Source organism: Kribbella sp. NBC_01245, from assembly GCF_036226525.1.
GTDB lineage: Bacteria > Actinomycetota > Actinomycetes > Propionibacteriales > Kribbellaceae > Kribbella.
The window spans coordinates 4,873,902-5,335,274 of record NZ_CP108487.1; the positions used below are offsets into that span (position 1 = coordinate 4,873,902).

At 67.5% G+C, this 461,373-nt stretch carries 410 protein-coding genes, 5 tRNA genes, 1 other RNA gene, 4 pseudogenes, 3 riboswitches and 1 other annotated feature (2 of these 424 running past the window's edge); of the genes and pseudogenes, 196 read left to right on the top strand and 224 right to left on the bottom strand.

All coding sequences use genetic code 11. The features are described from left to right. Both OG394_RS21955 and OG394_RS21960 read left to right on the top strand, forming a co-directional pair. Positions 1–580, top strand: partial view of a hypothetical protein gene (locus tag OG394_RS21955; protein WP_328988892.1) — the 3' portion only. The gene continues 89 nt to the left of window position 1, outside the view; only the last 580 of its 669 coding nucleotides appear in the window; its start codon lies off the left edge, out of view; it ends in the stop codon at positions 578–580. Then, positions 577–966 (top strand): VOC family protein, encoded by a 390-nt coding sequence (locus OG394_RS21960; RefSeq protein WP_328988893.1) that lies wholly within the window; start codon positions 577–579, stop codon positions 964–966. Before OG394_RS21955 ends, OG394_RS21960 begins: the two co-directional genes overlap by 4 nt. On the opposite strand, the gene OG394_RS21965 is transcribed toward OG394_RS21960, so the two are convergent. Both OG394_RS21965 and OG394_RS21970 read right to left on the bottom strand, forming a co-directional pair. Continuing rightward, positions 959–3,340, bottom strand: a complete 2,382-nt coding sequence (locus tag OG394_RS21965; protein ID WP_328988894.1) for a phosphoketolase family protein — start codon at positions 3,338–3,340, stop codon at positions 959–961. The two genes, OG394_RS21960 and OG394_RS21965, sit on opposite strands and share 8 nt — an antisense overlap. A 13-nt stretch (positions 3,341–3,353) precedes the next feature. Then, positions 3,354–4,532, bottom strand: a complete 1,179-nt coding sequence (locus tag OG394_RS21970; protein WP_328988895.1) for a zinc-dependent alcohol dehydrogenase — start codon at positions 4,530–4,532, stop codon at positions 3,354–3,356. Between the two features lie 98 nt (positions 4,533–4,630). On the opposite strand from OG394_RS21970, the gene OG394_RS21975 reads away from it, so the two are divergent. After that, a complete protein-coding gene (locus tag OG394_RS21975) occupies positions 4,631–5,191 on the top strand; it encodes a hemerythrin domain-containing protein (RefSeq protein ID WP_328988896.1) in 561 nt (186 codons plus the stop codon). Positions 5,192–5,256: 65 nt separating this feature from the next. On the opposite strand, the gene OG394_RS21980 is transcribed toward OG394_RS21975, so the two are convergent. Genes OG394_RS21980 through OG394_RS21990 form a run of 3 tightly spaced genes read right to left on the bottom strand, consistent with a single transcriptional unit; the run spans position 5,257 to position 9,486 of the window. Next, positions 5,257–6,930: an alpha-amylase family protein gene (locus OG394_RS21980; RefSeq protein ID WP_328988897.1), complete on the bottom strand. Its 1,674-nt coding sequence runs from the start codon at positions 6,928–6,930 to the stop codon at positions 5,257–5,259. Then, on the bottom strand, positions 6,927–7,895 hold the full coding sequence (locus OG394_RS21985; protein ID WP_328988898.1) for a TIGR03885 family FMN-dependent LLM class oxidoreductase: 969 nt from the start codon (positions 7,893–7,895) through the stop codon (positions 6,927–6,929). The genes OG394_RS21980 and OG394_RS21985 overlap by 4 nt, the downstream gene beginning before the upstream one ends. A 28-nt stretch (positions 7,896–7,923) precedes the next feature. Further along, entirely contained in the window at positions 7,924–9,486 is a 1,563-nt protein-coding gene (locus OG394_RS21990; RefSeq protein WP_328988900.1) for an HNH endonuclease signature motif containing protein, read from the bottom strand. A 501-nt stretch (positions 9,487–9,987) separates the two neighbouring features. Between OG394_RS21990 and tuf the strand changes: the two genes are divergently transcribed. Beyond that, entirely contained in the window at positions 9,988–11,175 is a 1,188-nt protein-coding gene (gene tuf, locus OG394_RS21995; protein WP_328988901.1) for an elongation factor Tu, read from the top strand. Positions 11,176–11,225: 50 nt separating this feature from the next. Here tuf and OG394_RS22000 read toward each other — a convergent pair whose 3' ends face one another. Beyond that, positions 11,226–12,206, bottom strand: coding sequence for a hypothetical protein (locus OG394_RS22000; RefSeq protein ID WP_328988902.1), 981 nt, complete (start codon positions 12,204–12,206; stop codon positions 11,226–11,228). Between the two features lie 128 nt (positions 12,207–12,334). Between OG394_RS22000 and OG394_RS22005 the strand changes: the two genes are divergently transcribed. From OG394_RS22005 to OG394_RS22020, 4 genes are read left to right on the top strand one after another with little or no spacing between them, the layout of a single operon-like run. Continuing rightward, positions 12,335–13,363 carry a glycosyltransferase family 2 protein gene (locus OG394_RS22005; RefSeq protein ID WP_328988903.1) on the top strand — a complete coding sequence of 343 codons (1,029 nt, stop codon included), beginning with the start codon at positions 12,335–12,337 and terminating at the stop codon, positions 13,361–13,363. After that, a complete protein-coding gene (locus tag OG394_RS22010; RefSeq protein WP_328988904.1) occupies positions 13,275–14,633 on the top strand; it encodes a hypothetical protein in 1,359 nt (452 codons plus the stop codon). The genes OG394_RS22005 and OG394_RS22010 overlap by 89 nt, the downstream gene beginning before the upstream one ends. Beyond that, positions 14,630–16,213 carry a hypothetical protein gene (locus OG394_RS22015; RefSeq protein WP_328988905.1) on the top strand — a complete coding sequence of 528 codons (1,584 nt, stop codon included), beginning with the start codon at positions 14,630–14,632 and terminating at the stop codon, positions 16,211–16,213. The genes OG394_RS22010 and OG394_RS22015 overlap by 4 nt, the downstream gene beginning before the upstream one ends. Position 16,214: 1 nt before the next feature. Then, positions 16,215–17,036: a hypothetical protein gene (locus OG394_RS22020; RefSeq protein WP_328988906.1), complete on the top strand. Its 822-nt coding sequence runs from the start codon at positions 16,215–16,217 to the stop codon at positions 17,034–17,036. On the opposite strand, the gene OG394_RS22025 is transcribed toward OG394_RS22020, so the two are convergent. Then, entirely contained in the window at positions 17,014–17,388 is a 375-nt protein-coding gene (locus tag OG394_RS22025) for a VOC family protein (RefSeq protein ID WP_328988907.1), read from the bottom strand. The genes OG394_RS22020 and OG394_RS22025 overlap by 23 nt on opposite strands. A gap of 82 nt (positions 17,389–17,470) precedes the next feature. Here OG394_RS22025 and OG394_RS22030 point away from each other — a divergent pair, with 82 nt between their 5' ends. From OG394_RS22030 to OG394_RS22050, 5 genes are all read left to right on the top strand, one after another. Beyond that, positions 17,471–17,842 carry a YciI family protein gene (locus OG394_RS22030; RefSeq protein ID WP_328988908.1) on the top strand — a complete coding sequence of 124 codons (372 nt, stop codon included), beginning with the start codon at positions 17,471–17,473 and terminating at the stop codon, positions 17,840–17,842. Beyond that, complete coding sequence (locus OG394_RS22035) at positions 17,839–19,014, top strand: RNA polymerase sigma factor (protein WP_328988909.1); 1,176 nt, start codon at positions 17,839–17,841, stop codon at positions 19,012–19,014. Before OG394_RS22030 ends, OG394_RS22035 begins: the two co-directional genes overlap by 4 nt. An 85-nt stretch (positions 19,015–19,099) precedes the next feature. Then, a complete protein-coding gene (locus OG394_RS22040; protein ID WP_328988910.1) occupies positions 19,100–20,407 on the top strand; it encodes an ABC transporter substrate-binding protein in 1,308 nt (435 codons plus the stop codon). Continuing rightward, complete coding sequence (locus tag OG394_RS22045; RefSeq protein WP_328988911.1) at positions 20,407–21,375, top strand: carbohydrate ABC transporter permease; 969 nt, start codon at positions 20,407–20,409, stop codon at positions 21,373–21,375. The genes OG394_RS22040 and OG394_RS22045 overlap by 1 nt, the downstream gene beginning before the upstream one ends. Continuing rightward, positions 21,368–22,207, top strand: coding sequence for a carbohydrate ABC transporter permease (locus OG394_RS22050; RefSeq protein WP_328988912.1), 840 nt, complete (start codon positions 21,368–21,370; stop codon positions 22,205–22,207). The genes OG394_RS22045 and OG394_RS22050 overlap by 8 nt, the downstream gene beginning before the upstream one ends. On the opposite strand, the gene OG394_RS22055 is transcribed toward OG394_RS22050, so the two are convergent. From OG394_RS22055 to OG394_RS22065, 3 genes are all read right to left on the bottom strand, one after another. Beyond that, complete coding sequence (locus OG394_RS22055; RefSeq protein ID WP_328988913.1) at positions 22,157–23,443, bottom strand: erythromycin esterase family protein; 1,287 nt, start codon at positions 23,441–23,443, stop codon at positions 22,157–22,159. The genes OG394_RS22050 and OG394_RS22055 overlap by 51 nt on opposite strands. Positions 23,444–23,611: 168 nt before the next feature. Further along, the gene (locus OG394_RS22060) at positions 23,612–26,617 is read right to left on the bottom strand and encodes a S8 family serine peptidase (RefSeq protein ID WP_328988914.1); all 3,006 of its coding nucleotides are present in this window, start codon (positions 26,615–26,617) and stop codon (positions 23,612–23,614) included. Positions 26,618–26,704: 87 nt separating this feature from the next. After that, positions 26,705–27,139: a hypothetical protein gene (locus OG394_RS22065; RefSeq protein WP_328988915.1), complete on the bottom strand. Its 435-nt coding sequence runs from the start codon at positions 27,137–27,139 to the stop codon at positions 26,705–26,707. Positions 27,140–27,256: 117 nt separating this feature from the next. Between OG394_RS22065 and OG394_RS22070 the strand changes: the two genes are divergently transcribed. Beyond that, a complete protein-coding gene (locus OG394_RS22070) occupies positions 27,257–27,763 on the top strand; it encodes an isochorismatase family protein (protein ID WP_328988916.1) in 507 nt (168 codons plus the stop codon). A 45-nt stretch (positions 27,764–27,808) separates the two neighbouring features. Here the strand turns inward: OG394_RS22070 and OG394_RS22075 are convergent, their stop codons facing one another. Then, a complete protein-coding gene (locus tag OG394_RS22075) occupies positions 27,809–38,299 on the bottom strand; it encodes a calcium-binding protein (protein ID WP_328988917.1) in 10,491 nt (3,496 codons plus the stop codon). Positions 38,300–38,521: 222 nt separating this feature from the next. Here OG394_RS22075 and OG394_RS22080 point away from each other — a divergent pair, with 222 nt between their 5' ends. From OG394_RS22080 to OG394_RS22100, 5 genes are all read left to right on the top strand, one after another. Next, entirely contained in the window at positions 38,522–38,986 is a 465-nt protein-coding gene (locus OG394_RS22080) for a hypothetical protein (RefSeq protein WP_328988918.1), read from the top strand. Between the two features lie 3 nt (positions 38,987–38,989). Further along, a complete protein-coding gene (locus tag OG394_RS22085; protein ID WP_328988919.1) occupies positions 38,990–41,116 on the top strand; it encodes a bifunctional polysaccharide deacetylase/glycosyltransferase family 2 protein in 2,127 nt (708 codons plus the stop codon). A gap of 132 nt (positions 41,117–41,248) precedes the next feature. Beyond that, complete coding sequence (locus OG394_RS22090) at positions 41,249–42,199, top strand: zinc metalloprotease (protein WP_328988920.1); 951 nt, start codon at positions 41,249–41,251, stop codon at positions 42,197–42,199. A gap of 212 nt (positions 42,200–42,411) precedes the next feature. Continuing rightward, positions 42,412–44,004 (top strand): NAD(P)/FAD-dependent oxidoreductase, encoded by a 1,593-nt coding sequence (locus OG394_RS22095; RefSeq protein WP_328988921.1) that lies wholly within the window; start codon positions 42,412–42,414, stop codon positions 44,002–44,004. Between the two features lie 20 nt (positions 44,005–44,024). Then, positions 44,025–44,678 carry a Rid family hydrolase gene (locus OG394_RS22100; protein WP_328988922.1) on the top strand — a complete coding sequence of 218 codons (654 nt, stop codon included), beginning with the start codon at positions 44,025–44,027 and terminating at the stop codon, positions 44,676–44,678. Between the two features lie 279 nt (positions 44,679–44,957). Here the strand turns inward: OG394_RS22100 and OG394_RS22105 are convergent, their stop codons facing one another. Next, positions 44,958–45,590 carry a TetR/AcrR family transcriptional regulator gene (locus OG394_RS22105; protein ID WP_328988923.1) on the bottom strand — a complete coding sequence of 211 codons (633 nt, stop codon included), beginning with the start codon at positions 45,588–45,590 and terminating at the stop codon, positions 44,958–44,960. A 38-nt stretch (positions 45,591–45,628) separates the two neighbouring features. Here OG394_RS22105 and OG394_RS22110 point away from each other — a divergent pair, with 38 nt between their 5' ends. Continuing rightward, positions 45,629–46,534 (top strand): DMT family transporter, encoded by a 906-nt coding sequence (locus OG394_RS22110; protein WP_328988924.1) that lies wholly within the window; start codon positions 45,629–45,631, stop codon positions 46,532–46,534. Between the two features lie 43 nt (positions 46,535–46,577). After that, positions 46,578–47,255, top strand: coding sequence for a lysophospholipid acyltransferase family protein (locus tag OG394_RS22115; RefSeq protein WP_328988925.1), 678 nt, complete (start codon positions 46,578–46,580; stop codon positions 47,253–47,255). Here the strand turns inward: OG394_RS22115 and OG394_RS22120 are convergent. From OG394_RS22120 to OG394_RS22130, 3 genes are read right to left on the bottom strand one after another with little or no spacing between them, the layout of a single operon-like run. Beyond that, positions 47,233–47,652 carry a MarR family winged helix-turn-helix transcriptional regulator gene (locus OG394_RS22120; RefSeq protein WP_328988926.1) on the bottom strand — a complete coding sequence of 140 codons (420 nt, stop codon included), beginning with the start codon at positions 47,650–47,652 and terminating at the stop codon, positions 47,233–47,235. The two genes, OG394_RS22115 and OG394_RS22120, sit on opposite strands and share 23 nt — an antisense overlap. Next, positions 47,649–48,443: an alcohol dehydrogenase catalytic domain-containing protein gene (locus OG394_RS22125; RefSeq protein ID WP_328988927.1), complete on the bottom strand. Its 795-nt coding sequence runs from the start codon at positions 48,441–48,443 to the stop codon at positions 47,649–47,651. Before OG394_RS22125 ends, OG394_RS22120 begins: the two co-directional genes overlap by 4 nt. Next, the gene (locus OG394_RS22130) at positions 48,443–48,757 is read right to left on the bottom strand and encodes an antibiotic biosynthesis monooxygenase (RefSeq protein ID WP_328988928.1); all 315 of its coding nucleotides are present in this window, start codon (positions 48,755–48,757) and stop codon (positions 48,443–48,445) included. The genes OG394_RS22125 and OG394_RS22130 overlap by 1 nt, the downstream gene beginning before the upstream one ends. A gap of 176 nt (positions 48,758–48,933) precedes the next feature. Between OG394_RS22130 and OG394_RS22135 the strand changes: the two genes are divergently transcribed. After that, positions 48,934–50,046 (top strand): peptidoglycan recognition protein family protein, encoded by a 1,113-nt coding sequence (locus OG394_RS22135; RefSeq protein WP_328988929.1) that lies wholly within the window; start codon positions 48,934–48,936, stop codon positions 50,044–50,046. Positions 50,047–50,108: 62 nt separating this feature from the next. On the opposite strand, the gene idi is transcribed toward OG394_RS22135, so the two are convergent. The 9 genes from idi to OG394_RS22180 all read right to left on the bottom strand — a co-directional run bounded on the left by idi (position 50,109) and on the right by OG394_RS22180 (position 61,678). Continuing rightward, entirely contained in the window at positions 50,109–50,687 is a 579-nt protein-coding gene (gene idi, locus OG394_RS22140; RefSeq protein ID WP_328988930.1) for an isopentenyl-diphosphate Delta-isomerase, read from the bottom strand. Further along, a complete protein-coding gene (locus OG394_RS22145) occupies positions 50,662–51,744 on the bottom strand; it encodes an NAD(P)-dependent oxidoreductase (protein WP_328988931.1) in 1,083 nt (360 codons plus the stop codon). Before OG394_RS22145 ends, idi begins: the two co-directional genes overlap by 26 nt. After that, positions 51,741–52,580, bottom strand: a complete 840-nt coding sequence (locus OG394_RS22150; RefSeq protein WP_328988932.1) for a methionyl-tRNA formyltransferase — start codon at positions 52,578–52,580, stop codon at positions 51,741–51,743. The genes OG394_RS22145 and OG394_RS22150 overlap by 4 nt, the downstream gene beginning before the upstream one ends. 12 nt (positions 52,581–52,592) lie before the next feature. Further along, a complete protein-coding gene (locus tag OG394_RS22155; RefSeq protein ID WP_328988933.1) occupies positions 52,593–53,747 on the bottom strand; it encodes a VWA domain-containing protein in 1,155 nt (384 codons plus the stop codon). Further along, complete coding sequence (locus OG394_RS22160) at positions 53,744–55,921, bottom strand: DUF5682 family protein (protein ID WP_328988934.1); 2,178 nt, start codon at positions 55,919–55,921, stop codon at positions 53,744–53,746. Before OG394_RS22160 ends, OG394_RS22155 begins: the two co-directional genes overlap by 4 nt. Beyond that, positions 55,918–56,997 (bottom strand): ATP-binding protein, encoded by a 1,080-nt coding sequence (locus tag OG394_RS22165; RefSeq protein ID WP_328988935.1) that lies wholly within the window; start codon positions 56,995–56,997, stop codon positions 55,918–55,920. Before OG394_RS22165 ends, OG394_RS22160 begins: the two co-directional genes overlap by 4 nt. Then, a complete protein-coding gene (locus OG394_RS22170; RefSeq protein WP_328988936.1) occupies positions 56,994–58,427 on the bottom strand; it encodes a DUF5691 domain-containing protein in 1,434 nt (477 codons plus the stop codon). Before OG394_RS22170 ends, OG394_RS22165 begins: the two co-directional genes overlap by 4 nt. Further along, positions 58,424–59,797 (bottom strand): SWIM zinc finger family protein, encoded by a 1,374-nt coding sequence (locus OG394_RS22175; RefSeq protein WP_328988937.1) that lies wholly within the window; start codon positions 59,795–59,797, stop codon positions 58,424–58,426. The genes OG394_RS22170 and OG394_RS22175 overlap by 4 nt, the downstream gene beginning before the upstream one ends. Positions 59,798–59,980: 183 nt before the next feature. Further along, entirely contained in the window at positions 59,981–61,678 is a 1,698-nt protein-coding gene (locus OG394_RS22180; RefSeq protein WP_328988938.1) for a DUF222 domain-containing protein, read from the bottom strand. Positions 61,679–61,894: 216 nt separating this feature from the next. On the opposite strand from OG394_RS22180, the gene OG394_RS22185 reads away from it, so the two are divergent. Then, positions 61,895–62,260 (top strand): DUF4180 domain-containing protein, encoded by a 366-nt coding sequence (locus OG394_RS22185; protein WP_328988939.1) that lies wholly within the window; start codon positions 61,895–61,897, stop codon positions 62,258–62,260. A 21-nt stretch (positions 62,261–62,281) separates the two neighbouring features. Here the strand turns inward: OG394_RS22185 and OG394_RS22190 are convergent, their stop codons facing one another. The 4 genes from OG394_RS22190 to OG394_RS22205 all read right to left on the bottom strand — a co-directional run bounded on the left by OG394_RS22190 (position 62,282) and on the right by OG394_RS22205 (position 65,630). Next, positions 62,282–63,496 (bottom strand): RNA polymerase sigma factor, encoded by a 1,215-nt coding sequence (locus OG394_RS22190; protein ID WP_328988940.1) that lies wholly within the window; start codon positions 63,494–63,496, stop codon positions 62,282–62,284. Continuing rightward, complete coding sequence (locus OG394_RS22195) at positions 63,493–63,873, bottom strand: YciI family protein (protein WP_328988941.1); 381 nt, start codon at positions 63,871–63,873, stop codon at positions 63,493–63,495. The genes OG394_RS22190 and OG394_RS22195 overlap by 4 nt, the downstream gene beginning before the upstream one ends. Positions 63,874–63,969: 96 nt before the next feature. Then, positions 63,970–65,145, bottom strand: a complete 1,176-nt coding sequence (locus OG394_RS22200) for a serine hydrolase domain-containing protein (RefSeq protein ID WP_328988942.1) — start codon at positions 65,143–65,145, stop codon at positions 63,970–63,972. Between the two features lie 11 nt (positions 65,146–65,156). Then, positions 65,157–65,630 carry a MarR family winged helix-turn-helix transcriptional regulator gene (locus OG394_RS22205; protein ID WP_328988943.1) on the bottom strand — a complete coding sequence of 158 codons (474 nt, stop codon included), beginning with the start codon at positions 65,628–65,630 and terminating at the stop codon, positions 65,157–65,159. A 44-nt stretch (positions 65,631–65,674) separates the two neighbouring features. Here OG394_RS22205 and pip point away from each other — a divergent pair, with 44 nt between their 5' ends. From pip to OG394_RS22220, 3 genes are all read left to right on the top strand, one after another. Next, positions 65,675–66,625: a prolyl aminopeptidase gene (pip, locus tag OG394_RS22210; protein ID WP_328988944.1), complete on the top strand. Its 951-nt coding sequence runs from the start codon at positions 65,675–65,677 to the stop codon at positions 66,623–66,625. Between the two features lie 18 nt (positions 66,626–66,643). Beyond that, positions 66,644–67,621 carry an MSMEG_6728 family protein gene (locus tag OG394_RS22215; RefSeq protein ID WP_328988945.1) on the top strand — a complete coding sequence of 326 codons (978 nt, stop codon included), beginning with the start codon at positions 66,644–66,646 and terminating at the stop codon, positions 67,619–67,621. Positions 67,622–67,842: 221 nt separating this feature from the next. Further along, positions 67,843–68,715, top strand: coding sequence for a manganese catalase family protein (locus OG394_RS22220; protein ID WP_328988946.1), 873 nt, complete (start codon positions 67,843–67,845; stop codon positions 68,713–68,715). A gap of 80 nt (positions 68,716–68,795) precedes the next feature. Here the strand turns inward: OG394_RS22220 and OG394_RS22225 are convergent, their stop codons facing one another. Next, positions 68,796–69,257, bottom strand: coding sequence for an SRPBCC family protein (locus OG394_RS22225; protein ID WP_328988947.1), 462 nt, complete (start codon positions 69,255–69,257; stop codon positions 68,796–68,798). Between the two features lie 426 nt (positions 69,258–69,683). Here OG394_RS22225 and OG394_RS22230 point away from each other — a divergent pair, with 426 nt between their 5' ends. Beyond that, positions 69,684–69,998: an FAD-dependent oxidoreductase gene (locus tag OG394_RS22230; RefSeq protein ID WP_328988948.1), complete on the top strand. Its 315-nt coding sequence runs from the start codon at positions 69,684–69,686 to the stop codon at positions 69,996–69,998. Here the strand turns inward: OG394_RS22230 and OG394_RS22235 are convergent. The 4 genes from OG394_RS22235 to OG394_RS22250 all read right to left on the bottom strand — a co-directional run bounded on the left by OG394_RS22235 (position 69,977) and on the right by OG394_RS22250 (position 73,768). After that, positions 69,977–70,927 (bottom strand): SDR family NAD(P)-dependent oxidoreductase, encoded by a 951-nt coding sequence (locus tag OG394_RS22235; protein WP_328988949.1) that lies wholly within the window; start codon positions 70,925–70,927, stop codon positions 69,977–69,979. The genes OG394_RS22230 and OG394_RS22235 overlap by 22 nt on opposite strands. A gap of 104 nt (positions 70,928–71,031) precedes the next feature. After that, a complete protein-coding gene (locus OG394_RS22240; RefSeq protein WP_328988950.1) occupies positions 71,032–72,153 on the bottom strand; it encodes a hemolysin family protein in 1,122 nt (373 codons plus the stop codon). Then, on the bottom strand, positions 72,150–73,484 hold the full coding sequence (locus OG394_RS22245) for a hemolysin family protein (RefSeq protein WP_328988951.1): 1,335 nt from the start codon (positions 73,482–73,484) through the stop codon (positions 72,150–72,152). Before OG394_RS22245 ends, OG394_RS22240 begins: the two co-directional genes overlap by 4 nt. A 101-nt stretch (positions 73,485–73,585) precedes the next feature. Then, positions 73,586–73,768, bottom strand: a complete 183-nt coding sequence (locus OG394_RS22250) for a hypothetical protein (RefSeq protein WP_328988952.1) — start codon at positions 73,766–73,768, stop codon at positions 73,586–73,588. A gap of 182 nt (positions 73,769–73,950) precedes the next feature. Here OG394_RS22250 and OG394_RS22255 point away from each other — a divergent pair, with 182 nt between their 5' ends. The 3 genes from OG394_RS22255 to OG394_RS22265 all read left to right on the top strand — a co-directional run bounded on the left by OG394_RS22255 (position 73,951) and on the right by OG394_RS22265 (position 76,171). Next, a complete protein-coding gene (locus OG394_RS22255) occupies positions 73,951–74,409 on the top strand; it encodes a DUF4383 domain-containing protein (RefSeq protein ID WP_328988953.1) in 459 nt (152 codons plus the stop codon). Positions 74,410–74,512: 103 nt separating this feature from the next. Continuing rightward, a complete protein-coding gene (locus OG394_RS22260; RefSeq protein WP_328988954.1) occupies positions 74,513–75,319 on the top strand; it encodes a sigma-70 family RNA polymerase sigma factor in 807 nt (268 codons plus the stop codon). Positions 75,320–75,421: 102 nt separating this feature from the next. Further along, positions 75,422–76,171, top strand: a complete 750-nt coding sequence (locus tag OG394_RS22265; RefSeq protein WP_328988955.1) for an ANTAR domain-containing protein — start codon at positions 75,422–75,424, stop codon at positions 76,169–76,171. On the opposite strand, the gene OG394_RS22270 is transcribed toward OG394_RS22265, so the two are convergent. From OG394_RS22270 to glgX, 8 genes are all read right to left on the bottom strand, one after another. Further along, the gene (locus OG394_RS22270) at positions 76,168–76,767 is read right to left on the bottom strand and encodes a DUF3618 domain-containing protein (RefSeq protein WP_328988956.1); all 600 of its coding nucleotides are present in this window, start codon (positions 76,765–76,767) and stop codon (positions 76,168–76,170) included. The two genes, OG394_RS22265 and OG394_RS22270, sit on opposite strands and share 4 nt — an antisense overlap. Beyond that, entirely contained in the window at positions 76,743–77,108 is a 366-nt protein-coding gene (locus OG394_RS22275; RefSeq protein WP_328988957.1) for a phage holin family protein, read from the bottom strand. Before OG394_RS22275 ends, OG394_RS22270 begins: the two co-directional genes overlap by 25 nt. Positions 77,109–77,159: 51 nt before the next feature. Next, entirely contained in the window at positions 77,160–77,921 is a 762-nt protein-coding gene (locus OG394_RS22280; RefSeq protein WP_328988958.1) for a hypothetical protein, read from the bottom strand. 78 nt (positions 77,922–77,999) lie between these two features. Beyond that, positions 78,000–78,356 carry a hypothetical protein gene (locus tag OG394_RS22285; protein ID WP_328988959.1) on the bottom strand — a complete coding sequence of 119 codons (357 nt, stop codon included), beginning with the start codon at positions 78,354–78,356 and terminating at the stop codon, positions 78,000–78,002. A 68-nt stretch (positions 78,357–78,424) separates the two neighbouring features. Beyond that, the gene (locus tag OG394_RS22290) at positions 78,425–78,613 is read right to left on the bottom strand and encodes a hypothetical protein (RefSeq protein WP_328988960.1); all 189 of its coding nucleotides are present in this window, start codon (positions 78,611–78,613) and stop codon (positions 78,425–78,427) included. 170 nt (positions 78,614–78,783) lie between these two features. Continuing rightward, positions 78,784–80,559, bottom strand: coding sequence for a malto-oligosyltrehalose trehalohydrolase (treZ, locus tag OG394_RS22295; protein ID WP_328988961.1), 1,776 nt, complete (start codon positions 80,557–80,559; stop codon positions 78,784–78,786). Position 80,560: 1 nt separating this feature from the next. Continuing rightward, positions 80,561–82,972 carry a malto-oligosyltrehalose synthase gene (treY, locus tag OG394_RS22300; protein ID WP_328988962.1) on the bottom strand — a complete coding sequence of 804 codons (2,412 nt, stop codon included), beginning with the start codon at positions 82,970–82,972 and terminating at the stop codon, positions 80,561–80,563. Continuing rightward, on the bottom strand, positions 82,969–85,083 hold the full coding sequence (glgX, locus tag OG394_RS22305) for a glycogen debranching protein GlgX (RefSeq protein ID WP_328988963.1): 2,115 nt from the start codon (positions 85,081–85,083) through the stop codon (positions 82,969–82,971). The genes treY and glgX overlap by 4 nt, the downstream gene beginning before the upstream one ends. Positions 85,084–85,202: 119 nt before the next feature. Here glgX and OG394_RS22310 point away from each other — a divergent pair, with 119 nt between their 5' ends. Further along, positions 85,203–85,373: a hypothetical protein gene (locus OG394_RS22310; RefSeq protein ID WP_328988964.1), complete on the top strand. Its 171-nt coding sequence runs from the start codon at positions 85,203–85,205 to the stop codon at positions 85,371–85,373. A 77-nt stretch (positions 85,374–85,450) separates the two neighbouring features. On the opposite strand, the gene OG394_RS22315 is transcribed toward OG394_RS22310, so the two are convergent. Next, positions 85,451–86,263: a SigB/SigF/SigG family RNA polymerase sigma factor gene (locus tag OG394_RS22315; protein ID WP_328988965.1), complete on the bottom strand. Its 813-nt coding sequence runs from the start codon at positions 86,261–86,263 to the stop codon at positions 85,451–85,453. Between the two features lie 172 nt (positions 86,264–86,435). Here OG394_RS22315 and OG394_RS22320 point away from each other — a divergent pair, with 172 nt between their 5' ends. The 3 genes from OG394_RS22320 (at position 86,436) to OG394_RS22330 (ending at position 87,823) form a co-directional block, all read left to right on the top strand. Continuing rightward, positions 86,436–86,930: a DNA polymerase ligase N-terminal domain-containing protein gene (locus tag OG394_RS22320; protein WP_328988966.1), complete on the top strand. Its 495-nt coding sequence runs from the start codon at positions 86,436–86,438 to the stop codon at positions 86,928–86,930. Between the two features lie 69 nt (positions 86,931–86,999). Next, positions 87,000–87,461, top strand: coding sequence for a phage holin family protein (locus OG394_RS22325; RefSeq protein WP_328988967.1), 462 nt, complete (start codon positions 87,000–87,002; stop codon positions 87,459–87,461). Continuing rightward, positions 87,458–87,823, top strand: coding sequence for a DUF3618 domain-containing protein (locus OG394_RS22330; RefSeq protein ID WP_328988968.1), 366 nt, complete (start codon positions 87,458–87,460; stop codon positions 87,821–87,823). The genes OG394_RS22325 and OG394_RS22330 overlap by 4 nt, the downstream gene beginning before the upstream one ends. 97 nt (positions 87,824–87,920) lie before the next feature. Here the strand turns inward: OG394_RS22330 and OG394_RS22335 are convergent, their stop codons facing one another. Next, positions 87,921–88,112 carry a hypothetical protein gene (locus OG394_RS22335; protein ID WP_328988969.1) on the bottom strand — a complete coding sequence of 64 codons (192 nt, stop codon included), beginning with the start codon at positions 88,110–88,112 and terminating at the stop codon, positions 87,921–87,923. 189 nt (positions 88,113–88,301) lie between these two features. On the opposite strand from OG394_RS22335, the gene OG394_RS22340 reads away from it, so the two are divergent. Next, complete coding sequence (locus tag OG394_RS22340) at positions 88,302–91,478, top strand: glycoside hydrolase domain-containing protein (protein WP_328988970.1); 3,177 nt, start codon at positions 88,302–88,304, stop codon at positions 91,476–91,478. Here OG394_RS22340 and OG394_RS22345 read toward each other — a convergent pair. The 3 genes from OG394_RS22345 to OG394_RS22355 all read right to left on the bottom strand — a co-directional run bounded on the left by OG394_RS22345 (position 91,471) and on the right by OG394_RS22355 (position 94,171). Continuing rightward, positions 91,471–92,094, bottom strand: coding sequence for a nitroreductase family protein (locus OG394_RS22345; protein WP_328988971.1), 624 nt, complete (start codon positions 92,092–92,094; stop codon positions 91,471–91,473). The genes OG394_RS22340 and OG394_RS22345 overlap by 8 nt on opposite strands. A 15-nt stretch (positions 92,095–92,109) precedes the next feature. Next, on the bottom strand, positions 92,110–93,075 hold the full coding sequence (locus tag OG394_RS22350; protein ID WP_328988972.1) for a penicillin-insensitive murein endopeptidase: 966 nt from the start codon (positions 93,073–93,075) through the stop codon (positions 92,110–92,112). Positions 93,076–93,550: 475 nt separating this feature from the next. Beyond that, entirely contained in the window at positions 93,551–94,171 is a 621-nt protein-coding gene (locus OG394_RS22355; protein WP_328988973.1) for an L-threonylcarbamoyladenylate synthase, read from the bottom strand. 126 nt (positions 94,172–94,297) lie between these two features. On the opposite strand from OG394_RS22355, the gene OG394_RS22360 reads away from it, so the two are divergent. Further along, the gene (locus OG394_RS22360; RefSeq protein WP_328988974.1) at positions 94,298–94,714 is read left to right on the top strand and encodes a Dabb family protein; all 417 of its coding nucleotides are present in this window, start codon (positions 94,298–94,300) and stop codon (positions 94,712–94,714) included. Next, positions 94,711–96,171, top strand: coding sequence for an MFS transporter (locus OG394_RS22365; RefSeq protein WP_328988975.1), 1,461 nt, complete (start codon positions 94,711–94,713; stop codon positions 96,169–96,171). The genes OG394_RS22360 and OG394_RS22365 overlap by 4 nt, the downstream gene beginning before the upstream one ends. Here OG394_RS22365 and OG394_RS22370 read toward each other — a convergent pair. Genes OG394_RS22370 through OG394_RS22380 form a run of 3 tightly spaced genes read right to left on the bottom strand, consistent with a single transcriptional unit; the run spans position 96,084 to position 97,826 of the window. Further along, entirely contained in the window at positions 96,084–96,437 is a 354-nt protein-coding gene (locus OG394_RS22370; protein WP_328988976.1) for a hypothetical protein, read from the bottom strand. The genes OG394_RS22365 and OG394_RS22370 overlap by 88 nt on opposite strands. Before the next feature lie 43 nt (positions 96,438–96,480). Continuing rightward, on the bottom strand, positions 96,481–97,104 hold the full coding sequence (locus OG394_RS22375; protein ID WP_328988977.1) for a class F sortase: 624 nt from the start codon (positions 97,102–97,104) through the stop codon (positions 96,481–96,483). Then, entirely contained in the window at positions 97,101–97,826 is a 726-nt protein-coding gene (locus OG394_RS22380) for a DUF4397 domain-containing protein (protein WP_328988978.1), read from the bottom strand. Before OG394_RS22380 ends, OG394_RS22375 begins: the two co-directional genes overlap by 4 nt. A gap of 232 nt (positions 97,827–98,058) precedes the next feature. Here OG394_RS22380 and OG394_RS22385 point away from each other — a divergent pair, with 232 nt between their 5' ends. Further along, positions 98,059–98,727, top strand: a complete 669-nt coding sequence (locus OG394_RS22385) for a hypothetical protein (protein ID WP_328988979.1) — start codon at positions 98,059–98,061, stop codon at positions 98,725–98,727. A 5-nt stretch (positions 98,728–98,732) separates the two neighbouring features. Here the strand turns inward: OG394_RS22385 and OG394_RS22390 are convergent, their stop codons facing one another. After that, positions 98,733–101,984 carry a glycoside hydrolase domain-containing protein gene (locus tag OG394_RS22390; RefSeq protein WP_328988980.1) on the bottom strand — a complete coding sequence of 1,084 codons (3,252 nt, stop codon included), beginning with the start codon at positions 101,982–101,984 and terminating at the stop codon, positions 98,733–98,735. 159 nt (positions 101,985–102,143) lie between these two features. On the opposite strand from OG394_RS22390, the gene OG394_RS22395 reads away from it, so the two are divergent. Beyond that, entirely contained in the window at positions 102,144–103,616 is a 1,473-nt protein-coding gene (locus tag OG394_RS22395; RefSeq protein WP_328988981.1) for an MFS transporter, read from the top strand. 8 nt (positions 103,617–103,624) lie between these two features. Here the strand turns inward: OG394_RS22395 and OG394_RS22400 are convergent, their stop codons facing one another. After that, positions 103,625–105,658, bottom strand: a complete 2,034-nt coding sequence (locus OG394_RS22400; RefSeq protein ID WP_328988982.1) for a neutral/alkaline ceramidase — start codon at positions 105,656–105,658, stop codon at positions 103,625–103,627. A 186-nt stretch (positions 105,659–105,844) separates the two neighbouring features. On the opposite strand from OG394_RS22400, the gene OG394_RS22405 reads away from it, so the two are divergent. After that, on the top strand, positions 105,845–106,471 hold the full coding sequence (locus tag OG394_RS22405; protein ID WP_328988983.1) for a CPBP family glutamic-type intramembrane protease: 627 nt from the start codon (positions 105,845–105,847) through the stop codon (positions 106,469–106,471). A gap of 24 nt (positions 106,472–106,495) precedes the next feature. Here the strand turns inward: OG394_RS22405 and OG394_RS22410 are convergent, their stop codons facing one another. Further along, positions 106,496–109,543 (bottom strand): ATP-binding protein, encoded by a 3,048-nt coding sequence (locus tag OG394_RS22410; protein WP_328988984.1) that lies wholly within the window; start codon positions 109,541–109,543, stop codon positions 106,496–106,498. An 88-nt stretch (positions 109,544–109,631) separates the two neighbouring features. Between OG394_RS22410 and OG394_RS22415 the strand changes: the two genes are divergently transcribed. Continuing rightward, positions 109,632–110,711, top strand: a complete 1,080-nt coding sequence (locus OG394_RS22415; protein ID WP_328988985.1) for a class I SAM-dependent methyltransferase — start codon at positions 109,632–109,634, stop codon at positions 110,709–110,711. Between the two features lie 60 nt (positions 110,712–110,771). Here the strand turns inward: OG394_RS22415 and OG394_RS22420 are convergent, their stop codons facing one another. From OG394_RS22420 to OG394_RS22435, 4 genes are all read right to left on the bottom strand, one after another. After that, entirely contained in the window at positions 110,772–111,611 is an 840-nt protein-coding gene (locus OG394_RS22420; RefSeq protein ID WP_328988986.1) for a M23 family metallopeptidase, read from the bottom strand. Between the two features lie 111 nt (positions 111,612–111,722). Continuing rightward, positions 111,723–112,463, bottom strand: coding sequence for a DNA alkylation repair protein (locus OG394_RS22425; RefSeq protein WP_328988987.1), 741 nt, complete (start codon positions 112,461–112,463; stop codon positions 111,723–111,725). Beyond that, positions 112,463–113,200, bottom strand: coding sequence for an SDR family oxidoreductase (locus tag OG394_RS22430; RefSeq protein ID WP_328988988.1), 738 nt, complete (start codon positions 113,198–113,200; stop codon positions 112,463–112,465). Before OG394_RS22430 ends, OG394_RS22425 begins: the two co-directional genes overlap by 1 nt. Position 113,201: 1 nt before the next feature. Next, on the bottom strand, positions 113,202–113,861 hold the full coding sequence (locus OG394_RS22435) for a DUF305 domain-containing protein (RefSeq protein WP_328988989.1): 660 nt from the start codon (positions 113,859–113,861) through the stop codon (positions 113,202–113,204). 92 nt (positions 113,862–113,953) lie between these two features. Here OG394_RS22435 and OG394_RS22440 point away from each other — a divergent pair, with 92 nt between their 5' ends. Beyond that, complete coding sequence (locus OG394_RS22440; protein WP_328988990.1) at positions 113,954–115,330, top strand: LVIVD repeat-containing protein; 1,377 nt, start codon at positions 113,954–113,956, stop codon at positions 115,328–115,330. Between the two features lie 50 nt (positions 115,331–115,380). Here OG394_RS22440 and OG394_RS22445 read toward each other — a convergent pair whose 3' ends face one another. Genes OG394_RS22445 through OG394_RS22460 form a run of 4 tightly spaced genes read right to left on the bottom strand, consistent with a single transcriptional unit; the run spans position 115,381 to position 119,443 of the window. Continuing rightward, complete coding sequence (locus OG394_RS22445) at positions 115,381–116,955, bottom strand: DUF885 domain-containing protein (RefSeq protein WP_328988991.1); 1,575 nt, start codon at positions 116,953–116,955, stop codon at positions 115,381–115,383. 1 nt (position 116,956) lies between these two features. After that, positions 116,957–117,724, bottom strand: a complete 768-nt coding sequence (locus OG394_RS22450) for a GNAT family N-acetyltransferase (RefSeq protein ID WP_328988993.1) — start codon at positions 117,722–117,724, stop codon at positions 116,957–116,959. Between the two features lie 51 nt (positions 117,725–117,775). Next, on the bottom strand, positions 117,776–119,092 hold the full coding sequence (locus tag OG394_RS22455; protein WP_328988994.1) for a hypothetical protein: 1,317 nt from the start codon (positions 119,090–119,092) through the stop codon (positions 117,776–117,778). 9 nt (positions 119,093–119,101) lie between these two features. Then, entirely contained in the window at positions 119,102–119,443 is a 342-nt protein-coding gene (locus OG394_RS22460) for a metallopeptidase family protein (RefSeq protein WP_328996858.1), read from the bottom strand. Between the two features lie 175 nt (positions 119,444–119,618). Between OG394_RS22460 and OG394_RS22465 the strand changes: the two genes are divergently transcribed. The 3 genes from OG394_RS22465 to OG394_RS22475 all read left to right on the top strand — a co-directional run bounded on the left by OG394_RS22465 (position 119,619) and on the right by OG394_RS22475 (position 119,969). Beyond that, a tRNA-Glu gene (locus tag OG394_RS22465) sits at positions 119,619–119,691 on the top strand. Positions 119,692–119,771: 80 nt separating this feature from the next. Further along, positions 119,772–119,848: transfer RNA gene (locus tag OG394_RS22470), tRNA-Asp, on the top strand. Positions 119,849–119,896: 48 nt separating this feature from the next. Continuing rightward, positions 119,897–119,969 (top strand) — tRNA-Phe (locus tag OG394_RS22475). 48 nt (positions 119,970–120,017) lie between these two features. On the opposite strand, the gene OG394_RS22480 is transcribed toward OG394_RS22475, so the two are convergent. Next, positions 120,018–120,212 (bottom strand): hypothetical protein, encoded by a 195-nt coding sequence (locus OG394_RS22480; RefSeq protein WP_328988995.1) that lies wholly within the window; start codon positions 120,210–120,212, stop codon positions 120,018–120,020. A gap of 20 nt (positions 120,213–120,232) precedes the next feature. On the opposite strand from OG394_RS22480, the gene OG394_RS22485 reads away from it, so the two are divergent. Next, entirely contained in the window at positions 120,233–120,604 is a 372-nt protein-coding gene (locus tag OG394_RS22485) for a hypothetical protein (RefSeq protein WP_328988996.1), read from the top strand. 55 nt (positions 120,605–120,659) lie between these two features. On the opposite strand, the gene OG394_RS22490 is transcribed toward OG394_RS22485, so the two are convergent. Both OG394_RS22490 and OG394_RS22495 read right to left on the bottom strand, forming a co-directional pair. Continuing rightward, positions 120,660–120,899, bottom strand: coding sequence for a hypothetical protein (locus OG394_RS22490; protein WP_328988997.1), 240 nt, complete (start codon positions 120,897–120,899; stop codon positions 120,660–120,662). 53 nt (positions 120,900–120,952) lie between these two features. Next, the gene (locus tag OG394_RS22495) at positions 120,953–121,459 is read right to left on the bottom strand and encodes a DinB family protein (RefSeq protein ID WP_328988998.1); all 507 of its coding nucleotides are present in this window, start codon (positions 121,457–121,459) and stop codon (positions 120,953–120,955) included. Between the two features lie 168 nt (positions 121,460–121,627). Between OG394_RS22495 and OG394_RS22500 the strand changes: the two genes are divergently transcribed. Next, positions 121,628–122,902, top strand: coding sequence for a carbohydrate-binding protein (locus tag OG394_RS22500; protein ID WP_328988999.1), 1,275 nt, complete (start codon positions 121,628–121,630; stop codon positions 122,900–122,902). A gap of 10 nt (positions 122,903–122,912) precedes the next feature. On the opposite strand, the gene OG394_RS22505 is transcribed toward OG394_RS22500, so the two are convergent. The 3 genes from OG394_RS22505 to OG394_RS22515 all read right to left on the bottom strand — a co-directional run bounded on the left by OG394_RS22505 (position 122,913) and on the right by OG394_RS22515 (position 124,713). Beyond that, a complete protein-coding gene (locus OG394_RS22505; RefSeq protein ID WP_328989000.1) occupies positions 122,913–123,476 on the bottom strand; it encodes a dihydrofolate reductase family protein in 564 nt (187 codons plus the stop codon). 103 nt (positions 123,477–123,579) lie between these two features. Next, entirely contained in the window at positions 123,580–124,239 is a 660-nt protein-coding gene (locus OG394_RS22510; protein WP_328989001.1) for a histidine phosphatase family protein, read from the bottom strand. Positions 124,240–124,278: 39 nt separating this feature from the next. After that, the gene (locus OG394_RS22515; protein ID WP_328989002.1) at positions 124,279–124,713 is read right to left on the bottom strand and encodes a VOC family protein; all 435 of its coding nucleotides are present in this window, start codon (positions 124,711–124,713) and stop codon (positions 124,279–124,281) included. Positions 124,714–124,808: 95 nt separating this feature from the next. On the opposite strand from OG394_RS22515, the gene OG394_RS22520 reads away from it, so the two are divergent. The 4 genes from OG394_RS22520 to OG394_RS22535 all read left to right on the top strand — a co-directional run bounded on the left by OG394_RS22520 (position 124,809) and on the right by OG394_RS22535 (position 127,399). Next, the gene (locus OG394_RS22520) at positions 124,809–125,348 is read left to right on the top strand and encodes a DinB family protein (protein WP_328989003.1); all 540 of its coding nucleotides are present in this window, start codon (positions 124,809–124,811) and stop codon (positions 125,346–125,348) included. 163 nt (positions 125,349–125,511) lie between these two features. After that, positions 125,512–126,054 carry a hypothetical protein gene (locus OG394_RS22525; RefSeq protein WP_328989004.1) on the top strand — a complete coding sequence of 181 codons (543 nt, stop codon included), beginning with the start codon at positions 125,512–125,514 and terminating at the stop codon, positions 126,052–126,054. A 218-nt stretch (positions 126,055–126,272) separates the two neighbouring features. Continuing rightward, complete coding sequence (locus OG394_RS22530) at positions 126,273–126,584, top strand: hypothetical protein (protein ID WP_328989005.1); 312 nt, start codon at positions 126,273–126,275, stop codon at positions 126,582–126,584. Positions 126,585–126,676: 92 nt separating this feature from the next. Then, a complete protein-coding gene (locus OG394_RS22535) occupies positions 126,677–127,399 on the top strand; it encodes a nucleotidyltransferase domain-containing protein (RefSeq protein ID WP_328989006.1) in 723 nt (240 codons plus the stop codon). 96 nt (positions 127,400–127,495) lie between these two features. On the opposite strand, the gene OG394_RS22540 is transcribed toward OG394_RS22535, so the two are convergent. Together OG394_RS22540 and OG394_RS22545 are read right to left on the bottom strand one after the other, a co-directional pair. Beyond that, positions 127,496–129,940, bottom strand: a complete 2,445-nt coding sequence (locus OG394_RS22540) for a VIT domain-containing protein (protein ID WP_328989007.1) — start codon at positions 129,938–129,940, stop codon at positions 127,496–127,498. Continuing rightward, the gene (locus OG394_RS22545) at positions 129,937–130,722 is read right to left on the bottom strand and encodes a helix-turn-helix domain-containing protein (protein WP_328989008.1); all 786 of its coding nucleotides are present in this window, start codon (positions 130,720–130,722) and stop codon (positions 129,937–129,939) included. Before OG394_RS22545 ends, OG394_RS22540 begins: the two co-directional genes overlap by 4 nt. 447 nt (positions 130,723–131,169) lie before the next feature. On the opposite strand from OG394_RS22545, the gene OG394_RS22550 reads away from it, so the two are divergent. Beyond that, entirely contained in the window at positions 131,170–132,018 is an 849-nt protein-coding gene (locus tag OG394_RS22550) for a carbon-nitrogen hydrolase family protein (protein ID WP_328989009.1), read from the top strand. Positions 132,019–132,094: 76 nt separating this feature from the next. Next, on the top strand, positions 132,095–132,676 hold the full coding sequence (locus OG394_RS22555; RefSeq protein WP_328989010.1) for a DinB family protein: 582 nt from the start codon (positions 132,095–132,097) through the stop codon (positions 132,674–132,676). A gap of 43 nt (positions 132,677–132,719) precedes the next feature. Here the strand turns inward: OG394_RS22555 and OG394_RS22560 are convergent, their stop codons facing one another. The 3 genes from OG394_RS22560 to OG394_RS22570 form a co-directional block, all read right to left on the bottom strand. Beyond that, positions 132,720–133,541 carry a hypothetical protein gene (locus OG394_RS22560; protein ID WP_328989011.1) on the bottom strand — a complete coding sequence of 274 codons (822 nt, stop codon included), beginning with the start codon at positions 133,539–133,541 and terminating at the stop codon, positions 132,720–132,722. Beyond that, positions 133,538–133,897, bottom strand: a complete 360-nt coding sequence (locus tag OG394_RS22565; protein ID WP_328989012.1) for an HNH endonuclease — start codon at positions 133,895–133,897, stop codon at positions 133,538–133,540. Before OG394_RS22565 ends, OG394_RS22560 begins: the two co-directional genes overlap by 4 nt. Before the next feature lie 68 nt (positions 133,898–133,965). Continuing rightward, positions 133,966–134,622 (bottom strand): TetR/AcrR family transcriptional regulator, encoded by a 657-nt coding sequence (locus OG394_RS22570; RefSeq protein ID WP_328989013.1) that lies wholly within the window; start codon positions 134,620–134,622, stop codon positions 133,966–133,968. 43 nt (positions 134,623–134,665) lie between these two features. Here OG394_RS22570 and OG394_RS22575 point away from each other — a divergent pair, with 43 nt between their 5' ends. Next, entirely contained in the window at positions 134,666–135,088 is a 423-nt protein-coding gene (locus OG394_RS22575) for a nuclear transport factor 2 family protein (protein ID WP_328989014.1), read from the top strand. Further along, entirely contained in the window at positions 135,085–135,954 is an 870-nt protein-coding gene (locus tag OG394_RS22580) for an SDR family oxidoreductase (RefSeq protein ID WP_328989015.1), read from the top strand. Before OG394_RS22575 ends, OG394_RS22580 begins: the two co-directional genes overlap by 4 nt. A 7-nt stretch (positions 135,955–135,961) precedes the next feature. On the opposite strand, the gene OG394_RS22585 is transcribed toward OG394_RS22580, so the two are convergent. Then, positions 135,962–136,525: a methylated-DNA--[protein]-cysteine S-methyltransferase gene (locus tag OG394_RS22585; protein ID WP_328989016.1), complete on the bottom strand. Its 564-nt coding sequence runs from the start codon at positions 136,523–136,525 to the stop codon at positions 135,962–135,964. A 64-nt stretch (positions 136,526–136,589) separates the two neighbouring features. Between OG394_RS22585 and OG394_RS22590 the strand changes: the two genes are divergently transcribed. The 3 genes from OG394_RS22590 to OG394_RS22600 all read left to right on the top strand — a co-directional run bounded on the left by OG394_RS22590 (position 136,590) and on the right by OG394_RS22600 (position 138,687). Next, positions 136,590–137,780, top strand: coding sequence for an NAD(P)/FAD-dependent oxidoreductase (locus tag OG394_RS22590; protein ID WP_328989017.1), 1,191 nt, complete (start codon positions 136,590–136,592; stop codon positions 137,778–137,780). Between the two features lie 150 nt (positions 137,781–137,930). Next, positions 137,931–138,302, top strand: coding sequence for a DUF952 domain-containing protein (locus OG394_RS22595; protein WP_328989018.1), 372 nt, complete (start codon positions 137,931–137,933; stop codon positions 138,300–138,302). Then, positions 138,292–138,687, top strand: coding sequence for an NUDIX hydrolase (locus tag OG394_RS22600; RefSeq protein WP_328989019.1), 396 nt, complete (start codon positions 138,292–138,294; stop codon positions 138,685–138,687). The genes OG394_RS22595 and OG394_RS22600 overlap by 11 nt, the downstream gene beginning before the upstream one ends. A 126-nt stretch (positions 138,688–138,813) precedes the next feature. On the opposite strand, the gene OG394_RS22605 is transcribed toward OG394_RS22600, so the two are convergent. After that, positions 138,814–139,713: a dihydrodipicolinate synthase family protein gene (locus tag OG394_RS22605; RefSeq protein ID WP_328989020.1), complete on the bottom strand. Its 900-nt coding sequence runs from the start codon at positions 139,711–139,713 to the stop codon at positions 138,814–138,816. 70 nt (positions 139,714–139,783) lie between these two features. On the opposite strand from OG394_RS22605, the gene OG394_RS22610 reads away from it, so the two are divergent. After that, a complete protein-coding gene (locus OG394_RS22610; protein ID WP_328989021.1) occupies positions 139,784–140,677 on the top strand; it encodes a LysR family transcriptional regulator in 894 nt (297 codons plus the stop codon). A 159-nt stretch (positions 140,678–140,836) separates the two neighbouring features. On the opposite strand, the gene OG394_RS22615 is transcribed toward OG394_RS22610, so the two are convergent. Continuing rightward, on the bottom strand, positions 140,837–142,267 hold the full coding sequence (locus OG394_RS22615) for a DHA2 family efflux MFS transporter permease subunit (RefSeq protein ID WP_328989022.1): 1,431 nt from the start codon (positions 142,265–142,267) through the stop codon (positions 140,837–140,839). A 91-nt stretch (positions 142,268–142,358) separates the two neighbouring features. Here OG394_RS22615 and OG394_RS22620 point away from each other — a divergent pair, with 91 nt between their 5' ends. Beyond that, on the top strand, positions 142,359–143,042 hold the full coding sequence (locus tag OG394_RS22620; protein WP_328989023.1) for a TetR/AcrR family transcriptional regulator: 684 nt from the start codon (positions 142,359–142,361) through the stop codon (positions 143,040–143,042). Between the two features lie 72 nt (positions 143,043–143,114). Then, positions 143,115–144,113, top strand: a complete 999-nt coding sequence (locus OG394_RS22625; RefSeq protein WP_328989024.1) for an NAD-dependent epimerase/dehydratase family protein — start codon at positions 143,115–143,117, stop codon at positions 144,111–144,113. Between the two features lie 275 nt (positions 144,114–144,388). Here OG394_RS22625 and OG394_RS22630 read toward each other — a convergent pair whose 3' ends face one another. Next, positions 144,389–144,910, bottom strand: a complete 522-nt coding sequence (locus OG394_RS22630) for a PadR family transcriptional regulator (protein WP_328989025.1) — start codon at positions 144,908–144,910, stop codon at positions 144,389–144,391. A gap of 40 nt (positions 144,911–144,950) precedes the next feature. On the opposite strand from OG394_RS22630, the gene OG394_RS22635 reads away from it, so the two are divergent. Further along, a complete protein-coding gene (locus OG394_RS22635; protein WP_328989026.1) occupies positions 144,951–146,342 on the top strand; it encodes a carotenoid oxygenase family protein in 1,392 nt (463 codons plus the stop codon). 3 nt (positions 146,343–146,345) lie between these two features. Here OG394_RS22635 and OG394_RS22640 read toward each other — a convergent pair whose 3' ends face one another. Continuing rightward, positions 146,346–146,945: a TetR/AcrR family transcriptional regulator gene (locus OG394_RS22640; RefSeq protein WP_328989027.1), complete on the bottom strand. Its 600-nt coding sequence runs from the start codon at positions 146,943–146,945 to the stop codon at positions 146,346–146,348. 64 nt (positions 146,946–147,009) lie between these two features. Between OG394_RS22640 and OG394_RS22645 the strand changes: the two genes are divergently transcribed. Further along, positions 147,010–148,479 carry a flavin-containing monooxygenase gene (locus tag OG394_RS22645; RefSeq protein ID WP_328989028.1) on the top strand — a complete coding sequence of 490 codons (1,470 nt, stop codon included), beginning with the start codon at positions 147,010–147,012 and terminating at the stop codon, positions 148,477–148,479. Continuing rightward, positions 148,476–149,300, top strand: a complete 825-nt coding sequence (locus OG394_RS22650; RefSeq protein ID WP_328989029.1) for an SDR family oxidoreductase — start codon at positions 148,476–148,478, stop codon at positions 149,298–149,300. The genes OG394_RS22645 and OG394_RS22650 overlap by 4 nt, the downstream gene beginning before the upstream one ends. Here the strand turns inward: OG394_RS22650 and OG394_RS22655 are convergent. After that, on the bottom strand, positions 149,236–149,862 hold the full coding sequence (locus OG394_RS22655) for a bleomycin resistance protein (RefSeq protein WP_328989030.1): 627 nt from the start codon (positions 149,860–149,862) through the stop codon (positions 149,236–149,238). The genes OG394_RS22650 and OG394_RS22655 overlap by 65 nt on opposite strands. Positions 149,863–150,032: 170 nt before the next feature. On the opposite strand from OG394_RS22655, the gene OG394_RS22660 reads away from it, so the two are divergent. Then, positions 150,033–151,868, top strand: coding sequence for a right-handed parallel beta-helix repeat-containing protein (locus OG394_RS22660; protein WP_328989031.1), 1,836 nt, complete (start codon positions 150,033–150,035; stop codon positions 151,866–151,868). Between the two features lie 98 nt (positions 151,869–151,966). Continuing rightward, on the top strand, positions 151,967–152,368 hold the full coding sequence (locus OG394_RS22665; protein WP_328989032.1) for a hypothetical protein: 402 nt from the start codon (positions 151,967–151,969) through the stop codon (positions 152,366–152,368). A gap of 69 nt (positions 152,369–152,437) precedes the next feature. On the opposite strand, the gene OG394_RS22670 is transcribed toward OG394_RS22665, so the two are convergent. Together OG394_RS22670 and OG394_RS22675 are read right to left on the bottom strand one after the other, a co-directional pair. After that, complete coding sequence (locus OG394_RS22670) at positions 152,438–153,715, bottom strand: HAMP domain-containing sensor histidine kinase (RefSeq protein WP_328989033.1); 1,278 nt, start codon at positions 153,713–153,715, stop codon at positions 152,438–152,440. Then, entirely contained in the window at positions 153,712–154,392 is a 681-nt protein-coding gene (locus OG394_RS22675) for a response regulator transcription factor (RefSeq protein ID WP_328989034.1), read from the bottom strand. Before OG394_RS22675 ends, OG394_RS22670 begins: the two co-directional genes overlap by 4 nt. A 102-nt stretch (positions 154,393–154,494) precedes the next feature. Between OG394_RS22675 and OG394_RS22680 the strand changes: the two genes are divergently transcribed. Continuing rightward, complete coding sequence (locus OG394_RS22680; RefSeq protein ID WP_328989035.1) at positions 154,495–154,944, top strand: hypothetical protein; 450 nt, start codon at positions 154,495–154,497, stop codon at positions 154,942–154,944. 407 nt (positions 154,945–155,351) lie between these two features. After that, positions 155,352–155,514: riboswitch (cyclic di-AMP (ydaO/yuaA leader) on the top strand. After that, positions 155,514–156,356 carry a C40 family peptidase gene (locus OG394_RS22685; protein ID WP_328989036.1) on the top strand — a complete coding sequence of 281 codons (843 nt, stop codon included), beginning with the start codon at positions 155,514–155,516 and terminating at the stop codon, positions 156,354–156,356. (Overlaps the previous riboswitch by 1 nt.) Positions 156,357–156,469: 113 nt before the next feature. Here the strand turns inward: OG394_RS22685 and OG394_RS22690 are convergent, their stop codons facing one another. Both OG394_RS22690 and OG394_RS22695 read right to left on the bottom strand, forming a co-directional pair. After that, positions 156,470–157,123 (bottom strand): response regulator transcription factor, encoded by a 654-nt coding sequence (locus tag OG394_RS22690; RefSeq protein ID WP_328989037.1) that lies wholly within the window; start codon positions 157,121–157,123, stop codon positions 156,470–156,472. Continuing rightward, entirely contained in the window at positions 157,120–158,349 is a 1,230-nt protein-coding gene (locus tag OG394_RS22695) for a sensor histidine kinase (protein WP_328989038.1), read from the bottom strand. The genes OG394_RS22690 and OG394_RS22695 overlap by 4 nt, the downstream gene beginning before the upstream one ends. A 142-nt stretch (positions 158,350–158,491) precedes the next feature. On the opposite strand from OG394_RS22695, the gene OG394_RS22700 reads away from it, so the two are divergent. The 3 genes from OG394_RS22700 to OG394_RS22710 all read left to right on the top strand — a co-directional run bounded on the left by OG394_RS22700 (position 158,492) and on the right by OG394_RS22710 (position 160,629). Then, the gene (locus OG394_RS22700; RefSeq protein ID WP_328989039.1) at positions 158,492–159,382 is read left to right on the top strand and encodes an ABC transporter ATP-binding protein; all 891 of its coding nucleotides are present in this window, start codon (positions 158,492–158,494) and stop codon (positions 159,380–159,382) included. A gap of 43 nt (positions 159,383–159,425) precedes the next feature. Further along, entirely contained in the window at positions 159,426–160,247 is an 822-nt protein-coding gene (locus OG394_RS22705) for an ABC transporter permease (RefSeq protein WP_328989040.1), read from the top strand. Positions 160,248–160,440: 193 nt separating this feature from the next. Continuing rightward, positions 160,441–160,629 (top strand): DUF3073 domain-containing protein, encoded by a 189-nt coding sequence (locus OG394_RS22710; protein ID WP_328989041.1) that lies wholly within the window; start codon positions 160,441–160,443, stop codon positions 160,627–160,629. Between the two features lie 593 nt (positions 160,630–161,222). On the opposite strand, the gene purM is transcribed toward OG394_RS22710, so the two are convergent. Further along, the gene (gene purM / locus OG394_RS22715) at positions 161,223–162,299 is read right to left on the bottom strand and encodes a phosphoribosylformylglycinamidine cyclo-ligase (protein ID WP_328989042.1); all 1,077 of its coding nucleotides are present in this window, start codon (positions 162,297–162,299) and stop codon (positions 161,223–161,225) included. A 57-nt stretch (positions 162,300–162,356) separates the two neighbouring features. Beyond that, positions 162,357–163,940 carry an amidophosphoribosyltransferase gene (gene purF / locus OG394_RS22720; protein ID WP_328989043.1) on the bottom strand — a complete coding sequence of 528 codons (1,584 nt, stop codon included), beginning with the start codon at positions 163,938–163,940 and terminating at the stop codon, positions 162,357–162,359. A 244-nt stretch (positions 163,941–164,184) separates the two neighbouring features. Here purF and OG394_RS22725 point away from each other — a divergent pair, with 244 nt between their 5' ends. Together OG394_RS22725 and OG394_RS22730 are read left to right on the top strand one after the other, a co-directional pair. Then, positions 164,185–165,168 (top strand): helix-turn-helix transcriptional regulator, encoded by a 984-nt coding sequence (locus tag OG394_RS22725; RefSeq protein ID WP_328989044.1) that lies wholly within the window; start codon positions 164,185–164,187, stop codon positions 165,166–165,168. 468 nt (positions 165,169–165,636) lie between these two features. Next, positions 165,637–166,668 (top strand): hypothetical protein, encoded by a 1,032-nt coding sequence (locus OG394_RS22730; protein WP_328989045.1) that lies wholly within the window; start codon positions 165,637–165,639, stop codon positions 166,666–166,668. Here the strand turns inward: OG394_RS22730 and OG394_RS22735 are convergent. Genes OG394_RS22735 through OG394_RS22760 form a run of 6 tightly spaced genes read right to left on the bottom strand, consistent with a single transcriptional unit; the run spans position 166,665 to position 173,251 of the window. After that, the gene (locus tag OG394_RS22735) at positions 166,665–167,360 is read right to left on the bottom strand and encodes a GAF and ANTAR domain-containing protein (protein ID WP_328989046.1); all 696 of its coding nucleotides are present in this window, start codon (positions 167,358–167,360) and stop codon (positions 166,665–166,667) included. The genes OG394_RS22730 and OG394_RS22735 overlap by 4 nt on opposite strands. A 9-nt stretch (positions 167,361–167,369) precedes the next feature. Next, on the bottom strand, positions 167,370–168,740 hold the full coding sequence (locus tag OG394_RS22740) for an NAD(P)(+) transhydrogenase (Re/Si-specific) subunit beta (RefSeq protein ID WP_328989047.1): 1,371 nt from the start codon (positions 168,738–168,740) through the stop codon (positions 167,370–167,372). Further along, entirely contained in the window at positions 168,737–169,051 is a 315-nt protein-coding gene (locus tag OG394_RS22745) for an NAD(P) transhydrogenase subunit alpha (RefSeq protein ID WP_328989048.1), read from the bottom strand. Before OG394_RS22745 ends, OG394_RS22740 begins: the two co-directional genes overlap by 4 nt. After that, a complete protein-coding gene (locus OG394_RS22750; protein ID WP_328989049.1) occupies positions 169,048–170,172 on the bottom strand; it encodes an NAD(P) transhydrogenase subunit alpha in 1,125 nt (374 codons plus the stop codon). The genes OG394_RS22745 and OG394_RS22750 overlap by 4 nt, the downstream gene beginning before the upstream one ends. Before the next feature lie 45 nt (positions 170,173–170,217). Continuing rightward, positions 170,218–171,558 (bottom strand): dipeptidase, encoded by a 1,341-nt coding sequence (locus OG394_RS22755; RefSeq protein ID WP_328989050.1) that lies wholly within the window; start codon positions 171,556–171,558, stop codon positions 170,218–170,220. A gap of 10 nt (positions 171,559–171,568) precedes the next feature. Continuing rightward, positions 171,569–173,251 (bottom strand): BTAD domain-containing putative transcriptional regulator, encoded by a 1,683-nt coding sequence (locus tag OG394_RS22760; protein ID WP_328989051.1) that lies wholly within the window; start codon positions 173,249–173,251, stop codon positions 171,569–171,571. A gap of 93 nt (positions 173,252–173,344) precedes the next feature. On the opposite strand from OG394_RS22760, the gene OG394_RS22765 reads away from it, so the two are divergent. Continuing rightward, positions 173,345–173,644 (top strand): putative quinol monooxygenase, encoded by a 300-nt coding sequence (locus OG394_RS22765; RefSeq protein WP_328989052.1) that lies wholly within the window; start codon positions 173,345–173,347, stop codon positions 173,642–173,644. Between the two features lie 15 nt (positions 173,645–173,659). Here the strand turns inward: OG394_RS22765 and OG394_RS22770 are convergent, their stop codons facing one another. The 6 genes from OG394_RS22770 to OG394_RS22795 all read right to left on the bottom strand — a co-directional run bounded on the left by OG394_RS22770 (position 173,660) and on the right by OG394_RS22795 (position 179,029). Further along, complete coding sequence (locus tag OG394_RS22770) at positions 173,660–175,192, bottom strand: serine/threonine-protein kinase (protein ID WP_328989053.1); 1,533 nt, start codon at positions 175,190–175,192, stop codon at positions 173,660–173,662. Between the two features lie 106 nt (positions 175,193–175,298). Beyond that, positions 175,299–175,802, bottom strand: a complete 504-nt coding sequence (locus OG394_RS22775; protein ID WP_328989054.1) for a S26 family signal peptidase — start codon at positions 175,800–175,802, stop codon at positions 175,299–175,301. After that, complete coding sequence (locus OG394_RS22780; protein ID WP_328989055.1) at positions 175,799–177,607, bottom strand: ABC transporter ATP-binding protein; 1,809 nt, start codon at positions 177,605–177,607, stop codon at positions 175,799–175,801. The genes OG394_RS22775 and OG394_RS22780 overlap by 4 nt, the downstream gene beginning before the upstream one ends. A 3-nt stretch (positions 177,608–177,610) precedes the next feature. Further along, positions 177,611–178,180: a TlpA family protein disulfide reductase gene (locus OG394_RS22785; RefSeq protein ID WP_328989056.1), complete on the bottom strand. Its 570-nt coding sequence runs from the start codon at positions 178,178–178,180 to the stop codon at positions 177,611–177,613. A gap of 12 nt (positions 178,181–178,192) precedes the next feature. Further along, positions 178,193–178,720 carry a MauE/DoxX family redox-associated membrane protein gene (locus OG394_RS22790; protein ID WP_328989057.1) on the bottom strand — a complete coding sequence of 176 codons (528 nt, stop codon included), beginning with the start codon at positions 178,718–178,720 and terminating at the stop codon, positions 178,193–178,195. A 102-nt stretch (positions 178,721–178,822) separates the two neighbouring features. Beyond that, positions 178,823–179,029 (bottom strand): hypothetical protein, encoded by a 207-nt coding sequence (locus OG394_RS22795; RefSeq protein ID WP_328989058.1) that lies wholly within the window; start codon positions 179,027–179,029, stop codon positions 178,823–178,825. Positions 179,030–179,296: 267 nt separating this feature from the next. Between OG394_RS22795 and OG394_RS22800 the strand changes: the two genes are divergently transcribed. The 10 genes from OG394_RS22800 to OG394_RS22845 all read left to right on the top strand — a co-directional run bounded on the left by OG394_RS22800 (position 179,297) and on the right by OG394_RS22845 (position 188,302). Then, positions 179,297–180,082 carry an AfsR/SARP family transcriptional regulator gene (locus tag OG394_RS22800; protein ID WP_328989059.1) on the top strand — a complete coding sequence of 262 codons (786 nt, stop codon included), beginning with the start codon at positions 179,297–179,299 and terminating at the stop codon, positions 180,080–180,082. Positions 180,083–180,215: 133 nt separating this feature from the next. Next, entirely contained in the window at positions 180,216–181,385 is a 1,170-nt protein-coding gene (locus OG394_RS22805; RefSeq protein ID WP_328989060.1) for a hypothetical protein, read from the top strand. A 63-nt stretch (positions 181,386–181,448) separates the two neighbouring features. Then, entirely contained in the window at positions 181,449–181,715 is a 267-nt protein-coding gene (locus tag OG394_RS22810; protein WP_328989061.1) for a metallophosphoesterase family protein, read from the top strand. Then, positions 181,712–181,855, top strand: coding sequence for a hypothetical protein (locus OG394_RS22815; protein ID WP_328989062.1), 144 nt, complete (start codon positions 181,712–181,714; stop codon positions 181,853–181,855). The genes OG394_RS22810 and OG394_RS22815 overlap by 4 nt, the downstream gene beginning before the upstream one ends. 105 nt (positions 181,856–181,960) lie before the next feature. Continuing rightward, on the top strand, positions 181,961–183,091 hold the full coding sequence (locus OG394_RS22820; protein WP_328989063.1) for a histidine kinase: 1,131 nt from the start codon (positions 181,961–181,963) through the stop codon (positions 183,089–183,091). A 292-nt stretch (positions 183,092–183,383) separates the two neighbouring features. Next, entirely contained in the window at positions 183,384–184,133 is a 750-nt protein-coding gene (locus OG394_RS22825) for a LytR/AlgR family response regulator transcription factor (protein ID WP_328989064.1), read from the top strand. Continuing rightward, on the top strand, positions 184,130–184,543 hold the full coding sequence (locus tag OG394_RS22830; protein ID WP_328989065.1) for a hypothetical protein: 414 nt from the start codon (positions 184,130–184,132) through the stop codon (positions 184,541–184,543). The genes OG394_RS22825 and OG394_RS22830 overlap by 4 nt, the downstream gene beginning before the upstream one ends. 11 nt (positions 184,544–184,554) lie before the next feature. Next, positions 184,555–186,099 carry a sodium/solute symporter gene (locus OG394_RS22835; protein WP_328989066.1) on the top strand — a complete coding sequence of 515 codons (1,545 nt, stop codon included), beginning with the start codon at positions 184,555–184,557 and terminating at the stop codon, positions 186,097–186,099. A 215-nt stretch (positions 186,100–186,314) separates the two neighbouring features. Then, positions 186,315–186,659, top strand: coding sequence for a DUF485 domain-containing protein (locus OG394_RS22840; protein WP_328989067.1), 345 nt, complete (start codon positions 186,315–186,317; stop codon positions 186,657–186,659). A gap of 20 nt (positions 186,660–186,679) precedes the next feature. Next, positions 186,680–188,302, top strand: a complete 1,623-nt coding sequence (locus tag OG394_RS22845; RefSeq protein ID WP_328996859.1) for a solute symporter family protein — start codon at positions 186,680–186,682, stop codon at positions 188,300–188,302. A 298-nt stretch (positions 188,303–188,600) separates the two neighbouring features. Here OG394_RS22845 and OG394_RS22850 read toward each other — a convergent pair whose 3' ends face one another. Then, on the bottom strand, positions 188,601–190,130 hold the full coding sequence (locus OG394_RS22850; protein ID WP_328989068.1) for a CYTH and CHAD domain-containing protein: 1,530 nt from the start codon (positions 190,128–190,130) through the stop codon (positions 188,601–188,603). Positions 190,131–190,410: 280 nt separating this feature from the next. Between OG394_RS22850 and acs (OG394_RS22855) the strand changes: the two genes are divergently transcribed. Next, complete coding sequence (acs, locus tag OG394_RS22855) at positions 190,411–192,333, top strand: acetate--CoA ligase (protein ID WP_328989069.1); 1,923 nt, start codon at positions 190,411–190,413, stop codon at positions 192,331–192,333. An 8-nt stretch (positions 192,334–192,341) separates the two neighbouring features. Here acs (OG394_RS22855) and OG394_RS22860 read toward each other — a convergent pair whose 3' ends face one another. Continuing rightward, on the bottom strand, positions 192,342–192,509 hold the full coding sequence (locus tag OG394_RS22860; protein WP_328989070.1) for a hypothetical protein: 168 nt from the start codon (positions 192,507–192,509) through the stop codon (positions 192,342–192,344). Positions 192,510–192,659: 150 nt separating this feature from the next. After that, on the bottom strand, positions 192,660–193,331 hold the full coding sequence (locus OG394_RS22865) for a DUF4097 family beta strand repeat-containing protein (protein WP_328989071.1): 672 nt from the start codon (positions 193,329–193,331) through the stop codon (positions 192,660–192,662). 221 nt (positions 193,332–193,552) lie between these two features. On the opposite strand from OG394_RS22865, the gene OG394_RS22870 reads away from it, so the two are divergent. Next, on the top strand, positions 193,553–194,302 hold the full coding sequence (locus tag OG394_RS22870; protein ID WP_328989072.1) for a GbsR/MarR family transcriptional regulator: 750 nt from the start codon (positions 193,553–193,555) through the stop codon (positions 194,300–194,302). Between the two features lie 12 nt (positions 194,303–194,314). On the opposite strand, the gene OG394_RS22875 is transcribed toward OG394_RS22870, so the two are convergent. Then, entirely contained in the window at positions 194,315–194,860 is a 546-nt protein-coding gene (locus OG394_RS22875) for a hypothetical protein (RefSeq protein ID WP_328989073.1), read from the bottom strand. A 147-nt stretch (positions 194,861–195,007) separates the two neighbouring features. On the opposite strand from OG394_RS22875, the gene OG394_RS22880 reads away from it, so the two are divergent. Beyond that, positions 195,008–196,591 (top strand): glycosyl hydrolase family 28 protein, encoded by a 1,584-nt coding sequence (locus OG394_RS22880; protein WP_328989074.1) that lies wholly within the window; start codon positions 195,008–195,010, stop codon positions 196,589–196,591. A 47-nt stretch (positions 196,592–196,638) separates the two neighbouring features. Here the strand turns inward: OG394_RS22880 and metE are convergent, their stop codons facing one another. The 5 genes and pseudogenes from metE to OG394_RS22905 form a co-directional block, all read right to left on the bottom strand. Then, positions 196,639–198,927 carry a 5-methyltetrahydropteroyltriglutamate--homocysteine S-methyltransferase gene (gene metE / locus OG394_RS22885; protein WP_328989075.1) on the bottom strand — a complete coding sequence of 763 codons (2,289 nt, stop codon included), beginning with the start codon at positions 198,925–198,927 and terminating at the stop codon, positions 196,639–196,641. A 120-nt stretch (positions 198,928–199,047) separates the two neighbouring features. Beyond that, positions 199,048–199,263: riboswitch (cobalamin riboswitch) on the bottom strand. After that, the gene (locus tag OG394_RS22890; protein ID WP_328989076.1) at positions 199,262–200,059 is read right to left on the bottom strand and encodes an ABC transporter ATP-binding protein; all 798 of its coding nucleotides are present in this window, start codon (positions 200,057–200,059) and stop codon (positions 199,262–199,264) included. (Overlaps the previous riboswitch by 2 nt.) Positions 200,060–200,062: 3 nt before the next feature. Next, complete coding sequence (locus OG394_RS22895) at positions 200,063–201,100, bottom strand: FecCD family ABC transporter permease (RefSeq protein ID WP_328989077.1); 1,038 nt, start codon at positions 201,098–201,100, stop codon at positions 200,063–200,065. A gap of 76 nt (positions 201,101–201,176) precedes the next feature. Next, positions 201,177–202,019: pseudogene (locus OG394_RS22900) on the bottom strand (FecCD family ABC transporter permease); the annotation flags it as partial. A 62-nt stretch (positions 202,020–202,081) separates the two neighbouring features. Further along, positions 202,082–203,116, bottom strand: a complete 1,035-nt coding sequence (locus tag OG394_RS22905; RefSeq protein ID WP_328989079.1) for an ABC transporter substrate-binding protein — start codon at positions 203,114–203,116, stop codon at positions 202,082–202,084. A gap of 27 nt (positions 203,117–203,143) precedes the next feature. Continuing rightward, positions 203,144–203,332, bottom strand: a riboswitch (cobalamin riboswitch). Between the two features lie 46 nt (positions 203,333–203,378). On the opposite strand from OG394_RS22905, the gene OG394_RS22910 reads away from it, so the two are divergent. Genes OG394_RS22910 through OG394_RS22920 form a run of 3 tightly spaced genes read left to right on the top strand, consistent with a single transcriptional unit; the run spans position 203,379 to position 206,228 of the window. Continuing rightward, a complete protein-coding gene (locus tag OG394_RS22910; protein ID WP_328989080.1) occupies positions 203,379–204,503 on the top strand; it encodes a pyridoxal-phosphate dependent enzyme in 1,125 nt (374 codons plus the stop codon). Continuing rightward, positions 204,487–205,110 carry a helix-turn-helix transcriptional regulator gene (locus tag OG394_RS22915; protein ID WP_328989081.1) on the top strand — a complete coding sequence of 208 codons (624 nt, stop codon included), beginning with the start codon at positions 204,487–204,489 and terminating at the stop codon, positions 205,108–205,110. Before OG394_RS22910 ends, OG394_RS22915 begins: the two co-directional genes overlap by 17 nt. 2 nt (positions 205,111–205,112) lie before the next feature. Continuing rightward, positions 205,113–206,228 (top strand): alanine racemase, encoded by a 1,116-nt coding sequence (locus tag OG394_RS22920; RefSeq protein WP_328989082.1) that lies wholly within the window; start codon positions 205,113–205,115, stop codon positions 206,226–206,228. A 37-nt stretch (positions 206,229–206,265) separates the two neighbouring features. Here the strand turns inward: OG394_RS22920 and OG394_RS22925 are convergent, their stop codons facing one another. Continuing rightward, positions 206,266–207,231 (bottom strand): hypothetical protein, encoded by a 966-nt coding sequence (locus tag OG394_RS22925; RefSeq protein ID WP_328989083.1) that lies wholly within the window; start codon positions 207,229–207,231, stop codon positions 206,266–206,268. 48 nt (positions 207,232–207,279) lie between these two features. Here OG394_RS22925 and OG394_RS22930 point away from each other — a divergent pair, with 48 nt between their 5' ends. After that, positions 207,280–207,690 carry a hypothetical protein gene (locus OG394_RS22930; protein ID WP_328989084.1) on the top strand — a complete coding sequence of 137 codons (411 nt, stop codon included), beginning with the start codon at positions 207,280–207,282 and terminating at the stop codon, positions 207,688–207,690. Between the two features lie 380 nt (positions 207,691–208,070). After that, positions 208,071–209,311 (top strand): IS3 family transposase gene (locus OG394_RS22935; RefSeq protein WP_328989085.1). Its coding sequence is split into 2 segments (ribosomal slippage): positions 208,071–208,353 and positions 208,353–209,311, totalling 1,242 coding nucleotides; the frame shifts between segments, so codons are not numbered across the junction. Continuing rightward, positions 208,349–208,480, top strand: a sequence feature (AL1L pseudoknot). It overlaps the preceding gene by 132 nt. 104 nt (positions 209,312–209,415) lie before the next feature. Here OG394_RS22935 and OG394_RS22940 read toward each other — a convergent pair. The 3 genes from OG394_RS22940 to OG394_RS22950 all read right to left on the bottom strand — a co-directional run bounded on the left by OG394_RS22940 (position 209,416) and on the right by OG394_RS22950 (position 212,646). Beyond that, positions 209,416–210,681, bottom strand: coding sequence for an IS110 family transposase (locus OG394_RS22940; RefSeq protein WP_442914301.1), 1,266 nt, complete (start codon positions 210,679–210,681; stop codon positions 209,416–209,418). Between the two features lie 273 nt (positions 210,682–210,954). Continuing rightward, complete coding sequence (locus OG394_RS22945; RefSeq protein ID WP_328989087.1) at positions 210,955–212,247, bottom strand: MFS transporter; 1,293 nt, start codon at positions 212,245–212,247, stop codon at positions 210,955–210,957. Between the two features lie 54 nt (positions 212,248–212,301). Then, positions 212,302–212,646 carry a sterol carrier family protein gene (locus OG394_RS22950; protein WP_328989088.1) on the bottom strand — a complete coding sequence of 115 codons (345 nt, stop codon included), beginning with the start codon at positions 212,644–212,646 and terminating at the stop codon, positions 212,302–212,304. 179 nt (positions 212,647–212,825) lie between these two features. On the opposite strand from OG394_RS22950, the gene OG394_RS22955 reads away from it, so the two are divergent. Then, a complete protein-coding gene (locus OG394_RS22955; RefSeq protein ID WP_328989089.1) occupies positions 212,826–213,443 on the top strand; it encodes a hypothetical protein in 618 nt (205 codons plus the stop codon). A 20-nt stretch (positions 213,444–213,463) separates the two neighbouring features. Here OG394_RS22955 and OG394_RS22960 read toward each other — a convergent pair whose 3' ends face one another. From OG394_RS22960 to OG394_RS22995, 9 genes and pseudogenes are all read right to left on the bottom strand, one after another. Then, positions 213,464–214,999: an alpha/beta hydrolase gene (locus OG394_RS22960; protein ID WP_328989090.1), complete on the bottom strand. Its 1,536-nt coding sequence runs from the start codon at positions 214,997–214,999 to the stop codon at positions 213,464–213,466. A gap of 20 nt (positions 215,000–215,019) precedes the next feature. Next, on the bottom strand, positions 215,020–216,111 hold the full coding sequence (locus tag OG394_RS22965; RefSeq protein WP_328996860.1) for a PSP1 domain-containing protein: 1,092 nt from the start codon (positions 216,109–216,111) through the stop codon (positions 215,020–215,022). 73 nt (positions 216,112–216,184) lie between these two features. Beyond that, the gene (locus OG394_RS22970; RefSeq protein WP_328989091.1) at positions 216,185–216,760 is read right to left on the bottom strand and encodes a DUF4190 domain-containing protein; all 576 of its coding nucleotides are present in this window, start codon (positions 216,758–216,760) and stop codon (positions 216,185–216,187) included. Beyond that, positions 216,757–217,467, bottom strand: a complete 711-nt coding sequence (locus tag OG394_RS22975; protein ID WP_328989092.1) for a DUF4190 domain-containing protein — start codon at positions 217,465–217,467, stop codon at positions 216,757–216,759. The genes OG394_RS22970 and OG394_RS22975 overlap by 4 nt, the downstream gene beginning before the upstream one ends. 23 nt (positions 217,468–217,490) lie before the next feature. Further along, positions 217,491–218,222 carry a DUF4190 domain-containing protein gene (locus tag OG394_RS22980; RefSeq protein WP_328989094.1) on the bottom strand — a complete coding sequence of 244 codons (732 nt, stop codon included), beginning with the start codon at positions 218,220–218,222 and terminating at the stop codon, positions 217,491–217,493. A gap of 135 nt (positions 218,223–218,357) precedes the next feature. Beyond that, on the bottom strand, positions 218,358–219,527 hold the full coding sequence (locus OG394_RS22985; RefSeq protein WP_328989095.1) for a DNA polymerase III subunit delta': 1,170 nt from the start codon (positions 219,525–219,527) through the stop codon (positions 218,358–218,360). A gap of 125 nt (positions 219,528–219,652) precedes the next feature. After that, positions 219,653–220,267, bottom strand: a pseudogene (tmk, locus tag OG394_RS40115) (dTMP kinase); the annotation flags it as partial. Between the two features lie 54 nt (positions 220,268–220,321). Continuing rightward, a pseudogene (locus OG394_RS40120) lies at positions 220,322–221,644 on the bottom strand (MFS transporter); the annotation flags it as partial. Between the two features lie 33 nt (positions 221,645–221,677). Beyond that, on the bottom strand, positions 221,678–224,515 hold the full coding sequence (locus OG394_RS22995; protein ID WP_328989097.1) for a glycoside hydrolase family 2 TIM barrel-domain containing protein: 2,838 nt from the start codon (positions 224,513–224,515) through the stop codon (positions 221,678–221,680). A 163-nt stretch (positions 224,516–224,678) separates the two neighbouring features. Between OG394_RS22995 and OG394_RS23000 the strand changes: the two genes are divergently transcribed. Beyond that, positions 224,679–225,152 carry a hypothetical protein gene (locus tag OG394_RS23000; RefSeq protein ID WP_328989098.1) on the top strand — a complete coding sequence of 158 codons (474 nt, stop codon included), beginning with the start codon at positions 224,679–224,681 and terminating at the stop codon, positions 225,150–225,152. A gap of 70 nt (positions 225,153–225,222) precedes the next feature. Here the strand turns inward: OG394_RS23000 and OG394_RS23005 are convergent, their stop codons facing one another. Next, positions 225,223–225,759 (bottom strand): Fur family transcriptional regulator, encoded by a 537-nt coding sequence (locus OG394_RS23005; RefSeq protein WP_328989099.1) that lies wholly within the window; start codon positions 225,757–225,759, stop codon positions 225,223–225,225. Between the two features lie 133 nt (positions 225,760–225,892). Between OG394_RS23005 and OG394_RS23010 the strand changes: the two genes are divergently transcribed. After that, on the top strand, positions 225,893–226,519 hold the full coding sequence (locus OG394_RS23010) for a superoxide dismutase (protein WP_328989100.1): 627 nt from the start codon (positions 225,893–225,895) through the stop codon (positions 226,517–226,519). 177 nt (positions 226,520–226,696) lie between these two features. Here the strand turns inward: OG394_RS23010 and topA are convergent, their stop codons facing one another. Next, complete coding sequence (topA, locus tag OG394_RS23015; protein WP_328989101.1) at positions 226,697–229,405, bottom strand: type I DNA topoisomerase; 2,709 nt, start codon at positions 229,403–229,405, stop codon at positions 226,697–226,699. A 277-nt stretch (positions 229,406–229,682) separates the two neighbouring features. After that, the gene (locus OG394_RS23020) at positions 229,683–230,939 is read right to left on the bottom strand and encodes an alpha/beta hydrolase family protein (RefSeq protein ID WP_328989102.1); all 1,257 of its coding nucleotides are present in this window, start codon (positions 230,937–230,939) and stop codon (positions 229,683–229,685) included. Between the two features lie 167 nt (positions 230,940–231,106). Here OG394_RS23020 and OG394_RS23025 point away from each other — a divergent pair, with 167 nt between their 5' ends. After that, positions 231,107–234,823: an NPCBM/NEW2 domain-containing protein gene (locus OG394_RS23025; RefSeq protein ID WP_328989103.1), complete on the top strand. Its 3,717-nt coding sequence runs from the start codon at positions 231,107–231,109 to the stop codon at positions 234,821–234,823. Positions 234,824–235,155: 332 nt separating this feature from the next. Further along, complete coding sequence (locus OG394_RS23030; RefSeq protein WP_328989104.1) at positions 235,156–236,427, top strand: cytochrome P450; 1,272 nt, start codon at positions 235,156–235,158, stop codon at positions 236,425–236,427. A 153-nt stretch (positions 236,428–236,580) separates the two neighbouring features. Here OG394_RS23030 and OG394_RS23035 read toward each other — a convergent pair whose 3' ends face one another. Next, positions 236,581–237,804, bottom strand: coding sequence for a hypothetical protein (locus tag OG394_RS23035; RefSeq protein WP_328989105.1), 1,224 nt, complete (start codon positions 237,802–237,804; stop codon positions 236,581–236,583). 171 nt (positions 237,805–237,975) lie between these two features. Here OG394_RS23035 and OG394_RS23040 point away from each other — a divergent pair, with 171 nt between their 5' ends. Continuing rightward, positions 237,976–239,529 carry a GGDEF domain-containing protein gene (locus tag OG394_RS23040; RefSeq protein WP_328989106.1) on the top strand — a complete coding sequence of 518 codons (1,554 nt, stop codon included), beginning with the start codon at positions 237,976–237,978 and terminating at the stop codon, positions 239,527–239,529. Here OG394_RS23040 and OG394_RS23045 read toward each other — a convergent pair. The 9 genes from OG394_RS23045 to OG394_RS23085 all read right to left on the bottom strand — a co-directional run bounded on the left by OG394_RS23045 (position 239,526) and on the right by OG394_RS23085 (position 250,201). Then, positions 239,526–240,944: a DUF7059 domain-containing protein gene (locus OG394_RS23045; RefSeq protein WP_328989107.1), complete on the bottom strand. Its 1,419-nt coding sequence runs from the start codon at positions 240,942–240,944 to the stop codon at positions 239,526–239,528. The two genes, OG394_RS23040 and OG394_RS23045, sit on opposite strands and share 4 nt — an antisense overlap. Beyond that, on the bottom strand, positions 240,941–241,741 hold the full coding sequence (locus OG394_RS23050) for a class I SAM-dependent methyltransferase (RefSeq protein WP_328989108.1): 801 nt from the start codon (positions 241,739–241,741) through the stop codon (positions 240,941–240,943). The genes OG394_RS23045 and OG394_RS23050 overlap by 4 nt, the downstream gene beginning before the upstream one ends. Positions 241,742–241,860: 119 nt before the next feature. After that, positions 241,861–242,658 carry a DUF2785 domain-containing protein gene (locus tag OG394_RS23055; RefSeq protein ID WP_328989109.1) on the bottom strand — a complete coding sequence of 266 codons (798 nt, stop codon included), beginning with the start codon at positions 242,656–242,658 and terminating at the stop codon, positions 241,861–241,863. A 114-nt stretch (positions 242,659–242,772) separates the two neighbouring features. Beyond that, positions 242,773–243,537 carry an ABC transporter permease gene (locus tag OG394_RS23060; RefSeq protein ID WP_328989111.1) on the bottom strand — a complete coding sequence of 255 codons (765 nt, stop codon included), beginning with the start codon at positions 243,535–243,537 and terminating at the stop codon, positions 242,773–242,775. A 1-nt stretch (position 243,538) separates the two neighbouring features. Further along, positions 243,539–244,537, bottom strand: a complete 999-nt coding sequence (locus OG394_RS23065; RefSeq protein ID WP_328989112.1) for an ABC transporter ATP-binding protein — start codon at positions 244,535–244,537, stop codon at positions 243,539–243,541. 207 nt (positions 244,538–244,744) lie between these two features. Next, positions 244,745–246,136 (bottom strand): hypothetical protein, encoded by a 1,392-nt coding sequence (locus OG394_RS23070; protein WP_328989113.1) that lies wholly within the window; start codon positions 246,134–246,136, stop codon positions 244,745–244,747. A 153-nt stretch (positions 246,137–246,289) separates the two neighbouring features. After that, positions 246,290–248,590: a sodium-translocating pyrophosphatase gene (locus OG394_RS23075; protein WP_328989114.1), complete on the bottom strand. Its 2,301-nt coding sequence runs from the start codon at positions 248,588–248,590 to the stop codon at positions 246,290–246,292. A 212-nt stretch (positions 248,591–248,802) separates the two neighbouring features. Beyond that, positions 248,803–249,132, bottom strand: coding sequence for an STAS domain-containing protein (locus OG394_RS23080; RefSeq protein ID WP_328989115.1), 330 nt, complete (start codon positions 249,130–249,132; stop codon positions 248,803–248,805). Between the two features lie 106 nt (positions 249,133–249,238). Continuing rightward, positions 249,239–250,201, bottom strand: coding sequence for an Lrp/AsnC family transcriptional regulator (locus OG394_RS23085; RefSeq protein WP_328989116.1), 963 nt, complete (start codon positions 250,199–250,201; stop codon positions 249,239–249,241). 110 nt (positions 250,202–250,311) lie between these two features. On the opposite strand from OG394_RS23085, the gene OG394_RS23090 reads away from it, so the two are divergent. From OG394_RS23090 to OG394_RS23105, 4 genes are all read left to right on the top strand, one after another. Then, positions 250,312–252,627: a DEAD/DEAH box helicase gene (locus OG394_RS23090; protein WP_328989117.1), complete on the top strand. Its 2,316-nt coding sequence runs from the start codon at positions 250,312–250,314 to the stop codon at positions 252,625–252,627. Between the two features lie 35 nt (positions 252,628–252,662). After that, positions 252,663–253,076 carry a hypothetical protein gene (locus OG394_RS23095; RefSeq protein WP_328989118.1) on the top strand — a complete coding sequence of 138 codons (414 nt, stop codon included), beginning with the start codon at positions 252,663–252,665 and terminating at the stop codon, positions 253,074–253,076. 368 nt (positions 253,077–253,444) lie between these two features. Continuing rightward, the gene (locus tag OG394_RS23100; protein WP_328989119.1) at positions 253,445–254,209 is read left to right on the top strand and encodes an RICIN domain-containing protein; all 765 of its coding nucleotides are present in this window, start codon (positions 253,445–253,447) and stop codon (positions 254,207–254,209) included. A 314-nt stretch (positions 254,210–254,523) separates the two neighbouring features. Further along, a complete protein-coding gene (locus tag OG394_RS23105; protein ID WP_328989120.1) occupies positions 254,524–255,774 on the top strand; it encodes a CehA/McbA family metallohydrolase in 1,251 nt (416 codons plus the stop codon). A gap of 3 nt (positions 255,775–255,777) precedes the next feature. Here the strand turns inward: OG394_RS23105 and OG394_RS23110 are convergent, their stop codons facing one another. Both OG394_RS23110 and OG394_RS23115 read right to left on the bottom strand, forming a co-directional pair. Next, the gene (locus OG394_RS23110; RefSeq protein WP_328989121.1) at positions 255,778–257,061 is read right to left on the bottom strand and encodes an RNA polymerase sigma factor; all 1,284 of its coding nucleotides are present in this window, start codon (positions 257,059–257,061) and stop codon (positions 255,778–255,780) included. A 60-nt stretch (positions 257,062–257,121) separates the two neighbouring features. Continuing rightward, on the bottom strand, positions 257,122–257,502 hold the full coding sequence (locus OG394_RS23115) for a YciI family protein (protein WP_328989122.1): 381 nt from the start codon (positions 257,500–257,502) through the stop codon (positions 257,122–257,124). A gap of 540 nt (positions 257,503–258,042) precedes the next feature. On the opposite strand from OG394_RS23115, the gene OG394_RS23120 reads away from it, so the two are divergent. Next, entirely contained in the window at positions 258,043–258,663 is a 621-nt protein-coding gene (locus tag OG394_RS23120) for a response regulator transcription factor (protein ID WP_328989123.1), read from the top strand. A 198-nt stretch (positions 258,664–258,861) separates the two neighbouring features. Here OG394_RS23120 and OG394_RS23125 read toward each other — a convergent pair whose 3' ends face one another. After that, positions 258,862–259,263, bottom strand: a complete 402-nt coding sequence (locus OG394_RS23125) for a hypothetical protein (RefSeq protein ID WP_328989124.1) — start codon at positions 259,261–259,263, stop codon at positions 258,862–258,864. A 260-nt stretch (positions 259,264–259,523) separates the two neighbouring features. On the opposite strand from OG394_RS23125, the gene OG394_RS23130 reads away from it, so the two are divergent. Then, positions 259,524–259,658, top strand: a complete 135-nt coding sequence (locus tag OG394_RS23130; RefSeq protein WP_328989125.1) for a hypothetical protein — start codon at positions 259,524–259,526, stop codon at positions 259,656–259,658. A gap of 353 nt (positions 259,659–260,011) precedes the next feature. Here OG394_RS23130 and OG394_RS40125 read toward each other — a convergent pair whose 3' ends face one another. From OG394_RS40125 to OG394_RS23145, 4 genes are all read right to left on the bottom strand, one after another. Further along, entirely contained in the window at positions 260,012–260,602 is a 591-nt protein-coding gene (locus OG394_RS40125) for an Rv3654c family TadE-like protein (RefSeq protein WP_442914221.1), read from the bottom strand. Continuing rightward, positions 260,599–260,937 (bottom strand): TadE family type IV pilus minor pilin, encoded by a 339-nt coding sequence (locus OG394_RS23135; RefSeq protein WP_328989126.1) that lies wholly within the window; start codon positions 260,935–260,937, stop codon positions 260,599–260,601. The genes OG394_RS40125 and OG394_RS23135 overlap by 4 nt, the downstream gene beginning before the upstream one ends. A 388-nt stretch (positions 260,938–261,325) precedes the next feature. Then, entirely contained in the window at positions 261,326–261,622 is a 297-nt protein-coding gene (locus OG394_RS23140; RefSeq protein WP_328989127.1) for a DUF4244 domain-containing protein, read from the bottom strand. Positions 261,623–261,763: 141 nt separating this feature from the next. Then, entirely contained in the window at positions 261,764–262,585 is an 822-nt protein-coding gene (locus OG394_RS23145; RefSeq protein WP_328989128.1) for an aldo/keto reductase, read from the bottom strand. A gap of 108 nt (positions 262,586–262,693) precedes the next feature. Here OG394_RS23145 and OG394_RS23150 point away from each other — a divergent pair, with 108 nt between their 5' ends. Both OG394_RS23150 and OG394_RS23155 read left to right on the top strand, forming a co-directional pair. After that, positions 262,694–263,740: an ArsR/SmtB family transcription factor gene (locus tag OG394_RS23150; protein WP_328989129.1), complete on the top strand. Its 1,047-nt coding sequence runs from the start codon at positions 262,694–262,696 to the stop codon at positions 263,738–263,740. Between the two features lie 54 nt (positions 263,741–263,794). Beyond that, positions 263,795–264,109, top strand: coding sequence for a YciI family protein (locus tag OG394_RS23155; protein ID WP_328989130.1), 315 nt, complete (start codon positions 263,795–263,797; stop codon positions 264,107–264,109). 65 nt (positions 264,110–264,174) lie between these two features. On the opposite strand, the gene pepN is transcribed toward OG394_RS23155, so the two are convergent. From pepN to ssd, 5 genes are all read right to left on the bottom strand, one after another. Continuing rightward, a complete protein-coding gene (gene pepN / locus OG394_RS23160; protein WP_328989131.1) occupies positions 264,175–266,682 on the bottom strand; it encodes an aminopeptidase N in 2,508 nt (835 codons plus the stop codon). A 40-nt stretch (positions 266,683–266,722) separates the two neighbouring features. Then, the gene (locus tag OG394_RS23165; protein ID WP_328989132.1) at positions 266,723–267,487 is read right to left on the bottom strand and encodes a type II secretion system F family protein; all 765 of its coding nucleotides are present in this window, start codon (positions 267,485–267,487) and stop codon (positions 266,723–266,725) included. 25 nt (positions 267,488–267,512) lie between these two features. Continuing rightward, on the bottom strand, positions 267,513–268,115 hold the full coding sequence (locus tag OG394_RS23170; RefSeq protein ID WP_328989133.1) for a type II secretion system F family protein: 603 nt from the start codon (positions 268,113–268,115) through the stop codon (positions 267,513–267,515). A 248-nt stretch (positions 268,116–268,363) separates the two neighbouring features. Continuing rightward, a complete protein-coding gene (locus tag OG394_RS23175) occupies positions 268,364–269,515 on the bottom strand; it encodes a TadA family conjugal transfer-associated ATPase (RefSeq protein ID WP_328989134.1) in 1,152 nt (383 codons plus the stop codon). Further along, a complete protein-coding gene (gene ssd / locus OG394_RS23180; protein WP_328989135.1) occupies positions 269,512–270,606 on the bottom strand; it encodes a septum site-determining protein Ssd in 1,095 nt (364 codons plus the stop codon). The genes OG394_RS23175 and ssd overlap by 4 nt, the downstream gene beginning before the upstream one ends. Before the next feature lie 285 nt (positions 270,607–270,891). Here ssd and OG394_RS23185 point away from each other — a divergent pair, with 285 nt between their 5' ends. After that, positions 270,892–272,634 carry a glycosyl hydrolase family 18 protein gene (locus OG394_RS23185; RefSeq protein ID WP_328989136.1) on the top strand — a complete coding sequence of 581 codons (1,743 nt, stop codon included), beginning with the start codon at positions 270,892–270,894 and terminating at the stop codon, positions 272,632–272,634. 34 nt (positions 272,635–272,668) lie between these two features. Next, positions 272,669–274,216, top strand: a complete 1,548-nt coding sequence (locus OG394_RS23190) for a glycoside hydrolase family 18 protein (protein ID WP_328989137.1) — start codon at positions 272,669–272,671, stop codon at positions 274,214–274,216. Positions 274,217–274,293: 77 nt separating this feature from the next. On the opposite strand, the gene OG394_RS23195 is transcribed toward OG394_RS23190, so the two are convergent. Beyond that, a complete protein-coding gene (locus OG394_RS23195; protein WP_328989138.1) occupies positions 274,294–275,280 on the bottom strand; it encodes a helix-turn-helix domain-containing protein in 987 nt (328 codons plus the stop codon). 3 nt (positions 275,281–275,283) lie between these two features. Continuing rightward, complete coding sequence (locus OG394_RS23200; protein ID WP_328989139.1) at positions 275,284–276,996, bottom strand: chitinase; 1,713 nt, start codon at positions 276,994–276,996, stop codon at positions 275,284–275,286. Between the two features lie 478 nt (positions 276,997–277,474). Between OG394_RS23200 and OG394_RS23205 the strand changes: the two genes are divergently transcribed. Further along, entirely contained in the window at positions 277,475–278,290 is an 816-nt protein-coding gene (locus tag OG394_RS23205; RefSeq protein WP_328989140.1) for an HAD family hydrolase, read from the top strand. 214 nt (positions 278,291–278,504) lie between these two features. On the opposite strand, the gene OG394_RS23210 is transcribed toward OG394_RS23205, so the two are convergent. Beyond that, positions 278,505–279,284: a cell filamentation protein Fic gene (locus OG394_RS23210; RefSeq protein WP_328989141.1), complete on the bottom strand. Its 780-nt coding sequence runs from the start codon at positions 279,282–279,284 to the stop codon at positions 278,505–278,507. A 38-nt stretch (positions 279,285–279,322) separates the two neighbouring features. On the opposite strand from OG394_RS23210, the gene OG394_RS23215 reads away from it, so the two are divergent. Further along, positions 279,323–281,599, top strand: a complete 2,277-nt coding sequence (locus OG394_RS23215; RefSeq protein WP_328989142.1) for a bifunctional glycosyltransferase/CDP-glycerol:glycerophosphate glycerophosphotransferase — start codon at positions 279,323–279,325, stop codon at positions 281,597–281,599. Here OG394_RS23215 and OG394_RS23220 read toward each other — a convergent pair. Next, complete coding sequence (locus OG394_RS23220) at positions 281,589–282,014, bottom strand: MarR family winged helix-turn-helix transcriptional regulator (protein ID WP_328989143.1); 426 nt, start codon at positions 282,012–282,014, stop codon at positions 281,589–281,591. The two genes, OG394_RS23215 and OG394_RS23220, sit on opposite strands and share 11 nt — an antisense overlap. A gap of 189 nt (positions 282,015–282,203) precedes the next feature. Between OG394_RS23220 and OG394_RS23225 the strand changes: the two genes are divergently transcribed. From OG394_RS23225 to OG394_RS23235, 3 genes are all read left to right on the top strand, one after another. Beyond that, the gene (locus OG394_RS23225) at positions 282,204–283,904 is read left to right on the top strand and encodes an ABC transporter ATP-binding protein (RefSeq protein WP_328989144.1); all 1,701 of its coding nucleotides are present in this window, start codon (positions 282,204–282,206) and stop codon (positions 283,902–283,904) included. Between the two features lie 163 nt (positions 283,905–284,067). Continuing rightward, positions 284,068–285,756 carry an arginine--tRNA ligase gene (gene argS, locus OG394_RS23230; protein WP_328989145.1) on the top strand — a complete coding sequence of 563 codons (1,689 nt, stop codon included), beginning with the start codon at positions 284,068–284,070 and terminating at the stop codon, positions 285,754–285,756. Between the two features lie 46 nt (positions 285,757–285,802). After that, positions 285,803–286,789, top strand: coding sequence for a GNAT family N-acetyltransferase (locus OG394_RS23235; protein ID WP_328989146.1), 987 nt, complete (start codon positions 285,803–285,805; stop codon positions 286,787–286,789). Between the two features lie 82 nt (positions 286,790–286,871). Here OG394_RS23235 and OG394_RS23240 read toward each other — a convergent pair whose 3' ends face one another. Next, on the bottom strand, positions 286,872–288,353 hold the full coding sequence (locus tag OG394_RS23240) for an MFS transporter (RefSeq protein WP_328989147.1): 1,482 nt from the start codon (positions 288,351–288,353) through the stop codon (positions 286,872–286,874). Positions 288,354–288,519: 166 nt separating this feature from the next. On the opposite strand from OG394_RS23240, the gene OG394_RS23245 reads away from it, so the two are divergent. Further along, positions 288,520–289,092, top strand: a complete 573-nt coding sequence (locus OG394_RS23245; RefSeq protein ID WP_328989148.1) for a TetR/AcrR family transcriptional regulator — start codon at positions 288,520–288,522, stop codon at positions 289,090–289,092. A gap of 24 nt (positions 289,093–289,116) precedes the next feature. Here OG394_RS23245 and OG394_RS23250 read toward each other — a convergent pair whose 3' ends face one another. Then, the gene (locus OG394_RS23250; RefSeq protein WP_328989149.1) at positions 289,117–289,710 is read right to left on the bottom strand and encodes a helix-turn-helix domain-containing protein; all 594 of its coding nucleotides are present in this window, start codon (positions 289,708–289,710) and stop codon (positions 289,117–289,119) included. Positions 289,711–289,778: 68 nt separating this feature from the next. Between OG394_RS23250 and OG394_RS23255 the strand changes: the two genes are divergently transcribed. Next, the gene (locus tag OG394_RS23255) at positions 289,779–291,035 is read left to right on the top strand and encodes an MFS transporter (RefSeq protein WP_328989150.1); all 1,257 of its coding nucleotides are present in this window, start codon (positions 289,779–289,781) and stop codon (positions 291,033–291,035) included. A 52-nt stretch (positions 291,036–291,087) separates the two neighbouring features. Here OG394_RS23255 and OG394_RS23260 read toward each other — a convergent pair whose 3' ends face one another. The 5 genes from OG394_RS23260 to OG394_RS23280 form a co-directional block, all read right to left on the bottom strand. Continuing rightward, entirely contained in the window at positions 291,088–292,347 is a 1,260-nt protein-coding gene (locus tag OG394_RS23260; RefSeq protein WP_328989151.1) for a DUF2786 domain-containing protein, read from the bottom strand. Positions 292,348–292,459: 112 nt separating this feature from the next. Then, positions 292,460–292,858, bottom strand: coding sequence for a hypothetical protein (locus OG394_RS23265; RefSeq protein ID WP_328989152.1), 399 nt, complete (start codon positions 292,856–292,858; stop codon positions 292,460–292,462). Then, positions 292,842–293,600, bottom strand: coding sequence for an SDR family NAD(P)-dependent oxidoreductase (locus tag OG394_RS23270; RefSeq protein WP_328989153.1), 759 nt, complete (start codon positions 293,598–293,600; stop codon positions 292,842–292,844). The genes OG394_RS23265 and OG394_RS23270 overlap by 17 nt, the downstream gene beginning before the upstream one ends. Then, positions 293,593–294,846, bottom strand: a complete 1,254-nt coding sequence (locus OG394_RS23275; RefSeq protein ID WP_328989154.1) for an AMP-binding protein — start codon at positions 294,844–294,846, stop codon at positions 293,593–293,595. The genes OG394_RS23270 and OG394_RS23275 overlap by 8 nt, the downstream gene beginning before the upstream one ends. Then, positions 294,843–295,094, bottom strand: a complete 252-nt coding sequence (locus tag OG394_RS23280; RefSeq protein ID WP_328989155.1) for an acyl carrier protein — start codon at positions 295,092–295,094, stop codon at positions 294,843–294,845. The genes OG394_RS23275 and OG394_RS23280 overlap by 4 nt, the downstream gene beginning before the upstream one ends. A gap of 216 nt (positions 295,095–295,310) precedes the next feature. On the opposite strand from OG394_RS23280, the gene OG394_RS23285 reads away from it, so the two are divergent. After that, on the top strand, positions 295,311–297,455 hold the full coding sequence (locus tag OG394_RS23285) for a hypothetical protein (protein ID WP_328989156.1): 2,145 nt from the start codon (positions 295,311–295,313) through the stop codon (positions 297,453–297,455). A gap of 26 nt (positions 297,456–297,481) precedes the next feature. On the opposite strand, the gene OG394_RS23290 is transcribed toward OG394_RS23285, so the two are convergent. Further along, the gene (locus tag OG394_RS23290; RefSeq protein WP_328989157.1) at positions 297,482–298,756 is read right to left on the bottom strand and encodes an ATP-binding protein; all 1,275 of its coding nucleotides are present in this window, start codon (positions 298,754–298,756) and stop codon (positions 297,482–297,484) included. A gap of 84 nt (positions 298,757–298,840) precedes the next feature. Further along, the gene (locus tag OG394_RS23295; RefSeq protein WP_328989158.1) at positions 298,841–300,388 is read right to left on the bottom strand and encodes a glycoside hydrolase family 10 protein; all 1,548 of its coding nucleotides are present in this window, start codon (positions 300,386–300,388) and stop codon (positions 298,841–298,843) included. 153 nt (positions 300,389–300,541) lie between these two features. Here OG394_RS23295 and OG394_RS23300 point away from each other — a divergent pair, with 153 nt between their 5' ends. Genes OG394_RS23300 through OG394_RS23310 form a run of 3 tightly spaced genes read left to right on the top strand, consistent with a single transcriptional unit; the run spans position 300,542 to position 304,399 of the window. Continuing rightward, positions 300,542–301,063, top strand: coding sequence for a GNAT family N-acetyltransferase (locus OG394_RS23300; protein ID WP_328989159.1), 522 nt, complete (start codon positions 300,542–300,544; stop codon positions 301,061–301,063). Between the two features lie 4 nt (positions 301,064–301,067). Beyond that, positions 301,068–302,126 carry a pseudaminic acid synthase gene (gene pseI / locus OG394_RS23305; RefSeq protein WP_328989160.1) on the top strand — a complete coding sequence of 353 codons (1,059 nt, stop codon included), beginning with the start codon at positions 301,068–301,070 and terminating at the stop codon, positions 302,124–302,126. Positions 302,127–302,137: 11 nt separating this feature from the next. Beyond that, on the top strand, positions 302,138–304,399 hold the full coding sequence (locus tag OG394_RS23310) for a hypothetical protein (RefSeq protein ID WP_328989161.1): 2,262 nt from the start codon (positions 302,138–302,140) through the stop codon (positions 304,397–304,399). 269 nt (positions 304,400–304,668) lie between these two features. On the opposite strand, the gene OG394_RS23315 is transcribed toward OG394_RS23310, so the two are convergent. Further along, positions 304,669–305,070, bottom strand: coding sequence for a GtrA family protein (locus OG394_RS23315; RefSeq protein WP_328989162.1), 402 nt, complete (start codon positions 305,068–305,070; stop codon positions 304,669–304,671). A 124-nt stretch (positions 305,071–305,194) separates the two neighbouring features. Between OG394_RS23315 and OG394_RS23320 the strand changes: the two genes are divergently transcribed. Together OG394_RS23320 and OG394_RS23325 are read left to right on the top strand one after the other, a co-directional pair. Further along, positions 305,195–306,145, top strand: coding sequence for a glycosyltransferase family 2 protein (locus OG394_RS23320; RefSeq protein ID WP_328989163.1), 951 nt, complete (start codon positions 305,195–305,197; stop codon positions 306,143–306,145). After that, on the top strand, positions 306,142–307,683 hold the full coding sequence (locus tag OG394_RS23325; protein ID WP_328989164.1) for a class I SAM-dependent methyltransferase: 1,542 nt from the start codon (positions 306,142–306,144) through the stop codon (positions 307,681–307,683). Before OG394_RS23320 ends, OG394_RS23325 begins: the two co-directional genes overlap by 4 nt. Positions 307,684–308,941: 1,258 nt before the next feature. On the opposite strand, the gene OG394_RS23330 is transcribed toward OG394_RS23325, so the two are convergent. From OG394_RS23330 to rffA, 5 genes are all read right to left on the bottom strand, one after another. Further along, positions 308,942–310,570, bottom strand: a complete 1,629-nt coding sequence (locus tag OG394_RS23330; protein ID WP_328989165.1) for a hypothetical protein — start codon at positions 310,568–310,570, stop codon at positions 308,942–308,944. After that, positions 310,563–311,291: a hypothetical protein gene (locus OG394_RS23335; protein ID WP_328989166.1), complete on the bottom strand. Its 729-nt coding sequence runs from the start codon at positions 311,289–311,291 to the stop codon at positions 310,563–310,565. The genes OG394_RS23330 and OG394_RS23335 overlap by 8 nt, the downstream gene beginning before the upstream one ends. Beyond that, the gene (locus tag OG394_RS23340; protein ID WP_328989167.1) at positions 311,292–313,598 is read right to left on the bottom strand and encodes a glycosyltransferase family 2 protein; all 2,307 of its coding nucleotides are present in this window, start codon (positions 313,596–313,598) and stop codon (positions 311,292–311,294) included. 116 nt (positions 313,599–313,714) lie between these two features. Next, entirely contained in the window at positions 313,715–314,476 is a 762-nt protein-coding gene (locus OG394_RS23345) for a GNAT family N-acetyltransferase (protein WP_328989168.1), read from the bottom strand. Further along, complete coding sequence (rffA, locus tag OG394_RS23350) at positions 314,476–315,624, bottom strand: dTDP-4-amino-4,6-dideoxygalactose transaminase (protein ID WP_328989169.1); 1,149 nt, start codon at positions 315,622–315,624, stop codon at positions 314,476–314,478. The genes OG394_RS23345 and rffA overlap by 1 nt, the downstream gene beginning before the upstream one ends. 53 nt (positions 315,625–315,677) lie before the next feature. On the opposite strand from rffA, the gene OG394_RS23355 reads away from it, so the two are divergent. Then, positions 315,678–317,909 carry a hypothetical protein gene (locus OG394_RS23355; RefSeq protein ID WP_328989170.1) on the top strand — a complete coding sequence of 744 codons (2,232 nt, stop codon included), beginning with the start codon at positions 315,678–315,680 and terminating at the stop codon, positions 317,907–317,909. Positions 317,910–317,967: 58 nt separating this feature from the next. Then, positions 317,968–318,675 (top strand): DUF4118 domain-containing protein, encoded by a 708-nt coding sequence (locus OG394_RS23360; protein WP_328989171.1) that lies wholly within the window; start codon positions 317,968–317,970, stop codon positions 318,673–318,675. Positions 318,676–318,731: 56 nt separating this feature from the next. On the opposite strand, the gene OG394_RS23365 is transcribed toward OG394_RS23360, so the two are convergent. Continuing rightward, positions 318,732–320,999, bottom strand: coding sequence for a hypothetical protein (locus OG394_RS23365; protein ID WP_328989172.1), 2,268 nt, complete (start codon positions 320,997–320,999; stop codon positions 318,732–318,734). A gap of 84 nt (positions 321,000–321,083) precedes the next feature. On the opposite strand from OG394_RS23365, the gene OG394_RS23370 reads away from it, so the two are divergent. Then, the gene (locus tag OG394_RS23370) at positions 321,084–321,791 is read left to right on the top strand and encodes a class I SAM-dependent methyltransferase (RefSeq protein WP_328989173.1); all 708 of its coding nucleotides are present in this window, start codon (positions 321,084–321,086) and stop codon (positions 321,789–321,791) included. Here the strand turns inward: OG394_RS23370 and OG394_RS23375 are convergent. Next, positions 321,766–322,791: a glycosyltransferase family 2 protein gene (locus OG394_RS23375; RefSeq protein WP_328989174.1), complete on the bottom strand. Its 1,026-nt coding sequence runs from the start codon at positions 322,789–322,791 to the stop codon at positions 321,766–321,768. The two genes, OG394_RS23370 and OG394_RS23375, sit on opposite strands and share 26 nt — an antisense overlap. 42 nt (positions 322,792–322,833) lie before the next feature. Further along, positions 322,834–323,868 (bottom strand): PseG/SpsG family protein, encoded by a 1,035-nt coding sequence (locus OG394_RS23380; RefSeq protein WP_328989175.1) that lies wholly within the window; start codon positions 323,866–323,868, stop codon positions 322,834–322,836. 91 nt (positions 323,869–323,959) lie between these two features. Between OG394_RS23380 and OG394_RS23385 the strand changes: the two genes are divergently transcribed. From OG394_RS23385 to OG394_RS23425, 9 genes are all read left to right on the top strand, one after another. Then, the gene (locus OG394_RS23385; RefSeq protein WP_328989176.1) at positions 323,960–324,190 is read left to right on the top strand and encodes an AbrB/MazE/SpoVT family DNA-binding domain-containing protein; all 231 of its coding nucleotides are present in this window, start codon (positions 323,960–323,962) and stop codon (positions 324,188–324,190) included. Then, complete coding sequence (locus OG394_RS23390) at positions 324,183–324,626, top strand: type II toxin-antitoxin system VapC family toxin (protein WP_328989177.1); 444 nt, start codon at positions 324,183–324,185, stop codon at positions 324,624–324,626. The genes OG394_RS23385 and OG394_RS23390 overlap by 8 nt, the downstream gene beginning before the upstream one ends. Before the next feature lie 103 nt (positions 324,627–324,729). Continuing rightward, complete coding sequence (pseB, locus tag OG394_RS23395; protein ID WP_328989178.1) at positions 324,730–325,713, top strand: UDP-N-acetylglucosamine 4,6-dehydratase (inverting); 984 nt, start codon at positions 324,730–324,732, stop codon at positions 325,711–325,713. A gap of 37 nt (positions 325,714–325,750) precedes the next feature. Further along, on the top strand, positions 325,751–326,875 hold the full coding sequence (gene pseC / locus OG394_RS23400) for a UDP-4-amino-4,6-dideoxy-N-acetyl-beta-L-altrosamine transaminase (protein WP_328989179.1): 1,125 nt from the start codon (positions 325,751–325,753) through the stop codon (positions 326,873–326,875). A gap of 69 nt (positions 326,876–326,944) precedes the next feature. Beyond that, complete coding sequence (locus OG394_RS23405; protein WP_328989180.1) at positions 326,945–327,760, top strand: hypothetical protein; 816 nt, start codon at positions 326,945–326,947, stop codon at positions 327,758–327,760. Between the two features lie 4 nt (positions 327,761–327,764). Next, the gene (locus tag OG394_RS23410; RefSeq protein WP_328989181.1) at positions 327,765–329,744 is read left to right on the top strand and encodes a class I SAM-dependent methyltransferase; all 1,980 of its coding nucleotides are present in this window, start codon (positions 327,765–327,767) and stop codon (positions 329,742–329,744) included. Continuing rightward, positions 329,745–331,394 carry an aldo/keto reductase gene (locus OG394_RS23415; protein ID WP_328989182.1) on the top strand — a complete coding sequence of 550 codons (1,650 nt, stop codon included), beginning with the start codon at positions 329,745–329,747 and terminating at the stop codon, positions 331,392–331,394. Next, entirely contained in the window at positions 331,391–332,197 is an 807-nt protein-coding gene (locus tag OG394_RS23420) for an SDR family NAD(P)-dependent oxidoreductase (RefSeq protein WP_328989183.1), read from the top strand. The genes OG394_RS23415 and OG394_RS23420 overlap by 4 nt, the downstream gene beginning before the upstream one ends. Before the next feature lie 118 nt (positions 332,198–332,315). Continuing rightward, positions 332,316–333,014, top strand: coding sequence for a hypothetical protein (locus OG394_RS23425; RefSeq protein ID WP_328989184.1), 699 nt, complete (start codon positions 332,316–332,318; stop codon positions 333,012–333,014). Between the two features lie 11 nt (positions 333,015–333,025). On the opposite strand, the gene OG394_RS23430 is transcribed toward OG394_RS23425, so the two are convergent. Both OG394_RS23430 and OG394_RS23435 read right to left on the bottom strand, forming a co-directional pair. Next, on the bottom strand, positions 333,026–333,841 hold the full coding sequence (locus OG394_RS23430) for a hypothetical protein (RefSeq protein WP_328989185.1): 816 nt from the start codon (positions 333,839–333,841) through the stop codon (positions 333,026–333,028). Beyond that, positions 333,838–334,506 carry an RNA polymerase sigma factor gene (locus OG394_RS23435; RefSeq protein WP_328989186.1) on the bottom strand — a complete coding sequence of 223 codons (669 nt, stop codon included), beginning with the start codon at positions 334,504–334,506 and terminating at the stop codon, positions 333,838–333,840. Before OG394_RS23435 ends, OG394_RS23430 begins: the two co-directional genes overlap by 4 nt. Positions 334,507–334,645: 139 nt before the next feature. Here OG394_RS23435 and OG394_RS23440 point away from each other — a divergent pair, with 139 nt between their 5' ends. The 3 genes from OG394_RS23440 to OG394_RS23450 all read left to right on the top strand — a co-directional run bounded on the left by OG394_RS23440 (position 334,646) and on the right by OG394_RS23450 (position 337,907). Then, positions 334,646–335,443 carry a class I SAM-dependent methyltransferase gene (locus OG394_RS23440; protein ID WP_328989187.1) on the top strand — a complete coding sequence of 266 codons (798 nt, stop codon included), beginning with the start codon at positions 334,646–334,648 and terminating at the stop codon, positions 335,441–335,443. 485 nt (positions 335,444–335,928) lie between these two features. After that, entirely contained in the window at positions 335,929–336,270 is a 342-nt protein-coding gene (locus OG394_RS23445; RefSeq protein ID WP_328989188.1) for a DUF485 domain-containing protein, read from the top strand. Then, positions 336,267–337,907, top strand: a complete 1,641-nt coding sequence (locus tag OG394_RS23450; RefSeq protein ID WP_328989189.1) for a solute symporter family protein — start codon at positions 336,267–336,269, stop codon at positions 337,905–337,907. The genes OG394_RS23445 and OG394_RS23450 overlap by 4 nt, the downstream gene beginning before the upstream one ends. Positions 337,908–337,952: 45 nt before the next feature. Here OG394_RS23450 and OG394_RS23455 read toward each other — a convergent pair whose 3' ends face one another. Both OG394_RS23455 and OG394_RS23460 read right to left on the bottom strand, forming a co-directional pair. Next, entirely contained in the window at positions 337,953–338,822 is an 870-nt protein-coding gene (locus tag OG394_RS23455) for a poly(ethylene terephthalate) hydrolase family protein (RefSeq protein ID WP_328989190.1), read from the bottom strand. Positions 338,823–339,034: 212 nt separating this feature from the next. Next, positions 339,035–339,715: a winged helix-turn-helix transcriptional regulator gene (locus OG394_RS23460; protein ID WP_328989191.1), complete on the bottom strand. Its 681-nt coding sequence runs from the start codon at positions 339,713–339,715 to the stop codon at positions 339,035–339,037. A gap of 49 nt (positions 339,716–339,764) precedes the next feature. Between OG394_RS23460 and OG394_RS23465 the strand changes: the two genes are divergently transcribed. The 3 genes from OG394_RS23465 (at position 339,765) to OG394_RS23475 (ending at position 345,404) form a co-directional block, all read left to right on the top strand. Then, positions 339,765–340,202, top strand: coding sequence for a pyridoxamine 5'-phosphate oxidase family protein (locus OG394_RS23465; protein ID WP_328989192.1), 438 nt, complete (start codon positions 339,765–339,767; stop codon positions 340,200–340,202). Between the two features lie 80 nt (positions 340,203–340,282). Then, complete coding sequence (locus OG394_RS23470; protein ID WP_328989193.1) at positions 340,283–341,509, top strand: TolB family protein; 1,227 nt, start codon at positions 340,283–340,285, stop codon at positions 341,507–341,509. Between the two features lie 271 nt (positions 341,510–341,780). After that, positions 341,781–345,404: a discoidin domain-containing protein gene (locus OG394_RS23475; protein ID WP_328989194.1), complete on the top strand. Its 3,624-nt coding sequence runs from the start codon at positions 341,781–341,783 to the stop codon at positions 345,402–345,404. Positions 345,405–345,456: 52 nt separating this feature from the next. On the opposite strand, the gene OG394_RS23480 is transcribed toward OG394_RS23475, so the two are convergent. Further along, on the bottom strand, positions 345,457–346,497 hold the full coding sequence (locus OG394_RS23480) for a hypothetical protein (RefSeq protein ID WP_328989195.1): 1,041 nt from the start codon (positions 346,495–346,497) through the stop codon (positions 345,457–345,459). Next, positions 346,497–346,721 carry a hypothetical protein gene (locus OG394_RS23485; RefSeq protein WP_328989196.1) on the bottom strand — a complete coding sequence of 75 codons (225 nt, stop codon included), beginning with the start codon at positions 346,719–346,721 and terminating at the stop codon, positions 346,497–346,499. The genes OG394_RS23480 and OG394_RS23485 overlap by 1 nt, the downstream gene beginning before the upstream one ends. Positions 346,722–346,961: 240 nt before the next feature. Here OG394_RS23485 and OG394_RS23490 point away from each other — a divergent pair, with 240 nt between their 5' ends. From OG394_RS23490 to OG394_RS23510, 5 genes are read left to right on the top strand one after another with little or no spacing between them, the layout of a single operon-like run. Continuing rightward, positions 346,962–348,569, top strand: a complete 1,608-nt coding sequence (locus tag OG394_RS23490; protein WP_328989199.1) for an ABC transporter substrate-binding protein — start codon at positions 346,962–346,964, stop codon at positions 348,567–348,569. A gap of 6 nt (positions 348,570–348,575) precedes the next feature. Beyond that, complete coding sequence (locus OG394_RS23495; RefSeq protein WP_328989200.1) at positions 348,576–349,532, top strand: ABC transporter permease; 957 nt, start codon at positions 348,576–348,578, stop codon at positions 349,530–349,532. Then, the gene (locus tag OG394_RS23500) at positions 349,529–350,422 is read left to right on the top strand and encodes an ABC transporter permease (RefSeq protein ID WP_328989201.1); all 894 of its coding nucleotides are present in this window, start codon (positions 349,529–349,531) and stop codon (positions 350,420–350,422) included. The genes OG394_RS23495 and OG394_RS23500 overlap by 4 nt, the downstream gene beginning before the upstream one ends. Then, positions 350,419–351,405, top strand: coding sequence for an ABC transporter ATP-binding protein (locus OG394_RS23505; RefSeq protein ID WP_328989202.1), 987 nt, complete (start codon positions 350,419–350,421; stop codon positions 351,403–351,405). Before OG394_RS23500 ends, OG394_RS23505 begins: the two co-directional genes overlap by 4 nt. Next, the gene (locus OG394_RS23510) at positions 351,402–352,364 is read left to right on the top strand and encodes an ABC transporter ATP-binding protein (RefSeq protein WP_328989203.1); all 963 of its coding nucleotides are present in this window, start codon (positions 351,402–351,404) and stop codon (positions 352,362–352,364) included. The genes OG394_RS23505 and OG394_RS23510 overlap by 4 nt, the downstream gene beginning before the upstream one ends. Here OG394_RS23510 and OG394_RS23515 read toward each other — a convergent pair. Beyond that, entirely contained in the window at positions 352,348–352,974 is a 627-nt protein-coding gene (locus OG394_RS23515) for an SRPBCC family protein (RefSeq protein WP_328989204.1), read from the bottom strand. The genes OG394_RS23510 and OG394_RS23515 overlap by 17 nt on opposite strands. A gap of 193 nt (positions 352,975–353,167) precedes the next feature. On the opposite strand from OG394_RS23515, the gene OG394_RS23520 reads away from it, so the two are divergent. Next, entirely contained in the window at positions 353,168–353,968 is an 801-nt protein-coding gene (locus OG394_RS23520) for an NPP1 family protein (RefSeq protein ID WP_328989205.1), read from the top strand. Between the two features lie 1,320 nt (positions 353,969–355,288). Continuing rightward, positions 355,289–356,272: a GNAT family N-acetyltransferase gene (locus OG394_RS23525; protein WP_328989206.1), complete on the top strand. Its 984-nt coding sequence runs from the start codon at positions 355,289–355,291 to the stop codon at positions 356,270–356,272. Between the two features lie 68 nt (positions 356,273–356,340). Here OG394_RS23525 and OG394_RS23530 read toward each other — a convergent pair whose 3' ends face one another. After that, entirely contained in the window at positions 356,341–356,481 is a 141-nt protein-coding gene (locus OG394_RS23530; protein ID WP_328989207.1) for a hypothetical protein, read from the bottom strand. A 241-nt stretch (positions 356,482–356,722) separates the two neighbouring features. Here OG394_RS23530 and acs (OG394_RS23535) point away from each other — a divergent pair, with 241 nt between their 5' ends. Next, the gene (gene acs, locus OG394_RS23535; RefSeq protein ID WP_328996861.1) at positions 356,723–358,654 is read left to right on the top strand and encodes an acetate--CoA ligase; all 1,932 of its coding nucleotides are present in this window, start codon (positions 356,723–356,725) and stop codon (positions 358,652–358,654) included. A 178-nt stretch (positions 358,655–358,832) separates the two neighbouring features. Beyond that, positions 358,833–359,882, top strand: coding sequence for a M23 family metallopeptidase (locus OG394_RS23540; protein WP_328989208.1), 1,050 nt, complete (start codon positions 358,833–358,835; stop codon positions 359,880–359,882). A gap of 34 nt (positions 359,883–359,916) precedes the next feature. Here the strand turns inward: OG394_RS23540 and OG394_RS23545 are convergent, their stop codons facing one another. Then, entirely contained in the window at positions 359,917–360,297 is a 381-nt protein-coding gene (locus tag OG394_RS23545; RefSeq protein ID WP_328989209.1) for a hypothetical protein, read from the bottom strand. Positions 360,298–360,380: 83 nt separating this feature from the next. Next, positions 360,381–360,686, bottom strand: a complete 306-nt coding sequence (locus OG394_RS23550; RefSeq protein ID WP_328989210.1) for a GNAT family N-acetyltransferase — start codon at positions 360,684–360,686, stop codon at positions 360,381–360,383. On the opposite strand from OG394_RS23550, the gene OG394_RS23555 reads away from it, so the two are divergent. Beyond that, positions 360,667–361,107, top strand: coding sequence for a hypothetical protein (locus OG394_RS23555; protein WP_328989211.1), 441 nt, complete (start codon positions 360,667–360,669; stop codon positions 361,105–361,107). The two genes, OG394_RS23550 and OG394_RS23555, sit on opposite strands and share 20 nt — an antisense overlap. 613 nt (positions 361,108–361,720) lie before the next feature. Continuing rightward, positions 361,721–362,380, top strand: a complete 660-nt coding sequence (locus OG394_RS23560) for an SIS domain-containing protein (protein ID WP_328989212.1) — start codon at positions 361,721–361,723, stop codon at positions 362,378–362,380. Positions 362,381–362,407: 27 nt separating this feature from the next. Here OG394_RS23560 and OG394_RS23565 read toward each other — a convergent pair whose 3' ends face one another. After that, positions 362,408–363,169 carry a GntR family transcriptional regulator gene (locus tag OG394_RS23565; RefSeq protein ID WP_328989213.1) on the bottom strand — a complete coding sequence of 254 codons (762 nt, stop codon included), beginning with the start codon at positions 363,167–363,169 and terminating at the stop codon, positions 362,408–362,410. A gap of 73 nt (positions 363,170–363,242) precedes the next feature. Here OG394_RS23565 and OG394_RS23570 point away from each other — a divergent pair, with 73 nt between their 5' ends. Continuing rightward, a complete protein-coding gene (locus OG394_RS23570) occupies positions 363,243–364,187 on the top strand; it encodes a glutathione S-transferase family protein (RefSeq protein WP_328989214.1) in 945 nt (314 codons plus the stop codon). Here OG394_RS23570 and OG394_RS23575 read toward each other — a convergent pair. Continuing rightward, positions 364,176–365,051, bottom strand: coding sequence for an alpha/beta fold hydrolase (locus OG394_RS23575; RefSeq protein ID WP_328989215.1), 876 nt, complete (start codon positions 365,049–365,051; stop codon positions 364,176–364,178). The genes OG394_RS23570 and OG394_RS23575 overlap by 12 nt on opposite strands. Positions 365,052–365,087: 36 nt before the next feature. Between OG394_RS23575 and OG394_RS23580 the strand changes: the two genes are divergently transcribed. From OG394_RS23580 to OG394_RS23615, 8 genes are all read left to right on the top strand, one after another. Then, positions 365,088–365,627, top strand: coding sequence for a helix-turn-helix domain-containing protein (locus OG394_RS23580; RefSeq protein WP_328989216.1), 540 nt, complete (start codon positions 365,088–365,090; stop codon positions 365,625–365,627). Positions 365,628–365,658: 31 nt separating this feature from the next. Then, positions 365,659–366,345 carry a FadR/GntR family transcriptional regulator gene (locus OG394_RS23585; RefSeq protein ID WP_328989217.1) on the top strand — a complete coding sequence of 229 codons (687 nt, stop codon included), beginning with the start codon at positions 365,659–365,661 and terminating at the stop codon, positions 366,343–366,345. Next, positions 366,342–367,100, top strand: a complete 759-nt coding sequence (locus tag OG394_RS23590) for a creatininase family protein (RefSeq protein WP_328989218.1) — start codon at positions 366,342–366,344, stop codon at positions 367,098–367,100. Before OG394_RS23585 ends, OG394_RS23590 begins: the two co-directional genes overlap by 4 nt. A gap of 94 nt (positions 367,101–367,194) precedes the next feature. Next, positions 367,195–368,112 (top strand): alpha/beta hydrolase family esterase, encoded by a 918-nt coding sequence (locus tag OG394_RS23595; RefSeq protein ID WP_328989219.1) that lies wholly within the window; start codon positions 367,195–367,197, stop codon positions 368,110–368,112. Continuing rightward, a complete protein-coding gene (locus OG394_RS23600; RefSeq protein ID WP_328989221.1) occupies positions 368,109–369,641 on the top strand; it encodes an AbgT family transporter in 1,533 nt (510 codons plus the stop codon). Before OG394_RS23595 ends, OG394_RS23600 begins: the two co-directional genes overlap by 4 nt. Positions 369,642–369,704: 63 nt before the next feature. Beyond that, positions 369,705–370,913: a Na+/H+ antiporter NhaA gene (gene nhaA / locus OG394_RS23605; RefSeq protein WP_328989222.1), complete on the top strand. Its 1,209-nt coding sequence runs from the start codon at positions 369,705–369,707 to the stop codon at positions 370,911–370,913. An 86-nt stretch (positions 370,914–370,999) separates the two neighbouring features. Beyond that, positions 371,000–371,413 carry a phage holin family protein gene (locus OG394_RS23610; RefSeq protein WP_328989223.1) on the top strand — a complete coding sequence of 138 codons (414 nt, stop codon included), beginning with the start codon at positions 371,000–371,002 and terminating at the stop codon, positions 371,411–371,413. Positions 371,414–371,523: 110 nt separating this feature from the next. Beyond that, a complete protein-coding gene (locus OG394_RS23615) occupies positions 371,524–372,327 on the top strand; it encodes an alpha/beta fold hydrolase (RefSeq protein WP_328996862.1) in 804 nt (267 codons plus the stop codon). Here OG394_RS23615 and OG394_RS23620 read toward each other — a convergent pair. From OG394_RS23620 to nth, 6 genes are read right to left on the bottom strand one after another with little or no spacing between them, the layout of a single operon-like run. Next, a complete protein-coding gene (locus OG394_RS23620; protein ID WP_328989224.1) occupies positions 372,312–373,007 on the bottom strand; it encodes a hypothetical protein in 696 nt (231 codons plus the stop codon). The genes OG394_RS23615 and OG394_RS23620 overlap by 16 nt on opposite strands. Beyond that, positions 373,004–373,510: a SigE family RNA polymerase sigma factor gene (locus tag OG394_RS23625; RefSeq protein ID WP_328989225.1), complete on the bottom strand. Its 507-nt coding sequence runs from the start codon at positions 373,508–373,510 to the stop codon at positions 373,004–373,006. Before OG394_RS23625 ends, OG394_RS23620 begins: the two co-directional genes overlap by 4 nt. 57 nt (positions 373,511–373,567) lie before the next feature. Continuing rightward, positions 373,568–374,743: a MarP family serine protease gene (locus tag OG394_RS23630; RefSeq protein ID WP_328989227.1), complete on the bottom strand. Its 1,176-nt coding sequence runs from the start codon at positions 374,741–374,743 to the stop codon at positions 373,568–373,570. After that, positions 374,740–375,522 (bottom strand): NUDIX hydrolase, encoded by a 783-nt coding sequence (locus tag OG394_RS23635; protein ID WP_328989228.1) that lies wholly within the window; start codon positions 375,520–375,522, stop codon positions 374,740–374,742. The genes OG394_RS23630 and OG394_RS23635 overlap by 4 nt, the downstream gene beginning before the upstream one ends. Beyond that, positions 375,519–376,121 (bottom strand): TlpA family protein disulfide reductase, encoded by a 603-nt coding sequence (locus OG394_RS23640; protein ID WP_328989229.1) that lies wholly within the window; start codon positions 376,119–376,121, stop codon positions 375,519–375,521. The genes OG394_RS23635 and OG394_RS23640 overlap by 4 nt, the downstream gene beginning before the upstream one ends. Next, positions 376,118–376,783: an endonuclease III gene (gene nth, locus OG394_RS23645; protein WP_328996863.1), complete on the bottom strand. Its 666-nt coding sequence runs from the start codon at positions 376,781–376,783 to the stop codon at positions 376,118–376,120. Before nth ends, OG394_RS23640 begins: the two co-directional genes overlap by 4 nt. 362 nt (positions 376,784–377,145) lie before the next feature. Here nth and OG394_RS23650 point away from each other — a divergent pair, with 362 nt between their 5' ends. Continuing rightward, the gene (locus OG394_RS23650; RefSeq protein ID WP_328989230.1) at positions 377,146–377,823 is read left to right on the top strand and encodes a Crp/Fnr family transcriptional regulator; all 678 of its coding nucleotides are present in this window, start codon (positions 377,146–377,148) and stop codon (positions 377,821–377,823) included. Here the strand turns inward: OG394_RS23650 and OG394_RS23655 are convergent. The 5 genes from OG394_RS23655 to OG394_RS23675 form a co-directional block, all read right to left on the bottom strand. Next, a complete protein-coding gene (locus OG394_RS23655) occupies positions 377,764–378,792 on the bottom strand; it encodes a type IV toxin-antitoxin system AbiEi family antitoxin domain-containing protein (RefSeq protein WP_328989231.1) in 1,029 nt (342 codons plus the stop codon). The two genes, OG394_RS23650 and OG394_RS23655, sit on opposite strands and share 60 nt — an antisense overlap. Before the next feature lie 255 nt (positions 378,793–379,047). After that, positions 379,048–379,887: an MBL fold metallo-hydrolase gene (locus OG394_RS23660; RefSeq protein ID WP_328989232.1), complete on the bottom strand. Its 840-nt coding sequence runs from the start codon at positions 379,885–379,887 to the stop codon at positions 379,048–379,050. Beyond that, positions 379,884–380,717, bottom strand: coding sequence for an NUDIX hydrolase (locus tag OG394_RS23665; RefSeq protein WP_328989233.1), 834 nt, complete (start codon positions 380,715–380,717; stop codon positions 379,884–379,886). The genes OG394_RS23660 and OG394_RS23665 overlap by 4 nt, the downstream gene beginning before the upstream one ends. Before the next feature lie 143 nt (positions 380,718–380,860). Next, on the bottom strand, positions 380,861–381,322 hold the full coding sequence (locus tag OG394_RS23670; RefSeq protein WP_328989235.1) for a RidA family protein: 462 nt from the start codon (positions 381,320–381,322) through the stop codon (positions 380,861–380,863). After that, on the bottom strand, positions 381,319–381,480 hold the full coding sequence (locus OG394_RS23675) for a hypothetical protein (RefSeq protein WP_328989237.1): 162 nt from the start codon (positions 381,478–381,480) through the stop codon (positions 381,319–381,321). The genes OG394_RS23670 and OG394_RS23675 overlap by 4 nt, the downstream gene beginning before the upstream one ends. Positions 381,481–381,696: 216 nt before the next feature. On the opposite strand from OG394_RS23675, the gene OG394_RS23680 reads away from it, so the two are divergent. The 4 genes from OG394_RS23680 (at position 381,697) to OG394_RS23695 (ending at position 388,772) form a co-directional block, all read left to right on the top strand. Next, positions 381,697–382,647, top strand: a complete 951-nt coding sequence (locus OG394_RS23680; protein ID WP_328989238.1) for an ArsA-related P-loop ATPase — start codon at positions 381,697–381,699, stop codon at positions 382,645–382,647. Then, the gene (locus tag OG394_RS23685; RefSeq protein WP_328989239.1) at positions 382,644–383,771 is read left to right on the top strand and encodes an ArsA family ATPase; all 1,128 of its coding nucleotides are present in this window, start codon (positions 382,644–382,646) and stop codon (positions 383,769–383,771) included. The genes OG394_RS23680 and OG394_RS23685 overlap by 4 nt, the downstream gene beginning before the upstream one ends. Positions 383,772–383,857: 86 nt before the next feature. Further along, positions 383,858–386,218, top strand: a complete 2,361-nt coding sequence (gene lon, locus OG394_RS23690) for an endopeptidase La (RefSeq protein ID WP_328989240.1) — start codon at positions 383,858–383,860, stop codon at positions 386,216–386,218. Positions 386,219–386,402: 184 nt separating this feature from the next. Next, a complete protein-coding gene (locus tag OG394_RS23695) occupies positions 386,403–388,772 on the top strand; it encodes a penicillin-binding protein (RefSeq protein WP_328989241.1) in 2,370 nt (789 codons plus the stop codon). 152 nt (positions 388,773–388,924) lie between these two features. Here OG394_RS23695 and OG394_RS40130 read toward each other — a convergent pair. From OG394_RS40130 to OG394_RS23725, 5 genes and pseudogenes are all read right to left on the bottom strand, one after another. Beyond that, positions 388,925–389,899, bottom strand: a pseudogene (locus tag OG394_RS40130) (transposase). Between the two features lie 180 nt (positions 389,900–390,079). After that, positions 390,080–390,502 carry a hypothetical protein gene (locus tag OG394_RS23710; RefSeq protein WP_328989243.1) on the bottom strand — a complete coding sequence of 141 codons (423 nt, stop codon included), beginning with the start codon at positions 390,500–390,502 and terminating at the stop codon, positions 390,080–390,082. Positions 390,503–390,820: 318 nt separating this feature from the next. Further along, positions 390,821–391,282, bottom strand: a complete 462-nt coding sequence (locus OG394_RS23715) for a hypothetical protein (protein WP_328989244.1) — start codon at positions 391,280–391,282, stop codon at positions 390,821–390,823. 721 nt (positions 391,283–392,003) lie between these two features. Beyond that, positions 392,004–395,675: a golvesin C-terminal-like domain-containing protein gene (locus OG394_RS23720; RefSeq protein WP_328989245.1), complete on the bottom strand. Its 3,672-nt coding sequence runs from the start codon at positions 395,673–395,675 to the stop codon at positions 392,004–392,006. A gap of 395 nt (positions 395,676–396,070) precedes the next feature. Further along, positions 396,071–396,547: a GatB/YqeY domain-containing protein gene (locus tag OG394_RS23725; protein WP_328989246.1), complete on the bottom strand. Its 477-nt coding sequence runs from the start codon at positions 396,545–396,547 to the stop codon at positions 396,071–396,073. A 26-nt stretch (positions 396,548–396,573) separates the two neighbouring features. On the opposite strand from OG394_RS23725, the gene OG394_RS23730 reads away from it, so the two are divergent. The 6 genes from OG394_RS23730 (at position 396,574) to OG394_RS23755 (ending at position 400,329) form a co-directional block, all read left to right on the top strand. Then, positions 396,574–397,491: a metallophosphoesterase gene (locus tag OG394_RS23730; RefSeq protein WP_328989247.1), complete on the top strand. Its 918-nt coding sequence runs from the start codon at positions 396,574–396,576 to the stop codon at positions 397,489–397,491. 54 nt (positions 397,492–397,545) lie between these two features. Beyond that, positions 397,546–397,622, top strand: a tRNA-Pro gene (locus OG394_RS23735). Positions 397,623–397,729: 107 nt separating this feature from the next. After that, positions 397,730–398,146 (top strand): hypothetical protein, encoded by a 417-nt coding sequence (locus tag OG394_RS23740; RefSeq protein ID WP_328989248.1) that lies wholly within the window; start codon positions 397,730–397,732, stop codon positions 398,144–398,146. Next, complete coding sequence (locus OG394_RS23745; protein ID WP_328989249.1) at positions 398,139–398,849, top strand: carbohydrate-binding family 9-like protein; 711 nt, start codon at positions 398,139–398,141, stop codon at positions 398,847–398,849. Before OG394_RS23740 ends, OG394_RS23745 begins: the two co-directional genes overlap by 8 nt. Before the next feature lie 89 nt (positions 398,850–398,938). After that, positions 398,939–399,700: a CoA transferase subunit A gene (locus tag OG394_RS23750; RefSeq protein ID WP_328996864.1), complete on the top strand. Its 762-nt coding sequence runs from the start codon at positions 398,939–398,941 to the stop codon at positions 399,698–399,700. Next, the gene (locus tag OG394_RS23755; RefSeq protein WP_328989250.1) at positions 399,700–400,329 is read left to right on the top strand and encodes a CoA transferase subunit B; all 630 of its coding nucleotides are present in this window, start codon (positions 399,700–399,702) and stop codon (positions 400,327–400,329) included. Before OG394_RS23750 ends, OG394_RS23755 begins: the two co-directional genes overlap by 1 nt. On the opposite strand, the gene OG394_RS23760 is transcribed toward OG394_RS23755, so the two are convergent. Then, entirely contained in the window at positions 400,319–401,560 is a 1,242-nt protein-coding gene (locus tag OG394_RS23760; RefSeq protein WP_328989251.1) for an alpha/beta hydrolase family protein, read from the bottom strand. The two genes, OG394_RS23755 and OG394_RS23760, sit on opposite strands and share 11 nt — an antisense overlap. Before the next feature lie 193 nt (positions 401,561–401,753). On the opposite strand from OG394_RS23760, the gene OG394_RS23765 reads away from it, so the two are divergent. Continuing rightward, positions 401,754–402,641 (top strand): carbohydrate kinase family protein, encoded by an 888-nt coding sequence (locus OG394_RS23765; protein ID WP_328989252.1) that lies wholly within the window; start codon positions 401,754–401,756, stop codon positions 402,639–402,641. Between the two features lie 134 nt (positions 402,642–402,775). Here the strand turns inward: OG394_RS23765 and OG394_RS23770 are convergent, their stop codons facing one another. After that, positions 402,776–403,477, bottom strand: coding sequence for an NUDIX hydrolase (locus tag OG394_RS23770; RefSeq protein WP_328989253.1), 702 nt, complete (start codon positions 403,475–403,477; stop codon positions 402,776–402,778). A 63-nt stretch (positions 403,478–403,540) separates the two neighbouring features. Here OG394_RS23770 and OG394_RS23775 point away from each other — a divergent pair, with 63 nt between their 5' ends. Both OG394_RS23775 and OG394_RS23780 read left to right on the top strand, forming a co-directional pair. Beyond that, on the top strand, positions 403,541–404,530 hold the full coding sequence (locus OG394_RS23775; protein ID WP_328989254.1) for an SPFH domain-containing protein: 990 nt from the start codon (positions 403,541–403,543) through the stop codon (positions 404,528–404,530). After that, on the top strand, positions 404,527–405,399 hold the full coding sequence (locus OG394_RS23780; RefSeq protein WP_328989255.1) for a hypothetical protein: 873 nt from the start codon (positions 404,527–404,529) through the stop codon (positions 405,397–405,399). Before OG394_RS23775 ends, OG394_RS23780 begins: the two co-directional genes overlap by 4 nt. Positions 405,400–405,401: 2 nt before the next feature. On the opposite strand, the gene OG394_RS23785 is transcribed toward OG394_RS23780, so the two are convergent. After that, entirely contained in the window at positions 405,402–406,883 is a 1,482-nt protein-coding gene (locus OG394_RS23785) for a purine-cytosine permease family protein (protein ID WP_328989256.1), read from the bottom strand. Between the two features lie 259 nt (positions 406,884–407,142). Here OG394_RS23785 and OG394_RS23790 point away from each other — a divergent pair, with 259 nt between their 5' ends. Beyond that, positions 407,143–409,122: a CocE/NonD family hydrolase gene (locus OG394_RS23790; RefSeq protein ID WP_328989257.1), complete on the top strand. Its 1,980-nt coding sequence runs from the start codon at positions 407,143–407,145 to the stop codon at positions 409,120–409,122. An 84-nt stretch (positions 409,123–409,206) separates the two neighbouring features. Here the strand turns inward: OG394_RS23790 and OG394_RS23795 are convergent, their stop codons facing one another. Next, positions 409,207–410,391 (bottom strand): trypsin-like serine protease, encoded by a 1,185-nt coding sequence (locus tag OG394_RS23795; protein ID WP_328989258.1) that lies wholly within the window; start codon positions 410,389–410,391, stop codon positions 409,207–409,209. Positions 410,392–410,813: 422 nt separating this feature from the next. Here OG394_RS23795 and OG394_RS23800 point away from each other — a divergent pair, with 422 nt between their 5' ends. Together OG394_RS23800 and OG394_RS23805 are read left to right on the top strand one after the other, a co-directional pair. Beyond that, positions 410,814–411,806: a helix-turn-helix domain-containing protein gene (locus OG394_RS23800; RefSeq protein WP_328989259.1), complete on the top strand. Its 993-nt coding sequence runs from the start codon at positions 410,814–410,816 to the stop codon at positions 411,804–411,806. 199 nt (positions 411,807–412,005) lie between these two features. Then, entirely contained in the window at positions 412,006–412,206 is a 201-nt protein-coding gene (locus OG394_RS23805) for a hypothetical protein (RefSeq protein WP_328989260.1), read from the top strand. Between the two features lie 16 nt (positions 412,207–412,222). Here OG394_RS23805 and OG394_RS23810 read toward each other — a convergent pair whose 3' ends face one another. Both OG394_RS23810 and OG394_RS23815 read right to left on the bottom strand, forming a co-directional pair. Next, on the bottom strand, positions 412,223–413,326 hold the full coding sequence (locus OG394_RS23810; protein WP_328989261.1) for an aspartate-semialdehyde dehydrogenase: 1,104 nt from the start codon (positions 413,324–413,326) through the stop codon (positions 412,223–412,225). After that, on the bottom strand, positions 413,323–414,591 hold the full coding sequence (locus OG394_RS23815) for an aspartate kinase (protein ID WP_328989262.1): 1,269 nt from the start codon (positions 414,589–414,591) through the stop codon (positions 413,323–413,325). The genes OG394_RS23810 and OG394_RS23815 overlap by 4 nt, the downstream gene beginning before the upstream one ends. Positions 414,592–414,861: 270 nt before the next feature. Between OG394_RS23815 and OG394_RS23820 the strand changes: the two genes are divergently transcribed. Beyond that, positions 414,862–415,191 (top strand): ArsR/SmtB family transcription factor, encoded by a 330-nt coding sequence (locus OG394_RS23820; RefSeq protein WP_328989263.1) that lies wholly within the window; start codon positions 414,862–414,864, stop codon positions 415,189–415,191. Positions 415,192–415,219: 28 nt separating this feature from the next. On the opposite strand, the gene OG394_RS23825 is transcribed toward OG394_RS23820, so the two are convergent. Then, positions 415,220–416,566, bottom strand: a complete 1,347-nt coding sequence (locus tag OG394_RS23825; RefSeq protein ID WP_328989264.1) for a hypothetical protein — start codon at positions 416,564–416,566, stop codon at positions 415,220–415,222. 97 nt (positions 416,567–416,663) lie between these two features. Between OG394_RS23825 and OG394_RS23830 the strand changes: the two genes are divergently transcribed. Further along, the gene (locus OG394_RS23830) at positions 416,664–417,638 is read left to right on the top strand and encodes an aldo/keto reductase (protein ID WP_328989265.1); all 975 of its coding nucleotides are present in this window, start codon (positions 416,664–416,666) and stop codon (positions 417,636–417,638) included. Here OG394_RS23830 and OG394_RS23835 read toward each other — a convergent pair. After that, positions 417,635–418,840 carry an MFS transporter gene (locus OG394_RS23835; RefSeq protein WP_328989266.1) on the bottom strand — a complete coding sequence of 402 codons (1,206 nt, stop codon included), beginning with the start codon at positions 418,838–418,840 and terminating at the stop codon, positions 417,635–417,637. The genes OG394_RS23830 and OG394_RS23835 overlap by 4 nt on opposite strands. Positions 418,841–418,878: 38 nt before the next feature. Beyond that, complete coding sequence (locus tag OG394_RS23840; RefSeq protein ID WP_328989267.1) at positions 418,879–420,924, bottom strand: hypothetical protein; 2,046 nt, start codon at positions 420,922–420,924, stop codon at positions 418,879–418,881. A 127-nt stretch (positions 420,925–421,051) separates the two neighbouring features. Between OG394_RS23840 and OG394_RS23845 the strand changes: the two genes are divergently transcribed. Further along, complete coding sequence (locus tag OG394_RS23845; RefSeq protein ID WP_328989268.1) at positions 421,052–421,222, top strand: hypothetical protein; 171 nt, start codon at positions 421,052–421,054, stop codon at positions 421,220–421,222. A gap of 94 nt (positions 421,223–421,316) precedes the next feature. On the opposite strand, the gene OG394_RS23850 is transcribed toward OG394_RS23845, so the two are convergent. Beyond that, the gene (locus OG394_RS23850) at positions 421,317–421,520 is read right to left on the bottom strand and encodes a hypothetical protein (protein WP_328989269.1); all 204 of its coding nucleotides are present in this window, start codon (positions 421,518–421,520) and stop codon (positions 421,317–421,319) included. Between the two features lie 135 nt (positions 421,521–421,655). Here OG394_RS23850 and dinB point away from each other — a divergent pair, with 135 nt between their 5' ends. After that, positions 421,656–422,855 (top strand): DNA polymerase IV, encoded by a 1,200-nt coding sequence (gene dinB / locus OG394_RS23855; protein ID WP_328989270.1) that lies wholly within the window; start codon positions 421,656–421,658, stop codon positions 422,853–422,855. A gap of 10 nt (positions 422,856–422,865) precedes the next feature. On the opposite strand, the gene OG394_RS23860 is transcribed toward dinB, so the two are convergent. Genes OG394_RS23860 through OG394_RS23870 form a run of 3 tightly spaced genes read right to left on the bottom strand, consistent with a single transcriptional unit; the run spans position 422,866 to position 424,475 of the window. Next, a complete protein-coding gene (locus OG394_RS23860) occupies positions 422,866–423,504 on the bottom strand; it encodes a DUF5063 domain-containing protein (RefSeq protein ID WP_328989271.1) in 639 nt (212 codons plus the stop codon). Further along, entirely contained in the window at positions 423,497–424,096 is a 600-nt protein-coding gene (gene recR, locus OG394_RS23865) for a recombination mediator RecR (RefSeq protein ID WP_328989272.1), read from the bottom strand. Before recR ends, OG394_RS23860 begins: the two co-directional genes overlap by 8 nt. 1 nt (position 424,097) lies before the next feature. Beyond that, positions 424,098–424,475: a YbaB/EbfC family nucleoid-associated protein gene (locus OG394_RS23870; RefSeq protein WP_328989273.1), complete on the bottom strand. Its 378-nt coding sequence runs from the start codon at positions 424,473–424,475 to the stop codon at positions 424,098–424,100. A gap of 198 nt (positions 424,476–424,673) precedes the next feature. On the opposite strand from OG394_RS23870, the gene OG394_RS23875 reads away from it, so the two are divergent. Beyond that, a complete protein-coding gene (locus tag OG394_RS23875; protein ID WP_328989274.1) occupies positions 424,674–425,765 on the top strand; it encodes a DUF4240 domain-containing protein in 1,092 nt (363 codons plus the stop codon). Here the strand turns inward: OG394_RS23875 and OG394_RS23880 are convergent. Then, positions 425,729–426,385 (bottom strand): response regulator transcription factor, encoded by a 657-nt coding sequence (locus OG394_RS23880; RefSeq protein ID WP_328989275.1) that lies wholly within the window; start codon positions 426,383–426,385, stop codon positions 425,729–425,731. The two genes, OG394_RS23875 and OG394_RS23880, sit on opposite strands and share 37 nt — an antisense overlap. Before the next feature lie 22 nt (positions 426,386–426,407). Continuing rightward, positions 426,408–427,583 (bottom strand): sensor histidine kinase, encoded by a 1,176-nt coding sequence (locus OG394_RS23885; RefSeq protein ID WP_328989276.1) that lies wholly within the window; start codon positions 427,581–427,583, stop codon positions 426,408–426,410. A 150-nt stretch (positions 427,584–427,733) separates the two neighbouring features. Between OG394_RS23885 and OG394_RS23890 the strand changes: the two genes are divergently transcribed. Further along, positions 427,734–428,609 carry a CPBP family intramembrane glutamic endopeptidase gene (locus OG394_RS23890; protein ID WP_328989277.1) on the top strand — a complete coding sequence of 292 codons (876 nt, stop codon included), beginning with the start codon at positions 427,734–427,736 and terminating at the stop codon, positions 428,607–428,609. Here the strand turns inward: OG394_RS23890 and OG394_RS23895 are convergent. Genes OG394_RS23895 through rfbA form a run of 3 tightly spaced genes read right to left on the bottom strand, consistent with a single transcriptional unit; the run spans position 428,587 to position 433,129 of the window. Next, positions 428,587–431,574 (bottom strand): DNA polymerase III subunit gamma and tau, encoded by a 2,988-nt coding sequence (locus tag OG394_RS23895; RefSeq protein WP_328989278.1) that lies wholly within the window; start codon positions 431,572–431,574, stop codon positions 428,587–428,589. The genes OG394_RS23890 and OG394_RS23895 overlap by 23 nt on opposite strands. Positions 431,575–431,613: 39 nt before the next feature. Next, complete coding sequence (locus OG394_RS23900; RefSeq protein WP_328989279.1) at positions 431,614–432,264, bottom strand: tetratricopeptide repeat protein; 651 nt, start codon at positions 432,262–432,264, stop codon at positions 431,614–431,616. Further along, positions 432,257–433,129 (bottom strand): glucose-1-phosphate thymidylyltransferase RfbA, encoded by an 873-nt coding sequence (rfbA, locus tag OG394_RS23905; RefSeq protein ID WP_328989280.1) that lies wholly within the window; start codon positions 433,127–433,129, stop codon positions 432,257–432,259. The genes OG394_RS23900 and rfbA overlap by 8 nt, the downstream gene beginning before the upstream one ends. Positions 433,130–433,183: 54 nt before the next feature. Here rfbA and OG394_RS23910 point away from each other — a divergent pair, with 54 nt between their 5' ends. Continuing rightward, positions 433,184–433,810, top strand: coding sequence for a TetR/AcrR family transcriptional regulator (locus OG394_RS23910; protein ID WP_328989281.1), 627 nt, complete (start codon positions 433,184–433,186; stop codon positions 433,808–433,810). On the opposite strand, the gene OG394_RS23915 is transcribed toward OG394_RS23910, so the two are convergent. Together OG394_RS23915 and OG394_RS23920 are read right to left on the bottom strand one after the other, a co-directional pair. Beyond that, positions 433,807–435,435, bottom strand: coding sequence for a long-chain fatty acid--CoA ligase (locus tag OG394_RS23915; protein ID WP_328989282.1), 1,629 nt, complete (start codon positions 435,433–435,435; stop codon positions 433,807–433,809). The two genes, OG394_RS23910 and OG394_RS23915, sit on opposite strands and share 4 nt — an antisense overlap. A 178-nt stretch (positions 435,436–435,613) precedes the next feature. Further along, a complete protein-coding gene (locus OG394_RS23920; RefSeq protein ID WP_328989283.1) occupies positions 435,614–436,786 on the bottom strand; it encodes an acyl-CoA dehydrogenase family protein in 1,173 nt (390 codons plus the stop codon). Positions 436,787–436,951: 165 nt separating this feature from the next. Between OG394_RS23920 and OG394_RS23925 the strand changes: the two genes are divergently transcribed. After that, the gene (locus OG394_RS23925) at positions 436,952–438,181 is read left to right on the top strand and encodes an MFS transporter (RefSeq protein ID WP_328989284.1); all 1,230 of its coding nucleotides are present in this window, start codon (positions 436,952–436,954) and stop codon (positions 438,179–438,181) included. Here OG394_RS23925 and OG394_RS23930 read toward each other — a convergent pair. Next, positions 438,178–438,963 (bottom strand): IclR family transcriptional regulator, encoded by a 786-nt coding sequence (locus OG394_RS23930; RefSeq protein ID WP_328989285.1) that lies wholly within the window; start codon positions 438,961–438,963, stop codon positions 438,178–438,180. The two genes, OG394_RS23925 and OG394_RS23930, sit on opposite strands and share 4 nt — an antisense overlap. A gap of 185 nt (positions 438,964–439,148) precedes the next feature. On the opposite strand from OG394_RS23930, the gene pcaH reads away from it, so the two are divergent. Genes pcaH through pcaDC form a run of 4 tightly spaced genes read left to right on the top strand, consistent with a single transcriptional unit; the run spans position 439,149 to position 442,671 of the window. After that, positions 439,149–439,877 carry a protocatechuate 3,4-dioxygenase subunit beta gene (gene pcaH / locus OG394_RS23935; protein WP_328989286.1) on the top strand — a complete coding sequence of 243 codons (729 nt, stop codon included), beginning with the start codon at positions 439,149–439,151 and terminating at the stop codon, positions 439,875–439,877. Continuing rightward, the gene (gene pcaG, locus OG394_RS23940; RefSeq protein ID WP_328989287.1) at positions 439,870–440,445 is read left to right on the top strand and encodes a protocatechuate 3,4-dioxygenase subunit alpha; all 576 of its coding nucleotides are present in this window, start codon (positions 439,870–439,872) and stop codon (positions 440,443–440,445) included. Before pcaH ends, pcaG begins: the two co-directional genes overlap by 8 nt. A 16-nt stretch (positions 440,446–440,461) precedes the next feature. After that, entirely contained in the window at positions 440,462–441,562 is a 1,101-nt protein-coding gene (locus OG394_RS23945; protein ID WP_328989288.1) for a lyase family protein, read from the top strand. Continuing rightward, the gene (gene pcaDC, locus OG394_RS23950) at positions 441,559–442,671 is read left to right on the top strand and encodes a bifunctional 3-oxoadipate enol-lactonase/4-carboxymuconolactone decarboxylase PcaDC (RefSeq protein WP_328989289.1); all 1,113 of its coding nucleotides are present in this window, start codon (positions 441,559–441,561) and stop codon (positions 442,669–442,671) included. Before OG394_RS23945 ends, pcaDC begins: the two co-directional genes overlap by 4 nt. A gap of 116 nt (positions 442,672–442,787) precedes the next feature. Here the strand turns inward: pcaDC and nadE are convergent, their stop codons facing one another. The 4 genes from nadE to OG394_RS23970 form a co-directional block, all read right to left on the bottom strand. Then, positions 442,788–443,618 (bottom strand): ammonia-dependent NAD(+) synthetase, encoded by an 831-nt coding sequence (gene nadE / locus OG394_RS23955; RefSeq protein ID WP_328989290.1) that lies wholly within the window; start codon positions 443,616–443,618, stop codon positions 442,788–442,790. Between the two features lie 150 nt (positions 443,619–443,768). After that, positions 443,769–443,865: signal recognition particle sRNA small type (ffs, locus tag OG394_RS23960), an RNA gene on the bottom strand. 156 nt (positions 443,866–444,021) lie between these two features. Beyond that, positions 444,022–444,450, bottom strand: a complete 429-nt coding sequence (locus tag OG394_RS23965) for a hypothetical protein (RefSeq protein WP_328989291.1) — start codon at positions 444,448–444,450, stop codon at positions 444,022–444,024. After that, the gene (locus OG394_RS23970) at positions 444,443–444,958 is read right to left on the bottom strand and encodes an RNA polymerase sigma factor (protein WP_328989292.1); all 516 of its coding nucleotides are present in this window, start codon (positions 444,956–444,958) and stop codon (positions 444,443–444,445) included. Before OG394_RS23970 ends, OG394_RS23965 begins: the two co-directional genes overlap by 8 nt. A gap of 174 nt (positions 444,959–445,132) precedes the next feature. On the opposite strand from OG394_RS23970, the gene OG394_RS23975 reads away from it, so the two are divergent. The 5 genes from OG394_RS23975 (at position 445,133) to OG394_RS23995 (ending at position 451,959) form a co-directional block, all read left to right on the top strand. Continuing rightward, a tRNA-Ser gene (locus OG394_RS23975) sits at positions 445,133–445,220 on the top strand. A 288-nt stretch (positions 445,221–445,508) separates the two neighbouring features. Next, positions 445,509–446,819, top strand: coding sequence for an alpha/beta hydrolase domain-containing protein (locus OG394_RS23980; RefSeq protein ID WP_328989293.1), 1,311 nt, complete (start codon positions 445,509–445,511; stop codon positions 446,817–446,819). 609 nt (positions 446,820–447,428) lie between these two features. After that, complete coding sequence (locus tag OG394_RS23985) at positions 447,429–448,097, top strand: Type 1 glutamine amidotransferase-like domain-containing protein (protein ID WP_328989294.1); 669 nt, start codon at positions 447,429–447,431, stop codon at positions 448,095–448,097. A gap of 359 nt (positions 448,098–448,456) precedes the next feature. After that, positions 448,457–450,196: an ABC transporter ATP-binding protein gene (locus OG394_RS23990; protein WP_328989295.1), complete on the top strand. Its 1,740-nt coding sequence runs from the start codon at positions 448,457–448,459 to the stop codon at positions 450,194–450,196. Then, complete coding sequence (locus OG394_RS23995; RefSeq protein ID WP_328989296.1) at positions 450,196–451,959, top strand: ABC transporter ATP-binding protein; 1,764 nt, start codon at positions 450,196–450,198, stop codon at positions 451,957–451,959. Before OG394_RS23990 ends, OG394_RS23995 begins: the two co-directional genes overlap by 1 nt. A gap of 24 nt (positions 451,960–451,983) precedes the next feature. Here the strand turns inward: OG394_RS23995 and OG394_RS24000 are convergent, their stop codons facing one another. Together OG394_RS24000 and OG394_RS24005 are read right to left on the bottom strand one after the other, a co-directional pair. Next, complete coding sequence (locus tag OG394_RS24000) at positions 451,984–452,415, bottom strand: DUF6069 family protein (protein WP_328989297.1); 432 nt, start codon at positions 452,413–452,415, stop codon at positions 451,984–451,986. A 186-nt stretch (positions 452,416–452,601) separates the two neighbouring features. Then, positions 452,602–453,531 carry a helix-turn-helix transcriptional regulator gene (locus tag OG394_RS24005; protein WP_328989298.1) on the bottom strand — a complete coding sequence of 310 codons (930 nt, stop codon included), beginning with the start codon at positions 453,529–453,531 and terminating at the stop codon, positions 452,602–452,604. A gap of 243 nt (positions 453,532–453,774) precedes the next feature. Between OG394_RS24005 and OG394_RS24010 the strand changes: the two genes are divergently transcribed. Together OG394_RS24010 and OG394_RS24015 are read left to right on the top strand one after the other, a co-directional pair. After that, the gene (locus tag OG394_RS24010) at positions 453,775–455,049 is read left to right on the top strand and encodes a S1 family peptidase (RefSeq protein WP_328989299.1); all 1,275 of its coding nucleotides are present in this window, start codon (positions 453,775–453,777) and stop codon (positions 455,047–455,049) included. A 78-nt stretch (positions 455,050–455,127) separates the two neighbouring features. After that, a complete protein-coding gene (locus OG394_RS24015) occupies positions 455,128–456,186 on the top strand; it encodes a hypothetical protein (protein WP_328989300.1) in 1,059 nt (352 codons plus the stop codon). A gap of 8 nt (positions 456,187–456,194) precedes the next feature. Here the strand turns inward: OG394_RS24015 and OG394_RS24020 are convergent, their stop codons facing one another. The 4 genes from OG394_RS24020 to OG394_RS24035 form a co-directional block, all read right to left on the bottom strand. Then, the gene (locus OG394_RS24020; protein ID WP_328989301.1) at positions 456,195–457,166 is read right to left on the bottom strand and encodes an aldo/keto reductase; all 972 of its coding nucleotides are present in this window, start codon (positions 457,164–457,166) and stop codon (positions 456,195–456,197) included. 97 nt (positions 457,167–457,263) lie between these two features. Continuing rightward, positions 457,264–458,754 carry an ATP-binding protein gene (locus tag OG394_RS24025; RefSeq protein ID WP_328989302.1) on the bottom strand — a complete coding sequence of 497 codons (1,491 nt, stop codon included), beginning with the start codon at positions 458,752–458,754 and terminating at the stop codon, positions 457,264–457,266. Between the two features lie 180 nt (positions 458,755–458,934). Further along, positions 458,935–459,417 (bottom strand): hypothetical protein, encoded by a 483-nt coding sequence (locus OG394_RS24030; RefSeq protein ID WP_328989303.1) that lies wholly within the window; start codon positions 459,415–459,417, stop codon positions 458,935–458,937. A gap of 133 nt (positions 459,418–459,550) precedes the next feature. Continuing rightward, on the bottom strand, positions 459,551–460,354 hold the full coding sequence (locus OG394_RS24035) for a nitroreductase/quinone reductase family protein (protein ID WP_328996865.1): 804 nt from the start codon (positions 460,352–460,354) through the stop codon (positions 459,551–459,553). On the opposite strand from OG394_RS24035, the gene OG394_RS24040 reads away from it, so the two are divergent. After that, the gene (locus OG394_RS24040) at positions 460,253–460,483 is read left to right on the top strand and encodes a hypothetical protein (RefSeq protein ID WP_328989304.1); all 231 of its coding nucleotides are present in this window, start codon (positions 460,253–460,255) and stop codon (positions 460,481–460,483) included. The genes OG394_RS24035 and OG394_RS24040 overlap by 102 nt on opposite strands. Positions 460,484–460,628: 145 nt before the next feature. Here the strand turns inward: OG394_RS24040 and OG394_RS24045 are convergent, their stop codons facing one another. Continuing rightward, positions 460,629–461,373: the 3' portion of an aminotransferase class IV family protein gene (locus OG394_RS24045; protein ID WP_328989305.1), read on the bottom strand. It continues 59 nt past the right edge of the window; 745 of the gene's 804 nt are visible here — the last part of the coding sequence; its start codon lies beyond the right edge, outside the window; the stop codon is at positions 460,629–460,631.

Below are 461,373 nucleotides of genomic sequence, written 5' to 3' on the forward strand. Positions count from 1 at the left end.
CGGCTCAGGCGAAGGCAAAGGCACGACGCGAGCCGACGTCCTCGCCGGGCTGACGGAACTCCGCACCCTCCTGCAAGAGGTCGCCCGCTGGGAGCCGCTGTTGATCAGCGCCGCCCGCGATCGCGGCGCGAGCTGGGCCGAGATCGCTCCGGCCCTCGGCCTCGCCAGTCGCCAGGCCGCCGAACGGCGCTTCTTGCGACTCGAACACCAAACCGGACACGCGGGCCTGACCGGTGATCAACGCGTCCAGGCGACTCGAGACCGCCGGGCGGGCGATCGAGCCGTGGCCGGTTGGGCCCGCGGCAATTCGGCGGCTCTACGCGGCCTGGCCGGCCAGATCACCGCGCTGGAAGGCCTCGATCCCGCGACCCAGGCTTGCGTCGACCGCGTCCGCGCCGCACTCGGCGAGAACGACACCGCCGCCTTGATCGAGCCCCTCGCGGAAGTGGCGCCGCGACTCGCCACCACCCATTCAGCCCTGGCGGATCAACTCGCGGCCGTTGCCGCGGGCACCGCGAGTGCCCGCCGGCAGACCAGCTCAAGTCAGACCAGCTCAGCGAAGAAGGAGGACGCCCCGTGAAGCTGTTGTTCGAGCTCCGTCCGGTCGAACACCTCGACGCCAGTGTGGACTACTACCGTGACCTCGGTCTGGTGCCGATGAGCTGGCCGGACGACGATACGGTTTTGCTCGGCTCGGATCGTTCGGAACGACCCACGCTGATGCTGGTGCGCGACCCGGTCGAATCCGCGTTGCGGTCGGGCGCGATCTACGAGGTCGGCGATGTGGACGCCTTCTACACCGAGCACCGTGGTCTCGATTGGCTGGTGCCGCCGTCCGACCGCTCGACCGGCCGGTATGCCGTGTTCGCCGATCGGACCGGTGCCGCCGTACGTCTGCTCGACTATCGCCCGTACGAGCAGCGCATCCGAGACCTGACCCCTCCCGCGTTAGCCGCCGTCAGCTAAAGCGCCGATCCCAGCGCCACTCGCGGACCTCGGGCAGGTCCTCGCCGTACTTGTTGACGTACACGTGATGCCGTACCCGCTGGTCCTCCAGGTACTGCCGGACCGCGACCGCGCGACTGCCGAGCCCGGGCACGCGATCGATCACGTCCATCGCGAGGTGGTAGCGGTCGAGGTTGTTGCGCACGACCATGTCGAACGGCGTCGTGGTGGTGCCCTCCTCGATGTACCCCCGCACGTGCAGGTTGTCGTGGTTGTGCCGCCGGTACGTCAATCGATGGATCAGCCAGGGATAACCGTGGTACGCGAAGATCACTGGTTTGTCGGTCGTGAACAATGCGTCGAACTGCGGATCGGTCAACCCATGCGGGTGTTCGGCGGGATCCTGTAAACGCATCAGGTCGACCACGTTCACGACCCGGATCCGCAGCTCGGGCAGGTGCTCGCGCAGCAGGTCGACCGCCGCGAGCGTCTCCATCGTCGGCACGTCGCCCGCGCAGGCCATCACCACCTGCGGATCACCCTGGTCGTTGCTCGCCCATGGCCAAACCCCGGCACCACGCGCGCAGTGCAACGCCGCCGACTCCCAGTCCAGCCAGCTCGGTTGCGGTTGCTTGCCCGCGACAACGACATTCACGTAGTTCCGCGTCCGCAGGCAATGGTCCATCGTCGACAGCAGGGTGTTCGTATCCGGCGGCAAGTAGACTCGGATCACCTCGGCCTTCTTGTTCACCACATGGTCGATGAACCCGGGATCCTGGTGCGAGAAGCCGTTGTGGTCTTGGCGCCAGACGTGCGAAGTGAGCAGATAGTTCAGCGACGGGATCTGCCGGCGCCACTCCAGCCGGTTGATCGTCTTCAGCCATTTGGCGTGCTGGTTGAACATCGAGTCGACGATGTGCACGAACGCCTCGTACGACGAGAAGACGCCGTGCCGCCCGGTCAGCAGGTATCCCTCGAGCCAGCCCTGCAAGGTGTGCTCGCTGAGCATCTCCATCACCCGGCCGTCCAGCGCGAGATGCTCGTCGGTGTCGCGGGTGTTCGCGTTCCAGGCCTTACCGGTCACCTCGTAGACCGCTGACAGCCGGTTCGACTCGGTCTCGTCCGGGCCGACCAAGCGGAAGTTCCGGTACGGCGCGTTGGCGGTGAAGACGTCGCGCAGATAGGCGCCGAGGACCCGTGTGGCCTCGGCGTCCTCCGCACCCGGCAGCTTCACCGCGACGGCGTACTCGGCCGGATCGGGTAGCTCCAGATCGCGCGCCAGCAGACCGCCGTTCGCGTGCGGGTTGGAGCCCATCCGCAGCTCGGGCCCCGGTGCCAACTCCAGCAGCTCGGGCACCGGTCGGCCGTCCGCGTCGAACAGCTCCTCGGGCCGGTAACTGCGCAGCCAATCCTCCAGTTGCCGCCGGTGATCCTCGTTGTTCCGCACACCCGACAGCGGCACCTGGTGCGACCGCCAGGTGTCCTCGACCGGCTGGCCGTCGACCACGCTCGGCCCGGTCCAGCCCTTCGGCGTACGCAGCACGATCATCGGCCACACCGGCCGCGTCGTCAGCCCCTGCGGGGATCGCGCCTCGGTCTGGATCTCGTCGATCCGGTCCAGGCATCGATCCAGCGCCGCCGCCATCGCCTGATGAACCTCGGCCGGCTCGGAACCCTCGACCAGGAACGGCTCATGCCCATACCCCTCCAGCAGGCTGGTCAGCTCCTCGTCACCGATCCGCGCGAGCAGGGTCGGGTTGGCGATCTTGTATCCGTTCAAATGCAGAATCGGCAGTACGGCGCCATCGCCGCGCGGGTCGAGGAACTTGTTCGAGTGCCAGGAGGTCGCGAGTGGACCGGATTCGGCCTCGCCGTCGCCGATCACGCAGGCGACGACCAGGTCGGGATTGTCGAAGGCGGCGCCGTACGCGTGACTGAGCGAATAGCCGAGTTCACCGCCCTCGTTGATCGATCCGGGCACCTCGGGCGCCACGTGACTCGGAATACCGCCCGGGAACGAGAACTGCTTGAACAACCGGCCCATCCCGGCCAGATCCCTGGTGGTGTTGGGATAGACCTCGGTCCAGCTTCCTTCGAGCCACGTGTTCGCCACGATGGCGGGACCACCGTGACCGGGGCCGATGACGTACAGCATCCGGCGTTCGCGTTGGCGGATCACCCGGTTGAGGTGGGCGTAGATCAGGTTCAGGCCGGGTGTCGTACCCCAGTGGCCGAGGAGGCGGGGTTTGAGGTGGTCCGGCGCCAGCGGTTCGGCCAGGAGCGGGTTGGCCATGAGGTAGATCTGCCCGACGGACAGGTAGTTCGCGGCCCGCCAGTACGCGTCCAGGCCGCGCAGTTCGTCGTCGGTCAGCGGGCTGGTCTCGATCCTTTGCACGCTTGCCTCCTGGTCACGGGTTCAGCAGGACCTTCACGGCGCCGTCCTGCTTCTTCTGGAACATCTCGTACGCCGCGGGGCCCTCGGACAGCGGCAAGTGGTGCGTCGCGAACAGGTCGACGCCGAGGATGTCGTCGTCCCCGAGCAACGGGAGGATGTCGTCGGCCCAGCGTCGAACGTTGGCCTGGCCCATTCGCAGCTGCACCTGCTTGTCGAACATCACCAGCAGCGGCAGCGGATCGGCCGCACCCCCGTACACGCCGATCAGCGAAATCGTGCCGCCGCGGCGAACCATGTCGATCGCCGTGTAGAGGGCGGCCAGCCGGTCCACGCCGGCGGTCTGCATCAGCTTGCGCGCGACCACGTCCGGCAGCAGGCCCGTGAGCTGCTGGCCGACCTTGGCGACGGGCGAACCGTGCGCTTCCATCCCGACGGCGTCGATCACGGAATCCGGGCCGCGTCCGTCGGTCAGATCCCGGACGACGTTGACGATGTCCTTGTGATCGTTCAGGTTGAGCGTTTCCACCGCGCGGATCTTGGCTCGCTCCAGCCGCTCGGGGACCAGGTCGACGCCGATGACGCGCAGGCCGCGATGTACGGCGATGCGGGCGGCCATGTCGCCGATCGGACCCAGGCCCAGTACGACGACCGTGCCGTCCTTGGGCACCGCGGCGTACTCGACGGCCTGCCAGGCGGTCGGCAGCACGTCGGACAGGTAGACGAACCGGTCGTCGGGCGGGCCGTGCGGGATCTTGATCGGGCCGTACTGCGCTTGCGGGACGCGCAGGTACTCGGCTTGCCCGCCCGGCACCTGGCCGTACAACTTGGTGTAACCGAAGAGCGCGGCGCCCATGCCCTGGTCGGTGACCTGGGTGGTCTCGCACTGCGTCTGCAAGCCCTGCTCGCACATGAAGCACCGGCCGCAGGCGATCTGGAACGGGATGACGACCCGGTCGCCGGTCTTGAGCCCGTCCAGCTCCGAGCCCACCTCGACGACCTCACCCATCGGTTCGTGACCGAGAACGTCGCCGGGGTCGAGGAACGGCGCGAGCACCTCGTACAGGTGCAGATCGGAGCCGCAGATGCCGGTCGACGTGACCTTGATGATCGCGTCGGTCGGCTCTTGGATGACGGGATCGGGGACATCGCTGTACTCGATCTTGCGTTTCCCTTGCCAGGTCAGCGCTCTCACTGCGGCCTCCGTTGGTTTCGTGCCGCCCCAGTACCCGGGTTATGGCGATTGAACCGGGGTACCGGGCGGCAGCACAACACCTAGAGAGGAGCACTGCCGTGGCCGGAGACGTTGTCGAACTGATCATGCAGGACCATCGCGAGGTGGAGCGCCTCTTCGACGAGCTGAAGAAGCACCCGGAGAAGCGGCCGAACCTCGTACCCGTTCTGACCACCTTGCTGACCGCTCACAGCCGGGCCGAGGAAGCCGAGGTCTATCCCGCGGCCAAGGACGAGGCCGGCGAGACCGAAGAGGTCGCCCACAGCCAGGAGGAGCATGTCCAGGCGGACAAGCTGCTCGAAAAACTGGCCGCTGCTGATCCGATGGCGCCTGACTTCGACCAGGTGCTGGACGAGCTTGTCGAAGCCGTCACGCATCACGTCGAGGAGGAGGAGAAGAAGGTCCTGCCCGGTATCCAGGCCCGTCTCAGCGAGGAACGACGGCTGGAACTTGGAGACGCCTTCCTCGTCAGCCGTGAGAAGCACCTGGGCCAGCAGCCGGCGGACACCACGAAGGAACAGCTCCTGCAGCAGGCCGGCAATGCCGATATCAGCGGCGTCTCCGGGCTCGGCAAGGACGAGCTGAAGGAAGAACTCCGGAAGCAATCAGAGGACAGCTGATGCCCTGACAGCTCCACCACCCAACGGCGGCCGCTACGAGGACTCCTGTAGCGGCCGCTGTTTGGTCAAATGATGTAGCGGTCGCCGGAGCGGATGAGGCGCAGCCAGCGGCAGCCGTACCGGCCGAGCTCCAAGCGCGTCGTACCGTCGTCGGCCACCTCGGCCTCACCTTCGCGGAGCAGGTCGACAAGTCGGAGCCCGGTTCCGGCGCCCACGACTGCCAGCGTTACCTCGGCCGGCTCGTCCGAGAAGTTGTGGACGGCGACGATAGTCCCGCCCTGGAAATCGGTCTTGTGCGCGAAGACCGTCGGCGACTCGTGTTCGAAGATCGTGTAGTCGCCCCACGACAGCTCGGGGCATTCGCGGTAGTGCTTGATCAGCAGCTTGATCCACGACATCAACGAGTCAGGGTCCCGGCGCTGAGCCGCAACGTTGACTTTGGCCGGGCCGTACTCGTTGTCCACCATCGGCGCCGCGAGCTCGTTCGGATCCGCAGTGGAGAAGCCGCCGTTGAAGCCTTCGGTCCACTGCATTGGCGACCGTACGGCGTTGCGCCCCTCGGCCGCGAGGTTCTCCCCCATGCCGATCTCCTCGCCGTAAAAGAGCACGGGTGTGCCCGGCATTGAGAAGAGCAGGCTGTAGACCATGCGCAGGCGGTCCGGGTCATTGCCGAGCATCGGCGGCAGCCGTCGCCGCAGACCGCGCCCGTATAGCTGCATCTCCGGTTCGGGTCCGAATGCCTTGAATACCTCTTGGCGCTCGTCTTCGGTGAGCTTGTCTAGCGTCAGCTCGTCATGGTTGCGAACAAACGTGCCCCATTGGCCTTCTTCGGCGGCCTTTGGACGTTGCCGGAGGCCTTCGATCAGCGGCCCGGGTTCGGACCGCGCGAGTGACAGGTAGAGGCGCTGCATGCCGATGAAGTCGAAGCACATCGTCAGCTCGTCGGCGTCTTCGTCACCGAAGAATTTCCTCGTCTCCGGGTACGGCAGATTGACCTCGCCCAGCAGCACGGCCTGCCCGTCGCGCCTAGCGAGTAACGCGCGAAGATCTCGGAGGTAGTCGTGCGGGTCTTGCAGGTCGGCCGCATCGGCGGAGCCCGCCGTCTCGAGCAGGAACGGCACAGCGTCGACACGGAATCCGGACATCCCGACCTGCAGCCAGAACCCCATCACCCGGCTGATCTCGTCGCGAACCTCGGGATTCGCCACGTTGAGGTCCGGCTGATGCTTGTAGAACCTGTGCAGGTAGTACTGCCCGGCCTGTTCGTCGTACTGCCAGAGGCTCTCCTCCTGATCCGGGAACACCACGCCCTTCGGCCCGTCCTCCGGCGGTTGATCCCGCCAGACGTACCAGTCCCGGTACGGCGACTCGCGCGACGCCCGCGCGCTCTTGAACCACGGGTGCTGGTCGGACGTGTGGTTGACGACCAGGTCCGCGATCACCCGCATACCGCGGTCTGACGCGAGGCGAATCAGCTCAACCAGGTCACCGTGCGTACCAAGGCGATGGTCGACGCCGTAGAAGTCGGTGATGTCGTAGCCGTCGTCGCGATCAGGCGTCGGATAGAACGGCATCAGCCACAGGCACGTCACGCCCAACTCCGCGAGGTGGTCGATGCGTTGCCCGAGACCTCTGATGTCGCCGATACCGTCTCCATTCGTATCGAAATAGGTCTCGATGTCGAGGCAATACATCACGGCACTCTTCCACCACAGGTCCGCCGTCTTGGTCAGCCTCACGATGCAGTCACCTCCAGCCGGGGCAGTACCCGGTCGCCGAATACGTCGATGAAGTCGCTTTGATCCGTGCCGACGTGATGCAGATAGATCGCGTCGAACCCCAGCTCGGCGTACTCCGCGAGCCAGTCCACATGCCGTCCCGGATCGGATGAGACCCGCACGGCGTCCCGCATCGCCTCGGGTTGGACGTGTTCCGCCGCTTGGTCGAACACGGCCACTGAGTCGACGTCCCAGCACAACGGGGGCGCGAAGACGTTCGTACGCCACTGCTCATGCGCTATCCGCAGAGCCTCATCCTCATCTTGGTGATAGCTGAGGTGGACCTGCAGGCACGCCTGGCCGGTGCCGCCGGCGTCCCGGTAGGCAGCGATCACCTCGCGTAGCCGCTCGATCGGCGCTGCGACCGTGATGAGGCCGTCGGCCCAATCGGCGCACCACTGTGCGGTCTCGGGCGATACCGCCGCCGCGAGCAGATCCGGGCGCTGCTCCGGGCGGGTCCACAAGCGAGCCCGGTCGACGGTGACGAGGCCGTCCCGGCTCACCTCCGCGCCGTTCAGAAGGTCGCGGATCACCTCGGCCGATTCCCTGAGGCGCTGATTCCGGAGCTCCTTGCGCGGCCAGAGCTGCCCGGTGATGTGTTCGTTGCTGGCCTCGCCGGATCCAAGGGCGGCCCAGAACCGGCCTGGGTACATCGAGGCGAGCGTGCTGATTGCCTGCGCGATGATCGCCGGGTGATAGCGCTGGCCGGGGGCGTTCACCACGCCGAACGTCAGACCGGTCGCCTGGAGAGCGGCGCCGAGCCAAGCCCAGGCGAAGCCGGACTCGCCCTGCCGCTCGCTCCAGGGGCTGAAGTGGTCCGAGCACATCGCCGCGCCGAAGCCGGCCTGCTCGGCGCGGACAACGGCGGCCAGCAAGTCCCCGGGTGGGACCTGTTCATGCGACGCATGAAATCCGTAGACGGTCATCCGCCACCAGTGCCCACCCCGGCTTTACCTACGCACCGCTACGCCAGGGCCCTTCCCGGACCGGCGGGTCCGACCAGACGCGGGTGCCGGTGTGGTCGACGATGAACCTCGCGCCTTGAGGGCTGGTCCATTTCAGCGCGCCATCGGCTAGGCGCACGCAAGTCCAGCCACCGTGGGTCTTGAGGCGGTGGTGATAGCGGCAGCATGGGGTGAGGTTGTCCGTGCTGGTTTGGCCGGGCGGCCCATCCGGGTCATACGGCTTGATGTGGTCGAGATCGATCGACCTGGTCGCTCGTTTGTTGCACCAGGGGAAGGTGCAGTAGAGATCGCGCAACACGACCCGTTCCCGGATCCGGTGCGGTATCTCGTAGGCGTCGACGCTGACCTTCTCGCGCAGATCGATAACCGGTCTGACCACGATCTGGTCGTGACCGAACACCTCGCGAAGCCGCGAGAACAGCATCGGACCGATGCCTTCCACCCGGATCACGCCTTCGCCCGAGGCGAGGGTGTCATCGCTCAGGTGGACGTAAAGGTCGCGTCGGCCACCACCAAGGTCCCAGCCACGCCGCGATCTTGCAGCGGGCTGGTCGGGTGGCTTGAGGTCGAGATCGGCGTCGGCACCGGCATTGGCCCGAGCGGTAGCGCGGGCGCTGGCCTTGACCTCGGCCAGGCGGGACCCGAGGCGATCGGCCGAGGCGGCATGGGTGAGCGGGTCACCAGCAAGAGCGAGGTGTGGGCTTGGGGCCGCGGCTGGATCCGGGGCCGCGGCTGGACCCGAGGCCGCACTCGACGCGCTGGACGGCGCTGGCGGGGCGGATTGGGCGAGGTGGCGGGCGGCTTCTAGAAGCTTTTGCACGGCCAAGGGGTCGGGTAGCCAGCCAATGACCTTGGCCCGGCGGGCGTCGAGGGAATCGGTGTCGCCGAGGTCCTTAAGGGCTTGGGCCAGGGTCGCGATTGTGGCGTCCAGCCGGACGATGTCGCCCGTGGCAGCGCGGACGAACATGGTGTTGGTCCCGGACTCAGAACGGCCAACCCACACGCCGTGAGCACGGGCCGCCTCTTCGGCATCTCGCTGTGCTCGCTCAGGGTCAGCGGTCCACATCGCTCCCTCGACGATCCGCTTCAGGCGATCCGGGCCCACCCGGTTCACGATCCGCTCGACGGCTTTGTCCACCAAGGCGGCCGCCTCAAGAGACAGAGCAACACTCGCTCGCGCGATTCGGCAGGCGCGCCAAGCCTTGGCCTCGCCGGCCAGCACGCGCGCCCACACCCGGGGCAGGCGGTGGCGTAGGCCGAGGGCGTCGCTCATCAGACCAGCGGCAGCGGCGGACGAGATCCCAAGCGCGGCACCAAGGTCAGCGACGGCGAATTCCGCCACCTCCGGACAGCCCTTGCCGCCGTATACCTTGACGCTCTCCATCCCCGGCCGCCCGTCGGGACCCGAGGGGCGCGGCTCGGGATGAAGATCCGCGAAGGCAACGGCCACCTCGAGGATTCGGACGTCGGCTCGATCACGGCACACGTCGAACTCGCCAACGACGGACAACAGCTCCGCCGGGGCCAGCACACCGAGATCGCCTTCGAACATGAGCCCGAGATTAGCAACCAAGAACCCCCGAAAAAGTCGCAAAAGCCGTTATCCACAACGGTAAACATCACATCGCGAACCGGCCGAAAACGAGTAGGCGCAGCCGCGAAGACCGCGTGGCCGGAGGCAAGGGAATTAGATTGCCCCAGGCAGCGTTACCACCTACCGTGATCAGCATGTTCGCCACGGCCTTCTTCGCGTTTCCGTCAGGTTCACCCCTGCCGGCCGCTGCCGTGTGCGCCAAAGCGCTGAAAGATACCGGCGCCCGAAGCTGACCCTCCTCCTGCTCCAGCAGGACCGACGGAGGAGGGTGGGCTGATCCGGCCACCACTCCCCGACGACTCGACCCGCGCCCCAAAGCAGGCCCAAGCAAGGCCCAGGCAGGCTCGAGCAAATGAGGGACAGCCGGATTGAACGGTCCTGGCATCAGCCCCGATGGCAACGGGCTGTGCATTCGCCTGCCGAAAAACGCTGGAAAACCCTGAAAAACAAGGATAAATCATGGCCAAGAGCCAATTCGTGCGGACCAAGCCGCACCTCAATATCGGCACGATGGGACACGTCGACCACGGCAAGACCACGCTGACCGCCGCCATCACCAAGGTGCTGGCCGACCGCGACCCCGGGCACAACTCGTTCGTCGCGTTCGACGGCATCGACCGGGCGCCGGAGGAGGTCGCGCGCGGTATCACGATCAACATCTCGCACGTCGAGTACGAGACGGCGACGCGGCACTACGCGCACGTCGACATGCCCGGGCACGCCGACTACGTGAAGAACATGATCACCGGCGCGGCCCAGGTCGACGCCGCGATCCTGGTCGTGTCCGCGCAGGACGGCGCGATGCCGCAGACGCGGGAGCACGTGTTGCTCGCGCGGCGCGTAGGCGTGCCGTACCTGGTGGTCGCGCTCAACAAGGCCGACGCCGTCGACGACGCCGAGTTGCTCGACCTGGTCGAGCTGGAGGTCCGTGAGCTGCTGAGCGAGTACGGCTTCCCGGGCGACGAGGTGCCGGTGGTGCGCGTCTCCGGGCTGCGTGCGCTCGAGGGCGACCCGCAGTGGACGGGCGCCATCGGTGAGCTCCTGGACGCCGTCGATACCTACGTGCCGATTCCGCCGCGTGAGCTGGGTGAGCCGTTCCTGATGCCCATCGAGAACGTGCTGACCATCAGTGGGCGTGGCACCGTCGTGACCGGTGCGGTCGAGCGTGGCACGCTGCGCCTCGGTGACACCGTTGAAGCCGTAGGTCTCGGTCCGACCGTGACAAGTGTCGCGATCGGGATGGAGACGTTCGGCAAGTCGCTGGAGTCTGCGGAGGCCGGCGACAACGCTGCCGTACTACTGCGCGGTGTGAAGCGTGACGAGGTACGACGCGGCCAGGTGCTGGTACTGCCGGGAACGGTCCAGCCGCACCGGCGGTTCCGTGCGCAGCTGCACGCGCTGAGCACGGCCGAGGGTGGTCGGCACACGCCGTTCGCCGCGGACTACCGGCCGCAGTTCTACTTCCGTACGACGGACGTGTCGGGCGGGATCGACCTCGGGGAGATCCAGCTCGTGCACCCGGGTGACACCGTCGAGCTGGGCGTCGAACTGGCCAAGCCGGTCGCGATGGACGTCGGGCTCGGGTTCGCCGTTCGCGAAGGCGGTCACACCGTGGCCGCCGGCACGGTGACGGAACTGCTCGACTAAAGGAAGGACGGGCCCGGCGGGGAAATCACGCCGGGCCCGTCCCCACGCAATCAGACCATCGCGGTCAAAGCGGACAGCGGGGTCTTGTGCAGACGCGGGATGACGTTAAGCGTCCGCGGGTCGGACCGGTACAGGTGCGATCCGGACTCGAACACGAGGTACGCCCGGCCGCCGAGCTCGGTCATGCCCTCGGACATGCTCGGCGCGCGGAAGCACTTCAGCCGGGCCCGGTCGAGGTCAGGCTGACCGCGGCGTACGACGTACAGGTTGCTGCGGTTGGTCCGGCCGTACGACGTGCTGAAGATGAAGTGGTTCTTCGCGACCAGCAGACCCTGGGTCTTGGTCGGCACCTCCCACGCGCGGTTGATCGTGGTGAGCGACCCGTTGGCGTTGATCTTGTACTGGTACATCTTGCCGCGCGTCTTCTCCTGGAACCGGCCCGACCACAGGTAGCCGCCATAGCTGGAGATGAACGAGGCGCCGTACACAACCCGAGCGGTGCCGACCTGCTTCAGGTACGGCGTGCCGGCCTTCTTCATCGCCGTGCGCAGTTCCGACAACCGGTACTTGCGGATCGTGCCGTTGCTGCCCGAGTTGCCACCCTGGACGAACGCCCAGCCGTTGCTCACGGTGATGCCGCCAACATGCGAAGCGGCGATCGCGACAACGCCGACAGTCTTGCCGGTGCCCGGGTTGATGCCGATGATCAGCGAGCGCGCGTTGGTCCGGTACGAGGTGACGAGCAGCAGGTTCCGGTTCGGCCCGTCCCAGTTGAACCAGGTGGCCGCGCCCTGCGGGGTGTGCGTGCCGAGCTGAGCGACCAACGGGCCCGCGCTGAACTTCGCGTCGTAGATCTTCGAGGCGGAAGGCCCGTCGTAGAACCGGCCGGAGCCGGTTGCGGCGGTCGAGCAGCTGATCGCGGTCAGCTGCGCGGGCGCGGTCGCGGCGGCCTGTGCGGGGGCCGGCTGTGCGGCGGGCACGGCGATCGCGGTCGCCGTGGCAAGCAGGCCGGCGAGGGTGTGGCGGAGCATGAAGTCCTCTCGAGTCGACTGCAATGACTTTCGCCGACCGACCCTACTGGCCGTACCGTCCAACCCGACCAGGAGTACAGAGGGTGGTCGGCTGGTCACTATCAGGGCAGAGGCTCTATTGTGCAGCCGTGGAACCCACGCCCACGGCGGCTCCGGACGGCCGGCAGAGCATCGCGATCGCGATCATCACCTGCCGACGGCCCGACCTGCTCGCGAAACTGCTCGCCAGTCTGCAGAGCCAAGAGCTTGAGCCCGCAACTGCCGCAGCGTACGACGTACGCGTCGTCATCGTCGACAACGACGCCGCCGGTTCGGCCGCCGAGGTGATCGCCGAAGCCTCAAAGGACGCGCGCTATCCGATCGAGTCGGCGGTCGAGGCCGAACCGGGCATCCCGTTCGCGCGCGAGCGTTCGGTCCAGCTGGCCTGGAACGACGACGCGCTGATCTTCGTGGACGATGACGAGGAAGCGCCGCCCGGCTGGTTGCAGGCGCTCCTAGCCTGTTGGCAGCAGACCAAAGCGGACGTGGTGACCGGGCCGATCAAGGGCATCCTGCCCGAAGGCGCACCGGCGTGGAACTACCACAGTGACGTGCACAACTCGGTCGGTAAGCACCAGACCGGGGACGAGCTCGACAAGGCCTACACCAACAACACCCTGGTGGTGCAGAAGGTCTACCACCAGGTGACGCCGGGATTCGATCCGGCGTTCCGGTTCACCGGGTCGAGCGATCTGCACTTCTTCCTTCGCGTGCACCAGGCCGGTTTCCGGATCGTGTGGTGCGAGGAAGCGGTCATCACCGAACAGGTACCGGCATCGCGGACAACGCTGGCCTGGTTGCGACGGCGGGCCTTCCGCTCGGGCAGCGGTGATACCATCAGCCGGTTGTTAATCGGCTCGCCACCGGGCAGCTACTTGCGTGTCGTGGCGTTCGCCTCAGCGCGACTCGCCTCGTCGGTCGTGTATCTGCTCGGCGGTCTGGTGCTGGCCAGGAAACCATGGCTGTTGAAGGGGTTCCGGCGGTTCTTCTCGGGGATCGGCAGTCTCGCGGGCATAGTGGGGATCAACCATGACGAGTACCGGACGGTCCATGGAACTGTCGGTGGCGACGGTGTGCCGGGCCGTGTGGACGGCGGAGACCCAACTCGCCCTGCTTGACTGGCAGATCAACGGGGTGCACGTCTGGCCCGTGATCCGGATGCGCGTGTTCCATGAGCTCAGCCGGCGTTCCGGCATCCATGGCGACCCGCATCCCGTCCGCCGCAGCCGCGAGGCCAAGGCGAAGCTGGTGATGCATCACCTGACCGCCTTACTGCGCGAGAACCCGTTCCTCACCAGGCGTGGGTACGACGCTGTCGTGGTGCCGCATCACCGCAAGGTGAACGGCGTCGACATCTACTCCGACGCCACACTGAAGAGCCTCGGTGACAAGGCGCTGGTCCTCGACACCTCGATCAACGGGTCTCCCCTGCCGGGCAGCCGCACGCTTGATTTCTTCACCTCCATGGCGAATGCCGAGGCGAAATTGCGCCAGAAGCTGCGCATCGGCCTGTCCACCGCGGACGCCAACAAGGCCGCCCAGGTGGAGGAAGAGCTGCAGCGTCTGACCGGGATCAAGGTCCCGATCAACGGACTGGTCACCCGCGAGCTGACCAAACACCGTCGCCTGCGAGCCGTCTACCGCGCCTTGTTCCGCAAGGTCCGGCCCGGCACGGTGTACGTCGTCGTCGCGTACTTCCATCAGCACGTGGTCGCCGCCGCGCGCGATCTCGGTATCCCCGTGGTCGAGCTGCAGCACGGCGCGATGAGCCCGTTCCACCTCGGCTACAGCTATCCCGGCCGTCCCGAGGTCGCGGACCAGCCGAACGAGCTGTGGTGTTTCGGCAAGTACTGGACCGAGAACGTCGAGCTCCCAGCGGGCATGACCACACGCGTCGCGGGCGCGCCGTTCATCCGGCAGCTGACCAAGGCGGAGGCCAAGGCCAAGGACCCGACGTTGGTGCTCGTCGCCTCCCAAGGCACGATCGGCTCTTTCCTGTTGCCGGTGGCGATTCACCTTGCGGACAAGCGGCCCGAGCTCAAGGTGGTCTACCGCTTGCATCCGAGCGAGCACCTCTCCGACTACGAAAAGACCGAGCTCCCGGAGAACCTCAGGCTCTCGGCGGGAGCGGGCGAGACGACCAACGACCTGTTGACCGCCGCCCGCTACCAGGTCGGCGTTTCCACCACCGCGCTCTTCGAGGGCATGGTGCTGGGCTGCCGCACCGTGGTGGTGAAACTGCCCGGCTGGGAGTACCTCGGACCGGCCATCGACCGCGGGGACGCCCTGCTGGTCGAAGACGGCGAAGACCTTGTGCGGCGATTGACCAGCGCCCCGGCGTGCCGCGACAGCTCTGACTACTACGCGCCCGGAGGGCAAACGGTATGAACGAACGGCTCAGCTTGATCGGCGGCGAGATCCTCGAGTGGTCGGATCTCGATCCGGCGAGCGGTCCGGCCGCGATGGCCGGTCCGGTCGCCATCCCGCTGCTGAGGTCGTTGATCACCGGCACCGATCGCGTCCTGGTCGCCGGGCCCCACAGTCTCGACCTGCTGACCGCTGTCGGAGCCAGCGCGGGTGGACTCGATCTGCTGGTGCGCTCGGCGGACGACGCGACCGCGCTCGCGGGGAAGTTCGCGACGGCGAAGGTGACATGTGGGGGCCTGGATCGGGTCGAGGGCGCCGCGGAGTACGACGTGGTGGTTGCGCTTGACGGCATCGCGAGGTTGTTCGGGCCGGACAGTAATGAGCTCGCGTGGTCCGAATCGGTGAAAGCCCTGCAGTCGTTGGTCAAACCAGGTGGCAAGTTGGTCCTTGCGGTTGGCAACAACCTTGGGCTCGGTGAGTTGATCACGGCAACCAATACCGGTCTACCGACGGACGACGCCTGGCCGCGACTCGTTAGCGCCGAGCCGCCTTCGGGATTGGCCAAGGTCGAGAAAGCCCTTGGTTGCAAGGCCACCTTCGCCGTATACCCGAACGCGCTCGAGCCGCGGCTCACCGTTGACGCTGTCCTGTTGGCGGAGCACGCGGACGATCCGTTGCTGCAGGCCACGATCGCGGCAGCCGTTGATCCGGCCGAGGCGTTCACGGATCCGCGCCACGTGACGCGTGCGGTGGTGGCGAATGGACTCGGGTTGTCGTTGGCGCCGGCGTGGTGGTTCGTGATCGGCGGTACGACGGACGGGCTGCCCGCGGTGCTCGCGGCCGAGGCAGGTGCCGATGACCAGCCGCTGGTGCTTTCGCTCGATCGTCACGAAGGCGGACGTTGGGCCCGCAGGGTGGTGAGCGGAAAGCCCGCACCCGGGCGAGCGCTCGACGGTCGCGACGAAATCGCCGTACCGGCCGGGGTTTTGCTGGAGGATCGGCTGCTGGCCGCGTGCCGGGTTGACGACCAGGAGACCCTGCAGACATTGGCCTCTGGGTACGTCGAGTGGCTTGCGACGTTGGAGAACGCGCTCGTCGCCGTACCGGACAATGTTGTGGTTGGCGACGGTTTCACGGTGCTGGATTCGGCTTGGGGCCTGAAGGTCAAGGCGGATGCCGAGGTTGTTGCCGTGCGCAACCTCACGCGGTACGCCGTACGGCAGTTGGCGGCGGGCGTTCGTTCGCCTTGGCCGGCTGGTGCGCGGCCGGAGGAGTTGGTGGCGCGGCTGGCCGCTGGTGCGGGGATCGAGTGTGACGAGGCGATGTTCGAAGCCGCCGCGAAACTCGACGCCGAAGTAGCGGTCGAGGGCGGGTTTGCCGCGGTGGCCGAGATCCCTTTGCCAGAAGGGCTTCGGGAGGCGGCGGCGACGATCACCAGGTTGTCGGCCGAGATCGAGGATTTGCGGGCCCAGGTGAGCTGGCTCGAGGTGACGGTCAACCGGATCCGCGGCTCGCGGGCCTATCGCGTCGGCGGCATGGTGTTGCGCCCCGCAACCAAGTTGCGCGCGCTCACCCGGCGGATCCCCGGTAAGGGCGCCTGATATGCACCACGCCAACCACTTCTACGGGCACGCGCACATCATGGCGCAGTACGCCGGACTCGAGCAGGGCCAGCGGATCTGGGGATACCTGCAGCACGGCTGGAACATCCTGGACGGGTTCGCGGTCGGTACGGCCTTCGGCGAGGGCATGCCGAAGTTCGTCTGGTCCGACAGCGTGCGCCGCCGCGGGCATGCGATGGGCCGTCGCAACTACGCGGTCGTCGGTGCGCCGTGGATGTACTTGCTGGAGATCGAGTCCGAGCTGGCGACACAGGCACCGGATGCGGCCGGCACGATCTTCTACCCGTTCCACGGTTGGGAAGGGCAGCACGTCGACGGCTCCCACGAAGGCCTCGTGCACGAGATCAAGGAGAAGGAGGAGGGCCCGATCACGGTCTGCCTCTACTGGCACGAGTACCGCATGCCCGAGGTGCGCGCGATCTACGAGAACGCCGGGTTCGAGGTCATCACGCACGGCTATCGCGGGCTGCACTGGAAGGACACGGACCACGAGTTCCTGCATCGCCAGCTGGCGACACTGCGCAAGTTCCGCCGCGTCGCCTCGAACCGGATGAGCTCAGCGATCTTCTACGGCGCCTCTCTCGGCCTGCAGCCCGGGGTGTACGGCGACCCGATGGTGCTGCAGGACGAGAGCGCGTCGTTCGGTGGCATGGCCCGGATGCGGCGCCTTTGGCCGGAGATGCACCAGCCGTATGTGCCGATGGACTACGCGAACGCGGTCACGCGGATCGAGCTCGGCGCGGACCGGATGGCACCGCCCGAAGGTATCCGCGAGATGTTCAAGTGGCCGGCAGCTCAATAATCGACAGCACGTTGCCCGCCGGATCCTTGAACCAGGCGATCGGCGGACCCTCTGGCCCCCGCGCGATGCCCTTGGCGTCCGTCATCTCGTACTGCTCGAAGGTGACACCTTTAGCGGTCAGGTCTGCCACGGCCTGATCGATGTCGTCCACCGGGAAGTTCAGGATGGTGAACGTGGCCGGCTCGTGGTTGTCCTTCGGATAGACCAGGGTGTTCCGGTCGCCGGCGATGTGCAGTTGCAGCATGCCGTTCTCCTCGGAGACCTTCAGGCCGAGCGTTTCGCCGTAGAACCGCTTCGCCGTTGGGATGTCGTCAACCGAGAACCCACTGAAAGCTTTTGTCTGCTCGAACATGACACTTCCTCCTTCTTTGTGAACCTACTCTCCTGTTACGTAGGAGCCGAGGGCTCGTTCTCGACATTTGCATGGAGGTCCGGTGAAGTTCCTGGTACTGATCTACGGCAATCCCGAGACTCGCAAGATGTGGGAGGAGATGCCGAAGGAGCAGAAGTCGGCTGGGCTCGACTACTACGCGGAGTTGACGAAGGACCTGGAGTCGTCGGGGCAGCTAGTCGCCACGGCACCGCTGGCGGATCCGGCTGAGACCAAACAGGTGAAGGTCGGGCCAGGTGGGCAGGTGCTCAGTACGGACGGGCCGTTCGCGGAGACCAAAGAGCATCTGGCCGGGTTTTACGTACTGGAGTGCGACGACCTGGATCAGGCGATCGAGTCGGCCGCGCGGATTCCGGAGGCGTCGTTCGGCATCGTGGAGGTGCGGCCGACGCGGGAGCTGGGCGACTTGTTGTGATCGACGGCCTGCTCCGAGAGCTCGCGCCGCAGGTCCTCGCGGCACTCACGCGCAGGTACGGCGGGTTCGACCTGTGCGAGGACGCCGTACAGGAGGCGCTCCTGGCGGCGGCGACGCAGTGGCCGGAGGAGGGACTGCCCGATAACCCGAAGGCCTGGCTGATCACGGTCGCGGCCCGGCGTCGTACGGAGATCTGGCGGAGCGAGACCGCGCGGCAAAAGCGGGAAGAGGCTGCCGCTCTGGCGACGCCCGAACCGCCAGAAACGTCAGCGGTAGACGACAGTCTGAACGTGCTGATGATGTGCTGCCACCCAGAGCTCACCACGAGTTCGCAAGTGGCGTTGACGTTGCGGGCCGTTGGCGGGTTGACCACGGCCGAGATCGGCCGGGCCTTCGGCGTACCCGAGGCGACCATCGCGCAGCGGATCAGCCGGGCCAAAGCCAAGCTCAAGGGCGCGTCGTTCAGCCTGCCCGAGGTGGTCGACCCTACCGGCGTACTGCACGTGCTTTACCTGATCTTCAACGAGGGCTACACGGCCAGCTCGGGGCCGTCGCTGCAGCGGGTGGATTTGTCGGCCGAGGCCATTCGGCTTACCCGGCAGGTACGCGAAAGGCTGCCCGATAACGGCGAAGTCGCCGGGCTGCTGGCGTTAATGCTGCTCACGGATGCGCGACGGCCGGCGCGGACCGATGCCGAGGGCAACCTTGTGCCCTTGACCGAACAGGACCGCGGAAAGTGGGATGGCGCGCTCATCGCGGAGGGCAGTGAGCTGATCACGCGCACGCTCAAGACTTCTACGCCCGGGCCGTACCAGTTGCAAGCCGCGATCGCCGCGTTGCATGACGAGGCCGCGCGGGCGGAGGACACCGACTGGGTGCAGATCCTCGGGTTGTACGAGTTGCTCGCGACGATCGCGCCCGGGCCGATGGTGGCGCTCAACCGGGTCGTCGCGTACGCGGAGGTGCGTGGGCCGGAGGCTGGGTTGCGCGCGCTCGGGGAGCTGGCGGGCGGTCACCGGGTGGACGCCGTACGGGCTCATCTGCTGGAGCGGGCCGGCGAGACCAGTGCGGCGATCGAGGCGTACCGCCTGGCGGCACGGGCGACGTTGAGTGTGGCCGAACAGCGTTATTTGCAGGCGCGGGCGTCCCGGCTGGAGATTACGGACAGGTAACGAAGCTGGGTCGACTGAACCGGTTTGGGTTCCCATACTGAACCGGTTCGGTAAGGATGACCGGACCCGTTAAAAGGAGTCCGAAGTGAGACTGCGCTCGCTCATCGCCGCGGCAGCGGTGTCAGCACTGGGGATCGGCCTGACCGCGTGCGGCGGTGACGGCAATGGCGACAGCGGTTCGGGCGGTGACACCCTGACCTACTGGGCCAGCAATCAGGGCACGAGCCTGGACAACGACAAGCAGGTGCTGAAGCCGGTGCTGGACAAGTTCACCGCCGAGACCGGCGTCAAGGTGAACCTCGAGGTGATCGGCTGGAACGACCTGCAGACCCGGATCCAGACCGCGATCACCTCCGGCCAGGCGCCGGACGTGCTCAACATCGGCAACACCTGGGCCGCGTCCCTGCAGGCGACCGACGCCTTCCTGCCGTTCGACGACGAGGCCATGAAGGCGATCGGCGGCAAGGAGAAGTTCGTCGAGACGGCGCTGGCGACCGGTGGCGCGGCTGGCAAGCCCCCGACGTCCGTGCCGCTCTACGGCCTCGCGTACGGCCTCTACTACAACAAGGCGATGTTCGCCCAGGCCGGGCTGCAGCCGCCGACGACCTGGGAGGAAATGGTCGCGGCCGCGAAGAAGCTGACGAATCCGGCCAAGAAGGTGTACGGCATGGCGCTGGCCGCCGGCAGCTACACCGAGAACGTGCACTTCGCCTTCATCAACGGCGCCCAGAACGGCGCCGAATGGTTCGACGCCGAAGGTAAGCCGACGTTCACCGAGGACGGCAACGTCAACGGCGTACTGCGCTATCTCGACCTGATGCAGAAGGACAAGGTCGCGAACACGTCGAACGCGCAGTACGACAACGGCACCAAGGCCGTCAACGACTTCGCCACCGGCAAGGTCGCGATGGTGCTGAACCAGAACAACGCCGCCTCCTCGATCGTCGCGAACGGCATGAAGAGCAGCGAGTACGGCGTGGTGGCCTTCCCGGCGCCGGCCGGTGGGCAGCAGGTCGCGTCGCACGTGGCGGGCATCAACCTGTCGATTTTCCAGAACACGAAGAACAAGGACGCGGCGCTGAAGTTCGTCAAGTACATGACGGACCCCGCGACGCAGAAGACGCTGGGTAAGCCGTTCGCGTCACTGCCGGTGCTGAAGGGTGAGACGCCCGCGTTCACGGATGACCCGGCCGAGGCCAAGATCTTCCAGGACATCTACGAGAACAAGTCGAAGCCACTGCCGCTGGTGCCGGCCGAGGACCAGTACGAGAGCACGGTCGGTAAGGCCATGAACGCGATGTTCGCCAAGATCGCGACCGGTGGCACGGTGACCGCCGACGATGTGCGGGCGGCACTCAAGGACGCCCAGGACCAGGTGACGGCGGGCGGCTGATGGCTGTCGCTGTCGAGACGCGGCGGCGGGCGCAAGGACAAGTTCGGGGGCGCCCGCCGCGCCAGCCGGGACAGAAGAGCTGGCTGCCGTACCTGCTGCTCGCCCCGGCCGTACTACTGGAACTGCTGATCCACATCATCCCGATGGTGGTCGGCATCTGGATGAGTTTCGTCAAGCTGACCAAGTTCTTCATCGCGAACTGGTCGGCCGCGCCTTGGGCCGGGTTCAACAACTACCGGATCGCGGTCGACCTGAACGGCACCGTCGGCCAGGGGTTGCTGCGGTCGTTCCTGGTGACGATCGCGTTCTCCCTGCTGACGGTGACGATCTCGTGGTGCCTGGGCATGGCCGCGGCGGTCGCCCTGCAACCAACCTTCAAAGGCCGGAGTTTCGTCCGCACGTTGTTCCTGGTCCCGTACGCCTTGCCCGCGTATGCCGGCATCCTGACGTGGAACTTCATGCTGCAACGCGATACCGGCGTGGTGAACCACGTGCTGGTCGACAACCTCGGCGTGATGTCGGACCGGCCGTTCTGGCTGCTCGGCGGCAATGCGCTGACGTCGTTGGTGACGGTGGCGGTGTGGCGGCTCTGGCCGTTCGCCTTCCTCACCTTGATGGCCGGCCTGCAGAGCATTCCGCGAGACGTCTACGAGGCCGCGTCGGTGGATGGCGCGGGATCGGTCCGGCAGTGGCGCAACATCACGCTGCCGTCGTTGCGGCCGGTCAACCTGGTGCTGGTACTCGTGTTGTTCCTCTGGACGTTCAGCGACTTCAACACGCCGTACGTGCTGTTCGGTACGGCGCAGCCGCCGAAGGGTGACCTGATCACCTTCCACATCTACAACGCGTCATTCCTGACCTGGAACTTCGGCTCGGGTGCGGCGATGTCCGTACTCCTGCTGCTGTTCCTGCTCGTCGTCACGTCGGTCTATCTCGTCATCACGAACCGGAGGTCGCGTCGTGCGTGACACCGCAGGTTTCAAGGTCTATCGCGCGGTCGTCCTGACCGTGCTCGGCGTCTTCACGGTGATTCCGCTGTACGTGATGGCGACGTCATCGCTGAAACCACTCAGCGACGTCCAAGGTGCGTTCAGCTGGTGGCCTAGCAACGTGACCGTCGAGCCGTTCATCGAGATGTGGCGAACGGTGCCGTTGGCGCGGTACTTCGTGAACAGCACGATCGTCGCCGTGGTCGCGACCGTGGCGAGTGTGGCGGTCGCGATCCTGGCGGCCTTCGCGGTCTCGCGCTTCCGGTTCCGCGGCCGGGGCACCTTCACCACCTCGGTGTTGTCGACGCAGATGTTCCCGGGTGTGCTGTTCCTGTTGCCGTTGTTCCTGATCTTCGTCAACATCAACAACTCGATCGGGCTGCAACTCGTCGGCACCCGGATGGGGCTGATCGTCACCTATCTGACCTTCAGCCTGCCGTTCTCGATCTGGATGCTTGTCGGCTACTTCGACAGCATCCCGCGTGAGCTCGACGAAGCCGCCCTGGTCGACGGGTGCGGCCCGCTCGGCGCCCTCGCCCGCGTCGTACTGCCGGCGGCCCGGCCGGGCGTCATCGCCGTCGCGATCTACTCGTTCATGACGGCGTGGGGCGAGGTCCTCTTCGCCTCGGTGATGACGACCGAGGCCAACCGAACGTTGTCGGTCGGCCTCCGCCAGTACTCAACCCAGACCAACGTCTACTGGAACCAGATCATGGCGGCCGCCTTGGTCGTCAGCATCCCGGTCGTGATCGGCTTCCTGCTAGCGCAGCGCCACTTTGTCGCCGGCGTGACCGCTGGGGCCGTCAAGTAGCCGTGCCGGGGTGACCCGGTGGATGTGGATGACCAAGTCGTACGACCGGCCAAGCGCGATCCGCAGGTCCTGATCGGGATAGGCCGTGCCGATATCGCGGGTGAGCCTCGCCTCGTCGAGCCACCTCCGCGCGGCGGCGGGCACCGTACGGGTGTCGATGAGGAAGTCGCGGTATCGGACTTGGTCAAGGGTGTGCTCGTTGTACCCGGCCGGAGCGGCACCAAGCCGGAACACCCGCCAATTGCCGTCATCGTCCTGGGCGTTGAAGCCGCCACGATTGAAGGACAAGCCGATGTTGACGTACCCGCGGCCCAACTGGTCCCGCAGGAACGCACCTTGGAGCTTCGGGTAGTACGGATCGGCACTGACGTAACCAATGTGGCCGTTGTGCGCCGAAAGCACGATCTTCTCGCCGGTGTACCGGTGCCACCACGTCACGTTGTCAGCCATCGCGCGGTCGCGGAAGAGCATCGCCCGCGGCGCCTCTTGCTCGGGCCGGGTGAAGTCGAAGGCCAATAGGTGCAGGGTTTGCGCGATGATCAGCGCGTTCTGGACGGCCCACGCGTTCCGGGATACGCGCGCCAGCTCAGCGTGCATGGACGCGGCATCCGCGGCGAGTGCCTTGCGCTCCGCGAGCGGCCGCTGAGTGTAGGCATCACGCCACGCGTCGGCCTGGGTCGTTCCGAGCCGCAGACGGGTTTGCAGTCGCTGGTACTCCTGAAGTAGCGCTGGCCCGACATGACGGGTGACCTCCGCGAATACCGGGGTGCCCGGATAGACCGGGTCGTTGCCCATGAACTGCAGCTTGGCGCTGTGACTGCGGTTGTACGCGCGCATCCACTTCAGCAGGTCGACGTACTCGCGAGTCGCCCAGACCTGGTCCTCGGCGCGCAGAATGTCCGCCGGATCGCCCTTGCCCTGCAGGACGTAGTCGTTGAGACGAAGCCCGGTGCTCCAGGCGACCTCGAGTGCGAAGGTCTTGAACCCCTTCCTCTCCACGAGCTTGCGGAAGATCCGGTGCTTGATCGTGAAGAACTCGTGACTGCTGTGCGTCGCCTCCCCGACACCGACGATCGAAGCCTTGCCCACCGAGCGCTCGAGGCCACCCAGGATCGGCTGGGCATGGCGATCCAGCGCGCGAAGTGGATCATCGGTCGCGGCCTGTACAGGTGTGGCAACAAGGGCGAGCGAGAGCAGGGTCACTGCAGCGGCGACGAGGCGCCGTGTGACGGACATTTGTAACCTCCGGTGTCGGTCCAGCGAGATCACCAGCCTGGCGAGACCAACCGCTGCGCACAGTAGACCTGACGCCCGTTAGAGGTAGCGCGCACGCCACCGCAAGCGCCGTGAAGTAGCGCGGCCCGGCAGTCTTCGTGACTGCCGGGCCGCTTTCGTTGCTCTGGCCTACGAACCCAGGAGGTTCAGCTTCTCCAGGAGAAGTACCTGGGACCGCAGTTGGGCGTTCGTCGAGGCCGGGTTGAGCCGGATGGTCTCGGCATTCGCCATTACCGCGCCGAACGTGCTGTCCTTCTTCAGGTCGAGGTTGGTATCGACCGCGGTGGACAGATCGAACGAGCCGTCCGCGAAGTTGAGCCAGGCGGTGAGGATCTGCCGGTCGAGCTCACGCTTCGGGTTGAGCAGCGTGAGTCCGAGCAGGGCATGTGCCTTGGCCATCGTCGACACGTCGGTCACCTCGGACAGCACCCTGCTCATGTGCTGCGCGACCTGCAGGTAGCAGTTCACCGTGGCCACCGGCAGGTCGACCAGCGGAAGACGCGGGCCGGGCCTGGTCTGGAGGTGCCACAACGGCGCGATCCTGGTGAGGTGAGCGTTGCCGGTGATGACCACCTTCGCGGTGTCGGAACTCGCCCCCGCGTCGTCGTCCGTGGCGCCGAACCCGACCTCGTAACTGCACGCGCCCCCGAAGGTGTGCGACTTGGTATCGGTCACGTCCCGCGGTTGCAGGCTCGGGCTGACGGCAGGGTCGGTGCCCGGCGGGTTGACGAGATACGGCGTCACCACGTCCGGCACGGGCGGTCCGTCACCCCAGCTCCAGGACAACGTCAGATCGTCGCTGCCGGGATCGGTCGACCGGCCCGCGAACGTCACCGGCTGGCCCTGGTGGGCGATGAAGGTCGGTACACCGTTGACGTTCACCGCGCCTGTCTCGTCGATCGTGGCCGTCGGTGCCACGTTGTTGACCACCACCGTGAACGATCCGGTCGACGTACCACCGTCGTCGTCGGTGACCTTGACCCCGACTCCGAACGAGCCGTTGTCCCCGTAGGCATGGCTGCCCGTCACCTCACCGCGGTCGACCGGCGGGCCGTCCTGGGTGATGAGCGGTGTGACGGGGCTGGTCTCGCCGGTGCCCCAGGTCAGCAACGCCGTGTAGGTGTCGGCCCAACCGGGATCGACGAACGACGCCTTCGCGGTCAGGACAGTGCCCTCGTTGATCGTCTTGACCTGGCCCGGATCGATCGTCGTCGCCGGCGCCACATTGCTCACCTGGACCGCGAAGGACGCCGAGGTCGAGCCACCATCGTCATCGGTGACGGTGACCTTGACGGTGTACGTCCCGTTGTCTGCGTACCGGTGGCTGCCGGTGACCTCGCCGAGGTCGGCGGGCGGGCCCTGAGTGGTCACGGTTGCGGGCGCTGGGCCGGAACTGCCGTCACCCCAGTCGATCAGGGCCGTGTAAGTGTCCGCCCAGCCGGGATCGGAGAAGGTCGCCCGGACGGAGAAGAGACCGCCTTCGGTGACCGAGGTCGCCTGTCCCGGTGCGATACCGGCCGAGGGTGCGACGTTGTTCACGACCAGCGAGAAGTCCCGTCCGGCTCCTTCACCCAGGTCATCGCTGACGGTCACGCTGACCGTACGGCTCTGGGTCGGCCCGTCCGAGGTGTCGTAGGTCCACTTCCACCGGCCCGGACCCGTGGTCGTGATGGTGCCGACCGAGGCGCCGAGTGTCAGCGTGGTGCTGTCGGCGTCGGCGAACGAGCCGGTCATGGTCGCGGTCGAGCCTTCGTTCACCGTGACCGAGGGGCTGTCCACCGTGATGGACGGATCGGCGTTCCCCGCCCGCAGCGCGGCGAGCATGTCGATCCTGGGCGTGGTGACCGTGGAGGTCCCACTGGTGTAGCTGACGTCCACGCCGGTGTCCCGCAGATAGCCGAGCAGCGTCGCGTGCGTCGCGTTCGGATACGCCGCGCGGAGTACGGCGAAGGCTCCGGCGACATGAGGTGCCGCCATCGACGTACCGGTCATGTTCCCGAACGTGTCGTCCGGGATCGAGGACTGGATGTTCTGGCCCGGGGCCATCAGGTCGAGCAACGATCCCCTGTTCCCGTTCAGGTAAAGGGCATCCGAGTTGTCCTGGGTGCCGCCGACGGTGACGGCGGTCGAGATGCACCCAGGTGCGGCGACGCCGGTCGTGAACCCACTGTTGCCTGCGGCAATCACTGTGGCGATGCCTACGCCCAGCAGGTCGTCGATCGGATCCTTGCGGACGTCGGTGTCACAGGCGGTCATGTTCTGCACCGAACCACCGATGCTGATGTTCGCCGCGGCGATGTCGATCGTCGCGTTCAGAGCGAGGACCCGCTCCAAGCCCCGAACCTGGTCCGATTGGTACGCCGTCACGCAGGGCGCGGCCGCCGGTGCGCACCTGTCGGCCACATCGTTGCGGTGGAACACCTGAATGGCGATGATGTCCGCGGCGGCTGCCACTCCGTTGCCGGGAGCACCGGTCACCCCGGTTCCGTTGCCGGCGGCGATTCCCGCGACGTGGGTGCCGTGGTCGCACAGTGTGCCCGTGCAGGCTGCCGTCTCCGCATCCGCCGCTCCGGCGCCGAGCTGGCTCGCTGCACCGTTCGGGCACAGTGAGGTCTGCTCGTCGCTGTCCTCCACGCTGGAGTAGCAGGCCTCGGAGACCAGCCGTCCGGCGAAGAACGGGTGGTCCCGGTCGATCCCGGTGTCGAGAATCGCGACCGCTTGGCCGTCACCGCTGAAGCCGAAGCCCTGCGCCTGGTCGGCGTTGATCCAGGGAATGCTGTTGCCGAGCGTCGCGTGCTCTTCCTTGTCCTCCTGGATCGAGATGACGCGGGGGTCCGCGTCAAGTTCCCGCAGGGCCTGCTCATCGGCGTCCAAGGCAAGCAGCGGAAAGAGCTTGTATTGGTAGTTGACGTCGGACTCGGCGTTCGAGTCCTCCAGGTTGTCCAGCACCGGCTGCTGCGCCGCCACGGTGGCGAGGCGCACGATTACCCGCTGCGGGCCTTCCTCCTCGGCCTGCTCGATGAGTTGACTGACCGCCGGATCAGGGCTGGGCGCGGCCTGGGCCGGAACCGTCACGGCGGCGGTGAGAGTGGCCAGAGCCAGAGCTCCGGCGAAGAGCGATCTTCGTAACTTCATGCTGTTCCCCCCAAGGAACGTGGTGTACCTACGGCCGGCCGGATGACCGGACCGTCAAACCCCCTGCAGTGCCTCCTTGTCCCCGCCTCAGCCGCTCGGCGCCTCAGTCGCCGGCGGCTCGGCAATGTCCTCCTGGATCGCCGCCACCCGCGGCGAGGCCAGCAGGTGGCGGAGTGCGGGCTCGTCGACGACCAGGACCAGCAGCGGCGATGAAACGAACCGCTGCGGATCCCGTACGGCGTAGGCGCGGAGGTCGTCGAGGAGGTCGGTCTGAGCGGTGGCGATCGCCTGTCGCTGCTCCCGCACCGCGCGCTGGTCCGGCAGGTTGCCCTCCGGCGTGACCTGAACCGCGAGGGTGACGATCACCCGGAGGTGCCCCTTGCGCCTGACCTGCTCCAGCAGCTGCGCCGACGGTTCGGCCGAAGGCGTGGCTGAGGACGGTGCCGCCGGCTCGCGGTCGTTCGCGCAGGCGGCCGGGAGCAGGCCGATCGCTGCCAGCAGCACGAGACGGACCAGCAACACGACGGCGCCTCCTCCTCGGACGTTCTCTCTGACCACTCGACAGCCTGCTCAGCCACCTTCAGACAGCCTTAAAGCCCGGGCAGTCTCGAAAAACCCGGGTGGGGTTAGGGTGCGGCGGTGAGCGATAGAGCGAAGACCGCGCTGGTACTGATCGACTTGATGCCGCGGATCGTGGCGCTGCCGACTGGCCCGTACGGCGGGGACGCGGTGCTGGCGCGGTGCGTGGAGTTGGCGGACGCTACTCGCGCGGCAGGCGGGCTGGTCGTGTGGGTGCGGGTCGAACGGCCCGGAGTCGACGTACAACCTGAGGGTAGTGAGCTAGCGGTCGAGCCGGCCGAGGGAGACCTCGTGATCGTCAAGCGCACGATCGGGGCGTTCCACCGGACCGGGCTGGACGAGGCTTTGCGCGAGCGTGGCATCGAGACAGTCGTGCTGGCGGGGATCGCGACGAACTTCGGCGTCGAGTCGACCGGACGTGTCGCGGATGAGCACGACTACCAGGTGGTGTACGTCGAGGACGCGATGACCGGGCTGGACGCGCATGCGCACGAGTTCGCCACGACGTACATGTTCCCGCGCCTCGGCACGGTCACCACGACGGCGGAGTACCTGAAGAACCTCTGAGGCCCCCACTCCAGGCGGAAGCCGGGGCCTCAGAAGCCTTATAAATCAGTCGCTACAGGACACGGGATCGTCGAAGTGACCCGGTGTCGTCGGGTAGGCCGGGCCTACCGCGTGGGCATTGAAGTCCGGGTTGTAGGCGTACGCCAATTCCCTGTAGGCCGAGGTTCCCTTGGTGGTCACGTCGGTCGTCGCACGCCCGGCGCCTGAACCCCAGGCGAGCAGGTTGAGGTAGTCCGTCATCGCCGGGGAGTGCTGCCGGATGTCGTTGTAGCCGCCGTAGGCCGGGTTGCAGTGGGTGTAGAGGTTGTACGTACCGTTCCAGTCGATCAGCCGATCGCCCGGGTTGGGACCGTTCTGGGCCACATCCGCCTGCAAGACATCGCGATCCCAGCCACCGTAGATCCAGTCCGTGCCCTGGTGATGACTGTTGTTCGCCAGCGTCTCCGGTTCTGCGGTGTCATCCGACTTGCTGGTCAGCTCGAACCACAGGCACGGATCGACCGTGACTCCGTTCGTCGTGACCGGCCAGTCGCCGGGCGCACAGTTGGCCGGGTAGGCACCGCGTGGGTTGAAGTCGAGCACATCCGAACCGACGATGTCCTGTTTGGCCAGATCGGGCTCACCCACACCACCGAAGGTGTGGTCGATGAACCGATCGTTCGTCCCCCGCGAGTCCGGGTTGAAGACGCCGTTGGTGAGGCAGTCCGGTGTGGCCGCGTTCAGCACCGGGTCGCAGCCCTTGCCGCCCCAGAGCACGTCCTCACCGTCGGCGCCGAACACCTGGTCGCCGCCACTGTCACCGTTCGCGAGGTCGTCACCGAAGCCGGAGTGGATGTTGTCCGCATCCGCACCGCCCCGGATCTGGTCCCGGCCACCGGTGGTGATGCCGTCGTGTGGCATCTCCGCGCTGGTCGAGCTACCGATCCACTGGTCGCCGTCGACGTCGTGCTCGAGGTCGACCCGCCGGTCGTAGGCCTCGCGCCGGAACCCAACGTACGTCTCGGCCGGCGGTGAGGTCAGGTTGAAGGTGAACTGTGCCGGGCTGTCCCCGGTGTCGAGGTACTGGTTCACCACGCCACCGCGGTCGCCGAGGATCGCGTCCTCGCCGTTCTCACCGAACAGCTTGTCGTCGCCGAGTTCGCCGTACAGGTCGTCGTTGTCGGCACCACCCAGGATCAGGTCGTCGCCGTCCTGGCCCCAGATGCCGTCGTCGCCGGCCTCGCCGTACAGGTTGTCGTTGCCGAAGGCCCCTACTGCTTCACAGGTCGCCTGCGCTTCGGTGCAGAAGCGCGTACTCGGCTCGCTGAAGTCGGGGTCATGCGTCCGCGAGACGGTCGCCCCGGCCGGCGGTGTGCCGTTCGGGTAACGATCGGCGTAGACCATCTCCACGCGCGCACCAGCCGGGCCGGTGACCGTGCGCATCAGGGTGCCGTTGTCACCGAGTACGACGTCCGCGGCCCCGTCGGCCTCGATCGTGTCACCGGTGTCGCGGAAGCCCTTGGCCGAGCTACCACCGATCAGGTCGTCCTGACCGTCCGGCGTGAGCGCGCCCTCGAGCAAGGCGGCCGCACTCGCGCTACCGGGCCATCCCGGATCAGCGAGCGGAACCACCGTGGTCAGGTCCGACTCGCCCGCGAGCGACAGGTCACCACGGAGTACGTCGGCACCGCCATTGCCCTCGGCATAGTCGGCATGCGCTCCACCAGAGATGAAGTCGCCGCCATCCTGACCCCAGATCGTGTCGACACCTTCGCCACCGGACAACCGGTCGGCGCCGAACTGAGCCGCGGACGGAAGCGCCGCGAGGTCGTACCGGTCGACGATCCGGCCGGCCATCAGCTCGCCCGGCTCGGTGCCGAGGCGGACCGTGGCCCTGGTCGGCGTCTGCCCGACTGCCGGGCGGAGCACCTGACCGTTGTCACCGGCAACCACATCGTCACCAGGTCCACCGAAGACGGCGTCCGCGGTGTCGGGCTGGCCGGTCCGGTTCGCGCCGGCACCGGCAAGCGGTACCGAGCTACCGCCGACCAGGTCGTCATCGGCGAGGTCACCCTCGACCCAGTCGCTGCCCTGACCACCCTCGACGTAGTCGTCGTGGTCGTCGCCCTTGGCCCGGTCTGCACCGTCCTGGCCGTAGAGCACGTCCTGGTCGTCGCCACCCGACATCTGGTCGTTGCCGGAGGTCCCTGCCGCCGGGGTCAGACCCAGGTCGAGCAAGGTCACCGTGTGACCCAGTGCGAAGCCACGCTGCCGGGTCACGGGTGTGGTCGCAGCCGGGTCACTGGTCAGCGCGAGGATCGCGTTGTCACCTGTGATCAGGTCAGGCCCGCCGTCACCGAACAGGAAGTCGCCCGTGTCCGGACGTCCAGTGCCCGCGACAGCCTGCTGGAACGAACCACCAGCGATCGAGTCCTCGCCATCGTTGCCGTGGACAACGTCTGTCGCGTTGTTGCCCTCCAGATGGTCGTTGCCGTTGTTGCCGTTGACGGTGTCGCCACCGAGACCGCCGTACGCCGTATCCTCGTTGTCGCCGCCGTGAATGCGGTCGCCGGACCCGGCCGTGGCCGTCTCGCCGTCGAGGTCGAACGGAATCGCCGCGGCGTCCGCCGCGTTTTCGGGATCGTCCACCGTGCCGTTGTCGCCGATGATCCGGTCGTTGCCCGAGTCGCCGTAGAGGTCGTCGTCACCGGTGTCGGCTCGGCCCGCGGCGCGCGTACCGCCGTAGATCAGGTCGGCGCCCGTGCCGCCAGTGGCCCAGTCCGAGCCATTGTTGCCCTCGACAACGTCCGTCTCGGTACCGCCGTACGCCACGTCGTTTCCGTTGTTGCCGAAGACGTGGTCCACGCCGGCGTCGCCGTACAGGATGTCGGCTTCGCTACCGCCCCAGAGGTGGTCCTTGTCGCCACCGCCTCGCAGGGTGTCCTGGCCCTGTTGGCCACAGGCGAGGTCGTTGGCACCGAAGAGCTCGGCCAGGTCGTTCGCGCCACCCGCGGAGACCGTGTCGATACCGGCACCACCGAGGATGCGGTCGTTGCCGTCACCCGTGCCCTCGCTGGTGCTCTCGGCGACCGGATCCGAGGTGACCGGAGCGCCGGGCTTGCAGAGTTCGTCGTCGATGCGCTTGTCACCGAAGACCTTTGCCGGTCCGTCGCCGCCGACGATGTGGTCGTCACCGAGACCACCGACGAGCGTCTTCGGGTTCGAAGGCACTCCCGCCGGTAGCGGCAGCTTGTTCACCGTCCGGCGCGGACCGAAGTTCACGCCGCCGATGATGTCGTCACCGGTGTTCGCACCGACCTCGGCCGGTTCGGCGATGACGTAGTCCTGACCCGGGCCGCCGTACACCTCATCGGTGCCGAAGCCGCCGAGCAGGATGTCGTTCTCGCTACCGCCGAGGATCCTGGCCGACTGGTTGCCCTGGGAGTGACTGGTGACCAGGTCGATACCCGTACTGCCCCAGACCTTGTCGCTGCCCAGACCGGTGTCGACGACGTTGGTCGCGCCGGTATCGGCCGGACCCGGATCGTCGACCTCGAATTCGGTCTCCGCCGCGGTGAAGATGCGGTCCGCGTTCGAGCCGCCGGTCAGCCGGTCGTTACCCGCGTCACCGACGATCGTGTTGATCCCGGCCGGCAGCGTGCCGTCCGGACGGTCGGTCGCCACCGAGATGGTGTCGCCACCCGCGTTGCCGCGCGCCTTGTTCGCACCGAGGCCGAGGCCGATCGTGTCGTCACCCGTGCCCGCACCTTGGGCCTGAGTGGTCGGATCCGCGATGTTCTCCCAGTCGAAGACAGCACTCAGGTCGTTGGTGCCGCCGTTGTCCTGCGCGTTGTGCGTGACGGTCCGCGCCTTGGTGGCGCTGCCGAGGGACGCGTCACCCGCGACCTTGTCGTCACCGTTGCCGGTCGTGATGGTGTCCTTGCCGGCACCACCCGCGACCATCGCCTTGGACGTCGCACCGCCGGTGTCCCCCGTGACGATGATGTCGTCACCGCCACGTCCGTCGACGAACGACAGACCACGTCCGGTGGTGATCACGTCGGCCGCGTTACCGCCGATCGCGACCGCGTCCTTGTCGAAGATGGCCGGGCTGTTACCCGCGCTCGCGCCCGTCTCCTTCTTACCGTCGCCGATGAAGGTGATGTTCATCGGTTTGTCGTAACCGGAACCGTCCACGACCACCCGCTTGAGGTTCGGGTCGAGGTACTCACGACGCTCGCCGAGCATCTCCACCGCGAAGCCGTCGAAGGCCGCGTTCGTACCGGCCTCGTCGCCGGGCTTCTGGGCGTAGTGCAGCGAGATCACCTTGACGGTGTCCTTCTCCACTGCCGCCGCCTCGTTACCCCATGGCGATCCACGCTGGGCGTTCTTGCCGTACTTGCCGGCGTAGACCACGAGGGTGTCGCCGACCGTGCCACCGAGTTTCGGCGGTGGCGGTTCACAGTCCGGTGCCACCGAGAAGTCGAGCAACGTCACGTCGGCCAGCGTGAAGCTGAACGACACCGAGAAGATGCTCACGCCGATGGTGATGTAGACCCGCAGGAACAGCGACAGCCGGCCGCTGACCGTGAACAGACACAGTGGGTTGTTCAGGGCAGCATGCAGGAACTCGCTGACCCGGAACTTGCCGTCATCGTTCGGATCGTTCCAGTAGAACCCGATCGTGAGACGGAGTCCTCCTTCGATCCCGACCGTGAGGATGACCACGCTGACGGCAGCCCCGGCCGCGATCTCACCGGTCAGCTGGACCACCGGAATCGGCGTACCGGCGTTGTCGACGGTCTTGAAGAACAACCCGTCGAGTACGTCGATCGCGTCCACCGGCGTGCCGTTCTGGGCCGCCTCGACCGCCTTGCGAATGCCGTACGTGTCGAGTCCGGCGACGATGCGCAGGCTGACCGAGGCCGAGCCCGCGAGTGTCACGAAGACCGGCGGCGGTGCGTACACCGGACCGAAGGCCTGCCGCCAGCTGAAGCCGAGCGTCAGCGGGCCGGAGTCGAACTCGACCAGGGTGATATCGCCACCCATCAGCAGGTTGAACGCCGAGGCCGGGTTCTCCAGGATCGGGAAGGTGATGCCGGACTTCTCCGCGTCACCCTCGTCCGGCGCCAGACCGGTACCACCGAAGATCGGGTTGGCATCGGCGCTCGCGTGCTCGTTCTTGTCGTTGAGCCCGCTCTTCACCTCGTTGGCGGACTTCGCGTTCGGAGTGCCCTTGTACATCTTGTCCGCGGTCGTCGGCGAGTTGCTGGTGTTCAGCGCCTTGTCGCCGGCGATCTCGAAGTCACCGAGTGGCACGTAACAGTCGTTGTCCACGTCCGGACTGCAACTGGGCAGCCGGTTGATGAACTCGATGACCGCCTTGATCGTGTCGACGAAGTCCAGCTTCGGCCCACCGGCCAAGGTGCTGAACGCCTTCGCCAGGGTCATCAGCGTGACGTCGTCCCCACCGGCCAGCCGGCTCAGGTCGGACAGCACCGGGATCGGCGCGTACAACGTGTCGATGACCGGCTGGAGCGGTCCGGTGACCCGCTTCATCTCCTTGACGACGTCGCCGAGCAGGCCCTCGAAGAAGCTGCCGGCACTGATGCCGACGTCCTTGAAGGCGATGTACGGCACGGTCGGGCCGTCCGGAGCCTGGTTGTCGAACGACCACATCAGCTGGAAGTTCGCCCGTACTCCTGGGAAGGCCGAGTCGACCTGCGCCTCGACGATCCAGTCCAGGTGGAACGCGCCGGTCAGCGAGACACCGAACATGTCGCCGCCGGAACCGAGGTCGGCGAACTTGATCTTGGCGTTCTCGTCCGGCGTACAGGCGGTCTCGTCGCCCTTGAAGCAGCTGGTCTCGCCCGCCGCCTTCAGGTCGATCTGGAACGCGCCCGCGAACAACGGCTTGGTCGGGTCATGCGTTCCGCCGGTCGCCTTGTCCACGTTGATCTTGATGAAGGCCAGCTCGGCCACCATTGTGTCGGGCAGGTCGAAGGCCAGGCCCACCTGCAGCTCGGCCAGCGCCTTGTTGTCCGGACCCCATCCGTCATGGGTGTTGACGAAGAAGCCGTCGGTCTTGTTCAGGCCGAGCTTGAAGTGCAGGGCGAAGCCGGCGTCGACGGAGATGCCGTCGGTGCCGTCCTTGCCCTGACGCAGCGCCAGACCCGGGATGCCGATGTCGAGCGGCAGGTCGGTGTGGAAGCAGGGCTTCGTCGCACCGGTGTTCTCACAGCCCTTGGCCGCGCTGACCTTGCCACGCGTCGCGGTGAACTCCAGCGAGACGCCGGCGATGTCGTTCAGCCCGCAGATGTGGAGATCGGGCTGCTGGGTCGCCGCGGTGTAGTCCGCGCCGGTGTCACCCTTGTCGTCGTGCGCCAGCGCGTTGCCGGCGTCCTTGATCAGCTTGAACCCGGTATCACCCGGGCCCTTGCGCAACACCTTGTAGCCGGTCGCGTTCGGCACCGACGCCCAGGTGATGTGGTTGAAGTTGGTGTCGTTCAGCGTCGCCGCGCCCTTGGTGGTCTGGCCTGCCGCACTCGGCACCGTGTCGTCGTCCGGTTGGGTCCCATCACCTTGGTACGCGACGATCTGGTACTCCCACGTCGTCGTGCCGACGTCGACCGGGTCCTCCGTCACCGTGGGCGCACCGGCCGGCGCGAGGGTCGCCGTACAGTCGAAGCCGATCAGGATCTCGGTCGCCGCGATGTCGACCTCGGCCAGCGCGTCGGCCAGCTTCGCGTTGATGAAGTCCTTGAACTCCTTCGAGTTCGCGGGCCGGCCGCCACCGGGCAGGTCGTTCCAGATCGAGCTGCGCAGCTTGGTCCGCAGGTCGCCGATGAAGTCGGCACCCTGTTGCAGGTCCTCGCCGATCAGCGGCAGCTTGCCCTGGAAGCTCGCGGTCCGGAAGGCCTGCTCGATCGCCGCGAGGTACCCCTCGAGACCGTCCCCGAAGTTGCCGAAGTCGAGCAACGCGTTCGCGAGCCTGGTGCCGAGATCGGCCGGCAGCTCGAGTTCCTTCTTCGCGTCGTCCGGCGCGGGCAGGTTGTCGTTCAGGTCGAGCAGGTCGGCCGGCGTGGTCGAGTCCGGCACGCGCAGCGCGATCGTGCCGATCGGCACCCAGCCGTCGTCCGCGCCCGTGTTGTTCAGGAAGATCGGCAGGCTGCCGCACACCATCAACGGCGTGTCCAGGGTCTCGCCACACGAGACCGTGCCGTTGGTGGCGTTGAAGTTCACGCCCACCGCGCCGATGAAGTCGGTGAACGAGACCGGCGTGTTCGCCGCCGCGCCCGACTTGGCCAGGGCGATGCTCAGATCCGCCTTCGCCTGCGCCTTCTCGGCCGCCGGCGCACCTGCGGTCGGGTTACCCAGCGCGATCGACAGCGGGCCCACCACACCTTGCACGGAGCCGTTCGTCAACGTGGCCTTGGCGGCGACGCTGATCGAGGAATCCTCCAGCACCAACAGGGCGGCGCCATTGGCCGGGCCTTCACCAGGCGCGAGCGGTACGACCAGGCCGACCTTGATCCGGCCGGTCACCTCCACCTGCGCGAGCCCTGTGGCCTGCGCCGCGGCGAACGTCTGGTCCGAACCGTTCAGGTTGCCGAGCGAGAGCTTGATCGGCGCGGCCGCGCGGTAGTCGCGCTGCCAGTCGACGTCGAGCACCAGGTTCGGCTTGCCGTCCACCTCGAGATAGCGGAACTTCACGCTTTGGTTGCCCAGGGCACTGTTCAGCAGCTCGACCGCGTCCTGGATGTTGTCCGGGGTGTTGGCCAGCAGCCGGTCCGTCACGTCGTCCAAGGCAGACCGCATCATGTACGGCGTACCGGTGGGCGGTGCCGACTCCCACGGCTTGGTCAGCGTGAGCGACTTGCCATCGCCCGCGACCGTCTTCACGATGCCGACCTGGGTGCCGACCACGATCGACCGGCCGACCAGGTCCGGACCGAAGAGGTTGCCGCCCGAGCGGTTGGTGTCCACCACCGTGTCAGCGCCGTACGACACCCCGGGGCCCGCGTTCGACTCGTCGCTGACGAGCATGTCCCGCAACGACTTGCCCAGGCCCGGGATGTCCTTGTCGAAGACACCGTCACCGTCCGCAGTGTTGGCCTCCGCGAGTTGCTTGGACAGCGTCTGCAGGGTCTTGATCAACGCGGTGAACAACGCCTTCGGGTCGTTCGCGTCGAAGTCGAGCTTGAAGACCTCGGACAGGTCGCCCGTGTCCAGGGCGATGGTCGAGGGATCGGTCAGGTCGCCCCACTTGGCCGTGAACTTCGTGCTCGCACCGGCCGGCAGGAACTGAGTGGCGTCCGGCACCGACACGGTCACGTCGCCGTACGCGCGAACGTTCACGTCGACGTCGATCAGGCTGGTGGGCGAATCGACCAACTGCTTGAAGAGCTCGGACAGGCGGAGGTCGTGCTGCGCGTCGCCCTGCTGCTTGAGCGAGAGGCTCATCATGTGCCCGGTCGCCGTACCGGCCGCGCAGGTGTCGCTGAGCGAGGAGTTGCAGACCTTGAGCGTGCCCTTGAGCTGCACCTTGAAGTAGCCGGCGTTCGCGGTCAGGTCGACGGCGGTGTCGATCGGGAAGTCCGCCGAGAACAGCGACGAGCCGGTCCGGATCATCATCCGGTCGGTGTTCAGCGGCAGCGACGGGATGACCGTGTCGAGAGCGCCGTTGGACTGGGTGAACGGGCAGGCCTGGGTGCTGCCGAGGAAGCCGATACAGGCATCACCCGTGCGTGCGTCCTGCAGGTCCAGCACCAGCGTGAGCGCCGCGGTGAACGACGGCGTGACCTTCGCGAAGGTCTGCTCGGCGTTCGCGTTCAGGATGCCCTGACCGCCCTGGTCGATCTTGTTCGCGAAGGTGACCGCGCCGATGTGCGGCTCGGACCCCGCGATCACGTACGGCGAGTTGAGCGCGGGCTGTCCGCCGGCCCAGTCGGCCTTCAGCGTGATGGTGCTCGCGTCATTGCTCGCCACCTCGCCCGCCGACGTACCGGCGACAACGCGACGGCCGAGCCACTGGTTGGGGCTCCAGCCGGCGCCCGCCACCGTGAGCGTCTTCGCGCCGTACGACGCGGTCGGTCCGGAGGCCTCGATGCTGACCGGGTCCAGGTCGACCGGCGTGACCGGCGCGGTCTTCGTCATGGCGAGGTTGAAGGCGAGCTTGCTGCTGCCGGCATCCCAGACGAGTCCGGACAGGTCGATGTCGGAGGCGTCGTCGAGCTTCTTCAGCAGGTCCTGCAACGAGGTGAACGTCGGCTGGCCTGCCTGGGCCGGGTCGGTCACGCCTGGTACGAAGCCGGGCTGGCCGGGAGCCGGGATGGTGTTGGCGGCGAGGAAGTTCTTCAGCACCTCGTTGACCCGGATGACGTCGGCCAGCGTGCCCTTCATGAACGGCAGATCGAGATCACCGATCGTGGGCAGCGGTCCGCCCGCGTCCGGGTCGTACTTGGCGTTCTGGATCGCTGTGAGCGAGGTGACCACCTGGGCGATGCCCTCGGCGAGGTCCCGCAGGCTCATGTTCTGGAACTTGCCGACGGTCGCGGCGAGGTCGGGCGCGGAGACCACGGGCGCGCCCACGCCGATGTCGTTCCAGTCCACCTGCACGGTCGCACTGATTGCCGAGGGCAACGAAGCGGGGATACCCGACGCGGCCGCGCCGAGCTGGAAGGTGGCGTGTACCGAACCGCGTGAGGCGGGGTCGGACTCGTCGATCGGCTGGGAGCCCAGTGGATCGAGCCCGGCGGTGAACAACCCGTCGAGCGATCCGGCCTGAGCCAGTTCGCCGTTGTCGCTGAAGGAGAGCTTGCCGTCGTTGTCCGGGTCGCTGACGGTGCCGACCAGGTGCGCGTCGACGTCCAGGCTCGAGCCGGTCAGGGAGACCCCGAGAATGCCGATCGCGGCCTTGGCGGCCGCGTTGTCGATACTCGCGTGTGCGTCGACGTCCAAACGTGGGGTGGTGGTGGAGTGCACCAGGTAGACCTTGTCCTCCGCGCTGCCGGTCCAGACCACGCTCAACGCCAGGCGGGACTTCAGCCCGAGCGTGACGCCGTCGGAGACCGAGAGCTCCACCTTCGGCGAGGCGTTGGACAGCCGCAGGTCCTGACCGGTGACGGTGCGGTCGACGGTCGCGACGATGTCGAGCTTCTTGCCCGCGCCGAGATCACTGACCGTGGTCTTGAGGTGACCGGTCCGGCCGCCGTCGATGGTGATGTCCTTGTCGACACTGAGATCGCCGAAGTCGACGGCGTCATCGAGCTCGTCGGTGACGCCCTTCAGGAACACGTCGTTCAGGCCGAGCAAACCGCCTGGACTCGCGCCGACCAGGGGTAAAGGTTCACCGAGTTTGTCGATCGTCGCGAGACCGGACGTCCAGGTGGCCAGACTGTTCGGCACACCACCGGCACCCAGCATCCCGAGCAGGTCGTCGACCCCGTTCTCAGCGGCACGAGCCGGCTGAGCGGTGACGACGAGCATGCCGGTCAGCAGGCTTACCGCCGCTGTGACCGAAACCAGCCGCGAAGACGCGAGACGGAATACCCCCATGACATTCACCCCCGCGGCACCGGGCCCCCGCGACCCCCACGATCGCACTGAGGCGACCCCCCAGCCGCAAACGCAAACTAGACCCCGGAATGTGACGATGGCAATACTTCAAGCACACTTTCGCTTGAATCGGTGACGGCCCGTTACCAACAGAATCGCCGCTGTGACGCGGAAAACCGCCGACTCGTCACCGCCTACGCCGACCGCTAGACTCCCGCTGCTGTGACGCCCTTCCCGGGCCGCGAACCGGTCTTCGTCGACCCGAGCGGCCGCCGCCATCGTTCCGTCCGCCGTCTCGGCGCCCTGCTCGCCGTGCCCGCCGCCGGATACCTGCTGCTGCTCGGCAGCAGCCTGCTCGGCGGCCCGGCACCGAACACCCCGTTCATCCCGCTGCCGGACGCCGTCCGCCCGCAGTCGAAGCCGACGCCGGTGGTCACCCCGACGATCGCTCCAACGACGACCGCGCCGACGACCCCAGCTGACGAGCGCACCCGGACAACCCCGAGTCCCACGTCGACGCTGTCCGCGATCCCGACGGTCGCGCCCACCACGACCCGGCCCTCCACGCCCGGTCAGACGAGCAAGCCCACCACGGCTCCGAGTCCGACAACGACGCCGGGAACACATCAGCGCGGTAAGCCGACGGCTCCGCCCGGCCGGACCGACAAGTCGCCCGCGAAGCCCTGATCGATGGCCGGACGGAGAGCGCGCCACGGCCGCGATGTGGCGCTGCGGACCCACTGGGTGGTGCTGACCGTCCTGCTGGTCTGCCTGGCGGGAGCGATGCTGCTGCAGGGGTACACCCACCACCTGTTCGGGACCGCGCCGGATGGCGAGGCGCCGCCCCGGGCCTCGGCGAAGGCCGTACCGCGCGATATCTCGTCGGGTGGTCCGGTGATCGACGCGACGGCCGCCAAGACCCGTACGGCGGCGCCCAAGCCCCGGACGATCGCGCTGACCTTCGACGACGGGCCTGATCCGGTCTGGACGCCGAAGGTGCTCGATCTGCTGAAGGCGCACAAGATCAAAGCGACGTTCTTCGTGGTCGGCACCGAGGTGGCGAAACATCGTGAGCTGACCAGGCGAATCGTTGCCGAAGGCCACGAACTGGGCGTACACACCTTCACCCACGCGGATCTGGCCACTTTGCCGGACTGGCGAGGTTCGCTCGAACTACGGCAGAGCCAGCTCATTCTGGCCGGAGCAGCGGGGGTCAGTACGCCGTTGCTGCGGCCGCCGTACTCCTCCAGTCCGGACGCCGTCGCCGATCCCGATTGGGACTCCATCCGCAAGGCCCGGTCGGCGGGTTACCTGACCGTCCTGAGCACGCTGGACAGTGAGGACTGGCGCCGCCCGGGCGTGAACCGCATCATCGCGAACTCGACACCCAAGGGCCGCAACGGCCAGATCCTGCTGATGCACGACGCCGGCGGTGATCGCACCCAGACCCTTACCGCGCTCAACAAGCTCATCCCGCAGCTGACCCGCAAGGGCTTCCGCTTCACCACGGTGAGCCAGTCCGTCGGCCTCGCGCAGCCGATGCAACCGGCATCCAAGCCTGAGCAGTGGCGAGGTATGGCGGCCATCGGGGCGATCCGGCTCAGCGACCTCACGCTGACCGTGCTCACCTGGTTGCTCTACGCGGCCGGCGCGCTCAGCGTGCTGCGGGCCATCACGGTCGTGATCGCCGCCCGGCGCCACGTCCGCGGGCGTCGAGCTGCGGCTTCGGGTCCACCCGTGACCGAGCCGGTGAGCGTGATCGTGCCGGCGTACAACGAGTCGGCCGGGATCGAGGCCGCCGTCCGTTCGCTGGTCGCGTCGGACCATCCGGTCGAGGTGATCGTGGTGGACGACGGCTCGACCGATGGCACCGCGGACCTGGTGGAGTCGCTCGGGCTGCCCGGCGTGCGGGTCATCCGGCAGGCCAACGGCGGTAAACCGGCCGCCCTGAACACAGGCCTGCAAGCAGCGTCGTACGAGCTGGTGGTGATGGTCGACGGCGATACCGTCTTCGAGCCGGACGCCGTCCGGATGCTGGTGCAGGCGTTCGCCGATCCACGCGTGGGTGCCGTCTCGGGGAACGCCAAGGTGGGCAACCGTGGCGGGCTGCTCGGCCGCTGGCAGCACATCGAGTACGTCGTGGGGTTCAACCTCGACCGGCGGCTGTTCGACCTGGCCGAGTGCATGCCGACCGTGCCCGGTGCCGTGGGCGGTTTCCGCCGCAGCGCGCTGTTGCGGATCGGCGGGGTCAGCGACGTCACCCTCGCGGAGGACACCGACCTCACGATGGCGTTGTGCCGCGACGGCTGGCGAGTGGTCTACGAGGAGCGGGCGAAGGCCTGGACCGAGGCGCCCGCGTCCGTCGGCGCGCTCTGGCGGCAGCGCTACCGCTGGTGCTACGGCACGCTGCAGGCGATGTGGAAGCACCGTGGCGCGCTCGTCCAGCGCGGTGCGGCGGGCAAGCTCGGGCGCCGGGGGCTCGGCTATCTGCTGCTGTTCCAGGTTCTGCTGCCGCTGCTGGCGCCGGTCGTGGACGTGTTCGCGATCTACGGGCTGATCTTCCTGGACCCGGTCCGGATCATGGCGCTGTGGCTCGCCTTCGTGGCGCTGCAAGCCGCGATGGGGTTGTACGCGTTCCGGCTGGACGGCGAATCGCCCGGGCCGTTGTGGAGCCTGCCGCTGCAGCAGTTCGTCTACCGGCAGCTGATGTACCTCGTAGTCATCCAATCAGTCTTCACCGCGCTGGCCGGGTCCCGGCTACGCTGGCAGCGGATGGAGCGCTACGGCAGCCTGGAGGCGCCGGCCGGGACCGGCTGACAAACCGAAGGATTTCCCTAGATTTTACAAAGAATCCGGACGATCGCTTCCGGATCAGCTGAAAATTGCGCACTATTCCGGGCAATCGGCCGCCCGCCCAGACGCGGCCACTTTCCCCTGAGGAGCGCTTCGATGCGATCTCTCATCACCCGTCCTCGCGCGCTTGCGGTCATCCTGACCGGTACGGCGCTCGCCTTCAGCCCGCTGGGCGGTAGTGCCTCGGCCCGACTGCCCGTCGACCAGCTGCAGGCCTTGAACTGTGTGACCCCGACCAGTGAGACCGGTGCGGCCGCCAAGGGTGGCCGCGGCCCGGACACCCGCGAGATGTCCGCCGCCGAGATGCGCGCGGTCGAGGCTCGTACGGCCCAGATCCTGAAGGCCAAGGCCGCCCGTGGCATCGGGGTGCCGCAGGGCGCGCTCGCCGCCGCGGCCGTGCCCGTCTACGTACACGTGATGCGCGACGCGGCCGGCAACGGTGACGTCACCGACAGCCAGATCGCCCAGCAGCTCACCGTACTGAACACGACCTTCGGCGGCGGCGAGTCGTCGGCGGCCGCGAACACCGGCTTCACCTTCAACCTGGCCGGGACGTTCCGGTACAACAACAACAATTGGCACAAGGACAAGCAGAGCGCGACCTACCGCAAGCAGACCCGTAAGGGCGGCGCGAACGCGCTGAACATCTGGCTGGTCGACTTCAGCTACCTCGGCATCGCCACCTTCCCGTGGGACTACAGCCGTAACCCGGGTGTCGACGGCATCCGCGTGCACTTCGACTCGCTGCCGGGCGGCTCGATCGCCAACTACAACCTCGGTGAGACCGCGACGCATGAGGCCGGCCACTGGTTCGGGCTCTACCACACCTTCCAGGGTGGCTGCACGGCCACGAACGACGAGGTCGCGGACACGCCCGCGCAGAGCAGCTCGACCAACGGCTGCCCCGAGGGCCGCGACTCCTGCTCGCTGCCCGGCCTGGACCCGATCCACAACTACATGGACTACTCGTACGACTCTTGCTACAACCAGTTCACCGCGGACCAGAGCACCCGCATCAGCAACATGTGGACGGCTTATCGTTCCTGATTGATCTTCGTTAACGAGAGCGGCCCGGTATTCCTCGGAATGCCGGGCCGTTTCGCGTGCTGGAACGCTCGCGACAAGTCTTAACATTTGATCAAAGATCGGATCTCTGCTGCTAACTCAAGCGAGATCGACCCGAAACAACCCGGCCATAGCTTCCTCGGCAACTACCTACGCGCGGCCGCCCCCAGCCGCAGGTCAGCCGAGGAGAACAGATGGCCCAGACACGCAGACAGTTCCTCAGCCAGGTCGGAATCGCCGGTGGTGCCGGCGTGATGTACAGCGCGATGGGCGCGCTGGGGCTCGCGGGAGCCGCCGACACCCCCGCCTTCGCAGCACCCCGGCCGAGCGATCTCGCCGGCCGCGGCAAGAAGCACGTCGTCATCCTTGGGGCTGGTATCGCCGGGCTCACCTCCGCCTACGAGCTCGGCAAAGCCGGCTACCAGGTCACCCTGCTCGAAGCCCGGGAACGCCCGGGTGGACGCAACTGGACGGTCCGCGACGGCACGGTCGAGAAGGACCTGAACGGCTACACCCAGCGGGCGCGCTTCTCGCCTGGGCAGTACATGAACGCCGGGCCGGGACGCATTCCGCAGCACCACGTGACGCTCGACTACTGCCGCGAACTCGGTGTTGCTATCGAGCCCTTCACCAACCAGAACGCCGACGCCTATCTCTATCGCGAAGGCTCGACATCCCTTTCCAACAAGCCGATTCGCCATCGGACCGCTAAGGCAGACGTGTACGGGTACGTCTCGGAATTGCTGGCGAAGGCGACCAGCCAGGGTGCGCTCGACACTTACCTCAGTACGTCGGACAAGGAAGCGTTGATCGCGTTTCTTCGTGGTTATGGCGCTATCGGGCCGAAGGTCGAGGGGGATGCCGCTGCCAGTTTCAGGTATTCCGGCTCGGGTCGTGCGGGGTATGAGGTCGAGCCCGGCGCGGGGCTCGAGGGCGGCAAACCCTTGTCGCCGTACGCGCTGAGTGACGTGTTCGCCAGTGGGGTCGGGAACTACTTCTCGTTCGAGTTCGGCTGGGACCAGGCGATGATGATGTTCCAGCCGGTCGGCGGCATGGACCGGATCCCGTACGCCTTCGAGCGGGCGATCGGCCGGGACAAGTTCGTGTACGGCGCGAAGGTGCTCGGGTTGCGCAACACCTCGGCCGGGGTCGAGGTCGATTACAACGCGGGTGGGCGCGTTCGGCGGATCGCGGCCGACTTCGCGATCTGCACGCTGCCGCCGCACATCGCCGCGGGCGTACCGTCGAACCTGCCGGCCGAGGTGGTGACCGCGTTGCGATACGCGACGCCGTCGAACGCGGGCAAGATCGGCATCGAGTACGGCCGTCGCTGGTGGGAGCAGGACCACCGGATCTACGGCGGAATCACCAACACCACCTTGGATCTGACGAACCTGTGGTACCCGTCGACCGGCTTCCACGGCGATCGCGGCACGATGATCGGCTACTACAACACTGGCTTGAATGCGAACGCCTATGGCGCCTTGTCTCCGAGCGATCGGCTTCAGCGGGCGTTGTCGCAGAGCGCGAAGATCCACGGTCCTTCGGCGTTGCGCGATGTGCGGGCGTCGTTCTCGGTCAACTGGGCCGGCACCGAATACTCGCGCGGGGCGTGGGTCGGCTGGCCCTCGCAGACCGATGCCTCTTACGCGCGGTTACTCGATGCCGCAGGCAACGTTTATTTCGCGGGTGACCACCTCAGCCACGCGATCGCTTGGCAGCACGGCGCGATGGTCTCGGCCCGCGCGACCATTACCGCCTTGCACACTAGGGTGACTGCCCGATGACCGCTCCTGGAAGGACTCGCATGTTCGGACGTCGTACCGTCATCGCCGTTGTCACCACGGCTATCGCGACCTGCTCGTTCACGATCGCCGCCGACGCCTGGTGGGATCGCCCGAAACCGCCGAAGCCCGGCACCGTCGTACCGGCCTTGCCCGCCGGACAGGCCAATCCGATGATCGCGAACGGCGTCGGCATCGGCGCGAACACGCCCATCTACAAGACCAGCGGCCTCGGCCCGGCTGCCCTCAACACGTCGGCCCCCGCGGGGAGCGAGACGCGGTACGTCGACACCGAGGTTTTCCCGGGCGGCGCACTCCCGCCAGGCGTCACAATCACCGAAGCCCAAGGCATCAACGCACTGCGCCGGATCGGCGAAAACCTCAAGGCGGCAGGCCTCACGTATGCCGATGTCTACACAATGCGCGTCTTCCTGCAGAACCCCGCCGGCGAGCCCATCGCCGACTTCGCGGGCTGGAACCGGGCTTACCGGCAGTACTTCGCGAACACGGATCTCGTCACCGGCAAGCCGATCCCGGTCCCCCTCGGCACGGCCCCACCCACCACACCCTTCGTCGTGAACAAGGCCCGCCCGTCCCGCTTCGCCCTGGAAATCGAAAACCTCCCCGTCCCGGGCTGGCTGGTAGAAGTGGAGGTCGACGCCGCCTACCGCCCCTAAGAGCAGTCGGACGCAAAACGCGTTCGCCCCTGTGGATACCACTAGCACCATCGGACGCGTAGTGCGCTACCTGTGGACACCAAGCCCACAGCACCCAGGCCCGAGCCGCACACGTGCAGCCCAATTTTGTGCAAACCCATTCCGCGAGGTGCCTTGTTGTATTTGCACGCGCACGACATGACAAGGCACCTCGCGGGAGGGTTATCCACAAATTCGCCTGCGGGTGTGCATTTCGCGTTCGATCGTTGTTGGGGGAATGGCCGGGGTGCGTGGGGCGGGCTAGTGGTGGGGCCAGGTTGCCAAGAGGTCGCGGGCGGCGCGGGTGGCGGTTTGGGTGGCTTGGGGCATGGCGGCCACTTGGTGGGTGACCAGGGCGCCTTCGTGGAGTAGGAGGAGGCGGTCGGCCAGTTCGCCGGGTCGGCGGAGGCCGGCGCGACGGGCTTGGGCGGCGAACTCGTCGCGCATCCAGCGTTTCTGGCCGACGATCACCGGCATGGCGGGATGATCCGCCTCGGCCAGTTCGGCGGCGGCGTTGATGAACCCGCAACCTCGCTCGTGTTCGGCGACCCAATCGGTCAACGCCGCGAACAAGGCCAGGATGATCTGCTCCGGCTCCGTCGCTCGCCGCTTGACCATTTGCTCGTCCAGGAAGGCGTGCCAGGTCTCGTCCCGCCGTTGCAGGTAGGCCGCGATCAGGTTGTCCTTCGAGCCGAACCGGTCGTACAAGGTCTTCTTCGTCACTCCGGCCGCGGCGGCGATCGCGTCCACTCCTACCGCGCGAATCCCCTGCCGGTAAAAGAGATCCGCCGCCGCGGTCAGGATCCGCTCCGCAGCCGGGGTCGCCGCGATCTGGACGACCGGCTCCGGCCAGGTGACGCACCACTGGGCTTGTCTCACGATCTGGGCAACCATACTGCGAGTATACCGACCGGTGTGGTTACGTGGCCGCTATGACCACTCTGGCTGAGCCGATCCGTACCCAGCACACGCGTTCGGTGACGGCCGGGGCGGCGGTGGGTTTTGTTGTCTTCTGGAGTTCGGGATTCATCGGGGCCAAGTGGGGAACGACGCACGGTACGGCGTTCAACCTGCTGGCCTGGCGCTACTTGCTCGCGGCGGCGATCGGTCTGGCCGTGCTGGCCTGGCGGCGACCGCGGATCTCCCGGCGCGATCTGACGACGCAACTGGTGATGGCATTGTTCAGCCAGTGCGCCTATCTCGGGTTCATCTTCAGCGGTATCGACCACGGCGTGCCGGCCGGCGTCACCGCGTTGATCGGCGCGCTGCAGCCCATCCTGGTCGCCACGGTCGCCGGGCCGCTGCTCGGTGAACGCGTCGGCCCCTGGCAATGGGTCGGGCTGATCCTCGGCGTCGGCGGCGTTGGGCTCGTGGTGGCGGGCGACCTCGGCGCGGGGCACGCCTCGCCGGTGACGTACCTGCTTCCGTTCGCCGGAGTGGTCGCGCTCGTGATCGGCACCTGCCTGGACCGACGACGCCGACCGGCCGTGGGTGTGGTCGACGGCCTCGCGCTGCAAGTGCTCGTCGGAGCGATCTTCTTCACGATCCTCGCTTCGATGACCGGCGAGTTCACCGTGCCGTCCGAACCCGGGTTCTACGGCGCCGCGATCTGGCTGGTGGTGCTCTCGACCGGTGGCGGCTACGGGTTCTACCTGCTCAACCTGCGGCTTTCGGGCGCTACCCGGATCAGCAGTCTGATGTACCTGGTGCCGCCCGCGACGATGGTCTGGGCCTGGCTGATGTTCGGCGAGACGATCGGCCTGCTGGCGCTCGCCGGCATGGTGATCTCGGCGCTCGCGGTTGTGCTGATCCGCACTTCCGGCGGCGTCGAACGCTGATCGGGTGGAGACTGGCCTCTCAAGCGCACCCGAGGGAGGCTGGATGATTCAAGCGATCGTGCGACTGGTGATCGCCCCGCTGGCGCGACTGATCTACCGGCCGGTGATCGAGGGCCGGGAGAACGTACCGCGGCAGGGCCGGGTGATCCTGGCCTCGAACCATCTCTCGTTCATCGACAGCATCGTGATCCCGTTGTGGGCGCCGCGACCAGTGGTGTTCCTGGCCAAAGCGGAGTACTTCCGCGGCAAGGGTCTGCGCGGGCGGCTGGTGGCGGCCTTCTTCTCAGCGATCGATGCGATCGGAGTCGAGCGCGGTACGCACGGAGCCGCCCAGGCCTCCCTCGACGCGGCCCTCGAGGTGCTGCGAGCGGACAAGGCCTTCGGTATCTATCCCGAGGGCAGCCGCTCGCGGGACGGCCGGATCTACCGTGGCAAGACCGGGGTCGCCTGGCTGGCGTTCGCCTCGGGCGCTCCCGTCGTACCCGTCGGGGTGATCGGCACCGACCGGATCCAGCCGATCGGCAAGAGCTGGCCGCGGATCCACCGGCCGACCATCCGGTACGGCGAGCCGCTGGTCTTCGACCCGCCCGGCGACGGTATTCGGCCGGCCCAGGCGCGCCGCAAAGCGACCGACGAGATCATGGCCGCGATCGGCGAGCTGACCGGGCAGGAGCCGGCCGGGATCTACAACGACCCGGTCAAGGCTGAACCAGCAGGTTGAACACGTTCTTGAAGACGGCGTAGCTGGGCTTTCCCACCTTTTCGGCGTACCGGGCCTCGATCTCGTCGCGGATCCGGGCGGCGCGGATCATTTGGTCCCGCCCGAGCTTGGTCGGTACGACGAGTTTGGCGCGACGGTCGGACGGGTCCGGCCGCCGCTCGAGGTAACCGAGGTCCTCCAGCTCGTCGATGAGGGTGCCGATGACCTGCTTGTGCTGGCCCGACCGGTCGGACAGATCGCTCGCGCGAGTGCCTTCGACGTCGATATAGGCCAGCACGGCGCCATGGCGCGGGCGGAGACTGGCATGTCCCTCGGCCGCCAGCTGGGTGAACATCTCCTTCTGGAAGGCCCCGAGTAGGTGACTGGCCAGGATGCCTACGTCCCTTCCCCCGCTCATTTGGTCACTTCAATCAGGACGCGGTGGCCGGACGGCGCCAACTCGGTCAGGTCGTGGGCCTGGGCGATCTGGTCCAGCGGGAGGCGCGCCGCGATCGGGTAGAGCAGGTCGCCCGCGGCAACGGCCTCGGTGAGATCCGCGACGGCCTGCTCGTTCGCCTCGGCCGGGAAGTCTTCGTTGCTGAGGAACTCGACCCTGATGTTCTTGAAGGCCAACTCCCAGTAGGGAATGGCGGGTTGCGGATCACGCGTCGCGTACGTTGCGATGCTGCCGCCGTACCGAAGGATCTCGACGTCCAGCGCGAGATTGCCGTCGAACGCGACCTCGGCGATGCGATCTACCGGCCCGATCTTCTTGGCCAGCTCCGCCTGATCGGCTTCGTCCACGGCCAGCGCGCGATCGGCGCCGAGCTTGAGCGCTTCCGGTACGTCGGCGACGTCCGCCGGGACCGGAACGGCCCGGTCGGCGGGAACCACCGTGAACTCGGCCGCCGTACCGAAGGGGCGATACGACTGCGCGAGGTAGACCCAGACGCGCTCACCGACCCTGCCGGGGTCGACGCCTTCGCCGACCTGGTCGATCACGCCGGCGCCATCGCCGTGCGGGATGACCCGCGGGAACGTCATCGTCGAACCCCACCAGCCGCGACGTTTGCCGATATCGCCGACATGTACGGCCGAGAACGCCACGCGGACGCGCACCTCGCCCGGTCCGGCGACCGGATCGGCAACCTCACCAACCTGGAGTACGTCGGCGGCGGGCCCCTGCTCGTCGTACCAAGCGGCGCGCATCAGGCTCGCGCCTGGTTCGCGGCCGGGACGTCGGCGAGGGTGCCTTCTTCGGCGGTGACGAGCTTGGCGATGGCGGCGAAGAAGCGGGCGATACCGGGCCGGTTGGCGCCCTTGTCGCGGCTGGCGGCGAAGTCCTCGGGGGTCTCCCACTCGACCACGTCCAGCCATTCACCACCGGGCAGGCTGATCAGCTGCGCGGCGATGAACCCGCTCCGGTCGGCGGCGAAGTCGGCCAGCATGCCCGGCCGGGCGGCCAGCAATTCGGCCGCCTTGTCCTCGTCGACGCGGAAGCGGGTCAGTTCGATGGTGCTCATTACGCCTCACTCAGTTAGTCACGAAGCTTGATAGTCAATTTCAGTGACGATCATACACCTTGACGATCACCTGTCCAGAGCAATCGCCTGACACCGCGGGCACTTAGGGTCACGGGTGACGCGGCGCTGATGGCGATCGGGTCGCGTTCCGCCCAAACGCTTCCAGGAGGACGACGATGCTGACCCGCCGCCAGGCCCTGATCGGAGCGGTCGCCACCGGCACTGCAGCCGGTCTGACCAGCCCACTCACCGCGATCGCCAGCCCGGGGGCCGCGCCCGCGACCGCCGCCGGTGAGGCTGCGCCGCAGACGCTCGCGGAGATCGCGGCGCCCGGCCAACTGACCGCGGCCGCGGAGTTCCCGCTCGACTTCGTCAGCGTGGACTGGTTCGGCCCGAAGCGCGGCGGCGTCTACCGCCTCGAGCACAACGGCCGCTGGGGCGCCTGGCGGCCACTCATCGCGGGCGACTCGGACGCCAACTCCGACAGCGAAGACTATGCAGGCAAGCGGCTGGCACTGTTCGGCGCGCGCAAGGCCACGCGGTACGAGGTGAAGCCGCCGCCGGGCGCCACGAACGTGGTCACCGTCGCGCTGAACACCACCGACGGCCCGCTCGGCGTCGGCTCGCTCTCGGTCAGCACCTCGTTCACCGCCTCGGGCTGCGAGTTCGTGAACCGGGCCGGCTGGGGTGCGGACGAGACCCTGCGGTTCAACCCGGACGGCAGTGAGCGATACCCGCAGGCCTACTTCCCGGTCCAGACGCTGACCGTGCACCACACCGCGGGCGACTCGCTCGGCCCGGACCACGCGGCCACGATCCGAGCGATCTACTACACCCACACGATCACCCGCGACTTCGGCGATATCGGCTACCACCTGCTGATCGATCCGAACGGCGTGGTCTACGAAGGCCGCTGGTCCGGCGAGGACGGCGTACCGGTGTTCCGCAGCCCGCTCGGCGACGTACCGCACATGAGCAACGCGGCCCACGCCGTTGGTTTCAACGCGGGCAACGTCGGCGTCTCGATGCTCGGCGATCTCACCGGCCGTCAGCCGTCCGCAGCGCAGCGCCAGTCGCTCGTGAAGGTCCTCGCCTCGCTCGCGAAGCTCTGCAAGGTCGACCCGCTCGGCACGGTCAACTACGTCAACCCGATCAGCGGCGCCACCAAGACCGTCTCGGCGATCTCCGGCCACCGCGACTGGAACCAGACCGAATGCCCCGGCAACGCCTTCTACCCCGAACTGCCCTCCGTACGCCAGGAAGTCGCCCGCGCGATGCGTCGGCGCTAACCAAAACCAGCCATCCTGGCCACCAGACGGAGCTCGCTCGGCATCCCCGACGACACCCCGCTCTATGCCAGAGCGGCAGCGGGCGGAAGGTCCCTGGGATCGGCAACGGGCCAGCCGGCCGGGTCGGGCCCGAGGGCGGCGAGCTGCTCCACTTGAAACACGCACCACGGCGAGACCTGCTCCCGCCGCTCCCGCACGTCCAACACAAACGACGCCCACTCAACCCAGCGGACTTGCTCGACCTCAGCCGGATCCGGCGCCGGGTCGGAGTCGGTCGTGACCCGGTAGACCGGGCACAACTCGTTCTCAACGGTCCCGTCGTCCATCACCGCGCGATAGCGGAACGCCGGCAACACCAGGTCGATCCCAACAGCGACCACGCCGAGCTCGTCCCGCAGCCGCCGCTCAACCGCGAGTTGGACCGCCTCCCCCGGAGATGGATGCCCGCAGCAACTATTGGTCCAGACCCCCGGCCAAGTCCTTTTAACGAGAGCCCGCTGGGTCAGCAACAACCGCCCACGCGCATCGAACACATAACTGGAGAACGCCAAGTGCAAGGGCGTCGCGGCATGATGCACCAAGGCCTTGGCCTCCACGCCAACAGCCCGCCCGGCCTCATCCAGCAACACCACCTGCTCCACCCTCGAAGCCTAGCGGCAGCGGATGCAGCCCAGGCGGGTAGGCGGCGCCGTACCTCACCGTCCAGCCCAACGCCTCGACGAGCACAGCCGCGGTGATGTCGAAGGCGTTCAGGCTGTCCCCATCCCCGGCCGCGAGGTTCGCCACGTGCCCGCCCGCGAAGAGCAGCACCTCGCGCCCCTCCACGCGATGACTGGTCACGGCCGGAATGACCTCCGTCCCCGTTCCGAGCCCGGCCAAATCGACCTCGTCCGGCGAATGCCCGGCATTGACCAGCAGACAGCCGTCCTTATAACCAACACGCGCTGGTGCCGCGCCCGGCCGGCCCGTCGCGGTCACCACGACGTCAGCCCGCGAGGCCAGGTCCGCGAGCAGACCCGTCTCGAACCCGTCGTACGACGCGACCGTGGCGCGGGCCGAATCCACCTCGGCGACGAGCACTTGCGCCCCGTGCCCCCGCGCCGTCCGGGCCAGCCCGCCACCCACCTCGCCGTACCCGACCACCACGACGACCAGGCCGTGCAACGACAAGTTCGTCCGGGACAACACCGTCTGCCAGGTGCTCGAACCGACGGCGAACCGGTTATGCAGATGGTTCTTCAACGGCAGCCCATCCGCGTCGAACACGGGATGCATCAGCTCAACCGCGCCGATCCGGCTGAGCCCGGTCCGCGTGGTCTCAACCCCGGCCGCGATCCCGTAGTACTCCCGAGCAGCCGCCTCGACCACGATGTCCCCGCCCATCTCGAGCGTGTACGTCGGCTCCCAGTCGACGCACTCCCCAGGCGTAACCACCGCCACGCCACGGTCAGCGAGCAGCCCGACGACGTCCGTCAAAGTGGTAGCCGGATCAGCCTCGTGCACGATCATCTTCGCTCCTGCGCCCAGCAATGCCCGGAGCATCACGAACGCCTTCAGATCGAGATGACTGGTCACCGCCAGCCGTACGTCGTCCAGCCGCGGCAAGGCCTGACCCGCAGCGGCCGTCCGCGGCATCCAGCGCTCGCTCCACGCGAGGCGCGCTCCCAAATCGGCGGACTGCCACGCGGTGGGGATCATGCCGTCACCAGCCGTACGACAGCGTCGGCGGCCTGAGCGGCCCAGCCGTCCGGGCGCTGCTCGATAACCGTGCCCGGCGGAAGACCCGCGGACGGCTCGAGATGGACCTCTCGAACCAGCACCGCCTCACCATTCAGCGGCACTCGCGCCGTGACGGCCGTGATGTTGAGCGCGGCAGCCTTACGACGAATGACGGCCGCGGGCTCGGTCAGGTCGAGCCAGCGCTCGGCATCGGTGAAGGGCGGCGCCTGGGTGGCGAGGGCCGGGTCCTGCGGTACGCCGGGATCGCCCGCGAACGCCTTCGCCGTACCCTCCTCGATCACCTCGCCGATCATCTCGCCCCAGGACTGGAAGATGGTCGCGCCGGTGAGGTCTGCCGGCAGCGGCCGTTCCCGCTGGGCCATGATCGCGCCGGTGTCGAACCCGGCCTCGGTGCGATGCAGGGTGGCGCCGATCGTCTCCGCGCCCTCGTAGACCAGGCGGATCGGGTTCGGCCCGCGGCCGGCCGGCAGCGGCGACGGATGCATGTTGTACGCGCCGTACTTCGGGATCGTCAGGATCTCCCCCGGGATCAGCCGCGGGAAGGCGATCGAGATGACCAGGTCGGGCCGCATCGCCTCGATCACCGGCGCCGCGACCGTACGGAGTTTGCCGGTGATCAGCACGTTCACGCTCTCGGGCAGATCCAGCACGAACGGCGGCGCGGCGGCGTCGTACCGCTGGTTCGCGCCGAGCGGCAGCGTCACCACCAGCACGAGCTCATGGTCATTGCGCTCGGTCCATTCGGCGACGCGTTGGTAGGCGGGCAGGAACGACGTCAGCGCCACGATTCGCATAACCTCAGCCTCTCAGTCGGCGAGGGCCGTCGCGGCCCAGGCCCCCAGGTCGTCGCGACGGATCGCCGCTGCCATCAAGTCGGGGAACAGGTCAGGCGTACACGCGAAGGTCGGCACGCCGAGCTCGCTCAAGGCCGCCGCATTCTCCGCGTCGTACGACGGAGTGCCGGAATCCGACAGCGCGAGCAGCGCCACGAGTTGCACGCCCGATTCGACCAGCGAACGCGCCCGCCTCAGCAGGTCCTCGCGCACACCGCCTTCGTACAGGTCGCTCACCAGCACCATGATCGTCTCGGCCGGACGCGTCACCAGGCCCTCGCAATAGGCGAGCGCGCGGTTGATATCGGTGCCGCCGCCGAGCTGGGTACCGAACAGGACGTCGACCGGATCCTCCAGTTGGTCGGTCAGATCGACCACGGCGGTGTCGAACACGACCAGACTGGTGCGCAACGCCCGCATCGACCCGAGCACCGCGCCGAACAGGCTCGCGTACACCACCGACTCGGCCATCGAACCCGACTGGTCGATCGCCAGCACGACATCGCGCTGCACGCTGTGATTGCGGCGGGCATAGCCGATGACGCGGTCCGGCACGATCGTGCCCAGTTCGGGCGAATAGTGCTTGAGGTTGGCCCGGATCGTGCGATCCCAGTCGATATCGCCATGCCTCGGCCGGGTCGTGCGCGCGGCCCGGTCGAGCGCGCCACTGACCGCGGCCCGGGTCCGCTCGGCGAGCCGAGCTTCGAGCTCGAGCACCACCTTGCGGACCACCTCGCGCGCGGTGCTGCGGGTCTCCTCGGGCATCACCTCGTTGAGCGTGAGCAGCGTGCCGACAAGGTGTACGTCGGGCTCGACGGCTCCGAGCAACTCGGGCTCCATCAGCAGCCGGGTGATACCGAGGCGGTCGACGGCGTCGCGCTGCATCACCTGCACGATGCTGCTCGGGAAGTACTGCCGGATATCGCCGAGCCACCTCGCCACCCTCGGCGCGGAGGCGCCCAGCCCGGCGGCCCTCTTGCCACCGGCGCCTTCCGGACGGCCCTCGTACAACGCGGCCAACGCCTCGTCGACGGCCCGGTCCTCCGCGGACAAGCCCTGCGCCGTACTCTCCTCGGCCTCCCCACCGAGCACCATCCGCCATCGCCGCAACCGCTCGTCTGTGCTCATGCCGGTATCCCCAGCAGCAGTCGTACGACGGGAAGCGCGGCGGCCGCCCGCTCATCCTCGAGGTCTGCGACATCGGCGGCCTTCGTGGCGAGCCCCAACCCGCGCGCCTTCTCGCCGATCGACCTCCGCTCGGGTGGCGCGAACGTGCCGAAAGTCCTTCGCAGCAAGGGTAAAACCTCCAAGAAGGCCTCGTCCGGAACGGCCGCGAGCCATCGGTCGACCAGCTCGAGCAGTCGTTCGTCGTGAATGAGGAGCAGACCCCGGCCCGCGAGGAACCCCTCGACGTACGCCGCCGCCGCGTTCGTCTCGACACCGGGGGTGAGCGCGCGGCCGAGGCGGAGCGCGACCTCGGCCGAGTCGAGCCGGTCGGCGTCGAGCATCAATCGGGTGAGCCGTCCGGTGATCAACGGCGGCACGGTCGCACGATCGCTCAATCCCTGCAAGGTTTCCAGCCATTCGTCGCGCACCGTTGCCGAGAGCAACGACGTGGCCTCCTGTACGCCTTCGATCAGCGCGAGCACCTTGGCAGCGGCCTCGGCGTCCAGACCGTGCACGGTACGACCGAGGCCTGCGCACACGCGGGCGACCATGCGCTCGGCCACCTCGGTCAGCCCGGCGGTGTTGTTGCCGCGGACATCGCCGTACCGAGCGGATCGGGACAGCGCGGGCAGCGCCGCCATCAGGTGACCGACGTCTGCGTCCTTGGCCGCGCGGGTGTCGACACCACGCAACAACTCGGGCAGAGCGTCGGGCAGATCGGCCAGCAGGGATCGCTCGAGCGCGGCCGTAACCTCTGCCAGGGTTGACGAATCGGCCGCCGCTGCGAGCATGACAGTGGTGGCCGCGCCGAGAACGGTAGTCCCGTGCGCGCCGGCCGCGACGAGGTCGACCTCGAGCCCGGGCTCCCAGAGCAGGGCCCACGTCTCACGGAAGGTGCCCGTGTTCTGCCGCTCGGCCTCGGCCGGTTCGCCCCAGTCGACGCCGAGGATGCGGAGGCGGTGCAGGAGGCGGGACTTGGCCAGGTCGTTCGGCTTTCGCAAGTCGAGATCAACCAGGCGCTCGGTGGCATCCCGACGCATCCGCAGGCGGCGAGCTTGCGCCGCGAGGTCGGCCGCGACGGGCGCCTGCGGGGTCTCGGGCGGGACGGACCCGAGCAGCTCGCCGACTACGGCCTCGCGGGTGACCAGGTCGAGGAGAACATCGTTCCCGTTGCAGAGCACTGCTCTCGTTGCCTCGGTCATCTCGCTCAGACCCGCTAGCGGCCGCTCCCGCAGTGCGGCCAGCGTCTCGGCCAGCCGGACGGCCTCGATGACGTGCGCGCTCGAAACCGGGAGGTCCTTCTTCCGCAACACCTGGGCCACCCGGGTCAGCCAGCGCGTGGTGACGTGGTCGGGCGCCGTGAAGAGGTGGTGGTACCAGCCGGGCGAGGTGACGCCCGCGCCGTACCCGCTGGCGGTGGCGAGGCGGCCGTGCGTCCACGGCACCCAGGTGCACGCGACCTTGCTCTTCGGCAGCCCTTTCAGGATGCGCTGGTCGTGTGTTGCCGGGGGCAACGGTTCGGTCAGGGCCGGCACATGCCAGGCGCCGCAGACCACGGCGATCCGTTCGAACCCCTCGCGGATCGCCTTGCGCAGCACGGTCCGCATGTACGCCTCGCGCTGCGCCTCCCGCCCCTCCGCCATCTCGCCAGCACGCAGCTCACCCATCGCGTCCGCGATCACCTCGAACGGCGGCGCGCCATCCCTGCGATGCTCGACCACGTCATCCCACCAACGCTCGGGATCGTCATACCCGCCGGCCCGCGCCATCTCCGCCAACGGATCAACCGCGAGGCCTTTACGCCTCTCTTTAGGCTCGCCCGCGAACTGGTACGCCGCCGGCAGATCGCAAAACCTCACCGGCACCCCGGCCGCCAACCCGTACCGAACCGCCTGCCACTCCGGACTGAACACCGCGAACGGCCAGAACGCGGCCCGCGCCGAGTCATCCACCGCATACGCGAGCAACGCGACGGGTGGCTCCATCTCTTCTGAAGCGGCCAGCTCGACGACCTTGTCGGCCTCCGGAGGCCCTTCGATCAGTACGACGTCCGGCCGCAGCTCGGCGAGGGCCGTCGCGAGCGCGCGAGCCGACCCGGGACCGTGGTGGCGGATGCCGAAGAGGTGAACGGTCATCCGGTGATATCCCGGCAGGCCCGGTAGAAGTCGGACCAGCCTTCCCGCTCGCGCACCACGGTTTCCAGGTATTCCGACCAGACCACGCGATCGGCCGACGGGTCCTTCACCACCGCGCCGAGAATGCCGCCCGCCACGTCGTACGACCGAAGCACGCCGTCGCCGAAGTGGGCCGCGAGCGACAGGCCACCGGTGACCACGCTGATCGCCTCGGCGGTGGACAACGTGCCCGACGGCGACTTCACCGCGGTCCGCCCGTCCTCGGTACGCCCCGCCCGCAGCTCCCGGAACACCGTCACCACCCGGCGGATCTCGGCCAAAGCGTCATCCTGCTTCGGCAGTTCCAGGGCCTCGCCGAGTTGCGCGACCCGGCGAGACACGATCGCCACCTCGTCCTCAGCGGAATCCGGCAGCGGCAGCACGACGGTGTTGAAACGCCTGCGCAATGCGCTGGAGAGCTCGTTCACCCCCTTATCGCGATCGTTCGCCGTGGCGATCACATTGAACCCCTTGCGGGCCTGGACTTCGGTCGCGAGCTCCGGCACGGGCAGCGACTTCTCCGAAAGCACGGTGATGAGCGCGTCCTGGACGTCGGACGGCATCCGCGTCAGCTCCTCGATCCGCGCGATCTTCGCCCCGGCCATCGCGCGATAGACCGGACTCGGCACCAGCGCGGCCTCCGACGGACCTTGCGCGATCAGCTGCGCGTAGTTCCAGCCGTAGCGGATCGACTCCTCCGCCGTACCCGCGGTGCCTTGCACGAGCAGCGTCGAGTCGCCGCTGATCGCCGCCGCGAGATGCTCGCTGACCCACGTCTTCGCGGTACCGGGCACGCCGAGCAGCAACAGCGCGCGATCCGTCGCAAGCGTCGCCACCGCCACCTCGACCAACCTGCGCGGGCCGACGTACTTCGGGGTGATCTCGACGCCATCGGCCTCCCCACCGAGCAAGTACGTCACGACGGCCGCCGGGGACAACAGCCATGCCGGAGGGCGCGGCCGGTCGTCGGCCTTCGCCAGCGCGGCGAGCTCACCGGCGTACTCCTGCTCGGCATGCGGCCGCATCACTTCGGTCATGACAACTCCTCGTACATCTCGCGTCGAAAGGTCAGCGTCTCGATCAAGCGCCGCCGCCAGGTCTGTTCCTCGTCGATCGGGCGCCGGGTGATCGGATGGTCCAGTACGCCGGCGGGCACCGCCTGCGAGACCACACTCGCGAGCCGCGCCCAGCCGTGGTCCGGCGTGGCCTGGTCGAGCAGGTCGAGCATCGCGACAGCCAGTCCGTCGGGCCACGGCACCGGCAGCCCGCCGACCACCTGGGCGAGGTCACCACGTTTACCGATAGCAGTGCCCCATTCTTCGGGTGGAAGGATCGCGATCAACCGGGCGCCCGCGACCTTGGTCTTCAGCAACGCGCGCGCCCACTCGGGATCGCGCTCGCGAACCGTCGCATCCGCCAGCGCCTCGAAGAACAAGGCCTGGTCGAACCCTGTCACCTCGGCGTCGGCGATCTTCACGTCGTACGTCGTGAGGGGTGCGGCGGCGAGGATCTGCCGTAACCACCAAGCCTTCTCGCCCATCGCCTGCCGGGGTTTGGCGATGATCCCGTCGCGCTGCATGCTCTCGTCCAGCCGCCTCGGCAGGGTGACGCGGACCTTCTTCGGCTGGAACGTCAAGCAGGCTTGGGCTCTGGCCGCCATCCGCGCGGAATACGCCGAGCCGGGAATGCGGGCGAGGAGGGATGCGGCGGTACGACGTACGTCGGAGGCTCGATCGTCCAGGGCACGTTCGGCGAACTCCTCGTCATCCTTGCTGAGGCCGTTGGCGAGCAGGGCCAGGAAGTCGGCACGAACGACTGCGGGCTCACTCGGCCAAACGTCCAGGAGGGCCTCGCGCGCTGCCGCGGGATCTTGCTCGCGGGTACGGATCAGCCAGGCGCGGCGTTGGTTGGGCGTGCCGTGGGTCCAGTCGTCCTCTTGCTCGGAGGTGGTGTGCAGGGCGAGGAATCGCCAGTCCGGGTTGAGATTCGCGAGCCATTTGGCCCGGCGATCGGCGACCGCGGCGACGAGCGCGCGGTACTCCGTCCGGCCGCGGGCGAAGTCGGCCAACGCCGGCAAGAACTCCGGCGGCACACCCCAACCGCGATCGAGCACGACCCGCAACCACTCGCCGAGTACGGTCGCCTGCTGGCCGCCGAGCATCATCGCTAGACGGTTGGCGGCGGCCGGTCGGACCAGCGGGCGGTCCTCGCCAGGGGCTGGGGCGATCGGCGTCAGGCCTTTGAGGGCCGGCCTGCCTGCTCGGCGGTACGTCGTCTCGAGCGCGGCCGCGTCCAGCAGCAGCCGCACGGGGTCTGACGTGGTCGCGGTCGCGGTCGCAGACGTGGTCGCGGTCGCGGTCGTGGTCGCCAGGGCGCGGCGGATCGCGTCGGGGAGGTCATCGGCATTCGGTGGACGCCGATCCGTCCCGAGCAGGGCGGCGCTGACCAGCTTGTCCCAGCCGCTCATGCGAGGGCCACCGCGCGATCGTGGTGCCAACAGGTGATCGGGCGGAAGCCGAAGCGATTCCACTCCCCTGCCACGGTGAGCGCCTCGCCCGCAGAGACGGCCAGCAGCGGCCACGGGTCGATCCCGGCGAGCAGCGGTAGACCGTCGCCCGCCTCGTCCACCAACGCCCACCCGTCACCGACTCGTGCGGGTCTGACCTGGGCCAGGACGAACGGCATGCGCTCATTCCACGGGTCCGTCCCAAGCGCCTCGGCGAACGACGCCAACGCCTCCTCCACGCTCACCCCATCCGGCCTCGTCGGCGGCATCGGCTCGGTCGGCTCGGCCCTCGGCTCGGTCGGTTCGGCTGGTGGGGTCAGCAGGGCGCGGAGAGGCAGGGCGCCTGGGTAATAGGAGAGCCTTGCCGGGATGATGTCGCCGGGTCCGCCGGGCAGGAGGTCCAACTGGCGTCCAGGCGCGGCGAAGCTGAGGATGAGCCCGATCCTGCCGGTCGTACGGCCCCGGAGCCAGACCCGCCGAACGGTCAGCCGGTCATCGGGCTCGACCACCTGCCCGAGTACCAGCCACTCGTCGTCGACGTACTCGCCCTCGTCCCGAACCCTGGCCGTCTCGACCGTCCACCCGATCCGGGACCTCACCGTCTCCACCAAAGGCGCGGGCAATTCCCCGAGGCGGGCATGGGCTTGCACGATGAGATGGATCAGCGCGAGCTCTTCCAGCAACGCACCAGGCCAACCCTCACCCCGGCCGATCACGCCCGCCGCACGCCGTACCGCGCCCGCGATCCCCGGCGCCTGCGCGTCAACCATCCGCGCGGCCAGCCGGCTCAGCTCCTCGTACCCCCTGTGCTCGAACCCGGACAACCCATGCCGCGCCTGATCCGCAAGCCAGCTCTCCAACTCCGCAATCCCCGACGCCACCCGATCCGCCCGCCGCGCGGCCCGCTGCGCCGCCGCCTCCGGATCCGGCTGCTTCGCCGCCCCCTCCTCACTCGCCCCGCCGGCCTCCCCGACCGCATCGGCTGTCCCCTTGGCAGCGCGGGCCTCGCGATCGGCCAGCCAAGCCGCAACCCATGCAGGCTCGGCCTCGCTGGGAAGAGCACCCGCGGACCAGAGCAGAAGCAGACCGATCGCGTGCTTGCAGGGAAACTTCCGGCTCGGGCACGAACACCGAAACGCGGGCCCCTCGAGATCGACCACGGTCTGATACGGCTTGGCCCCACTGCCCTGGCACAAACCCCAGACCGCCCGATCGTCACAACCGGCCGCACTCCACTTCGCGATCCGGGCAAGCCCCTGCCCAGCTCGCGCCGAAGCCGCGTCAGGCGCAAGCCCCAACACCTGCCCAGAACCCCACCGCCGCACGCTCACCTCCTCCACCACAAACCTCCCCGCGAAGCATGCCACCACGCCCACCCCTCCATCAGCCAGCCCATCCACCAGCCACCCCCGGTACGCGTTGGACGTCGCCGCGAGCAGGCTGCAAGTGCCCAGCGAGCGCAGGACGAGCGAGCGCGGGAGGAGCGCCTGGCGTACGCCGGGGAAGGCCGGTTGTCAGGCGGCGTCATCAGGCTCGTCCTCAGTGGCAAGTCCTATTCGCCTCAAGCGTTTCTTGCTTGCGGTCGCTCCGCTCGGCTTTGGTGGTGGGGCGAGTTCTCCGGTGGTGAGGTTGACCTGGCCGAGGTAATGGGTGCCGGTGTCGTCAACCAGATACCGGGCTCCACGGGGCGTGGTCCATTCGACGCTGCCGTCGGGCAGCAGCGCATTACGCAGACCACCGTGGGTTTTCGCCCGGTGGGGTGTGCGTGTCACCGGAAGCAGGTTCCGGGTACTGGTTTGGCCTGGTGGACCGTTCTTGTCGTAGGGCACGACGTGGTCAAGGTCGGTGGAGAAGGTGGTTTCGCCAGTGGCCCACGGCTCCATCGGCGTCGGGTAACGCAGTTTCACCCACTCCCTGATCCGCTGCGGCACTTGATAGCCATCAGCACTGAGGGGTTCGCGCAGGTCGATCACTGGTTTGAGGACCACGGCCTCGTGGCCGATGAGTTCCTTCAGTTGCGACACCAGCAGCGGACCAATCCCCTCGACCCACGCGACACCGTCACCACTGGCCAGTGCCTCCTGGGAGATACGCACATAGAACGAATGTGGCGCCCGGGCGCGGTTCGGGTTGCGGGACTTGAGACCGGCGAGGAACTGATCAAACGGCACATCGTCATCACTGTCGGTATCGGTATCGGTATCGGTGCCGTACGCGTCGCTGCCACCGCCGGTGCCACCCTCGCCGTGGGCGTCGCCCTCGCCGCATTCGCCGTACTCGCCGTACTTGCCGTCGTCGCCGTCGCTGTATTCGTGGCCGCTGCCGCTGCCATGGTCTCTGCCGCTGGTGCAGTGTTCTGCGAAGCCCTCAGTGGTCTGGGCGGCGGCTTTGCGGGCTTTGCGGCGGCCGTGTTCGCGCAGGTCGAGGGCGACGGCGGGGTCGGCCAGCAGTCCGACGGCTTTGGCGCGGAGTTGCTGGTGGGAGCCGGGCTCGCCCTCTTGGGCCATGATGTCGGCGAGTTCGTCGACGGCGGCGTCGAAACGGATTGCGTCGCCGGTTGCGGTGCGGGCGATGACGGATTTGGTGCCGTGGTCGTTGGATTGGCCGAGCCAGACGCCGCGTTGGCGGGCGTAGAGGTCGGCGTCGGCTTGGGCCTTGGCGGGGTCGGCCTGCATTTTGGCCGCCTTCACGAACACCTTCAGCCGTGACGGGGTGACGCTGTTGATGATGGCGTGGATTTTGGCGTCCACGATGCCGGCCGCCGCCAAACTCAGGGAGAGGCAGGTGCGGGCGATCGAGCGGGCCCGCCAGGCTTCGGCGTTGCCGGCCAGGACCTGGGCGAGGGTTTTGGGGAACCGGTGGCGCAGTGCGAGGGCTTCGCCGAGGTAGGCGGCCGCGGCACCGTGGGACATGCCGAGGCGCCAGCCGAATTCCTGGGCGCAGAATTCGGCGATCGGCGGGCAGCCCTCACCGCCGTACACGCGCAGCCGTTCCACTCCCGGCACGATCTCGCCGCCGGGTGGGGGGGCGACGGTGGCGTTGAGGTCGGTGTAGTGCAGGGCGAGCAGCAGCGACTCGGCCTCATCGGCCGCGATGCGGGCGCGCGAGGCGGCGGCGCGGTCCAGGGTCTGGTCCACGTCGAGCTCATCAACACCGATATCGAACATACTAGCGATTATACAGACCGAGAAGCCGCCATTCCCGTTATCCACAAGGGAAAATCGCCTGCAGTGGAAGGTACGCCCACCTTATGCGCGACATGGCAAGGCACTTTGAGACCTCCTCGCAAAACCTCAGGGCGGAGCAAGCTCAGCATCGCTTATTATTCTTCATATTCCATTTTAAGAAGTCCGATAAGGTATTTTTAGGCATCCCTCGCGAGATCTCTCGTCGCGGGTCGGGCGATTGACGACTAGTTGTGGAGTGGGATGACTGACCAGGTAGTGAAGTACGGCGGGCACGTGGTGGTGGCTGTTTCGCCCGACGGGCCGCCGATAAAGACCGACCAGGACGTGGTGGATCTGATCGCGAGCCACTACTACGACGAGGTCGAGTGGTTCGCGTTACCGGTCGAGCGGCTGGACGACGCGTTCTTCGGGTTGAGCAGCCGGATCGCTGGAGACATCGTGCAGCGGTTCGTGATGTACGGTCACCAGCTCGCGATCGTCGGCGACATCTCCCACCACTTGGCCGACAGCTCCAACCTGCGGGCATTCGTGGATGAGGCGAACCGCGGCCGCCAGGTCTGGTTCCTCCCCGACCTGACGACCCTCACCGAACGCCTGAGCGCCTGAGCGCCTGAGCGAAAAGGCCAACTAAGCGAGGCGATCAGCCCGGGCGGTGAGGTAGCGCTGTTCGGGTTGGCTTGTGGTTCGGCGGGCGGCTTCGAGGTATCCCACCCGGGCGGCGGCCGGTTCGCCTGCCATTTCCAGCAGGTGCGCCCGTACGGCGTGGAATCGGTGGTGGCCGGCCAGGCGTCGGTCCGCCGCGAGCGGTCCGAGTAGCGCGAGCCCGGCCGCCGGCCCGTCGACCATGGCGACCGCGATCGCCCGGTTGAGCGTGATCATCGGGTTCGGCGCGATCCGTTCCAGCACGTGGTAGAGCACGCTGATCTGGCGCCAATCGGTGTCCTCGGCGCGCGCCGCTTCGTTGTGGACGGCAACGATCGCCGCCTGCAACTGGTACGGCCCGAGGGGAGACGTCGCCATCGTGGTCTCGATCAACTCGGTGCCTTCGGCAATGGCCTCGGCGTCCCAGCAACGACGGTCCTGCTCGGCCAAAGGGATCAGCGACCCGTCCGGCGCCGTACGGGCGGGGCGATGGGCATCCGTCAGCAGCATCAGCGCCAGCAGGCCCGCCACCTCACCGTCGTCCGGCAGCAGCCGCCGTACCGCCCGGGTCAGCCGGATGGCCTCCGCGCTCAGCTCCACCCGTTGCAGCTCCGGGCCGGACGACGCGGTGTATCCCTCGTTGAAGATCAGGTAGAGCACGTGCAACACCACTCGCAGCCGCTCGGCCCGCTCCTCCTCGGGCGGAAGCTGAAAAGAAGTACCGGTCGCGCGGATCTTGTCCTTGGCCCGGCTGATCCGCTGCCCCATCGTCGACTCGGGCACCAGGAACGCGTGCGCCACCTGCGCGGTCGTGAGTCCGCCAACCGCCCGCAGCGTCAACGCCAACTGGGACGACGCCGAGAGCGCCGGATGGCAGCAGAGGAACAGCAGCGTGAGCGTGTCATCCTCAGCCGGTACGTCGACCAGGTCCTCATCGACGGAGAGCCGGAAGGCCTTGACCTCGCGCTGCCGCCGGGCGTTCTCGCTGCGCCAGAGATCGGTCAGCCGCCGGGACGCCACCGTGAGCAGCCAACCCCGCGGGTTGGACGGCAGCCCCTCGGCGGGCCAGTGCTGCGCGGCCACGAGCAGGGCCTCCTGGACGGCGTCCTCACACAGGTCGAACCGCTCGTTCCGGCGGGCGAGTAGTCCGAGGACCTGCGGCGCGAGCCCGCGCAGCAGGTCCTCGATCGCAGGAGTCACTCAGGCCCTTCGCTGGTCAGGTCGGCGCTGAAGACGACTGGACGCACCTCGACTCCCGCACCCGGCACCGCCGCATCCGGGATCATCGCGGCCAGTTCGTAGGCTCGCGCCTGGTCCGCGCACTCGATGAAGTAGTAGCCGCCGAGGAACTCCTTCGACTCCACGAACGGCCCATCGGTCACCACCGGCGCACCGTTCTGGACCCGCACAACGGCACTCTTCGCGGGCTCGGCCAGGGCGACCGTGTCGATCAGCTCGCCGGAAGCCCGAACCGTCGCCATGAACTCGCCGTGCCCCGACGTCACCACGTCGCGCTCAGCCTCGGTCAGGGCGTCCCAGATGGCCGGGTTGATGTTCATGATCATCAGAAACTTCATGTCGCAATTCTCCTTCGAACCGGTGACGCCGGGCGGCGCCCACACCGGAAGGACGAGACCCGCGAGCCGCCTTCGACATTACTCAGCGGACATTACTCAGCCCGCGACGAGAGGTTCGAGCGCGGTGAGGAATTTGCTCATCACGCCGTCGACGTTCTTGTTACCGTCCGCGAGGAGTACGGCGACGGAGATGCGGCGCGACGGAATCACCGCGAGCAGGCTGGTGTAACCGGGCGCGTTGCCGCGATGACCGACCGCCTCCCCGATGGCGCCGAAGGTGGAGTTGAACCGCATCGTGCCGAGGCCGTACGGGCCGTCCTCGCCAATGAGCTGGTTGACGATCTCCAGCGGCACCACGCGAGCGCCGTACAGCTGATAGCCCCAGCGCGCCACCGTCGCGGCGTCGGCGGCCATCGACCCGGCGGCCGCGGACGAACTCGCCACCGAGCGGCAGGGGATGAACCCGTCCGGGATCGTGCCGCAGACCTTGGAGTGCGAACCGGCGATCGGCTCCTGCGGGCGTTCGCCGTCCTGGAAGGCCACCCGGCTCAGGCCGGCCGGTTTCACCAGGTCGTTGCGCAGCGCAACGGCCAGCGGTTGCTTGGTGACCGCCTCGATCGCCATGCCGACCAGCAGATAGCTCGCGCTGCTATAGACGTACGGCGAACCGGGCGCGCCGAGTGCGGACGTGTGGTACTTCAGCGCCTGCCGGGCGGTCCAGCGGCGAGCGGGTGCGCCGGCGAGATCCGCGGCCATCTTGTCGTAGTCGGACGGCGTGAAGTCGGGCACGCCCGCGGTCATGGCCAGGTACTGCCGGACGGTCGCGTTCTTCGCCGTCAACCGGTGCTTGACGTAGCGCGACAGCGGCGCGTCGAGGTCGATCCGGCGTTTCTCGGCCAGCCGCAGCACCTCGGTCGCCACGAAGGTCTTGGTGATGCTGGCCGTCGCCATCTCGGTCGAGGCTCGCAGCTTCTCCCCGAGTGCGTCGTTGCCGGCGGCACCGGTCCAGGCCCAGCGGTCGCCGAAGATGACGGCGGCGGTGACACCCCGGGCGGCGGTCTCCACGTCCGGGCTGGTCTTGAACTGGGCGACCACCTCGTTCAGGACGGCCTGCAGTTTCGCGGTGGCCTGAGCGTCGTCGAGCCCGTTCACGGCGGGGGCGGGGAACTGCCGCCCAGGCGTGGTTGGAACCGTTTCCGGCTTCCCCGAAGAGCACGAGGTCGAGCACCCAACGAGAACTGCCGACAGCAGTACCGCGACAAGGGCCCTCATGGCCCGCGATGTTAGTCCTGATCCGGCCGATCCTGAACGTTTCCGGCGATCCTCTCTGCGAAGGACCTTTTCGCCAGCGCCTTCTCGATCTCCGCCAGCACCTGCGCCAGCGGCACCGAGAGCTCCCGATCGAGCTCCCGCTGAGCCGCCTCGGTGGCCTCCCATTCCGCCTCGATGACGGGCAGCAGCCGCCTGGTCCGCTCCGTGAGCCGCACGATCCGCTGCCGCGCGTCGGCCCCGGGCACGAGGTCGACAAAACCCGCCTTGGCCATCTGGTTCACCGTCTGACTCGCGGCTGAATGGGTCACCCCGACGGCCGTGGAGAGTGCCCGGATGGGCAGCGGCCCCTCGGCCAGAATCGCCCGCACCACCGGGGAGAACCTGGGCCGGTAGTCCCCCAGACCCTGACCGTCGTACACCTTGGCCACGTCGGCGTCGAGCAGCTCCAGCACATGCCTGAGATGAGTTCCGATCCCGCGGTACATGGTAGAAATATAACAGCACTGTTAGATCATCACGAAGGAGGCGCATGTATCCCCCGATCGAGCCGTACGAGACCGGCATGCTGGCGGTCGGCGACGGCAATGAGGTCTATTGGGAGGTCTGCGGCAATCCCGACGGCAAACCGGCCGTGGTGCTGCACGGCGGTCCGGGTTCAGGCTGTACGCCGGGGTGGCGGCGCTTCTTCGACCCCGCGGCGTACCGGGTGGTCCTGGTGGATCAGCGCGGGTGTGGGCGAAGCACGCCGCATGCGAGCGAGTTCGGCGTGGACCTGAGCGTGAACACGACCCACCACCTGATCCGCGACCTCGAGCAACTCCGCGAGCAGCTCGGCATCGACCGTTGGCTGGTGCTCGGTGGTTCGTGGGGCGCGACGCTGGGATTGGCGTACGCCGAAGCACATCCCGACGCGGTGTCGGAGCTCGTGCTCTTCAGCGTGACCAACACGACCCGCCGGGAGGTCGAGTGGATCACGCGGGACATGGGCCGCGTCTTTCCGGCCGAGTGGGCGCGATTCCGCGACGGCGTACCGCCTGACCGGCGCGACGGCAGCCTGGTCGACGCCTACGCCGACCTGCTGGCCGATCCGGATCCGGCCGTGCGCGAACAGGCCGCCCGCGACTGGTGCCGCTGGGAGGACTCGCATGTCGCCGTACACGCCGGGCATCAGCCGGATCCGCGGTACGACGACGCCCGGTTCCGCATGGTCTTCGCGAAGCTTGTCACGCACTACTGGCGTCATGCGGCCTGGCTGCCTGACGGACAGTTGATGCACGAGGCGACTGAGCTGGCCGGTATCCCCGGGGTGCTCGTGCACGGCCGGCTGGACCTCAGCGGCCCATCGGATATCGCCTGGCAACTGGCTCAGGTCTGGCCTGGCGCGGAGCTGTATCTGATCGACGAGGCGGGTCACGGCACCTGCGACCCGCGCATGGCGGACACTGTGCTTGCCGCACTAGACCGCTTCGCGGAGGCCTGAACTGGGCACTGGGAGCCCATGCAGACGTTTGTGCCGTATGCCGACTTCGCTGCCAGCGCCGCCGTGCTGGACGGTCGCAGGCTAGGCAAGCAGCGGGTCGAGACGCTTCAGATCCTGCGTGCGCTGGTATGGCCGGACTACGGCTGGAAGCACCATCCAGCGGTCGGCATGTGGAGGGGTTTCACCCGCGCCCTGGTCGGCTACGGCACGGCCATGTGCCGCGAATGGGCCGCACGCGGCCATACCGACAGCACGCTGCCGATGCTGCTGGAGTTCACCGGCGGCGAAGTGCCGGAGCAGCCCGCGCTTGCCGCGACGGGAGAACTCCCACCCTGGCTGGGTGAGGAGGCCGTGCATCTGACCCACCGGTCGGCGCTGCTCCGGAAGGACCCGTCGTACTACGGACGGGTCTTTCCGGGGGTACCGGACGACCTGCCCTACCTCTGGCCGCGACCGGCGTTCCCGCGATGGCCGGTTCGCCGTACGCACGAGGAAGCGCTGACCATCGACGAGGCCGCCGGGCTGCTGGGCGTGACAGACCTGAGCGAGGACGAACGGCGCGTGTTGGCCGGCCTACGGATCGGCTATTCCAGCACCGTCTGCACGACTCCGCAGCGGGCCGGGCTGCTGGGACTCCTTGCAGGCTGGTGTACGCCGGGGCGCACGCTCTGGTTGCTGCCCGGTGATCCGGTACAGGCTGAGCGGTCGCCACACCCCCTGCCCGATTGGAGTGAGCCCGTCCGGCCGGGCACGGCCCGACCGGCGGGGCCGCGGGAGATCGCCGCCACCCGGGATGAGTGGGCGAACGACCCCGAGTTCGTGTTCCGCCGGGTGAGTGAATCATTCGGCGCCCCCGGGGACGCGGGTCTCGTCGTACTGGACGGCGGCGCCGTGGAGCTGCGCGGGCCGCGGACCTCCGCCCCGGTCCTGCGCCTGGTGACGGAAGGCCCGCACTCCTTCGTACACCGAACAGCCGCCACCGCCGCCTCGCGTTAGCTGGTCGGCCGGTCAGTGCTGGGCCTGGGTCAGTGTCTCCTCGTGCCTGGCCATCACATGGTCTAGCGACACCAGTGGCGACGACCCGGCAGTCACGAGCAGGTCCCCCTTCAGGACGGATAGGACCCAGTTTTCGTCAGTGTGCGCTCTTTTCGTACCACCGGTGATATCCCACCGCCACTGGGGTACCCCGGGGCCTCGACGAGCTGGATGGAGGATCCATGTTCCGCCACACCAAACGACTGCAGTTCGAAGCCCGGCCGGAACGCCCGGACCCGGTTTACGCGAGGAAGTTGCAGGAACTCATCGGGGGCGCCTTCGGTGAGATGACGGTGACCATGCAGTACCTGTTCCAGGGCTGGAACTGCCGGGTCGAAGGCAAGTACAAGGACCTGCTGATGGACACCGCCACCGAGGAGATCGGCCACGTCGAGATGCTCGCCACCATGGTGGCGAGGCTGCTCGAGGGCGCGCCCTCGACCGTGCTGGCCGAGTCGGTCAAGGACCCGGTGATGGCCGCCGTACTGGGCGGGATGGACCCGCAGCAGGCCATCGTGGCCGGTGGTGGCGCACTGCCGAACAACAGCCAGGGCGTGCCCTGGAACGGCGGCTACATCGTCGCGAGCGGCAATCTGCTGGCCGACTTCCGGGCCAACGCGGCGGCCGAGGCACAAGGGCGGTTGCAGACCGCCCGGCTCTACAACATGACCGATGACCCCGGCGTGCGGGCGATGCTGCAGTTCAACCTGGCTCGCGACACGGTGCATCAGAAGCAGTGGCTGAAGGCGATCGAGGAGCTGGAGTCCGACGGATTGGAGACACCGATCGTGCCCGACGCGCTGTTCGACGAGGAGAACCAGGACCATAACCACACCATTTGGGGCCTGTCCGACGGGACGGACGGACCCAAGGGTGGCTGGTCGAAGGGCAAGGACGGGCTGGAGTACTTGGAGGACCCGCAGCCGCTCGGTGGGCCCGGTACGGCGCCCAGGCCGGATCCGGCACTCTACGGGACCTACTCGGCCACCCAAGACGCCGTCGGCACGGTGAAGGGCAAGGCACAAGCCAAGGCCAAAAAGGCCACTGGCAAGTAGGCACCGCGATCCTGCCCGGTCGAGGTCGAGTAGGGCCGGCCGGGCAGGACGTGCGGCGCACGCCCCACTGCCGGCTTTGGTCAGCTTCCGGGCGAGGCGCTGCCGGCGTCGTTGTGGCCTTCGGCGAGCAGGGCCAGGCGGCGCAGGGTTTCCGTGTTGCGCCAGCTCAGCACCGGCTCGAGCAGCGGTTTCGGTATCAACTTGGCGGGACCGGCCACGGTGTCCTCGCGCATCTTCACCAGGCAGCCTTCCGGATGGGCAGCCACGGTGAACTCGACCCGTCCCTCGCCGGTCGGCCAGGCCCGCACCTTGAGCTTGAGCCGGCTGTCCGGCTCGAGGGCCTCGACCGTGGTGGTGTCGTCGATCAGCACCGGCCAGGATCCGACCGAGTGGTGGATGCTGCGGCCCGGCTCCGGCCAGCCTCTGTCGACGTCCCGGATGCGGGCCGCACCGACGACCCAGCCCGCATAGGTCCAACCGTCGCCGAGGATCTTGAACACGTCCCCGGGCGATGCGTGCACTACCCGCTCGTTCAGGCTCATGGCCACCCGGTACCCGATGCATGCCGAGAACACTCCCTGGACACTGGTGCCGGATGACCGACGCGATCGTGATCGGAGCCGGCCCGAACGGGCTGGCGGCTGGTCGCTGGTCCGGCCGACACCGCGGCGTCCGTCGCCAATCCGGCCGACGGAGAGGCCTGGCTGGCTCTCCCTTGTGAGCGACTGGGGCCGGCTCGGCCCTGCCGTGATCGACGCCCTGCTCACGCCGTTCCCACCGGTACGCGCGGGCGCCCGGCTCGGCCTGCGGCTGGCCCGGCCGGGTGGGTTCGACCGGCTGCGGTTGTTCCTCACGTCCGTGCGAGCGCTTGGTGAGCAGTACTTCGCGGATGAGGCCGGACGGATCCTGTTCGCCACGAACGCTCAGCACGCCGATATCAACCCGGAGAGTCGGCCGGTTCGGGATACATGGGTTGGCTGCTGGTCATGCTCGGCCAGCAGTACGGATATCCCGTGCCGGTTGGCGGCGCGGGCAGGCTCAGCGAGGCCCTGGCCAATCGCTTCACCGCTCTCGGTGGCACGATCCACTGCGATACCACGGTCACGGAAATCATGGTCCGCGAGGGCCGTGCGGTTGGCGTGGTGACGGCGGAGGGCACGCGCTTGTCCGCCGATCGGGCCGTACTGGCTGATGTCTCCGCACCTGCCCTGTACGGCGAAATGCTGCCGGCGGGGCCCTCGGCGGTCTCGCGTTATGAGCTTCAGCGGGAAGTACGACGGTGAGTCTTCGCCGCCGCACCGGCTAGCCCCGCGATGCCGGCCATCCCCGCGAGGCGCAACCAGTGCCGGCCCCAGCGCCCGTGCACCCCTTCGCCGTCGGGCCTTGGTTCGAACACGTTGCCGTGGTTCGGCACTACCGCCTCCTTGGTGGTTCCGAGCACCTTCATCATCGGCGTCGCCACCACGTCGAACACCCCTGGCAACGCGGCGAAAAGCCACGCGACCGGGTGGTTCAACGGGCCGACCGGGATCGAACGCCGGGGCCGGCGGACCGCCCTCACGATCGCGCGGGCGACCTTCTCGGCCGGATCGACCGGCGGCAGCGGACGATTCGCCCGGTCCGCGAAAGTGGCCGCCTGGTCGTAGACCGGGGTGTTGATCGAACCGGGCCAGACCAGGCTGACGTGCACCCCGGGCGTTCGCCGGGCCTCGATCCGCAAGGTGTGCGCCAGGCCATGGACCGCCCACTTCGAGGTCGTATAGGCGCCCATCGTCGGGAGGGCGATCATCCCGAGCAGCGAGCCGACCAGCACCAACCGGCCACCCTCTTGGTCGCGGAACCGCTTGAGGGCTTCGCGGCTCACGTTGGCCGTGCCGCCCAGGTTGATCCGGACGACCTGGTCGAAGACGTGGGTGGGCACCTCCTCGAACCGCCCGTACGCGAGCACCGCCGCCGCGTGGACGACGGCGTCAACCCGGCCGAAGCGCCGTACCGCCTGCTCGAACAAAGCCTCCACCTGGTCCGCGTCGGCGACATCCGTCGGCACCGTGAGCACTTCCTCGGCCTGAGCCTTGGTCTCCGCTTCCACCACGGCAAGCGCCTCGGGCGATCGCGAGGCCAGGACAAGGTTCGCCCCCTCGGCCGCGAACGCCTGGGCCGCGGCCCGGCCGATCCCACTGGACGCCCCGGTGATCAGTATTACCCGCGCCATCTCGTCTCCTCCCGGCTGACCCTGCGGTACCCCGATCGGGCCGGCCGAACCCGAACCGACCGACGAGACGACCCCGGGCAATCGAGAAGGCTGGTGATCGAAGGTCAATTCCCAGGCTGGTCTGTCGGAGATGCGCTCGATTGGGCCGACAGGCGCGCCGCGGCGACGACCGGATCGGTCTCGTCGTCGAATTCGCCGATCACCTCTTCGAGCAAGTCCTCCAGAGCCACGATGCCCGTAGTCGAACCGTCCGGCCCGGTGACCACGGCGAGCTGGCAGCGTTGTTCGCGCAACAGCCGGATCGCGCCCGCCACCGGCGTCGTACCGGGCAGGCGGTAGGCATCGGTCATCATCTCCCCAGCCCGTACGGCGCCCGCGTCCGCATCGACCAGCTGGGCAGGAAAGGTGGTGGCGCGAACGGCATCGCGAACGTGCACGAATCCGCAGATCTCGCCGTTCGGGCGGTTCACCGCCAGACGCGAACGGCCGGCCTGGCGGCTGGTGAGTTCGATCTCCCGCGCGGGCGTATCCGCAGCGACGGCGGTGATCTGACCGGTCGGGATCATCACCTGGTCGACGGTTGTGTTCTGCAGGGCGAGCATCGCCGTGAGCAAGGCGTGCTCCGGCTCGGCCAGGGTGCCGTGCTGGCGGGACGACTCGATCAGGATGCGCAGTTCCTCGGGCCCGTGGGCGTTGGCCAGCTCGGCCTGCGGGGTCACCTTTACCAGGCGCAGGCAGACGTTCGCCAGGGCGTTCAGCCCGACCAGAACGGGCCGGAAGACGCGGGTGAAGGCCCGGAAGGGAATGGCCAGCCGCAGGGCCGAGGCCTCGGGATGGCTGATCGCCCAGGACTTCGGGGCCATCTCGCCGACGACCACGTGGATCAGGCCGATACCGCCGACAGCCAGCAGGAACGCGATCACATGCGCGGCGGTGGACGGGATGCCGATCGCCTCGAACAGCGGGTCGAGCAGATGGGCGACGGCCGGTTCGGCCAGGGCGCCGAGGCCGAGGGTGCACAGGGTGATGCCGAGCTGGGCGCCGGCCAGCATCAGCGACAGCTCGCTCACCCCGGCGATCGCCGCCCGGGCGGACCGGCTGCCCTCGGCAGCGGCCTGCTCCAGCCGGTGCCGCTTGGACGCGACCAGGGCGAACTCGGCCGCGACGAAGAACGCGTTCACCGCGAGTAGCCCGGCCGAGATCAGCAACGCGATCGGCGTACTCATTGCTGCTCCAACCGGACCAGGTACGGCACGTGGCGGCGGACTTCATCGACGCGGAGCAACGCTCGGCCCTGGGGAATTTCGTGGCCTGCGTCATCGAACGCGGGCGCGAGGTCGATCGCCAGCTGGTCACCGAAGGCGGGCACCCGGCCGAGGTAGAACATCACCAGCCCGGACACCGTCTCGTAGTCATCGTGGTCGGGCAGGGTCACGCCGGTGGCCTCGGCCACCTCATCAAGGCGCCAACGGCCAGGTAACAGCCATGAACCGTCCGGCCCCTTGACGGCACCCTGCTCGGGCAGATCGTCCTCGTCGATGATCTCGCCGACCAGCTCCTCGGCAATGTCCTCGAGCGAGACCACGCCGGCGAAACCACCGAACTCGTCGATCACCGTGGCCAGCTGACGGTGTTCGCTGCGGAGGCGTTCCAGGACGGCCGGCACCGGCAACGTGGTCGGCACCAGCAGTGGTGGCGTCAGCAGGAGCCGGACCCTGGTGTTGCCCCGGGCAACGGGTTCGACGTCGACCACATCGCTGACGGCGATCGTGCCGAGGACCTCGTCGACGGATTCACCCAGCACCGGGAACCGGCTGTGCCCGGTGTCAAGCAGTTCCACCACCCGGGTGACCGGGTCATCGGCCAGCACAGTGATGAGATCGACCCGCGGCACCATCACCTCACCGGCCGTGCGATGACGGAAGTCCAGGCCATGATCGAGCAGCCGGGTGGTGTCCGCGTCCAGCAGGCCCTCGGCGTACGACGAGGCGAAGATCCGGTCGAGGTCCTGTGCGGTGGCGCCCTGAGGCAGTTCCTCGACCGGCTCGACCCCGACCCGGCGCAGCAACCGGTTGGAGAGCGCGTCGAAGATCCGGATCACCGGGCCGGCCAGCAGGAGATAGCCCAGGGTGGTGCGGGACAGCGCGCGGGCCAAGGCCTCCGGCCGCGCGATGGCCAGGTTCTTGGGTGCGAGTTCGCCCAGCACCATCTGGATGACAGTCGCGATCAGCAGGGCCGCGGCCACCGCGATCGACAGGCTGACGGCTTCGGACAGCCCCATCAGACCGAGGAGATCGGCCAAGCCCCGGCCGAGAAAGGGCTCGGCGACGTACCCGGCGAGCAGCGCGGTGACGGTGATGCCGAGCTGTGCGCCGGACAGCACGAACGAGAGCCGCCCGGTCACCCACAAGGCCCGTGCCGCCGCGCTGTCACCCGTGTCGGCCAAGGCGCGCAGGCGATCGCGGTCGACGGCCACGTAGGCGAACTCCTGTGCGACGAAGTAGCCCGTGGTGATGGTGAGCATGATGATCAGGGCGAGGCCGGTCAGGATCCGCATGAGATCACGATCAGGCAGGGATTGTCGCCCTCCGGCGAACCACCAGACATGCCCGCGACAGTAACACCGCGACGTTGTGCCGCAGGGCATCGCCCGGAGGGTCAGCGAACGCGGTCGCGGCGGACCAGGGCTGCGTCGATCCACTCCAGATGGCCATGGTGTTCGAGCAGGACCTGCCGGACAGCGCCACTCGTGGACGTCCTCCGCACCGCCACCACCTCGGCCGCAACCCAGCGGCCGCACAGCAACGCCTGCACCGGCACCGGCCGGTACTTTCCGGTCATAGCGATCCAATTCGACCCGTACCACGTGGCGCATCGGCGCCCGGCTGGCCTCTCAACCGCCCTCAGGCTAGCCCTCGAAAGCCCCGCCTGGCCAGTGCCGCCCACTGGACCGCATATCGGCCAGCCGGCGGGGTACCACACCGGCACCCGAACAGCTCGGGTTCCCCAGAGGAGTGAGCAAGATGGCGAATACAAGGGCACAGGGCCGGATCACGGCTCCGGTGCAGAAAGCCGCCCTGGTGGTGGCCGCGACGTTCCTAGCGGTCGGCGTGCTGGGCTTCGTGCCAGGCATCACCACCAATTTCGACACGATGTCCATCGCCGGGCATCATTCCGACGCGATGTTGCTCGGCATCTTCCAGGTCTCGGTGCTGCACAACCTGGTTCACCTGCTTTTCGGCGCGGTCGGCTTGGCGCTGGCGAGATCGGTCGGCGGCGCCCGCAACTACCTGATCGGCGGCGGGCTGGTCTACCTGCTGCTGTGGGTCTACGGACTCGTGGTCGACGAGGCCAGTTCAGCGAATTTCGTCCCGCTGAACAACGCCGACGACTGGCTGCACCTGGTGCTCGGCGTGGGCATGATCGGCCTCGGTGCCGCCCTCAGCCGGAGGGAGGCCACTACAGGCACGGCGACCCGCTGACCGGACGGCGCTGATTGGTATCGGCACCGTCGGGTACGTAAGGCGAACCCGGCCAGTGGCCCAACCCCGCTGCCATCCGGCCGGATCGGCTTAAGGATGCGTCATGTCCACGCCATTCGCTCATCGTCGCTCCCCGTCACACCCGCCGATCCAGGCGGCACGTGACCGGATCGCTACCGAAACCGAGAAGCTGCTGCGAGCCGCCGACGGCTGTCTGGAACCCCGCCGAGGTCAACTGCTCGACGAGGTGATCGTGTTGAACACCCCGATGGCCAGAACCCTGGCCTCGAGGTATGACGGCCGCGGGGTCGAGGGAGACGATCTGACCCAGGTCGCCTTCCTCGGCCTCGTCAAAGCCGCCCACCGCTATCGGCCGGGTCCGGGCACCGATTTCCGCTCCTATGCCATCCCTACCATCCGCGGCGAGCTGAAACGGCACTTCCGCGACAACGCCTGGACGGTCCGGCCACCGCGCCGGGTTCAAGATGCCCAGGCCACGCTCAACACCGCCGAGAGCCGGTTCGTGGCCCGCAGGCACCGCTGGCCGACTCCCGCCGAACTCGCGGTCGAGAGCGGCTTGCCGCTCGATGACGTGGTGGACGCACAGTCGGCTCAGAGCTGCTTTCAGCCGCTGTCGCTGGATGCTCCCGTTACCGGGGGAGCGACGACCCAGCTCGGGAGCTTCGTGGCCGACCCGAGCGAGCCCTATGAACTCATCGATCAGCTCGAGTCGTTGCGGCCTGCCCTGCAGGGACTGTCGGCTCGTGATCAGCTGATTCTGCGGCGCCGGTTCATCGAGCACCGCAGCCAGGCTGAGATCGCGACCGAGATCGGAGTCAGCCAGATGCAGGTTTCGCGTCTGCTGAGCCGGATCCTGACCCAACTGCGAAGCACTCTCGCCGCTGCATGAATTCCGGCCCGCTACCGCTCGACAGGGGCTGGATCGCGAATTACCGTTGGTGGAGCCGGTTCAGAGATGTAGCCGTTCCACCGACGGCTTGGAGTCGGCACCTTGAATCCCAGCGACCCGGCGAAGGCTCAGCCGCCCGCGCGTTTCGACCGCGTGGTGACTCGCGGACCTGGGCTTGACGTCACCTTCGACTTCTCCCCTGCCCTCATGATCGGGCGGCTTTCGGGTCACCTTCGTGGCCGTACCCGTACTTATCTGCGCGGCTGCTTCCGTAGTGCCGTCGGGCAACGTCCGGAGCGGTTCGTCGTCGACGCGAGCGGCCTGGTGACCTGCGATGCCGGCGGCCTGGCGGCTCTCAGAGCGGCGCTCGAGTTCACCGGCACCTATGCGCCCCCCGTCGCCGTCGCCGGACTGACCCCGGTCTATCAGCGAATGCTGGGCCTGATGCGAGCGGACCAGACGGAGGGCGAGATCGCGGCGTGCGCGACGCTGGCCGAAGCTGTCCGGCAGGTCCTGGCGAACCCGCCTCCCGCGACCGCAGAGGCCGACGTGTTGCTAGCCGAGGTCCGTAATCTGCACCGTGGAATGCTCACCCGGAGCTCCATCGAACAGGCCAAAGGCGCCCTGATGGTCGTCTACGGTATCGACCCTGACACTGCCTTCGCGATGTTGTCGTGGTACTCCCGCAACGGCAGTCTGCCCCTGCACGATCTCGCCGCTCAGCTACTGACGGCACTGAGAGAGCGGGCGCCTGAAACCCTGGGTATGGTGCGGATGGACGCCTTGCTGGCAGACCTGGCGCACCGCCCTCCGCAGACGGCGGACGGTGCGCCGGAGCTCTCAGCCGGCTAGCTGCCGGAGCCAGCCTGGCGGACGTTACCCGCCGCGTCGCGGCCCTGCTCGGCCATCGACTCCGCGGCCTGCTTACCTTCGTCGCCAACGGTGCCTGCCGCGTCCCGGGCACTCTCCTTGACGTGCTGAGCGGCCTCCTGGACCGGCTCAGCCATCTCCGACTTCATTTCCTGGGCAAGGCCAACGGCCTCTTCCTTGAGCGGTTCCTTCACCTTCACGGCGAGCTGTTCCTCGCGGTCGGAGGCCGGGGCCAGAGTGGACAACAGCCACCCCGTGGCGAAGGCGATCGCCCCAGCGGCCAGCGGCGCTCCCTGGGTCTGGCGGCGAGCCACCTCGGGCGCACTCTGGATCGCCGAACCGACGGTCTGGCCCGCGTCGGAGACGGACGACATGGCCGAACCGGTGCTGTCACCGACCGACGAGGCCGCACCCATCACCCGGTCGCGGGCCCGGCTGACCATGCCACGGGCCGCGCGGGTCCGCCGGTGCATGATCTGGCTCGGGCTCATCTTGTCGCTCAGCGCGTCGACATCCCGGCCGACCTCATGCCGGGTCCGCTCGATATCGCGCCTCAGTTGTTCCGTGCTGTCAGCCACTTCGCATCCTCCTTCATCGAGTCGACCGTCTGGTCCGGCTTAGGGTCGACCTGCCGCAGCCGTTGTCTGCCGACCTGGAACAGGACCGCGCCGGCGATGCCCCAGACGGCCGTCACGATCAGCGCCGCCCAGGCCAGGTGCATGGCCTCGCCGAGCGCCCACATCACGGCGAGTGAGGCGAATAGCGCGAGCATCCAGCCCGCGAAACCCGCACCGCCGAGCAGGCCGGCGGCCTTGCCGGCTTTCTTGGCCTCGTCGCGGAACTCCACCTTCGCGAGAGCGAGTTCTTGCCGGGTGAGCGCGGTCAGATCAGTGGTGAGCTTGGAGATCAACTCACCCATCGACTGATCCACCGACGGCGGAGACGGTTCAGGTACTCCAGTCATCTCCGCTCACCGTCCCGGCTGCGGACCCGGGCCGGGGAGCGTGTCCCCGTCGGTGCCATACCCGGGATCAAGCGTAGGATCCGGCACCGGTGCGGGAGGCACCGGCGTCATCGTCGCCGCTCCCGACGCCGGCGGCTGCCCGCCCATCGCCGCGCTCAGCCCGACGTCATCTTGCTGGTACTGGCCGCCGCCCTGCTCATACTGGCCGCCGGCCTGCTGATCGGGATCATCAGCAGCATGCTGGTGTCGACGGTCGGCCATCAGGCCCTTGGTCAGGCGCCCCGCGGCCATACCGGCCACTGCCGCTCCTAGCAGGAAAACGCCGGGCCGGCGACGGGCGAAATTCCGGCATTCGTCCAGTACTTGTCCTGGTTCACGATCGGCCAGGAACTGTGCCGCCTGATCAGTCAGCTGCGAACCCTGCTTGGCCAACTGTGTTACCCAACCGGAGTCGCCTTCGTGCTGCGCCATGCTGCGCAATTCCGAGCTGATCGACCGCAGTCCGTCGGCGAGCCGATCGCGCTGCTCGACGGCCTGGGTCTGCAGCTGCTCCCGGGTCTGCGAGGCCAGCCGGGCCGTCTGTTCCCGGAGCTCGCTCGCGACCTCTCCAACCTGTTCCTTGGCGGTCCCTGCCACCTGGGCGGTCTTCTCCGCCGCGGCCTCCTTCAGGTGTCCGGCCTCATCGCGAGCAACACCGGTAGCCCCGTTCCCGTCCGAGGTCTGCTGCCCGGTGGCCGACGCGGGCCATTCGTTCTTGGTGGGCGTCATCAGACGTCTCCTTCCAGCGAGTTGAGGACTTGAGGTAACCCTCGCAAGGCCTCGCGAAACTCATTGGAAGGACGAAGTTCAGGGCGCTTGCTTGCCCGGCTTCCCCGCACGACGGCGGAACGCCAGGAAGGACCCCACGACGATCGCCACGATACCCACCAGAATGATCAGCAAGAGCGGCACGCCACCGCTGTCCTGGCCGTCGGCGTCTCTGTCACCAGGTTCGTTGACGGGCGTCGGAGTCGGCGTCGGATCGGCTTGGGCGGCGGTCGGCCAGGCAGCTGCCTCAGTGTGGGCTGAGCTGTCGGCGCCGCCAGCACTGGACGTGAGCGCGGCGGCAGGCGCGATCGCCAGTGGCACAACAGCCAGCAAGAGCGCGAGAAGCACGACCGCCACCGAGCGGCCCGGACGAGTTCGGTGCGCAGAGATCTTCACCGTCCTCCGGTGCCCGCGCCCGGTGGCGGCAAAACCTGCCGTCAGGTCACCCGGCGCCGGAATTTGTTTCAGCTGGAGCGTCGGTCGGCCTTGTCCCGCACCGGGGCCGCCCCCGCGCCGGCGTTCGCCGCCGCGGTCTGACGAGGCCGGATGGTCGGGCAGACCGGGCCTCGTTGGACCGGCCCCCCGCCGAGCCTTCGGCTCTTCCACTGGCGCTCGTCGTAGTCGTAGTAGGTGTCCACCTCGTTGTGCGCCATGACCCCAATGTCCCTTTCGTTCGGCCCCACATGGCTTCCGAAAGTGGCCCTCCGCCCCTCAGGAAGAGTCGGCCGGTACCCAATTCACCCCCAGGACATGCGGGAAAACCAGCGTTCTTCGCAAACCGCCTGGCGGAATTCACCGCGCCGTAACACGGGCAATCGCTTGCTCAGAAGGGTACCGACGTTGTCATCCGCGCCGGACCAGGCGTCCAGACCCGTACGACGGCGACGCCGTGGCTCGGCAGATGGACCGATTCAGCCTCCGCCACCGCCGGACCGAAGGCCACCTCGATCTCCCGCGGATGCGCGCCGAGCGGGATGGACCGGTCCTCGGCGCCGAGGTTGGCCACCACCCGAAGGTTGCCCCGGGCAACGACGAACCACTCGCCTGCCGAGTCGTGATCCACCTGTACGGCGCTCAGCCGGTCGTCGGTCAGGGCCGGTTCTGCCTTCCGCAACGCGATCAGGTCGCGGTACCACGACAGCAGGTGGTTGTGCGGTTCCGTCGCGAGTTCGGTCCAGTCGAGTACGGACGCCTCGCGCGTGGCCAAGTCCTGCGGATCGGGAATATCCCCGGCGTCCCAGCCATGTGAGGCGAACTCCCGGCGCCGGCCATCCCGCACGGCCTCGGCCAGGGCCGGCTCGTCGTGATCGGTGAAGTAGCGCCATGGCGTCGACGCGGCCCATTCCTCGCCCATGAAGATCATCGGCGTGAACGGACTGGTCAGGACAAAGGTGGCCGCGATCGCCAACTGACCTTCGGTCAACGGCAGGCGATCGCCGAGCGCGCGGTTACCGACCTGATCGTGATTCGACGCGTACGCCAGGAACGAGTGGCCGCGATGCCGCTCGGGATCGACCGGCCGTCCCCAGTCCTTGCCACGGAACGACGAGTAGCCGCCGTCGTGCAGGAAGACCCGGGTCAATGTTTTGGCCAGCACCTCGGGCGAACCGAAGTCGCCGTAATAGCCGGACCGATCGCCGGTCAGCAGCGTGCGCAACGCGTGGTGGAAGTCGTCACTCCACTGCGCCGTCATCCCGAGGCCGCCCTGGTCGACGGGTTCGATCATGCGTGGGTCGTTCAGGTCCGATTCCGCGATCAGCCCTAGCGGACGCCCCAATTCGCCGGCCAGTTCGGCCGTACGGTCGGAGAACTCGGCTAACAGGTGCCGCGGGCTGTCGTCGACGAGTGCATGCACGGCATCGAGCCGGAGCGCGTCCAGGTGGAAGTCGCGGAACCACCTGAGCCCGTTCCCGATGATCCACTCACGGACCTCGTCGCTGCCCTGGTCATCGAGGTTCACGGCCGGCCCCCACGGCGTGGTGTGGCGATCGGTGAAGTATGGGCCGAAGCGGTCGAGGTAGTTCCCGCTGGGGCCTAGGTGGTTGTAAACGACGTCTAGGCAGACCCCGAGCCCAAGTGCGTGGCAGCGATCCACAAACCGCTGGAGCGCGTCAGGCCCGCCATACGGCTCGTGAACGGCGTAGAGGTGCACGCCGTCGTACCCCCAGCCGTGCCGGCCTGGGAAGGCTGCAACCGGCAGGAGCGAGACCACGTCGATCCCGAGGTCTACAAGATGCGGAAGTCGCTCTATGGCCGCGTCGAACGTCCCCTCGGCCGTGAACGTTCCAGGGTGCAGTTCGTACAAGACTGAACCACGTACGTCCTTGCCCGGCCAATCCTGGTCCGACCACTTGAAGCGGCTCGGGTCGTGCAAACGACTCCACCCATGTACGCCGTCCGGTTGCCACGCACTCCGGGGATCAGGCGTCGGATCGCCCTCGTCGAGCTTGTACGCGTAGTCGGTGCCATGACCGGCCTCAGCCACCTCAAGCGACCACCAGCCATCACCTTCGCTCGAGGGCTGCATAGGCCGATCACCGTCTCGCAGGACCAGATCGACCTGCTTCGCCACAGGCGCCCAAACGGTGAAGGTATGCACGTCAGCTCCTAACAAGAAGCGCCACAGGTAGTTCGTCCAACAAGTCGTGTAGCCGGGTAGAGCCGCCGTTATGCGTCCGGCCGGTCAGAACGTCCGTCCAGTCCCCCTCGGGCAGTACGACGCTGTGGTCGCCCCAACCGCCCAGGTGGTAGAGCCGCGCGTGGAGCCGGGTAGCGACCGTGACAACCTCCGGCCCCGTCCCACGGCCGAAGGCGACGGCATGCCCGCTAGTAGTCGGCAGAGCGGCATACGGACCGGCGAAGGCCTCCGGGAACCGCCGCCGGAGTCGTAGCGCCCGAGACGTCACCAGCAGCTTCTCGTCGGAGAGCCCGGCAGGTCGAACGTCAGCGTCCAGACGGGCCAGACGCTCCGACCTGAGCTTGAAGTCGACGGGACGACGGTTGTCCGGGTCCACTAGCGACAGGTCGAGCAGCTCCGACCCCTGGTAGACGTCGGGCACGCCGGGCATCGTGAGCTGGACGAGCTTCTGCCCGAGCACGTTGCACCGAACCGACTCGGCCTGCTGGTGGCTGAACCGCCGGATCGCCGCGAGCACTTGCTCGTCACCAAGGATCGCCGTGGCGAACGTCGCGACAGCCTGCTCGTACTCGGCGTTCGGCGAGGTCCAACTGGTGTGCCGCTTCGCCTCGCGGATCGCCTTCTCCAGGTACGCGCACAACCGGTCGGCCGAGATCGGCCCGTCCTGCCACGTCCCGAAGACGGTCTGCCAGATCAAGTACTCGGTGGTGCCGTCGACCAGCGGATCGCGATGCTCCACCGACAACTCGCGCCACGAGCGAACCGCGTCCGCCCACGCCACCGGGACCTCGGCCAGTACGGCGAGACGGGCCCGGACGTCCTCGGAACGCTTCGTGTCATGCGTTGAGAGCGTGGTCATCGTGTGCGGCCAATGCGCGACCAACCGGCCCGCGTACGCGTGGAACTCCTCGGGCGATACCCCGAAGTGGTCCGGATTCCCGCCGACCTCGTTCAGCCCGGCCAACCGGAACCAGCGGTAGAACGCCGTGTCCTCAACGCCCTTCGCCATCACCGGCCCACACGTCTGCTGGAACCGCACGATCAACTCGTGCCGGGCGTCCTCGTCGATCCGCGCGGCCGTGCCGGCCTCCCGGCCGAGCAGTAGGTCCCGGACCAGCTCCAGCGTCTCGTGCTGGTCCTCGTCCAAACGGCCGCGTGCAATCTCTACAGCGGCGTCCATCGCCAGCACGGCCTCATGCGACGGCTGCTCCCCCGGTACGACGTACGCGCGGTACCGGTCGAAGGCGACGAGTAGCTCCATCACCACCTCGTGGAAGGCCCTACGGGTGTGATCCCGCAGGCGTACGTCGTCCTGGCAGATCCGGGCGAGTAGTTCGACCAGACGATGGACCTCCGCGTACTGCCCGTCGTCGACCACCTCGCGCTTCGCCTGCTCGACCACGGTCGCGAAGTCGGCTGGGCAGTCCGTGAGCTCGTGGTGCAGGTTCGAGAGTGGTGCGGCCCCGGCAGCGTCTACGAAAAGACCTCCGACCCGTAGCAACGCGTCGTACCCAGTAGTGCCGGCACAAGGCCAGTCGTTGGGGAGCTCCTCGTCGCCCTCAAGGATCTTCTCGACGACGACCCAGGCACCACCAGTCTCTTCAGCCAGCCGACGCAGGTACCCGCGGGGATCGGCCAGTCCATCCGGGTGGTCGATCCTCAAGCCGGTCAGACGTCCGTCTGCCAACAACTGGAGCAGTAGGCCGTGTGTGGCGTCGAAGACCCGCTGGTTCTCGACACGGATGGCCGCGAGCGTGTCTACGTCGAAGAAGCGCCGGTAGTTGAGCTCTTCGTCCGCGACCTTCCAGTGAGCCAAGCGATACCACTGGCTGCCTACCAGCTCCGCGAGCGGCAGAGTCTCCGTCCCCGGCTTCAGCGGGAACTCGTGCTCGTAGTACCGAAGGACCTCTCCCTCGACAGTGATCTCGCCGGCCGCCAACACCCGGCCAATGCGCTGTCCGAGCACCGCCATGAGCAACGGCTGGTCTCCTGCGCCCCAATCCACGTCGAACCACTCTGCGTACGGGGAACCAGGTCCGTCGCGCAGTACGGACCAGAGCGCGGCGTTGAGCCTCGCGGGCGTCGGCACGCTCATGTGGTTCGGGACGACATCCGCGATCGCGGACATCTCCTGCTCGGTCAGCCGGGCCGAGAGCCTCGCGAACGCCTCGGCACCACCAGCCGCCTCCGACAATCGGTTGTGGTCCACCACGTCGTACCCGTGGGTGGAGCCCGGAGCCGGCTGCAGGATCGGCGACAGGTAGACGTGCGAGACGCCGAGGCGGTCGAGGTACTCCACTACGGCCGCCGCGTCGTCGAAACCGAACTCCGCCCGCAGTTGCAGCCGGTACGTCGACAGCGGGCGGAACCTCATCGGCCGGTGTGCGGACGCGTCAGGAGAACGATGCCGCGGGCCTCGACCTTCACGGTGGTACCGGCGGCGTGGTCGATCTCGCCGTCGGTCCCGTCAGCTGTGGCGGTGTCGATCGCTACCCGCCAGGTCTCGCCGTACGGCTTGGGCGGCAGCACGAAGTCGAGCGGCTCGTGGAAGCTGTTGAGCAGCATGATGAACGAGTCGTCCACCACCGGACCACCACGTGGATCCGGCTCGGAAATCGCCTCGCCGTTGAGGAACACCGCGACCGCGCGGCCGTGGTCCTGCTCCCAGTTGACCGGCTCCATCTCTTTGCCGTCCGGGGCGAACCAGGCCAGATCTCCGAGCTCGCTATGCCGGGTGTCACCGCGGAAGAACCGGCGCCGGCGGAAGACCGGATGGCGCCGGCGCAGCTCGAGCACCTTGCGGGTGAACTCGAGCAGATCCTGCTGGGACTGGTCGAGCTCCCAGTCGACCCAGGCGATCTCGCTGTCCTGGCAGTAAACGTTGTTGTTGCCCTGCTGGGTCCGGCTCAGCTCGTCACCGTGCAGCAGCATCGGCACGCCCTGGGACAGCAGCAGGGTGGTGAGCAGGTTGCGCTGCTGGCGGGCCCGCAACGCCAGCACGGCCGGGTCGTCGGTCTCGCCCTCGACCCCGCAGTTCCAGGACCGGTTGTGGCTCTCGCCGTCCTTGTTGCCCTCGCCGTTGGCGTCGTTGTGCTTGTCGTTGTACGACACGAGGTCGCGCAGGGTGAACCCGTCGTGCGCGGTGACGAAGTTGATACTCGCGATCGGGCGGCGACCGTCGTCCTTGTAGAGGTCCGACGAACCGGTCAGCCGGCTGCCGAACTCGGCCAGCGTCGACGGCTCACCGCGCCAGAAGTCGCGCACGGTATCGCGGTACTTGCCGTTCCACTCGGTCCACAAGGGCGGGAAGTTTCCGACCTGGTAGCCGCCGTCGCCGACATCCCACGGCTCGGCGATGAGCTTGACCTGGCTGACGACCGGATCCTGCTGGACCAGGTCGAAGAACGCCGACAGCCGGTCGACCTCGTGGAACTGGCGGGCCAGCGTCGCGGCCAGATCGAACCGGAAACCGTCCACGTGCATCTCGGAAACCCAATAGCGCAAGGAATCCATGATCAGCTGCAGCACGTGCGGGTTGCGCATCAGCAGGCTGTTACCGGTGCCGGTGGTGTCGTAGTAGTGCGACTTCTTCGAGTCCACCAGGCGGTAATACGCCGCGTTGTCGATGCCCTTGAACGACAGGGTCGGGCCGAGCTCGTTGCCCTCGGCCGTGTGGTTGTAGACGACGTCGAGAATGACCTCGATACCGGCGGCGTGCAGCGCCCGGACCATCGTCTTGAACTCGGTCACCTGCTGGCCGCGATCACCCGTCGACGAGTACGCGTTGTGTGGCGCGAAAAAGCCGATCGTGTTGTAGCCCCAGTAGTTCGTGAGGCCCTTCTCCTGCAGGTGCGCGTCCTGCGCGATCTGGTGCACCGGCATCAGCTCGATCGCGGTGACCCCGAGTTTGACCAGGTGGTCGATGATCGCGGGATGCCCGATACCGGCATACGTACCGCGGATCTCGTCCGGTAGGCCGGGATGGGTCTTGGTCAGGCCTTTGACGTGCGCCTCGTAGATCACGGTCTCGTGGTACGGGCGGTGCGGCGGCCGGTCGTTACCCCAGTCGAAGAACGGGTTCGTCACCACCGAATGCATGGTGTGGCGCACGTTGTCAGCGCCGTTCAGCTTGGTGGGATCGTCGAACGAGTAACTGAACAAGGACGGATCGCCGTCCACCTGGCCCTCGATCGCCTTGGCGTACGGGTCGAGCAGCAGCTTGGTGGCATCACAGCGATGCCCCTCGGCGGGCGCATACGGCCCGTGCACGCGGTAGCCGTAGCGCTGCCCGGGCTGTACGGCGGGCAGGTAGCAGTGCCACACGAAGCCGTCGACCTCGGTGAGCTCGATCCGGGTCTCGGCGTACGAATCGTCGAGCAGGCAGAGCTCGACCTTGTCTGCGACCTCCGAGAAAACCGCGAAGTTGGTGCCGGAGCCGTCGTAAGTGGCACCGAGCGGATAAGCGCGTCCTGGCCATTTCTGCACGGGACACCCTAACCAGCCAGGCGGCTCCGAACGAAGCACCCCGACGGCCATCTCGCCCTCGTTTCGCATGCTGGAGCCATATCTGGGTACCGGTTGGGTGAGCGGAAGGAGTTTCTGCGATGAGTACGATCCCGATCAACCCGATTCCGCCCGACGAAGACCCGGATCTGGCCAAACCGTCAGTGACGACGCCCGGCAAGGACGATCCGCTTTCGGTGCCGGACCCGCCTAAGCCCAAGACCGACCCGGACGAGGACCCCAACGAGCAGTTGCCGCGCTTCCCGGATTGAGTCTCCCCCCAGAGAAACGAGTAGCGCCCCGTCCACCTGGCCGGGGCGCTACTCGTTTCCGAGGGGAAAACGGGGGATCAGGCTGCCGCGGGCATCGAGATCTTTTCGCGCAGTTCATCGAGAATTCGCCGGAGCAGGCGCGATACCTGCATCTGGCTGACACCGATCTCCCGGCCGATGTCCTCCTGGGTCCGGCTGTCGATGAACCTCAGCTCGAGGATCTGCCGGTCCCGCTCGGGTAGTTGCTCGATCAACGGCCGCAGCACGGTGATCGTCTCGGCATGCTCGAAGGAGTCATCCCGGGTCGGCACGGTGTCCGCGAGGGTCTTGGTCGACTCCTCGTCGTCATCGAGCGGACGGTCCAGCGAGAGCACCGAGAAGCAGCCGACCGCGGCGACCGCGCTCTCGACCTCGTGGATTCCCGCGTCGAGCTGTGCGGCCAGTTCCGGTACGGACGGTTCGCGGTGCAACTCCTGTACCAGTTGGGGTTCCACGGCGGCGATGGCTCCCTGGAGCTCCTGCAGCCGGCGCGGGATCCGCACGGTCCACGAGCAGTCGCGGAAGTACCGCTTGATCTCGCCCCTGATGGTGGGTACGGCGAACGCCGGGAACGGGGTGCCCGTCTCCGGATCGAAGCCGTGTGCCGCCTTCACCAGCCCGAGATAGGCGACTTGTTCGACGTCGTCCGACTCGACGCCGCGACCGGAGAACCGGGTGGCGATCGAATGGGCGATCTCGATGTTGAGTTCGACGGCTTCCTCGAGCAGCCGCTGCCGCTCTTCCTCGCTGTCGGTGAGCCTCCGGCGCCGCAGAAGTGAGCTGGTCTGCTCGTCCCGCCGGGCTTTGCGCGCCTGTTCGGCGCTCTGGGTACAACGATCGGTGTTAACCATCTGAATGACCTCGCGACTGTGAGTCACGGCGTGGCACATGGCTGAACCACGGTCATTACCCTTGCGAATGACCCTAGCCCGAATCGGTCGCAAATGCATCACGTCGCGACCTCGGCATCATCTACTGCGCGTTGCAGCCAGGTACCGAACACCTTCGCGAAGGGAGCGGCGAATGAGCCCGATCTTCGTGATCCAGAAGCATGACGCGAGGCGCCTGCACTACGACGTACGACTCGAAGTCGACGGTGTGCTCAAGTCCTGGGCGGTGCCGCGCGGGCCGTCGCCGGATCCCGCGCAGAAGCGTCTCGCCGTACCGACCGACGACCACAGCATGGAGTACGCCGAGTTCGAAGGCGTGACCGGTTCGGGGCGGTACGGATCGGGCGCGGTGATCGTGTGGGACCTCGGCGTTTATCGCAACCTCACTGAGAAGTCGGGGGTCGAGGTGCCGATCGCGACGGCCCTGGCGCAAGGGCACGCGAAGTTCTTGCTGCAAGGGGTGAAACTCGGCGGCGCGTGGGCGCTGACCCGGACCAGCGCGGACGGCGACTGGCTGCTGGTCAAGGTGCGCGACGAGTACGCCGATCCGTCCTGGGACCCGACCGAGTCCCAGCCCGGGTCTGTCCTGAGTGGGCGAACCATCGAAGAGGTGGCCGCTGCCGGCTGAGTGTGTGCCCGGGTCGGTTGGGTACCGGCGTCGTAGGGCGTCAACCAGTCAGAGCTGACGGGAGTGACCATGACGACGCAAGAGCGAACACGCCACATCGATCGCGGGTCTACCGGCGACGAGCATGTCGGCGAACTGGTCGGGCAGCTCAGCGCGGATGTGAGCCGGCTGGTTCGGGATGAACTGCAGCTGGCCAAACTCGAGCTGAAGGACAAGGGCAAGCAGGCCGGGATCGGCCTCGGGCTCTTCGGCGGCGCCGGCACGATCGCGCTGTACGGCCTCGGCGCATTCATCACAGCAGCCATCCTCGGCCTCGCCCAGGCGGTACCGGCCTGGCTGTCGGCGCTACTGATCGGGGTGGTGCTCTTCGTCATCGCGGCGATCGCCGCCCTGCTGGGCAAGCGGCACGTGAGCGAAGCGACGCCGCCGATGCCCGAGCACGTTGTCGAGGGCATGCACCAGGACATCGAGGCCTTGAAGGGCCACCACGCCGCCGGTCTGGGGCAGGTCGAAGGGAAGAAGACCTTATGAGCAACGCCACTGAGCAGGAGATTCGCGCGGATCTCGAGCAGACCCGCGAGCGGTTGGCGAGCACGGTCGAACAGCTCGGCCGGCAACTGAACGTCCCGCACCGGATCAAGACCAGTGCCGCCTCGGCCGGCGATCGCGCCCGCCACGCCGCTTCCGACGCAACCGTCCGCGCGCGCGACGTCGCTTCAGTCGCAACGGTTCGCGCTCGCGATGTCGCTTCGGTCGCGAGCGTGCGTGCCCGCGACGTCGCATCCACCGCCGGTGACCAGATCCGCCGCAACCCCAAGGCGGCCGCGATCGGCGGAGCCGTGGCAGTCGGCGTCGGCGCAGGTGCCACCTGGCTGGCAAGGCGCGGCCGATGAGCGTCGCCTGAAAGCGTTCCCCGGAAGGAACGACACATGATGGCCCCGGCGTCCCGTGTGGGAGGCGCCGGGGCCGTCACCATGCGTGGGCCGAGTCTCAGCGGACGTCGCCGGGGACGGTGTGGGGGAAGGTGTGCGGGTCGGGTTCGACTGGGTGGCCTTCGTCGATCAGGTCGTCAACGCGGACGCCTTCGTCTGGTTCGCCGGGTGGGTGGAGGGTCTCGTGTTCGGCGATCAGGTCCGTGTCGCCCTCGGCCGGGCCCTCCGGAGGTTGGCTTCCAGTAGTCATGGCGGTTCTCCCCTCTTGATACTCGACCCGTACCCGGTGGCGCGAGGGCCATTCGCGGAGCAGACTGCCCGAATTGGCCGGAATTGGCCCATCTGTGAACATCAATGAGCATTGACCGCGCAGTGACTTAGCGCCAGAATCGCCGCACTTCTTGAAACATTTTAACCACCAATCCACCCGGAGTGCGACATGCGAATTCTGCGGTTGGTCCTACCTGGTCTCCTCCTCCTCGGCCTGACTCCCGCTCCGGCGGAGGCGGCACCACCACCGGTCTGGGTGCAGAACGCATCCGACCGACTCTTCGTCTCGTCGGTCCGGCCGAACAACGCGCCGACCGCGATCGACCTGTATGCCGCCAGGAACGAGACCGAGGCGGCCCAGATCGCCGTACGGCCTGGCGCCTCGATCTCCGGCGTCTTCGTCGACGCGACGGCGCTGACCGGCCCGGGTGGCGCGACGATTCCCGCGGCGAACGTGACGGTTCGGCGCGAGTACAACCATCCGAACGTCTGGACTCCTGGCGGCGTACAGCCCGAAACACCTTCGGGCGCCAACACCCCGCGGTACGACGCGCTGGTGGAGAACTCGGCGACAACGCTCGCCGCCAACGTCACCCAGCCGTACCACTACAGCGTTCACGTGCCGACCGGTCAGGCGCCGGGCGTCTACACCGGCACCGCCACCGTTCGCAGCAGCGCGGGCGATGTCGCCGTACCCGTGCGGGTCACGGTGTACGACACGACTCTGCCGAAGACGGACCAGGCGACGTTCAAGGTGAACAACTGGACCACCTCCGCGGGCTGGGACTACGACGGCACGGTGAAGGCGATCCCGATGCAGTACGGCGTGCAGATGTACGACGCGAACTGGTGGAAGGTGATCGAGAACATCGCCAAGAACCACGCCAAGCACCGCAACAACGTCGTGCACGCGGACTTCCAGGCGCTACTGATCCCGAACACCACGATCGATGCCGCAGGCAACTACACGTTCGGCTGGGAAACGTTCGACAGGTTCATCGAGATCTACCAGAACGCCGGCGCACTGCAGTGGATCCACACGCCGCACCTGCTGAACGGCCGGCATGAGGTCAACGGGACTTGGGTCAACCCGAAGCTCGAGATGCTGAAGAAGGTCGACGGAACCGTGCAGCGGGTGCTGGTCGATCCGCACACCACGGAGGCGACCGCGTACCTGGACAAGCTCTTCGCCGCGCTCAAGGTGCACCTCGATGCCAAGGGCCTGACCGACAAGTTCTACATGAGCGCGAACGACGAGTCGCGCTACGTCGAGGACTCGAACGCGGCCAACTGGCTCTACGACGTCTACCGCCGGCACTTCCCGAAGCCGCTGCTCAACGAGGCCGAGCTGGCTGTCCTCAACCCGACGGCCAGGACCACGGCGCACACGCCGAAAATGGATCTCTACGAGGAGCAGGTCGGCCTCTACCAGCGCAAGCGTCTGGCCGGCGAGGAGCTCTGGCTCTACAACTGCATCGAGCCGCAAGGCCCGTACATGAATCGCTTCACCAGCCAGCACCTGAGCAAGACGCGATCGACCTTCATGCTGGCGTGGAAGACCGGCGCGGTCGGCTACCTGCACTGGGGCTGGAACTACTGGTTCCAGAACGTCGGCGGGCCGTACATCCAGTTCGACACCTTCAACGGCTCGCAGAACGGCGACCACTTCCTGGTCCGGCCGAACCGCGCGGCGTACGACGTGTACGACAGCCTGCGCAGTGAGGCACAGCTCGACGGTATCGAGGACTACGAGCTGCTGACACAATTGGCCCGCACCAAGCCGGTGGCCGCGCGGGCGATCGCGAACAGCCTGATCAGCAGCTCGATCTCGTACGAGCTATCCGGCGAGGCCTTCAACCAGGCACACCGCCAGATCCTCGACGCGCTCGCGGCCGGCGGTCCGGACCAGGCGTATCCCTACACGGACGACTTCGGCGCGGGACGCGACTCGTGGCGGCACTCGCGCGGCGACTGGTCCGCGAGTGGCGGCGTACTGAACCAGACGAACAACACCAACTGGAACTTCGTCGCCGGTCTGGAAGGACGCGCGTACGGCGATGTGGCCGCAAGCGTCGACCTGAAGATCAACGGCGTCAACAGCAACGGCGGTAACACCAACTGGGCCGGCATGATGGTGCGAAACCTCAACATCAACGATCTGGACAGCGGCTATCTCATTGCCCAGCGCAACAATGGCGAGGTCTTCGTCTATCGCAGTGGCGAGCGGCTTGCGTCGGCGCAGGTGCCGGGCTACACGCCTGGCCAGTTCAGCAAGTTGCGAGTCGTTGCTCGCGGCAACACCATCACCGTGTACGGCGGCAACAACCCGGCACCGGTATTGACCGTCTCCGACTCGTCCTTCAGCGCTGGCGGGTTCGGGCTGGTGACGGGTGGCGCCAGCGCCTCGTTCGACAACGTACGCCTCAACCCCGAGACGAACCCGGCCGAGGCGCGCCCCGTCACGGTCAGCTCGACGTACGACGGTGACGGCTGGAATCCCCGCGCCGCGGTGGACGGCCGCCGTACGTCGGAGGCGGGCGCGGCGGGCTGGACCAGCGCGGCCGCGACGAGTGCGACCGACGCGCAGTCGATCCAGGTCGACCTCGGTTCGGTCCGGCCGGCGAGCCGAGTGGACCTCTATCCGCGATCGGACGGCGCGAACGCGGGCCGGGGGTTCCCGATCGACTTCACCATCGAGGTGTCGGCCGACGGCTCGAGTTGGTCGACCGTGGCGGACAAGCAGGGTTATCCGCGACCGACGGCGACCTTGCAGGCGTTCCCGTTCGTGGATCGGCCGGTTCGGTTCGTGAAGGTGACCGGGAAACGGCTCGATACCGACAACTTCGGCACTTACCGGATGCAGTTGGCGGAGCTGGAAGTTGCTGGGGGCAACCTTGCGGCCGGACGACCGGTGACGACGTCGAGCTCGGTGGAGTACACGAACGAGGGCTGGTTGCGGTCGAACGCGACCGACGGTGTGCGGCAGTCCTTGCTGTGGAACTCGATGGGCTGGAGCAGTGACGCCGTCGCCGCTGGAACGCCGCAATCGTTGCGGGTCGATCTCGGTGGACCGAGCATGGTCGGCCGGGTCGATCTCTACGCCCGTAGCGACGGCGCCAACACCGGCGGCGGATTCCCGATCGACTTCACGATCGAGCTCTCGTCCGATGGGGTTTCTTGGACGATGGTTGCCACGGTGGTTGGCCAACCGTTGCCTGGGGCAAATGCGTTGAGCCGGACGTGGTCACCGACGACCGCTCGTTATGTGCGGATCACCGGCACCAACCTGAGGCCCGACGGCCCGAGTGGTCATCGGATGCAGTTAGCCGAGGTCGAGGTCAGATGACGGTCAGCACCTCGTCCAGCGGTTGACGTTTGGCCGGCTTGAACGACGTACCGATCGAGTAGGCCGTGGGGATCAACGCCGCTTGGCGAAGACCCTGCGGCAGCTCGAGCAGCTCCGAGATCTCCCGCTCGTAGCGAAGGTGCAACGTCGTCCAAGCCGTGCCAAGACCGCGCGCCCGTGCTGCCAGGCAGTAGTTCCAGGCGGCCGGGAGGATCGAGCCCCAAAGGCCGGCCTGGTTGCCCTCGGCAAGGGATTTGGCCTGCAGGCACGGGATGACCAGGACGGGTACGTCGCCCATCCGGTCGCCGAGATACGCCACGCTGTCCCCGACCCGGCGTTGCACCTGCGCCCGGTTGGGGTCATCGGCGTACAACCGGCCAGCCGCACCTGGTGAGTCCAGGTAGTCGGCGACGGCCCGGCGGTAGAACTCCCCAATCGCCGCGCGCTTGTCCGCGTCCACCACGACGACCCAATGCCAGGTTTGACGGTTGGAGCCGGACGGCGCCTGGAGCGCGATCTCCAGGCACTCGCGGATCAGCTCCAGCGGCACCGGCTTGTCGAGGTCAAGGCGCTTGCGAACCGTGCGGGTGGTGGTGAGCAGCTCGTCTGGATTCATGCTCCCCATGATGGCTCAGCAGGCGTAGGAGCCGTTCGGGTGCACCTTTTCGCAGTAGCGGACGTGCAGGTGGTTGTCGTGGTTCGCCTCGTGCGTGGTCAGACCCTCGTTGATCAGGGTCGGATCGTTGAAGAAGATGAACCGGACGTGCCCGGGTGCGGCGGCCCGGATGGCCTGGACGAGTTGGCGGGTCGCGGCTCGGTCGTACGTCGTGCTCTGCCAGGTGATCCGGCTACCGGTGCACTGCGCGTTGTCGGTGCGGATCGGCCACATGTCGATGTCGAGCCCGACCTCGTGACTACCGTGACCGGGGATGTCGCCGCCGTGTTCGAACGAGGCGTCGCCGTACGGCACCTGGCCTTGGCTGGTCGACGCGAATGAGCGTGCCGCTTGTTCGAGCTGGGCGATCGCGGCAGCCGTTGCCCAGTTGGCGGTGGTGTTGCCGTCGGGGTTCTTGTCGCAGAAGTTCGCGTTGAAGTCCGGGTAGTCGTAGTGCCAGGTCAGGTTCTTCCAGGTGACCGGGCCGGTGATGCCGTCAGCGCCGATGCCCGCGTGGGATTGGAAGGCGGTGACGGCATCCTTCACGGCCTGGCTGTAAACGCCGTCGACCGCGAGGCTCAGCCGCCGCTTCGCGTTCAGCTCGACTTGTAATGCTCGAACGGCTGGGCCGGTGTTGCCTGGGCGGATCAAGGGAGCGAGAGCGCCCCAGGTTTGCGGGCCGACGATGCCGTCGGAGCCTAGACCTTTCGCCGCTTGGAACGCCTTTACGGCGGTCACCGTCGATGCGCCGAATACGCCGTCTGCTGGTGCTGATTGACCGTGGTGCTGGAGGAGGTACTGGATGGCGGTCACGTCCGCGCCGCGATTACCGCTGCTCTGCGTCGGGAAGAACGCGTTCGCATAGGCATCCGCGGGCGCCGGCATCACCCCCACCAGCAACAACCCCGCCACCACCTGCCCGAACCGCCGCAACCACAACATCCCAGCCTCCACCCAGTAGCGAACCAACCCCGGTAAGTAACCAACCCCACCGCGCCACCTTCAGCCAATTTCCTCCCACCCGCAACCCCCAACCCCCAATCCCGCCAACACCGGCACCAGGCTTGCGGTCGGCACCCCTCAGCCCTGCGTCGATTGGTCTGGATTCGCCCGCTGCGAGGGGGTTCAGTTTTCCCAATTTGGCCGCGCGGGCGAATCCTGACGAATCGACGCTAATCGCGCGCCAGGAACCACGCCGGCCGGGTCAAAAGGCCCCGAGGAAGGTCATCCGTCGACCGGCATTAGCGACGATTCGTCCGGATTCGCCCGCACGGCCATAGTCGGAAAACCTCACGCCGCCGCAGCGGGCGAATCCAGACCAATCGACGCAGGGCTGAGGGGGTGCCGACCGCGGGCGTGGTGCCGGTGTAGGCGTGGTGAGGTGCGGACCGCAAGCCTGGTGGCGGTGTTGGTGGGGTTACTCGAAGGGGGTGGGGTCGCCGGCGCCGATTCGGACGACCTCGGGGACGTCTTCGGAGAAGTCGATGACGGTGGTGGGGTCGGTGCCGCAGTCGCCGGAGTCGATGACGGCGTCTACCGCGTGGTCGAGGGCTTCTTTGATCTCCCAGCCCTGGGTCATCGGCTCTTCCTCATCGGGGAGCAGCAACGTCGTCGAGAGCAACGGCTCCCCAAGCTCAGCCAAGAGAGCCTGAGTGACCACGTGGTCAGGGATGCGCACCCCGACAGTCTTCTTCTTCGGGTGCATGAGCCGGCGCGGGACTTCCTTCGTCGCCGGGAGGATGAACGTGTAGCTCCCGGGAGTAGCCGCCTTCACCGCACGGAAGACCGTGTTGTTGATGTGCACGAACTGCCCGAGCTGAGCGAAGTCCTGGCAGACCAGCGTGAAGTGATGCCGGTCATCGAGCCGGCGGATCTGCCGGATCCGCTCGAGCCCTTCCGCATTACCCAGCTGACAGCCGAGGGCGAAACAGGAGTCCGTCGGGTAGGCGATCAGCCCGCCGGACCGGATCAGGTCCACCACCTGCCCGATCGCACGCTTCTGCGGGTTCTCCGGATGCACGTCGAAATACCTGGCCATGACTGCAGACCTTAGTGCCCTGGCTCACAACCTGCCCGATTCCGCAGCTCACCCTTGCAACACTCCATTACTAGAGTTATGGTCTCTAACAGTTCTTACGAACCAACACCCGAAGGAGAGAACGCGATGATCTACCACAGCATCCGAGTCCAGATGAAGGCCGATGCTCCCCAGGAGCAGGTCGATGCCGCCCTCGAGCAGCTGCGCAAGATGGGCCGCGAGATCCCGGCCGTGCAGAGCTGGGCGGTCGGCCGCGACATCGGCGGCGACTTCGACTACGGCGCGCAATTCGTCCTGAAGGACCTCGACGGCTACCTCGAGTACATGCACTCCCCGATCCACCGCAAGGTCGACGAAATCGGCCTCCCGATCGTCGAGAACATGATCTCGACCGACCTGACCGATGACGACGACCCGGCGATCGGCGACAAGATCCGCGAGATCCACGTCAAGCGGTTCGAGGGCGATCCGGAGCTGCTGACCCTGGTCGAGGGCCTCGACTCCTACTCCGGCAGCGGCGTCCCGGGAACGACCGGGAAATGACCACCACGCGGCGCCCGTCCGCGGGCGCGATCCTCCTCGTCCTCGCGGCGGGCACCGCGGCGTTCGCGATGCTGCAGTCGCTCATCACCCCGGTGCTGGCCACCATCCAGTCAGAGCTGAACACGACGCAAAGCACAGTCACCTGGGTCCTGACCGCCAACCTGCTCTCCGCGGCGATCTTCACCCCGATCATCGGCCGCATAGGCGACTCGATCGGCAAGAAACGCGCCCTGGTGATCGTCCTACTCGCCCTAGTAGCCGGATCCCTTATCGCCGCCCTGGCCACCAGCATCGGCGTACTCATCGCCGCCCGAGTCGTCCAAGGCGCGGCGGGCGCGGTCTTCCCCTTGGCGTACGGCATCATCCGGGACGAATTCCCAGCGGCCCGGGTCGCGTCCGGCGTCGGCGCGATCTCGGCGATCATCGCGGCCAGTGGTGGCCTCGGCATCGTGCTGGCCGGGCCGATCGTCACCGGTCTGGGCTACTCCTGGCTGTTCTGGATCCCGATGATCCTCGCGATTCTCGCGACCGCCGCGGCCTACCTGTTCGTGCCCGAGTCGCCCGTACGTCAACCCGGCCGGATCAACTGGCTCGCGGCGGGCCTACTCGCGTCCTGGCTGGTCCTGCTGCTGCTCGGGGTCAGCCGCGCGCCGGTCTGGGGCTGGACGTCGACGCAAGTAGTCGCGCTGATCGCCGGCGCCGCCGTACTGCTCGTCGCCTGGATCGCCACCGAGCTGCGATCACGAACGCCGTTGATCGACATGCGGATGATGCGCCTGCCAACCCTGTGGACGACCAACCTGGCCGCTTTGCTCTTCGGTGCCGGCCAGTTCGCGATGTTCGCGTTCCTGCCGCAGTTCGTGCAGACACCGACGTACGCCGGTTACGGGTTCGGGTCGTCAGTCACGGCGGCGGGCCCGCTGATCCTTCCGATGCTGATCACGATGTTCGTCGGCGGAATGGCGAGCGGCCGGCTCGAACCCATCTTCGGCTCAAAGGCCCAACTGGCCGGCGGATCGGCCTTGAGCGTGGTGGCCTTTGCCGGTCTGGCGTTCTTTCACGATGAACGCTGGCAGATCGGCGTAGCGACCGGCGTCTTCGAGCTCGGTATCGGCCTGGCCGTCTCCGCGATGACCAACCTGATCGTCACCGGCGTACCGTCGTCGCAAACCGGCGCGGCCACTGGGATGAACGCCAACTTCCGGACCATCGGCGGCGCACTCGGCACCGCCGTGGTCGGTTCAGTCATCACCAGCAACCTGCAGGGCAACGGCGTTCCGGCCGAGACGGGCTACGCCACCGGTTTCGGTGTCCTGAGCGTCATCTCGATCGCCGCGGTCGCCGCCGCCTTGCTCGTACCCTCAGTCCGTCAACGCAATAGCGCCACGGCCGCGTCGAAGGCGGAGTCGCGATCGGCGGCGAACTCCTCGTCGGTGAAGACGGGCGTCCGGACGTGAGGCGGAATGCCCGGGCCGTCGAAGCTGCGCCAGTCGGGCGTCCGGAACTCCTCGTTCGGCACGATGTAGTGCCAGCCGTTCGGCAGCTCCCGCACCAGCACATCGGAGAAGACGCCCTGCGTGTTCGCGCCGATCCGGACCGGTCGCGGGTCGCGTCGTCCGCGTCGTTCCGGGCCCGCTTCAGGTAGGCCAGGAAGGGTTTGCCGGTCAACCGCGACGCGAGCCGCAGACCGAATTCGTCCGAGCCGCCGCGGCCGATTCGCCACGAGAGAGGAATCACCCGTCCCTTGGTAGACCTACCACCACCGGTCAGGGCACCGGGATTGCCGTGACCACCAGGTTGTTCGCATAACCTCCACGAGCCCGGTTGAAGGCGCCAGTACAGGTGATGAGCACCAGACGATGGGCGTCCGTCTGCGAGAAAGCCCCACTCGTCGTAGCCAAGGCATCCTTCGGCACGGACTTCACCGAACTCACCCGGTACGTCGCGCTACGGCCGCCACCGCGAAGCACCACTCGCTCTCCCGGCCGAACGCGTAGCAGGCGGACGAAGAACCCGAGGCCCTCTGTAGCCGAGTCGACGTGCCCAGCAAGCACTACCGAGCCGAACGGGTCTCCCGCCTGCGCCCCGCCATCCCACCACCCGACGGCCCGGACGTCCTCCGGCACGACGAGCAGCCCGTCCGTCGTACTGGCGGGCTGGACCGGCGCAGTAGCCCCGCCGGGCAGAACCAGTTGGGCCGGGATGAACCGGAAGCGTTGGCTCGCAGCGGGCGTTCCCACTCGCGCTGTCGGCACCACCTCAGCGCTCACCGGCGCTCGCCCGGGCTCAGCCTTAGGCGAAGGCGCAGGCTGCATGGCCGGGTCGGCGCAACCCGTGAGCGCCGAACCGGCCAGCAGCAGTACCGCGAGCCCGGTGTGGACTGAGGTCATCGGAGAGCGGCTTGCCCGCCGGTGCCGGTGTCCACGCGATCAGGCTTGACCGAACCGGTGCGCGGCAGTGTGAGCACACCGACCACCACGGTCATCGTCTTCGCCGCCGGTACACCGACCGCGAATACCCGGTTTAGCGAACCGCCTTTCACGGTCAGTGATAAAGGACCGAGAACTCTGGGCGAAGTGGCACCGGCCGGAACGATTTCGACCCGGTAAGTACCAGCCGGAACGACCAGTTCTAGGGATTCACCATTGGCCACATTCGCGAACAGCACCTGGCCGTTCACCCGGATATCGGCCGGACCGACCGCGGCCGTGTGTGCCACCCGCAGCAATGCCTTGTCCGCCGTCACCGCGGTCGACTTGTTGGCGTACGAGGTGACGACCGGCGCGCCGGTCGGGGCGGCCGGCAGATGCAGGACGGTGTCCTGACTACCTCCCGTCAACACCCGGATACGCCGATCGAGCACCGTGGTGGCGCCGGCTTTCGCCGTGATCCGGCGCTCCCCCGAGGTCAGCCGGAACGGGCCGACCATGGTCGCCGGTGCCACCCCGCGAGCCACGGTCCGGCCGTCCACCGAGATGTCGACCGTCCGCCCGGGCAGCCCCTGGACGACGTACACCAGCCCAGTCGAGGCGGCTGTCGCACCGGGCAGGATCGCGGCCGGCACCAAACAGGCTGTCACCGCGAGCACACTCAGGATTACCGGACGGCGCATTCTCGAATCACCGGACCGGAATCGCTTCGACACTTTCTGCAATACCATCACAACCCCCTCTGGACGCCTCAAAGGGAATTCTGGATAAATACGGAAATGAATTCCCTCGGCATCGATTGCGGCGTATGGTACGGGCAACTCGCGCGGGTCTCCAGAGGTCAGGTGGCTCTGGTTCCCAGGCGAGATGGGGGCGGACAACTTGACTGCTTCGACGATCGGGCGAGCAGCCCGAATGCGCCACGGTCTGGTTCTGGTCGCGCTGACTCCGGGGCTCAGCGCGGCCACGTCCTGCGATCCCCCCGTGACGGCGCCGACGGCGCCGAGCCCGAGTGCGGCCACGCCATCGGCTACCGGTGGTCCGAAGGTCCCAGGTCCCAACGGAGCGGGGATCCGCCTCCTCGTGACACCGCGGCCGGACGGATCATTCGTCGTCACTGAGCGGGTCGTGCTGCGGCGGCCGGTCAGCACGCTGCCCCTGCGCCTGCCAGACGTGAAGCAGGCCAAAGGAGCCGTGATCAGGCCGGCCGCGGTCGACCTGAAGGTCAGCGCCGATGACGTAGCGGTTGCTGCCGCTCCGATCGTCGTGACCTCCTCGACCGAGCTCGTGCTGGGAACACCCGGGACAGTGATCGAGTTCAGGTACCGACTCACCGGGACCACCTGGCGGGCGGAGCCGTCCCCGCCTGGCCGGGTCCTCAGCCTCATCACCCCGCTGGCCGCCGGCGCCGACGAGACGCTGCCGACCGTGATCCTCGTCGGCTCCGGCCTTCGCAACGCCAGTTGCCCCGAACTCCCCGAGCCGCGCTGCGCCTTCGGCGCCCAGCCCCATCTCACTGTCCAGCCGGATATCCCGGCTGGACAGGCGACCGTCATCCTGCAACTGGACCTGCCAAAGAGCTGACCGGACTAGCGAGCTTCGAGTTCGGCCAACTGGACGCGGAGTTCACCACCCGGCGCCGGTTGCACCTTGGTCGCGACGACCCGGACATACCGCGCGCTAGTTGCCGTGAAGGTGAACGACTGCGCCAGCTCATCCGGCTTCGGGTATCCCGTTTTGGTGACCACCGGCGTCCAGGTCGAGCCGTTCAGCGAGGTCTGGATCTCGAAGTCGACCGGGAAACCCGCGCCGGTGTTCGCGCCATCACTGCGAGCGAACAACGCCACCTCTTTGATGCCGGTTACCGCACCGAGGTCGACCGTCGCGGACTGCTGCCCGGTCGTGAACGGCTCACTGGTCCACCCCAGCGAGTAGCCCAGCACCGAGTGGGTCAGCCCGTCGGTCAACGCGCTCCGGCGCCAGCCGTTGTCGTGGAACTCCGATGACGAGGACGCCGTCACCGCACGACCGGCGGCATAGTTGCCCCCAGCAACTTCTACCTCGCCGAACTGCATCCGGTAATGCCCGAACGGATCCTTGCTCAGCTTCGTCCCGGTGACCCGAACGAACCGAACCGGCCGCTCCGCGAAGGCCGCACCCTGCGCACCAGCTGCCGGACGCGGTACGCCCTGCCGCGAGGCGACCGTCGTCCAAGCCGAACCATCCGCCGAGATCTCGACGGTGTAGTCGACCGGGAATCCGATACCCACATTCGCGCCATCCGCGCGCGGCCAAAGGTCCACCCGGCCGGCCTGGACCGCACTACCCAGGTCAACCGTCAACGTCTCCGTGTGGTCAACGTCGATTTGGCTGTTACTGCTCCACCCAAGTGCGCCCGCGACCGCTCCGGTGAAACCATCGACGGCGAAGCGCGAGTTCCAGCCGTCGCTGTCGTACGAGCTGCTCGTCTGGATCGCGGCACCCACGGCCGGGTTGGTGAAGGGATGGACCCGCAGGTTGTCGAACCGGGCCGCGGTACCACCGGTCACCAGGGCCACGTGGCCGACGGCGTACGCGTCATCCGTGACGGTCAGCAACGGCGCCGCGTTCGCCCCGACGTACACGCGAATTTGCTTGCCCTTGGCAATGACCCGCAGATGCGTCCACTGGCCGGGCTGGTAGCCGGGGATCTGCGCCTTGCCGATCTCCTGGTCACCGCGATGCAGGAAGACCTCGCCGTTGTTGCGAATGGCCGCGAGATATCCGGTGTTGTAGTCCGTCGCGTTGACGTTGCGGACGACCAGTCCGGCCCAGTTGTTCTGGCCGCCATTGCCGGCGACACCCGTGATCCGCAGGTCGGCGTCGGCCACCAGGTCGCCGTACGAGCGGCCCTCGATCGCGGCGGCGGCCGAGTACCAGCCTTCTTCGAGGCGCGACTGAACCAGCTCGCCGCTCTCGGTCCGCCAATGACCAGTGGGCTGGCCGTTGCCGTCGTCGACCGCGAACCGCAGGTTGTCCGTACCCGCCGCGAAGTCGTCCGTGAGCGGTCCGTCGGTCCGGATGTCCGGCGCCGGCGAGACCAGCGCCGCCAGGATCTGCCGATGCTTCTCGTACACGGACGCACCGGAGCGCTCGTACGACGAGAAGTCGGTGATCAGGGATTCCACGATCGCCCGGGCCAGGTTCGGCTTGACCGCGGCGAGTTTGGTCAGCAGCTCGAAGTCCTCCTGCCCATCGAGCTGAGTCTCACTGCGGACGCTGTCGTACACGTCGAGCGCGGCACGGTTCGGCCGGACGATGAAGGTGTCGCCGGTCTGCGGCTCGTCGAAGGTGTTGTACTGGCGCGCGTTGTCGTTGGTCCAGCGATGCCAGTAGTTCCAGCCCCAGTGCAGGTAGCCGGTGCCACCGATCTTCCACACCAGCCAGGGCAGCAGCCGGGTCTTCGCGAGATGCATGCCGATCAGCCGGTTCATGTGGAAGTTCTGCGGCACGATGCAGGTGTAGAGCCACAGGTCTTTGCCCGCCCGCTTCTGCGCCTGCCAGAAGCCCGCGTGATCCTCATAGTTCTCGGTGTACGGCGTGACCGTGCTGACGCGCTGCGCCGCCTCCGGCAGGAAGCTGAAGCCGTACGCCTCGTTGGTGCGCGGATTCGGGAAGTAGTCGTCATAGAGGTCGTAGAACCAAGCGGCAGCCGTTGCCTGGTTGGGATGCGTCGGCTCGTCCAACGCGCTCATGTAGAAGTTCTCGGCCCAGCCCTTGGCCACGAGGTGCTCGCGCAGCTTGGCGAACATCATCTTCAGGTACGACGTGCTCTCGGTGGTGTTCGGCGGAACGAGCACGCGCTGCACCTGCCCGTTGACGTTCTTCAGCATCTCCAAGTGCGGGTCTTCGGCACCGTTGGGGCCAGGCTCGAGCAACGTCGGGGTGTAGATGTACTGCATCGCGCCCGCGTCCACGAACAACTGCACGAACCGGTCGAAGTCCGTCCAGTCGATCAGGTAATTGCCCTGGGCATCGATCTGCGTGCGCGGCCGGATCAGCGCCTGGAAGTCGGCGTACACCAGGTTGTTGCGGTGTTTCGCCTGGTTCCGGGCGAAGCTCTCGATCACCTTCCACCAGTTCGGGCTGAAGGCGGCGGCATTGTCGTACTGGAACGGGATCGCGCGCTCGGTGCCGGAGTAGTCCCAGCCGACCGACGTGGTCCAGCCGTTCATCTTGAACGTCGACTGGTTGGCCGGCGGTACGTCGACCGGATAGACGACGACCGTGACGGGCACGACCGTGTCGCCGCCGCTGCTGCGAACCGTCACCGAACCGGTGTAGGCGCCGGGCGCCTGACCAGCGGGGACGGAAACGCTGTAGTGGAAGGCCTGCGTGTATCCGGCCGGGACGGACTTCGGCGTGTTCTCGACGAGTGCGTCGTAGTAGTCGTTCTGGCCGTTCGGCGCTCGGTCGATGTCGGGCATCGGGCCGAGCTCCGCGCCTTCGCCGCCGATCAGGATGTTCGGGTGGTTGTACTGACTGCGCAAGGTCACGCTGGTTACGGGGATGGTCGCGCCGCCCGGGCCGGTCAGGGCGGCGGGCTGGGCCAGCTGGGCGCCGGTGACGTTTTGGTCGGGGCGGAGCATGATCTGCGCTGCCTCCACCTCGCCGCGAGCCGCGTGCAGGGTGATCGTGGTGGGCGCGTTGGCCGGCCGGGGTGTCGACGAGAACACGTGGTCGGCGGCGTTGTGCACCCAGACGGCCGGCGGCGCCGCGGTCGCCGGAGGTGTGAGCAGAGTGCCGGTCAGCGCGACCAGCACGCCGATGCCGACGGCCCGCGCGGTTCGCAGTGAGCTCATGGTGTTCCTCTCGAGCGGTGAGTGAAACGATTCAACCGAACGCCGAGCCCAACCCTGGCAGCGCCGATCGAATTACGCCGAGCTTCGTATTAATCGGAAGCGACAGCAACGCATTCGATTCCGGTGAAATCCTTCAGCGGGACGGTTTAAGGTCCTGACATGAGTAGTGATGACGGGTTGATCGCCTTCGGTACCGCGCGGGCCAGGTGGGTGCTGGCCGCGACCGCGCTCGGTTCCGGGATGGCGTTCCTCGACGGCACGGTGGTGAACGTCGCGCTGCCGGTGATGGGCCGCGATCTGAATGCCGAGGTGTCCGGTCTGCAGTGGATCATCAACGGCTACATGCTGATGCTGGCCGCGTTGATCCTGCTCAGCGGTTCACTCGGTGACCGGCTCGGCCGGCGGCGGCTGTTCGTGATCGGCGTGATCTGGTTCGCGGCGGCTTCCGCGATCTGCACGTTCGCGCCGAACCTCGGCGTGATGATCGCCGGCCGCGTCTTGCAGGGCATCGGCGGCGCCCTCCTCACCCCGGGCAGCCTCGCCATCCTGCAGACGTCGTTCCGTCCGGGCGATCGCGGGCGGGCAGTCGGCGCGTGGTCCGGTCTGACCTCCGTCTCGGCGGCGATCGGCCCGTTCGTCGGCGGCTGGCTGGTCGATACCGGCTCCTGGCGGCTGATCTTCCTGATCAACGTGCCGCTCGCGATCATCACCGTCGCGATCACCCTTCGCCATGTGCCGGACACGCGCGACGACACCGCCACCGGCAAACTCGACGTGGCCGGCGCATTCCTCGCCACGGTGGGGCTCGCGGCCTTGACGTACGGCCTGATCGACGCGGGTAATCGCGGCTTCGGCGATCCGGCCGTGATCGGCACCTTGGCCGCGGGCGTGTTCGCGCTGATCGCGTTCGTCGTGGTCGAACTGCGCAGCAGCCATCCGATGCTGCCGCCCGGGATCTTCGCCGATATCCGTTTCACCGGCGCCAACCTCGTGACGGTCGTCGTGTACGGCGCACTCGGCACGGCCACCTTCCTGATGGTCGTGTACTTCCAGGAGGTGCTGGGCTATTCCGCCCTCCGCGCCGGCGCCGCGCTACTGCCGATGACCATCCTGATGCTCACGCTTTCGGGCCGCGCGGGCGCGTTGGCCGAGCGCGTTGGCGCGCAGCTCCCGATGACGCTCGGGCCCTTGGCGATGGCCGGCGGCTTCTTGCTGATGCTCCGCGTCGACCCGGGTACGTCGTACTTGACCGCCGTGCTGCCGGCTGTGCTGGTGCTTGGCGCGGGTCTCGTGCTGACGGTGGCGCCGCTGACCGCAGTGGTGCTCTCGTCGGTCGACGACCATCACGCGGGTGTGGCGTCGGGCGTGAACAACGCGGTCGCGCGGTCGGCGCAGTTGATGGCGGTGGCGGCGATTCCGTTGGCTGCGGGGATCACTGGTGACGTGTATCGGGATCCCGTTGCCTTTGGCAACAGCTTCGGCATGGCGATGTGGATCTCGGCCGCGTTGGCGGTGGCCGGTGGCGTACTGGCCGCTGTTACGTTGCGCCCGCGGCCGGTTCGCCGTACGCCCGAACCGGCGGAGTCCCATCGCCATTGCGCGCTGGAATCTCCGCCGCTTCGGACTCGCTGATCAGGTGCTCAGGTGACGGTGAAGGTGCGGCTGGTGCCGGTGAACGGGGTGATCGTGCCGTTCAGCGCCTTCGAGTCGCCGCGGTGGAAGATCCGGTAGGTGCCGGGTGCTGCCGTGGCCGGGATCTGCCAGGTGATCGTGGCCTTCGAATCGGCGATGCCGACGCGGGTCCAGCGATAGCGAGTGGACCAGTCGCCGTCGTCCGCGACGCGTACCCATTGGCCGCCGACTTGGCGTTGCACCTCGAGGAACGTGCCGTTGCGGTGCAGGTTGTTCTTCGGATGACCCGTGACGAACTCGACCGTGGCGGTCGCGCCACGTTGGTACGACGGTGCCGCGTCGGTCAGCACCTGGCCGAATGACTTGAACGGCGGCGGAGCGTCCATCACGACGCCGGTCTGGAGGTTGAGCTCGGCCGTGCCCGGTTTCGTCGGACGCGTTCCGATCGGGATCGTCGTACCGGCTTTCATGGCCTTGGCAAGTGCGGTGAACTCCTGCTGGTATGCGGGCAGCGTGTACTTGCCGAAGAGCGTCGAGCCGCCTTCGTACTGCTGGAGCTGGTACTCCTCGGGCGTGGTGACGTACTGGCTGTAGGCGTTCGCGTAGGCCTGGACCAGCACGTTCTCCAGCGGTACGCCGAGCTCGGTCGCGATCGTCCGGCGCAACCGCAGACCCGCCACGATCGTGACCTCACCCGGTACGGCGACCAGGTGGAACTGGCCGAGCTTCACCAACTGGATGGGTACGACGTTGGGCGTTGCCTCGAGCAGGCCGGTCGGAACCGCCGCCAGCTTGGGCGATTGGCACGAGATCAACCACGGCGGCACGTCGATCTTGTACGGCTTGAGCGCTTCGAAGAACGGATTCGTCACGCCCTCGGGGATGATCGCGATCCCGGGGCCGTCCTCGACGCTGCCGGCAAGGGTGGAGACGCCAACCACGCCCGGGCAGGTGCGATGCGGCTCGCCGTCCGGCGTGTAGCGCGGGTCGACCTGAACCGCCGACATGTCGACAAATCGCATCCGCGAGTCGATACCGCCGTCGATCGGCGTGCGCGGTCCGTCGTACACCTGCTGGGCCTTCTGGCGTTGACGATCGCCGAGGATGCGGGCGTTGTCCCACTCGTTCTCGGTCGGACCTGAGCCGGGGCGGAGGTTGAGGTTCGGGGACATGTCGCCCGCGTTCGTGTTCGGGAAGGCGGCGACGAAACCGTTGGGGTTGTCGTCGAGGTAGCGCACGCCCTTGTCGTCGTGCTCCCAGCCGTATGACGCGTAGCCCTTGTTGTCCGGGCTGATCAACGTGTTGTTGTTGGTGATCGAGGTGGCGTGGGTGGCGAACCAGCTGATCGCGCCGACGTCCGCGCCGTTCTGCTGGAACCGCAGTACTGTCATCGCCGGGTCGATCGCCTGCGGGAATGCGGCCTTGTCGGCGGCCGGGTTCGCTTCGAAGGCCACGCGGGATCTCTGCACGCTGGCGTTGGTCAGCTCGCCTCGGCCGAGGCTGATCGAGCCGGGTTTCAGGTCGTTGTGGGCCTCGGCGATCGACTCAGCCATGCCGTCGACCGTCGCTTCGAAGGCCTGCTTCTGGAAGCCGAGGATCGAGAGGTTGTACGCCAGGTGGTGCGACTGGCCGCCGACGCCGGAGTGCGTGTGGGTCGCGGAGAGCAGGACGTTCTGCTCGTTGTAGAGATTGCCGAAGCGGGCTTGGAGTTTCGCGAGTACGGCGTCGCGTTGAGCCTGGAAGATCATCGCGAGATCGGCGTTGAGGTAGGCGATGCGGCGCGAGCTGGTTTGGTCCACCACGACGAATGCGCGGGACCGCTGGCGCTGGTGGATGCCGGTGGTGTTCTGGCCGAACTTCGAATAGCCCATCATGCCGTTCTCGGCGGCTGGGCCGGTGACGTCGGAGATACCGCGGCCGACGAGATAGGTAGTGGCTGCTGAATATGTAGACGCTTCCGTAGATGCCGCGCCCGGGAGCGGGGCGAGGGCAACGGCGGCGGTGAGAGCGACAAAGGGTGCGAGCGCACGCGACCAGACCATGGTGGGACTCCTGGGGGCTCTTTGGGCCTTTTCGGGCGGAAAGGTGAGCTTCTCTCAGGTTTCCGGAGAGTACTGGCTCCAGCACCCAATGTGAAGACCGAACCTACTTGCCTTGTCGGACAACCCGCCGTCGCGGGTGTGCGACTGGCGATCGGGTGGCCCCGGGATCGGCTTGGGCTTACCACGTTGGGCGAGAGTACGCGGGCGTTCTTGCTGGGGGTGGTCGTCACGGGTGGGAGTGCCGCTCTACTGTTCGCTCTGGCGACCGTGGCCGGGTGGGTCAGCTGGGGTCGGATGGACCTGTCGGCGTTGCTCTTCTACGTCGCGATGAACGGTCTGGTCGCCGTACTGCTGGAGGCTTTCCCCGAGGAGCTCACGCTGCGCGGGATGACGTGGAGCGCGTTACGCCGGCAGTACGGCGGACCCGCGGCAGCTCTCGGCACGACCGGGCTGTTCCTCTTCGTCTCGGCCGGCTCCTCGGTGGTCCACAAGGGCGTGACGAGCGTGCTCGGCGGCGAGTCCTCGGCGATCGGCTGGGCGCCGGCCGGCGAGGACCCGTTCACCTACTTCTTCCTGCTGACGATCTTCGGGTTGACGCTGGTCGCCGCCCGCACCGCCACCGCGTCCAAGAGCCTCTGGACGGGTATTGGCACGCACCTCACCTTCCTCACGATCAACCGGATCACGTTGTTCGGCGAGGAGCGCAGCGCGGGCTGGTCGGCCGATTTCGTCAACGGGGACGCGGTTCTGATCATCCCGGGCTACCTCATCCTCGCCGCCCTGACCTACCTGGTGATCGCCCGCCGCAACTAGGCGGTCGCGCGGGCAGCGCAGCCGTCAGGGGTCGTAGCGGCACCGGCCGCCGGTGGTCACCGCGGCGTCGAGATGTGCGGCGAGGTTGGGTGCCTGCGGCCCGAGCTTGCGGATAGCGGACCGGATCGCCCGGGTGACGTTGACCCGGGCGCGCTCCGCCTCGTCGGCGAACCGCCGCGCCCGACCGCCCAGGCCGAGTGCACCCGACAGCTCGGCGAGCAGGAACTGTCGCTCGCTCTCCAGACGATCGGTTCTACCGCCATCGTTCCAGTCACGGGCTTCGTCGAGTTCGGCGTCGATACCGGCAAGGCGGGCGCGGTACGACGCGAGCGCGGCGTTGTCGAGTACCTCATCGGAAGCCCAGGGGAAGCTCACTTCAGGGCCGACAACGCCGTTGGAGCCGTTAGTGGCCAAGGCGACCAGCCGCGCGGCAGGCACGTCCTTGCACGGGTTGGCGACCAGGATGGTGAGGTAGGCGAGGCCGAGGCTGCGTGGAAGTCGTGCGACCTCGGCGCCGTAGCGTGCGGTGACCACCGGGCCGACTGACTCCAACACCACTGCGACGGAGCTCAGCTCGGTCAACGCCGACTCCGAGGCCGCCAAGAGCGCCACGCACCCCGCCGTACGATGCGCCGCGACCGCCGTTTCCAGGTGTGCGCGAGCCTCATCCGGCTTACCGAGCAAGGCGGCGAGCCGACCGAGGAAGTGAGAGGTCGAGCCAAGGCAGGTGACCGCCCCGGCACCGACGACGAACCGCCCTGCGAGCGGCAAGAGCGCGTCGTAAAGCACCGTCGCCGCATCGGCGTCCTCCAGCAGCACCGCGTCCTCCGCCAGCAGGGCGAGCGTCCAGCAGTACAAGGGGTCGTGGGCCAAAGTGCCAGCGGCCCGCATGAGCCTTCGGAATCGCTCGCCAGCAAGCTCGATCTCGCCGCGTGCCGCGTCCATCTGCACGACGGCAGCGTCATGGGCGAGTGGGAACGGCGAGGTTTCCGCGAGGTCGCGGGCGACGCGCTCCATCAACGTCGCGTCGTCCTCCGACAGGTCGGCGCAGCGCCAGACGGTGAAGAGCTGACCCCAACTGACGGCGTCGGCGTCGGGGAGCCCTGCGCCCCGCGCGACCGACCTGGCCTCGTGCAGGAGTTGGAGCGCTTCGGTGGTGTCCCCCCGGAGGGTGGCGAGGGTCGCGCGCCGCGAGAGCGCGAGATGGCGGAGCGAGGGCTGGCGCTCGCTCTTTGCGATCCGCTCCAGGGATTGCACGGCGGCGTCTGCCATGGTCAGGTCGCCGAGTTCGAGGCCGAACACGGTGATCCAGATCGCTGCCGCGGCCTCCTCCGCCGGATCCACCGCGATATCGGCGAGGCGACGTGAGGTCTCCAGGGCGTTGGCGGGTTCGTGCTGCCCCCAGGTCACCTCGAGCCGGGCGGTCAACGCCGCGGAGAGGGCCGTCGCCCGGTCTCGTTCGGGTACGTCGGTGCCGAGCGCGAGCGCGACCTGCTCGGCGCGGTGCGCGATGACCCGGGCCGCATCCCGGTCGACAGTCGCGGTGACCCCAGCAAGCCGGGACAGGACCCTGGCACGACTGGGTGAGGCACGCCCTTCCCAGCGCGCCTCGGCCCTCTGCAACACCTCGATCACCTCGCGGTCGACGGCGTTGAACGGCAGGTGGGACGCCGCCTGGAGCGCAGCGCGGCTGAGGAGGTCCGCGTCGCCGAGTGACTCCGCCAGGGCGACCGCGAGCCCGGCGGTCTTGCGGGCGGACGACGTACGTCCCGCGCTGAACTGGGCGGCGGCCAGGTGCACGAGGAGGTCGCAGCGTTCCTTCGCCTCCGCGGCCGGGATCCTGCCGTGCGCCGTCAGCGCGTTCTCGAGTGCGGTCACCGCCTCGGCGTGTGCGTGCGCCGCCGTCGCGAGCTCGGCGACCCGTCGGCACAGGCCCGCAGCCTCCACGGCCCCGCCCGCCGGCCACGCGGCGAGGAAGTGGTGCGCCAGGCGGTCCGGCCCGGCACCGGCCGCGGCGAGGGCGTGACCGGCCCGGAGGTGCAGGTCGGCGAGCGTGGCGGGCGGGATCCCGTCGTAAAGTGCCTCGCGGACCAGCGTGTGGCTGAACGCGTAACGCGACGGAACCGCCAGGTCGGTGCGTAGCAGCCCTGCATCCGTCGCGGCGTCGAGTACGGAACGCACCGACTCGGCCGGTGCGTCGAGGACAGCGCTCAGGATGTCGAGTCGTACGTCCGGGCCGAGCACCGCGGCCGCGTCAAGCACATCGGGCACCGTCCCGGCTGCCGATGCCGCCTGGCGACGCAGCGCGTTCCGCAGCCCGAGTGGCAGCCCGGCGTCGGCGGGCGAGCCGCCCGCTGCCAGCCGGCGTGCGACGTGCGTGACGAAGAGGGGATTGCCCTGGGTCCGTTCGCAAATCTCGGTGACGAGCTCGGCCGCGGCCGTCACCCCATGAGCCTCCAGAACGGCGCCGATCCCGGACTCGGACAGGGGTGCGGGCGCAAGTACGGCTCCGCCCGACTCGAGTCGGCGGATGACCGTTGACAGGTCGGTGTCCGCGGCGACCTCGGCCGGACGGTAGGTGCCGATGAGGAGCAGGCGGGCGTGCCGGCCGAACCGCGCGACGAACTCGAGCAGCTGCGCGGTCGCCGGTCCCGCCGCGTGCAGGTCCTCGAGTACGACGACGACCAGGCCTCTCCCGGCCATGGTGGCCAACAGGTCGGTCACCGCGTCGTACAGGACGAACTGGTCGACCGTGGCAGCCCCCGGCCCGGCCGGCCCGAGCGGCCCGAGACTCTCGCGCCGGGCGGCGACGTCCGCCTCCGCTGCGCGGGCCGCGTCCCGGAGCACTTGCACCCACGGCCAGTACGACGGGGCTCCGCCGTCCTCCCAAGCGGCACCCCACAGCCAGGTCGCGCCGGCCGCGGTCGCGTGGGCGCGGAACGCGTCGACCAGCGCGCTCTTGCCGATCCCCGCGTCGCCGGCGATGAGGACCAACCGGCCGACGCCGCCGGCCACGTCGTCGAGCGCGCCACGCAGGGTGGCCAGCTCTGAATCGCGGCCGACAAGATCCACCCTCGCCTCCTCAGGAATCGTTCACTCGCAGTGAACAGCCTGGTGCACGCCTTCAGAGTGACACGTTCCAACCACCGAAGGAGTCACCATGAACCAGCAGACCGCCACCCCGACCCTTGAGGAAGAGGCCGCCGCCTTTACCGGCCGCGTCGTCGCTGACACGGCCGCCGCCGCAGCGGTGGTGATGGCAGCACTCGGCGACCGGCTCGGCCTCTTCAAGTCGCTCGCCGGCGACGGTTCGGCCACGAGCGCGGCGCTCGCCCGGCGTACCGGACTCGACGAGCGCTATGTCCGCGAGTGGCTTTCCGGCATGTACGCCGCCGGCTATCTCACTTACGAACCGGCCGCGATGACCTTCGCGATCCCCGACGCCCACATCCCGACCCTGGCGGCCGAACCCGGACCGGCGTTCTTCGGCGGAGTCCATCAGGAACTCCTCGGCGCGATCCAGCGGTACGACCAGATCCTCACCTCGTTCCGCTCGGGCGGCGGCGTTCACCACGACCACCTGCACCCCGATGTCGGCCTCGGGACCGCACGGTTCACCGCTGCCTGGCACGAGCACCTCCTCGTTCCCGAGTGGCTTCCCCTCGTCCCAGAGACGCGGGCACTTCTCGACCACGGGGCAGACGTCGCCGACGTCGGCTGCGGCGCCGGTCTGGCCTGCATCAGCCTCGCCCGCAACTTCCCGGCGTCGCGGTTCGTGGGCTACGACGTCTCCCAAGCAGCCGTCGACGCCGCCCGCCTGAACGCCAAGGAGGCCGGCGTCGAGGACCGGGTGAGCTTCGAGGTGCTCGACGCAAGCCAGGGGCTGCCCAGGATGTTCGACGTCATCACCACCTTCGACGTCGTCCATGACGCCGTGGCGCCGCGCGCGCTGCTGCGCTCGATCCGTGACGCGCTTCGCGAAGGTGGGCGCTATCTGTGCCTTGACATCAACTGCTCGGCCGAAACCACCGAGAATGTCGGGCCCATCGCCACTCTGCTGTACGGCTTCAGCCTGCTCTACTGCATGACGACGTCGCTCGCAGAGGGCGGGGAGGGACTCGGGACGCTCGGACTCCCCGAATCGGTACTGCGTGAGCTTGCCGCCGAGGCCGGGTTCTCGGGTGTACGGCGAGCCGAGATGGACAACCCGTTCAACTCGCTCTACGAGGTATCCCGCTGAGGGCTGGAAGGTGGCTCGGCGCGGTCTCCCGCGCCGAGCTACTCCGCGACAAACGGACTACTAGCAGTCCTTGATGACAGTGCCGTTGTTGTCCTTGGCCTCGTCATTTCCCCAGCGGGACAGGTAATACGCCGAGACCCACTGACCCGCCGGACCTTCGTCCAGGTCGGTCTTGAGCCACCAGTGGTTGAAGGAAGTGCCCACACGTACTTCCGGTCCCCACACCTTGCAGAAGACGTAATTCGTGCCCTTGTAGAGCTTGCCGGTCACTGTGCCACCAGGAGTGGAATGACCCGGCGCATCCGCGAAGGTGTCCACCCAGAACTTGTCCGGGGTGCCGCCACAGGCGTTCGCACTGGTCTCGAAGTGCTGGTTGTACGACCACGTAAGCGGTACGGCGTGACCGTTGAACCAGGACTGCTGGACGACCCCGTTCAGCTTCTGCTCGAAGTGCAGGTGCGGGCCGGTGCTCTGGCCGGTGTTGCCGACTGTTCCGATCTGGTGGCCCTGACCGATCGTGTTGCCCACGACGACCAGGCGGCTGTCCATGTGCAGGTAACGCGTCTGCCAGCCGTCCGCGTGGTCGATGACGACCATCTTGCCGCCGCTGGCGGAGTCGAGCGAAGCGCTCACCCTGCCCGCAGCCGAGGCCAGCACCGGGGTGCCACGGGTGGCACCACTCGGCGAAACCATGTCCAGCATCCACTGGCTGGCATGCCCGCTGTGGGTCGCCGTGGTCCAGCGCAGGTTGCACGGGATCGGGAGCTGGAAGCCGGGTCGCGCCTGCACGGCGGCATCGGCCGGCGTGGGTTGGGAGTTGGCGAAGCCGACCAGGCCCGCGGCGGCGACTGCGGCCACCAGGGCGAGGCGGACCAGCCGCTGCGAAAGACGAGATGTCATGACACGTTCCTTCGAGATGGTGGTCACGGACTGGGGTTCTGTCGCCACCATAGGTCAACAACTAACCGACTAGAGCGATCAGCCGTGACCATTTCACCACAGTGAAAAGGGTCAGCCCTTTTTGCGCTTTGCCAGGTAGTAGGCGCGCGTCTCGGGCGGTAAGCGCTCGATCGAATAGCGCAGCATCGTGCGCGGCATCCGCTCGGCGTAGGTGTCGAGGAAGGCCTCCAGCTCGGCCTGATCGACCCGCTTGCCGGCTTCTCGCAGCATCCAGCCCGCGGCCTTGTGGATCAGGTCTTCGCGATCGGACAACACCCGGGCCGCCAGCTCGTAGGTATCGGCCGATTCGCCGGTGTTGATGAACCACTGCGTCGCGATCAGGGCGATCCGACGCTCCCACAGGCTCGGCGAGACGACCAACGTACGCAGCAGATCGCGCGGTTTGTCCTTGAGGTGTCCGCCGACGATCTGCGGCGCACTGCAGTCGACGAGGTCCCAATTGTTCACGAACCGGGTGTTCCGCAGATAGAGCTCGAAGATCGCGCGCGACTCGGCCGGATCGGCCGTGCGTGGCTTCAGCGCGAGAGTGGCCCGGTCGGCCAGCAGGGCGAGAACCGCCAGCCGGTGCTCGTGGACCGGGCTCGCGAGGGCCTTCTCCAGCTCGGGCAACGGCAGGCCCGCGCGCAAGTAGGGCTTGATCAGCGCTCGCAGGGTGGAGAGTTTGACCCCGATCATCTGGTCGCCCTCGCCGTACTCGCCGGGCTTCGTCTTGAAGTACCGCGCGAGGACCGCCGCGGTCTCCGGATCGGCGGCCGCGTCGATGGCGGCGATCAACTCGGCGAGGGCGCTCATCAGATCAGCAGGCCGCCGGTGACGCGGAGGTTCTGCCCGGTGATCCAGCGGGCGTCCGGCCCGGCCAGGAAGGCGACCACGTCCGCGATATCCGCCGGTTCGCCCAGCCGGCCGAGGGCGGTGAGCGCGGGAACGCCGGCAAGCGCTTCAGGCGAATTGGCGCCGCGCAGCATTTCGGTATCCGTCGCACCGGGCGATACGCAGTTGACGGTGATCCCGCGACCGCCGTACTCCCGAGCGGCGACGGCGGCGAACTGCTCGAGCGCCGCCTTGCTGGCCGCGTAGAGGGCCGTCCCCGGGCCGGGCACCACCGTGTTCAGCGTGGAGAGGTTGATGATGCGGCCTCCGTCGCGCAGCACCCGGCCGGCCTCCTGGATGGCGAAGAACGGGCCCTTGGCGTTGACCGCCATCAGCTCGTCGTACGCCGCTTCGGTGGTGTCCAGGATCGGCCCGGCCGTGGAGATACCCGCGTTGTTGACCAGGATGTCGAGACCGCCCGCGAAGTCGATCGCTTCCTGGAACACCTTCGGGATCTCCGAGATGTCCGCCTGGTCGGCCCGGATCGCGCGGATCCGCCCGCCGGCGGCGCTGATCTCGTTGACCACCTCGGCGGCGGCCGCTTCGTCGTTCGCATAAGTGAAGGTGACGGTGGCACCTTCGGCGGAGAGGCGGCGGACGATGGCCCGGCCGATGCCGCGGGAGCCGCCGGTGACGAGGGCGCTTCGCTCGAGCAGCACGTCAGACCTGCTTCTGGAGCTTCTGCATGGTCAGGATCTCCTTCGACTGGGTGATATTGACCTCCTGCGCGAGCTCGTTGATGCGCAGGTCGCTGCCATTCTCGATCGCCGTACCGCTCATGGTCACGGCGCCCTGGTGGTGCTTGATCATCAGCTGCAGGAACGACTTGTCGAACGCCGCGCCGGTCGACTTCTCCAGTGTGGCGAGCTGGGCCGGCGAGGCCATCCCGGGCATACCGCTGTGGTCGGTGTGCTCCGCGTGCTCGAGGTTCGGCGGCTGCTGGCCGCGCTCGGTCAGCATCAGCCCCATCGCGTCGATCTCGGGCTTCTGGCCGACCCGGATCCGCTCGGCCAGCGACTTGACCGAGGCGTTCGCCGCGCGGGTCTTCGCCCACTCCGTCATCTGCACCGCCTGCTGGTGGTGCACCATCATGTCCTGCAGGAACTTCACGTCATCCGGATCGACGGTGTTCTGCGTAGTCGGCACGGCCGTGACGGTCTGGTTCGGCCCGCCGGGAGTGCCCGGCACGATGATCGGCGCCGAAGGCATGACCGTCGTCGGCCCGCTCGGTGAGGCCGTGCCTGCTTTGTCGTCGCCACTTGTGCAGGCCGTCAGGCCCACAGCCAGCAATATCGCGACAACGGTAGGGAAAACCTTCACAGACGCCTCACTCCTCGTCGTCAAATGACTACCGGAACCCTAACTCGCGGACATACGCTGCTCCCAGCCAATTCCATCGGAGGTACCAGGCAATGCGTATGCGCCGCCACCGCACGCTAGTCCGCTTCGCCCTGACGACCGGTCTCGTCGCGTCCCTCGCGACCGCTGCCGTCGGCACCTCGGCCGCCGATCCGGCCCCGGAGACCGGCGCGACCAAGAGTGACAACATCACCCATCTCGCCAGCGTGCCGATGGTCGGTCCGCTGGCCGGCGGTGTGAACACCGATATCGCGTTCGCCGGCAAGAAGGCGTACGTCGGTAACTACAGCGGGTTCCAGATCTACGACATCGCGGACCCGGCCAAGCCGACCCTGATCAGCCAGGTGCACTGCCCCGGCAGCCAGAACGACGTGAGCATCTACGCCGGCCTGCTGTTCCTGTCGACCGACTCTTCGCGCAGCGACAGCTCCTGCCAGAGCGTGCCGCAGTCGCCGACGATCAAGGAGTCGTGGGAGGGCATCAAGATCTTCGACGTAAAGGACCCGGCGAACCCGAAGTACCTCGCCGCCGTCGAGACCAAGTGCGGTTCGCACACGCACACGCTGGTGCCGGACAAGCGCGGCAAGTCGGTCTACATCTACAACTCGTCGTACTTCCCCAGGGATACGTACCCGGACTGCCTGCCGCCGAACGACCGCATCGACATCCTCAAGGTGCCGTTGAACGACCCGACGAAGGCCGCCGTGGTGGCCTCGCCGATCCTGTTCCCGGACGGCGGCTTCCCCGGCAGCGAGACCGGTACGGCGACCAGCGGCTGCCACGACATCACCGCCTTCCCGTCGAAGAACATCGCGGCCGCGGCGTGCATGGGTGACGGCGTACTGCTGGACATCTCCAAGCCCGAGGCGCCGACCGTGATCCACAAGGTCCAGGACGCGGCGAACTTCGCCTTCTGGCACGGCGCGACCTTCAACGGCAACGGCACCAAGGTGATGTTCCAGGACGAGCTCGGTGGTGGCGGCGGCGCGGAGTGCAACGCCGAGGTCGGCCCGAACAAGGGCGCCACCGCGATCTTCGACATCAAGGACCGCAAGCTCGTCTTCCAGAGCTACTACAAGATCTCGCGGCACCAGGCGGAGAACGAGAACTGCGTGTCCCACAACGGCTCGCTGATCCCGGTGCCCGGCCGCGACATCGTCGTACAGGCTTGGTATCAGGGCGGGTTCTCGGTTTGGGACTTCACCAACTCGAAGAAGCCGAAGGAGATCGGCTTCTTCGACCGTCCGCCGCGTAACCCGGCCGGTTTCGGTGGTTACTGGTCTGCGTATTACTACAACGGCGCGATCTACGGCACCGAGTCGGTGACGGCGTTCGATGTCTTCAAGATCAAGGACCGGCGCACCGATCTGGCCAACTTGGTCAAGCTGAAGGAACTCAACGTGCAGACTCAGCCTGCTTTCTGGCGCTGAGGTTTTTGGGAACTGCCCCGGGCCTTTCTTGGTCCGGGGCAGTTTTTGGTTTAGAGCAGCCGTAGTGGCATGGGTCCGTCGGCGAGGATCGACTCGTGGAAGTGCTTGAGGTCGCCGTTGTGCTGCGCGCGCAGTTCGCGGATGTGCCAATGGCCGAGGTGGTAGGCGAGGGCCTGGCCGGGATCGTCGAGGGCGTAGCGCAGGATCTCGGACTCGACCTCCACCGGTGACAGGAAGCCCGCACGCGCGAGGTAGGCGGCGGCCTGTTCGCGACTCCAGCCGAGCACGTTCAGACCGGTATCGACCACCAGGCGGGCCGCGTGGAACCGCTCGGACGACAGCCGCCCGTAATGGTCGATCGGGTCCTGGTAAAGCCCGAGCTCCTTGCACAAGCCGGCGGCGTACTCCGCCCAACCCTCGTGATAGCCGGCGATCGCGAACGTCGGCAGGTCGAGCTGTTCCCGGCGTAACGGGTGGAGTGTCTTGTTCTCCAGTTGGCGTCCGAGTTGCAGGTGATGGCCGGGCAGGCCCTCGTGGAACATCACGCTCGCCGCTTGGATCAACGGTCTATTCGGTAGGTCGGATCCGTTGTAGTGGTAGTAACCGATGCCGGAGTTGCCGGGCGGTTCGTAGTAGCCGTAGGTGAGGCCACCTGCCAGGCCGTCGTCCAGCTTGCGAATCGCGAAAGGGGCCTCGGGCAACTTCTCGAAAACGTCATCCAGTACGCCGGTGAGGCGATCCAGGTGGGCCTGGTAGCGCCGTTCGAGGTCAGCTGGGTCCTTTGCGTAGGAGGCGGGATCGGCTTTCAGGGCATCGCGGTAGGCGATTTCGTCGGTGATGCCGAGCTCGTCGGCGATCTGCTGAGTTAGGCGATCGACCTCGGTTAGGCCGATGTGGTGCACTTCTTCGGCGGTTTTGTCCAGGCCCGTGTGCAGGCGGATCAGGCCGTCGTACGTCTTGGCGCCGCCGTCGTATTGGGCTATGCCGACGGCGTTGTTGTTGCGCTCGGCATCTTGTTGCAGGCCTTCGAAGATCTTGGTGAAGGCCTTGTCTATAAGGGGATTGCCTGCGGTTTCTTCGGCATGGGATTGCATGGTGTCGATGACTATTTTGGTAGCCCAGGAGGGGATGCGGATGCCTCGGGCGCGTTGTTCGTCGAGCTTTCGGGCGATCTGCTCGACGGCTCGGGCGTAGTCGTCCATCAGGTGCGGGAGGTCGCTGCGGTAGAAACCGAGGCGCATCGAGTAGTAGGGGGTGACGTCGAATCTGTACCAGTTTCGGTCTTCCTCGGCGACCTCTTGTTCCAGGTGGTCTTGGAGGAAGGCTGCCGATAGGCGGGTTTCGCGGTCGGCAGTGGTGAGGTCGACCTTGGCCAATTCTCCCAACGCCTTGCGGGCTTGGGCTATTGGCTCCTCGGTCTCGTCGATTGGGAGGTGGTCGACGGTACGGCCGAGGCGGTTCGCGGTCACTGGGTCGCGGTCGAGTGCGCGCTCCCAGGCCTCGTCCATCAGCTTGTCGATCTCAGCGCTTGCCTTGTTGCTTTTGGCAAGGTCTTGGGCATTGCCGCCTTGGGCATTGTCGCCTTGGGCATTGTCGCCTTGGGCATTGTTGCCTTGGGCGCTCATTTCAGATCTCCTTGCCGAAGGTCAGCCACCACGGCTCGCGAACGTAACCCAGCTTGGCGTTCACGGCCAGCATGGGCAGATTGACCTCGGCGCCGCCGGTACGGAAAACCCGCGCGCCCTCGGCGTACAACGCCCGGATCATCACCGCCTTGATCGCGGCCGCAAGCCCCTGACCACGCCACTCCGGATCGGTGACGGTGATGAACGTGTCGACCTCCCGCCCGTCGATCGTACTGACGGTGATCCCCAACCACCGGCCATCCGCGACCGCCCCGAACACGCGTTGATCGCGGACCATCGTCGCGAACTCCGTCGCACTCTGGCGTTCATGCAATGTCGCGGGCGTCATCGGGAAATCGCCCGCGGCTCGTTCGTACATCTCGTACGCCAAGTCGGCATCTGCTTGGCCCAGTTCGCGAATCTCCAACTCGGGCGGGATCAGCGCGTCGTACCGGGTCCAGTCGGGATTCTCCGGCAGCACCAGTTCGGCACCCCACGAGCGCCAGCGCACGGCGAAACCCGCGCCCTCGAGCCGATCGACCCGCGCGTCGTCCTCGCGAACCACGCTCACCGCCAGCGTCATCCCGTCGGCCCGCGCCTGCTGTACGCCGTACTCGAGTAACGAGGTCCACACCCCTGGATCGTCGGCATCAACCTGGATCCGGATCGCCTGGTCGAAACCGGCGGGCTGGAGCTCAACCGATCCCCCGGCGCCCTCGAACCGCCGCCGCCCGGGCCGCGCTTCGACTTCGCGAATGTCCCTGTGCATACCCGAACGCTACGGCGCCGTCGGCGCGCGGACATCCCATTTGGCGGGCCCTTATGGCAGGCGGTAGGTGCGAAGGGTGCCGTTGGCAAGGGTCGCGAAGGTCCTGGTGTGCGGGTTGTAGGCGGTCGGGTGGTAATCCGGGATGAGACCGGTCCGAATGCCGTCCACGGGGTCCCAGAACTCGAGACCCTCATCGGCCGCGACAGCCAGGCGTCCGTCAACCGACCACATCTCGCCTTTGGGACCAGCGAAGACGCCAACCCGCCTGGCGGTAGGCGCGTCGTACAACTGAACGCCATCAACCATCGCCAGATCGTCATCGCCGATCCGCTGAATGGCGACCGTGGTGTCGTCGACCCAGGCCACAGGCTGGTTCCACGCGTAATCGCGCTGGGCCAGGCTCCGGCCGCGGTCGGCCGCATACCTATCGCCTTCGCGCCATGCCGCCAGGTCGATCATCAGCGGGATGCCGACCGGGTGCCACACCCAGCCGTCGTCGACGCACCAGGTGCCGGCGCGGTTCACGGTGAGCCGGCCGTGAAAGTAGTCGAGGTAGTTCTCGCCCTTCGCCCACGAGGTGTCGCGCTCAGTGAGCAGGCGGCCGGTCGCGGCGTCGAACCGGTCCAGCCGGTTCCAGTCCGTTGCCGCGATCACCGTGCCGTCCTGGGCGAAGGTGAACGGGAAGGGCGTCGTGTAGTTGTGCCCTTGCCCGCGATCCAGCCGCAACGCGACCACACCCCGCGCCGCGAGATCCACCACCGCCCCGTACTGCCCGTGATCCGTCACCACGGCCGCAAACCTCCCGTCGTACGACGCATGCACCGTCGGCCCGTACACGCCGTGGACGGAACTATCCGGCGCCTCTTCGTCAGACAGGACGAGCTCGTACGTCGCGGCGTCCGCGCGTACGTCGGTGAGGCCGTGGTTAGCGTCCGTGCGTACGACAGTCGTGGTGTCGGCGCGTACGTCGGTCGCGGCGTCCGTGCGTACGACGGTGAGGGCGTTGGTCGTGTAGACGAGCCAGCCGTCGGGCAGGGGCGCGAGGCAGCGGCCGTTCGCCGGGTCGAGCGCGAGGGGCGTCTCGTGGAAGGCGCCTCCAACCGGTACGTCGCAACGGCGAACCTCGGGCGTGCCACGAACCCCGGTGGCGGTCTGCTCCTCGGCACGCTCCGAACATCCCTCACACACGACGGCCAGTTGCGAACCAGGGTCGTCGAGCGCGGCACAAGTCGCGCAGAGCAGGTCGTACGCCAGGCCGCGACCGGTGTAGACCCGGATCACGTCGTCGTCGGACTCCTCGACAGCCAGGTGCAGGCAGATCCGGAACGGCCCCTCGTACGCCGCGTGCCCACACGCCAGCAACTCCATCGGGCGGGTTTAGCCGTAGCCGAGTTCGTGCAGGCGATCGTCGTCGATGCCGAAGTGGTGGGCGATCTCGTGCACGACCGTGATGTTCACCTCGTCGACCACGTCCTCGACGGTGTCGCAAATGGCCAGCGTCGGATTGCGGTAGATCGTGATGCGATCCGGTAGCACTCCGTCGTAGTACTGGCCGCGCTCGGTCAACGGGATGCCCTCGTAAATGCCGAGCAACTGCGGATCATGCGCCGGCGCCTCGTCCTCCACGAAGATCGCGACGTTATCGAGCATCGCGGCCAGCTCCGGCGGCACCAGATCCAGCGCCTCCGCCACCAGCACCTCGAAGTCCGGCCGGCTCATCTCGATCACCACCCCAGCCTAGAACCTCCCCGTTAACCCCACCCGCCCTCCCGCCTGTCGCCGCGCCCGCCCCGTCGTCGTTCCGGCGTCGGGTATCTCGTTTTGGCGCTGGGCCCAGAACCCTCTATGCTTACGGCTGTCCCTGATGCAGGAGCTTCGGCTCCCGCGGGTCCGAGTCCCCATCGTCTAGTGGCCTAGGACGCTGCCCTTTCAAGGCGGTAACGCGGGTTCGAATCCCGTTGGGGATACGCTCGAAAGAGTGAGTAAGAAGTGTGAAAGAGTGTGGTGAGAACGGCGCGAAAGATGGTGTACCATCGTCGCGCAGCCTGGCCCAGTAGCGCAGTTGGTTAGCGTGCCGCCCTGTCACGGCGGAGGTCGCGGGTTCGAGTCCCGTCTGGGTCGCCAGGAGAGTGGCGGCGGAGTGGAAACACACCGCCGCCAATTTTCTCTCCCGGTCAGGTAGCTCAGCTGGTAGAGCGTCCGCCTGAAAAGCGGAAGGTCGGCGGTTCGAGACCGCCCCTGACCACCCTTAGTTTGAGCGTGAATTCGTCAGTCTGACGTCACGCAGATCTCCTCAGGCGTAGCAACGGGTGTAGCAGTAGCCCTTACGCCAGCTGCCTTTGGGCTTCTCCAGTGCCTCCTCCTTCAGCGAGACCTGCGCGTAGATGGTCATCGTCCGCTGCAGCGCTCCGAGTGCCGGCTGACCAAGGTACGGGCGCAGTACGGGCAGTGGGGCAACAGCGGCGATTCCTAGCCTGGCGTCGTCCAAATCCCACCAAAGGAGCGTTTGTGGCCCTGTCCGTACGAAGAGTGTTCGTGTTGATGTCGATCCGCGCGCGGGTAGCGGCGTCGACGGTCTTGCTGCTCTCCGTGGTGCCCTTGGCCTTCACGGTGGGTTCAGCCTCCCCGGCTGCCGCACGTGAGCCGTCGCCACCGACCAACTGCAGTTCGGGTGTCCACCGCTCGTCCCAGGCGTGGGCAATGTGCAAGTCCGGGTACGGAACCTTCCGTGTCTGGGCCCGTTGCAACTGGAGCGCATCGACGCTGTACGGCCCGTGGAAGCCTCCGAGCCAGTTCGGTTCCTCGAGCGTGCTCTGCGCGACCTCCACCCACCCCTATGGCGTCGTGATGGCTTACGGCATCCAGAAGCGCGAAGGCTGACGTCTAGTCCGCCGGGATTTGCCTTACCTGACTGATCCCGCGGGGGGCGGAGTGGTCAGTCCAGCCTCTCCAGATAGATGTGAGCGACCTCCGACGACGAATAAGGCCCGTCGCCATCGGTGTCGTACTGAGGAAGGTCGAATCGGACTAGGTACATCCGGAGCCACTGCCGGGCGCCCTGGAACTCCGTCGACAACCCCAGAACTGTCCCAGTGGGCTCGGCCGGCCACGGGCCGGGACCGTGTTCGGGGTCTTGCAACACCCGAACTCGATCACCTGGCTGGAAGTCGTCCACTCCTCGAGCCTAGACGCGCCTTCGCTCCCACCGCAGGCTTTGCGATTGGTGGGTTATTCGCCTGTGGTGCCGTCGATGCGTTCGCGGAGGAGGTCTGCGTGGCCGTTGTGGCGGGCGTACTCCTCGATCATGTGCAGGTAGATCCAGCGCAGGGTGTAGTCCTCGCCAGGGCTGGGTTCGTCGAGGCTGCGGCCGGCGACGGCGGCTCGCGATCGGGCGACGCTTGCTTGGTAGCTGGCCAGGTCGTCGGCGGCGTGCGCGATGTCGACCTCGTCGCCGCCTTCCGCTGAGCCCGGCACATAATCCCAGAAATACAGGTGGTCCGGTTGGCCGTCGTACTCATGGAACCAGGCCTCGACTCCAGACAGGTGTCGAATAAGGCCGAGCAGCGAGAGCGTCGACGGCGGCACCGAGCGCAGCGCCAGTTGTTCCGGCGTCAGCCCGCCACATTTCAGCAGCAATGTCGTGCGTTGGTACTCGAGACGGTCTTCGAGCGCGGCCCGCTCGTCGATCGGGTTGTGCGGCGGCTCGCCTCGCTCGGGCGTGCTCCAGGTCGACATTCCGGCAACCTTACGTACGCGTCGACCCCTTCGCCATCAGGTTCCAAGGCAAGGCCAGCAGACGGCTGATGTCCTGAGGCGGGTTTCCGACATTGTCGTGGCGGCTCGAGGGACCAACCCCTATCGTGAATAAACGAAAGGTCCTTGCGTATTGCGATGGGAGTGGCCATGAACCGACGGGTCGGCATTGTGCTCGCGAGCGCCGTCGCAATCGGGCTGCTCCTCACATCGGCCGGGCTGGTGGCACAGGCCGACCAGTCGTCGGTACAAGTGGCGTGTACCGCTCCCGCGTGGGCCGAAGGGGTCAGCTACGCCGTCGGCGCCAAGGTGACGTACCAGAACCGGTTGTACGAGGCCCGGTCCGCGCACACCGCGCACCCCGGCTCCGGCTGGAACCCGATCGCGGCCCCCTCGCTGTGGCTCGACCTCGGCGCTTGCGACAGCACGCCACCCACGACTCCACCGACCACGCCACCACCTGGGACGGTGACCTGTCCGGTGAAGTCCCGGCCGGCCGGCAAAGTGCTGGTCGGCTACTGGGAGAACTGGGACGGCGCCTCCAACGGTGTGCATCCGCCGTTCGGCTGGACCCCGATCACCGACTCGCGGATCGGGCAGCACGGCTACAACGTGATCAATGCGGCGTTCCCGGTGATCCTCTCCGATGGCACGGTGCGCTGGGAGGACGGCATGGACGCGACCGTGAAGGTCGCCACCCCGGCCGAGATGTGTCAGGCGAAGGCAGCGGGCCAGACCATCCTGATGTCGATCGGCGGCGCCACTGCCGGCATCGACCTCAGCTCGTCCGCCGTGGCGGACCGGTTCGTGGCGACCGTGGTGCCGATCCTCAAGCAGTACAACTTCGACGGTATCGATATCGACATCGAAACCGGCCTCGTCGGCAGCGGCAACATCAATCAGCTGTCCGCCTCACAGGCCAACCTGATCCGGATCATCGACGGTGTCCTCGCCCAGATGCCGTCGAACTTCGGCCTGACCATGGCGCCCGAAACCGCCTACGTCACCGGTGGCAGCGTCGTCTACGGCTCGATCTGGGGTGCCTACCTCCCCATCATCAAGAAGTACGCCGACAACGGCCGGCTGTGGTGGCTGAACATGCAGTACTACAACGGCAGCATGTACGGGTGTTCCGGCGACTCGTACTCCGCGGGCACAGTGCAGGGCTTCGTCGCCCAGACCACGTGTCTCAACAGCGGTCTGGTCATCCAGGGCGTCACGATCCGCGTCCCGTACGACAAGCAGGTTCCCGGTCTCCCAGCCCAATCCGGCGCTGGCGGCGGCTACATGTCGCCATCCCTCGTCGCCCAGTCGTGGAACAGCTTCAACGGAGCTCTCAAGGGCCTGATGACCTGGTCCATCAACTGGGACGGCTCGAAGAACTGGACCTTCGGCGACAACGTCAAGTCGCTCCAGGGTCGCTGACCGCGACTTGTCAGACCTCGTAGCGTAGGAGGACTACGCCGTTGTCGAATGGGGTGGCCTCGAGCAGCTTCAAGTTCCGTTGATCCTCGAAGAGGTGCGTTCCTTTGCCGCGGGACGACGGGCAGACCAGCATCCGGACTTCGTCGATGGCGCCGGCGTCCAGCAGGGAGCGCATGAGCGTCAAGCTCCCCCATAGCCAGAGGTCCTTGCCGCTCTGCTCCTTGAGCTCCCGGATGGTGGCGACCGGGTCGCGCGTCACGGTCGCGGCCGGGAAATCGCCCCACGGCGCGTCATCCAGCTTCGACGAGGCGACGAACTTGGTGAGGTTGTTGAGCTTCTTGCCGTACTCGCCCTGCCCCTCGGCGTACGGCCAGTAGTCCTTGGACTGGTTGTAGGTGTTGGCGCCGAGAATCAGCGTGTCGACCGAGTCGATGAAGCCCATCAGATTGTTCTGGAAGGGGTTGTCAGTGACTTCGTCGTCGAACGGTTCCCCCGACACGAAGCTGAGGCCACCGTCCTCCTCCGCGGCGATGTTGTCGACGGTGACCCACTGCTGAACTATGAGTTTTCGCATGGCTGTCCTTCCTGGCGATGGTGCGGCCACGCCGGCCGCATCTGCCTCTGAGACGCAGCCGCCACGCCTGTCTCGACATCCCGGCTACAGCTTGTCGGGAAATTCATCGCAGGTTGTCCGGTTCGATCGGCTCTCCAAGACCCTGCAGGTGCTGGGTCTCGTTCAGAGACACGACCTGATGGCTGAAGTGGGTGTCGTTGCGACGGAGTGTGGTGATACTGCCAGAAGTCAGGGGAAAGAAGCCCCGGTCTGTCGACATCATCGGCATGCCGATCCAGGCTGCAATCAGATAGCTCGATGCGGACCCGTGAGACACCACTATCTGGTTCGCGACTGGTCGACGGAGGATGTCATCGAGGGCCGGGTACAGGCGTTCGACCAAGGCCAGCCGGGTCTCCGCGCCGGCTGGTCCGTCGTGGTGGCCGAGGCGATCGCCGTACTCCGGAAGCGGGATGCGGCGCTCGGCGAGCCACGCTTGGGGACGCCCGTCAGCCTCACCGTTGGACCTCTCGCGAAGCCGCGCATCAGTCTGAACCTCGACGGAGAACCTCCGGGCAATTCGCTCTGCCGCTTGGCTGGCTCGACGCAGATCAGAGGAGTAGACCTCGACCGGCTGGAGTCCGATCCTGCTCGCCAGGGCCTCGGCGATGCGTTCGGCCTGCAGGCGACCACGGGCGGTCAGCTCTGAGTCGTGCCAGCCGCCAACGAGGCCGTCAACGTGATGCTGCGCCTCGGGATGCGTGACGAGGTAGATGTATCTCATTACCCTCCTTCGACCCACCCGACGGAAGGAGGTGGTCGCTCAGTCGAGACAGAATTCGTTGCCCTCAACGTCCTGCATTACGAGGCACGACTCGTTGATCCCATCGGCACGCAGAAGTCGCACGCGCACCGCGCCGAGCGGGAGCAGTCGTGCACATTCGGCCTCAAGTGCGGCCAGGCGCTCTTCGCCCGCGAGCCCGGTTCCGACCCGCACGTCAAGGTGCACCCGATTCTTGACGACCTTGCCTTCAGGAACACGCTGGAAGAACAATCGCGGACCCACGCCTGTGGGATCTATGCACGCAAACGCCGAACCCTGCTGCTCAGGCGGCAGCGAGCGATCGAAATCGTCCCACGTCGCAAACCCCTCCGGTGGTGGCGGTACGACGTATCCCAACACCTCGCACCAGAAACGAGCGACGCGCTCAGGATCTGCGCAGTCGAAGGTGACTTGGAACTGCTTGACCGACGCCATCGGTCTACCGTACAGGCGGACCTTTCGTCGTCTCCACAGATTCACGCCTGCCGCACCCCCGGTCGGGCTGAGGCGGCGGCTATAGGGTCTTGGACATGACTGGCTTGGATGAGCAAGGGCGGCCGGAACCTCCGCTTGCGGCGGGCGAGGTCGAGACGCTGGTGGGCTTCTTGGAGTATCAGCGCGCGACGTTCGCCTGGAAGTGTTCTGGGCTGGACGTGGCTGGGCTGACAGCGAGCGTGGGCGTCTCGACGATGACGTTGGGCGGGATGCTCAAGCACTTGGCCTATTACGAGGACCACTGGTTCTCCCATCGCATGCGGGGGAACGAGCGCCAGGCGGTTTGGAAAGACGACTACTGGGACGGCGATCCCGACTGGGAGTGGAACTCGGCCGCCCAGGATTCTCCCGAGGAACTGCACGTCCTCTGGGAGAGCGCGGTATCCCGCTCTCGCGAGCTGCTCTCCGAGACCTTGGCGGACGGTGGCTTGGACCAGCCGGCGCGACGCGGCTTTGTGGACGGTCGTGTGCCCAGCGTGCGGTGGATCGTGGTGCACATGATCGAGGAGTACGCCCGGCACAACGGGCACGCCGACCTCATCCGGGAGTCGGTGGACGGCCTCGTCGGGGAGTGACGGGACGGGCTGTTGGGCACAACCGCCGACTCCATAGATCGGCCCGCTGCCCGGGCCTCCGACGCGTGCGAAGTTCCTTGTGCACTGGCGCTTCCTCCCGGGAGCGGCCCGTGTCAGGCTCGCCGTATAGCCGGTCAGGCCATAACGAGGGAGGGGACGTCTCATGGGGGAATCAGCGACGCGACGTCGTATTACTCGCGGCGATGCCACCGCGGTTTTCGAGGCATTCGGTAACGGGGGAAGGACCGTTCTGCAACACTCTCAAGTTGCGCAAGCCGCACCTGCCGATGAGGTCGGCAGTCGTGGGTCGATCCGCCCGTTCTCTGGATCGCCATGGGACGGTGCGGCCTTCTGCGCCGACGACTGGCACGTGATTCTCATCGCCGACATCGAGGGAGGCGACAATTCCTTCAGCCGCCAGGACGCGGAAGACATCATGCAAGGGCTCACCATCAGTTTCAGCCTCGACGGCAATCCGCTGGAGACGACCCGCACGGCGATCCGGCGGTTCCTGGACCCCCGTGCCTTCGGCCTTGACGCTGCCTACTACTTCCAGCAGGGAAGAATCATGGCGCCTGCGGACCTGAGCGTCGGGCAGCACCAACTGGAAGTAGACGTCAGCGATTCAACGGGTCAGCAAACCTTTCACGACGCCATCACCTTCACCATCGACGCGTCCGGCACCGGAGCCTGCACCGCCACGTGATCCCCGACCACGCCTGCTGTGGCACGCTCGTGGCACGACGAACGTCTGATCGTCGTTCTGGGTGTTGTGCGCAAGGAGGGACTCGGATGCCCTGGAACCCACGGCACCCTGAACCGCCTTTGCCGCCTCGGCTCGCTGTGTATGCGAACCGCGTCGCAGAGATCTTGTGGGACAGGCGGCCGGTTGGCTTCCTGCTGGTTCAGCCGGAGCCTTGGGCGATGCAGGTCGGCGGCGCGCTGTGGTGGCGGCGCTGGTCGGAATCCCGCTGGACTGCGCATCTGTGGCTCACGTTCCCTGACCTCGATCCGAACGGCGAGGAACCCAGAATGGCCTGGTCCGAAAGGGTCTCTGACTTCAGCGCGACTGACACGATCGTTTCACCGGAGGATCTCGGGGCTGAGCTGGACGACTGGGATGCCAATCGGTTCAGGTTGGTTGGTGAGCAACTGGTCTTGCGATGGCTGGACGCCGACGAATCCGCACGGGTGGCTTTGGCCGAATGGGGTGACGAGTGGCCGGCCGCGACATAGGCAGCCGGACGCCCTGACTGCGGGCGAACGACCCAACCTGCCAATACCCGTCGCGGCAGCGAGGGCCGCTTGGCGGGCTAAGGTCGATTGGGATGAGTAGCAAGAGCAGTGGACCGCCGGCTCCCCGCCTCGCCGGGATCCGGGCCCGCTGGCTGAGTGCCGCGACCGCCGCTCTCCATGACGATCCGTTGGTGGTCGGCGCCGCCCTGGTTGGCTCGCTCGGCACCGGTCGCGCCGACGACTGGAGCGACGTCGATCTCCTCATCGTCGTGGAGGACGCGCACCTCAACGACTACGCGATCCCCGGCCGCCTTCCCAACGGTCCCGGTCGGCCGGCCTTCGCCATTGACGCCCGCCACAACGGCCCTCGCGGCACCAGAGCGGTCAGCGCTCAGTACGTCGTGGAGGGGCTTCCGCTGTGGGTCGACTGGCACATTCACCCGGTGTCCCTGGCGAGCTGGCCTTCCGACAGCAACGTCATCTTCGACCGGCGCGACATCAGCCGGATCTCGGTCACCTTCTCCGAATACGTCAACAGCGGCCAGCACGAGTCGGCCACCCCGAAGAGCGCAGACGACCAACAGGCCATGCGGCTGGCGCTCGTCCCGATCGCGGGAAAGCAGCTCGCCCGCCGCTCACCAGAGACGGCCCGGACGATCGAGTTCCTCGGTGGTACCTATGCGCAGGACGGCGATTGGAAAGACCACCTCGCCGCCCTGCGTCAACTGCTCGACCGATTCGCGACACTCGGGCTCACAGACAGCCACTCGGCCGGGCAGGCGTACATCGAGTTCCTGGAGAAAACCCTGCGCTGACCGCAATCCGCCGGACTCGGCGCGCACGACCGCTGTACGAACGCCGACGGTTCGCCAGGCCCCGAGACATCTCCCGGGGGCCTGGCGCACGTGGGGCTAGTGCGTGCGTTTCCAGAAGGTGGGGCGAGTTGGTACGTCGGTCGGTGGCGTGCCGATGAAGGTGTCGAGGACGTTGATGGTGCGCTGCCAGAGGGCATCCAGGTCCGCGTCGGATGGTGGGGTCGGGCCTTCGCAGGCGGCCAGGGCGGTGACGAGTTCCCGCAGCGGTGCGAGGACGGCGTCGTCGACCGAGGACGCGACATGGTGGACCAATGCGTCGAGACGGGTGGCCAGGTCGGCCAGGATCGCAAGGCGTTGCGCCCTCGTCGGCGTACCAGCTGATCGAAGCAGGCGTGCTTCGCCGGCGAGCTGTACTCGGGCCTCGGCCAGCAGGTCACGTTCGAAGTCAGCATGCCGCGCCGGCGCCTTCCCGAACGCCCCGCCCGCGAACCCGCGACTCGCGCGCGCCCGGTGGACCGCGCCGGCCGACAATTGTGCGCCTCCGCTGAGCGGCATCGCGACCGCCATCGCGCCGGGCATCGACGGGGCCATCGGCGCGCTCATCGGGGTGGGCGCCAGGCCGACGAACTGGTCGGCGTCCCAGCCCGAGGGCAGTTCGACCGGCTGGATCACGCGATGGGCCGGTCCGCCTTCCGCGACGACTCTCGAGTCGACCGCCACTAGCGCGGTGAAGCGGCAAAGCACCTTGTGCCGCAGCGATACGGCGACGATCTGACGCTCCAACTCACGCGGGTTCTCCGCCTCGGCGGCGTACCGGTCCTCGAGGTCGCGCAGGTGTCCTCGCGCCCACACCGGCGCGAGAACACCGCTCGCTGAGGAGACGGCGGGCACAGTCATCTGCCACGGCTCGCCAGCCGCGGTCGTGCCCTGGAGGCGCATCGCTGCGTCAGGTGCCGAGCTGCTGTAGCGGCCGCGGATCACCAGCGGTACGCCGACGAAAGCGTCCGGCATTCGCGCTGGACTGATCGTGCCGTCGACCAGTTTCAGCCCATCGGCGGACAGCGTCAGGTTGGTCAGCAGCGGCGTGCCGATCCGGCGATGGATCCGGTCGAGGCCCTCGTCGAGGCGGTCCTCGCTCTCCACCAGTTCGCAGCGGCCGCCGCCGACCGCGGCCAGGCGACCGAGGAAGCCGGCGTTGACCGCCCGGTCGATGCCGACGGTGTGCACCCGTACGCCGACGAGCGCGCCGGTGAGCTCCGACAGGATCTGGTCCTCGTTACCGACCTGCCCGTCGGTCACCAGCACCAGCACCCGTTCACGCTCACGTTCGGCGTCGGGTTCGGCGGCGGGCTTTGCGGCCAGCAACGTGGTGGCCTCGCGGAGCGGTGCGAGCATCTCGGTGCCGCCCCGGGCGGTCACGCCGGCGAGGTGCTCGACCGCGCGGAATCGATTGCGGTCCGTACCGTCCACCAAACCGGCCGGCAGGTCCTTGGGATGCTCGACGACGCTGTCGAAAGTCAGTACGGCGAACCGGTCGGCGTCAGTCAGCGTGTCGATGATCCGCGCCGCCGCACGTCGAGCCGCGACCATCTTCCAGCCACCCATGCTGCCGGATCGGTCGAGGACGAGTACGACATCGCGCCCTCGTGACGCCGTGGCCTCCACCGGCGGCAGCACGGTCAGCTCGAACGTGCCTTGCCCAGCATCCGAATCGTCGGGCTCGACCGTCAATGCGCTCGCAGTCGCCTCCTTCTCGCCGTACGCCAGTCGGAGCACGAAGTCACGATCCACTCGCTCGCCAGGCTCGATGGCCACGCTGGTCACCCGCCCTTCGACCGAACTGCTGATCGCGTGCAGGCTGGACCGGATGCCGTGCAGGTTCAGTCCGCCCGGATCCACGTCGGCCCGGATTGCCAACCGGATCGGGTTCGGGAATCCGGGCAACAGGATCGGCGGCGTGATCCGGGACGCGTCCGGCACGGCGTCGGTGTCGAGCGCGACGCCATCACCGACACCTCGGCCGGGCAGCAGTTCGCCCGGGATGTAGCGGGGCGCAACCACCAGCGGCAGCCGGTACGTCGCCTCGCCGTCTTCGTACGGGAGTGGGCCGACCAGGGTCAGCCGTATCGTCACTCGCTCACCTGGCAGGAGGTTGCCGACCCGGAGGGTGAACACATCCGGCCGCTCCTCTTCGGCGATCGAGGCCCGCTGCCCGGCCGCCAGCGCCGCGTCGTACGTCGCCCGGGCCTCGGCGCGTTCTCGCAGGTCGGCCTCGACCGTACGGCCGTCGGCCTCCATCCGCAGCCCGGTGACCGCCGCCCGGGCCGGCAGCGGGAAGACGTACGTCGCCTCGAGCGGGACGTCGTGCGGATTGCGGAAGTCCTCGGTCAGCACGGTCCGCGCGACCAGGCCGGTGATCGTTGCGGCCGCGTCGATCCGCTCCAGCGGGAGGTTCCCGCGCTCCGTGCGCAGAGTCCCGAGCCCGCCTTCGTCCGTCGGGTGCCGCAACTCGTCGGGCTGCATGGTGGTGATCGCGGTCATGTCGTGTCTCCAGATTCTCGCTGAGCGGTCGACCGCCCCGACGTCCCGTGGCTTGGCACCGAGCTGCGGCTCGGCCCGGCTGATGACGTGGGTGACTGACCGTCTGAATGGGTGAGGAGTTGACGCGCAAGCTCGGCGAGCAGGGGTGCGGCGGCGGCGCGGAGTGCCGACAGCTGCTCAGCCGTGAGGTGGGTGGGCGGTACGTCTGTGGTGTCGAGCACGACCGTGACGCCGTCCGACAATCGGATCGCCGTCACGAGCGCGGTCCCGTCTGCGTCGGCCACGGTCGGCCGGTCTGTCCAGAACCGCGCCCGCTCCGGCGCGAGTTCCGCCGCCTGCGCCCGCAGGGGTTGCGCTGCCGACTCCAACTCCGGCTCCCGCTCCCGCTCCCGCGCAGGTGCCGGCGCAGTTGCCGGCCTCGGCGTCGGCGTCGGCAATCCGGCCGCTGCTGAAGGCGCTGTCGGCAACGCGGCGATCGTGCTCAGGGTCCGATCAGTGGCGCCGGCTAGCTCGGCCTGGATCTCGGCCAAGGCGCGCCCCTGGGACTGGAGCCGCTTGATCGCGACCAGTTGCAGGAGGTGTCTGCGGCCGTACAGCGCGGTGCGGCCGCGCATCTCGGCGGGGCGATCGACCAGTCCGATGGTCGAGTACCAGCGGATCGCCCGCCGGTCCGGAACCGCGCGCACCCGGCCATTGACCTGGCCCGGGTAGTCGACGGCCAGCGCCGTCCCGACCAGCTCGGTCAGCTGGTCGAGCGTCCACAACTCCTCAGTCCCTGCCATTCCCCCATGCTGACACTGTCATATAACACTGTCAACATCGCAAAGACCGACTCTTCCTCCTCAAATCAACGTCACGAGTGACGCACTCGGGCTGAGGCGGACGGGTGCGCAGAGAGTGCGTGCAGCCGATCAGGGGTGGTCGTGGCGGTGATTGACGAGGCGGGTGGGGGCGGGGAAAGATGTGGGTCGGCGCGGCCCGCGCCTCACCTTCGTTGACCGGCCCCAGCCTGGTCTTGTTGAGAAGGCAAAGGGATTTCAGATCTCGGGCCGCTCGTCCTGGTCAACTGCCTCGGGCGGGATCGCTGGGGGATCGCGTGCGAGTGCGTGGAAGGCCAGATGACAGCGCACAGGAACTTCAAGCGACGGGTTCGTGCCCGCGCCGCCAAGACGGGCGAGTCCTACACGGCTGCCCTCCGGCACTTCCGTCCGACTCCATCAGGAGAAGACATGCCGGAAAACACCCAGACCACCCTGCGGATCGCCGTCGCCCAGTCGACGGTTCGCGAGGATCCCACCGACGCCGACGGGCTGCGTGCGAGCGCGGCGGAGGTCCGCCGGTTCATGAAGGACGCGGCCAAGGCGGGCGCCCGCCTGGTTCATTTCACCGAGGGCGCCATCTGCTTCCCGAGCAAGTACGTGATGTCCGAACTCGGCCCGGACGAGGTCGGCCCGTCCGACTGGACCAAGGCCGACTGGGCGGTGCTCCAGGAGGAGCTCGACCGGATCGCCGTACTGGCGGGTGAGCTCGGGATCTGGACGGTGATTCCGTCGGTGCACCAACTGCCCACCCCGACGCGACCGCACAACAGCATTTACGTCGTCTCCGACCAGGGCAAGGTGGTCAACCGGTACGACGAGCGCATGCTGTCGACCACCAAGATCACCTGGATGTACACCCCGGGCGCGGAGCCGGTGACGTTCGAGGTCGACGGCTACCGGCTCGGTCTCGCGCTGGGGCTGGACGTGATGTTCCCGGAGGTGTTCACGGAGTACGACCTGCTCGACGTCGACGCCGTACTGGTGTCGTACTCGACCAGTGGCTCGGCCGGGAATGAGACCGTGCCGGCCCAGGCCCGCGGAGCCGCCGTGGCGAACACCTACTGGGTCAGCCTGGCCGTGCCGGCCAACCCCGTGGCCGATGCCTTGTCGGCGCTGATCGACCCGCTTGGCAGGCAGGTCGCCGAGGGCCCGGCAGACGCCACGCCTGCGATCGCGGTCACCGACCTGCACCGTTTGGACCGGAGCCAGATCGGCCGCGACTTCCGCCGCCGGACCCGCGCTCGCATCAACTCCTGAGTGACGGTGTGAGGGGCACTCCGGTGCCCCTCACACCACAGTTCAAGACCGCCCGGCACATGGCAGGGTTGCGGCCATGATCGCTGACGTCGCGAAAGACTTCCTGCACAACGAGCTGCGAGACCTTCGGAAGGCGATGGTTTGGAAGCTCGAAGGGCTCAAGGAGTACGACATCCGCCGCCCCTTGACCGTGACCGGAACCAACCTTCTCGGGCTGGTCAAGCACGTGTCGCTTTGGGAGTCCAGGTACTTCGGCGAGGTCTTCGATCGGCCGTTCCCCGAACCTCTGCCCCGGTGGGACGACGCCACGCAACGCGGCGCCGACATGTGGGCGACCGAGCACGAAACGCGTGAGGAGATCATCGACCGCTACCGTCGCGTGTGGGCGCACTCGGACGCGACGATCACCGCGCTCGCCATCGACTCATCCGGCCACGTGCCCTGGTGGCGAAACCCCGAGGTGAAGTTGTTCAACATCATGGTCCACATGCTCGGCGAGACCAGCCGGCACGCAGGGCACGCCGACATCCTGCGCGAGCAGCTCGACGGTTCGATCGGAACGATCGCCGCACGCGCGAAGTCGCAACCCGATGCGGCGTTCTGGGAGACCCAGCGCGCTCAGATCGAGCGAGCCGCCAAAGCAGCAGCCAACGCTTAGCCGATCCCGAGAATCACCGGCTAATGGAGAAGGACGGATGCGCCTAGCTTCTGCCTATTTTCTGCGGAGTGGGGCATTTCGGAATGATCGGCGGATTGAATAGGCGGTCCGCGAGCGTGGGTGACTCTGATTGATTTCGGCAGTATTGTCTATCCGTCACCGAAGAGGCAGGCAATCTGATCACCGCGTGATCACCCGGCGAGAAGACGACGAGGTCCGATCCATCGCTTGCCAACGTGTAGATCACCGTCTCGGTGGCGCCGCCCACTTTCGCGGTCTCGGGCGCAATCCACGTGCCGGCCACGAGAGCGCCCACGGAGGTCAGGGTCAAGAATGCCAACGGGATCGCGAACATCAGGACCAGGTCGCCTATGCTCCGTCGCATCCAACCGAAGATGAATGCTCCTACTGGAGTAGCGACTCCAACAATTACGGTAACGAAAATGTCAGAGAGAGATAACGCCACCGGCAGAATGAACGGCACTCCGGCGATCGTAAGCAGGAGGGCAACCCCTTGGCGGCGAGGTCTTTCCGATAGTCGATAGGCCCCGATATAGATGGCGGCCAGACCACCGATGTAGGACAGGAACGGGAACAACTGCATGATGATCGCCTGAATGACCACGGTGAGCGACGTATTGATTAGCAGCGCCGCCGCGACGTCAGGGTCGAAGCGAGCAACAACAAGCACCCGGCCGGCAAATAGAATGGTCGAGAACAGTGCCCCAAAGGCTGTGAGCGAGGTAATGCTGCGCGCGATACGAGCAATCGAGATTGGCTTGTCGTCGGGCAGCACGCTCGGACGCGCGGCGCGCCGTCGCATACTTCTAGCTGCTGCCGCCCCCATGCCCGCCGTCCTCTTCATGGGTTCTCCCAACCCCGTACCGCGAGGCCCGCTTGGATCTTGAAGTGGCGTTCAAGGAAGGCGCGCTCGTCAAGTCGCTTCCGCCTGAGCCAGTTGGTGACTTCGCTGTTGCACTTGCTGGCATTGCAGGAGTCGCAGGCCGGGGCGATGTTGTCCAGCGTGTAGCGCCCGCCACGAGAGATAGGCAGTACGCAATCCCGCTGCAGCGGCTTGTCCGCAGCGCCGCAGTACGCACAGCCGGCCCAAGCCGCCTTGAGTGCGGTCCACTGCTCGTCGGTGAGGTCGTGCTCGACGCGAAGCATTCGACGCTTACGCCGTCGGGCTGCCGTGGCCTTGCGGCTCCGATTGACCGCCATCGCCGCAGCGTAACAGCGCAAGGCCGCCCACAATCGAGACACGCAACCGGTGGCGCCAACCCGGTGTTCTAGGTGGTTCGGGGGCGCAAGAGGCCGGTGACCGTGCCGTAGATGTAGTCGGCCCAGCGCTCGAGCGACCAGCCGCGCCGGACCACCAATAGCTCGAACATCTCAGGAGAAGTGGCCGACCACATCAGGTCGGCGGCGGCCTCCACCTCAACACCAGCGCGCAGGTGGCCGGCCTGCTCCAGATACCGCGCGTTCTCGATCATTCGGACGTGCCTGTCCTCGTCCATCTCACGGAGCAGGTCGCTCAAACCGGAGTCCACCAGCGCCGCATCCCGAACCAGCAGATAGATCGGGTTGACGCTGGGGCCGACCTCCATCGCGAGGCGCGACCATCCGTAGGCCACCTCGTACGGATCTGGATTCGTACGCAGACGGTCGGAGCGCTGATAGGCGGGGACTGCTCCACGGCCCAGGAGGCCCTGCCGGTACAACGCCTCCACCAACCCGGTCTTGCCACCGAAGGTCTTGTACACCGATTCGGGCGAGACGCCTGCGTCCGACGCGATCGCCGCGACCGTCGTACTCGCGAATCCTGAACGCAGGAAGAGTTCCCGGGCACTCTCGAGCATCTTCGCCCGGCGAGCCAGCGCGGCGTCCCGCCGGCGCGAGGAGTCGTACGGGCGCTGAGCCTTGACAGGTCCGGACAGGCGGATCACACTCCAAATTAGATACAGTCGACTGTATCAAAAGGAGGGCACCATGGCCGCCGAGCAGCTCCAGACCTTCGCTCATCGCGTCTCCGCAGCGGCGAACTCGCACGACATCGACAAAGTGGTCGAGTGCTTCACCGAGGACTACGTCAACGAGAGCCCGGTTCACCCGGCGCGTAGTTTCCGCGGCCGCGAGCAAGTGCGGCGGAATTGGACTCAGATCTTCGCGACCGTTCCCGACATCACCACGAAGGTCCTCCGGAGCCACCAGGACGGCGAGCTCGTCTGGTCGGAGTGGGAGATGCGAGGTACGCGACTCGACGGCGTCGAGCACCTGATGCGCGGCGTCATGCTGTTCACCGTCGAAGGTGACCGCGCCCGCGCCGTGCGTTTCTACCTCGAGCCGGTCGATCAGGCTGACCTGGATGCCGATCAGGCCGTCCAGCAATTACTCACCGAGCCGCGGCCATGATCCTGATAGCGGGCGGCACCGGACGCCTCGGAAGTCAGCTCGCCAACGCCCTTTGCCGCCGCGATTTCAGGGTGCGGGTGATGAGCCGCGGCTTGAGCCCTCACGCCGACCGGCTGGATGAGAAGGTCGAGGTCGTCCACGGGGATATCCGCGATCCGGCCGATCTCGTCACGGCGATGGACGGGGTCGAGCTAGTGGTATCGGCGGTGCAGGGATTCGCCGGCCCGGGTGACGTCAGCCCGGAGAGCGTTGATCGGGATGGCAACATCAACCTCATTGAAGCGGCGGAAAAGCAGGGCGCCGCGTTCGTTCTGGTCTCGGTCCTCGGCGCTGCGACGGACAGCCGCATGGAACTGTTCCGCATGAAGTACGCCGCCGAGCAGCGCCTGCGAGCCGGGTCGTGCCAATGGACGATCGTTCGACCGGAAGCGTCTGCCGAGACCTGGGCGAACATCATCGAGCAAACGGCTGGGAAGTCCGGTAGACCGCTGGTGTTCGGACGCGGTGACGCCCCGATCTCCTGGGTGAGCGTCCAGGACGTGGCCGCGCTGGTCGAGCGGGCGGTGCTCGACGAGTCGCTGCGAAACCGCGTCCTGGAGATCTCGGGACCGGAGCCCGCCACGTTGATGGAACTGGCGAAGATGGTGATGGTCCGCCAGGGATGGACTGGTAGTCCCCGCCGGGTGCCACGGCCGATGCTGCACGTCATGGCGAACACCGTCGGGCGTCTTCGTCCCGAAATGGACCGGCAAGCACGTGCCTCGCTCGCGATGGACAACATGCCGACTCACCGAAGCGACGTACTGCGGGCCGAGTTCCCCGACTTGCCATGCACGCCGGTGTCGGCGGTGATCGCCCAGCTGTAAGGAGCTACTAGAAGAGGCGGGCGGCCTTGACCTCGCTAGGTTCCTCCAGCTCCAGGAGGAACTGCTTCCGCTTCAGACCGCCCGCGTACCCGGTCAGCGATCCGTTCCTCCCGATCACCCGGTGGCACGGAACGATGATCGACAACGGGTTCTGACCGACCGCCTTCCCGACTCGCTGGGCGAGCGCCCGATCCCCGAGCTGTTCCGCGATTTCGCCGTACGACGCCGTCCCGCCGTACGGGATCTGCTCGAGGATCGACCACACGCGGCGTTGAAACTCGTCGCCGCGCAGGACGGTCGGGAGGTCGAAGGTGGTCCGCTCACCGGTGAGGTACTCGTCCAGTTCGCGGACCGCCTCGGACAGCAGTGGGCCGGTGGCTTCGACCCGCTCGCCAAGGGTTTCCGGTGTCGGCTTCACCCAGTGGTGCGGGAAGTAGACGCCGACCAGGGCGTCGTGCGAGGCGACCAGGGTGAGGTCACCGATCCGGGTGCTGACGATCGCGTGCTGGTTGTTCATGGTGATGGAACGGATCCGCGCCCGGAGGTGTGAGGTCTGAGTGACCTGGGTCATGTGATGTCACGATGGCCGATCTCGCGGTGTCTTCATGGTGAACCCGAGGAAATAAGGAGACACCATGGCTGGGAAGACCGAGGTGGTTGTGATCGGCGGCGGCTATGCCGGCGTTATGACGGCCAACCGCCTGACGCAGCGGGATGACGTCACGGTGACGCTGATCAACCCGCGGCCGAGCTTTGTCGAGCGGATCCGGCTGCACCAGTTTGTGGGCGGGTCCGATGACGCGGTCGTTGACTACCCGGAAGTCCTGGCTGAGAAGGTCGGGCTGGTGGTCGACGCCGTGACGCGGATCAACGCTTCCGAGCGAAGCGTGACGTTGGCGACGGGGGGCACAGTCGGGTACGACTACCTGGTCTACGCGGTGGGCAGCGGGACCGCCGAGCTGCGGGTGCCGGGAGCGGCCGAGTTCGCATATCCGACTGCCAGCCTGGAGGAGGCGAAGCGGCTGAGGTCCGTCGTCAACGACGCACCCGCAACGGCCTCGGTGACGGTTGTCGGTGGCGGTCCGCTTGGCATCGAGACGGCCGCCGAGCTTGCGGAGTTGGGCCGCACTGTGACGCTGGTCTGCGGCGAGCAACTCGGCCCGTACCTCCACCCGCGGGGTCGACGCTCGGTGGCCAAGGTGTTGTCCTCGCTCGGTGTGACCGTGCTCGAAGGCCCGGGCGCGAAGGTGACGGCTGTGACGCGCGACGCCGTACGACTCAGCGACGGCCGCGAACTCCCAAGCACGGTGACGATCTGGACGGCCGGCTTCGGCGTTCCGGACCTGGCCGCCCGCAGCGGGTTGAGCACCGATGACATGGGTCGCCTGCTCACCGACGAGACGCTGACCAGCGTGGACGACGAGCGCATCGTCGCTACCGGGGATGCGGCTGCGCCTTCGGACCTGCCGTTGCGGATGAGCTGCCAGGCCGCGCTTCCGCTGGGCTCGCACGCCGCCGATACGGTGCTCAGCCGGATGGCCGGTGAACAACCAGCCGACTTCGGCAAGGGGATCGCCGCGATGTGCGTCAGTCTGGGTCGTCGGGCCGGCGTGTTCCAACTCGCCCACCGGAACGACGTCGCGATGAGGCTGCACCTGAGCGGCCGGCTTGGCGCGAAGCTCAAGGAGTCTGCTTGCAAGAGCCCCATCAAGCAGTTGGCGGACGAGGCACGCAAGCCCGGTTCGCACACCTGGCTGGTCAACGACGCCAAACGCCGGCAACTAGTGCAGGCCAAGCGCGTGCCCACCGCTGAACCGACGGCCTAGGGAATCGCGACGTGTGGACGGTGTTGCTGGCGGATCGGCCAACCTTGGCCAGTCGTACGTCGCCCGGGCGGCCATTGCGTCTTCACCTCGTCAGAGGTTGTCTCCAAAAGCCCTTGGATCGTGGGGGATGCGCTGCTGTATAACCGGTGCATGATCTATCACGTCGTGCCGCTTGGTGAGTGGAACGTCAATCCTGAGCTGCCGTACGCGCCCGCCTCCCTTGCGGAGGAAGGGTTCGTGCACTGTTCTGCGGACGAAGCGACGACGCTGGCCATCGTCAACGCGTTCTACCGCAGTACTTCCCGGCCGTTGCTGGCGTTGGTTCTCGACGAGAGCCGGCTTGTGGCGAGGTGTGAGTGGGAGGCGGCCGCTCCCGCTCCCCCGCCGGGAGTTGCCGAGGGCACCTTGTTCCCGCACGTGTTCGGCCCGATCAACCGCGACGCCGTCGAGCGCATCCTGCTCGTCCAGTGGGACGAGGAAGACCGGGCGACGGGACTGGAGGAGAACGCCGGTGTTCATTGACAAGGTGGCGTGGGTTTGTCTGCAGGGCGGGAAGATTCTCAGTTCGCGGTCGCGGGGCAAGGACGCGTATTACCTCCCCGGCGGGAAGCGGGAGCCGGGTGAGAGTGATGTCGAGACGCTGGTTCGGGAGATTCGCGAGGAGCTCGCCGTTGCCATCGTGCCTGACACCGCGAGCCACCTGGGGACGTTCCGGGCACAGGCGCACGGGCATGCCGACGGCGTGATCGTGCAGATGGCTTGTTATACCGCTGAGCATCGCGGGACACCTGTCGCCAGCAGTGAGATCGAGGAAGTCGTTTGGCTCGCATACGGCGACCGCGAGCGGGTGTCCCCCGTCGACCAGATCATCTTCGATCACCTGCACCAGGACGGCCGGCTTCGCTGAACCGGTCAGCGGCCGAGGAGGCGGGCGAAGAAGCCTTTCGAATCGGGATGGCCGGCGCACCACTCGGCAGGTGGGACGGAGAGTTTGACCTGGGCTACGTGCTGCCCGCAACCGGCCCAGGTCGTCTTACCGCATTGACGGCACTTCACTGCGCGACACATTCGCGACCCCCTCGTTGAGACCTTCAAAGTACTCGAGGGATTGAGGATCGGCCGAGACCAGGGGCAGGCGTACGTCTGCCGTCGGGATCAACCCGCGCGCGTGGAGCACGGCCTTGACGACCGTCGGGTTGGGCTCGGCGAACAACGCGGAAGACAAGGCAGCGAGGCGGTGTCCGAGCGCGCGAGCCCGAGGCACGTCGCCCGCATGCCAAAGGTCGATCAGTGAGACGAAGTCCGCGGTGTCGACATGCGCGGACGCCAGGATCGCGCCGTGCGCACCAAGGGCGAGCAGCGGCGAGATCACCACATCGTCACCACCAAGTACGGCGAAATCGTCAGGCAGCTCGGACATCAACGCGACAGTGTCATTGTCGATCCCACCAGCGGCGTACTTGAACGCCGCCACCCCCGGCAGCGAAGCCAACCGCCGCAAGGTCTCGAGCGTCAGACTCTGCCCCGTGCGATAAGGAATGTGGTAGATCACGAGGGGCACCGGGCTCACCGATGCCAAGTGGGTGAAGTAGGCCAGAACGCCCGCATCACCAGGGCGTACGAACGACGGCACTGGCACCTGCGCCGCGACCACCTCGGGCCAATCCGCCAAGGCCTCCAGCTCCGACGGCCTATCCGCACCGACGACGAGTTGCGCGTCACGCGTACGGCAGACCCCTGCCAGTACGTCGAACACGGCACGCTTTTCCGAATCGCTCAGCGCGGCGGGCTCAGCCGTCGTACCGAGGCAGACCAGGCCGGTGGCGCCCGCGTCGAGCATTTGGTGCGCCAGGGATTCCAGTGGGTCGAGGGCTACGCCGCCGTTGGAGTCGAACGGCGTGATCAGCGGGACGTACAAACCGGTGAGCGTCATTGGTCCAGCCTCGACGGTCAAACTGGCAAGGTCTAGTTCAGCTTTGTACGGCAATGCGTAAGCTGGGCTAATGCTCGACGTACGGCGACTCCGGCTGCTGCGGGATTTGGCGCAGCTCGGGACCATCGCGGCCGTGGCGAAGGCGCATACGTACACGCCGTCGGCCGTATCGCAGCAGTTGGCCGTGCTCGAACGCGAAGCCGGCGTACCGCTCCTCGAACGGACTGGCCGGCGGGTTGCCCTAACGGCAGCGGGCGTCGTTCTCGTTAGGCACGCCGAGACCGTGCTGGCCGCTCTCGAAGGCGCGAGTGCCGCCTTGGCCGAGGCGCGTGGCGAGTTGGCGGGCCCGTTACGGATCGGCGCGTATCCCACCGCCGTACGGACGTTGCTGCCGACGGCGCTCGTCGCCTTGGGCCGCGAACATCCCGGGCTCGAGCTGATGGTTTCCGAGCTCGATCCCGTTGCCGTCCCCGAGGCGTTGCGCGAGCGTCGGCTCGATGTCGCGCTCATCCACGACTACGACGTGATGCCGGTCGAGCCGGACCGGACGCTCGACGCCGTTCCCCTGCTGGACGAAACGGTCTTCTTGGCCACACCGTCTGCGGCCAAGGCAACCAAAGACCCGATCGCCGACGCCCGGGATGCCGCGTGGATCGTCGGCAGCCCGGGCACCGTCTGTCATGCCGTCACGCTGCAGCTCTGCCGGTCGGCCGGCTTCACCCCGCAGGTACGGCATCACGCCGACGACTTCGCGGCCGTACTCGCGCTGGTCGCCGCCGGCCAAGGCGTCTCGCTCGTCCCCCAACTCGCGACGGCCGAAGCCCCAGCCGGCGTACACCTCATCCCGCTAGCCGCCCGGCGCCGGACCCGCATCACCTACCGCCAAGGCGCCTCCAGCCACCCCGCGATCGCCGCCTTCACCACGGCGATCCGGGAGGCTACAAACCAATACCTGAAGGGCTAGTGGTCGGCGCCGGATGGTCGGCGAGTGGCTGCGGTGTCCAGGCGGGTGCATCGCAAGGCGGAGAAGGAGCCTCGATGCTTTTTATCGTGGCTTCTTCTCCAACGCCGCGAGGTGCCCGCCTGGGCGCCGCAGACGCCGACGAACATCCGGCGCCGACCACTAGGCGGCGAGAGCGGCTTCGGCGACGGTCTCGGCGTCGGGCGTGAGCTGCGGCGTGGCCAGGCTGACGAGGACGTTCAGGACGGCGAACGCGGCTGCGACCAAGAGACCACGGTGGAAGCCTTCGACCAGCGCCGCCTGCTGGGACATGCCCTGGGTCAACGCGTCGGTGGTGTGACTGATCGACAAGGTTGTCACCACGGCCAGACCGAGAGCGCCACCGACCTGGTAGACCGCGGTCACCACGCCCGAGGCGGCGCCGGCCTCATGACGCTCGACGTCCGAGACGGCTGCGATCTGAGCCGGTACGGCGACCGCGATGATGCCGAACCCGAAGAGGATGAACCCGGGCAGGAGCTCGACCGCGTAAGACCCATCGGCGCTTGCCTGCGAGAGCAATAGCAACCCGGCGAGACTGAGGACCGTGCCGGCGAGCTGGACCGTGCGAGTGCCAACGCGGTGCACGAGCTGCGAGGCCACGACCGCACCGAGCACGGCGGCACCACCCATCGGCAGGAAGTGGACGCCCGCGGCCAGCGCCGAATCGCCTCGCACCTGCTGCAGGTAGATCGCAGTCAGGAAGAACATCGACAGGAAGCTCGCGCCATTCAGGGCGAGCGCGCCACTCGACACACTCAGCGCTCGCGAGCGGAACAGACCCAACGGCACCAGCGGCGCCTTCGAACGGGCTTCGACCCGGACGAACGCGACCATCAGCACCACCCCGCCGATAAGGAATCCGGCCACCTCGAACGACGCCCAACCACTCGGCTCGGCGCGAACGACGCCGTACACGATGGCGAGGAGACCGGCCGTGCCGAGTACGGCGCCGGCGGTGTCGAAGGTGCGCGGGCCGTCCTGGCCGTGGCGGTGATCGGGCACGAAGACCGGGATCAACGCGATCAGCAGTACGACGATCGGCACGTTCACGAAGAACACCCAGGCCCAGCTGAGCGCGTCGACCAGCACTCCTCCGGCGACCACGCCGAGGGTGCCGCCGAGCCCGGCCAGACCACCCCAGACGCCCATCGCGATATTGCGATCCCGGCCGTGGTCGAACGTCACCATCAGCAAAGCGAGCGCGGCCGGTGAGAGTAGTGCGCCGCCGAGGCCTTGCACGGCTCGAGCGGCGATCAGGAATTCGGACGAGTTCGCCAGGCCCGCGACCAGCGAGCTGACGCCGAACAGCGCGAGACCCGCGATGAAGACCCGGCGCGATCCGAGCAGGTCGGCGGCCCGTCCACCGAGCAGGAGGAATCCGCCGAACAGCAGCGTGTAGGCGCTGATCACCCATTGCAGGGTCTCCGGCGTGAAACCCAGATCAGCCTGGATGTCGGGCAGCGCGACATTCACGATCGTCACGTCGAGCACCACGATGAACTGCGCCAGGGCGAGCACGGCCAGGGTCGCCCAGGGACTGCGTTGTCGCATGACTTACCTCATCTATCGGCTTGTGTACGGCGTACGTCTACGTTGTATACGTACGCCGTAGACGTTAGGTCTACGGTGTAAACTTGTCAACGTGGTGACCACCAGAGACCTGACGGCAAAAGATCCGACGACGACCCAGCGGCGGCTCGATCCGGCCCGGATCGTGGCGAGCGCGCTGGCGATCGCGGACGGCGAGGGCCTGCCCGCGGTGACCATCCGGCGCCTCGCGCAGGAGCACGAGGTCACGCCGATGGCGCTCTACCGGCACTTCAAGGACAAGGACGAGCTGCTCGGCGCCCTTGCGGATCGCCTGCTTTCCGACATCGACATGCCCGAGCCCTCCGAGGCGCCGTGGGACTGGCAGGTCCGCGAGGTGCTGGCCGCGGTCGTCGACGCACTGCGCCCCCATCCAGAGGTCGCGAATCTGACGCTGCCCCGGATCCTGCTCACCGAGCCCGGTCTCGAGCTGGCAGAACGGACCCTCGGCCTGCTGGTCCAGGGCGGGTTCACCCCGGACCAGGCCGGCGAGATCGGCCGCCAGTCCATCTGCTCGCTGATCACCCTCGTCACCACCGAGCCGGGCGGGGGCGTTGATCCCGAGGTCCGCGAGCAGCAGATCCGGAACAAGCGGGCCGCGATCGCGATGCTGCCGCCACAGCGCTACCCGAACGTTGTCGCCGCCGCGGACAGCCTCACCGGCTGCGAGGATCCCCAGGCGTACTACGAGATCGGCCTCGACCTCGTCGTCGCCGGCATCCGCGGCATGGTCAAGTAGTTGCTAGCAGCAACCTTCTGCCGGTAGCAGTACCACTTTGCCCGCAGCCCGGGACAAGGCAGGGTGGCGGGTATGAGACTGCTGATGCTGGGCGGTACGGCGTTCGTGGGCCGGGCTGTCGTCGATGACGCGCTGGCCCGCGGCTGGGACGTGACCGTTCTGAACCGGGGCACCACCAAACCGCCCGCCGGGGTCACCGCCTTGGTCGGCGACCGGACCACGCCCGAGGGCCTGGACACCCTCAAGACGGGCGAATGGGACATCGTCGTCGATGCCTGGTCGCAAGCCCCACGCGCGGTGGACGCGAGCGCCCGCCTGCTGGCCGATCGCGCCGGCTTCTATGCCTACGTCTCGACCAGAGGCGTGTACGAATGGCCACCGCCCGCCGGCGCCGATGAGGACTATCCACTGGTCGACGCCGATCCCACCGACGGCGACGTGGACTACGGCCGGGCGAAACGCGGCGCGGAGATCGCGGTCACCGCCGCATTCGGAGATCGGTCGTTGCTGGGGCGTGCCGGGTTGATCCTGGGCCCGTGGGAGAACGTCGACCGGCTGCCCTGGTGGTTGCGCCGGATCGCCAAAGGTGGACCGGTGCTCGCGCCAGGCCCGCACGAGCTCGCCTTGCAGTACATCGATGCGCGCGATCTCGCCGGCTGGACGCTGGACCAGGCCGAGCGCGGCAACGGCGGCGCGTACAACCTGGTGAGTCCGCCGGGATTCACGACGATGGGGCAACTACTCGAGACCTGCGTCGAGGTGACCGGCTCGGATGCCGACCTGCGCTGGACCGAGCCGGAGCGGATCCTTGCCGCGGGCATCGAAGGCTGGACCCAACTGCCGATCTGGGCCGAACCCGGCACGAGCTACGACGCCTTGCACCATGCGGATGTCTCGAAGGCCGTCGCGGCGGGCCTGGTCAACCGGCCGGTCGAAGACACCGTCCGCGATACCTGGACCTGGATGCAAGGGCCGGACGGGCAAATGGCCCGGACCGTACGGTCAGCGACCGGGCTCGATCCGGAGATCGAGGCAACGTTCCTGAAAGCCCAGCCCCAAGGACCGTCTTAACGTTCATTTGACCCCACGCGGTCGCCCGATATGGCACCGTAGTCGCACACGGCCCGTCCTCATCGAGCCCACCTCCCCCCGGGGCCCGAGGACGGGCCGTTCCCTGTCCAGGCGGCAGAATCCGGCGACTTCCGGACAGTGGTCGGCCCCGAACGCTGTTGCCTCAACGCCGGGGCCTGGGGAGGGCGACGCTCGAGCGGGCACCCTCTCGTGTGCGCCCAGTGCCCGCTCCCCGGCCTTTCATGCGCCTTGGTCGCAATAACCACGAAGGCTTTTCAGGCGGAAAGGTTGGCCAGCGCCCAGCGGGCCCAATCCAGCGTGGCGGTGTGCTGGCGCAGGCCGAACTCCGCCGCCAGCCGCCCGAACCACAGCCCTTCCTCCCCGCACCGAGCGTCCTGAGCGCGCACGACCTCGGTCAATTCGGCCAATTCCCGCTCAGCCTCGATTGCGGTCTGCTCCAGTAACACCCGCGCCTCGGCGGCCGGCAGCGTCGACAGCAGGAACATCCGCAGCACCTCTTCGTTGCGGACGTTCTTGTGCACCGGCGGATTCCGCAGCCACTCGCGCAACTCCTCCCGCCCCGGCTCGGTGATCGCATACGTACGCCGCCCGCGGGCGCCCTCGTCCACCACCGCGACCAGGCCGTCGTCCGCGAGCCGGGTGAGCTCCGGATAGATCTGGCTGTGCTTGGCATGCCAGGCGTAGCGCTGGAGCGTGTGCTCGAACCGGCGGGTCAGCTCGTAGCCGCTGCCGGGGGCATCGTCGAGCAGGCCGAGCAAGGCGAACCGAAGGGACATGGCAACAGGTTATTGCATTCATTGACATGTAGGAAATTACATGTCATCTTCGGAGCATCAACGCCAGATCTGGGGAGTGACGATGACGACCACAACAACGACCGGGGTATTCAGCGCGGCAGTGCTGGCACCTGTGCCCGACGAGACCGAGGCGTACGACCTGCCGATCGTCGGCGCCCTGCCGCCCGATCTCACCGGCCGCTACCTGCGCAACGGCCCGAACCCGCTGCCCGGCGAGAATCCCGCGCACTGGTTCGGGGGCCACGGCATGTTGCATGGCATCCGGCTGGCCGACGGCCGGGCGGAGTGGTACCGCAATCGCTGGATCCGCACCGACCCGTTCAAGGGCAAGGTGACCGATCGGCGTTCGCATCGCGCGACCACGGCGAACACGCACATCATCGAGCACGGCGGCTGCCTGCTGGCCCTGGGCGAGGGCGGATTCCCTTATCAGGTTGACCGCGAGCTGGACACGGTCGGCCCGCATGACTTCGGCGGAAAGTTGCGCACGGCAATGACCGCGCATCCCAAGCAGGACCCGGTGACGGGTGAGCTGCACTTCTTCGGGTACGGCGCCACGCCTCCGTATGCGACGTACCACCGTGCGGACGCGTCCGGTCAACTCGTGCACAGCGCCGAGATCGAGATCGCCGGCCCGACGATGATGCACGACTTCGCGGTCGCCGAGAACCACGTGATCTGGCTCGACCTGCCGGTCACGTTCGACCACACCCTGATCGACCGCGGCATGCCGTACGCCTGGAACGAGCAGTACGGCGCACGCCTCGGGTTGATGCCGAAGAACGGGACGGAGGTGCGCTGGTTCGAGGTGGACCCGTGTTACGTCTTCCACGTCGGCAACGCCTCGGAACTACCCGACGGCCGGATCACCCTGGACGTCGTACGGTATGGCCGCGCCGGGTGGGACCACATGTGGAGCAGCATCGGCGGTCAGGTTCGCAACGGGCATGAGGTGGTGCTTTCGGCAGGGCGCGTCGGCGGCGCGACGTTGCATCGGTGGACACTCGACCCAGCGACCGGGGTTGTCGCGGATCAGCCGTTGGATGATCTCGAGGTGGAGTTCCCGACGCTCAACGAGGAGCGGCTCGGGCGGGCGAATCGCTTCCTGTACACGGTTTCGCAGCCGCTGGGCGCGGTGGTGAAGTTCGATACGAACTCGGGCCAGACGTCGGTGGCCGAGCTCGGGCGGGACCGGATTCCGGGCGAGGCGGTCTTCGTCCCGGCCGCGGATGCGCGGAACGAGGATGACGGCTGGCTGCTCACGGTTGTGGGCGATGAGACCGGCAGCGCCTCCGAGTTGGTCGTGCTCGATGCGTCGGATCTGGACAGCGGTCGGGTCGCCACGGTGCAACTAGCGCGGCGCGTGCCCGCCGGATTCCACGGCTCCTGGATCCCCGACCCAGCCAGCTGAGATCTATGCAGCGGGTCCTCGGCCGGACAGCATCCGGATCATCGCCGGCAGGACGGCGACCGAGACGTCCGGGTCGATGGCCCGCTGCACGCCGAGTCCGACGCCGAGGCTGAGCACGGCGGTGGCGCAGTCGGTGGCGGACATCGGCAGCTCGATCCCGAACTGGTCGGCATGCCGGCCGAGCAGCACGGCCACGGCGTCGCGGATCTCGCCGTTCCGGGCGGCCAGCTCCTGCCGGATGTGCTCGTCCTGCCGGGCCCGCGTCGCGAACTCGACCTCGAACACGGTCCAGGCCACATCGCCGATGGTCGCGTCAGCCCAATCCTGGAAGGCGGCGAGCATCTCCTCCAGCGTGGTCGTACCGGCAAGAGCCGAGGCCATCCGCATCGCCTGGTCCGCGCGGATCGCGTCAACGACGGCCAGGCAGAGCTCGTCCTTGTTGCGGAAATTCGAGTAGACCGCGCCCTTGGAGAAACCCGCCTCGTCCGCGACCTTCTCCAGCGAGGTGGCCGCATAACCGTCCCGCAGGAACAGCGCCGTCGCCGTACCAACGAGCTTCTCGCGGGTCGCCGCCTGGCTCTCCGCCCTGGTCATCCTGGCCATGGCTAGAACTCTAGTGGTTGTTTCACCTTCCGCAGGTATCCAAATACCGCTAGTCTCCGAAAGCATGAACGAGACACGGCAGTACGACGTTCTGGTGATCGGCGCCGGCGCCTCCGGGATCGGCGCCGCCATCCGGCTGAGGCAGGCGGGGCGCGACTTCGCCGTACTGGAGAAGGCGGACGACCTCGGCGGCACCTGGCGGGACAACTCGTATCCAGGCTGCGCTTGCGACGTACCGTCCGCGCTCTATTCGTATTCCTTCGCGCCCAATCCGGAATGGACCCGGGCCTTCGCCGCCCAGGCCGAGATCCAGGCGTATTTGCGCACGACCGCCGAGCGGTACGACGTACAGTCGCGGATTCGGTTCGGCGTCGAGTTGGAGCGTGCCGATTGGGACGAGTCGGCCGGACTTTGGCGACTGGAAACGACCGATGGGCCTTATGCCGCAAGGATCCTGATCTCGGGCACCGGGCCGTGGCACCAGCCGTTGATCCCGGAGATCGCCGGGTTGTCCGAATTCACCGGTGAGGTTTGGCATTCGTCGCGGTGGAATCACTCGTACGACCTGAAGGCCAAGCGTGTCGCCGTGATCGGGACGGGTGCTTCGGCGGTCCAGTTCGTACCGAAGATCCAGCCGTCGGTCGCGGAACTCCACTTGTTCCAGCGAACGGCGCAATGGGTGCTGCCCAAGCCCGACCACTACGTACCGCAGGCGGAACGCTGGTTGATGCGCTCCTTCCCGGCGGCCCAGCGCGCGCTGCGATCCGCGGAGTACGCCGGGATGGAGTTGCTCGGCCTGGGCTTCCGCCACCCTTGGCTCCTTCGCCAGGTGCAGCGAGTCGGACGACTCCACCTGCGCCGGGCGGTGCGCGATCCGCTGCGGCGCGCGGCGTTGATGCCCGACTACACGCTTGGCTGCAAGCGGCTTCTGCTCTCCAACGACTACTACCCAGCGGTTGCCGCCAGCAACGTTGTGGTTCATCCGGGCTTGAGGGTTGTCGATGGCAACAAGCTGGTCGATGCCGATGGCAATGAAACGGTCGTGGACGCGATCATTCTCGGTACTGGGTTCCACATCCTGGACTTGCCGATCGCGCACCGGGTGTACGACGCGGACGGGCAAAGTCTGGCGGAGCATTGGAAGGGCAGCCCGCAGGCCTATCTCGGCACCACGGTGAAGGGATTCCCGAACGCCTTTCTCCTCCTTGGCCCGAGTCTTGGCACGGGACATACGTCCGCTTTCATGATTCTCGAGGCGCAGTTGCGTTATGCGCTTGGTGGTGTCGAGGCGATCCTGCGCGGGGATTGGCATAGCGCCGAGATTCGTCCAGAGGCGCAGGACGCTTTCAACGCCGAGGTGCAGGAAGGATTGGCGGGGACCGTTTACGAGACAGGCGGTTGTGCCAGCTACTACCACGACGCGAATGGGCGGAACAGCTTCAGCTGGCCGTGGTCGACGGCCCGAATGCGTCGCAGAATAAGGGATTTCGACCCGGCCGACTATCTCGTGAGTGAAAAGGCGGGTGTGCGATGAGGTATCCACCGATCGAGTTGAGGCGCGCGGTCGTGATCGTCACCGGCGGCGGTCGCGGGATCGGCCGCGCCACCAGCCAGGCCTTCATCGAGGCGGGCGCCACGGTCTGCATCGGCGACCTCGACGTCGACCTCGCCCGGGAGGTCAGCCCGCACACATACCAGGTAGACGTCACCGATCGGACTTCGTTCGCGGCGTTCGTCGGCGAGGTGCTGGCCGAGTTCGGCCGGGTCGACGTACTCGTCAACAACGCGGGCGTGATGCCGCTCGGCGCGTTCCTGGACGAGCCAGACGCCCTCAGCCGCACAACTCTCGACGTGAACGTCTGGGGCCTGATCCACGGTATGCGCCTGGTCCTGCCCGGCATGATTGCCCGAGGCAACGGCCATATCGTCAACATCGCCTCGATGGCGGGCAAACTGCCACTGCCGGGGATGGCCGTCTACAACGCCAGCAAGTACGCCGCGGTGGGGCTGACCGCTGCGGTACGACGCGAGGTGCGCGCCTCGGGCGTGAGCGTGAGCGCGGTGCTGCCGAGCGCGGTCCGGACCGGGCTCGCGTCCGGCGTACCGGTTGGTGGTGCGCTGCCCACGGTCGATCCCGAGGACATCGCGGCCGCGGTCATCCGCAGCTGCCGCACCCGCCGAGCGGAAACGCCCGTGCCCGGTTATCTGGCCGGTTGGGACCTGCTCGCGGCCGTCACCCCCGAGCCGCTGATGAACCTCGGCCGCCGTCTCGTCCGGGACGACCGCGCCCTCACCTCGGTCGACGCGACCAGCCGTGCGGCGTACGAGGCGAGGGTCGCGAAACAGTCGCCATGAGGACAGCTGTGACCGCAATTCCTCGATAGCGGCCAGGTCGGCATCGAGGGCGGCCGGCCTCGAGCACCTTGATGGCGGCGGGGATATCGCCACGGGCGTCGCCTTGGCGGGCGGCGTTGAGCAGCACCCGGTCGAGCTGTCCCGCCGTCTCGGCCTGGTCGTCTTTCTCGGCCTGGCCCGGCGAGGTGATCCGGAGCCAGTTGCCTCCCGGGTCGACGACCGAGAACCCGCCGGTGGTGCCCTGTTTGCGGCGCGGCCGGGTCATCCGCGGCAACCCGCTGACCGGCAGCTTCCCGTACGCCGCGCGCAGGCCGGCCGCGAACTCGTCGTACAGGACAGCGATATCGGGCACCACCACGATCACGTTGCCGAGGGAAGTCTCGGGATCGAACTCGGGGATGCCAAAAAAGTGCAGGTCGAGCCCGCCACGCTGCAGGCACAGGTACGGATTCGGCCGGGCTTGGCGGTAGGTGACGGTGAAACCGAGGGCTTCGTAGAAGGGCACGATGTCGTCGAGGTGGCGGCAGGGCAGGATCGGAATCGTTCGCTCCACTGAACTCACCCAAACAGCGTACGCTGTCCGGAGTTTCTTCGCCCATGGTTTTCGGCTTGGCTCTGGATCACGAGTGGGGTTGCTGGCATCTTGGGACTGCCAACCGGGGTGGATGGCGCGGCTGTGGGGGAACACGGGCCGCTGAATCGAGCCGGCAGCGGCTCGGGGGGATGGTCGTGATGCGTCGTTTTGCCTTGTTCTGTTCGGGTTTGCTGGTTGCGGCGAGCATTTTGACAGTGCCGAGTACGGCCCACGCCGCGACGATCAACGTCACCACGACGGCCGATGTCGTCAATGGCGGTGACGGAGTGACGTCGTTGCGAGAGGCCGTCACCAGTGCGAACGCGGCAGGTGACGCGACCACGATCACGCTCGCGGCGGCCGCGACGTACGGGCTTGGATTGTGTGGCGCGACCGAGGACGGCAACGCCAACGGCGACCTCGACAGTACGTCGGCCCTGGCGCTGACGATCCAGGGCAATGGCTCGACGATCGACCAGAACTGTGCGGGCGAGCGCGTGCTGGAGACCCTTGACGACACCGGTTCGATCAGCCTGGTCGCGGTGACGTTGACGGGCGGCGATGAGACGGACGGCGCTGCCTTGAAGTATGCGAACGACGCCGCCGTCCTGAGCGGATCCGTTGCTACTGGCAACAATGCGGGTGGCGGACGAGTCCTGTCCGGGCCGGATATGGGCGGCAGTCTGCAACTCACCTCGTCGTCAGTGAGCGGCAACACGGGTACGGGTGTCTCGTTGTCCTTCGGCTCGGTGACGATCACCGGCAGCACGATCTCGACCAACACCGGCCGCGGCGTCAGCCTCACCGACGGCGCGCTGTCGGTCACCGGATCGACCGTCAGCGGGAACGGTGGGGATGGCCTGCGTACGACGGGACAGGGCTCGGGCCATTTCACGGTGGTCGGTACGACGGTGAGCGGTAACGCCGGCACGGGCGTGATCTGCTCCGCATGTGGCGATCTGACCGTGACGGATTCGGTTGTCACCGGCAACCACCCGGGCAGCAGCTCGGCGGGTGGTGGCATCCAGATCAGCTTCGACCAGGACGCGCCGACCGATCAGCCTGTCGTCACGATCACCACGTCGACCATCTCCGGCAACTCCCGGACCGGCGCCGGTGGTGGCGTCAGCGCCGAACTGCTGGAGAACACCGACAACCCGCCGCCCGCGCAGATCCTGATCAACCGGTCGACCATCACCGGGAACAGCGCGTCCGGCGTACCGGACAGTCAGGGCGGTGGCGTGTACGCCGAGACGGGCGAGGTGCGGATCGACAACTCCACCATCACGCAGAACTCGGCCGAGGCCGCGGGTGGCGGCGTCTACACGCTGGCGCATGACGTGTTCCTTCGGCACGCGACCATCACCGAGAACTCCGCGGGCGGCGTCGGCCGGAACGTCGCGACCAACGCGGCACTGCACACCTTCGCGTCGATCGTTGCCTTCGGCCCTGGTTTGAGTGGCGATTGCGGGATCGAGTTGCTGACGTACTCGGGTGGGTACAACCTGGCCGGGGACGACACCTGCTCGCTGGCCGGTACGGGTGATGTGAGTAATGCGGGCGATCCGTTGCTTGGCGCCTTGGCGAACAATGGCGGTCCGACGATGACGATGTTGCCGGAGGTGGCGAGTCAGGCCCGCGGGCTGGTTCCGGCGGCGGCTTGCACGGTGCTCACGATCGACCAGCGTGATACGGCGCGGCCGCAAGGTGCCGCGTGCGAGGCGGGGGCCGTTGAGGTGGCGGAGGCGCCACCCGCGCCGGCTTGTACGAAGACGGGCACGTCCGGGTCCGACCTGTTGATCGGAACGCCCGGGGCCGACGTACTGTGCGGGCTCGGCGGGGACGACGTACTGCTAGGTGCCCAGGGCAACGACATCCTGCTTGGTGGGGATGGGCGCGATCTGCTCATCGGCGGCAAGGGGCTGGACACGGTCGACGGTGGTCCGGGGCAGGATCTCTGCCCGAGTCCTGGTGATACGCGGATCAGTTGTTGACCGCTTTAACCTCGGCTTAGTGTTCGGTGGGTGTGGGCTTGAGGGGTGGAACGACATCGTCATGGGTGTCAGGAGATGAACGAAACAAGGAGAAGACCATGACGAAGCGCAGCAAGCTCGCCCTCACCGGAGTCACCGTGATCGCAGTGGCAGGCCTGACCCTGGGCCTCGCCACGCCCGCCCTCGCCCGGGCTCTGGATCCGGCCGACTCACCCACGCCGTCCGTCACCAGCACCACCTGGACGGATGACGACCATGCGGATCGGGACGACGACAACGGCGGCCGCGTCGATCGGGATGACCGGGACGAGGCCGGCGACGACCGGGACTCTCGCGATGACCGCGACGACCGGGACAACCGGGACGGTGTCGAGCGGGATGACGACAGCCCGGCCGAGCGGAAAGCCGAGGCTGCGGACGACCAGTGCGAGGCCAAGTACGGCGACGACGCCCGCGAATGCGCCGCCCTCGACGCCGCCGAAGAACGCCTCGACCGCTGACCCTCCTACCAAGTGCAGCCGGACGAGCCTCCTCAGCTCGCCCGGGCTGCTCTTCTTTAGAAAGGTGGTTCAGGGTGCGCCGAGGGTGAGGGTGATTTGGGCCCCGCCTAGGCGGGAGCGGGCGGCGGTGAGGGTGCCGCCGGAGGATTCGGCGGCTCGGCGGGCGATGTCCAGGCCGAGGCCGGTTGAGCCGGCGCCGCTTTCGCCGCGAGCCACGAGGTCCACGTCGGGAAGGCCCGGACCTCCGTCGCCGATGACCAGGCGGCAACCGCCGGTAGGCACGACCGTCACCGTGATCGCGATCGGCGCGCCTTCGGGCGTGTGGGCGAAGACGTTGCCCAGCAAGGCGTCGACGGCCGCGTCGAGTTCTGCCTTGGCCAGGCGTACGGCGATCGGCCCGGGCGGGAGGTCCACCGTCATCTCGCGATCCTGGTCGTCGGCCAGCACCTGCCAGAACGCCGCCCGCGCCCGGACCGCCGCAACCGCCTCGCACTGAACCGACACCTCGTCGTGCATCGGCAACCGAGCCGCCGCGATCACGTCGTCCACCACCCGGCGCAGTTCTTCAGCGGTGGCACCAAGAGCAGCACGCTCCTCGTCATCGCGCAGGGATCCCGCTTCCAAACGGAGGGCGGTGAGCGGGGTGCGGAGGCGGTGCGAGATATCCGCGACGCGCTCGCGTTCGGCCACCAGCAGCTCGCCGATCCTGGCCGCGAGGCGGTCGAGCGCACCACCGACTTCGCGGAGCTCGCGTGGGCCCGTCACGTCAGCTCGTGCGGAGAGGTCGCCTGCCTCCAGACGCGAGGCGGTCTCGGCGAGTCGCCGTACGGGCCCTAAGAGAGAGGTGGCCAAACGGTCCGCAACCAGGACGGCGACAACGAGTAGGACTAGCCCGAGCGCGGCCAGGATCAGCCAGACCTGCTGGACGCCTGCCGTCAGCTCCCCGGCCGGCACGAAGACGCGGATGACCGTCGCTCGAGGCTCGACGCCCGCGACTCCGATCAGCAATTCGAGGCCGCTGTCCGTTCTATAGGAGAAGGAGCGCGGTTGCTGGGCAAGCGTCACTCGCTCGGTCGCCGGGACCTGTGCCCCGAGGACGGAGCCGTCCGGCAGATAGAGGGAGACGGGCCGGTCCTCGGAGTCCGCGTTGATGGCCAGCATGGTCGTCTCCAGCTGTGCGCGCGGCGCGATACCGGTGATCGCGACGAGCGGCTCGACCTCCTGGCGGGCGGACGAGATCGCCCGATCGGCCGCGACCTGCCGGATCACCAGCGCGAGCGGCACCAGGAACGCGATCAGTACCAACGTGGTCGTCGCCGTCACCAGGACGAGGATCTGCCGTCTCACGGCGCGAGCAGTTTCACGCCGACACCGCGGACGGTGTGCAGATAGCGCGGCTGCTGCGCCGATTCGCCGAGCTTGCGCCGCAACCAGGACAGATGGACGTCGACGGTTTTGTCCGAACCGCCGTACGGCTGACGCCAGACCTCGGTCAGCAACTCCTTCTTGGTCACCACCTCGCCCGCCCGGGCCGCGAGGAACGCCAGCAGGTCGAACTCCTTCGGGGTCAGATCCACCGGTACGCCGCTCAGCTCGACCGTGCGGGCGCGGGACCGGATGACCAGGCCGCCTACCTCGACCGGGATCTCCGCCGCGTCACCATCGGCGGCTCGGCGTAATATCGCGCGGATCCGGGCGTCCAACTGGATCGCGCTGTACGGCTTGACCACGTAGTCGTCCGCTCCGGCGTCCAGTGCCGCCACCATCGACGGATCGTCGTCGCGGGCCGTCGCGACGATCACCGGCACCCGGCTGACCGCCCGCAACATCCGGAGCAACTCGCTGCCGTCGAGATCCGGCAGACCCAGATCGAGTACGACGAGATCGGGCCGGCCGTCGATCGCCTGTTGCAGACCCGCCATCGCGGTCGGCGCCGAACTCACGGCATGGCCGAGATCGGTCAGCGCCCGGAGCAGCGCCGTACGGATCCGGGCATCATCCTCGATCACCAGTAGCTGCGACACCCGCCCAACGTAACCGGGCGATCACCCGCGCGGGCGGCAATCTGCTGCGGCTTGGCCTTCTCTTAGCCTCGGCTTAGCCCGGCGCGCGGCAGACTGGCGGCCATGAGACGACCTCTGCTGCTGGTGGGCTTCTGGACGGTCGCCGTATTGGCCGCCACCGGGATCGGCCTGCTCGCGGTCTCGTTCGCGGGCCCCGGGCTGCCCGGTGCGGGCGCGAGCGGCGACGAACCGCTGACCGGGCCAGAGGTGAGCAAGGCCCTCGCGACCCGGACCACCCCCACAGCTGGTACGCCGGCCCCCTCGCAGGTGACAGGTAAGGCCGTCCCCTTCCGGCAGTTGGGCAATTACGTGCTGGCGTCCTGCGGCACGAACGGCCTGGCGTCCCTGCTGAACTTCACGCCCGCGGGTGGCTGGCAGGTCGACGACGACGTACAGCGCGGGCCTGCCGCCGAGGCCGAGGTGAAGTTCGAAGGGCCCGATTCGGATCTCAAGGTTCGGGTCCAGTGCCGGGCCGGCGCGCCCGTCTTCACACCCGAGGTCCAGCCCGACTGATCGGACGACTGAAGGCCGTTCCAGACCTGTAATCAGCCCTGAACGCAGAGTTATCCACAGGCGTGGGTAACTCTGATCCGCTGACGCGGCAGCTAGATCGGCTGAGGTGTCAGCCAACGCCGCGCGCACGCTTTGTGGCCGTTGTCACAGAGAGCCACGGCCGCGAAATGCCGAATGTGACCGGGGTCACACAAAATCGCTCTCTGCCCGCCTGAAGGCCGCTTAGACGCGCTCAGGACACCTGGTGTTCACCATCGGGCCCCAAGCCGGGAGAGGGCCGTTCAGAGGCTTTCGGAGTGGCTTCTGTGGATAGATGGGTTTGCGTCGTGACCGTTCTGTTATACAGTCGCTGACGGTTCGCCGAATTCGTCGAACTGCATGTGCGTCAACGCCGAGTCCTGTCAGGGCGCACATGTTCCCCTCAACAACTACTGACAGGAGTGGGGGACCCAGGAGGTTGGGTCCGAGACCAGATGGTCGGAGACCCTGGGGTGAAGTCGCGGGAGCGACCGGGCGAAGTTTTCCAGCCCGAACCCGACAGCTAACTCCGCAGGCGTCGGGAGACAACCATGCCCGTCACTGCCCGACGGACGTCGCTTTTGCGCGCCCAGAGTCCGATCAGTAGCGAGGCCAGCACCCGACCGACCGGTCGCGGACTGGCCAAGCACCGTAAGACCAAGCCCGCCGCAGCACCTCGCGCCGCAGCCGCCATGACCCTTTCGGTCGGCCTCGCGGTCAGCGGCGGAGCAGCTCTCAGCGTTGCCGGCACCCCGCAGACCGCGGACGCCGCCACCTCCTCCGCGGCCAAGACCCGCGGCAGCATGCCGATCAAGTCCAAGCCCGCTCTGCGCTACGGCGACTCCGGCAGCGCGGTCAAGTACGTGCAGTACCGTCTGCGCATCCCGATGACCAGCTGGTACGGCGCGAAGACCCGCACCGCGGTGAGCGACTTCCAGCGTGCGATCAAGCTGCCGCGTACCGGCACGATGACGAAGCAGACCTGGGGCTCGCTGTTCTACATCGCGAAGCACCCGATCAAGAAGAAGACCACCGCCAGCACCAGCTTCCACAAGCGCGTGCTGCGGGAGGCCTACAAGCTGCGTGGCACCCCGTACCGTTACGGCGGCACGACCCCCCGCGGTTTCGACTGCTCCGGCTACACCGGCTACGTGTACAAGAAGGCCGGCAAGAAGCTGCCCCGCGTCTCGCGTGCTCAGTACGCGGCCACCAAGCACATCTCGCGCAGCGCCGCGAAGCCTGGTGACCTGGTGTTCTTCAAGAGCGGCAGCGGCCGGGTCTACCACGTCGGCATCTACGCCGGCGGCAACACGCTGTGGCACTCCTCGAAGCCGGGCACACCGGTCAGGAAGTCAAAGATCTGGAGCTCGCGCGTCGCCTTCGGCCGCGCGTAAGCAGCTTCAGCCCGTCAGTGCCGCCTCACCGCGGTGCTGACCCCGAAACCGGTCGTACCCCGTTGCCCCCACCCCTCCAGCGGCGTACGACCGGTTTCGCATGTCCGGAATCGCTAATCGAGTAGCCCCGCGTCGTGGGCCAGGATCGCGACCTGGACGCGGTTGGTGGCGTTGAGCTTGACCAGCACCCGCGAGACGTGGGCCTTCACGGTCGCCTCGCTCATGAACAGCTCCCGCCCGATATCGGCGTTCGACAGACCGCGCCCGACGGCGGCGAGGACCTCGCGTTCGCGATCGGTGAGAGCGGTCAGGCGCTCTGCCGCGGCCCGTTGCCGGTCGTTCCGGCCGCTGGCGGCGAAGTGCCCGATCAGGCGGCGCGTCACCGCCGGCGACAACATCGCGTCCCCCGCCGCGACGACGCGGACGGCCTGGACCAGCTCGCGGGGCGGGGTGTCCTTCAGCAGGAACCCGCTGGCGCCCGCCTGCAACGCCCGGAACACGTAGTCGTCCAGGTCGAACGTCGTCAGCACCACCACCTTGGGTGGATCCGGCAGCGCCTGCACGTCCCGGGTCGCGGCCAGACCGTCGAGCCGCGGCATCCGGATGTCCATCAGTACGACGTCCGGCTGGTGCTTGCGGACCATCTCCACCGCGTCCGCGCCATCGCCCGCCTCGGCGACCACCTCCAGGTCGTCGGCCGATTCGAGGATCATCTTCAGCCCGGCCCGGACCAATGCCTCATCGTCGACGATGAGCAATCGCGTCACTGTGCCACCTTGTTCTCTCCATCGGGTCCATCAGCGCTATCGATTCCAGCAGGTTCAGCGGGTTCAGCGGGTCCGGCCGCGGCCGTCGTCGGTGGGGTCCACGGCAGGCGGGCCTCGACGCGCCAGCCACCATCGTGGTCCGGGCCGGCGACCAGTGTGCCGCCGGCCAGACTCACGCGCTCGCGCAGACCGACCAGCCCGGCACCGGATCCAGGCAGCAGCGCCCCGGCCGCCACCGGCCGCAGATTGGCCACCCGGACCAGCAGCTGACCGCCCTCCGAGGTCACCAGCACCTCGGTCGCGGCATTGCGCGCGTGCTTGTGCACGTTGGTCAGCGACTCCTGCACGATCCGGTAGACGGTCCGGCCAAGCCCCGCGGGCACTTCGGGCGGCAGCTCGATCCGGGCCGACACGTTCACCCCCGCCGCACGAGATGCCTCGACCAGGCGGGTCAGATCGGCCGCCGCGGGGATCGGGGCCAGGTCGGCACCGCCCGCGCTGAGATCGGTCCGCAGTACGCCGAGCACCTCGCGCAGGTCCTCCATCGCCTGGCGCGCGGTCTCCCGGATCAGCGCGGCCGAGCTCTCCACCTTCTCCGGCCCGACGGACGGGTTCACCTCCAGACCACCGGCGTGCAAGGCGATCAGCGACACCTTGTGGGCGAGCACGTCGTGCATCTCCTGGGCGATCCGCGCGCGTTCGCCGAGCCGGGCCTGGTCGGCGCGCAACTCCCGCTCTGACTCCGCCCGCTCGGCCCGGTCCCGCAGTGAGGCCATCAGGTCCCGCCGGGCACCGATATAGGCGCCGGCCGCGACCCAGGCCCCGATCACGAACGGGCCGGTCACCAGCAGTACGCCGATGCTCTCGGCCCCGGTCGGGCTGTTCCCGAGCACGAACGCGGCGTACGCCAGGAGGCTCATCAGCGCGAGCACGGTGTCGCGGCGGCGGATCGCCAACGTGAACAGGGCGAACCCGAGTGGCCCGAGCACCATCGCGGCGGCCTGGGCCCCGATCGCGATGAACGTGACCGCGACCGGATAGCGGCGCCGCCACCACAGCGCGAGCGAGGCGATCACGCCGACGATGAAGGTAAGGGTCGAGTCCGCGCCGGACTGCGTCATCGCCTCGGCGAGTGTGTAGAACAGGCCGAAGGCAATGAAGAGCAGATCCCGTAGCCGCGGTGCGTGCTTACGGAACCAGGCATGCCAGCGCCGCAGACGTTCCACTTGACCACCCTAAGTCGGTTGCCCGCCGCAAACGTCCCCCGAAGGTCTCGGTCCGCGGGTGTGTTCGCGCGACTTTCGTAGGGGGTAGGTCGAGACGCACGGTCGATGTGCCACCCCTGTCCCGACCGGCAGAGTTCAGGTCATGATCACCGTCGAGAACCTGAGCAAGCGCTACGGCAACCACACGGCCGTCAACGACGTGTCCTTCACCGTGGAGCCGGGCACTGTCACCGGCTTCCTCGGCCCGAACGGCGCCGGAAAGTCCACCACCCTGCGGATGCTGACGGGGCTCACCCCGCCCACGTCCGGTACGTCGACCATCGCCGGCCGCCGCTATGCCGAACTGCCGAACCCGGGCCGGGTCGTCGGCGTGATGCTGGACGCCGCCGCGCAGCACCCGGGCCGCACCGGCCGCGAGACCCTGCTGCTGAACGCGGGCCTCCTCGGCGTACCTGCGCGGCGGGCCGACGAGATGCTCGAGGCCGTCGGTCTGACCCCAGCCGCGAAGAAGCGCGTAGGGCAGTACTCGCTCGGTATGCGCCAGCGGCTCGGTATCGCCTCGGCGCTGCTCGGTGATCCGGCTGTGCTGATCCTGGACGAGCCTGCCAACGGGATGGACCCGGAGGGCATTCGCTGGATGCGCGGGCTGCTCCAGGACTTCGCCTCCCGCGGCGGCACCGTCGTACTGTCCAGCCACCTGCTGGGCGAGGTGCAGGCGACCGTCGACCGCCTGGTCGTGATCGGCGGCGGCAAGATCGTCGCCAACGGCTCCCTGGACGAACTGCTGGCCGGGCAGGGCACGCTGGTCCGCGCCCTCGACCCGAACGCCTTGCACGAGGCGCTCGTCGCAGCCGGGTTCGCCGTCGAGCCGGGCTCGGAAGGCGCGCTGCGCGTCGAGGCGACCGCCGAGCAGGTCGGCCGGGTCGCCCATGCGGCCGGCCAGATCCTGGTCGAGCTGCGCGAGAGCGACAGCGCCGGCCTCGAGGACCTGTTCTTCCAGCTGACCGGGCCGGCCGACCAGCTCGTCGCCTGATCCCCCACTCTTCTTCTCTTCGACTGCCAGGAGCACAGCCACTATGAGCGTCACAGAAATCAACCGTCCGGCCGAAGCGGTCGCGACCACTGCCATCGCCCGGCATCGCGCCGAGGCGGCCGATCTGCCGCCGGTTCGCGGTCAGTCCTTCTTCCTGCTGGTCCGGACCGAGCTGCGCAAGTCGGTCAACACCCGCAGCGGCCGGGTGCTGCTGCTCGCCATCCTGGCGCTGGCCCTGTTCGCGGTCGGCTGGCAGTTGACCCACCTGGGCGACGGCCGGATCACGCCCGAGTTCTTCATCGGGCCGACCTCCACCGGCGTGATGTTGCTGCTGCCGGTGATCGGCGTGATGGCGATGACGAGCGAGTGGTCCCAGCGGACCGCGCTGACCACCTTCACGCTGTCACCGCGCCGGGTCCGGGTTCAGCTGGCCAAGTTCGTCTCGGCCATCGTGCTGAGCGTCGTCGTCCTGACCGTGACCACCCTGCTCGCGCTGGCCGCGATCCCGGTCGGTGGCGCCATCAGCGGTGACGGCAGCACCTTCGCCGGACTGGGCGGCACGCTCGCCGGGATGTACCTGACCGCCGCGCTGAACGTCGTGATGGGTGCCGCCTTCGGTGCCGTACTGGCCAACACCGCGGTCGCGATCGTGGTCTTCTTCATCGCCCCGACCGCGTGGTCGCTGGCCGGCCCGGCGCTCTTCAAGGACAACGCCCAGTGGCTCGACGTCTTCGGCGCCTTCGGCCGGATCGCCGAGCGCGACCTGAACGGGATGCTGCCCGAGACGCTCACCGCACTGACTGTGTGGATCGTCTTGCCGACCATCGCCGGACTGTGGGCAAGCTCACGTCGAGAGGTCAAATAACCCCCTGAACACGGAAGGCCCGGCCGGTTTGAGGGGACCAGCCGGGCCTTTCGGGGTTTTATCTGCTGTCCGGAGAGGGGGCGGGGTGTGTGTCGATCCCCTCCTCCGGGTAATCTAGAGCCACGATTACTGACGACTGATCCGTGGGCGCCGCACTGCGTACCCGGTTGACTTGTGCGAGGGGGTCGACGCTATGGGGCGCGGCCGTGCAAAGGCCAAGCAGACGAAGGTCGCACGCGACCTGAAGTACCGCACCTGGGACACCGACCTGGACCAGCTCAAGAAAGAGCTGTCCGGCGGCGACGAGGGCGGAAACCGATCTGCGAGTGGTGACGACTCAGAAGTCGGCGACGACGCCGACGACTACCACCCCCGTCGGTAAAGCCACATCAAGCAAGACGATCTGCCTGGCGCCACCCGCACCAGGCAGATCGCCCCTTGCCTGACACCGACAACACACACCGAGCCACGCGAACACTCCGCCACGCCCGGACACACCCGGCCCTCCCGCCACGCGAGGCCTTCCCGCGCCCAGGCACACACCAAGCCGGCCCTCACCCCACGCGACGTAATGCCGCGCCCGGGAAATACCCCAAGCCGGACCTCACGCCCCGCGAAGTAATCCCGCACCCGCGAAGACCTTCAGCGGGCCGTACGCCACGCGAGGTAGTGCCGCGCCGGGGAAGACTCACGCCACTGAGGTATTCATCGGGCCCTTCTGACCACAGCGAGGACCCGACACGTACAGGCAGCGGCAACTCAGTGGTCAGAAGGGCCCGATGAATACGCTCGGGTTAACCCAAGCCACAGCCGATACGCCACCACGCCGGCCCCGAGCCCTCGACCTTCGCCACCTGGAGCAACACGGCGGGCGTTCTTTTGGCGACGATCGGACCCGTTTTGCCGCTGGAAGGCAGCCTGCACCTGACAGGGACGAGCGGCAAAACGGGTCCGATCGTCGCCAAAAGAACGGGGTCAGACCGCGTAGTCGCCCTGAAGCTCCACTCGCGGCTCCGACGTACCGGAAGTGACCTCGCCGCAGACCCACGCCTTGATGTCCCGCTCAGCCAATACCGCGATCGCCCGATCAGCCGCCTCCGGGGCAACGACCGCGACCATCCCCACACCCATATTCAACGTCTTCTCGAGCTCCAGCTGCGGCACGCCGCCGAGCTCCCCGACCAACTGGAAAACCGGCGCCGGCGTCCAAGTCGACCGGTCGATCCGCACCGTCAGGTCCTCGGGAATCACCCGGCCGAGGTTCGCCGCGAACCCGCCACCCGTGATGTGCGACATCGCGTGCAACGGCCGCTCATCGGCAGTGTTCAAAGCGCGGATCAAGTCCAGGCAGTGCTTCGCATAAACCCGCGTCGGCACCAGCAACGTGTCGCCCAGCGTGCCACCGAACTCCGGCACCTCCCGGTCAAGCTCCCACCCGGCACGATCAAAGAACACATGCCGAACCAGGGAGTACCCATTCGAGTGCAACCCCGACGACGCCATCGCCACAACCACATCACCCGCACGAACCCGATCAGCGCCAAGCAGCTCATCGGCCTCGACCACCCCAGTGGCAGCACCCGCGATGTCGTACTCCGCAGGCCCCAGCAACCCCGGGTGCTCGGCCGTTTCACCACCCACCAACGCCGTACCAGCCTCGACACACCCCTCGGCGATCCCCTTAACGATCTGCGCGATCGTCTCCGGCACCACCTTCCCGCAGCAGATGTAGTCGGTCATGAACAGCGCCTCAGCACCGCAGACCACCAGATCGTCAACAACCATCCCGACCAGATCGAACCCGATCGTGTCGTGCCGGTCCATCCGCTGCGCGATCGCCACCTTCGTACCGACACCATCAGTAGACGTAGCCAACAACGGCCGCCGGTAGCTCTTCAGCGCAGACGCGTCAAACAACCCCGCGAATCCCCCCAGACCACCAACAACCTCAGGACGGGTCGCCTTCGCCACCCATTCCTTCATCAGCTCGACGGCCCGGTCACCGGCCTCGATGTCGACACCCGCGGCCGCGTAGCTCGCGCCTTCAGTCACTTCAGATCTCCTTCTAGTCCCGCGACTTCTAGTCCCGCGAACGACGTACGGCGAAAGTCACGGCCGGCTGAGCGCGTCCGCGGCACCGGCACCACCAGTGACCGTGGCCAGGCCGTCGACATCGGTACGCCCGTTGGGCTGCTCGAGCAGGTGCTTGCCGAGGTGCTCGGGATCGGGCAGCGCCACCGGGTAGATGCCGTCGAAACAGGCCCGGCACAACCGGTCCTTCGGCACGGTGGTGGCCTCGATCAGGCCGTCCAGGCTGATGTAGCCGAGACTGTCCGCGCCGATCGAGCGGCAGATTTCCTCGGTGTTCAGCCCGTTGGCGATCAGCTCTGCGCGGCTGGCGAAGTCGATACCGTAGAAGCACGGCCACTTCACGGGCGGCGACGAGATCCGGACGTGGATCTCGGCCGCGCCGGATTCGCGCAGCATCTTGATCACCGCGCGCTGGGTGTTACCGCGGACGATCGAGTCGTCGACCACGACCAGGCGCTTGCCCTCGATGACCTCGCGCAGCGGGTTCAGCTTGAGCCGGATACCGAGCTGGCGGATGGTCTGGCTGGGCTGGATGAAGGTCCGGCCGACGTACGCGTTCTTGACCAGGCCCGAGCCGTACGGAATACCCGACTCCTCGGCGTACCCGATGGCGCCGGGAGTGCCTGACTCCGGGGTCGCGATCACCAGGTCGGCCTCGACCGGGTGCTCGCGGGCCAGCACGCGGCCGACCTGGACCCGGGTGGTGTGGATCCGCTGGCCGGAGATCTGGGTGTCGGGCCGGGCCAGGTAGACGAACTCGAACAGGCAGCCCTTCGGGTCGGCCTCGGCGAACCGGGTCGAGCGCAGCCCCTGCTCGTCAATCGCGACGAGCTCGCCGGGCTCGATCTCCCGGATGAAGGTGGCGCCGACGATGTCGAGGGCGGCCGTCTCGCTGGCCACCACCCAACCCCGCTCGAGGCGGCCCAGCACCAACGGCCGGATGCCCTGCGGATCGCGGGCGGCGTACAGCGTGGACTCGTCCATGAAGACGAGGCTGAACGCGCCGCGGACCTTCGGCAGCACCTTCGCGGCGGCCTGCTCGATGGTCAGGTCGGCGTAACCGGCCAGCATGGTGGTGAGGATGTCGGTATCCGACGAGGCGCCGTGCTTGGCGTTGGCCCGGGCGTGCGCCGGGGCTTCCTTGCCGTTGACGTCGAGGTCCAGACCGAGGTCGAGGTCGTCGCCGCCGGCCAGCGCGGCCGCCAGCTCACCGGTGTTGGTGAGGTTGCCGTTGTGGCCGAGCGCGATCGAGCCGGTCGCGGTGGACCGGAACGTCGGCTGGGCGTTGGCCCAGACGCTCGATCCGGTCGTCGAGTACCGGCAGTGACCGACCGCGATATAGCCCTTGAGGGACGCGAGGGTCGCCTCGTCGAAGGCCTGGCTGACCAGTCCCATGTCCTTGTAGACCAGGATCTGGGTTCCGTTGCTGACCGCGATACCAGCTGATTCCTGGCCGCGGTGCTGCAGAGCGTAGAGCCCGAAATAGGTGAGTTTGGAAACCTCTTCACCCGGAGCCCAGACACCGAAGACGCCGCATGCGTCCTGGGGGCCTAGGTCCTGCGGGTCAAGGTCATGGGTCAGTCGTCCATCGCCACGGGCCACGCCCTCAGTCTACGGGAGGTCCGATGGTCACCAGCACACGACGCAGGGGCGGTCCGGCGGGCCGTTCGTGGCGGCGGCCGCGGGCATGACCGAGATCACGCTAAGGGCCAGCCCGGCGACCAGCGCGACCAGGATGCGTTTCATTGCCTCACTCCTTAATGCACCACAAAAACAACGAACAGCGACCGCAATCCGACGCACTGTCGATTAAGGTCGGTTCCAAACACGCGTTGGAAGGTGCTCAGTGCTGGAACCGCTCGGGCTGGACGAAGCCACGTTCGCGGTCTACCACGCCCTCTTACGTGATCCGGACAGTACGCCGGAACTGCTTGCCAAGTCACTAGAAATGACTTTGGACGACGTATACCGCCTGATGGAACGCCTTCGCCGGCTGGAGCTGCTGGTCCCGACTTGGACCACCCCGGGCCTCGAGCACGCCGTCCATCCCCGCGTCGGTCTGACCGGCCTGGCCGAGCGCCGTCGCAGCGAGTTGAACCGGCTCTTCGGCGAACTGCGCGAGGCCGAGTCGTCCGCGGAAGTCCTCGCCGAGCAGTACAACGAGCTCCTCGGCGCCCGGACGAGTGCCGACATCGAGGTTCTGAAGGGCCGGGCGAACGCCTCGCGCCGAATCGAAGAGCTCGGGATGAAGGCCAAGGACTCGTTCTGGGCCCTGATCCCGGCCCACGTCGACGACACTCTGTCCCCGGCCGAAGAATCCCCCGACATCCCCCTCCTGGAGCGCGGGATCCGGCTGCGCACGGTCTACCTCCAGAGCATGACCGTCAGCAAGACCGGTCTCGAGTACGCCGCCACGATCCACCGCCTCGGCGGCGAGGTCCGGGCCACTCCGACGCTGCCGCTGCGCCTGCTCATCATCGACAGCGAGCTCGCGATCATGCCGCTGGACCCCGAGTCGCACTCCACTGGCGCCGTCATCCACCGCAGCCCGGCCGTAGTCGCCCTCGCGACGGCTCTCTTCGACTCCTACTGGTCCCGCGCAAGCGAGATCTTCGCCCCAGAGGACCGCGAAAGCGACACCCCTCTCACCGCCCACGAGGCCGAAGTCCTTCGCCTCCTAGCCGGCGGCGCCAAGGACGAACAAGTCGCCCGCCTCCTCGGCATCTCCCTCCGTACGGCCCGCCGCATCACCGCCAACCTCTCCGAACGCCTAGACGCCACCAGCCGCTTCGAACTAGGCGTAGCCGCCGCCAAACGCGGCTGGGTCTAACCCTCCTCGGCCCCGCCGTAGCCCAGCAAGCCGCGAACCGCAATCTGTGGAAAAGCCTCTCGCGAGGTGCCTCCTTGTGTCGCGCGTGTGCAAACACAACAAGGCACCTCGCGGCAAGGTTTTCCACAAATCTGCCCGAGCGTGTGTGGTTGGGCTCTGATGCCGTGGGCTCGGTGTCCACAGGTAGGCCGCATTTCGCGTCCGACCGTGGCAGTGATCTCCACAGGCGCGACGCACTTTTCGGCGTTGACAGTGCCTACCGTCTGGATCAGACGCGACCACTCGCGGTAGAAGAAGGGGAGCGGGCCGTCGGATTGGGGGCTGGGTTTCGCGTGCTTGAGGGCGGTTTTGGGAAGGCGGCGGGTGGGGTTTTTGGGGGCGCGCCGGTTTGGGTTTTCATAAAGGTCGAACAAACGTATGGTTACCTTACGTGTCAGTGTGATTACTCCAAGTGCGCTGGGGGACATCATGACGACGGGGAGCAACGCACGGGGTTCTCGTGATGCCGACCGGGTGCGGGAGCGGCAGGGCGAGGCCCTCACCGCGACCGCCGAGGTGGAACGACGGGCCACGGCCCTGCGGGAGATTCTGGCCGCCGGTCTGCGGGATCCGGTCCGCATCCCGTTCGCCGCGTTGCGCCGGCAGCCCGCGCTACGGCCGTTCGAACCAGGCCCGGACGAACGGGCCGAAAAGCCGCCACGGTGGGAGGACTACGCCGTACCGGAGCCGTCCGGGTTGCGCAGACTCCTGCAGGCGAAGGAGATCGAGGCCCGGCGCAATGCCGCGCATGCCAGGTTCGCCCGGGACGAAGCGGCGTACAAGCGTCGTGAGGAGGAACGGGTCTTCCGGCTGCGGCAGCGGCGCAATCGCCATGCCGTCGAAATGGCGGTGCTGCGCCGACGGGCCGAGGCGGAGAACGCGCGCATCGACGAGTTGGAGGTCGGCTACCGCGTGGGCCATCCCGACGCCGTCCGGGAGTACGTCGGCCTGGTGCTGTCGCACCGCCGGCTCCCGGACGGCGTACCTGCCAAGGTGGACGTACGGTACCAACCCGAGTCGAGCCGTCTCTCCCTGGTTTTCGACCTCCCCGGCCCCGGCGTGATCCCAGCGGTGGTGGGCTATCGATACGTCCGCACCCGGGACGCCATCGACGAACGCGCAAGGCCTTTGAATGAACGCAAACAGCGGTACGCCGACCTGGTCGCGCAACTCGTCCTGCTCCGCCTGAACGACGCCTTCGCCACCTGCTCGGGCGACCTCGTCAGCGAAGTCGCGATCGCGGCCCTGGTCCCGATCCGCGACCGCGCCACCGGCTGGCCGGCCCGTCCTTGCCTCGCGAGCGTCGTCACCACCCGCGCCTGCTTCAGCGAACTCCACCTGGCCGACCTCAGCCCACCCGAAGCCCTCGAACGCCTAGGCGCCCGCCTCTCCCCCCGCCCCTTCGACCTCTACCCCACCCGCCCCTTCTTCGACCCGGAACGAGTGCGGCATCACCACTAGTCGGGCAGACCCCGGCGGTCGACGACGTGTTGGGCTACGTCGCGGAGTTTGGTGTTGGTGTCTTGGGAGTAGCGCTTGAGGATGGCGAAGGCGCGGTCGTCGTCGACGTCGTACTTCATCATCAGGATGCCCATCGCCTGGCCGACCAGCTTGCGGGCGTCGACGGCCTTGGCCATCGTCTCCTCGTGCCGGGCGGCGGCGACGGCGATGGAGGCGTGCCGGGCGAGGATGTGCGCGACGGCCTCGTCGTCGGCGCCGAAGGCATTCCGCGAGGAGTGGTAGAGGCTGAGTACGCCGACGGTCTGGTCGCTGACGGCCAACGGCACGTCCAGCACGCTGCCGATGCCGAGCGCCTCGGCCTTGGCCGCCCATTCGGGCCAGCGGGTTTCGGCCGGGGCGTCGGGGATGCGGATCGTCACCTGGTCGTTCAGCGAGGTCAGCAACGGCCCGTCGCCGGCGTCGATCTGGAGCTGGTGCATCTGCTCGACCACCGGGTCGGTCACCGCGCCCACCTCGGCGCGGTGACCGCGAACTGCCAGCGCCAGTCCGGCGTGGGTGCAGTTGACCGCCTTCAGCGCGAACTGCAGCACGGCGTCGACGGTTTCCTCGACCCCGTCGGCGTCGTGCAACTCCATCGCGAGCTCGGCGTACGTATGAGCCTCGATCGGCTCCTCAGGGTCGAACTCGGGCATGGCCGGACGCTAAACCGACTTCACCGCGGCGAGCAGTTTGCTGAGTGAATCGCGTGCGTCGCCGAACAGCAGGGTGGTGCGCGGGTCGTACAGCAGTTCGTTCTCGATCCCGGCGAATCCCGGCCGCATCGAGCGCTTCAGGAAGATGACCTTCTTGGCCTCGTCGGCGTTCAGGATCGGCATGCCGTAGATCGGCGCGCCCGGGGAGTTGCGAGCGGCCGGGTTGACGACGTCGTTCGCGCCGACCACCAGCACCACGTCGGCCTGTTTGAAGTCGCCGTTGATGTCGTCCATCTCACGCAACTGCTCGTACGGCACCTGGGCCTCGGCCAGCAGTACGTTCATGTGCCCGGGCATCCGGCCCGCGACCGGGTGGATCGCGTAGTCCACGCTGACGCCACGGCTCTGCAGCTCGTCGACCAGATCGCGCAGGGTGTGCTGCGCCTGGGCGACGGCCAGACCGTAGCCGGGCACGATGATCACCTTCTGCGCGTAGCCGAGCAGGATCGCGACGTCCTCGGGCCCACCGGAGATCACCGGCCGATCCGATGCCTCGCCGCCACCCAGGGTCGAACCGCCCTTGACCGCGCCGAAGAGGATGTTGAAGACCGACCGGCCCATCGCGTCGGCCATCAGCTTGGTCAGCAACGTACCGGCGGCGCCGACCAGCGTGCCGGCCACCAGCAGCAGCGTGTTGCTCAGCACGTAACCGCCCGCGGCCACGGTCAGACCGGTGAACGCGTTCAGCAGCGAGATGACGATCGGTACGTCGGCACCACCAACGGGCAGCACCAGCATCACGCCGACGGCGAGACCGATGACACACAGCAGTACGCCGACCAGCGCGACCGGGTTGGAGACCAGCCACACCGACAGCGCGATACTGCCGAGCAGGCCCGCGATGAACACCACCGGCAGCCCCGGGAAGGTGATCGGCCTAGTGGTCATCAGCTCTTGCAGCTTGGCGAACGTGACGATCGAACCCGAGAAGCTGATCGACCCGACCAGAATCGTGAAGGCCGTCGCGATCGCGGCCACGGTCTGGCCCTCGTTCACGTCGCCGAGCTCCATCAGCGCGACCAGCGCCGCGGCGCCACCGCCGACGCCGTTGAACAGCGCGACCAGTTGCGGCATGTGCGTCATCGCGACCCGACGTGAGCCGACCACACCCGCCACCGAGCCGATCAGGATCGCGATCAGGATCGGCAGCACGTGATCGGGCTTGTACGCGAAGAACGTGACGACCACCGCGAGCACCGCACCGGCGGCACCGAGCCGGTTACCGGCCCGGGCGGAACGCGGTGAGGAGAGCGCCTTCAAAGCGACGATGAAACAGACCGCGGCGACCAGGTAGCCGAGGTGCGCCCAGGTGGAGATCACTTGGTGATGCCCTTCTTCTTGCCAGCGGCGCCGGCGGGGCCGCGGAACATCTTCAGCATCCGGTCGGTGACGACAAAACCGCCCACCATGTTGACGGTTGCGAGCAGTACGGCGAGCAGGCCGACGATGACGACCAGGGTCGACTCGGCCTGGCCGGTGACGATGATCGCGCCGACCAGGATGACGCCGTGGATCGCGTTCGCGCCGGACATCAACGGGGTGTGCAGGGTCGAACTGACCTTGCTGATCACCTCGACGCCGACGAACGCGCTGAGCACGAAGATGGTCAGCAGGGCGATGGACTCGGTCATGCCAACGGTCCTTCCAGCAGCTCACGGATCGGCTCGTGCCGGATCTCGCCGTTGTGGGTCAGGCAGCAACCGGCCACGATCTCGTCGTCGAAGTCCGGGTCGAACGAGCCGCCGTTGGTCATCAACTGGATCAGGTTCGCGATGTTCTGGCCGTACAGGCGGCTGGCGGGTCCGGCCATCTGGCTCGGCACGTTCGCGCCACCCCAGACCAGCGCGTTGCCGATGGTCAGCTCGGTACCGGCCATCGAACCCTCGACGTTACCGCCGGACTCGGCGGCCAGGTCGACCACGATCGAACCTGGTTTCATCCGCTCGACCATCGCCCGGCTGACCAGCATCGGCGCGGTTTTACCCGGCACGGCGGCCGTGGTGATCAACGCGTCGGCCGCCTCGACGTACGGCGTGAGCAGATCGCGTTGCAGCTGGGCCCGTTCCGGCGTCATCTCGCGGGCGTAACCACCCGCGCCTTCGAGGCTGCCGAGCTCGAGCTCGATCGGGATGGCGCCCATCGACGCGATCTCCTCCGCCGATGCGGCACGTACGTCGTACGCCTTGACCACGGCGCCGAGGCGTTTGGCGGTGGCGATGGCCTGGAGTCCGGCCACACCGGCACCGAGTACGACGACCTGAGCGGGCGGCACCGTCCCGGCCGCCGTCATGCTCAACGGGAAGAACCGGGGCAACCGCTCGGCCGCGACGATGGCGGCGCGATAGCCGGCCACCATCGCCTGCGAGGACAGCGCGTCCATCGACTGGGCCCGGGAGATCCGCGGCACCAGTTCCATCGCGAAGGTGGTCAGCTTGGCCCGCCAGGCCGTCCGCACCACGTCGGGCGGATTGGTCGGCAGGAACGAGATCAGCGCCGTCCCGGCGTGGAGCCGGGACAGCCGCTCACGTTCGAGGGGTTGCACCGACACCACGACGGTGGCCGCGTGGTCGGCTCCCCAGGCCACTTCGGCGCCTGCCTGCCGGTAGGCGTCGTCGGAATACAAGGCGCGCTCACCCGCCGCGGGTTCGACCGCTACCTCATAGCCGAGCTGGATGAGTTTGGCGACTTGCTCCGGCACCAGCGCCACCCGGCGCTCCGCCGGTCTGGTCTCTCGCACTACTGCGATCTTCACTCGCGAAAACCTATGCCAAAAGCGGTGCCCGAAGCCAGGCTGGTGCTACTCCCGGTGAGCCAAGTTGACCAAGAGTTGGGCTTCGGCCAGGCAGACCTTGGTGAATTCGGCCAGATGCAGGCCCTCGTCGATACCATGCGCGCGCGTGTCGGGGTCTTCCACACCGGTGACCAGGATCGCGGCTTCGGGGAAGGTCTGGGCGAATTCGGCGATGAACGGGATCGATCCGCCCATCCCCATGTCCACCGGCGCGACACCCCAGGCGCTCTCGAACGCCGACCGGGCCGCGTCGTACGCCGGGCCGTGTGCGTTGATCGCGCAGGGCTGGCCGAGATCGCCGTCGGTCACGGTGACCTCCGCACCCCATGGCGCGTTCTCCTCGAGATGCGTGCGCAGTGCCTCCATCGCCTTGGCCGCGTCGTCGCCGGGCGCGATCCGCAGGCTGACCTTCGCCCGGGCGACCGGGACGAGGGTGTTGCTGGCGTCGGCGACCTTCGGTGCGTCGATGGCGAGTACGGCGATTGCCGGGCGGGCCCAGAGGCGGTCGACGAGCGAGCCCGTGCCGATCAGCCGGACCTGGTCGAGTACGCCGGACTCGGCGCGGAGCCGGTCGACCGGGTAGTCGAGGTCGGCCGCGCGACCCGCGTGCAGGCCGTCGACAGCGACATCGCCGGCGTCGGTGTGCAAGGTGGCGAGCAGTCGGCACAACGCCGTCAGCGCGTCGGGCACGACGCCGCCGAACAGGCCGGAGTGGACCGCGTGCTTGAGGGTGCGGACCTCGACGTAGCAGTCGACCAGACCGCGCAGAGAGATCGTCAGGGCCGGCTGGCCGATCGCGAAGTTGGCCGAGTCGGCGATCACGATGGCGTCCGCGGTGAGCTCGTCGGAGAACTCGTCGAGCAACTGCAGCAGGGTCGGGGAACCGATCTCCTCCTCGCCCTCGACGAAGACCGTCACGCCGACGGGGAGATCGTTGCCCAGGGCACGCACCGCGGCCAGATGTGCCGCGATACCGGCCTTGTCGTCGGCGGCACCTCGCGCGTACAGCCGGCCGTCGCGCTCGGTCGGCTCGAACGGCGCGGACGTCCACTCGGCGGTGTCACCGGTCGGCTGTACGTCGTGGTGCGCGTAGAGCAGCACGGTCGGCGCGCCCTCGGGGGCTGGCTTCTTCGCGATCACGGCCGGAGCGCCACCACCCGCGCTGACGATCTGGGCGGTGAAGCCCTCGGCCTCGAACAGGGCGGCGGTAGCCTCCGCGGAACGCTGGACGTCGGCCGCACGGGCCGGGTCCGCGCTGACCGAGGGAATCCGGATGAGGTCCTCGAGATCGGCACGGACGGAGGGCAGCACGCGGTCGATGGCCGCGGTCAGGTCTTCACGGGTCATGCCGCCTACCTTAGGTCGTCTCGGCGGCACGGCACCTGTCCCGATCGAGGGGACGGCCGACCTCGGCGAACCGGTCGGCAGCCTCCTGCCAGAACGCTCGTGCCCGCTCGAGGTCGCCGTGGGCATGCCGCAGCACTGCGCGCGCCTCCCAGACAGCCGCGTGCGCGGCGCCACCGGGCCAGAGACCGGCCATTCGCTCAGCGTCGTCGAGCCTGCGCTGCGACTGTGCGAGGACGCCGGCGCGGGCGAACGCCTTGGCCGCGGCGACGAGGTATCCCAGCGAGCACGGCGGGCAGACGCGGGTGCCCTCGAGTTCGCGATCCGCGGTCTCGACTCGACGTACCGCGTCCTCCTCGCTGGTCTCGACCAGGAGAGCATGCGTGCGTACGACGAGGTGGGGTCCGAGCCAGGCCGTGTGCGCAATCGGCAGCGCGACGTGGAGTAATCGGCCGGCCTGACCGCGTTCCCCGGCGAGGGCGGCGAGCTCGGCCAGTCGCTGCATCGAAAGCACCTGCCCGGACGTGGCGCCCGCGTCCTCGTAGAGCTGCAACGCCAGCGTGAGCCGGGTCCGGGCCTCGTCGAGCCGGCCGGAGAAGAGCGAGATCTCTCCGGCTAGAAGCGCGCCGATCGCTTCGCCCTGGATGGATCGGTGCTGCTGGGCAGACGAGGACAGCTCGGTGGCGAGGTCGGCGAACTGCTCGTGGCCGTTGGGTCCGCACAGTGCGAACTCCGCAAGGCAGATGTGCGCGTCGAAGACGAAGGAAGCGACCTGGGGTTCGCGCTGGACCGAATCCTCGAAGTCGGCTCGAAACGCTGCACGCCATTCGCCGCGCATGTTCGCCAGGATCCCGAGGATGGCGCTGGCCTCGCCTGTTTCGCGGCCGAGGTGAGCATCGATCGCCAGCGACCGTGCTCGCCCCGCAGTGCGCGCCGAGTCCTCGAGCTGGCCGGAGTTGAGCTGGACGAGGGCGCGCGCGAGCAGGCTTTGGGTGATCTCCCCCGGACTGGGCGGGGCACCCGGGCTCATGGCGAGGGCCTTCTCGTACAGCGTGATGGACGCGCGGTCCGGGCCGACCCCCAGGTCTGCTCGCAATCGGTGCCGCAACTGCTCGAATTGCCGAACGACGGCGCTACGATCCCCGGCGTCGAGTGCCTGTTGCATGAGACTTCGGTGAGCTTGCTCGTCGGCGGGATCAATGGCGAGCACCTCGTACCAGAGCCCGGCCCCCCGCAGCAGATCGAGGTGGAGTCCGCGTAGTCGATCGCGGTGCTGCTCGGCCCACGAGGCGTAACGGTCCTCCGGCAGCAGGTCACCTGGGTATTGAGCCGCGGCGGACCGGTAGCCGGCGCGCGCGGCCAACGCTCGGCGTGCGGTCTTCTCGAACTCCTCGGCATCGACGACGACGCCCGCCGGAAAGAGTTCCATTCGGCCGCCGTGGTCTGCGATCGACGCCGGTGAGCCGAGAGCCTGCCGCGCGTAGTGCAGCGCCTTGCGTAGGTTGGCCGACGCCACGGCCGGCTCGAGGTCGGGCCAGAGCAGCTCCATGGCCTGCTCTCTGAGCAACCGGTGGCCATCGGCCAGCGCGAGCACCTTCACCAGTTGCGCCGCACGGGTGCGGCGCCACAGGCGTTCCGGGACCGCGTGGCCATCGACCCGCACCACGAAACCTCCGAGCAGCAAAATCTCGCACACCGCCACATCGTCAAGGTAGGACGAGGAGGAACGCCCGGGGAACAGCTCATGCCTACCGTCGGATCCATCCAGCCACTAGAGAGGAAGTGCGTGATGGCCGAGCACTACGCGTCAGGAACCTGGCAGGTCAGGGCAGGACTCGAGCAGGAGTTCGTGGAACGGTGGACCGAGTTCCTCCAGTGGACTCGCAAGGATCACCCGGCGATGCTGGCCGCGACCCTGCTCCGGGATCAGAACGTGCCCGGACATTTTGTGTCCTTCGCCGAATGGGCGGACGAGCAGTCCCGCGACATTTGGAAGCAGTCGCCCGACTTCGCGACCCGCTTCGCGGCATGCCGTGCGCTCTGTGAGCACATGACCGGCTCCGACTACGACCGCGAGACAAGCATCTGACCGGAGCGGAAAGAGCTACCTGCTGTTGTTCGTGGCGGAGTTGAGGACCTTGCCGGCGTCGTCGATGTTGGAACTCTGGACCTGGATCCGCAGGCTGTGACCCTCGTCAAGGCCGATATGGCGGTCGTAGATGAATCGCCCGTCCCGGCACTGGTAGAGCCAGGTGCGAGCCGAGTGACCGTTGATCTCCTCCAGCTCGGGCACGTCCGAGGACTCACAGCCGGCCGGCGGAACACTCGGCAGAGTGAGGGTGGGGATGGGGATCCGTCCGATGAAGACACCGGGCGGGGTCGCACCGGTCTTGCCCCAGTTGGCGAGGTCCTCGCCCACCAGCAGCGCGGGCTGGTCGGGCTTGCCCTTGAGGGGCGACCACGTCGTCTTGGACATCTGGGACCACGACCGTGGCACCTCGACGGTCAGCCCCTCATGCTCGACCGTGAACGGCCGCTTCGACATGAAGGTGTAGCCCGCGTAGCCACCGCCACCGCCGAGTACGACGGCCAGCACGATCGCTATCACCCAAGCGAGCCGACTTGGTCCGCTGCGCTCCTCCACAACCGGGGTGTCCGGGTCTACTTTTTCCAGTTGGGCGAGGGCGGTCGGGGCGCCGGCGGCGCTCGTCGGTAGCGCGGTATCGGCCGCGGCGGTCGGCTGGTCGATCAGGCCGGGATTCGGGCCGGGCACAACCTCCGACACACTGACCGAGTCCAGCGCGCCCACGGGGAACTTGCCCGTCTCGTGCGCTTCGGTCAGCGCCGCCCGGAACGCGGCCAGGCTCGGCCAGCGCTGATCGCGATCCGGTTGCAGCGCACGTCGTACGACGGCATCGATCGCGGCGGACACTTCCGGGCGCAGGGTCGCCATCGGGGGCGGCGGCGAGTCGATCCGCAGCACCGCGCCGAGGCTGATCGGCCCGTGTGGGGGCTGACCGGTGAGCGCGGCATACGCGACGGCGCCGAGGGAGTAGAGGTCGGCACGCTCGTCGAGGCGCTCGCCCATCACCTGTTCGGGCGCGACATACGCCGGGGTGCCGCCGGGCATGGTCAGCTGGGAGACCGCGTCCAGGGACTTACCGAGGCCGAGATCGCCGAGCATCGCGCGCTCGCCACCATCCGGCTCGGACTGGAACAGCACGTTCGCGGGTTTCACGTCCCGATGCAGCACACCCCGGTCGTGCAGGTGCTGCAAGCCGGTGCCGACCTGGGTCAGCACGTCCACCACGGTCGCGATCTCCATCGGCCCGGCCTTGATCCGCTCCGCGAGCGAACCGCCGTCCGCATACGTCAGGACGAGATAGGGCCGGCCGTCCTCGGTCTCACCGATGTCGTGCACGCCGACCACGTGCCGGGACTGGACCCGCCGGAGGAACCGGCCCTCGGCGATGAACCGGCGACGCACGTCGTCCTCGTCGATCCAGTTCTCCGAGAGAACCTTGATCGCGACCTCGGCATCGAGTTGCTCGTCACGGGCCAGCCAGACGGTCGCGAAACCCCCTGCACCCACCCGGCGGACCAGGGAGTACCGGCCGAGATGGTCTCGCTGGTCCATACCCGCATTATGCTCGATCAGACCAGTCAACCCGCCGCCGGAGCGGTAGGCAATCGCTTTCCGAATAGATCGGACCAGCCGCTCGCGAGCCAGCAGGACGCCTCGGTCAGCTCGGTTGGGAGTTGAGCTTCACGCGCCCCAGAACGTGCCGGACCGAGACGTAGCCGTAGTGGCGCGAGTCGTTGCTCTGATCGGGATTGTCGCCCGCCACCGCGAGCCGCCCGTCCGGTACGACCGAGCCCTCGGGGTGGCCGGGAACGGCGAAGGGCAGGCGCTCACCGGGCATGGCCGCGACTCGCTTGATCACCTTCTGGGTCGTCCCGCCCTCGCTGGGCAGTACGACGGAACCACGTTCGACGACCTCGTAGTAGCGCGACCGGTTGAGCATCGCGGCCGCGAGTTCCGTCGCGGCAGCGGGTCCTTCGATCACCACCACGTCGCCGGTTCTGAGCCGACCGGGATCGACGCGTCTCGCCAGTACGCGATCGCCCGATTCGAATGTCGGGCTCATACTCGGGCCCACGATCTCCACGCGCAGCCAGGTTCGCCGTACCAACAGCAGAGCAGTAAGGGACACCACGACGAGCCCGGCGAGAAGCCACGCGATCATGACGCCTCCGGCAAGGCCGCCTGGTAACCCTCGGCCTGCAGCTCGAACAAATGGGCGTAGATGCCCTGCCGGCGCAGCAGTTGATCGTGATCGCCCTGCTCGACGATCCGGCCGTCATCCAGTACGACGAGCTGGTCGGCCGCGCGCAACGAGCCGAGCCGATGCGAGATCAGCAGGCTGGTCCGGCCGGTCCGGTGTTCGGTCAGACCGCGATGGACCTCGCTCTCGGCCTCCGCGTCGAGGCCGGAACTGGGTTCGTCCAGGATGACCAGGTCGCGGTCACCGCGGGCATAGGCCCGGGCGATCGCCAGCCGCTGCCACTGGCCGCCCGACAACGTCACGCCGATCGTCATGTCGCCCGTCTGCCCCTGGAAGAAGATCCGGGACAGCAGGGTGTCGTAGCGGCTCGGTAGTGCGGAGATGAACTCGTGCGAGCCGGCCCGGCGTGCCGCGGCCTCGATCGCCGCTTGGTCGAACGAACGGCCCACGTCGCCGAGTCCGATGTTCTCCGCCGCCGTCAGGTCGTACTTCATGTAGTCCTGGAACACCGCGCCGATCCGGTCCCGCAACTCCGCCGGGTCGAACTCGCGGATGTCGATGCCGTTCCACCGGATCGAGCCGCGGACCGGGTCGTACATCCGGCACAACAGCTTGATCAGCGTGCTCTTACCGGCGCCGTTGCGGCCGATCAGCCCGACCGTCCGGCCGGCCTCGATGGTGAGATCGACCCCGCACAGCACCCAAGGCTGGTCCGGCCCATAGCGGAACCAGACGTCGCGAAACTCGATGCCCTCGGCAAGCGTCGGCACCGGGCGAGGTGTCGCCGGGATCGGTAGATCCGGCCCGCTCTCCACCACGAAGAGGTAGCTGCGGAACATCAGCAATTGCTGGTGGGCGTTGCCGATATCGCGCAGCAGACCGGCGACCGCGCTCTGCACTCCGGCGATCGCCGCCACCAGCAAGGAGATGTCGCCGATGCTGATCCGGCCGTTCCGCGCTGCCATCACGGCCCAGAGCAGGGCGGAGCCGGCCAGGACCGAGGTCAGCAGACCGGTGCCGCTCTGAATCGCCAGATCGCGCAGATCCACCCGAGTCTGGCGGCCGTTCGCATCTCGCCGTTCCGACGACATCCGGTCGCGCAGGAATCCCCCGATCCCGAAAAGCCGGATCTCCTTGACCGCCTGCTGGTTGGTGAGCAACTCGCGGTAGAAGAACTCGCGGCGCTCGATCGGCCCGAGCTCGTACTGCATGGTCGCCCGCCGGCGGGCGACGGCCAGCTCGGCGAACAGCACCGGGACGGCCGACGCGAGCACTAGCAGCGGTAGCCACGGAGAGAGAATTACCAATGAGCCAAGGAATCCCAAGGTCATCAGGGCGGTCCTAGTAGTCGACAACGCGGTGCCGACCAGTACGCCGGGTGTCGCGCCGCCGTACTGCTGTGCGAGCCGTAGCTTGTCGAGGAACTCAGGGTCCTCGAACCGGCCCATGCCGGTGAAACGCTCGGTTGCCGCGAACAGACGATCCTGAGCGACCAGGGCGATCCTGCGCTCAGTCTCCTTCTGAGCAAACTGTGTCGAGTACGGCGTCAGCGCGGTGACCAGACCGGCCGCGGCCAGTGCCACGCCGATCCAGAGCACCTGGCCCGACTCGGCCGTACCACTTGTCAGTTCATCGAGTAGTTCCTTGGTCAGCCAGGCTGTCGCAAGAGTCGGTACGGCTCCGACCAGGGTCAGGAACACGTACAGGCAGGTCAGCGGCTTGCTGGTCTCCCAAGTGAGCCTGAGTGCCTGAGCGATGCCGCGCACCGGTCACACCCCCGCGACCGAGGGGGCCAGATCGAGGTCGAGGTCCTGGACCTTCGTACCGGACGTGAGCACGGTGCCGTCCGCGTCGAGAATCGCGAACGCGGGGTAGCCGGAGACGTTCAGCGCCTCGGTGATGCCTTCGTGCGTGTTCTCCTGGAAGACCAGCCGCGAGACCGGCTCGAGCATCGCCCGCTCGGCGCTCAGGTCGTCCTCACCACCGACGAATACCGCCAGCACCCGATCACGACCGCCGGGGAAGCGACGAGCCATCGCGACGAAGTCCGGCCGCCGCTCCTCGCAGGACGAACATCCGTAGGCCATTGCGGCAACCAGGGTGAGACCACCGGTGAGGTCGGCCTCGGTGACCTGCACGCCGTCGGTCGTGACCGAGGTGAAGGGCTTCGATCGTTCGCCGGCCAAGGCCATCACCGGAACGACCGGCGGCTTCACGTTGCCGCGGGCCTCGAACAGCTCGGTGTGCTCACGTAACCGGCGGATGACGCCGACGGTCAGAGCCAGGTTCAGGACCGTCAGCAGACCGGCCAGGATCGCTAGTGCGAGTGCGGGTGACATCGGGAATACCTCCTAGTGATTTGGTCGGAAGAGATCGGCGATCTCGTCGGTCAGCAGCACGGCTCCGGCGGCGACGGCCCCGGTGAGAACGGCACTGACCAGTACGCCGAGGCCGGGCATCGCCTGCCCTGGGTCGAGACCAGCCGCCAGTCCGGTCAGCGCGATCAGCAGCAGTACGGCGTTCCGGGCCACGTGGGGTGGGCCGACGGGCGACGACGAAGACCCGAAGCATTGGCAGGTGACCTTCTGACGCCGTCGTATCGCGGCCACGATGGCGACGGTGAAACTGAGCAGCAGAGCCACGGCGAGCGCGAACCCGACCACGGCCGTCGCCGGTATCACCACCAGCACGACCACCGCGGCCTCACCGGCGATGACGGCCGGAGCGGCCAGCCGGACCGGGATTCCCGGCGCGAGACCGGGCACCGCGGCGACAAAGGCGGCATAGGCCGCGCGGCTCCGAACCTTGCTCGCGAGGGAGACCGCGAAGACGAGCCCGAAGACGAACTGACAGCAGATCAGGGCATAACCGGACAACACGATGGCACCTCGCGGTCTACGATTTGTCAGACCGGGTGTCGCGCCCTGTTCCGTAGGGCGCGACACCCGGTCCTCAACAGGTGGAACTCAGCAGTGGCTGGGTCAGCAGCCGCAACCGCAGCATTCGTACTCGGTGTGCTGGACGCCGTCGCAGCTCCACAGGTGCGCACGACGCCACCACCAGAACGGGCACTGCCCGTTGCACCAGTTGCGCAGCTCGACGCAGCCCTGGGCCGACGCCTGGGCGGTCACCCGCGGCACGACCATTCCGACCAGCTTGTCGCTGAGTCCGGTCAATACAGAACGCATGTTTGCCTCCTTTTCGTTTTGCCGGGAATTCGTGGCACTCGCCACGAATCGAACGTAGGTGGGCCGGGCATCGCATTCGCATGACCACCCGCATGGCTGGGCGCATGGCGACGCGCATGGTTGGTGCGAGGGGCTGGCCTTGGCTGAACGGAACCCTTTTCTGCCTGATGGAATGGCTAGCCAGAATCACCGAACGACGCGCATGCTTTCCCCTCGGGCCACCGTCGTCGGGGGACGCCAAAGGCCGTCTGGGGAGGTCAATCCTGTATGCAGTTCCGGGTGCTCGGAAATGTAGAAGTGGAAACTGAAAACTGTGTGATCGGAATTTCGTCAGCGCCGGTTCGGGGGCTACTCGCCACCTTGATCCTCGAGGAGGGACGAGTTGTCCTGGTGCGGCATTTGCTGGAATCGCTGTGGGACCGGCCGCCCAGGTCGGCACGGAACAATCTGCGGCTGCATGTCGCCCGGTTACGGCGGCAACTCGGGGCGGCCTGCCCCGGGATGAAGGAACGACTCGTGACCGTCTCCGGTGCCGGCGGCGCGGGCTATGGACTGCGGGCCGATCCGGCGGAACTCGACGTCTCCGTGTTCCGCCGGCTGTCGTTACGCGGCGACATCGAACGGCAGGAACGCCGGTACGCCGATGCCGAGCGAACGCTGGCCGAGGCCCTCGCGATCTGGCGTGGCCCGGCGTTCCAGGACTGCACCGCCTCGGAGCAACTGCGGAGCCGGTTCGAGACGCTGGAGGAATTGCGGCTCACCGTGCGGGAGCGGCTCGCGGAGGTGCGGATCGCGCTGGGCCGTACGACCGACCTGGTGCCCGAGATCCACGATCTGCTCCGGATCGCGCCGTTCCGCGAGACGTCCCACGCGAACCTCATCCGGGCCCGCTATCTCGCGGGTGACGTGGATGGCGCCTTCCGGACGTGGTCTCTGGCCGCGACCACCCTGCGGGAGGAACTCGGCGTGGAGCCGTCGGCGGAGCTCTGCGATCTCCAGCACGCGATGCTGCGGCGCGACCGGGAGGCGGTCCAGGTTCCGCGCAGAGACTGACTCGGGCCTCGGGCGGGACAACCTTTTGCCGGGTCGCGGCGTCAAACCGCCGACGTACATCTGCGGCGATGGGACAATCAAGCGTGAGATCCACCAACGGGGCGCCGGCCGCGATGCTTGAATCGGGGCAGGCATGAAGAAGAACCAGAACGCGACGTTGATCACGGTGGCCGCCGCGGTGGCGGTCGCCGCCGTCGTCGCGGGTGCCGCGGTGGCCTCCCGGCAGGGGCCGAGCGACACCCCCTTGAGCGGCAGCGCGGTCCCGCTGCCCGGCAGCCCGAGCTTGAGCCCGACGCCGTCGACCACCCCGTCGGCCACACCGACTCCCACGCCCACGAAGCCGGTCACCGCCAAGAAGGTCCGGCTCGACCTCGACAAGCTGCCCCAGGGGCGCGCGCCGCAGCTCACCTACGTCCGCGGCCGGAAGGTCCTCGGTGGCGCCGGAGAGGAGCTCACCGTGCCCGGCAAGGGGCAGATCGTCGAGGTGGCACGACTTGGCAACGACGTCCTGGTCATGCTCTACAACGACATCGGGAAGACCGAGATGGCGCGCTTCGCCTATGGCCAGGAGTCCGGTCCGCGGGTTCCGGACGTCAGCTCCCTGGTCGTCGACGCGAGCGGCGGCTCGGGCGCCTATGTGATCAGCAAATACGACAAGGATGGCGGCGAGCTTCAGGGCGGCTCTATCACCTTCGAGAACAGCGAGCTCGGCTCAGGCGTCGAGGTGCACAAACTGCCGCGACCGAACGATTTCGAGCTACGAGTGCTCGCCGTCATCGACGGTGTCGTCTACTTCCAGTCCAAGCCGGACCTGCAAACCCCCACCTGGTCCCTGTACACCTGGAAGCCGTCCGAGACCAGGGCCACCCGGGTCAAGACCGTCACCCGGCCGACGGCCCTATCGGACAACGGGCAATTGGCCGCGTCGATCGAATCGCACGCCGATATGTCCACCTGCTCGGCCGTCGCCGCGGTCGCCACGGGCCGGCGCAACCTGCGCACCTGTGACTACTCGATCTCCGGTTTCACCCCGGACGGCAGCGTCGCGTACGGCGGATCCGCTTACCAGGACGGTTACGCCGACGGCATCTCGATCGCGCTCAACACCCAGACGGGCAACCTGATCACCGAGTGGAACGGGCTGTCCTTCCGCGACAGCATCGCCGAGGACGACCAGCACCTGCTGATGATCGTCGACGACGGGCCCGAGACCAACGCCGCCATCATCCGCTGCACCATCGTCGGCGGCGCCTGCGAACGAGCCACCGATCTCTCCAAGGCCGATCTCGTCTTCGGGTCCTGATCGCCTGTCTGCCTTGGGCAGATTGGCGGTCGCAGGTGGTGGTCGGGCGGGCAGACTGGCGAGATGGTGTCGTCTGTTGCGGTGTTGTCGGATATCCACGGCGTGCTGCCTGCGCTCGAGGCGGTGTTGGCCGAGCCGGCGGTTCGCGAGGCCGAGGCGATCGTGCTCACCGGCGATCTCGCGGCCGGACCACAGCCGGTCGAGACGCTGGATCTGCTGGTCTCGCTGGGTGATCGCGCCCACTGGGTGCGCGGCAACGCCGATCGCGAGCTGACGCAGCCGGATCCGGCCTGCCGTTCGTCCGGCAGGTCGATCGGCGTCTGGTGGTGAATCCGGGCAGCGTCGGCATGCCGTACGGCGCCTCCGGTCCGCACTGGGCGCTGCTCCGGGATGGCGTCCAGCTTCGTCGTACGGCGCTCGATCTCGCGGCGGCCTCCGACCGGATCGTGGCCGAGTCGGCGTACCCGTAGGTGGCCGCGTGGGTCGACGAGTACGTGCGGACCAACTACTCCGACGCCGAGGCGCTGGCCGCGTTCACTCCCCGCGCTTCGGGCTGAGGGGCTACCGTCTGGTGCATGTTCGAGCGTCGCAGGCAGCATTTCGGCACCCCGGCCGACAAGGCGACGTACGCCACCTTGCACACGGCATCCCTCGCCACGCCGCATCTGCGCGAGGGCCTGACCCCGGCGGCCGCGGGCCGGGCCAGCAAACACCTGCGCGATCTGCTCGGCACGGCCGCGATCGCCATCTGCGACTCGACCGGCGTGCTCGCGTGGGACGGCGTCGGTGGCGCGTACGAGTCGCACCACCGCGGTGACGTTCGGCAGCTCGCCGCCGCGACCTTGCGGACCGGCCGTACGGCGGTGCTCGGTCCGGGCGATGTCGCCTGCGGAGACCCGCAATGCCCGGTCCGGGCGGCCGTGGTCGCGCCGATCGTGACCGAGGACCGGGTCGTCGCCGTACTGGTGGCGTACAGCCCGCGCTCATCGGCGGCGCTGGTGCGTGCCACCGAGGAGGTCGCGGCGTTCGTCTCCGGCCAGGTCGAACTGGCTGAGCTGAACAAGGAACGCACCCGGGCGATGGAGGCCGAACTGCGCGCGCTCCGGGCCCAGATCAGCCCGCACTTCATCTACAACGCGCTGGCGGCGATCGCGTCGTTCGTGCGGACCGATCCGGAACGGGCCCGCGAGCTGCTGCTCGAATTCGCCGACTTCTCCCGGTACGCGTTGCGCCGCGGTGGCGAGTTCACCACGCTCGCGGACGAACTGCGCAACGTCGAGCGCTACCTCGTGCTCGAGCAGGCGCGGTTCGGCGACCGCTTGACCGTGTCCCTACTGATCGCGCCCGAGGTCCTGTCGGTAGCGATCCCGTTCCTGGTCGTACAACCCCTAGTCGAGAACGCCGTCCGCCACGGCCTGGAGGGCACCACCGGCGTCGGCCGGATCACCATCCGGGCCAAAGACAGCGGTTCCGAAGCCGAGATCAGCGTCGACGACGACGGCGCCGGCAGCGATCCCGAAGTAATCCGCGCCGCGCTCTCAGGCGAATCCGACACCGAGTCAATGGGCCTCGGCAACGTAGACGCCCGCCTACGCCAGGTATACGGCGACGCCTACGGCCTAGTCGTCGAAACCGCCCCCGGCGCCGGCACCCGCGTAACCTTCCGCGTCCCCAAATACTCCTCCGGCGTCCACGCCACGGCCTAACCCCCACCACCCTGCACACGTGCGGTTCGGGGCTTGGTGCCGTGGGCTCGGCGTCCACAGGTGGCGCATTCCGCGTCCGACCGTCGCATCGGTTTCCACACGAGCGGACGCGTCATGACGGGACCACTCGCGGCGGGTTCGGACTCAGTCGGCGCCCGTGGTCGGGTGCACCACCTTCCCCGCGAGTGGACGCGTCCGCGCAGCTCCTCTACCGCGCGTGGGCGGGGAGGGTGGCGCTCTGGGGGAAGGGGACTACTCGCGGTGGAGGGGGGTGGAGATTAGCCTGTGGCTCATGGTTGAGCCTTCGGTTCCGTTGCGCGCGCTCGTCGTTGATGACGAGGAGCCTGCGCTGGCCGAACTCGTCTACCTGTTGTCGCGGGATGACCGGATCGGGCCGATCGAGACCGCGTCGAATGGGCCGGACGCGCTGCGGATCCTGCAGGCCTCGGCGATCGACGTGGTGTTCTGCGATATCAAGATGCCCGGGTTGGACGGGATCGACCTGGCCCGGGTGCTGTCGAGGTTCGCGAGCCGCCCGCGGATCGTCTTCGTCACGGCGTACGACGAACACGCGGTGGCCGCCTTCGACCTGGACGCGACGGATTACGTGATGAAGCCGGTTCGGGCCGAGCGGTTGGCCGAGGCGGTCCGGCGGGTTGTCACGGGTGCCGCGGCCGCACCGGCCGGCGAGGATCCGGCCGACGACGAGGTGATTCCGGTTGAGCTGGCCGGGGTAACCCGGTTCGTGCCGCGCTCGTCAGTTCGGTATGTCGAGGCGCAGGGGGATTACGCGCGGCTGCATACCGGGCAGAACTCGCATCTGGTCCGGATCCCGCTCAGCACTCTGGAGGAACGCTGGCGGACGGCCGGCTTCACCCGGATCCATCGCAGCACGTTGGTCGCGCTCGCGCATGTGGACGAGATGCGGGTGGAAAGCGGCCGGTGTTCGGTCCGTGTCGGCGAGGACTGGCTGCCGGTGAGCCGTCGGCATACCCGTGAACTGCGCGACCTGCTGGTCCGCTCGACGTCGCTGCGCGGATGACGACCACACCTCCCGAAGGCCCGCGGCGGGTTGCTGGTGGGGATGTGCCGCGGCGGGTGCGGGTTACGAGTCCGCGGGCCGGGGCGGCGCGGCGGCAGGCGGCTCGCGGTGGGACGCGGGAGATTGACGAGCAAACGCAGGTCGGCGATCTCTACATGCGTTCGCTGATGCACTCGCAGCTGCGCCTCGCGCTCAAGATCATCGTCGCGACCGGCGTCTTCCTCGGCGCCCTGCCGCTGCTGTTCGCCCTGGTCCCTGCCTCGCGCACCCTGAACGTCATCGGCATCCCCCTGCCCTGGTTGTTGCTCGGCGTCGTCGTCTACCCGGTCGTGTACGTCGCCGCGCGGATCTACGTCCGGCATGCCGAACGCATCGAGGCCGAGTTCACCGAGTTCGTCGGACGGCGCTGATGTCGTCCGCGATGAGCCTGACCGCAATCGGGCTGGTGATCGCCGCAACCATCGGTATCGGCCTATTCGGCTTGCGGATCTCCCGAACCACCAGTGACTTCTACGTCGCCAGCCGAGCGGTTTCGCCACGCTGGAACGCTTCTGCGATCAGTGGCGAGTACCTATCGGCCGCATCGTTCCTAGGCGTCGCCGGACTCATCCTGGTCAACGGCGCCGACATGCTCTGGTTCTCGGTCGGCTACACCGTCGGCTATCTCATGCTGCTAGTGCTGATCGCGGCGCCGCTACGCCGGTCGGGCGCCTACACCCTGCCCGACTTCGCGGAGACCCGTTTCGAGTCGAACGTCGTACGGCGAACCTGCTCGGTGCTGGTAGTCGGCATCGGCACGCTCTACCTCCTGCCGCAGCTACAGGGCGCGGGTCTGACCGTCCAGACCGTGACGGGCGCACCGACGTGGGTGGGCGCGTTGATGGTCGCGGTGATCGTGGTGATCAACGTGGCCGCGGGCGGCATGCGCTCGATCACCTTCGTCCAGGCGTTCCAGTACTGGCTGAAGCTCACCGCCCTCGCGACGCCGATCTTCGTGATCCTGATCCTCTGGGGTTCGTCCGGCCAGCCCGGCGGCGTACTCGACTCGCTGCACGGCGCCGGCGCCGAATGGGCCGAACCACTTTCCCGCGCGAACGGTCGCGAGCACCCGCTCTACGCGACGTACTCGCTGTTGCTGGCGTTGTGCTTCGGCACGATGGGCCTCCCGCACGTACTCGTTCGCTTCTACACGAATCCCGACGGCCGAGCCGCCCGCCGTACGACGGTGGTGGTGCTCGCGTTGCTCGGCTCGTTCTACGTTTTCCCACCGCTGTACGCCGTACTGGGCCGCACGTTCACCCCGGAACTCGTCGAAGGCGCCGCCGACAGCGTGGTGCTGGAACTCCCGGGCCGCGTCTTCCCCGGTACGGCAGGCGATCTGCTCGGCGCACTGGTCGCGGCCGGGGCTTTCGCGGCGTTTCTCTCGACCTCGTCCGGGTTGACCGTCGCCATCGCGGGCGTGATCGACCAGGACCTATTGCGGGCACGCCTTCGGAAGTTGACTGGCGGGGATTACGTCGCGGTCAACAGCTTCCGGATCGCGGCGTTGATCGCGGTCATCGTGCCGTTCATCGCGTGGAAGTTGATCGGATCGCTCAGCCTCGCGGATACCGTCGGACTGGCGTTCGCGGTGGCGGCCTCGACGTTCTGCCCGATGCTGGTGCTCGGGATCTGGTGGCGCCGGATGTCCACGGTCGGCGCCGCGGCCGGGCTGATCGTCGGCGGTGCCGCCACCATCACCGCGGTACTGGTCAACGTCATCGCCCGGCCGCCGGAAGGCTGGCGCGGCTGGGGTGGCGCGCTGATCGCCCAGCCCGCCGCCTGGACCATGCCGCTGGCCTTCGGCACCGTGATCGTCGCCTCGCTGCTCACCCCGCACAAGATCCCTGCCGGCACCTCCCGCAGCATGGTCCGCCTCCACACGCCCGAAGCCGTTGACGTAGACCGCAGCTTCAACCACCTCTAACGCGATCTCTGAGCCTGCGGTAAGTCGTTGGCGGACCGTTCGTCGTACGGATGGTGCCGTTCGTCGTAGGGGGCGGGGCCGCCGGGCGAGGGGTGGGGGCCGCTCAGCGACGGATGCGCGTGGGTGCTGGGCAGGCCGGGTGACGTGGCGCACAGTCGGTCGCAGCATCCCCTGCGCCGGTCTCCGCCCGGCCCGATCTGTCTGGAGGTCCCGCGATGAGTGATACGCGCAGCGCGGCCGGCGACCCGGACCTGTCGTCGTTCCGTGATGTCCAGATTTCCCCGGACTTCACGGAACTTCGCCGCAGGTTCCGGCGGTTCGTCTTTCCCATGACCGGCCTGTTCCTGGCTTGGTACTTCCTCTACGTCCTGCTCGCCGACTACGCCCCGGGCTTCATGGCCACGAAGGTCTTCGGCAACATCAACATCGCCCTGCTGCTCGGACTCGGCCAGTTCGTCTCGACGTTCGCCATCACGATGATCTACGTGCGATGGGCGAACCGGCAGGTCGACCCGGCCGCTGAGCGCATGCGCCAGCTGATCGAGGGAGAGGGCCTGTGAACGCGCCCCAGTTGTTGCCGATGGCAACCGAAATCGGTAACCCGACGGTCAACATCCTGATCTTCGGCCTGTTCGTGGTGGCGACGCTGGCGATCGTGATCCGTGCGTCGCGGAACAACCGCACCGCCGCGGACTACTACGCGGGCGGCCGCTCCTTCACCGGACCGCAGAACGGCATCGCGATCGCCGGTGACTACCTCTCGGCCGCGTCCTTCCTCGGTATCGCCGGCGCGATCGCGATCAACGGCTACGACGGCTTCCTGTATTCGATCGGCTTCCTGGTCGCCTGGCTCGTCGCCCTGCTGCTGGTCGCGGAACTGCTGCGAAACACCGGCCGGTTCACGATGGCCGACGTCCTGTCCTTCCGGCTGAAGCAGCGGCCGGTCCGGATGGCCGCCGCGTTCTCCACGATGGTGGTCTGCTTCTTCTACCTGCTCGCGCAGATGGCCGGTGCTGGTGGCCTGGTCGCCCTGCTGCTGGGCATCTCCAACCGCACCGGGCAGAGCCTCGTGATCGCGGTCGTCGGCCTGATCATGATCACCTACGTCCTGGTGGGTGGCATGAAGGGCACCACCTGGGTGCAGATCGTGAAGGCCGTGCTGCTGGTGATCGGCGCGGGCATCATGACGCTCTGGGTGCTGGCGAAGTTCAGCTTCAACCTGTCGTCGCTGCTCGGCGCCGCAGTGGCGAACAACCCGACCGCGGGCGAGAAGCTGCTCAGCCCGGGTCTGCAGTACGGCGCTACGGGTATCAGCAAGCTCGACTTCATCTCGCTCGGTCTCGCGCTGGTGCTGGGCACCGCGGGTCTGCCGCACGTGCTGATGCGCTTCTACACGGTGCCGACGTCGAAGGAGGCCCGCCGCAGCGTCACCTGGGCCATCTGGATCATCGGCATCTTCTACCTGTTCACGCTGGTACTCGGCTACGGCGCCGGCGCCCTGGTCGGACCGGACGCGATCAAGGCCGCACCCGGTAAGGCCAACTCGGCCGCGCCACTGCTCGCCTACCACCTCGGCGGCGAACTGCTGCTGGGCGTGATCTCCGCGATCGCCTTCGCCACCATCCTGGCGGTCGTGGCCGGATTGACCATCACCGCGAGCGCGTCGTTCGCCCACGATGTCTACGCCCAGGTGATCAAGAAGGGCCAGATCAACCCCGATGGCGAGGTCCGGGTCGCCCGGATCACCGTGCTGGTGATCGGCGTGATCGCGATCATCGGCGGCATCTTCGCCAACGGGCAGAACATCGCCTTCCTGGTCGCCCTGGCCTTCGCCGTGGCGGCGAGCGCGAACCTGCCGACGATCCTGTACTCCCTGTTCTGGCGGCGCTTCAACACTCGCGGCGCCCTGTGGAGCATCTACGGCGGCCTGGCGTCCTCGATCCTCCTGATCGCCTTCTCCCCGGTCGTTTCGGGCAAGGTCGACGCGAAGACCGGCGCGAGCCTGTCGATGATCACCGACGCGTCGGTCGACTTCCACTGGTTCCCGTTGGACAACCCGGGCATCGTCTCGATCCCGCTGGCCTTTTTCCTCGGCTGGCTGGGCACCGTGACCAGCAAGGAGCCCGTCAACGTGGACAAGTTCGCCGAGATGGAGGTTCGCTCCCTGACCGGGGCAGGGTCCGAGAAGGCGGTCCAGCACTGACCACCCCTCCACCCAATAACTGACTGAAGGAGACCACAGACTCCACCGGCCCAGCCGGTGGCCCAAGACCCGCCCCCTCCCCTGAAACAGGTTTCGCCGCCGGCCGCTGACCCCATCAGCCGGCGGCGAAATCTTTTCCACAACAGGCCGTTGGAGGCCTCGTCGGGCAGGTCGCCGGTGGCCGCGTCGCCAGATCGATTCGAACATGTTTTCGATAATAGGCACAGCCGCCGACAGTTTTCGAGTCACCGCCCGACGATGGTCCGGAATACGTGCAGCGACCCCTCAGAGGGGCAGCTCAGAAGGGAAAGTCCAGCGGCCAAACGCCCTCGAACGCCCGCACCGCTTCCTCCCCCGCGACCTGCTCCAAAGCGTGCAAACGCCCCAGAGTAAAGGCGTTTCCACCATCCAGGTGCACCTGCACGGCCAACTGCCGCAGCAGCTCGCGCGCCACCACCGTGTCCTGATAACTGCCGAGAACTTCCTGGATCTGCTCCGCCGAGGCGGCCAGCGCGGTCGCCTTATCCCCCAGCACAACGGCCGCCGACTCACCCGCGTAGCGCAACCGCTTGGCCGCCTTGCGCACCTCGTGCCGCTCGACCTCCACAGCGTCCGCCACCGACTGCGCGGACTGTTCATTGGCACCAAGCTCGGCGGCACGCATCCGGTCCACGGCCCGACGAATCCGCTTCCAGTCATGCTTCAGCAGGGAGACAACAAGGTCCGGCGTCTTCTTCGGTTTGAGATCCGCGGCCGCCTCGGTAAGCGGCGGATCGGCCACCAGCGCGTCCAAATCGTCCAGCAACCGCAAGTACCTCTCGGTCTCCAACGTCTCCAGCGCCACCTTGTGTGCGGCCTTGTACGTCGCCCGCAAGTGGTCATCGATAGCACCCGCTACCCGGCCCATCACCAGCTCGACCGGCTCGGCGGCGACCGAAGCGGCCAGCCGATCCCGGATCACCTCGGTATCGCGCATCCCACCAAGCTCGCCCGCCAACCACTTCAACTCAGCGCGGATCCGATCACCCTCGACTCGATCGATCACCGGCCGATACGTGGCCAAGGCCGAACGCAGCCGCCGCGTCGCGACCCGCAGCTTGTGCACGCCCTCCGGCCGATCGCGGCGCACCTCGGGATCACGCCGGTGGATCGCCGCCACCTGCTCAGCCGCATACGCCCGGAACACGTCAACCGCGGTCGGCTTCTCCGGCAGCTCCCAGGCCGCCCGCACAGGCACCCGATCCCCGAGGGCCCGCGCCAATTTGCTCGGACCCGCGGCCGGCTCAGCCCCTGCCTTGCGCAACACCGGCTCGGCCGCGGCCAACAGCTCGCGCTCGCCGTCGACCAGCTCAAGCTCCCACTCGCGCCAGACATCCGGCTCGGCGCCCGCGATCTCCGCCGTCACCTGGTCATCGCTCAGCTCGGCCAGTACGGCGTCATCCGCACCCACCAGCCGATGCACCACCCGATGCGTCCGCAAGGTCACCACTGGCGCGAGAGCCCGATCCCGGACGTGTACGCGGACCATTCGAACCAGCTCGATCGGCACCGAACGGACTGCCCGGCCGAGCGGACGCCGTACCTCCAGACGCTCCCCCGTCGCGACCGGGAACTTCACATGCCAGCCGGCGTCATCCCCACCCGTCCGTCGTCGCAGCGTGATTCCCGCGGCAGCCAGGTCGTACGCCTCGGTGTCGAAGTAGACCGCCTCGAGGTCATGCTGCTCAGGCTGAGCCACCCGCACAACGCCCGGCAATTCGTGCAACGCGGGCAGCGCGATCCGCTCGCCCACGTCGTACTTGGTCTCGATCTCCAGCTGCTCGCCCATACCCCTTCCTACCAGCCCACCCCAACCCCCGCACCCCGTTCATCGGGCCCTCGGGACCAGGCGTGTCGTGGTTCATCGGTCCCTTCTGACCGAAAACGCCCGGTGTGATGGGAGTCTCGGCAGGACCGTTCGGCGTGGCGGACGGACCGTTCGGCGCGGGGCTCGAGGCCGTCTACCGAGAGGGCGGGCCGTTTCGTCGTACGGGCGTGATCCCGGCCTTGGCAGCGCGGTGGGGACGCCGCAGGATCTTGGGCAATCCCCGCGAGCAAGGAGCACCGCCATGCCCGAGACTTTTCCGCCCAGTCCCGAGTTCGCCGCGCAGGCCGTCGCCGGAGCAGACCTGTACGCCGAGGCCGCGGCGGATCGCGAGGCCTTCTGGGCCAAGCAGGCGCGCGAGTTGCTCAGCTGGGACCAGGACTTCGAGCAGACCCTGGACTGGTCGGACGCGCCCTTTGCCGAGTGGTTCGTCGGCGGACGGCTCAACGCGGCGTACAACTGCGTGGACCGTCACGTCGAAGCCGGCCGCGGGGACAAGGTCGCGATCCACTTCGTAGGTGAACCTGGCGACCGGCGCGACATCACGTACGCCGAACTGCAGCGGGAGGTCTCGAAGGCTGCGAACGCCCTGACCGGCTTGGGCATTCGCAAGGGCGACCGGGTGGCGATCTACCTGCCGATGATCCCTGAGGCCGTCATCACCATGCTTGCGTGCGCACGACTCGGCGCACCGCACAGCGTGGTCTTCGGCGGCTTCAGCGCGGACGCGTTGCGCAGCAGGATCGAGGACGCGCAGGCGAGCCTGGTAGTCACCGCAGACGGCGGTTTCCGACGTGGCGCCGCAAGCCCGCTCAAGCCGGCCGTAGACGCCGCAGTGTCCGGCGATTCCCCTGTGAACAAGGTGCTGGTGGTACGACGTACTAAGTCTGACGTCGCCTGGGACGACTCCCGTGATGTCTGGTGGCACGACGTGGTCGACGGCGCCTCCGACCAGCACACGCCCGAGTCGCACGACTCCGAGCACCCGTTGTTCATCCTTTACACGTCGGGCACGACCGGGAAGCCGAAGGGCATCTTCCACACCACCGGCGGATACCTCACCCAGACGGCGTACACGCACAAGTCGGTCTTCGACCTGCATGCGGACACTGACGTCTACTGGTGCACGGCGGACGTCGGCTGGATCACCGGGCACAGCTACATCGTCTACGGGCCACTGGCGAACGGTGCGACTCAGGTGATCTACGAGGGCACGCCGGACTCACCGCACCGGGGCCGTTGGTGGGACATCATCGCGGAGTACGGCGTGACGATCTTCTACACGGCGCCGACGGCCATCCGGACCTGTATGAAGTGGGGCGAGGACATCCCGGCTGCGGCCGACCTGAGCAGTCTGCGAGTCCTTGGCAGCGTGGGCGAACCGATCAACCCCGAGGCCTGGCGTTGGTACGACCGAGTGATCGGCGGCGGCCGTTGCCCGATCGTCGACACCTGGTGGCAGACCGAGACAGGCGCGATCATGATCAGCCCGCTGCCGGGTGTGACCGCGACGAAACCGGGGTCGGCGCAAGTGGCACTACCGGGTATCAACGTCGCGGTGGTCGACGACGAGGCCAAGCCGCTTGGCAACGGCGAGAGCGGTCTGCTGGTGGTGACCGAGCCCTGGCCGTCGATGCTGCGCGGGATCTGGGGAGATGCCGAGCGCTATCGGGAGACGTACTGGTCGCGGTTCGACGGGCTTTATTTTGCGGGCGATGGCGCCAAGCTGGACGAGGATGGCGATCTCTGGCTGCTCGGCCGGGTGGATGACGTGATGAACGTGTCCGGGCATCGGTTGTCCACGGCGGAGATCGAGTCGGCCCTGGTTTCGCATCCAAGCGTGGCGGAGGCGGCCGTGGTCGGCGCGACGGACGAGACCACTGGCCAGGCCGTGTGCGCGTTCGTCATTCTGCGCGGCGATGCGGTCGAGACCGCGGACAGCGTGACCGAGCTGCGGAACCACGTCGCCAAGGAGATCGGGCCGATCGCGAAGCCCCGCCAGATCATGATCGTGGCGGAGCTGCCGAAGACGCGTTCCGGCAAGATCATGCGCCGTCTACTCCGCGATATCGCCGAGAACCGCGAGGTGGGCGACACCTCGACCCTTGCCGACAGCAACGTCATGAACCTCATCCGCACCGGCCTCACCAACGGCTCAGAGGACTGAACGTCGCCTCAGGCTTCGGGGATGTTGATGCCGATGGCGCGGACCTTGCCGTCGGCACGGGCGACGCCCGACCGACGGAGGCCATCGCCGACCTCGCGCTCGTTGAGGTACGCCGCGGCCGTGTCGACGTGGTGGTAGCCGACGCGTAGCCTCTTCGACCGCGGCGGCCGTGACATCGGGCGGGGTCTGGAAAACCCCCAGCCCGATGGCGGGCATCTCGACACCGTTGTTCAAGGTGATGGTCTCGTTGGACATACCTCGACGGTAGATACCCGCCACCCCGGACTGATTACCCCCCAACGCTCCCATGGCAAGGTCAGGCTGCATTACAGGCTGCGGGCGGTGATGTTGCCGTGGTCGGTGGTCGCCTTGATGGTCAGGGCGGCCGCGGCGCCTTCGGTGTTCTTCAGCGCGTTGTTGATCCGGCCGTAGCCGGTACCGGCGTCCAGGGAGGCGGAAACTCCGGGGGCGGCGTCCACCGTCACGTTGCCCATCAGAGTGCGCAGAACGACCGTGCCGGAGGTGGCCTCGGCGATGTGGATATCGCCCTTTTGGGTGCTGATCTCCGCGGAGCCGGTCAGGCGGCCGACTGTGACGTCACCGGCATGGGCGGCCAGCCGCACGCTCGCCACCTCGTCGACCTTGATCTCGCCGTGCGCGCCCTCGAAGGCGACGTCGCCGAGCCGTCCGACCACCCGGAACTCGGCGGCGGAAGCCTTCGCCTCGACGCCGGAACCGGCGGGCAACTGGACCGTCACCTCGATTGATCCGGACGGGCCGAACATCTGGTTCTTCTCCGCCGGAGCCGTGATCCGCAGCACGCCGTCGCCGAATTCGACCTCGGTCTGCTCGGCCAGCATCACGTCGCGGCCCTTGGAGGCGTTGGTGGGCCGGACCTCGACGGTGGTATCGGCCCGGTCGGCGGCGATGACCTGGATGCGGCCGGCGGGGATGTTCAGAACGGCGGAAATCGCGGCGGGGGTGTCGAACTTCTGCATGATGCTCTCCTTGTGCAGTGGTTGTTTCTGATATCGCAAACGCTACGTTGCGTTCGCAATTGGCACAACTCCTTCGTTGCATAGAAGTGGCATATCCGCAGGTCAGAGGCGTATTTTCGTTGCAACCGGTGTGAATTTAACGCAATGGCATCAACCTATTCGTTGCAATGGATAGCAGAGAAACGCTACGCTGGCGGCACACACGGGAGAAGGAGTTCGCGATGCCGGGAGGCAGACTCACCCAGCAGGAACGTCAGCAGATCGCGCTGGGGCTGGCCGACGGCCTCGCCTACGCGGAGATCGCCCGGCGTCTCGACCGTCCCACCTCGACGATCACGCGTGAGGTGATGCGCAACGGCGGCCCCACCGCCTACCGCGCCGACTTGGCCCACCGCGCCACCGAGCGACGCGCGCACCGGCGCAAGCACGCCCTGCCCCGGGAGCGACGGGCGCTGGCGCAGGGCCACGGGCGCGACGACGACGCCGTGCGCGAGTACGAGGAGGCGTTCACCACCCTCTTCATGCAGCAGGGCGTGCCCAAGATGATGGCCCGGGTGCTGACCTGCCTGTTCATCACCGACGCGGGCAGCCTCACCGCGTCCGAACTCGTCCAGCACCTCCAGGTCAGCCCGGCGTCCGTCTCCAAGGCGATCGCGTTCCTCGAAACCCAGGGCCTCATCCGCCGGGAACGCCGCGACGATGGCCGCCGCGAGCGCTACGTCGTCGACGACGACGTCTGGTACCAGTCGACGATCGCCAGCGCCGGCGGCATCGCCCAGGTCGCCGAGACCGCACGGCAGGGCGTCAACGTGCTCGGCGCCGGCAGCCCGGCCGCCACCCGCCTCGAGAACATCGCCCGCTTCAGCGACTTCATCAGCGAGAGCATCCTTCGCGCCGCGGAGCAGGCCCGCGAGGTCCTGCACACCAAACCCGAAGCGAGCCCCGACGGTACTGCCGAGCCAAGAGGATAAACAGCCAGTCGGTTACGCCTCAGGCGTCTTGCGAGGACGGAATCTCGAGCGGAACTTCGAGTCGTACTCCAACTGCACGAATCCCGAGGAATGCACTCCCACGGCGACGCATCCCATGGCCAGGAACGCGATCCCAGCAATGATGGAGATGTGCCAGAAGGCCGCAGTCAGGCCGACGAACCCCGAGCCTTGTGCGACCGCCTTGGCCAGCCCGACGAGCCATGACCTGCTCGCCCGATGACGAAACTCCTCCTGCCGATTGAGCACCAGGAGCGCGGCGAGCAGCGGTATCGAGACGGCAAACGCGGTGACGCACACCTTCGCCGACAGGTCGAGCGAGGTCTCGGTCAGGAACGGCTGGACGACTACCAGCCCGGCGCCCGCCAGTCCGCCGTAGATCAGGTTGGACTGACGGATCCATTCCCCCTGGGTCGCCGGGTCGGAGGCGGCGTCTTCGACTTCCTGCCGGATGCGTTCGGCCTCCGCCTCGGCTGAAGCTTCGGCCTCGGCATCCATGAGCCGCGCCTGCTCAACCAGGAATTCCTTGTCCTCGTTCATGTGCCCATCCTCGCGAAGGCTCCAGCCAGCGCGGTTGCGGTGGCCGGTTTCGGTCGTGTCTATATATGTGGACGGGGTTCACTTACGTAGAAATTGCGGTTACCGTCGCGAGTGGCGCCGCCCTGCCACATCGACGGAAGGACCCTAATGCGCAAAGTGAGAGCTTTGTTCGCGGCCTTACTGGTCGCCGTACTCGCCCCCGCAATCGAGGCGCAGGCCGCGCCGGCTCCGATTCAGGTTTATCCCGTGCAGTCGATCTATCCCGCGTCGCCGGACTACCGGTTGACGGTGAACGGCCAGAGCGTGCCGGTGACGGACTACGCGGGTTATGACATCGCACAGTTCGCGATGGGTGCCGGGGAAGCCGTCATCAGGGTCACGAAGGTGAACAACACGGCCATCGGTTCGTACAGCATCAGCCCCGCCAAACTCGGTCTGGCCGGGTCGATCAGTGGCGCGACTTTGACCTTCACCGTGCACCGCGACGAGTACCTGATCGTCAAACTCGATGGTCGGCCGAACCTGGTGATCGCGATCGACCCCGCCGAGACGAACCGCCCGGGCTCGAGTGGTACCGGCATCTTCAACGTGCGCAACGCGCCGTACAACGCACAACCCGGGAGCGGCTACTCGACCACTCCTTTCCAGAACGCGCTGAACGACGCAGCAGCCTGGGGGTCCGCCAACGGACGCCAGGGCATCGTCTACGTACCAGCAGGCGTCTGGACGCTCGGCACGATCTACCTACGCAGCAACCTCGCGCTATATCTCGAACCTGGCGCCGTACTGCGCTACACCGGCGAGAGGTCCCAGTACGACGTGCATTGGCACAAGAACTCGCAGGACCGTGACATCACCTGGTTCATCTCGACGCGCTTCTCGTCCTCGAACATCTCCATCTACGGACGCGGCACGATCGACGGCAATGGCCGGGCCTCGCTTGGGCCCAGCAACCTCGGGGTGAACCTGCTGACGCCGATCTACACCTCGAACTTCCGGGTGGACGGCATCACGTTCCGCGAGTCGAGCAGCTGGGCGATCATGCCGAGCCGCTCGACGGATCTGAGCTTCACGAACCTGAAGATGTTCAACCGGTTCGACATGGGCGAGAACGACGGTATCGACGTGATGGAGTCGACCGGTGTCACGGTCCGGAACGCGATCGGCATCGGACTGGACGACCCGTTCAGCACCAAGACCTGGCAGGCCAGTACCGACCTGTTCGCCAGGGTGCCGGGCAATCCGCGGCCGCTCGACAACGTGCTGTTCGAGGACCTCGTCTCGTGGACCTACTGCTACGGCGTCAAGGTCGGCCAGGGCGTCATGCAGACCCAGTCGAACGTGACGTTCCGCAACGTCGTCGTCCATGACGCGGCGGTCGGCATCGGCGTACACCACAAGTACGGCTCGGCCGAGGCGCGGAACCTCCGGTTCGAGGACGTCGATATCGAGCGGTTGACCTTCACGAACGACAGCAACCGCACCTGGCTCGCCCTCTGGAGCGGCGCTTCCGAAGGCGTCGGCCCGGTCAACGGCGTCACCCTGGCGAACATCCGGGTCCGCAACGCGGGCACCACCGCGGCCAGGATCAACGGCCAGCCCGGTGCCCTGATCAGCGGCGTGACCCTGCACCGAATCCTCATGCCAGGCAGTGGTTCCTACGCGACATCGCTCAGCCAGATGAACATCACCAACGTCAGCAACAACGGCCCGATCAGCATCACGCAGTAAGGACCAGGCCGGTGGGCGACTCCCCAGGAACCCCACCGGCCTGGCGTTCAGGAGGGGTGCACCAGTCGCGCCAACCGCGCAGCGGCGACGAGGTTGCGCAGGGCCGGCTCGGCCTCGGCATAACCGCGAGTCTTCAGACCGCAGTCCGGGTTCACCCACAGGCGATCCGCCGGCACGGACCCGAGCGCATCGCCGAGCAGACCGGCCAGCTCCTCCACCGAAGGCACCCGCGGCGAGTGGATGTCGTAAACCCCGGGCCCAACGCCGCGGCGGAAGCCGATCGCGGCCAGGTCGGCGAGCACCTCCATCCGGGAACGCGCGGCCTCGATCGTCGTGACGTCCGCGTCGAGCCCGTCGATACCCGCGATGACCGCGCCGAACTCCGAATAGCAAAGGTGCGTGTGGATCTGAACCCGCGCGGGCGCACCACCCGTCGCCAGCCGGAACGACGCGACGGACCAGTCCAGGTACGCCTTGCGCTCAGCCTCGCGTAGCGGCAGCAGTTCGCGCAGCGCGGGCTCATCCACCTGCACGACCGCGATTCCCGCCTCGACCAGGTCGGCGATCTCGTCGCGCAGTGCGAGTGCGACCTGGTCCGCGGTGTCCCCCAACGGCTGATCGTCCCGCACGAACGACCAGGCCAGGATCGTCACCGGCCCGGTCAGCATGCCCTTCACCGGTCGATCCGTCAGCGAGGCGGCGTACGTCGCCCAGGTGACGGTCATCGGCTCCGGGCGCGACACGTCGCCAAAGAGGATCGGCGGGCGCACGCAACGAGTGCCGTACGACTGAACCCAGCCGAGGTCGGTCGTCGCGAACCCGTCGAGCCGTTCCGCGAAGTACTGGACCATATCGTTGCGTTCAGGCTCACCGTGAACAAGAACGTCCAGCCCGATCGACTCCTGCAACCGGATCACCCGCTCGATCTCGGCCCGCATCAACGCGTCGTACGCCGCCTGGTCGATCCGTCCCGCGCGCAGATCCGCTCGCGCCCGGCGTACGTCGGAGGTCTGTGGGAACGACCCGATCGTGGTGGTCGCCAACGACGGCAGGGCGAGGGCTTCCTGCTGCGCGATCGCCCTTTCGTCGTACGGCGCACGCTGGCGGTCCGCGGGCATCAAACCTTCAACCCGGGCACGGATCGCGGCGTTGCGGCTCGGGTCCGTCGGTCGCCGCCAAGACTCGCCGATGCCCGGTACCGCGGTGCCGCTGGCCAGGTCGACGAGCACGCCCGAGTCGTCGCGCAAGGCCCGGCCGAGCAGTACCACCTCGTCGACCTTCTGCCGGGCGAAGGAGAGGCGCTTGCGGACATCGCGATCGAGGCCCGCCTCCACCTCAACGTCGTACGGCACGTGCAGCAACGAGCATGAGGTCGAAATCGTCAACTCGGCGCAGGCCCCGAGCAGCGTCGCGCAGGTGGTGAGGATCGCGCCGAGATCGGCTCGCCAGATGTTCCGGCCGTCCACCACGCCCGCGACGAGCTGCTTTGAGGCGAGCCCTGGCAAACCTGTGAGCTGAACGGACGGCGCAGCCACGAGGTCAACCGCGATACCGTCGACATCGGTTGCCGCGAGCAACGGAAGGGCTGGGCCGAGGTCGCCGAAATACCCTGCTACAAGGAGTTTCGGGCGGTTCGGCAGAGCGGAGAGCCGCCGATAGACCGAGGACAGCGCGTCGAGCTCCGCCTGGCTGCGATCTGCGACGTACGCCGGTTCGTCCAGCTGGACCCACTCGGCCCCGGCATCGGCGAGATGCGCGAGCAGTTCGGCGTACACCTCGACCAGCTGATCCAGCAGATCCAACGGCTGGAAGGACGCACCAGCCTCCGCGGAAGGCTTCGAGAGCAGCAAGAACGTCAGCGGCCCGATCAGCACCGGGCGGGTGTTCACGTCGAGTGCGGACGCTTCGGCAAGCTCCGCGAGCGGCTTGTCGCCCGCAAGGCGGAAGACCGTCGACTCGTCCAGCTCCGGCACCAGGTAGTGGTAGTTCGTATCGAACCACTTGGTCAGCTCGAGCGGCGCCACCTCGTCCCGGCCACGCGCCATCGCGAAGTACATGTCCAGATCGGTCAGACCGAGCGAGCGGTAGCGCCCGGGCACGGCGTCGAACAGCTGGATGTGGTCGAGCATCTGGTCGTAGTACGAAAAAGTGTTGCCGGGCAGGACGTCCAGACCGCGCCCGGCCAGGTCGTTCCAGGTCTCCCGGCGAAGGGTTTGCGCCACGTCGGCGAGGGCGGAGGCATCCAGGTCGCCGGCCCAGTACCGCTCGACGGCCTGCTTCAGCTCGCGCCGGGGCCCGATTCTCGGATAGCCCAGCACAGTGGTGTTGATGTTCACGTCTCTCTCCTCGCGAGCGTGCGGCCGGATCGCCTGACGCCGAGAGAGGAGACGGAACCGGCCATCGCGGCCGAGCCCGGGCTGGCCCTCCCACGGGACCGGCGACCCCCGCGCACCGGTCGGCGCACGGGCTTGAAGGCAGGTCTTCGGACTCACGGGCAGGCCGGTCTCGCGACCGGTGGACCTACTGGCCGTCGCTTCCCAGACGCTAGTCCAGTGCTTCTGACGGCGGTCGTTCCCGTTCACCGCTGCGGGGCAGTCCCGGATTCACACCGGGTTCCCTGTTGCCTCACCCAGCCGTTTCTGACCGGGTGAACCTTCAGCACTCGCCAGCCTAGTCGTTCAAAGCCATTGTGCGACGTGGTTTTGGCAACACCAGCGGCGTTCCGGTCAGCGGGTCCTCGATCACGGCACAAGGCAGACCGAAGACCTCCTCGACCAGCTCCGCCGTCACCACGTCGCGCGGCGGGCCTTCGGCGACCACCTGACCGCCTTTGAGAGCAATCAGGTGGTCCGCATACCGGCTGGCCAGGTTGAGATCGTGGAGGACCAGCACGATCGTCTTACCCCGTACGACGTTGAGATCGTGGACGAGATCGAGCACTTCCAGCTGATGCGCCAGGTCGAGGAACGTGGTCGGCTCGTCCAGCAGCATGATCTCGGCGTCCTGCGCGAGGGCGAGCGCGATCCAGACCCGCTGGCGCTGCCCACCGGACAACTCGTCCAGCGAGCGATCGGCCAGATCCAGCGTGTCTGTCGCCTTTAGTGCATCGAGCACGGCCTGTTCGTCCTGCTTCGACCATTGCCGGAACCAGCGCTGGTGCGGATGACGCCCGCGTCCGACCAGGTCCGCGACCGTGATGCCGTCCGGCGCGATGGGTTGTTGCGGCAGCATGCCGAGCCGGGTCGCGAGTACGCCCCCGGGCAGCCGCGTGACGTCCACGTGGTCGAGCAGTACGACGCCGCCTCGGGGTGCGAGCAGCCGGGCCAGACCGCGGAGCAGCGTCGACTTGCCGCACGCGTTCGCGCCCACGATGACGGTCACCCGGCCGGCCGGGATCCGGACCGAGAGATCCGCGACCACCGGCCGATCGTCGTACCCAAGATTGAGGTGCTGCGCTTCGAGTGCCATAGGTCAGCCTCCGCGCCCGACGCGATTCGCGCGGGCCATCAAGATGAGCAGGTACGGCGCGCCGAGAAAGGCCGTCACGATGCCTACCGGCAACGTCGTCGGTGCGAAGATCTGGCGCGCCACCAGATCCGAAACGACCACCAGCAACGCCCCGATCGCGCCCGAGGTGAGCAGGCCGATGACGCGCTCGGCCAAGAGGCGACGAGTGATCTGCGGAGCGACCAGCGCGACGAATCCGATCGGCCCGGCCGCTGCCGTCGCGAGCGCTGCGAGGCCGACGCCTGCCAGGATCAGCAGGCCGCGTGCCAGTTCGACGCGGCCGGCCAGGGTTCGGGCGAGGTCGTCGCCGAGTTCGAGCAGCCGGAGTTGACGGGAGAGCAAGAGCGCGAACGGAACGCCGATGAGCAAGGTGCCGCCCATCAACGCGGCATGGGTCCAGGTCCGGCCGGAAAGGCTGCCCGCGAGCCAAAGCGAGGCGCTCTTGGCGGTGTAGATATCGGCCAGCGTCAGCAGGTACGACGTGGCTGCCGTGACCATCGCTGTGATGCCAATCCCTACTAAAATAAGGCGATAGCCCGCCACACCGCGCCGATAGGCCAAGGTGTAGATGATCGTTGCCGTGGCCAACGAACCGAGCAGCGCGCCGATCGGGATCCAGCCCGCGCCGCTGCCGAGGATGGTGATCATCACGACGGCCGCGAGCGCCGCGCCGGCGTTGATACCGATCAGGTCCGGGCTGACCAGCGGGTTGCGGGCCAGGCGCTGGAAGATCGCGCCCGAGATCGCGAAGGCGGCACCAACGCCCATTCCGACGATGACTCGCGGCAGTCTGCTGTTCACCACCACGTCGGTCATGACCAGAGATCCGTTGCCCGCAAGGGTGTTGAGCACGTCCGGCAGGGGGATCTCGTAGTCGCCGAGCGTCAACGAGTAGGCCGCCACCCCCAAGGTCAACGCCCACGCGATCACCCCGACGAGCACGCTGACCGCGTCGACTCGCGCCGAGATGGGCCCGGATCGCAATACCAGCAGCCGGTTCACAGTTCGGCCAGCTTCGGCGGCGGACCAGCGCGATGAAGAGGGGTGCGCCGACGAGGGCTGTCACGATGCCGACCTGGAGCTCGTCCGGGCGTACGACCAAGCGGCCGATGACGTCGGCGAGCAGCAGTACGGTCGGTGCGAGCACCATCGACCAGGGCAGGATCCACCGGTAGTCCGAGCCGACGATGGCGCGGGCCATATGCGGAACCACCAAGCCCACAAAGCCGATCGGCCCGGCGATGGCGGTCGCCGTACCGGCCAGGAGCATCACCGCGAGGGCCGCGACCAGGCGGATCAGGTTGACCTTGGTGCCGAGGGTGGTGGCGAGTTCGTCGCCGAGCGCGATCTGGTTCAGCGAGCTCGCGAGGGCCAGCGCCAGCGCCGTACCGGCCAGGATGAAGATCCACGCCTGACTGATCACCGGCATATCCGCACGGCCCAGTGAACCGACCACCCAGAAGCGGAATTCGTTCAGCGTGGAGATGTCCAGCAGGGTGATCGCGGAGGTGACCGAGCCGAGGAAGGCCGAGATCGCCGCCCCGGCCAGCGCGAGCTTGACCGGTGTCGCGCCACCGCGGCCGGCCGAGCCGACGAGGTAGACGACCACGGTCGCGACCAGGGCACCGGCCATCGCGAACCATACGTAGCCGCCGAGGCTGTGGATGCCGAGCAGCCCGATCGCGACGACGACCGCCAGGGCCGCGCCGGAGTTGACGCCGAGAATGCCCGGGCCGGCCAGCGGATTGCGCGTCACGCCCTGGATCACCGCGCCCGCGAGGCCGAGGCCGATCCCCGCGAGCAGGCCCGCGATCGTGCGCGGGAAACGGAGGTACCGGATGACGCGGTCGGTGTCGGAGCCGGTGAACTTGCGCGCCGCGGCGTACACGTCGTCCGGTCCGAGGAAGCGATCGCCGACCATCACCGAGATGACAACGACGCCGGCGAGCACGGCCAACGCGGCCAGGAGACCAACCGCGCGGTTCACTTGACCAGGTCGGGATGGATGATCTTGGCGATCAGCTCGGTCGTATGCGCACCCCGCACACCGGCCGAGTGATGCGCGAACAGGAACGGCTTGACCCGCTTGTTCTTGACGGCCTTGAGGTTGGCCAGCGCCGGGTTGCTCATCAGCGCGGCGATCTTCGCGGCACTGTCCGCCTCGGTCATCCCCGCATCGCAGCAGTCGCTCACCAGCACGTAATCGGGATTGCGCTTGATGAACTCCTCCATGCTGATCTTCACGTTCCGCTTGGAGGTCAGATCGGCGAAGGCGTTCACCCCACCGGCCTGCCGGATCAGCACCGTGCCGAAGTCGGGACCGCCCGACACCGTCACGCCGCCCTCGAGGTTCGCGCGCAGAATGGCGACTGTCGGCCTTTTGGCGGCGGCGACCTTCTTCTCGACGGCCGCGATCCGGGTCTTCTGGTCCGCGATCACTTTTTCGGCCTGGCCGGAGACGCCGAAGATCTTGCCGAGATCGCGCAGATCGGCGTACACGTTCTCCATCGAGACCGTCTTCGGGTCGATCGCCTCATCACCGAGGCCGTCCGCGGTCGGGCAGAGCGGGCTGAAGATCCACGTCTTCACGCCGAGCTCGCCCAGGCCCTTGCGACTACCGAAGCTGGAGTCGCTGCCCGCGCTGCTGAACACGTCGTTGAACCCGGACAGTACGAAGTCGGGATTCGTGCTGAGCAGCTCCTCGCGACTCGGCAGGTTCTTGTAGTACTTGCGGCTCTTCTGGGCTTCGGCGTACTCGGGCAGCACGACCGCGTCCAAGTACGCCGTACCGACGAGGCGGTCGGAGATGCCCAGCGCGTGCGCCATCTCAATGGCCGGCTGGTACGCCGCGAAGACGCGCTCGGGCGGGCCGTCGACGGTCACATCGAGCCCGCAGTTCTTGACCGTGATCGCGCCGGTTTTTGGTTTGCCACCTGCCTCCGCGGCACCACCGCAAGCGGCGACCAGGCTGAGCATGGTCGCGAACAGGACAGGTTTCAGCAACGCACCAACGGCCATGGGACCGCTCCTCCAGCACCTCGTGGACGGGTCTGACGCGTCGTAGCCGGTCTCCTGGCTGACGGGATACCGCGTTCATCGACAGGCCTTCCCAGCTGCCTTACGCAACCAGTGACCCCCTGCTGGCAGGGTTGTCGACGAACTTCCCGATCACAGTGGCGAGGGCCGCGCCGGTATCGCACCGGCTTCCCGAGCACCACGACGGCGCCACCGTAGCCCATCCCCCGGCCGTGGACTAAATGTCTATTGCTAGACTTATCGTATGGCTGAGCAGATGTACGTCGATCCGCGATCCGGGCGGGGTTACCCGCTGGAGGTCGCGCGCTGGCGCGGGGACGACGGCGCGCCCCTGATGGTGTCCGCGATGCCGGGCATCAGCCGGGAGCAGGTGCTGTCCGAGGTCCGGTCGTTGTGGCGGTATCGCGCGGCACTGCCCGAAGTGGTTGGCGCGGCGGTGAGCATGGGCGAGGGGTGTACGCCGCTGGTCTCGCAGCGGTGGGGCTCGGGCGAGGTGCGGTTCAAGCTGGAGTGGTTCAGTTCGACGGGCAGTTTCAAGGACCGCGGGACCAGCGTGATGATGTCGTACCTCGCCGGGCAAGGTATTACCGAAGTGATCGAGGACAGCTCTGGAAATGGCGGCTCCTCGGTCTCGGCGTATGCCGCTCGCGCGGGGATCCGGGCCCGCATCCTCGCGCCTGAGGGCACGTCCCCGGCGAAGGTGTTGCAGAGCCGGGCGTACGGCGCTGAGGTCTCGTTGGTGCCGGGTGATCGCGAGGCGACGTCGGCGCGCGCCCTGGTGGAGTCGGCTCACACGTACTACGCCAGTCACAACTGGCATCCGTTCTTCCTCCAGGGGACGAAGACGCTCGCCTACGAACTCTGGGAGGACCTCGGCTTCCGCGCACCGGATGCCGTCGTCACCGTGGCAGGCGCCGGCAGCATCGTCCTCGGGCTCGACCTGGGCTTCTCCGAATTGCTCGCGGCGGGCCAAATCTCTCGCCTGCCAAGGCTTCTCGTCGCACAACCCGAGGCTTGTGCGCCCATCGTCGGGGCGTTTGCCGACCGTCCGGTGTCGTTCGCGCCAACGATCGCGGAAGGTACGGCGATCCAGAAGCCGATCCGTCTGCCCGAGGTGCTCGCGGCCATCCGGCGTTCGGGTGGCGATATGGCGGCGATTCCCGAGGCAGACATCGTTGACGCCGTACGACGCTTGGCCGCGGTCGGGCTGTACGCCGAACCGACGAGCGCCACCGCGGCGGCCGCGATCGACGTCTTCCGCGCTCGCGGCGAGATCCGCCCTGACGAGACGACGGTTGTGGTGCTGACCGGATCGGGGCTCAAGGCAACAACGCGGATGGGCGAGGTGTTCGATGCCTTCGTTGACTGAGGATGAGTTGTTGCTGCGCGAGGCGGAGACGATTGTCGTTGCCTTGGGCAAGATGTTCCCCGGCTTGTGCGAGGTGGTGTTGCACGACCTGCGCCGACCGGACAACGCGATCCGGGTGATCGAGAACAACCTGTCCGGCCGGGCCGTCGGCGCTCCCGCGACCGAGCTCGGTCTGGCGCGGATCGAGGATCCGGATTACCCGAGCGTCATCCAGAACTATCCGAACACCTTCCCGGACGGACGCCCTGCCAAGAGCACGTCGATCGGACTGAAGAACAGCAAGGGCGCGTACGTCGCGGCGATCTGCCTCAACCTGGACGTATCCCTCTTCTCAACGATCACCCGCGCCCTTGGCAACCTGATCCAGACCGACGCGCCGGCTCAGCCGGAGAACCTCCGCGCCCGGACCACCGATTCACTGCGTGCCCTCGTTGAGGAATTCGCCGTCTCTCGCGGCCGCGGGCCTCGTGACCTGGAAGTTGCCGATCGCAAGGAGTTGCTGCGATCCCTTAAGGAACAGGGCTTTCTCGAGGTCAAGCATTCCGTTCCCGCGTTGACCGAGATCCTCGGCATCTCCCGCGCGACCATCTACAACTACGTGAGGTGACCATGTCCCCCGCACCCGCCCGGACGCCGTACCTACGGCTGGACCGGCCACGCGTCGTCCGCAATATCCGGTGGCTGCGCGATCACCTCGCGTCTCTCGGCGTACCGCTTCGACCGCATCTCAAGACGGCCAAATCGGTCGAGGTGGCGCGGCTGCTCTTCGATGGTGGTTCCGGGCCGATCACGGTGTCCACGCTTGCCGAGGCGGAGGCCTTCGCGGCGGCGGGGTTCACCGAAATCCTTTACGCGGTGGGGATTGCGCCGGCCAAGCTGCCGGATGTCGTCGCGATGCATCGTCGCGGGATCGACCTCGTCGTCTTGCTGGACAGCGTGGCCCAGGCCGAGGCGGTCGCCGCCGCATCGGTCGAGTCCGGCGTACGCATCCCGGCCTTGATCGAGATCAACTGCGACAACCATCGCGGCGGCGTCGAGCCGGAATCTGCCGAGCTAGTCGCCATCGGCCGCGCGCTGACCGGCGTATCCGGCGAGGTGCGTGGGGTGTTGACGCATGCTGGGGAGTCGTACTTCTGCTATTCCGAGGCCGAGCTGGTGAAGGCCGCAGAGAACGAGCGAGCGGTCGCGGTGCGTGCCGCGGAAACCCTTCGCGGTAAGGGGTTTGAGGTGCCGGTCGTGAGTGTCGGATCGACGCCGACGGCGCACTTCGCCCGCGACCTGACCGGGGTCACGGAGGTCCGCGCCGGCAACTTCGTCTTCTTCGACCTGGTGATGGCCGGTATCGGCGTCTGCGGCACCGACGACCTCGCGCTCAGCGTCGTCACCACCGTGATCGGGCATCGGCCGGACCGCGGCTGGATCCTCACCGACGCCGGCTGGATGGCGACCTCCCGCGACCGCGGCACCGCCCGGCAAGCCGTGGACCAGGGGTACGGGCTGGTCTGCACGGAGGATGGCGAGGTCATCCCGGACCTGCTGATGACCGATGCCAGCCAGGAACACGGCATTCTCTCGCTTCGAGAAGGCAGTCCGCGGCAACTGCCGTCGCTGCCGGTCGGTACGCGGTTGCGGATCCTGCCGAACCACGCGTGTGCGACCGCCGCCCAGCACGCGTCGTACCAGGTATCCACCGGCGAGACCTGGCCGCGGATCACCGGTTGGTGAGCCAGTTTGCGTGTCAGTTCGCGTGTCTGCTCGTGTCTCAGTTCGTGTAGAGGCCGGCCATGGCGAGGGCGAAGGCGGTCATGTCGTTCTTCTCGGCCTGGCCCGCGGGTAGGCGGGTCATCTTGACGATTCGGTCGTCGCCGACGCGCATGGTGACGGTCAGCGTCTTGAGGTCGATGAGCGCCTCGTCGCCGAGCGGGATCGACTCGGCGTTCGGGGACTTGCGGGCGGTGTCCATCACGCGGGCGGCTTCGGGCGTTAGGGCCTCGGAGGTCCAGAGCACGGCCGTCGACGTCAGCCAACCGCAGATCACGTCGCCGGTCGCGGTCTCGCCATCACGGCGGATGGACGCGGGCGCGCTGAGCACTGCCGCCGCCTTGTCCGTACCGCGCTCGCACTCCGGCCGGACGACCAGCGGCTCCGGTGCGGGTAGACCCGGCATGCTCTGGACCGCGGCAAGCGCGAGTGCGGCGTACTTCTCGATCGTGGCGGCTGGCCCGCTGACCTTGACCAAGCGACCTTCCTCGAGCAGCACCACGAAGCGACTGGTCCCGAATCCCCCGTCCGCCGCGACCACGTCCTTGGCGATCTCGCCGGAACCACGGGTCGCGTTGTACGTCGAACGGGCGGACGCGAGGTCAGTCGGCTTCGCGGGCTGGACGGACCGGCCGATGCGCAGGTTGCCGCCGGGAGTGCCGGTACCGAGTTGCAGCTCGCACACGTCGTACGTCGGAAGCCCGAGCTCGGCCGGGATGGGCTTCGGCTGGATCGCCACCGACGGAACGCCCAGCGTCTGCCGGACCAACGTCTGGTCGATCCGCACGCACAACGTGTCCGCGACCTTCGCCGTCGGCGCACTCGGCGTCTCGCTGGGCGTATCGGTCGGCGTCGGCGTCGGTGTCGTGCTCGAGGGTGTGGTGGACGGCCCGACCTCGTTCACCGTCTCGCAACCCACCAGCGGAACGACCAGGGCCAACGCGGCAACAGCGAAACGGATACGCATGACCACCGACTGTAGGCCATCGAGTTTGTGAGGACGTACCATCCTCCGGTGACCGACGAGCTCTCGAACCGCCTTGCCGCCCTCACCCACCATCTCGAAACCGAGTTCGGCCAGGCCGTGCTCATCGAGCGACCGGATAACGGCGGCGTCCGGATCGGCGACGCGGCCGAGGCCGGTATCCCGATCACCTGGAACGACCACGGCCCGGGAACGCCCTTGCTCCACGTCGATATCGGCCGCCACCGCGTCCCCTTGCAACGAACCGCGGCCTCCATCGACTACCTCGAGCAGATCGCCCGCGCCGCCATCACCGGCCAGATCACCGAATCCCGCGCCCCCGGCCGAACCACCCTCACCATCACCCTGCCCGACGGCACCACCACCACCGAACACACCTACCGCCTCTCCTTCACCCGCACCCCCACCCACACCCACCCGCCCTACACCCCCGCCCCCTAACAACGCCCTGGCGCCAACCCGCACACCAAACCCACATTTTGTGGAAAACCCTCCCGCGAAGTGCCTCGTTGCGTTTGCACACGCGCGACACAAGCAGGCACCTCGCGGAGGTGTTATCCACAAATCCGCCCGCGGGCTTGGGAATTGGGGATGCACCGCGTACGACGCACGAAGCACGGCCTCCGCGGCGGTGGGCAAAGGTAGAACGGCGAACCGGCGCGAGGTGCAGCGAAAGCCGTGGCCAGCGGCCTTCCTTCTGCCGCGAGTGGTCACATCTGGTCCACTCGCGAGTGGACGCGTCATAACGGGACCACTAGTCCGAAAATGACTGAGCCGCCCCGGCGTGTCTGGAGACTTCATTTGTTGGAAGGATGAAGTCCATGTCACGTCCGTCGTCGTATTCGCCCGAGATCCGTGAGCGCGCTGTTCGGATGGTTGTTGAGTCCAAGGCCGACTATGGCTCGGAGTTCGAGGCGATCAAGTCGGTCGCGTTGAAGCTGGGGATCGGGGCGCCGGAGACGCTGCGCAAGTGGGTCCGTCGTGCCGAGATCGATGCTGGGCAGCGTCCTGGTGTCACCACCTCGGAGTCGGACCAGCTGAAGGCACTGAAGCGGGAGAACGCCGAGCTGCGGCGGGCGAACGAGATCCTGAAATCTGCAGCGACTTTCTTCGCGGCGGAGCTCGACCGCCCACAGAAGTGATCGTGGCGTTCATCAACGATCACAAAGACCGGTTCGGGGTCGAGCCGATCTGCCGCGTGCTCACCGAGCATGGCTGCAAGATCGCCCCATCCACCTACTACGACAACCGGAATCGTCAACCCAGTAAGAAGAAACTCCGCGATGCCGAGTTGATCGCGGTGATCGAGAAGGTCCGCGCCGAGGTCCGGTTCGTGCGGTTGTTCGGAGCCGACAAACTCTGGCTGCATCTGCGTGGCCTGGGCCACGACGTGGCTCGCTGCACGGTGGAACGATTGATGACCCAGATGGGCATCAGTGGCGTGATCCGCGGCAAGAAGCCACGGACCACCATCGCTGACGAGTCCGCTCACCGGCCGCCCGATCTGGTCGATCGCCGGTTCGTCGCCTCAGCCCCGAACCGGTTGTGGGTCGCCGACTTCACCTACGTCGCGACCAGGACCGGCACGGTCTACGTCGCGCACATCGTGGACGTATTCTCCCGCCGGATCATCGGCTGGAAAGCAGCCACCACGATGACCACACCGCTGGTCCTGGACGCCCTCGAGATGGCGATGTGGACCCGCCGAACCGAAGGCACCACCGACCTGACCGGACTGGTCCACCACAACGACGCCGGCACCCAATACACCTCGATCACCTTCACCAAAGCCCTGCTCAACGCCGGAATCGACGCCTCGGTCGGATCGGTCGGCGACGCCTACGACAACGCCCTGGCCGAGACCCACATGGGCCTCTACAAGTCCGAACTGATCCACTCCTACGGCCCCTGGCAAGGCCTCCACGACGTCGAAGCAGCCACCTTGAACTGGGTCCACTGGTTCAACACCGCCCGCCCTCACGGATCGATCCAAGACCTCACACCGACCCAAGCCGAGCACACTCACTACACTCACCGAACCCGTCTCGCCGAGGCCGGTTAACACCTAACGAAGCCTCCGGACACGCTGGGGCGGCTCAGACTGTGTTGGGGCGTGCGTGTGTTCCGGCGGAGCGCAGCGGAGCCGGGAGGTTGTGTGCTCGGTGGTCAGGCGACGGGTTCGAGGGTGACGTTGTAGCCGAGGGCTTGGAGTTGGCGGACGTGGTTGCGTCGTTTCCGTTCGGGGTTGATGCGGTTGTCGTAGAAGTCGGGGCCGAGGTCGTGGAAGTGGGCGTCGGGATCGGATAGCAGGTGCCAGACGATGACCAGGATGGAGCGGCCGACCGCGACGATGGCTTTCTTGCGGCCGCGGCGTCTGGCGATGCGCCGGTAGCGTTCGCCGAGGAAGGTGTCGGTTTTACCGGCGCAGACGGCGGCCTCGCCCAGGACCCGGGCCAGGTAGGAGTTGCCGTGGCCGGTGGCGCCGGTGCCTTTCTTCTTCCCGGCCGATTCTTTAACCCCGGGGGCGAACCTGGCCCACGACGCCAGGTGGCCCGGGGTGGGGAACCGGGTCATGTCGGTCCCGATTTCGGCGATGATCACGTGCGCGGTGACCCGCCCGATGCCGGGGATCTCATCGAGTCGTTCCACCGCCTCGGCGAAAGGGGCGATCTGGTCGCCGATCCTGTCTTCGAGGTCGGCGATATCGGCTTCGATCTGGTCGATCCGGGCCAGCATCTTGGCCAGCAGATAGGCGTGGTGGTCGGTGAAGTATCCGGTGAAGGCTTCTTCCAGGTCACCGATCTTGGCCCGCATCCGGGACCGGGCCAACTGCGCCAGCACCTTCGGGTCCCGCTCACCCCCGGCCAGCGCGGCCAGCATGTCCCGCCCCGACACCCCGAAAATGTCCGACGCGACCACCGACACCTTGATACAGGCATCTTCCAGCAGCTTCTCCACCCGGTTCTTCTCCGCAGTGCACGCGTTCACCAAATCAACCCGATACCGGGTCAGATCCCGCAACTGGCGGATCGGCAACGGCGGCACGAAACTGGCCCGCAGCATCTGCCGCTCCGCCACCTTGCACAACCACACCGCATCCAGCCGGTCGGTCTTCGGCCGACCCGGCAAATGCTTCACATCCTTGGCGTTCACCAGCCAGGTCTCCAACCCGGCCGCCTCCAGCAGATAGAACGGCGGCTTCCAATAGTCCGAGGTCGCCTCCATCACCACCCGCGACACCCCCAGCTCGACCAGCCGGTCAGCCAGCCGCAACAACGACCGCGTCATCGTCGAATACCGGTCCACCTCCTGCAACCGGCGCCCCGGCCGGCCCGGATCCGGAATCCGCACACAACACACCAACTCGGCCTTACCGATGTCCAGCGCCGCGACCCGCGCGATGATCTCCTCGACATCCTGCGTCTGCTCCAGCACCACAACCCACCTCCACACAACGCACCGGCAAACACGGTGCCCGCAGGAGCTGCAAGGATCCGGCGAATCTAGTCCGCGTGCTCAAAGGCAACACTGAAAGGCCCACAACGCAACTCCCGGCGCCCGACTCGCGGACGGCCTCAAACGAACCACAGTGATACGGCGTCAACGGGCACCACCCCAATTTTCAGCCCGGAACGGGCCGCCCACCAGAGCAGTGCCAGACTCGCGGCAGAAGAAGAGGAAAGTACGTCGGTCCGGGCTTGCGGGTTAGGGGGTGGGGGTGGTGCGGAGGTGGCGTTCGCGGAGGGCGTGTTCGTCGGTGCGGGCGTCGTAGCGCCAGAAGTCGCGGAGCCAGGCGGTGGTGAGGACTACGCCGGCTACGCAGAGGATGCCGCCGCTGACGATGGACGTGCGGACCGAGGTGAGGTCGGCGACGAGACCTGAGCGGGCTTGACCACCCAGCGGGCCGAGGGAGTACGAGAGCATCTCGATGCCCGCGAGCCGGCCGCGCATCTCGTCCGGGATGGTCTGGTTCCAGATCACCGCGCGGAACAGCCCGGAGATCATGTCGGCACCACCCGCGACGGCGAACAACGCGATCGCGACCCACATCGTCGGCGCCAGACCGGCGAGTCCGACCGAACCGCCCCAGACGATCGTGGCGATCACGACCGCCCGGCCGTGGTGGTGAACCCGGGCCGCCCAGCCGCTGGTGAGGGTCGCGATCAGGGCACCGATCGACTCGGCGCTGTAGAGCAGACCGAGCAGCTTCGGTTCTTGCAGCACCTCGGTCGCGAAGGCGGGGAACAGCACGATCGGCATCGCCAGGAACATGCCGACCATGTCGATCGCGTAAGTGCCGAGCAAGTCGCGGCGCCGGAAGGCGTACCGAATGCCTTCGCCGATGCCGGACAGACTGGGTGGACGGCTGTGCTCGTTCGACGGGTACGGCCGGAGCGCGACGTACATCAAGGTGGCGATCGCCAGCCCGCCGAGGTCGACCGCGAACGCCCAGGTGACGCCGACCGTGCCGACCAGGAGTCCACCGAGAGCCGGTCCGGCGAGTTGGGCGACCTGGAGGGTGAGCGAGTTCAGGGTGACGGCGGCCGGCATCTGCTCATGCCGGACGACTCGCGGGAAGAGCGCGTCCCGGCTCGGGCGTTGCAGCGACGACGCGACGGCCGCCAGCGCGCCACAGACGTAGATCAGCCAGACCCGCGGATTGTCCAGCAGGGTGTTGCCGAGCAGCAGGGCCGTGATCACCGCCTGCGCCACACCGGTGTAGATCAGCATCTTCCGGCGATCGAGGTGGTCGGCCAGCGCACCGCCGTACAGGCCGAAGATGACCAGCGGCGCGATCATCACCAGGCCCATCAACCCGACGGCGAAGTTCGAACCGGTGAGTTGGTAGAGCTGGTACGGCAACGCGACGTACGCGGTCATCTGACCGAGGTAGAAGACCGTTCCCGAAATGACCAGGATGCGGAAGTCGCGCGAACTGCGCCAAGGGCTCAGGTCGACCTGCATCCGGCTGAGCCGCTCGCGCCAGGTGATTGCCACCGGCTCATGATTCCACCGGCAAGACGCCCGGGGACACCGGTTTTCGGACCAGCTTTAGCCGGGTAGAAGTGGCAGGAGCGCGCTGAGGTCCGTTCGCTCGCCGCTGGCGCGCACTCGGCCGGACGCGCGGGCCTCTTGCCACTCCAGCCGTCCGAGCGCCAGGTCGATCCACAGCTCGGCGGGCATCTCCACCACGGCACCAGGCGTGCCCCGGGTATGACGCGGCCCCTCGATACATTGCACCGCGCCGTACGGCGGTACGCGGACCTCGACCGCATGACCAGGCGCCTTCGCCACCAGCATTTTCAGCAGGTGTTTCGTCAGCAGCTTGAGGTCCGCCCGCTCGGCCTCGCCGGCCAGATAGCGCCGCAGGGCGGACTCGATCGCGTCTTCCGTCACGAGACGTCAGAGTACGGGTGCAACCGAATCCGCCGTACACGCGTCAGGTTCCACAGGGCCCGAAACGGCAACCCACACGGCGCACTGGCCACTGAGCAAACGGCACGGGGCGTCGTTTAGGCGTGTCGCGGGGGTCTGTTCGATAATCACTGCGGGACCGGAACGGAAGCGAGGCCCTGATGCTTACGCCCAGGCACGAGGCACTGCTGGCGACCCTGCTGGGTATGACCGTCGGAGTGTCCGCCTTCGGTATCTACGTGGCGGTCCGCGATGCGCCGCTGACCGGTGGCACCCCGCAGATCGTCGCGACCACGCCGACGCAGAAGCCCTCGCCGCATCCGTCGGCCGGTGCGCTCGACGGCACCGCGCTCACGTTCGTCACCAAGGCGCTCGGGTTCGGCGGGCAGGCGTCGGTGCCGTCCGACTGGGCGCAGGAGGAGCTGGCCGGCGACCAGACCCGGTTCATGCACTCGTCCTCGGTCTGGCTGGTGCGGTTCGAGAACACGTCCAGCAAGCGCGATCCCGAGCGTCACGTCCGCGACCGGGCCAGGAAGGTCCGCAACGAGCAGAACCTGCGCATCGTCTCCGAGGACACGACCACACTCGTGTACACCTACACCCGCGACAAGCAGGGCCGGATGGTGCTGTCGCGCTGGATCGCGGCGGCCGATGGCGAGGGCACGGCCGCCGAGATCACCGTCGCCGGCAGGCCGCAGGACGCGGCGGGCCTGGCCGTCGTACTGGCCAAGGCCACCGAGTCCTACCAGCCCACCGCCTCGTCAGGCCAGCCCCGCTAAAGGTCAGCCCCGCTAAGAGGTCAGCACTTGATGTCTTGGGCGGGTGCGGTGCCCTGGAGGAAGTACTTCTCGACGGCCTCGTCGACGCAGGAGTTGCCTTCCTTGTAGCCAGTGTGGCCGTCGCCGTCGCGGGTGATCAGCACTCCGCTCTCCAGTTGGCCGGCCAGCGCCACACTCCACTCGTACGGCGTGGCCGGGTCACGCGTGGTGCCGACCACGACGATCGGCTTGGCGCCCGCGGCCTTGATCGCGTGCTGCGTGTTCACCGGCTTGACGGGCCAGTGCGCGCACGGCAGCGATCCCCACAGCAGGTAGGCGCCGAAGCGCGGTGACGCCGCCTGGTACGCCGCCGCCTGGCTCTTGGCCTCCGCGATCGAGGTGATGTCAGGGTGGTCGATGCAGTTCACGGCGTAGATGACCTCGCCGGAGTTGTCTGCGTATCCCTGCGGCCTACGGCTCGTGTACTCGTCGGCAAGAGCCAGTAGCCGGCTGCCGTCGCCCTTGAGTCCGTCGGCGACAGCCTTCTCCAGACGCGGCCAGTAGTCCTTGACGTACAGCGGGAAGATCACACCGAGCACTGCCAGGCCCTGGCCGACCTCGCGGGTTCCGTCGCCAGTGAGCGGTTTGCTGTCGCTGTCGGCCAGTACCTTGTCCACCGCGTCCAGGACGGCGTCCTTGCTACTGCCGAGCTCACACGACCTCTGCGCACAGTCGGCCGCGAAGGCATCCAGTGCGGTGTCGAAGCCCTTCGCCTGGGCCATGTTGATCTGCTCGGTCGGACGGGCCGGATCGACCGCGCCATCGAGAACGAGGCGGCCGACGTTCTTCGGGAAGAGCTCGGCGTACGTCGCGCCCAGGTAGGTGCCGTACGACTTGCCGAGGTAGTAGAGCTCGGTGTCGCCGACGATGCCGCGCATCACATCGATATCGCGAGCCGCGTCCTTGGTCGACACGTGCGGCAACAGCTTGCCCGACTTGGCCTGGCAGCTATCGGCGAGCTGCTTCGCGACCTTGTCGAGGGCCTCGATCTCCGCATCGTTGTCCGGGCTGCCGTCGGTGGCGACGAACGCGTCCATCTGGGCGGTGTCGAGGCAGCGCACCGGCGTCGACTCACCGACACCGCGCGGATCCCAGCCGATCACGTCGAACTTGCGCAGCAGCGGCGCGCCGAGCACGAAACTGGCGGCGGACGCGTACTCCACGCCGGAACCGCCCGGCCCACCCGGGTTGATGAACAGCGTCCCGATCCGGCCATTGCGGTCGCCCGCGGTGATCCGGCGGGCCTTCAGCTCGATCGTCTCGCCGGTCGGTTTGTCGTAGTCCAGCGGCACCTCGACCATCGCGCACTGGCCCGGTCCGCCGCGTCCACCCGCCGGGTCACAACTGCCCCAATCGAGCGACTGCTGGTAGAACCGCTCCAGGCCCGCGGGGATCGGCCCGACCGGTCCCTTGCTCGGCACGGTCACGTTCGGCCCGGTCCCGGAGTCCGCGTCCTGCGCCCGGGTGGCGACCGTACAGCCGCTCGCGATCACCGCCAGGCCCGTCAGCGCCGCCACGAACCCAACCCTGCGCGTTTTCACTCCGCGTTCTCTCCCGTGTCGTTCCGGCCCGTGTCGGCTTGCTCGTCGCCCGCCTGATCGCGGTACGTCGTACGGCGTCGGCGCCGCGGTTTTCGCGCGGGCCGCTCGGCCGGCGCCGCCTCACCCTGGGTGGCAGCCTCGTCCTGGGTGACAGCTTCATCCTGGCTGACCACGGGTCCACCAGCGTCCGCCTCTTCCACAACCGGCGGCAGCGATGGCATGTCCAGAGGGACGGGGGGATTGTTGCCAGGGGTGACCTTGGCGCTCGGTGAGGTCTCGTACTGCTGGCGCGGCGAGCAGACGTCCGCCCGGCTGCAGGCGCAGCGGCGGCCCGAGGCGGCGAGGCGGACCACCACGGTGTCGCTCGGCACGTTGTGCCCGACGACGACGCCATCGCCCAGCGGGGTCTCCACCGCCGTCCCGTTCGTGGGGGCCTTCGCGTTGAACTCCTGGTACAGGGGGTGCTCGTACTTCAGGCAGCACATCAGCCGGCCACACGCACCCGAGATCTTCAGCGGGTTGAGCGGCAGATCCTGGTCCTTGGCCATCCGGACGCTGACCGGCTCGAAGTCCTTGAGGAACGTCGCGCAGCACAGGTCCCGCCCGCACGGCCCGATCCCGCCCTGCAGCCGCGCCTCGTCCCGCGCGCCGACCTGGCGCAGCTCGATCCGGGCTCGCAAACCGCGCGCGAGATCGCGGACCAGCTCGCGGAAGTCGACCCGATGCGGCGCGGAGAAGTACACGATGACGAGCTGATCGACATCGGGACGCCGGTCCACGAAGTCGATACCGACGACCTTCATCGGCAGATCGTGCTGCCGGATCAGCCGCTTCGCGATCGCGCGGGCGTCCACCCGGCGACGGCGGTTCTGCTCGTCGCGGTTCAGATCGGCCTCGGTCGCGACGCCCTCGCACAGCGGCAGCCCGCCGATGTCCTCGGGCACCTCCTGTGGCGCCCAGACACACTCGGCGACCTCGGGCCCGTCGTCGGTCGGAACCAGCACTTTGTCCCCGACTCGCGGTCTATGCGGGCCGGGGTCCAGGTAGTACAGCCGCCCGTATCGCTCGAACGACACCGCCATCACCATGCCCACGCGGCCAGACTACGTGTACCGGTCCACCGCAGCGACGGTTTCGGCGGCCCGAGACCTGCTTGTTGCCCTAGTAAGACGTACCGTCGCCGACCGCGATCATCATGATCACGATGATCAGGATGCCCAGCAGCAGTAGGCCGGTGATGACGCCGCCGATGATGATGCCCGCGATCGCCAGCCCGCGGCCCTCTTCACCGGTCTGCCGGACCTTGCGCAACGCCGCGATACCGAGGCCGATGCCGACCGGTGCCGCGAGTGTGAACAGCAGCCCAGCCAGGCTCACCACCAGAGAAGCCGTGGCGAGACCGTTCGTACGACGTCCGACGGCGGTATATCCGTACCCGGCGTAGCTCTGCTGGTACGGCCCGTACTGGACCGGGTACGACGAACCAGGCTGTCCCGGGTACCCAGGTTGCCCAGGCTGGACCGGGTTGGCGGGGTAGTTCGGCGCGCTCGGCTGGCTGGGGCCTCGGTCGATCGGAAGATTCTGCTGGCCACCCGGACTGGCCCAGGGGGTCTCGGGTCGAGGCGTGTCCTGCGGACGATCTTGCGGCCGCTGGCCGGGTACGTCGTCCTGAACCCCAAAACGCGGGAGGTCACCCGGATTACCAGGCTGGCCGGGTGGGAATGGCGGCTGGGTCATCGGCCACTGCCTTTCACGCTGCCGTGGATCTGCTCGCCGTCCTTGTCGGTGACGAAGCAGACCAGGTGCAGATTGGCCGGGTTGGACCAGGCCTGACGGTCGGGATAAAAGTAGCTGAAGAGCAGGGTCGAGTCCTTGAGCTCCGCCCCGACGTACTGGCTGAACTCGTCGGCGCAAAGCTGTTCGGCCAGCTCCTCGATCTCACGATCACCCGGGTATTCGCCAGTGAGCATCGGCAGCGCGTAGATCTCCGAGCCGTGCGCCTCACGACACGGCACCAGGTCCAGCGTGTACAGCGCGTTCTGGTCGTCCTCGGTGAAGCAGTCGCCGACGCGGGCCTCGAAGACCTCCACCGTGCCGCCCTTGACCACCACACCGGAGTCGTTGCGCTGCACGTCACCGGCCGTGACCAGCAGGAACGTGGCCGTCGGCAACACCATGAACAGCGAGACGGACGAGATGACCGTGGCCGCGACGGCGAGCCCGCGCCAGTGTCCGGCCGTACGGCGCATCGCCACGAGGGTCACGATCGCCAACGGCAGCGCGACGATCGCGGGCACCACCAGCACGCTGAGCACGAACGCCGCGAGCGCCGTACCGACGGTCCACTGCGGCTGCTCCAGCCGTGGCTGTCCGTCGGCCGTCTCCGGGGCGGTCGGCTGACCTGGCGTGGGCTGGATCACCCACGGGCTCGGATTCGGATCCACGTGACCTACGGTGCCACCCCCGTCTACCGCCGGGATCCGCGCATGGATCCGGTCAACTGCTCGCCGGGCGTGCCGACCATACAAAGGACGTTGCCATCAGCAACAGCACGATCCTCTAGTACGACGTAGTACATGTCCAATTCGGAATCCTCGTACCGCCGGCCGACGAACGTCTCGAACGAACTCGCGCAAGCCCGGGTGGCCGTGTCCGCCTTGTCGTCGGGGCTCAACCCGGTCAGTTTCGCCTTCGCCCGCGCGTACGCCTCGCCGGTGTGCGGCTGCGCGCAGTCGGCGATCCGCGCCACCAGCAACGCCCCTTGGGCCAGATCGGCGTTGAAGCACTGGGCGACGCGCAGCTCTTCGACCGGCACGGCCTGACCCAGCCCGGCCTCGCGATCGGCCAGCACCACGAATCCCGCGATCACCCCGAAGATCACCAGCCAGCAGGCGCTGATCACCAGTCCCGCCAGGGCGAGATTCCGCCCGCGCAAGCCGGTACGACGCGTCCGCCGCAGGCCGAACAACGCGAGCGGCACCGACAGCACGACGGCTCCCGCGATACTGAGCACGAAGCCGGCCATGGAGAAGGTGTCCGTCGGACGCACCGGGGTCGGCGGTTCGGCCGAAACCCCGTCCACCCAGGTCTCCGCCGACGGCAACGCACGACGTCCCGCCCACCGGCCCGAGCGGGCAAGCGGGTCCACGCCGGAGCCGGCGTACGGCTCCGTCCTGGGTGGACGAGGCGGTTGGGTCATCTGACTTCCCTCAGTGGCGGCACGATCGCGGACCGTATTTGCCAGTGAGAAACTGGTAGTACTGGCGACCCATACATCGCCGCACCCCACGTTCCGTTACACCTGCCGAATCTTCTTTGCAGAAGGAGGCGGCTGTCAGCCTTCGTGGAGGGAGAGGGTGAGGGCTTCGACGGCCAGCAGAGGGGCGACGTTGGCGTCGATGGCGTCGCGGCAATTGGTGAGGGCGCCGATGCGGCGGATCGTCTGTTCCGGCGTCGTCCGGCGGGCCAGCTGGGCGATCTCGCGGTCGAGCTCGGCGTTGATCAGCTCGGCGCCCGCGTTCGTCTGGATCACCAGCACGTCGCGGTAGAGCGCCATCAGGTCGACCAGCGAACGGTCGAGCACGTCCCGCTCCCAGCGTTTGGCCCGGGCCTTCTGCTGGTCCTCGAGCTCCTTCAACGCGGCGTTGGCCTCGCGCGGTTTGGCGCCCTTGGTGCCCATACCGAGCGCTTGTTCGAGATCGGCGCGCTCGCGTTGATCGACCTCGGCCGCACTGGCCTTGGCCTCTTCCTTGGCGGCGTCGACCAGCCGGGCGGCCGCGTTCAGGCAGGAGCCGATGGTGCGCAGCTCGAACGGGACCTTGAGCACGTTGCTGCGGCGCTGCCGAACGACCTCGTCCCGGGCGAGCGCCTTGGCCCGGCCGATATGCCCCTGCGCGGCGCGAGCGGCGAAGGTGGCCAGCTCCGGGTCGATACCGGTCCGCTCGGCCAGCATCGCGGCGACGTCGGCGGTCGGGGGCGTGCGCAGCACCAGGAGGCGGCAGCGCGAGCGGATGGTGGGCACGACGTCCTCGACGGTCGGAGCGCACAACACCCAGATCGTGCGGGGCGACGGCTCCTCGATGCTCTTCAGCAGGGCGTCGGCGGCCTGCTCGGTGAGACGGTCCGCGTCCTCGACGACCATCACCTGCCAGCGGCCCTGGGTCGGGCTCATCGCGGCCCGGCGGATCAGCTCGCGGATCTCCGCGACCCGGATCGACAGCATTTCGGTCCGGATCAGGGACACGTCGGGATGCGCGCCGGTCATCACGGTCCGGCAGTTCGTGCACTCGCTGCAGCCCTGGAGCCCGCATTGCAGGGCGGCGGCGAAGGCGCGGCCCGCGTTCGACCGGCCAGAACCCGGTGGGCCGGTGATCAGCCAGGCGTGCGTCATACCCGCGACGTCGGCGCCGGACATGCCCTGCAGCCGGTTGTCGGCCGCGGCGACGGCACGACGCAGCACCTTGACCGCGGGCTTCTGGCCGACGAGCTCATCCCAGACACTCACCACGGCTGCTCCACCCCATTCCCCGACTCGACCCTGTCCTTACTCACCACAGGCGGTACGACGTCGCCGGCCGGCTCGGACTCGCGCTCGGTCTTGGCCTTCGTCTTGGTCTTGTTCTTGGGCGGCAGTAGTGGCGTGACGCGCGAACGGATCATCGCGGTGAGGGCGTCGCGATCGGTGGCGGCGTCGAGCACCAGGTAGTGCTGCGGCTCAGTCGCCGCCAACTCCAGGAAGGCCTGCCGGACGCGCTCGTGGAACTCCGCCGGCTCGGCCTCGATCCGGTCGCGCCGCTCGAATCGCGCGTGCCCGGCCGTGGGCGGCAGATCCAGCAGGATGGTCAGGTTCGGCCGGAGGTCAGCCGTGGCCCAGCGGTTGACGCGCTCGACGTCATTCCGGTCGAGGTCGCGCCCGGACCCTTGATAGGCCAGCGCGGAGTCGACGTACCGGTCGGTGATGACGACGACACCCCGGCGCAGTGCAGGCTGGATGACGGCGTCGATGTGCTCGGCCTTGTCGGCCGCGTAGAGCAGGGCCTCGGCGCGATGCGAGATGTCGCCGGTGGCCGGGTCGAGCACGATCTGGCGCAGCTTCTGGCCGAACTCGGTCGCGCCGGGCTCACGGGTGAGCAGCACCTCGTAGCCCTCGTCGGTGAGCCAGGCGGCCAGCGCGGTGGACTGGGTCGACTTGCCCGCGCCCTCGCCACCTTCCAGCGCGATGAACAGGCCTTGAGTCGGATACATGCCCGGAGTCTTACCGAAACTGCGCCGCAGGTCCCGGAGGAAGGGCACGCCGGGCCGGTCGTCCATCTGCCGCCAGGCGAGCAACCCGATCACCACCGCGAGCACGGCCGCGATCAGCATCGTGATGGCGGCACCGTTGTAGGTCACCGTCTTGTCGCCGCCGAGGGAGAAGCTGTGCCGGCCGATCGCGCCCGCGGCGAACGGCGCGATCGCGAGCGTCACCGCCAGCACGGTCCGGACGGCGGACTGGACGAAGGCGAAGGTCCGCCCGCGCACCTCGTCCGGCACCTCCAGCCCGAGCAGGGTGTAGCCGGAGACCCAGGACGCGCCCGCGCAGAAGCCGAGGCACACCGCGATCATGGTGGCGATCTCGATCTGCTGGATCAACGCCAGCCCGGTCAGGCCGATGCCCGCGCCGACCAGGCCCGCCGCGAACAGCCGCCGCCGGGACAACCCGGAGAACAGCCGCGGCGCGAACCCCATCCCGAGCGCGAGGCCGCCGAACACCGAACCGAAGAGCAGACCGTAGCCGGGATCACCTGCGTGCAGGTCCTCGACGTACGTCCGGCCGAGGCCGATCACGACCGCGCCGGCCGCGAAGGCTCCAGAGATGCCGACGACCAGGCCGCGCACGACCGGCGTACCGGTGACGAAGGACCAGCCCTCGACCATCGTGCGCCACAACGTCGGGTGCTTCTCGTGGCCGGTGGCGGCCTTACCGATTTCGGCCACGGAGATGATCGCCAGTCCGGAGATCGCGAAGGTGGCCGCGTTCAGATAAACCGCGAGGTCGATCGAATTGAGGCCGAGGCCGCCGGTGGCGCGCTCGACGTTGTTCGCGAGCAGGGTGATCGCGGTGAACAGGGCCGCGGCGGGCAGCGCGGAGCCGTACGTCGTGATCAGGCTGATCTGGTTCGCGGCCTCGAGCCGGTGCCGGGGCACCAGATTCGGCACGCTGGCGTCCTTGGCCGGGCCCCAGATCAGGCTGACGATCTCGATCAGCACGGTCGCCACCAGCAGCCAGGTGAGCGTGTGCACGATCGGAATCGTGACGAACAACGCCGCCCGGAGCAGATCGCCGATGATCATCGTCCAGCGCCGGTCCAGCCGGTCGGCGATCCAGCCCGCGACCGGTCCCATCACCAGCGCGGGCAGCACCCGCAGGAACAGCACCCCACCGATGGCGAAGTTGGCCATCTGATAGTCGTCGCCGGCGAAGGACTTCGCCATCGCCGTCAACGCGAGCAGGCCGACCCAGTCGCCCAGACTGGACAGCCCGAAACCGATCCAGAGTCGCCGGAACGCCCTGATCCGGAGCACCGCGCGAAGGTCATGCGCAGGCGCCGGATCGGTCAGGGGATCGAACGGCTCAGCCACGCCTGCAGCCTAGTCGGGCGCTCCGACAACTCTTTACACCGACCGGAAACGCAGGGAGATCTCCTTCGGCGCCGTGTGCAACTTGTACTGCTCCGACAACGCCGGACCACACGAGTTGGACCCGATCCCGGCCTGGGCCAGATCCAGCGTGACGTACGTCGTCTCGCTCGCTGCCAAGTCCGGGTGGTGCCCGGCGTCGGCCAGGTCGGCCGACGTCCAGCGGCGCACGGTCAGCCCGAACAGGTCCGGATCGCCCTCCACCCGCAGGTCTCCGAGCACGGCCCAGCGAGTGTCCAGGCGTTGACCGTTCTCCTGCGGACGCACGTACGGCGTTTGCAGATCGCTAACGCTCGCCTGGTACCGCCCGACGGCCGCGGCGGCACGCGTGTCGACGTACGCCTCGTTCGGGCCGGTGCCGAACCAGTCGACCGTCTCGACCGGCGGCAGCTCGAACGTGATGCCGAGGCGCGGCAGGGTCGCCGGGAACTGCCCGTCGGGCACTACCGACAAGTGCAGGCCGACGGAGTTGTCCTCGGACCGCGTCCAACGCCAGGTCGAGACGAGGCCCCACTGCAAGGCGGGCGGCGCCGTCCGTACGACGACCTGCCAGGCGCCGTCGACCACCTCGGCCGACACCACCCGATGCTGAACCCGATGCAACCCAGCCTCTTCCCACGCCGCGGAGACACCGGGAATCCGGTCGTTATCGGTAGGCGCCCGCCAAACATCCAGCCGCACATTCCGCAACGCGTCGAGCGAGATCCCGTCCACGGCGACGGTTCCTTCGGCCGCCCCGACGATTGCCGGCACCTGCTCATCGGACCCTTGTGACCCGGCGTGTCGCAGTTCATCGGACCCTTGTGACCGCGCGGGCTCGTCGAGCCGGATCTGGCCCCAGGCGATCGGGTGGCCCGCGTCGGCCCAGGACGTCTCCTTGGCGAGCTCCGCCGTGACCGTCAACCAGGTCTCGCGAGCCGACGAGTCCACCTTTGGCAGCGGCACCACGCACGTCTCCCCTGGCGCCAGCACCGGCACGTCCAGGGCGATGGCCTCGACGTGCTGGCCTTCGACCTCGACGATCGCCTGGAAACGCAGGTTCGACGTGTCCTGCACCTCGTACCTGCTGGTGATGCGGATGTTCTTGCCGTCGGCAACGATGACCAGCGGCTCGATCACCTTGACGTATTCGGTCATGCCGGGCGAAGGCGTCCGGTCCGGGAAGAGCAGGCCGTCGCAGACGAAGTTGCCGTCGTGGATCGTCTCGCCAAAGTCCCCGCCGTACGCGTAGAACTCCTTGCCCTCGGCATCGGTTGTCCGCAGACCGTGGTCGATCCACTCCCAGATGAAGCCGCCCTGGCAACGCGGGTACTTCTCGAACAGTGCGCGATAGTCCAGCAGCTCGCCCGGACCGTTGCCCATGGCATGCGCATACTCGCAGAGGATGAACGGTTTCCCCTTGTACAACGTGGGATCCGCGCCGATCGCGTCGACACGTTCAAGCGAGGTGTACATCTGCGAGTAGACGTCGACGAACTCCGCCTCGGTGTCGCGCTCATAGTGCACCGGCCGGGACGGATCGCGGTCGTGCGCGAAGTCGTACATCGCGCGCAGGTTGTCGCCCATCCCGCATTCGTTGCCGAGTGACCAGATCACGATGCTCGGGTGGTTCTTGTCCCGCTCGACCATGCGGCGCATCCGGTCGACCAGGTCGTCGCGCCAGCGCTCGTCCATCACCGGGTTCGGCAGGTTCGGCGGCTCGGGCTCGTAGCCGAACCCGTGCGTCTCGAGGTCGCACTCGTCCACGACGTACAGGCCGTACTCGTCGCACAAATCCAGGAAGTGCGGGTGCGGCGGGTAGTGGCTGGTCCGGACGGAGTTGATCCCGGCCCGCTTCATCAGCAGTACGTCGTCCAGCATGTCCTGCTCGGTCAGCGCGCGGCCGCGATCCGGGTGGAACTCGTGCCGGTTGACGCCGTTGAACAGCACACGCCGCCCATTGACCTGGATGACGCCGTCCACGATGGCGACGGTTCGGAACCCCACGCGCAGGCGTACCTCACCACCCGGCGTGCGCAGGGTCGCGTCGTACAGGCGGGGCACTTCGGCGCTCCACGGCTCGACGCTCTCGATCGCGACGCGCTCGCCGGTCGCGACCGACAGCCCGAGCTCCGGTACGACGACCGTGCCCGCGACGTCCGACTCGACCAGGAGCGAGCCGCCGCCGGTCGTGTGGTCGAAGTCGGCATGCACGAAGACGTCGGTCGCCGCATCCGGCTGCAGGCGAAGCAGGTTGACCTCGCGGAAGATGCCGGACAGCCACCACATGTCCTGGTCCTCGAGGTAACTGCCGGCGGACCACTGGTGCACCCGCACCGCGATCGTCACCTCGTCACCCGCTTCGACGTACTCGGTCAGGTCGAACTCGCTCGGCAGCCGGCTACCCGAGGACCAGCCGAGCTGCCGGCCGTTCAGCCAGACGGCGAAGCGCGAGTCCACGCCCTCGAACCGCAGCACGATCCTGGCGTTGTCCCAGTCGGCCGGGATCGCCACGGTCCGGACGTAGTCGCCGGTCGGGTTGTCCGTCGGCACGAACGGCGGCTCCAGCGGGAACGGGTAGACCACATTCGTGTACGCCGGACTGCCGTGGCCGGCCAATTGCCAGTGCGACGGCACGGCCAGATCCGACCAGGCGTCCGCCTTGGTATCCGGCGCGGACAGGTCGTCGGGCGCCTCGGCCAGGCTCGGCGAAAGCCGGAATCGCCAGTCGCCGGTGAGCGGGATGCGGGCCGCGTCATCGTGCAGCCAGGCACGGGCGGGCAGGACGGAGGCGCCGGGCGCGAAGCTCTCGACGTACGAGTGGTCAGTCGTCACAGGGAACGACCGTACCGTCGGAAGACCGGGATGACCACACAAGGTCCAACATTTGTGAACATCGTGCAGGATTTTCCCTGCCGCGAGTGGTCACCTCCGGTCTCGGCTTCGACCAAGATCGAATGGTCTAGAGATCGACCCTCGCGACGGCATGATCGGTGCCATGACGATCAACCGAGTACTCGCTCTGCTCGCCGTGCCGGCCGTCCTGGTCGGCTCTGCCGCCACCGCGGGCGCGACCACCGTCGCCGTACCGCCCAACGACACCATGGACACCGCCACCGAACTCACCGTCGGCCGGATCGTCCAGGACACTCGCGAGGCCACCAATGACGCGGACGATATGACCATCGCCGAGGAGTGCGGCAACGTGATGGCGCCGCAGAAGGGCAGCGTCTGGTACAAGGTCACCGCGACCACCGACCAGGTCCTGACCGTCGACTCGGCCGGATCCAGCTACAAGGTCGACCTGATCGGCGTCCGGCGCAGCTCGCCGTACCACCTGTTCGACTGCACCACGAAGAACACCAAGGTCACGCTGAACGTCAAGGCCGGCGAGACCGTCTACCTGCTCAGCATGTCCGCCTTCCGCGGCGGCGGCTCCGCCGGCACCCTCCACCTAACCGTCACCCGCTAGCGGCCAGTTCATCGGGCCCTCGTGACCAGGCGTGGCGAGGTTGATCGGGCCCTTGTGACCAGGGGCCCGGTCAGGCCTCGGCGCAGGCGGCGCAGGTGCCGAGGAGGGCGACCTGTTCCGGGGCCAGGCGGAAGCCGAGGTCGCGCTGGAGTTTGCGCCGGACCGGGTCCAACGTGTTGCCGGGGGCATCGAGCACGGTCCCGCACTCGGAGCAGCGCAGGTGGATGTGCCGGGGCACGAGATCGCCCGACAAGTGGTACGTCGTACCGGCGCGGCCGAGGTGCACATGCGTGACCAGTCCGAACTCGCCGAGAGCCTCGAGCGCGCGGTAGACCGTGGCGCGGTGGATGCCGGGCCGGAGCCCCTCGGCCCGCTCGCCGATCTGCTCCGCGCTCAGGTGTTCGTCGGTCGCCGCCAGCACCTCGACGACGGCCAGCCGGGCCGGCGTGACCCGCTCACCGCGCTCGCGCAACCGCGCCGCCGTGACCTCGACGGTGTCACGCAAAGCCTTCGCACCCGTCTTCGCGGCCGTCTTCGCACCAGTCTTCGTAGCCGTCTTCGGGGCCGTCTTTGGGGCCGTCCGGGCGGTCTTCGCTGGGGTCGCCATCCCTCCAGTGTCGCGCATCGGGGCAAGGTGCGGTGTCTTATTCAGCGAGCGTTTGCCCCGCCCTCGTTGGGGCACTGAAGCGGAGGAATATAGTCGAGAGTGAACCAGCCTTACTTTCTTCGGAGGATTCGTCGTGACCGACTACACCCTGCCGGATCTTGGCTATGACTACGGCGCACTCGAGCCGCACATTTCCGGCCAGATCATGGAGCTCCACCACTCCAAGCACCACCAGGCATATGTCACCGGCGCGAACACCGCGCTCGAGCAGCTGGCCGAGGCGCGGGAGAAGGACTCCTTCGGCACCGTGAACCAGCTGGGCAAGAACCTCGCGTTCAACCTCGCCGGTCACGTGAACCACACCGTGTTCTGGCAGAACCTCTCCCCGGACGGCGGCGACAAGCCGGACGGTGAGCTCGGCGCCGCGGTGGACGAGTTCTTCGGCTCGTTCGACGCGTTCCGCAAGCACTTCACCGCGAACGCGCTCGGCATCCAGGGCTCCGGCTGGTCGATCCTGGCCTACGACACCCTCGGCCAGAAGCTCATCATCGAGCAGCTCTACGACCACCAGGGCAACCTCGCCCAGGGCCAGGTCCCGCTGCTGATGCTCGACATGTGGGAGCACGCCTTCTACCTGCAGTACCGCAACGTCAAGGCCGACTACGTCGAGGCCTTCTGGAACATCGCCCACTGGGGCGACGTCGCCAAGCGCTTCGCCGCCGCCCGCACCCAGACCGCAGGCCTCATCACCCCCGCCTGACCCAGTCCCACCCGAAAGGCCCCTCCAGGTGGAGGGGCCTTTCGCGTTCCCGCGGGTTACCCACACGTCACTTTGCATTCATTCGTCGGAATCCGCCCTCGTGACCACAGCGGACCGGTGCAGGTCAGCATGCGGGCGAGGGCGGATTCCGACGAATGAATGCAAAGGCGGGAGGCGTCAGGACTTCTTGGCGGCGGTCTTCTTGGCGGCCGTCTTCTTGGCGGCGGTCTTCTTCGTTGTCGCCTTCTTCGCCGTCTTCTTGGCCGGCGCCTTCTTCTTCTTGACCGGACCACGCGCGCGCTTCTCGGCGAGCAACTCGGCCGCACGGAGCAGCGAGATGGACTCGACCGAGTCGTCCTTGCGCAAGGTCGCGTTGGTCTCGCCATCGGTCACGTACGGACCGAAGCGGCCTTCCTTCACGACCACCGGCTGACCCGACTCCGGGTCCTCGCCGAGCTCCTTCAGCGGAGGCGCCGCGGCCCGGCGACCCCGCGCCTTCGGCTGCGAGTAAATCTTCAGCGCATCGTCCAGCGTGATGTCGAAGATCTGGTCCTCGGTCTCGAGCGAGCGCGAGTCCGTACCCTTCTTCAGGTACGGCCCGTAGCGCCCGTTCTGCGCGGTGATCTCGTCACCGGATTCCGGGTCCTTGCCGACCACGCGCGGCAGCGAGAGCAGCTTCAGCGCCTCGTCCAGCGTGACCGTCTCCAGCGCCATCGACTTCAGCAATGACCCGGTCCGCGGCTTGGCGCTCTTGGGCGCGTCCTCCGGCAACACCTCGGTCACATACGGCCCGAAGCGGCCGGCCTTGGCCACCACTTTCAGCCCGGAGTCCGGGTCGTTGCCGAGCTCGAGCTCGACCCCGGACGGCTGGCTGAGCAGTTCCTTGGCCATCTCGACGGTCAACTCGTCGGGCGGCAGGTCCTCGGGCACGTTCGCCCGGTTGGCGTCGCCGTCCTCGACGTACGGGCCGTAGCGGCCGACGCGGACGACGATGCCGCTGTCCTTTTCACCCACTGGGAACGTCGACATCTCGCGGGCGTCGATGTCTTCGAGATCGCTGACCATCGACTTCAGACCCTCGACACCCTCGGTGCCGAAGTAGAAGCCCGCCAGGACGAGCCCGCGCTCGCGGTTACCCGCGGCGACCTCGTCGAGCACGTCCTCCATCGAGGCGGTGAACGTGTAGTCGATCAGCCGGGTGAAGTGCTCCTCCAGCAGCCGGACCACCGCGAAGGCCAGCCACGCCGGAACCAGCGCGTTGCCCTTCTTGTAGATGTAGCCGCGGGCCTGGATGGTGCCGATGATCGAGGCGTACGTCGATGGGCGGCCGATCTCGCGCTCTTCCAGCTCGCGGATCAGCGTGGCCTCGGTGAAACGGGCCGGCGGCTTCGTCTCGTGACCGGAGGCGACGACCTCCTCGGCCGGCAGCACGTCGCCCTCGGCGACAGCCGGCAGCCGGGTCTCCTGGTCGTCGGTCCCCGCGGACGGGTCGTCGGCGCCTTCGACGTACGCCTTGAGGAAGCCGTGGAAGGTGATCACCCGGCCGGACGAGGTGAAGTCGCACTTCTCCCCGGTCGAGGCGGTCGCGTCGATCTTGATCGAGACGCTGCGGCCTTCGGCGTCCTTCATCTGGGAGGCGATCGTGCGCATCCAGATCAGCTCGTACAACCGGTACTCGGCACCGCTCAGGCCGGTCTGAGCCGGGGTCTGGAAGGTCTCCCCGGCGGGGCGGATCGCCTCGTGCGCCTCTTGCGCGTTCTTCACCTTCGAGGTGTAGACGCGCGGCTTGTCCGGCAGGTAGTTCGCGCCGTACAGCTCGCGGACCTGGGCCCGGGCCGCGGTCAGCGCGGTGTCCGACAGCGTGACCGAGTCGGTACGCATATAAGTGATATTGCCGTTCTCGTACAGTCGCTGGGCGATCTGCATCGTCTGCGAGGCGGACATGCCGAGCTTGCGGCTGGCCTCCTGCTGCAGGGTGGTGGTCCGGAACGGCGCGTACGGCTTGCGGGTGTACGGCTTGGACTCGATCGAGTTGACCGTGAAGTCCGACGCGCGCAGGTTCGCGGCGAGCGCGGTGGCGGTCTGCTCGTCGAGGTGGACCGTGTTCTGGCTCTTGATCTCACCGGTCGGCGCGAAGTCGCGGCCCTGGGCCACCCGGGCACCGTTCACCGACACCAGCCGGGACGCGAACAGCCGCGGCTGCCGCCCCTCGCCCGCGTCGAGCGTGGCGTCGAGATCCCAGTACGACGCGGTGCGGAAGGCGATCCGCTCGCGCTCGCGGTCGACCACCATCCGGGTCGCGACGGACTGGACCCGGCCCGCCGACAGCTTCGGCATGACCTTCTTCCAGAGCACCGGCGAGACCTCGTAGCCGTAGAGGCGGTCGAGGATGCGCCGCGCCTCCTGGGCGTCGACCAGGTCGTCGTTGATGTCGCGGGCGCTGCCGACCGCGTCCTGGATGGCCTTCGGGGTGATCTCGTGGAAGACCATCCGCTTGACCGGGACCTTCGGCTTAAGCTCGTCCAGCAGGTGCCAGGCGATCGCCTCACCCTCGCGGTCCTCATCTGTCGCCAGGTAGAGCTCGGAGGCGCCCTTGAGCAGGTCCTTCAGCTTACGGATCTGGGCCTTCTTGTCGGCCGGCACGACGTACAGCGGGTCGAAGTTGTCTTCGATGTTGACGCCGAGGCGGGCCCAGGCCTCACCTTTGTACTTCGCCGGGATCTCGTCGGCGCCTTTGGGCAGGTCGCGGATATGGCCGAAACTCGACTCCACGACGTAACCGGACCCGAGGAAGCCGGCGATCATCCGCGCCTTCTTCGGCGACTCGACGATCACCAGGCGCTGCCCCGCGCCCGCTGCTGCCTTGGTTCCTGATGCCCCTGCCACCGCACTCCTTGCCCGAATCTCCATCGCGTACGTGATGCGTCGCCTAACCGTCAACGCCCGTCAACGTGCCTGTCCGACTGCTTGTTCCCCCGCGGCCGCACCGCCGAACCGTTCTGTTCAGAGGACAGAGTACGGCCGACGGCAACGCATTTCTCAACGCACGGTAACCGGTCGGGCCGACCTTACGCCTGTCACCCTCGCATCCCCCGGGCCCGAAGTGACGTTTCGAGACCAGGGGATGGACGGTTTCCAGCATCTTCGCCCGGTGCCCAACTGGTCAGGAGACGAACCGGACCTCCGGGTGCCTTGGTGACGGACCCCACAGAAGCGGCTGCGGCCGGCCCTTCAGAAATCGCTCGAAGAATGCGCCCAGATACGCCCGCTGCGCCGCCACGCTGCCCGCCGGGTCGACCTTGCCGAGCAGCGCCTCGATCTTCTCCATCGGTACGCCGTTCGCGCGGGCCAGATCCGGCAGGATGAACTGGTAGTCCGCGAACGCCCCGTGCGTACCCTCGGCGATGTTCAGGTCGAGCTTCCAGCCGCGCTGGTGCTGCCAGAACGAGGTCCAGGCCGGGTCGTTCGCCGGGTGGCCCGGGTTGGGCAGGTGCGTGTGCGCGTCCGCCCCGAACAGCAGGAACGGCCGGTCCAGCCCACGCTGCGCAAGCGGGCTCAACTCGCCCGCCGCCATGTCGTACATCATCGTGCCGTCGAGATTCGCGCCCGCGTCGATCCGACGGTCCACCAGCATCGTCTCGGCCGCGGTGAACCCGCCCGCCGAGTACCCGAACATGCCGATCCTTGTGAGGTCGAGCGATCGCGCGAGTCCGCGCGGCAGCGCCCGGCCCTCGGCGTCAGGGTTGCGCCCGGCCGCGAGGCGCTCCAGCTCGTCGAGCACGAACCGGGTGTCGGCGCCGCGCACGCCCATGGCCTTCTTGTACAGCCCTGCGGGCTCTTCCGGCAGTTGGACCGGGCTCAACCGGCCGCCCGGGAACTCGACCGGGGCCTCGCCGGTGTGGTCGATCGTGACCACGACATAACCGCGGCTGACGAGTTCCTCCACGTGGTTCGTCCCGAGTAGCCGCGAGGTCCCGAAGCCGGGGGAATACAGCACGACCGGGTGCCGCCCGAGTGCCGGTACGCCGGTCCGCGCGTGCGTCGGCGCGGTCGCGTAGTCGAGCCGATCCGGTTCGAGTTCGAGGTACGCCGTCAGGTCGGCCGTCAGCAGCGGCGCGACCTTCGCCGGGGCGTACGTCGTCCGGGGGCCGCTCGCGCCCGGGACGGCCGGATACCAGACGGTGGTCATCAGCTCGCGCTTCCCGGCGGCGGTCCACGGGTTCGGGCGGGAGCGGTCGATCAGGTGGAGCTCGGTCGCGCCGATCGCGTACTTCCCAGTGGGCGCGGGCAGCTCCGGCCGGTACGGCGCGGGTGTTGCGGTGGCGGTGGTGGCGGCCGGGATCGTGCCGAGTACGGGGACAACGGCGAAGGCGAGGGCGGCGAGAAGTCGCCGGCGGGTGGGCTTCGATCGATTCGTCATAGGCAGACCATGTCGCGGCGGGCTGCCAGCCCACATCCGCCTTCCGGGGGAAAGCGTTCCCCCGCGCGAAGGGTCACCCCACGATGCTCGCCGACCTAGTGACAACGGCTGGCGCGTGCGTTATTAATGTCCACAATCTGTTCATTCATGCTTGAAGTGAGGCTAACGTGAGCACTATCGGTCGCAAACGGATATGGTTGCCCGGCCTCGTCCTAGCCGTGCTGGCGGGCCTCCTGGTCGGCAGCCCTGCCACGGCGAAGGCCCAAGACACCGCACTGGGAGCAGTAACCGACTTCGCCGCCGACGGAGCGACGTACACGCTCACGGCCGGTACGGCGAAGGTGCGGGTCAACTTCCTCAAGGACGACGTCTTCCGCATCTGGCTGGCCCCGGACGGCAACTTCACCGACCCCGCGAGTACGCCGCCGGAGGACCCGCAGGCGCCCTCGTCGACGATCGTGATCAAGAAGGACTACGCGAAGCCGTTGACGTCGTGGCTGGACAAGGGCGGCTACTACTCGCTCCGGACCAAGGCGATCGAATTGCGCGCGGCGAAGTCGCCACTGCGGTTCTCGCTGCACCGGGCCGACGGATCGCTCGTCTGGGCCGAGACCGCGCCACTGTCCTGGTCGAACGACTCTGCCAGCCAGTCCCTCAGCCGCGGCGCCAACGAGCAGTTCTTCGGCGGCGGCATGCAGAACGGCCGCTTCTCGCACCGCGGCCAGACGATCGAGGTGGCCCGCAACTTCAACTGGGAGGACGGCGGCAACCCCAACGCCTCTCCGTACTACATGAGCACCGCGGGGTACGGCGTACTGCGTAACACGTTCACCCCCGGCAGCTACGCGTTCAACGAGCCTGTAACCACCAAGCACAACGAGAAGCGGTTCGACGCGTACTACTTCGTGGGAGACCTCAAGACCTCCTTGAACCGCTACACCGAGCTCACGGGCCGTCCGTTCATGCCGCCGATCTACGGCCTGGAGTACGGCGACTCGGACTGCTACAACCGCGGGCACTACGCCAAGGACCCGGACCCCAGTAACGACTGGAAGGTCCACCCGGAGAAGAAGACGACGCTCGACGCCGTCAAGGTCGCTCAGAAGTTCCACGACGAGGACATGCCCGGCGGCTGGATGCTGGTCAACGACGACTACGGCTGCGGCTACTCCGACGACGAGGAGTTCGAGCAGGTAGACGGCACGTGGTGGGGCAAGCGGGAGATCGAGCCGCTCAAGCAGACCGGTGACGAACTACGCAAGCGCAACATCGAGATGGGCCTGTGGACCCAGTCGGCGCTCGACCGCCAGCCCGCCGAGGTAGGCGAGGCCGGAGTTCGCGTACGCAAGCTCGACGTGGCCTGGGTCGGCCCGGGCTATCGGTACGCGCTGAGCGCCTGCGACACCGCACACGACGGTATAGAGCAGTACAGCAACGCCAGAGGTTATGCCTGGATGGTCGAGGGTTGGGCCGGCGCTCAGCGTTGTGCCGTCCAGTGGACGGGTGACCACAGTGGTTCGCTCGACGCGATCAAGTGGCAGATCCCGGCCATCCACGGCTCGGGCAACTCAGGTATCGCCTACAGCGCGGGAGATGTCGACGGCATCTTCGGCGGTTCCCCGACCAGCTATGTCCGCGACATGCAGTGGAAGGTCTTCAACCCGGCCTTCATGACGATGAGCGGCTGGGCCACCCCGGCGTTCAAGCAGCCGTGGGCGTACGGAGCGCCGTACACCGATATCAACCGGAAGTACCTGAAGCTGCGCGAACGGCTGCTGCCGTACTTCTACACGTACGCCGCTGAGGCCCACCGAACGGGCGCGCCTTTGAACCGCTCACTGGTGCTGGAATACCCGAACGACCCGAAGACGTGGGACGACACCACCAAGTACGAGTTCCTTGCGGGCAAGGAGTTCCTGGTCGCGCCGATGTGGGGCGCCGACGAGGTGAAGAACGGCATCTACCTGCCCAAGGGAACTTGGGTCGACTACTGGTCCGGGAAGGTCTACCAAGGCCCGACCACGGTCAACGGCTACCACGCACCGCTCGACACGCTGCCGTTGTTCGTCAAGGGTGGCGCGATCGTCCCGATGTGGAAGAAGGGCATCAACAGCGCTCGGGAGCAGGGTTTTGCCGACCGGCTGACGCTGGACGTCTACCCGCAGGGCAAGTCGACGTTCTCCTTGTACGAGGACGACCGGGTCACTCGCGACTACAAGACCCGTTCGGCCATCCAGCGGTTCGACGCCGAGGCACCGATCAACGGACGCGGCGACGTGACCGTCAAGATCGGCAAGAGCATCGGCTCGTACGCCGGTAAGCCCGCGAGCCGTCCGTACGAGCTGACCGTCCACACCGGCACCAACCCGCAGGGCGGTGTCACGATCGACGGCGCACGTCTGACCAAGCTGGCCAGCGCGAACGCCTACGAGACAGCGTCGACCGGCTGGTTCTACGCAGACGGCGTTGTGAAGGTGAAGACGGCCAAGATCACCGAGGGCCTGGTGAAGATCGGCGGCACGTCGTCGGTCGGCGGCGCGACCGTCACGGACTCCTTCGGCACTCCCGAGCTCGCCACGCCGGCTCTGTGGAACGCGCCGGGCGAAGCCACCGAGGTCACTGCCACCTTCCGCAATGGCGGCACCACCACGATGCGCGACGTACGGCTCGGCTTCGAGCCGCCGGCTGGCTGGACCTCAACAGGGCAAGGGACTTTCGCCACTGTCGAACCGGGCCAGACCGTCACGGCGAAGCTCGCGGTGACGCCCGCGGCTGACGTCAAACCCGCATCGTTCACGTTGCGCCTCGATGCGACGTACACCGCGGGTGGTTCGTCGTACCGCAACAGCACGTATGCCACCGCACAGTTGCCCTACGCATCGTTGTCGCAGGCATCGACCGTGGTGGGCGTGACGGACAAGGATACGTTTGCCAAGGGCAACTTCGACGGCTCGGGCAACAGCTTCAATGGCGAGGCGCTTGCCGCGGCCGGGTTCACGCCGGGCGCGAAGGTCACCGTGCAAGGCGCCGAGTTCACCTGGCCGACGGGCGCTCCCGGCACCGCCAACCTGGTGAAGAACCAGAGCGCGCCCATTCTCGTCAGCGGCACGGGCACCCATTTGGCCTTGCTGGGCGCGGGCGCGAGCCTCAACGCAAAGGGTTCGGTGCGGGTCATCTACACCGATGGCACCGAGTCGAGTCATCCATTCCAGTTGCCCAACTGGTGCTGTCAGGACCCGACGACCGGTGGCGCCAAGGTGGCCGTCGCGGTCAAGGGCCGCTACACCCAGGCGGGGTTGGCCAACACCACGACCGACTACCGGGTCTTCTATACGGCGGTTCCGCTGACGCCGGGCAAGACCGTACGGGCGATCAAGCTGCCCGGCGGCGGCCTCGGGTTCTTCGCGGCGACCGTTGCGAACAAGCCGCTGCCACCCGCACCGACCGGTCAGGTCTGGGTCAGTGACTTGGAGTGGACCGACTCGAGCAACGGTTGGGGCCCGGTCGAACGGGATCGCAGCAACGGCGAGGACGGTGCTGCCGACGGCGGCCCGCTGACCCTGGACGGCGTCCAGTACGCGAAGGGCCTCGGTACGCACGCGCCCTCGGCGGTGTCGGTCCGGCTCGGCGGCAACTGCTCGACCTTCACCGCGAAGATCGGCGTCGACGACGAGATGGAGGATCGCGGCCGGGTCATCTTCAAGGTCGCGGTCGATGGTGTGGTGAAGTACACGTCGGATCTGCTCACCGGCAGCTCGCCAACCGTGCCAGTATCGGTCGATCTCACTGGTGGACAGACATTGTCCTTACAGGTGACGGACTCTGGTGACGGCATTACCAGCGATCACGCAGACTGGGCGGAGGCAAAACTCACCTGCGCGTGACCCTGAGGTGACGGAGAACCCTGCGTTATAACGCAGGGTTCTCCGTCGTTACAAGCTACTTTCGTCGCTGATCGCCCAGGGTTTCCCCGGGTATCAAGTCCAGGGTGTGAAACAGGGAGCCGCCGGTGGCAGGTGAACCGGCGTCCGTGACAATGTCTGCTCTGGCACGTCCATGGTCCCCTCCCATGGTGGTGCCGGCGCTACCGCAGGGGTAGTGCCACCACCATCAGTTTTGGTCCCTGGCACCGATAGCGTCTGATGCGCAGATGGTCGGGGGCGGGCAGAGAGGGCGCGTGAAAACCATGGCAGTTGCGACATCGCTGAAGAGATGGATGGGCAATCGCATCCTGAGCAGGGCGACCCGCAAAGGTCTGGACCTGTCCAAGTTGCGGGTGGTCCCAAGCCAGATCTCGATGCCGTTGCGACGTCACGGCCTGGATCCGGTGCCGGAGCTGGCCAAGCTGCGCGAGAACGAACCCGTGAGCCGGCTGGCCAACCTGTTCGGGCTGAACGTCTGGCTCGTCACCGGGCACGAAGAAGCCAAGGCCGTGCTGGCGGATACGAAGAACTTCAGCAACGACATCCGTCCGATGATCGGAAACGACCCGTCGAAGCCGGCCGAGGGCATTGGTGGGCTGGGCTTCACGGACCCGCCGGACCACACCCGGCTGCGCAAGTTCCTCACGCCGGAGTTCACGGTTCGGCGGCTGTCGCGGCTGACGCCGAAGATCGAGCACATCGTCGAATCCCAGCTCGACCTGATGCAGTCCAAGGGCCCGGTCGTCGACCTGGTGGCGGACTTCGCGTTCGCCGTGCCATTCCTGGTGATCGCCGACCTGCTCGGCGTGGACGAGTCCGACCGCGACCGCTTCCGCGAACTCGGCCCGGCCCGGTTCGACCTGTCCGGCGGTGGCGTCGGGGTATTCAGCGCGGCCAGCGAATCGCGCGAGTTCCTGTTCGAGATCGTCGCGAAACAGCGGAAGAACCCGGGCGACGGCCTGATCGGCAACATCATCCGTGAACGTGGCGACGAGCTGGACGACGTAGAGCTCGGAGGTCTGGCCGATGGAGTGTTCCTCGGCGGTTACGAGACGTCCGCGAGCATGCTGGCGCTCGGCACGCTGGTGCTGCTGCGCGACCCGGAGAACTTCCGCCGGATCCGCGAGGAGGAAGGCGCCGTCGACGTCATCGTCGAGGAACTGCTGCGCTACCTGACCGTCGTACAGGTCGCCTTCCCGCGCTTCGCCAAGCACGATCAGAAGGTCTTCGGGCAGCAGGTGAACAAGGGTGACCTGGTCGCCGTCTCGCTGGCCGGCGCCGACCGCGACCGCGAGGTCTTCGGGCCGAACGCCGAGCGCTTCTACCCCCAGCGCGCGCCTGCCGCCCACCTCGCCTTCGGGCACGGCATGCACCGCTGCGTCGGCGCCGAGCTGGCCCGCATGGAGCTACGAGCCGCCTTCAAGGCCCTCGCCAACCGCTTTCCGGACATGTCCCTCGCCGTCGGCCCGGAACAACTCCGCTTTCGCGACTTCTCCATCGTCTACGGCGTCGAGTCCCTCCCCGTCCGCCTCCACGCCGAACCCGCCACCGCCCAAGCCGGCTAACCCTTTCCGTTCATCGGACCCGTGTGACGCGGCGTGTTGCCACTCATCGGACCCTTGTGACCAATAGCTGCGGCCACAAAGCCTTTGGTCACAAGGGACCAATGAACCCCGACACGCCGCGTCACAAGGGTCCGATGAACGGAAGGGGACCGGTCAGTTGAGGCCGGACGGGACTTGGATGACGGCGCGGTAGTTGGGGTATTCCGTCAGTGACCAGATGGAGTCCGGGTTGGCGGCGTCGGGCCAGTAGGTCAGGTCTTCGGCACCATAGAGCCAGCCGTACGACGTGACCGTGGTGCTGCCGCGGTTCCAGATCCGCAGCGTGCCGTAGTTGCCGGTCGGCCCACCATCTCCCGCACTGGATGAGAACCAAAAGCGCCCGTCGTGCGCCGCAACGCCTTGCATACTGAGGAATCCGGTCGAGTAAGCCTCATTGCCGTACGTCTTGCCGTCAGCCTCCTGGACCGGCAGACGGTCGGTGTAGTCCAACGGGAAACGCACGATGCGGCTCGTCCCGGACGTATCCGGCGTCCATTCCCCCATCACCATGCTGTCCGGTGTCGTCGCCCGGTCGAGCGATACGAACGAATACCGCAGCCCCGCACCCGCATTTCGGATCCACCCGGTCTGCACCATCACATAGGCGTAGTCGTGGGCGTGGAACGTGCCGTCGGACTGCTTACCGATCGCATTCGCCTTACCCGTATCGGCCGAATAGATCTTGCGGAAGTCGAAAATCCGGAAACCCGTGCCGGTATCGGCGACGTACAACAGATCGCCGTACCAGAAGATGCCGCCGGCGTGGATCGGAACGGCCTTATAGCTACCACCCGTGACCGGCTCGACCAACAGCAAATGCCTGTAATTGTTGGCGAAATCCGCATCCCAGTCGGTGAGCGACAATCGCACGCCCTTGTTCGGTGAACCCGCCGTATCGTTCTCCGGCTTGTGATACCAGCTATTCGCGACCAACTGGTGGTTGTCGTACTGCCCGGCCTCGAGCGCATCCCGCGTGGTCGTGATGCCCTGCGGATACCAGTGATCGGCCGCGTCGTCGCCGTCGTTCCAGCAGAAGCCCTCGACGGCCGAACCCCAGCGATCGGTCGCGGGCTTGTAGGCGGACGCGTTGCAGAGCGCGCCCCGCGGACGGTTCGCGGCCTGCATCACCTGGTCGACGGTTTTGCGCCGTCCGGCCAGGGCCGTCTCCAGCGCGGTAACCTTGCTGGCAAGGCTGGTCATATCGGTGGTCAACGTGAATTGCCGGGCATTGATAGTGGTTGGACCGGCCAGGGTGGTGACCGGAGCGGCTGTAGCGAGCGGCGCGAGCAGTGCCACGGTCAGCGTGCCGAGAGCGGCGGTGAGTCTCAGTTTTCGCATGCGTGTCCCCAGAACGAGTCGGCGGGTCAGAAATTTACATTTCTTGTAACGCTGGCGTTCATTACTAACATGACAGAGCGCGACGGGCTATGCCTCGATCCGGCCGGAAGATGACACCACTTCGGCGGTGAACGAGAATGACGCCAGTCTGTGCGGCGGTCGGGAGGTGAAATGCACCAGACGGGGCTGTCCGCACGGATCGCAGCGGCGATGACGCGCGCCCAGTCGGGCAGTCCGATCGAGGCCGCCGCCGACATCCGTCAGGTGCTGCAGGAGCTCGGCCCCGACCTGACGTACGAGCGGGCATCCGCCGAGTACGTCCGAGCCGTCGCGGCCCACCACAGCAGCGACAGCAAAGGCGTGCTGGACGCGGTCGAGGCGTGTATCCGGGTCTCCCGGGCGATCGGCGAGCCGGGCTGGGAGGCCAACGCGCTCACCCTGCGCATCGTCACCCGCCTGCGGACCGGCGAGGGTGGTGACTCGGTCGCGGATCTGGTCGCCGCCGAGCAGGCCCTGAGCCGCAGCGACGACGACGCGTTGGCCGGCTGGGCTCACACCGGGCTCGGTTATGCCTACGACCTGTTACGCCTGTTCGAGTTGTGCATCCCGCATTTCGAGCTGGCCGCCGAGCACCAGTCCGACCCGCTGGCATTGCCCGAGTCCGCGGCGATCGACCGGCTCAACCTGGCCGAGTCGAACCTGCGCTGGGCACACGAGATGGAGCGGCTCGGCGACCCGTCGTACGACCCGCAGATCGCCGAGCGACGTGCCGAGGCCAGACGCTGGGCCGGGCAGGCGATCGACGTCATCGTCGCCGACGACCTCGTCGGGTACTGGCCGGTCGCCGGCCGGATGTGGCTCGCCGCCAGCGATGGCGCGAGCGATCCGGCCGCGGCGGCTGTCGTGCTCAAGGACTGCCGCGACCAGCTCACCAAACTCGGCGACCAGGAGCTGGCCGCCATCGCCGGCGCCTACCTCGCCCAGTCGTACGCGGCGATGGGCCGGACCGAGGACGCGCTCGCTGCCGCGGATCGGGCCGTCTCGGAGCTGCCGCCGACCTCCGATCCGCCCGTCGAGGCCCTGGTGCGGCACACGGCCGTGCAGATCCTCGCGGACAACGGTGACGCGGGCGCCCGGGCCGGCCTGCAGTACGCCCGGACGCTCGCCCGAGGTTGGTGGGCCGAGCGGCTGAGAGGTCTGTACGCCGTGCGCAGCGCCCTCGCCAGCCAGGAGTTGTCGGAGCGCCACGACGCCGAGTGGCGGGCGGCTCGCGAGGATCCGCTCACAGGTGTTGGCAACCGCCGTGCGCTCGACGAGCGGATGGCCGCCGCCCGGATCGGCCGGTCAGTCGCCGTCGTGCTCATCGACGTGGACAACCTCAAGGTCATCAACGACAACTACGGGCATGCCTGCGGTGACCAGGTGCTGCGTCGAGTCGGGCAGCTGCTGACCGAGCAGTCGCGCGCCGAGGACGTCGTGGCCCGCGCCGGTGGCGACGAGTTCGTCGTGGTGCTGGACAACCCGGACGAGCGTGGCGCGCGCGAACTGGTCGAGCGCATCCTGGCCGCGGCGGACCTGGTCGCCAATACCGCCGACGAGCCGTGGTTCGCGATGCTGCGGCTCAGTATCGGGTTCGCCACCAGCACGGACGGGACGCCGTTCGACGATCTGCTCGAGCAGGCTGACAACCGGATGTACGCCCACAAGCGCCGCCGCGGCCGTTAAACCGTGTCGAGGAAGCCTTCCCGCAGCAACCCGGTGATCTTGGGCAAGTAGTCGCGGTGCAGGTCTTCCAACGGCCGGCCGAGTAGGTCGGCCAGGGCGCCGAGGATCTGCCCGACGCTAAGGTCTCCATCGCAGGCGCCGACGAATCCCGCGAGCACCGTGTCGGCCTGTTCGGCCCGGCGCATCCCGCGCTGGCGGCGGAGCACGATCGTGGCCGGGTCCTCGGCACCGGGCGGGCCGGCCGTCTCCTCGACCACGTCCGCCGCCACGACCAGATGCTGCTCGAGCAGGTCGTCGGGGGTATCGCGCTCGAAGCGGGATAGCACGTGCGGGCCGATCGGCTGCTCGATCTCGTACGGCCAGGCCTCGGCGACCAGCTCCCCCGGCACGTTGCGCAAGGTGATCCACCCCATGCCGATGGCCTCGACGCGTTGTTCGTCCAGCCAGCTGAGCCATTCGTCGTACCGGCGGACGTATTCGGGCCGCCCGTGCAGACCCGCATCGCGCAGCCAGAGCTCGACGTACTCGGCCGGATCGAGGACCTCGCGCTGGACGGCCCACGCTTCGCGACCACCAGTCCAGCCCGCGAGCCGGTCCTGCCAGTCCTCGCCGCGGACGTGCGTCCAGTTGGCGAGAAGCTGGCACCAACCGCCTTCGGTGAGGTGGCCGGGCGCTTGGCGGAGCAGGCGTTCGACCACGGCGTCGCCGGCGAAACCCGTTTCGCGGTAGGTGAGTTTGCCGTCGCTCGGGGGCGCGATGACGTACGGCGGATTGCTCACGATCAGGTCGAATCGCTCGCCTTCAACGGGCTCGTACAGACTGCCTTCGCGTACGTCGATCTCGACGTTGTTCAGCTCGGCGGTCCAACCCGCCAACCGCAACGCGTGGGGATTGACGTCGGTCGCGACGACCCGGCCGGACTTTTCCGCGAGGTGCAAGGCCTGGATGCCGCAGCCGGTGCCGATGTCGAGCGCGCTGTCGACGCGGACCGGAACGGTGAGGTTGACCAGGCTGATACTGGCGGGAGCGATACCGAGCACGTAGTCCGTACGCATCGGCTCACGCCGTCCATCGAGGCCCGGCGTCAGGTCGGCGATGACCCACCAGGAGCGGTCGTCCTCGGCGTACGGCCGGACGTCCAGCAGCGCCTTGACCTCCTTGCCGTCGGCAACGAACAAGTCGGGGAAATCCTCGACCGGAGCGCCGAAAGCTATCTCCACAAGGTCTTTCGAGACCCATCGCTGCAAGAGGAAGAGCCGGATCAAGGTGTCGAGCGGATCGCCCGAGTCGGTGACCCGCCAAGCCGGAGTGGTCTCGTTCCGGCCCAGCGCGGCGTGGGCGTCACCCAGCCGGGCCGCCACGCCGTCGACCGTATAGCCCGAGTCCGCGAGGACCGAACGCAGGCGCGAGATCATTGGTTGCCTCCAGCAACAGCCGTCGTGTAGAGCACTCGGCCGGACTCGACGAAGTCGGCCGGGTCCAGCTGGGACAACTCGGCCTCGGCCGCCTTCAGGCAAGCCTTCCGCCGGTCATCGGGCAAGAGGTCGAGCCGCCGGGCCATCGAGCCGACCACCTTCGCGTGGTCGATGAAGTCCCGCCAGCCGACCTGATGCCGGAACGGCTCGGCCGTAATCCGCACCGCCTCGAACCCAGCCGCCGCCATCGCCTCCGCGAGAGCGTCCGGATCAGCCGTGACCTCGCCCGACGGCATCTGCGGCGACGGATCCGGCGGCGCGTCGTGCTCGTCGATCACCCGCACCCACACGTCGTACGCCGGATGCGGATCGTGCGTCGACCACGTCACCGCACCGAACGCACCACCCGGCTGAAGCGCCCGCCGTACCTCCCGCAACCCCAACGCCAACTCCGGCAAGTGGAACAGCACAAACGGCATCACGACGCCGTCGAGCGAACCGGCCGCGAACGGCAGCGCCTGGACATCCGCGAGCACCCGCCCGTACGACGCGGGCGCCCGCCGCAGCATCGCCTCGGTCAGATCCGCGCCGACGACCTGGGCCCGCGGCGCCCGCTCCGCCAAGTACGGCAGCAACCGCCCGGGCCCACACCCGAGCTCGGCCACTCGTCGCGCGTCAGCGAGTGCCAACCGGTCGGTGACGCCCTTCGCATGCACCGCCAGCGCGTCCGCCCACACCCCGTCATACGCCGTCGCCACCCGGCTGTAGTTCTCACGAATGGCCCGCGTCTCAGTCACCCCGCCATCCTCCCAAACCTCTTCCCACCCTCGCCGTCCCCCTGCCCGCGCGCCATCCCTCCCTGCCACGACCGGACCCGGACTGCACACCCTCAGGCGTGCGATCGGGAGCGGACGGGTTAGCTCTGGTGGGGGGAGAGGGTGCGTAGGGCGGCTGCTAGGTGGTCCAGGACGGCCTTGCGGTGGGAGACCTGGGTCCGGGTGCTCTGGAGGGGCGGTTCGACTCCACGGTCCACCAGGACGTAGAGAGCGTTCAGGGTGTTGAAGGTGTTGGTGATGTGTGCGGGGATTCCGGCCGTGATCCCGACCAGCCGGAGGGCGTCAGGCGCTGTGGCCAGCCAGGCGGTCGCGTCTTCCTCCGACAGGTCTGGGCGGGTCAGGGTCGACGCGAGTGCGTACGCCAGTCGGCTGTCCTCCAGGTCCCGCAGGGCGTATTCGGTCGGCGTGAGGACTCTGGCGAGGCCGAGATCCAGCAACGACGTCGGCGCGACTTCCGGTAGCTGGCCGAAGGCGCCGAGGAGGTCAGCACCGTGGGCGACGGCATGCAGCCAGCCGAGAGACGGGTCATGACCGCGAAGATCGTGCTCCGCGGCGTACCAGCTGGTGAAAGGTTCGACCCAGCGCGGCTCGAACACCCCGGCCGAGACGATGCAGTCGAGGATGAGCGGGGCGAACGCGCGGGCCTGGATCTCGCTGTCGCCGAACCGCGCGGCCATCTCGTCGCCCAGGTCGACCAACTGCTCCGCGGACAAGACCTCGCGATCGATCCAGGTCGCAAGGATCGAGTACGCCTGCCGGTCGCGGACCACCGGATCCGGCGATCGCAGCATCGCGGACAACTCGGCGACCAGCTCCTCGACCGGGCGGCCTTCCGGTACCGCGAAGTCGTCGGCTCGCACCCGTGCCCAATCCGTCATGATTCGCAGGCTAGTGGCCGAAACGGAAAACAGCCCGTGGTTTCTCCAGCAAAACTGAAGAAACCACGGGCTGTGGCGGCCAGGACCCCTCAGCCCGGCCGGGCTTTCGGATCCTTACGCGTCGCGCTTGTTGGTCACGAGGACCGCCAGGCCGAGCATGACCGCGGCGAAGAGGGCGAAGTAGAGCAGCGCACCCCAGGGAGACAGCGCGTACTCGATGCCGCTGCCGGCGCCTTCACCACCACCGGAGATGCCCAGATTCTGGCCCTGGTTGATGAACGAGGAGGCGTTCGCGAAGGGCGCCCACCGGTTCATGTCGTCGCCGACCTTCGGGATCAGCATGACCAGGTTCTCGACCAGCAACGGCCAGAGGATCAGGATGGCGACGGCCGCGGCGCTTTGCCGCAACAACGCACCCACGGCGACGGCGATCACGGCCGCGAGGGCGTAGACAATGCCCTGGCCGGCGATCAGCCGCCACTCCGACCCGCTCACGTTCAGGTCAGCGCCCGGCGCGAGCAGCATGCCGATACCCAGTGCACCGAAGCTCGCGATCAGGCCGACCAGTGCGGCCAGGCCCGCGACAACCGCGGTCTTGCCCAGCAGCAACTTGGTCCGGCTCGGAACGGCCTGGAAGCTGGTCCGGATGGTGCCGAACCGGTACTCGGTCGTGACCGCGAGTGCGGCCATCACCGTCATCACCATCTGGCTCAGCTGGACGCCGTTCTGGGTGTCGAAGATGCTCACGGCCGCCTCATCCGAGGTCAGGCCGGCGGTCAGGGCCGAGACGCCGATCGACAGCACGGCCGCGACGGCCATACACCACCACGGCGAACGGGTGGAGAGCAGTTTGATCCGCTCGACTGCGATCACCGACATGTCAGTTGTCCTCCTTCGGCCCAGCGGCCACCTCGGTCGCGGACACGGCAGGCACCGCATTCGTCAACACACCGGCGATCTCCTCGGTGGCGTGGTACTGCACCGAGTCGCCGGTCATCTGCATGAACGCCGCCTCGAGCGAACCCCGCTGCAGGGTCAGCTCGTGCAGCACGATGCCCTGCGCGGCCGCGGCCTCACCGATCATGTCGGTGGTCACCTCGCCGTCGACGAACAGCACCTTGCCCTCGGTGCCCGCGTCCTCGATCCGGGTCGCGAGGTTGTCGCGCTGAAGCACGCTCTGCAAGGCGTCGAGCTGCGGGCTGCGCACCTTGACGCTGCTGCCGCTGGCCCGATCGACGAACTCCTGGGTGGTGGACTGGGCGATCAGCTTGCCCTTGCCGATCACGATCAGCTCGTCGGCGGTCAGGGCCATCTCCGACAGCAGGTGGCTGGAGACGAAGACCGTGCGGCCCTCACCGGCCAGCTTGTGCATGAAGGTCCGGATCCAGACGATGCCCTCCGGGTCGAGACCGTTGACCGGCTCGTCGAAGAGCAGCACCTCGGGATCGCCCAGCAACGCGCCGGCGATACCGAGCCGCTGGGACATGCCCAGTGAGTAGGCACCGGCCCGCTTGCCGGCCACGGAACTCAGGCCGACCATCTCGAGAACCTCGTCGACCCGCTGTTTCGGCAGCTTGTTGGAGGCTGCCATCCAGCTGAGGTGGGCCCGGGCCGACCGGTTCGGGTGCACCCACTTGGCGTCCAGCAGCGCGCCGACCTTGGTCAGCGGGCGCTTCAGGTCGCGGTAGTGCTGACCGTCGATCCGGACGTCACCACCCGTGGGGGTGTCCAGACCGAGGATCATCCGCATCGTGGTGGACTTGCCGGCGCCGTTCGGGCCCAGGAAGCCCGTCACCTTGCCGGTCTTGACGCTGAACGACAGGTTGTCGACGGCAACAGTTTCGCCGTAACGCTTGGTGAGGCCGGTTGCCTCGATCATCGGTACTCCTCGTCCGTATGCACGCCAGGGCTCTGGGGCGGCTATCAGGATTCAGTATTGAGGCACCGTGAGGTGAGTACATCGAACCCGGGGCGGATTCCGCATGTCCACCCTGGGGTGGATTCTGCCCCCATCCGCGCCGGGGTCGCCATCGGTTGACGCCCTGAGCCGGACTCAGGGACCCCCTGAGTCCGACCCTTCAAACGATTATTGGGGCAAGGCGAAGGTGACCGTCATCGGCTTGAAGTTCAACGTGCCGCTCTTCGGATTGGCCTGCTTGATCCAGAACGGGTCGGCCTCGAAGTTCGCCACCGGGGCATACGTCATCGTCAGCGACTTCACGTCGTCGGCGACACCGATCGCGAACCAGGACTGGTTGGCACCGCCCTCGCGCAGCGTCGGCAGCGCGCCGGCGAGCGGGTACTTCCGGCCCTTGTCGTCCGTCAGCATCAGGCTCTTCGCACTGTCGTACGTCGCGGTCTTGTAGTAGTTGACCGCCGCCGTCCGGCGCAGCGACCCGTTGTCGAAGTCGAACTTGAGCCAGACCGTGCCCGGCTTGGCCCAGCCGCCGTTGCCCAGATACGGCTTGAGCGTGACGGTGGTGAAGCGAACCGTGTGCTCGAGCCCGAACAGGCCGTTCACCGCCTTGGTCAGCGGGTACGTCTTGTCGAGCCGGACCTCCGCGGCCGAGCGGTAGTACGCCGGGACGTTCTTCGACGTACGCTCACCGGTCGTCAGCGACAGCGTCTGCTCGACTCCACCCGAGATGACGACCAACTGCGCGTCCTCGCCCTCGGGAATGCCCGCCACCAAGGTCTGCAGGCGCGGCTCCGGGTCGGCCTCACCGGTCAGCACGAGCGGTTTGCGGGTCGTCCCGACCTTCACGGCGTACGTCGTTTTGGTCTTCGGATCGTCGACGCCCTCGGGCCCCGGCGTGATCGTGAACGTGATCGCCCGCAGCACCTCGCCCTCGGCCGGACCACGCAACGCGGCGCCGTTCGTCCCCGGCAGGGTCGCCACCTCGGCCACCTCGCCGACCTTCAGATCCACCGAGGGCGTGACGATATGCCCGGCCTTCGGGTCGGGCTTCTTCGGCTCGGTCAACTGCAGGCCGTCGATGAGCTCGAGGAAGCCCTTGTCCACCGGCGGCGCCTTGGGCAGTTCGACGGCCTCGGCGTTCTCCGGGATCGTCGCGCCGTCCGGCCGCCAGGCCTCGCGGTCGGCCGGGAAGTCCGCGCCGGTGCTCTTCGGCTGGGCATTCGACATCGTCAGTTTGCCGTCGCCGTCGACCTGCGCGTCGAACGACCAGACGTCGAAGATGCCGTCCGTCTTGGCACCGAGATGCCGGATCGGGCCACAGAACGCCTGCCGGTCGAACTCCTTGCTCTCCTTGGCCCGGGCCAGCCAGCAGTGCGACCCGTCGCCCAGGCTGACCTCCTGTTTGCCGACCGCGTTCCGCCAGTCGCCTTCGAGTTGTTGCAGGAACGGCGCCTTGTCATCGACGTCCTTGCCATCGAGCTTCAGGTCCGACGAACAACCGGTCAGCACCACCAACGAGGCCAGCAGGCCCACCGCACCGAACCGACGGGCGCGACGCATAAGGATTTCCTTTCCTCCAGGACGGGTCGAGGCACATCCTTCCAGCACAGCGGCCCATCCCGCCCGCCTCGCCACGCGCCCTGTGGATAACCCGGAAATAGCGAAGGCCCACAGGTGGGTACCTGTGGGCCTTCGCGTTACTGCGTTAGTACGTCAGGCGGCTGCCTTGGCCTCGGCGGGGGTGTCGGAGATGACCGACTCCCGGCGCTTGGAGACCACGACGGCACCGACGACGATCAGCGTGGCCGCGATCGCGATGACCGCCCGGAGCACCGGGTTCTGGTCGTCGCCGATGGTCATGCTGACGACGGCCGGCGCGATCAGCACGGAGACCAGGTTCATCACCTTGATCAGCGGGTTGATGGCCGGACCGGCGGTGTCCTTGAACGGGTCGCCGACGGTGTCACCGATGATGGTGGCCTCGTGCGCGGGCGAACCCTTGCCACCGTGGTTGCCGTCCTCGACCAGCTTCTTCGCGTTGTCCCACGCGCCACCGGCGTTGGCCAGGAAGACCGCCATCAGCGTGCCGCTGGCGATCGCACCGGCCAGGTAACCGGCCAGGGCCGAGGCGCCGAGGCCGAAGCCGACGGCGATCGGGGCCAGGATGGCGAGCAGACCCGGCGTGGCCAGCTCCCGCAGCGAGTCGCGGGTGCAGATGTCGACGACCTTGCCGTACTCCGGCTTGCCAGTGCCGTCCATGATGCCCGGGATGTCGCGGAACTGGCGACGTACCTCGTAGACGACCGCACCGGCGGCACGGCCGACGGCGTTGATCGCGAGACCGGAGAACATGAACACGACGGCCGCACCGATGAGAATGCCGACCAGCGTGGACGGTTCGAAGACGCGGGACGCCTCGTTGAACTTCGCGAGCGCCTCGACGCTGAGCACCTCGGCGATCGACTGCGTGTACGAACCGAACAGCGCGGTGGCCGCCAGCACGGCGGTGGCGATCGCGATGCCCTTGGTGATGGCCTTGGTGGTGTTGCCGACGGCGTCCAGCTCGGTCAGGATCTGCGCCGCCTCGCCGTCGACGTCGCCCGACATCTCGGCGATGCCCTGCGCGTTGTCGGAGACCGGGCCGAAGGTGTCCATCGCGACGATGACGCCGACGGTGGTGAGCAGACCACAACCGGCCAGCGCGATCGCGAACAGCGCGACCACACCGGAACCGCCGACCAGGAAGGCGCCGTACACGGCCGCACCGATCACCAGCGCGGTGTAGACGGCGGACTCGAAGCCGACCGAGATACCGGACAGGATGACGGTGGCCGCACCGGTCAGCGAGGTCTTGCCGACGTCCTTGACCGGCTTGTCCTCGGTACCGGTGAAGTAGCCGGTCAGCGCCAGGATGACCGCTGCCAGCACGATGCCGATGATCACCGAGACGGTGGCGATGACGCGCGGGTCGCCGGTGTGCGCGGCGATGTCCGCGGCCACTCCGGTCAGCTCGCCGAACGACGACGGCAGGTAGACGAACGCCGCGATCGTACAGAGCACCGCGGAAATGCCGGCCGACAGATAGAAGGACCGGTTGATCGTCTTCAGACCGTTCTCGCCGGCGCGCGGCTTGGTCAGGTAGACGCCGATCACGGCGGTGACGGCACCGATGGCCGGCACGATCAGCGGGAAGACCAGACCGTGCTCACCGAAGGCGATCTTGCCCAGGATCAGCGAGGCCACCAGCATCACGGCGTACGACTCGAACAGGTCCGCGGCCATACCGGCGCAGTCACCGACGTTGTCGCCCACGTTGTCGGCGATGGTCGCCGCGTTGCGGGGGTCGTCCTCGGGAATGTTCTGCTCGACCTTGCCGACCAGGTCGGCGCCGACGTCGGCGGCCTTGGTGAAGATACCGCCACCGACACGCATGAACATGGCGAGCATGGCGGCACCGAAGCCGAAGCCCTCGAGCACCGTCGGGGCGTCACCCTGGAACAGCAGCACCACGATCGCGGCGCCGAGCAGGCCGAGGCCCACCGTCGCCATACCCACGGTGCCACCGGTACGGAAGGCCACCTTCATGGCCGGGTCGCGGCCCTCGTCGCGCGCGGCCGCGGCGACGCGGACGTTGGCGCGAGTGGCCAGCCACATGCCCAGATAGCCGATGGAGGCCGAGAAGCCCGCACCGATCAGGAAGAAGACCGACCGCGCGATCCGCAGCGTGGTCTCGTTCCCATCGCCGTGCACCGGCAACAGGAACAGCAGCAGGAAGGCGATCACGGCGAAGACCGACAGCGTCTTGAACTGCCGGGACAGATAGGCCGACGCGCCTTCCTGGACCGCGACCGCGATCGTCTTCATGTTCTCGGTGCCATCGTTCGCGGCAAGCACCTGACCGCGGAACACCATCGCGATGCCGATCGCGAAGATCGCGATCGCGCCGACGACAATGACCAGCGTGGTGTTGCTCGACGAAAGATCCACCGCTTGTACCGCAAGCAGCGCGGACATCCGTCCTCCTTGTTAGGGCCCCCGGCGCGGCGGCCCCCGTGCCACCGCGAACGCGAGGAAATGTGGCTACAAACTGAACGCCAATGACCTGGCGGTGCGTCACTCTAACGGGTGCTAAACCAGACCTGGCGACAGGGTGGTCTACGCCACATTTCTTGCGGTCCGTGGCCTGGTGACTACGAGTAGTCACCAAGCCCGGCGGTGGTCCCGGCTCAGATCGCCGAGGCCACGTTGTCGTGGATGTCGAACACCTTGTCCAGACCAGTGATCCGGAAGATCTTCAGCAGTCGTTCCTGCGTGCAGACCAGAGCCAGCGAGCCCTCGTTCGTCCGGGCCCGTTTCAATCCACCGACCAGCACGCCCAGGCCCGTGGAGTCAAGGAATTCGACCTTTTCCAGGTCCATCACCAGGTGATGGTTGCCCGCATCGACCAGCGAGACGATGGTCTCGCGGAGTTTCGGCGCGGTGTAGACATCGATCTCCCCACCCACTTCGACGACTGTGCGCTCACCTTCGGTGCGCGTCGTCAGCGACAGATCCACTTCGGCCTCCGATCCCGTGAACGGTTGCATTCAACCATGTACGGACTGTGAGATGTGCCCCCGGATCCAACTCGGTCACCAACTCGTTGCCCAAGCTCCCAGTGGTTTATTTGTCAACACTCGCCGGTGTCCGAAGTCGGACTGGCCCAGCGGCTTTGAGGTCCTCCCAACCGGGGCTGGTTTCGGCCGCCGCGATGGCATCGAAAGCCAACCGCCCGGTCAGGTAGGCGTGCAACCGCTCCGGCGTTGGACAGCGCACATTCACGAGCAGATTCGTCCGTCCGGTCGTCGCCGCGACAACGGTCGACTCGTCATGATCGGCGATGGCCCGGGCAACGTTGTCGAGCTCGGCCGGCTGCACGGACAACCAGATCAAGGCCTGCCCCGTCGCCACTTCGTCCGCTTCCACTTGTACGTCGAAGAACAGCGCGCCACTCGTCCGTAGCTCCGCAAGCCGCTTCGCGACAGTCGCCGCGGACCACCCAGTCGCGACGGCCAGTTCGCCGTACGACGTTCTCCCGTCCTCCAGCAGTACGTCGAGCAGCCGGCGATCCGCATCTCCGAGTACGACGGGCTTCCGGTCCACAGGTGGTGGCTGCAGCTGCCGCTCCTGGTCATCGGTCAATACGCGACTACTACCCCGCCAAGCGCTCGGGCCACCTAGGTACATCCGCAACAGGTAGTGCGCGGAGATCGCCGTAATACCTGCCGTGCGCGGGATGTCCCGCAGCAAGAGGTCAGGCGGAGTCATGTGGACAACGGCCACCACCTCGGTACCGCCGGAGGCGAGTCGCACCCAAGACGTGTCAGCCCGTTTCGCCAAGGCCTGGCCGACGTCTGCCGCGGCATCGCCGGCCGTCAGCCGGATCACCCACGGCTCCCCCTGTGGATAAAGCAGCCCCGCGATCCGGAGGCCGGAGTCGTTCCGGAGGCGGGCGTATCGCCTCGCGACGGTCTGCGTCGAGGTGCCGAGCACGGCCGCGACCCGGGTGAACGGCGCCCGGGCGTCGATCCGCAGCGCGTGGACCAACCCCCGATCCAGCTCATCCCATGGTCTATATCTCGACATATCTCTCTCTTAATGGAAGTTATCCACAAGCTTATCCACCTATGTGGACAATTATGCGATTGAGCGGACACGGTGTGTAGATGTCGGAGGCGACTACTAGGTTTGGGGGTATGCGTGACGGCGGTGAGGCGGCGGGCGTGCTCAAGCGGCTTGCGGCCGGGCCTGGGCGTGCGGAGCGGCTGACGCATGTCGAGCCGGTGCCGGCACGCCCTAGCCGCACGGGCGCTTGGCCGCGCTGGGTGCCCGCTGAAGTGCTCGCGCAACTGGCCGAAGCCGGAATCACCGAGCCGTGGATCCACCAGATCGCGACGGCCGAAGCGGCGTACGGCGGCCGTTCGGTAGTAGTAGCCACCGGAACGGCGTCCGGGAAGTCGCTCGGCTACTGGCTTCCCGCGTTCGCCACGCTGGCCATAGCCGAGGCGGCGTCCCCTCACCGTCGTACGGCGTCAGTGCTCTATCTGTCGCCCACCAAGGCTCTTGCGCACGACCAGCTCCGGGCGGTCTCCGCGTTCACCGTGCCGGGTCTGCGCGCCACGACGCTCGACGGCGACTCCGAACGGACCGAGCGCGACTGGGCCCGGGACCACGCCACCTATGTCTTGAGCAATCCGGACATGTTGCACCGGTCAGTGCTGCCCAACCACCAACGCTGGGCCCGATTCCTCGGCAGCCTGCAGTACGTCGTAGTAGACGAGTGCCACCACTACCGAGGCGTCTTCGGCGCACACGTCGCAGGAGTCCTCCGCAGGCTTCGCCGGGTCTGCGCCCACTACGGGTCGTACCCGGTCTTCGTCTGCGCCTCGGCGACTGTTGCCGAGCCGGCCGTCTCTGGCGAACGGCTGACCGGTCTGCCGATGGAGGCCGTCACCGACGACGGTTCACCCCGTGGCGGCGTCTCCTTCGGCCTGTGGGAACCACCGCTCGTTTCGTCGTACGGCGGGGAGAACGGCGCGCAGGTCCGTCGCTCAGCTACCGCCGAGGTGGCCGACCTACTGACCGATCTGGTCGTCTCGGGCGTTCGTACCGTGGCCTTCGTTCGTTCGCGACGTGGTGCCGAGTCTGTCGCGATGACTGCTCGGGCCAACTTGGAGGAGGTAGACCCGAGCCTTGTCGACCAGGTCTCGGCGTACCGCGCGGGTTATCTCCCGGAGGAACGACGTCGTCTGGAGGCCATGCTGCACAGTGGCGAGCTAACGGGTGTTGCCGCCACCAACGCGCTCGAGCTCGGCGTGGATATCGCCGGGCTGGACGCAGTACTACTGACGGGCTGGCCGGGGACTAGGGCATCCCTCTGGCAGCAGGCGGGACGAGCCGGCCGTTCCGGCACTGAGGCGTTGGCGCTTCTGGTGGCCCGGGACGATCCACTGGACACCTACTTGGTCCGGCACCCGGAGGCGATCTTCGGACGACCAGTGGAGGCCACGGTCTTCAACCCGGAGAATCCGTACATCCTCGGGCCACAGCTATGTGCCGCAGCTCAGGAACTGCCGCTCACGACGGACGACTTCGAGGTCTTCGGCTCCACTACAGAGCGGGTCATCGGTCAGCTGGTCTCGCAGGGGCTGTTGCGGCCTCGGCCACGCGGCTGGTTCTGGACGCGGCGCGACCGGGCCGTGGACGCGATCGACATCCGCTCGGCCGGCGGCCGGACCGTGCAGATCGTCGAGGAGGAGACCGGGCGCCTGCTCGGTACGGTCGACGGCGGCGCGGCCCATGCGAGCGTGCACGAGGGCGCGGTCTACGTCCATGCCGGCGAGTCCTATCTGGTCCGCACGCTCGACCTCGAGGGCCACGCGGCGATCGTGGCACCGGCCGCGCCGGACTACACGACGTTTGCCCGGGACATCACCGAGATCGGCATCCTCGGGGCCGAGGCCAGTACCAGCTGGGGTGCCGCCGAGCTGTCGCGCGGCTGGGTCCAGGTGACGCACCAGGTGGTGTCGTACCAGCGCAAGCAGCTCGTCACCGGCGACATCCTCGACGAGGTTCCGCTGGAACTGCCCGAGCGGACGCTGCGCACCAAGGCCGTCTGGTGGACCCTGCCGGACGACCAGGTCGCGGCACTCGGCCTGGACGACGTACCGGGTGCGGCCCATGCCGCCGAACACGCCTCGATCGGACTGCTGCCGTTGTTCGCTACTTGCGATCGCTGGGACATCGGTGGCGTCTCGACCGCGCGGCACGCCGACACCGGCTGCCTGACCGTTTTCGTGTACGACGGCCATCCCGGTGGCGCGGGTTTCGCCGAACATGGCTACGCGGCGGCGCGCGAGTGGTTGACCGCGACCCGGGAGGCGATTGCACACTGTGAGTGCAGCCAAGGTTGCCCCTCGTGCGTCCAGTCGCCCAAATGCGGGAACGGGAACAACCCGCTCGACAAGGCAGGAGCCGTCACCCTCCTGTCCGCGCTACTCGCAGACCACTAGCACCAACGGCATCGGCACCGGAAAGGCAGCCTGCCATGTTCGTTCTCGGAATCGTTTTGATAGTTGTCGCCGTCCTGGCCGGCCTGGGAGTCGCCACGACCTCCGGCCAGGCAACCACCCTGGAGGTGTACGGCATCGACCTCGGCATGTCGGTCTCCGCCGTCTTCTTCTTCGGCGCGGCAGCCGGCGCGGTCGCCATAGCCGGGCTGTGGCTGGTGAAGAAGGGCGTTGGCCGCGGCTACCGCCGGCGCAAGGAGGTCAAGGAGCTCCGCCAGCAGGTCGAGGCCACGCCGACCACGCCGGACAAGCAGGTCGAGACCGCGCCGGCCGCGCCGGGCACCGGCACTTCCGATGAAGTTGCCGAAGGCACCGATACTGTTGCCAAAGGCACCAATGCTGCTGACGAGGGCACCGATCATCCGCGCTCGTCTGAGCATCCGGTCACCTGATGCCTCGAATTCATTGAGGTTCCGTCTCAGCGAACGCACAGTCGGCACGCGGAAAACTACGGTTCCGTAATAGGGGCCTTACGCAACCACTTGATCACTGGCAATTAGTTGCCAATGGCATCAAGTGTCATCGAATTGCCATAACCGACACTGGTCAAGCTGTGCATTACTGGTCGTGGCGTAAACGTTGCGACGAGTCACCAGCGGTCTCAGGTCAGCCGGCCCGAACCTCACACGAGCCGAACACCTCAGGATCGCCCCCCCGCGCAAGGGGCTCTGGAGTGGACCGACAGCACCGGCGATGACCTGTCCCGAACGGGGTCCCGACGACCTATCGCCTAGAGATGGCACGACCTCTGGAGGTTGTCTTGATCATCCGTAGATTGTTGACCCGCACCGGCGTGGCGGTCCTGGCCGTCAGCGTGGCACTCGCCACGGCGGTCCCCGCGCAGGCCGCGGCGCCGACCGAACGCTCCGACAACCCACCCGCGGCCACATTCAAGGTCGGGGTGCCGAAGCAGATCGGCAGTACCGCGGACACCCGCTACTGCCTCACCTTCGTGGCGGCGGAGAAGATCCCGATGGCGGTGATGCTGCCCTGCGCTCCGAAGCGGGCCGGCAAAGCACAGCAGTGGATCTGGACCGCCAAGGGTGAGCTGCAGGTTGCTCTGAGCAAGTCCGTCGGTGGCGAACTTGCGAAGACCGGTGCCTGCCTCGACACCGCGGCGGACCTCGTACCGACACCGGCCGAAGCGCCGGTTCTGGTACTGCCCTGCCGCGACGCCGATGGCCAGAAGTGGACCCACGACAAGGACACCGGAGCCCTCGTCAACGTGGCGAACGGTCAGGCCCTGAGTTCGATGATCGGCAAGGCCAAGCAGGCCCGTCCGACGGCCACCGAGCCGGCCGACGGTTCGCCGGCACAGGCTTGGCGTCAGCTCCCGATCCCGAACCTGGACATCCTGGGCGCGATCATGGCACTGGTGAACGCGCTGCTCAGCGCGCTCGGCCTGAGCCTGCCGCTGCCGATCGAGAAGGCCGCGGCCTCGCTACTGGAGCTGGTCGGCGGCAAGCTGCCGATCCCGGCCCAGATGCAGGTGCTGCCGAAGCAGATGATCAACCTGGTGCGCTGAGCACCGACCGAGGAGGAGCCTTTTAGAAGGAAGGGCGGTCCCGGCTCACAAGGCCGGAACCGCCCTTCGCTTTTGAGCATTTCGCTCTGTTGTGGAGATGATCGCAGTGCGGATCGAGCCACCGACTCGACCGCCCGCGGCGATCAGCCGAGGATTTGGTGAAGCCTGCCTTGACGCGTCCGTTAAGCCAGCGGCGTGGCCGTTAGTCCCTGACAACGTTTTCCGTTGCCGTGGGCAAAAGTCTTCACATCGTCGTTTGAGAGTGCCAAGGTTGTGCGGCACGGTTGCACAATCTGCAAGGACGGGTCTGACCGATGGCTATCACGACGTACCGGCGGACCTGGACCCTTGACGATCGGGCCGAGTCGGTCTGGCATTCGCTGCCGGTGGACATCCCGCCGGGTTGCGAAGGCCTGACGGTCCGGCTGTCGGAACCACCTCCGGGCGCGGTGATCGACATCGGCTGCGAGGGTGCTGCCGGTTGGCGCGGGTGGTCCGGCGGAGCGCGGCGCTCGTACGCGATCACCCCAACCGACGCGACCCCTGGCTATATCCCGGGCGAGCTGGAACCCGGCGTCTGGTGGGTGGTGCTCGGGCTGCACCGGATCCCCGTCGAGGGCGTCGAGCTGGTGGTGGAGGCATCCACCGGGCCGGTCGCACGCGGGGATATCCCGGGTTTGTCGTCGTACGAGTCGGACTCGGCGGCAGTCGTCGTACCGGCTCGTCCGCCGCGTCGCGAACTGCCGTCGGTGGACGGATTGCGCTGGGTTGCGGCGGACTTCCACGCGCATACGTTGCACTCGGACGGCTCGGCCCCGGTGGCGGCCGTCGCCGCGCTCGGAGTGGCGGCCGGGCTCGACGTCATGGCGATCACTGACCACAACACCGAGGCGCATCACGCCGAGCTTTTACCGGTGGGCGAGCGGCTCGGCATCGGCCTCATCCCCGGGCAGGAGACCACCACTGATTCCGGACATGCCAACGCCTTCGGGGCGATCGGCGTGATCGACTTCCGGCAGCCGGCCGAGACGTGGGTGGCCGAGGTGGCGCGGCGTGGTGGGTTGATGTCGATCAACCATCCGCTGGGCGGCGACTGCTCGTGGCGGCAGCCCTTACCGGTTCACCCGCCATTGGCCGAGCTGTGGCACTCCTCCTGGCTCGACCGCCGCTGGGGTGGTCCGGTGGCCTTCTGGCACGCGTGGGGCGCTTCTACTACAGCCATTGGCGGTAGCGACTGGCACAGCCCGTCGTCGTTGACGCTGCCTGGTTCACCTACTACTTGGGTGGCCGTCGACGCGGCTGCCGCAGGCCCTGACGAGCTGCCGGGGTTGGTGCTCGCTGGACTCGCCGCAGGCCGTACGTCGGTCTCTGCGGGCTATGCCGCGCCAGTGCTGCTGCGAAACGGCGACACGTTCGTGGCCGTCGACGCGCCCGGCACGCTGCTGCTCGGGTGGGACGGCAGCCGGCGCGCTGTACGCAAGCCGTACGAGGAGTTCCCGGCCGACCTACCCGGCGCGCACATCCTGATCGACCACACCGGCCAGGTCCTAGCCCTCTCGTCTTGAGCCCTAGCCGATGAGCTCTGCGCGGCGGGTCGTCAGGAATTCCCGTTCGGCGGCGTTGTCGGCCCGCGCAATCGCCTCGTCGTACGCCGCAACCGCCTCATCCGAACGCCCGAGCCGCCGGAGCAGGTCGGCCCGAATCGCGTGGAACAGGTAGAACTTCGCCAAGTCCAACGCCTCCACCTCCTCGATCGCCGCCGCCGGCCCCTCCACCTCGGCGAGGGCGACGGCCCGGTTGAGCGCGACCACCGGACTCGGCGCGATCACCATCAACTGGTCGTACAACTGGAGAATCTGCCGCCAATCCGTCGCGTCCGCAGTCGCGGCATCACTATGTACGGCGTGGATGGCGGCCTGGATCTGGTACGGCCCGGGCTGATCGCGGCGCAAGCACTTGCGCACCAGCGCCTGGCCTTCGGCGATGTGGCCCTGGTTCCAACGCGCACGATCTTGGTCTGGCAGCAGCACGAGCCGGCCTCGGTCATCCGTCCGGGCCCGACGACGCGACTCGGTCAGGAGCATCAGCGCGAGCAACCCGAACACCTCCGGCTCGTCCGGCATCAGCTCGGCCAGCAACCGCGCGAGCCGGATCGCCTCGCGGCAGAGCTCCTCGCGGACAAGCTCATCCCCCGAGCTGGCGGTATATCCCTCGTTGAAGATCAGGTAGAGCACCGCGAGTACGCCGCGAAGGCGGTCCGGCAGATCAGCCTCTGCCGGTACGCGATAAGGAATGCCCGCATCCCGGATCTTGCCCTTCGCCCGAACCAGCCGCTGCGCCATCGTCGCCTCGGGCACCAGAAACGCGCGTGCGATCTCCACCGTCGTGAGTCCACCGAGCAGCCGCAGGGTCAACGCGACCCGAACCGGCATCGCCAGAGCCGGATGGCAACAGGTGAAGATCAGCCGCAATCGGTCGTCCTCCACGGCCTCCGCCTCCCCTGGCCCAGCGCTCCCGCCGTACGCCTCGCTTTGCGCCTGATCTCGCACCTGGTCTTGCGCCTGATCCTGGGCCTGGCCTTCGGCAAGCTGCGCGGCCTGGACGTGTTTGGCATCGCGATTCGCCTCGCGGCGCAGACGGTCGATCGCGCCGTTCCGAGCAGTGGTGATGATCCAGCCGGCCGGACTCGGCGGCAGCCCCTTGGCCGGCCAATGCTCGACGGCCTTGGCAAAGGCGTCCTGCACAGCCTCCTCGGCAAGATCGATATCCCCGAGCACGCGGGTCAGCACAGCCACCGCACGGCCATACTCCGCCCGGAAAACCCGCTCGATCTCCCCCGCCCGACCAGTCACACCTCAACGCCCATCCAGCTCAACCACCTGTCCCGTTCAATGCTCGTCCCGGGTCAATGCTCATTCGGCGGGACGGTCGTCCGGACTCGCGCACGAGCCGTGCTCCATCGGCCAGACCTCGATCGACAGCGGCGCCAGGATCTCGGCCAGCCGCCCACCCCAATCCATCGCCGCGTCCAGGTCAGACACGCTGATGATCGTGAACCCACCGAGGTGCTCCTTCCCCTCCGCGAACGGCCCGTCGGTGACCAGGTTCTCCCCGTCGCGATGCCGCAGCACCGTCGCCGAACTCGCAGGCGTCAAACCCCCCGAGAACACCCAGGCGCCGGCCTCGCGCAGTTCGTCATGCCACACCTCGAGCTTCGCCATCACCGGCTCGAGAAACTCCGGCGGTGGGACCACGCCATCCGGCTGATAGATGCCCAACATGTACTTCTTCATCCGCTCCGCCCTCCTTCTTTCGCCACGCCGCGATCGGTACCGCTTGCGCCACCTTCGTGCCGCGATCAGCACCCCGTCCGCAAGCCTTCGCACCGCGATCAGGACCGCTTCCGCATTTCCCTTCGTGCGCGATCAGCACCGCGTCCGCATTACCGTCGTACCGCGATCCCGACCGCGTCCGTACTTCCCTTCGTGCCGCGATCGGCACTGTGCCTGTGCCGGGATCGGTACCCGTGCACACCTTCCATACGAACAGCACCTGCCCGGATCGACACCGTGGCCGGAATTTTCCTGCGAGTCGGGGACCTTGGTGTGACTGGTGGGACAGGAGGCTATTACTGTCCTCCCAGACACGCTCTGGAACTGAGGCTCAACAGCCGGTCGCTATCCGGTCGCTTTCTGGTCGCGATCCGGTCGCGCTCCGGCGATGACCTGGACGTCAACCGACCTCGAGCCCGATGATCTGGAACGTCGTCCCGCCCATTTCAGTCCACCGGAACGTGTGCCCACCACGATCCGACACCTCCACGGAGGCCCGCGTTGCACGACCGCATCCGGTTGTTGCTGGTCGATGACCAGATCCTCAGCCGCGGGGTGCTCAGAAGCCGGCTCGAACGCGAACGTGACCTCGAGGTGGTCGCCGAACTGAGCCGCAAGGACGACGTGGTCGCCGCCGCCAAACACCACCGGGCCAACGTCGCCCTGCTCGACGCCTGCCTACCCGAACGCGAAAGCATCTCCGTCACCTCCGAACTCCGTACCTCCATGCCCGAATGCCGCGTCGTGATGCTGACCACGTACGGCCGGCCGGGCTATCTCCGTCGCGGCCTCGATGCGGGCGCGAAAGGTTTCGCCCTGCAGAACAGCCCCGCACCGCAACTAGCCGATGCCGTCCGCCGGGTCCACCTCGGCCTCCGCGTCGTCGACGCGAACCTCGCCGCCGAAACCCTCCGCTACGAGCAGACCCCACTCGACCCCGGCGAAACCGACACCCTCCGAGCCGCCCGCGACGGCGGCACCGTCTCCGCCCTCGCAGCCGAACTCGCCATCTCCGAACGCCTGGTCCGCATCCGCCTCTGGTCCGCCATCGGCAAAACCGGCGCCCGAACCCGAGCCGACGCCATCAACATCGCCGAACGCAACGGCTGGCTCCCCGACTAGCCGACCTCGCGTCATCCCCCGCCATCCACATCAGGCGGTCCACGCCATAGGCCTCCGCTGCCCGTCTGCGCGGCGACCACCCTCGCCGCCTTCACACCCATCGGCATGCTCCGGCGACGCGCCCGACCTAGCCAGTCGCCTCGCTGCGCCGGGGCGCCGTGCTCCGCCGCTGTGCCGTGCTCCACGTCGTCCCCGCCCTCACGCGCTTGGTGTGGTGCCGTCCAGCCGTTCTCGAAGCCAGGACGGCCCGGTGGTGCGGGCGTCGAACTCTTCTACTCGGCGGCGAAGTTCGCGGTCGGCGGTTATGACGAGAATCTCCCGATGAGCGTCCGCCTCTCGAGCAGACGCGACCACATCGACGATCGTGTCGTCACCCGAGTTGGCGGCATGAACCACACGCAGTCCCGCCTCATCACCTGGCGGCACACCTTTGCGAGCAGCTCCTTCAAGCACGACCGTGATGTCGTACGGCTCGCCAACCCCCTGCCGCAACGATTCGACCAACCGCGCGGCCGCCCCCGCCCGGTCCCGCCACCACCCATCCGGACGCGAGCCAACCACATTCGCCGCATCAACCACCAACAACGCCAACCCCGCCATCCCCAACCCACCTCCACCGCAATCACCACTCCGCCACCGCTACTTCATCCACGCCCGCCAGCCTCTCACCACCACTCCACCGCCACCCGCCGCCGCTCCGACCGCCCCTTCCACACCCCACCAGCCATCCTTTCCACACCGCTCCGACTAGTACGCGCCCACGCAGCAGCCGCTCCGCCCGGCCTCGACAGAGCGGATGTGTAGCAACGCACGGGTGAACCGCCCGGTCTGAAGAAGGCCGCTCACCGGGTCCAGTCGCCATGGCCAGCAACACCGCGTCGAACGGCACCGGGTCGAACGGCACCGGGTCGAACGGCACCGGGTCGAACGGCACCGGGTCGAACGCGGCCTTGGCAGGCGTCGTCGCCCACAGATGGTCGACTTCGCGCCATTAGCCGTCCTGGAACCGCGTCGCCACGGCGGCCGCGACTGCGACCGCGAAGTCAGCCGAGCGAGGCGTCAGTCATCTCGAAGCCCGCGCCGCCTCGCACTCGGGAGCCGCTGCCGAGCGTGCTATTGACCAATGTCCGGCTGTGCGGCCGGTCGAAGCAGGCGAGGACTGTTGCTGGCGTCGGGTGTGGGCCACCCGACGCGGCGTGCGCCGCGAGCTTCCTCGACTCCGACGGCCCTGGCGCCAACACCGCCTCAGCTGGACGTACCGAAGCGCAAACCACCACCTCGGCAGTAGGCGCCACGGGAGGCCAGGGTTGTCGAGGGTGCTGCGGCCGTGTCGCAGGGCGGGGTGTGGCTATCCGTCGGGTACGTGCAGACCTTGCCCGTTGCTGGGCGCGATTGGGCCGGCGCGGGAGCTTGCGGTGATAGTGGGTGAGCCGAGTTTGCCGAGGTGCAGTTGGACCGAGGTGACTACTACGACTTCTGTGGATTGGTCGATGGTGCATCGGGCGAGAGTAGTGCGGTGTTCTGTCGCGATTCTGACTGCTATTTTGCAGGCGGCTTCGTTTGACTCGCTTATTTGCAAGGTGTTAGCGCCGCTTAATGACGCGAGGTCGGCGGCGGTCGCGGCTTGGTGTTTGGCTGTGAGCACGGTTATCCAGAGAACAGCGGCGAAGGCGCCAGCCAGTATCAGCACCGCCACGGCCATTGTCAGCAACGTGCCGCTCCCGCGCTCGGTACGCACAACGACGCGCTGACACTTGCCATCACGATGACGATCGCGGTGGCGGCGACGATCCCGTTGGCAGTGGCGATCCCGGTGGCAGTGCCGATCGCGGTGGCAGTTGCGATCGCGGTGGCAGTTGCGGTGAGGCTGATTGTGGTGAGGCTGGCGGTGGGGCTGGGCGTTGGATGCGCGTGGGGAGGTGGTGTGAGGGCGGGTCATGGGGATTCGCCTGGTTCGGCATGGATTACGGATCGGGCGGTGAGGTTTGTGGTTGGTAGGAGTTTCAGGAAGGCTCCTTCGCCTTGGGCTTCGGCTTGGACTGTCACCACGACGTCTGAGCCTTGACGGGTGATGGTGATGTGGGCGCCGCGTGGGGCGGTTCGCTCACCTAGGGATCGCGCGATGGATTCGCTTTCGCCGCGGGCGACTGCTCGGGCGACGTCGCGAGCGGCATCACCGCAGCGGACGTTGGCGACGAGGACCCCAATCAGCCAAAGGGCGCCGAACATCGCGATGACGAGCACTGGCAGCACGATCGCGACCTCAGCAGTCACCGACCCACGCTGACCACGAGCCCGAAACAACCACCGCCACGGCAACGGCTGTCGCCACAGCGACCGCAATGACAACGGCGACCCCGACTGCAACGCTGACGGCCACGGCAACCGTGGCGGTGGCGAGGACGAGGACGACGAGGACGACGGTGGCGACAGTGAAGCGGATCGTCTACGACATGTGCGCAGTGGGCGGGTGGTGGGTGTTGCGGTGCGCGTCGGCGATGTTGTGGAGAGATGGATGAGGTTGTCCGGGAGAACGTGTTGGCGTATCGGCTGGATCAGTCCGCTTGCCTTTGGGTGTCGGGATTGGTGCATCTTGACCTCCCTTTCTGGTGGGCCACCGGGCCGCGCGCGTGAGGAGCGCGCGGCCGGGTGAGTGGGCGGTCTAGAGTTCGAAGTCGATGCCGGCGGCGCGTAGGGCGGCGTTGATGATTGCCTTTAGCAACGATTGCATGGCATCCGACTTCAGCAGGGCGATCAGGATGCCGCCGAAACCGCAGGCTGCGACCGTGGCGATCGCGTACTCGGCGGTGGCCGCGCCTCGTTCACCGCGAGATCGCCCAACCCGCGCGGCACGGGCAGCACGGGCGAGTTGGGAGGCGGCGCGGATCCGGCCTCCAGCGAGCGCCAGTGCGCGACCACGGACGGGACTGGGCTGAACGGCGACCAGCGTCTTGGACATGTCGAACCTCCTGCTCTGCCGCCCCGGTACTTCCAGGGCGGTTCGAGGAGAAGATGCAGTCGACTTTCCCCTTTCAGACAAGGAGATTTGAACCTGGGGACAACTTTCCCGAGCCCGCCGCGCTACAGACCCGGCGCGAATTCAGACCAACGCGTCCAGTCGTGCGACTTGGTTCGCAGTCAGTTCGATCTGGCCCGTCGCGACGTTGGCGATGAGGTGCTCCGCGGACGACGTACCAGGGATGGGCACGACGACCGGCGAGCGATGTAGGAGCCAAGCAAGCGACACCTGCTGTGGCGTCGCGGCCACCTCACTCGCGACTTGATCCAGCACCGCACTCGGCTCGCGGGCGATCGGAAGCCAAGGAATAAAGGTGATTCCCGCACGAGTGCAGTGGTCGAGAACGGAATCATGCTCACGATCCATCAGGTTGTAGCGGTTCTGTACGCTGACCACCTCAACGTACCGGCGCGCCTCCTCGAGTTGATCGACCGTGACCTCCGAGAGCCCAACATGGCGAACCTTGCCTTCAGCAACCAATTGCGCCAGCGCGCCGAACTGATCCGCCAACGGCACCAACGGGTCGATCCGGTGCAACTGGAGCAGGTCGATTCGCTCCACTCGCAGGCGCCGCAGGCACAACTCGGCTGCCTGCCTCAGGTACTCCGGCCGCCTGACCGGCTTCCACTCCGAGGGCGACGGGCGGGTGTGGCCGATCTTTGTGGCGATGACCAGGCCGTCGGAATACGGATAGAGGGCCTCGGCCAGTAGTTCCTCGTTCGCGCCGATGCCGTACGCGTCGGCGGTGTCGATGAAGTTGACGCCGAGTTCCACGGCCAGGCGGGCGATCCGGACGGACTCGCGACGGTCCTCGGCCGGCCGGTACCCGGTCAACCGCATCGCGCCGAAGCCGAGGCGCCGGATCTCGAGTTCGCCGAGCTTGAGGGTCGGTTCGATGCTCATGGATAACTCCTTCGTCGGGGATGACCATTCGTCATGCTCCGGCGCCGGACGAGCGCTTCCAATGGATTTAGACTGGCCTAAATCGACGAGAGGCGCACAGTGCTCGAGTTGGCGTTCACCGTGGAGGACCTGGCCCGGACCAGATTCGCGATCTCGCCGCTCTGGGAGATCGTGGCCAGCGTGCGACTGCTGAAGTCGCCGCGCTCGTGGGCCTTCCACCGGGACTGGGCGGTCACCACCTCGGAACGGCTCGAACGATCCGGCGCAGACCGGAGCCTGCTATTCGGCCTGGTCGATCCCGCTGTCTGGTATCTCGCCGACTTCCTCAGCGCCACGCCGCGCAGTCCCATCCCCGACCTCACCTCGGAGTTGGCGGCACTGCGGCGGATCCCGGCCGACCAGATCCGCGCCGACCTGGGCGTACTCGGGTATGCCCGCACCAACCCCATCGGCTCACTGGCCGAGGCTAAGATCCCGCGCGGCCCAGATCGTCGTACGCCGGAGCGGTTGCCGGCCGGACCGATCAGAGAGTTGTACGCCGATCCGGAGGCGGGCCTGGAACGGCTGGTGGACGAGCTCGCGGCGTACTGGGAGCTGGCCGTCGGTCCGCACTGGGGCCGAATTCGGGCACTGCTTGAAGGCGATGTGCTCTATCGGGCACGGCAGCTCGCCGACGAGGGGCACGGCCGATTGTTCGGCGAGCTGGCCGATACGGTCCGTTGGCGGCAGGGGTCGCTCTTCATTCGGCATCGCCGGTTCGGTGGAATGCGGCAACTCGCGGGTGAGGGGCTGCTGCTGGTGCCGTCGGCGTTCGTCTGGCCAAACGTCTTCTCGAGCACCATCCCGCCTTGGCAGCCGACGTTGACCTATCCCGCGAGAGGTATCGCCACCCTCTGGGATGCCTCGGCCGAGGTGGTTCCCGAGGGAATCGCGAAGGCGCTTGGGAGGTCGCGCGCCGACCTACTCGCGCACCTCGAGTCCCCGCGCTCGACGACGGAGCTGGCTAGCCGGACCGGCCTGACACCGGGTGGCGCCTCCCAGCATCTGAGCGCACTGCGCGCAGCTGGACTGGTCACGCCGCACCGGGTTGGCCGGAGCGTGCTGTACGCGCGGACGGCCGTCGCGGAGGCTCTGCTCGCGGCTGCCAAGCACTAATGGGGATACCCGGAGGTACTGACCTTTGCCCGCGGCCCGGTTAGCCTGGCCCGCATGTTCGTTCTGGAGCTGACCTATCCCGCCGCGCAAGACGAGGGATTCACCGAACGACGCGATGCGTTGCTCGACGATCACGTGTTGTGGGTGAAGAGCCACTTCGCGACGGGCACGTTCATCGCGTCCGGGCGCAAGGAACCGCGCGACGGCGGCATCATCCTTGCTGTTGGCAACGACCGGGTGGCGATCACCGAGCTGACCGGGACCGATCCGTTCGCGGTCGCGGGCATCTGCACTTACCGGGTGACCGAGTTCTACCCGAACAACGTCGCCCCTGCCCTCAACCAGTACCGCCAGGACCCACCCGCCTGACCCTCACCACAGCGAACCGACGCCGGACCGACGCCGGACCAAGGCCTGCGCCGGCGCCGCCGGACTCAGCCGCGCGAGCGCAGCATGCGTCTCGTCCGGTCGGCTCGCTCCAGCAGGTTGCTGCGGACGACCGGGTCCGCCTCTGACGCAAGCGCCTCCGCTCGTTGCACGTAGGCCAGGTCGACGGCGAACAGCGGGAAAAGGCTTCTGGTGAAGGCCATCGCCACCATCATTCCGCTACCGCTGAGGTTGGGCACGAGGTCGAGGTACGCCTCCGCATAGGGCCTCAGCAGCTCTTCCTGGCCGGCGCTCCAGAACGAGGTGGCGACCAGATGCATGGAACCGATCGGCACGGCCCGCTCCGTCACCAGCGTTTGCCAGGCTGCCATCTTCTCGGCCGGATCCGGTGTTGCCGCCTGGACCTGGAGCCTGCTGATCCAAGCGTCGGGATCCGGGTCCCGGTCGAGCAGCGCCTGCGCCTCGGTCGCGATCTCAAGCCCCAGCTGCGCCTTACGCACCAACGCCCGCCACTGGAGATCCAGATCATCGCCGGCCTCAGCCTGAAGCCACGCGACGTCGTCGAGGTCGGCCGCGGTCCGGGCAAGACCGCGCAGCGCCGCTTTGCGAGCGCCGGCGACACGCGAGCCGTCGACACTCGAGCCGGCCTCACCCAAGCCGTTGACGCGGGCGCCGGCGACATTGGCGTCCGTCGCGCCAGCGAGGCTGCGGCACGTCGCGGCTACTGCGCGCGCCAGCACGCCGCGCTCCGCCGATGGGCTCCACAGCTCCGCCGCGTCGGCAGCCAGGTTGAGATAAGGCTCGATCACCGATTCGGACGTCTCGACCGCCAAAACTCCCGTCAAGCACCGCACCGCCTCGGCAGCGGTCGCCTCGCCATTGATCAACATGTCCCAGGCCGTCGTGGTGGCAACTGCCCTGGAGATCGCGGTCGGGAGGCGGGCGGCGTTTTCGAAGAAGGCGTCCCTGGTGGTGGCGTCCGGTCTCGTCGAGGCAAATGTCAGGTCTTCGTCGTTGACGAGATAGAGGTCGGCGCCTGCCGGTAACTCAAGCCGGGTCCTCTCGCCTGTCAGCTCGACCTTCACCAGAGCTTCGCGTTCGAGGTAGTCGCCCTGTCTGCGATATGCCCCCACCGCCAGCACCTGCGGCCTCGGCGGCCCGCCAGGCCCTTCCGCCACCAGGACTGAGGTATCCCCGTCGTGCTCCAGGGTCAGCCGGTCAGTACCCGCCGTTTCCAGCCACCCCGCACGCCACTCGTCCAGATCGCGTCCGCTCGTCTCGGCGAGCGCCTCGATCAGGTCCTGCAACGTGGTGTTGCGCCAAGCGTGCTTGGCGAAGTAGTTCGTCAACCCAGCGGAAAACTCCGCCTCCCCGATGTACGTCATCAGCTGCTGCAGCACCGACGCGCCCTTGGGATAGGTGATCGCGTCGAACGTCGCCATGGCTGCTGCAACGTCCGGCACCGGTTGGCGGATCGGGTGCGTGGTCGGTCCCTGATCGACGAGATAGGCCTTGAGTTTCTCCCCGGCCAGATGAGCCGTCCAGGCATCCGTGTACGACGTCGCGCGAACCGCGGCCCAGTTACTCGCGAACTCCGCGAACGCCTCGTTGAGCCACACGTCATCCCACCAACGCATGGTGACGATGTTGCCGAACCACATATGCGCAAGCTCGTGCAAGAGGTACCGCGAGAAGATGTCCCACTCGGCCCGGGTCGGCGTACTCCTCCGCAGGAACAGGTCCATCCAGGTGACGCAGCCGAAGTTCTCCATGGCTCCGGCGAAGTCGGGTGCGAAGACCTGGTCGTACTTGTGCTGCGGAAACGGCATGCCGAACACGTCGGTGAAGAACTCGAGGCCTTGCGTGGTCAGCGTGAAGAGTTCGTCGGCGTCGCGCTCCAGGATCGACGCCAGCGACTGGCGGGCGAAGAGACCGAGGTCATGACCGGCTCCGCTGCGTCGGATCTCGTAGTAGGGCCCTGCGTTGATCACCGTGTTGTACGTCGACAGCGGCGGGGTTGCCGGGAAGGTCCAGCGTCGCGCGGTGCCGACGTCTTCGACCTTCGGGTCGCCGCTGTTGCTCAGCACAAGCCAGTCGCGTGGAGCGGTCACCGTGAACACGTACGGCGCCTTGAGATCGGGCTGATCGAAGCAGGCCCAAACGTACCGGGCGTAGTCGGGCGTGAAGTCCGTCCACACGTAGACCTGGCCGTCGCCGGGATCGACCGCCTTGTGCACGCCGTCGCCATCAGTCGTGTCCGTCCGGACGGAGACCACAGTGAGGACGTTGTGTCCGGCGAGCCCGGTCAGCGCGATCCGGCCGTCGACCGCTGGTGGCAGGGCGACGCCGTTGAGCGTGGCGCTCTCGACGTCTGCCGCACAGTCGACGAAGCTCTCAGCGCCAGGCCGGCGACAGGCAAAGGTGATCGTCGACTCACACCGCACCAGCGGACCGCTGGGTAGGTCGGTGAGGTCGACGCCTATGTCGTAGCGCTCGACCGTGAGAAGGCTCGCGCGCTCCTCCGCCTCGGCCTGGGTCAGACTCCGGACGACCATCGTTTCCCCTCTCTAGAACAAGCCCGCGCAGAAGCCGAAATCATGGCGAGACCAGGCCAAGGATGCCGGAAAGTGAGCCGGCGATCGTCGGAATTACGCCGAGCAGGAGGAAGGCGGGCAGGAAACACAGGCCGAGCGGTACGACCGATCGCGTTTCGACGGCTCTGGCCCGGGACTCGGCATTCCACCGACGCTCTTGCCGTACGTCGTCCGCGAGGTACTCGAGGGTGGAGGCCAAGGGCGCGCCCGAGCGCAGTGCCCGTCTGACCGCGCGCGACAAACCGACGCAGGCAGGCTCGGCCTCGAGGCTGTCCCACGCCTGCGCGGGATCCGCACCAAGGCGCAGCCGCCGCTCCACCTCGCCAAGCAACTCCGCCAACGGTCCGTCGATCCCGTGCACGACCGTCGCCACCGCCTCGCCGGGCGGACGACCCGCGCGGAGGCAGGCCGCGAGCAGGTCGATGGTCAGCGGCAGATCCGCGACGATCCGCTCGGTCCGTTGCCGGGCCGCGGCTGGTTGCAACCGGGCGATTAGCGGCGGACCCAGAACGACCGCACAGGCGGCCGGCGCCAGGCCCCACGGAAGGCCGAGCAAGAGCAGCAGCGCGGCACCCGCTGCCCAACTCGCGAGCCGATGCAGCCTGCGCTCTCGCGGTGTCACCGTCCTGCCATCGCCCCGAAGCCAACGCGTCCACGGCGGCACCGGCGGGTCGACAAGGCGATGCGGTCCAGGCCGGCCGGGCACCACCAAGCCGACGGCGAGCGCAAACGCCAGACAAGCCGGCAACACCTCCGCGCCCGTCATCAGTCAGCCCCACACAGAGCCCGGGTCATCGGTCGGCCTCGCATTGCGCGGCCATTCGTTCGACCCAGAACAACCCGAGCACACCGAGACCAAGGCCGACGAACAGACAACCCCAACCAACAGCCGTTCCGGTGAGAAACGTCAACGGCGCAGCACCCACCGCATAGCCGAGAAGCGTTGCCACCAAGGGCAACCCAGCCAACAGCCTCGCGGTCGCGCGAGCACCGCCAAGCCCGGCCGCCACCTGCCGCCGTACGGCCTCTTCGGTTCGCAACGACAGCGCGAGCCGTTCGGCGATCCCCGCGAGCGCGGCACCCGATCGATCCGATACCCGCCAGGCGGCAGCCAGCGCGCGCAGACCGCCGGACCCGGGCGAGGCGGCAGCCAACTCCAGCGCGCCACTGACATCACCACCCATCCGCGCGGCAGCCGCAGCCGTTCGCAGCTCAGGACAGACCGAGGCCGCGCCTTCCAACGCATCCCGCGGCGCACGACCGGCACGAAGGTCAGCCGCCAGCACCGTGCACGCCTCGATCACCCGCGCCCGGCAGCCGGCCGCTACAACGCGCCCACGCCCCTGCGCACGCAACACCAGCCAAGCCACGGCCAGCACCCCTGTGGCCAGCATTGACACCACAACCTGCCCGCCGAACAAGCTCCCGACCACAAAGACGAGCCCCACGATCCCAACCACGCCCCGCCAGGAACACCACCAACCTGGCGAACTCATGGACCGCAGACCGGACCAAGAGCTCGGCCCACGTTGAGCCGACCGCAAACGGCGAACACCCCGGGCAGATGACGGCAGACCGACAGCGACCGCGACACCCGCCAGCGTCGCCGCGCCCAACCCTGCAAGCTCGACCATGGCAGCCATCACCCCGTAAGCATGCGATTGAAGAGGCGGGAGCCATCCGACAGCTCGATCCGCCCATCGGTATCGAACCGGATGGCCGGGACCATCGTGGTGTACCCATCCGGCCGCCGCTCGACCACTTGCAACTCGGCCACCCGGCGTAGACCGTCCCCGTCTCGAACAAGGTGGACGACCACCCGCAGCGCCGACGCGACCTGACTATGCAAAGCCTCTCGCCCGAGCCCAGCAATAGCGCCCAACGCCTCCAGTCGAGCCGGCACGTCATACGCCGAGTTGGCGTGGACTGTCCCACAACCACCTTCGTGCCCGGTGTTCAACGCGGCCAGCAAATCCGCCACCTCAGCTCCACGCACCTCGCCGACCACGAGCCGATCCGGACGCATCCGCAGCGCCTGGCGAACCAGCTCGCGCAAAGTGATCTCCCCCGCGCCCTCCACATTCGGCGGGCGCGCCTCGAGCCGGACCACGTGCGGGTGTTCAGGCCGGAGTTCGCTCGCGTCTTCCACCAGCAGCAGGCGCTCCACGGGCGGCACGAGTGTGAGCAAAGAGCTGAGCAGAGTCGTCTTGCCCGTGCCGGTCCCACCGCTGATCAGGAACGCCAACCGCGCCTCCATCAAATCCCGCAGCACGACCGCACCACCCGGTGGCAGCGATCCGGCTGCCACCAGGTCGTCCAGGCTGAAGACCTGGCGGGACGGCACTCGCAGGGACAGACAGGTCCCAGGTGCGGCGACCGGTGACAGCACGGCGTGGAACCTGCTGCCGTCCGGAAGCCGGACGTCAACGTACGGCGTGGCGTCGTCGAGGCGACGGCCAGCCGCGGCCGCGAGACGAGTGGCCAGGCGGCGCACGGCGGACTCGTCGCCCGTGCGGACTGGGACCTTCTCCAGACCACGGCCGCGGTCGACGTACACCTCGTTGGGACCGTTCACGAGAATGTCGCTGATGCCGGGGTCGGCGAGTAGTCCGTCGAGCGGGCCGGCGCCCATCGCCTCACGGCGCAAGGCGGCGACAACCGCGAGCACGGTCGCGTCGCCGATCACGCCACCGTTGGCGCGAAGCACGGCCGCCACCCGGTCGGCGGTCGGCTCGAAGCCGTCGGCCGCGAGCGTGCCGCGGACTCGCTCCAGCAGTTCGGTAGAGACCCTCATGTCCGCGCCAAAAGAGGGCCAATGCTGAACTGGTCAAGGAGATCCGAGGCGGCCCGGCCGAGCGGCGTACGAGCATCGGCCGGGAAACGACCGCGGTCGAGCTGCGTCGCGAGATCCCGGTCGAAGCGGACCTGCGCGGCCAACCGGATCGACAGATGCTTCGCCACGTCAGCAGCGGACAACCCACTCAAACCCGGCTCCCGCGCAGCCAATCGCAGGTCGCCCGCGACCGATCTCAGCCGCCCGGCCACTCGAGCGGCAGCCGCACAGGCACGGACATCTCGCGGCACGACGAGCAGCGTCGAGGTCGCCCGGACCAGCGCCTCCTCGGTCGCCTCATCGCAACGCCGGGGCAGATCGACCACGACCAGATCGCTGCTTCGCTGGGCCGCGCTCAACACCGAACGCATCGCCTCCGGTGGCATCGCGACCACGTCGGCCCGATCCCACGAAAGCACGGCCAACTCACCCACCACCGGTAGCGCCGCGCGCAAGGCCGCAGCACTCACCCGGCCGGCGGCACCGACGAGCTCGGGCCAACGCAGACCCGCGTGTTTCTCCTGCCCCAGCACCAGGTCGATGCCTCCGCCGAGAGGATCGCCGTCGATCAGCATCGTCCGCAAACCCCTGCGCGCGCCGGTGACCGCGAGCGCGGCCGCGAGCACGGTGGCTCCCGCGCCACCGCAGCCACCAACACAGGCCAGGGTCAACGCCGAGCGAGCACCTGTCTCCAGGGAATCGGCCAGCCGGTCGCCCAGGACGACCTCGTCGGCCGGCAGGAAGTAGACCTGCTCGGCACCGAGCGCGACGGCTTGGCGGAAGATCGATGGGTCGCCCGGATCGGCGCCGACGAGCACCACACCGGATCGCCGCAGTGGTTGCGCCCGGGCTAGGTCGTCGGACAGGTCCTGGCCGACCACGACCAGCTCGGCGGCCGGCCAGCGGCGCCGGACACCGGTCAGATCCGGCTCGACCAGCGGGGTCACCCCTGCCGCGGCGGTTAGCCGGAGCAGGTCGTCGAGCAGGAGATCGTCAGCGGTGGCGAGCAGCACGGACGGTTCGGGAGTCAGCGTTGCGTTGGAGTTCACCATGCTGGAGAAGATGCAGTGAATCCGGCGGCCGAAGCCGGACGAATCCTTCGCCTGTGGACAGGTAAGCGCCTTCCCTTGTCGGCATTCCGACATCAGCGGTGATCCGCCAGTTCCGCACCGCAACCATCGGGGCTACATTCGGGCCAAGGCACCTTTCGAAAACTCTTTAACTAATATTTCCGCCTTGTTTCACCAGCAGCCGTGCACGCCCCAGACGGCTGCGGCCGAAGGGTGCCGACCACCGTCCACAGCCCTGGACCGCCCGCCCAGCCGGAGGACCCGCCCATGAAGAGAATGCGCACGCTCGCAGCGACCGTCGCCGCCGCCGTCATCGTGACGGCCGGGGTGTCGGTCGCGACCGCCGGACCACCCGCACCACAAGGCGCATTAGCGCCACAGGCCGTCAGTGGAGGCGTGAAATTCGCCTACTTCACCCAGTGGGGTATCTACGGAAACGCCTTCTATCCAAAGAACCTGGACACTTCAGGTGCCGCGGCGAAGCTCGACTTCATCAACTACGCCTTCGCCAACATCCACCCGACCGAGCACACCTGCTTCATGGCGAACAAGGCCGCCTCGCAGGACGAGAACAACCCCAACGCGGGCGACGGCGCCGGCGACGCGTTCGCCGACTACGGCAAGTCGTACGGCTCGGACATCAGTGTGGACGGCGTAGGCGACACCTGGAACCAGCCGATCACCGGCAACTTCAACCAGATGCGCAAGCTCAAGGCGAAGCACCCGCACCTCAAGGTCTTGATCTCGATCGGCGGCTGGACGTACTCCAAGTACTTCTCCGACGCCGCGTCGACCGACGCGAAGCGCAAGAAGTTCGTGAGCTCCTGTGTCGACATGTTCCTCAAGGGCAATCTGCCGATGGTCGACGGCTTCGGTGGCGCCGGTAGCGCCGCGGGCGTCTTCGACGGCATCGACCTCGACTGGGAGTACCCAGGCTCGCCGAACGGCCATGTAGGCAACCACTACAGCGCCGCCGACAAGCAGAACTTCACCCTGCTACTGGCCGAGTTCCGTGCCCAGATCGACGCCTACGGCAGCAGTGTCGGCAAGCGGATGTGGTTGACCGCCGCGACCCCGGCCGGCCAGGACAAGATCGCCACGATCGAGACCAACAAGATCGGCCAGTACCTCGACTACAACAACGTGATGACGTACGACATGCACGGCGGCTGGGACGCCACTGGGCCGACCAACTTCCAGGACCCGTTGTACGCATCGGCGGAGGACCCGAGTACGCCGATCCCGCCGGGCACCGCTAAGTACAACATCGACGGCGCGATCAAGGCGTGGACCACCGGCGACCCGGCGTACGGCATCCCCGGCGGCTTCCCGGCGAACAAGCTGACGATCGGATATCCCTTCTATTACAGGGGTTGGAAGGGCGTTCCCGCCACCGCCAACGGCAAGTACCAGACCGCCACCGGACCGGCCGACGGCCACGCCATGAGCGGCAACATGCCCGGTGTCTCCTTCTACAAGGAGCTCGTCGGCTTCGTCGACAGCCCGTCGGCGACGTTCTTCGACGAGACCACCAAGTCGTCGTGGTTCTACCGCAACGGCACGTTCTGGACCGGTGACAACCAGCAGTCCATCAAGGCCAAGGCCGATTACCAGCACTGCAAGGGTTTGGCCGGCGCGATGATGTATTCGATGGAGGCGCTCGACCCCGCCATGACGTTGTTCAACCACGTCGTGAACTCGGTCAACGCGAGCACCCCCGGCTGCGACGGCCCGACACCTACCCCAACGCCGACGCCCACGCCGACTCCCACTCCCACCCCGACGCCGACTCCCACGCCGACGCCGACGCCGACGCCGACTCCCACGCCAACACCGACTCCCACCCCGACCCCGACGCCCCCGACGGCGACCCCGTGGGCGGCCTGGACGACGTACGCGACCGGTGCGCTCGTTTCGTACAACGGCGTGACTTACCAGTGCCGCCAGGGCCACACCTCGCAGCCCGGCTGGGAGCCGTCGAACGTTCCCGCGCTCTGGCTAGCGATCTGACCGTCCGTTCTGACCGCCCACTGATCGGAGCACCATGAAACGCAGGCAAGTCTCAGTGATCGTCGCAGCGATCACTGCCCTCTTCATCTCAGTACTGGTCGCACCATCCGCACATGCGGCCCCAGTAACCGCGTCCTTCGTCAAGGTGTCCGATTGGGGCAGCGGCTTCGAAGGAAAGGTCACCGTCACCAACGGCACCACCAGCGCGATCAGCACCTGGCAGGTCGCACTCGACTTCCCGTCGGGCTACAGCATCAGCAGTTCCTGGGATGCGACCCGCAGCAGCAGCGGCCAGACGCACACCTTCACGCCGCCGGGCTGGGCAGGCTCGCTGGCGCCGGGCGCAAGTGTCACCTTCGGCTTCAACGGTTCTCCAGGCAACTTCCCCGGCGTCAGCGCCTGCCGTCTCAACGGCGGCTCGTGCAGCGGCGGAGGTAACGGAACTCTCCCAGGCACTCCCAGCGGCCTGACCGGTACGTCGACCTCGTCGTCGGTGAGCCTGAGCTGGTCCGCCGCGAGTGGCGCCACCGGCTACCGGATCTACCGCAACGGTTCGGCCGTCGGCACCAGCTCCGGTACGTCGTACACGGACTCGGGTCTCGCCGCCTCCACGACGTACAGCTATCAGGTGGCGGCGACGAACTCCGTAGGTGAAGGTACGAAGAGCGGAACCTTCTCCATCGCCACGAAGCCCGGCGGCGGCGACACCGGCACCCGCCGGGCCGCGCCGTACCTCTACATGGGTTGGGGCGAGCCGCCCAGCCCGACCACGGTCATGAACGCCACCGGTATCAAGTGGTTCACCATGGCCTTCATCCTGTCGTCCGGCGGCTGCAATCCGGCCTGGGACGGCCAACGGCCACTGCAGGGCAGTGCGGACGCCAACGCGATCGCGGCGATCCGTGCGGCCGGTGGCGACATCGTGCCGTCGATCGGCGGCTGGAGCGGTAACAAGCTCGGCCCGAACTGCAGCACGCCCGAGGCGCTCGCGGGTGCGTACCAGAAGGTGATCGACGCCTATGGCCTGAAGGCGATCGACGTCGACATCGAGAACTCCGACGAGTTCGAGAACGAGGTCGTTCAGGACCGCATCCTGAACGCGCTGAAGATCGTCAAGCAGAACAACCCTGGCATCCAGACGATCCTCACCTTCGGCACCTCGACCACCGGCCCGAACTACTGGGGCAACCGGCTGATCGAGCGGTCCGCCGCACTCGGCGCCAACATCGACGTGTTCACGCTGATGCCGTTCGACTTCGGCAGCAGCAACATCTACAACGACACGGTCGGCGCCAGCGAAGGCCTGAAGAACAAGCTGAAGGCGACGTTCGGCTGGACCGACGCACAGGCCTACGCCCACCAGGGCATCTCCGGAATGAACGGCCTGTCGGACCAGCAGGAGATGACCACCACGGCCACCTGGCAGAACATCACCAACTGGGCGAAGGGCAAGAACCTGGCCCGGCTCGCGTTCTGGTCGGTGAACCGTGACCGCGGCTGCGCCGGTGGCGGCGTGGTCTCGCACTGCAGCGGGATCGCCCAGCCGGACTGGGAGTTCACCCGGATCACCGCCGGCTTCTAACCGATACGCCGAGCCCAGCAGGCGGCAGCTGCCCCTCCATCTGCTGGGCTCGGTCTCAAAGGTCGGCTTCAAAAGCCCTACGTCTTCAGCAAGCCTTGATGCCCCGCGCGTAATCCAGCCTGGAAACGCGTGGTGGCATCAAGGGCTTTCATGATGCGTTGCATCCGTCGTTCGACCGTACGCTGCGCGACACCGAGACGCCGGGCTATGGCCTGATCGGTCAACCCCGCAGCCGCCAACGCCAGCAGCCGCTCATCCTCGGCACTAAGAAGGCCGCCCACCTCCCGCGTCACGACGAGTGGTGTCGCCCGCTGCCAAAGCAATTCGAACAACACGACAAGCCCATCCAGTAAGGCAGAACGGCCGATCTCGACCACGTCCTGCCCAGTCTGCAACAGGCCCGTACGGCGATCCGTAACGACCAGCATCATCGGTAGATCGCGCAGCATCCGGGCGTCCTCCCCGGCCTCCCCAAGCTCTCTGGCGGCCAGGAGATCCAGCGGATCCGCCAGACCCTCCATGTCGTAGATCGTCCGATAGGCCAACCCGTTCCGCAGGAGCTCCCGCCGAAGCCGCTGGCGGTCAGACGGCTCCACGGCGTACGGCGGCTTGTCGAGGATCAAGACCTCCCGCGTCGCCGTCTGCTGCGCCTGGAAGAACCTCTGCGCTATGGCCTCTCGTCCTCGCAACACGGTGAACGGACCAGCTCCGTCGGCCGCGCGGAACTCCTGCGCCAGAACGGCCGCGTTGATCCGCGCTTGCACTATTGCCGCCTGCTGCCGCAACGCGAGGACCTCGACCGCCGCCTCCGGCACCGCCGGCGTAAACCGCGCAGGACGGCCGCTAGTCCGCGATGCGAGGCCCAACGTCTCCAACGACCGAAGGTGCTTCGCGACCTTCGACGTAGGCCAACCGAGCTCGAGCACCAACTCAGAGATCGTGGCGTCCGGACGCGCCAGTAGAGCCCGGTAGACCTGCTCGTCTTCGCAGCAGACCCCGAGCCCCTCAAGCACCCGTGCCGGGGCCGGCGCGAACGCCGGCCCCGGGTTACGTCGTACCAGCACAGGTCAGGGCAGGTTGTGTACGTGGGTACCAACCTGGTTGGAGAACTCGTTGCCGTTGAGGGCGTCCCAGTTCGTCGACCAAGTCATGGCGCCACGCAGCGTCGGCCAGGTGGTGGTCGGCTTGAAGCTGCCGCAATTCGTCCCCCGGGCCAGACAGTCCAGGGCGTTCTTGACGATCGTCGGCGACACGTAGCCGCTACCGGCGCCACGGGTGGAAGCGGGAAGGCCTAGGCCGACCTGGTCCGCCCGGAGGCCGTTCTGCAACATGATGCAGGCCTGCGCGGTGATGAAGTCCACGCTGCCCTGCGAGTACACCTGACCATTGCAGCCGTTCATGGAACCCGAGTTGTAGTACTGGGTGTTCACGACCGTCAGGATGTCCTTGATGTTCAGCGCGAGCTTGAAGTACTCCTGCGAAGTGCTCTGCATGTCGATCGTCTGCGGAGCCATCGCGATGATCATGCCCGCGCCGAACCGGCTCTGCAGACTGCGAAGCGCCTGACCCATGTACGTCGCGTTGACACCGTTCTCCAGGTCGATGTCGACCCCGTCGAAGCCATACTCGCGCAGGACCGCGAGAGCAGTGTCCGCGAAGGCCGTCGCGGCGGTCGCGTTGTTGACCGAGATCGTGCCCTTCTCGCCACCGACCGACAGGATGACCTTCTTGCCGGCGCTCTGCTTGGCGGCGATATCCGCCTTGAACTGGGCCGCGGTGTAGCCACCCAGCCGGCTGGCGAGGGTCGGGTCGAGGGTGAAGCTGATAGCGCCCTGGCGGCTCGGATCCGCGTCCGCGAAGGCGACCGCGATCAGGTCGTACTGGCTCTGCACGTCGCTGATGCGCTGCACGGTCGCACCGTTGTCGAAGTTCTGCCAGTAGCCGGTCAGGATGTGCTTCGGCAACGTCCCCGTCGGCGGCGTGGTCCCCGGAGTGGTCGTTCCACTCGCGGCCGCGCCGTATGCCGAGCAGTTGCCGGTGGGGTCACACGCCCGCACCTTGAAGCTGTACGTCGTACTGGCGGCCAGGCCGTCGGCGGTCCAAGTGGTGACGTTGCCGACGTTCTGCGCCGGCTCGGAGCCGCGCTGCACCTCGTAGCGGCTGATGCCGTTCGCGTCGGACGACGCGGACCAGGTCAAACGCAACGAGCTGGAAGTCGCACTACCGACCGAGAGGCCTGACGGCACGGTAGGCGGCGTCGTGTCCGGGGGCGGACCGGTGCCACCAGGGCCATCAAGGACGACCTCATCGGCCTGGTACGGCGTCTGGCCGTACCAACCGTGCAGGTAGACCGTCACGGTGCTGGCCGACGCACTGGTGGTGAAGGTCGTCTTCAGCTTGTTCCAAGCGGTGTTGGTGCTCCAGGTGCTGGTGCCACCGTCGGCACCGAGGTACACGTTGGGGCCCTTCACCCAGGCACTCAGGGTGTACGTCGAGCTGGGTTTGACGGAGACCGTCTGGTTGCAGCGGGCGTGATCGCCTGGCGTTGGGGTGCCCTGCAACGCGTACGACCCGGCATAGGCCGAGCCACTGACGACCGAGCCGGTTCCGGCCGAGCACGACCAGCCGGCCAGCGAGCCGGACTCGAACGTGCCATTGGTCATCAGGTTGATCGCGGCCGTGCTGCTGAGGGGCGACAGCAGCACGGCCCCGACGGCGAGGAGGACGGATAGAAGGGCGGCGATGATCGCGGACTGAGGGCGGTTCGTTCGCGGAGTCATGTCCACAAGATGTGACCAGTCGACTACTTAGTCAAGTCTCTACATAAAGTGGGAGCGCTCTCATCACAATTTCAACAAACTCCACGCTCAGCAGGGCCCACGACGGGAAATAGCGCGGAATCGCGGAGACTCACCGCTCGGTCAGACCACACCGCGGAACGGAGGGGACCAGTAAGAGGAAAGGCGACGGCCCCCGGCGGGGGGGTGACCGGGGGCCGTCTTCGGCCACGGGCTCGGGGGGAGGAGCCGGGGGCCGATCAGGAGGCGACAGTCTGCCACTGTCAGGGAGTATTTACCCCCCAAGTCCGAACCCACACCTCATGGTTGAAAAAACCCACGAGGGCAGCCCGTCCAGCCGATCGGGATGACCCGGTCAGGCCAGTGCCACTGTCACACTACTGATCAGTCTAACCGCCTTGAGGTCAAGACAAAAGCCCGGACCCCCTCGCGTTTCGCCCGCCGACCTATGCTCAACCCCATGGAGCACCCCCGGCCGGGCCGCACGGCTGCCTTCTTCGACCTCGACAAGACCATCATCGCCCGCTCCAGCACCCTGGCCTTCTCCCGGCCGTTCTACGCCGGCGGCCTGATCAACCGGCGGACCGTGCTGCGCAGCGCCTACGCCCAGTTCGTCTACCTGCTCGGTGGCGCCGACCACGACCAGATGGAGCGGATGCGGGAGTACCTGTCGGCGATGTGCACCGGCTGGGACGTCCAGGTGGTCCGCGACATCGTGGCCGAGACGCTGCACGGGATCGTCGACCCGATCGTGTACGACGAGGCCGTCACGCTGATCGAGAACCACCACAAGCTCGGGCACGACGTGGTCATCGTGTCGTCGTCGGGGTACGAGGTGGTGGAGCCGATCGGCCGGATGCTCGGCGCCGACCGGGTGATCGCGACCCGGATGATCGTCGCCGACGGGAAGTACACCGGCGAGATCGACCACTACGTCTACGGCCCGCACAAGGCGATGGCGATCGTCGAGCTGGCCGCGGCCGAGGGCTACGATCTCACTCACTGTTACGCCTACTCCGACTCGGTCACCGACGAGCCGATGCTGGCCGCGACCGGTCATCCGGCCGCCGTCAATCCGGACAAGGGGCTGCGCAAGATCGCCGTCGCGCGGGACTGGCCGGTGCTCGATTTCTCCGCGCCGGTCGGGCTGCGCGAGCGCACCCGGTCGAGGCAACGACGCCTGTCGATGAGCGCGGCGGTCGCTCTCGGTGCGAGTCTGCTGACCGCCGGCCTGGTGCTTTATCTCAACCGGCGGCGTTCTTCTCAATCTCGTTAAGCCCTTCCGTTGAAGGGCTTCTGAGAGTACAAAGGAGTCAGCAAGATTGCAGGGCATTCAGGCACCCACGCGGCGACCAGCCCATCTGAATTGGGCAGTCGACCACAGGCTTGTCCTGAGGCGACAGACATAGGTGCACGCTTGGTAACCAGGATGCCCTGCCAGCAACGGCGCCCTCCCCGGAGGGCGCCGTTCGCATTTTCCCCTGCTCTGCTTAGCGATTCTGCGTCAAAGGTGAACGTTCAGCAGCCAAGGCGATGACCTCGCACTCCCGTAGCAGCCAGTCGCGCACCCCGGTCACGCCATCGGTGATGTATCCACGAAGCCCTTGTACATAAGAGCCCGCGAGCTCGGCGTGTCCGATTTCCGGTACGGTCGCGCCGAGTGGATCGGTGCCTCGGGCAACTAATATGACGCGTTCGGCCGCCCGTGCGACCAGCCCGTTCGCCGTACCGAAGGGCCGCAGCACCGCCAGCTCGGCGTGCACGATCGCGGCCACCACGATGGCCGGCGCAGTCGTCGGTTCGGTCAGCGCCTTGGCCAGACCACTCAGCCGCTCCCACATCTCGTCGGCCCCCGGCGCGGGCGGCAGGCCCTCGATGTCATCCGGCACGGCGTCACGCGCTGTCCGCAGGTGGCCGAGCTGCGATTCGTCGTACACGAGTCCGACGGCGGCGAGTTGGTGCAGCCGGGTCCAGACCTGCACGGGTGCCGTGTCGACCTGGGGCGCCAGCGACATCAGTTCGGTGGTCATCCGGACGGCGCCCGCGCTGAGGGCATCCCCCTCGCCGCGGCGTACGTCGTCCAGGCTCGACGTACTGCCGGACAGGGTCGCGGAGGCGTGGGCCCCGAGCAGGAGGGCCTCGGTGGTGACGTCACTGCTGATCCGGCGCAGGCCCCGGTCGCGCAGCAGCACGTCCACCGCGTCGCGAGCGGCCCGGACGGATGAGCCGACCCCTTCCAGTCCAGCCAGTGGTGCGAAGACATCGGTCATGCGCCCGACCCTAAACGGTGACCGTAGGATGCGCTGTCATGGTCGCTAGTACGGACTCCGGCGCGGTCGCGGACGGAGCTCCCCGGTTCAGCATCGTGGTCCCCTGTCACGGACAGCGGGCCTGGCTGCGACCTTGCCTGGACTCGGTCATCGGCCAGTCCTTCAGCGACTTCGAGATCATCGGGGTGGACGACGCCTCCCCCGACAACTCCGCGGACATCCTGGCCGAGTACGGCGCTGCCGATCCGCGCGTGCGGGTGCTGCGGCTGCCGGAGAACGTCGGCACCGGCCGCGCGCGGAATGCGGGGCTCGAGCTGTGCCGCGGCGACTACGTTCTGTTCCTCGACTGTGACGACACCATGCAGCCGGGCGCGCTCGAGGCGATCAGCGCGCGCCTTGACCGAACGGACAGCCCGGACATCCTGCTGTTCGACTACGAGCGGGTCTTCTGGGACGGCCGGGTCGTTCGCAGCCTGCAGCACGACGCCTTCGCCCGGGAGGGGAACGGCGTCTTCACCGCGGTCGAGCGCCCGGTCTTCCTGACGTTCCTCGAGGTCGTCTGGAACAAGGCCTACCGGCGCGAGTTCCTGCGCGATCACGGCTTCACCTTCACCGCCGGGCACTACCAGGACGCTCCCTGGACGTACGCGACGATGCTGACGGCCGGACGGATCGCCACGCTGGACCAGGTCGTCGTGCACTACCGCCAGCACCGGCTGCCCGGGGGCGCGGCGGGCCCGCGCAACCGCAAGCACTTCGACATCTTCGACCAGTACGACCGGGTCTTCAGCTTCATCCTCGATCCGGAGCTGTCCCACTGGCACCGGTTCGTGTTCGACCGGTCGCTCGACCACATCCTCACGGTGCTGCGCCGGGCCGACCGGCTGCACCCGGACGACAAGCCCGAGTTCTTCCACACCGCGGCGGCCTTCGCGCAGCGCTGGAAGCCCGAGGGCTACCGGCCGGATCTGACCCGGCGCGGCTTCAAGCGGTGGCTGGTGGTGACCGACGACTACGCGACGTACACCACGATCCGGACCGGCTCGCGGGTGAAGGAGACGACCCGGCGGCTCCGTACCCGCGGGGTCCCGACCGTGCGGCAGACCGCGGCGAACGTGCTCAGCCGGCGCTCGGGTGAGATCGACCAGAATCTGGCGGTCTACAACTCCTACTGGTGCAAGCAGTTCGCCTGTAACCCGCGCGCGATTTACGAGCGGGCCGCCGAGTTGGCGCCGCACATCCGTGGCGTCTGGGTCGTGCACCCGGATTACATCCAGGTCATCCCCGAGGGCGTGGAGTACGTGCTGGAGGGCTCCCCGGCGTACCACCAGCTCATGAACCGGGCGAAGTACTTCATCGCGAACGTCAACTTCCCGGGCGATCTGGTCAAGCGCGAGGGCCAGGTCCACGTGCAGACCCAGCACGGCACTCCGCTGAAGACGATGGGCACGGATCTCAGGCACTACCCGGTGGCGGCGAAGGACCTCGACCTCGAAGAGCTGATGCGCCGGGTCGACCGGTGGGACTTCAACATCAGCTCCAACCGGTACTCCTCGGAGATCTGGGACCGCACCTACCCGTCCCGCTTCGAGAACCTGGAGACGGGTTTTCCGCGGAACGACCGGTTGATGAACGCGGATCTGGAGACCGTGCGGGAGCTCCGGGCGTCCTTCGGGTTCGACGACTCGCACCTGGTCGTGCTGTACGCGCCGACCTTCCGCGACGGCCACGACGCCGTACGGACGAAGGACGGCGTGGTCGACCTCGGTGGCGACGGGATCCACCTCGACCTGGACGCGCTGGCGGCCGCGATCGGCGCCCACGGGCGCATTCTGGTTCGCACGCACTACTCGCTTTCCAAGGGCGCGGACGGCGTTCACTCCGACCGGATTGTGGACGTCTCGGCCCATCCCCGGGTCGAGGACCTCCAGCTGGCGGCCGACGTACTGATCTCGGACTACTCCTCGATCAGCTTCGACTACGCCAACCTGGATCGGCCGATCGTGCTGCTGGTCGACGACAAGGGCCAGTACGACTCCGATCGCGGCACGTATTTCGACATCACGGAGTTCCCGCCGGGGCTGGTCGCGCGTTCGCCGCAGGAGGTGGCGGCCGCGTTGACGACGGGCGCGTTCGCTGACGCCGAGGCCAGCAAGCGGCGTCAGCTGTTCCGGGAGAAGTTCTGCGAGTTCGACGATGGCCGGGCCACCGAGCGGGTAATTCGCCGGGTCTACCTCGGTGAGACCGACCTGCCGCCCATCACTCCGCTGGCTGAGCGCACGCCCGCGCCTTCGCCGTACTGGATCAGTCGTTAGCTCGTAGCGTGCGGAGGATGCGGACGAGGTCGGCCCGGTCCGCGTCGTCGAGACCGCTGAAGTAGGCGTCCGCGTCGGCGACCTTGGCCGCGCGCATGGCCTCGACGACCTCGGTGCCCTTCGGCGTGAGCCGGACCAGGATGGCCCGGCGATCGTCGGGATCGGGCTGCCGCTCGACCAGGTCGCGCTGTTCCAGATCGTCGACCACCTCGGTCGCCGAGCGTGGCGCGATGTGCAGCCGCTCGGCCAGATCGCGCAACCGCACCGGGCCGTGATGGGCGAGCACCCGCACTGCGCGGGACTGCGACGGGCTGACATCCCAGGGCGCGAGCGACTCGCGCGACATCTGCCGCAACTGCCGCGCGACCGCCCAGAAGGCCTCGGCGAGCGTCTCGTCCGGCTCTTGCGTACTCACGGGAACAGACTAGCAAGGAAAGTGGTTGTACCTCATGATGAGGTAACCTCAGTAAATACCTGAACCGAAAGGAATCCTTTGGAACCCGACCCACAGCACCGGCCACCTGGCTCTCGCCGCTCTCGCCACGAAGTCTCGGCCACTGAGAAGACCCAAGCGCGCGAGGTTTCGCTGCGCCGCATCGGCCGCTTGTTCCGGCCCTACCGCTGGCCGCTCGCCCTAGTGATCGCGATCATCGTCGCGTCCTCCGTCGTGAGCATGGCCTCTCCCTTCCTGCTGCGCGCCACCATCGACGAGGCGCTGCCGAAGCAGGACGTGAACCTGTTGCTCTGGCTGACCGGCGGCATGGTCGCGGTCGCCGTCATCACCTCCGCCTTCGGAGTGGTGCAGACCTGGATCTCCACCAAGGTCGGCCAGCAGATCATGCACCGGCTGCGGACGGACGTGTTCGCCCATCTGCAGCGTCAGTCGATCTCCTTCTTCACCCGCACTCGTACCGGTGAGGTCCAGTCGCGGATCACCAACGACATCGGCGGCATGCAGTCGGTGGTCACGTCGACCGCCACCTCCATCGCCTCGAACCTGACCACCGCCGTGGCCACCGCGGTCGCGATGGTCGCGCTGTCCTGGCAGCTCTCGCTGATCTCCCTGGTCGTGATGCCGCCGGCCATCTACCTGACCCGCCGGGTCGCGCGGATGCGGCGCGAGGTCACCACCAAACAGCAGCAGGAGCTGGCCGATCTGAACGTCGTCGTCGAGGAGGGCCTGTCGATCAGCGGCATCCAGCTCGTCAAGACGATGGGCGCCGGCCCGGCCCTGACCGAGCGGTTCACCGCGTCGTCCAGCCGGCTGATCGACCTCGAGCTGCGCGCGGAGCTGGCCGGCCGCTGGCGAATGGCCTCGATGAGCGTCATCTTCGCCGCCATCCCCGCGATCATCTACCTGAGCGCGGGTCTGCCCGCCACCTCGGGCGCGATGACGATCGGCACCCTGATCGCCTTCACCACCTTGCAGAACGGGCTGTTCCGGCCACTGATGGGTCTGCTCAACGTGAGCGTCAGCCTGATCAGTTCGCTGGCGTTGTTCGCGCGCATCTTCGAGTACCTGGATCTACCGATCGAGGTCGACGAGCCTTCGAAACCCGCCGCGATCGAGCCTCGCCGTACGGCCGGGCATGTGCGGCTGGAGGACGTCACCTTCACGTACGACGGCAGCGTCCGAGCGGCGATCGACGGCGTCACGTTGGACATCCCGGCGGGCAGCACGCTTGCGCTCGTTGGCGAAACCGGCTCGGGCAAGAGCACGCTCGGCGCGTTGCTGGCCCGGTTGTACGACCCGGGCGCCGGGCGTATCACCATCGACGGGATCGACCTGCGCGACCTTCGACTCGCGGATCTCGCGGCGGTGGTTGGCGTGGTGAGCCAGGAGACGTATCTGCTGCACACGACCGTCCGGGAGAACTTGCGCTATGCCAAGCCCGACGCGTCGGACGAGGAGATCTACGCGGCCGCGCGTGCCGCTCAGATCCACGAGTTGATCGTTGGATTGCCCGATGGGTACGACACGATGGTCGGCTCGCGTGGACACCGGTTCTCCGGTGGCGAGAAGCAGCGCATCGCGATCGCCCGCACGCTGTTGCGCGATCCGCGGGTGCTGGTCCTGGACGAGGCGACCAGTGCGCTGGACAACGAGACCGAGCGGGCCGTGCAGCGTGCGTTCGACGAGCTGTCAAAGGGCCGTACGACGATCACCATCGCGCATCGGCTCTCGACCGTGCGCACGGCAGACCAGATCGTCGTGATCGACGACGGCCGCGTGATCGAGTCCGGCACGCACCACAGCCTGGTCGCAGACAACGGCCGCTACGCATCGCTGGCGCTCGCCTCGTAATAGTTGGCCTTCCGGTGGATGGGCCTGCATACTTGGGCCCATGACGTCGAGCCTGGGCACTGTCTGCGCACTGCGCGACCAGTCCGGCCTGCGACGACGACGCTCCGTCTGAACACCTCAGTCTTTCCTGTTCCGGTGCGTCATCTTCCCTTGAGGACTCCTCATGTCGTCCGTTCTGCCTGTCCTGTCTGCTCGGCTGTCCACCGCCGCCACCGAGGCCTTCGGGCTGACGCTCGATCCTGAGCTCCGGCCTGCCACCAAACCCGAGTTCGGCCACTTCCAGACCAACCTCGCGTTGCGACTGGCCAAGCCGCTCGGCCTTGCCCCACCGGCGATCGCGGCCACGCTGGTCGAGCACTTAGTGGTGGACGACCTGTGCGTGCCGCCGACGATCGCCGGGCCCGGCTTCGTCAATCTCGAGCTGCGGACCGACGTACTGGCCGCTGCTGTGAACTCGCCGGCCGCCTTCGCGCCAAGGGGCGAACGGGTGGTGGTCGACTACTCGCAGCCGAACGTGGCCAAGCAGATGCACGTCGGCCATCTCCGGTCGACCGTGATCGGGGACGCCCTTTGCAACGTGCTCGCGTACGTCGGCTACGAGGTGATCCGGCAGAACCACGTCGGCGACTGGGGCACGCAATTCGGCATGCTGGTCGAGCAATTGCTGGACGAGGATCCGGCGCAAAGCCTTGACCTGGAGTCGTTGCAGGGGCTCTACCAGCGGTCGCGGGCGCACTTCGATTCGTCCAGCGAGTTTGCCGATCGGTCCCGGGCTCGGGTGGTGGCGTTGCAGTCCGGCGATGCGGGGACGCGGGCGCTTTGGCAGCGGATGGTGGACGTTTCGTTGGTCGAGTTCGAGCGGTTGTACGCCCGGCTCGGCACGGGTTTGACCCCGGCGGACGTCGTCGGCGAAAGCGCGTACAACGACGAACTCCCTGACGTGGTTGACGATCTGACGGCCGCGGGGTTGCTGACCGAGTCGGGTGGCGCGTTGTGCGCGTTCCTGCCGGGCTTCACGGGTCGGGACGGTTCGCCGTTGCCGGTGATCGTGCGGAAGTCCGATGGCGGTTTCGGCTATAGCGCGACGGACCTCGCGGCCGTACGGCACCGGGTGCGGGAGCTGGAGGCTCAGCGGATCATCTACGTCGTCGATCAGCGGCAGGCCCTTCATTTCCGGCAGATCTTCGCGCTCGCGGCCGCGGCCGGGTGGTTGCCTTCGACAACGATCGCGGAGCACGTCGGCTTCGGCACGGTGCTCGGGCCGGACGGAAAGCCGTTCAAAACCAGATCGGGTGACACCGTCCGGCTGGCCACTCTGCTCGATCAGGCAGTCGAACGGGCGACCGCTTTGCTCGACGAACGCGGCGCACCGATCGACAGCAGGGCCTCGATTGCGCAGGCTGTTGGGATCGGCGCGGTGAAGTACGCCGACCTGTCGAGCGATCGGGTCAACGACTACGTGTTCGCGTTGGACCGGATGGTCGCGATGACCGGCAACACCGGGCCTTATCTGCAGTACGCGCATGCGCGGTTGACGCGGTTGCTCGCGAAGGCCGATGCGGGTCCGACGCTCGTCACGGTGCTCGAAAACCCTGTGGAACAACGGCTTGCGCTGCAGCTCGACGCCTTCGCTTCGACAGTTGAACAGGTCGCCGAGACGTTGCAGCCGCATCGCTTGTGCGGGTATCTCTTCGAGCTCGCGACGACGCTGTCGGCGTTCTACGAGTTGTGCCCGGTGCTCACCAGCGAGGGCGAGACCCGGGCCAGCCGGCTCGCGTTGTGCGCCGCCACCCGGCGGGTGCTGGGCGACGGCCTCGGCCTGCTCGGCATCACCGCGCCCGACAGCATGTAGCGGAAAACCCAGTGCCGCGACGGGCTGAGCGTCGTACCTTGGCGCTATGGGGACGACACAGGAGTGGCCGGGTGGGGTTGAGGCCCGGCCGTTGAGCAAGACGGATACCAAGGCGTGGGCAGAGTTGCTGGCCGCGGCCGAGGCGGTCGACGACACCGGCGAGCACTACAGCGTGGAGGATCTCGACGACGAACTCGAAGACCCGAAGGTCAACATCGCCACCGACACCATCGGCCTCTGGGTGGACGGCTTCATGGTCGGGTACGGCGGCGTCCGCGGGCCGGACGAGGTGCTGGACGTGCATCGGGTCATGACCGAGGGAACGATCCATCCGGAGTGGCGCCGGCGCGGTCTCGGTGGTGCGCTGCTGACCTGGCTCGCGGAGCGCTCGACCGGGTTGCACCAGGAGCGTCATCCGGAGGCGCCCGGCGAGATCAACAACGGCGTCCCGAGCACGAACACCATCGCCCGGGACATGATGGTCGCGCGCGGTTTCGAGCCCTGCCGGTACTTCTTCACCATGCAGCGCCAATTCCAGGCCGACCCGATTCCGGCGACACCGCTGCCGGACGGCCTGCGGCTGGTCGTCTTCGACTGGCCGTACGACGAGGCGCTGCGGCTGGCGCACAACGACGCCTTCCGCGACCACTGGGGTTCGACACCGAAGGACGCCGAGACCTGGAAGACCTGGTTCACCGGCTCTCGCGCCTTCCGGCCGGAACTCAGCTCGATCGTTCTCGACGGTGACGAGATCGCCGCCTACACCCTCGGCTACGAGTACGTCGCAGACACCGAGGCCACTGGTGTCAAGGAGGTCTACGTCGGCCAGGTGGGAACGCGGCGCGAGTACCGCGGCAAGGGCGCTGGTCGTGCCGCCCTCGCCCAGGTGCTGCGACTGGCCGAGGGCCTCGGCTTCCAGCGGTCGGCCCTCGACGTCGATGGCGAGAACCCGACCGGAGCGCTGGGCCTCTACCAGTCGCTCGGCTTCACCACCACCAAGCAGTCCATCCGCTACCGCCGGGCCATCGCCTGATCGGATTGGTGGACGGGTGCGGGCGGCTCCACCTGGTGCCGCCCGCACTTCGTGTTAACGCCCTGCGCCGAAGGCGCAGGCGCTAGATGTGGCTGTCCGTTGGGACGGCCGGGGCCTCCACTGCGACGGGCTTCCGCTCCCACGGACGTACGGCGAGTAGAAGCGCTACAAGTGTCAGCACCGCGAAGACGGTCGAAGCGGCGAAGGCCGTACCAACACTGTCCGCAAGCACCTCTCGCGCACCCACGACGCCGTCAGCCACAGCATTGCGCGAGGCCGTCCCGAAGACCGTGACCAGGATCCCGAGACCCAACGCTCCACCAACCTGCTGCAACACGTTGAGCAGGCCTGACGCGGCACCGGCGTCCTCAGGCTGTACGCCGGTGAGGGCGTGACTGGTCAACGGTACGAAGACCAGGCCGGCGCCGAGACCGAACAGCACGAGCGGGCCGACGACCGCCGTGGCATACGAGCTGTCGACCGAGATCTGCATCAGCCAGACCATGCCGATGACGAGCATCGCGCCTCCGGCCAGCATCAGCCGGTCGCTGCCGATCCGGTCGATCACCCGCGGCACCAGCCGTACGGTGACGAACAGCAGACCCGTCAGCGGCAGGAACGCCAGCCCGGCCACCAGCGGGCTGAACCCCAGCACGCCCTGCAGGAACTGCGTCAGGAAGAAGAACATCCCGAACATGGTGCCGACCACCAGGAACATGGCCAGGTACGCCGAGACGCGTGTCCGATCCGCGAACAAGCGCAGCGGCGTGATCGGATGCGCCGCACGCCGCTCGACCACCACGAACGTGGCGAGCAGGGCGACACCGACAGCGAACGCGGCCAGCACCTCGGGCGCGGTCCAGCCGATCTCGGCCACCCGGATGAAGCCGTACACCACGGCGGTGATGCCGACGGTTGACGTCAGCGCACCAGCGATGTCGAACCGGCCCTCTTGGCGAGGCGTCTCGGCCAGACTGCGACGAGCCGCGATGACCAGCGCGATCCCGATCGGCACGTTGATGAACAGCCCCCAACGCCAGGACGCCCAGTCGGTGAGCATGCCGCCGACGACCAGACCGATGCTGGCGCCACCGGACGAGACCAGGCTGTAGAGGCCGAGCGCCTTGATCCGCTCCGGCCCCTCCGGGAACGTGAGCATCAGCAGGGTGAGCGCGGCCGGAGCCGCGATGGCGCCACCGATGCCCTGCAGAACGCGAGCAGCGAGCAACAGCTCGGCGCTTGGTGCGAGACCGCCGAGCAGGGACGCGGCGGTGAAGATGGTGACACCCGTGATGAAGACCCGGCGCCGCCCGAGCAGGTCGCCGGCGCGGGCGCCGAGGAGTAGCAGGCCGCCGAAGGCGAGCGCATACGCGTTCTGCACCCAGGAAAGGCTCGCCGGGCTGAAGTCCAGCGCCTGCTGGATCTTGGGCATCGCGATGGTCACGACGGTGCCATCGAGAATGACCATCAACTGAGTGATGACGATGACCGCGAGCACGATGGCCGAACGCCGTTCGGGCACGCGGGTACCGGCGCCCGACGGCGCCTCTGATGTGACCGGCATGAGCAGGTTGCTCCTTCCCCCGAAGGGGTTAAGGTAGTTCCGAGCAGAAAAGTGGAGCTCTCCTCCGGATACGATACGGAGGTGCCCTCCGCTTCTGCAAGTCATTTACGAACTGGGTTTATTCCCCAGCCGGTTCAGATCGGGATCGGGAGAGGTCGGTGAGTCGATGAGCGAGCTGCGCAGCAGCATTCCGCTGACGTGCGAACGGCCGACCCGAGCGGACGCCGCCCGGAACTACGACCTGCTGGTCCGCGCCGCCCGCGAAGCGTTCACCGAGCACGGCGCCAGCACCTCACTCGAGGAGATCGCCCGCCGCGCCGGTGTCGGTATCGGCACGTTGTACCGCCGTTTCCCAACCCGGACCGCGCTACTCGAAGCGGTGTACGTCGAGGAGATCCAGTCGGTCTGCGACCAGGCCTACGATTTCGCCCGCGACCTGCCGCCCTACGACGCCCTCTCGGCCTGGCTGCACGCCATCGCCAGGTATGCCAACTCCAAGGCCACCCTCGCCACCGAGCTGATGGACGCCATCGGCAAGGAGTCGGAGTTCTTCAAGGCCTGCAAGGTGAACATGCTCGACGCCGCCGGGCTGCTCTTCGGCAACGCCGAGAAGGCGGGCGTCATCCGCCCCAACCTGCAGGCGATGGACGTCCTCCGCCTCACCGGCTCAATCCACGACACCGACCCGGACCAAGCCGACCGCATGATCGACATCATCGTCGCCGGCCTCCGCCCCTGACCCCCACCGCGCCCCTGGTGAGTATCACGACTCGTTCGCTGGGGCGTCGTGCTCACCGCGACCGGGGTGCGGCTGCAGCATGGAGAAGTGGAGATAGGTGCGCCGCTCGGTCGAGTCGTCGGCACGGGTGCGCCTCGCCCACCGGTCGAGCACCTCGTGCAGCTCGTCGGTCAGCTCGCGCGCCTCGTTCTTGGTGAGCAGCAGTGCCGTGTCGCTGATGCTGCGATGGACGCGTTCGTCGCGCTCGTCCTCGTAAGCCCGGCGCACCAGGTACTGGGCCCAGGCGGTCGCGTTGTGCCGGAACACGTCGGCGGCGGCAGCGCCTCCGGGCTGTGACGCGATGTCGTCGAAGTTGATCGAGAGGCCGCCCTCATGGGCGACCCGCCAGACCCGGTCGCGCTTGTCGCGCGCGGCAGCGGGGTCCTCCTCGACGAGGCCGTACTTGGCCAGCTGGCGCAGGTGGAAGCTCGCCTGATTGGCAGGGATGTCGAGCTCGCGGGCGATGTCGGCGGCGCGGAGCGACCCGTGCGCACTGAGCTCGTCGAGGATCCGGTTGCGCACCGGGTGGGCGATCGCGCGCAGCACCTTGGGGTCGTGGAGAGCCTTCAGCTCGGGCATGCCGCTGATCTTAGCAAATTGCGCACGCACTATTGCGCACTATTCGTTGCGCAACATATGGTGCGCATATGCCTTCCTATCGCAGCCTCGCGCACAACCGTGACTTCACCGCCCTGTGGATTGGCCAGACGGTGTCCAGCCTCGGCAGCCGGATGAGCATGTTCGTCTTCCCGCTGCTCGCCTACGCCCTCACCGGGTCGGCTGTGCTGGCCGCCGCCGCCGAGGCGGTGCACCTGCTCGGCGTCGCAGGCACCTTGCTGCCGGCGGGTGTCGTCGCCGACCGGGTCGACCGGCGCCGCGTGATGCGGGTCGCGAGCGGCTCGGGCGTGCTGCTCTACGCCTCGCTCGCCGTGGCCGGGATCGCCGGGCACCTGGTCCTGGCCCACGTGTTGGTGGTCGCACTGCTCAGCGGCGTGTGCGCCGGGCTGTTCGCGCCGGCGGAGACGTCGGCGGTGCGGGCCGTCGTGTCGACCGAAGACCTGACCACCGCCCTGTCGCAGAACCAGGCGCGCGAGCACATCGCCGGGCTGCTCGGTGCACCGCTCGGCGGTGCGCTGTACGCCGTTACGCGCTGGCTCCCGTTCGCCGCCGACGCGATGACGTACGCCGTGTCGTGGGTGCTGCTCGGGCGGATCAGGACCGACCTCTCGCCGGTGCCTTACGACGGTCCGCGCAAGCGGGTGCGCGACGACCTCACGGCGGGTGCCGGGTTCGTGCTGGGCCGGCCGTTCTTCCGCACGATGCTCGCCTGGTCGGCGCTCACCAACCTCGTCGTCAACGCGCTGTTCTTCGTCGCCGTACTGCGGCTCATCCAGGACGGCGTCGACCCAGTGCACCTCGGCCTGGTCGAGACGACGGCCGGAGCGGCCGGCATCGTCGGCGCGGTGCTTGCGCCGTGGATCATCGAGCGGTTCCCGACCGGAGGCCTCACCGTGGTGATCGCCTGGAGCTTCTTACCGCTGCTCGTGCCGATGGCGCTGTGGAACAGCCCCGTCGTCGTCGCGGCTGCGCTCTCGATCGTGCTGCTGCTCAACCCGGCCGGCAACGCCGGTATCGGCGCCTATCGGATCGCGGTGACCCCGCGCGACCTGCTCGGGCGTAGCCAGTCGTTCATGCAGTTCACCTCGATGTCGATGATGCCGATGGCGCCTGTGCTGGCCGGGCTGGCCCTCTCGCTCCTCGGAGGGGCCGGCGCGATGCTCGCCTTCGGACTGCTGGTGGCACTGGTCGCGCTTATCCCGACACTGAGTCCCACCGTGCGCTCGGTGCCGCGGCCGGAGGTGTGGCGGGCCACGGCCGCCGAGGCCGACCTGGTCGCGGTGTAGACCGATCCCCCGTGGACACCAGTAAGGTCGGCGGCCAGCTGCGGCAGATCGGTCAGGCGGAGCGGATGGCGGGGTTGGCGTCGAGGCTTGCCTGGTCGGCGGCGTTGAGGCCGGCCAGCCAGCCCGCGCCGCTCGATATTCGGGTCCGGCGGGTGGTGGTGTTGGGGAAGAGCGTGGTGAGCAAGGCGGTCACCTGTTGCTCGCGTTTGGCCAGCACGGGCAGCAGCGCATCACCTTGCTCGGCCGCGACCTCCGCTTGGGTGGCGTCGACGGCCGCTTGCAGGCGCTCCCCGACCCGCTGCGCGTAGGCGACGAAGAACGCGCGCCGGAAGGCCTGGGTCTTCGCCTCTGCCTTCTGGCGACCGCGGGCGCGTTGGCCGGTCGCGAGCAGAGCACGGTTGGCTTGCACCAGCAGCGACGTACTGAGGATCTCGGTGAGCTCGAGATCCAGCTCGGAGCCGACCACGGTCACGAAGGGCGGCCGATCGGTCATCACCGCGTGGCAGCGATTGACGTCCGCTACGGCGCCGACGAGCCGCGATTTGGCCGTGGCATAAGGCGATTCCATCCAGATCCGGCGGGCGGCCGAGTCATCGCTGACCTCGGCAGAACCGTTGCCCTGGGCATCGACGAGCGCCTGGTCCAGGGAGAACTTCGCCATCAGCTCCTGGGCCTTGGCCGACAGCGCGTCCGCCTCGTCGGGGAACTCCGTCGCCTCGGCCTTCGCCAGCAGCCCGCGGATCCGGCCGAGCACCTTGTCGTCACCATGCGTCCGCCCACCCGGCCGCCGGTCACGGCCGGAGAGCGGCAGGTAGGTCCCCGGCAAGGGCAAGAGGCGCGGCAGCACCGGCAACGTGAGCAGGAAGGCCGCCAGCTTGATCACCGCGTCGATGGCGAGATACCTGCCCTGGCGTCGACTCGTCGCCCACGCGGTCAGATCCAGCGGGTCGAAACTCTTGCGCAGACCGAGCCCGGCCAGCTGATCGACCCATTGCGGTGCGAGCTTGGCGATCGGATAGGCGTGTTGCTCCGAGCCGATGGCCGGCGCCAGCAGCGGCAGCGCATCAGGCTCCAGCTCACGGCGGCCGAACTCGGCCAGGTCATTGGGCTGCCAGCCACGACCCCACGCATCCCGTATCAAAGCGTCCAGCAGCAGCCGCACGGCCCGGTCGACCTGCGGTTTGTCGATCTCGTCGAACCGCCCGAGCTGCCCCGCGAAGGTCTCCCCACCACCCTCGCCCGCCGCCGTCGCGATCGCCGCCGCGCGGAACACACCCACGATGTGCTCATCCGTCGACTGGTTCACAACCACCACCCCATCCTCCCGCACTGAACCGCAAGCCCCCGATGACCCGCGATGCAGAGAATGTGCAGCGAAGAACCGACTACCGCAGAACGAATTTCCACCTTGTGGATAACACTGATCACGAGGGCGCCATCGCCACCGTGACGACCAGCTCGCCACTTGAACTGGGCAGCCGCAACGTCCGCCAGACGCCTTCGAACGAGGCCGGCACGTCCAGCCCGTGCTCGGGCCACCACGCCAGCATCGGCACGTCCGCCAGCTTGCAAAGGCACTCCGCCCGCGTCCAGCGAGGCCAGAAATCCGTCTCGCCGAACCGGCGGGCGAGTGGGGCCGGCACCACCTGGTCGGCGTACTCCGCGTCGATCACGACGGTCCAGCCCGCGGGCGGTTCGCCGTACCAGCCGACGCAACGGAAATCGGGCAGGTGCGACCGCGTGATCGCACCCGCCATCTCCGCGACGGAGCCCACTCTCAGGTAGGACTCCGCCTGGGTGAGCAGGTCAGATGGAGGCGGCACCGTCGATGACCAGAACCTGGCCATTGATGTTGGTGTTGTCGAGTAGCAGCATGCGCACGACCGGGACGACCTCTTCGGGCTCGGTCAGGTGGCCCGTCGGCGTACGACGAACGATCTGGTCGAGCTGGGTCTGGCCGAGCACCGCGGACATCTCCGAGGCGAAGAAGCCGGGCGCGACCGAGTTGGCCAGCACGCGGCCGCCGAGCTCACGGGCCAGCGAGCGGGTCGCCGAGTCCATCCCGCCCTTGGTCGCCGAGTAGGCCACCAGACCCGGGTAACCGCGCTGAGCGCAGATCGAGGTGACGTTGACGATCCGGCCCTTGAGGCCCTTGGCCATCATCCGGCGCAGCACGAACCGGGTCAGGATCAGCGGTGACGTCAGGTTCGTCTGGATGATGCCGGCGATCTGCTCGGCCGAGGTGTGCACGTGCAGCGAGTCCTGACCGACGGCGGCGTTGTTGACGATGCCGTCGATCGGGCCGAGCTTGGTCTCGACCTCCTTGACGAAGGCCTGACCGGCCTTGGCGTCATTGATGTCGACCGAGCCGACGTGCACCTGCTCGGGGAACTTCTCCGCGAGAGCGGTCAGCTCCGGCGTCACGGTGCGCGCGAACGCGGCCACCTTCACGCCGGCCTCGATCAGGTCGCTGACGATGGCCAGGCCGAGGCCGCGAGAGCCACCGGAGACCAGCACCACGGACGACGGCGGCACCTGGGTCGGTACGGCTACGGAATCAGACATCGCTCTTCAACGTCTCCTTCGAAGGAATCTCGTCCAGGAAGCGGATCCGGCGCGGCACGCCGTAGTCCGGCAGCCTGGTCGTGCACCACTGCACCAGGTCGGCATCGGTGATCGGGCCCATGCCGGGATCGAGCACCACCTCGGCGGCGACCATCCGGCCGACGATCGGGGCCTTGCGCGCGAACACCCGGGCCCAGGCCACGGATGGATGCGCCATCAGCACATTGCGGACGAGTCCGGCCGACACCTTGGAACCGCCGACGTTGATCTCGTCGGTGTCCAGGCGGCCCGTGATCAGGACGCGGTCGTCGACGAACTCGACCCGGTCACCGGTCCGGTGCGCGCCTTCCAGGCCGGCTCCGTGGTGCGGCGAGCTGATCACCAGCTCGTCACCGTCGACCGACAGCAGCGGCCGCTCGGAACCCGGCTCGGGCGTCCGGTCCAGCCAGGCCTTGGGGAAACCGGCCAACCCGTCGTGCACGACGATCGACGCGCCCACCTCGGAGGAGGCGTAGATCCAGGAGATCCGCGCGTCGGGGAAGATCTCGCGCAGCCGATCCAGGATCGCCTGGTCGACCGGCTCACCGCCGAGGGTGATCTGCTCGAGCGGCACGGCGGCCAGCGCCTCGGTATCGCGGTAGATGGTCTGGCGCCAGAACGTCGGCGTCCCGGACGCGGCGGTGACACCGTGCGCGGCGGCGATCTTCGGCCAGGACTCCAGCTCGGACGGCTCGATCACGACCAGGGCCTGATCGGCCTGGGTCAGCGAGAGCGTCACGACCTGCCACCAGGCGTAGGTGCCGGGCGAGTAGGGGCAGAGCCAGGTACGCGGCTGCTGCTGGCCGCGGACCGTGGTCAGTGACTCCAGGGTGTGGCCGATCCGCTTCGGCCGGCCGGTCGAACCCGAGGTCAGCAGCCAGACCCGGCCCGACTCCTCGACCCGCTTCAGCTTGGCCGGGGTGACCGAGTGCTCGTCGGCGACCGCGGTGACGACCGCGAAACCGGACTCGCCGAGCTCCTCGCGCATGGCCAGGTCGACCCGCGAGGAGGTGGCGACCAGCAGCTCGGTGCCGTGCACGGCGTGATGCCGGACGGCCGCGAGCGCGTCGGCGCCGTTGTCCACCAGCACGGCGGCCGGTGACGGCAACTGCGGCAGCTTGTGCAGCGTGCGCCAGGTCAGCGTCTCACCACCGACGACGACGCGGTTGTCGTCGCCGATCAGCGCGGTCGATCGACGGGCGGTCACGCCGACTGCAGCTGCTCGATGAAGTCGAGGACGTCACCGACCTTGGCGATCTGCCGGAGCCCCGGTGCGTCGAAGTTCAGCTCGTCGCCGATCTCGTCCTCAACCCGCAGGGCGAGCTCGGAGAAGTCGAGGGAACGGAACCCGATCTCCCGCAGGTCGGCAGCGTCGTCGGCCGGCAGGACCTTGCCCTGGGCCTTCATCACCTCGCCCATCAGGTCGCGGATCTGGCCGCGCGTCAACTCACTCATGGGGCCAGAGCCTATCGCTAGCAGGCCGCCGCACCGGAATCGTGTAACCCCGATCCCCCGGCCTGCCGTGGCGAAGGTGATCTTCGGCACAACACCGGGTGGTTGCAGGTTCCTGCAACCGGGCAACCAAACACCTGTGACAGTCCGTCTTCAGGGGGTGATCCGCCGCAACAAAACGGGTCGGGATCGCGTCTAGTGATCGTGGAGGGGGAAATCGTGGCGCATGTCGCCTACTTGGTCATCGTGCTGGGTCTGCCCGGCACGGTGTTCTGGCGACGGCTGACCGGCGGCAGCGGCTGGCTGACCGTCGACATCTTCCTCGGCGCGATCTGCGGGGTCGCCCTGGAGTGCCTGCTCTACCCGCTCGGCCGCTGGCTGGGCATGCCGTTGTTACCACTGGTGATGCCGCTTGTGGCCGTGATCGTGACCGCCATCCCGGGCAAACGTCCGCCGCGTGGCCGGTTGCTGCCGTGGTGGTCGTTGGCCGGTGTGGCCGCGGCCGTTGGCGTCCTCGTGGTCTGGTTTGTCCGGGCCGGATCCAAGTTCGTGCCACTGGCCGGTGCCGGCTCCCTCCGGCCGAACTCCGATTCGCCGTACCAGCTGGCTCTCGCCGCCGAGCTGACTCACCACTTTCCGCCGCAGGTGCCGTACGTCGCGAGTGAGCCGCTGACGTACCACTGGATGGCGTACAACCACATCGCCTCGGCGCACTGGATCACCGGGGCCGAGCTCGACGTGCTGGTCGCCCGGATCGTGCCGCTCGAGCTGATGCTGCTGCTCGTGCTGGGCACGGCGGCAACGGCCGTGGTGCTGTCCGGAAAGGCCGTCGCCGCGCCGATCGCGGCCCTGCTGACCGTGCTCGCGGGCGACCTCGCTCCGTGGCCGTGGACCATCAGCGCCGGCGGCGTGTACGCCGATGGCCCGCTGACGTTCAGCCAACTTGTCAGTCCGACTCAGGCCCTCGGCGCGTTGTTGCTGATGCCCTTGATCGCGCTCACCGCGATGATGGTCCGAAAACCGCCGCGCGGCGGCAGCTGGGTCGTCGCGCTGGTGCTGATCACCGTCCTCGCCGTCGCGAAGGCGTCGATCCTGCCCGTGTACGCCGCTGGGCTGGTGGCGGCCTTCCTTTACCGGCTGATCCGGTTCCGCAAACTGGACGACATCGCGCTGGGCCTGGTCTCGGCCGTGGTCGTGCTGTACGGCGCTGCCTTCATCCTGGTGATGCGCGGCGAATCGCACGGGATGACCGTGCGCCCCGGCGCGACCTTCACCGCCTTCCTCACGCCGATGTTGCCCAAGACGGTCAGTATCGGTGAGGCCCGGACGGTGCTCGTGATGCTGACCGCCGGACTGGTGCTGGCGTGGTTGCTGCCGCTGGCCGGGGCATTCCTGGCCCGCCGGCAGACGCCGGACGATCCGATGGTGCCGTTTCTGGTGGCCGCGGTGATTGCCGCTGTCGTCGCGACGGCCTTGTTCTGGCAACTGACGTTGTCACAGATCTTCTTCGTCCGTGGCTGTTTCGGCTTCGGCGTACTGATGGCCGCGTGGGGCCTGGCGAATCTCGAGCGCCGGCATCTCGCGATGGCCGTGCCGGCGGTGGCGATCGGGGTTTTCGCTGTCCTGGCGGGCCGCGCCGCGCTGGACGACGGCAGTCCCAAGTCCTGCGCGAGCCTGACCTGTGTCGAGACGGTGTTCGCCATTCCTCCACTGGTCACCGCGGCCACGGTCGGCGTTGGCGTGCTGCTGCTCGGGCTGCTCCTGCTCGTGGTGTTACGCCGGATGCCCCGCCGCGCCTGGGCCACCCTGCTGGTCGCGGCCGCGATCGGCACCACGTTCTCCCCGACGGTCGGCACCATCAACGCGGGTGCGTCCGCGCCGTTCGGCAAGTTCGACACGATCGCGCCCGGTGGTATCGACGCGGCCCGGTTCATCCGCTCACACGGCGGGCCGAACGATCTGATCGCGACCAACATCCACTGCGTGCTGCCGACCAAACCACCGTGCGCCGCCACGTCATTCTGGATCCCGGGTTATGCCGAGCGCCGCGTGCTGGTCCAGGGCTGGGCCTACACCGCCAAGGCCAACGCTCGCACCGAACGAGCCGCCGCCCTGGCCGGCCCCTTCTGGGACCAGCAACTGCTCGCGGCGAACGACGCCGTCTTCACCAGCCCCACCGTCGAGAACCTGCGTTACCTCCGCGCCCGGTACGGCGTGCGCTGGCTCCTGCTCGACGAGCGCGTCAACCCAGCCCCCGGCGCCCTCGACGAACTAGCGGACCTCCGCTACCAATCCGGCACCGTCCGCGTCTACGAAATCCCCGACATCCCCACGCCCCGCCCCAACCCCGACCTGCCGAACTGACCGGTCGGCACGTCCGGTGCCGACCGCTAAGGCCCAAGCAACGCGGCCGGAACCACTGCGATCCCGTCAGGTCGCCGATACGCGTACGGCCCGGTCGTGATGACCACGGCATCCAGCAGATCGGGCCCGATCTGGTCCCGCAGCCACTTCAGATGAACGACATCTGAGTCCTCCACCTGCTGTGCCAGCTTGACTTCGACCGCCACGATCCGGTGATCCGCGCGTTCGACGATCAGGTCGACCTCGTGATCGCCATTGCGGGTTCGGAGATGGTGAAGTCTTGCCTCCGCTGCCTGCGCGTAGACCTGGAGGTCGAGGGTCACCAAGGCCTCGAACAGCTGTCCCAGCAGGACTCCGTCTCGAACCCGAGGGGAACCCGCAGCCGTGCCGTCCAGCAACGCGCCGGCGTCCGCGCCGAGCAGTCGGGCAGCTAGCGCGGGATCAGCCAGATGGTGTTTAGGTGCCGACCCCAGCCTGGTGAACTGATTCCGGAATGGCAGCCAGGCCGGCACCGGCTCAAGCAGCCAAAGCTGGGCGAGCACGTCCCGATAGGCCATTGTCGTGTCTTTTCCCGGCTTGTCGGTCCCTCCCGCCGTCGCGGCGTCGAGAATCGACGTGTAGGACGCAGTTGTCGCGGTGGCTGCTGCATAGGCGGCCAGCCAGGCCCGCAGCGTCTGCGGCTTCCGTACTTGGTGCCCTTGTTCAGGAAAGTCACGCGCGACGATCCGGTTGATGTAGGCATCCAACTGCGCACGGCGTACCTTCGGCGGCAGATCCCGGATGCCTGGAAAGCCTGACCGCACGATCTCGTCGGCATATTGAGACAAGCCGACCGTGGTCTCACCGTCAATCGTCGCGTTATCTCCATCCAGAAGACGCCTCAGACTCACCGTGGGAGGGGCGACGAGACGCTCCGCCAGAGACATCGGCCTCATGCGTAGGCTCACGATTCGACCTGCGCCGGTATGCATGGGGGCTTGGATCGGGGCCGCGCTCCCCGTGAGCAAGTACCGGCCGGGCACCTGTTCACGGTCAACACTCCGCCGAACCGTGTCCCAGATGCCGGGGTAGAGCTGCCATTCGTCCACGAGAACAGGCGGCTCAACCGCCTCGATTCGCAGCGGCTCAGCAGCCAGCAACTTCCGTTGGACCGGATCGTCCAGCGCGAATACGGAGTTTGCCCGCCTGGCGGCAGTCACCGTTTTTCCTACAGCTCTCGGGCCCTCCAGAGCTGTCGCGGTCAGACCCGGCAGAAGTTCATCCAGCTCAGCGTCGATAACACGCCTAACGTAGTCGCCCACCTCCCTAACCTACCATCAGCAGGCGTTCTACTAGTCGATTAGCAGGCGCTCTACTGGTCCATTAGCATGGCTTCTACTGGTCCATTAGCCGGAGAAGGCTGGGATGGGGTGGCTTTCGTTGGCAGTGCGGTCTAGGGCTGTGACGAAGTAGAGGTAGTGGGTGCCCGGGGTCGCGGTCGTGTCCGTGAAGGTGGTGCCGCGGAGGGTGGTGAGGAGGTTGCGGGCGTCGTTGTCGGGGCAGTGGTCGCCGCCGAGGATGGCGCGGCGGTAGACGGCGTACGACGTGGTGTCGGTTGAGCCGGGCTGCCAGGTCAGGCGTACGCCGTCGGCCTGACGTGAGGCTCGTAAGACCCGGACGGGCCGGGGCGCCGTGGAGTCGAGTGCGGGCATGGCCGGGATCAGGGCCGGCCGGGTGTACCAGGTCTGGTTGAGCAAGGTGGTAGCGCCGAGGCGGTCCGCGCGTACGTCTTTGGCGGAGAAGTAGATGTCGCCCTTCACTTCAGGGATACCCGCGTTGAAGGCGAGGTGGTCGCTTAGTTCCTTCGGATCGGCCCAGTCCGGGGACTGCGTCGACGTACCGACCTTGTAAGTGGCCTGGCCGATGTAGAGGTGCACGTTCGTCCCACGCACCTGCTCGGCCCACCACGGCACCAGCTTGCTGTAGTCGGCCGGCGCGAACCCCTGCGCCCAGTAGACCTGCGGAACGATGTAGTCGATCCAGCCCTCGCGAACCCAACGACGCGTGTCGGCGTACAGGTCGTCGTACGTCTGCACACCCGCCGTCGTCGGCGAGCCGAGCGGATCCGTCCCCGCGTTACGCCAAACCGCAAACGGTGAGACGCCGAACTTCACCCAGGGTTTGCGCGTCTTAATGAGCTGCTGGAGTTCGGAAATGAGGAGATTGATGTTGTTCCGCCGCCACTCGGCGATGGTCGGGAAGCCCGCGCCATGCTCGGCATACGTCGCCGCGTCCGCGAAGGTCTGACCTGCCACCGGGTAGGGGTAGAAGTAGTCGTCGAAATGCACGCCGTCGATGTCGTACCGGGAGACCGCGTCCATGATCGCGGACTCGACCAGCTTCCGCGCCGCGGGAATGCCGGGGTTGTAGTAGAGCTTGCCGCCATACGTGACGACCCAGTCCGGGTGCTGCCGGGCGGGGTGCGACGGCACCAGGTCGTTGATGTTCGTTCCCATGGAGAGCCGATAGGGGTTGAACCAGGCATGCAGCTCGAGATTGCGCTTGTGCGCCTCGGCGACCGCGAACGCCAGCGGGTCGTAGCCGGGATCGCCGCCCTGGGCTCCGGTCAGGTAGCGCGACCACGGCTCGATCGTCGACGGCCAGAACGCGTCGGCCGTCGGGCGGACCTGCAGCACGACCGCATTGTGGTTCTGCCGGACGGCGTCGTCGAGCCAGCCGGCCAGTTCGGCCTTCTGCACGTCGGCGCTCAGGCCCGAGCGGGATGGCCAGTCGATGTTCACCACCGAGGCGATCCAGCTCGCCCGGAACTGCCGCTTGGGCGTCGCCGGGTTCGCCGTACAGCCGCTCGGGTCAGCCACAACCGAAGCGCCGGCGGGGATGGGCAGCAGGGCGGCCACCAGGGTCAGGCCGAGGGTCGCGATGAGGCGTCGCATGTCACTCTCCAACGAATTCCGCGGGGCGTTCGAAAGATAGTCACACACCTTCCCGCCCGGGTGGAAGGTGTCGAGTGGCAGCGAGTACAGCGCCGTTCCGCCGAGCCGGTAGCGTGGGGGCCGATCATCGAGTCTCGAAAGGGTGGGCGGACAGTGCTGCGCAGGGCCACGGACGGCGATGTCGACACGATGCGAATCCTGCGCAACCAGCAGGCCAACCTCGAAGTCAGCATCAACTCCCATGAGATCACCGCCGAGGAGCACGCCGCCTGGTGGGCGAAGGCGTCGCTCGACGAGACCCGCCGCATCCTGGCGTACGAGCGCGAGGGCGTCGTCGCGGGCTTCGTGACGTTCTTCGACCTGGAGCTGGACGCAACACCCCGGACCGGCGCCTGGGGTTTCTACCTGGACAACGAGGGCCTGGCCGAGCGCGGCGAGACGCTGCCGGCCTGGATCGGGGTCATGAAAGAGGCGACCGGCTACGCGTTCGACGAGCTGGGCCTGGACGAGCTGCGCGGTGAGGTGCTTGAGCACAACACCGTTGTACGACAGATGAACCGGCGGTTCCGGTTCGTCGAGGGGGAGCCGGAGATCCGGCTCGCCGATGGCCGGGAGATCACGGTTCTCCCGATCAGCCTGCACAAGGACAACCGGCGCAAGCCGAAGGGAAACTGAGAACGTGAGTGCATCGCAGACGATCAACTTCGGCCATGTGCCGGTGGGACCGGAGCACCAGCCGCTGATCATCGCGGAGATGTCCGGCAACCACAACGGTGACCTGGAGCGGGCGCTCGACATCGTTCGCGCGATGGGCGAGACCGGCGTGCAGGCGCTGAAGCTGCAGACCTACACGGCCGACACCATCACGCTGGACGTCGACCTGCCGGCCTTCCGGCTACCCGCCGACCACAAGCTGTGGCCGGACGCGCGGTTGTACGACCTCTACCAGGAGGCGCACACCCCGTGGGAGTGGCACGAGCCGATCTTCGCGCTCGCCCAGGAGCTCGGCATGCTGGCGTTCTCGTCGCCGTTCGACCCGACCGCGATCGACTTCCTGGAGAAGCTGAACGTGCCGGCCTACAAGGTCGCGTCGAACGAGATCGGCGATCTGCCGCTGGTTCGCGGCATGGCCGAGACCGGTAAGCCGATCATCATCTCCACCGGCTCCGCCACGCTGATCGACATCGACGCCGCCGTCCGCGCCGCCCGCGAGACCGGTAACGAGCAGATCGTCGTGCTGTCCTGCACCGCCAGCTACCCGGCGCCGCCGGAGCAGTCCAACCTGCGCTCGATCCCGGTGCTGCGCGACGCGCTCGGCCTGCAGATCGGCCTGTCCGACCACACCATGGGCATCGGCGCCTCGATCGCCGCGGTGGCGCTCGGCGCGACCGTGATCGAGAAGCACGTCACGCTGTCCCGGGCCGACGGCGGCGTCGACTCGGCGTTCTCGCTGGAGCCGGCCGAGGTCAAGGCGCTCGTCGAGGGCACCAAGATCGCGCAGCTGGCACTGGGCGAGCCGAAGGTCGGGCCGAAGCAGGCCGAGCAGAACGTGCTGCGCTTCCGCCGTTCGCTGTACGTCAGCCGCGACGTCAAGGCCGGCGAGAAGGTCGCCGCCGACAACGTCCGGTCCGTGCGTCCGGCCGGCGGCCTGGCACCCGATGCCTTCGGTTCGGTCGAGGGCCGCGAGTTCCGTGTCGACGCGGTGAAGGGGACCCCTCTCACCTGGGACATCCTCTGAACCTCGTCGCCTTGGCGGGCCGCCTCCTCCAGGGTCTGCTCCGGTGGCTGGCACCGCTGACCGCGATCGCGTTCACCTGGATCGCGCTGCGGCACTACGAGGTCTCGTACGCCGACTCGGCCAAGCTGACCGCATACCTGGTGTTCGGGGTGACCCTGCCGGGCATGCTGGTCTGGCGCCGGCTCCGGCGGCGTACGGACGTGTTCTACCTGGACGCGGCGGCCGGCTTCGCGGTCGGCTGCGCGATCCAGCTCGCGGTGTACCTGCCCGGCCGCTGGCTGGGCGTACCCGAGGTCGTGGTGGTCGCACCGATCATCATCGTGGTGGCCTTCCTGACCGACAGCCGGTTGCGCCGCTGGTGGCGGGGTTCGTCCAAGGGCAGTGTGTGGGGCGCCTGGATCATCGCGCTGGTGGTGATCTTCGGCGTCGCCATGCTGTCGATCGACGCGTTCCGGTCCGAGCCGCTCGAGGGCTACGGCGCCGGTTACGTGTACGTCGACATCCCGTTCCACCTGGCGCTCGCGGCGGAGCTCAAGCACCACGTGCCGTTCCAGACGCCGTACGTGTGGGAGCTGCCGCTGCAGTACCACTGGTATGCCCACGCGCATGTAGCCGCGACCAGTTGGGCGACGGGCGTGGAGATCGAGACGCTGATCCGCCGGGTCGTGCCGATCACGATGCTACTGGCCGTGACCGTCGGCACTGCGGGCCTCGCGCAGAGCTGGGCCCGTCGCCGTTGGACCGGCCCGGTCGCGGCCGCCGTACTCATCGGCGTCTCGTCGGTCACCTTGTACGGCTGGAACCGGCACACGTCCGGCACGGTGCTGGATACGCCTTGGTGGGCCAGCCCGTCGCAGTCGTTCGGCCAGGTGATGGTGATCCCTGCGATCGCCTTGCTGGTAGGGATCGTCCGCGGCCGGAAGATGCCGAAACCCGGCGTGTGGATCTTGTTCACCCTGTCGGTCGCCGGCGTAATGGCCGCGAAGGCCACGATGGTTCCGCTCTTGCTGGCGGCGGTCGTCGCGGCTTTCGCGTCCTGGCTGGTCTTCCGGGGCAAGTTCCACCTGCCGAGCCTGGTGGCGCTGGTGATCGTCGTCGGCGGTCTGGCCTTCGCGCAGTTCGTCATCTTCGGTGGCGCCTCGCAGGGTACGACGATCCGCCCGTTCGACACGGTCCACCGGCTCCTGCCGTTCTGGGGATTCCGGACCGGCCCGGGCGACAGCTGGTACGCCGGTGCGACCGCGGCCGGCGCCATCGTCGACGTGTACGGCTATCTCCTGCTGGCCGCCGGGTTGTTCGCCTTCGGCCGCAGGCTGCTGGTCAACCCGGGGATCGCGTCCCTGTTCGCCGTCACCGTCGCGGGTCTCGGCGCCGCCATGGTTTTCGTGCAGCACGGCAACTCCGAGCGCTACTTCACGCGATCCGCGGCCGCCCTGATGATCCCGATGGCCGTCTGGGGGGTCGCGCTGCTGATCCGGCGGTCGAAACCCTTGCGGGTCAAGGTGATCATGGCCGTCGCCTTCATGATCGGGCCGTTCCTGGCGCTACTGATCGGCTGGCAGACTTTTCCCAAACCACTCGCCTCCGGCCCGAAGCAGAACTGGCAGGCCCTCGGCTACATGCTCGGGCCGATTTCCGCCGCCATCGGGATCGCCCTGCTGATCGGGGCCTTGCTGTCGCTGCTAACCAAGCGGCTGGGCGCTCGCGCCTCGGCGGCCGGGCTGGCCTGCATCGTCTTGATGGGAATGGGCGTGCTGCCGACGTACCGCGTGGTCGCCCGGAACGTGCAGGCCGTCGAAGCGAACGGCCTCGACCACGTCATCACCCGGGTCGGGCCGACCGATATCCCCTGGCGTGGTGAGGAAGCAGCGCGGTTCCTGCGGGCCAACTCGTCACCGGACGACCTGGTCGCCACCAACGCGCACTGCCGCATCCCCGAGCGGATCCGTTGTGACGCCCGCGCCTTCTGGCTGGCGGGTTACTCCGAACGCCGGATCCTCTTGGAGGGTTGGGCTTACACCGTGCAGGCGAACCTGGCCGAGGAACGCGACGGCGCCCTGTACGGCCGATTCTGGGATCCCGAACTGGAAGCCCGCAACGACGGCGTCTTCCTCGACCCCAACCCGAACTCCGCCGCCATCCTCAAAGACCGCTACGGCGTCGACTTCCTCTTCGTGGACAAGCGCTTCGGCGAGGTCGACGAAGACAAGATGAACGTCATCGCCACCAAAACGTACGACCTGGGCGAATCCCAAATCTGGCAGCTTCGCTAGTGGCCCGTGTCCGGAGTTGCTTGAGTGATTGCGGTGTTCAGGTGCGTGCATCGCGGTGCTGGAGGAGCGTCCTCGATGCGGAGCATCGTGGATGGTTCTCCAGTGCCGCGAGGTGCGTGCCTGGGCGCCGCAAGCGCCAAGCAACTCCGGACACGGGCCACTACTAGCCCTGGGTTGCCATCCGGTCACGATAAGGGCGATTTGGGGCCCTGGAGCAACTCTGTGGTCGGCGAGTGCATCAACATAGTGTGAGTACATTCCGCGAGCAGCTAGGCGAAGGTCCAGAACCTGTGCAAGAGGTAAGACACCACAGGCTGGATGGCCAGCATGATGAGGGTTGCCAGCAGCACCGGCACTCCGACCACCTCGATCAGGAATGGCAAGCCCACCAACGCGGTCACCAGACCCACCAGATAGACCGTGTAGAACTTCCAGAACCCCCGCAGCCACGTCTGGTCCGATCGGCCGAACACGAACGTCCGGTAGACCGGGTAGACGATCAGCGCTGTCGACAGGTTGGTGGCCGCCGTCACCACGAGGTAGGACACCGTGCCTTCGAGCAGGTGCCAGCCAAGCCAGAACAGACCGAAGTACAAGACATTTGTCCCGGCCCCGACAAACAGATAACGGACGCGGTGATCACCGATGACCTTGGCGCCCAGCTCGCTCACTGAAATGACTAATCCCCTCGGGTCCTCGACGGAACTGGTTCGTGTCGGTGGGATACTCGGCACGTCCCCGTCTTCCCAGGCCTACGCCACCCCGGAAGGGTCAGCAGTGCTTGTCTCCGTCGTCGTGCCATGTTACCGCTCGGCAGCCACCTTGCCGCGTCTTGTCGAGGGGCTCGAGCAGATCCTGCCGGAATGCACCAGCCGTTTCGAGATCGTGCTGGTCGTCGACGGCAGTCCCGACAACACCTGGCAGGTCGCCAGTGAGCTCGCCGAGAAGTACCCCGAGGTCCGCGCCCTGCGCCTCGCCCGGAACTACGGCCAGCACAACGCCCTGATCGCCGGCGTCCGCTCCGCGCTGTACGAGGTGGTCGTCACGATGGACGACGACCTGCAGCACCCGCCGGACCAGGTCCCGCTGCTGCTGAAGGCGCTGACCGACGACGTCGACCTGGTCTACGGCGTGCCCGAGGAGGAGGAGCACGCGTTCCTGCGCAGCCTGCTCTCCCGGACGGTCAAGGCCGGGATGGCGACCGCTCTGGACATCCCGAGCGCGAAGTCGATCGGCGCGTTCCGTGCGTTCCGGACCTTCCTGCGCGACGGGTTCGACGGTCTGGACGGGCCGCACGCCTCGGTCGACGTGGCACTGTCGTGGTCGACCACCAAGATCACCGAGACGAAGGTCCGGCTCGAGGACCGCACCGAGGGCAAGTCGAACTACAACTTCGCGATGTTGTCCAAGCACGCGATCAACATGCTGATGGGCTATTCCACCAAGCCGCTGCGGCTGGTCGGATATCTCGGATTCCTCTGCGCGCTGCTCGGTGTCGTGCTGTTCGGCGTGATCATCTACAAGTTCGCCTCGGGCGCCACCACGGTCGCCGGGTTCACCACGATCGCCTCGATGGTCGCGCTGTTCTCCGGGGCGCAGATGCTGGCCATCGGTGTGCTCGGTGAGTACGTCGGCCGCCTGCACTCGGACTCGATGGGCCGCCCCACGTACGTGATCCGCCAGCGGACCGATGTCGACGCGCATCCCGACATCACCCAGGACAACGAGCAGACGCCGCCCGCGTGAGCGACTACCGCTACCTGCTGTTCCCTGGCCGGCACCACGTGCTGACCAGGTTCCAGGCGTCGTACCTGCGTGAGCAGTTGGCCACCCGGCTGACCCCCGACGCGATGGTGATCTGGGCCGTCACCTCGGCGAACCACCACACCACCAAGCGAAACCCGGTGCCGTTCAACCGGCGCGAGGCCGCGATCGAGCGGTTCAGCGTGCTGGAGGACGTGCCCTCGCTGGTGATTCCGGTGGTGGACACGCCGCCGACCGAGGACTTCGCCGAGGTCACGGTCAAGGCTGTGACCGCGGGCACCGACGATCGGATCACGCCTTCACCGGCCGACACCTTGGTGGCCTGCTCGACACCCGAAGTGTCCGCGCTGTACGAGAAGCTCGGCTTCGAGGTCGTCGGCATCGAGCTGGACTCGGCCCAGAAGCCCTTGCGTCCTTGGGATATTCTGCTCATGGTTGCCTCAGGCAACAACGAGTGGCGCGAGGAGGCCCATCCCGCCACGGTGGACGTCTTCGACCGCTACCGACTGGACCTGCAGATCGTTGCCTGCGTCAATGACCCGGTCGTCGGCGATGACGGCGGTCTCACCACCACGCGCGATTACAAGACGTACGCCGAAGCCTTCGAGACCGCGGCCGACCGGAAATGGCTGCAGATCAAGGACTTCGTCCGCCCTGGGCGCATTCTCGATATCGGTTGTGCGACCGGTGCGACGCTGGAGCTGGTCGATCGGGATCCGCGGTTCCACGAGTCGGACCTGATCGGCGTCGAGGTGGCCCGGCATCTGTTCGCCGAGTGCGAGCACAAGAAGGCCCAGGGCCTCTTCACCAACCCGAACGTCTTCTTCTACCAGCGCAACATGCTCGGCTCGACCGTCTTCAGCCCGCGCTCGATCGACACCACCCTGACGCTCGCACTCACCCACGAGATCTGGTCGTACGCCGCGGAGTCCCGCCCGGCGACAGTGGCACGGTTCGCCGCGGGTCTGTTCGCGCACACCGCGCCGAACGGGGTCTGGATCAACTCGGACGTCTGCGGGCCGTCGGAGCCGGACCGCAAGGTCGCGCTCACCCTCGACGACAGCGACGGGTCCAACCCGGCCGAAACCGCCGACCTGACCGGGATGACCGGGCCCGCCGCGGCCGACGTGGTGGGCCGGCTGTCGACGCGGGCGCGATTCGTCCAGTTCGCCCGGGATTTCCGCCGCAACGCCGACGTACCGTTCGCCTACTCCGAGCGGCCCGACGGGTCCTTCGTATTGCGTTTGGCCGATGCGATGGACTTCCTCACTCGCAAGGATTACGTCGACAACTGGCTGTCCGAGACGCACGAGCAGTTCTGCGGTCTCACCTTCGACGCCTGGTGCGACGTAGCCCGGACCGCGGGCTTCACCATCGACCCGGCATCGACGGCCTGGCGCAACGACTGGATCATCGACAACCGCATCGCCCCAGTCGCCGCCATCGCCAACCCCCTGAACGCCTCCCCGCTCCCCTGGCCGACCACCCACCAACTCCTAGTAGCCCGCCGCCCCGCCTAACCCCGCGAACGCGCTCACGCCGGCGCCCCTACCAGCAAACCGGACGAAAGAACCGGCCGCTGACGAATTTGGGGATAACCGGCTCTCCTGCCGCATGTGTGGGTCACCAACACCGCCAACGCCGATTGGACGCGAAATGCGCCTCCTGTGGATAACCTTTCCGCGAGTGGTCAGGTCATGACGCGACCACTCGCGGAAGGGGTATCCCCAGATGCCAGCAGCTCCACTGCCTGGTGCCGCTGCAACCTGCCGCGCGGACTCGCCGCGCACCCCGACTACCCGCGCGAACTCGCCGTACGGGCGCCACTTCCAGCGCAAACACGCCGCCGCGATCGCCTCGGCACGGCGTGCCTGCGCGGTATGAACCGCCCGTACGGCAAGTGCGCGCGGCACGTCGGGAAGACCCGAGCGACTCCTACGGTGACCGAGTTACCTGCGCGGACTCGCCGCAGCGGACCGGGTGTTGCCGCGCGAATAACCCCGCGGGGGTCGGTCTTGCCGCGCAGGCATGCCGTGCCGAGGCGAGCGAGGCGGGGTGTTTGCGCTGGAAGTGGGGTTACGCGGTAGGTCGGGCGCGGAGCCAGTGGCGGCGCTTCGCCTGCGGCCGGCGGCAAGAGGTGCGCAGCCGGAACCCACAGATGCGACCGGAGAGCCGGATAACTCCAGCGGCCCTATTCCGAGGGTCGACATCCGGAATGGGAGGTGGACACGCCAAATTTGGAGGGTCGACTCCCCATTCCGAGGGTCGACCCTCGGAATAGGGCAGGTAGTCCGGGCGGGGCAAGGCGGCGGGAGGCGGCAGAGGGCGGCGGCCGATCTGCGGGCGGGGCCGGCGCGTCCGTTGGCGGTGTGCGTGACCCGGCGCGTCCGTTGGCGGTGTGCGCGGCCCAGCGCGTCCGTTGGCGGTGTGCGCGGCCCAGCGCGTCCGTTGGCGGTGTGCGCGGCCCAGCGCGTCCGTTGGCGGTGTGCGCGGCCCAGCGCGTCCGTTGGCGGTGTGCGCGGCCCAGCGCGTCCGTTGGCGGTGTGCGCGGCCCAGCGCGTCCGTTGGCGGTGTGCGCGGCCCAGCGCGTCCGTTGGCGGTGTGCGCGGCCCAGCGCGTCCGTTGGCGGTGTGCGCGGCCCAGCGCGTCCGTTGGCGGTGTGCGCGGCCCAGCGCGTCCGTTGGTGGTGGGCGCGGCCGGCGCGTCCGTTGGTGGTGGGCGGGGCCGGCGCGTCCGTTGGCGGGTGTGCGCTAAAGCCGCGCGTGTGTTGGGCTGGGGTCAGCGGATGCGGTTGCGGAGGGCGGCGGCTAGTTTGCTGGGGCGGGTCAGCAGGGTGGCGCGGCGTAGTTGGTTGGCGACCTGGTAGGTGCGGGATTGGCGCAGGCGGGCCTTTTCGGCGCTGACCTCGTCGCGCTCGGCGGCGGCGGTCTGGAGCTCGGCGCGGAGGCGGCGGATGCGGTTCTCGCGGACGAGCAGCTGGCGATCGCGGTAGGCGAGGGCCTGCTCGAGACTGCCGATGTGGGCCGCCAGCTCGGTGGCCTCCTGACGCGCCTCGTCGGCCGCCAGCAGGGCCGATCGTAGGTCTGGATCGCCCGTCGCGGTGCAGGCGATCGCGTCGGCCAGTTCGCGTCCGCGGGCCAGCAACGCGGGCGTGACCTCGACGCCGGACATGTCGAGCCAGGTCGAGACCAGGTCGTCGCCCCGGGTCCAGGCGGGCCAAGGGTGGTGGCGGTGGCCGGCGACCAGGCGGTTGTGGAAGCGGAACCAGGCCGCGGCCAGTAGGTCCTCGACGGACTCCGACTTGGTCGTCCGCCAGGGCGCGATCCCCGGCACGAACCCGGCACCATCGGCAACGAGCTCGTCCCAGGTCCAGAACGGGAGGCGCTCGGGGGTCGGCTTGGTGGCGGCGTACTCCGCGCGGGCCCAAGCGCCGAGCGAGGCGGCGACGGTACGGAAGGCCGGCACGTCCTCGGCGGCGGCCAGCCGGATCAGCGTGTGCTCGACCGAGACCGCGTCCGGAATGACGGCCGGAATGGCGCTCGGCGTGAACGCCGCCGGCGCCGACGGGTCGTCCTCGGCCGAACCAGCGGTGACTCGCACATCCCAAGCGTCCTCGGCGGTGCGCGAGCGGTCAGCCGCCAGCACCGTGTCGTGCCCGGGAATGCGCGTGTAGACCGACCGCCCACCCGTCGGACCCGAGACCGCCAGCCATCCGGACAAGGTCGAACTCAACAACCCAGCCTGCGCTGCGGCATCCGCGGCGTCGGCCAACGGCGCGAGCAGCTCGGCGCCGGAGGACGCGGCTTCGAGAGCCTGTACGGCGATGCGCGCGGCGAACCGGCCCGGGCGGGTTGCGTTCGCGACGGTGGTGTCGATCAGGGCGCGCGGCTCATCGCCCGAGGACGCGGCGGCGAACACGCGGGAAGCCGGCAGGCCGACCCGGTTCAGCTCGGCCGCAAGGTCGGTAGCGGAGGCCGGACGGCTGTCGTCGTACGCCAGGGCCGCCGCCGTACCGGGCTGTGGCCAAGTAGAGGACTTGCTGTCGAGTAGACCGCTCAGGACGAACTCATTCGGCAGGCCGAGCACGACGACCGCACCAGGCGCCGCGAGATGTGCGAGAGCCTCCAGCCGCTCGGCCCAACCGTCGACCGAAGAGCCGAGGTCCAGACCGCCTGCAGCGAGCAGCACGTCGTACCGGGTGTCGTCGTCGGTGGTGGCAGCGGCCGGCAGGTCGTTCAGGATGGTGACCGCGGCGGCGCGGGCCGAGACCAGGTTGAGGACGTCGGAGCCGTGGGGGCCGAGGACCAGTACGCGCGAACCGGACGGCAGTACGTCGTCCAGTAGTGCCCGCAGGACCGGTCCCTGGACGGCCACGCCGTCGGCGGGGGCCGGGTGGATCTCAGACACGCTCTCTCCAATCGAACAACCTGCGCAGCTCACCGGGTGGCACCATCGAGGCGCGACCCAGCTCGTGATCGGCGATCTCCCGGGCGACCGCCGGATCGATCTGAGCCCCGTCCAAGGGCGAGGACCCCGACGACGAGCCGCCGTACACAGCAGGCTCGCAACCGGCGGCAATGCCGTACAGGATCGGGGTACCCATTTGGTCGGAAGCGACCCGTTGGTGTCGCCGCATCGCGATCAGCAGCGACGGCAACGGACCGCCACCGAGGCGGTCGTAATCCACCGATTCGTCGAAGCTCCAGCGGCGGTCGATCAACGTGAAACCGGCCTGCTTGTAAGCCGCTCGCACGCCGGCGGGCGTAGACGGATCCAGGGAGATCGTCACCGGGCCGGACTCGGTCGCACGGATCTCGGGAATCAGCTTCTCCGGATCCCCCTCCGGGAACCACAAGGTGCCGACCCGCTGCACCGGTTCCGCCTTCTGTACGTCCATCAGGTACAGCCAGGGGGCGCCGATGACGAACTGGTGCCGCCTGCCCATGGCCAGCCCGCGCCGACGGGCCGCGCCGCTCCAGACGAAGTGCCAGTCGTGCGGCTCATCCGGCCCGAGGTCGGCCCAGTCGAACTGCAACCGGCCACGGATCCGCGGCGGATGAATCTCGCTCAGCCCGGCATAACGCGCGAGGATCTGGGCGTGCCCGGAGAGGTGGTTCTGGGGATGCATTCAGCGCACCTCCAAATGCAGCGTGCCGGCTCTCGGCCCGAGCACGAGTTCGTGCCCCGAGTGGTCGATCCGCAGCGGCAACCGGCTGGTCAGGAAGGCCTCGCTCTGCACTGCGTGCGCGCTGCCGTCGGCCATCACGGCGAAGAGGATCCACTCCGCCAGGTTCGCCAGGGGGTCGATCGTGGACCGCACGGCCTCGTCCGGGATCAGGTCGCCCAGATCCACCCCGGCGGACCAGCGCCCGTCTGCGGCATTCAGCCGGCACGGGATGTCGACGTGATCGTCGGAGTCCTCGAGGAACCGCCGCCAGGTGAAGGCCTCTGGCGCGTCGAGCGGACCCGAGACCACCAGTTCGTCCGCCGACGGACGATCGACGGCATCGGCCACCAGCCGAATCGGCGACTCGTGCAGGTTGATGAAGTTGCCCGGGGACCTGGTCAGAATCACCAGGCGATCCCGGTAGACAGTGGTGACGGCCTGCTCGGGCCCGGTCCAGAGCAGCAGCGCGGGCGCACCACTCGGGCCGATCTTCACGCCGCGCGAGGTCCGCTGGGTGAACGGGTCATCCGGGTTCGCGTCGTCGACGATCGGGGCCAGCGGGATCCGGGCGGCGAACTCGGCGCCCTTCGCATCGCTGGACAGTACGTCGACGTCGAGCTCGAGGTCTTCGCCGGACAACGTGCGGGTCAGGCTCAGCTTGGGGTCCTCGACGCCCGGCGGCAGCGAACCGGTGACGACCAGGTCATCGCCGTCGACCTTCGCCGAGGTCAGGCAACTCGGGTTGGCCACCCGCTTGATCGTGAAGAAGCCCTTGGCGCCGGGCGCGGGCTGGATCCAGCCGCCGCCGACCCACTGACCCGGTGACCAGCTGGCACTACCGGCTCGCTGGCCGCCCAATTCGCCCGAGCGGACGAGCCGGCCGGAGCGCAGCTCGACTATGAACGTCACCGGCGCACCGGACACCGGCAACTTGGCCAGCAACTCCGGGCTGACCTTGAACTCGTAGCCGACCAGGTTCTTCTCGCCGAGCGAGTCGAGGGTCTCGAACCGCTCGACCGGCACCGGGTGATCGTTATTGCCGACGGTCATCCAGATTTTCAGCTGCGAGCCCGGCTGGAGCCGCAGGTGCCGGATCTGGGCCGACCCGCGGACGACCAGCGTCGTGTCCTGCCACTCGACCTCGGTCACGCTCGTCGACAGCGTGATCTCCGCGGGCGGCACCCGGTAGAGGCTGCGCGGCAGCGAGCGCTTGCGGAGACCCGGGTACTGGAATTCGAACTGCCAGGGTCGGCCGGGCCGATGCGCCGCCCGGCCGCCGTCGTGCAGGCCACCGTCGATCCGGAACTGCGCGAACGCCTGCAGCATCTCGATATCGGCCGACTGCAACGCCCGGATCTGCAACTGCTCGAAGACCGGCGCGTTCGTCAGCACCTCGTCGTCGAGCCGGCGGACGAACCGCTGACCGAGCTCGACCAGCGTCTGGAGGTCCTCATCCGGCGCGGAGCCGAAGGCCTGCATCAGCGCGACCAGGTCGATGTGCTGCAGATGGCGGTGCAGATGCAGGCGCAACTCGGGCACCCGCTCGTCCATCAGGTCGATCACCATCTCGGCCGAGTTGACCCGGTCGAGCAGGTTCGAGTACTTGAACTTCTGCTGCGTGATCGATTCGCCGGACTCGCGCTCGCGCCAGTAGTAGACGGGCGCGGCGATGCAGTCGACGGTGAGCGCGTCCAGATGGGCCTTCAGCGTGACCGGGTAGTCCTCATACCGAATGGCGGGGAACTCGTAGCCGTACTCGTCCCAGAAGGACCGGCGATAGACCTTGTTCCACGCCATCCGGTCGAGGATCAGCGCGGGGAATTCGGAGACGTGCGTGGCGGTCTGGTTCTTCGCGAAGGGCAGCCGCTGCACCCAGGACTGCCGCACGCCGGAGCTGTTGTTGAAGCGACGCGCGTTGCCGCCGACGAACGACGAACCCGACTCGTCGAGGGTCTGCACCATCTTCTCGTACGCGTGCCGGGTGACCAGGTCATCGCTGTCGACGAAGGTGAGGAACTCCCCGCTCGCGTTGCGCACGCCGGTGTTGCGGGCCGGGCCGAGACCCTGGTTCTCCTGCAGCACCACGCGGAATCGCGAATCGGTCTCGCAGAACTCCTTGGCGATCGCCGAGCTGCCGTCCTGCGAACCGTCGTCGACCAGGATGGCCTCGAAGTCGGTATAGGTCTGGCGGGCGATCGAGTCCAGACAGTCGTAGATGTAGTCCTCGACGTTGAAGAACGGAACGACAACGCTCAACCGCGGCGTCACGACTTCGTCCTCCTAGTGTGCCGACCGGGCAAAGACACGGCGGGCATGCGAATTCCCCCGAGTACTGGTAATGAGCTCGTGTCCTGCGCCGGGACACGAAAAGCAGGCTAACACGGCTAGACGGTCATCAAGTGCACTGTCAAGAGGGTGTGCACAGGCTCGAAGCCATAGCGTGCCCAGGCCCGTTGCACGCCGGTGTTATGACCTTGGGTGGAGATCACCAAACGGGTGGATCCGGCTGTTGCGGCAGCATCCTCTAGAGCCGCGAGCAGATGTCCGTAGCGCCCTCGGCCTTGCTCGGACGGGACCACTCCGGCGAGCTCGATCTCGGTCACCGGTGGCTGGTGATCGACAGTGGCCAGGCCGAGCACACGATGATCAGGCCCGCGCAACGTGACAGCACCGGCGGTCGCGATACTGCGCCGCGCCCACTCCTGGTAGCCGGCCAACGCGGCCGCACGATCGAACAACGGATTCGCGCAGTAGTGATTGCCGTAGTCGCCGAAGATGTCGCCGACCAGGTCATCCACCAGTACGTCGTCGATCTCGCGTTCGACGCCCGCACGAAAACCGGACAACGGCTCGGGCCTGTTGCCGGCACCCACGGCCAGTCGCCAGTAGACGAGGCTGTCGGCCAGGATGGCGCGTCGCTCCGGCAGCGCCGCCAGCTCCGCGAACCACGCGACCTCTCGCGCCGGGTAGCGCAGCACCACCACATCGGCCTGGGACGACTTGACCGCCCCGAGGACCTCCGGCAGCGCCGTACCGGCTGCGGCGGAAACGGTGACCCGGTCGACGGAGACACCGAAACGGCCGGTCTCATACGGCGAAGTGGCCACCAGCATTTCCCCGGCCTCGACGGCCTCGAACCAGCCCATCAGACCGGGTAGGAGAGCACGCCGTCGATGACGCGGGCCTGCTCCTCGGCGGTCAGCTGGGTGAACAGCGGCAACCGGACGAGCGACTCGCTGACCCGATCGGTCACGGCACAACCCTGCGGGCCCACCCGGCCGAACCGCTCGCCCGCCGGGGACGAGTGCAGCGGCACGTAGTGGAAGGGCGCGGTGATCTTGCGGGCCTTCAAGTGCGCGATCAACCCGAGCTGGTGCTCGTGCGACGGCAACACCAGGTAGTAGACGTGGGCCGGGTGGACGCAACCCGCCGGGATGGTCGGCGTCGACACGCCGTTCGCCGCGGCCCAGCCGGTCAGCGCCTCGTCGTACCGCTGCCAGGCCGCGAGACGGGGTGCCTGGATCTCGTCGAACCGCTCCAGCTGGGCGGTCAGGAACGCGGCCAGCGGGTCGGCCGGCAGATAGCTCGAGCCGATGTCGACCCAGCGGTACTTGTCCACCTGACCACGGAAGAACTGGCTGCGGTTGGTGCCCTTCTCGCGGATGATCTCGGCGCGGGCGAGCAGCTCGGCGTCGTTCACGATCAGGGCGCCGCCCTCACCGCAGTGGATGTTCTTCGTACCGTGCCAGGACTGGGTGGCCATCAGCCCGAGCGAACCGAGCGGACGGCCGTCGTACGACCCGCCGAAGCCGTGCGCGTTGTCCTCGATCACGGCCAGTCCGTGCTTGCGCGCGATCGCGCTGATCTCGTCCATCGCGCAGGCGACGCCGCCGTAGTGCACCACCACGACCGCCTTGGTCCGGTCGGTGATGGCCGCCTCGAGCTGGGTCTCGTCCAGGTTCAGCGTGTCGGGCCGGATGTCCACGAAAACCGGGATCGCGCCGCGCAGGGCATAGGCGTTCGCCGTCGAGACGAAGGTGAACGACGGCATGATCACCTCGTCGCCGGGCTCCAGGTCCAGCAGCAGCGCGGTCATCTCCAGCGCGTGCGTGCACGAGGTGGTCAGCAGCGAACCGAGGCCGCCGGTGATCTTGGTGATGAGCTCGCTCGCCCGGGCCGTGTAAGGCCCGTCACCGACGACTGCCGGGCCGGAGAAAGACTCGGTCAGATAGGACAGCTCGTCACCGGCCAGGTAGGCCTTGGTGAACGGGATCGGGGGTAGCGCGACGCTCATGCCTTGAGCCTATTACGGCGAGTCGTCACTCACTGACCCGATAGCCTGACGGCATGCATGCACGGGGCAGGCACGCCGCTGGCGCTTCCGCCAATCTCGCGGCCGCCTTGCCCCTCGCTGGGCTGGTCATCGCCCTACTGCTGGCGCACGCACCACCAGGCGTTGTCGCGAAGTACCTGGTTTTCCTGATTTTCGGCGTCACTCTGCCGGGTTTGGTCATCTGGCGCGGCATCGGGCGCTACCGGCGCAACCTGATCGAGGATCTCGGCGCAGCCTTCGCAGTCGGCACTGCCGCCCAGTTGATCGTCTACCTCGCCAGCGCATCGGTAGGCCTTCAGAAGTGGTCCTGGGTCTGGGCAATCCCGGTACTACTTGTAGGTCTTCTAGACCGCGATATCCGTTATGCCTGCTGGTCCCGAGTCCACGAGCCGGTACGGCCTGTAACCGCGTGGCTTTTCAGTGCGGCCACTGCGCTTGTATTGCTGGCGGTGTTCCAGCACGGGCCTGCAGCGTTCGCGCCGCCGTACACCGCTCCGAACGCGTTCTACCCGGATATGCCGTTCCACCACGCTCTCGGCGTCAGCGCGAAGTACGACGTACCGCTGACCGCTCTGTGGGTTTCAGGCGGAGCGATGAGGTACCACAGCTTCTTCCACCAGATCATGGCCGCAACGTCGTGGGCGACCGGGATCGACCTCGCGCACCTCATCTACACCATCGGCTGGCTGCCGTTGATGCTGGCGGGATGCGCCCTCACCTTCGCACTGGCGGACCGGTTCGTCCGGCGCTCCGGCTGGGCCGGCCCGCTTGCAGTACTGGCCGCGGGCATCGGTGGCACCATCCAGCCGCTGTCGGAGATCGGCCTGGCCAGTCTCAGTACGGCGACCGTGGCGTACCTGAGCCCAACGCAAAACCTCGGCGGCATGTACGCCGTACTGCTGGCCATGATCGCCGTCGACCTCTTAAGGCGCGAGCGGAATGCCGGTAGGTGGGTGCTGCTCTTCGGAGTGGCCCTGGCCGCCTCGGGCGCCAAAGCGACGGTATTGCCGCTGGTGGTCTGCGGATTCGGCCTGGCCTGGTTGACGGCCTTGGCGATCGGCAGGCGCGATCGAACCGCGCTGATCGGTGCTGTCGCCATGGTCCTGCTCTTCGTGGGTTCGGTGGTGGCGATCTTCGCCGGGCAGTCGTCGGGCCTGGAGTTCCGCCTGGGCGAGGCGTTCGCGCGGATGCCGCCGTACCCGTCCTTGCGTCAGACGACCGGGCCTGACGTCGATGGGCACGCGCAGTTGGTCACGACGGTGGTCACGTTGTTGGGATGGGCCGTTGCCGGATTCGGGCTCTTGTTCGTCCGCAGGCTCTGGAAGGATCCGGGGATCGGCTTTCTCGCCGGGATGTCCATTGGTGGACTGGTGGCGATGCTGGTCACGTCGCAGCCCGGGATCAGCCAGATGTACTTCCTGCGGACGGCCTTCCCCGCGATCGCCGTACTGACCTGTGTCGGGCTTGCCCAGTTGGTGCAACGCATCGGCGACCGACGGGCCATCGTCGTCGCAGGCGCCGGAGCCGGGTTGGGCACGCTTGCCTGCGTAATCGCCTTGGTAGCAACGTCATCCGCCTCCCGGACGGACGTCACCACTCCTTGGATGTACGCCGGGGTGGCCCTGCTCCTGAGCGCACTGGTCGTCACCGTGGTCTGGAAGTCGATGCAGCGGCCTGGACGGGTTACCACGGTCTTCGCGACCGCCTTGGCCGCAGCAGGCGTGGTGGCCGCGTGCATCATTCCGGTCCAGTCGATCGCGACGACGCAGGGTGTCGCGGGTGAACTCTTCGGCAAACCCAACCGGGGTGGCCCGAGTACCGCGCAGGCCGACGCGGCCCGGTGGATCCGCGACCACAGCGATACCGAGGACCTGGTCGCGACGAACGCGCACTGCCTCGTCAAAACCACGACCGACTGCGATACCCGGCACTTCTGGATCGCCGCGTTGTCGGAACGCCAGGTGCTGGTCGAAGGCTGGGCCTACACCAACCGGATCAACGCCGAAGCCGCCCGGATGCACACCAACCCGAACCTGCTGCCGTTCTGGGACCAGACGCTGATCGACGTGAACGACCAGGTCTTCGCCCAGCCCAACGAAACCGTGGTCGGCAAACTCCGCAACGAACTCAAAGTCCGCTGGCTCTACGCCGACGTAGCCAGCGGCGGCCTCTCCCCCGACCTCCAGAACTTCGCCACCATCCGCTTCCGCAACGAAGCCGCCATCGTCTACGAACTCACGCGCTGACGTTTGGATCGTGTGAGAAGTCTTGTTTCGCAAGGCCTCTCGGGTGCTCCATGGAGGTGTGATCAACGTTGCGGCCTTGTTGGCCCCCTTGGCGGTTTGCGCGGCACTGATCCCGCTCCGAGACGATGTGGAGAACACCAACGCGGCGTTGATACTCGTGCTCGTGGTGGTCGCATTCGCGAGTAGCGGCCGACGGCCGGCCGGTATTCTCGCGGCGATCTCAAGTGCCGTTTGGTTCGACTTCTTCCTCACCCGGCCGTACCAGGCCTTCACGATCAACGATCGAGCCGATATCGAGACCGCCGTACTGCTGGTGCTGACCGGCGCGGCCGTCACCGAGATCGCGCTTTGGGGCCGACGGCAACAAGCCAGCGCCAGTCGGCAAACCGGTTACCTGGAAGGGATTCTGGCCGCGGGTGAGACCGGGCTGACCGGCGACGCCCTGATCGAACACGTCACCACTCAGATCACGGATGTACTCGGCCTCGACAGTTGCCGGTACGACGCCGGCGGCAGCCGCGGCTATCCGACTCTCGGCCATGACGGCGCCATCACCCGCGGCGGGCATGCCATCAACGTCGAGCGCGACGGCCTGCCGATCCACTCCGAGATCGAGATTCCCCTGCAGGGTAAGGGCCGTTTGCTACTCGTCGCCGCCACCCGGATCAGCCGCCCCGACCGCCGCCAACGCCTCATCGCCGTCGCCCTGGCCGACCAACTCGCCACAGCCCTCACGGAACACCCCCACGAACCGGCCTGCGGGTAGAACAACGTCCCGGGTGGCCGCCGCACGCCGCACCCCTTCGGGCGGAAGGGGTGCGGTCAGGCGGGTGGTGGGAGTTCGTAGATGGTGATCGGGCCGGTGACGAAGCGGGGGCGGGCCAGGTTGGCCAGGTCGGCGGAGATGGGGCCGGCGAGGGAGTCGGCGTAGATCCAGCGGACGCCGTACTCGTAGAGACGGTCGAGCAGCGCGCGGGTTGGTGCCGCGTAGACCGAGGCCGTCAGGTCGAGGCGCTCCGGCCAGGGCGTGGGTTGGAGGTTATAGCGCTTGCCGTCCATACCGTGCTGCTTGAGGGCTTGCTCGGTGTACGCCCAGCCTTCGAGGAACGTACGGCGTCCGCCGAGGCCGCTGACGAGATAGCCGCGGGCGTCGCAGCCGGGCGGTTGGCGCCGGGCCGGGCGGCAGGCCGTGTTGGTCAGGACGACGTCGGCCGGTCCGGTGTTGTGCTCCAGCCAGATCAGGCTTTCCTTCTCGGCGGGATCGAGCTTCTCGCTTTCGCTGACCGGGGTGGCCGCCGCCGGATACGTCCCGAACAAGTGGAGGCCGTAGCTCACCGCGCCCTGCCAGGAACCGACGAGCAGCGTCAGCACCACCAGCGCCGGGCCCAGACCACGCAATCCGCGCACGCGTGCGCCGAGGATGAGCCAGGCCGAGATGACCATCAACACCAAGGCGATGAAGGCGAGCTCGGGTAGGGCCACGGCCGCGATCTGTTTGTCCCGGTCCATCGACGGATCCGGCGCGACGAGTCGCGGCAGCAGGGTCAAGGCCAGGCCGATGGTGATCGCGACACCGACGAGACCGCCGATCTCGCGCCGGGTCCGGCCTTGCAGCGCCTCGGTCATCAGCAGCCCCGCACCCGCGGCGGCGAACGGCACCAGGCTGCGCAGAAAGTACCCCTGGCTGGAAGCGGGATGGTCGAGCAGCAGCATGCCGAGCCAGCCCGCGATCATCGAGCCGGCCAGCCACCAGGCGACCGGGTCCTGCCGGGTCCGCCGGGTCGCGAGCACGCCCAGTCCGGCCAGCAGCGCGAGTTGGGAGAGGAACAGGCAGATCACCAGCACCCAGCCGGCCAGCACCGTCGTACCGTCGCTCGACGACAACGCGTCCAGGATCCAGCCACCGGTCGCGGCCATCGTCTGGTCACCGGTCAGCGTGACGTAGCCCGCGGTCGACCGCACGATCGCGAACAGCTGCAGCTTGGAACCGCCGGTGCTACCCGCGACGGTCAGCATCGTGAAGATCGCCGCGAAAAGGATGACGCCCGACGCGAGCAACGCGCGTGCCGGCAGTCGCCGCAGCTTGATCAGAACGAACAACCCGAGCAGGCCGGTGCCACCGATCAGGATCGGCAGGGTCGTCGGTTTCGAGCCGCCACCGAGAATCGCCAGCGCCGTCAGCAGGATCCACGTCCGCTTCGGTACGCCCGGCTCGAACAGCACCACCAGGAACATCACTGCGGCCGCCGTTCCGACCACCACGCCGAAGGTCTGCGACGGCGACAGGAACTCGAAGGCCGAGGTGGAGATACCGCTGCGGCCCGACCAGATGTCGAAATTCGCCGACACCGCGGTCATCAACGCCGCGAGCAGGCCGGTCCACCAGACGCGGCTCACCAACCGGGCCAGCGCGGCGAAGGTGACGATACCAACGGTCACGATCGGCAGCATCCACAACCGGAACAACACCAATTCCGGCGGCAACTGGGTGATGTCGACGGCCGCGGCCAGGTGCGCGTTCGGCAGCCAGTGGTAGTTCAGCGGAACGCCCGCCACCTGCGGAGTCTCCGGCGGCACCTGCCGAATCAACTCGTGCACCATCGACAGGTGGAACAGCAGGTCCTGGTAGTACGTGTCACCAGCAGGCGGTACGGCGTTGGGGCCCATCGTGGCCGCGGCGATCACCGTGCAGGCGAAGCCGGCGCTGAACGCCACCACCCAGTGCCAGACCAACGGCAACGGATCGGGTTCGGCGATTCGCCAATACCGCTGCAAAGGCGGAATCGCGGCAAAACAGAGCAGCAACAACAACGGCCAGACGATCAGCCAGCTACCAAGGCCGAGCGCGGTGAACAACGCCCAGCCGGCCAATTCGAACGTCAGTCCGACGGTCGCGCCGAGAGCCAGGTCCTCGGCCCAGTTGCCGGTGCTGCGCCACAACGCGCGGAGCAACAACACCCCGGGCAACGCCACGGCACAACCGAAGTAGAGGACGTACTTCGCGATGGCCAGAGCCGGTACGTCGATCCCCGCGAGCAGCAACCAGAACAGCGCGAGAAAGAGCACCCAGGGCACCAGGCGTGACTCCACCAGCTGAACGGGGAGAGACGATTGGACACCAGGTTTGGGCTTTGACTGGCGTCCTACCCCCATCGTGCCTCAGACTCGTCCCCCATGGAGGGGACTGAGATTCGCAAGCTCGCCGCGCTCGAGGACAAGCACTGGTGGTACCGGGAGCGCCGTGCCCTACTCGCCCGCGAGCTGGATTTGCTGTCCCGTAAGGGAATCAAGCCTGGCAAGGCCCTGGACATCGGCGCGGCCGGTGGTGGCAACACCCGGGTGCTGCGCGGCCGGGGCTGGTCCGCGACCGCCCTGGAGTACGGCGCCGAGGGTGCCGAGGTGGCCAACGAGCGCGGCATTCCGGTGGTCCGGGCCGACGCCGTCACGCTGCCGTTCGCGGACGCCTCGCTGGACTTGGTGACGGCCTTCGACGTGCTCGAGCACATCGTCGACGACAAGTCCGCGGCGAACGAGATCGCCCGGGTGCTCAAGCCCGGCGGCCACGCGCTGATCGCGGTGCCCTGTGACATGGACCTGTGGAGCGAACACGATGTCGCGGTCGACCACGTCCGGCGATACGAGCGGGACGAGCTGACCGACCTGCTCAGCTCGGCCGGGCTTGTGCTCGACGACGTGCGGTCCTGGAACGTGCTGCTCCGGCCGGTCGCGGCCTGGCGCCGGCGCAAGAGCACCGGCAGCGATCTGACCGACCTGAACCCGGTGGTGAACCTGGGCCTCAGCGTGGTGATCGCTGCCGAGCGGTACCTGCCGGTCGGCAGGATGCCCGGCATCTCGCTCATGGTGCGTGCTCGGCGTCCGTGATCTCGGCGCCGCCGGGGGTCACCACCTGAGTGACCTCCGGATACGCGGTGTGACCGTGGTCCTCGAGGCTGTCGTAGCCGACCAGGAACGACGGACGGCCCTGGCTGGCCTGGAACATCCGCGCGACGTACTCCCCGAGCAGGCCGAGGCAGAGCAACTGGACGGCACCGATCACGCCGACCACCAGCACCGTCGAGGTCCAGCCGGGCACGGTGTGACCGGCCGCCTTCATCCCCAGGGCGACGATCACGATCGCCAGCGAGCCCAGACCACCGAGCGCGCCGAGCCAGGTGGCCAGGCGCAGCGGCGCGGCCGAGAACGCCGTCACACTGTCGAAGGCCAGGCGCAGCATCTTGCCCAGCGAGTACTTGGTCTCACCCGCGGCCCGCTCGGCCCGGACGTAGGTCACGTCCGCACTCGGGAAGCCCAGCCACGGGATGACCAGCCGGAAGACCCGGCCGCCCTCGGGCAGCGCGTTCACCGCGTCGATGACCCGGCGTGAGACCAGCCGGAAATCGCCCGCGTCGTGCGGGATCTCCCGGCCGACCAGCCGGCGCATCAGCCGGTAGTACATCCGGGCGGTGACCCGCTTGCCGACCGAATCGCTGGTCCGGTCCGAGCGCACGCCGTACACCACGTCGACATCGGCGCTGCGGGCCTTCGCGAGCATCTCGGGGATGACCTCGGGCGGATCCTGCAGGTCGGCGTCGATGCTGATCAGGTACTCGCCGCGGGCACGCTGGAAACCGGCCGACAGCGCGGCCTGGTGACCGCTGTTGCGCAGCAGCCGGATCAGGCGCAACTGCGGCCAATCGGCGGCCGCGACACTGAGCATCTCGGCCGTCCGGTCACGACTGCCGTCGTCGACCACCAGCAGTTCGTAGGACACGTCAAGGAGGTCGAGGACTGGGCGCAGTCGCTCGACGAAGATCGGAAGCACTGCCTCCTCGTCGTACATAGGTACGACAATGGACAGCACAGGTTTCTGGTGTTGCCCCACGACGGTGAAGAGTACTGCAGCCTCCGGTGTATTGAGAGCGGTTCAGGCAGAAAGTTCCTGCAACAAGACGTCGACCACGCGGCGACGGCCCAGACCGTCCACCAACTGCCACCCGGCCTTGGCCAGCCGGACCCGTTCCGCGGGATCGGTCAACAGCTCACGAAGTACGCCGGCGGCGACTCCCGGATCCGCCCGGATCTCTGACAGAACACCTATTCCGGCGGCCGCCTTCGTCGCGACGGCGCCTTCGTAGGCGAGCACCTGATTGTCCACCACGCAGACCAGTCCGGCCGTACCGCCGAGGCAGAGCAGCTCCCACGTCGACGTACCGGAGGCACCGATGACCAGGTCGGCCTCGACGACGGCCTTGGCCAGCTCGGACGTCGGCCCGATCGTCGTCACGGTCTGCTCGTCGCCGAGCTCGATCTGGCCGATATCGGACACCAGCTCCTGCCGCGGAGCCACCACGGTCGCGTCGAACGGCACCCCGGTCGCGACCAGGGCACGCACGATCGGCGGGCCCGCGCTGTACGCGTCCGTCCCGCCGAAGAAGGCGAACACCTTCGGGATCGCGCGGTCGGGCCGCTGCCCGGGCTCGGCCGGACGCAGCCGCAGCACCTCGTCGCGCAACATCACGTAGTCGAGCCCCGCCAACCGGGTCGCGCCGGGCGGTACGTCGAACCCGTCCGCCTCGGCGCCGAGGTTCTGGTCGACGTACACGTCCGCCTTGGCCGTGCCGAAGGCGCCGTCGGTGATCGCGAGGGTGGTCAGACCCGACTCGTGCACGGCGGTCGAGGGGCCCGGGCCCAGGTCGTACGAGTCGAAGACGACGGCGTCGACCGCCAGCCGCCGGAACAGCTTGAGGTGCTCCGCGGGGGTGAAGACGGCCGGTTCGACCTGGAAGCCCCGGGACCGGATCTGCTCGTCCACCCACGGCACGGTGTGGCTGTCGCAGACGAAGATCACCTCGACCGAACGGGCGGCCAGTTCCTCGGCGAGCGCGAGACAGCGCATCACATGCCCGACGCCGCGCTTCGGCCCGACATCACAGCGAACTCCGACCCTGACCTGATTCACAGGCGAAACCGTAGCGCGCCCCTCCCGGCGTCCGGGCGTGGCCGGTAGCCTGCTGAGTAGTACGTAATACAACTACCACGTAGGAGAAATCATGAGGCTCAACAGCAAAGGGCAGGTCACCATCCCTGCCGATCTGCGCCGAAAACACCATTTGCACGAAGGAGACGAGGTAGAGGTCGTGGAAGACGGGAACGCACTGAAAATCGTGCGAACGCCGGACAGCGAGACGAGGGGCCAGCGAATCGTCCGCGAAATGAGGGGCCGGGCCACGAGGCGTGACCTGAGCACCGACGAGTTGCTGAAACTCATGCGCGGTGAATAGTTCGTCACTCCAGGTCATCGAATCAACCAGCACGCTGGTCGATTCGTGTGTCCTCCTCGATATCCTGCTGGAGGATCCACAGTGGGAAAAGTGGTCCATCGCCGCGCTGGCGGAGGCCGCCGACACCGGCCGGCTCGTCATCAACCAGCTGATCTACGCCGAGGCCTGCGGCAGTTTCAACCGGGTCGAGGAAGTTGACGCAGTGTTACCGCAAGACGTTTTCATCCGCGAATCGCTGCCCTTCCCGGCCGGGTTCCTCGCCTCGCAGGCGTTCGTCGACTACCGCCGCCGCGGTGGTACGAGACGCTCGCCGATGCCGGATTTCTACATCGGCGCCCATGCCGCGGTGAACCGATACCAGTTGCTGACCCGGGACAAAGGACGGTTCGAGACGTACTTCCCGGGTGTGCGGCTGGTCACGCCGGAGAATGGTTGATTCTGGGGGAAGTGCGTCGGCCCGCTATCGTACGGACGAGCCCCGCTGCGCGAACCGCGGTGAGGCCGTCCGGCAACTGTCCTGAAGAAGGGTCCTATTCGACGTGTCCATCCTCACCGGCTCCGACATCCTGGTCACCGGCGGTACCGGGTCCTTCGGCAAGGCGTTCATCCGTCATGCCCTGGACAATCTGGACCCGAACCGGATCATCATCTTCAGCCGCGACGAGCTGAAGCAGTGGGAGGTCCGCCAGCTGTTCGGCGACGACCCCCGGCTGCGCTTCTTCCTCGGCGACATTCGCGACAAGGACCGGCTGGACCGGGCCATGCACAAGGTCGACTACGTCGTACACGCGGCGGCCCTGAAGCAGGTCGACACCGCGGAGTACAACCCGTGGGAGTTCGTCAAGACCAACGTCATCGGCTCGCAGAACGTGATCGAGTCCAGCATCGACTCGGGCGTCAAGAAGGTCGTCGCGCTGTCGACGGACAAGGCCTCCAGCCCGATCAACCTGTACGGCGCGACCAAGCTGACCGCCGACAAGCTGTTCATCACCGGTAACCACTACGCCGCGGCGTACGAGACCCGCTTCTGCGTGGTTCGCTACGGCAACGTGATGGGCAGCCGCGGCTCGATCATTCCGAAGTTCCGCGCCCTGCACGAGGCCGGCCAGTCGCTGCCGATCACGGACCTGCGCTGCACCCGGTTCCTGATCACGCTGCCCGAGGCCGTGAAGTTCGTGGTCGACTCGTTCGAGCAGATGCAGGGCGGCGAGCTGTACGTGCCGCGCATCCCCTCGATGAAGATCACCGACCTGGCCCAGGCGATCGCGCCGGGCGCCAAGATGCACGACATGGGCCTGCGCCCGGGCGAGAAGCTGCACGAGGAGATGATCAGCCCGGAGGAAGGCCGCCGTGCGCTGGCCATCGGCGACCGCTACGTGCTGCAGCCCGACCTCGCGACCTGGGGCTACAAGGCGCCCGCGAACGGCGTCCCCGTCGTCGACGGCTTCCACTACACGTCGGACAACAACGACCAGTGGTACTCGATCGAGGAGATCACCAAGATCCTCGAAAGCGACGTCTGAGCACCTCCCTACAACAACATCTTGGAGCCGGACCAAAGTGCTGCCTTACGGACGTCAGTCGATCTCCGAAGAAGACATCGAGGCCGTCACCGCGATCCTGCGCGGTGACTGGCTCACCACCGGTCCGGCGGTGACCGCGTTCGAGCAGGCCATCGGCGAGATCTCCGGTGGCCACCGCGCGGTCAGCTGCACCTCGGGTACGGCGGCGCTGCACATCGCGTACGCCGCGCTCGGGGTGGGCGCCGGCGATGAGGTCATCACCACCCCGATGACGTTCGTCGCCACCGCCTCCTGCGCCGCGATCCAGGGCGCCAAGATCGTCTTCGCGGACGTCGAGGAGGACACCGCGCTGCTCGACCCGGCCGCCGTCGAGGCCGTCGTCACCGACCGCACCAAGGTCATCGCGGCGGTCGACTACGCCGGTCATTCGGCCGACTACGACGCCCTGCAGCCCATCGCCGACTCGGTCGGGGCGAAGACCCTGGCCGACGCGGCGCACTCGATCGGCGGCACTTACAAGGGCCGTCCGGTCGGCGATCTGGCCGACGTGACCACGCTCTCGTTCTTCCCGACCAAGAACCTGACCACCGCCGAGGGTGGCGCCGTAGTGGCGAAGGACCCGGCACTCGCCCAGAAGGCGCACGAGTTCCACTTCATCGGCCTGATGCGCGACCCGGAGCGGTTCCGGATCACCGATGAGGGCCCGTGGCACCAGGAGGTGCACGAGTTCGGCCTGAACTACCGGCTGACCGATGTCGCCTGCGCGCTCGGGCTTTCCCAGCTGAAGCGGCTGGACCAGTTCAAGAAGCGCCGTACCGAGATCACCGCGCGCTACAACGAGGCGTTCGCCGGCGTTGACGGCCTGCGCACGCCCGCCCAGCGCGACACGGTGGACCCGGCCTGGCACCTCTACCCGATCCGGGTGCTGGACGGCCGCCGCAAGGAGATCTTCCTCAAGCTTCGCGAGTCCGGTATCGGCGTCCAGGTGAACTACATCCCCGTCTACTGGCACCCGGTGTTCACCGACCTCGGGTACCAACGCGGCATGTGCCCGAACGCGGAGCGGTTCTACGCCGAGGAGATCTCGCTACCGATGTTCCCCGACCTGACCGACGCGGACGTCGACCGGGTGATCGAGACCCTCACCGGGCTCGTCTCCTGACCCGTTAGGTGAGCTCGATCGGGTGCATACTTCGCAGCTCCGTCCGAAGAGAGTGAGTAGCCTTCAAACATGCACCACGCGAACCACTTCTACGGCCATGCGCACATCATGGCCAAGTACGCCGGATTAGAGCATCCGACGCGTATCTGGGGATATCTCCAGCACGGCTGGAACATCCTCGACGGTTTCGCCGTCGGCACCCCGTTCGTTGACGGGATGCCCAAGTTCGTGTGGTCGGACGGTGTCCGCCGCCGCGGCTGGTCGATGGACCGTCGTAACTACTACATCGTCGGCGCGCCCTGGATCTACCTGCTGGAGAACGAGCCCGAGCTCGCGAAGCAGGCGCCGGACGCCGAAGGCACGATCTTCTACCCGTTCCACGGCTGGGAAGGCCAGCACGTGCTGGGCGACCACGGCCGGATCGTGGCGGACATCAACAAGTACGAAGAGGGCCCGATCACGGTCTGCCTGTACTGGAACGAGTACCGCGTGCCGGAGATCCGCCGGGTCTACGAGGACGCCGGCTTCCGGGTCATCACCCACGGCTATCGCGGGCTGTACTGGAAGAAGACCGACGAGGAATTCCTCTACAACCAGCTGAACGAGCTGCGCAAGCACAAGCGAGTGGCCTCGAACCGGCTCGGTTCGGCCATCTTCTACGGCATCTCCGTCGGCCTGCAGCCCGGCGTGTACGGCGATCCGATGTTGCTGCAGAACGAGCACCCCGCCTTCGGTGGTGTCGCCCGGCAGAAGCGGATGTGGCCCGAGATGCACCAGCCTTATGTCCCGATGGAAACCGCCGAGGCGATCACCCGCACCGAGCTCGGCTCCGACTACCTAGCCAGCCCGGAGGAGATCCGCGAGCTCTTCCGTTGGGAGATCTGAACCGATGACGTCCGACAGCAACCTGTCCTCCCGTATCACCCTGCTCGGCGGCGAGATGCTGACCTGGTCCGACCTGGACCGGACCAAGGGCACCGGACCGTTCGCCAGCCCGCTGGTCGTGCCGGTGCTGACGCAGCTGATGAACCAGTCCACCAAGGCGCTGATCGCCGGACCGCACGCACCCTGGCTGCTCGAGCGGTTCGCCGAGAACGTCGGCTCGCTCGACGTCGTGGTGCGCTCCTGGCCGGACGCCCACGCGCTGAACCTGCGCCTCAACGGCAAGCCGGTCCGGATCTACTGCGGCGCCTTCGAGAAGCTCGCGGTCGAGGAGAACCAGTACGACGTCGTGATGGCGCTCGACGGTATTCCGCGGCTGTTCGCGGCCGACAGCGTCGACCTGCCCTGGGCCGAGACGGTCGCGATGCTGCGCCGTCTGGTCAAGCCCGGCGGGCACCTGGTGCTCGGCGTCGGAAACGCGATGGGCCTGGACCAGCTGCTCGACGCGGACGCCTCGGTCAAGCCGGCAGCCGACGACCAGTGGCCGACCAGCACCGACGCCGACGTCAAGCCGCCGCCCGGGTTGAACGCGGTCAAGGCCGTGCTGGCCGCCAACGAGCTGGTCGTGCGCGAGCACTACGCCGTCTTCCCGCGGGCGTCGAAGACCTCGCTGATGGTGCACGAGCACACGCTGGCCGGTAGTGAGGGCGACGAGGTGCTGTCGATCCTCGCGTCGTCCGCGTTCGCCAACGGCATGGGCGACAAGCCGGTGCTGACCGATCCGCGCCGGCTGGCCCGCGAGATGGTTCGGCACGGCATGGGCATGCAGCTCGCGCCGGGCTGGCTGTTCGTCACCCAGGTGGCCGACCCGGCCGGAGAGACCGCCACGGCCGCGCCCGAGCAGACCGGGCTGGAAGCCGAGAACGAGGCCATCCAGTCCGCCGCCCGCCAGGCCGCCGAGGCCAGTGGTTCGGTCGGTTTCCCGGACGCGCTGATCACGGACAACCTCGAGCACCCGTACTGGGCCGTCGTACTCGAGCTCGGCCGCGACGCCGAGGGCAGCTGGCACCGCGACCTGATCGACGTGGGCCGTTCGACGCACGTGCGTGCGGCGGGTCATCTGCAGCGGGAGCCCGCCAAGCTGATCGGCCGCGTTCCCGGTGGCACGTTGCTGGAGGAGCGGTTCCTGACCGCTTGCCGGCACGACGACCTGAACGCGTTGCGCCGACTCGTCCGTGGCTATGCCGAGTGGCTGCACGACCAGGCCGAATTCGCCGCCTGGAAGGACCCGTGGTCGTCCGACGCGGCCGGCGTCAGCGAGCGTCTCGTCGTACCGGGTGGAGCCGTTTTCGCCACCTTCGAGAACGTCATGCTCGACGGCGACAAGCACGAGCTGCTCGACGCCAGCTGGAGCACCACGCTCCAAATTCCGTACGAGATCGCTCTGACCCGCGCCCTGCGCCGCTTCGGCTACCGGGTGCTCGCGGGCGGTCTGCGTCACCCCTGGCCGAACGGGATGTCCCCGAACCGCTTGACCGTGACGCTCGCGTCGATGGTCGGCGTGACGGTCACCCCGCACCTGCTGGAGCGTTCGGCCCGCCTCGAGGTCGAGCTCGAGGGCCAGCAGCGCAACAACACCGAGGTGGGCGACCAGCAGCTGTACTTCGAGCTGCAGACCATGGGCGAGCAGCCGATGGGCACCGAGCCGGGTCAGCCGCGCGGCTACCGCGAGGCCCTCGCCACGGTCGGCCAGCTCTCCACCGAGCTGTCCGAGGCGCAGAACCAGATCGAGTGGCTGGACGCGACCGTTCAGCTGCGCGAGGACCAGTTGCGCCGCGAGCGGAAGATCTCGGCCGACATCAAGAACTCGATGTCGTTCGCGATCGGTAACAGCCTCACCACGCCGTTCCGGGCCATCTTCAAGATGTTCCGGCCGGTCTTCCGGGCGATGAACCCGGCCGCAGCCGATCGGGACAGGAAGAAGTAAGTGAGCATTCGCGTCGTCATCCAGTCCCGGCTGTCGTCTTCGCGACTGCCGGGCAAGGCTCTGCTGACCATCGCCGGCCAGCCGATGGTCGTGCTGGCCGCCCGGCGGGTCGCGCGCGACGGTATTCCCGTCGTGGTCGCGACCAGCTCGGAGCCGGAGGACGACGCGATCGCCCAGGTCGCCGCCGACTTCGGCGTCACCGCGGTCCGCGGGTCGCTGGAAGACCCGCTGTCCCGGTTCATGGTCGCCACCGAGGGGATGGCGGACGACGACATCGTGGTCCGCCTCACCGCCGACAACGTGGTGCCCGACGCCGATCTCGTGCGCGAAATGGTCGACCTGATGCAGACGGCCGGCGTGGGTTACGTGCGCGTCGGCGGTCCCGGTGCCGCCGTGCCGTACGGCGTTGCCGCTGAGGCCTTCCCGGCGCGGCTGCTGCGCGAGGCTGATGCCGAGGCGGTCGACCGGGCCGACCGCGAGCACGTAACGCCGTACATCCGCCGGGTCGCGGGCGACAAGCTGATCAACCCTTCAGACCTGCCGGAAAACTGGGGTTCGCTGCGTTGCACGGTTGACGCGCTGGACGACTACGACCGGGTCTGGCGCCTGTTCGAGGGTGATCCCGACCCCATCGGCGTGAGCTGGCGCGAGTTGTGCAGCCGCCTCGACAGCACTGGTCTCGGTCGGCTCCGGGTTCGCCGCAAGAACGTCATCGAACAAGGGCCGTACCTGCTCGGCACGGTCCAGCTAGGCCTGGAGTACGGCGCGGCCAATACCAAGGGCCTGCCGACCGACACCGAGGCCTACCAGATCCTCAACACGGCCGCCGAGGTCGGCGTCAGCCACCTCGACACCGCTCGCGCGTACGGCGATAGCGAGAAGCGCATCGGTACGGCGCTTGCCCGCGGCCTCGGCGAGCGACTGGGCGTCGTGACGAAGCTGCGCCCGCTCGACGACGTACCGGCTGATGCTCCGGCCGGCTGGGCCCGTGCCGCGCTCGACGCGTCCGTGGCCGAATCCCTGCGCAACCTGCGGGCGAGCAAGATCGACGCGCTGTTGCTGCATCGGACCCGCGATCTCTACAAGGGCGGTACGGCGATCCGCGACGGGCTTCGCGACCTGCGCGAGAACGGCATCGTCACGTTGACCGGTGTCTCGGTGATGACGCCGGTCGAGCTGATCGAGGTGCTCGCGGATCCCGAGGTGGGATACGTCCAACTGCCGTTCAACCTGGTCGACACGCGCTGGGTGACACCCGAGGTGACGGCAGCACTGGTGGCCCGTCCGGACGTGGTCATCACCGTTCGAAGCGTCTTCCTGCAGGGTCTGCTGGTCGGTGGCGACAACGCGCGCTGGCCGGTGATCGAGGGCGTCGATGCCGACTACTCGCGGGTGATTCGCAGGACCGTCGACGAGCTCGTCGCCGACTTCGGCCGGGCGAACGCGGCGGACCTCTGCCTCGCGTACGTCCTCGGCCACGAGTGGGTCACCTCGGTCGTGCTCGGCGCCGATACGCCTGCCCAGGTTCGCGAACAGGCCGAGCTGATCCGGCACAAGCCTGTCACGCGCGAGCAGATGCGCGAGGTCCGGGCGCGCCTCGGCGACCTGCCCGAGGCGTTGGTCGACCCGGCTCAGTGGAAGCAGTCATGACCGTACCGCCGGGCGCCGACATCTTCCGTTTGGATGGCGCCGTCGCGATCGTGACCGGTGCCTCCGGCTGGCTCGGTACGGCGATGACCGCCGTACTGGCCGAAGCCGGTGCCCACGTGGTCGCCATCGCCCGGGACAAGACCCGCCTGGATGCCGTGGTCGAGCCCTTGCGCGCGGCCGGGCATTCGCTCGAGGCCCTGCCGTGCGACATCAGTACGCCGGATTGGCCCGCCGCCGTACGACGTATCGCCGCCGAGCGCGGGCGTATCGACGTACTGGTGAACAACGCGCACGTCGGTCGCGGCGGATCGTTGCGCTTGGCAACGGCCGACCACTATCGCGAAGCGCTGGAGCTCGGCATCATCGCCGCCTCCGAAGGCATCAACGCCGCCCGCGACGGCTTCACCGCCAGCCTTGCCGCCGGCGGCAGGCCTTCGGTCATCAACGTCTCCTCGATGTACGGCGTGGTCTCCCCCGACCCGGGTCTGTACGACACCGAGGAAGGCCGGAATCCCCCGTACTACGGCGTGATCAAGGCCGGCCTGCTCCAGCTCACCCGGTACGCCGCAGCCGAACTGGGCCCGCAGGGTATCCGCGTCAACGCCCTCACGCCCGGCCCGTTCCCGCAGCACCCGGACAAGATGGACCCGGCCTTCGTCGACCGCCTCGCCTCGCGCACCGTGCTAAAGCGCATCGGCACCCCCGACGACATCCGCGCCCCCCTCCTCTTCCTGGCCAGCCCCCACTCCGCCTACGTCACCGGCACCAACCTCATCGTCGACGGCGGCTGGACCATCACCTAACCCCTGTTCATCGGGCCCTTGTGACCAGGCGTGTCGCCGTTCATTGGGCCCTTCTTGACACATTTCCTCGCGGTGCGGCGCAGGTTGACCAACGATGGCCGCCGCTAGGCTCCGGCGCGTGACCGCGTATTCGCTGGGCCCCCTTCCGATCACCGGCAGGCTGGCGCTCCTGCTGGCAGTGTGTCTTCTTGGTCTCCTGATGGCCGGCTGGGGTGTTTCGCGGCTGGTCTTTCACCGCGCGAAACCCGTGCCGCTGGTGGCGCAGACACCGCCCGTGGTGGCCCCGAAGCGGGCATCGAAGGCTGCGCCGATTGTCGCGCTGGTCGTCGGGCTCAGCGTGGCGCTCGGAACGGCGGGCCTGTTGGCATTGGCCTCCTGGGCGGCCTCTACCGGCTACGAGATTCGGCTGGCCGAAGTGGCCGGCGGCCAGGAACGCCGTCCGCTGGATGCCGGGACACTTGAAACCTACGAAGGTGACCAGGTCGCCGGATACCGCGATCCGAGTGGTGTCGGCACCCCGATCATCTTCGTGGGCATGGACGCGGGCTCGGCCTCACCGGACGAGTTGCTGGCTGCGCTCTTCGGTTCTCTCCAGAACAGCGAAATCGACACCTCGCCCCTGACCGACTACCCGGCGGGCGAACTCGGCGGCAAGCTGAAATGCCTTAGCGTGCTCGTGAACGGCGTACCCCGGCGGCAGGCGTGCGCGTGGGCTGATGACCACACCATCGGTATGGCCATCAGCGTCGGCACCCGCGAGCCCGCGCTCGCCGAGTTGCTGGTGCGGATGCGCGCCGACCTGGAAGTGCCCCGCTAGCCGGTCGGCTGTTAGAGGGTCAGGGTGATGGTGGTTGTGGTGCCGTCGCGGTAGGTGGCTTGGAGGGGGACGCCTTGGCGGCTGGCGGATTCGAGTTCGTTGCCGGGTAGCCAGAGGGCGAACTGGCCGCCGTTGACGGTGGCTTTGACCTTGCCGCGGGTCGGGCTGGTGTAGGTGAGACTGGTGACGTCTGATCCGGCCAGGCCGGCGGCGACGGAGAGTTCATTTCCGTCGGCTGAGCCGGTGCCGAGAACGGTTGCGGTGAGGCCGCGGGGGGTTGGGCGGTCGGCGGATGCGGTTTTTCCGATGGAGCCGAAGTAGTCCTGGAATAGGCGTGTCGAGTCGTCGGTGATGCAGAGGGCGGAGAAGCCGTCTTGACCTGCTAGGACCACGAGCGTCCAAGCGCCGCGTCGTTCCGAGATCGCGGTGGCGGACCTCGACAGTTCGTCGCGGAATTCTGGGCTGCCTGACTTCTGCTGGTCGCGGCAGGAGGCTGCGGCGCTCGCCTTGTCCTTTGCCGACATGCCGACTGGTGCCGCGGTCCACGTGGCGAAGGCCTCGTCGCCGCCGACGAGTGACGGCAGGACAACGGCCGTGACGGCTGCAGCGGCCACGAGGCCGGAGCCCAACGCCATCCGCGTGGCGAGTCGGCGTCTCCGCGGCCGAACACCGGCCTGCGCCGGATTCGTCGCGTCCGTCGGGGTCGTCGGGTCGGTCGCGAGGATGTGGTGGAGGTCGGTGCGAGCGCGGGGACCGTGCGGGTCGATGGCGTCGGGGGTGGCCGGGTCGAGCGTCTTCAGGATTTGGAGATCGTCGATGCGAGTCATGCGGTGGGCCTTTCGGGGGTACCCGCGTGGGTGGGCGCGGGATGGGGAAGGTGGCCGAGATACGTGCGCAAGGCGCGCCGGGCGCGACTCAGGCGCAGCCGGAACGCGACTGGCGAGATGCCGAGAACCACTGCGGCTTGGGGCGCCGCGAGGCCGTCGAGAACCGCGAGGGCGAGGACCTCCTGATGTACGGCGGAGAGCCGGTTCCACGCCGTCGCGAGATCGACCTGGCGGGCCACGAAATCGGCGTCGCCGTCTGGCGGGACCAGCCTTGTCTCCGCGAGTCGTACGGCGAGCGCGCGCTGGCGTTCGGCACCGCGGCGGGAGTTCAGGATGGTGTGCCGGGTGATGCCGAACAGCCACGCGCGGGCGTCCACCAGACGTTTCGGTACGTCGTCCAGGCGGCGCCACGCGACCAGGAAGGCCTCCGCGACGATGTCCTCGGCATGGGTGTGATGCGCCCGGCGCTGGGCGAAGCGGATCAGGTCCGCGTACGCCGCGTCGTACAGCGCGATGAACCGAGCCTCACGCTCGTCGGCACCCGAAGAGCCGGTGGCGCCTGACGAGCGGGTGGCGCGCGATGAGTCGGCGACACGTGAGGAGTCGGCGACGTGTGAGGGGTCGGTGGCGCGTGAGGGGTCGGGGGCGCGTGAAGGGTTGCTCATGACCCGTACCTGTCCGGCACGAGATCAAGTGTGTCGCGCCTCCCGGTCAACGCGTGGGAACGGCTCATCAGGGGTGCGGCGCGGCCGGTTTGGTCATCATGACCGGGTAAGTGGTCCGGTTACGGCATGATTTGACGTGATGACCACCGACGACAGGGACCGCGCGCAGTCTTTTGGCGCCGTCGCACAGGCTTACGACGCGGGACGGCCGACGTTCCCGGCCGAGGCCCTGCGCTGGATCACGGGTCCCGGGCGGCTGCAAGTGCTGGATCTCGGCGCCGGAACGGGCAAGCTGAGCCAGGTCGCGCTGGACCAGGGCCATGCCGTGCTCGCGATCGACCCGTCCGAGGAAATGCTCGCGGTCTGCGGTAAGCGCCGCGGCATCGAGACCATGGTCGGTACGGCGGAGTCCATCCCGCTCGCGCACGCCTCGGTCGATGTGGTCGTGGTCGGGCAGGCGTTCCACTGGTTCGAGCATGAGCGGGCGCTGCCGGAGATCGCCCGCGTGCTGCGGCCCAACGGCGTACTCGGTCTGCTTTGGAACAACTACGACGTGGTCGTGCCGTGGGTCCGCCGGCTGGCCGTCACGATGATGGGCGAGGACTTCCTCGCGGGCGGCGGACACAACTACGACCCGACGCCCGTGCTCACCGACTCGAACCTCTTCTCGTACATCGAGCGGACGTCGATCCGGCACTGGCAGAGCATGGACAAGTTCGCCCTGCGCCAGCTCGCGCAATCGGTATCCCGCGTGTCGACGATGTCCGAGTCCAAGCGCGCCGGCGTCCTCGACCAGGTAGACGCCATCTACGCCAGCACGGCCCGGCCCCCCGAGCCGCTGCGAATGCCGTACATGACCTCAGCCTTCCGCGCCCGCCCCAGCGAACTCGCCAACTTCCAGCGCGACCGCGACGCCCCCATCGCCCCACCCCTCTAACCCCACCTCGAGTTGCCCCCAGCAACCGACCACCCACCCACGGCGCACACCGCCACGGTCGGACGCGAAATACGGCAGCCCTGTGGACAACCACCCGACGGTCGGACGCAAAATGCGGCCGCCCTGTGCAAACCCCCTGCGACGGTCGGACGCGAAATGCGGCCTGTGGACGCCGAGCCCACGCCACCCAGGCCCGAACCGCACACCTCCGCGCCAATTTGGGGATAACACTCCCGCGAGGTGCCTCCTTGCGCTTGCACACGCGCCACACAACAAGGCACCTCGCGGGAGGGTTATCCCAAATTCGCCCGCGCGTGCGCATTCCGCGTCCGACCGTGGCAGCACTATCCACAGGCGCGAACCGCATCTCGCGTCCGACCGTGGCAGGGGGAAAAAGTGGTGTGGATGTCACGCTGACGAGTTGGGCGATTACCGCTAACGTGTGCCACTGATCACATCTGCTCCAGCAGGGAGGGAAGCCCGAGATGGAAGAGGAGTCGGTTGCCGACCGGGAGGCCAGGGCCTACCAGGCGGTGAGCGAGGCGGAGGATTTCGCCCAACTCAAGCATCGGTTCAAGGCGTTCGTGCTGCCTTGGACCATCACCTTCATGGTCTGGTATCTGCTGTACGTCGCGTGCAACAACTGGGCCCGGGACTTCATGAAGACCCAGGTGATCGGCAACGTCAACGTCGCACTGGTCTTCGGCCTGCTGCAGTTCGTCTCCACTTTCGTCATCGCCGGGCTGTACGGCCGGTATGCCAACCGTAAGCTCGACCCGCTCGCGGCCGGGCTCAACGCCAAGTTCAAGAGGGAGCGCCGCCGGTGACCGCGCTGCTACTGCCCCTGGCCGACGCCGAGCCGGGCAACCAGACCCTGACGATCTCCTTGTTCACGGCCGTCGTCGCCGTCACGCTGTACATCACCTGGTGGGCCTCCCGCCAGAACAAGACCACCGCCGACTACTACGCCGGCGGTCGCAACTTCAGCGGCGCGCAGAACGGTCTGGCTGTCGCGGGTGACTACATGTCGGCGGCATCCTTCCTTGGTATCTCCGGCCAGATCGCCCTCTACGGCTACGACGGCTTCCTGTACTCGATCGGCTTCCTGGTGGCCTGGCTGGTCGCACTCCTGCTGGTCGCGGAGCTGCTGCGGAACTCGGGCCGCTTCACGATGGCCGACCAACTGGCTTACCGGATGAAGCAGAAGCCGATCCGCACGGCCGCGGCGACGTCGACGATCGTGGTGTCGATCTTCTACCTGCTGGCCCAGATGGTCGGCGCGGGTTCGCTCGTCGGTCTGCTGCTCGGCGTCAAGGACGAAGGTCTGAAGGCCGGCGTGATCGTCCTGGTCGGCGCGCTGATGATCATCTACGTGACGATCGGCGGGATGAAGGGCACCACCTGGGTGCAGATCGTCAAGGCCGTGCTGCTGATGACGGGCACGGTGCTCATCACCTTCCTGGTATTGCTGAAGTTCGACTTCAACATCTCCAAGCTCCTCGGCGCCGCCGCGACCAACTCGGGCAAGGGGCAGGACTTCCTCGGCCCGGGATTGCTGTACGGCAAGGACCTCGTCGGCCAGATCGACTTCCTGTCCCTCGGCCTGGCCCTGGTGCTCGGAACGGCAGGTCTGCCGCACATCCTGATCCGCTTCTACACCGTGCCGGACAGCAAGTCGGCCCGGCGTTCGGTGCAGTGGGCGATCGGCCTGATCGGCGCCTTCTACCTGATGACGCTGGCCCTCGGCTTCGGCGCTGCCGCCCTGCTGGACACCGGCAAGGACAGCGCGGTCGCGGCCTCCAAGGGCAACACCGCCTCGCCGTTGCTGGCCGAAGTGGTCGGTGGTGGTGCCGGTTCGACCGGTGGTGCGATCCTGCTGGCCCTGATCGCGGCCGTCGCGTTCGCCACCATCCTGGCCGTGGTCGCAGGTCTGACCCTCACGTCGGCCTCGTCGTTCGCCCATGACCTCTACGCCAACGTCTTCGCCAAGGGCAAGGTGTCCGAGCGGGACGAGATCCGGGTGGCACGGTTCGCGGCCATCGGCATCGGCGCGGTCGCGATCGCGCTGGCCATTCCGGCGCAGAAGCTGAACATCGCCTTCTTGGTGGCCTTGGCCTTCGCCGTCGCCGCCTCGGCGAACCTGCCCGCCTTGCTCTACAACTTGTTCTGGAAGCGGTTCAACACTTCCGGAGCCATCTGGAGCATCTACGGCGGCCTGGTCTCGGCGGTCGTGCTGGTGTTCTTCTCGCCAGTGGTGTCGGGCAAGGAGACGTCGATGTTCACCGGTGTGGACTTCTCCTGGTTCCCGTTGTCGAACCCGGGCATCGTGTCGATCCCGCTCGGCTTCATCTTCGGTGTCATCGGCACGTACCTCGGCAAGGACCGCACCAGCGAGCAGCGCTACACCGAGCTCCAGGTCCGCGCCTTGACCGGCGCCGGCGCGGAAGCCGCCGCCAAGCACTAAGTTGATGGGACCGCGAGCCCAACAGCTCGCGGTCCTTTCAACGTTTTAGGCGTACGGGCAGGTGGATCGGTACTCCTCGACCGTGGTGCTCGGCGTCGGGCCCGGGCAGATGAACTGGGTATAGCGGACGTCGTTGTCGATGAAGCGCTTCAGCCACGAGATGCTGAACTTCGCGACCGTGACGTTCGGCGAGGTCGGTGCGGAATGCCCTGCGTTGTTCAATTCCAGGTACGCCTTGCCAGGCGCGGCCGGCAGGCTGACGTAGAACGGCTCGGAGTGGCTGCCGACCGACGCGGTCGTATCGTTCTCGGCCCCGACCACGAGGCTCGGCACGGTCACTCCCGACCAGTTTTTCGTTGTATTCCAGGCGGTCAACGGCACGATCGCCTGAAGCGACGGCCGGTCCTTGGCCGCTTCGAGCGAACCGCCTCCGCCCATCGAATGGCCCATTGCGCCAAGCCGGGTGGCGTCGATGCGAGTCCGCACGGCACTCGAACCGGTCAGGTAATCGAGAGCCGCGAGCAGTTGGTCGCCACGGCTGGCGGGAAAGTCGTACGGCGACAGGGTGTCGATGGTGATGATCACGAATCCCTGCGAGGCAAGGCGTGGTCCCAGCCAGGCGACGCTGGACTGCGTGCCCGTGAACCCAGGCGAAATCGCGATCGCGCCGAACGTGCCCTCAGCCGTACTGGTCGGGTAGTAGATCGTGCCGCCCCTGAAACCACGGACGCTCGAAGCCGGCACCGAGATCTGCGCGATCTCGAACGGACCACGCGCTGCCTCGATACTGGCGTTCGTCGGATCGGGCCCACGCTCGTACGGGTTTTCGGCGGCCTGCGCGGCCGGTGGAGTGAGAACGGTGGCGGTCAGGACGGCGGCAACGAATGCCGCTTGCAGCCGGGGACGGAATCTCATCGGTGCTCCCTCACAACGGACCGGACGAACCGCTCAGCGGGATTCGGCAACCGTCTGCCGGGGCGTACCGCCAAGCGATCCGAGAGATGTGTGCGTTAACGTAAACGCCCGACTACCCTCCGTCAATAGCGCAGCTACCCTCCAGTAGCAATTCGCTGCTGACGGCCTCGGCGGACCTGGATGTCATGGGGACGGTCTGAAATCTCAACGGGTCAAGAGGCTGCGGGTAGCGGGCGGATGGGGAAGATGGCGGCGAAATCCTCGAGGCCGGCGAGCTTCTTAGCCGCTGACCGGTCGTCCATCGCGGAGAGTTGCACGTTGCCCTGGGCAACCACTTCGGCGGCTGTGATCTCGCCTGCCAGCAAAGGGGTCAGCGGACCGAATGCCTCGATCACCAGATCCGCCTTGCCTGTCGACCCGGCATCCGTTGCCAGTTCGCCGTTCTCGATTTGAGCACTGATGACGACGTCACCGAAGCGCAGCTCGTACGTCGCACTGCGGCCGGCCACCGCGTCAGGGTCGAAGGTCGAGCGCAGAGCCATGATCAACGAGTCGGCCGTCGCGATCTCGCCCTCACCAAACGCGCCGAGCCGCTGCGCACCCCAACGGCCTAGGGCGAGCACGATCCCCTCCAACTCCTGCCCGAACTCCGTCAGCTCGTAGACCACTGACCCAGCCGGGCGCGGCAGCACTCGTCGTACGACGACACCTGCGGCCTCTAGCTCCTTGAGCCGCGTAGCGAGGACGTTGGTCGGAATACGCGGCAGGCCCGTCTTGAGATCGGTATAGCGCTTCGGGCCAACGAGGAGGTCTCGCACGATCAGTAGGGCCCAACGCTCGCCCACCATCTCCAAGGCCCGGGCAACGCCGCAGAACTGGCCGTAGCTTTTCATAACACCACTCTACTTGACAGAGCTTACTTGTTTAAATGAAGCTCGATGCATGTCCAAGATGAGCAAGCAGGCCCGCGAAGAGTTCCTAGCCGCCACCCACGTCGCCGTCCTATCCGTTGCCGGCGAGGAGGGCCGCCCGCCAATGAGCGCGCCGACCTTCTACGGCTATGCCCCGGGCGGGGACATCACCGTCTTCACCGCCACGCAACGCCGTACGCCGTTGAAGTTGCGGCACATCCGCGAGCGGGGAGTCGTCAGTCTCGTCGTACAGCGAGAGGAACCGCCCTACGCGTACGTCACGGTCGAGGGCAGCGTCGTCGACATCGCCAGCCCACCAGCCGAGCCGCAGATGCTGGCGATTCTCGAGCGGTACATGCCGGCCGAGCACGCGTACGGCTTCACTCGCGGCGAACTGGATGACCCGGAGACCAAGCTGACGCTGATCACGATCCGGCCGAAGCGCTGGCTCACCTCCGACATGAGCTAGCACCCAAGTCGAGCCCGACGCAGCCGCCCACCCGCGCCGCGACACCACCCGCGGCTCGCGCATCCCTTGACCCGCTGCGGATGCAGTCCTACAGCATCGGCAGCGCGGGAAACCAGGCCGACGGAGGCAGCGGCCAGACGGGCATCAGCGCCGATGGCCGCTTCGTGACTTTCGACTCCAACGAGCCAGACTTCGCCCCCGGGGACGGCGACGATCTCATCGATGTCTTCGTGCACGATCTGGCCGACGCCACCACAAGCCTTGTGAGCGTCAACGACAACGGCCGAAAGGGCAACGGCGATAGCCTCAATGCGGCGATCAGCGCCAATGGACGCTTCGTGGTGTTCGACTCCCAAGCGACGAACCTGGTCCGTCACGACCAAAACGGAGACAGCGATGTCTTTGTGCGTGACCTTCAGGCCCGCACGACGAAGCGGGTGAGCGTGAGCAGCACCGGCGCGGAGGGCAACGAGACCAGCTTCAACTTCAATCCTTCGATCAGCGCCGACGGTCAGTTCGTGGTCTTCCAGTCACAGGCGGACAATCTTGTCGCAGGTGACAGCAACCGCAACTCGGATGTGTTCGTCCACAACAACCAGACAGCGACCACGACCCTTGTCAGCAAAGGCATTGGAGGGCCGGCGAATAGCGGAAGCGGCCTGCCGTACATCAGCGGTGACGGGCGTTTCGTGGGCTTCATCTCGGCGGCCTCGAACCTTGTTCCCAACGATACGAACGGCAGCGCTGACGTCTTCGTGTATGACCGCGTCACTGGATCCACCCGCCGGGTCAATGTCGACAGCGCCGGAAACCAGGCCGCGCCGGGCCCGCTCGCGAACAGCGCCGAGCCGTCGCTGAGTGGAGACGGCCGCTTCGTGGCCTTCGGATCCCTCGCATCGAACCTGGTCTCCGGGGATACCAATGGGGCCCTCGACATCTTTGTTCACGATCAACAGACAGGAACGACAACCCGAGTCAGCGTCGACAGCGCCGGCGGCCAGGGAAACCGCGCAAGCAGCCTAGCTTCGATCAGCGCTGACGGCCGCCTGGTCTCGTTTGACTCGAGGGCGACGAACCTGGTGCCGGGTGATACCAACCGCCGCCGCGACGTTTTCGTGCATGACCGACTCACGGGCGTCACCACCCGGGAGAGCGGCGGGGACGGGACGGCGCAGAGCAACGGCGACAGCGGCGACGCGGTGATCGCGCCGAACGGAAACCGGATCGCTTTCGAGTCGCTCGCCACCAACCTCGTCGCGGGTGACACCAACGGGCTCCGGGACGCCTTCCTCCACGACCTGGGCTGATCGATTCGCGGGTGAGATCAGGCCACCGCCCGCGGGCTTCGCCACGACAAGGCGTCGGCGAGACCGAGTGACGGACTACGGCGACGGATCTCCGTGGGCGGGATTCGGGGCATGAACCGTTGACGTTCTCGTAGCGCTGTCGTAACAATTGGCCACCACTCACGCAAATTCTTAACAGAGTGGCAGCAATTTCTGGCTAGTCACTGGAATTTGGTGGCAGCCAGCTCGCCCTGCGCCTGAACCACCGCCCATCAGGAGAGGCCCGGATGTCATGAGAACGACGCACGCACGATGGCGGTTGCTAGCCGCCACCCTCACCACCAGCTTGTTGTTCGCCGCCGGGCCCGCCCTCCAGCTCGGCCAGCAGGACGTCGGCAGCCGCGCAGCGGCCACAAGCCAAAAGACAAGCGCCGGGCCCAACCTGGCCGCGGGTAAGGCGGCGAGCGCCAGCAGCAACACCCAGGGGTACGTCGCGGGCAACGTCACCGACGGCAACCAGGCGTCGTACTGGGAGAGCAACAACAACGCCTTCCCGCAGTGGGTCCAGGTCGACCTCGGCTCGTCGCTCCAGACCAACCAGGTCGTGCTCAAGCTGCCGACCAGCGGTTGGGGCGCCCGGAACCAGACATTGACCGTCCAGGGCAGCACCGACAGCACGAACTTCAACGACCTCTCCGCCTCCCAGGCCCGATCGTTCGACCCGGCGAGCAACTCGACCGTCACGATCGACTACGGCAACTCCACCATCCGGTACGTCCGGATCCGCATCACCGCGAACACCGGCTGGCCCGCCGGTCAGCTCTCCGAGCTCGAGGTCTACGGCCCCTCCACCGGCGACACCCAGGCCCCGACCGCACCGACTGCCCTCGCCTACACCGAGCCCGGCACCGGCCAGATCCGACTAACCTGGAGCGCCTCCACCGACAACGTCGGCGTCACTGGATACGACGTCTACGCGAACGGCGCCTTGCGCACCAGCGTCGCGGGCAACGTGCTCACGTACACCGACACCCAGCCGGCCAGCGCGACCGTCAGCTACTTCGTCCGCGCGAAAGATGCCGCAGGCAACCAATCGGCCGACAGCAACACCGTCACCCGTGGCGGCAGCTCCGGCCCGGGCAACAACCTGGCGCTGGGCAAGCCGATCACGGCCTCCGGGCACGTGCACAGCTTCGTCGCGGCCAACGCCAACGACGACAACGTCAACACGTACTGGGAGGGCAACGGCAACCCGGCCACCCTCACGACCGAGCTCGGCTCGAACGCCGAGATCTCGTCGATCGTGATTCGGCTCAACCCGGACCAGGCTTGGGGCAACCGCACGCAAACCCTGCAGGTACTCGGTCGCGAGCAAAGCGCGTCGGCCTTCACCAGCATCGTCGCGTCGGCGTCGTACAACTTCAGCCCGTCGACCGGTAACACCATCACCATTCCGGTCAGCGCGACCGTCGCCGACGTACGGCTGAACTTCACCGCGAACACCGGCGCCCCGGCCGGCCAGGTCGCCGAGCTCCAGGTGATGGGCGTGCCCGCGCCGAACCCGGACCTGACGCTGAGTACAGTCTCGTGGACCCCGACCTCCCCGGTCGAGACCGACGCGGTGACGCTGCGGGCCACGGTGAACAACACCGGTAACGCGGCCTCGCCGGCGACCAACGTCAACTTCTACCTCGGCACCACCAAGGTCGGTACGGCGAACGTCGGTGCTATCGCCGCGGGCGGTTCGACCACCGTGACGGCGAATATCGGCCCACGCGACGCGGGCAGCTATCCGCTCAGCGCGAAGGTCGACGAGGCCAACACCGTGATTGAGCAGAACGACGCGAACAACTCGGCGAGCAGCTCGGGCCCGTTGGTCGTCACCCCGGTGGCGAGTTCGGACCTGATCGCGTCGGCGGTCGGCTGGAGCCCGGGCAATCCCTCGGCCGGCAGCAGCGTCGCGTTCTCGGTGACGATCCGGAACCAGGGCAGCGTCGCCTCGGCATCCGGCGCGCACGGCATCACCTTGCAGATCCTCAACGCGAGCTCCGTCGTACAGACCCTCAACGCCTCCTACAACGGCACCATCGCGGCAGGAGCATCCAGCCCAGCCGTTGCCCTCGGCAACTGGACGGCCGCCAACGGCCGGTACACCGTGAAGGTCGTGCTGGCCGACGACGCGAACGAGTTGCCGGTCAAGCGCACGAACAACACCAGCGAGCGCCCACTGTTCGTCGGACGCGGCGCCAACATGCCGTACGACCACCTGGAGGCCGAGGACGCCTCGGTCGGTGGCGGCGCCCAGGTCCTCGCGCCGAACCGCACCATCGGCGACCTCGCCGGTGAGGCCTCGGGCCGCCGGGCGGTGACGCTGAACTCGAACGGCAGTTTCGTCGAGTTCACCACCCGGGCGCAGACCAACACCCTCGTCACCCGGTTCTCCATCCCGGACTCCGCGGGTGGCGGCGGGATCGACTCGACCATCAACGTGTACGTCAACGGCTCGTTCCACAAGGCCCTGCCGCTGACTTCGAAGTACGCCTGGCTGTACGGCGCCGAGGCCGGCCCGGGGAACTCGCCGGGACAGGGTCCGGCCCGGCACATCTACGACGAGGCGAGCATCATGCTGGACGGGTCGTACCCGGCCGGTACCCGGATCAAGTTGCAGAAGGACCCGGCCAACAACACCAACTACGCGATCGACTTCATCAACACCGAGCAGGTCGCACCGATCGCCAACCCGAACCCCGCGGCGTACGCCGTACCGACCGGGTTCACCCATCAGGCCGTACAGGACGCGCTCGACAAGGCCCGGCAGGACGCCAACCTGATCGGCGTCTACCTGCCGGCGGGCACCTACGACACCGCCAGCAAGTTCCAGGTGTACGGCAAGGCGCTCAAGGTCGTCGGCGCCGGTCCCTGGTACACGAAGTTCCAGGCGCCGTCGTCCCAGTCGAACACCGACGTCGGGTTCACGGCACCGTCGTCCGCCAACGGCTCGTCGTTCACCGGGTTCGCGTACTTCGGCAACTACAACACCCGTAACGACGGCCCGGGCAAGGTGTTCGACTTCAACGGCACCACGAACATGACGATCGACAACATCTGGGTCGAGCACCAGATGTGCCTGTACTGGGGTGCGAATACCGACAACACCACGATCAAGAACTCGCGTATCCGCAACCTGTTCGCCGACGGCATCAACATGACGAACGGCTCGGCGGGCAACCTGGTCAGCAACAACGACGCCCGTGCCACCGGTGACGACAGCTTCGCGCTCTTCAACGCCGTCGATGGTGGCGGTGGCGAGGTCCGGGACAACGTCTTCGAGAACCTCTCGGCGACGCTGACCTGGCGGGCCGCGGGCTTCGCGGTGTACGGCGGGACGAACAACGTGTTCCGCAACCTGTACGTCGCGGACATCCTGGTCTACTCCGGCATCACGATCAGCTCGCTGGACTTCAACATCCCGATGAACGGCTTCGGCGCCACCCCGCCGACGCGGTTCGAGAACATCTCCGTGGTCCGGGCCGGCGGGCACTTCTGGGGTAACCAGACGTTCCCGGGGATCTGGATCTACTCGGCCACGAAGATCTTCCAGGGCATCCGCGTGAGCGATGTGGACATCGTCGATCCGACGTACAGCGGGATCATGTTCCAGACGGACTACGTCGGCGGGCAGCAGCTCTACCCGGTGACCGACACGATCCTGACGAACGTCTCGATCTCCGGTGCGCAGAAGAGCGGTGACGCGTTCGACGCCAAGTCCGGCTTCGGCATCTGGGCCAACGAGATGCCCGAACCCGGCGAAGGCCCGGCCGTCGGCACCGCCGTCTTCAACAACCTCCGCCTGTCCAACAACGCCGTCAACATCCGCAACACGACCTCAACCTTCACCATCACCCAAAACCCGTAACCTCGATAACGCGAGCCGCCGGAGGTCCAACCCCTCCGGCGGCTCGACGCGTTTACGAGACCGTCACCGCGGCCGTGATGGGCGAGGCGGTGCCGGAGTACCAGAGCACGCGACCGGCGGGCGTGGAAGCGGTGAGGGTCCAGCTGTACTTGCCCTTGGCAACCTTTGCGCCCGAGCCGGTTCGGGCATCCCAGCTGAGCTGTACGTCGCCGTTGCGAACGACGCACGGCATGATCCGTACCGCGGTGGTGCCTTTCTTGAAGGTCACCGTGCATTTGGACGGGTTCGCGGAGAACGGCAGCGAGGCGCTGAACTTCCCGGTCGAGGGGAACGACGCCGGGATCACTCCGTTGCCGAGGTAGCGCGCCCGAGTCGCCGGGCCGTCGACCGCTGCCACCCGGGCGGTCTGGTTCGCGTCGAGCCAGCCGATCCGATTGCCGTCGAGATCGAAGTGCACGGGTACGACGTCCCGGTCCCCGATGGCCAACGGCGGGATCCAGCCCGAGCTCGCCTTCGCGGGCAGGGTGCCGACTACGCGGACAGCGTTCGCGCCCAACGTCACGATCCGGACCTCGCGCCTCGAGAGCAGCGTGTCCAAGGCGAGATGGGTCGCGGAGAGATCGATCGAGATGGTTCCGCGGGTCGCGAAGCTCTTCACCGGACCGAGCACACCGGTGGCGCCGACCGTGCGGTAGGCGACGGTCTGCGCGCACGGCCAAACGCCCTCTCGGCAATCCGTCAGCCAGGCCACGAGGTTGCCGTACACCGCCACCTTCTTGATCTTCGGAGCGGACGCCACCAGAACGTCTTTGCCGGTGCTCTGGTCCCGGCGGCGGACCTCCGTACGGCCGGACTTGTCGGTGGAGTAGGCCAGGTAGTTGCCGAAGGCATCCACAGCGCCGTACGACCAAGGGTTGCTGTTCGGGCCCAACGCGTCGATCTTGCCGGTGCGAACGTCGTACAGGCGGTTGAACGTCGGCAACGGAGTGCCAGTGCCATAGAGAACGGCTCTCGTGCCGGATAGGCGCAGCACCAGGCCGTGCTCGACGTACCGGCCTGGCCCCTCGGCGTACCGCAAGGTGGGGCCGACCATCACGCGGTTGGCCGAGGCTCGTATCCCGTTCTGGTCGGCTGGGTCGTGTAGTCGTCCGGATCGAAGTCGGTGGTGTAGACCGCACCCGGCATCAGGGCTATTCCGAACTTCTTCACGCCGACGACGACCGATCCATCCGCCGAGGTGGTCTCGGTCGCGTGTGCGCCGGTCGGCAGGCTTGCGGCTAGGGCCGCGATCGCGGCGATCAGAGCTTTTGCGGACATTTCGGATTCCCCCCAAATAGGTGACTCTTCACCCACTCGATGCGACCTGGTCGCTGAAGGTTGCCGGCGTTGACCTTTCGGGCAAGCGTCCGCGGCAGGCGAAAAGGCCCATTGATAGATGCACCGAGTGGCTGGAAAGTTGCGATGGGTTTTTCCGCTTCGAGGCTCGCCGGAGTAGGCGGTCGCTGGCCCTGCGTGACGGTTACGGTCGAAGGACCACCGTCACTGCGAGGAGGGTCCATGCGTCAATTCCTGAGATCGGCCGCCGGTTTCGTGGGGGCGGTCGCCCTCTTGGCGACGGCCGCCTGTTCACCGCCGGAGAATTCGGGCGAGCAGGGCAAGGGCGGCAAGACCGTCACCACCGCGCTCGCGGCCGAGCCGGTCCACCTCAATCCGATGGGCCCGTTCGCGGCGGCCGACACCGCCGTACTGACGCTCTTGCAGGACACGCTGCTGGTGGCGGACCCGAAGGGCAAGTACCTGCCGCGCCTGGCCGAGTCGTGGACGATCTCACCGGATGCGAAGACCTTCACGTTCAGGTTGCGCCCGGGTCAGGTCTGGTCGGACGGTGAGCCGTTCACGGCCACCGACGTCGTCTTCACGCTGACGTCGTTCGCGCATCCGCAGGTCGCGAGTCCGCAGTCGACCCGGTTGTCGAATGTCGCCGGCTATGCCGATCTGCAGTCGGGTAAGGCGAAAACGCTCACCGGTGTGACCGCGCCGGACGACCACACCGTGCAGATCAAGCTCGCCAACCCGGACGCGGGATTCCTCTCGCTGCTGGCCGCGGGCATGTACTTCTTCATCCTGCCGGAGCACGTGCTCGGCAAGATCGAGCCGGCCAAGCTGATGAAGGACCCGTGGTTCCTCAAGCCGACGGCGTCGATGGGCCCGTTCACCTTCGGCGAGCTGCAGCCGGACCAGCGCGTGGTGGTGAACAAGAATCCCAAGTTCCGCACGCCGGTGTCCTTCGACCGGATGATCCTCAACATCCTCAAGACCGAGGTGGCCACCGGGCAGCTCGGCACCGGTGAGATCGACATCGCGCCGATCGGCCCGCTCGACCGCAAGAACGTCGAGAAGATGGAAGGCGTCCGCGTCGAGAGCGTCGAGTCGCCCGGGTTCAACCGGATCGCGCTCAACATGCGGCACGACTATCTGAAGGACAAGCGCGTCCGCCAGGCGCTCGTCTACGGCATGGACCGCCAGGGCGCGATCAACGCGGCCCTGGGCGGAAACGGCAAGATCCAGAACAGCGCGTTCATGACCGAATGGGCCAAGCCGGCCGGCCTCCAGGAGTACGCGTACAACCCGGACAAGGCCAAGCAACTGCTCGACGCCGCCGGGTGGGACCCGAACCAGGTGCTGATCGCGCCGTACGACCCGCTGCAGACGGACCGCGCCGCCGTACTCACCGTCCTCACCCAGAACCTCAAGAAGATCGGCGTCAAACTCCAGCCCACGCCGTTCGACCCGAGTGGCGGCTCGCCGCTGGAAGGCGACAAGTGGGACCTGTTCCTCTTCGGAGGCGGCGTCTATGGCATCGACCCGGCGACGCTGGTGCCGATCCTGACCTGCGAGCAGGCCTTCCCCAAGGGCGGCAACATTCCCGGCTACTGCAATCCCGAGCTCGACCAGGCGATGTCCGAGGGCGCGCGGACGGCGAACCAGGCCGCCCGGGCCAAGGCCTACCAGCGGGCCGCCAAGATGGAGAACGAGGACGTGCCGTACCTGTGGACCGCCCGGCCGACCGCGCTGACCGGCGTCCGCAATCGCATCCAGGGATACGTCGCCTGGGGCGATGCCGGCTTGAGCATGATCGACGTGGCCAAGTGGACGGTGAACTGATCCGCCGTGTTGAGGTATCTGGCGGTGCGGCTCAGCTCGATGCTGGCGGTGCTCGTACTCGTCAGCATCGGGCTGTTCGCGCTCGTGATCGCGGCACCGGGCGACCCGGTCACGTCGATGCTGTCGCCGGAGGAGCTCGGCAATTCGCAGGACTACATCGCGCAGCGCCGCCATGAGCTCGGGCTGGACCGCCCGCTTCCCCTGCAGTACGTCGCCTGGGCCGGACGCGTACTGCAGGGCGACCTCGGCACCTCGTTCGTGAACCAGAACCGGCCCGTCGCGCACCTCCTGCTCGAACGTCTCGGCCCGACTCTCGAATTGATGCTGACGGCAATGACCTTCAGCATTCTGCTCGCGCTGGTGCTCGGCGTCACCGCGGCCGCCCGCAAGAACAAGCCGGCCGACTATCTGATCAGTACGTCGACCATGCTGGTGATGAGCGTGCCCGCGTTCTTCCTGGGCATGCTGGCCATCTACGTGTTCGCCTTCCGGCTGCGGTGGCTGCCCTCCTCCGGGATGTCCTCGCCGTCGGATGGCGGTCTGGTCGATCTCCTCAAACACCTCATCCTGCCGGCCGGGATTCTGGCCATCCACGGTTGCGCCGGCCTCATCCGGTACGTCCGGGCGGGCCTGCTCGAGGAGCTCAACGCCGACTACGTCCGGACTGCGGTCGCCAAAGGCGCGGGACCGATGCGCGCGCGAATGCATGCCCTGCGCAACAGTCTGCTGCCGTTGATCACGCTGCTGATGATGAACGTGCCGGAGCTGCTCGGTGGCGCCGTGATCCTGGAGACGCTGTTCGCCTGGCCGGGCATGGGCCAGCTGACCCTGGCGGCGATCGGCAACCAGGACATCCCGTTGATCGTCGGCTTCGGCCTGATCGTGACGGTCCTGGTCCTGCTCAGCAACCTGCTGGCCGATCTGCTCTACCGGCTGGCCGATCCGAGGGTGAGGTTGCGATGACGCTGACTCCTGACCTCACCGGCGGCGGCCCGATCGACCCCGGTTCGGCGCCGGCCCGGATGGCCTGGGGCCGATTCCGCGCCAACCCGGCCGCGATGGCGGGCCTGATCGTGCTGACGTTGATGGTGTTCGCCGTGCTCGTCGTACCGGCTTTGTTGCCTTATGCCCCTACCGATATCGATCTGCGGCATATTCGCGAGGCGCCGTCGGGCGCGCATCTGCTCGGGACGGATGACGCCGGGCGCGACGTACTGGCCAGGCTGCTGTCCGGTGGGCGGATCTCCCTGCTGGTCGGGTTCGCCACGGCCGCGTCCGCACTGGCGCTCGGGACCTTCCTGGGCGTGGTGTCGGGATATCTCGGTGGCGTGATCGACCTGTTCATCACGCGTCTGACCGAGTTGTTCATGGCTGTGCCGAGTGTGCTGGTGGTGATCGTGCTCGCGGGGGTGCTCGGGCCGAGCGTGCCATTGCTGATCGGCCTGATCGCGTTGTTCTCCTGGCCGACGTCGTGCCGGATCGCACGCAGCGTTGTGCTGAGTGTGCGTGAACTGGAGTACGTCCAGGCCGCGCACGCCGCTGGGACGAAGGGCTGGCGCATTCTGGTCCGGCATTTGCTGCCGAACGTCATTCCTCAGGTCGCGATCTCCGGCGCGCTGCTAGTGGCGGGCGCGATCCTGGCCGAGGCGGGATTGTCGTTCCTCGGTCTTGGGGTGACACCGCCTGCGGCGAGTTGGGGCAACATGCTGCAGGAGGTCGGTTCGTTCACCAAGCTGACCGGTCTGCCGTGGTTGTGGTTGCCCGCCGGCGCGGCGATGTCACTCACCACGTTGTCGGTCATCTTCATCGGCGACGGTTTGCGTGACGCTCTCGACCCGCGGGGGTCGCGATGACTTTGCTCAGTGTGCGGGATCTCCGGGTCGGCTTCGACACCGTGTCGGGTCCGGTCGAGGCGGTGCGCGGCATCTCGTACGACGTACAGCGCGGCAAGATTCTCGGCATCGTCGGCGAGAGTGGTTCGGGCAAGACCGTCAGCGCGTTGTCGTTGCTACGCCTATTGCCGTCCAACGGGAAGATCCTCGGCGGTTCGATCGGGTTCGACGGGGTCGACCTGGTCACTGCGTCCGAGCGGGAGTTGCGGCAGATTCGCGGCGGCCGGATCGGCATGGTGTTCCAGGACCCGACCACCGCGCTCAACCCGGTGATCCGAATCGGCCGGCAGATCGACGAGGCCGTGCTGCTGCACAACCGCAAACTGACTCGGCGCGAGATCCGCCGCCGTACGCTCGAGACCCTCGACCTCGTCGGCGTGCCCGATCCCGCCCGGCGTGCCGAGCAGTATCCGCACCAGTGGTCCGGCGGGATGCGGCAGCGCGCGGTGATCGCGATCGCGCTGGCCAACGACCCCGACCTGGTCATCGCCGACGAGCCGACCACCGCGCTCGACGCGACGGTCCAGGCCCAGGTGCTGCAGGTCCTCACCGATGCCCGCGAGGCGCGCGGTTGTGCCGTCGTACTGATCACCCACGACCTCGGCGTCATCTCGGATATCGCCGATGACGTGGTCGTGATGTACGCCGGTGAGGTGGCGGAGGCCTGCCCGGCGTCGACGTTGTTCTCGGACAGCCGTCATCCCTATCCGCGCGCGTTGATGCGAAGCCGCCCAGGCTGGAGCTCTTCGGTCACGCGGTTGGTGCCGATTCCCGGGCGGCCGCCGGACTTGGCCTCGCCGTTGCCGGGTTGCCCGTTCCAGCCGCGGTGTGACCAGGCAGGCGACGACCCGGCGTGCGCGACGATCGACCCGCCGCTGATCGCGTTGACCGATCGCCATCGGACGGCTTGCCACCACCACGACCGGCTGGAGGTACTCGGATGACGCTGCTGTCCGTGCGGGATCTGGCCGTGCATTTCCCGGTACGCGAAGGCCTGGCGCTGCGTAGGTCCGTCGTAAGGGCTGTTGACGGCGTCTCGTTCGACCTCGCGCGGGGCGAAACCCTTGGCCTGGTTGGCGAATCGGGTTGTGGCAAGACGACGACGGGTCGTGCCGTGATGCGTCTGCTCGAACCGACGAGTGGGCGGATCTCGTTGGACGGCAGGGATATCACTCACGTCACCGGCGGCGAACTCGCTGGCCTGCGGCAACGAATGCAGATCGTCTTCCAGGATCCGTACGCCTCGCTCAATCCACGCATGACCGTGCGCCAGATCATCGCGGAACCCCTTATCGCACAGGGCCGTTGGCGTTCCGGCGGCGCTGCGCGGGTGACCGAGCTACTCGAATTGGTCGGCCTTCAGCCGCGTCACGCCGACTCGTACCCGCATCAGTTCTCTGGTGGCCAAAGGCAACGAATCGGTACGGCGCGCGCCCTCGCTTTGGAGCCGGAACTGCTCGTGCTGGATGAACCGGTGTCCGCGCTGGACGTCTCGATCCAGGCCCAGCTGGTCAACCTGTTCGTGGATCTGCGGGCGTCGCTGGATATGGCGATGCTGTTCATCAGCCACGACTTGTCGGTGGTGCGGCATATCAGCGACCGGGTGGCGGTGATGTACCTCGGGCAGATCGTCGAGCACGGGCCCGTCCGCGAGGTAATGGACGCGCCCGCCCACCCGTACACCGAGGCGCTGGTCTCCGCCGTACCAGGTGGACCGTCCGGGCGGGAGCGGATCGTGCTGACGGGCGATCTGCCGTCGGCGGCGAATCCCCCGACCGGCTGCCGATTCCGCACGCGTTGCTGGAAGGCGGACGACCAGTGCGTCGTACAGCCCGAGCTGCTGGAGTTGCAGCCCGGGCGTTTCGCTGCCTGCTGGCACCCCGACGTTAGACGTCTGGGCTGAACTGGGCCAGGGAGATGGTCTTCGCGGCGGCGATCTCCTCGTCGGTGGCGGTGCCCGAAGCGGCGATGGTCTGCACCCAGGCGTCGATGCAGCCCTTGGAGAATTGCTGGATCTCCAGGCTGTTCGCCTCGGCGAGCGGGTCGTTGTCGGCCGGCAATTCGCCCGCGAGGTACGGCCGGAGACCCATCAGCGTGAGGTCCCAACCGGGCCCGACGTACAACGCGCCCGAGCCGCTGCCCGTGATGGCGCCGACCGGTGCGGTGTGCTCGAGCTCGAGCACCGACGTGCCCTCCGCTCCCGCAGTGACGCGAATCTGGACGAAACCGTCCGGGCCGCCGAAGGTGACCTTGAAGTACGTCGGCGGCTCGCACTCGATCACCTCACCGCCGGCGTTGCCCTGGATCTGGTAGCTGCCGCCAACCTTGAACTCACCCGTCACCGGGGAGAACCAGCGAGCCAGCCGATCCGGCTCCGTCAGCGCGCTCCAGATGTCCTCGACCTCGGCCTGGTAGCTGCGCCGGACGAGCACAGCCACCTCTTCACCCGCACTTCCGGGCTGCCGCGCGACCTGGCGATGGATGGCGTTGACCTCGTTGATGATGTCGATCATGCGCCCCAGCATTGCAGCCTCTGCTTATATAAGTCAAGACCGATGCTGATCGCCAGAGTGTTGCGCCGACCTTCATGTCGCCGACATACTTCACGCCTTGAATAAATGGCACACTGCTTGCGACTCACGAACTGGTCCGTACCTATCAGCCCCGAACCACCGCCCGTAGTCAGCGGTCGATCAGGAGGACGCAGTGAATTCCACCCACCTCGAACGGTCCCGACCACGGCTCGGCGCGCGCCGGGCTCGCCGGGCCGCCATCAGCCTGGCCGGCGCGATCGCCCTCATCGCCGCCGTGCCGGTCGTCGCCCACGCCGACCCACCTCCCGCCCTTCCGCAGAACGCGGACGGCATGGAGCAGACCTACTCACCCGCCTACGACTACGACACCGACGGCTGCTACCCCACACCGGCCATCGGCAGCAACGGCGTCATCGCCACCGGCCTCGCGCTCGGCGGCCACATGAACGGCCAATGCCGCGACCAGTGGGACCTCGACAACACCAACGGCTATGCGCGCTACAAGTGCAACAACGGCTGGTGCGCCATCATGTACGGCCTCTACTTCGAAAAGGACCAGGCGTCGTTAGGCCCAGGCTCTGCCGGCCACCGGCACGACTGGGAACACGTGGTGGTGTGGGTCGAGAACGGCACCGCCCAGTACGTCTCCACCTCGCAACACGGCAGCTACGCCGTCCACCACCGCAACAACATCCGCTGGGACGGCACCCACCCGAAGGTCGTCTACCACAAAGACGGCCCCGGCACGCACTGCTTCCGGGCCGCCAACGGCAACGACGAACCGCCCGAAAACCACTACCACGGCTGGCAATTCCCCCGCCTCGTCGGCTGGAACGGCTACCCGGCCGGCCTCCGCGACAAACTCGTGAACGCCGACTTCGGCAGCGCCAGCTTCGCCCTCAAAGACGGCAACTTCAACGGCCAACTAGAAAAAGCCAAACCCTCCGGCATCCCCTTCAACCCCCACGCCTAACCCCTCCCCTCTCCCCCTCGCCGAGCAGGGCTCGCCCACCACCCGAACCCGCCGCAAGTAGTCACGTCACGACGCGCCACTCGTGCGGAAAAACGCCCTGCTCCCACCGGCCGCAGACCCCACCCCAAGCCGCACGATCAGACGCGGAATGCGCCCCCGAGCTAGCGCGATCGGACGCGGAATGCGCCCCCGAACCAGCACGGTCGGACGCGGAATGCGAACGTCCGGGCGGATCTGGGGACAACTCTCCCGCGAGGTGCCTTGTTACGTCGCGCGTGTGCAAACACAAGGAGGCACCTCGCGGGAAGGTCTTCCACAGATTGGCCCGGACGTGTGCGGTTCGGGGCTTATCGCCGGGGGCTCACTGTCCACAAGCCGCATTCCGCGTCCGACCGTGGCAGGGGTCTTTCCACACGAGTGGACGCGTCATGACGTGACCACTCGCGGCCGACTCGGCCGACGGGCGTTCATGCGTGGGCGGCGGGTTGAGCGCTGCGACGGTCGGACGCGGAATGCGCCCCGAGCCCGCACGGTCGGGCGTGGAATGCGGCTCACGCCCCGCACGGTCGGACGTGGAATGCGGCTCACGCCCCGCACGGTCGGACGTGGAATGCGGCTCACGCCCCGCACGGTCGGACGTGGAATGCGGCTCACGCCCCGCACGGTCGGACGTGGAATGCGGCTCACGCCCCGCACGGTCGGACGTGGAATGCGGCTCACGCCCCGCACGGTCGGACGTGGAATGCGGCTCACGCCCCGCACGGTCGGACGTGGAATGCGGCTCACGCCCCGCACGGTCGGACGTGGAATGCGGCTCACGCCCCGCACGGTCGGACGTGGAATGCGGCTCACGCCCCGCACGGTCGGACGTGGAATGCGGCTCACGCCCCGCACGGTCGGACGTGGAATGCGGCTCACGCCCCGCACGGTCGGACGCGGAATGCGAACGTGCGGGTGGATTTGGGGACAACACTTCCGCGAGGTGCCTTGTTGTGTGGCGCGTGTGCAACACAAGGAGGCACTTCGCGGGAGGGTTTTGCACAAATTGGCTCGGGCGTGTGCGGGTTGGGAGTTGGTGCCGTGGGCTTGGTGTCCACAGGCCGCATTTTGCGTCCGACCGTGGGAGGGGGTTCGGCTCGAGTGGGAGGGGGTTCGGCTCGAGTGGGAGGGGGTTCGGCTCGAGTGGGCGTGTTGTGACGGGGCCACTCGCGGGAGCAGGGTGTGGAGGAGCGGGAGGGGAAGGGGGAGTTGGGGTGGGGTTAATCGGTTGCTTGGGTGGGTGGGGGCGTGTTGGCTGCGGGGGTGATCAAGGTTGGTGAGGTGGATCCGTTTGATTCGTGTGCTTTTGGCGATTGGTATGACGCGTTGGCGACGGGGGCGCGGGCGGATCGGGAGGCGCCGGTTGTCTCTACGCTGAAGGCGTTGGCGTTTTCGCTGCAGAATCCGGGTGAGCGGCTTCGCCGGTTGGCCGTTGCCGCGGTCGAGGATGGGCAGACGGTTGGCGCGATGCTGTTCGAACTGCCGCTCGTCGACAACCTCACCAACGTCTCGGTCGAGATCGACGTACCACCCGCACATCGGCGCAAGGGCGTCGCGACGGCGCTTTGGGCCTGGGCGGTCGAACGTGCGGCCGCCGAGCAGCGCACGATCGTTCAGACCGAGATCAACGTGCCGCGCGGTTTCGGGTTGGACGAGTGGCCCGGCGCGGTGTTCGCGGCAAAGCTCGGACTGGTCAGCGAGAACACCGAGGACCATTTCGTCACGCGCCTGCCGTTCGATGCGGAGACGTATTCGTTGCTCAAGGCAAAGGCGCCCGCGCTCACGTCGTACCGGCTGATCTCTTGGGCTGGGAGTTGCCCGGAGGAGCAGTTGCAGGCGTACGCCGAGCTGCATTCGGCGATGGAGCGGGATGTGCCGAGCGGCGGGTTGACCCGCGAGGCGAGCGTCTGGGATGCCGAGCGGGTGCGGAAGAGCGAGGCCCGGTTGGCCGAGAGCTACCTGTCCCTGGTGACGTTGGCCCAGACGCTCGACGGCGAGCCCGCCGGATACACGTTGATCTACGTACCGCTCGACGATCCGGCGAATGTCCTGCAGGACGACACGTTGGTGCTGCGCGAGCACCGGGGCAACAACCTCGGCACCCACCTAAAGCTCGCCAACCTCGACCAACTCGCCGCCGCGCAGGATCACCACGGCTGGCTGCACACCTGGACGTCCGACGAGAACGGGCCGATGCAAAAGGTCAACGCCCGGTTCGGCTTCCGCCCGGTCGAGCAGATGCACGAGTTCGAAGGCACCATCTAACGCTTACCGCTGATAACCCGGCGCCGCTGTCGGCCCCCGAACGCCGACAGCCGGCCGAATTGCCGAGGTCAGGAGAAGATGGCGCGCCGACGGGCGACGCGGCGCTCGCGGGCGTGGACGCGGCGGCGGGCCTTCCGCGACAGCTTGCGCTCCGGCGGGACCACACCGAAGAGGGTGGGGAACGGCTGCGGCTGCTGGTCGAACGGCATCTGGCACTCCTGAACTCACTGGGCTGACAGAGGGTCAGATGCACGCGAAGGCGCGTCGGTTCCGCTTCAACACCAAGTTCCTGCAGACGGCACCAGTTCCGTCCCTGGTCCGGCGTTGGTAGAAAGGGGGTCGGGTGCGTACTGCGCCCTGACCTGTGCCTGTGTCGGATGACCGAGGAGTCCACGCGTGACCAGTTCCGATTCTGCCGGCCCAGCCGGTTCCGACGCCCTGTCGAACCTCATGCACGAGGAGCGACGGTTCGAGCCGCCGGCCGAGCTTGCCGCGAACGCCAACGTCAAGGCCGACGCCTACGCCGCCGGTGAAGACCTGGAGGCCTTCTGGGCCGAGCAGGCCAAGCGGCTGACGTGGGCCGTCGAGCCGACGCAGACGCTCGACTGGAGCAACCCGCCCTTCGCCAAGTGGTACGCCGACGGCAAGCTCAACGCGGCGTACAACTGTGTCGACCGGCACGTGGAGAACGGCCTCGGCGACCGCGTCGCGTACTACTTCGAGGGCGAGCCGGGCGATACCCGCGAGATCACCTACGCGCAGCTGAAGGATGAGGTCAGCAAGGCGGCCAACGCGCTGCTCGAGCTGAACGTCCAGCCCGGCGACATCGTCGCCATCTACATGCCGATGATTCCCGAGACGGTCATCGCGATGCTGGCCTGCGCCCGGATCGGCGCCCCGCACACGGTCATCTTCGGCGGATTCTCCTCCGAGGCACTGAAGGACCGGATCCTCGACTGCGACGCGCGCGTCGTGATCACCTCTGACGGTGGCTACCGCCGGGGGGCTCCGGCGGCGCTGAAGCCAGCGGTGGACGCCGCGCTGGCGGACTGCCATGACGTCCGCAATGTGCTCATAGTGAAGCGCACCGGCCAGGAGACCGCCGTCGTCGAGGGCCGCGACCTGTGGTGGGAAGACTTCGTCGGCAAGCAGTCGACCGAGCACACGCCGGAGGGGTTCGACGCGGAGCACCCGCTCTACGTCATGTACACGTCCGGCAGCACGGGTAAGCCCAAGGGCATTCTGCACACCACCGGCGGCTACCTGGTGGGGACGTCGTACACGCAGTGGGCCGTCTTCGACCTCAAGGCCGACACGGACGTCTACTGGACCGCGGCGGACATCGGCTGGGTCACCGGGCACAGCTACATCGTGTACGGCGCACTCGCCAACGCGACCACGTCGGTGCTCTACGAAGGTACGCCGGACACCCCGCACCAGGGCCGCTGGTGGGAGATCGTGCAGAAGTACAAGGTCTCCATCCTGTACTGCGCGCCCACCGCGATCCGGACGTTCATGAAGTGGGGCAAGGAGATCCCGGAGAAGTTCGACCTGTCGACGCTACGCGTGATCGGGTCCGTGGGTGAGCCGATCAACCCGGAGGCCTACATCTGGTACCGGGAGAACATCGGCGGCAACAAGGCCCCGGTCGTCGACACCTGGTGGCAGACCGAGACCGGTATGCACATGATCTCGCCGCTGCCCGGTGTCACCGCGGGCAAGCCGGGTGCGGCCATGAAGGCGATCCCGGGCGTGAGCGTCGACGTGGTCGACGACGCCGGCAAGCCGGTGCCGAACGGCTCCGGCGGCTATCTGATCATCGACAAGCCGTGGCCGGCGATGCTGCGGACGCTGTGGGGTGACGACCAGCGGTTCAAGGACACCTACTGGTCCCGTTGGCCGGGCGTGTACTTCGCGGGCGATGGCGCCAAGAAGGACGAGGACGGCGATCTCTGGCTGCTCGGCCGGGTCGACGACGTCATGAACATCTCCGGCCACCGGCTCTCCACCACCGAGATCGAGTCGGCGCTCGTCTCGCACCCGAAGGTGGCCGAGGCGGCCGTCGTCGGTGCGTCCGACCCGACCACCGGCCAGGCGATCGCGGCCTTCGTCATCCTCCGCTCCGAGGCGGGCGACGGCGGTCCGGATGTGGTCCAGGAGCTGCGCAACCACGTCGCCAAGGAAATCGGCCCGATCGCCAAGCCGCGCCAGATCATGGTCGTCGCCGAGCTCCCGAAGACCCGCTCCGGCAAGATCATGCGCCGCCTCCTCCGCGACGTGGCCGAAAACCGCGAGGTCGGCGACGTCACCACCCTCGCCGACTCCACCGTCATGGACCTGATCAAGACCAACCTCGAATCCGGCAAATCCGACGAGGACTGAGCCTCAAGTAACCCGCGACGGGACGCCTCTTGCGAGGGGCGTCCCGTTAGCGTTTGTAAGACCATTTGGTAAATGACTTACCGGCGGGTCGCGTTTATTGGTGGTAACTGTCGGGAAGGGTTGCGGTGCGCTCCATTGCGTTGCGGGGCGTCCCACCTCTTCGAAGGATGGTCCGCCCATGCGCAAACTTTCCCCATTCCGTACGTCGGTGGTCGTCGCCCTCGGCGTTGCCCTCGCGGCCGGGTCCAATCTCGCGGTCGCCGCTGACTCCACGTCGGCCGGAGGCTCGGCACTTCCCGTCAGCCTGCGGTCGTCCCAGCAGGCGTTGTCAGGCGAGTCGACCCGGGCGTTGGCCCAGGCCGTCGCGGCAGACGCGCTCGGGCAGAGCGCCGAGACGAAGGGCGTGGCCCCGGTCGAAGCCGCCGGGCGATTGGCCCGAGCCCGGCGCGAGGTGGTCGTCGACGTTCGTTCCGCCTCGGCCGGTTGGGCCCGAGGCGTGGCGTACATCGAGGCACCCGACAAGGAACACGCTGCTCCGCAGGGCTGGCTGTTCGTCGCGCGGCACGTCGACGGGCGTTGGGTCGCCGGGCTGGAGGGTGACCAGGAGTTCGCCGGTTTCGTGGCCGGCTCCCCGCTTGTCCAGGCCGCGGAGCGCGCCACCCTCAAGGCGTTCGCGGAGAAGAAGGCGACCACGTCGGCGTACGGCACTCTCGCCGTGACCGGCCTGCTGCTGCCGTGGATGCCGGACTACTACATGACGATGTCCGGCGGACCGCACGCCTGGGATGGCGGCTCCGGGCCCTGGAGCAGCATGGACTTCGCGGGCGGCAACGCCAGCGGCATCGTCCGCTCGTCGGGCTCCGGTACGGCGACCTCGATGTGCGGCGCCGGCGGCGGTTGGACCCGAGTGATCCACCCGAACGGGTTCTCGACCGACTACTACCACATGCGCAGTACGACCTACTACAACGGAACGGCAGTCGGGCGCAGCGCGTACCTCGGCGTCATCGGCGTCGACGTCTGCGCCGGTGGAGCGGCCTCAGGAGCCCACGTCCATTGGGGTTTGCGCACGTACGACGCCGCCATGAACGGCCAGTACACGAACCTCCACGGCCGCGGGATCGGCGGCTGGACCTTCTACCACGGCTCGGCGCAGTACGGCGGCTACGCGACCCGCCTCGGCGTCGTCGCCTATCCCGGCCACGCCATCTACAACCGCTTCAGCTGATCCCGCCACCCGGCCCCTTGCCCACAGCGAGTTGTCAGGTGGGGAGGTAGGTGGGCCACCAGGGTGGGACGTTGCCGGGGCAGATCGGGGCCACGGACCAGGCGGGCGTACCGGCCCAGGAGAAGAGGGCCAGGTCGGCGATGGTGATGGCGATCAGGGCGGCGAGCAAGGGCTTGAAGAACTTGCCGCCGCCTTTGCCCTTCTGGGACAACTGGAAGACGACGTTGAAGAGGACCATGTTCACCACCATCGCCACGGGCACGCCCACGAAGAGCAGGGTCACGCCGTTGCCAACGTCGTTGATCTGGACGTTGCACGTGTCCCAGGCCCGCCGGGTCACCGTCAGCAGCCCGACCGCAGCCCCGCCCCCGACCACCAGGGTCAGGAACGACAAGACCTTCGCAGGATTCGCCATGCGCGTCACCGTAAGCGCTAGCGGGTGCCTTCCGCACGCCTCGGTGGCCCAGCGCGGCGAGTTGGCCCGGTTGCGCAGCCGGTCTAGCGATAGCGCAGCCAGCGGTACGGCGTGGGCTGGTCGCTGTTCCACTCGTCCGCGTCGGCGGCCGGGACGTCGGTGAAGCCCGCGCCGAGGTAGCTGCGCAACGCGGGCGCGTTGTCGGGATGGACGCGCAGGAAGATCGCCGGGTAGTGCTTGAGAGCTTCGGCAACGAGTTCCGCGATCAGGCGACGGCCAACGCCGCGCCCCCGCAGCGAGGGACGGACGATGAGGTGCGCGAGCTCGACCTTTTCCTCCAATGCCACTCGAACACGGGAGACTAGGCCCGTGACCGTTATCGCCGCCATCGTCCATGCCGGATTGGCCGCCGCCTGGGTGGGCGGAATGGCCTATTCCCTGTTCGTCGTACAACCCAAACTGCGCAGGTATTTCGGCCCGGACGAAGACGGCCGCGAGGCGCTCACCATGATGATTGCCGCGGGCAACCGCTGGAAGGTGATCGGCCTGATCGGCGTGATCGCGGCGACCGGCGCATTCCTACTCTGGTTGACGTCGTCGCCCCTGTGGATCCACCTGGTCAAGGTAGTTTTGTTGCTCGCGGCAACCGCAATCTTCTGGTACGTCTCCTGGCGGCACTGGCCCCGCCGCGTCTTCGCCACCAGCACCGAACTCCCCGCCTTCCAACGACGCCTCCGCCTCCTAGCGTCGACCATGCTCGCTCTCACCGCCACCGCATTCGCCCTCGGCATCGCCGCCTCCCACCTCTGAGGGCGACAAGACAAGGATGCGATCGCGGAAAGCAGGTTGAAAGTGCAGATCGATACCTTGTCGCCGCCAGCCGCCAGCCGCACCGCGCCGAGGGGAGCCTTGAGTCTGCGTATTCACTTCAGCAGCGCCGACGTCGCCCGGACGACATTCGCCAGTGAACCGGACGCGCTCTGGGAAACCTTGCTCAGCGTTCATATGGTTCAGTCGAACGACGCCACCCATATCTTTTCTGATTGGCGCCGCAGGGTTAAGAGTCGCCTCGACGGGTCAGATGAGCTCTTGCTGAGCATCGCGCCACCGCGCGGCTATTCGCCTGACTTTCTGACGCCGGAACACACCGCGTCCGATCTCCAAGCCGGCCTCCGCGCCCTGGCCCGCACTCCCTTCGGCAGAATAAGGACCGAGTTGGACCAGCTGGGTCAGGAGACCGCGGTGCCGAACTGGGCCTGGTCCATGGCACACGGCGATGCCGCGATCCTGCGCGAGCTGACCTCGGCGGTGGGGGCTGCCGATCGAGCCAATTCGCCCGGCTCCGAAATGCCCTGTCCGGCTTTCGTCGGGAACCGAACTCTGAGCACCTCTAGATCTGGAATAGACCAGTACGCTGCATCGTATGACTGCGCAGACGTACTTGGGTCAAGCGATGGCGATCGCGCGCCGGGCGGTGGATACCCAATTGGAGGCGATTCGCGAGGCCGCCAAGCTGGTCGTCGACGGCAAGACGTTCTGGGTGTTCGGGACCGGGCACAGCCATGTCATCGCCGAGGAGCTGTACGGCCGAGCGGGCGGACTGGCCGACGTGCGGGCGGTGCTGGAGCCGGGGTTGATGCTGCACGAGGGGTTGCGGAAAAGCTCGTTGCTGGAGAAGTTGGGCGGCCTGGCCGACGTACTGCTCGAGGTGAACGAGATCGCCGCCGGGGACGTCGTCCTGATCGCGTCGAACTCGGGCCGCAACGCCGTACCGGTGGAGTTCGCGATCGGCGCCCGCGCCAAAGGGGCGAAGGTCATCGCGTTGACCTCGATGGCGCACAGTACTGCGGTGGAGTCGCGCGCGGCGAGCGGGAAACGCCTGTTCGAGGTGGCGGACCTGGTGATCGACAACTGCGGCGAACCGGGCGATGCCATCGTCGCGATCGAGGGCAGCCCGGAGAAGACCGGGTCGACGAGCACGTTCGTCGGCGCGCTGCTCGTTCAGGCCCTCGTGGTCGAGGTCGTCGCCAACCTGACCGCCCGCGGCATCACGCCGAACGTCCTCCGCAGCCTCAACGCGTAGAGCCGAGACGCCTAAGGCCCGAGACGGCTAGGTCGCGCGATAGGCGATCGTCACGTCGTACCGGTCGGAGCGGTAGATCGAGCGGCCCGACTCGATCACGTCGCCCGAGGCGGTGCGCGGGTCGGACGAGATGATCAGGCACGGCGTATTCGCGGCGATACCGAGCAACTCGGCGTCCACCGGATCCACCGGCGACGCGACCACCGAGGCCGAGACGAGCCCGAGTACGACGCCCCAGCGCTCGGCCAGTTCGCCGTACAGCGAGAGCGTGCCGAAGTCGAGTTTCTCCAGCCCCGGGTAACGCCGCAGCGACAGGTTGGTCCGCTCGATGGCCATCGGTTCGCCGTCGGCCGTGCGTAGGCGGACCAGGCGCAGCACCGACGTACCCTCGGGCTCTTCCAGTCGCGCGGCCAGTTCGCCGGTGGCGGTGATGACGGCGTGGTCGAGCACCTTCGAGCCCGGGGTGAGCCCGCGCGCGAGCATGTCGCGGCTGAACGACGACGCGACCATCATCTTCGGCGGCGGCGTCTCCGCGACGAACGTGCCACCACCCGGGCGACGCGCGGCCCGGCCCTCGGCCACGATCCGGTCGACCTCCTGGCGGACCGTCATCCGGGCCACGCCGAGGCGTTCGGCGAGCACCCGTTCAGACGGGAGCACGCTGCCGGCCTCGAGGGTGCCGGTCAGCCGGTGCAGGATTTCGCGGATCTGATCACCCTTCGGCCGGTCGGTGCTGAGTGCGGTCGGCAGCTCGGCCAGTTCACCGGGATCGTTCCTCGGACGGGACATGAGGTAAGTATCCGCCGCCGAGGCCCAGTTTCGCGTTACCGGGGTACTACAAGCCGCGACTAGGCTCCAACGTATGGCTCAGTTCACCGCGGAGACTGCCAAAACGGGCGAGTGGAAACGACAGCCCAACGCCTTCACCGACCGGATCAGCCGGGATTCCACCTCGGCGCCGGGCGAAGGTCCGGACGAGCATCGCCGTTGGCCGGTTGAGCCCGGGCGTTATCGCCTCGTCGTCAGCCTGGCCTGCCCGTGGGCCCATCGCGCGCTGATCGTCCGGCGCCTGCTCGGGCTCGAGGAGGTGATCAGTATGGGCATCGTGGATCCGATCCGCGACGAGAGCGGCTGGCGCTTCACGCTCGACCCGGATGATCGCGATCCCGTGCTGGGTATTCGCTATCTCGCCGAGGCGTACAAGGGCACGGACCCGGGCTACGAGGGACGCGTGACCGTGCCGACGATCGTCGACACCCGCACCGGGCTCGTCGTCACGAACGACTTTCCACAGATCACATTGGACTTCTCCACCGAATGGACCGACTTCCACAAGCCGAACGCGCCGCGGCTGATCCCCGACGATCGCGCCGAGATGGATCAGCTGATCGAGGAGATCTACCGCGATGTGAACAACGGCGTCTACCGCTGCGGGTTCGCCACCAGCCAGGAGGCTTACGAGGCTGCGTACGACGCGTTGTTCGCACGGTTGGATGAGTTGGAGGCCCGGCTGGCCGATCGCCCGTACCTGCTGGGCGATGACCTGAGCGACGTGGACGTTCGGCTGTTCACCACGTTGGTGCGGTTCGACGCGGTTTACCACGGTCACTTCAAGGCCAATCGCCAGAAGCTGACCGAATTCCCGAACCTCTGGGCGTACGCCCGCCGCCTCTACCAACGACCCGGCTTCGGCGAGACGGTCGACTTCGACCAGATCAAGCGCCACTACTACGTCACCCACAACACCATCAACCCGACGGGCATCGTCCCGAAAGGCCCTGATCCCGCGGCCTGGCTAGCGCTTTAGCAGGTCCTGTACGGCGTCGCTGACCGCGTCGGGCCGGGCTAGCGCGATCGTGAGGTGGGACGCGTCCGGCAGGATCCGGTGTTCGCCTTGCCGGGAGGTGATGGCGTCGTACAACCGGCGACTGGCTTCGACCTGCTCGCGGACCAACTCCTCAGGCTGGAACATGGTCTGACTGGCATCGACGGCCGCACCGGAAAGGACGATGAGCGGGACGTCCGGCAGCGGTCCGCCTGCGCGGAGTTCTTCGAGCAGGCGAAGGACGTTCAGCCCTTCCTGCATCCCGGTCGACAGTCGTTCGGGGCTGATGTGTTTGTCGAGCACCAGCTCGCGAACGGACTCCGGCAAGAGGCCGAAGACCGGCGAATACAAGGCCCGCAACTGCGCGACGAACTCGTCGGTGAGCTCGGGCAGCGCGAAGTCTTCGGTGGTGTTGGCCGCCATCTTCAGGTGCTCGGGCATGTAGTCGTCGTAGTCCTGGTGCAGCGGATCGAGCAGCAGGATGGCGGCGACCTCATCGGGGAAGCGCTGCGCATACCGCTGGGCGTACGCGCCGCCGAGGGAGTGCCCGACCAGGACGTACGGCCCGGGCAGCTTCGCATCCAGCAGCAAGGTGCGCAGTTCGTCAGTCACGTCGTCAAGGCTCCGCGGCAGCTCGACGTCGTCGCTCCACCCGGTGCCGGCCCGGTCGTACAGGAACGACGTCGCGAACTCCGCCACCCGCTCATGTGCCAGCAGATAGTCCAGCGCCATGCCGCCGGCGCCAGGCAGGAACACAACCGGCTCTCCCGTGCCCGATTGGTGTGTCCAGAGCCGGCGGCCGTTGACGTCGAGGTGTTGACCCAGCCCCGGATTCGTTGATCTCATAATTGAGAATGGTATCAACCATGAGATGATGAGGCAATGAGGGTCACTGAACTGCTACTTCACCCGGTCCGGCTGCGGATCGTGCAGGCGGTGTTCGACGGTTCGCCGTTCACGACGTTGCAACTGCGTGAGCGGCTGCCGGATGTGTCGAGGGCGACCATGTACCGGCAGGTCGAGATCCTGCTCGAAGGCGGGCTCCTCGAGATCGAGAGCGAGGCGCGCGTGCACGGCGCCGTCGAGCGGCGTTATCGACTCCTGGCGGCACAAACGCTGATCGATCGTGACACCGCCGAGGCCATGACCTTGGACGAGCATCGGCACGGTTTCGCCGCCGCGACAGCCTCACTCTTGGGCGAGTTCGCCGCGTATCTCGATCAGGAAGGCGCGGACCCAAAGGCCGATCTGGTGTCGTACAAGCAGATCCCCCTCTGGCTCAGCGACAAGGAAAAGGCCGACCTCATCGACGCGGTGATGGCCCTCCTCCAGGCCCACGCCGGCAACCCGCAGTCCCCCGGTCGCCGCCGCCACCTGCTCGCGACCATCTTCTTTCCGACCGAGAAGAAGACGAACCCTTGACCGAAGATTGACCAAGTGATTTAGTCACTTCATGTCTAGCTCGAGGATCGATGCGGCGCCCAGCCTGTCCGACCGGTTGACCGAGGCCATTCTGGCGATCATCCGGGACGAGGGGCTGTCGACGGGTGACGCGATTCCGTCCGCGCGGGAGTTGGCCAAGCGGTTCGAGATCACAACGCCCACGATTCGCGAGGCCTTGCGCAAGCTGGAGGCCACGGGCGCAGTCGAATTCCGGCACGGCTCGGGGACGTACGTCGGGCCGACGATCAACAACGCCGTACTCGCCAATCCGCATCGGCCACCGATCACGCGTGATTCCGTGCTGCAGCTGATCGACGCGCGCCTGGTGATCGAGCCCGGCATCGCCGCCGCGGCCGCTTCGAAAAAGCAACCAAACCTCGAGCGGTTGGAGGAGGCGGTGACGAACGCGCTCACGCCTCCCGGCGGGCCGAAGTTCGCGCTGAACTTCCACGTCGAGTTGGCCGCGGCCACCGGCAACGACCTGGTCCGCGAGTTGATCGAGTCGATGCTGTCGGTACGCGTCCGCGAGCAGCAGCAGATCCGGCAGCTGTACGACAACCGCCAGCGCGACCACGAAGAGCACTTCGCGATCGTCGAGGCCATCCGCGCGGGTGACGCCAAAACCGCCGAGGACCTGACGCGGACGCATCTGCAGCACATCCGCAAGGCCGTCGAGGCCGCCGGGGAGCTCGCATGACCCGACTGGCGAGACTCACCACGGACGAGGCGGCGGACGCCGTCACAGGATCGCCGCTCGCGATCATCCCGGTCGGCGCGCTCGAGCAGCACGGCGGCGGAATGGCCTTGTCCACGGACACGGTCCGGGCGGACGGCGTGGCAGATCTCGTGGCGAAACTGCTCGACGGCAAGGCGATCGTCACCCCGGCGGTGCCGTACGGCGTCTCGCCGCATCACCTGGCGTTTGCCGGGACCATCACGCTCTCGCCGACGACCTTCCGGACCGTCGTTCGCGAGTTGGTCGACAGCCTGTACCGGCACGGCTGGCGCCACGTTCTGGTCATCACCGGTCATGGCGGCAACAACGCGGCGCTGTCCGTGCTGGCGCAGGAGTTGCTGACCGAACTACCCGGGCTGCGATTCGCCTGGACACCCATCACGGAGATCGTGCCCGACGTCATCGCGGAGATGAGCGTCAGCGAGATCCACGGTCATGCCGGGGAGGCCGAGACCGCGCAGATGCTGCATCTCGCGCCTGACCTGGTGTACCCCGAACGACTCGAACCCGGCGTGACCAGCCGGGATGACCTCGACACCGCCGGCCGGCTGGCGCGCACCAAGCGTGGACCGAGGCTGGCGATCGGGTTCGAGCAGTACCACAAGCGCGGCGTACTGGGAGATCCCCGGACCGCCAAGGCAGCCGACGGCCGGCTACTGATCGAGACGGCCGCTCAACGTATCGCCGACTTCAGTACCGAATTACTGAACACCTGAAAATCACTGGCTGACTGGGGAAGCCGCCCGTATCACCCGCCCGCTGGAACGTCTGGTGCGTTCCAGGCGCGAGCCTGCCCTTGGGAGACCCCTGATGAGAAAACTGATCCTGCTGGCGACAGCGCTGGCCGTCACCATCGCGATCCCCGCGACGTCCACTGCCGCCGAGGCGAAACCCCTACCCAGTAAGGGATGTGGGACCACGCCACCGGCCAGTGCCGACCAGACGATCGTGAGCGGCGGCCTGACCCGCACCTACCGGCTACACCTTCCGGACGGCTACCAGCCTGGTACGCCGTACCCGTTGATCCTGGTGTACCACGGGCGCGGTAAGACCGGTGCCTTCACCGAGCAGTTCTCCGACATGTCGAAGCTCAACGCGGTTGTGGCCTACCCCAACGGCGTACTCGACGCAGAGAACAAGCAGGCCTGGCAGGGAGCGCCGTACTCGGTCAAGGGTGTCGACGACGTGAAGTTCACCGCCGACCTGCTCGACCAGCTCGAGGCCACGACGTGTGTGGACCGCTCTGCCGTCTACGCGACCGGCAAGTCCAACGGCGCTGGCTTCACCGGCATCCTGGCCTGCCAGATGGCCGACCGCTTCGCCGCCATCGCACCCGTCGCGGGCGCCTTCTATCGCCTTACCCCGCAGCGGTGTGCGCCGAGCCGGCCCGTTCCGGTGCTGGAGATCCACGGCACCGGCGACACCACCATCCCGTACGACGGCGACGGGTCGCGCGACCTGCCGGCGATCCAGACGTGGGTCCGGGATTGGGCCATCCGGAACAACTGCAAGCCCATCCCCCGTGTCACCCTGCTGGGGAATGACGTGACCACGATGACGTACGACGCTTGCCGGTCGCGGGCGGACGTAGTGCACGTCGCGGTCACCGACGGCGGTCACACCTGGCCTGGTTCCGACGCGAGCTCGGGCCCTGGTTATGTCACCCAGACCTTCGAGGCGCATGAGCTTATCGGGCGCTTCTTCAGCGAGCACAGGATGAACCGATGAGCACAACCGTCGACACACACGAGGTGCCGCGCCTGGTCCGGGCGATGGCGGTGATCGAACGGGTCGGCAACGCGCTGCCACATCCGTTCTGGCTGTTCTGGATCCTCTCGGCCATTCTCGCCGTGGTGAGCGCGATCCTTTCCTGGCTTGACGTTTCGGCCGTCTCACCGGCGGACGGTAAGGCCATCGAGGTGCAGAACCTGCTCTCCGGTGAGGGCCTGCAGATGGCGGTCTCGACGGCCATCTCGAACTTCGCCGAGTTCCCGCCGATGGCCACGATCGTGGTGGTCATCATGGGGGTGGCGATCGCGGAGCGGACCGGGTTCCTCGAGGCGCTGATGCGCGTCAGCGTTTCGCGAGTGCCCGCGTCGATGGTCGTGTTCGCGGTGGCGTTCGCGGGCACGATGGCACACGTCGCCTCCGCCGCGGCGTACATCATCTTGGTGCCGTTGGGTGGGCTGGCCTTCCGGGCGGTCGGGCGTTCGCCGATTCTGGGGGTGGTGGTCGCTTACACCGCGATCGCCTCCGGGTACGACGCGAGCCCGATCCCGACTCCGAACGACGCGATCTTCGCCGGGATCACCACGGCCGCGGCGCGCACGATCGACCCGGACGCGTACATCTCGCCGCTGTCGAACTGGTACTTCAACATCGCCTCGTCGATCGTGCTCTCGCTGGTCATCACCCTGGTCGTACGGCTGGTGCTGAGCAAGCGGACGGACCTCGAGCCGGACGCCGACTCGGAACCGGACGACCTGGACGCGCTGAAGCTTTCCGTTGCCGAGCGCAAGGGTCTGCGGCTGGCCGGGATCTCCTTCGGCCTGGCGATCGTTGCCCTGGTCGCGATCATTGCTCCGGGCAACTCTCCGTTGCGCGGGGAGAACGGCAGTATCGTCGAATCGCCTTTCCTGGATGGGATCGCGATGGTCGTGGCGGTGCTGTTCGGCCTGGTCGGCATCGTGTACGGCGTGACCGTTTCGAAGATCACCAAGGCGGGAGACGTGCCGGCGTTGATGGCCGAGGGCATCAAGCAGATGGCGCCGGTGCTGGTGCTGTTCTTCGCGATCGCCCAGTTCCTTGCCTACTTCAACTGGTCGAACCTCGGCGATCTGCTGTCCGCCAACTCGGCTCGCGTGCTGGGCGATCTCGGCGCACCGACAGTGGTGATCTTCCTCGGCATCCTGGTGGTGCTGACGTTGATCAACGTGCTCGTCACCAGCGGCTCGGCGATGTGGTCGCTGACCGCGCCGATCCTGGTGCCGATGATGATGCTGCTGGCGGTACCGGCCGAGACCACGCAGGCGTTGTTCCGGATCGCCGACTCGGGCTCGACCGCGATCACGCCGATGAGCCCCTACTTCTTGATGGCCCTCGGGTTCCTGCAGCGCTACCGGAAGAACGCGGGGATCGGCACGCTGGCCTCGTACACCGTGCCACTGGCGATCTCGATGACCCTGGTCTGGACGGTTCTCTTCCTGGCCTGGTGGGTTCTTGGAATTCCCCTCGGGCCGGGGGCGCCCGTCCGGTAAGGTGTGGGCTGGTGTGCCGGGAAGTCTGGTCGGCGTTGTATTCGACGACCCTCGGAGGCCGCCATGACGCCCACACCCCGGATCCCGCGCACCCGCCGGGCCTTTCCCCGCATTCTCGGTTCGGAACGAGCCTTTCTCGCCGATACCTTGCGGGCCGAGACAACCGGCGGCTTGCTACTCGTCGCGGCGGCGGTGGTCGCGTTGGTCTGGGCGAACTCGCCTTGGCAGGACGCGTACCACCACCTCCGCGACTTTCAGCTGGGCCCGTTGACTGTGGAGGCGTGGGCGTCGGACGGCGCGCTCGCGTTGTTCTTCTACCTGGCGGGCGTCGAGCTCAAGCGCGAGATGGTGGTCGGCACGCTGTCGCGGTTCAACGAGGCCGTCGTACCGGTGGTCGCCGCCGTCGCGGGCATGATCGCGCCGGCCCTCATCTACCTGGCGATCAACCTCAGCGCCGACGGTGAACCGAAGGGCTGGGCCGTGCCCGCGGCGACCGACATCGCCTTCGCCCTCGCCGTACTCGCGATCGTCGGGCGGTCACTGCCGAGCGCGCTGCGGGCCTTCCTGCTCACGCTGGCGGTGGCCGACGACTTCGGCGCGATCCTGGTTATCGCCGTCTTCTTCTCGCATGGGTTCAACCTCTGGGCGTTGCTGGCCGCCTTCGCCTTGGTAGCCGTCTTCTTCTATATGCAACGGCTGCGGGTTAAATCCTGGCTGGTCTATCTGCCGTTGGTGCTCGGGGCCTGGTGGTTCATGCACGAGTCGGGCATTCACGCGACGATCGCCGGGGTCGCGCTCGGCCTGACCACAAGGGTGCTGCGCGACGTGGGCGAGCAGAGTTCGCCGGCTGAGCGTCTCGAATTCCGCCTGCGGCCCTGGTCGGCGGGAGTCGCCGTACCGGTGTTCGCGTTGTTCGCCGCCGGCGTCACCGTCAGCGGTGAGGCCATGCGCACGATGCTGACCGACCCCGTCGCGATCGGCATCGTCGCAGCGCTCGTGATCGGCAAGATCGTCGGCGTGCTCGGCGGTTCCTGGCTCACCACCAAGTTGACCCGCGCCGAGCTGAACTCCGATCTCGCCTGGCGCGATGTCGCCGCCGTCTCGGTCCTCGCCGGTATCGGCTTCACCGTCGCCCTGCTGATCGCCCAACTCGCCTTCGCCGACGACCAGGCCCAACTCGAACGCGCCAAGGCCGCCGTACTCGCCGCCTCCCTGATCGCCGCCATCCTGGCCACCTTCGTCCTCCGCCGCCGCAACAAAGCCCACGCCTGAAATCCAGTGCTGGGTCGGCGTGCGGCCGGTACTGGTGGGTACCCGCCTTGTAGTCTCGGTGGACGGACCTTCGGAAGGAGTGCCCCATGTCGCAACAGCCGACTGGGTCGGACGACGGTGAGCCCACGATCGGACAGCTGATCGCCGAAGCGAGCAAGGACCTGTCCGCCTTGGTGCGCAGCGAATTGCAGCTCGCCCAGGCTGAGCTGAAGGCGACGGCGGTCGCCGCCGGGACGGGCGTCGGCATGTTCGGCGGCGCGGCGTTCCTCGGCCTGCTCGCGATCATCCTGCTGTCGATCGCGGCCGGCTACGGCCTGGTCGCGGCCGGGCTGCATCCCGCGCTGGCCTTCCTGATCGTTGCCGTGGTCTACCTATTGATCGCGGCCGCGCTGGTGTTCATCGGCAAGAGCCAGCTGGGCAAGGCGAAGGGCCCGCAGCGGGCGATCGAGACCTCGAAGCAGTCGGTCGAGGTGCTCAAGGCCGTCGGGAAGGGCGACTGAGCCCGGCCGGCGTCTCCGACCTGCTCGTCGACGGGCCCTGGTCGCACTCGCTCGTCGCGGCCAACGGGGCCCGCTTCCACGTCGCGGCGTGTGGCGCGGAAGACGCTCCCCTGGTCCTGTTCCTGCACGGGTTCCCCGAGTTCTGGTGGGCCTGGCGGCACCAACTGCCGGCCGTCGCCGACGCCGGGTATCACGCGGTCGCGATGGACCTGCGCGGGTACGGCGCGAGCGACAAGACGCCGAAGGGCTACGACCCGTTCACCGCCTCGGCCGATGTGTCCGGCTTGATCCGCTCGCTCGGCGCCAGCGAGGCCATCGTGGTGGGGCATGGCTGGGGCGGCTTCATCGGCTGGTCCACCGCCGTACTCGCACCGCGTCAGGTCCGGGCCCTCGCGACCGTCTCGGCACCCCATCCGCTCACCTTGCTCCGGTCTTCCCGGGACCCGGGCCGACTGCGTTCGCTGGCGAAGGTCGGCCTGTTCCAGCTGCCGATCCTGCCGGAACGACGCCTGCTGGCCCGGGACGGCGCGTACATCGAGCAACTACTGCGTGATTGGTCCGGCCCGGGCCTCTTCCCCGACGCGGAGGCCAGTCGCCGGTATCGCGCGGCACTCCAGGTTTGGCCCGCGCCGCATTGCGCCCTTGAGTACCACCGATGGCTGGTCCGTTCGCGCCTGCGGGCCGACGGCCGTCGCTACTCGGCGCAGATGCAGCAGCCCATCGACGTACCCGTCCTGCAGGTGCACGGCGCGGCCGACGGCGCGATCCCCCTCAGCGGTACGGCGACGCCGGCCCGGCTGGTGCGGGACGATCTCCGCGTCGAGGTGATGACCGGCGTCGGGCACTTCCCGCACGAGGAAGCGCCCGAGCTGTTCACCGACCTATTGCTGAAGTGGCTTCACGAAATGACCTGAGGTCCGACTGTGCCCGAGACCTGCCAGCCGGTCGCGCCCATGTCCAGGCGGAAGGTGATCCACTCGGCCGCGAGGCAGCTCTGCCAGGAATTGGCCACGATCTCCAGGTGCCCGTCTTTCCGCACCACCTCGCCGAGCGTGACAACGACGATGCCCTTGGGCTGGGGATTGCAGATGTCCTTCTGCACCGGCTTCTCCGTGACCCAGCTGACTGGTCCCAAGGCCCGGATCTGCTCCGCGATATGGAACTGAGTGCTCTCGCTGAAGGGCACGCCGCGCTTCTCACTCACGCTGTCACCGGGGAACAGCCCGGCGTACGGCGCGTTCAGGATGACCAGTTTGCCCGGCTTCGGCGTGTCCACCAGCAGGGCCTTGATCACCTCGGCATACGCCTGACTGTAGACGCTCGGCGCTGGGCGGACCCTCGGCGGTGGCGAGATCTGCCCGGGTGGGGGTGTGCTCGCCGGCGGTGTCACGGCGACCTGCTCGCCACCCTGGTTCGCGACGTACAGCCCGCCGGCCACGACTGCGGCCACTGAGGCTGCGGCGAGTAGTGCCGCGGCGGCGCGGCGCGGCGTACGGGACTTTCTTGCCAAGGGCAACGACTCTGCCTCGGCCTCGTGCTCCTTGAAGGTCTCCTTCAGCAGGGCGACGGCCTCTTCCTCGGACAGCTTGCTCATGTCGGGTCTCCCTGGTTCTGCGCGGGTACGGCGGCGCGAAGGCTCGCCAGCGCCCGGGCGGCATTGGATCGGACGGTGCTCGCCTGGCAACCGAGTACGGCGGCGATCTCCTCGTCCGGAAGGTCTTCGTAGTAACGCAGCACGAGTACGGCGCGCTGCTGCCGCGGCAGGGTGGCGAGCAACCGCCAGGTGGCATCCCGCTGCGCCTGCCGGCCGGCCAGGTCGTCGCCGGCCGGCTCGGTCACCTCGGCGATGGGCAGCTCGCGATTCGTCAGCCGGCGCCGCCAGCTGAGGAACTCGTTCACCACCATCTTGCGCAGGTACGCCTCGGGTTGCTCGAGACGGCTGATCCGGTCCCATTTCGGATAGGCCCGGGCGAGCGCGGTCTGGACCAGGTCCTCGGCGCTGTGGATGTTGCCGGACAGCATCAACGCCACCCGCAGCAGGCGCCGCTCGTTCGACGCGACCACTTCGTCGAACTGCCTCGGTTCCTCACTTGTCACGGTCACACCGAACCAACGCAGTGAGGGCACTCCCCTGCTGCATCGGCCGTGAACTTTTTAGGTGCAGCTTCGGGTGGAGACCGCTTCGGTGGTCTTGATACCGGCGGCTGCCGCGGGCGCGACCTGCTCGGCGGTGAGCGCATAACCCGTCCGGTCGTCCTCGACCGAGGCGGCGAACACCACGCCGTACACCGTGCCCTTCGGGGAGATCAGCGGGCCGCCGGAGTTGCCCGGGCGGACTGAGGCCCAGATCGGGAAGGCCATCCGGGTCACGGTCCGGTCGCCGTAGATGTCCGGGCCGCGGAGGCGCTCCTCCGAGCGGATCCGGGCCGGCTCGGCGTCGAAGGGCCCGTTCTCCGGATAACCCAGGACGACCGCGGCGTCGTCGGCCTTACCGCTCTCGTCGAGGACCAGGAACCGCTCGGCCGGGAGCTTCGGCACGTACAGCACGGCCACGTCGACGCTCGGATCGAACACCACCACGGTCGCGTCGTACGCCTTGCCGTCCACCTCGACGGTGGGATTACGCACGCCGGCGACGACGTGCGCGTTCGTCATCACGCGCTGTTTGGCGTACACGAAACCGGAACCCTCGATGCCCTGGCCGCAGCTGGCCATGCCGGTGACCTTGGCGATCCGGTCGTACGACTCGCGCACCGCGGGCAGCCGGGAGACGCCACCATCGGGCGGCTGGACCTCGCGGATCCGCTCGGGCACGAACGGGTCGAGGAACCGCGGGAAGAGGTCCGTGTTCACCACGCTGTTGAACGCCTGCAACGCCCGGTCCGCGCCCGCCGGCAGCGCCTTGTCGACGCGCGCGAGCACCTCCGAACTGCGCACCGCCGTGGTCACACTCGGGATCCGCGCGCCACTGACCGCGACACCGAGGACCCACGCGACCACCATCACCGAGACCGCGGCCAGCACGGCGCCACCGAGGGCGTCGACGAACTTGGCCGGATTCCAGGAGATCTTGTTTCGCAGTTTGGCGCCGAGCACGGCCCCGATGGTCCGCCCGATCGAGGCCAGGATCACCACCAGCACGAGGGCGGCGAACGAGACCTGCACGCTCGGCGCGAAGTTGTCCAGCACCCGCGGTACGCCGTACACCCCGACTGCCGCACCCGCGAGCAGGCCGATCGTCGCGCAGGCGCCGAGCACGAAGCCCTCGACGTAGCCCGAGATGGCCACCAGGGCGGTGACCACCAGCAACGCGATATCGAGACCGGTCACTGCGCGTCCTCTCCTGGTCCCAGGTCGTGCTCGATCCGGGTCAGCCGGCGCAGTTCGTGCGACCGCTGTCCCTCGTTCCGCCAGGCCGCTTCGACCAGCCGGTCGGGCAACGGTACGACGTTGGAGGTGTCCCAGGGGACCGCCCACCCGGCGAGGGCGAGCATTTTGTCGAGCAAACCGGCCGTGAAACCCCAGATGTAGAGGTCGTCCACCAGGAAAGCGGGCCCGGTGAAACCCGACGGGTGCAGGCAGCTCACGCGGTTGGCCGGATCGGCCAGCTTCGCGATCGAGACCCGGTGCACCGATGCCACCTCGGCTGGATCCACCACGGCCACCGGCGACGGCTCCCGCCACCACGCGACCACCGGCGAGACCGCGAAGTTGCTGACCGGAACCCACAACGCCGGCCAGATCGCGAACACCTCGACGCCACTCGGATCGAGGCCAGTCTCCTCCTCGGCCTCGCGCAGCGCCGTGCGGATCAGGCCCTCGGCGCCCTCGCCGTCTTCGTCATCCGACCGGCCGCCGGGGAAGGACATCTGGCCCGGGTGGGACCGAAGCTCGAAGGATCGCTCGGTGAGCAGCACGTCCGGTGCGTGGGACCCGCCGTCGTCCGCGAGCAGGATGAGCACGGCGCTCTTCCGCACGCTCGGGTCGTCGGGCGGCACGAAGCGGGACAACTCGGTCGGGTCGACCTCGCGACTCGCCTTCGCCAAGGGCGCCAGGCGTTCGGGCAGCGCGACCTCGAACGTCGTACTCGTTTTGAGCGGATTCCTCACCGGGTGACTCCGAGCTTTTCCTTCACGAGCCGGTCGAGCTGCTCCTGCGAACGGAACGGACCGACGTGACTGTAGGCGATCTCGCCCTTCGCCGTCACGAACACGGTCATCGGTGGACCGGGGATGCGCAGCGGTTGGGCGAGTTGTTTGTCCGGGTCGGACAGGTGTGGATAGGCCAGATCGTGCTCGACGGCGAACTTCACCGCCTGGTCCTGGCGCGGGTCTGCGTAGTCGACGCCGATCAGTTGGACCTTGGTGCTCTTGGCCAGCTCGGCCAGGTACGGCGCTTCGTCGCGACAGGGGCCGCACCATTGGGCCCAGATGTTGATCAGGAGGGGGCCACGGAGGTCGGCCAGGCGGATGTCCGGGCCCTCGCCGAGACACGGCAGGGTGACGTCGGGCAGGCCGTTGGCCACGGGTGGGCGCGACTCGGTGGTGGGGCAGGCTTCGAGCTGGTTCGCGTTGCTCGGGCGGGTTTGGCTGGTGCCTTGGCTCCCGGTTCGGCCTGGGGGTTGGCTTTGGCTTGGGTCGCCGGGGCGCGTCGTACCGCAGCCAGCCGCAAGGGCGGCGAGCACGAGCACCACGGCGACCGGTCTCACGCCTTGACCAACTTCGCGGCGGCTTCGGGATCAGTCGGGCCCTCGCCGTACGACGGGCACCAGTGCGCGATCGGGCACGCACCGCAGGCCGGCTTCTTGGCGTGGCAGCGGCGCCGGCCGTGGAAGATCAGCCGGTGCGAGAGCATCGTCCAGTCCTTCTTCGGGAACAGGTCGCCGATGAGGTGCTCGACCTTGACCGGATCCGTCTCCTCGGTCCAGCCGAACCGGCGAACCAGCCGGCCGAAGTGCGTGTCGACGGTGATCCCCGGGATGTCGAAGGCGTTGCCGAGCACCACGTTCGCCGTTTTGCGACCGGTGCCGGGGAGTTTGACCAGCTCTTCCAGCTTGTTCGGCACCTCCCCGTCGTACTCGTCGGTGAGGACCTGGCCGAGCTTCATCAGGCTGTTCGTCTTGGCGCGGAAGAAGCCGGTCGGTTTGAGGATGACCTCCATCTCCTCGCGGTCGGCGGCCGCATACGCCGCGGCGTCCGGGTACTTCGCGAAGAGGCGCGGAGTGACGCTGTTCACCATCTTGTCCGTGGTCTGGGCCGACAGGATGGTGGCCACGAGCAACTCGAGCGGGCTGCTGAAGTCGAGCTCGCAGTGCGCGTCGGGATAGGTCTCGGTCAGCTCACGATCGATCCGCCGGGCGCGCCGGACCAGCTGGGTATGCGTCTCCTCCCCCCACTTCCTGGCAGGCGGCTTTTTGGCTGGTGCGGCCGCCTTCTTGGCCGGTGCAGCCGCTTTTTTGCTGGTCGGGGCGCGTTTTGCGGCGGTTTTCCGGGCCGGAGCGGGCGCGCCGATCGAGGCGTCGACGGTCTTCGCGGGGGATGCTGGAGACGGTCCGGAGCCGGACGCCGCGACACGCTGGTTGGGCATGCAGGCAAGCCTACGTGGCGGTACCGACAGGCAAGGGGCTACGGTTTTCAGGCACCCGGGTGCCAGCGCGATAGGTTTTGCCGGGCAAGGTGAGGTCCCACCGAACGATCGGTGGACCGTGTACGACAGGTCGAGGAGGCCGTTTCGTGGACGCAGCAGTGCTCCGGCAAGCGCCGTTGTTCAGTGCCCTGGACGACGAGGCGGCGGACGCGCTAGCCGCCGCCATGAGCGAGAGCCGCCTTCGCCGCGGCCAGGTCCTGTTCCACGAGGGCGACTCCGGTGACCGCCTCTTCGTGGTCATCGAGGGCAAGGTCAAACTCGGCCGTACGTCGGCGGACGGCCGCGAGAACCTGATCGCCGTACTCGGCCCAGGTCAGATGTTCGGCGAGCTCTCCCTGTTCGACCCGGGCCCCCGCTCGGCGACCGTCACCGCCGTCACGGACGCCACGATGATGTCGCTGACCCACGACGAGCTGCTCCGCTGGCTGCACGGCCGCCCCGAGGTGGCCCGCGGCCTGCTGCTCCAGCTCGCGTCCCGCCTCCGCAAGGTCTCCGACGTCGTCGCCGACCTCGTCTTCTCCGACGTCCCCGGCCGCGTGGCCAAGGCCCTCCTGGACCTGGCGAGCCGCTTCGGCCGTACCGCCGACGACGGCGTCCACGTCCACCACGACCTCACCCAGGAGGAGCTGGCCCAACTCGTCGGCGCCTCCCGCGAAACCGTCAACAAGGCCCTGGCCGACTTCGCCTCCCGAGGCTGGGTCCGCCTAGAACCCCGCTCCGTCGTCCTCCTGGACATAGACCGCCTCCAACGCCGCGCCCGCTAACCCGCGACCCGCAGGCGGCCCTCCCACTGGGAATCGCGGTAGCGGGCGAAAGCGTGGCGGATTCGCTCGGCGAGGGCTTCCGGTGCGGCGAGGTCGGCCCAGGTGATGCCGGACGACCTCAAGGCCGAGGGCGCGGAGGCGGTCTTCGCGCGCCTTTTCGCGCATCACCACCTCGCCGGCGGAGTCGCCGTACTTGACGAGTCCGTCGAACTCGACGACCGTCCGGAATTCCGGGAAGTAGAAGTCCACCCGCGCGAACTGCCCGGCTGCGTCAGCGAATTCCACCTGCAGCTCCGGTGCCGGCAATCCCAGGTCGGCCATCAGGATCCGGAGCCGCGATTCGCCGACCGACTCGGACCGGCCGTCGGCGAAGCGAAAGGCCGCTCGCGCCTTCGGGCTACCAGGCCAGCGGACGGTGGCGTTCAGGAGTCGCTCGACCTCCTCGGGCTGGACCTTCCCTTGGCGGAGCGCCGCGTCGGCTGCGATCACAGTGGCCTCGAACGGCGCCCGGCAGCCCGTCTCCACGATCGCCCGAGCGGGAGTGGTCATCGGCACGCCATTGACGGTCGCGAGGTCCGCCGCGACCAGTTCGCCTCGGTGGCAACTCACGCCTGGCATCGATCGAATCCGCCGGTTCAGCTTCGTCACGTGCACCTTGGACAGATCAAGGCCGTAGACCGGTACGTGATGCAGGAGCAGGGCCGACTGGTGGCTGACGGCAACCGACCCTGGCTCCAACGAGTTGAGCAGCGCATGCACCGCCTCCTCATGTTCCTCCGCACGCTGACCCCACGGCGGCAGATGGCTGCGGTCCACCGTTTCCGCGAATTGCCCATGCCGGATGCGTCGCCAGCTCTGATCGGCCACCAGGTACTTGATCTGGTCGTCCGTGTAACCGCACGTCAAAGCCTGTGCTCGACTGAACACGTTGCCCTGACGCGCCGCGACGGCTTTCAACTGAGGATTCACCCTCCCAGCATGAGCTCCCGCACCCCCTCAAATCGGCCACTCCCACCAATCTGTGGATAACTCCAGCGGCCCTATTCCGAGTGTCGACATCCGGAATGGGATGTGGACACGCCAAATTTGGAGGGTCGACTCCCCATTCCGAGGGTCGACACTCGGAATAGGGCAGGTAGTCCGGGCAGCGCCAGGCGGCGGCAGATGGCGGCGGGAGGCGGCGGGAGGGCAGCGGCCGATATGCCGGCGGGGCCGGGTGGTGGGTTAGGACTCGGCGGCTAGGTAGTCGAGTTGGGCGCGGACGGAGCGTTCGGCGGCGGGCCAGAGGATGGGGGGGACCTCGGCGTAGACGGCTTGGACTACCTCGGCGGGGGTGGTGGCTCCGGCGGCTACGGCGGCGCGGACTTGGTCTAGGCGTTCGGCGCGGTGTTGGAGGTAGTAGGCCAGTACGGCGGCCGGGTTCTCGATTGCCGGGCCGTGGCCGGGGAGGAGGCGGGCGACGCCTTGGAGGGCTTGTAGGCGGTGTAGGGAGTCCAGGTACGGCGCGAGGGTTCCGTCGGGGTGGGCGACTACGGAGGTGCCACGGCCGAGGACGGTGTCGCCGGTGAGTAGGGAGCCCTCGTCCGGCAGGTTGAAGCAGACCGAGTCGGCGGTGTGACCGGGCGTCGCGAGGACTTCGATGCGTAGGTCGTCGACTACTAGCACCTGGCCGTCGAGGAGGTCTTGGGCGTCCGCGAGCACCTTGCCGTCGAGTAGGTCGCCAAGGAGGTCGTGCTCGGCAGGAAGGCGGAAGGTCGGGTCTACCGAGCGGACCGAGCAGCCGGCCCGGGAGGCGAACCACGCGGCGCCTTCGGAGTGGTCGTAGTGCCCGTGCGTCAGCAAAACCGTCTCGACATGGCAGCCAATGGACGCCACGTGATCGAGTACGGCCTGCAGGTGCGGTTCGAGCAGTGGTCCGGGATCGACCACGACGACGGCGGACGCGCCCGGTTCGCGCAGGATCCAGGTGTTGGTGCCTTCGAGCGTCATCGGACCCGGATTCGCCGCCAGGATGCGAGTCGCCCTGTCGGTCACCACCTCAACGGCCGAAGAGGAGGTGGTCATTCGGTCTCCAGGTAGACGTGTTCCCCGTCGAGGCGCAGTGTCGGCAGGATGGACGGGATCGGGCGGTCGGCGGATTCAGCCAGGACTGCGTCCACCGTCTCGTGGGCGGCCACGTCGCGGCAACAGAGGTACGTCGGCGGCAGCATCGCCATCTCCCCGGCCTCGACCGCCGCGACCGCATCCGCCGGACGCATCCACGCCACTTGGTCGGACTCGCCCGACACATCCCGCGTGATCTGCCCGACTGGGAGTGCCGCGACGAAAAAGGCCGTGTCGTACCGGCGGGGCTCGAACTCCGGGGTGGTCCAGTGCGCCCAAGGCCCGAGCAGATCCGCCCGCAGCACCAGCCCGCGCCGGTGCAGGAAGTCGGCGAACCCGAGCGAGCGCCCTTCCAGCGCGACCCGATCCGCCTCCCAGTCATCCCCGGTCGTATCGGCGACTACGGAGTCGGCAGATGGACCGGCCAGGAGTACGCCGGACTCCTCGAAGGTCTCCCGTACGGCGGCAGCGACGTACGCGGCGGCCATCTCGGCGGAACAACCCAGCCGTTCCCCGAACCACGACGGCGACGGGCCCGACCACGAGTCGGCGATGGTCGCGTCGGTCGGATCGACCCGGCCGCCCGGGAATACCGACATGCCGGCCGCGAACGCCATCGTCGTCGTACGCCGGAGCAGGTAGACCTCAGGGGAACCAACGGCAGGCCGGAGCAGGATCACGGTGGCCGCCGGGCGCGGTTCGACCGGCGTAGGGCGGTCGCGGAGGAAGGCGAGGGCGGTGCTGGCCAGCCGGCCGGTCAGTGGCCGTGCCCGGAGGTCATCCCCGGGCACGGCTCACCTCGCAACGAACCTCAACCGTAACCGCGCGCGAGGCCACCCCGCCCGGCCCGAAAGCCGGGCCGGCCGCCGACCCGAAAGCCGGCCCGAAAGCCGGCTCGGCGCGCGCCGGCGGAGCGGGCCGGTACGGCGTCATGTCAGGCGACCTCGACGATGAGCTCCACCTCGACCGGTGCGTCGAGCGGCAGCACGGGCACGCCGACGGCGCTGCGGGCGTGTTCGCCGGCCTCGCCGAAGACCTGGCCGAGCAGCTCGGACGCGCCGTTCGCGACCTGGGGCTGACCGGTGAAGTCGGGGGTGGAGGCGACGAACGCGACCACCTTGACGACGCGCTTGATCTGGCCGAGATCACCGATCAGGGCCTTGATCGCGGCCAGGCCGTTGAGCGCGCACTGACGGGCACAGTCGACCGCCACGTCCGCCTCGACGGTGTCGCCGTTCTTACCGGTGGCGATCAGGGCGCCGTCGCGGAACGGCAGCTGGCCCGAGGTGTAGACGAGGTTCCCGGTCCGGACGGCCGGCACGTACGCCGCGACCGGCTTGGCGACCTCCGGCAGCGTCAGGCCGAGGTCCGCGAGGTTCTTCTCGGCGTCGCTCACGAGTCCTGGACCTCACGCTTGAGGTAGGCGACGAGCGACTCGGGGGTCGGCCCGGGCACGACGCAGACGAGCTCCCAGCCTTCCATGCCTACGTTGTCGAGGATCTCCTTGGTGGCGTGCACCAACAAGGGCACAGTGAAGTACTCCCACTTGGTCATGCCTGGACTCTAACCGGCCTTCGCGAACACCCTGGCCCCTAGTGGCCCGTTGGTGGGGTGCCTTGGGCGCTGCCGGCGCCCAGGCACGCACCTCGCGGCGTTGGAGTGCCGGCCACGATGCTGGGCATCGAGACCGACCCTCCGCCTTGCGATGCACGCACCTGGACGCCGCCATCGCTCAAGGCACCCCACCAACCGGCCACTAGGCTGGCCGGCATGGCGAGGCTGCATGTGGTGACGGGCAAGGGGGGCACCGGGAAGACGACGGTGGCTGCCGCGATGGCGCTGGCGCTGGCCGACGAGGGGCGCCGGGTGCTGCTGATCGAGGTGGAGGGCCGGCAAGGGCTGGCGCAGCTCTTCGACGTACCCCCGTTGCCGTACGTCGAGCGCAAGATCGCGGTCGGTCCGGGTGGTGGCGAGGTGTTCGCGCTGGCCGTCGACGCGGAGGCCGCGCTGCTCGAGTATCTCGACATGTTCTACCACCTCGGCCGGGCCGGGAAGGTGCTCGACAAGGTCGGCGCGGTCGACTTCGTCACCACCATCGCGCCGGGGCTGCGCGACGTGCTGCTGACCGGCAAGGTGTACGAGGCGACGCGGCGCAAGGCGCACGGACGGCTCGCGTACGACGCGGTGGTGCTGGACGCGCCGCCCACCGGCCGGATCACCCGGTTCCTCAACGTGAACCACGAGGTGGCGGGCCTGGCCAAGGTCGGCCCGATCCGGAACCAGGCCGACTCGATCATGGGCATGCTGCGCTCCGACATCACCCGCGTCCATCTCGTCACGCTGCTGGAGGAGATGCCGGTCCAGGAGACGCTGGACGCGGTCGAACATCTGGAAGCCCTCGACCTGCGGATCGGCTCGATCATCGTCAACATGGTCCGGCACAGCCCGCTCGACGACGACACGTTAACCCTTGCTGCCAGGGAGAAACTGCCCCTCGCGGAGTTGACCAAGGGCCTGAAGGCGGCCGGATTACCCGCGGACAAACAGACCGTCGCCGGATTGGCCGCCGAGGCGCACGACCACGCCGTACGGGTCGGACTGGAACGCGAGAACCGCGGCCGGATCGATGCCCTGGGCAAGAAAGTCGTCGATCTCGGATTGGTTGCCGACGGCATCGACACAGGCGTGCTGTTCGATCTGGCCGAGGAGCTGACCGCATGAGCCGCGAACTGGACGGCGCACTCAACCTCGATCACCTGATCGCCGATCCCGAGACCAGGATCATCGTCACCTGCGGCGCGGGCGGTGTCGGCAAAACCACCACGGCCGCCGCACTTGGCCTGCGCGCCGCTGAGCAGGGCCGCAAAGTCGTCGTACTGACGATCGACCCGGCGCGACGCCTCGCCCAGGCGCTCGGGCTGACCGAGCTCGACAACACCCCCCGCGCAGTCGCCGATATCGACGAGTCGAACGGCGGCCGGCTGGACGCGATGATGCTCGACATGAAGCGCACGTTCGACGACGTCGTGCTCGCGCATGCCTCGCCCGAGAAGGCCAAGCAGATCCTGGAGAACCCGTTCTACGTCGCGTTGTCGTCGTCGTTCGCCGGCACCCAGGAGTACATGGCGATGGAGAAGCTCGGGCAGTTGCACAAGCGGGCGCTCGAGGACGACAGCTGGGACCTGATCGTGGTGGACACCCCGCCATCCCGCTCGGCGCTCGACTTCCTGGACGCGCCCGAGCGACTGGCCTCGCTGTTGGAGGGCCGCTTCCTGCGCCTGCTGCTTGCTCCGGCACGCGGGCCGCTGCGGTTGATGTCGGCCGGGGTCAACGTCGCGATGTCGGTGATGAACAAGATCCTCGGCGCACAGGTACTGACCGACGTACAGACCTTCGCGAACGCCTTCGACACCCTGTTTGGCGGTTTCCGCGATCGGGCCGAGAAGACCGTCGCCCTGCTGCGCGAACCGCTCACCAGCTTCGTCGTCGTGGCCGCGCCGCAGAACGACGCCCTGCGCGAAGCGTCGTACTTCACCGAGCGCCTCCGACAGGAGCGCATGCCGCTCGCGGGCGTCGTACTCAACCGGGTGACCACCACGCAGGCCCAGTCCCTTTCGGCCGAACGATGTCTCGCCGCGGCCGAGCAGCTCGGCGAGGACGGACTGGCGGGCGGCGTACTGCGTCTGCACGCCGATCGGATGCAGCAGGTTGTTGGCGATCAGAAGCGGGCCGACCGGTTCAAGCGCTGGCACCGGGCCATCCCGACGGTCTCGGTTCCGGCGCTGGCCGACGACGTGCACGACCTGGACGGACTCCGCACGATCGGGACTCTCTTAGCCGGCTGACTTCGCCCTGAGCGAACGGGGAATCAGGCGGCGCTGAGCATGGTTGAGCCTCACAGACTCAATTTTCAGTAGAGGGTGTGACTGCCGTGAGTGAGACCTTGAACCTTCCTGTTCTGCCGCTCGACGATGTCGTTGTTCTGCCCGGCATGGTCGTGCCCGTTCGCCTCGCCGAGGCGGAGGCCCGGGCCGCGATCGAGGCCGCGCAGGCCGCCGGGCAGGACCAGGTGCTGCTGGTGCCGCGCCTGGACGGGAAATATGCGAAAGCCGGCACGCTCGGTGAGATCGAGCAGATCGGCCGGCTGCCGGGCGGTGCCCAGGCGGCCGTGATCCGCGGGACGCAGCGCGTCAGCATCGGTGTCGGTACGACGGGCCCGGGTGCCGCGCTGTGGGTCGAGGCGACCGTCCTCGACGAGACCAGCGACGGGCGCGTCGGCGAGCTGGCCCGCGAGTACAAGCAGCTGGTCACGACCGTGCTGCAAAGGCGTGGCGCCTGGCAGGTGATCGACTCGGTCAAGCAGGTGGAAGGCGCTTCGGCCCTGTCCGACCTGGCCGGCTACGCGTCGTACCTGACCGATGAGCAGAAGCTCTGGCTGCTGGAGACGCCTGACGTGTCCGAGCGGCTGACCAAGCTGATCGGCTGGGCGAAGGACCACCTGGCCGAGCTCGAGGTGGCCGACACGATCAACAAGGACGTCCAGGAGGGGATGGAGAAGCAGCAGCGCGAGTTCCTGCTTCGCCAGCAGCTCGCGGCCGTCCGCAAGGAACTGGCCGAGCTGGACGGCACCACCGCCTCCGAGGAGGAGGACTACCGGGCCCGGGTCGAGGCCGCCGATCTGCCCGAGCACGTCCACAAGGCCGCGATCGCCGAGGTCGACAAGCTCGAGCGCACGTCCGAGCAGTCCCCCGAGGTCGGCTGGATCCGTACCTGGCTGGACACCGTGCTGGATCTGCCCTGGAACGAGCGGACCGAGGACGGGTACGACATCGCCGAGGCCCGCGCCATCCTCGACGCCGACCACGCCGGTCTGGATGACGTGAAGGAACGCATCACCGAATACCTGGCCGTACGGCGCCGCCGGGCCGATCGTGGTCTGGGCATCGTCGGCGGCCGTCGCAGTGGCGCGGTGCTGGCACTGGTCGGTCCGCCCGGCGTGGGTAAGACCTCGCTCGGCGAATCGGTCGCGCGGGCGATGGGACGGAAGTTCGTCCGGGTCGCGCTGGGTGGCGTCCGCGATGAGGCCGAGATCCGCGGTCACCGCCGGACGTACGTCGGTGCGCTGCCGGGGCGGATCGTCCGGGCCATCAAGGAGGCCGGTTCGATGAACCCGGTCGTGCTGCTGGACGAGATCGACAAGGTGGGTGCGGACTACCGGGGCGACCCGACGGCCGCGCTGCTGGAGGTCCTCGACCCCGCGCAGAACCACACCTTCCGCGACCACTACCTGGAGGTCGAGCTCGACCTGTCCGACGTGGTCTTCCTGGCCACGGCGAACGTGCTCGACTCGATCCCGGCGCCCCTGCTCGACCGGATGGAACTGGTCCAGCTCGACGGCTACACCGAGGAGGAGAAGGTAGTCATCGCTCGTGACCACCTACTGCCCCGGCAGCTGGATCGCGCGGGTCTACTGGCCGAGGAGACCTCTATCGACGAGGACGCTCTACGCCTGCTTGCTGGCGAATACACCCGCGAGGCCGGCGTACGGCAGCTAGAGCGAGCCATCGCCCGCGTGCTGCGCAAGGTGACAGCCAAGCTGGCTCTAGATCCTGCAGCGTCTCCGGTTGTGCACGTGACGTCTGCGGACTTGAAGGGTTACCTCGGCTCGCCGAAGTTCTCTCCCGAGTCAGCGGAGCGTACGGCGCTACCGGGCGTTGCGACGGGTCTAGCCGTCACAGGTGCTGGTGGTGACGTCTTGTTCATCGAGGCGTCGTTGGCCGACAAGGAGACCGGACCGACCGGAATCACCCTCACCGGGCAGTTGGGTGACGTGATGAAGGAGTCGGCCCAGATCGCCCTGTCGTACCTGCGGTCGCACGGCGCGGAGCTGGGTCTGCCGGTCGGCGATCTGGCCGAGCGCAACACCCACGTGCACGTGCCCGCGGGCGCCGTACCGAAGGACGGGCCGAGTGCCGGTGTGACGATGACGACCGCGCTGGCGTCGCTGTTGTCGGGACGGCCGGTCCGTTCCGAGGTGGCGATGACCGGTGAGGTCTCACTGACCGGACGCGTGCTGCCCATCGGTGGCGTCAAGCAGAAGCTGCTGGCGGCACACCGGGCGGGGCTGACCACGATCCTGATTCCGAAGCGGAATGAGCCGGATCTCGAGGATGTGCCGGCGTCGGTGCTGGCGGAATTGACCGTGCACGCGGTCAGCGACGTGCGGGAAGTGCTCGAGCTGGCCTTGGAGCCTGCCTCGGTCACCAGCACAGCGCACACTGTCGCAGCCTGATTGAGGAGTCTGTAGGCCGGGGATATCCCTGGCCTACAGACGTCTCGAGAGGCCGTTTAGTTGCCGTGAGGAAGATCACATCTGACGATTCGGCCTCAGCGCGATATCACGTAGGCTCGTCGTCATGCGCGTTAGGGATAAAGGCGACCGGGGAGTCGTCCAGTCGGTAGTTTTGTTTCTCGGGGTGAGCGTTCTATCCGGTGCACTGGCGGCCGGTCTCGCCATCCCCTTCGCCGGTCTGGCCGGGTTCGGCACCCAGCGGGCCTCGGAGACCTTCGAACAGCTGCCACAGGAGCTGAAGGTCACCCCACCGCCGGTCCGGTCCACCGTGGTCGGATCCGACGGCAAGCCGATCGCGAACCTGTTCGAGCAGAACCGGGTGATCCTGGGCAACCTGAGCGACATCGCGCCGATCATGAAGCAGGCGATCATCTCGATCGAGGACTACCGCTTCTACGAGCACGGCGCGCTCGATGCCAAGGGCACCCTGCGCGCCCTGATGCGCAACCAGACCGAGGGGTCGGTCCAGCAGGGTGGCTCGAGCATCACCCAGCAGTACGTGAAGCTCGTGCTGCTGCAGCAGGCCGATACGCCGGAAGAGCAGAAGGCCGCGACGGCCGAGACGTATGAGCGCAAGATCCGCGAACTGCGGTATGCGGTCGCCGTCGAGAAGCAGTACTCCAAGGACGAGATCCTGCTCCGCTACCTCAACCTGGCGAACTTCGGCGACGGCGCGTATGGCGTCGAGGCCGCGGCCCGGCACTACTTCAAGGCCACCGCGAAGACCCTGACGCTGCCGCAAGCCGCACTGCTGGCCGGCATCGTGAAGAGCCCGAGCGCGTACAACCCGACCACCGCCTCCGGCATGAAGCGGGCCAAGGAACGGCGTGACGTGGTCCTGCGGCGCATGCAGGAGCTCAAGGTCATCACGCCGAAGCAGGCCGCGGACGCGATCAAGACCCCGGTGATCGATAAGAACAAGGTCCAGGAAGTGCCGAAGGGCTGCGCCTCCTCGGCGTACCCCTTCTACTGCGAGTACGTCTACGCGCAACTGCTGAACAACCCGGCGCTAGGCAAGAACCCCAAAGAGCGGGCCGACTACATCAAGTCCGCGGGCCTGAAGATCCGCACTTCGCTCGACCGGGATGTCCAGAACAAGGCCCAGGCCGCGATCAGCGCGAATTCACAGCCTGGGGACCAGGCGATGGCCGCGATGAGCATCGTCGAACCGGGCACCGGTCTGGTGAAGGCGATGGTTCAGAGCCGGCCGTACGGCAACAACAAGGCCAAGGGCGAGACCACCTGGAACTACAACGTCGAAGCGTCGTACGGCAGCGGCTTCGGCGGCTTCCAGCCCGGCTCGACGATGAAGGCGTTCGTGCTGGCGGCAGCAATTCAGCAGGGCATCCCGCTGAACCACATGATCGACGCCAAGAAGACGATCAACCTGAGCGGCGCAAGGTTCCGGACCTGCAACGGCGTCGTGTGGGAGCCGAAGTACACGCCAAAGAACTCGACCATCAGCGGTCCGATGAACCTGATCAGGGCTACGGCCCAGTCGGTCAACACTTACTTCCTGCTGTTGTCCAAGGAGATCGGCTTGTGCGGGCCATCAACGCTTGCCACCAAGCTCGGTGTCGTCAATGCCAAGACCGAGGGTGGCGACATCATCGGTAAGCCGCTGAAGGTCTACCCTTCGTACACCCTGGGCGTCGGTAACGTCACACCGTTGATGATGGCAAATGCGTACGCGACCTTCGCGGCGCGCGGCAAGTACTGCACCCCGGTCGTCATCACCTCGATCACCGACAGCAACGGCAAGAACATCCCCACTCCGGGCGGCAACTGCACGCAGGTAATGCAGCCGGACTACGCGGATGGTGTGAACCGGGTGATGCAGAGTGTCATGACCACCGGCGGTACCGGCAGCAGGCTCAACTTTGGGCGTCCGGTCGCCGGCAAGACTGGTACGACGTCCGAAAGCAAGGCCGTCTGGTTCGTGGGCTACACGCCGACCTACGCGGCGGCGGTCGGTATCACCGACCCGGATGGTACCCAGGAGAGCCTCACCAAGCTGACGTTCAACGGACGTCGTCTCGGCGGCAGCGTTTCGGGTGGTGGCACCGCCGGACCCATCTGGGAGGCCGCGATGCGGTCGATCCACGAGGGTCTGCCTGAGATCCCTTTTCGTAAGCCCGACTCGGACATAGTGAAGGGAGACGTGCTACCGATACCCCGGGTAACGGGCATGTCCCCCGACGAGGCCGTGGCAACGCTGAAGGCCGCCGGGTTCAACCCCGAGGTGTCCGACGAGCGGCGCGATTCCGACCAGCCCGAGGGCACCGTGGCGTACACCTCGCCACGACGCAGCGACGGCGCCATCGCGGGCGCGACGATCATCATCTACCTGTCGAACGGCAAAGACCCGAACCCGCTCACCCCGCCGCCCACAACGACCACACCCCCGCCGACCGGCAAGCCGACCACCAAACCGACCAAACCCGGCGGCGGCACCACCTGCCCGCCCTGGCGCCCCAAGTGCAACGAACGCTAGCGCCGGTCTTTCAGTAAGGCGTTGATCCTGGGCGTGGATTGGGTCGAGGGGCCGTGAGGGTTGTTGGGCCTGAGGGGCTTGCCGGCGTTCCGTTGTCCTTTGGTCGCGGGTGGTCAAGCCGGTCAGCGTTCAGGTCCGGAGTGGATGCGGGATCAATAGGAGACGGCAAAAGCGGCTGCGAGGCCTTGTGCCCATTTCCAGTGTTTGGCGAGCCGCAGGTAGGTGCGGCGTTGCCCTCGGATGATGCGGGCTGCGGTGTTGAGGATCCGGTAGCGCAGCGCTTTGGGTTCACACGGTGGCCAGGTCCCCGTCAAGCAGCGTGTCTTGAGTCCAGGCGATTAGGTCGATGCCGGTCAGGGCGAGTTCCAGCAGCCGGCGTTGAGTGCAAACATTCGCGATGGGAACTGGCCGATACCGGTGTCTTTCGCGCAGCGGATCCGGTCTTCGACGCGGGCGTGGGCGCAGTGCCTGGCTTCCAGGTGGGCGAGCTGGCCACGAGCTGTGTCGGTGGCGAAGGCCTGGTAGCGCAGCCCGTCACGCTGGTCGATCAGTGACAGTTGCGCGCGGCCGGGTGCGGCCGTTCACGGCGCACGATGACCCGCTTAGCCTCGGGCCAGCCCGCAGGTCCCAGGCCGGCATCGAGAGCAATGACCAGGCCCGGCGCCAGTCGCCCGCCGGCTGTCAAGGCCGGTACATCCCGGCCATGGGCATATATCCCCGCCCATGCTCGACTTCGTGCCAGTCAATCACGCTCCCAGACGGCTACATGCGCTTGCCGCAACCGGTCCTGGACAGCCTCATCAAGGCTGTCCAGGACCCGCGATGCCGTGCCGCTCGAGGCGACCGGCCGAACAGACTGGTCGCGCGATATAGCCAGGTCCGAGATCGCAGCGCCGCTGTCGGCCAGCATCACCGCAACATCGACCAGCGCCCGGCCAGGGTTATGCGCCGAGCGGGACTGCCGCACCTCCCGCACCGAACGCGCCTCAACCAGCCCGTCACACGGCCAGATCCGCCAGCGGCCGCGACCTGGCATGCGAGCCGACACCCCGCCCATCAGCCGTCACCGTGACCGCCGGACCCGTCGTTGTGTCTCCGCCTACGAAGCACCTTCCCGCTTGGACCAAACTGAGTCTTGGACGCACCCAAAATCCCTTGCAGGTAAGGCACCTATCTATATCTACGACGCGTGTCGACCCCCACGATCACATCGTTACAGCAAAGCCATGGCCAAAGGACACGTCGGGGCGGAACCGGGACAGGGAAGCCCTGCGGCGGGCTGTGGTGACATTCCCTACCCGAGGAACTCAGGCCCTCCAGCCAGACCAGCCGGTGATATCAACTAGATTGACATATTCCGTGCCACTAGGCGCCGGGGCGTGGATCATAATATCGTGTGGATGCCTATAGACCATAAAAGAGATACCTCGACGGATATTCCCACCAAGGCTACCCCAGGCAAGTTCGTTTAAGATGGAGCCAGTAGGGGGGCGAAATGTGCGCACACCGATCTGTGCTGAATAGTCACTGGCGATCATGAAGATGTATTGAATGGTCAAGTCGCCTGCAGTAAACGACAGCGTGCGATAGAATGTGCCGCAGCGTGCGTTTCCTGTCAGTCCGCCGACAGTGAAGGAGTAAGTAGTGGCGCCGGCTGGGCAGGACTTTGTGAGCTCGTCTGATGCGACGCTATTCCAGAATGAAGGATCTGCCGCGATGCCCGCTTCCATTGCAGCGCTGCTTAGCGCCTGAGATGGAAGATGATTCGTTGCGATACCGACGCCCGTCAATGAAGCACTGAATAATGCAACTATGGAAACGATTCGTTGTACGCTCCTTAGCATTTATCCCCCTATTGAAAATAGGCTTTAACTGCAGGTCAATAAAATACAGGTCACCGGGAGTTCTCGGGAAGGGCTGCCAAAATTGCAGGAACATGCAAAAGCGCCGCGCTCCCCCGCCCCGGCTTGAGCTCTTTGCTGCTCTTAAGGAACACGAAGATCCGTGGCGGGGGTGGGCAAACACCCGCCACGGATCATTCTCATTGCTCAGACCCAGGGCGGGCAGCCGCGCTTATGGCAGTGCCATCCCGTGTATTTCACGCCATCGCCACCGTGCCAGTCCCTGACACCGAGGAAACCTTCATTGTTCGGGCCGTACGACCCCAGCATGTTGGTCCACTCGGCAGTTTCGCCCGGCGAGAAGGCGATCTGCAGACGCTTAATATTCGTGTACTGCTTGGTCGTGGCGTTGTAGTAACCGCGTTCCACATAGAGCGTCGAATCCCAGAACTGCGGCGCCCACGTGCTGAAGACCCAATACGCATTACAGGCCTTCGAGTAGGTGAGCATCACTTCGGTGGTGCCGCGGACATTCACCGCGTCCTTGTTGCATCCCATCGCAACCGGACCCTTGTTGTCGCAAGTGGAGCCATAGCAGCCGACAGCGAAGGCCGATGTCGGGACTACGAGCCCCAACGAGACCACCGCGGCGCCAACGAACGCCGCCACGACTCTTACCATTCTCTGCATCCTCACAGCAATTTCCCTCCGTTGAGTTCAATCCGTCTATGGAGCTTTGACAAATGACTCGCGGCGAACCTCGAGTGCGAGCATCGTCGCGTTTAGCGGACGCCCTCGTGGAGCCCACTCCTCCCAGTCACTGCCAGTTGTCGCCTCGAAATACCCCACGGGAAGCGGATTCCGAAGAAACTGTTGCCGCTCCCCTCTCCTGCCGACCTGAAGCCTCAGAACGAGGTCAGCGTTGGCGTACGTCACCGAAGCCACCTCCGATTCCGGCACACCCCCAGCCCTCACTACTGCCGGATCAAGCTGTTCACCCGACCGCACCGAGTGCCACTCCCCGTGCCAGCCACGTGGCCGCAGTTTCTGATCCAGAGTCAGCAACGCATGAATCGGTCGGCCGACTATCAACCCCGCCGACCGGACAAATCCACAAGACGAATCCCAAGGAATCTCCGCGCTACCCTTCGGCCCTTGCGCTCGCTCGATACAAGTCACAGCTTCCCGGGCCTTTGGTTTGCCAGACTCATTCGCTGCTGCAAAAACGAGGGCTTCAACCCGCTCCGAGTCCTCGCGAGCACCGGAAAGGCGTTCTTTGAACAGGTCACTCTTGGGATCGACAAGCTGGGGTTCGTCGCGCGTTGCGCTGTGGCAACCAGCCAATAGAGCCACGATCGCAATCCCGGGCATCAGCGATCTCAACGACTCATCACCAGCCCATCTTTTGCTTGATAGCGTCGGCGTAGAGCTGCGTCCCAGCGCCGTTTGGATGGAACGATTCGGCAGAGACAGCCTCGTCAGGGTCATCTCCGGGCGTCTTGCTCACTTTGATCCAATTGATCGCGCCATTGACGGTTGAACAAGCGCCACGCCCTGCGAACTGAGGCCTAGTGTCCACGTACGTGAGCGGGATCCCAGTGTCCCGCGACAGCTGAGCCAGGGTCGCCGAAGTCGTATCAGCTAGCAGGTCGCTCATCTGGTTCATCCAGAACACCTCCTGCGCACCCAGGCCATCCGGACAGGCCGTGTTGGACCCGTCGAACAAACGCGGATAGCCGGCATAAACGATCCTGGCGCTTGGGGCGGCAGCATGGATTCTTTGCACTGCCGCGACCACGCGCTCCTGGACATCGCCGGTAATTCGCTCGCGTTCTGCGATATCCAACACAGCCGAGTCTCCCGGCATAACGTCGCCATAGCATTCAAAGGCACCCTTGATGCAGAAGGTCAATACTTTGCTAAATAAAGCATCGTTTCCGCCAAGACTCACGAAGACCAGATTGGTGTTCTCGTCGATATATCCGGACTGAAGTTGTGCCACTTCATGATGTTGTCCCCCACCTAAGTAGTGCGGGTCAGTAGAGGGCGGCGCGAAGGAAACGTTGTCCGACACCGCCCCGGAGCACGAGACGAAGCTCAGCTCAGCGGTTGTACTGAATGCATCTGATGCAGATCCCAGCGACTGCCCATTGAGGCCTGACGGGCTGACTAGCCGTGACCATGCCTTCGTCGAACGGTGGCACGCGCTGCGGGCTAGTGGGAATTCGCCACTGTGGTCAGTTCCAGCCAGGTAGTCGCCAGCACCTTCGCCCGAGCCGTAGGAGTCGCCCACCGCGGCGGCGACGATGGCGGGCTTGGCCGGCAGGGGCTGGAACGCCACCGCATCCCAGGCGATGTTCTCCTGACGGTCGAGCGCGAATGGATTGATGTTGGAGTCGAAGTACTTCGCGTCGAAGGTCCGGTTCGAGAGGGAGACGGATGGGCTGCCCGCACCGAACTGGAAGATGCCAAGCGAAACCCATTTGTTCGACTTAACGCTGGTGTTGACGTAGCGGGCAACGGGCGGCCTGCCGTCACCCCGGTCCACCACGTACTTCGCCTGGCGGGTGATCGTCGCGATCTCGGGCAGATGGACCAGTACTCGCCCCCACCCTGCCATCGGCTGATCCAACGTCCACTTACCGGTCACGGTGCGACTCTGGTCGGCCGTGCCATCCCAAGTGGTGTGGGTCAGCCAGGTGTGACCGTGGAAACCAAGGCCGGCCTGGTGGAAGTCGATCTTCGATGTGTACTGAACTGGAGTGCCATTGACCTCAACCGCGCCGAACTTCAAGGAGAACGATCCAGCCATAGCCGACGGCGTACCGCACTGAGGGCGAGCGCTCAAGACGCCGGCCGGGACATCGTCGATCAGACGTGCATTCGACGGAATCCCATCCCTGTTACACACCGGCGGGTTCTGCTCCGGATCTGGTGGCGTGTGGGCCTGATCAGGCTGCGGCTCGGCATAGGTGGTGTTGAAGCGCACCAACCCGCGCCCGCAGGTATCGGCAGTGGCATCGTTGCAGTCCTTCCACTTGACTGGCGGATACCACCAGCACTTGCTGTCGTCCCGCGGGCAGTTTTGTCCCCGAGACGCAGTGGGAACGCAGTCGTTGACCGCCGTCACACAGAAGGTCGCGAGCGGAGGCTTGACCTGCCTGCGCTTCTCCGCTCCGCTGGTCACCGCATCGGTCCACCAAGCCGCGCGGTACGTCGCCCCGAGACGCGGATTCTCCAGCGGATAGGCGGCCCACCCCATGATCTTCTCGGGATAAGGCCAGTCCTGCGGGTGGGCGGCGTCGGCCCTGGTGAATTCAAGGAACGGCTTACGAGCAGGATCCCAGAGCCCGCTGAGAGGATTGTTCGTCCAGCCGAGGCCCCGCGGGTCCGACGTACCGGCCTTGGGGTGGAAGCCCGAGTTGTAAGCCCACACTGCGCCGAACCAGGATTCCAGCCGACTCGACTTACCACCGTTGACCAGAAGCCCGGCGTCGTAGAGCTGGTTCCACTTCTCGCTCAGGATCTTGGCGGCAGCCGCGATATTGACGGTGTAGTCGAGGGCGATCGCTCGCTGCTCAGTCAGGCCGCCCCAGATTGTGCTTCCCTTGCGCATACCGTCCGTGATCTGCCCGACGCCATAGCCACAGTCCGCCTTCGAAAAGTCGATTGACCAGCCATCGCCAATGCGGCCGTAGTAATTGCCGATGAGCGGGTTCCCGGTCCAGGTTTCAATGACACGCCCTGAGGCCTGCCACAGGTTCGACTCCTGAGCAAGAATCCCCAGGAGAACCTGTGGCGGTATGAATCCTCCGCCACGCAGAGCCGGCAGCTTGAACTTCTCCATCAACTGCGGCGTGTAAGACGGTAGACCAGATTGCTTCCAGTTGGCCGGGCGCGCTGTGAGCAGATTGTTGTTGACCGCCTGGTCGACGGCCCACTCCACCTGCCGGGGATTTGGCTGATAGACCTGCGTCCGGACATCGTTGCGCGGGACAGCGCAGGTAGCACCCGGGTCAATCGGCGTGTCTGCCTCGCCTGCCACGGCGACTCGTCCTGCCTTCAAGGCGGGGGATGATCGCTGAGATGGTGCCGGCGCGTTGTTCAGGGAAGGCAGTAGGAAGTTGACGGGCTGACCGGTGTCGGCCACAGCCGTCACGGCTACCTTGTCATCAGCTCCCTGGCGTTGAACGCTCTCGATGGTCAGTCCACCGGAGTCCGCTACCTGCAAACCGGCCTTGCCGCGCGCGAAACGCACCGTAGGCGGGATGGCGCCCCCGAGGGTCTTCGCACCAGTGACGAAGACCCGGCCGGACGGGCCCTGATGCGACTTGGCCTCGCTCCTCGGCCCGCTCGCCAGCGCGGTGATGCGTCGCTTACCGGTGTCGAAATGCTGGACCGTCGTTCGCTCGCCGACAGTCTGGGACAGAACGAGGTTTCCAGGTCCTGCGAACCTGATCCGCGAGATCGTACCTGTTAGGCCGAGTTCGGACTTCACTCGGCCATCCGGCAGGACCCTCACCAGGCGTCCACCGTCGGCAGCTACGACAGTGTCGCCGACCGGCACTGCAGATGTGAGTTCGCCGGCGAGAACACGGCTACGGACAACCTTGCCTGATGCCGCCGCGACGGTCTGGAACCGCGTACTTCTCGTCATCGAGTGGTCGTACTGGGCGAACACCACCTGATCGCCGGAACCGCAGCCCGGATTGAAGTAGGCCAGCGTGGTCGTGACCGGAAGTTTTCGCACCGCGCCGGTACGAAGGTCGACGATGGCCCCGAAGGCGGCCTTATCAAAAGCGGTCGAGTCGTTCGTAAATCCTCGGGGCGCATAGGCCACCGCAAGATAACGGCCTGAGCTGGTCAGACAACCATTTCCAACCCAGTTGTCGGTGTCGAACCCACTCTCCGCGAGGGTCGCGAGAACCTTCCAGGTGTATCCCTGTGACTCCTGTGCCAGCAGAACGTGGAGACCAGAGTGCGAGCCGATCAGCGACCACACCTTGTCGCGCGATGACTTCCAGTCAGGACCAAGGATCCTGTCTGCCGATTCCTTTGGCACACGGCTGGCAAGTTGGGCACCACCGGGCGGACTTGGTCGGCTTGCCGCTGCCAAAGCGCCGCCACCAGTTGGGTTCGCGGTTGCATTGCTTGAGCCCATTGCTGACGCAGCCAGCAATCCAGCTAGGAAAATCGCTGTCAGATTCTTGAATCGAACTCTGTACGCACGCATAGATCCCCCATAGATCTGTTTTGCGAGCAGGGAGTTCGTTATCTGCCGTAAGACATGACAGTCCTACGGCGGCCCCACGTCCCCCCGCGCCTCAACTTCGCAACTCTGCGTAGTTCATTAGTGACGGAGTGACGTTAACCTTGCTTTTAGATAAGGACAAGTAAAAGCCGCCCGGATTGCAGGTTCCTGCAACCAGGGCGGCTGGTGACGACGCTAGGGCGCGGTCAGGCGCCTAGTTGGCGTTTTACTTCGGCGGAGACGGCGCCGCCGTCGGCTTTGCCCTTGACCTTGGGCTGGAGGGCGCCCATCACCTTGCCGATACCGCGGGGGCCCAGTTCGGCGGCGCCGGTTTCGGCGATGGTCTCGGTGACGAGGGCGGCGATCTCGTCGGCGGTGAGCTGCTCGGGCAGGTATTCGGCGAGGATGTCGGCTTCGGCCTGTTCCTTCTCGGCCAGCTCGACGCGCCCGGCCTCGCGGTAGGCGATGACGGACTCGCGCCGCTTCTTCGCCTCCGCGCCGAGCACGTCGATGATCTCCGCGTCGGACAGCTCGCGCGCCTCCTTGCCGGCCACCTCGGCCTTGGTGATGGCGGTCAGGGCCATCCGCAGGGTCGACTTGCGCAGCTCGTCACGGGCCTTCAGTGCCGCGGTCATGTCGTTGTGCAGGCGTTGCTTCATCTCGGCGTTCACGGAGTTGGACATGACCACGATTGTGGCAGGCTGGGTGAATGAACTACCGGCGGATCGCCCGAACGGCGGCCAGTGCGGCGGCCGTGACCTCGGCCGTTGGTGCGGCCTGCCTGGCCTACGCGACCTTCGAGGCGCGCTGGTTCACGCTGCGGCGCTTCACCGTGCCACTGCTGCCACCGGGGTCCGACCCGCTGAAGGTGCTGCATCTGTCCGACCTGCACCTGATGCCGAAGCAGGATCGCAAGGTCGACTGGGTCCGCGAGCTGGTCAGGCTCGAGCCGGATGTGGTCGTGACGACCGGTGACAACATCGCCAGCAAGCAGTCCCTGCCGCCACTACTCCGGGCGTATGAGCCGTTGCTGGACCTCCCGGGCGTCTTCGTCTACGGCTCGAACGATTACTGGGAGCCGCACTTCAAGAACCCGTTCAAGTACCTGCTGCCCGCGACCAAACAGCGCCACAAACCGCACGGCCCCGACCTGCCGTACGAGGAGATGCGCGCGAGCTTCACCGATCGCGGCTGGCTCGACCTCAACAACGCGAAGTCCGTGCTCAAGGTGAACGGGCTGCGCCTCGACTTCGCCGGTACGGACGACCCGCACATCCGCCGCGATCGGTACGACGCGATCGCGGGCCTGGTCGACCCGGCGGCAGACCTCTCGATCGGCGTCACCCACGCGCCGTACCTGCGCGTCCTCGATCGGTTCGTCGAGGACGGGTATCCGTTGATCCTCGCGGGGCATACGCACGGCGGGCAGGTGGCGGTGCCGTTCTACGGGGCCCTGGTGACGAACTGCGATCTCGACACGTCCCGGGTGAAGGGCCTGAACACGTACGGCACGGAAAAGGGCCAGGCCGCGCTGCACGTATCGGCCGGTCTCGGTACGTCGCCGTACGCGCCGATCCGCTTCTGCTGCCGGCCGGAAGCGACCCTGCTCACCCTCACTGCCAGGTGACGGGATAACCCGATTTCGCACCAGGCGAGCGCGCATGTAAGCTAACGCCGACTTCGGGCTGTGGCGCAGCTTGGTAGCGCGCGTCGTTCGGGACGACGAGGTCGCAGGTTCAAATCCTGTCAGCCCGACCAACCTCAGGGCCGGTCACTCGCAAGAGTGGCCGGCCCTGAGTCATTCCCTCCCGCCACTACCGTCCGGAGTACTGCGCGGAGAGTGAACTTGTCGGTAGCCTGCGGCCATGAGCGCTGACGAGGAGGCTGAGGCCAGAGGGTTGCCGCCGATGCCGCCCGTGGTCCTGCTGGCCGTAGTCGGCCTGCTGTGCGGGTTTGTGGTGGTCGGGCTGGTCTGGCTGAGTGGTGAGGGCTGCGCGCGCACCAGGGACACCGGCAAATGCGGCGCGCTCGGCCTGCCGCTGCTGATCCTCAGCGTCGTGGTCGCGATCGTGCTCGGCACCATCGCGTTGCGGCGGCTGGCGCTGGAGAATCCCGGGCTGATCTCGTTCCTCGGGGTGGCGTTCATGTGCCTGATCGTGGTGGGCCTGCTCTCGGACCGCCTCTACTCGACCTGGACCCTGTTGATCATTCCCGGCCTGACCGCCGTCACCTTCCTCGTGGCCGACCTCCTCGCGAAACGGTTGAACCGTGCCGATGCCTGACCAGAGCCCCCGCCGCTACGTATGCCGCCGTACCGACGAGGCCCCGCCGATCGACGGCACGCTCAGGCATCCCGCCTGGGCGGCAGCCCCGTGGACCGAGGACTTCGTCGACATCCTCGGGCCGGAACCCACGCCACGCCTGCGGACCCGGGCGAAGCTGCTGTGGGATGACGAGTTCCTGTACGTCGGTGCCGAGCTGGCCGAGCCGCACGTCTGGGCCACGTTGACCGAGCACAACACGATGCTGTTCGTGGAGAACAACTTCGAGATCTTCATCGACCCGGACGGCGACGGGCAGAACTACTACGAGTTCGAGATCAACTGCCTCGGCACCACCTGGGAACTCACCCTCACCAAGCCGTACGCCGCGGGCGGTGACGCGATCGACCCGACCAACCTGCCGGGTCTGCGGACGGCGGTGTGCGTCGACGGTACGGCGAACGACCCGGGCGACCTGGATCGCGGCTGGTCGGTCGAAGTGGCCCTGCCGTGGTCGGGCCTCGCGTCGTACAACGTGGGGCGGGCGACTCCGCCTGCGCCCGGTGACGAGTGGCGGATGAACCTGATGCGGATCGAGTGGCCGCATGACGTGGTGGACGGGAACTACCGCAAGGGTGAGGGCGAGGACTTCTGGGTCTGGTCCCCGCAGTACCAGCCGACGATGCACGCGCCGGAAACCTGGGGCGTGGTGGAATTCGGCTGACGGCTGTGGCCGACGTCATCTCGATGGCGGGGCCGGTGGGCGTTAGTGTCGGCTGGAGAACCGTCGCCGACCTGCAATGGAGCAGCCGCATGGACAAGACGTACGACTCACCGCAGGCCGCGGTGGCCGATATCGGTGACGGCGCGAGTCTCGCCGTCGGCGGTTTCGGGCTTTGCGGCAATCCGATGGAGCTGATCCGGGCCCTGCACGACCTCGGTTCGACCGGCCTCAGCGTCGTCTCGAACAACTGTGGCGTGGACGACTGGGGTCTCGGCATCCTGCTGGCCGATCGGCGGATCGCCAAGATGACCTCGTCGTACGTCGGGGAGAACAAGGAGTTCGCCCGGCAGTTCCTGTCCGGTGAGCTGGAGGTCGAGCTGACCCCGCAGGGCACGCTGGCGGAGAAGCTGCGCGCGGGCGGTTGCGGCATCGCGGCCTTCTTCACCCTCGCCGGCGTCGGGACCCAGGTGGCCGATGGCGGGCTGCCGCAGAAGTACAACACCGACGGCTCGGTCGCGAAGGCCTCGGCCGCCAAGGAGACGCGCGAGCTCAACGGTTCGACGTACGTGCTGGAGGAGTCGATCACCACCGACTTCGGCCTGGTGCACGCACTCAAGGGTGATACCCACGGCAACCTGGTCTTCGATCGCAGCGCGCGCAACTTCAACCCGCTGGCGGGGATGGCCGGCCGGATCACGATCGCCCAGGTCGAAGAGCTGGTCCAGCCGGGCGAGCTCGATCCGGACAGCGTCCACCTGCCGGGCGTGTTCGTCCAGCGAGTGGTTGCCGTTGGCAAGGATATCGAGAAGCGGATCGAGAAGCGGACCGTACAACCGAAGGCGAGTGTCTGATGCCCCTGACCCGTGAACAGATGGCGGCCCGGGCGGCGGCGGAGCTCGAGGACGGGCAGTACGTCAACCTCGGTATCGGCCTGCCGACGATGATCCCGAACTACATTCCCGAAGCCGTCACCGTCGTCCTGCAAAGCGAGAACGGCATCCTTGGTGTCGGTCCTTACCCGGCCGACGGCGAAGAGGATCCGGATCTGATCAACGCCGGCAAGGAGACGGTCACAACGTTGCCCGGGGCATCGTATTTCGACTCGTCATTGTCGTTCGGCATGATCCGCGGCGGCGCGATCGACGCAGCCGTGCTCGGCGCGATGCAGGTCTCGGAGACCGGCGACCTGTCGAACTGGATGATCCCCGGCAAGATGGTCAAGGGCATGGGCGGCGCGATGGACCTCGTGCACGGCGCCAAGCGCGTGATCGTGCTGATGGAACACGTCGCGAAGGACGGCTCGCACAAGATCCTCAAGGAGTGCGACCTGCCCTACACCGGTCTCGGCGTGGTGGACCGGATCATCACCGACCTGGCCGTCCTCGACATCACGCCGGACGGGCTGAAGCTGGTCGAGCTCGCCGATGGTGTCACCTTCGACGAGCTGCAGAGCAAGACCGGAGCCACCATCAAGCAATGAAGCGTACGTCGGGATGCCGCGGCGACTCGCCCTGCCAGAGTCGCTGCGGTATCCCACGTAGGTGCTGGTCGAAGAACCCGGGCAGGTAGGCGTTGAGCGACCGGTGGATCCGCTCGGGATCGACCGAGCCGATGGTGTTCGCGATCAACGTCGGCGGCACTGGGAAGAACCGGCCGAACCACGGGATCAGCGCCTGGTGGTCGATGAACGTGTAGTGGCCGCCCAGCGGGACGTTGAGATCGCGCTTCCAGCCGGTCGAGTTGTCCCAGAAGCGGCCCCACGATTTCTCGGTCAGGTGGGTCTGTGGGCCGCCTCCGCTGGCCGTGTTGCCCGCGCCCATCAGCAGGAACGGCCGATCCAGACCATGCCGTACGACGGGTGCCGGGTCGGCGTCGGTATAGCCGTAGCCGAGTGTGCCGTCGAGGTCGATCCCGGCTTTGACTCGGTGGTCGACGTCCATTACGTCGGCGGCCGTGATTCCTCCGGCGGAGTGGCCGTACGCGCCGATCCTTTGCAGGTCGAGGATGTCGCCGAGGCCGTTAGGTAGTTGCCGTCCGCCCGCGTCGGGGTTGTTGCCTTGGGCAAATTGTTGCAGGGAGTCGAGGACGAACCGGACGTCGGCGACGCGGGCATCCCTTGCCAGCTTGGCGTAACTGCCGGTGGGTAGGGTTTGCACCTCGAGCCGGCCGCCGGGGAATTCCACGCCTGCGACCTCGTAGGTGTGGTCGACGGTGACTACGACGTACCCGCGACTGGCGAGCTCGGTGACCATGATCGAGCCGAGGCCGCGCGGTACGCCGAAGCCCGGCGAGAAGATGACGACCGGGCGTTTACCCCACGAGCGGCTGATTGGGGCCGCGAGGCCTGCGTGGGCGCGAGCGCCTGCCCAGTCGACGGTGTCCGCGGGCTGTTGCAATGCGATCGCGGCGCCTTCCGCGTAGAGGGCCGCGGTGAGCGGCGGGAGGTACGGCGCCGCCGGGGCCGCGCGGCTCGCGGGATACCAGACGCTGACCATCAACTCGCGCGTCCGTTCCGGCCGATAGGGATCAGGCCGCCCGGCTTGCACCAGATGCAACTCGGTCGTCCCCACCGGAAACGGCCCAGTCGGCCGGGGGAACCGCAACCGCACCGGCCGCCGAGATCCAGCGCGCTTTGCCTGGGCGGTCAGCGTGGTACCCGGCGCGACCAACGCGGCACCGGCAATCCCAAAGAGAACCCGTCTTGTCAGCATGCCCTCAACCCTCACGGATCCGCGCCCGCCCCACCCCTGCCATCCGGCACGCCTCACCACTGCCGAAAGTCGTGAACTTCTTATGCGTTCATTCGTCGGAATCCGCCCTCACAGGACCGCGGCGAGGCACCTGTCCGCGGCGGGAAGAGGGCGGATTCCGACGAATGAACGCATAAGAAGACGAGAATGAGGGATGGACCTTTTCGTACTTGGCGGCGTCGGGATTGACACGATTGTGCGGGTGCCGGGGTTGCCGTTGGCGGTGACTGAGACGATTCACGTTGAGCCGGTTGAGTCGTACGTCGGTCATACCGGCCACGGGGTCGCGCTTGGGGCGCATCGGCTCGGGTTGCGGACGGCTTTCGCGGACGTCATCGGCGACGATCCCGAAGGCTTGCGGATTCGCGCGACGTACGACGAATTGGGTCTGCCGTTCCACGCCGTCGTACATCCGTCGGGCACTCGTCGCGCGGTCAACCTCGTCAGTCCCGACGGACGCCGGCTCTCGCTGTACGACGGGCGGCATCCCGCGGGCCTGCGGGTCGATCCCGCGCTTTGGCGGCAGCACCTCGATGGCCTGCGGCACGCACACGTCTCGATCATGGACTTCGCTCGCCACGCGTTACCCGACTTGGTCGAGGCCGATTGCACGATCTCGACCGACTTGCACGATTGGGACGGGCAAAACCCGTATCACCAGGACTTCGCGTACGCCGCCGACCTGGTCTTCCTCTCCACGAGCGCTTTGACCGAGGCGGTCCCGGCCGAGCGGATCTTCGCGAACGGCCGGGCGCAACTCGTCATCGCCACCTCCGGCGCGGCCGGCAGCACCGTCTTCACCCCCGACGGCCAGTCCCACCACGTCGACGCGGTGACCCTGCCTGACCGCCCGGTCGTCGATTCCAACGGCGCCGGCGATGCCTACGTCGCCGCCTTCCTCGCGAGCTGGCTCAACGACGTCGACCCGCAAACAGCGGCGAAGACGGCGTCGATCGCAGGCGCCTGGGCCTGCGGCTCCCCCGGCACCCACACCGACCTCATCACCGCCGACCTCCTCTCTGCCGCGAGTGGTCACCCCTGAACCTCCCGGGCACAGACGCGACCACTCGCACCCAAATCCCCACGAGTGGACGCGTCATACCCGACCACTCACGCCCGAAAACCCCACGAGTGGACTCGTCATACCCGACCACTCACGGCCGGAGGAGAGGACTGCTAGCGCGTGAGAGGTGGGTGGAGGGTGGTTGCGGGGCCGCGGTGGAAGAGTTGGGCGGGGCGGCCGCCGTCGCGGGTGGTGGTCTCGCCGGTGGGTACGACGAAGCCTTCGGTTTTCGTGGCCTTGCGGTGGAAGTTGCGCGGGTCGAGCGGCACACCCCAGACCGCCTCGTAGACCCCGCGCAGCTCGGAGATCGTGAACTCCTGCGGGCAGAACGCCGCCGCCAGCGGGGAGTACTCCAACTTCGCCCGGGCCCGCTCGACGCCGTCGGACAACACCCGGTGATGGTCGAACGCCAGCCGCCGCTCGTCCCCCAGCACTTCGGCAACGGAGACCCACGACGCCGAGGCGGCGTCCGTCCCGGCAACGGGCGCGGGCAGATCCGGCACGAGCGCCAGGTAGGCCACGCTCACCACCCGGCCGCGCGGATCGCGCCCGGGGTCGCCGTACGTCGCTATCTGCTCGAGGTGGATCCGGTCCGAAGCAAGGCCCGTCTCCTCGGCCAGCTCACGCCGGGCCGCCGCCTCCAGACCTTCGGCCGGCCGGACGAACCCGCCCGGTAGCGCCCAGCGGCCCTTGTGCGGCGCGATGCCGCGGCGGATCAGCAGCACCTCGAAGGCGCTCGCGCGAACCGTCAGGATCACCAGGTCCGTCGCGACACCCATCGGCTCGAAGTCCATGCCGAGGATCTTAATCGTCACCTTGACGAAAAGCGACAACCCGCTTATCGTCATAGTGACGATTAAGAATCAGGGAGGCATCCGATGGCCGACATCAGCCGGTTCCGTTTTCTCAACCACTTGCGCGCCAACCCGACCACTCACGTCCGGCATCACCGCAACGGCCGGCTCGTGCACGACGGACCGGGCCAGGCGTTCTGGTTCCGCCCGCTGAACTCGGCGCTGAGCGAGATCCCGATCGACGACCGCGAGCAGCCGTTGCTGTTCCACGGCCGGACCGTCGACTTCCAGGACGTCGCCGTGCAGGCCACCGTGACGTACCGGGTGACCGACCCGGCGTTGGCCTCCCAAAGGATCGACTTCGGGATCGACCCCGATCACGGGCACTGGCGGTCCACTCCGCTCGAGCAACTCGGCGGCCTGATGACCGAACTGGCCCAGCAGGCGGCGGTCGACCTGCTCGCGCGCATGTCGCTCACGCAGGCGCTCTCCGAGGGCAGCGCCGCGCTGCGGCATCAGGTCGGCGAAGGACTACGCGAGGACCAGCGCCTGACCGAGATGGGTATCGGCATCGTCGACGTCCGTGTGGTCGCCGTACGGGCCGAGAGCGACGTGGAGCGCGCGCTGCAGACGCCGACGCGGGAGATGGTCCAGCAGGCGGCCGACAAGGCGACGTACGAGCGGCGCGCGATGGCCGTCGAACGCGAGCGGGCCATCGCCGAGAACGAGCTGCAGAACCAGATCGAGCTGGCCCGTCGCGAGGAGCAACTCGTCCTGCAGAAGGGGCAGAACGAGCGCCAGCGGGCCGTCGAGGCGGCTGCCGCGGGGCAGATCCAGACCGAGGCACAGGCCGGGCGGCAGCGGATGCTCAGTCAGGCCGAGGCGGATGCGAAGCGCGTTCTCGGTGCGGCTGAGGCCGAGGCGGAGAAGGCGCTGCTGGCGGCGTACCAGGATCTGGATCAGGCGACGATTCTGGCGCTCGCGATCAAGCAGGGCGCTCTGCCGGAGATCGGCACGCTGAACGTCACGCCGGATCTGCTCACACCGCTTCTGACCAGGCTGACGGCGCAATGAGCCTTCCACCGCGGGCCGTGGTGGTGCACCGGGCGACCGAGTTGACCGAGTTGATCGCCCGGCACGGCACCCGCCAGCAGGCCGGGTTCTTCCTGGCCGGCCGGGGCCGATCCCTGGCCGAGCTGGACGAACGGCACACCAGCCAGCAGGCAGCCCTCGCGGCGGTCTCGGCGGCCATCCCGCTGGACTGGCGGCGAGCCGTCGCCGAGCGGTCGGACCTGGACCGGTTCGTCTTCGGCCCGGAGGACGTGGTGATCGCCGTCGGCCAGGACGGCCTGGTCGCGAATGTGGCCAAGTACCTCGACGGCCAACCCGTGCTCGGCGTCAATCCCGAGCCCGCGCGCAACCCCGGCGTCCTGGTACGACACGCGCCTTCCGACGTACCGAAGTTGCTCACGGCAACAACCTCGGTGGAAGCGCGGACGATGGTTGCCGCGAGCACCGATGATGGCCAGCGCCTGGTCGCCCTCAATGAGGTGTACGTCGGCCACCGGACCCACCAGTCGGCCCGCTACACGATCAGCGCTCCCCACACAGAGCGTCAGTCGTCCTCAGGCCTACTCGTCGGCACCGGGACGGGCGCGACCGGGTGGTGCCGCTCGGCCTGGCAAGAGCGGCACAGCTCCTTACCGTTGCCGTCAGCAACGATGCCGACGTTGTGCTGGTTCGTCCGTGAGGCCTGGCCATCGCCCGCCACCGGTACGTCGTACACCGAAGGTCTGCTGACCGCGCCCGAGACACTCACGTTGAGCGCGGAGTCCGACCTGGTGGTCTTCGGCGACGGCATCGAGTCCGACACGCTGACCCTCACCTGGGGCCAGCGCCTGGACCTGACCGTCGCCGAAGTCCACCTCAACCTGATCGGCTGACGTCAGTGCATGTAGACGGGCTGGTTGTCGATCGCCTCCTGCTCACGGACGCGGGCGCGGCCGATGAGCACCTGGAGAACGAAGCCGAGGACCAGGGAAACGAGAACGCCGAGGTTGGCGTAGGCCCAGTCGCCCTCACGTCCGCCGAGGCCGAGTCCGAGGAAGTAGCCCTGCCAGTCGAGCCAGCCGGCCATGGTGTTGGTGACCAGGCCCCAGCCGATCAGCGTGCACGCCAGCAGGATGAAGATCGGCGGCCACTGGATGTTGCCGTAGCGGCCGCGCGGGGTGAAGAGCTCCTCGTCGGCGTAGTCGTGCTTCCGGTTGAGCATGTCGGCCAGCATGATGCCGCACCAGCCCGCGATCGGGACACCCAGCGTGATCAGGAAGCCGGTGAACTGGCCGAGGAAGTTCGAGGTGATGAAGACGATCGCGATCGTGCCGAGCACCATGATGATGCCGTCGATCAGCGCTGCGATGTGACGCCGGACCCGGACACCGGCTGCGAGCAACGCGAGACCGGACGAGTAGATGTCGAGCACGGCCCCACCGACCAGGCCGAGGATGGCGACGGTCGCGAAGGGCAGCAGGAACCAGGTCGGTAGCGCCGCCGCGAGGGCGCCGATGGGGTCGGCGGCGATGGCTTCGCTGAGGTTGGGCGAGGACCCCGCCAGGAGCAGCCCGAAGCTGAACAGCACGAGCGGTGCACACGCGGCACCGAAAGTGGTCCAGCCGATGACGCCACGGTTCGACGTCTCGCGCGGTAGGTAGCGGGAGTAGTCGGCGGCCAGGTTGACCCAGCCGAGGCCGAAACCGGTCATCAGGAAGACCAGCGCGCCGATCACCTGCTGGGTCGAGCCGCTCGGCATCGCGGCGACGGTGTCCCAGTTGACCTGGTCGGCGACGAGCAGGACGTACACGACGGTGAGCACACCGGTGATGATGGTGATCCCGGTCTGCAGCCACATGATCAAGTTGAAACCGATCACACCGGCCAGCACGATCAGCGTGCCGACCACCGCGAGCGCGACCGCCTTGGTCAGCGTGCCGCCACCCCAGCCGAGCTCACGGAAAACCGTGGCCGTGGCGAGGGTCGCCGTGACCGTCAGGAACGTCTCCCAGCCGACGGTGAGGATCCACGAGAGCGCGGCCGGGATCCGGTTACCCCGGACACCGAACGGCGCCCGGCTGAGCACCATCGTCGGCGCCGAGCCGCGCTTGCCGGCCAGCGCGATCAGGCCGCACAGAAAGAACGAGAAGGTGATGCCTGCCAGGCCGGCGAAAAAGGCCTGCCAGAACGAGATACCGAAGCCGAGCGCGAAGGCGCCATAGCTCAGCCCCAGGATCGAGACGTTCGCCCCGAACCATGGCCAGAACAACTCTCTGGCCCGGCCCCGGCGATGGGACCCCTTGACTACATCGATACCTGTCGTCTCCACCGCGAAGACCCGACGATCAGTCCGGCTCGCATGGCGGGGATCGCTCATGGCGGATCTCCTCTGGCTGGTTACCGCGGGACCTTATGGAAATGAGTCGAAAGGAAGCTAGTGGCGATCGAACCGAACGGTCAAGGACGGCGCGAGTCCGAAGTATTTCCCGTGACCTAGACGCAAAGTGATCAGCCCGGTGGAATCCGTGCGCACAACGCTGTCATTTCCGGTTAAAGTGCGGGCCATTCACCCGCTCGCGGCCCTATCGAGGGAGGGCCGGGGTGCTCCACCTACCGCCAAAGGGGAGTAATTTCGCATGCGCACGTCTCGACATCAGGCGCGAACCGCCTTCCGGAGCTCGGTGGCGCTGGTCGCCACCGCGGCCCTCGTCCCGCTGGCCTCGCTGACCGCGATCGCCGGCCCGACCTCCGCACCCGCATCCACCACGTCGGCAACCGCCGCCAAGCCCTTCGTCCAGGGCACGCAGACGGTTGCGGCGTACGACTACGACAACGCGATCCGGGAACGGGTGCAGGTCGAAGTGCCCAACACGGACGCCGACGACAACGGCGTCACCGACCGGGTCACCGTCGACATCATCCGCCCGGGTGAAGCGGCGCAGGCCGGGATCGACGTACCCGTCATCATCCAGGCCTCGCCGTACTACGCGCGCGACCCGAAGACCTACTTCGACGCCGACGGCACCAGGCAGGTCTTCGGCACCTGGCTGGACAACTACTTCGTGCCGCGCGGTTATGCCGTCGCCTTCGTCGATATGCCGGGTACGTTCCGGTCGACCGGCTGCAGCGATGTCGGCGCCGACTACGAGGTGCTCGGTACGAAGGCCGTGGTCGACTGGCTGAACAACCGTGGCACGGCGTACACGCCCGCTGGAGCGAAGAGCAGGCCCGACTGGTCCACCGGTAAGACCGGCATGATCGGCGTCTCCTGGAACGGCACCATCGCGAACTCCGTCGCCAGCACCGGCGTACGGGGTCTGGAGACCATCGTGCCGATCGCGGCGATCTCCAGCTGGTACGACTACACCCGCGGCCACGGGGTGCCCTTCTACGACGAGTACATGGGCTTCCTGCACGACTACGTCAGCAACGACGCCAGTCCGCGATGCGTCGAGATGACCGACGAGATCGAGCAGAACTCCGACACCCGCACCGGCTCGTACAGCAAGTGGTGGGACCCGCGGAACTACAACCTCGACGCCGACAACGTCCGGGCCAGCGTGTACGTCGTGCACGGGCTCGGCGACGAGAACGTGAAGACCCGGCACTTCGGCGAGTGGTGGGACGAGCTCGCGCGGAACGGCGTACCGCGGAAGATCTTCCTGCACCAGGGCGTGCACCTGGACGGGTTCAGCTTCCGGGACGAGTGGGTGAAGCGTCTGCACCCGTGGTTCGATTACTGGCTGCAGGGCCTCCAGAACAACGTGATGAAGACCCCGCAGGCGACGATCCAGCGCGAGGACGGCACGTTCGTCGAGGAATCGCGCTGGCCGGCCGTCGGCGTCAAGCAGACCAAGCTCAACCTGAGCAAGGCAGCGGGCGCTACGTCCGGTGGCCTCTCGATCGGTACGGGCAGCTCGACGCCGGTCAGCTTCACCGGTACCGACAAGGAGTCGACCGACGCCGCCGTACTCGATCCCACCACGGTCAAGCCCGAGCGGGCGGTCTTCCTCAGCAACGAGCTGAGCAAGGGCGTACGCGTCTCTGGCACCGCCAAGGTGACAGTGCGGGTCAAGGTCAACAAGGTCGCGTCAGGGATCAAGGCGCGACTTGTCGACTACGGGACGGCCTCGCGCTACTTGAACGTCAGCAACGTTCCGAACACCCGTGTGTGCTGGGGAGACGGCAACGAGGCTGACACCGGTTGCTACGCCGAGACCCAGATCAACAAGGCCACCTCGGACGTATCGGTCGTCGTACGGACTCTGGCGGACATCGGCCACTACAGGACGCTGAACCGCAAGGAGTCGCTGCAGGCCGGCAAGTGGTACGAGCTGACCTTCGAGCTCAACGCCGACGACGTGGTCTTCGCCGCCGGTCACCGCCTCGGCCTGGTGCTGACGGTAGAGCCCGACAACCCCTCAGTGCCGTTCACTGGCGCCACTGTGACGCTGGACCCGTCCCAGTCGTCACTGACGCTGCCGCTGACCGGTGCGACCGACAGCCTGGCCAAGACCGGCCCGGCCGAGCGAGTGGCCGCTAGCGACCTCGCGCAGCCCGAGCCGGAGAAGGACCCGGCCGAGCTGATGCGTCAGTTCGTTGAGGCATCCCGCTAACCGATGGTGAAAATCACGAGGCCCCGAGCAGTGTGCCCGGGGCCTCGTGCCGTCGCGATGGGTGACGACGAGCTCTCGTGTCTCTTAGAGCGTCAGACTCCAGCTGTCGATGAAGCCGATGTCCTGGGCGTAGACGTCCTTGACCTGGAGCTTCCAAGCGCCGTTCTTGACCTCACTGGAGGCGTTGACGGTGTACGTGGTGATGACGTTGTCGGCGCCGTCACTCGAACTCGAGTTCTTCAACCGGTACGCCGAACCGTCCGGCGCGATCAGGTCGATCACCAGGTCACCGCGGTAGGTGTGCTTGATGTCGACGGCGACCCGGCTGGCGGTCGAGGCGTTCCCCGTGCAAGCCGACGCGGTGACGGTGCTGCTGACGGCCGCACCCGGCGAGTCGGCGATGTTCACGTTGTTGGCGTTGGTGAACGGACCACATGTCGGGCCGGGACCAGTGCCGCCCCCCAGACTGTCGGCGGCGGACTTGATCGCCGTCGCGAAAGTACTGACCTGGGTATAGACGCCCGGCGCGCTCGGCCGGGCACAACCCTCGCCGTGGCTGACCACGCCGACCTGGATCCAGGCGTTGTTCGCGTCCCGGCGGAACATCGGGCCGCCGGAGTCACCCTGGCAGGTGTCGACGCCGCCGGTGTCCATCTTCCCGGCGCACAACTCGGCCGCGAAGATCAGGTCCGAGTAGTACGAACTGGCGTCGCGACAGGTGACGTCATCGACGTACGGCACCTGTGCCTTGAGCAGGTAGCGCTGCTGCGCACCGCCCTCGGTCGCGGCACCCCAGCCGGCCACCGTGAAGAGACCGGTGTCGTACGCCGTGGTGGTAGTGATCGGCAGCGTGGCGACACCCGTGATCGGGCTGGACAGCCGGATCAGGGCCCAGTCGCCACCAGTGCTGGTGCCGTACGTCGCCGACCGGTGCACGTAGTTCGACGTGCGCTTGATGGCCGTGGTGTCCTGCAGGTCGACCACGCCGACGGTGGCGGTGATCGAGCTGTTGTTTCCGGTGGAACCCACACAGTGCGCGGCGGTCAGCACCAGCTGATTGGTGAGCATCGAGCCACCGCATCCCATGGACAGCCTCACCATCCACGGAAATTCGCCTTGCGCTGCGCGGGTTCCACCCACCACCCGCGGGCCCGGATCATCTTGGGCGGAAGAATTGTTCTGGGCACTGGCCGTATGGGCCGGCACGACGACCAGGGCGGCGGTCATCATCACGGTGCCGGCGGCCTTGAGCAGTTGGAGACATCGCATTGGGACTCCTCCTCTACGACCTCACGAGTGAGATGCACAGTTTGTACACCCGTACACACACTCGGTGATGGCACGGAAGTGCGGCGGCACGGATTTGCCGGGATGATGAGGCAACCGAAACGCCGCTTGCTGACGAGGAAGACAATGGGAGCGGCCAAAGTAGACGAAAAGGCCGGAAATTGGATCAGCACCCCGGCGCCGCTCAGGTGGTCCGGCGCCGGGGTGCTGGACCACAATCATCGCGCGATACTGCGCAGAAATGGTGGCCCGATGGTGACACGGCACAAGAATGCTGACGCGGCAGCAAATGTCGCTCAGTGCGTCCGCCGGGATACGGACAGTGCTGGCCTGGTTTTTGGCTACGTTCTACCCTCTACTGTCGGTGGCAGGCAGTGACCACGCTCGGGAAGGAGGGGAGAAATATGCGCTCATCCGACACGGAGCGTACACAGCATTTACGGATCCTGGGCCTCGGTGGCGACGAGATCGCGGTCTACCAGCATCTCCTGCGCGCGGGACCGGCTTCGGTCAGCGATCTCGAGGATGCGACCGCGGGTCTGACGGGCACGCTGAGTGACGCTCTCGGGGGGCTGGTTCAGGCCGGACTGGCCCGTCGTTCGGGCTCGGACCACACCCGCTATCTGCCGGTTCCACCCGATGCCGGGCTGGAGGCGCTGACCCTGCGCCGCGAGTCCGAGCTGAAGCAGGCCCGGATCGAGGTGCTGAACGCGTACGACGAATTCCGCCGTACCGTGCACAACGAGTCGACCGCCCACCTGATCGAGGTGGTCACCGGTACGGCGATCGTCGAGCGCATCCACCAGATCAAGGGCAGCGCCCAGCGCGAGATCCTCGCCATCGACAGCCCGCCGTACTACCTGGGCGCCGGGCCGAACGCGACCGAGATCGAGCAGCTCAACCGGGGCGTGGCCTATCGAGTGGTCTACTCGCCGGAATCGGTCGAGGTGCCGGGCTATCTCACCGAGAACATCCTGCCCTGCGTGGAAGCCGGCGAGCAGGCGCGCGTGCTGCCCGACGTACCGGCGAAGCTGACCATCATCGACGGCTCGATCGCGTTCGTATCGATGTCGGTGCGCGACACCGATGTGAACCGGTCCCTGCTGATCATCCGGCCGAGCAGTCTGCTCACCGCGTTGATCGGCATGTTCGAGCTGTGCTGGCGAAACGCCCTGCCACTGCACGCGTCCGCCGGCGCCGAGGACGACCGTCTCGAACCGATCGAACGACGCCTGCTGTCCCTGCTTGCGACGGGGGCCGCCGACGACACCATCGCCCGCACCCTCGGCATCAGCCGGCGAACCTTTTTCCGTTACCTGGAACGCCTCATGAACCGAACCGGCGCCAGCACCCGCTTCCAACTCGCCCTCCACGCGGCCCGCGAAAACTGGCTCTAGACCACCTCTGCATTCATCGGTCCCAAATTGCCCTCTCCTGTTCGCTGACCTGCTCAGGTCCGCTGGGCTGAGAGGGCGATTCGGGACCGATGAATGCAGACGAAGTGGTGAGGGAGGCCGCCACTCAGGCAGACCCGCAGGCATCACCCTCGTAGACGGCCTACGCAAAACCGTAGAACAAGGCGCAGCCACGACCATCTTGGCCGCCGTCTCAGACCACCTGGACGGCGTCAGCGGTCACTACTTCGCCGACAACGCCGAGGCAATCCCAGTCACCCAACTCCCGTCCATGACCCCCGTCGGCCCCGCCTTCATGAACGCCGTCGCCCCCTACGCCCTCAACGAGGCCTCCGCCGACCACCTATGGGAGGAGTCCCTCCGACTCACCCACACCAGCTAGGCGACGCTCCGAGGTGTTAGGCCTTGGTGAGTTCCTTGGCTACGACCTCGGCGATTTGGGCGGTGTTGAGGGCTGCGCCCTTGCGGAGGTTGTCGCCGCAGACGAAGAGCTCGAGGGACTGGGGGTCGTCGAGGGATTTGCGGATCCGGCCGACCCAGGTGGGGTCGGTGCCGACGACGTCCGCGGGGGTGGGGAATTCGCCCTCGGCCGGGTTGTCGAACAGCAGTACGCCGGGGGCGTCGCGCAGCACCTCGCGGGCCTCCTCGACGTCCACCTCGGTGTTGAACCGCGCGTGCACGGACAACGAGTGCGTGGTGACGACCGGGACCCGGACGCAGGTCGCGGAGACCTTGAGGTTCGGCAGGCCCAGGATCTTGCGGGACTCGTTGCGGACCTTGAGCTCTTCCGAGGACCAGCCATCGTCCTTGAGCGAACCGGCCCACGGCACGACGTTCAGCACCAGCGGTGCCGGGAACGGCCCGAGCGCGTTGCCGACCACCCGTCGTACGTCGCCCGGAGTGGTGCCGAGGTCGCGGTTGCCGGCCACCTTCATCAGCTGGTCGTGCAGCGTGTCGATACCTTCCTGGCCCGCACCCGAGGCGGCCTGGTACGAGGACACGATGAGCTGGTCGAGCTCGTAGCGGTGATGCAAGGCGCCCATCGCGACGATCATCGACAACGTGGTGCAGTTCGGGTTCGAGATGATGCCCTTGGGCCGGTTGCGAACGGCTTCCGCGTTCACCTCGGGCACCACCAGCGGCACGTCCGGGTCCATCCGGAACGCGCCGGAGTTGTCGACCACGACCGCACCGCGGGCAGCCGCGATCGGCGCCCACTCGGCGGAAACCTCATCCGGTACGTCGAACATGGCCACGTCGATGCCGTCGAAGGCCTCCGCACTGATCGCGACGACCTCGACCTCCTCGCCACGGACCTTGAGCCGCTTACCGGCGGAGCGCGGCGACGCGATCAGACGGATCTCACCCCAGACGTTCTCCCGGGTGGAGAGCAGGGCCAGCATCACCGTGCCGACGGCGCCAGTGGCGCCAACGACAGCCAGTGACGGCAGTCCGGACCTGTCCTCGGTCTGTTCGATCGCAGCAGCGCTCACTGGGGTCACCGTCCTGTTCCTCCGTAGACGACTGCCTGGGTCTGGTCGTCGTCCAGGTCGAATGCAGTGTGCGCCGCGATGACCGCCGCGTCCACCAGGTTCTCGTCGACGACCACCGAGATCCGGATTTCGGATGTCGAGATCATCTCGATGTTGACCCCCGCGTCGGCCAGGGCCGAGAAGAACTTCGCCGAGACACCGGGGTGCGACCGCATCCCGACACCGACGACGGAGACCTTACCGATCTGGTCGTCGTAAAGCAGCTGCTCGTAGCCGACTTCGTCCTTCATTCGCGCCAGCGCGGACATCGCCCGCGAGCCGTCGGACCGCGGCAGCGTGAAGGAGATGTCGGTCCGGTTGGTGGCGACGGCCGACACGTTCTGCACGATCATGTCGATGTTCGTCTCGGCATTGGCGACGGTCTCGAAGATGCGCGCGGCCTCGCCCGGCTTGTCGGGCACGCCGACGACGGTGATCTTGGCCTCATTGCGGTCCTGGACAACGCCGGAGATGATCGCCTGTTCCATCTGACTCAATTCCTTCGCATCGACGACCCAGGTGCCTTCCTTCTGCGAGAAGGAGGAGCGCACATGGACGGGGACGTTGTAGCGCCGCGCGTACTCCACGCAGCGCAGGTGCAGGACTTTGGCGCCACAGGCCGCCATCTCGAGCATCTCCTCGTAGGAGATCTTCGGGATGTGCTTCGCGGCCGGCACGATCCGCGGGTCCGCGGTGAAGATGCCGTCCACGTCGGTGTAGATCTCGCAGTAGTCCGCCTCGATCGCCGCCGCCAGCGCCACCGCGGTGGTGTCGGAGGCGCCGCGGCCAAGGGTGGTGATGTCCTTGGTGTCCTGGGCGACGCCCTGGAACCCGGCCACGATCGCGACATGTCCCTCGGCGAGGGCGTCCTCGATCCGGCTCGGGGTGATGTCGATGATCCGCGCGTTCCCGTGTGCGGAAGTGGTGATCACGCCCGCCTGCGAACCGGTGAACGAGCGCGCCTGGTAGCCCAGGTTCGCGATCGCCATCGCCAGCAGCGCGGCCGAGATCCGCTCACCCGAGGTGAGCAGCATGTCCAGCTCTCGCGGTGGCGGCAGCGGTGACACCTGCTGCGCGAGGTCCATCAGTTCGTCGGTGGTGTCGCCCATCGCGGAGATGACGACGACCACGTCGTTACCGGCCTTCTTCGTCGCGACGATTCGTTGCGCGACGCGCTTGATGCAATCGGCATCAGCGACCGAAGAACCGCCGTACTTGTGCACGACGCGTCCCACTGATCTGTCTCCTCGCATTGTGAATACCAGCATTTCCGACTGGATCCGGAACGCGGTGCCGCACTGCACCATACGTAGTTGACCCGGGTCATTCTAGCCGGGGCGCGTCGCCGGCGGACCGGCCGACCATCTGCCGGTCCAGGCCTTCCGCGCGCCAGACTCGACTTCCGCAGGAACCACGCCCGCGGGCGGGCGAGACCGGAGACCTTCCGCCGACCGGCCCGGCGAACGCTGCTGGACTTGTATAAGTCCAAGCTGAATAATGGCGCCATGCACGCGTTCGACGTCCTGGGTGACCCGGTTCGGCGGCGGATCCTCGATCTGCTCGCCGACGGCCGGCTGCCCGCGGGCCACATCGCGGGCGTGATCGGCGACGAGTTCGGCATCAGCCAGCCGGCCGTCTCCCAGCATCTGCGCGTGCTCCGCGACAACGGCTTCGCCACCGTCACCGCCGAAGGCACCCGCCGCCTGTACGCCGTGGACCCGGCGCCCCTCCGCGAGATCGACACCTGGCTGGACCGCTACCGCTCCTTCTGGACCCAGCGCCTCGACGCCCTCGACACCGAGCTCCGCCGCGGCCGCCGCACCCCCAAGGACTGACCACAGCCCGCACACAGCCTCGCATGACTCAGACCACCGTGACGGACGAGCCGATGCGCGCACCGGTCCCGGTATACCAAAGCGCCGACCCGGCCGAATCCGATCCGGTAAGCGTCCAGTCGTACCGGCCCTTCGGCACGATTCGTCCCGCAGAGTCGCGCCCGTCCCAGCTGATCAGCGCATCGCCATTGCGGACGATGCACGCCAGCGTCCGGAACACCCGCGTGCCCTGGCGGAACACCACCGCGCACTGGGTCAGGCTCTTCGAGAACGGCAGCGACGCCCCGAACCGGCTGACATTCGGGTTGAACGAGCCGGGGATGATGCCATTGCCGAGATAACGCGCCCTGATCGGCGGGGTCGCGACGGCCGTGACGTGGGCGTTCTGGACGGCGCCGAGCCAGCCGATCCGATCACCGTCCAGGTCGAAGTGGACGGGGATCTGCGGTGGGTACTCGACCGGGATGCCGCCGGTCGACCCCTCGCTCGGGTTGGGCGGCAGCGCGCCGATCACCCGGATCGCATTCGAGCCCAGCGTCACCAGCCGGATCTCCCGCTTCGCGGTGATGGTGTCGAGCGCGAGGTGTGTCGCGGAGAGGTCGAGGTCCTTCGTGCCCCTGGTCGCGAAGGTCCGGACCGGGCCGAGAGCACCAGTCCCGCCGACGATCCGATAGCCCACCGTTTGCGAACACGGCCGGTCACGGTCCGGGCAGTCCGTGACCCAGGCGACGAGATTCCCGTTCACCGCAACACTCCGTACGCCGCTGCGCCCGATCGTCGCGACGAGCAGATCCACCCCGGTGGCCTGATCGCGACGGCGGACCTGTGTGGTCGAGGCCAGTTGCCGCGAATACACCAGATAGTTGCCGAAGGCATCGACCGCGCCGAATCGCCAGGGCGGTGGCGGTTGTACGTCGGGCTCCTGCGTACTCGTCCGGACGTCGTACCGGAAGTTGTAGGGGTAGATCATCGACGGGAACTTGTGCACCACCAGCCGGGTCCCGGACAAGGCCTCGGGAAATCCACCGGCGAACTTGGGCGCCCCCGTGCCGTAGCGGAGCTCACTGCTGACCATCACCCGGTACGCCGAGGCCACGACCAGGTTCGTATGCGTGCTGCCAATCAGCTGCGGCGGACCCACCACGATCGTGTCACCCGTACCGGACAGGCTCTGGCGGATCAGCTGGGACGGGCGGGGTGGTTCGAGTTCGTGAGCGGCATCGGTGGTGAAGACCGCTCCCGGCATCAGAGCGATGCCGTACTTCGCCGTGCCCACCGTGACCGTTCCCGGCGGGTCGACGGCCGCTGCCGTCGTCGTGGCTGGGGCGGGCAGCAGCGTGAGCGCTATCGCCAGAGGAAGACTGAAATGGGCCATGATTCTCACCGATCCTTACCCCGCTTGATGCCGCCACGCGCCCGAAGGTTGCGAAGGGGGTTGACCTGGAGCGCGCTCCAGGTTGGAGGGTGGCGGTATGAACACACTTCAGAACCACTTGCTGGGGATCGGGACGTGGGCCATTGGTGGACCGTGGACCTTTGATGGCAGGCCGGCCGGCTGGGGCGAGGTCGACGACGAGGTGAGCGTGGCGACGATCCACGCGGCCGTTGATGGCGGGATCCGGTTGTTCGATACGGCCGACTGTTACGGCGCCGGACAGAGCGAGCGCGTGCTCGGCAAGGCGCTCGCGCAGCTGCCGAAGAACGTCCGGGATGAGGTTGTCGTCGCGACCAAGTTCGGCAACCTCTTCGACGAGACCACTCGCAGCGGCGGCGGGCAGGACGTACGGCCGGAGTACATCCGCCAGGCTTGCGAGAACAGCCTGCGCCGCCTCGGCATTGACGCGATCGACGTCTTCCAGTTGCACGGCGGAGTGGGCGACGCGGCCGAGGCGGCCCCGGTCATCGCCGTACTCGAGGAGCTCGTGGCGGAGGGCCGGATCAAGGCGTTCGGCACCAGTGTGGACGCGCCGTCCGTGGCCGAGGCGTTCGCTGGTTCGCCGTACGGCGTGAGCGTGCAGACGCAGGCGAACGTCTTCGGGCATCAGGCCGAGGTGCTCGAGACGGCGCGGCGTACCGGGCTGGCCGTGCTGGCGCGATCGCCGCTCGCGATGGGGCTGCTGACCGGGAAGTACGACGAGACCAATCGGCCGGCGGCGGACGACGTACGGCGGGACACTCCGTGGTGGACGTACTTCGACGATGACGCGATGGCCGACTGGTTGAAGCGCCTGGACACGGTGCGCGAGTTGCTCCGTACCGACGGGCGGACGTTGACCCAGGGCGCACTGGCCTACCTGTGGGGCTTGAAGGTCATCCCTTTGCCGGGCGCGCGTACGCCGGCCCAGGCGATCGAGCACGCCGGCGCCTTGGCGTTCGGACCGTTGCCCTCGGCAACCTTCGACCAAATCACCGAGCTGATGCAGGATTCGCCCGAGATGATGAGCTAGAAAGCCACCATTTCCACGGGTTCGGGTGCTGCCGGGCGATGCGGCGGCACCCGGACCAGGATGAGGGCGGCGACGGCGGTGAGGATGGTCGCGGCCAGCCAGGCGGCGCGGACGTCGAAGGCCTCGACTACGGCACCGGCGAGGGATGAGCCGATCGCGCCGCCGGCCATTCCGGCGCTGCCCATCCAGCCGAAGACCTCGGTGCGGACCGAGTCCGGGGTGAACGTGCCCAGCCGTTCGTACAGCGCGCCGACCGTCGGGGCGAGGAAGCAGCCTGAGACGAACAGGGCACCCGCCATCGTCCAGGACGAGCCGGTGGCGAAGACGCAGAGCAGCATGCCCGCCGCGACCATCAGACCGCGCCGCCAGACGGCCGACGTACGACGACCGGGCAGGGCGCCCGCGACGACTCCGCCGAGCAGACTGCCGAGAGCCCAGACCGCCTCGAGCCCGCCCGCGATCAGCCGATTGCCCTGCTCGTCCGCGAACGCCACGATGCCGATCGAGACAGCGCCGAAGGCCATCACGCTCAGCCCGAACGAGGCGATCAACGGCAGCCGGTACCGATGCCACAGCAACCGCCGCGCAGTCAGCCTGGTGCCGGTCGTCTCGTCATGGGGCAGCGGCGCCGGCTGGTTCGCGGAGAACCACCAGATCGAGAGGCCCGCCGCCACGGCCGCGGTCAGCAGACCCGCTCGCGGGCTGGCCACGCTCACCACCAGCGCGCCCAGCATCGGGCCCGCCACGAAGACCAACTCCTGGGCCGTCGCGTCCAGGGCGTAGGCGGCGCGCAGATCGCGGCCGCGCACGAGTCGCGGCCAACCCGCTCGCAGCGTCGACGTCACCGGCGGCACGAACGCGCCACCCACGAGTGCCACCAAGGGCATCCAGCGGTAGAGGTCCGTCGGCAGCAACGCCAGCGCGGCCATCATCACGCTCCACGCGAACCCCGTGGCGAGCAGTACGTTCCGGCCGCCACGGCGATCCGCCCACCGGGACCAGGCCGGCCCACCGATCGCCATCCCGACGGAGTACGCGCCCGCGACGACACCGGCCCAGCCGAACGATCCGGCCGCGTCCTTGGCGAGATAGGCCATCGGCACCATCGTCGCCGTCGCCGGCAGACGGGCGAGCAACGCGGAGGCCAGTAGCGCCGCGACGCCTCGAGTCCGCCAGAGGTTTCGGTACGCCGACAGGTCCATAACGGGCATTCTCGCCTGTCACACCGACAGTCGGCGCCTCAATTACCAGCAGGCGGACCGCAGCGCAGCCACGCGAGCATCAGTGGCGGGCCGGCGATACCGACTGCCAGCAGCGCAACCCTCAGCCCGTAGTCGTTGGCGGCGGACCCGATCACGGCGATCGTGACCACCGCCACGTAGCAACCCCACAAGTGCGGCCATTGGGCCACGGCGTCTTCGAACCAAGCCGGCGACAGCCTTTTTCGCGCCAGCACCACGGCGACCAGGTACAGCAGCAGCGCCCCCACCAGCCACAGGTGTGGCCCAGCGGACAGCGAGCCGATCGCGTACCCGGCCTTGCGGGTGACCACGGCGGTCCCGTCGCCGTGCAGGAGATCCTCGACGAACCGGCCGGCATGTGACCGAGAGCTGGCCGGCCGGAGCCAGTCAAGCACGCTGATCAGCGCGACCGCCGCGACCGCGACTGCACCAGTGAGCAGTAGGCGGGCCGCGCCGATCCGGCGACCGAGCACGTCCATCCCGAGCAGCGCGAACGCCGGCACGATCGCCAGTCCGCCTCCCACGTCCGCGCCCCACGTCGGCCAGGCGTCAACGAGGACCGCCGCCAGTCCGATCGTGCCGACGGCGACGGCCGCGATAACCGGGCCGCGCCGGGACCGCAGCCAGCTGGCGAATCCGGCGGCGAACACGACGGCATGTACGGCGAACACGACGAACGTCGTGTTGCCGAAGCCGTAGTAGCGACCGCCCGACAGAGGCGACGGCCCGAGCGGGCTGCCGTGGTGCAGGACCGTGCCGGTGGTCGCGTCTATGGCGAGCACGCCGGCGGTGATACCCGAGAGAACGGTCACCGCAGCCCAGGGCGGTACGCGTGGCACTCGCCGGAGCACCAGCGCGACCACCACCGCTGCACCGATCATGCCGAGCCACAAGGCGACCAGTGGCGCCGGCCAGCGCCACCACTGGATCAGGCGGACCAGATACGAGCACAGCGGCAACGCAGCGAGAACGAGCAGGCCGAACTCGATCCCCCTTGTGCTGCGTCGGTTGCGGTGGCATAGCGCCAGCGTGCCGAATGCGAGCACCGCCGCCGCGGCCAGTCCGTTGATGAAAATGCCGGAACTTCGGCGCAGGTCGCGATCGCGTTGAGTGACGTCCCGGAGCCTGCGTGCGGTGTCCTGGGTGGACGGGCGCTCGCCCGCGGCGATCAGCGGTGCGCCAGTGAAGTGGTTGGGTTCGGCAACACCGGCCGAGGCGACCAGCGTCGAGGGGATGTCGAGCAGTCGCACGATCCCCTGCCACCGAGTCGACTGCGCGGTCAGGAAGCGGTGGCCGCTTCCCGGTCCAGCCACCACCACCGCGCCCATCGCCAGGGTCGAGTGCAGCGGTTGGGAGATGCCGAGCACGATCACGGTCGCGTTGCCGGGCGCCCGGTCGAGCACCTGTCGTACGGTCTGGTCGGCAACGCGAAGTGTTTCGCTCGGGTCGCTGCGCCGATCCACCACGCCGGCGTCGACCACGGTCACCGGGCAGTCCCACCTCGCGGTCGCAGGCTCCGCGTAGTAACGGGCTACCTGACCCTGCCGGTCGGCCAGAGCCAGCGCGGCGCCCGGTCCAACAGCGGTCGCGCATACGCCACCGGCGGCAAGGGTCGAGCCGAGCAGGCCGAGCTCCGGGTCGAACAACGAAGCCCGCTGGCCCGTGACCAGGTCGCCCCAACCCTGGACGGCGCCACCGGTCACCGCCGGGATCGTCGTACACCCGCGGTCGCGGTGCGGTTGCGGGTCGGTGGCGGCTCGACCGGCCGAGAGCGAGAGCCAGCCATCCAGCGGGCAGGGTGGCGAGTGCACGGTCCGGACGGTCAGCGCTGCAGCGTCGGCGCCGTCGTCGAGCATCCGCCAGAGGGTCGGAGTGTCCTTCTCGGTCAGGTTGCTCCAGGTCAAGCCTGCGATGCCGACGACCACCACTGGCGCGGTGATCGGATCGCTGATCTTTCCGGCTGGGGCGGCCACTGCGGACGTGACCGACAGGCACAGCGCGGCGGCAGCCACGAGGCCCGCGCACATCCTCCAGAGGCTCGCCACCTGGCAACTGTGTCAGCCCGGGAGGGCACCCGGCCGCCGCCGCAACCTTTCGCCCTTTCGTCGCATCTGAGCTGCCGTATCGCCGTTCATTCAGTCGCCACTAAGACACACCGGAACGAGGAACAGCATGAACCTCCGACGAACACTCGCCGCTCTCGCTGCTTTCACCCTGCCCGCGATCTTGCTCACCTCCCAGGCACAGGCAGCCGAGGCTGCGACCCGCTGCGGCGAGAACTACACGTCAATCGGCGCCGGCCCGGCTGCCGTCCGAGGTGAATCCGATCGCTGCCGCGTCTGAACCGGAGTCAGCCATTGCCCAAGTCTCGTTACCCGCGAGTGGTCGCGTCCGAACGCGACCACTCGCGGCGGAGCACGGAGGTGCTGTGGTGCCGTCAGTGGCGGCGGTCGACCGGCTTGCGCTCGCGGCCGAGCCAGGCGCGTAGTACGCCGAACAGCAGCAGACCGGCGCCGGCGCCGAGGAAGGCGCCGCCCACCATCGGGTTGGCCGGAGCCACGATCAGAACGATGACGGCGAGGGTGATGACTGCGCTTCCGAGGATGAGCCAGTTCTCACCCGAAGCGTCTGAGCCAGACACGTGGTGCTCCTTGCGTCGAGCCGGATTGATGCAAGCAACCTAGGCGGCCCCGGCTTTGTCTACAAGACTTGAAGCCGGTGGTTGTGAGTGCAACTTCCTGCAAGGTTCGCGTTAAGACCGATGATATGCGAACATATGTTCGTGCCCGGTGCCGAAGCGACCATCCTGCATGCCGATCTGGACGCCTTTTACGCGTCGGTCGAGCAGCGTGATGACCCGCGCCTGCGCGGCCGCCCGGTGATCGTCGGCGCGGGCGTGGTGCTCGCCGCCAGCTACGAGGCCAAGGCCTGCGGCGTCCGTACGGCGATGAACGGATCCCAGGCCCGACAGCACTGCCCACACGCGATCGTGGTCGAGCCACGGATGTCGGCGTATTCCGAGGCCAGCAAGGCCGTCTTCGCCGTTTTCGAGCACACCACGCCACTGGTCGAGGGGCTGTCGATCGACGAGGCCTTCCTCGAGGTGGGCGGTCTGCGCCGGATCGCGGGGCCGCCTTTGCAGATCGCGGCGCAACTGCGAGCCGACGTGCTGCGCGAGGTCGGGCTGGCCATCACCGTCGGTGTCGCGCGGACGAAGTTCCTGGCCAAGGTCGCGAGCGGGGTGGCCAAACCGGATGGGCTGCTGCTCGTCCCTCCCGATCGGGAGCTCGCGTTCCTGCATCCGCTGGCGGTCGAGCGGCTCTGGGGTGTCGGGGAGAAGACCGCCGTCAAACTGCGCGAGCGCGGCATGCGAACCGTCGGGGATGTCGCCGAGCTACCCGAGGCCGCGCTGATCGCGATGCTCGGGCGGGCCTCCGGGCGGCACTTGCACGCGCTGGCGCACAACCGCGATCCCCGGCCGATCGAGGTGGGGCGGCGGCGCCGGTCGATCGGTTCGCAAAGCGCGCTCGGCCGTTCGCCGAAGTCGCCTGCCACGCTCGACGCCGTACTCGTCGGGCTGGTGGATCGGGTCACCCGGCGGATGCGCTCAGCCGGCCGGGCCGGGCGGACGGTGACGTTGCGGCTGCGGTTCGGCGATTTCACCCGGGCCACCCGATCGCACACGCTGCCGCAGGCGACAGCTCAGACCAGAATCCTGCTCACCACTGCCCGGTCGCTGCTGGCGAAGGCCGGGCCGATGATCGAGGCCGGCGGCATCACCCTGATCGGCGTCGCCGTGGGCAATCTGGAGAACGTGCAGGCGGTGCAGCTGGCCCTGCCGTTCGACAAGGCCAGCAATGACGAGCTCGACAGGGCGGTCGACCACGTGAAGGACAAGTTCGGCTCGAAGGCCGTGACCCGGGCGGTCCTCCTCGGACGCGACCCGGGCCTCACCGTTCCCCTATTACCGGACTGACATGGCTAGCTCAGCGGCGCTGGACGACTTCTTCGGCGACCTCGACCAGTTCGCGGTCGGTGGCCTCGGTCTCCGGGTCATGTGCCGGCTCGAGCCGGTCATGCGCGATCAAAGACTGAATCGCCCGCAGTACGGCGCTCGCGGCCGCGCCCCAGGTCGAGACGTAGGAGAACTGCCACCACCACAGCGCCTCGGTCACCCGGCCCGACTGGTAGTGCGCGAGCCCGTGCACCAGGTCGGTCGCGATCGCGGTCAGGTCATCGGACAACCGGTTGACGGTGATCTCCGGCGGCGCCGCGTACGGGTCGAACACCTCGGCGTACTCGTCGAGCCCCTCGAAGAGCACGGCCAGCCGGTCGCGCATGGCGTCCAGGTCCGGATCCGGGCCGGCGTCACTCTCGAACCGTTCCTTCGGCACGAAGTCCTCGAACGCGCCCAGCCGCCCGCCGGCCAGCAGCAGCTGGCTCACCTCCAGAAGCAGGTACGGCAACGAGGCCAGGCCTTCGTCCACACCCTCCTCATCGGGCTGGCCCGCGATGTCGCGCACTGAGATCAGAAAGCTCTGGACCTGGTCCGCGATCTGCTCGGCGAATTCCGCCAGCTCTCCCGCGTCGGTCTCGAGCTCCGCAATATCGGTTGTTTCAGTCATCGATGGATCGCCGCCCTTCAAACGCCCGTCCGAGTGTGACCTCATCGGCGTACTCGAGATCACCGCCTACTGGAAGTCCACTAGCAAGACGGGTGACGCGCAAGCCCATGGGCCGGAGCAACCGGCTCAGGTAGGTGGCTGTCGCTTCACCCTCGAGGTTGGGGTCGGTGGCCAGAATGATCTCGGTGACGACCCCGTCGGCCAGTCGCTGCATCAGCTCCTTGATCCGCAACTCGTCCGGGCCGATGCCCTCGATCGGCGAGATGGCCCCGCCGAGCACGTGGTAGCGGCCGCGGAATTCGCGCGTCCGCTCGACCGCCACGACGTCCTTGGCCTCTTCGACCACGCAGATCACCGAGCGGTCGCGACGCTCGTCCCGGCAGATCCGGCACAGCTCTTCCTCGGTCACGTTGCCGCAGACCTCGCAGAACTTGACCCGCTCCTTGACCTGGACCAGCACATGCGCGAGCCGGCGGACGTCGGTCGGGTCCGCGGCGAGCAGATGGAAGGCGATGCGCTGGGCGGACTTCGGACCGACACCGGGCAACCGCCCGAGCTCGTCGATCAGGTCCTGTACGGCTCCTTCGTACACGTCAGCCTTGCCCTGGCGGCCCGGGGATCCCGGGCATGCCCGGCAGACCTCCGCCGAGGCCACCGGCCAACGGGCCCATCGCCTCGGCGGCGAGCTCCTTGGCGTTCTCCGAGGCATCCCGGACGGCGGCGACGATGAGGTCGGCCAGCGTCTCGGTGTCATCGGGATCAACCGCATTGCGGCTGATGGTCAGGCTGAGCAGCTCGCCGGTGCCGGAGACCAGCGCGGTCACCAGGCCACCGCCGGCGGTGCCTTCGACCTCGGCGCTCTCCAGATTGGCCTGGGCTTCCATCAACTGGCTCTGCATCGCCTGCGCCTGGGCGAGCAGATTCGACATGTCGAAGCCCCCAGCGCCTTGTGCACCGCCACCGTCGAACACCGTCGTCTCCCCTGCTTCACGTCGTGTTTCCGCCTTGAGCCTATCCGGTGGGTGGGCCCGATACCCCCGGGCGGGGGACTTACCGGCAGGATGTCCCCCACGATGCGCGCCTCCGGCCGCTGGGAGGTCGGTCTGACGGCGTCTTTTCGCAGCAGTGGGGCAGCGCGTTCGCAGGTACTAGTTGGGTAGAGGAGAGCAGTGGACGAGGAAGAGTTCTGGGCGCTGATCGCGACGCTCGGCGGTGTGGCCACCGCCGATCGGGTCACCCAGCTCGAACAGTTCCTCGCCGATCTGCCACCTGACGGCATCATCGGGTTCGCTGACCGGCTGGCCGAGGCATTGACCGGGCTGGACACCTTCGAGCACTACCAGCAACCCGTCGTGGCCGATCTCGGTGACGACGGTTTCCTGTGCTTCCGGTGCGCGGTGGTGGCGCTGGGGCGCAACCGGTACGGCGCGATCGTGGCCGAGCCCTCGTTGCTGAACGCAGTCGAGGTCGAGGTCGGCAGGCCGCTGCTCTTCGCCGCGCGCCATGCCTGGGAGGCGTCGACCGATCTGCCCTGGCTGCACGAGACGCCGATCAGCTACGAGACCGGTTCGAACCAGGCCCACTGGCCTTCGGCGGATCCTGAGGAGCCCACTGCTGAAAAGGAGCCGGCTGCTGAGAAGGCACCGGTTGCTGAGAAGGAGCAGGCTGCTGAGAAGGAGCAGGCTGCTGAGAAGGAGCCGGTCGGCACGGTGGCCGAGTCGGTTTTGCAGGCCACGGGCAAGGCCATCAGAGGTCTGTTCCAGGGCTTGACCGGGTCGAAACGGTCAGCAGACGAACCTGTGGACTCGGTCGTGCCGGAGGATTTGCTGGAGCCGCTCGAGCCGGTGCGGATCAGCTGGGGTGGCAACGTCGTACCGCTGATGCGGGACCAGGAACGGCCCGAGTTCTACGAAGGCGCCGCGGCCGACCGGCTGAACGATCTGGTCAAGCGCGTCGGCCTGCCGGCGGGGGTGACGTCGATCAGCCTGATCCTGCAACTCGGCAATCGCTGGCACTGGAGCCACGAGAACTCGATCTCCATCGACGGCGTGCCCGAGCTCGACATCTGGATCGAGTCGCCCTGGCAGGAGCTGCTCGACTGGCCCGAGCAGGACTTCGCCGAGGCCCACGCCGCCACCTGCGCGCACGTGATGCATCAGGTCCTGTCCGAGCGCGGCGCCCTGACCGATCCCCTCGCGGTCGAGCTCACCGCCCTCGCCGCGAGCTATCCCTCGCCCGGATTGACGAACCCGGACTCATAGGCGATCACCACGGCGTGGGTCCGGTTGGCCGCGCCCAGTTTCGCCAGCACGTTGCCGACGTGGGTCTTCACGGTCTCGATCGTGACGTACGCCCGTTCGGCGATCTCCGCGTTCGACAACCCCGCCGCCATCAGGCGCAGTACGTCGGCCTCGCGCTCGGTCAACTCGACGGCGCCCGGCCCCTGCGGCAAAGGCGGCCGGCGTGCGGCCATCGTGCGGACCGCCGCCGGGAACAGCACGGTGTCTCCCGCTGCGACGAGGCGAAGGGCATGCGCGATCTGGGCCGCCTTCGACCTCTTCAGCAGGAACCCGGCGGCGCCGGCCCGCAGCGCCTCGTACACGTATTCGTCGTGGCCGAAGGTGGTGATCACGACGACCTTCGGCGGATCAGCCAGTGCGCTGCGCAGCAACCGGGTCGCGGCGATCCCGTCGAGCAACGGCATCCGCACATCCATCAGAACGACGTCGGGTCGCAGCTCCCGCACCAACCCGAGCACCTCGGCACCGTCGGCGGCCTCGCCAACCACGTCGATGTCCGGCTCGTCGGAGAGCAACGCCCGCAGCCCGGTCCGGGTCAGCTCGTCATCATCGGCGAGTAGAACCGCGACGCGCTCACTCATCCGCCGACGCCTTCTTTTGCGTTCATCGGTCCGAATCCGCCCTTAGCGTCGGCAGCTGTACGACGACTTCCCACCGCGCGCCGTTCGCACCGGCCGAGGCCTCGCCGCCGAGTAGGCGCGCGCGATCCTCGATGCCGGTGGTCCCGCGCCCGGTGCGTCGTACCTGTTGCTGGTCGACGGGATTGCTGATGTCCAGGATCAGCCGGTTCGCCTCGACCACGATGGCCAATCGGATCTCGCCGTCGGTGCCGTGGCGGAGGGCGTTGGTGAGGGCTTCTTGGACGATGCGATAGGCCTCGCGCGAGATCGCGGGCGGTACGGCGGCCAGGTCCGGCGGCAGCGCGGCCTCGATGGGACGGCCGGTCCGGCGTACGTGTTCCACCAGTGCGGGAACGTCGGCGAGGCCGCGTTGGGGTGCTCGCGGCGCGGGCTCTTCGCGCAACAACTCGATGACGTGGTCGAGCTCCTCCAGCGCCAGCCGGGACGAGTCCTCGATACCGGCGAGAGCCTGCCGGGCGGTCGCGGGATCGGACTCCATCAGCTTGGCGGCGACCGCGGCCTGGATCGTCGAGGTGGTCAGGGTATGCCCGATCGAGTCGTGCAACTCCTGCGCAAGATGGTTGCGATGGGCAAGGACTTCGGTTCGTTGCTGCAACGCCGCAATGCGTTCGGCCGGCTGATGCCCGAGCAGGCTCGGCGCCGCGGCCCGGAGCAGGGCGGGTGCCGCGAATCCGGTCAGCACCGCCAGCGCGGCCGCCGCACCGGCCAGCAGCAAGGTGATCAAGTCGTTGTCGGTCGCGATCCACAGAAACACGATCCGGTCATCTGAATGCGTCAGGAACATCAAGAACGCGAACGCGGCGATCATCCCGAGGAAGGCCGCGGCACCGACCGCCACGGAACCGATCACTCCGTGCAGCAGCACCCAGAGGGCTGTCCGCGGTCGCGACTTCTGAAGCGGTGGAGGTAGGCGAAGTCCGAGCAGGGCGTTCACGCCGGCGACGCAGGCCGGCCGCGCCCGGACCGGCAGCCCGAACGACGCCGTCAGCAGAGCCGCAACGGCGAGCAGGGCGACGAGCTGCGCCGCCGCCCGCGGAACCTCGAATGCCCAGACGACGACCAACGCGAACAGCAGCGGTAACGCCGCCACGGCCGACCCGATCAGCAGATGCAGCCAGCCCTTTGCGTATTTGCCCATGCCGTCAGTCTGCCGAGTCGCCCGGCTCATGCCCTCCCTCATCAGGGGGAGACCCGTCTCGCCCGATCGGGGTCGCTCCCGCGTGCGATGTGCCGGCGGCCCGCTGCCGGAACCGTGGTGGTGTCGCATTCCCGTCCGAAAGGCATTCCCTTGTCCCGGGTCTCCCACCGCACCGGCATCATCGTGTTCCTCTTACTCGCCTTCGGCCTTACCTGGCCCTGGTTGTTCATAGCCCGACTCGGCCTCGGGTTGTCTCTGGTCAACCCGCTGAACCAATTGCCCATCGCCTTCGCCCCAGCCATCGCCGCCTTCGTCGTACGCCGCTGGGTCACGCGCGAGGGCTTCGGTGACGCCGGGCTGGCGCTTCGGCTCCGTTCGGCCTGGCCGCAGTACGTCGCCGCCTTCCTCGGTCCACTCGCCATCACGGTCGCGACCTTCCTACTCGCGGCCGGGTTCGGGTTGTGGACGCCCGATCTGTCGAACCTGGAGTACGGCGGTATGCCGTGGTGGATGGGCGTGGCCGGGTGGATGGTGGCCGCGCTCGTACTCACGCCGATCTATTTCGGCGAGGAATTCGGCTGGACGAGCTATTTGCGTTTACGGCTATTTCCCGGGCGGCCGTATTTGGCCACCTTGGGCACCGGGCTTATCTGGGCCGTTTGGCATTACCCATTGGCTTTTCTCGGGTATGCCGAATTCTCCAACGCAGTGGCGGGTTTGGCCGTCTGGACCGCGTCATTCATGCTGCAAGAGGTAATGCTGAGCTGGCTGCGAATGCGCAGTGGAACGATCTGGACCGTCAGCCTCGCTCATGCCGGCAACAACCTCGTCCTCTCGCTGTTGACCGCCACCCTGCTAACAGCCGGAGAAGGTGGCGCGCTCGACGCCATCGTCGTCACCCTGATCATGCTCATCCCCATGGCCGCCATCACCACGTGGCTAATCCTCACCGGCCGCCTGGCCGGGCCGGGAGGTGGAGGGACGACGGCAGAGCCGCAGCGGGTCAGTTCGGCTGTTCGTCGATGATCTGGGCGCCTAGGGCTTCGCGGAGGAGGTCGGTGGTGGAGCGGGAGTCCTCTTCCAGGACTGGGTCGTCCTCGCCGACTACGTCCGCTTCTTCCTCTGGGCTGAGGGACTTCTCGACGACAACCGGGGCGGCCTTCGCGCGCTTGGCCTGCTCGGCCGCGTAGGCCGCTTCGGCCGCCCGACGGGGATTGACCGCGCCCTCGGCCTGCTTGGCCTCCGCCTGGTTGGCAGCCGCGGGTTGTGCGGCGGACTGGCCCTGCTGTACGTCGTGCGTGGTCGACGCGCCGGCTTGGCCTGCCTCGCCCATTCCGGCGGGAGTTGGGACGGTCAAGGTGCCTACGCCGCCGCCCGAGGTTTCGGGTTGTGCGCTTGTCGCGTTCGGGCGGGCTGATCCGGCGCCTTGGTCGGCGAATCCGTAGGCGCCTAGGTCCTCCGGCTCCGGCTCGTCATACGGAGGCGGGGGTTCATCATCCCAAGCACCCGTAGTCCGCACCGGAATCGACGCACCGGCCTGAGCCGAAGCCCCAGAGCCTGCCAATCCGCCAGGGTTGCCGGGGCCGCCGGGGTTGGCCGATCCGCCCGAGCTGACCGATCCGCCGGGGTTGGCGGAGCCGCCGGGATTGGCGGAGCCGGTGGAGTTGGCCGATCCGCCGGAATGGGCCGAGGCCGCCGGGCCGGACTCGGCACCTGCGCTCGAGTGGCTGGAGCTTGCGGCCGCGGGCGAGCCTGGGCTGCCAAGGGAGGCCGCTGGGCTGGCCGAATCCGCACCGGTCGATGTACCGCCAAGTGCGCTCGGGGCTGCAGCGCTCGTGCTCGTTGCCGAGCCCGCGCTGTTCGCTGCGCTGTCCGTCGCGCCTGGGTTGTTCGCTGTGCCTTGGTTGTTCGCTGTGCCTTGGTTGCTCGGGCCACCCGACGGCGTCGAGTCGCCGGAGGAGCCGGAAGAGCCGCCGGCCGGGCCGCCAGCGGGAGCGTTGCCCGTGGATGGCGCGCTGCTCGGGGACTGGCTCGCGCCGCCTGATCTGCCGCTGCCCCCTGAGCTGGACGCACCACTGCTGGGGTCGGTGGAGGGATCGATGACCGCTTCGATTCGGCGGTCCAGCATGATCGTGTCGCGGACCGCTTCGCGGAGGATTTCGTCATGGCCGGAGCGCAGGAAGTTCTCGCGGACGCCCGCGTGGGTCAGGCCGATCGTCAAGGTCTTGTCGTCGATCGCGATGACCTGAGCGTTCTGGCTGATGATCATCCAGCTGACCTTCTTGCGCTCTTTCACGCGCTGCAAGATGTCCGGCCAGACCCGCCGCACGTCGGCGAGCCCGAGGCCCGTACCCGTCGCGCTGGACCCCGCACCCGCCGGCTGGGCCTGAGCTGGCTGAGACTGTTGCGCCGCAGCCGGCTGAGCCTGAGCTGGCTGAGACTGTTGCGCCGCAGCCGGCTGAGCCTGAGCTGGTTGAGCCGCGGGAGCTGACTCGGCCGGCGCCGACTGGGCCGCGGGCGCCGCCAGGGACTCCTCGGGCCAAGCGCCAGAACCACCAGCACCCGGAGCGGAAGCCGCCGGAGGCACGGAACCACCGGCCGCCGCACCACCCGAAGCAGCGGCATCACGCGGGGCTGACGCATCACCAGGAGCGGCATCACCCAAGTACGACGTACCGGCTGAAGCGGAAGCGGCCGGGGGTGACGTACCGGCTGAGCCGCCGCGCGCGGCGGAGCGGGCTGCGGCACGGGCGGACACCTGGTCCATGGAGTCGTCCGCAACAGCGGCAGCGCCACCCGACGCGGAAGGCTCGACCGGGAGACCAAGGGAGATGCGGCGCTCGATCCGGTCGAGGCGGGCCTGGATCCCGTTAGTGGAGTCGTCAGCCCCGGGCAGCAGGACCTTCGCGCAGATCAACTCAAGCTGCAACCGAGGCGCAGTAGCACCGCGCATCTCAAGCAACCCGGCCGCGACAATATCCGCCGCCCGCGTCAACTCAGCCGCCCCAATACCAGCAGCCTGAGTCTGCAACCGCTCGCCCTGATCCTCCGCCACATCGATCAGCCCCGAGGCCACAGCCGTCGGCACCGCCGACAAGATGACGAGATCCCGCAGCCGCCGCAGCAGATCCTCGGCAAACCGCTTCGGATCCTGACCAGTCTCGATGACCTTGTCGATCACCTCGAACACAGCCGCACTGTCATGAGCCGCGAACCCGTCCACGCACGCGTCCAGCAGCGAGTCGGGCGTGAATCCGAGCAGGTTGACCGCGAGCTGATACGTCACGCCCTCCGGCCCGGCGCCACCGATCAGCTGGTCGAGCACGCTCAACGAGTCACGCACGGACCCGGCGCCGGCGCGAACCACCAGCGGCAACGCGGCGGGCTCGATCGCGACCTTCTCCTGGCTGCACAACTTCGCCATGTAGTCCCCGAGCACCTTCGGCGGGACCAGGCGGAAGGGGTAGTGATGCGTGCGCGACCGGATCGTGCCGATGACCTTGTCCGGCTCGGTGGTCGCGAAGATGAACTTCAGATGCGGCGGCGGCTCTTCGACCAGCTTCAGCAGGGCGTTGAAACCCTGCGTCGTGACCATGTGGGCCTCGTCGATGATGTAGATCTTGTAGCGGCTCTGCACCGGCGCGAAAAAAGCACGTTCGCGCAGGTCACGGGCATCGTCGACACCACCATGCGAGGCGGCGTCGATCTCGATCACGTCGATGCTGCCGGGCCCACCACGGGCCAGATCGCGGCACGACTGGCACTGGCCGCACGGCTCGGCGATCGGGCCCTGCTCGCAGTTGATGGCGCGCGCGAGGATGCGCGCGCTGGTCGTCTTGCCACAGCCGCGCGGGCCCGAGAACAGATACGCGTGGTTGACCCGGTTGTTGGTCAGCGCGTTCCGCAGCGGGTCCGTGACGTGGTCCTGGCCGATGACCTCGGCGAACGTCTCCGGGCGATACCGGCGATACAGTGCGAGAGGCGCTTCCACGTCGGCCACCCTAGCGGGCCGCGCCGACAATTCGCGGCCCTACATCTCCAGCCGGGCCTCTTCGACCATGTCCCGGACGGCCTTCGCGCCGACCTCCGCGGCCAGCTCGTCCGCCTCGTCCAGCAGCGCGGCACAGTCCTGCCCGCGCTCCTGGGCGAACGCGATATAGGCCAGACCGATCAGATTCGCCGCGACGCCCGCCGTGAAACCGAGCTCCCGCCGCAACGCGGTCGACTCCTCCAGCATCCCCCGAGCCTCGTCCAGCCGGCCGGACGCGTGCGCGACGAAGCCGAGGTGACGCAGCGCGTACGACCTTGTCAGAGCGTCACCCGCCTCGGTCGCCAGCTCCAGCGAACGCTCGAACAGTGGGACCGCTGTCTCATGGTCATCCCGCACGACCTGCTGGAAACAGCCGATCCAGAACGTCGCCTCGCCCTCGCCGCGGCCATCGTCCAGCGAGCGGTACAACTCGGCGGCGCGCTCGAAAAGCTGCAGCTCACGAGGGTTCTCAACGGCCAGATCAAGCCGGCGCTGGTCGAGATAGACGGCGTGCAAGTTCTGCCCCTGCGCGAGCGCCAGGTCGGCCTCAAGCGCGGTCAGCTCCTGCGCGGCCGCCGGCAGCCCCGAGGCGTCAGCACCGAAGACGGTCCGCTCATACGCCTTGGCAGCCCGTTCGAGTCGCTCAACCACGGTCTTCCTCCAACAGGCCGAGCAGGTAGTCGCCGTACCCCGATTTGGCGAAGCTCTCGGCTCGCGCCCGCAGGCCCTCGTCCCCGATGAACCCCCGGCGCCACGCGATCTCCTCGGGGCAGCCGATCTTCAGACCCTGCCGCTCCTCGACGGCCCGGACGAACTCGCCCGCGGACATCAGGGAGTCGAACGTGCCGGTGTCGAGCCACGCCGTACCCCGCGGCAGCACCTCGACCTGCAGCCGCTTGGCGTCCAGGTAGAACTCGTTGATGCTCGTGATCTCCAGCTCGCCGCGAGCCGACGGCTGGATCGCCTTGGCCACGTCGACCACGTCGCTGGAGTAGAAGTACAGCCCGGGCACGGCGTAGTTGCTGCGCGGGACGGCCGGCTTCTCCTCGATGCTGAGCGCCTGCCCGTTCGCGTCGAACTCGACCACGCCGTACGCCGTGGGGTCCGCGACGCGATAGGCGAACACGACACCGCCGTCGACCTCGTTGAACCGCTGCAGGTGCAGACCGAGACCCGGCCCGTAGAAGATGTTGTCGCCGAGCGCGAGCGCCACCGGTTCGTCGCCGATGAAGTCCGCGCCGATCAGGAACGCCTGCGCGAGACCCTCCGGCTTGGCCTGCACCGCATACGAGATCGCCATCCCGAACTGCGAACCGTCGCCCAGCAGCCGCTGGAACTGGGTCGAGTCCTCCGGGGTGGTGATGATCAGCACCTCGCGGATATTGGCCAGCATCAGCGTGGAGAGCGGGTAGTAGATCATCGGCTTGTCGTAGACCGGCAGCAACTGCTTGCTCGCGGCCAGAGTGAGCGGATGCAATCGGGTGCCGGACCCACCGGCCAGGATGATGCCTCGCATGGGACCGAACCCTACTCGTTGATCGATGGCAGGGCGTCGAGCAGAATCGGCGCCATGTCCACCGCAGCGGCCTCGGGGGTCGGACGGCGTAAGCCGAGCAAGGGTGACCTGACCTCACAGGCCATCCTCGACAGCGCCGAGCGCCTGCTCGCCGACCACGACATCACCGAGATCACCATCGACGGCCTGACCGCGGGCGCCGGGATCTCCCGCTCGGCGTTCTACTTTCACTTTGAATCACGCGCGGCCGTACTGCGTCATCTGGCCGAGCGCGTCGTCGCTGAGCTGTTCGAGGCGGCCGCCATCTGGCTGGACGAGCCGATCCGCGATCAACCCCGCGAGCAGGTACGACGTGCGCTCGCCGCGACGGTGGCCGTCTGGCGGCGCCACGGACCCGTGCTGCGAGGAGCGGTGCGGGCGCAGGACATCGACCCGGAGATCCGGAGCTTCTGGGCCGCGACTGGCCGGCGCCTGCTCACCGCGGTCGAGGCCCGGATCGAGGCCGAGCGGGCGGCCGGGATCGCGCTCGACGGCCCACCGGCGAAGGCGCTCGCGAACGTCCTCATCGCGATGAACGACGAGGTCTGCTTCCACCACTCCCGGACGCGCAAGTCCGCGGCCGCCGATCGCGAGGTGGTCGACACCCTCGCGATCGTCTGGCTGCGAACGCTCTACTCCTAGCTCTCGAGGTGGTAGTCGGCGAACCGTGACCGCAGGTCCTTCTTCGAGAACTTGCCGACACTCGTCTTCGGCACCTCGTCGATGAACTCGACCGCATCCGGGAGCCACCACTTGGCCACCAACGGCTCCAGGTAGGCCAGAATCTCTTCACCAGTTGCGGATTCGCCTTCCTGCAACACCACGCAGGCCAGCGGGCGCTCATCCCACTTGGGGTGCGGGACGCCGACGACGGCCGCCTCCTTGATCTTGGGATGGGCCATCAGCAGGTTCTCGAGTTCGACCGAGCTGATCCATTCGCCGCCGGACTTGACCAGGTCCTTCGTCCGGTCGACGAGCCGGACCGATCCGAAGCGATCAACGGCCGCGACGTCGCCGGTCTTCATCCAGCCGTCCTCGGTGTTGAGCACGACGCCTTCGTCCGGGCGGTAGTACTCGGCGGCGATCCAAGGACCGCGGACCTGCAACTCGCCGGTCGCCTCGTCATCCCAGGGCAGGGGGTCCGTCGTACCGGGCTCGACAATGCGGATTTCCACACCAGGCAAGGGCAAACCCTGCCGCGCACGCAGCCCGGCCTGCTCGTCCTCGGGCAGATCGGCGTACCGCGCGGGCACATGCGCGGCCGTCGCCACCGGACTCGTCTCGGTCATCCCCCAGGCCTGCAGAATGGGCTTGCCGAGCTTCTCGCGGAAGGCCTCCGACAACGCCTGCGGCACGGCTGAACCACCACACGGGATACGGCGCAGATGCGGCAGGTCAACGCCGTCCAGAAGGGGCAACAGTCCTTGCCAAATAGTCGGCACTCCGGCCGTCAGAGTGACTTCCTCCTCCTGCAAGAGCTTGAGGATTCCCTGCGGGCTCATGTCCGGCCCGGGGAACACCAGGTTGGCCCCGGCCATCGGAGCCGCGTGCGCGAGACCCCAGGCGTTCGCGTGGAACATGGGCACGACAGGCATCACCGTGTCCGTCTCGGTGAGGCCGATCGCGGTGTTCGTCAGTACGGCGATGGAGTGCAGCCACGTCGATCGGTGGGAGTAGACGACGCCCTTGGGATTGCCGGTCGTACCGCTGGTGTAGCACATGGCGGCGGCCTGGTTCTCGTCGTCGACGTGGAACTCGACCGGCTCCGCGGCCGCGAGCAGTTCCTCATAATCGTGGAATCGCGGGTCGTCGGGGATCTCTGCGCTTGGTGCGCCAGCGGGCAGGTCGTCCATCACGACGACGTGCCGGACCGTCTCGAAGCGCTCGAGCAATGGCAGGAACAACCCGAGCAGCGAGCGATCGACGAAGATGACCTCGTCCTCGGCGTGATTCGCGATGTAGACGACCTGGTCCGGGAAGAGCCGGATGTTCAGCGTGTGCAGCACCCGGCCGGTGCAAGGCGCGGCGAAGTAGAGCTCCAGGTGGCGCGAGGAATTCCACGCGAAGGTGCCGACGCGGCCGTCCGCGCTGATACCGAGGGTGTCGAGCACTCCGCCGAGGCGTCTGGTCCGCGCGGCCCATTCGCCGTACGTCACTCGCTGCGGGGCCGGCCCGCCGGTCACAATCGTCTTGTCCGGATAGAGCTGCTCCGCCCGGCGGAAGATCGACTCGAGCGTGAGCGGGAAGTCCTGCATCAGACCCTTCATGGGCTCACTGTGCCAGCCCAGGCAAACCCTGACCACTGTGTCGAGCGGCACACCGCCGCCCCCTTTTTCTTGTTCACGAGTGGTCGCATCTTGCCCCTTGCCCACAAACGGTCAGCTGACTGTCGGCGGTTCGGGGGCAAGATGCGACCACTCGTGAACAAGAAAGCAGCGGCAGGGGCTAGTGGAAGTGCTGGCCGATTTTGCGGTGGCCGCGGAGCAGGTCGCGGGAGACGATCAGCCGCTGCATCTCGTCCGTACCCTCGAAGATGCGCCACAGCCGCACCTCGCGGAACCAGCGCTCGACCGGCAGCTCCTTCGTGTACCCCATGCCGCCGTGGATCTGGAGCACCCGGTCCGCGATCCGGTTCGCCGTATTCGTGCCGTACAGCTTCGCGATCGCCGAATCGTGCTGCGGATGCCGCCCCTGGTCGACCACCCACGCGGCGTACAGCACCAGCCAGCGCGCGGCCTCGAGTTCGACCTCGGAGTCGGCGATCATCCACTGGATCGCCTGGTTGTCACCGATCGGCTTGCCGAACGTCTCGCGCGTGTTGGCGTGGTCGATCGCCATCTGCAGCAGGCGTTCACAAGTACCAATGGCTCGCGCGGGAATGATGTAGCGGCCCTTCATGATCCAGCGCATCGCCAGTTCGTAGCCCTGGCCGATCTCGCCGAGCACCCGGTCGGCCGGCACCCGTACGTCGTCGAAGTTCAGCGTGGCGGGCGAGGCCGGGCCCATCGTGATGATCGGGTCGGACGTCCAGCCGAGCTCGCGATCGACCAGGAACGCGGTGAAGCCGCCCTTGGACCCGAGCTCCGCGTCCGTGACCGCGATGACGATGGCGAAATCGGCCTGGTGACCACCGGTGATGAAGGTCTTCTCGCCGCGGATCACCCAGTCGTCGCCGTCGCGCTTGGCCGTTGTCCGGATCGAACGGGTGTCGGAGCCGGCGCCTGGCTCGGTGATCGCGAAACAAGACTTGCGCTCACCGGAGATCGTCGGCAGGAGGTATTCCTTGGCCTGCTCGTCGTTGCACTCGTAGAGGATGTTGTCGGCCTCACCGCCGAACGAGAACCCCAGCAGGGATCGCCCGAGCTCGGCCGAGACCAGCGCCTGATCGACTGCGGACAAACCCATCCCGCCGTACTCCTCGGGAGTGCTCAGACCCCAGAAACCGAAGGATTTCGCCTTCTGCTGCAGGTCGCGGATCACGTCGGGCGCGACGCCGATCTCGCCCGCTCGCTCCCGCCGCAGTACGTCGTTCTCGAGCGGGATCAGTTCGCGGCGGACGAACTCGCGCGTGGTCTCACGGATGGCCCGTTGTTCGTCGGTGAGGGAGAAGTCGACCATGGGCGTTCCGTCCTCGGGGTATCGGTTTCTCGACAGGGTGTCGATTCTGCCTTCGGTCGTTGTGCCTGGCTAGAGCTTCCGCTCAACGGAAGGCAGGTAGCCGTCATCCTGGCCGCTACCGGAAGGTCGTCAACACACTGCCGGCGTCAACCCCTGGAGGTCGCGATGAGTGTCGCGGGGAGTACGACGAACAAGCGTTGGGTCCTGCCCTTGTGCTGGACCTCGGTACTGCTGGACGGTTTCGACCTGGTCGTGCTCGGCACGGTCACGCCGGTGCTGCTGGCCGACAAGGTCTGGGGGTACGGCCCGGGCGTCGCGTCGGCGGTCGCCACCGCCGGCCTGGTCGGCATGACCTTCGGCGCCCTCGCGATCGGTACCGTCACCGACGTCATCGGCCGACGGCGCGCCATGCTGCTGGCCGTCAGCCTCTTCTCGTTCTTCACCTTGCTCTGCGCGTTCGCGCCGTCCGCGGGCGCTTTCGGCCTCCTGCGCTTCCTGGCGGGGCTCGGCCTCGGCGGCTGCCTGCCGACCGCGATCACGTTGGTCACCGAATACTCACCACACGGCAAGAACGGCAGCTCCACTACCACGATCATGACCGGCTACCACGTCGGCGCCGTACTCACGGCCTTGCTCGGGATCCTGGTGATCCCGTCGCTGGGTTGGCGGGCGATGTTCGTGATCGGCGCCGTGCCCGCGTTGGTGCTGGTGCCGTTGATGTACCGCTATCTGCCGGAGTCGCCCTCGTTCCAGCGCGGCGAACGCTCCGCTCGTCAAGGCGTCGACTCGGTCAAGTCGCTACTCCGTCCGGGCTTCCGGCGGGCCAGTATCGCCTTCTGGGTAACGTCTTTCATGGGTCTGCTGCTGGTCTACGGCCTCAACACGTGGTTGCCGCAGATCATGCGCGAGGCGGGCTATCCCCTCGGCGCTGCGCTCAGTCTGCTGCTCACGCTGAACGTCGGCGCGATTCTCGGTCTGCTCGTCGCGGGCCGCATCGCCGACCGCACGGAACTGCGCCCGGTCACGATCGCGTGGTTCGCTGGTGGGGCTGTCTTCCTGGCCCTGCTGAGCGTTCGTCTGCCCGGGCCGATCTTGTACGCCGCCGTACTGCTCTCGGGCGCTTTCGTCTTCGCGGCCCAGGTTTTGGTTTATGCGTACGTCGGCCGGGTTTATCCCGCTGAGAGTCGTGCGACTGGTTTGGGGTGGACCGCGGGCGTTGGGCGTCTTGGGGCGATCACCGGGCCGATCCTCGGCGGGGCGTTGTTGTCTGCGGGGATCGCGTTTCCGTGGGGTTTTTACGCGTTCGCGGTGGTGGGGACGTTGGCCGCGATCGCCGTCACGATGGTCCAGCGCCCCGCCTCGAGTCACGCCTCGGCTGTCACTCGTCCCGCCTAGTGCTGCCAGGGCGCGGAGGTTCGGCGTACGGACGTGGGAAGGCCGGAGGCATTCGGGGCGCCAAGTGCCCGGGAAATGCCTCTGGCGGCGGCCCTGACGAGTGGTACCAACGTCATCGGGTCCTGCTCGCCATACGGGACTACGGCCGAGATAGCCGCCGCCACCCGATCATCCGGGCCGTAGACCGGTGCTGCGACCGACAGACTGATCATCTCGATCTGCCGATCACTGATCGCATAACCATCACGTCGTACGTCGGCCAACACCCGGCGCAGCTGGCTCCCTGACGAGATAGTCCGCTCGGTGTACTGCTTCAACGGCGCCGCGATGACCGCTTCCTGAACGTCGTGATCCGCATGCGCCAGCAGGGCCAACCCGACACCAGTCGCGTGCAACGGCAGCCGCCCGCCTACCCGCGTAAAGACGTGCACCGCACCTCGGCCCGAGATCCGCTCGAGGAACACCGCCTCAAGCCCGTCCAGCACCGCCAACTGCGCGTGCTGCCGCGTCGCCTCGTACACGTCTTCGAGGAACGGCATCGCGCTCTCCCGCAGCCCCAACCCCCGAGGCGCAAGCGACGCGATCTCCCACAACCAAAGGCCGATCCGGTACCGCCCATCCTCATCCCGCTCAAGCGCACCGCCCTTGGTCAACTCGCCAACGAGCCGATGAGTAGTGGTCAGCGACAACCCCGCCCGCCGGCTGATCTCCGACAACGTCTGCAACGCCGTCCGCTCACTAAACGTCCGAAGAATCGACAACAACCTCTCACTAACAGTCACCGCCACCTCCCCCACCTCCTCACAGACGTTCATCGGTCCCTCGTGACCCGGCGTGTCGCCGTTCATCGGCCCCTTGTGACCAAACGAGTATCCCCCACGGACTTCCGGTGAGCGGAAACCACCGGTGCGTCCCGCAGTGGCTTAACGGAGGATCGCAGCGAACCAGACCGACGGAGGACGTGCAGATGACCGTGACCGACCCGCAGGCGCCGTACCGCCAGGATCCACCGGGGACCCATCCGCCGTACGACTTGCCGGGCTATCGCAGTTCCGCCCTCCGGCACCCCAAGCGCCCCTTGCTCCTGCTGCCGCAACGCCTGACCGAGGTCACCGGTCCGCTTCTTGGCGCCGACGCGGTGGCCGAGGGGGACAACGATCTGACCCAGTGGAACGGCGGCGAGGCGATCGGCCAGCGGATCGTCGTCCACGGCCGCGTGCTCGACTCCGGTGGCAAGCCCGTGCCCGACACGCTGCTGGAGGTATGGCAGGCCAATGCGGGCGGGCGTTACCGGCACGCGATCGACCGGTGGCCGTCGCGGCTGGATCCGCATTTCGCCGGCGTCGGCCGGACCGTGACCGATGCCCAGGGCAACTACCAGTTCACCACGATTCGCCCAGGCGCTTATCCCTGGCGAAATCACGACAATGCCTGGCGGCCGGCGCATATCCATTTCTCGTTGTTCGGGCAGGCGTTCACGCAGCGACTGGTGACGCAGATGTACTTCGCCGACGACCCGTTGTTCTTCCAGGACCCGATCTTCAACTCGGTCCCCGACGTTAAGGCCCGCCAGCGAATGGTCGCGTCGTACGACCATGACGCCACCGTGCCGGAATGGGCGCTCGGCGTGAAATTCGACATCGTGCTGCGCGGTAAAGAGGCGACGCCGTTCGAGAGCGAGCCGGACGATGACTGAAGTCCGGCTGGGCACCACGCCATCGCAGACAGTCGGCCCGTACGTCGCGATCGGACTCGACTGGCCGGAGGGTCACGCGATGGTCGCCGAGGGCACGCCGGGCGCGGTGATCCTGGAGGGCCGGATGTACGACGGTGCCGGGAACGCCATTCCCGATGGCATGGTCGAGGTCTGGCAGCCGGATCCGGCCGGGCGGTTCCCCCATCCGGCCGACCCGCGCGGCGCCTCGGAATATCCGGGCTTTCGTAATCTCGGCCGGTCGTTGACCGATTCGGAGGGGCGGTACTGGTTCCGCACCTTATTGCCTGGCGCTCTGCCTATTCCCGGCGAGGATGGCGAGGTAGAGGCGCCGCATTTCAATCTGACGGTCTTCGCTCGCGGTTTGATGAAGCATCTGGTGACGCGGGTGTATTTGCCGGGCGAATTGGCCAACCTCAAGGATCCGGTTTTCCGCACGCTCGACCCCGCGGATCGCGACGCCCTCACCGCCGTACCGCTGGGTGTTGATGGATTGCGGTTCGACATCCATTTGCAAGGCGCGCACGAGACGCCGTTCTTCCAGGTATGACCTTTTGGAGGCTGGGATGAGCTCGCTGTTCGGGCCGATCTTCGGCGAATCCGCGATTGCCGACGCGACCTCGGATCGGGCCTTGCTGCGGGCGCTCTGCGACGCGGAGGCCGCCCTTGCCGAGGCGTGCGCGCACGTTGGCCTGATCGAATCGCACCAGGCGGCCGCGGTTGCGAAGGCCTGTGCCGAGTTGGCCGCCATGGACCCGGCGGAGCTCGGGCTCGAAGCTGTTGCTGGTGGCAACCCGGTGATCCCGCTGGCTCGTCGGCTGCAATCGGCCGTGCCGCAGGCGCATTTCGGCGCTACGAGTCAGGACATCCTTGACACCGCGTTGATGCTGATCAGCAGGGATGCGCTCGCTCTCGTGGTGACCGATCTGCGGGCCATCGAGACGGCCGTCGCGTCGTTGGCTGATGCGCACCGCAGTACGCCGATGATCGGCAGAACCCTTCTACAGCAGGCGATTCCGACCACCTTCGGTGCCCTCGCCGCCATCTGGGGCATGAGCTTCGTGCGGGTCATCGAAGGGTTGAGCTTGGAGCTGCCCGCGCAGGTGGGAGGCGCGGCCGGGACGATGGCCGGCTGGCACCCGCACGGGTTCGAGGTCCGCGCCCGGTACGCCGAGAACCTGGGACTGGTCGATCCCGGTTACGTCTGGCACACCGACCGCACGCCGGTGACCCAACTCGCAGGCGCCCTCGGCTCGGCCGCCGCCGCGATCGCGAAGGTTGCCACCGACATCGTTCTGCTCAGCCAATCCGAGATCGCCGAGGTGAGCGAACAGGCGCCGGGTGGTTCGTCCGCGATGCCGCACAAGCAAAACCCGATCGCCGCCATCACGGCTCGCGCCTCCGCCGCCCAAGCCCCGGGGCTCGTCGCCACACTCCTCGCTGCCGGATCACCCGAACTCCAACGCGGCGCGGGTCCTTGGCACGCCGAATGGCCCGCCCTCGTGTCGTTGCTCCGGGCAACCGGTGGCGCCGCAAACCGCCTACGTACGTCGATTGAGGGCCTCCGCGTCGATCCCGCACGGATGGCTCGGGCCCTCGGTCCCGGCTTCGACCTCGGCCACGCCGTCGAAACCGTCGACCGCTACCTGAGCCGGAGAACTCAATGACCTCGTGGTCCGAAGAAGGTCCGCGGGATGCGCAACCGCTGGTCCTACTCAACTCGATCGGCTCGTCCACGGAGATCTGGACTCCCTGCCTAGGCCCCTTGGCCGAGCAGTTCCGGGTCATCCGCATCGACCTGCCCGGCCACGGCACCGCGCCGGCCGGTCCGTTCACCATCGAGAGCTTCGGCGAGCAGGTCGTCGCCATCCTGGACGAACTCGGCATCACCCGCGCCCACCTGGCCGGCATCTCCCTCGGCGGCATGATCGGCCAATGGCTCGCCGCCAACCATCCCGCACGCGTAGCCCGGCTGGCGTTGATCTGCACCTCGGCCTGGTTGCCCCCAGCAACGAAATGGCTGGACCGAGCCGCCGTCGTACGCGCCGCCGGCCTCGAAGCAATCGCCGACACCGTCCTCAACGTCTGGACGATGCCAAGCTCGGCCGCGACGGTCTCGGCCCGGCGTCCGGCGTCCGACCGGCTCCGGAAGATGTTGCTGGCGGTCGATCCCGAGAGCTACGCCAACTGTTGCGAGGCCATCGCCGCGACGGACCTACGCCCGGAACTCCCACGCATCGCCGCGCGCACGCTCATCCTGTACGGCGAAAACGACCCGGCCACGCCACGACCCCACGCCGAGGCGCTCGCGGACGGCATCTCCGGTTCCCGGTTGGAGGCGATCCCGGACGCGGCCCACATACCGACGATCGATCAGCCGGGACTCGTCGCGTCGTACCTGCTGGACCATTTCCGCGAAGGCGGCACGCTCGCCAAGGGATACGAAACCCGCCGCGCCGTACTCGGTGACGCCCACGTCGATCGCGCCCGGACAACCGGTTTCGGCGCGCCGTTCCAGGAGTTCATCACCCGGTACGCCTGGGGCGACGTCTGGTCCAGGCCCGGTCTCTCCCGCCGCGAACGCTCGATCGCCACACTCGCCGCCCTCGTCACCCTCGGCGCCGACCACGAGCTCGCCATGCACGTCCGCGCCGCCCAACGCAACGGCCTCACCGCGGACGAGATCGCCGAACTCCTCCTCCACACTTCCCTCTACGCCGGCCTCCCCCGCGCCAACCGCGCCCTCGCCATAGCCCGCGAAACCCTGACCGACTAGCTCAGCCTCAAGTCTTTCCGTTCATTCGTCGCAAACCGCCCTCTCAGCTCAGCGGACCTGTGCGGGTCGGCGAACGGGAGAGGGCGGTTTGCGACGAATGAACGGAAAGACTTCGGTCAGTGGATGCGCGGGACCTCGATCGGGGTGGCGCGCTTGTGCTCGGTACGGCGGTGCCAGTCGATGATCGTGGCCGCCGTGGCGTCGTCGACGGGCTTGCCCTCGAGGAAGTCGTCGATCTGGTCGTACGTCAGGCCGAACACCTGCTCATCGGGCAGACCTGGCGAGTCGGATTCCAGGTCGGCCGTCGGCACCTTCTGCACCAACTCCGCGGGCGCGCCGAGGGCTGCCGCGACCGCGCGAACCCGGCGCTTGGTCAGACCCGAGAGCGGGGTGAGGTCGCACGCCCCGTCGCCGTACTTCGTGAAGAAGCCCATCACCGCCTCGGCCGCGTGGTCCGTGCCGACGACCAGTCCACCCTTGGCGGCGCCGATGGCGTACTGCGCGATCATCCGCTGCCGCGCCTTGACGTTGCCGTGGTGGAAATCGGCGCGATCGCTCGGGTCGGTCCCCGCCTTCGCGAGCGCGTCCCGCATCGCATCGGCGGCAGGCCTGATGTCCACGGTGAGCGTCTCATCCGGGCGGATGAACTCGAGCGCACGCTGCGCGTCATCCTCGTCATGCTGCACGCCGTACGGCAACCGAACCGCGACGAACCGGGCGTGCTTGCCGTCACCGCGCGCGCGTTCCACCGCGAGCTGGCACAACCGGCCGGCCGTGGCCGAGTCGACGCCGCCGCTGATCCCCAGCACGTACGCCCTGGCGCCGGAACTGGCCAGCATCCCCGTCAGAAAGCTGATCCGGCGCTCGATCTCCGCGTCCACGTCGAACTCACCGGGCACCCCCAGCTCCGTCCGGATCAACTCCTGCCGGCCGCCGTACTCGCTCATCGAACTCCTCATCTCAAGTAGAAGTCCCAGCCTAGGCGGCAGCGCGCAAGCCACCGAGCGCTGTCCGCCGTACGTCTGCCGCCTGCAGGTTCAACCGCGGCCGTCAATCGCGGCAAACCTGCCACGAGCGCCTGCGGACCCGGGTCCGGACATAAGGATTCCCCGCGCACCCGGAAGAGCTCACTTACCCTTGCTGCCTTCCGGCCCTGGGGGAGTTGGGCGAGATACCGCCACGCGGGGAACCAGCCAGAAGCATACGCGATCGACCTAGGTCGACCCAATTCGGCCTAGGTCAGCAACAACGTGATGCCGGCGATGAGCAGGCCGGCCAAAATCGCGGTCAACAGGCCGATCCGGCCGGACGACGCGTGCCTGAGTGCGATGGCGAGTGGTCCGATTGGTTTCATGGTCTTCCCCTCAGTCGACGTTCAATGGTTCTGAGCCGGGCTCGCTCGACGTAAGCGCGTACGAGGATCAGGGCCGCCGCTCCGATCAGCGGCAATGCGGCCAGCCGGGCCGTCCCGATGAGCAAGAGCCCGCCCTCACACAAGACCCCGAATGCCAGCGCGAGCCATCCGGCGATCACGCGATCCCGCACGAACAACCGGCCTTTGCGGTGCAGCCTCCACCCGGCGTACGTCGTCCAGCAGATGCCGATCACGACGAGCACTCCGAAAGCAAGGTGAGTCCGCAACGGCAGGCGCGGTTCGGACAGCCAGAGCGCGGCGACCAAGATCGTCATGCTGCCCGCGGCCAACGCCAGCGCGAGGTTGACGATGCGCCACTTGAGCGACGCCGCCTTGGCCAATCTGGCCAACGTCTGCTCACTCACGAGCGGCCTCCTCTCGCACCATCCGTCTGGCTCGGTGCAGACGGGACTTCACCGTTCCCACCGGTATACGAAGGATCTCCGCACACTCGTCCAGACTCAGATCGTGGAGATGGAACATCACCAGAACCTCCCGCTCCACCAGCGGCAACGCGCTCAGCCACCGCGTTATGACCAGCCGATCAATCAGTACGTCGACCGGATCCTCACCCGCGAGCTCCGTCGGCGCACCTCCCGCCGAGCCATCGGCGTACTTGCCCCGAAGCTGATTCATCACCTGCCGCCGAGCCACCGTGAACAACCAGGCCGCGAACCGCTCCGGCTGCCGCAACCGTGGCAGCCCCTTCAAAACCGCCAGCCAAACCTCCTGCCCGACGTCCTCGGCCGGCCCCGCCCCCACCAGCATGTGCCGGACGTATTCCGCGACGGGCCTCTCCCACACCCTCACCAACTCCGCGAACGCCTCCCGATCCCCCAACTGCGCCCGGACGACAAGCAGCTCGCTCTCCACCCACCCTCCTTCCACAGCCGCTTCCAGACCACCTCGACCATCCGCTTCCACCAGTACAGTCGCGAACCACCCCGCCCAGGTTCACGCCCCCGGACCCGACCCGCCCCGGCGTCTCCCCAACCCTCACGGCCCTCGATTTCGACTCCGAGCCCGAACCGCGTATTCTCCTGCCTTGGAGGATTCGCCTAGAGGCCTAGGGCGCACGCTTGGAAAGCGTGTTGGGGGCAACCCCTCACGAGTTCGAATCTCGTATCCTCCGCCACTCCCCGAGAGGCACAAAACCGCAGGTCAGAGCGCGGTTCGGACTCTGGCGGATGAACGAGAGACGGGCCGGTCCCAGCAGCGACCGGCCCGTCTCTGTTCCTGAGGATCTCAGCAGCCCTCTCAGGCCAGGCCGCAGCAGCGGCGACGCCGGTCCGGATAGTGCGTCGGGTGATCACCGGACGGCGGTGCGTGGCCCTGCCGCTCCGTCGAGGACCTTGTTGGGGGCTTGACGGAGGCGTAGCGTCGCTGGTGTCCCTTTCGGGACAATGGTGTGGGGAGGGGTCCGATGCATCAGCTCTTCCGGCCCTGTCATGTACTGATCCAGGCAGTGGCTGTCGCTTTGATCTCGTCTCTGGGGGTCTCGGGAGCTGCGGACGCAACGACCGACGACCGGCTCCTGTCGCCGACAGTCAAGCAGGTCGGTACCTTCGCCGGTGTGCCATACGTCCAGTACGACGGCATATTCGAAGGCGACACGTCTACCGGCGCCTTTCGTGTGCCCTACCGCATCACGGCACCGACCGATCCCTCGCTCGGAAACGCGACGGTTCTGGTCGAACCGTCTCACTTCGTCATCGGACTCGGCGCCCTGAACATCTATCTGCGCCCAGACTTGCTCTTCACGCGCGGCTTTGCACACGCCGGCGTCGGATGGAGTACGACGTCGTTCGGCCCGGGAGCCGATCAGCGAATCCTCGACCCGTCGGCACCGGGTGTCTTCATCGAGGGTGGAGTCGAGGACTCCGGAGGGCGGACCGACCACGAGATCATCACGGAGTTCGCCAAGGCGCTGGCGACGGACCCGGAGGCCGGTTCGATGCTCGGCCGGGTGTCGCGTCGGTATGCCACCGGCTTCTCCGACTCGTCGTTCGCCATCATGGACCTTGTCACCTCGGGGCGCGCCGCGAACGTGTTCGATCTCGCGCTGCCGTTCACCACCGAAGGGGCTGACCCGCAACTCGCGATCGCCGCTCGGCGCTACAGCGGCAAGCTCGTCATCGTGAACTCCGAGGCGGAAGTATCGGACAACCTCGTCGACCGCGGCGTCGCCCCGAACCATTACCGGTTCTATGCCGTCGCTGGTACACCGCACATACCCGATTTCCTTGACGTTCCGTTCTTCTCGAGTGGATCGACGCCGGCGTCCTGGGTACCAGCGCTGCGCGCACACTTCCTGCAGGGCCATCGCTGGGTCGTGACCGGCGCACCTCCCCCGTCGAGCTACCACCTGAAGACAGCCGCCGACCGTGAAGTGGCCAGGGATGCCAACGGCAACGCGATCGCTGTGAACGCGAGTGGACAACCGGTCCCGCGCCTGCCGTTCCTCGAGCTCGGCGAGGCGCGCTTCGTCACCGGTTTCACCGGGTCGTACGCCGACGTACGAACAATCGCGCAACTCGGCTTCGGAGCCCACGCTGCCTACGCCAAAGCCTTCAGGGACCGACTCGCGGCGTACCTCAAGGCCGGCTACATCCTCTCGGACGATGCAGCCAGCATGCGTGCGCGGTCAGGGCTGTGTGTCCCGCTCACCTACACGGAGACATACCGCGACCACTACGAGCAGTTCGTCGCCATCGCCTCCTGCACTACCGCCTAGCAGCGCTGCTCAGCTCCCGCGGCTTTCTGTCCGTTAGCTCGCAGACGCTGACGTGGGCACTCCGGACTTCCAACTCGTGTTTCAGCACTCGACGGACAGCGGCTGAAACACAGGCCCAGGCGGATCTGCGATGCTGCCACAGGGTCTCATTGTGTGGGTCTCATCCGCGACAGTTCGGGGTCATTCGCCATGGTTCAGAGCCCATGTCGGCAAGGCTCAGAAGTGCGTCAGGACCTGCGCTGAACCTCGGATTGCGGTCTTGGAAAGCGTGTTGGGGGCAACCCCTCACGAGTTCGAATCTCGTATCCTCCGCCACTCCCCGAGTGACCGGTTGACCGGTGTTTCCGCTGGTCAGAGCACCATCCGGCACTCAGCGAGTACGAACACAAGGAAGGGCGGTTCCCGGTCTCGGGAACCGCCCTTCTGCCGTTCAGTCTCAACAGGCCTCTCAGGCAGGCACCAGGACTGTCGGATCCGGAACGTAGTGTTCGTGGAACAGGTGAATGGTGGCCATTCGAGGGCGCCACAGGGCACGACAAGGAGTCAGGCGATGACGCGTCCGCGGTGCTTATGTCACACGAATCCGTCGCACTCAACTCGGGAGGCGTTGTGAAGCTCCTTCTCACATCCGGAGGCGTTACGAACGAGAGCATCCGCGATGCGCTGGTCGATCTGCTGGGCAAGCCGATCTCCGAGTCCCGTGCGCTCTGCATCCCCACGGCGCAGTGGGGCCAGCCGATGCTCGGGCCCGCCTCGGTGCGAAGCTTCGTCGCCGGCGAGCCTCCGTGGCACATGATGACCAGCCTGGGCTGGGCGTCCTTGGGCGTCCTGGAGCTCACCGCGCTGCCCAGCATCGGCGAGGAGCGGTGGGTGCCGTGGGTCCGAGAGGCCGACGTGCTGCTGGTGGACGGCGGCGAGACGACGTACCTGTGCCACTGGATGCGAGAGTCAGGGCTGTCGCGGGTCATGCTGTCGCTGCCCGAGACGGTCTGGGTAGGGATGAGCGCCGGCAGCATGGTGATGACACCGCGGATCGGTGACGACTTCGTCTCGTGGCCGTCTGCCCTGGACGACCGCACGCTCGGGGCCGTCGACTTCTCGATCTTCCCGCACCTGGACCACGAGCAGATGCCGGAGAACACCATGGCCGACGCGGAGAGATGGGCCGCCGGCATCGCCGGTCCGGCATACGCCATCGACGACCAGACCGCCATCAAGGTGACCGACGGCACCGTCGAGGTCATCTCCGAAGGACACTGGAAGGCCTTCCCCGCATAGCCGCCGACTGCTATCGGAGTGTCCCAGCGCCCCTCCTGCGCGTCGTGCTTGGTCACGCCGCCGACCGACGGCATAGCCTGACCGCTCATGCCGCGTTGGGCGCGCGGCGTACGGCGATGCGCCGGGCGCGTCCAGTGCCGCGTGCGGACTTGGCTAGACGGGCTGCAGGTTGTTGCGATGGGGTCGCCTTGACCGTCGTCGAGCGGCCACCGTAGGTTTCTCGAGTGCCCACCGTGACTGGTCCGACGCGCACATGAAGGCTGTCCTTCGGGGAATGCGTTGATCACCACCGGAGAACGTTTCGGCCGAACCCGCCGTACATCGACGTGTGCGCAACCGTCCGCCGCTTTCGGTGCCCGGTGACCGCGACGTACGGCGTTCCTGGACCAGCTGCGCTGCGGAGCGCGAAGCGGTATCTGTTCTGGCTGCTGGGCCGTCAGCGTGGCCGGGCCGCGCTGGGAGCGTTCTTCAGCATCGTCTGGATGGTCGGCCTCGCCCTGACGCCGTACCTGCTCGCCCAGGCCACTGACGAAGGGCTACGGCGGGGTGGACTCGAGCCGCTCCTGCCGTGGATCGGCGCTCTTCTCGCGGCCGGAGTTCTGACTGCCTTCGTCGCGATCCTGCGGCATCGCACCATGACCAAGGTGAGGCTCGATGGCGCCTACCGGACAGTCCATGCGGTCGTCGTTCACTCGACGGTGCTCGGCAGTGAGCTGAACCGCAAGACCACCACGGGAGAGGTGGCGACTATCGGCATGAGTGACGCGTGGGTGATCGGTAACACCTTGGCCGTGGTCGGCCCTGGCGTCGGCGCGGTCGTCGCCTGTGTCGTCGTCGCGTTGCTGCTCTTCGCGATGTCGCCGGCCCTGGCCGCTGTCGTACTGCTTGGCCTTCCCGTGGTCGTCGTTCTGATCGGGCCGATTCTCGGTCGGCTCCAGAACCGCGCGACGGTTTATCGCGAGCGTCAGGGACGCCTCACCGCGCGCATGGTGGACATCGTCCAGGGCCTGCACGTGCTGAACGGGGTGGGCGGCAAACCGATGTTCTCCACTCGCTATGAGCAGGGCTCGGGCGAGCTTCGCGACGAGGGCTACCGGGTGGCCTCGATCGCGAGCTGGATCCCGGCCATCGCGGTCGGAGCTCCGGTCGTCTTCCTGGCCGGGGTGACCTGGGTGGCCGCGCGGATGGTGGCCGGCGGGGAACTCTCGGTCGGCGATCTGGTGGGCGCCTACGGCTACGCCGCCTTCCTCGTCGTACCGCTCGCCGCACTGATCGAGAGTGCCTCGGACATCAATCAGGGGCTCGTGGCCGCACGACGGGTCGTGGGATTCCTGTCCGCCGCGCCTGATTCCCTGTCGGTGGACGGCGAGCCGGGGCCTGCCGCCCGAGCGGTGTTGCGCGACCCGGACTCCGGAGTGACGCTTCGGCCGGGAAGTTTCACCGCGGTCGCCAGTGCCCGCCCTCTCGATGCGTTGATCGTCATCGACCGGCTGGGCGGCTTCTGCCGGTCGGACGTCACGTGGGGCGGCCAGCGGCTCGCGACGATCGAGCCCACTGAGGTCCGGCAGCGAATTCTGGTGGCGGACAACGGAGCCGATCTCTTTGCGGGCACGCTACGCGAAGTGGTGTCCGGACGGTTCGACCGAGACGACGCGCTCTTGACCGATGCACTGCACACCGCTGCGGCGGAGGACATCCTGACGGCCGCGCCCGATGGCCTGGCGACCGCTGTCGCCCCGCAGGGCCGCAACTTCTCGGGAGGCCAGCGGCAACGGATCCGGCTGGCCCGCGCCGTCGCCGCGGAGCCGGAGCTACTGCTGGCCTCCGAACCGACCTCAGCGGTCGACGCGTACACCGAGACGCTAATCGCACAGCGGTTGCGAGCTGCCCGTACCGGCATGACGACCCTGGTGACCACTACCTCACCGGCCGTTCTGGACGTCGCCGATGTCGTCTACTTCCTCGTCGACGGAAAGGTGGCCGCGACGGGAACACATCGCGAGCTGCTGGACGGCGTACCTGGCTACCAACTACTGGTCTCTCGCGCTCTCGGTGAGTCCGAAGAGGACGAACCGAAGCCGACGTCAGGGCGCAGCTGATGGCCGACGACCCGACGCCGGACGGTCATCTTCCGGTTGCGACGAAGCGGGAGACCTGGCGGGCAGGGCTGAAGCTGATTCGTCTCGCGCGCCGAACCTTCGCCCTGATGGTGTTGCTGAACGTACTGGCGACCCTGGCCGGACTTGGCGGCCCCTGGCTGCTGGGAGAGATCGTCGATGCGGTCGTCAGCGGCCGTGGGGGTCAGGAGATCGACCGGCTGGCCCTGTTGATCGTGGTGTGTGCGTTGTTGCAGCTGGTACTGACGCGCTATGCCCGCAAAGTCGGAGCACGGTTCGGCGAACGGACCTCGGCGCAGGTTCGCGAGCAGTTCCTTCGCCGGGTGCTGCGGCTACCGGCCGCGGTCGCCGAGCGGGTGCCGACCGGCGACATCACCTCGCGTGCATCGACCGATGTGAACTCGGTCGCAAGCGCCTTGCGGGACGCGGTTCCGGACCTCCTGATCGCCGCCATCCAGACGCTGCTCGTCTTCGTCGCGGTCTTCGTCATCGATCCGCTGATGGGCGCCTGTGCCGTGATCGGCCTGTCGGGCATCTGGTTCGCCGGGCGCCGGTACCTGGCCAGAGCCCGGACGGCCTACCTCGCGGCCGGTGCCGCCAGCTCGACGTTGACCGAGGTGCTCACCGCGACCGTCTCCGGGGGCCGGACGGTCGAGGCCTTCGGGCTCCAGGAACGCCGGCTGCGAGCGAGCGTCGAGGCGATCGAGCACTCCCGCGACACCCGACTGCGAACCCTGGCTCTCCGGACCGCGCTGTTCCCCGTCATCGATGTCTCCTACATGCTGCCGCTGGTCGGCGTACTGCTCGTCGGCGGAACCTTGTACGGCAGCGGCCAGATCAGCCTCGGGGCGATCATCGCCGCCGTCTTCTACCTTCGCCAGCTGGCCGGGCCGCTGGAAGTGCTGTCGTGGTGGATCGATCAGATCCAGAGCTCGGCGGCGTCCTTCGCCCGGCTGGAGGGGATCGAGGCGATGGCCCGCCCCGCCCGTACGACGGCAGCCAGGCCGGCGGATGACCGGATCGAGGTGGAAGACGTCTGCTTCGCGTATCCCGGCGGGCCTGACGTACTGACCGAGGTCAACCTTCGCATTCAGCCCGGGGAGCATCTCGCCATCGTCGGAGTCTCCGGGGCCGGAAAGTCGACCCTGGGCCGATTGCTGACCGGCATCGAGCATCCGCGGACCGGGGCGGTCACGGTGGGCGGCGTTTCCGTCGCCGAGCTTCCACCCGAACAGCTACGCGAGCAGATCGTCCTGGTCACGCAGGACCATCATGTGTTCGCCGATTCGGTCCGCGACAACCTGCTGATCGCGAGGCCGACGGCAGCCGACGAAGAGCTGCGAGCCGCCTTGGCGACCGTAGGAGCGAGCTGGATGGACGACCTCCCGGACGGCCTGGACACAGTGCTGGGCGACGGTGGTCTGGCGCTGGAGACGTCGCATGCTCAGCAGATCGCCCTCGCGCGGGTCGTCCTCGCCGACCCGCACACGGTCGTTCTGGACGAGGCCACCTCGATGCTGGATCCCACGACTGCCCGCAGCGTCGAACGCGCACTCGCCGTGATCCTCGACGGCCGAACGGTGCTGGCGATCGCCCACCGGATGCACACCTCCCACGACGCGGACCGGGTCGCCGTGATGGCCGCCGGCCAAATCATCGAGATCGGCTCGCACACCGAGTTGCTCGAGGCCGACGGCGCCTACGCGGCACTATGGCGTTCCTGGCACGGCGACTCCGCAGATTGACCGTGTGCTTATTGCGAGCGGCCGTCAGGGGCGAAGCCGGCGGGCGACCGCGGGGATCACGATGGCGGCGGCGACCAGGTGCGTCACCATCAGGAGTGCCTTCGTGGAAGTGCCGGCGTCCGCGAGCACGTCGGGCACCCAGGAGAGCACAGTGAGCGCCACAGTGGTGCGGATCCACGCGGTACGCGGGCTGCCGGCGAAGCGGCGCAGCACCAAGGCGATGAGCAGTCCGAGAACCGCGAAGATGGCGGTCGTCACCGCGAACCCGGCAATCGGGATCGGGACGCCGGAGACGGCGATGCTGATCCCGGCAGTCCGGCCAACAGCGGCGAGCACCGTCGTGGCGGCCGCGGCGAGGACGGTGGCTACGGCCCCGCCCCGCAGCAGTGAACCCGCCGACGGTGCGGCGGTCGTGGTGGCGGCAGTGGCGAGGGCGGTGTTGTAGGTGGCAGACATAGTGACCTCCGATGGTGCACCGACCGGCCCGTTGCCGGTCTCTCACCCGCTACGTCGAAACTGACTCGACACCGCACGACACGACCCGGGAACTTTCTCGAAGATCTGTCAGGACGGGCCTCAGCCCCGCACTAGGACTGCGGGCCGCTGTGGTTGTTGCTGCCTGTGTCGACGAAGCCGGGGCAGTCAGATCCAGCCCTGCTGCTTGGCGAGGATGGCGGCTTGGACTCGGTTGGCGGTGTCGAGGCGGATGAGCAGGTCGGCGACGTACCGGCGGTAGGTCCGTAGGCTGACGCCCAGTTCGCGGGCCGCGATCTCGTCTTTGACCACCGTCGCCAGTAGGTGAAGGATCTGCCGGTCTCGGGCTGTCAGGTGTGGCGGGGTGTCCGGCTCGATGTCGGCGGCATGCGTCCAGACCCGCTCGAAGAGGTCGACGAGGGTGGCGACCGCGCCGGCCTGGCGGATCATCAGGGCGCCGGAGCCGCTGGCGTTCGGCACGGTCGGTACGAAGGCGACCGAACGATCCAGGATGACCATCTGCTGCACCGCCTCATCGGTCACCCGGTGCCGGTCTCCCGCCCGGTGCAACTGCAGGCAGTACTCGACCACCGCCGGGTCGTTCAGGTGCTCCCGGGGAATGATGGTGCGCCACTGCACCCCCTTGCCCAGGCGGTCGATGAAGCGCGGCATGTGGCCGGTCCGAACCTTGCGCTGCTTGTGATGCATCGACAGTGCCTCTTCGGCGTCCTGCGCGAGGGCCCAGATCCGCTCGTCGACGCGCTCGGCACCCTCGATCTTCTCCATCGAGTACTGCGTGTCCGCCTGACGGACCTCCGCGCTCAGCGAGTGGAGTGTCTCCCAGGCACTCGAGATGCGCCGAACCTCCGCGTTCGCCTCTTGCAGTCGTCGCCTGATCAGCCGGGTTATCCCGACCTCCGGCTCGACCGCGGTGGCTCGACCGCAGTCGTCGAGCCGGACCAGCTCGAGCTCGGCCAACCGGGTCAACGCCGCCTCGACCGCGTCCTGCCCGCCATCGGCCACCGTCTCGCCTTCGCGCAAGAGGGCCCGGTAGACCCGCTCCTCGAACTCGGTCAGTCCGAGGCTGTCAAGACTCACAAGGCTTCTCCGGAAGGCGGCAGGCCGGTCGCGCCGCGCTGAGACTGCGGTGTCACCCAGATGCCAGCCGATGGCACGTGGTTGCAGCGGCAATCTCTAGTGCGGGCGAGTTGACGCGAACAATGATCACACCGAGACAGCCAGATGGCGATTTCGGTGCCCACGGCAACCTGCTCCATCGGGGATCGCGAGTCCACATCCGGCCGGCCTCATTCGCCCCCGAGATTCCCTGAAGGAGTAGATGTGCGGATTCACCGAACGAGTCGCCTCTCCGCACGGACGCGAGGTGTCGCCGCTCTGCTGGTCATGTCGATGGCAGCGACGGCGGTATCCCTGAGTATGTCCGGGCAAGCCAGTGCAGCAGACCGGCCATTGGCGCCCATGTTCGATCTGACCCCGGGCCCGGCCACGCCGTACGCGGCCACCAAAACACTCGAAGCCCTTAACAACAAGCTCTTCGCAGAACCGGCTCAATGGGCAGGCGTCTGGTACGACCACAAGGCCGGCCAGATCGTCACCGCCGTACCCCAGAACGCAACGCAACGAACGCTGACCGCCGCCGGCACGACCGGCAAGGTGGTAATGGTCAGCCGCAGTTTCGCCGATCTCAAGAAGATCTCCGACGAGATCATCCACCGCCCGTCCATCGCCTCGGTCCCGGTCACGAGTACCGGTATGGACTGGGAGCACAACGCCGTAGTCGTCGGACTGGAGCACGTGACCGACGACGCCCGCGCGGAGCTCGCCTCCGAGTTCGGCGATGCGGTGACCGTGCAGGAGGTCGGCCGGGCGGTGCAGCAGAACGGGCCTGACCGATGGCGAGACCGCTACCCGTACTGGGGTGGCTCGGGATGGGCTCCCAACGGGGACAGTGGTACGCCCGCGTGCTCGACGGCCTTCGCGGTACGGCGTCCGGACCGCTCGAAGAAGTTCCTGCTGACCGCCGGCCATTGCAACAGCCCGACCGCCGAGGACGCGGCAACGCTGAACACCCAGAGCACTGCCTGGAATAACCTCATCGGCACCAGCAAGGGCTACCAGAACTCGCTGTGCGGCACGAAGAGCAGCTGCGAGATCGGCTCCACCAAGTACGGCGACCTCTCGGTGATCCGGGTGTCCGGCATCGAGCCGCGGATCTACAGCGGCGCCGCCCGCGCCACAGGTTCGATAGCGGTCACGAACACCCAGACCAGCCACCCGGCGGTCGACAGCTGGGTATGCGTGAGTGGAGCCACAACAGGTTCGCACTGCGGCTACCGGGTCACCACTAACTTCACCTCAGTCCGCTATGACGACGGAGCGGTGATGACACCGGTCGTCCAAACCCTCAACACCAACGGCAGTTGCACGAGCGGCGGCGACTCTGGCGGCGCCGTGTACCTGCCGATCTCGAGCGGAGGCATCAGCGCGTCCGGCGTACACAGCGGCAGTAATCACGACCCAGGCAGCTGCGTCACCTGGTACACGTCGATCTACTACGCGCACAAGCTGTTCGACGTCGTGACCGAGACGTCCTGATCGAGACGTCCTGATCGACCACGGGGGCGTGGTCGCGGGACCACGCCCCCGTCCTCCCACGACTCCCTTGGAGCCTTGATGCGCAGACTTGTGCTGGTATTCCTACTCCTGCCGCTGTTCGCCCTAGTCCCCGTCGCCCGGGCAGACGCCGCCGCGTTGCCCGGTGGCAAAGCGAATTACGTGGTCTCCCTGGCATCGCTCAAGGCCGGCGATGCCAGGGACAACTGGGTACGACTCGGCAGCTACGCGTTCGCCGTAGACGGGACCGTACGGGCCAAGACCTATCTGTGGTGGCAACGCGCGCCGGTCGGCCGCCAAGGGACGGGGGCAACGCCGGACAGCTCGTGCTCGACCAAGAAGCTGGCAGTCGGTCAGACCCTGGTCCGCGAATGCCAGGTGCTGACAGCCGCCGGGTTCGTGGCGGGCTCAACCGAGACGCGAACGGGCAAGTACACCGTCACCGGCGGCCTACTGCACATCACGTGGACCATCGGCCAGACCTGGACGGAGCAATGGAACGTCGTCGGCAGTTCCGACGGCAAGCTCGCTCGCCTCGACTACAGGTCCAACACCCTCGCCACCTCCGGCTATGCCTATGGCAGCAACGCGTCTCTCAGTACCCGCCGGGCGATGGAAACGGTTGCGGCGTACGCCGGGACGCTCAAGCACGACTACGTCACCTGGGCACACGACGTCGTGACCAGCAGCCCGGCCGCCGGCGGAGCATTCGATCTCCCGAAGTTCCGGACCTGCGCGACGATGACCTGGTGCCTGACGTACCTCCAGCCCAACGCCGACAAGGCCTGCCAGGCGTCAGGCGGCTGTGTTGGCACCGGAGGCGGCAGCCCCATCGACGACCGCTCGCTGCAGAACTACCTCGTACAAGTCTCCGGACAAGATCGCCGGGACACGCATTGGCACTGGTGCACCTGTCTGACCAGGAACGCGAACGGCACGGACAGAGAAGCCTGCTATACCGGCAACTCCCACGTGAAACCAATGCTGCAGATCATCGACGACAGCGGCGCCTTCCGCGGCTGGGTCGGCGTCGAGGCGTCCTTCTATCCCGGCAAGGACCTCGAAGACCCACGCGAAAGCGACATGCTCGGCGCTTTCCGCGTAACCGACTTCCGGTGAGCCTCGGGCTATGGCGTGGCCGGGTTCGTTGCGTCGCTGAGTGCTTGCACTTCTTCGTCGTCCAGCGTGAAGGTGAGGGCTGCGGCGTTCTGGGCGGCTTGACGTGCGTTCTTGGCGCCGGGGATGGGCAGTACGTCGTTCTGCTGGATCAGCCAGCGCAAGGCGACCTGGCTGGGGCTCCTGTCGTGCCGGCTGCCGATCTCGTTCAGCAGGCCCACCACTCGGGCGAGATCCACCAGATTCCTGCCGCGGAAGGAGCGGTTGTAACGCCGCCATCCGGCCGGTCGGGTGGCGGCCGAGTACTTGCCGGTGAGCGCGCCCGAGGCCAGCGGCATGTAGGCGATGAGGGTGACGCCCAGCTTTCGGCACGTGTCGAGTACGCCGTCGGTCTCAGGGTCGCGGTGCAGTAACGAGTACTGCACCTGGTTGGACGTGAGCGCAAGGCCTCTGCGGGCGAGTTCGGTGTGGGCGGTACGCATCTGATCGGCGGTGTAATTGCTCACGCCCACGGCCCTGACCTTTCCCGTGTCGACGGCGTCCGCCATCAGGTTCATCAACGTCGGGATGGACATCCAACGGGACGGGAAGTGGACCTGATACAGGTCGATACTCGTACGCCGTAGCCGGGCCAGGCTGCCCTCCAGCGTGGTCGGCAGACTGCTCGCACGGGAGAAGAAGCCGAACGGGAACTTGGTCGCCACCACCACGTCGATGCCCTCAGTCAGCTCGCCAACCCGCCGCTCCGAAGCCCCTTTGCCGTACATCGCCGCGGTGTCGATGAAGTTGACTCCGGCAGCCAGGCTCACCTCCAGCGCTGCTCGCTGCTCCTCGAGACTGCTGGTCGGACCGTAGACATTGCGAGCCGGATTCCACCGCGGCGCGGCCGCCATGTCACCCCAGACCATCGCCCCAATACCCAGCCGCGACACGCGAATATCCGTCCGCCCCAGCGTCATCAACTGCCCACCTGGCTCGGACATCCCGGCCACCTCAGCTCATCGACAGGTCCACCACCCCGTGCCTAACGTCCATGATGCCACCGGCACCACCGCCAGCTAGGTAGACGCTTCGACCGCGTCAGGCGTAGAGGTCTGCGAGGTCTATTAGGACGACGTCGGGGCGGGCGGTCGCTTGGGCGCGTAGAGCGTCGGAGAAGCCGGCGGCGCTGAAGCAGGCGAGTACGCAGTGGTCCGTATCCATGTTCCGGCCTTGGAGGACTTCACGTGCACGGCTGAGGCGCTCGAGGTGGTTCAGGCCGACTACCGTGCCCCATTTGGCCTCGCCGAGCATCCCCACGGAACGCTTGCTGCCGCCTGATCCAGCCTCGGTGACGGCTATGTCGATCTCGATATGTTGTCGTCCGGCCGGATCTACGACGACCCCCCGGCCGACTTGCCCGAATTGGCTGTGGAGATGGGCGCGTCCTTCGCCGAGCATGTACTCGCGGCACATGGCTTCGAAATGTGGTCCCAGTACTTGAGCGGCAAACCTCTCGCCTGAATGGGCCCACACCTCCGCGGCCTGCCCGCTTTCCAAGCGTGCCCATGCCGGGCGCATGACGGCCTCATAGAAGTTGATCAGCGGTTCGGTGATCCGGTATTGAGATTTCCCGGATCTGAAGACGTCCTCGTCCCTTCTCAACAGGTGGCTGTCTTCGAGCACGTTGAGCGGATGAGAGATATCGACAGCCTTCCGCCCGATGTACCCGGCGATACCGCCACGCGTGGCGTTGCCGCTGGCCACGGCCGCGAGGACCGAATGGTAGAGAGCTGTGTCCCGGATATCCGTCTCCTCGGCAAGCAGATACCGCGCTTCCCGGAAGAGCGGGCTCAGCGGCGACAGCACCGTACGGCGAAGCCAGGCATCGAAGTCGTCGAACCCTGCGGGTACGTCGTCCGCGAGGAACTGGCGGCGGTATGCAGGCGTGCCTCCGAGTACGGCGTGCAGCCTGGCAGCGAGCGGAGGATCGTCCGTCACGCCCCAGAATTCCGCTGACGAGCGATACCCGAACGGGCTGACCACTAGCTCCAGCTGCGCCCGCCCTCGCAACGGCGCCGTACTGGACAAAAGGCCACCCATCACCGACATCGCCGAGCCGCACAGAAGTAGTCGCAGCCGGCTTTCCTCGATCTGGAAGCGATCCATCTCCCGCTGAATGAGCGAAGGAAGCTCGGCTGCGGTCTTCGCCAAATACGGGAACTCGTCGATCACCACCAGGAGTGCCTCGGTCGCACGGTCCGGAGTCGCCATCGCGAACAGGTAGGAGACCGCGTCATCCCAGTTTGCGAAGGAGAACGAAACCGGCGAACCGGCGTACTTGGCCAGAGCCGCACCGAACTGCCGCAGCGACTCTCCCTCGGTGGCCGCAGTAGCCGCGAAATAGAAGCCCCCGAGTTGCTCGACAAGAGCACGCAGAAGGTAGGTCTTGCCCATTCGTCGGCGGCCGCTGACCACTCCGAGCATCGCGTGCGGAGCCGGCCGACTGGCGAACGCCGCCAAGCCGGCCCACTCTGCCTCGCGATCGAACACTCTCGATGGCTTGGCGATGTCGGGCAAAGGGTTAGCCACGCCTTCTCCATTCGCAAGGACTACACCCCTAAGGACTATACTCCTTGCCGATGTCGCGACTCGCCAGATCGCCGAACAGGGTTTGGCGGAGGCGGTGGGCTATGAGGGGAAGCGGCGGGTTTTGCGGGTGGCGGTTAGGGAGGGGAGACCTAGTGGCGATTCGCGATTGGTGAAGAGGCACTAGGCGTCGGGGGTGAAGTTTAGGTCGGTTTCGGATTCCCAGGTGGCGTTGCCTTTTTTGTCGACGCAGAGGAAGCGGGGTGGGTGCTCGGAGGAGATGGCGGCGATCTTGACGTCGACGTTCGGGTTGACCGAGATCCGGGAAGCTTTGAGCGGCGTGGCGAAAGTGCTGAGGCTCGCGGGTTGGCGGGCTGCGCCGTCGGCGGTGACGGTGGCGGCGGTGGCGACGCCGCGGGCGATCAGGTCGGCGGCCGAGATGATCGCGACCAGGGCGAGGACGCCTAGGGCCAGCGAGACGATGTGGCTTGGCGCCCAGTTGATCTCTTTGTCTTTCATGTAGTCACCGACGAGACCGACGACGATCGTGAGTAGAGGTGTCGCGATGGTCAGGACCTTCGTCAGGCTGAATGCGGGGGCCTTGACGACCTGGTCCCCCGCACCGTCCGAGTTCAGTAGCCACTTCTTGGGATCGAATGACGCCATGATGCTCCCCTTCCGAGTCGGCTTCCCCCCACGGGAAGGACCACAGCGTGAGGGTGACACACAGTGACCGCGGTGTGAAGTGCGAGCGACCGCCGGCCGGGTGGCGGGACGAACCACCCGGCCCGACCAACCCTCAGGCGGCTTCGAGGAGGGGGATCAGCTGGTCCTCTTCGTACGTGAGGTGGGCTTCGAGGGCGTCGGCTAGGCGGTTGACCTCTCGGCGTACGGCGGTGAGGTCCGTGCTGGGGGTGGAGATGACCTTTTGCAGGGCCTCGATCAGGGCGGCGATCTGCACGTGCTCCGCGGCCAACCGGTCGATGGTGGGGGCGAACTCGGGATAACGCTCGGCCAGGGCCGGGAACATGCCGGCGTCCTCGTGCGTGTGGTGCACGTGGAGGCCCTTGCACAGGGTGAGGCAGTTGATCCGCAACTGGGCGCCCAGGCCAGGGCCGGATTCCGCGATCTCCTTGCGGATCAGGCCGATCTCGCGGCGGAAGGCGTTGTGGACGAGCCGGAGGGCCTCCGCGAACGACGACGCGTTCGGCGGACCGCTCGACACCTCTTTGAGGGCGACGACCGGGAGGACGCGCGACGCCTTGTCCTCGTAGTCGGCCCAGCCGCGATCGGCCTCGACAGCGCGCGCGAAGGCCGCGTCTCGCTCGGGGCCTTGGAGTACGACGGCCTCAGCGTCGTACGTGAAGACGCCGTCCTCGACCGTCACGATCGGGTGGGCGAGGACGTTGTAGTACCAGTCGGGGTGCTTCGGTGAACCGCCCGCGGAGCCGATGACCAGGATCCGCTCGCCGCCGTCGGGCAGGAAGCCGAGCGGGGTGGTGTGGCGGGTGCCGGTCTGGGCGCCGATGGTGGTGAGCAGGATCAGGCGAGCGCCTTCGAAATAGCCGCCGACGCGGCCGTTGTTGGCGCGGAATTCTTCGATGACTTGCTGCTGGAAATCTATTGGAGTTCTCGGCTTTCTGTTCAGGAAAAGGGCATGACGAATTACCCGCAGAATGTGCGGGCAGAAGGGTCCGCAAACGGAGTACGGAGATCAAGGCAGGTGCCGTGAAAGGCAAGAGGGGAAGAGAAAACGGGCGGGCCGCGAGCCCGCCTGGCGATCAAGCCGTCGCCGGGTACCCAATTCGCTGATGGCCAAAGGCCGACCCGGCAGTCATGAAAAGAACTCTAAGGCCAGATCCACCACGACGCAACATTCATGGCGTGGTCAGCGGCTCGGCCTGGTAGGCCCGGTGCAGCAATTCCACAAAGGATGGCGCTTCGGGCAATGACACCGAATCGATTCGATGTACGGCGACTCCCGGCGTCCACGAATTCATCACGACTGCGCCGGCCAGCGACGGCAGGTCGTCCACCGTGATTTCCGCATCACACTGCGGGGCGCCGAGGCGGTCGAGTTGCCGCCGGACGATGCCCATCGTCGTACCAGCAAGCATTTCGGCAACCGGCCACACGACCGACGTACCGTCCCAGAAGGCCAGGTTCCAGATGGACGCCTCGCTGAAGCGCCCCCGCCGGTCAACAAACGCCGCGTCGTCGAAGCCCTTCGCGACGGCTTGGCGGGGGTAGTAGGTCTTGGCCACCTCGCCGACGTGCTTCACGGCCGGGAGCACCCGCTCGTACTCGACCGTCGCCAGCGCCAGCGGGCCTGCCGGGGCGGATGCGGCTGGGCCGGTACGCACGAGCACCTCGGGCTCGACGGCGGCTCCGCCCGCGATCAACTCACGCCGCGGCGAGTACATGGTGGCCGCCAGCGAGAGGTCGGGCGGGCCGGCCGTCACGGCCGAGCGCAGGTAGTCCCGCACCAGTGCGTCGGGCACCGCCTGGCCGAACAGCTCGACGGAGGCGATCCGGAGCCGCTCCAGGTGGAGGTCGAGGGCGCGGATCCGGCCGTCCCGGACCTGCATGGCGGTGAAGTGGGCGTACCCGGCGAAGGTCAGC

Excerpts from the sequence above, each read along its gene's own strand:
- OG394_RS21985 (WP_328988898.1), bottom strand. The coding sequence starts at position 7,895 with ATGACCGTCTACGGATTTCATGCGTCGCATGAACAGGTCCCACCCGGG.
- OG394_RS21990 (WP_328988900.1), bottom strand. The coding sequence starts at position 9,486 with ATGTTCGAAGGCGATCTCGGTGTGCTGGCCCCGGCGGAGCTGTTGTCC.
- tuf (WP_328988901.1), top strand. The coding sequence starts at position 9,988 with ATGGCCAAGAGCCAATTCGTGCGGACCAAGCCGCACCTCAATATCGGC.
- OG394_RS22000 (WP_328988902.1), bottom strand. The coding sequence starts at position 12,206 with ATGCTCCGCCACACCCTCGCCGGCCTGCTTGCCACGGCGACCGCGATC.
- OG394_RS22010 (WP_328988904.1), top strand. The coding sequence starts at position 13,275 with ATGACGAGTACCGGACGGTCCATGGAACTGTCGGTGGCGACGGTGTGC.
- OG394_RS22015 (WP_328988905.1), top strand. The coding sequence starts at position 14,630 with ATGAACGAACGGCTCAGCTTGATCGGCGGCGAGATCCTCGAGTGGTCG.
- OG394_RS22020 (WP_328988906.1), top strand. The coding sequence starts at position 16,215 with ATGCACCACGCCAACCACTTCTACGGGCACGCGCACATCATGGCGCAG.
- OG394_RS22025 (WP_328988907.1), bottom strand. The coding sequence starts at position 17,388 with ATGTTCGAGCAGACAAAAGCTTTCAGTGGGTTCTCGGTTGACGACATC.
- OG394_RS22045 (WP_328988911.1), top strand. The coding sequence starts at position 20,407 with ATGGCTGTCGCTGTCGAGACGCGGCGGCGGGCGCAAGGACAAGTTCGG.
- OG394_RS22055 (WP_328988913.1), bottom strand. The coding sequence starts at position 23,443 with ATGTCCGTCACACGGCGCCTCGTCGCCGCTGCAGTGACCCTGCTCTCG.
- OG394_RS22060 (WP_328988914.1), bottom strand. The coding sequence starts at position 26,617 with ATGAAGTTACGAAGATCGCTCTTCGCCGGAGCTCTGGCTCTGGCCACT.
- OG394_RS22075 (WP_328988917.1), bottom strand. The coding sequence starts at position 38,299 with ATGGGGGTATTCCGTCTCGCGTCTTCGCGGCTGGTTTCGGTCACAGCG.
- OG394_RS22085 (WP_328988919.1), top strand. The coding sequence starts at position 38,990 with ATGGCCGGACGGAGAGCGCGCCACGGCCGCGATGTGGCGCTGCGGACC.
- OG394_RS22090 (WP_328988920.1), top strand. The coding sequence starts at position 41,249 with ATGCGATCTCTCATCACCCGTCCTCGCGCGCTTGCGGTCATCCTGACC.
- OG394_RS22095 (WP_328988921.1), top strand. The coding sequence starts at position 42,412 with ATGGCCCAGACACGCAGACAGTTCCTCAGCCAGGTCGGAATCGCCGGT.
- OG394_RS22100 (WP_328988922.1), top strand. The coding sequence starts at position 44,025 with ATGTTCGGACGTCGTACCGTCATCGCCGTTGTCACCACGGCTATCGCG.
- OG394_RS22105 (WP_328988923.1), bottom strand. The coding sequence starts at position 45,590 with ATGGTTGCCCAGATCGTGAGACAAGCCCAGTGGTGCGTCACCTGGCCG.
- OG394_RS22110 (WP_328988924.1), top strand. The coding sequence starts at position 45,629 with ATGACCACTCTGGCTGAGCCGATCCGTACCCAGCACACGCGTTCGGTG.
- OG394_RS22115 (WP_328988925.1), top strand. The coding sequence starts at position 46,578 with ATGATTCAAGCGATCGTGCGACTGGTGATCGCCCCGCTGGCGCGACTG.
- OG394_RS22120 (WP_328988926.1), bottom strand. The coding sequence starts at position 47,652 with ATGAGCGGGGGAAGGGACGTAGGCATCCTGGCCAGTCACCTACTCGGG.
- OG394_RS22125 (WP_328988927.1), bottom strand. The coding sequence starts at position 48,443 with ATGCGCGCCGCTTGGTACGACGAGCAGGGGCCCGCCGCCGACGTACTC.
- OG394_RS22130 (WP_328988928.1), bottom strand. The coding sequence starts at position 48,757 with ATGAGCACCATCGAACTGACCCGCTTCCGCGTCGACGAGGACAAGGCG.
- OG394_RS22135 (WP_328988929.1), top strand. The coding sequence starts at position 48,934 with ATGCTGACCCGCCGCCAGGCCCTGATCGGAGCGGTCGCCACCGGCACT.
- OG394_RS22145 (WP_328988931.1), bottom strand. The coding sequence starts at position 51,744 with ATGATCCCCACCGCGTGGCAGTCCGCCGATTTGGGAGCGCGCCTCGCG.
- OG394_RS22150 (WP_328988932.1), bottom strand. The coding sequence starts at position 52,580 with ATGCGAATCGTGGCGCTGACGTCGTTCCTGCCCGCCTACCAACGCGTC.
- OG394_RS22155 (WP_328988933.1), bottom strand. The coding sequence starts at position 53,747 with ATGAGCACAGACGAGCGGTTGCGGCGATGGCGGATGGTGCTCGGTGGG.
- OG394_RS22160 (WP_328988934.1), bottom strand. The coding sequence starts at position 55,921 with ATGACCGTTCACCTCTTCGGCATCCGCCACCACGGTCCCGGGTCGGCT.
- OG394_RS22165 (WP_328988935.1), bottom strand. The coding sequence starts at position 56,997 with ATGACCGAAGTGATGCGGCCGCATGCCGAGCAGGAGTACGCCGGTGAG.
- OG394_RS22170 (WP_328988936.1), bottom strand. The coding sequence starts at position 58,427 with ATGAGCGGCTGGGACAAGCTGGTCAGCGCCGCCCTGCTCGGGACGGAT.
- OG394_RS22185 (WP_328988939.1), top strand. The coding sequence starts at position 61,895 with ATGACTGACCAGGTAGTGAAGTACGGCGGGCACGTGGTGGTGGCTGTT.
- OG394_RS22195 (WP_328988941.1), bottom strand. The coding sequence starts at position 63,873 with ATGAAGTTTCTGATGATCATGAACATCAACCCGGCCATCTGGGACGCC.
- OG394_RS22200 (WP_328988942.1), bottom strand. The coding sequence starts at position 65,145 with ATGAGGGCCCTTGTCGCGGTACTGCTGTCGGCAGTTCTCGTTGGGTGC.
- OG394_RS22205 (WP_328988943.1), bottom strand. The coding sequence starts at position 65,630 with ATGTACCGCGGGATCGGAACTCATCTCAGGCATGTGCTGGAGCTGCTC.
- pip (WP_328988944.1), top strand. The coding sequence starts at position 65,675 with ATGTATCCCCCGATCGAGCCGTACGAGACCGGCATGCTGGCGGTCGGC.
- OG394_RS22215 (WP_328988945.1), top strand. The coding sequence starts at position 66,644 with ATGCAGACGTTTGTGCCGTATGCCGACTTCGCTGCCAGCGCCGCCGTG.
- OG394_RS22220 (WP_328988946.1), top strand. The coding sequence starts at position 67,843 with ATGTTCCGCCACACCAAACGACTGCAGTTCGAAGCCCGGCCGGAACGC.
- OG394_RS22225 (WP_328988947.1), bottom strand. The coding sequence starts at position 69,257 with ATGAGCCTGAACGAGCGGGTAGTGCACGCATCGCCCGGGGACGTGTTC.
- OG394_RS22230 (WP_328988948.1), top strand. The coding sequence starts at position 69,684 with ATGGGTTGGCTGCTGGTCATGCTCGGCCAGCAGTACGGATATCCCGTG.
- OG394_RS22235 (WP_328988949.1), bottom strand. The coding sequence starts at position 70,927 with ATGGCGCGGGTAATACTGATCACCGGGGCGTCCAGTGGGATCGGCCGG.
- OG394_RS22240 (WP_328988950.1), bottom strand. The coding sequence starts at position 72,153 with ATGAGTACGCCGATCGCGTTGCTGATCTCGGCCGGGCTACTCGCGGTG.
- OG394_RS22245 (WP_328988951.1), bottom strand. The coding sequence starts at position 73,484 with ATGCGGATCCTGACCGGCCTCGCCCTGATCATCATGCTCACCATCACC.
- OG394_RS22250 (WP_328988952.1), bottom strand. The coding sequence starts at position 73,768 with ATGACCGGAAAGTACCGGCCGGTGCCGGTGCAGGCGTTGCTGTGCGGC.
- OG394_RS22255 (WP_328988953.1), top strand. The coding sequence starts at position 73,951 with ATGGCGAATACAAGGGCACAGGGCCGGATCACGGCTCCGGTGCAGAAA.
- OG394_RS22260 (WP_328988954.1), top strand. The coding sequence starts at position 74,513 with ATGTCCACGCCATTCGCTCATCGTCGCTCCCCGTCACACCCGCCGATC.
- OG394_RS22275 (WP_328988957.1), bottom strand. The coding sequence starts at position 77,108 with ATGGGTGAGTTGATCTCCAAGCTCACCACTGATCTGACCGCGCTCACC.
- OG394_RS22280 (WP_328988958.1), bottom strand. The coding sequence starts at position 77,921 with ATGACGCCCACCAAGAACGAATGGCCCGCGTCGGCCACCGGGCAGCAG.
- OG394_RS22290 (WP_328988960.1), bottom strand. The coding sequence starts at position 78,613 with ATGGCGCACAACGAGGTGGACACCTACTACGACTACGACGAGCGCCAG.
- treY (WP_328988962.1), bottom strand. The coding sequence starts at position 82,972 with ATGAGGTTCCGCCCGCTGTCGACGTACCGGCTGCAACTGCGGGCGGAG.
- OG394_RS22310 (WP_328988964.1), top strand. The coding sequence starts at position 85,203 with ATGAGTACGATCCCGATCAACCCGATTCCGCCCGACGAAGACCCGGAT.
- OG394_RS22315 (WP_328988965.1), bottom strand. The coding sequence starts at position 86,263 with ATGGTTAACACCGATCGTTGTACCCAGAGCGCCGAACAGGCGCGCAAA.
- OG394_RS22320 (WP_328988966.1), top strand. The coding sequence starts at position 86,436 with ATGAGCCCGATCTTCGTGATCCAGAAGCATGACGCGAGGCGCCTGCAC.
- OG394_RS22325 (WP_328988967.1), top strand. The coding sequence starts at position 87,000 with ATGACGACGCAAGAGCGAACACGCCACATCGATCGCGGGTCTACCGGC.
- OG394_RS22330 (WP_328988968.1), top strand. The coding sequence starts at position 87,458 with ATGAGCAACGCCACTGAGCAGGAGATTCGCGCGGATCTCGAGCAGACC.
- OG394_RS22335 (WP_328988969.1), bottom strand. The coding sequence starts at position 88,112 with ATGACTACTGGAAGCCAACCTCCGGAGGGCCCGGCCGAGGGCGACACG.
- OG394_RS22340 (WP_328988970.1), top strand. The coding sequence starts at position 88,302 with ATGCGAATTCTGCGGTTGGTCCTACCTGGTCTCCTCCTCCTCGGCCTG.
- OG394_RS22345 (WP_328988971.1), bottom strand. The coding sequence starts at position 92,094 with ATGAATCCAGACGAGCTGCTCACCACCACCCGCACGGTTCGCAAGCGC.
- OG394_RS22350 (WP_328988972.1), bottom strand. The coding sequence starts at position 93,075 with ATGTTGTGGTTGCGGCGGTTCGGGCAGGTGGTGGCGGGGTTGTTGCTG.
- OG394_RS22355 (WP_328988973.1), bottom strand. The coding sequence starts at position 94,171 with ATGGCCAGGTATTTCGACGTGCATCCGGAGAACCCGCAGAAGCGTGCG.
- OG394_RS22360 (WP_328988974.1), top strand. The coding sequence starts at position 94,298 with ATGATCTACCACAGCATCCGAGTCCAGATGAAGGCCGATGCTCCCCAG.
- OG394_RS22365 (WP_328988975.1), top strand. The coding sequence starts at position 94,711 with ATGACCACCACGCGGCGCCCGTCCGCGGGCGCGATCCTCCTCGTCCTC.
- OG394_RS22375 (WP_328988977.1), bottom strand. The coding sequence starts at position 97,104 with ATGACCTCAGTCCACACCGGGCTCGCGGTACTGCTGCTGGCCGGTTCG.
- OG394_RS22380 (WP_328988978.1), bottom strand. The coding sequence starts at position 97,826 with ATGCGCCGTCCGGTAATCCTGAGTGTGCTCGCGGTGACAGCCTGTTTG.
- OG394_RS22385 (WP_328988979.1), top strand. The coding sequence starts at position 98,059 with ATGCGCCACGGTCTGGTTCTGGTCGCGCTGACTCCGGGGCTCAGCGCG.
- OG394_RS22390 (WP_328988980.1), bottom strand. The coding sequence starts at position 101,984 with ATGAGCTCACTGCGAACCGCGCGGGCCGTCGGCATCGGCGTGCTGGTC.
- OG394_RS22395 (WP_328988981.1), top strand. The coding sequence starts at position 102,144 with ATGAGTAGTGATGACGGGTTGATCGCCTTCGGTACCGCGCGGGCCAGG.
- OG394_RS22400 (WP_328988982.1), bottom strand. The coding sequence starts at position 105,658 with ATGGTCTGGTCGCGTGCGCTCGCACCCTTTGTCGCTCTCACCGCCGCC.
- OG394_RS22415 (WP_328988985.1), top strand. The coding sequence starts at position 109,632 with ATGAACCAGCAGACCGCCACCCCGACCCTTGAGGAAGAGGCCGCCGCC.
- OG394_RS22420 (WP_328988986.1), bottom strand. The coding sequence starts at position 111,611 with ATGACATCTCGTCTTTCGCAGCGGCTGGTCCGCCTCGCCCTGGTGGCC.
- OG394_RS22425 (WP_328988987.1), bottom strand. The coding sequence starts at position 112,463 with ATGAGCGCCCTCGCCGAGTTGATCGCCGCCATCGACGCGGCCGCCGAT.
- OG394_RS22440 (WP_328988990.1), top strand. The coding sequence starts at position 113,954 with ATGCGTATGCGCCGCCACCGCACGCTAGTCCGCTTCGCCCTGACGACC.
- OG394_RS22445 (WP_328988991.1), bottom strand. The coding sequence starts at position 116,955 with ATGAGCGCCCAAGGCAACAATGCCCAAGGCGACAATGCCCAAGGCGAC.
- OG394_RS22450 (WP_328988993.1), bottom strand. The coding sequence starts at position 117,724 with ATGCACAGGGACATTCGCGAAGTCGAAGCGCGGCCCGGGCGGCGGCGG.
- OG394_RS22455 (WP_328988994.1), bottom strand. The coding sequence starts at position 119,092 with ATGGAGTTGCTGGCGTGTGGGCACGCGGCGTACGAGGGGCCGTTCCGG.
- OG394_RS22460 (WP_328996858.1), bottom strand. The coding sequence starts at position 119,443 with ATGAGCCGGCCGGACTTCGAGGTGCTGGTGGCGGAGGCGCTGGATCTG.
- OG394_RS22495 (WP_328988998.1), bottom strand. The coding sequence starts at position 121,459 with ATGTCGACCTGGAGCACGCCCGAGCGAGGCGAGCCGCCGCACAACCCG.
- OG394_RS22500 (WP_328988999.1), top strand. The coding sequence starts at position 121,628 with ATGAACCGACGGGTCGGCATTGTGCTCGCGAGCGCCGTCGCAATCGGG.
- OG394_RS22505 (WP_328989000.1), bottom strand. The coding sequence starts at position 123,476 with ATGCGAAAACTCATAGTTCAGCAGTGGGTCACCGTCGACAACATCGCC.
- OG394_RS22510 (WP_328989001.1), bottom strand. The coding sequence starts at position 124,239 with ATGAGATACATCTACCTCGTCACGCATCCCGAGGCGCAGCATCACGTT.
- OG394_RS22515 (WP_328989002.1), bottom strand. The coding sequence starts at position 124,713 with ATGGCGTCGGTCAAGCAGTTCCAAGTCACCTTCGACTGCGCAGATCCT.
- OG394_RS22520 (WP_328989003.1), top strand. The coding sequence starts at position 124,809 with ATGACTGGCTTGGATGAGCAAGGGCGGCCGGAACCTCCGCTTGCGGCG.
- OG394_RS22525 (WP_328989004.1), top strand. The coding sequence starts at position 125,512 with ATGGGGGAATCAGCGACGCGACGTCGTATTACTCGCGGCGATGCCACC.
- OG394_RS22530 (WP_328989005.1), top strand. The coding sequence starts at position 126,273 with ATGCAGGTCGGCGGCGCGCTGTGGTGGCGGCGCTGGTCGGAATCCCGC.
- OG394_RS22535 (WP_328989006.1), top strand. The coding sequence starts at position 126,677 with ATGAGTAGCAAGAGCAGTGGACCGCCGGCTCCCCGCCTCGCCGGGATC.
- OG394_RS22540 (WP_328989007.1), bottom strand. The coding sequence starts at position 129,940 with ATGACCGCGATCACCACCATGCAGCCCGACGAGTTGCGGCACCCGACG.
- OG394_RS22545 (WP_328989008.1), bottom strand. The coding sequence starts at position 130,722 with ATGGCAGGGACTGAGGAGTTGTGGACGCTCGACCAGCTGACCGAGCTG.
- OG394_RS22550 (WP_328989009.1), top strand. The coding sequence starts at position 131,170 with ATGCCGGAAAACACCCAGACCACCCTGCGGATCGCCGTCGCCCAGTCG.
- OG394_RS22555 (WP_328989010.1), top strand. The coding sequence starts at position 132,095 with ATGATCGCTGACGTCGCGAAAGACTTCCTGCACAACGAGCTGCGAGAC.
- OG394_RS22560 (WP_328989011.1), bottom strand. The coding sequence starts at position 133,541 with ATGAAGAGGACGGCGGGCATGGGGGCGGCAGCAGCTAGAAGTATGCGA.
- OG394_RS22565 (WP_328989012.1), bottom strand. The coding sequence starts at position 133,897 with ATGGCGGTCAATCGGAGCCGCAAGGCCACGGCAGCCCGACGGCGTAAG.
- OG394_RS22575 (WP_328989014.1), top strand. The coding sequence starts at position 134,666 with ATGGCCGCCGAGCAGCTCCAGACCTTCGCTCATCGCGTCTCCGCAGCG.
- OG394_RS22580 (WP_328989015.1), top strand. The coding sequence starts at position 135,085 with ATGATCCTGATAGCGGGCGGCACCGGACGCCTCGGAAGTCAGCTCGCC.
- OG394_RS22585 (WP_328989016.1), bottom strand. The coding sequence starts at position 136,525 with ATGACCCAGGTCACTCAGACCTCACACCTCCGGGCGCGGATCCGTTCC.
- OG394_RS22590 (WP_328989017.1), top strand. The coding sequence starts at position 136,590 with ATGGCTGGGAAGACCGAGGTGGTTGTGATCGGCGGCGGCTATGCCGGC.
- OG394_RS22595 (WP_328989018.1), top strand. The coding sequence starts at position 137,931 with ATGATCTATCACGTCGTGCCGCTTGGTGAGTGGAACGTCAATCCTGAG.
- OG394_RS22605 (WP_328989020.1), bottom strand. The coding sequence starts at position 139,713 with ATGACGCTCACCGGTTTGTACGTCCCGCTGATCACGCCGTTCGACTCC.
- OG394_RS22610 (WP_328989021.1), top strand. The coding sequence starts at position 139,784 with ATGCTCGACGTACGGCGACTCCGGCTGCTGCGGGATTTGGCGCAGCTC.
- OG394_RS22615 (WP_328989022.1), bottom strand. The coding sequence starts at position 142,267 with ATGCGACAACGCAGTCCCTGGGCGACCCTGGCCGTGCTCGCCCTGGCG.
- OG394_RS22625 (WP_328989024.1), top strand. The coding sequence starts at position 143,115 with ATGAGACTGCTGATGCTGGGCGGTACGGCGTTCGTGGGCCGGGCTGTC.
- OG394_RS22630 (WP_328989025.1), bottom strand. The coding sequence starts at position 144,910 with ATGTCCCTTCGGTTCGCCTTGCTCGGCCTGCTCGACGATGCCCCCGGC.
- OG394_RS22635 (WP_328989026.1), top strand. The coding sequence starts at position 144,951 with ATGTCATCTTCGGAGCATCAACGCCAGATCTGGGGAGTGACGATGACG.
- OG394_RS22640 (WP_328989027.1), bottom strand. The coding sequence starts at position 146,945 with ATGGCCAGGATGACCAGGGCGGAGAGCCAGGCGGCGACCCGCGAGAAG.
- OG394_RS22645 (WP_328989028.1), top strand. The coding sequence starts at position 147,010 with ATGAACGAGACACGGCAGTACGACGTTCTGGTGATCGGCGCCGGCGCC.
- OG394_RS22650 (WP_328989029.1), top strand. The coding sequence starts at position 148,476 with ATGAGGTATCCACCGATCGAGTTGAGGCGCGCGGTCGTGATCGTCACC.
- OG394_RS22660 (WP_328989031.1), top strand. The coding sequence starts at position 150,033 with ATGCGTCGTTTTGCCTTGTTCTGTTCGGGTTTGCTGGTTGCGGCGAGC.
- OG394_RS22665 (WP_328989032.1), top strand. The coding sequence starts at position 151,967 with ATGACGAAGCGCAGCAAGCTCGCCCTCACCGGAGTCACCGTGATCGCA.
- OG394_RS22680 (WP_328989035.1), top strand. The coding sequence starts at position 154,495 with ATGAGACGACCTCTGCTGCTGGTGGGCTTCTGGACGGTCGCCGTATTG.
- OG394_RS22685 (WP_328989036.1), top strand. The coding sequence starts at position 155,514 with ATGCCCGTCACTGCCCGACGGACGTCGCTTTTGCGCGCCCAGAGTCCG.
- OG394_RS22700 (WP_328989039.1), top strand. The coding sequence starts at position 158,492 with ATGATCACCGTCGAGAACCTGAGCAAGCGCTACGGCAACCACACGGCC.
- OG394_RS22705 (WP_328989040.1), top strand. The coding sequence starts at position 159,426 with ATGAGCGTCACAGAAATCAACCGTCCGGCCGAAGCGGTCGCGACCACT.
- OG394_RS22710 (WP_328989041.1), top strand. The coding sequence starts at position 160,441 with ATGGGGCGCGGCCGTGCAAAGGCCAAGCAGACGAAGGTCGCACGCGAC.
- OG394_RS22730 (WP_328989045.1), top strand. The coding sequence starts at position 165,637 with ATGACGACGGGGAGCAACGCACGGGGTTCTCGTGATGCCGACCGGGTG.
- OG394_RS22735 (WP_328989046.1), bottom strand. The coding sequence starts at position 167,360 with ATGCCCGAGTTCGACCCTGAGGAGCCGATCGAGGCTCATACGTACGCC.
- OG394_RS22745 (WP_328989048.1), bottom strand. The coding sequence starts at position 169,051 with ATGACCGAGTCCATCGCCCTGCTGACCATCTTCGTGCTCAGCGCGTTC.
- OG394_RS22755 (WP_328989050.1), bottom strand. The coding sequence starts at position 171,558 with ATGACCCGTGAAGACCTGACCGCGGCCATCGACCGCGTGCTGCCCTCC.
- OG394_RS22765 (WP_328989052.1), top strand. The coding sequence starts at position 173,345 with ATGGCCGAGCACTACGCGTCAGGAACCTGGCAGGTCAGGGCAGGACTC.
- OG394_RS22770 (WP_328989053.1), bottom strand. The coding sequence starts at position 175,192 with ATGGACCAGCGAGACCATCTCGGCCGGTACTCCCTGGTCCGCCGGGTG.
- OG394_RS22775 (WP_328989054.1), bottom strand. The coding sequence starts at position 175,802 with ATGATCGCGTGGCTTCTCGCCGGGCTCGTCGTGGTGTCCCTTACTGCT.
- OG394_RS22785 (WP_328989056.1), bottom strand. The coding sequence starts at position 178,180 with ATGTCACCCGCACTCGCACTAGCGATCCTGGCCGGTCTGCTGACGGTC.
- OG394_RS22795 (WP_328989058.1), bottom strand. The coding sequence starts at position 179,029 with ATGCGTTCTGTATTGACCGGACTCAGCGACAAGCTGGTCGGAATGGTC.
- OG394_RS22800 (WP_328989059.1), top strand. The coding sequence starts at position 179,297 with ATGCAGTTCCGGGTGCTCGGAAATGTAGAAGTGGAAACTGAAAACTGT.
- OG394_RS22805 (WP_328989060.1), top strand. The coding sequence starts at position 180,216 with ATGAAGAAGAACCAGAACGCGACGTTGATCACGGTGGCCGCCGCGGTG.
- OG394_RS22810 (WP_328989061.1), top strand. The coding sequence starts at position 181,449 with ATGGTGTCGTCTGTTGCGGTGTTGTCGGATATCCACGGCGTGCTGCCT.
- OG394_RS22820 (WP_328989063.1), top strand. The coding sequence starts at position 181,961 with ATGTTCGAGCGTCGCAGGCAGCATTTCGGCACCCCGGCCGACAAGGCG.
- OG394_RS22825 (WP_328989064.1), top strand. The coding sequence starts at position 183,384 with ATGGTTGAGCCTTCGGTTCCGTTGCGCGCGCTCGTCGTTGATGACGAG.
- OG394_RS22830 (WP_328989065.1), top strand. The coding sequence starts at position 184,130 with ATGACGACCACACCTCCCGAAGGCCCGCGGCGGGTTGCTGGTGGGGAT.
- OG394_RS22835 (WP_328989066.1), top strand. The coding sequence starts at position 184,555 with ATGAGCCTGACCGCAATCGGGCTGGTGATCGCCGCAACCATCGGTATC.
- OG394_RS22840 (WP_328989067.1), top strand. The coding sequence starts at position 186,315 with ATGAGTGATACGCGCAGCGCGGCCGGCGACCCGGACCTGTCGTCGTTC.
- OG394_RS22845 (WP_328996859.1), top strand. The coding sequence starts at position 186,680 with ATGGCAACCGAAATCGGTAACCCGACGGTCAACATCCTGATCTTCGGC.
- OG394_RS22850 (WP_328989068.1), bottom strand. The coding sequence starts at position 190,130 with ATGGGCGAGCAGCTGGAGATCGAGACCAAGTACGACGTGGGCGAGCGG.
- acs (WP_328989069.1), top strand. The coding sequence starts at position 190,411 with ATGCCCGAGACTTTTCCGCCCAGTCCCGAGTTCGCCGCGCAGGCCGTC.
- OG394_RS22860 (WP_328989070.1), bottom strand. The coding sequence starts at position 192,509 with ATGTCACGGCCGCCGCGGTCGAAGAGGCTACGCGTCGGCTACCACCAC.
- OG394_RS22865 (WP_328989071.1), bottom strand. The coding sequence starts at position 193,331 with ATGCAGAAGTTCGACACCCCCGCCGCGATTTCCGCCGTTCTGAACATC.
- OG394_RS22870 (WP_328989072.1), top strand. The coding sequence starts at position 193,553 with ATGCCGGGAGGCAGACTCACCCAGCAGGAACGTCAGCAGATCGCGCTG.
- OG394_RS22875 (WP_328989073.1), bottom strand. The coding sequence starts at position 194,860 with ATGAACGAGGACAAGGAATTCCTGGTTGAGCAGGCGCGGCTCATGGAT.
- OG394_RS22880 (WP_328989074.1), top strand. The coding sequence starts at position 195,008 with ATGCGCAAAGTGAGAGCTTTGTTCGCGGCCTTACTGGTCGCCGTACTC.
- OG394_RS22890 (WP_328989076.1), bottom strand. The coding sequence starts at position 200,059 with ATGGCACTCGAAGCGCAGCACCTCAATCTTGGGTACGACGATCGGCCG.
- OG394_RS22905 (WP_328989079.1), bottom strand. The coding sequence starts at position 203,116 with ATGGCCGTTGGTGCGTTGCTGAAACCTGTCCTGTTCGCGACCATGCTC.
- OG394_RS22910 (WP_328989080.1), top strand. The coding sequence starts at position 203,379 with ATGGCTGAGCAGATGTACGTCGATCCGCGATCCGGGCGGGGTTACCCG.
- OG394_RS22915 (WP_328989081.1), top strand. The coding sequence starts at position 204,487 with ATGCCTTCGTTGACTGAGGATGAGTTGTTGCTGCGCGAGGCGGAGACG.
- OG394_RS22920 (WP_328989082.1), top strand. The coding sequence starts at position 205,113 with ATGTCCCCCGCACCCGCCCGGACGCCGTACCTACGGCTGGACCGGCCA.
- OG394_RS22925 (WP_328989083.1), bottom strand. The coding sequence starts at position 207,231 with ATGCGTATCCGTTTCGCTGTTGCCGCGTTGGCCCTGGTCGTTCCGCTG.
- OG394_RS22955 (WP_328989089.1), top strand. The coding sequence starts at position 212,826 with ATGCTTACGCCCAGGCACGAGGCACTGCTGGCGACCCTGCTGGGTATG.
- OG394_RS22965 (WP_328996860.1), bottom strand. The coding sequence starts at position 216,111 with ATGGTGATGGCGGTGTCGTTCGAGCGATACGGGCGGCTGTACTACCTG.
- OG394_RS22970 (WP_328989091.1), bottom strand. The coding sequence starts at position 216,760 with ATGACCCAGCCGCCATTCCCACCCGGCCAGCCTGGTAATCCGGGTGAC.
- OG394_RS22980 (WP_328989094.1), bottom strand. The coding sequence starts at position 218,222 with ATGACCCAACCGCCTCGTCCACCCAGGACGGAGCCGTACGCCGGCTCC.
- OG394_RS23000 (WP_328989098.1), top strand. The coding sequence starts at position 224,679 with ATGACGATCAACCGAGTACTCGCTCTGCTCGCCGTGCCGGCCGTCCTG.
- OG394_RS23005 (WP_328989099.1), bottom strand. The coding sequence starts at position 225,759 with ATGGCGACCCCAGCGAAGACCGCCCGGACGGCCCCAAAGACGGCCCCG.
- OG394_RS23020 (WP_328989102.1), bottom strand. The coding sequence starts at position 230,939 with ATGACGAATCGATCGAAGCCCACCCGCCGGCGACTTCTCGCCGCCCTC.
- OG394_RS23030 (WP_328989104.1), top strand. The coding sequence starts at position 235,156 with ATGGGCAATCGCATCCTGAGCAGGGCGACCCGCAAAGGTCTGGACCTG.
- OG394_RS23035 (WP_328989105.1), bottom strand. The coding sequence starts at position 237,804 with ATGCGAAAACTGAGACTCACCGCCGCTCTCGGCACGCTGACCGTGGCA.
- OG394_RS23040 (WP_328989106.1), top strand. The coding sequence starts at position 237,976 with ATGCACCAGACGGGGCTGTCCGCACGGATCGCAGCGGCGATGACGCGC.
- OG394_RS23045 (WP_328989107.1), bottom strand. The coding sequence starts at position 240,944 with ATGATCTCGCGCCTGCGTTCGGTCCTCGCGGACTCGGGCTATACGGTC.
- OG394_RS23055 (WP_328989109.1), bottom strand. The coding sequence starts at position 242,658 with ATGACGGATTGGGCACGGGTGCGAGCCGACGACTTCGCGGTACCGGAA.
- OG394_RS23060 (WP_328989111.1), bottom strand. The coding sequence starts at position 243,537 with ATGTCGGTGATCGCAGTCGAGCGGATCAAACTGCTCTCCACCCGTTCG.
- OG394_RS23065 (WP_328989112.1), bottom strand. The coding sequence starts at position 244,537 with ATGATCGAGGCAACCGGCCTCACCAAGCGTTACGGCGAAACTGTTGCC.
- OG394_RS23070 (WP_328989113.1), bottom strand. The coding sequence starts at position 246,136 with ATGCGTCGCGCCCGTCGGTTCGGTGCGGTGGGCCTGCTGGCCTCGTTG.
- OG394_RS23075 (WP_328989114.1), bottom strand. The coding sequence starts at position 248,590 with ATGTCCGCGCTGCTTGCGGTACAAGCGGTGGATCTTTCGTCGAGCAAC.
- OG394_RS23085 (WP_328989116.1), bottom strand. The coding sequence starts at position 250,201 with ATGTCGAGATATAGACCATGGGATGAGCTGGATCGGGGGTTGGTCCAC.
- OG394_RS23090 (WP_328989117.1), top strand. The coding sequence starts at position 250,312 with ATGCGTGACGGCGGTGAGGCGGCGGGCGTGCTCAAGCGGCTTGCGGCC.
- OG394_RS23095 (WP_328989118.1), top strand. The coding sequence starts at position 252,663 with ATGTTCGTTCTCGGAATCGTTTTGATAGTTGTCGCCGTCCTGGCCGGC.
- OG394_RS23105 (WP_328989120.1), top strand. The coding sequence starts at position 254,524 with ATGGCTATCACGACGTACCGGCGGACCTGGACCCTTGACGATCGGGCC.
- OG394_RS23115 (WP_328989122.1), bottom strand. The coding sequence starts at position 257,502 with ATGAAGAAGTACATGTTGGGCATCTATCAGCCGGATGGCGTGGTCCCA.
- OG394_RS23125 (WP_328989124.1), bottom strand. The coding sequence starts at position 259,263 with ATGGCGGGGTTGGCGTTGTTGGTGGTTGATGCGGCGAATGTGGTTGGC.
- OG394_RS23130 (WP_328989125.1), top strand. The coding sequence starts at position 259,524 with ATGGCCAGCAACACCGCGTCGAACGGCACCGGGTCGAACGGCACCGGG.
- OG394_RS40125 (WP_442914221.1), bottom strand. The coding sequence starts at position 260,602 with ATGACCCGCCCTCACACCACCTCCCCACGCGCATCCAACGCCCAGCCC.
- OG394_RS23140 (WP_328989127.1), bottom strand. The coding sequence starts at position 261,622 with ATGTCCAAGACGCTGGTCGCCGTTCAGCCCAGTCCCGTCCGTGGTCGC.
- OG394_RS23145 (WP_328989128.1), bottom strand. The coding sequence starts at position 262,585 with ATGAGCATCGAACCGACCCTCAAGCTCGGCGAACTCGAGATCCGGCGC.
- OG394_RS23155 (WP_328989130.1), top strand. The coding sequence starts at position 263,795 with ATGTTCGTTCTGGAGCTGACCTATCCCGCCGCGCAAGACGAGGGATTC.
- pepN (WP_328989131.1), bottom strand. The coding sequence starts at position 266,682 with ATGGTCGTCCGGAGTCTGACCCAGGCCGAGGCGGAGGAGCGCGCGAGC.
- OG394_RS23165 (WP_328989132.1), bottom strand. The coding sequence starts at position 267,487 with ATGACGGGCGCGGAGGTGTTGCCGGCTTGTCTGGCGTTTGCGCTCGCC.
- OG394_RS23170 (WP_328989133.1), bottom strand. The coding sequence starts at position 268,115 with ATGCTGGCCACAGGGGTGCTGGCCGTGGCTTGGCTGGTGTTGCGTGCG.
- OG394_RS23175 (WP_328989134.1), bottom strand. The coding sequence starts at position 269,515 with ATGAGGGTCTCTACCGAACTGCTGGAGCGAGTCCGCGGCACGCTCGCG.
- ssd (WP_328989135.1), bottom strand. The coding sequence starts at position 270,606 with ATGGTGAACTCCAACGCAACGCTGACTCCCGAACCGTCCGTGCTGCTC.
- OG394_RS23185 (WP_328989136.1), top strand. The coding sequence starts at position 270,892 with ATGAAGAGAATGCGCACGCTCGCAGCGACCGTCGCCGCCGCCGTCATC.
- OG394_RS23190 (WP_328989137.1), top strand. The coding sequence starts at position 272,669 with ATGAAACGCAGGCAAGTCTCAGTGATCGTCGCAGCGATCACTGCCCTC.
- OG394_RS23200 (WP_328989139.1), bottom strand. The coding sequence starts at position 276,996 with ATGACTCCGCGAACGAACCGCCCTCAGTCCGCGATCATCGCCGCCCTT.
- OG394_RS23205 (WP_328989140.1), top strand. The coding sequence starts at position 277,475 with ATGGAGCACCCCCGGCCGGGCCGCACGGCTGCCTTCTTCGACCTCGAC.
- OG394_RS23210 (WP_328989141.1), bottom strand. The coding sequence starts at position 279,284 with ATGACCGATGTCTTCGCACCACTGGCTGGACTGGAAGGGGTCGGCTCA.
- OG394_RS23215 (WP_328989142.1), top strand. The coding sequence starts at position 279,323 with ATGGTCGCTAGTACGGACTCCGGCGCGGTCGCGGACGGAGCTCCCCGG.
- argS (WP_328989145.1), top strand. The coding sequence starts at position 284,068 with ATGTCGTCCGTTCTGCCTGTCCTGTCTGCTCGGCTGTCCACCGCCGCC.
- OG394_RS23235 (WP_328989146.1), top strand. The coding sequence starts at position 285,803 with ATGGGGACGACACAGGAGTGGCCGGGTGGGGTTGAGGCCCGGCCGTTG.
- OG394_RS23240 (WP_328989147.1), bottom strand. The coding sequence starts at position 288,353 with ATGCCGGTCACATCAGAGGCGCCGTCGGGCGCCGGTACCCGCGTGCCC.
- OG394_RS23245 (WP_328989148.1), top strand. The coding sequence starts at position 288,520 with ATGAGCGAGCTGCGCAGCAGCATTCCGCTGACGTGCGAACGGCCGACC.
- OG394_RS23250 (WP_328989149.1), bottom strand. The coding sequence starts at position 289,710 with ATGCCCGAGCTGAAGGCTCTCCACGACCCCAAGGTGCTGCGCGCGATC.
- OG394_RS23255 (WP_328989150.1), top strand. The coding sequence starts at position 289,779 with ATGCCTTCCTATCGCAGCCTCGCGCACAACCGTGACTTCACCGCCCTG.
- OG394_RS23270 (WP_328989153.1), bottom strand. The coding sequence starts at position 293,600 with ATGTCTGATTCCGTAGCCGTACCGACCCAGGTGCCGCCGTCGTCCGTG.
- OG394_RS23280 (WP_328989155.1), bottom strand. The coding sequence starts at position 295,094 with ATGAGTGAGTTGACGCGCGGCCAGATCCGCGACCTGATGGGCGAGGTG.
- OG394_RS23295 (WP_328989158.1), bottom strand. The coding sequence starts at position 300,388 with ATGCGACGCCTCATCGCGACCCTCGGCCTGACCCTGGTGGCCGCCCTG.
- OG394_RS23335 (WP_328989166.1), bottom strand. The coding sequence starts at position 311,291 with ATGCATCCCCAGAACCACCTCTCCGGGCACGCCCAGATCCTCGCGCGT.
- OG394_RS23345 (WP_328989168.1), bottom strand. The coding sequence starts at position 314,476 with ATGGGCTGGTTCGAGGCCGTCGAGGCCGGGGAAATGCTGGTGGCCACT.
- rffA (WP_328989169.1), bottom strand. The coding sequence starts at position 315,624 with ATGAGCGTCGCGCTACCCCCGATCCCGTTCACCAAGGCCTACCTGGCC.
- OG394_RS23355 (WP_328989170.1), top strand. The coding sequence starts at position 315,678 with ATGCATGCACGGGGCAGGCACGCCGCTGGCGCTTCCGCCAATCTCGCG.
- OG394_RS23370 (WP_328989173.1), top strand. The coding sequence starts at position 321,084 with ATGGAGGGGACTGAGATTCGCAAGCTCGCCGCGCTCGAGGACAAGCAC.
- OG394_RS23385 (WP_328989176.1), top strand. The coding sequence starts at position 323,960 with ATGAGGCTCAACAGCAAAGGGCAGGTCACCATCCCTGCCGATCTGCGC.
- OG394_RS23405 (WP_328989180.1), top strand. The coding sequence starts at position 326,945 with ATGCACCACGCGAACCACTTCTACGGCCATGCGCACATCATGGCCAAG.
- OG394_RS23410 (WP_328989181.1), top strand. The coding sequence starts at position 327,765 with ATGACGTCCGACAGCAACCTGTCCTCCCGTATCACCCTGCTCGGCGGC.
- OG394_RS23420 (WP_328989183.1), top strand. The coding sequence starts at position 331,391 with ATGACCGTACCGCCGGGCGCCGACATCTTCCGTTTGGATGGCGCCGTC.
- OG394_RS23430 (WP_328989185.1), bottom strand. The coding sequence starts at position 333,841 with ATGACTCGCATCGACGATCTCCAAATCCTGAAGACGCTCGACCCGGCC.
- OG394_RS23435 (WP_328989186.1), bottom strand. The coding sequence starts at position 334,506 with ATGAGCAACCCTTCACGCGCCCCCGACCCCTCACGCGCCACCGACCCC.
- OG394_RS23440 (WP_328989187.1), top strand. The coding sequence starts at position 334,646 with ATGACCACCGACGACAGGGACCGCGCGCAGTCTTTTGGCGCCGTCGCA.
- OG394_RS23445 (WP_328989188.1), top strand. The coding sequence starts at position 335,929 with ATGGAAGAGGAGTCGGTTGCCGACCGGGAGGCCAGGGCCTACCAGGCG.
- OG394_RS23455 (WP_328989190.1), bottom strand. The coding sequence starts at position 338,822 with ATGAGATTCCGTCCCCGGCTGCAAGCGGCATTCGTTGCCGCCGTCCTG.
- OG394_RS23460 (WP_328989191.1), bottom strand. The coding sequence starts at position 339,715 with ATGAAAAGCTACGGCCAGTTCTGCGGCGTTGCCCGGGCCTTGGAGATG.
- OG394_RS23465 (WP_328989192.1), top strand. The coding sequence starts at position 339,765 with ATGTCCAAGATGAGCAAGCAGGCCCGCGAAGAGTTCCTAGCCGCCACC.
- OG394_RS23470 (WP_328989193.1), top strand. The coding sequence starts at position 340,283 with ATGCAGTCCTACAGCATCGGCAGCGCGGGAAACCAGGCCGACGGAGGC.
- OG394_RS23475 (WP_328989194.1), top strand. The coding sequence starts at position 341,781 with ATGAGAACGACGCACGCACGATGGCGGTTGCTAGCCGCCACCCTCACC.
- OG394_RS23480 (WP_328989195.1), bottom strand. The coding sequence starts at position 346,497 with ATGGTCGGCCCCACCTTGCGGTACGCCGAGGGGCCAGGCCGGTACGTC.
- OG394_RS23485 (WP_328989196.1), bottom strand. The coding sequence starts at position 346,721 with ATGTCCGCAAAAGCTCTGATCGCCGCGATCGCGGCCCTAGCCGCAAGC.
- OG394_RS23490 (WP_328989199.1), top strand. The coding sequence starts at position 346,962 with ATGCGTCAATTCCTGAGATCGGCCGCCGGTTTCGTGGGGGCGGTCGCC.
- OG394_RS23500 (WP_328989201.1), top strand. The coding sequence starts at position 349,529 with ATGACGCTGACTCCTGACCTCACCGGCGGCGGCCCGATCGACCCCGGT.
- OG394_RS23505 (WP_328989202.1), top strand. The coding sequence starts at position 350,419 with ATGACTTTGCTCAGTGTGCGGGATCTCCGGGTCGGCTTCGACACCGTG.
- OG394_RS23510 (WP_328989203.1), top strand. The coding sequence starts at position 351,402 with ATGACGCTGCTGTCCGTGCGGGATCTGGCCGTGCATTTCCCGGTACGC.
- OG394_RS23515 (WP_328989204.1), bottom strand. The coding sequence starts at position 352,974 with ATGATCGACATCATCAACGAGGTCAACGCCATCCATCGCCAGGTCGCG.
- OG394_RS23530 (WP_328989207.1), bottom strand. The coding sequence starts at position 356,481 with ATGCCGTTCGACCAGCAGCCGCAGCCGTTCCCCACCCTCTTCGGTGTG.
- acs (WP_328996861.1), top strand. The coding sequence starts at position 356,723 with ATGCACGAGGAGCGACGGTTCGAGCCGCCGGCCGAGCTTGCCGCGAAC.
- OG394_RS23540 (WP_328989208.1), top strand. The coding sequence starts at position 358,833 with ATGCGCAAACTTTCCCCATTCCGTACGTCGGTGGTCGTCGCCCTCGGC.
- OG394_RS23545 (WP_328989209.1), bottom strand. The coding sequence starts at position 360,297 with ATGGCGAATCCTGCGAAGGTCTTGTCGTTCCTGACCCTGGTGGTCGGG.
- OG394_RS23550 (WP_328989210.1), bottom strand. The coding sequence starts at position 360,686 with ATGGCGGCGATAACGGTCACGGGCCTAGTCTCCCGTGTTCGAGTGGCA.
- OG394_RS23560 (WP_328989212.1), top strand. The coding sequence starts at position 361,721 with ATGACTGCGCAGACGTACTTGGGTCAAGCGATGGCGATCGCGCGCCGG.
- OG394_RS23565 (WP_328989213.1), bottom strand. The coding sequence starts at position 363,169 with ATGTCCCGTCCGAGGAACGATCCCGGTGAACTGGCCGAGCTGCCGACC.
- OG394_RS23570 (WP_328989214.1), top strand. The coding sequence starts at position 363,243 with ATGGCTCAGTTCACCGCGGAGACTGCCAAAACGGGCGAGTGGAAACGA.
- OG394_RS23575 (WP_328989215.1), bottom strand. The coding sequence starts at position 365,051 with ATGAGATCAACGAATCCGGGGCTGGGTCAACACCTCGACGTCAACGGC.
- OG394_RS23580 (WP_328989216.1), top strand. The coding sequence starts at position 365,088 with ATGAGGGTCACTGAACTGCTACTTCACCCGGTCCGGCTGCGGATCGTG.
- OG394_RS23585 (WP_328989217.1), top strand. The coding sequence starts at position 365,659 with ATGTCTAGCTCGAGGATCGATGCGGCGCCCAGCCTGTCCGACCGGTTG.
- OG394_RS23590 (WP_328989218.1), top strand. The coding sequence starts at position 366,342 with ATGACCCGACTGGCGAGACTCACCACGGACGAGGCGGCGGACGCCGTC.
- OG394_RS23595 (WP_328989219.1), top strand. The coding sequence starts at position 367,195 with ATGAGAAAACTGATCCTGCTGGCGACAGCGCTGGCCGTCACCATCGCG.
- OG394_RS23600 (WP_328989221.1), top strand. The coding sequence starts at position 368,109 with ATGAGCACAACCGTCGACACACACGAGGTGCCGCGCCTGGTCCGGGCG.
- nhaA (WP_328989222.1), top strand. The coding sequence starts at position 369,705 with ATGACGCCCACACCCCGGATCCCGCGCACCCGCCGGGCCTTTCCCCGC.
- OG394_RS23610 (WP_328989223.1), top strand. The coding sequence starts at position 371,000 with ATGTCGCAACAGCCGACTGGGTCGGACGACGGTGAGCCCACGATCGGA.
- OG394_RS23620 (WP_328989224.1), bottom strand. The coding sequence starts at position 373,007 with ATGAGCAAGCTGTCCGAGGAAGAGGCCGTCGCCCTGCTGAAGGAGACC.
- OG394_RS23660 (WP_328989232.1), bottom strand. The coding sequence starts at position 379,887 with ATGACCACCTCCTCTTCGGCCGTTGAGGTGGTGACCGACAGGGCGACT.
- OG394_RS23675 (WP_328989237.1), bottom strand. The coding sequence starts at position 381,480 with ATGACCAAGTGGGAGTACTTCACTGTGCCCTTGTTGGTGCACGCCACC.
- OG394_RS23680 (WP_328989238.1), top strand. The coding sequence starts at position 381,697 with ATGGCGAGGCTGCATGTGGTGACGGGCAAGGGGGGCACCGGGAAGACG.
- OG394_RS23685 (WP_328989239.1), top strand. The coding sequence starts at position 382,644 with ATGAGCCGCGAACTGGACGGCGCACTCAACCTCGATCACCTGATCGCC.
- OG394_RS23710 (WP_328989243.1), bottom strand. The coding sequence starts at position 390,502 with ATGGAAGCGGGCATCGCGGCAGATCCTTCATTCTGGAATAGCGTCGCA.
- OG394_RS23725 (WP_328989246.1), bottom strand. The coding sequence starts at position 396,547 with ATGTCCAACTCCGTGAACGCCGAGATGAAGCAACGCCTGCACAACGAC.
- OG394_RS23730 (WP_328989247.1), top strand. The coding sequence starts at position 396,574 with ATGAACTACCGGCGGATCGCCCGAACGGCGGCCAGTGCGGCGGCCGTG.
- OG394_RS23740 (WP_328989248.1), top strand. The coding sequence starts at position 397,730 with ATGAGCGCTGACGAGGAGGCTGAGGCCAGAGGGTTGCCGCCGATGCCG.
- OG394_RS23745 (WP_328989249.1), top strand. The coding sequence starts at position 398,139 with ATGCCTGACCAGAGCCCCCGCCGCTACGTATGCCGCCGTACCGACGAG.
- OG394_RS23750 (WP_328996864.1), top strand. The coding sequence starts at position 398,939 with ATGGACAAGACGTACGACTCACCGCAGGCCGCGGTGGCCGATATCGGT.
- OG394_RS23755 (WP_328989250.1), top strand. The coding sequence starts at position 399,700 with ATGCCCCTGACCCGTGAACAGATGGCGGCCCGGGCGGCGGCGGAGCTC.
- OG394_RS23760 (WP_328989251.1), bottom strand. The coding sequence starts at position 401,560 with ATGCTGACAAGACGGGTTCTCTTTGGGATTGCCGGTGCCGCGTTGGTC.
- OG394_RS23765 (WP_328989252.1), top strand. The coding sequence starts at position 401,754 with ATGGACCTTTTCGTACTTGGCGGCGTCGGGATTGACACGATTGTGCGG.
- OG394_RS23775 (WP_328989254.1), top strand. The coding sequence starts at position 403,541 with ATGGCCGACATCAGCCGGTTCCGTTTTCTCAACCACTTGCGCGCCAAC.
- OG394_RS23780 (WP_328989255.1), top strand. The coding sequence starts at position 404,527 with ATGAGCCTTCCACCGCGGGCCGTGGTGGTGCACCGGGCGACCGAGTTG.
- OG394_RS23785 (WP_328989256.1), bottom strand. The coding sequence starts at position 406,883 with ATGAGCGATCCCCGCCATGCGAGCCGGACTGATCGTCGGGTCTTCGCG.
- OG394_RS23790 (WP_328989257.1), top strand. The coding sequence starts at position 407,143 with ATGCGCACGTCTCGACATCAGGCGCGAACCGCCTTCCGGAGCTCGGTG.
- OG394_RS23795 (WP_328989258.1), bottom strand. The coding sequence starts at position 410,391 with ATGCGATGTCTCCAACTGCTCAAGGCCGCCGGCACCGTGATGATGACC.
- OG394_RS23800 (WP_328989259.1), top strand. The coding sequence starts at position 410,814 with ATGCGCTCATCCGACACGGAGCGTACACAGCATTTACGGATCCTGGGC.
- OG394_RS23820 (WP_328989263.1), top strand. The coding sequence starts at position 414,862 with ATGCACGCGTTCGACGTCCTGGGTGACCCGGTTCGGCGGCGGATCCTC.
- OG394_RS23825 (WP_328989264.1), bottom strand. The coding sequence starts at position 416,566 with ATGGCCCATTTCAGTCTTCCTCTGGCGATAGCGCTCACGCTGCTGCCC.
- OG394_RS23830 (WP_328989265.1), top strand. The coding sequence starts at position 416,664 with ATGAACACACTTCAGAACCACTTGCTGGGGATCGGGACGTGGGCCATT.
- OG394_RS23835 (WP_328989266.1), bottom strand. The coding sequence starts at position 418,840 with ATGGACCTGTCGGCGTACCGAAACCTCTGGCGGACTCGAGGCGTCGCG.
- OG394_RS23845 (WP_328989268.1), top strand. The coding sequence starts at position 421,052 with ATGAACCTCCGACGAACACTCGCCGCTCTCGCTGCTTTCACCCTGCCC.
- dinB (WP_328989270.1), top strand. The coding sequence starts at position 421,656 with ATGTTCGTGCCCGGTGCCGAAGCGACCATCCTGCATGCCGATCTGGAC.
- OG394_RS23860 (WP_328989271.1), bottom strand. The coding sequence starts at position 423,504 with ATGACTGAAACAACCGATATTGCGGAGCTCGAGACCGACGCGGGAGAG.
- OG394_RS23880 (WP_328989275.1), bottom strand. The coding sequence starts at position 426,385 with ATGAGTGAGCGCGTCGCGGTTCTACTCGCCGATGATGACGAGCTGACC.
- OG394_RS23885 (WP_328989276.1), bottom strand. The coding sequence starts at position 427,583 with ATGGGCAAATACGCAAAGGGCTGGCTGCATCTGCTGATCGGGTCGGCC.
- rfbA (WP_328989280.1), bottom strand. The coding sequence starts at position 433,129 with ATGCGAGGCATCATCCTGGCCGGTGGGTCCGGCACCCGATTGCATCCG.
- OG394_RS23910 (WP_328989281.1), top strand. The coding sequence starts at position 433,184 with ATGTCCACCGCAGCGGCCTCGGGGGTCGGACGGCGTAAGCCGAGCAAG.
- OG394_RS23915 (WP_328989282.1), bottom strand. The coding sequence starts at position 435,435 with ATGAAGGGTCTGATGCAGGACTTCCCGCTCACGCTCGAGTCGATCTTC.
- OG394_RS23920 (WP_328989283.1), bottom strand. The coding sequence starts at position 436,786 with ATGGTCGACTTCTCCCTCACCGACGAACAACGGGCCATCCGTGAGACC.
- OG394_RS23925 (WP_328989284.1), top strand. The coding sequence starts at position 436,952 with ATGAGTGTCGCGGGGAGTACGACGAACAAGCGTTGGGTCCTGCCCTTG.
- pcaH (WP_328989286.1), top strand. The coding sequence starts at position 439,149 with ATGACCGTGACCGACCCGCAGGCGCCGTACCGCCAGGATCCACCGGGG.
- pcaG (WP_328989287.1), top strand. The coding sequence starts at position 439,870 with ATGACTGAAGTCCGGCTGGGCACCACGCCATCGCAGACAGTCGGCCCG.
- OG394_RS23945 (WP_328989288.1), top strand. The coding sequence starts at position 440,462 with ATGAGCTCGCTGTTCGGGCCGATCTTCGGCGAATCCGCGATTGCCGAC.
- pcaDC (WP_328989289.1), top strand. The coding sequence starts at position 441,559 with ATGACCTCGTGGTCCGAAGAAGGTCCGCGGGATGCGCAACCGCTGGTC.
- nadE (WP_328989290.1), bottom strand. The coding sequence starts at position 443,618 with ATGAGCGAGTACGGCGGCCGGCAGGAGTTGATCCGGACGGAGCTGGGG.
- OG394_RS23980 (WP_328989293.1), top strand. The coding sequence starts at position 445,509 with ATGCATCAGCTCTTCCGGCCCTGTCATGTACTGATCCAGGCAGTGGCT.
- OG394_RS23995 (WP_328989296.1), top strand. The coding sequence starts at position 450,196 with ATGGCCGACGACCCGACGCCGGACGGTCATCTTCCGGTTGCGACGAAG.
- OG394_RS24000 (WP_328989297.1), bottom strand. The coding sequence starts at position 452,415 with ATGTCTGCCACCTACAACACCGCCCTCGCCACTGCCGCCACCACGACC.
- OG394_RS24015 (WP_328989300.1), top strand. The coding sequence starts at position 455,128 with ATGCGCAGACTTGTGCTGGTATTCCTACTCCTGCCGCTGTTCGCCCTA.
- OG394_RS24020 (WP_328989301.1), bottom strand. The coding sequence starts at position 457,166 with ATGTCCGAGCCAGGTGGGCAGTTGATGACGCTGGGGCGGACGGATATT.
- OG394_RS24030 (WP_328989303.1), bottom strand. The coding sequence starts at position 459,417 with ATGGCGTCATTCGATCCCAAGAAGTGGCTACTGAACTCGGACGGTGCG.